Origin of the sequence: Streptomyces paromomycinus, assembly GCF_003865155.1 — a bacterium.
GTDB classification, from domain to species: Bacteria; Actinomycetota; Actinomycetes; order Streptomycetales; family Streptomycetaceae; genus Streptomyces; species Streptomyces chrestomyceticus.
Genome location: NZ_BHZD01000001.1, coordinates 5,226,998 through 5,679,906, shown reverse-complemented (window position 1 = coordinate 5,679,906; position 452,909 = coordinate 5,226,998). Strand labels below are relative to the sequence as shown.

402 protein-coding genes, 5 tRNA genes, 3 rRNA genes and 3 pseudogenes (1 of these 413 cut by a window edge) are annotated in these 452,909 nt (G+C 71.3%); 153 read left to right on the top strand and 260 right to left on the bottom strand.

Annotation, left to right across the window (positions count from 1 at the left end; translation table 11 throughout):
- Positions 1–270: 270 nt before the first annotated feature.
- Entirely contained in the window at positions 271–939 is a 669-nt protein-coding gene (locus tag OEIGOIKO_RS24275; protein WP_125055793.1) for a TetR/AcrR family transcriptional regulator, read from the bottom strand.
- Between the two features lie 324 nt (positions 940–1,263).
- Here OEIGOIKO_RS24275 and OEIGOIKO_RS24270 point away from each other — a divergent pair, with 324 nt between their 5' ends.
- Complete coding sequence (locus tag OEIGOIKO_RS24270; RefSeq protein ID WP_125055792.1) at positions 1,264–1,920, top strand: rhomboid-like protein; 657 nt, start codon at positions 1,264–1,266, stop codon at positions 1,918–1,920.
- Here OEIGOIKO_RS24270 and OEIGOIKO_RS24265 read toward each other — a convergent pair.
- From OEIGOIKO_RS24265 to OEIGOIKO_RS24255, 3 genes are all read right to left on the bottom strand, one after another.
- Positions 1,863–2,042 (bottom strand): DUF397 domain-containing protein, encoded by a 180-nt coding sequence (locus OEIGOIKO_RS24265; protein ID WP_125055791.1) that lies wholly within the window; start codon positions 2,040–2,042, stop codon positions 1,863–1,865. The two genes, OEIGOIKO_RS24270 and OEIGOIKO_RS24265, sit on opposite strands and share 58 nt — an antisense overlap.
- On the bottom strand, positions 2,039–2,854 hold the full coding sequence (locus tag OEIGOIKO_RS24260) for a helix-turn-helix domain-containing protein (protein WP_246177512.1): 816 nt from the start codon (positions 2,852–2,854) through the stop codon (positions 2,039–2,041). The genes OEIGOIKO_RS24265 and OEIGOIKO_RS24260 overlap by 4 nt, the downstream gene beginning before the upstream one ends.
- A 115-nt stretch (positions 2,855–2,969) precedes the next feature.
- On the bottom strand, positions 2,970–3,620 hold the full coding sequence (locus OEIGOIKO_RS24255) for a TetR family transcriptional regulator (RefSeq protein ID WP_125055789.1): 651 nt from the start codon (positions 3,618–3,620) through the stop codon (positions 2,970–2,972).
- A 91-nt stretch (positions 3,621–3,711) separates the two neighbouring features.
- On the opposite strand from OEIGOIKO_RS24255, the gene OEIGOIKO_RS41750 reads away from it, so the two are divergent.
- Positions 3,712–3,885 (top strand): hypothetical protein, encoded by a 174-nt coding sequence (locus OEIGOIKO_RS41750; protein WP_170251834.1) that lies wholly within the window; start codon positions 3,712–3,714, stop codon positions 3,883–3,885.
- Positions 3,882–4,238, top strand: a complete 357-nt coding sequence (locus tag OEIGOIKO_RS24250; protein ID WP_125055788.1) for a hypothetical protein — start codon at positions 3,882–3,884, stop codon at positions 4,236–4,238. Before OEIGOIKO_RS41750 ends, OEIGOIKO_RS24250 begins: the two co-directional genes overlap by 4 nt.
- A 42-nt stretch (positions 4,239–4,280) precedes the next feature.
- Here OEIGOIKO_RS24250 and OEIGOIKO_RS24245 read toward each other — a convergent pair whose 3' ends face one another.
- The 3 genes from OEIGOIKO_RS24245 to OEIGOIKO_RS24235 form a co-directional block, all read right to left on the bottom strand.
- Positions 4,281–5,636 carry an IS701 family transposase gene (locus tag OEIGOIKO_RS24245; RefSeq protein WP_170251832.1) on the bottom strand — a complete coding sequence of 452 codons (1,356 nt, stop codon included), beginning with the start codon at positions 5,634–5,636 and terminating at the stop codon, positions 4,281–4,283.
- A 628-nt stretch (positions 5,637–6,264) separates the two neighbouring features.
- On the bottom strand, positions 6,265–7,230 hold the full coding sequence (locus OEIGOIKO_RS24240; protein WP_246177511.1) for an aminoglycoside phosphotransferase family protein: 966 nt from the start codon (positions 7,228–7,230) through the stop codon (positions 6,265–6,267).
- A gap of 106 nt (positions 7,231–7,336) precedes the next feature.
- On the bottom strand, positions 7,337–8,275 hold the full coding sequence (locus OEIGOIKO_RS24235; protein ID WP_125055786.1) for a TetR/AcrR family transcriptional regulator: 939 nt from the start codon (positions 8,273–8,275) through the stop codon (positions 7,337–7,339).
- A 468-nt stretch (positions 8,276–8,743) separates the two neighbouring features.
- Here OEIGOIKO_RS24235 and OEIGOIKO_RS24230 point away from each other — a divergent pair, with 468 nt between their 5' ends.
- A complete protein-coding gene (locus OEIGOIKO_RS24230; RefSeq protein ID WP_435851834.1) occupies positions 8,744–10,378 on the top strand; it encodes an IS701 family transposase in 1,635 nt (544 codons plus the stop codon).
- A gap of 131 nt (positions 10,379–10,509) precedes the next feature.
- On the opposite strand, the gene OEIGOIKO_RS24225 is transcribed toward OEIGOIKO_RS24230, so the two are convergent.
- Positions 10,510–11,601, bottom strand: a complete 1,092-nt coding sequence (locus tag OEIGOIKO_RS24225) for an NAD-dependent epimerase/dehydratase family protein (protein ID WP_246177510.1) — start codon at positions 11,599–11,601, stop codon at positions 10,510–10,512.
- 22 nt (positions 11,602–11,623) lie between these two features.
- Positions 11,624–12,238: a ScbR family autoregulator-binding transcription factor gene (locus tag OEIGOIKO_RS24220; protein ID WP_125058902.1), complete on the bottom strand. Its 615-nt coding sequence runs from the start codon at positions 12,236–12,238 to the stop codon at positions 11,624–11,626.
- A gap of 219 nt (positions 12,239–12,457) precedes the next feature.
- Between OEIGOIKO_RS24220 and OEIGOIKO_RS24215 the strand changes: the two genes are divergently transcribed.
- From OEIGOIKO_RS24215 to OEIGOIKO_RS24165, 11 genes are all read left to right on the top strand, one after another.
- Entirely contained in the window at positions 12,458–13,561 is a 1,104-nt protein-coding gene (locus OEIGOIKO_RS24215) for a ScbA/BarX family gamma-butyrolactone biosynthesis protein (RefSeq protein ID WP_125055784.1), read from the top strand.
- 669 nt (positions 13,562–14,230) lie between these two features.
- Positions 14,231–14,392: a hypothetical protein gene (locus OEIGOIKO_RS41745; protein ID WP_170251830.1), complete on the top strand. Its 162-nt coding sequence runs from the start codon at positions 14,231–14,233 to the stop codon at positions 14,390–14,392.
- Positions 14,393–14,676: 284 nt separating this feature from the next.
- Complete coding sequence (locus OEIGOIKO_RS24210) at positions 14,677–15,954, top strand: hypothetical protein (RefSeq protein ID WP_125055783.1); 1,278 nt, start codon at positions 14,677–14,679, stop codon at positions 15,952–15,954.
- 149 nt (positions 15,955–16,103) lie between these two features.
- Positions 16,104–16,625 (top strand): glycine-rich domain-containing protein, encoded by a 522-nt coding sequence (locus OEIGOIKO_RS24205; RefSeq protein ID WP_125055782.1) that lies wholly within the window; start codon positions 16,104–16,106, stop codon positions 16,623–16,625.
- A gap of 40 nt (positions 16,626–16,665) precedes the next feature.
- Complete coding sequence (locus OEIGOIKO_RS24200) at positions 16,666–18,081, top strand: MFS transporter (protein WP_125055781.1); 1,416 nt, start codon at positions 16,666–16,668, stop codon at positions 18,079–18,081.
- A complete protein-coding gene (locus OEIGOIKO_RS42250; protein ID WP_176602591.1) occupies positions 18,078–19,034 on the top strand; it encodes a hypothetical protein in 957 nt (318 codons plus the stop codon). Before OEIGOIKO_RS24200 ends, OEIGOIKO_RS42250 begins: the two co-directional genes overlap by 4 nt.
- A gap of 96 nt (positions 19,035–19,130) precedes the next feature.
- Positions 19,131–19,733, top strand: coding sequence for a carbonic anhydrase (locus OEIGOIKO_RS24185; RefSeq protein WP_125055778.1), 603 nt, complete (start codon positions 19,131–19,133; stop codon positions 19,731–19,733).
- A 17-nt stretch (positions 19,734–19,750) separates the two neighbouring features.
- On the top strand, positions 19,751–21,373 hold the full coding sequence (locus OEIGOIKO_RS24180) for a SulP family inorganic anion transporter (protein WP_246177509.1): 1,623 nt from the start codon (positions 19,751–19,753) through the stop codon (positions 21,371–21,373).
- Between the two features lie 192 nt (positions 21,374–21,565).
- Positions 21,566–21,638, top strand: a tRNA-Arg gene (locus OEIGOIKO_RS24175).
- A gap of 820 nt (positions 21,639–22,458) precedes the next feature.
- Positions 22,459–22,989 carry an RICIN domain-containing protein gene (locus OEIGOIKO_RS24170; RefSeq protein WP_125055777.1) on the top strand — a complete coding sequence of 177 codons (531 nt, stop codon included), beginning with the start codon at positions 22,459–22,461 and terminating at the stop codon, positions 22,987–22,989.
- Between the two features lie 322 nt (positions 22,990–23,311).
- Positions 23,312–23,647 carry a deoxyxylulose-5-phosphate synthase gene (locus OEIGOIKO_RS24165; RefSeq protein ID WP_125055776.1) on the top strand — a complete coding sequence of 112 codons (336 nt, stop codon included), beginning with the start codon at positions 23,312–23,314 and terminating at the stop codon, positions 23,645–23,647.
- A gap of 40 nt (positions 23,648–23,687) precedes the next feature.
- Here OEIGOIKO_RS24165 and OEIGOIKO_RS24160 read toward each other — a convergent pair whose 3' ends face one another.
- A complete protein-coding gene (locus OEIGOIKO_RS24160; RefSeq protein WP_125055775.1) occupies positions 23,688–23,972 on the bottom strand; it encodes a hypothetical protein in 285 nt (94 codons plus the stop codon).
- Positions 23,973–24,074: 102 nt separating this feature from the next.
- A complete protein-coding gene (locus tag OEIGOIKO_RS43010) occupies positions 24,075–24,485 on the bottom strand; it encodes a DUF4232 domain-containing protein (RefSeq protein WP_281288436.1) in 411 nt (136 codons plus the stop codon).
- On the opposite strand from OEIGOIKO_RS43010, the gene OEIGOIKO_RS43005 reads away from it, so the two are divergent.
- Both OEIGOIKO_RS43005 and recQ read left to right on the top strand, forming a co-directional pair.
- Positions 24,478–24,666, top strand: coding sequence for a hypothetical protein (locus OEIGOIKO_RS43005; RefSeq protein WP_246177507.1), 189 nt, complete (start codon positions 24,478–24,480; stop codon positions 24,664–24,666). The genes OEIGOIKO_RS43010 and OEIGOIKO_RS43005 overlap by 8 nt on opposite strands.
- 422 nt (positions 24,667–25,088) lie before the next feature.
- On the top strand, positions 25,089–27,083 hold the full coding sequence (gene recQ / locus OEIGOIKO_RS24150) for a DNA helicase RecQ (protein WP_246178090.1): 1,995 nt from the start codon (positions 25,089–25,091) through the stop codon (positions 27,081–27,083).
- A 180-nt stretch (positions 27,084–27,263) separates the two neighbouring features.
- On the opposite strand, the gene OEIGOIKO_RS24145 is transcribed toward recQ, so the two are convergent.
- Positions 27,264–27,836, bottom strand: a complete 573-nt coding sequence (locus OEIGOIKO_RS24145; RefSeq protein WP_125055772.1) for a hypothetical protein — start codon at positions 27,834–27,836, stop codon at positions 27,264–27,266.
- 169 nt (positions 27,837–28,005) lie between these two features.
- Here OEIGOIKO_RS24145 and OEIGOIKO_RS43975 point away from each other — a divergent pair, with 169 nt between their 5' ends.
- On the top strand, positions 28,006–28,488 hold the full coding sequence (locus tag OEIGOIKO_RS43975; protein WP_359872648.1) for an effector-associated constant component EACC1: 483 nt from the start codon (positions 28,006–28,008) through the stop codon (positions 28,486–28,488).
- A complete protein-coding gene (locus OEIGOIKO_RS24135; RefSeq protein WP_125055770.1) occupies positions 28,388–30,718 on the top strand; it encodes an esterase-like activity of phytase family protein in 2,331 nt (776 codons plus the stop codon). The genes OEIGOIKO_RS43975 and OEIGOIKO_RS24135 overlap by 101 nt, the downstream gene beginning before the upstream one ends.
- Here the strand turns inward: OEIGOIKO_RS24135 and OEIGOIKO_RS43000 are convergent.
- The gene (locus OEIGOIKO_RS43000; protein ID WP_246177506.1) at positions 30,639–32,315 is read right to left on the bottom strand and encodes a sensor histidine kinase; all 1,677 of its coding nucleotides are present in this window, start codon (positions 32,313–32,315) and stop codon (positions 30,639–30,641) included. The genes OEIGOIKO_RS24135 and OEIGOIKO_RS43000 overlap by 80 nt on opposite strands.
- Positions 32,312–32,941 (bottom strand): hypothetical protein, encoded by a 630-nt coding sequence (locus OEIGOIKO_RS24125; RefSeq protein ID WP_246177505.1) that lies wholly within the window; start codon positions 32,939–32,941, stop codon positions 32,312–32,314. Before OEIGOIKO_RS24125 ends, OEIGOIKO_RS43000 begins: the two co-directional genes overlap by 4 nt.
- A gap of 295 nt (positions 32,942–33,236) precedes the next feature.
- Here OEIGOIKO_RS24125 and OEIGOIKO_RS24120 point away from each other — a divergent pair, with 295 nt between their 5' ends.
- Complete coding sequence (locus OEIGOIKO_RS24120; RefSeq protein ID WP_125055768.1) at positions 33,237–33,539, top strand: hypothetical protein; 303 nt, start codon at positions 33,237–33,239, stop codon at positions 33,537–33,539.
- Between the two features lie 110 nt (positions 33,540–33,649).
- Here OEIGOIKO_RS24120 and OEIGOIKO_RS24115 read toward each other — a convergent pair whose 3' ends face one another.
- Together OEIGOIKO_RS24115 and OEIGOIKO_RS24110 are read right to left on the bottom strand one after the other, a co-directional pair.
- On the bottom strand, positions 33,650–34,498 hold the full coding sequence (locus OEIGOIKO_RS24115) for an isocitrate lyase/PEP mutase family protein (protein WP_246177504.1): 849 nt from the start codon (positions 34,496–34,498) through the stop codon (positions 33,650–33,652).
- Positions 34,495–35,580 carry a cytochrome P450 family protein gene (locus tag OEIGOIKO_RS24110; RefSeq protein ID WP_125055767.1) on the bottom strand — a complete coding sequence of 362 codons (1,086 nt, stop codon included), beginning with the start codon at positions 35,578–35,580 and terminating at the stop codon, positions 34,495–34,497. The genes OEIGOIKO_RS24115 and OEIGOIKO_RS24110 overlap by 4 nt, the downstream gene beginning before the upstream one ends.
- Before the next feature lie 63 nt (positions 35,581–35,643).
- Here OEIGOIKO_RS24110 and OEIGOIKO_RS24105 point away from each other — a divergent pair, with 63 nt between their 5' ends.
- Positions 35,644–36,387 (top strand): ArsR/SmtB family transcription factor, encoded by a 744-nt coding sequence (locus OEIGOIKO_RS24105; protein WP_125055766.1) that lies wholly within the window; start codon positions 35,644–35,646, stop codon positions 36,385–36,387.
- A gap of 68 nt (positions 36,388–36,455) precedes the next feature.
- Here the strand turns inward: OEIGOIKO_RS24105 and OEIGOIKO_RS24100 are convergent, their stop codons facing one another.
- Together OEIGOIKO_RS24100 and OEIGOIKO_RS43570 are read right to left on the bottom strand one after the other, a co-directional pair.
- Entirely contained in the window at positions 36,456–37,847 is a 1,392-nt protein-coding gene (locus tag OEIGOIKO_RS24100) for a glycosyltransferase family 39 protein (RefSeq protein WP_148112434.1), read from the bottom strand.
- 269 nt (positions 37,848–38,116) lie between these two features.
- Positions 38,117–41,158, bottom strand: a complete 3,042-nt coding sequence (locus OEIGOIKO_RS43570) for a D-alanyl-D-alanine carboxypeptidase (RefSeq protein WP_125055765.1) — start codon at positions 41,156–41,158, stop codon at positions 38,117–38,119.
- Between the two features lie 248 nt (positions 41,159–41,406).
- Between OEIGOIKO_RS43570 and OEIGOIKO_RS24090 the strand changes: the two genes are divergently transcribed.
- From OEIGOIKO_RS24090 to OEIGOIKO_RS24080, 3 genes are all read left to right on the top strand, one after another.
- On the top strand, positions 41,407–42,180 hold the full coding sequence (locus OEIGOIKO_RS24090; RefSeq protein ID WP_031012367.1) for a GOLPH3/VPS74 family protein: 774 nt from the start codon (positions 41,407–41,409) through the stop codon (positions 42,178–42,180).
- A gap of 465 nt (positions 42,181–42,645) precedes the next feature.
- Positions 42,646–43,512: a helix-turn-helix domain-containing protein gene (locus OEIGOIKO_RS24085; protein WP_125055764.1), complete on the top strand. Its 867-nt coding sequence runs from the start codon at positions 42,646–42,648 to the stop codon at positions 43,510–43,512.
- Positions 43,513–43,713: 201 nt separating this feature from the next.
- On the top strand, positions 43,714–43,923 hold the full coding sequence (locus OEIGOIKO_RS24080; RefSeq protein WP_031012371.1) for a DUF397 domain-containing protein: 210 nt from the start codon (positions 43,714–43,716) through the stop codon (positions 43,921–43,923).
- Positions 43,924–44,146: 223 nt separating this feature from the next.
- Here OEIGOIKO_RS24080 and OEIGOIKO_RS24075 read toward each other — a convergent pair whose 3' ends face one another.
- Complete coding sequence (locus tag OEIGOIKO_RS24075) at positions 44,147–45,022, bottom strand: hypothetical protein (protein ID WP_125055763.1); 876 nt, start codon at positions 45,020–45,022, stop codon at positions 44,147–44,149.
- A gap of 262 nt (positions 45,023–45,284) precedes the next feature.
- On the opposite strand from OEIGOIKO_RS24075, the gene OEIGOIKO_RS24065 reads away from it, so the two are divergent.
- The 3 genes from OEIGOIKO_RS24065 to OEIGOIKO_RS24055 all read left to right on the top strand — a co-directional run bounded on the left by OEIGOIKO_RS24065 (position 45,285) and on the right by OEIGOIKO_RS24055 (position 49,147).
- Positions 45,285–46,487 carry an aminotransferase-like domain-containing protein gene (locus OEIGOIKO_RS24065; RefSeq protein WP_125055762.1) on the top strand — a complete coding sequence of 401 codons (1,203 nt, stop codon included), beginning with the start codon at positions 45,285–45,287 and terminating at the stop codon, positions 46,485–46,487.
- 62 nt (positions 46,488–46,549) lie between these two features.
- Positions 46,550–47,335, top strand: a complete 786-nt coding sequence (locus tag OEIGOIKO_RS24060) for an SDR family oxidoreductase (RefSeq protein ID WP_125055761.1) — start codon at positions 46,550–46,552, stop codon at positions 47,333–47,335.
- 201 nt (positions 47,336–47,536) lie between these two features.
- On the top strand, positions 47,537–49,147 hold the full coding sequence (locus OEIGOIKO_RS24055) for a sodium:solute symporter family protein (RefSeq protein ID WP_125055760.1): 1,611 nt from the start codon (positions 47,537–47,539) through the stop codon (positions 49,145–49,147).
- A 36-nt stretch (positions 49,148–49,183) separates the two neighbouring features.
- Here the strand turns inward: OEIGOIKO_RS24055 and OEIGOIKO_RS24050 are convergent, their stop codons facing one another.
- The 5 genes and pseudogenes from OEIGOIKO_RS24050 to OEIGOIKO_RS24025 all read right to left on the bottom strand — a co-directional run bounded on the left by OEIGOIKO_RS24050 (position 49,184) and on the right by OEIGOIKO_RS24025 (position 56,869).
- The gene (locus OEIGOIKO_RS24050) at positions 49,184–50,887 is read right to left on the bottom strand and encodes an ABC transporter family substrate-binding protein (protein WP_125055759.1); all 1,704 of its coding nucleotides are present in this window, start codon (positions 50,885–50,887) and stop codon (positions 49,184–49,186) included.
- 69 nt (positions 50,888–50,956) lie between these two features.
- Positions 50,957–53,362, bottom strand: coding sequence for an ABC transporter ATP-binding protein (locus OEIGOIKO_RS24045; RefSeq protein ID WP_125055758.1), 2,406 nt, complete (start codon positions 53,360–53,362; stop codon positions 50,957–50,959).
- Positions 53,359–54,264, bottom strand: a pseudogene (locus OEIGOIKO_RS24040) (ABC transporter permease); the annotation flags it as partial. The pseudogene OEIGOIKO_RS24040 and the gene OEIGOIKO_RS24045, both read right to left, overlap by 4 nt.
- Before the next feature lie 131 nt (positions 54,265–54,395).
- Positions 54,396–55,376: an ABC transporter permease gene (locus OEIGOIKO_RS24035; protein ID WP_125055756.1), complete on the bottom strand. Its 981-nt coding sequence runs from the start codon at positions 55,374–55,376 to the stop codon at positions 54,396–54,398.
- A gap of 371 nt (positions 55,377–55,747) precedes the next feature.
- Positions 55,748–56,869, bottom strand: coding sequence for an ADP-ribosylglycohydrolase family protein (locus tag OEIGOIKO_RS24025; RefSeq protein ID WP_125055754.1), 1,122 nt, complete (start codon positions 56,867–56,869; stop codon positions 55,748–55,750).
- Between the two features lie 229 nt (positions 56,870–57,098).
- On the opposite strand from OEIGOIKO_RS24025, the gene OEIGOIKO_RS24020 reads away from it, so the two are divergent.
- A complete protein-coding gene (locus tag OEIGOIKO_RS24020) occupies positions 57,099–57,359 on the top strand; it encodes a hypothetical protein (protein WP_125055753.1) in 261 nt (86 codons plus the stop codon).
- Positions 57,360–57,362: 3 nt separating this feature from the next.
- Here OEIGOIKO_RS24020 and OEIGOIKO_RS24015 read toward each other — a convergent pair whose 3' ends face one another.
- The 3 genes from OEIGOIKO_RS24015 to OEIGOIKO_RS24005 form a co-directional block, all read right to left on the bottom strand.
- Positions 57,363–60,185 carry an ATP-binding protein gene (locus tag OEIGOIKO_RS24015; RefSeq protein ID WP_125055752.1) on the bottom strand — a complete coding sequence of 941 codons (2,823 nt, stop codon included), beginning with the start codon at positions 60,183–60,185 and terminating at the stop codon, positions 57,363–57,365.
- A gap of 81 nt (positions 60,186–60,266) precedes the next feature.
- A complete protein-coding gene (locus tag OEIGOIKO_RS24010) occupies positions 60,267–62,867 on the bottom strand; it encodes a bifunctional FO biosynthesis protein CofGH (protein WP_174857318.1) in 2,601 nt (866 codons plus the stop codon).
- A gap of 248 nt (positions 62,868–63,115) precedes the next feature.
- Positions 63,116–63,940, bottom strand: coding sequence for a TIGR03619 family F420-dependent LLM class oxidoreductase (locus tag OEIGOIKO_RS24005; RefSeq protein WP_125055750.1), 825 nt, complete (start codon positions 63,938–63,940; stop codon positions 63,116–63,118).
- A gap of 227 nt (positions 63,941–64,167) precedes the next feature.
- On the opposite strand from OEIGOIKO_RS24005, the gene OEIGOIKO_RS24000 reads away from it, so the two are divergent.
- A complete protein-coding gene (locus OEIGOIKO_RS24000) occupies positions 64,168–65,718 on the top strand; it encodes a CehA/McbA family metallohydrolase (RefSeq protein ID WP_125055749.1) in 1,551 nt (516 codons plus the stop codon).
- A gap of 10 nt (positions 65,719–65,728) precedes the next feature.
- Here the strand turns inward: OEIGOIKO_RS24000 and OEIGOIKO_RS23995 are convergent, their stop codons facing one another.
- On the bottom strand, positions 65,729–66,100 hold the full coding sequence (locus OEIGOIKO_RS23995) for a DUF6415 family natural product biosynthesis protein (protein ID WP_031006014.1): 372 nt from the start codon (positions 66,098–66,100) through the stop codon (positions 65,729–65,731).
- A 145-nt stretch (positions 66,101–66,245) separates the two neighbouring features.
- Between OEIGOIKO_RS23995 and OEIGOIKO_RS23990 the strand changes: the two genes are divergently transcribed.
- Positions 66,246–67,592, top strand: a complete 1,347-nt coding sequence (locus tag OEIGOIKO_RS23990; protein WP_125055748.1) for a hypothetical protein — start codon at positions 66,246–66,248, stop codon at positions 67,590–67,592.
- Between the two features lie 38 nt (positions 67,593–67,630).
- Here OEIGOIKO_RS23990 and OEIGOIKO_RS23985 read toward each other — a convergent pair whose 3' ends face one another.
- Together OEIGOIKO_RS23985 and OEIGOIKO_RS23980 are read right to left on the bottom strand one after the other, a co-directional pair.
- Positions 67,631–67,852 carry a DUF397 domain-containing protein gene (locus OEIGOIKO_RS23985; RefSeq protein ID WP_125055747.1) on the bottom strand — a complete coding sequence of 74 codons (222 nt, stop codon included), beginning with the start codon at positions 67,850–67,852 and terminating at the stop codon, positions 67,631–67,633.
- Between the two features lie 63 nt (positions 67,853–67,915).
- Complete coding sequence (locus OEIGOIKO_RS23980; RefSeq protein WP_125055746.1) at positions 67,916–68,341, bottom strand: ATP-binding protein; 426 nt, start codon at positions 68,339–68,341, stop codon at positions 67,916–67,918.
- Between the two features lie 177 nt (positions 68,342–68,518).
- On the opposite strand from OEIGOIKO_RS23980, the gene OEIGOIKO_RS23975 reads away from it, so the two are divergent.
- Both OEIGOIKO_RS23975 and OEIGOIKO_RS23970 read left to right on the top strand, forming a co-directional pair.
- On the top strand, positions 68,519–69,058 hold the full coding sequence (locus OEIGOIKO_RS23975; protein ID WP_125055745.1) for a GntR family transcriptional regulator: 540 nt from the start codon (positions 68,519–68,521) through the stop codon (positions 69,056–69,058).
- The gene (locus tag OEIGOIKO_RS23970; protein WP_125055744.1) at positions 69,055–69,834 is read left to right on the top strand and encodes a GntR family transcriptional regulator; all 780 of its coding nucleotides are present in this window, start codon (positions 69,055–69,057) and stop codon (positions 69,832–69,834) included. The genes OEIGOIKO_RS23975 and OEIGOIKO_RS23970 overlap by 4 nt, the downstream gene beginning before the upstream one ends.
- On the opposite strand, the gene OEIGOIKO_RS23965 is transcribed toward OEIGOIKO_RS23970, so the two are convergent.
- Positions 69,801–70,463, bottom strand: a complete 663-nt coding sequence (locus tag OEIGOIKO_RS23965) for a TetR/AcrR family transcriptional regulator (RefSeq protein ID WP_125055743.1) — start codon at positions 70,461–70,463, stop codon at positions 69,801–69,803. The genes OEIGOIKO_RS23970 and OEIGOIKO_RS23965 overlap by 34 nt on opposite strands.
- Before the next feature lie 154 nt (positions 70,464–70,617).
- Here OEIGOIKO_RS23965 and OEIGOIKO_RS23960 point away from each other — a divergent pair, with 154 nt between their 5' ends.
- A complete protein-coding gene (locus tag OEIGOIKO_RS23960) occupies positions 70,618–71,799 on the top strand; it encodes a serine hydrolase domain-containing protein (protein WP_125055742.1) in 1,182 nt (393 codons plus the stop codon).
- A gap of 283 nt (positions 71,800–72,082) precedes the next feature.
- A complete protein-coding gene (locus OEIGOIKO_RS23955; protein ID WP_125055741.1) occupies positions 72,083–72,517 on the top strand; it encodes a hypothetical protein in 435 nt (144 codons plus the stop codon).
- 63 nt (positions 72,518–72,580) lie between these two features.
- Here the strand turns inward: OEIGOIKO_RS23955 and OEIGOIKO_RS23950 are convergent, their stop codons facing one another.
- From OEIGOIKO_RS23950 to OEIGOIKO_RS23910, 9 genes are all read right to left on the bottom strand, one after another.
- Entirely contained in the window at positions 72,581–74,170 is a 1,590-nt protein-coding gene (locus tag OEIGOIKO_RS23950; RefSeq protein WP_125055740.1) for an APC family permease, read from the bottom strand.
- 237 nt (positions 74,171–74,407) lie between these two features.
- A complete protein-coding gene (locus OEIGOIKO_RS23945; protein ID WP_371858960.1) occupies positions 74,408–75,892 on the bottom strand; it encodes an aldehyde dehydrogenase family protein in 1,485 nt (494 codons plus the stop codon).
- On the bottom strand, positions 75,889–77,619 hold the full coding sequence (locus OEIGOIKO_RS23940) for an N-acyl-D-amino-acid deacylase family protein (RefSeq protein WP_125055739.1): 1,731 nt from the start codon (positions 77,617–77,619) through the stop codon (positions 75,889–75,891). Before OEIGOIKO_RS23940 ends, OEIGOIKO_RS23945 begins: the two co-directional genes overlap by 4 nt.
- A 19-nt stretch (positions 77,620–77,638) precedes the next feature.
- Positions 77,639–78,799, bottom strand: coding sequence for an LLM class flavin-dependent oxidoreductase (locus tag OEIGOIKO_RS23935; RefSeq protein ID WP_125055738.1), 1,161 nt, complete (start codon positions 78,797–78,799; stop codon positions 77,639–77,641).
- 139 nt (positions 78,800–78,938) lie between these two features.
- Entirely contained in the window at positions 78,939–79,784 is an 846-nt protein-coding gene (locus tag OEIGOIKO_RS23930) for an SDR family NAD(P)-dependent oxidoreductase (protein WP_125055737.1), read from the bottom strand.
- 32 nt (positions 79,785–79,816) lie between these two features.
- The gene (locus OEIGOIKO_RS23925) at positions 79,817–80,863 is read right to left on the bottom strand and encodes a TIGR03619 family F420-dependent LLM class oxidoreductase (RefSeq protein ID WP_125055736.1); all 1,047 of its coding nucleotides are present in this window, start codon (positions 80,861–80,863) and stop codon (positions 79,817–79,819) included.
- Positions 80,864–80,932: 69 nt separating this feature from the next.
- A complete protein-coding gene (locus OEIGOIKO_RS23920) occupies positions 80,933–81,316 on the bottom strand; it encodes a thiol-disulfide oxidoreductase DCC family protein (RefSeq protein ID WP_125055735.1) in 384 nt (127 codons plus the stop codon).
- Positions 81,317–81,447: 131 nt separating this feature from the next.
- The gene (locus OEIGOIKO_RS23915; RefSeq protein WP_125055734.1) at positions 81,448–82,251 is read right to left on the bottom strand and encodes an alpha/beta fold hydrolase; all 804 of its coding nucleotides are present in this window, start codon (positions 82,249–82,251) and stop codon (positions 81,448–81,450) included.
- Between the two features lie 110 nt (positions 82,252–82,361).
- The gene (locus OEIGOIKO_RS23910; protein ID WP_125055733.1) at positions 82,362–83,594 is read right to left on the bottom strand and encodes an amidohydrolase family protein; all 1,233 of its coding nucleotides are present in this window, start codon (positions 83,592–83,594) and stop codon (positions 82,362–82,364) included.
- A gap of 354 nt (positions 83,595–83,948) precedes the next feature.
- Between OEIGOIKO_RS23910 and OEIGOIKO_RS23905 the strand changes: the two genes are divergently transcribed.
- The 3 genes from OEIGOIKO_RS23905 (at position 83,949) to OEIGOIKO_RS23895 (ending at position 88,070) form a co-directional block, all read left to right on the top strand.
- Positions 83,949–86,891 (top strand): AfsR/SARP family transcriptional regulator, encoded by a 2,943-nt coding sequence (locus tag OEIGOIKO_RS23905; RefSeq protein ID WP_125055732.1) that lies wholly within the window; start codon positions 83,949–83,951, stop codon positions 86,889–86,891.
- A 209-nt stretch (positions 86,892–87,100) separates the two neighbouring features.
- Positions 87,101–87,511, top strand: a complete 411-nt coding sequence (locus OEIGOIKO_RS23900; RefSeq protein ID WP_125055731.1) for a laminin G — start codon at positions 87,101–87,103, stop codon at positions 87,509–87,511.
- A 337-nt stretch (positions 87,512–87,848) separates the two neighbouring features.
- Positions 87,849–88,070: a hypothetical protein gene (locus tag OEIGOIKO_RS23895; RefSeq protein ID WP_030021918.1), complete on the top strand. Its 222-nt coding sequence runs from the start codon at positions 87,849–87,851 to the stop codon at positions 88,068–88,070.
- A gap of 73 nt (positions 88,071–88,143) precedes the next feature.
- Here the strand turns inward: OEIGOIKO_RS23895 and OEIGOIKO_RS23890 are convergent, their stop codons facing one another.
- The gene (locus tag OEIGOIKO_RS23890; protein ID WP_125046403.1) at positions 88,144–88,575 is read right to left on the bottom strand and encodes a pyridoxamine 5'-phosphate oxidase family protein; all 432 of its coding nucleotides are present in this window, start codon (positions 88,573–88,575) and stop codon (positions 88,144–88,146) included.
- A 148-nt stretch (positions 88,576–88,723) separates the two neighbouring features.
- On the opposite strand from OEIGOIKO_RS23890, the gene OEIGOIKO_RS23885 reads away from it, so the two are divergent.
- Positions 88,724–90,325 (top strand): class I adenylate-forming enzyme family protein, encoded by a 1,602-nt coding sequence (locus OEIGOIKO_RS23885; protein WP_125055730.1) that lies wholly within the window; start codon positions 88,724–88,726, stop codon positions 90,323–90,325.
- A 413-nt stretch (positions 90,326–90,738) separates the two neighbouring features.
- Here OEIGOIKO_RS23885 and OEIGOIKO_RS23880 read toward each other — a convergent pair whose 3' ends face one another.
- Positions 90,739–92,412 carry a FadD3 family acyl-CoA ligase gene (locus OEIGOIKO_RS23880; protein ID WP_125055729.1) on the bottom strand — a complete coding sequence of 558 codons (1,674 nt, stop codon included), beginning with the start codon at positions 92,410–92,412 and terminating at the stop codon, positions 90,739–90,741.
- Positions 92,413–92,521: 109 nt separating this feature from the next.
- On the opposite strand from OEIGOIKO_RS23880, the gene OEIGOIKO_RS23875 reads away from it, so the two are divergent.
- The 3 genes from OEIGOIKO_RS23875 (at position 92,522) to OEIGOIKO_RS23865 (ending at position 94,977) form a co-directional block, all read left to right on the top strand.
- Positions 92,522–93,673 (top strand): lipid-transfer protein, encoded by a 1,152-nt coding sequence (locus OEIGOIKO_RS23875; protein ID WP_125055728.1) that lies wholly within the window; start codon positions 92,522–92,524, stop codon positions 93,671–93,673.
- Between the two features lie 6 nt (positions 93,674–93,679).
- Positions 93,680–94,156 carry a Zn-ribbon domain-containing OB-fold protein gene (locus OEIGOIKO_RS23870; protein WP_125055727.1) on the top strand — a complete coding sequence of 159 codons (477 nt, stop codon included), beginning with the start codon at positions 93,680–93,682 and terminating at the stop codon, positions 94,154–94,156.
- A 65-nt stretch (positions 94,157–94,221) separates the two neighbouring features.
- Positions 94,222–94,977, top strand: coding sequence for an enoyl-CoA hydratase/isomerase family protein (locus tag OEIGOIKO_RS23865; protein WP_246178084.1), 756 nt, complete (start codon positions 94,222–94,224; stop codon positions 94,975–94,977).
- 33 nt (positions 94,978–95,010) lie between these two features.
- Here the strand turns inward: OEIGOIKO_RS23865 and OEIGOIKO_RS23860 are convergent, their stop codons facing one another.
- Positions 95,011–95,550, bottom strand: a complete 540-nt coding sequence (locus OEIGOIKO_RS23860; RefSeq protein ID WP_125055725.1) for a hypothetical protein — start codon at positions 95,548–95,550, stop codon at positions 95,011–95,013.
- Positions 95,550–96,149: a hypothetical protein gene (locus tag OEIGOIKO_RS23855; protein WP_125055724.1), complete on the bottom strand. Its 600-nt coding sequence runs from the start codon at positions 96,147–96,149 to the stop codon at positions 95,550–95,552. The genes OEIGOIKO_RS23860 and OEIGOIKO_RS23855 overlap by 1 nt, the downstream gene beginning before the upstream one ends.
- A 232-nt stretch (positions 96,150–96,381) precedes the next feature.
- Here OEIGOIKO_RS23855 and OEIGOIKO_RS23850 point away from each other — a divergent pair, with 232 nt between their 5' ends.
- Entirely contained in the window at positions 96,382–97,230 is an 849-nt protein-coding gene (locus OEIGOIKO_RS23850) for a hypothetical protein (RefSeq protein WP_246177503.1), read from the top strand.
- 18 nt (positions 97,231–97,248) lie between these two features.
- Here OEIGOIKO_RS23850 and OEIGOIKO_RS23845 read toward each other — a convergent pair whose 3' ends face one another.
- Together OEIGOIKO_RS23845 and OEIGOIKO_RS23840 are read right to left on the bottom strand one after the other, a co-directional pair.
- Complete coding sequence (locus tag OEIGOIKO_RS23845) at positions 97,249–99,894, bottom strand: outer membrane protein assembly factor BamB family protein (RefSeq protein WP_413790150.1); 2,646 nt, start codon at positions 99,892–99,894, stop codon at positions 97,249–97,251.
- A gap of 721 nt (positions 99,895–100,615) precedes the next feature.
- Positions 100,616–101,380, bottom strand: coding sequence for a VOC family protein (locus tag OEIGOIKO_RS23840; protein ID WP_125055721.1), 765 nt, complete (start codon positions 101,378–101,380; stop codon positions 100,616–100,618).
- A gap of 388 nt (positions 101,381–101,768) precedes the next feature.
- Here OEIGOIKO_RS23840 and OEIGOIKO_RS23835 point away from each other — a divergent pair, with 388 nt between their 5' ends.
- The gene (locus OEIGOIKO_RS23835) at positions 101,769–102,416 is read left to right on the top strand and encodes a TetR family transcriptional regulator (protein WP_125046391.1); all 648 of its coding nucleotides are present in this window, start codon (positions 101,769–101,771) and stop codon (positions 102,414–102,416) included.
- A gap of 277 nt (positions 102,417–102,693) precedes the next feature.
- Here the strand turns inward: OEIGOIKO_RS23835 and OEIGOIKO_RS23830 are convergent, their stop codons facing one another.
- Positions 102,694–103,167, bottom strand: a complete 474-nt coding sequence (locus OEIGOIKO_RS23830; protein WP_125058895.1) for a nitroreductase family deazaflavin-dependent oxidoreductase — start codon at positions 103,165–103,167, stop codon at positions 102,694–102,696.
- Positions 103,168–103,186: 19 nt separating this feature from the next.
- Positions 103,187–104,449: pseudogene (locus tag OEIGOIKO_RS23825) on the bottom strand (acyl-CoA dehydrogenase family protein); the annotation flags it as partial.
- 143 nt (positions 104,450–104,592) lie between these two features.
- On the opposite strand from OEIGOIKO_RS23825, the gene OEIGOIKO_RS23820 reads away from it, so the two are divergent.
- Positions 104,593–105,786 carry a thiolase C-terminal domain-containing protein gene (locus OEIGOIKO_RS23820; RefSeq protein WP_125055720.1) on the top strand — a complete coding sequence of 398 codons (1,194 nt, stop codon included), beginning with the start codon at positions 104,593–104,595 and terminating at the stop codon, positions 105,784–105,786.
- Positions 105,787–105,842: 56 nt separating this feature from the next.
- On the opposite strand, the gene OEIGOIKO_RS23815 is transcribed toward OEIGOIKO_RS23820, so the two are convergent.
- Positions 105,843–106,550, bottom strand: coding sequence for a hypothetical protein (locus OEIGOIKO_RS23815; RefSeq protein ID WP_246177502.1), 708 nt, complete (start codon positions 106,548–106,550; stop codon positions 105,843–105,845).
- A gap of 80 nt (positions 106,551–106,630) precedes the next feature.
- Complete coding sequence (locus OEIGOIKO_RS23810) at positions 106,631–107,428, bottom strand: alpha/beta fold hydrolase (RefSeq protein ID WP_125055719.1); 798 nt, start codon at positions 107,426–107,428, stop codon at positions 106,631–106,633.
- Positions 107,429–107,501: 73 nt separating this feature from the next.
- Here OEIGOIKO_RS23810 and OEIGOIKO_RS23805 point away from each other — a divergent pair, with 73 nt between their 5' ends.
- Positions 107,502–108,506 (top strand): ALF repeat-containing protein, encoded by a 1,005-nt coding sequence (locus OEIGOIKO_RS23805; RefSeq protein WP_125055718.1) that lies wholly within the window; start codon positions 107,502–107,504, stop codon positions 108,504–108,506.
- A gap of 66 nt (positions 108,507–108,572) precedes the next feature.
- Here the strand turns inward: OEIGOIKO_RS23805 and OEIGOIKO_RS23800 are convergent, their stop codons facing one another.
- Positions 108,573–109,409 carry a VOC family protein gene (locus OEIGOIKO_RS23800; RefSeq protein ID WP_246177501.1) on the bottom strand — a complete coding sequence of 279 codons (837 nt, stop codon included), beginning with the start codon at positions 109,407–109,409 and terminating at the stop codon, positions 108,573–108,575.
- A 184-nt stretch (positions 109,410–109,593) separates the two neighbouring features.
- Between OEIGOIKO_RS23800 and OEIGOIKO_RS23795 the strand changes: the two genes are divergently transcribed.
- Positions 109,594–110,250: a hypothetical protein gene (locus OEIGOIKO_RS23795; RefSeq protein ID WP_125055717.1), complete on the top strand. Its 657-nt coding sequence runs from the start codon at positions 109,594–109,596 to the stop codon at positions 110,248–110,250.
- Here the strand turns inward: OEIGOIKO_RS23795 and OEIGOIKO_RS23790 are convergent.
- The gene (locus OEIGOIKO_RS23790) at positions 110,240–110,425 is read right to left on the bottom strand and encodes a DUF397 domain-containing protein (protein ID WP_307721241.1); all 186 of its coding nucleotides are present in this window, start codon (positions 110,423–110,425) and stop codon (positions 110,240–110,242) included. The genes OEIGOIKO_RS23795 and OEIGOIKO_RS23790 overlap by 11 nt on opposite strands.
- Positions 110,422–111,222 carry a helix-turn-helix domain-containing protein gene (locus tag OEIGOIKO_RS23785; RefSeq protein WP_281288435.1) on the bottom strand — a complete coding sequence of 267 codons (801 nt, stop codon included), beginning with the start codon at positions 111,220–111,222 and terminating at the stop codon, positions 110,422–110,424. The genes OEIGOIKO_RS23790 and OEIGOIKO_RS23785 overlap by 4 nt, the downstream gene beginning before the upstream one ends.
- A 94-nt stretch (positions 111,223–111,316) precedes the next feature.
- Between OEIGOIKO_RS23785 and OEIGOIKO_RS23780 the strand changes: the two genes are divergently transcribed.
- The 5 genes from OEIGOIKO_RS23780 to OEIGOIKO_RS23760 all read left to right on the top strand — a co-directional run bounded on the left by OEIGOIKO_RS23780 (position 111,317) and on the right by OEIGOIKO_RS23760 (position 115,965).
- Positions 111,317–111,625, top strand: coding sequence for a hypothetical protein (locus OEIGOIKO_RS23780; protein ID WP_125055715.1), 309 nt, complete (start codon positions 111,317–111,319; stop codon positions 111,623–111,625).
- 61 nt (positions 111,626–111,686) lie between these two features.
- Complete coding sequence (locus OEIGOIKO_RS23775; protein ID WP_125055714.1) at positions 111,687–112,988, top strand: FAD-dependent monooxygenase; 1,302 nt, start codon at positions 111,687–111,689, stop codon at positions 112,986–112,988.
- Positions 112,989–113,059: 71 nt separating this feature from the next.
- Positions 113,060–113,791, top strand: coding sequence for a S1 family peptidase (locus OEIGOIKO_RS23770; protein ID WP_125055713.1), 732 nt, complete (start codon positions 113,060–113,062; stop codon positions 113,789–113,791).
- 78 nt (positions 113,792–113,869) lie between these two features.
- Positions 113,870–114,703, top strand: a complete 834-nt coding sequence (locus OEIGOIKO_RS23765; RefSeq protein WP_246177500.1) for a pyridoxine/pyridoxamine 5'-phosphate oxidase — start codon at positions 113,870–113,872, stop codon at positions 114,701–114,703.
- Positions 114,704–114,933: 230 nt separating this feature from the next.
- Positions 114,934–115,965 (top strand): SMP-30/gluconolactonase/LRE family protein, encoded by a 1,032-nt coding sequence (locus OEIGOIKO_RS23760; RefSeq protein ID WP_218040006.1) that lies wholly within the window; start codon positions 114,934–114,936, stop codon positions 115,963–115,965.
- A gap of 4 nt (positions 115,966–115,969) precedes the next feature.
- Here the strand turns inward: OEIGOIKO_RS23760 and OEIGOIKO_RS23755 are convergent, their stop codons facing one another.
- Entirely contained in the window at positions 115,970–116,470 is a 501-nt protein-coding gene (locus OEIGOIKO_RS23755; RefSeq protein ID WP_125055712.1) for a GNAT family N-acetyltransferase, read from the bottom strand.
- A gap of 343 nt (positions 116,471–116,813) precedes the next feature.
- Here OEIGOIKO_RS23755 and OEIGOIKO_RS23750 point away from each other — a divergent pair, with 343 nt between their 5' ends.
- A complete protein-coding gene (locus OEIGOIKO_RS23750; protein ID WP_125055711.1) occupies positions 116,814–118,157 on the top strand; it encodes a cation:proton antiporter in 1,344 nt (447 codons plus the stop codon).
- A 14-nt stretch (positions 118,158–118,171) separates the two neighbouring features.
- Positions 118,172–118,447, top strand: coding sequence for a hypothetical protein (locus tag OEIGOIKO_RS23745; protein ID WP_125055710.1), 276 nt, complete (start codon positions 118,172–118,174; stop codon positions 118,445–118,447).
- 58 nt (positions 118,448–118,505) lie between these two features.
- Here OEIGOIKO_RS23745 and OEIGOIKO_RS23740 read toward each other — a convergent pair whose 3' ends face one another.
- Positions 118,506–118,994 carry a Zn-ribbon domain-containing OB-fold protein gene (locus tag OEIGOIKO_RS23740; RefSeq protein ID WP_125055709.1) on the bottom strand — a complete coding sequence of 163 codons (489 nt, stop codon included), beginning with the start codon at positions 118,992–118,994 and terminating at the stop codon, positions 118,506–118,508.
- A gap of 219 nt (positions 118,995–119,213) precedes the next feature.
- On the opposite strand from OEIGOIKO_RS23740, the gene OEIGOIKO_RS23735 reads away from it, so the two are divergent.
- The 4 genes from OEIGOIKO_RS23735 (at position 119,214) to OEIGOIKO_RS23720 (ending at position 125,088) form a co-directional block, all read left to right on the top strand.
- On the top strand, positions 119,214–120,569 hold the full coding sequence (locus tag OEIGOIKO_RS23735; protein WP_125055708.1) for a flavin-containing monooxygenase: 1,356 nt from the start codon (positions 119,214–119,216) through the stop codon (positions 120,567–120,569).
- A 245-nt stretch (positions 120,570–120,814) separates the two neighbouring features.
- Positions 120,815–123,085 carry an acetate--CoA ligase family protein gene (locus OEIGOIKO_RS23730; RefSeq protein ID WP_125055707.1) on the top strand — a complete coding sequence of 757 codons (2,271 nt, stop codon included), beginning with the start codon at positions 120,815–120,817 and terminating at the stop codon, positions 123,083–123,085.
- A 370-nt stretch (positions 123,086–123,455) separates the two neighbouring features.
- Entirely contained in the window at positions 123,456–124,307 is an 852-nt protein-coding gene (locus OEIGOIKO_RS23725; RefSeq protein WP_371858959.1) for an enoyl-CoA hydratase/isomerase family protein, read from the top strand.
- A 97-nt stretch (positions 124,308–124,404) separates the two neighbouring features.
- On the top strand, positions 124,405–125,088 hold the full coding sequence (locus tag OEIGOIKO_RS23720; RefSeq protein ID WP_125058888.1) for a flavin reductase family protein: 684 nt from the start codon (positions 124,405–124,407) through the stop codon (positions 125,086–125,088).
- Positions 125,089–125,266: 178 nt separating this feature from the next.
- On the opposite strand, the gene OEIGOIKO_RS23715 is transcribed toward OEIGOIKO_RS23720, so the two are convergent.
- Positions 125,267–125,578: an EthD family reductase gene (locus OEIGOIKO_RS23715; RefSeq protein ID WP_125055706.1), complete on the bottom strand. Its 312-nt coding sequence runs from the start codon at positions 125,576–125,578 to the stop codon at positions 125,267–125,269.
- A 335-nt stretch (positions 125,579–125,913) separates the two neighbouring features.
- On the opposite strand from OEIGOIKO_RS23715, the gene OEIGOIKO_RS23705 reads away from it, so the two are divergent.
- A complete protein-coding gene (locus tag OEIGOIKO_RS23705) occupies positions 125,914–126,210 on the top strand; it encodes a winged helix-turn-helix transcriptional regulator (protein ID WP_125055705.1) in 297 nt (98 codons plus the stop codon).
- 423 nt (positions 126,211–126,633) lie between these two features.
- Here OEIGOIKO_RS23705 and OEIGOIKO_RS23700 read toward each other — a convergent pair whose 3' ends face one another.
- From OEIGOIKO_RS23700 to OEIGOIKO_RS23690, 3 genes are all read right to left on the bottom strand, one after another.
- Positions 126,634–127,701: a Zn-dependent alcohol dehydrogenase gene (locus OEIGOIKO_RS23700; RefSeq protein ID WP_125055704.1), complete on the bottom strand. Its 1,068-nt coding sequence runs from the start codon at positions 127,699–127,701 to the stop codon at positions 126,634–126,636.
- Positions 127,701–128,876, bottom strand: a complete 1,176-nt coding sequence (locus OEIGOIKO_RS23695) for an acyl-CoA dehydrogenase family protein (RefSeq protein WP_125055703.1) — start codon at positions 128,874–128,876, stop codon at positions 127,701–127,703. Before OEIGOIKO_RS23695 ends, OEIGOIKO_RS23700 begins: the two co-directional genes overlap by 1 nt.
- Positions 128,877–129,174: 298 nt before the next feature.
- On the bottom strand, positions 129,175–130,086 hold the full coding sequence (locus tag OEIGOIKO_RS23690; protein ID WP_125055702.1) for an SDR family oxidoreductase: 912 nt from the start codon (positions 130,084–130,086) through the stop codon (positions 129,175–129,177).
- A 177-nt stretch (positions 130,087–130,263) separates the two neighbouring features.
- Here OEIGOIKO_RS23690 and OEIGOIKO_RS23685 point away from each other — a divergent pair, with 177 nt between their 5' ends.
- Positions 130,264–131,205 carry a cyclase family protein gene (locus tag OEIGOIKO_RS23685; RefSeq protein ID WP_125055701.1) on the top strand — a complete coding sequence of 314 codons (942 nt, stop codon included), beginning with the start codon at positions 130,264–130,266 and terminating at the stop codon, positions 131,203–131,205.
- Positions 131,206–131,439: 234 nt separating this feature from the next.
- On the opposite strand, the gene OEIGOIKO_RS23680 is transcribed toward OEIGOIKO_RS23685, so the two are convergent.
- From OEIGOIKO_RS23680 to OEIGOIKO_RS23645, 8 genes are all read right to left on the bottom strand, one after another.
- Positions 131,440–131,913, bottom strand: a complete 474-nt coding sequence (locus OEIGOIKO_RS23680) for an ATP-binding protein (RefSeq protein ID WP_125055700.1) — start codon at positions 131,911–131,913, stop codon at positions 131,440–131,442.
- Positions 131,914–132,327: 414 nt separating this feature from the next.
- Positions 132,328–133,299 (bottom strand): acyl-CoA dehydrogenase family protein, encoded by a 972-nt coding sequence (locus OEIGOIKO_RS23675; protein ID WP_125055699.1) that lies wholly within the window; start codon positions 133,297–133,299, stop codon positions 132,328–132,330.
- Positions 133,300–133,307: 8 nt separating this feature from the next.
- The gene (locus OEIGOIKO_RS23670; RefSeq protein ID WP_125055698.1) at positions 133,308–134,444 is read right to left on the bottom strand and encodes an acyl-CoA dehydrogenase family protein; all 1,137 of its coding nucleotides are present in this window, start codon (positions 134,442–134,444) and stop codon (positions 133,308–133,310) included.
- The gene (locus tag OEIGOIKO_RS23665; protein WP_125055697.1) at positions 134,444–135,631 is read right to left on the bottom strand and encodes an amidohydrolase family protein; all 1,188 of its coding nucleotides are present in this window, start codon (positions 135,629–135,631) and stop codon (positions 134,444–134,446) included. The genes OEIGOIKO_RS23670 and OEIGOIKO_RS23665 overlap by 1 nt, the downstream gene beginning before the upstream one ends.
- A gap of 311 nt (positions 135,632–135,942) precedes the next feature.
- Positions 135,943–137,064: an IS630 family transposase gene (locus tag OEIGOIKO_RS23660; protein WP_125051381.1), complete on the bottom strand. Its 1,122-nt coding sequence runs from the start codon at positions 137,062–137,064 to the stop codon at positions 135,943–135,945.
- A gap of 79 nt (positions 137,065–137,143) precedes the next feature.
- A complete protein-coding gene (locus tag OEIGOIKO_RS23655) occupies positions 137,144–140,080 on the bottom strand; it encodes a protein kinase (RefSeq protein ID WP_125055696.1) in 2,937 nt (978 codons plus the stop codon).
- A gap of 269 nt (positions 140,081–140,349) precedes the next feature.
- Positions 140,350–142,572, bottom strand: coding sequence for a serine/threonine-protein kinase (locus OEIGOIKO_RS23650; protein WP_174857205.1), 2,223 nt, complete (start codon positions 142,570–142,572; stop codon positions 140,350–140,352).
- Between the two features lie 498 nt (positions 142,573–143,070).
- Positions 143,071–144,777, bottom strand: a complete 1,707-nt coding sequence (locus OEIGOIKO_RS23645; protein ID WP_125055695.1) for a glycerol-3-phosphate dehydrogenase/oxidase — start codon at positions 144,775–144,777, stop codon at positions 143,071–143,073.
- A gap of 210 nt (positions 144,778–144,987) precedes the next feature.
- Here OEIGOIKO_RS23645 and OEIGOIKO_RS23640 point away from each other — a divergent pair, with 210 nt between their 5' ends.
- Both OEIGOIKO_RS23640 and OEIGOIKO_RS23635 read left to right on the top strand, forming a co-directional pair.
- On the top strand, positions 144,988–146,280 hold the full coding sequence (locus tag OEIGOIKO_RS23640) for a nucleotide sugar dehydrogenase (RefSeq protein ID WP_125055694.1): 1,293 nt from the start codon (positions 144,988–144,990) through the stop codon (positions 146,278–146,280).
- Between the two features lie 152 nt (positions 146,281–146,432).
- Positions 146,433–146,978, top strand: coding sequence for a hypothetical protein (locus OEIGOIKO_RS23635; RefSeq protein WP_125055693.1), 546 nt, complete (start codon positions 146,433–146,435; stop codon positions 146,976–146,978).
- Between the two features lie 76 nt (positions 146,979–147,054).
- Here OEIGOIKO_RS23635 and OEIGOIKO_RS23630 read toward each other — a convergent pair whose 3' ends face one another.
- The 5 genes from OEIGOIKO_RS23630 to OEIGOIKO_RS23610 all read right to left on the bottom strand — a co-directional run bounded on the left by OEIGOIKO_RS23630 (position 147,055) and on the right by OEIGOIKO_RS23610 (position 151,821).
- Positions 147,055–148,182: a GuaB3 family IMP dehydrogenase-related protein gene (locus OEIGOIKO_RS23630; protein ID WP_030675082.1), complete on the bottom strand. Its 1,128-nt coding sequence runs from the start codon at positions 148,180–148,182 to the stop codon at positions 147,055–147,057.
- A 73-nt stretch (positions 148,183–148,255) separates the two neighbouring features.
- Positions 148,256–148,516: a hypothetical protein gene (locus OEIGOIKO_RS23625; RefSeq protein WP_246177499.1), complete on the bottom strand. Its 261-nt coding sequence runs from the start codon at positions 148,514–148,516 to the stop codon at positions 148,256–148,258.
- A gap of 49 nt (positions 148,517–148,565) precedes the next feature.
- Complete coding sequence (gene guaB / locus OEIGOIKO_RS23620) at positions 148,566–150,068, bottom strand: IMP dehydrogenase (RefSeq protein WP_125055691.1); 1,503 nt, start codon at positions 150,066–150,068, stop codon at positions 148,566–148,568.
- Positions 150,069–150,352: 284 nt separating this feature from the next.
- On the bottom strand, positions 150,353–150,928 hold the full coding sequence (locus OEIGOIKO_RS23615) for a sigma-70 family RNA polymerase sigma factor (protein ID WP_003984493.1): 576 nt from the start codon (positions 150,926–150,928) through the stop codon (positions 150,353–150,355).
- Positions 150,929–151,209: 281 nt separating this feature from the next.
- On the bottom strand, positions 151,210–151,821 hold the full coding sequence (locus OEIGOIKO_RS23610; RefSeq protein ID WP_003948568.1) for a response regulator transcription factor: 612 nt from the start codon (positions 151,819–151,821) through the stop codon (positions 151,210–151,212).
- Between the two features lie 388 nt (positions 151,822–152,209).
- Here OEIGOIKO_RS23610 and OEIGOIKO_RS23605 point away from each other — a divergent pair, with 388 nt between their 5' ends.
- Positions 152,210–152,542: a WhiB family transcriptional regulator gene (locus OEIGOIKO_RS23605; protein ID WP_125055690.1), complete on the top strand. Its 333-nt coding sequence runs from the start codon at positions 152,210–152,212 to the stop codon at positions 152,540–152,542.
- Between the two features lie 103 nt (positions 152,543–152,645).
- Here OEIGOIKO_RS23605 and OEIGOIKO_RS23600 read toward each other — a convergent pair whose 3' ends face one another.
- Positions 152,646–153,557, bottom strand: coding sequence for a LysR family transcriptional regulator (locus tag OEIGOIKO_RS23600; RefSeq protein ID WP_125046359.1), 912 nt, complete (start codon positions 153,555–153,557; stop codon positions 152,646–152,648).
- Positions 153,558–153,636: 79 nt separating this feature from the next.
- On the opposite strand from OEIGOIKO_RS23600, the gene OEIGOIKO_RS23595 reads away from it, so the two are divergent.
- Positions 153,637–154,302: an MOSC domain-containing protein gene (locus OEIGOIKO_RS23595; RefSeq protein WP_125055689.1), complete on the top strand. Its 666-nt coding sequence runs from the start codon at positions 153,637–153,639 to the stop codon at positions 154,300–154,302.
- A gap of 85 nt (positions 154,303–154,387) precedes the next feature.
- On the top strand, positions 154,388–155,161 hold the full coding sequence (locus tag OEIGOIKO_RS23590; RefSeq protein ID WP_125055688.1) for an SDR family NAD(P)-dependent oxidoreductase: 774 nt from the start codon (positions 154,388–154,390) through the stop codon (positions 155,159–155,161).
- 137 nt (positions 155,162–155,298) lie between these two features.
- On the opposite strand, the gene OEIGOIKO_RS23585 is transcribed toward OEIGOIKO_RS23590, so the two are convergent.
- Entirely contained in the window at positions 155,299–156,867 is a 1,569-nt protein-coding gene (locus OEIGOIKO_RS23585; protein ID WP_125055687.1) for a right-handed parallel beta-helix repeat-containing protein, read from the bottom strand.
- Positions 156,868–156,883: 16 nt separating this feature from the next.
- The gene (locus OEIGOIKO_RS23580) at positions 156,884–158,854 is read right to left on the bottom strand and encodes a DUF2264 domain-containing protein (protein WP_125055686.1); all 1,971 of its coding nucleotides are present in this window, start codon (positions 158,852–158,854) and stop codon (positions 156,884–156,886) included.
- Between the two features lie 198 nt (positions 158,855–159,052).
- On the opposite strand from OEIGOIKO_RS23580, the pseudogene OEIGOIKO_RS23575 reads away from it, so the two are divergent.
- The 7 genes and pseudogenes from OEIGOIKO_RS23575 to OEIGOIKO_RS23540 all read left to right on the top strand — a co-directional run.
- A pseudogene (locus OEIGOIKO_RS23575) lies at positions 159,053–160,144 on the top strand (LacI family DNA-binding transcriptional regulator); the annotation flags it as partial.
- A gap of 618 nt (positions 160,145–160,762) precedes the next feature.
- A complete protein-coding gene (locus OEIGOIKO_RS23565; RefSeq protein WP_125055685.1) occupies positions 160,763–162,085 on the top strand; it encodes an ABC transporter substrate-binding protein in 1,323 nt (440 codons plus the stop codon).
- The gene (locus OEIGOIKO_RS23560; RefSeq protein WP_246177498.1) at positions 162,082–163,077 is read left to right on the top strand and encodes a carbohydrate ABC transporter permease; all 996 of its coding nucleotides are present in this window, start codon (positions 162,082–162,084) and stop codon (positions 163,075–163,077) included. The genes OEIGOIKO_RS23565 and OEIGOIKO_RS23560 overlap by 4 nt, the downstream gene beginning before the upstream one ends.
- Positions 163,077–164,012, top strand: a complete 936-nt coding sequence (locus tag OEIGOIKO_RS23555; RefSeq protein ID WP_125055684.1) for a carbohydrate ABC transporter permease — start codon at positions 163,077–163,079, stop codon at positions 164,010–164,012. Before OEIGOIKO_RS23560 ends, OEIGOIKO_RS23555 begins: the two co-directional genes overlap by 1 nt.
- Before the next feature lie 28 nt (positions 164,013–164,040).
- The gene (locus OEIGOIKO_RS23550) at positions 164,041–165,090 is read left to right on the top strand and encodes a hydroxyacid dehydrogenase (protein WP_125055683.1); all 1,050 of its coding nucleotides are present in this window, start codon (positions 164,041–164,043) and stop codon (positions 165,088–165,090) included.
- A gap of 109 nt (positions 165,091–165,199) precedes the next feature.
- Positions 165,200–166,033, top strand: coding sequence for a hypothetical protein (locus tag OEIGOIKO_RS23545; protein ID WP_125055682.1), 834 nt, complete (start codon positions 165,200–165,202; stop codon positions 166,031–166,033).
- A 5-nt stretch (positions 166,034–166,038) separates the two neighbouring features.
- Complete coding sequence (locus OEIGOIKO_RS23540; RefSeq protein ID WP_125058886.1) at positions 166,039–166,404, top strand: GntR family transcriptional regulator; 366 nt, start codon at positions 166,039–166,041, stop codon at positions 166,402–166,404.
- Positions 166,405–166,481: 77 nt separating this feature from the next.
- On the opposite strand, the gene groL is transcribed toward OEIGOIKO_RS23540, so the two are convergent.
- Both groL and groES read right to left on the bottom strand, forming a co-directional pair.
- Positions 166,482–168,104, bottom strand: a complete 1,623-nt coding sequence (gene groL, locus OEIGOIKO_RS23535; protein WP_030022439.1) for a chaperonin GroEL — start codon at positions 168,102–168,104, stop codon at positions 166,482–166,484.
- A 103-nt stretch (positions 168,105–168,207) separates the two neighbouring features.
- Positions 168,208–168,516: a co-chaperone GroES gene (gene groES / locus OEIGOIKO_RS23530; RefSeq protein WP_030022440.1), complete on the bottom strand. Its 309-nt coding sequence runs from the start codon at positions 168,514–168,516 to the stop codon at positions 168,208–168,210.
- Between the two features lie 1,331 nt (positions 168,517–169,847).
- Here groES and OEIGOIKO_RS23520 point away from each other — a divergent pair.
- The 5 genes from OEIGOIKO_RS23520 (at position 169,848) to OEIGOIKO_RS23500 (ending at position 176,189) form a co-directional block, all read left to right on the top strand.
- Entirely contained in the window at positions 169,848–170,528 is a 681-nt protein-coding gene (locus OEIGOIKO_RS23520) for a response regulator transcription factor (protein WP_125055680.1), read from the top strand.
- Positions 170,529–170,568: 40 nt separating this feature from the next.
- A complete protein-coding gene (locus OEIGOIKO_RS23515) occupies positions 170,569–172,008 on the top strand; it encodes a sensor histidine kinase (protein ID WP_170251822.1) in 1,440 nt (479 codons plus the stop codon).
- A gap of 133 nt (positions 172,009–172,141) precedes the next feature.
- Positions 172,142–173,350 carry an LCP family protein gene (locus tag OEIGOIKO_RS23510; RefSeq protein ID WP_125055678.1) on the top strand — a complete coding sequence of 403 codons (1,209 nt, stop codon included), beginning with the start codon at positions 172,142–172,144 and terminating at the stop codon, positions 173,348–173,350.
- A gap of 50 nt (positions 173,351–173,400) precedes the next feature.
- Positions 173,401–174,927, top strand: coding sequence for an FtsW/RodA/SpoVE family cell cycle protein (locus OEIGOIKO_RS23505; protein WP_176602596.1), 1,527 nt, complete (start codon positions 173,401–173,403; stop codon positions 174,925–174,927).
- A 56-nt stretch (positions 174,928–174,983) separates the two neighbouring features.
- Positions 174,984–176,189, top strand: a complete 1,206-nt coding sequence (locus OEIGOIKO_RS23500) for a class I SAM-dependent methyltransferase (protein ID WP_125055677.1) — start codon at positions 174,984–174,986, stop codon at positions 176,187–176,189.
- Between the two features lie 11 nt (positions 176,190–176,200).
- On the opposite strand, the gene OEIGOIKO_RS23495 is transcribed toward OEIGOIKO_RS23500, so the two are convergent.
- The 5 genes from OEIGOIKO_RS23495 to tsaB all read right to left on the bottom strand — a co-directional run bounded on the left by OEIGOIKO_RS23495 (position 176,201) and on the right by tsaB (position 179,406).
- The gene (locus OEIGOIKO_RS23495; RefSeq protein WP_125055676.1) at positions 176,201–176,566 is read right to left on the bottom strand and encodes a hypothetical protein; all 366 of its coding nucleotides are present in this window, start codon (positions 176,564–176,566) and stop codon (positions 176,201–176,203) included.
- Positions 176,567–176,681: 115 nt separating this feature from the next.
- Positions 176,682–176,999, bottom strand: a complete 318-nt coding sequence (locus tag OEIGOIKO_RS23490; protein WP_125055675.1) for a hypothetical protein — start codon at positions 176,997–176,999, stop codon at positions 176,682–176,684.
- Between the two features lie 13 nt (positions 177,000–177,012).
- Positions 177,013–178,167, bottom strand: coding sequence for a tRNA (adenosine(37)-N6)-threonylcarbamoyltransferase complex transferase subunit TsaD (gene tsaD / locus OEIGOIKO_RS23485; protein ID WP_125055674.1), 1,155 nt, complete (start codon positions 178,165–178,167; stop codon positions 177,013–177,015).
- A complete protein-coding gene (rimI, locus tag OEIGOIKO_RS23480; protein WP_125058885.1) occupies positions 178,160–178,693 on the bottom strand; it encodes a ribosomal protein S18-alanine N-acetyltransferase in 534 nt (177 codons plus the stop codon). Before rimI ends, tsaD begins: the two co-directional genes overlap by 8 nt.
- A gap of 53 nt (positions 178,694–178,746) precedes the next feature.
- Entirely contained in the window at positions 178,747–179,406 is a 660-nt protein-coding gene (gene tsaB, locus OEIGOIKO_RS23475; RefSeq protein ID WP_125055673.1) for a tRNA (adenosine(37)-N6)-threonylcarbamoyltransferase complex dimerization subunit type 1 TsaB, read from the bottom strand.
- A gap of 86 nt (positions 179,407–179,492) precedes the next feature.
- Between tsaB and OEIGOIKO_RS23470 the strand changes: the two genes are divergently transcribed.
- Positions 179,493–180,059, top strand: coding sequence for a hypothetical protein (locus OEIGOIKO_RS23470; protein ID WP_125055672.1), 567 nt, complete (start codon positions 179,493–179,495; stop codon positions 180,057–180,059).
- Between the two features lie 54 nt (positions 180,060–180,113).
- Here the strand turns inward: OEIGOIKO_RS23470 and OEIGOIKO_RS23465 are convergent, their stop codons facing one another.
- The 7 genes from OEIGOIKO_RS23465 to glmS form a co-directional block, all read right to left on the bottom strand.
- Entirely contained in the window at positions 180,114–180,380 is a 267-nt protein-coding gene (locus OEIGOIKO_RS23465; protein ID WP_125055671.1) for a hypothetical protein, read from the bottom strand.
- A 141-nt stretch (positions 180,381–180,521) separates the two neighbouring features.
- A complete protein-coding gene (tsaE, locus tag OEIGOIKO_RS23460) occupies positions 180,522–181,058 on the bottom strand; it encodes a tRNA (adenosine(37)-N6)-threonylcarbamoyltransferase complex ATPase subunit type 1 TsaE (protein WP_125055670.1) in 537 nt (178 codons plus the stop codon).
- A 91-nt stretch (positions 181,059–181,149) separates the two neighbouring features.
- Positions 181,150–182,400, bottom strand: a complete 1,251-nt coding sequence (locus tag OEIGOIKO_RS23455) for an alpha/beta fold hydrolase (protein ID WP_125055669.1) — start codon at positions 182,398–182,400, stop codon at positions 181,150–181,152.
- A complete protein-coding gene (alr, locus tag OEIGOIKO_RS23450) occupies positions 182,397–183,557 on the bottom strand; it encodes an alanine racemase (RefSeq protein ID WP_125055668.1) in 1,161 nt (386 codons plus the stop codon). Before alr ends, OEIGOIKO_RS23455 begins: the two co-directional genes overlap by 4 nt.
- Before the next feature lie 97 nt (positions 183,558–183,654).
- Positions 183,655–185,082, bottom strand: a complete 1,428-nt coding sequence (locus tag OEIGOIKO_RS23445; RefSeq protein ID WP_125055667.1) for an NAD(P)H-hydrate dehydratase — start codon at positions 185,080–185,082, stop codon at positions 183,655–183,657.
- A 143-nt stretch (positions 185,083–185,225) separates the two neighbouring features.
- Positions 185,226–185,594 carry a holo-ACP synthase gene (locus tag OEIGOIKO_RS23440; RefSeq protein ID WP_031003078.1) on the bottom strand — a complete coding sequence of 123 codons (369 nt, stop codon included), beginning with the start codon at positions 185,592–185,594 and terminating at the stop codon, positions 185,226–185,228.
- On the bottom strand, positions 185,591–187,438 hold the full coding sequence (glmS, locus tag OEIGOIKO_RS23435) for a glutamine--fructose-6-phosphate transaminase (isomerizing) (RefSeq protein WP_125055666.1): 1,848 nt from the start codon (positions 187,436–187,438) through the stop codon (positions 185,591–185,593). The genes OEIGOIKO_RS23440 and glmS overlap by 4 nt, the downstream gene beginning before the upstream one ends.
- 193 nt (positions 187,439–187,631) lie before the next feature.
- Here glmS and coaA point away from each other — a divergent pair, with 193 nt between their 5' ends.
- Together coaA and OEIGOIKO_RS23425 are read left to right on the top strand one after the other, a co-directional pair.
- Positions 187,632–188,630, top strand: coding sequence for a type I pantothenate kinase (coaA, locus tag OEIGOIKO_RS23430; protein ID WP_125055665.1), 999 nt, complete (start codon positions 187,632–187,634; stop codon positions 188,628–188,630).
- Between the two features lie 36 nt (positions 188,631–188,666).
- The gene (locus OEIGOIKO_RS23425; protein ID WP_125055664.1) at positions 188,667–189,593 is read left to right on the top strand and encodes a DUF389 domain-containing protein; all 927 of its coding nucleotides are present in this window, start codon (positions 188,667–188,669) and stop codon (positions 189,591–189,593) included.
- Between the two features lie 10 nt (positions 189,594–189,603).
- On the opposite strand, the gene glmM is transcribed toward OEIGOIKO_RS23425, so the two are convergent.
- The 5 genes from glmM to OEIGOIKO_RS23400 all read right to left on the bottom strand — a co-directional run bounded on the left by glmM (position 189,604) and on the right by OEIGOIKO_RS23400 (position 195,250).
- Positions 189,604–190,962: a phosphoglucosamine mutase gene (gene glmM / locus OEIGOIKO_RS23420; protein ID WP_125055663.1), complete on the bottom strand. Its 1,359-nt coding sequence runs from the start codon at positions 190,960–190,962 to the stop codon at positions 189,604–189,606.
- Between the two features lie 142 nt (positions 190,963–191,104).
- The gene (gene rpsI / locus OEIGOIKO_RS23415; protein ID WP_030016969.1) at positions 191,105–191,611 is read right to left on the bottom strand and encodes a 30S ribosomal protein S9; all 507 of its coding nucleotides are present in this window, start codon (positions 191,609–191,611) and stop codon (positions 191,105–191,107) included.
- 41 nt (positions 191,612–191,652) lie between these two features.
- Positions 191,653–192,096 (bottom strand): 50S ribosomal protein L13, encoded by a 444-nt coding sequence (gene rplM, locus OEIGOIKO_RS23410; protein ID WP_031003068.1) that lies wholly within the window; start codon positions 192,094–192,096, stop codon positions 191,653–191,655.
- Positions 192,097–192,301: 205 nt separating this feature from the next.
- Complete coding sequence (locus tag OEIGOIKO_RS23405; RefSeq protein ID WP_125055662.1) at positions 192,302–193,558, bottom strand: glycosyltransferase family 87 protein; 1,257 nt, start codon at positions 193,556–193,558, stop codon at positions 192,302–192,304.
- A gap of 63 nt (positions 193,559–193,621) precedes the next feature.
- Positions 193,622–195,250, bottom strand: coding sequence for an ABC-F family ATP-binding cassette domain-containing protein (locus tag OEIGOIKO_RS23400; RefSeq protein ID WP_125055661.1), 1,629 nt, complete (start codon positions 195,248–195,250; stop codon positions 193,622–193,624).
- A gap of 57 nt (positions 195,251–195,307) precedes the next feature.
- Here OEIGOIKO_RS23400 and OEIGOIKO_RS23395 point away from each other — a divergent pair, with 57 nt between their 5' ends.
- A complete protein-coding gene (locus OEIGOIKO_RS23395) occupies positions 195,308–196,129 on the top strand; it encodes a hypothetical protein (RefSeq protein ID WP_170251820.1) in 822 nt (273 codons plus the stop codon).
- 27 nt (positions 196,130–196,156) lie between these two features.
- Here the strand turns inward: OEIGOIKO_RS23395 and truA are convergent, their stop codons facing one another.
- The 33 genes from truA to OEIGOIKO_RS23225 all read right to left on the bottom strand — a co-directional run bounded on the left by truA (position 196,157) and on the right by OEIGOIKO_RS23225 (position 215,327).
- Complete coding sequence (gene truA, locus OEIGOIKO_RS23390) at positions 196,157–197,008, bottom strand: tRNA pseudouridine(38-40) synthase TruA (protein WP_125055659.1); 852 nt, start codon at positions 197,006–197,008, stop codon at positions 196,157–196,159.
- Positions 197,009–197,081: 73 nt separating this feature from the next.
- Entirely contained in the window at positions 197,082–197,576 is a 495-nt protein-coding gene (rplQ, locus tag OEIGOIKO_RS23385) for a 50S ribosomal protein L17 (protein ID WP_125055658.1), read from the bottom strand.
- A gap of 186 nt (positions 197,577–197,762) precedes the next feature.
- Positions 197,763–198,785, bottom strand: a complete 1,023-nt coding sequence (locus tag OEIGOIKO_RS23380) for a DNA-directed RNA polymerase subunit alpha (protein WP_003956430.1) — start codon at positions 198,783–198,785, stop codon at positions 197,763–197,765.
- Between the two features lie 199 nt (positions 198,786–198,984).
- Positions 198,985–199,389: a 30S ribosomal protein S11 gene (gene rpsK, locus OEIGOIKO_RS23375; protein ID WP_004571845.1), complete on the bottom strand. Its 405-nt coding sequence runs from the start codon at positions 199,387–199,389 to the stop codon at positions 198,985–198,987.
- 64 nt (positions 199,390–199,453) lie between these two features.
- Entirely contained in the window at positions 199,454–199,834 is a 381-nt protein-coding gene (gene rpsM / locus OEIGOIKO_RS23370) for a 30S ribosomal protein S13 (RefSeq protein WP_004571844.1), read from the bottom strand.
- Positions 199,835–200,049: 215 nt separating this feature from the next.
- Complete coding sequence (gene rpmJ, locus OEIGOIKO_RS23365) at positions 200,050–200,163, bottom strand: 50S ribosomal protein L36 (protein WP_003956441.1); 114 nt, start codon at positions 200,161–200,163, stop codon at positions 200,050–200,052.
- A gap of 58 nt (positions 200,164–200,221) precedes the next feature.
- On the bottom strand, positions 200,222–200,443 hold the full coding sequence (gene infA / locus OEIGOIKO_RS23360; protein ID WP_003956442.1) for a translation initiation factor IF-1: 222 nt from the start codon (positions 200,441–200,443) through the stop codon (positions 200,222–200,224).
- A gap of 193 nt (positions 200,444–200,636) precedes the next feature.
- Positions 200,637–201,473, bottom strand: coding sequence for a type I methionyl aminopeptidase (gene map / locus OEIGOIKO_RS23355; RefSeq protein ID WP_125055657.1), 837 nt, complete (start codon positions 201,471–201,473; stop codon positions 200,637–200,639).
- 127 nt (positions 201,474–201,600) lie between these two features.
- Positions 201,601–202,251, bottom strand: a complete 651-nt coding sequence (locus OEIGOIKO_RS23350; RefSeq protein ID WP_125046328.1) for an adenylate kinase — start codon at positions 202,249–202,251, stop codon at positions 201,601–201,603.
- Positions 202,251–203,564 (bottom strand): preprotein translocase subunit SecY, encoded by a 1,314-nt coding sequence (gene secY, locus OEIGOIKO_RS23345; protein WP_125046327.1) that lies wholly within the window; start codon positions 203,562–203,564, stop codon positions 202,251–202,253. Before secY ends, OEIGOIKO_RS23350 begins: the two co-directional genes overlap by 1 nt.
- A 236-nt stretch (positions 203,565–203,800) precedes the next feature.
- Positions 203,801–204,256 carry a 50S ribosomal protein L15 gene (gene rplO, locus OEIGOIKO_RS23340; protein ID WP_030016979.1) on the bottom strand — a complete coding sequence of 152 codons (456 nt, stop codon included), beginning with the start codon at positions 204,254–204,256 and terminating at the stop codon, positions 203,801–203,803.
- 1 nt (position 204,257) lies between these two features.
- Positions 204,258–204,440 (bottom strand): 50S ribosomal protein L30, encoded by a 183-nt coding sequence (rpmD, locus tag OEIGOIKO_RS23335; protein WP_030016980.1) that lies wholly within the window; start codon positions 204,438–204,440, stop codon positions 204,258–204,260.
- A complete protein-coding gene (rpsE, locus tag OEIGOIKO_RS23330) occupies positions 204,440–205,045 on the bottom strand; it encodes a 30S ribosomal protein S5 (RefSeq protein WP_031003053.1) in 606 nt (201 codons plus the stop codon). Before rpsE ends, rpmD begins: the two co-directional genes overlap by 1 nt.
- Positions 205,046–205,090: 45 nt before the next feature.
- A complete protein-coding gene (gene rplR, locus OEIGOIKO_RS23325; protein WP_030375637.1) occupies positions 205,091–205,474 on the bottom strand; it encodes a 50S ribosomal protein L18 in 384 nt (127 codons plus the stop codon).
- A 3-nt stretch (positions 205,475–205,477) separates the two neighbouring features.
- Positions 205,478–206,017, bottom strand: coding sequence for a 50S ribosomal protein L6 (gene rplF, locus OEIGOIKO_RS23320; protein ID WP_030016983.1), 540 nt, complete (start codon positions 206,015–206,017; stop codon positions 205,478–205,480).
- Positions 206,018–206,039: 22 nt separating this feature from the next.
- The gene (rpsH, locus tag OEIGOIKO_RS23315; protein ID WP_004571835.1) at positions 206,040–206,438 is read right to left on the bottom strand and encodes a 30S ribosomal protein S8; all 399 of its coding nucleotides are present in this window, start codon (positions 206,436–206,438) and stop codon (positions 206,040–206,042) included.
- Positions 206,439–206,704: 266 nt separating this feature from the next.
- Positions 206,705–206,890, bottom strand: coding sequence for a type Z 30S ribosomal protein S14 (locus tag OEIGOIKO_RS23305; RefSeq protein ID WP_004571834.1), 186 nt, complete (start codon positions 206,888–206,890; stop codon positions 206,705–206,707).
- Positions 206,891–206,892: 2 nt separating this feature from the next.
- The gene (rplE, locus tag OEIGOIKO_RS23300; RefSeq protein ID WP_030016984.1) at positions 206,893–207,453 is read right to left on the bottom strand and encodes a 50S ribosomal protein L5; all 561 of its coding nucleotides are present in this window, start codon (positions 207,451–207,453) and stop codon (positions 206,893–206,895) included.
- Positions 207,453–207,776 carry a 50S ribosomal protein L24 gene (gene rplX / locus OEIGOIKO_RS23295; protein ID WP_031003050.1) on the bottom strand — a complete coding sequence of 108 codons (324 nt, stop codon included), beginning with the start codon at positions 207,774–207,776 and terminating at the stop codon, positions 207,453–207,455. The genes rplE and rplX overlap by 1 nt, the downstream gene beginning before the upstream one ends.
- A 3-nt stretch (positions 207,777–207,779) precedes the next feature.
- Positions 207,780–208,148: a 50S ribosomal protein L14 gene (rplN, locus tag OEIGOIKO_RS23290; protein WP_003974257.1), complete on the bottom strand. Its 369-nt coding sequence runs from the start codon at positions 208,146–208,148 to the stop codon at positions 207,780–207,782.
- A 131-nt stretch (positions 208,149–208,279) separates the two neighbouring features.
- Positions 208,280–208,564 carry a 30S ribosomal protein S17 gene (gene rpsQ, locus OEIGOIKO_RS23285; RefSeq protein ID WP_004571831.1) on the bottom strand — a complete coding sequence of 95 codons (285 nt, stop codon included), beginning with the start codon at positions 208,562–208,564 and terminating at the stop codon, positions 208,280–208,282.
- A complete protein-coding gene (gene rpmC / locus OEIGOIKO_RS23280; protein ID WP_004950453.1) occupies positions 208,564–208,788 on the bottom strand; it encodes a 50S ribosomal protein L29 in 225 nt (74 codons plus the stop codon). Before rpmC ends, rpsQ begins: the two co-directional genes overlap by 1 nt.
- Complete coding sequence (gene rplP, locus OEIGOIKO_RS23275; RefSeq protein ID WP_004571829.1) at positions 208,788–209,207, bottom strand: 50S ribosomal protein L16; 420 nt, start codon at positions 209,205–209,207, stop codon at positions 208,788–208,790. Before rplP ends, rpmC begins: the two co-directional genes overlap by 1 nt.
- Positions 209,208–209,212: 5 nt before the next feature.
- Positions 209,213–210,040, bottom strand: coding sequence for a 30S ribosomal protein S3 (rpsC, locus tag OEIGOIKO_RS23270; RefSeq protein WP_004571828.1), 828 nt, complete (start codon positions 210,038–210,040; stop codon positions 209,213–209,215).
- Positions 210,040–210,387 (bottom strand): 50S ribosomal protein L22, encoded by a 348-nt coding sequence (gene rplV, locus OEIGOIKO_RS23265; protein WP_032926743.1) that lies wholly within the window; start codon positions 210,385–210,387, stop codon positions 210,040–210,042. Before rplV ends, rpsC begins: the two co-directional genes overlap by 1 nt.
- Positions 210,388–210,431: 44 nt before the next feature.
- Complete coding sequence (gene rpsS / locus OEIGOIKO_RS23260) at positions 210,432–210,713, bottom strand: 30S ribosomal protein S19 (protein WP_030016988.1); 282 nt, start codon at positions 210,711–210,713, stop codon at positions 210,432–210,434.
- 12 nt (positions 210,714–210,725) lie between these two features.
- Positions 210,726–211,562: a 50S ribosomal protein L2 gene (gene rplB / locus OEIGOIKO_RS23255; protein ID WP_030016989.1), complete on the bottom strand. Its 837-nt coding sequence runs from the start codon at positions 211,560–211,562 to the stop codon at positions 210,726–210,728.
- Between the two features lie 39 nt (positions 211,563–211,601).
- Positions 211,602–211,925: a 50S ribosomal protein L23 gene (gene rplW / locus OEIGOIKO_RS23250; RefSeq protein ID WP_030016990.1), complete on the bottom strand. Its 324-nt coding sequence runs from the start codon at positions 211,923–211,925 to the stop codon at positions 211,602–211,604.
- Entirely contained in the window at positions 211,925–212,575 is a 651-nt protein-coding gene (rplD, locus tag OEIGOIKO_RS23245) for a 50S ribosomal protein L4 (RefSeq protein ID WP_031003042.1), read from the bottom strand. The genes rplW and rplD overlap by 1 nt, the downstream gene beginning before the upstream one ends.
- Positions 212,576–212,583: 8 nt before the next feature.
- Complete coding sequence (rplC, locus tag OEIGOIKO_RS23240; protein ID WP_030016992.1) at positions 212,584–213,228, bottom strand: 50S ribosomal protein L3; 645 nt, start codon at positions 213,226–213,228, stop codon at positions 212,584–212,586.
- Positions 213,229–213,242: 14 nt separating this feature from the next.
- A complete protein-coding gene (gene rpsJ / locus OEIGOIKO_RS23235) occupies positions 213,243–213,551 on the bottom strand; it encodes a 30S ribosomal protein S10 (protein ID WP_004571821.1) in 309 nt (102 codons plus the stop codon).
- A gap of 439 nt (positions 213,552–213,990) precedes the next feature.
- The gene (locus OEIGOIKO_RS23230) at positions 213,991–214,902 is read right to left on the bottom strand and encodes a helix-turn-helix transcriptional regulator (protein WP_125055656.1); all 912 of its coding nucleotides are present in this window, start codon (positions 214,900–214,902) and stop codon (positions 213,991–213,993) included.
- A 146-nt stretch (positions 214,903–215,048) separates the two neighbouring features.
- Positions 215,049–215,327, bottom strand: a complete 279-nt coding sequence (locus OEIGOIKO_RS23225; protein WP_125055655.1) for a hypothetical protein — start codon at positions 215,325–215,327, stop codon at positions 215,049–215,051.
- Positions 215,328–216,135: 808 nt separating this feature from the next.
- On the opposite strand from OEIGOIKO_RS23225, the gene OEIGOIKO_RS23220 reads away from it, so the two are divergent.
- The 3 genes from OEIGOIKO_RS23220 (at position 216,136) to OEIGOIKO_RS23210 (ending at position 220,489) form a co-directional block, all read left to right on the top strand.
- A complete protein-coding gene (locus OEIGOIKO_RS23220; RefSeq protein WP_246177497.1) occupies positions 216,136–217,503 on the top strand; it encodes an MFS transporter in 1,368 nt (455 codons plus the stop codon).
- Positions 217,504–217,731: 228 nt separating this feature from the next.
- A complete protein-coding gene (locus OEIGOIKO_RS23215) occupies positions 217,732–219,669 on the top strand; it encodes a nucleotidyltransferase domain-containing protein (RefSeq protein WP_125055653.1) in 1,938 nt (645 codons plus the stop codon).
- Complete coding sequence (locus tag OEIGOIKO_RS23210; RefSeq protein WP_125055652.1) at positions 219,656–220,489, top strand: TauD/TfdA family dioxygenase; 834 nt, start codon at positions 219,656–219,658, stop codon at positions 220,487–220,489. The genes OEIGOIKO_RS23215 and OEIGOIKO_RS23210 overlap by 14 nt, the downstream gene beginning before the upstream one ends.
- Positions 220,490–220,521: 32 nt before the next feature.
- On the opposite strand, the gene panD is transcribed toward OEIGOIKO_RS23210, so the two are convergent.
- From panD to OEIGOIKO_RS23125, 16 genes are all read right to left on the bottom strand, one after another.
- On the bottom strand, positions 220,522–220,956 hold the full coding sequence (gene panD, locus OEIGOIKO_RS23205; protein WP_125055651.1) for an aspartate 1-decarboxylase: 435 nt from the start codon (positions 220,954–220,956) through the stop codon (positions 220,522–220,524).
- 183 nt (positions 220,957–221,139) lie between these two features.
- On the bottom strand, positions 221,140–222,333 hold the full coding sequence (gene tuf / locus OEIGOIKO_RS23200) for an elongation factor Tu (protein WP_031003027.1): 1,194 nt from the start codon (positions 222,331–222,333) through the stop codon (positions 221,140–221,142).
- 155 nt (positions 222,334–222,488) lie between these two features.
- The gene (gene fusA / locus OEIGOIKO_RS23195; RefSeq protein ID WP_125055650.1) at positions 222,489–224,609 is read right to left on the bottom strand and encodes an elongation factor G; all 2,121 of its coding nucleotides are present in this window, start codon (positions 224,607–224,609) and stop codon (positions 222,489–222,491) included.
- A gap of 39 nt (positions 224,610–224,648) precedes the next feature.
- Positions 224,649–225,119 carry a 30S ribosomal protein S7 gene (gene rpsG, locus OEIGOIKO_RS23190; RefSeq protein ID WP_030017001.1) on the bottom strand — a complete coding sequence of 157 codons (471 nt, stop codon included), beginning with the start codon at positions 225,117–225,119 and terminating at the stop codon, positions 224,649–224,651.
- Positions 225,120–225,121: 2 nt separating this feature from the next.
- Positions 225,122–225,493 (bottom strand): 30S ribosomal protein S12, encoded by a 372-nt coding sequence (gene rpsL, locus OEIGOIKO_RS23185; RefSeq protein ID WP_003948652.1) that lies wholly within the window; start codon positions 225,491–225,493, stop codon positions 225,122–225,124.
- A gap of 420 nt (positions 225,494–225,913) precedes the next feature.
- On the bottom strand, positions 225,914–226,390 hold the full coding sequence (locus OEIGOIKO_RS23180) for a DUF1707 and DUF4190 domain-containing protein (protein ID WP_125055649.1): 477 nt from the start codon (positions 226,388–226,390) through the stop codon (positions 225,914–225,916).
- Between the two features lie 325 nt (positions 226,391–226,715).
- Positions 226,716–230,615 carry a DNA-directed RNA polymerase subunit beta' gene (locus OEIGOIKO_RS23175; RefSeq protein ID WP_125058884.1) on the bottom strand — a complete coding sequence of 1,300 codons (3,900 nt, stop codon included), beginning with the start codon at positions 230,613–230,615 and terminating at the stop codon, positions 226,716–226,718.
- Between the two features lie 125 nt (positions 230,616–230,740).
- A complete protein-coding gene (rpoB, locus tag OEIGOIKO_RS23170; RefSeq protein WP_125055648.1) occupies positions 230,741–234,223 on the bottom strand; it encodes a DNA-directed RNA polymerase subunit beta in 3,483 nt (1,160 codons plus the stop codon).
- Between the two features lie 605 nt (positions 234,224–234,828).
- Positions 234,829–235,215 (bottom strand): 50S ribosomal protein L7/L12, encoded by a 387-nt coding sequence (gene rplL, locus OEIGOIKO_RS23160; protein ID WP_125055647.1) that lies wholly within the window; start codon positions 235,213–235,215, stop codon positions 234,829–234,831.
- A gap of 89 nt (positions 235,216–235,304) precedes the next feature.
- Positions 235,305–235,856 carry a 50S ribosomal protein L10 gene (rplJ, locus tag OEIGOIKO_RS23155; protein WP_125055646.1) on the bottom strand — a complete coding sequence of 184 codons (552 nt, stop codon included), beginning with the start codon at positions 235,854–235,856 and terminating at the stop codon, positions 235,305–235,307.
- A 321-nt stretch (positions 235,857–236,177) separates the two neighbouring features.
- Entirely contained in the window at positions 236,178–237,032 is an 855-nt protein-coding gene (locus OEIGOIKO_RS23150) for an SCO4651 family lipoprotein (protein ID WP_125055645.1), read from the bottom strand.
- A gap of 204 nt (positions 237,033–237,236) precedes the next feature.
- Positions 237,237–237,959, bottom strand: a complete 723-nt coding sequence (gene rplA, locus OEIGOIKO_RS23145) for a 50S ribosomal protein L1 (protein WP_125055644.1) — start codon at positions 237,957–237,959, stop codon at positions 237,237–237,239.
- A gap of 106 nt (positions 237,960–238,065) precedes the next feature.
- Positions 238,066–238,500: a 50S ribosomal protein L11 gene (gene rplK / locus OEIGOIKO_RS23140; protein WP_030017009.1), complete on the bottom strand. Its 435-nt coding sequence runs from the start codon at positions 238,498–238,500 to the stop codon at positions 238,066–238,068.
- Positions 238,501–238,668: 168 nt separating this feature from the next.
- Positions 238,669–239,592 carry a transcription termination/antitermination protein NusG gene (nusG, locus tag OEIGOIKO_RS23135; RefSeq protein ID WP_125055643.1) on the bottom strand — a complete coding sequence of 308 codons (924 nt, stop codon included), beginning with the start codon at positions 239,590–239,592 and terminating at the stop codon, positions 238,669–238,671.
- Between the two features lie 71 nt (positions 239,593–239,663).
- Positions 239,664–239,957, bottom strand: a complete 294-nt coding sequence (gene secE, locus OEIGOIKO_RS23130; RefSeq protein WP_030017011.1) for a preprotein translocase subunit SecE — start codon at positions 239,955–239,957, stop codon at positions 239,664–239,666.
- 109 nt (positions 239,958–240,066) lie between these two features.
- Positions 240,067–240,139, bottom strand: a tRNA-Trp gene (locus OEIGOIKO_RS23125).
- Positions 240,140–240,323: 184 nt separating this feature from the next.
- On the opposite strand from OEIGOIKO_RS23125, the gene OEIGOIKO_RS23120 reads away from it, so the two are divergent.
- Positions 240,324–241,556, top strand: coding sequence for a pyridoxal phosphate-dependent aminotransferase (locus tag OEIGOIKO_RS23120; protein ID WP_125055642.1), 1,233 nt, complete (start codon positions 240,324–240,326; stop codon positions 241,554–241,556).
- Between the two features lie 119 nt (positions 241,557–241,675).
- On the top strand, positions 241,676–242,698 hold the full coding sequence (locus tag OEIGOIKO_RS23115) for an adenosine deaminase (RefSeq protein WP_125055641.1): 1,023 nt from the start codon (positions 241,676–241,678) through the stop codon (positions 242,696–242,698).
- 21 nt (positions 242,699–242,719) lie between these two features.
- Here OEIGOIKO_RS23115 and OEIGOIKO_RS23110 read toward each other — a convergent pair whose 3' ends face one another.
- The 6 genes from OEIGOIKO_RS23110 to OEIGOIKO_RS23085 all read right to left on the bottom strand — a co-directional run bounded on the left by OEIGOIKO_RS23110 (position 242,720) and on the right by OEIGOIKO_RS23085 (position 245,348).
- The gene (locus OEIGOIKO_RS23110) at positions 242,720–243,775 is read right to left on the bottom strand and encodes a UDP-N-acetylmuramate dehydrogenase (protein WP_125055640.1); all 1,056 of its coding nucleotides are present in this window, start codon (positions 243,773–243,775) and stop codon (positions 242,720–242,722) included.
- 69 nt (positions 243,776–243,844) lie between these two features.
- Complete coding sequence (locus tag OEIGOIKO_RS23105; RefSeq protein WP_125055639.1) at positions 243,845–244,279, bottom strand: MaoC family dehydratase; 435 nt, start codon at positions 244,277–244,279, stop codon at positions 243,845–243,847.
- Positions 244,280–244,283: 4 nt separating this feature from the next.
- Positions 244,284–244,739, bottom strand: a complete 456-nt coding sequence (locus OEIGOIKO_RS23100; RefSeq protein ID WP_125055638.1) for a MaoC family dehydratase N-terminal domain-containing protein — start codon at positions 244,737–244,739, stop codon at positions 244,284–244,286.
- Positions 244,740–244,902: 163 nt separating this feature from the next.
- Entirely contained in the window at positions 244,903–245,067 is a 165-nt protein-coding gene (rpmG, locus tag OEIGOIKO_RS23095; RefSeq protein WP_006604855.1) for a 50S ribosomal protein L33, read from the bottom strand.
- Positions 245,068–245,155: 88 nt separating this feature from the next.
- Positions 245,156–245,228 (bottom strand) — tRNA-Met (locus OEIGOIKO_RS23090).
- Between the two features lie 47 nt (positions 245,229–245,275).
- Positions 245,276–245,348 (bottom strand) — tRNA-Thr (locus tag OEIGOIKO_RS23085).
- Positions 245,349–245,530: 182 nt separating this feature from the next.
- Here OEIGOIKO_RS23085 and OEIGOIKO_RS23080 point away from each other — a divergent pair.
- Together OEIGOIKO_RS23080 and OEIGOIKO_RS23075 are read left to right on the top strand one after the other, a co-directional pair.
- A complete protein-coding gene (locus OEIGOIKO_RS23080) occupies positions 245,531–246,823 on the top strand; it encodes an amidohydrolase family protein (RefSeq protein WP_125055637.1) in 1,293 nt (430 codons plus the stop codon).
- Positions 246,824–246,901: 78 nt separating this feature from the next.
- On the top strand, positions 246,902–247,561 hold the full coding sequence (locus OEIGOIKO_RS23075; protein WP_125055636.1) for an SDR family oxidoreductase: 660 nt from the start codon (positions 246,902–246,904) through the stop codon (positions 247,559–247,561).
- 127 nt (positions 247,562–247,688) lie between these two features.
- On the opposite strand, the gene OEIGOIKO_RS23070 is transcribed toward OEIGOIKO_RS23075, so the two are convergent.
- Positions 247,689–247,770 (bottom strand) — tRNA-Tyr (locus OEIGOIKO_RS23070).
- 193 nt (positions 247,771–247,963) lie between these two features.
- On the opposite strand from OEIGOIKO_RS23070, the gene OEIGOIKO_RS23065 reads away from it, so the two are divergent.
- The gene (locus tag OEIGOIKO_RS23065; protein ID WP_125055635.1) at positions 247,964–248,452 is read left to right on the top strand and encodes a YajQ family cyclic di-GMP-binding protein; all 489 of its coding nucleotides are present in this window, start codon (positions 247,964–247,966) and stop codon (positions 248,450–248,452) included.
- Between the two features lie 90 nt (positions 248,453–248,542).
- Here the strand turns inward: OEIGOIKO_RS23065 and OEIGOIKO_RS23060 are convergent, their stop codons facing one another.
- Complete coding sequence (locus OEIGOIKO_RS23060; RefSeq protein ID WP_125055634.1) at positions 248,543–249,460, bottom strand: hypothetical protein; 918 nt, start codon at positions 249,458–249,460, stop codon at positions 248,543–248,545.
- Positions 249,461–249,882: 422 nt separating this feature from the next.
- On the opposite strand from OEIGOIKO_RS23060, the gene OEIGOIKO_RS23055 reads away from it, so the two are divergent.
- Positions 249,883–250,620, top strand: a complete 738-nt coding sequence (locus OEIGOIKO_RS23055; protein WP_125055633.1) for an antibiotic biosynthesis monooxygenase — start codon at positions 249,883–249,885, stop codon at positions 250,618–250,620.
- Between the two features lie 80 nt (positions 250,621–250,700).
- Here the strand turns inward: OEIGOIKO_RS23055 and OEIGOIKO_RS23050 are convergent, their stop codons facing one another.
- From OEIGOIKO_RS23050 to OEIGOIKO_RS43565, 15 genes are all read right to left on the bottom strand, one after another.
- A complete protein-coding gene (locus OEIGOIKO_RS23050) occupies positions 250,701–251,096 on the bottom strand; it encodes a YccF domain-containing protein (protein ID WP_125055632.1) in 396 nt (131 codons plus the stop codon).
- Positions 251,097–251,195: 99 nt separating this feature from the next.
- Positions 251,196–252,059 carry a zinc metalloprotease HtpX gene (htpX, locus tag OEIGOIKO_RS23045; protein ID WP_125055631.1) on the bottom strand — a complete coding sequence of 288 codons (864 nt, stop codon included), beginning with the start codon at positions 252,057–252,059 and terminating at the stop codon, positions 251,196–251,198.
- Positions 252,060–252,538: 479 nt separating this feature from the next.
- Entirely contained in the window at positions 252,539–254,239 is a 1,701-nt protein-coding gene (locus OEIGOIKO_RS23040; RefSeq protein WP_125055630.1) for an NADH-quinone oxidoreductase subunit N, read from the bottom strand.
- Positions 254,239–255,888, bottom strand: a complete 1,650-nt coding sequence (locus tag OEIGOIKO_RS23035; RefSeq protein ID WP_125058883.1) for a complex I subunit 4 family protein — start codon at positions 255,886–255,888, stop codon at positions 254,239–254,241. Before OEIGOIKO_RS23035 ends, OEIGOIKO_RS23040 begins: the two co-directional genes overlap by 1 nt.
- A 17-nt stretch (positions 255,889–255,905) precedes the next feature.
- A complete protein-coding gene (locus OEIGOIKO_RS23030) occupies positions 255,906–257,939 on the bottom strand; it encodes an NADH-quinone oxidoreductase subunit 5 family protein (RefSeq protein WP_125055629.1) in 2,034 nt (677 codons plus the stop codon).
- Positions 257,936–258,352: an NADH-quinone oxidoreductase subunit NuoK gene (gene nuoK / locus OEIGOIKO_RS23025; RefSeq protein WP_125055628.1), complete on the bottom strand. Its 417-nt coding sequence runs from the start codon at positions 258,350–258,352 to the stop codon at positions 257,936–257,938. The genes OEIGOIKO_RS23030 and nuoK (OEIGOIKO_RS23025) overlap by 4 nt, the downstream gene beginning before the upstream one ends.
- Positions 258,352–258,972 carry an NADH-quinone oxidoreductase subunit J family protein gene (locus OEIGOIKO_RS23020; protein WP_125055627.1) on the bottom strand — a complete coding sequence of 207 codons (621 nt, stop codon included), beginning with the start codon at positions 258,970–258,972 and terminating at the stop codon, positions 258,352–258,354. The genes nuoK (OEIGOIKO_RS23025) and OEIGOIKO_RS23020 overlap by 1 nt, the downstream gene beginning before the upstream one ends.
- Positions 258,969–259,598: a NuoI/complex I 23 kDa subunit family protein gene (locus OEIGOIKO_RS23015; RefSeq protein WP_125055626.1), complete on the bottom strand. Its 630-nt coding sequence runs from the start codon at positions 259,596–259,598 to the stop codon at positions 258,969–258,971. Before OEIGOIKO_RS23015 ends, OEIGOIKO_RS23020 begins: the two co-directional genes overlap by 4 nt.
- Positions 259,598–260,563: a complex I subunit 1/NuoH family protein gene (locus OEIGOIKO_RS23010; protein ID WP_125055625.1), complete on the bottom strand. Its 966-nt coding sequence runs from the start codon at positions 260,561–260,563 to the stop codon at positions 259,598–259,600. Before OEIGOIKO_RS23010 ends, OEIGOIKO_RS23015 begins: the two co-directional genes overlap by 1 nt.
- Entirely contained in the window at positions 260,560–262,005 is a 1,446-nt protein-coding gene (locus OEIGOIKO_RS23005) for an NADH-quinone oxidoreductase subunit C (protein WP_246178083.1), read from the bottom strand. The genes OEIGOIKO_RS23010 and OEIGOIKO_RS23005 overlap by 4 nt, the downstream gene beginning before the upstream one ends.
- A 176-nt stretch (positions 262,006–262,181) precedes the next feature.
- The gene (locus tag OEIGOIKO_RS23000; protein ID WP_246177496.1) at positions 262,182–262,946 is read right to left on the bottom strand and encodes an NADH-quinone oxidoreductase subunit B; all 765 of its coding nucleotides are present in this window, start codon (positions 262,944–262,946) and stop codon (positions 262,182–262,184) included.
- Positions 262,937–263,338: an NADH-quinone oxidoreductase subunit A gene (locus OEIGOIKO_RS22995; RefSeq protein WP_031002969.1), complete on the bottom strand. Its 402-nt coding sequence runs from the start codon at positions 263,336–263,338 to the stop codon at positions 262,937–262,939. The genes OEIGOIKO_RS23000 and OEIGOIKO_RS22995 overlap by 10 nt, the downstream gene beginning before the upstream one ends.
- 250 nt (positions 263,339–263,588) lie before the next feature.
- Positions 263,589–264,638 (bottom strand): nucleotide-binding protein, encoded by a 1,050-nt coding sequence (locus OEIGOIKO_RS22990; RefSeq protein ID WP_246177495.1) that lies wholly within the window; start codon positions 264,636–264,638, stop codon positions 263,589–263,591.
- A gap of 559 nt (positions 264,639–265,197) precedes the next feature.
- Complete coding sequence (locus OEIGOIKO_RS22980) at positions 265,198–266,625, bottom strand: EsaB/YukD family protein (protein ID WP_125055623.1); 1,428 nt, start codon at positions 266,623–266,625, stop codon at positions 265,198–265,200.
- 200 nt (positions 266,626–266,825) lie between these two features.
- Entirely contained in the window at positions 266,826–267,563 is a 738-nt protein-coding gene (locus tag OEIGOIKO_RS43565; protein ID WP_148112433.1) for an RDD family protein, read from the bottom strand.
- 160 nt (positions 267,564–267,723) lie between these two features.
- Between OEIGOIKO_RS43565 and OEIGOIKO_RS22965 the strand changes: the two genes are divergently transcribed.
- The 7 genes from OEIGOIKO_RS22965 to OEIGOIKO_RS22935 all read left to right on the top strand — a co-directional run bounded on the left by OEIGOIKO_RS22965 (position 267,724) and on the right by OEIGOIKO_RS22935 (position 278,188).
- Positions 267,724–269,127: a sensor histidine kinase gene (locus OEIGOIKO_RS22965; RefSeq protein WP_125055620.1), complete on the top strand. Its 1,404-nt coding sequence runs from the start codon at positions 267,724–267,726 to the stop codon at positions 269,125–269,127.
- A 411-nt stretch (positions 269,128–269,538) separates the two neighbouring features.
- The gene (locus OEIGOIKO_RS22960) at positions 269,539–270,861 is read left to right on the top strand and encodes a sensor histidine kinase (protein ID WP_125055619.1); all 1,323 of its coding nucleotides are present in this window, start codon (positions 269,539–269,541) and stop codon (positions 270,859–270,861) included.
- Positions 270,862–271,296: 435 nt separating this feature from the next.
- Positions 271,297–271,956 carry a response regulator transcription factor gene (locus tag OEIGOIKO_RS22955; RefSeq protein ID WP_281288434.1) on the top strand — a complete coding sequence of 220 codons (660 nt, stop codon included), beginning with the start codon at positions 271,297–271,299 and terminating at the stop codon, positions 271,954–271,956.
- Positions 271,957–272,230: 274 nt separating this feature from the next.
- Entirely contained in the window at positions 272,231–274,264 is a 2,034-nt protein-coding gene (locus OEIGOIKO_RS22950; protein ID WP_125055617.1) for a 2-oxoacid:acceptor oxidoreductase subunit alpha, read from the top strand.
- Positions 274,257–275,351: a 2-oxoacid:ferredoxin oxidoreductase subunit beta gene (locus tag OEIGOIKO_RS22945; protein WP_125055616.1), complete on the top strand. Its 1,095-nt coding sequence runs from the start codon at positions 274,257–274,259 to the stop codon at positions 275,349–275,351. Before OEIGOIKO_RS22950 ends, OEIGOIKO_RS22945 begins: the two co-directional genes overlap by 8 nt.
- Before the next feature lie 224 nt (positions 275,352–275,575).
- A complete protein-coding gene (rarD, locus tag OEIGOIKO_RS22940; RefSeq protein ID WP_125055615.1) occupies positions 275,576–276,655 on the top strand; it encodes an EamA family transporter RarD in 1,080 nt (359 codons plus the stop codon).
- 129 nt (positions 276,656–276,784) lie between these two features.
- Positions 276,785–278,188: a M28 family metallopeptidase gene (locus OEIGOIKO_RS22935; protein ID WP_246177494.1), complete on the top strand. Its 1,404-nt coding sequence runs from the start codon at positions 276,785–276,787 to the stop codon at positions 278,186–278,188.
- Between the two features lie 50 nt (positions 278,189–278,238).
- On the opposite strand, the gene OEIGOIKO_RS22930 is transcribed toward OEIGOIKO_RS22935, so the two are convergent.
- From OEIGOIKO_RS22930 to OEIGOIKO_RS22905, 6 genes are all read right to left on the bottom strand, one after another.
- Entirely contained in the window at positions 278,239–279,159 is a 921-nt protein-coding gene (locus tag OEIGOIKO_RS22930) for an ABC transporter permease (RefSeq protein WP_125055614.1), read from the bottom strand.
- Entirely contained in the window at positions 279,146–280,111 is a 966-nt protein-coding gene (locus OEIGOIKO_RS22925) for an ABC transporter ATP-binding protein (protein ID WP_125055613.1), read from the bottom strand. The genes OEIGOIKO_RS22930 and OEIGOIKO_RS22925 overlap by 14 nt, the downstream gene beginning before the upstream one ends.
- A gap of 127 nt (positions 280,112–280,238) precedes the next feature.
- Positions 280,239–281,552 (bottom strand): LolA family protein, encoded by a 1,314-nt coding sequence (locus OEIGOIKO_RS22920; RefSeq protein WP_125055612.1) that lies wholly within the window; start codon positions 281,550–281,552, stop codon positions 280,239–280,241.
- Positions 281,553–281,787: 235 nt separating this feature from the next.
- Positions 281,788–282,801: a polyprenyl synthetase family protein gene (locus OEIGOIKO_RS22915; RefSeq protein WP_125055611.1), complete on the bottom strand. Its 1,014-nt coding sequence runs from the start codon at positions 282,799–282,801 to the stop codon at positions 281,788–281,790.
- Between the two features lie 360 nt (positions 282,802–283,161).
- Entirely contained in the window at positions 283,162–284,376 is a 1,215-nt protein-coding gene (locus OEIGOIKO_RS22910; RefSeq protein WP_125055610.1) for an FAD-dependent oxidoreductase, read from the bottom strand.
- Positions 284,373–285,683 (bottom strand): carboxylate--amine ligase, encoded by a 1,311-nt coding sequence (locus OEIGOIKO_RS22905; protein ID WP_246177493.1) that lies wholly within the window; start codon positions 285,681–285,683, stop codon positions 284,373–284,375. Before OEIGOIKO_RS22905 ends, OEIGOIKO_RS22910 begins: the two co-directional genes overlap by 4 nt.
- Positions 285,684–286,039: 356 nt before the next feature.
- On the opposite strand from OEIGOIKO_RS22905, the gene fahA reads away from it, so the two are divergent.
- The 4 genes from fahA to OEIGOIKO_RS22885 all read left to right on the top strand — a co-directional run bounded on the left by fahA (position 286,040) and on the right by OEIGOIKO_RS22885 (position 289,149).
- Positions 286,040–287,239 carry a fumarylacetoacetase gene (gene fahA, locus OEIGOIKO_RS22900; protein WP_125055609.1) on the top strand — a complete coding sequence of 400 codons (1,200 nt, stop codon included), beginning with the start codon at positions 286,040–286,042 and terminating at the stop codon, positions 287,237–287,239.
- Positions 287,236–287,952, top strand: a complete 717-nt coding sequence (locus OEIGOIKO_RS22895) for a GOLPH3/VPS74 family protein (RefSeq protein WP_125055608.1) — start codon at positions 287,236–287,238, stop codon at positions 287,950–287,952. The genes fahA and OEIGOIKO_RS22895 overlap by 4 nt, the downstream gene beginning before the upstream one ends.
- Positions 287,953–288,090: 138 nt before the next feature.
- Positions 288,091–288,621, top strand: a complete 531-nt coding sequence (locus OEIGOIKO_RS22890; RefSeq protein WP_125055607.1) for a hypothetical protein — start codon at positions 288,091–288,093, stop codon at positions 288,619–288,621.
- A gap of 186 nt (positions 288,622–288,807) precedes the next feature.
- The gene (locus tag OEIGOIKO_RS22885) at positions 288,808–289,149 is read left to right on the top strand and encodes a hypothetical protein (RefSeq protein WP_125055606.1); all 342 of its coding nucleotides are present in this window, start codon (positions 288,808–288,810) and stop codon (positions 289,147–289,149) included.
- A 175-nt stretch (positions 289,150–289,324) separates the two neighbouring features.
- Here OEIGOIKO_RS22885 and nuoN read toward each other — a convergent pair whose 3' ends face one another.
- The 14 genes from nuoN to OEIGOIKO_RS22815 all read right to left on the bottom strand — a co-directional run bounded on the left by nuoN (position 289,325) and on the right by OEIGOIKO_RS22815 (position 305,552).
- Positions 289,325–290,977: an NADH-quinone oxidoreductase subunit NuoN gene (nuoN, locus tag OEIGOIKO_RS22880; RefSeq protein ID WP_125055605.1), complete on the bottom strand. Its 1,653-nt coding sequence runs from the start codon at positions 290,975–290,977 to the stop codon at positions 289,325–289,327.
- Complete coding sequence (locus tag OEIGOIKO_RS22875; protein ID WP_125055604.1) at positions 290,974–292,590, bottom strand: NADH-quinone oxidoreductase subunit M; 1,617 nt, start codon at positions 292,588–292,590, stop codon at positions 290,974–290,976. The genes nuoN and OEIGOIKO_RS22875 overlap by 4 nt, the downstream gene beginning before the upstream one ends.
- 3 nt (positions 292,591–292,593) lie before the next feature.
- Positions 292,594–294,540: an NADH-quinone oxidoreductase subunit L gene (nuoL, locus tag OEIGOIKO_RS22870; RefSeq protein WP_125055603.1), complete on the bottom strand. Its 1,947-nt coding sequence runs from the start codon at positions 294,538–294,540 to the stop codon at positions 292,594–292,596.
- A 12-nt stretch (positions 294,541–294,552) separates the two neighbouring features.
- The gene (gene nuoK, locus OEIGOIKO_RS22865) at positions 294,553–294,852 is read right to left on the bottom strand and encodes an NADH-quinone oxidoreductase subunit NuoK (RefSeq protein ID WP_003983361.1); all 300 of its coding nucleotides are present in this window, start codon (positions 294,850–294,852) and stop codon (positions 294,553–294,555) included.
- Positions 294,849–295,661 (bottom strand): NADH-quinone oxidoreductase subunit J, encoded by an 813-nt coding sequence (locus OEIGOIKO_RS22860; RefSeq protein WP_125055602.1) that lies wholly within the window; start codon positions 295,659–295,661, stop codon positions 294,849–294,851. Before OEIGOIKO_RS22860 ends, nuoK (OEIGOIKO_RS22865) begins: the two co-directional genes overlap by 4 nt.
- A complete protein-coding gene (gene nuoI, locus OEIGOIKO_RS22855) occupies positions 295,658–296,305 on the bottom strand; it encodes an NADH-quinone oxidoreductase subunit NuoI (protein WP_125055601.1) in 648 nt (215 codons plus the stop codon). Before nuoI ends, OEIGOIKO_RS22860 begins: the two co-directional genes overlap by 4 nt.
- Positions 296,298–297,677 carry an NADH-quinone oxidoreductase subunit NuoH gene (gene nuoH / locus OEIGOIKO_RS22850; protein ID WP_125058879.1) on the bottom strand — a complete coding sequence of 460 codons (1,380 nt, stop codon included), beginning with the start codon at positions 297,675–297,677 and terminating at the stop codon, positions 296,298–296,300. Before nuoH ends, nuoI begins: the two co-directional genes overlap by 8 nt.
- Complete coding sequence (locus OEIGOIKO_RS22845) at positions 297,677–300,247, bottom strand: NADH-quinone oxidoreductase subunit G (RefSeq protein ID WP_125055600.1); 2,571 nt, start codon at positions 300,245–300,247, stop codon at positions 297,677–297,679. Before OEIGOIKO_RS22845 ends, nuoH begins: the two co-directional genes overlap by 1 nt.
- The gene (nuoF, locus tag OEIGOIKO_RS22840) at positions 300,244–301,599 is read right to left on the bottom strand and encodes an NADH-quinone oxidoreductase subunit NuoF (RefSeq protein ID WP_125055599.1); all 1,356 of its coding nucleotides are present in this window, start codon (positions 301,597–301,599) and stop codon (positions 300,244–300,246) included. Before nuoF ends, OEIGOIKO_RS22845 begins: the two co-directional genes overlap by 4 nt.
- Positions 301,599–302,456 carry an NADH-quinone oxidoreductase subunit NuoE gene (gene nuoE, locus OEIGOIKO_RS22835; RefSeq protein ID WP_125058878.1) on the bottom strand — a complete coding sequence of 286 codons (858 nt, stop codon included), beginning with the start codon at positions 302,454–302,456 and terminating at the stop codon, positions 301,599–301,601. Before nuoE ends, nuoF begins: the two co-directional genes overlap by 1 nt.
- 17 nt (positions 302,457–302,473) lie before the next feature.
- Positions 302,474–303,796 (bottom strand): NADH-quinone oxidoreductase subunit D, encoded by a 1,323-nt coding sequence (locus OEIGOIKO_RS22830; protein ID WP_125055598.1) that lies wholly within the window; start codon positions 303,794–303,796, stop codon positions 302,474–302,476.
- Positions 303,796–304,494 carry an NADH-quinone oxidoreductase subunit C gene (locus tag OEIGOIKO_RS22825; RefSeq protein ID WP_125058877.1) on the bottom strand — a complete coding sequence of 233 codons (699 nt, stop codon included), beginning with the start codon at positions 304,492–304,494 and terminating at the stop codon, positions 303,796–303,798. The genes OEIGOIKO_RS22830 and OEIGOIKO_RS22825 overlap by 1 nt, the downstream gene beginning before the upstream one ends.
- A 134-nt stretch (positions 304,495–304,628) precedes the next feature.
- Complete coding sequence (locus tag OEIGOIKO_RS22820) at positions 304,629–305,183, bottom strand: NuoB/complex I 20 kDa subunit family protein (protein WP_031002905.1); 555 nt, start codon at positions 305,181–305,183, stop codon at positions 304,629–304,631.
- 9 nt (positions 305,184–305,192) lie between these two features.
- Complete coding sequence (locus tag OEIGOIKO_RS22815; protein WP_030022241.1) at positions 305,193–305,552, bottom strand: NADH-quinone oxidoreductase subunit A; 360 nt, start codon at positions 305,550–305,552, stop codon at positions 305,193–305,195.
- A gap of 780 nt (positions 305,553–306,332) precedes the next feature.
- Between OEIGOIKO_RS22815 and OEIGOIKO_RS22810 the strand changes: the two genes are divergently transcribed.
- The 3 genes from OEIGOIKO_RS22810 to OEIGOIKO_RS22800 all read left to right on the top strand — a co-directional run bounded on the left by OEIGOIKO_RS22810 (position 306,333) and on the right by OEIGOIKO_RS22800 (position 310,506).
- Positions 306,333–307,160, top strand: a complete 828-nt coding sequence (locus tag OEIGOIKO_RS22810) for a C40 family peptidase (protein ID WP_125055597.1) — start codon at positions 306,333–306,335, stop codon at positions 307,158–307,160.
- 280 nt (positions 307,161–307,440) lie between these two features.
- Entirely contained in the window at positions 307,441–308,733 is a 1,293-nt protein-coding gene (locus tag OEIGOIKO_RS42155) for a hypothetical protein (protein WP_174857204.1), read from the top strand.
- Positions 308,734–309,276: 543 nt separating this feature from the next.
- The gene (locus tag OEIGOIKO_RS22800) at positions 309,277–310,506 is read left to right on the top strand and encodes a hypothetical protein (protein WP_125055596.1); all 1,230 of its coding nucleotides are present in this window, start codon (positions 309,277–309,279) and stop codon (positions 310,504–310,506) included.
- Here the strand turns inward: OEIGOIKO_RS22800 and OEIGOIKO_RS22795 are convergent.
- From OEIGOIKO_RS22795 to OEIGOIKO_RS22780, 4 genes are all read right to left on the bottom strand, one after another.
- Positions 310,427–311,659 carry a DUF418 domain-containing protein gene (locus OEIGOIKO_RS22795; protein ID WP_125055595.1) on the bottom strand — a complete coding sequence of 411 codons (1,233 nt, stop codon included), beginning with the start codon at positions 311,657–311,659 and terminating at the stop codon, positions 310,427–310,429. The genes OEIGOIKO_RS22800 and OEIGOIKO_RS22795 overlap by 80 nt on opposite strands.
- Positions 311,660–311,773: 114 nt before the next feature.
- Positions 311,774–311,926, bottom strand: a complete 153-nt coding sequence (locus OEIGOIKO_RS42980; protein ID WP_246177492.1) for a hypothetical protein — start codon at positions 311,924–311,926, stop codon at positions 311,774–311,776.
- A gap of 95 nt (positions 311,927–312,021) precedes the next feature.
- Positions 312,022–312,381 carry a hypothetical protein gene (locus OEIGOIKO_RS22785; RefSeq protein ID WP_125055594.1) on the bottom strand — a complete coding sequence of 120 codons (360 nt, stop codon included), beginning with the start codon at positions 312,379–312,381 and terminating at the stop codon, positions 312,022–312,024.
- Between the two features lie 124 nt (positions 312,382–312,505).
- Complete coding sequence (locus OEIGOIKO_RS22780) at positions 312,506–313,789, bottom strand: geranylgeranyl reductase family protein (protein WP_125058876.1); 1,284 nt, start codon at positions 313,787–313,789, stop codon at positions 312,506–312,508.
- 161 nt (positions 313,790–313,950) lie between these two features.
- Here OEIGOIKO_RS22780 and OEIGOIKO_RS22775 point away from each other — a divergent pair, with 161 nt between their 5' ends.
- The gene (locus tag OEIGOIKO_RS22775) at positions 313,951–314,490 is read left to right on the top strand and encodes a GNAT family N-acetyltransferase (RefSeq protein WP_125055593.1); all 540 of its coding nucleotides are present in this window, start codon (positions 313,951–313,953) and stop codon (positions 314,488–314,490) included.
- 51 nt (positions 314,491–314,541) lie between these two features.
- Here OEIGOIKO_RS22775 and OEIGOIKO_RS22770 read toward each other — a convergent pair whose 3' ends face one another.
- The 4 genes from OEIGOIKO_RS22770 to OEIGOIKO_RS22755 form a co-directional block, all read right to left on the bottom strand.
- The gene (locus OEIGOIKO_RS22770; RefSeq protein WP_125046270.1) at positions 314,542–315,240 is read right to left on the bottom strand and encodes a demethylmenaquinone methyltransferase; all 699 of its coding nucleotides are present in this window, start codon (positions 315,238–315,240) and stop codon (positions 314,542–314,544) included.
- Positions 315,241–315,708: 468 nt separating this feature from the next.
- The gene (locus tag OEIGOIKO_RS22765) at positions 315,709–316,254 is read right to left on the bottom strand and encodes an imidazolonepropionase-like domain-containing protein (protein ID WP_125055592.1); all 546 of its coding nucleotides are present in this window, start codon (positions 316,252–316,254) and stop codon (positions 315,709–315,711) included.
- A gap of 34 nt (positions 316,255–316,288) precedes the next feature.
- Positions 316,289–317,488 (bottom strand): cyclic dehypoxanthinyl futalosine synthase, encoded by a 1,200-nt coding sequence (mqnC, locus tag OEIGOIKO_RS22760; RefSeq protein WP_125055591.1) that lies wholly within the window; start codon positions 317,486–317,488, stop codon positions 316,289–316,291.
- Positions 317,489–317,642: 154 nt separating this feature from the next.
- Complete coding sequence (locus tag OEIGOIKO_RS22755) at positions 317,643–319,451, bottom strand: serine/threonine-protein kinase (protein ID WP_125055590.1); 1,809 nt, start codon at positions 319,449–319,451, stop codon at positions 317,643–317,645.
- 160 nt (positions 319,452–319,611) lie between these two features.
- On the opposite strand from OEIGOIKO_RS22755, the gene OEIGOIKO_RS22750 reads away from it, so the two are divergent.
- Positions 319,612–320,799: an alpha/beta hydrolase gene (locus OEIGOIKO_RS22750; RefSeq protein WP_125055589.1), complete on the top strand. Its 1,188-nt coding sequence runs from the start codon at positions 319,612–319,614 to the stop codon at positions 320,797–320,799.
- Between the two features lie 389 nt (positions 320,800–321,188).
- On the opposite strand, the gene OEIGOIKO_RS22745 is transcribed toward OEIGOIKO_RS22750, so the two are convergent.
- Positions 321,189–322,088, bottom strand: coding sequence for a menaquinone biosynthetic enzyme MqnA/MqnD family protein (locus OEIGOIKO_RS22745; RefSeq protein WP_125055588.1), 900 nt, complete (start codon positions 322,086–322,088; stop codon positions 321,189–321,191).
- A 249-nt stretch (positions 322,089–322,337) separates the two neighbouring features.
- Here OEIGOIKO_RS22745 and OEIGOIKO_RS22740 point away from each other — a divergent pair, with 249 nt between their 5' ends.
- From OEIGOIKO_RS22740 to OEIGOIKO_RS22730, 3 genes are all read left to right on the top strand, one after another.
- Complete coding sequence (locus OEIGOIKO_RS22740) at positions 322,338–322,541, top strand: cold-shock protein (RefSeq protein WP_031008279.1); 204 nt, start codon at positions 322,338–322,340, stop codon at positions 322,539–322,541.
- Positions 322,542–322,761: 220 nt separating this feature from the next.
- The gene (locus OEIGOIKO_RS22735; RefSeq protein WP_125055587.1) at positions 322,762–323,997 is read left to right on the top strand and encodes an AraC family transcriptional regulator; all 1,236 of its coding nucleotides are present in this window, start codon (positions 322,762–322,764) and stop codon (positions 323,995–323,997) included.
- Positions 323,998–324,090: 93 nt separating this feature from the next.
- A complete protein-coding gene (locus tag OEIGOIKO_RS22730; protein ID WP_125055586.1) occupies positions 324,091–325,311 on the top strand; it encodes a lipase family protein in 1,221 nt (406 codons plus the stop codon).
- A 130-nt stretch (positions 325,312–325,441) separates the two neighbouring features.
- Here the strand turns inward: OEIGOIKO_RS22730 and OEIGOIKO_RS22725 are convergent, their stop codons facing one another.
- Positions 325,442–327,445, bottom strand: a complete 2,004-nt coding sequence (locus OEIGOIKO_RS22725; protein ID WP_125055585.1) for an AMP-dependent synthetase/ligase — start codon at positions 327,443–327,445, stop codon at positions 325,442–325,444.
- 373 nt (positions 327,446–327,818) lie between these two features.
- Here OEIGOIKO_RS22725 and OEIGOIKO_RS22720 point away from each other — a divergent pair, with 373 nt between their 5' ends.
- On the top strand, positions 327,819–328,724 hold the full coding sequence (locus tag OEIGOIKO_RS22720; protein ID WP_125058875.1) for a MaoC family dehydratase: 906 nt from the start codon (positions 327,819–327,821) through the stop codon (positions 328,722–328,724).
- A 238-nt stretch (positions 328,725–328,962) separates the two neighbouring features.
- On the opposite strand, the gene OEIGOIKO_RS22715 is transcribed toward OEIGOIKO_RS22720, so the two are convergent.
- Positions 328,963–329,625: a TetR/AcrR family transcriptional regulator gene (locus OEIGOIKO_RS22715; protein ID WP_371858956.1), complete on the bottom strand. Its 663-nt coding sequence runs from the start codon at positions 329,623–329,625 to the stop codon at positions 328,963–328,965.
- 140 nt (positions 329,626–329,765) lie between these two features.
- Between OEIGOIKO_RS22715 and OEIGOIKO_RS22710 the strand changes: the two genes are divergently transcribed.
- The gene (locus tag OEIGOIKO_RS22710; protein WP_125055583.1) at positions 329,766–330,653 is read left to right on the top strand and encodes an alpha/beta fold hydrolase; all 888 of its coding nucleotides are present in this window, start codon (positions 329,766–329,768) and stop codon (positions 330,651–330,653) included.
- Between the two features lie 117 nt (positions 330,654–330,770).
- On the opposite strand, the gene OEIGOIKO_RS22705 is transcribed toward OEIGOIKO_RS22710, so the two are convergent.
- The 5 genes from OEIGOIKO_RS22705 to OEIGOIKO_RS22685 all read right to left on the bottom strand — a co-directional run bounded on the left by OEIGOIKO_RS22705 (position 330,771) and on the right by OEIGOIKO_RS22685 (position 335,447).
- Positions 330,771–332,135, bottom strand: coding sequence for a dicarboxylate/amino acid:cation symporter (locus tag OEIGOIKO_RS22705; RefSeq protein ID WP_125055582.1), 1,365 nt, complete (start codon positions 332,133–332,135; stop codon positions 330,771–330,773).
- A gap of 399 nt (positions 332,136–332,534) precedes the next feature.
- Positions 332,535–332,825: a DUF4229 domain-containing protein gene (locus OEIGOIKO_RS22700; protein WP_125055581.1), complete on the bottom strand. Its 291-nt coding sequence runs from the start codon at positions 332,823–332,825 to the stop codon at positions 332,535–332,537.
- Between the two features lie 108 nt (positions 332,826–332,933).
- On the bottom strand, positions 332,934–333,461 hold the full coding sequence (locus OEIGOIKO_RS22695; RefSeq protein WP_125055580.1) for a GNAT family N-acetyltransferase: 528 nt from the start codon (positions 333,459–333,461) through the stop codon (positions 332,934–332,936).
- Between the two features lie 204 nt (positions 333,462–333,665).
- Positions 333,666–334,832: an aminofutalosine synthase MqnE gene (gene mqnE, locus OEIGOIKO_RS22690; RefSeq protein ID WP_125058874.1), complete on the bottom strand. Its 1,167-nt coding sequence runs from the start codon at positions 334,830–334,832 to the stop codon at positions 333,666–333,668.
- Positions 334,833–334,991: 159 nt separating this feature from the next.
- Positions 334,992–335,447, bottom strand: a complete 456-nt coding sequence (locus tag OEIGOIKO_RS22685) for an Lrp/AsnC family transcriptional regulator (protein ID WP_030017842.1) — start codon at positions 335,445–335,447, stop codon at positions 334,992–334,994.
- 131 nt (positions 335,448–335,578) lie between these two features.
- Between OEIGOIKO_RS22685 and OEIGOIKO_RS41730 the strand changes: the two genes are divergently transcribed.
- Positions 335,579–335,716, top strand: coding sequence for a hypothetical protein (locus tag OEIGOIKO_RS41730; protein ID WP_170251817.1), 138 nt, complete (start codon positions 335,579–335,581; stop codon positions 335,714–335,716).
- Here OEIGOIKO_RS41730 and OEIGOIKO_RS22680 read toward each other — a convergent pair.
- Entirely contained in the window at positions 335,713–336,384 is a 672-nt protein-coding gene (locus tag OEIGOIKO_RS22680; RefSeq protein ID WP_125058873.1) for a UbiX family flavin prenyltransferase, read from the bottom strand. The genes OEIGOIKO_RS41730 and OEIGOIKO_RS22680 overlap by 4 nt on opposite strands.
- A gap of 166 nt (positions 336,385–336,550) precedes the next feature.
- Between OEIGOIKO_RS22680 and OEIGOIKO_RS22675 the strand changes: the two genes are divergently transcribed.
- Positions 336,551–337,156, top strand: coding sequence for a rhomboid family intramembrane serine protease (locus OEIGOIKO_RS22675; protein ID WP_125055579.1), 606 nt, complete (start codon positions 336,551–336,553; stop codon positions 337,154–337,156).
- A 180-nt stretch (positions 337,157–337,336) separates the two neighbouring features.
- On the opposite strand, the gene mqnP is transcribed toward OEIGOIKO_RS22675, so the two are convergent.
- Positions 337,337–338,260: a menaquinone biosynthesis prenyltransferase MqnP gene (mqnP, locus tag OEIGOIKO_RS22670; protein ID WP_125055578.1), complete on the bottom strand. Its 924-nt coding sequence runs from the start codon at positions 338,258–338,260 to the stop codon at positions 337,337–337,339.
- Between the two features lie 2 nt (positions 338,261–338,262).
- Positions 338,263–339,720 (bottom strand): menaquinone biosynthesis decarboxylase, encoded by a 1,458-nt coding sequence (locus OEIGOIKO_RS22665; RefSeq protein WP_125055577.1) that lies wholly within the window; start codon positions 339,718–339,720, stop codon positions 338,263–338,265.
- An 88-nt stretch (positions 339,721–339,808) separates the two neighbouring features.
- On the opposite strand from OEIGOIKO_RS22665, the gene OEIGOIKO_RS22660 reads away from it, so the two are divergent.
- The 4 genes from OEIGOIKO_RS22660 (at position 339,809) to OEIGOIKO_RS22645 (ending at position 342,720) form a co-directional block, all read left to right on the top strand.
- Positions 339,809–340,285: a PLD nuclease N-terminal domain-containing protein gene (locus OEIGOIKO_RS22660; RefSeq protein WP_125055576.1), complete on the top strand. Its 477-nt coding sequence runs from the start codon at positions 339,809–339,811 to the stop codon at positions 340,283–340,285.
- Positions 340,286–340,615: 330 nt separating this feature from the next.
- Positions 340,616–341,044, top strand: a complete 429-nt coding sequence (locus OEIGOIKO_RS22655) for a nucleoside deaminase (protein WP_125058872.1) — start codon at positions 340,616–340,618, stop codon at positions 341,042–341,044.
- Complete coding sequence (locus tag OEIGOIKO_RS22650; RefSeq protein WP_125055575.1) at positions 341,037–342,020, top strand: isopenicillin N synthase family dioxygenase; 984 nt, start codon at positions 341,037–341,039, stop codon at positions 342,018–342,020. Before OEIGOIKO_RS22655 ends, OEIGOIKO_RS22650 begins: the two co-directional genes overlap by 8 nt.
- Positions 342,021–342,084: 64 nt before the next feature.
- On the top strand, positions 342,085–342,720 hold the full coding sequence (locus OEIGOIKO_RS22645; RefSeq protein WP_125055574.1) for a DUF4291 domain-containing protein: 636 nt from the start codon (positions 342,085–342,087) through the stop codon (positions 342,718–342,720).
- Here the strand turns inward: OEIGOIKO_RS22645 and OEIGOIKO_RS22640 are convergent.
- The 8 genes from OEIGOIKO_RS22640 to hemL all read right to left on the bottom strand — a co-directional run bounded on the left by OEIGOIKO_RS22640 (position 342,684) and on the right by hemL (position 351,235).
- Positions 342,684–343,232, bottom strand: a complete 549-nt coding sequence (locus tag OEIGOIKO_RS22640; RefSeq protein WP_125055573.1) for an SRPBCC domain-containing protein — start codon at positions 343,230–343,232, stop codon at positions 342,684–342,686. The genes OEIGOIKO_RS22645 and OEIGOIKO_RS22640 overlap by 37 nt on opposite strands.
- A gap of 54 nt (positions 343,233–343,286) precedes the next feature.
- Entirely contained in the window at positions 343,287–344,378 is a 1,092-nt protein-coding gene (gene ccsB, locus OEIGOIKO_RS22635) for a c-type cytochrome biogenesis protein CcsB (protein WP_125055572.1), read from the bottom strand.
- On the bottom strand, positions 344,375–346,207 hold the full coding sequence (gene resB / locus OEIGOIKO_RS22630) for a cytochrome c biogenesis protein ResB (protein ID WP_125055571.1): 1,833 nt from the start codon (positions 346,205–346,207) through the stop codon (positions 344,375–344,377). The genes ccsB and resB overlap by 4 nt, the downstream gene beginning before the upstream one ends.
- Before the next feature lie 3 nt (positions 346,208–346,210).
- A complete protein-coding gene (locus OEIGOIKO_RS22625) occupies positions 346,211–346,975 on the bottom strand; it encodes a cytochrome c biogenesis CcdA family protein (protein ID WP_125055570.1) in 765 nt (254 codons plus the stop codon).
- Between the two features lie 4 nt (positions 346,976–346,979).
- Complete coding sequence (locus OEIGOIKO_RS22620) at positions 346,980–347,594, bottom strand: TlpA family protein disulfide reductase (RefSeq protein WP_125055569.1); 615 nt, start codon at positions 347,592–347,594, stop codon at positions 346,980–346,982.
- Between the two features lie 204 nt (positions 347,595–347,798).
- Positions 347,799–349,022 carry a polysaccharide deacetylase family protein gene (locus OEIGOIKO_RS22615; RefSeq protein ID WP_125055568.1) on the bottom strand — a complete coding sequence of 408 codons (1,224 nt, stop codon included), beginning with the start codon at positions 349,020–349,022 and terminating at the stop codon, positions 347,799–347,801.
- 186 nt (positions 349,023–349,208) lie between these two features.
- Positions 349,209–349,889: a histidine phosphatase family protein gene (locus OEIGOIKO_RS22610; protein WP_125055567.1), complete on the bottom strand. Its 681-nt coding sequence runs from the start codon at positions 349,887–349,889 to the stop codon at positions 349,209–349,211.
- A gap of 38 nt (positions 349,890–349,927) precedes the next feature.
- Complete coding sequence (gene hemL / locus OEIGOIKO_RS22605) at positions 349,928–351,235, bottom strand: glutamate-1-semialdehyde 2,1-aminomutase (RefSeq protein WP_125055566.1); 1,308 nt, start codon at positions 351,233–351,235, stop codon at positions 349,928–349,930.
- A gap of 270 nt (positions 351,236–351,505) precedes the next feature.
- On the opposite strand from hemL, the gene OEIGOIKO_RS22600 reads away from it, so the two are divergent.
- The 3 genes from OEIGOIKO_RS22600 to OEIGOIKO_RS22590 all read left to right on the top strand — a co-directional run bounded on the left by OEIGOIKO_RS22600 (position 351,506) and on the right by OEIGOIKO_RS22590 (position 353,108).
- Entirely contained in the window at positions 351,506–352,057 is a 552-nt protein-coding gene (locus OEIGOIKO_RS22600) for a hypothetical protein (protein ID WP_078624706.1), read from the top strand.
- A gap of 262 nt (positions 352,058–352,319) precedes the next feature.
- Entirely contained in the window at positions 352,320–352,829 is a 510-nt protein-coding gene (locus tag OEIGOIKO_RS22595) for an STAS domain-containing protein (RefSeq protein ID WP_125055565.1), read from the top strand.
- Positions 352,830–352,880: 51 nt separating this feature from the next.
- Positions 352,881–353,108, top strand: coding sequence for a hypothetical protein (locus OEIGOIKO_RS22590; protein ID WP_050510721.1), 228 nt, complete (start codon positions 352,881–352,883; stop codon positions 353,106–353,108).
- Between the two features lie 51 nt (positions 353,109–353,159).
- On the opposite strand, the gene OEIGOIKO_RS22585 is transcribed toward OEIGOIKO_RS22590, so the two are convergent.
- From OEIGOIKO_RS22585 to OEIGOIKO_RS22575, 3 genes are all read right to left on the bottom strand, one after another.
- Positions 353,160–353,945 carry an SDR family NAD(P)-dependent oxidoreductase gene (locus OEIGOIKO_RS22585; RefSeq protein WP_125055564.1) on the bottom strand — a complete coding sequence of 262 codons (786 nt, stop codon included), beginning with the start codon at positions 353,943–353,945 and terminating at the stop codon, positions 353,160–353,162.
- Positions 353,942–354,445, bottom strand: coding sequence for a cupin domain-containing protein (locus OEIGOIKO_RS22580; protein WP_125055563.1), 504 nt, complete (start codon positions 354,443–354,445; stop codon positions 353,942–353,944). The genes OEIGOIKO_RS22585 and OEIGOIKO_RS22580 overlap by 4 nt, the downstream gene beginning before the upstream one ends.
- Positions 354,446–354,600: 155 nt before the next feature.
- Positions 354,601–355,203: a TetR/AcrR family transcriptional regulator gene (locus OEIGOIKO_RS22575; protein WP_125055562.1), complete on the bottom strand. Its 603-nt coding sequence runs from the start codon at positions 355,201–355,203 to the stop codon at positions 354,601–354,603.
- A gap of 112 nt (positions 355,204–355,315) precedes the next feature.
- Between OEIGOIKO_RS22575 and OEIGOIKO_RS22570 the strand changes: the two genes are divergently transcribed.
- A complete protein-coding gene (locus tag OEIGOIKO_RS22570) occupies positions 355,316–356,956 on the top strand; it encodes an FAD-dependent monooxygenase (RefSeq protein WP_125055561.1) in 1,641 nt (546 codons plus the stop codon).
- A 521-nt stretch (positions 356,957–357,477) separates the two neighbouring features.
- Here OEIGOIKO_RS22570 and OEIGOIKO_RS22565 read toward each other — a convergent pair.
- Positions 357,478–358,209: an AAA family ATPase gene (locus OEIGOIKO_RS22565; protein ID WP_125055560.1), complete on the bottom strand. Its 732-nt coding sequence runs from the start codon at positions 358,207–358,209 to the stop codon at positions 357,478–357,480.
- 54 nt (positions 358,210–358,263) lie between these two features.
- On the opposite strand from OEIGOIKO_RS22565, the gene OEIGOIKO_RS22560 reads away from it, so the two are divergent.
- The 5 genes from OEIGOIKO_RS22560 (at position 358,264) to OEIGOIKO_RS22540 (ending at position 361,810) form a co-directional block, all read left to right on the top strand.
- On the top strand, positions 358,264–358,599 hold the full coding sequence (locus OEIGOIKO_RS22560; protein ID WP_125055559.1) for a YnfA family protein: 336 nt from the start codon (positions 358,264–358,266) through the stop codon (positions 358,597–358,599).
- A gap of 61 nt (positions 358,600–358,660) precedes the next feature.
- Positions 358,661–359,449: an SDR family oxidoreductase gene (locus OEIGOIKO_RS22555; protein WP_125055558.1), complete on the top strand. Its 789-nt coding sequence runs from the start codon at positions 358,661–358,663 to the stop codon at positions 359,447–359,449.
- 417 nt (positions 359,450–359,866) lie between these two features.
- Complete coding sequence (locus OEIGOIKO_RS22550) at positions 359,867–360,247, top strand: RNHCP domain-containing protein (protein ID WP_218040063.1); 381 nt, start codon at positions 359,867–359,869, stop codon at positions 360,245–360,247.
- A 16-nt stretch (positions 360,248–360,263) separates the two neighbouring features.
- Complete coding sequence (locus OEIGOIKO_RS22545) at positions 360,264–360,680, top strand: RNHCP domain-containing protein (protein ID WP_125055556.1); 417 nt, start codon at positions 360,264–360,266, stop codon at positions 360,678–360,680.
- A 425-nt stretch (positions 360,681–361,105) separates the two neighbouring features.
- Entirely contained in the window at positions 361,106–361,810 is a 705-nt protein-coding gene (locus OEIGOIKO_RS22540; RefSeq protein WP_125055555.1) for a GAF domain-containing protein, read from the top strand.
- Between the two features lie 566 nt (positions 361,811–362,376).
- Here OEIGOIKO_RS22540 and OEIGOIKO_RS22535 read toward each other — a convergent pair.
- Positions 362,377–363,570: an RtcB family protein gene (locus OEIGOIKO_RS22535; RefSeq protein WP_125055554.1), complete on the bottom strand. Its 1,194-nt coding sequence runs from the start codon at positions 363,568–363,570 to the stop codon at positions 362,377–362,379.
- A 161-nt stretch (positions 363,571–363,731) separates the two neighbouring features.
- Between OEIGOIKO_RS22535 and OEIGOIKO_RS22530 the strand changes: the two genes are divergently transcribed.
- Both OEIGOIKO_RS22530 and OEIGOIKO_RS22525 read left to right on the top strand, forming a co-directional pair.
- Positions 363,732–364,622: a hypothetical protein gene (locus OEIGOIKO_RS22530; protein WP_125055553.1), complete on the top strand. Its 891-nt coding sequence runs from the start codon at positions 363,732–363,734 to the stop codon at positions 364,620–364,622.
- Between the two features lie 200 nt (positions 364,623–364,822).
- On the top strand, positions 364,823–365,545 hold the full coding sequence (locus OEIGOIKO_RS22525; protein WP_125055552.1) for a DUF3558 domain-containing protein: 723 nt from the start codon (positions 364,823–364,825) through the stop codon (positions 365,543–365,545).
- A 109-nt stretch (positions 365,546–365,654) separates the two neighbouring features.
- Here the strand turns inward: OEIGOIKO_RS22525 and OEIGOIKO_RS22520 are convergent, their stop codons facing one another.
- From OEIGOIKO_RS22520 to lysS, 4 genes are all read right to left on the bottom strand, one after another.
- The gene (locus tag OEIGOIKO_RS22520; protein ID WP_125055551.1) at positions 365,655–368,003 is read right to left on the bottom strand and encodes a glycoside hydrolase family 65 protein; all 2,349 of its coding nucleotides are present in this window, start codon (positions 368,001–368,003) and stop codon (positions 365,655–365,657) included.
- Positions 368,000–368,851: an HAD family hydrolase gene (locus OEIGOIKO_RS22515; protein ID WP_246177491.1), complete on the bottom strand. Its 852-nt coding sequence runs from the start codon at positions 368,849–368,851 to the stop codon at positions 368,000–368,002. The genes OEIGOIKO_RS22520 and OEIGOIKO_RS22515 overlap by 4 nt, the downstream gene beginning before the upstream one ends.
- A gap of 113 nt (positions 368,852–368,964) precedes the next feature.
- Positions 368,965–369,186, bottom strand: a complete 222-nt coding sequence (locus tag OEIGOIKO_RS22510; RefSeq protein ID WP_246177490.1) for a hypothetical protein — start codon at positions 369,184–369,186, stop codon at positions 368,965–368,967.
- Between the two features lie 138 nt (positions 369,187–369,324).
- A complete protein-coding gene (lysS, locus tag OEIGOIKO_RS22505; protein WP_125055550.1) occupies positions 369,325–371,049 on the bottom strand; it encodes a lysine--tRNA ligase in 1,725 nt (574 codons plus the stop codon).
- A 156-nt stretch (positions 371,050–371,205) separates the two neighbouring features.
- Here lysS and argS point away from each other — a divergent pair, with 156 nt between their 5' ends.
- Complete coding sequence (gene argS, locus OEIGOIKO_RS22500; RefSeq protein WP_125055549.1) at positions 371,206–372,984, top strand: arginine--tRNA ligase; 1,779 nt, start codon at positions 371,206–371,208, stop codon at positions 372,982–372,984.
- A 142-nt stretch (positions 372,985–373,126) separates the two neighbouring features.
- On the opposite strand, the gene OEIGOIKO_RS22495 is transcribed toward argS, so the two are convergent.
- The gene (locus tag OEIGOIKO_RS22495) at positions 373,127–374,701 is read right to left on the bottom strand and encodes a helix-turn-helix domain-containing protein (protein ID WP_125055548.1); all 1,575 of its coding nucleotides are present in this window, start codon (positions 374,699–374,701) and stop codon (positions 373,127–373,129) included.
- Positions 374,702–374,999: 298 nt separating this feature from the next.
- On the opposite strand from OEIGOIKO_RS22495, the gene OEIGOIKO_RS22490 reads away from it, so the two are divergent.
- The 6 genes from OEIGOIKO_RS22490 (at position 375,000) to OEIGOIKO_RS22465 (ending at position 379,408) form a co-directional block, all read left to right on the top strand.
- Positions 375,000–375,749: a DUF4232 domain-containing protein gene (locus OEIGOIKO_RS22490; RefSeq protein WP_125055547.1), complete on the top strand. Its 750-nt coding sequence runs from the start codon at positions 375,000–375,002 to the stop codon at positions 375,747–375,749.
- 140 nt (positions 375,750–375,889) lie between these two features.
- A complete protein-coding gene (gene bla / locus OEIGOIKO_RS22485) occupies positions 375,890–376,831 on the top strand; it encodes a class A beta-lactamase (protein ID WP_125055546.1) in 942 nt (313 codons plus the stop codon).
- A 171-nt stretch (positions 376,832–377,002) separates the two neighbouring features.
- Positions 377,003–377,755, top strand: a complete 753-nt coding sequence (locus tag OEIGOIKO_RS22480; RefSeq protein WP_125055545.1) for a DUF4328 domain-containing protein — start codon at positions 377,003–377,005, stop codon at positions 377,753–377,755.
- A 198-nt stretch (positions 377,756–377,953) separates the two neighbouring features.
- Entirely contained in the window at positions 377,954–378,634 is a 681-nt protein-coding gene (locus OEIGOIKO_RS22475) for a DUF5753 domain-containing protein (protein ID WP_307721240.1), read from the top strand.
- Positions 378,635–378,645: 11 nt separating this feature from the next.
- Positions 378,646–378,837, top strand: a complete 192-nt coding sequence (locus OEIGOIKO_RS43970; RefSeq protein WP_170251815.1) for a DUF397 domain-containing protein — start codon at positions 378,646–378,648, stop codon at positions 378,835–378,837.
- An 88-nt stretch (positions 378,838–378,925) separates the two neighbouring features.
- Positions 378,926–379,408, top strand: coding sequence for a hypothetical protein (locus OEIGOIKO_RS22465; RefSeq protein ID WP_125055543.1), 483 nt, complete (start codon positions 378,926–378,928; stop codon positions 379,406–379,408).
- Here the strand turns inward: OEIGOIKO_RS22465 and OEIGOIKO_RS22460 are convergent.
- The 4 genes from OEIGOIKO_RS22460 to OEIGOIKO_RS22445 all read right to left on the bottom strand — a co-directional run bounded on the left by OEIGOIKO_RS22460 (position 379,372) and on the right by OEIGOIKO_RS22445 (position 382,621).
- Complete coding sequence (locus OEIGOIKO_RS22460) at positions 379,372–379,956, bottom strand: GNAT family N-acetyltransferase (protein WP_125055542.1); 585 nt, start codon at positions 379,954–379,956, stop codon at positions 379,372–379,374. The two genes, OEIGOIKO_RS22465 and OEIGOIKO_RS22460, sit on opposite strands and share 37 nt — an antisense overlap.
- A complete protein-coding gene (locus tag OEIGOIKO_RS22455) occupies positions 379,953–380,558 on the bottom strand; it encodes a helix-turn-helix domain-containing protein (protein ID WP_170251813.1) in 606 nt (201 codons plus the stop codon). The genes OEIGOIKO_RS22460 and OEIGOIKO_RS22455 overlap by 4 nt, the downstream gene beginning before the upstream one ends.
- Positions 380,559–380,659: 101 nt before the next feature.
- Positions 380,660–381,469 carry a S1 family peptidase gene (locus OEIGOIKO_RS22450; RefSeq protein ID WP_125055541.1) on the bottom strand — a complete coding sequence of 270 codons (810 nt, stop codon included), beginning with the start codon at positions 381,467–381,469 and terminating at the stop codon, positions 380,660–380,662.
- 336 nt (positions 381,470–381,805) lie between these two features.
- Positions 381,806–382,621 carry a S1 family peptidase gene (locus OEIGOIKO_RS22445; RefSeq protein ID WP_125055540.1) on the bottom strand — a complete coding sequence of 272 codons (816 nt, stop codon included), beginning with the start codon at positions 382,619–382,621 and terminating at the stop codon, positions 381,806–381,808.
- Positions 382,622–383,136: 515 nt separating this feature from the next.
- On the opposite strand from OEIGOIKO_RS22445, the gene OEIGOIKO_RS22440 reads away from it, so the two are divergent.
- Positions 383,137–383,622 carry a hypothetical protein gene (locus tag OEIGOIKO_RS22440; protein ID WP_125055539.1) on the top strand — a complete coding sequence of 162 codons (486 nt, stop codon included), beginning with the start codon at positions 383,137–383,139 and terminating at the stop codon, positions 383,620–383,622.
- Between the two features lie 160 nt (positions 383,623–383,782).
- On the opposite strand, the gene OEIGOIKO_RS22430 is transcribed toward OEIGOIKO_RS22440, so the two are convergent.
- From OEIGOIKO_RS22430 to OEIGOIKO_RS22405, 6 genes are all read right to left on the bottom strand, one after another.
- Positions 383,783–384,727 (bottom strand): hypothetical protein, encoded by a 945-nt coding sequence (locus OEIGOIKO_RS22430; protein ID WP_125055538.1) that lies wholly within the window; start codon positions 384,725–384,727, stop codon positions 383,783–383,785.
- 100 nt (positions 384,728–384,827) lie between these two features.
- Entirely contained in the window at positions 384,828–385,823 is a 996-nt protein-coding gene (gene hemB / locus OEIGOIKO_RS22425; RefSeq protein ID WP_031008396.1) for a porphobilinogen synthase, read from the bottom strand.
- Positions 385,820–387,469, bottom strand: coding sequence for a bifunctional uroporphyrinogen-III C-methyltransferase/uroporphyrinogen-III synthase (locus tag OEIGOIKO_RS22420; protein WP_125055537.1), 1,650 nt, complete (start codon positions 387,467–387,469; stop codon positions 385,820–385,822). Before OEIGOIKO_RS22420 ends, hemB begins: the two co-directional genes overlap by 4 nt.
- A complete protein-coding gene (gene hemC / locus OEIGOIKO_RS22415; RefSeq protein WP_125055536.1) occupies positions 387,466–388,443 on the bottom strand; it encodes a hydroxymethylbilane synthase in 978 nt (325 codons plus the stop codon). Before hemC ends, OEIGOIKO_RS22420 begins: the two co-directional genes overlap by 4 nt.
- Positions 388,440–389,879, bottom strand: coding sequence for a glutamyl-tRNA reductase (locus OEIGOIKO_RS22410; RefSeq protein ID WP_125055535.1), 1,440 nt, complete (start codon positions 389,877–389,879; stop codon positions 388,440–388,442). Before OEIGOIKO_RS22410 ends, hemC begins: the two co-directional genes overlap by 4 nt.
- Positions 389,880–389,952: 73 nt before the next feature.
- Positions 389,953–390,795, bottom strand: a complete 843-nt coding sequence (locus OEIGOIKO_RS22405; RefSeq protein WP_125055534.1) for a redox-sensing transcriptional repressor Rex — start codon at positions 390,793–390,795, stop codon at positions 389,953–389,955.
- Between the two features lie 378 nt (positions 390,796–391,173).
- On the opposite strand from OEIGOIKO_RS22405, the gene OEIGOIKO_RS22400 reads away from it, so the two are divergent.
- The 4 genes from OEIGOIKO_RS22400 to OEIGOIKO_RS22385 all read left to right on the top strand — a co-directional run bounded on the left by OEIGOIKO_RS22400 (position 391,174) and on the right by OEIGOIKO_RS22385 (position 396,230).
- The gene (locus OEIGOIKO_RS22400; RefSeq protein ID WP_030024824.1) at positions 391,174–391,452 is read left to right on the top strand and encodes a glutaredoxin family protein; all 279 of its coding nucleotides are present in this window, start codon (positions 391,174–391,176) and stop codon (positions 391,450–391,452) included.
- Between the two features lie 327 nt (positions 391,453–391,779).
- On the top strand, positions 391,780–392,676 hold the full coding sequence (locus OEIGOIKO_RS22395; protein ID WP_371858808.1) for an HAD family hydrolase: 897 nt from the start codon (positions 391,780–391,782) through the stop codon (positions 392,674–392,676).
- A gap of 1,061 nt (positions 392,677–393,737) precedes the next feature.
- Positions 393,738–394,520 carry an ECF subfamily RNA polymerase sigma factor, BldN family gene (locus OEIGOIKO_RS22390; RefSeq protein ID WP_030017980.1) on the top strand — a complete coding sequence of 261 codons (783 nt, stop codon included), beginning with the start codon at positions 393,738–393,740 and terminating at the stop codon, positions 394,518–394,520.
- Positions 394,521–395,003: 483 nt separating this feature from the next.
- Entirely contained in the window at positions 395,004–396,230 is a 1,227-nt protein-coding gene (locus OEIGOIKO_RS22385) for a DUF5667 domain-containing protein (RefSeq protein WP_125055533.1), read from the top strand.
- A gap of 126 nt (positions 396,231–396,356) precedes the next feature.
- Here the strand turns inward: OEIGOIKO_RS22385 and OEIGOIKO_RS22380 are convergent, their stop codons facing one another.
- The 11 genes from OEIGOIKO_RS22380 to OEIGOIKO_RS22330 form a co-directional block, all read right to left on the bottom strand.
- Positions 396,357–397,361, bottom strand: a complete 1,005-nt coding sequence (locus OEIGOIKO_RS22380) for a lysophospholipid acyltransferase family protein (RefSeq protein WP_125055532.1) — start codon at positions 397,359–397,361, stop codon at positions 396,357–396,359.
- Between the two features lie 14 nt (positions 397,362–397,375).
- Entirely contained in the window at positions 397,376–398,425 is a 1,050-nt protein-coding gene (locus tag OEIGOIKO_RS22375; protein ID WP_125055531.1) for an NAD-dependent epimerase/dehydratase family protein, read from the bottom strand.
- A gap of 363 nt (positions 398,426–398,788) precedes the next feature.
- A complete protein-coding gene (locus OEIGOIKO_RS22370) occupies positions 398,789–398,887 on the bottom strand; it encodes a 30S ribosomal protein bS22 (RefSeq protein ID WP_003948845.1) in 99 nt (32 codons plus the stop codon).
- A 119-nt stretch (positions 398,888–399,006) separates the two neighbouring features.
- Positions 399,007–399,216 (bottom strand): helix-turn-helix domain-containing protein, encoded by a 210-nt coding sequence (locus OEIGOIKO_RS22365; protein WP_051831566.1) that lies wholly within the window; start codon positions 399,214–399,216, stop codon positions 399,007–399,009.
- 128 nt (positions 399,217–399,344) lie between these two features.
- Positions 399,345–400,196, bottom strand: a complete 852-nt coding sequence (locus OEIGOIKO_RS22360) for a phosphatase (RefSeq protein ID WP_125055530.1) — start codon at positions 400,194–400,196, stop codon at positions 399,345–399,347.
- 116 nt (positions 400,197–400,312) lie between these two features.
- Entirely contained in the window at positions 400,313–401,494 is a 1,182-nt protein-coding gene (locus tag OEIGOIKO_RS22355) for an acetoin utilization protein AcuC (protein ID WP_125055529.1), read from the bottom strand.
- 96 nt (positions 401,495–401,590) lie between these two features.
- On the bottom strand, positions 401,591–402,244 hold the full coding sequence (locus OEIGOIKO_RS22350) for an HAD family hydrolase (RefSeq protein WP_125055528.1): 654 nt from the start codon (positions 402,242–402,244) through the stop codon (positions 401,591–401,593).
- A gap of 127 nt (positions 402,245–402,371) precedes the next feature.
- Positions 402,372–402,488 (bottom strand): 5S ribosomal RNA (gene rrf, locus OEIGOIKO_RS22345).
- Positions 402,489–402,564: 76 nt separating this feature from the next.
- Positions 402,565–405,685, bottom strand: a 23S ribosomal RNA gene (locus OEIGOIKO_RS22340).
- A 300-nt stretch (positions 405,686–405,985) separates the two neighbouring features.
- A 16S ribosomal RNA gene (locus tag OEIGOIKO_RS22335) occupies positions 405,986–407,514 on the bottom strand.
- The 16S, 23S and 5S rRNA genes sit together here, the layout of an rRNA operon.
- Positions 407,515–408,343: 829 nt before the next feature.
- Positions 408,344–408,904 (bottom strand): MarR family winged helix-turn-helix transcriptional regulator, encoded by a 561-nt coding sequence (locus tag OEIGOIKO_RS22330; protein WP_125055527.1) that lies wholly within the window; start codon positions 408,902–408,904, stop codon positions 408,344–408,346.
- A gap of 151 nt (positions 408,905–409,055) precedes the next feature.
- Between OEIGOIKO_RS22330 and OEIGOIKO_RS22325 the strand changes: the two genes are divergently transcribed.
- The gene (locus OEIGOIKO_RS22325; RefSeq protein ID WP_125058868.1) at positions 409,056–410,396 is read left to right on the top strand and encodes an MFS transporter; all 1,341 of its coding nucleotides are present in this window, start codon (positions 409,056–409,058) and stop codon (positions 410,394–410,396) included.
- A gap of 102 nt (positions 410,397–410,498) precedes the next feature.
- Here OEIGOIKO_RS22325 and OEIGOIKO_RS22320 read toward each other — a convergent pair whose 3' ends face one another.
- Both OEIGOIKO_RS22320 and OEIGOIKO_RS22315 read right to left on the bottom strand, forming a co-directional pair.
- Positions 410,499–412,280 carry an ATP-binding SpoIIE family protein phosphatase gene (locus OEIGOIKO_RS22320; RefSeq protein WP_125055526.1) on the bottom strand — a complete coding sequence of 594 codons (1,782 nt, stop codon included), beginning with the start codon at positions 412,278–412,280 and terminating at the stop codon, positions 410,499–410,501.
- 497 nt (positions 412,281–412,777) lie between these two features.
- Positions 412,778–414,151 (bottom strand): NAD(P)/FAD-dependent oxidoreductase, encoded by a 1,374-nt coding sequence (locus OEIGOIKO_RS22315; protein WP_125055525.1) that lies wholly within the window; start codon positions 414,149–414,151, stop codon positions 412,778–412,780.
- Between the two features lie 444 nt (positions 414,152–414,595).
- Between OEIGOIKO_RS22315 and OEIGOIKO_RS22310 the strand changes: the two genes are divergently transcribed.
- Positions 414,596–415,663, top strand: coding sequence for a TetR/AcrR family transcriptional regulator (locus OEIGOIKO_RS22310; RefSeq protein ID WP_125055524.1), 1,068 nt, complete (start codon positions 414,596–414,598; stop codon positions 415,661–415,663).
- Positions 415,664–416,617: 954 nt separating this feature from the next.
- On the top strand, positions 416,618–418,459 hold the full coding sequence (locus tag OEIGOIKO_RS22305) for a sigma-70 family RNA polymerase sigma factor (RefSeq protein ID WP_246177488.1): 1,842 nt from the start codon (positions 416,618–416,620) through the stop codon (positions 418,457–418,459).
- Positions 418,460–418,879: 420 nt separating this feature from the next.
- Here the strand turns inward: OEIGOIKO_RS22305 and OEIGOIKO_RS22300 are convergent, their stop codons facing one another.
- On the bottom strand, positions 418,880–420,964 hold the full coding sequence (locus OEIGOIKO_RS22300; RefSeq protein WP_125055522.1) for an asparagine synthase-related protein: 2,085 nt from the start codon (positions 420,962–420,964) through the stop codon (positions 418,880–418,882).
- Positions 420,965–422,173: 1,209 nt separating this feature from the next.
- Between OEIGOIKO_RS22300 and OEIGOIKO_RS22295 the strand changes: the two genes are divergently transcribed.
- The 4 genes from OEIGOIKO_RS22295 (at position 422,174) to OEIGOIKO_RS22280 (ending at position 427,614) form a co-directional block, all read left to right on the top strand.
- Positions 422,174–423,643, top strand: a complete 1,470-nt coding sequence (locus OEIGOIKO_RS22295; protein WP_125055521.1) for an MFS transporter — start codon at positions 422,174–422,176, stop codon at positions 423,641–423,643.
- Positions 423,644–423,960: 317 nt separating this feature from the next.
- Positions 423,961–425,178 (top strand): L-2-hydroxyglutarate oxidase, encoded by a 1,218-nt coding sequence (gene lhgO / locus OEIGOIKO_RS22290; protein WP_125055520.1) that lies wholly within the window; start codon positions 423,961–423,963, stop codon positions 425,176–425,178.
- A gap of 131 nt (positions 425,179–425,309) precedes the next feature.
- Complete coding sequence (gene trmB / locus OEIGOIKO_RS22285) at positions 425,310–426,275, top strand: tRNA (guanosine(46)-N7)-methyltransferase TrmB (protein ID WP_125055519.1); 966 nt, start codon at positions 425,310–425,312, stop codon at positions 426,273–426,275.
- Positions 426,276–426,303: 28 nt separating this feature from the next.
- The gene (locus tag OEIGOIKO_RS22280) at positions 426,304–427,614 is read left to right on the top strand and encodes a PrsW family intramembrane metalloprotease (RefSeq protein ID WP_125055518.1); all 1,311 of its coding nucleotides are present in this window, start codon (positions 426,304–426,306) and stop codon (positions 427,612–427,614) included.
- A 19-nt stretch (positions 427,615–427,633) separates the two neighbouring features.
- On the opposite strand, the gene OEIGOIKO_RS22275 is transcribed toward OEIGOIKO_RS22280, so the two are convergent.
- The gene (locus OEIGOIKO_RS22275) at positions 427,634–428,731 is read right to left on the bottom strand and encodes an MrcB family domain-containing protein (RefSeq protein ID WP_125055517.1); all 1,098 of its coding nucleotides are present in this window, start codon (positions 428,729–428,731) and stop codon (positions 427,634–427,636) included.
- 158 nt (positions 428,732–428,889) lie between these two features.
- On the opposite strand from OEIGOIKO_RS22275, the gene OEIGOIKO_RS22270 reads away from it, so the two are divergent.
- Positions 428,890–432,030, top strand: coding sequence for a DEAD/DEAH box helicase (locus OEIGOIKO_RS22270; protein ID WP_246177487.1), 3,141 nt, complete (start codon positions 428,890–428,892; stop codon positions 432,028–432,030).
- 479 nt (positions 432,031–432,509) lie between these two features.
- On the opposite strand, the gene OEIGOIKO_RS22265 is transcribed toward OEIGOIKO_RS22270, so the two are convergent.
- Entirely contained in the window at positions 432,510–433,172 is a 663-nt protein-coding gene (locus tag OEIGOIKO_RS22265; RefSeq protein WP_125055516.1) for an ATP-binding protein, read from the bottom strand.
- Between the two features lie 201 nt (positions 433,173–433,373).
- On the opposite strand from OEIGOIKO_RS22265, the gene OEIGOIKO_RS22260 reads away from it, so the two are divergent.
- From OEIGOIKO_RS22260 to OEIGOIKO_RS42975, 3 genes are all read left to right on the top strand, one after another.
- Positions 433,374–434,210, top strand: coding sequence for a helix-turn-helix domain-containing protein (locus OEIGOIKO_RS22260; RefSeq protein WP_125055515.1), 837 nt, complete (start codon positions 433,374–433,376; stop codon positions 434,208–434,210).
- A gap of 11 nt (positions 434,211–434,221) precedes the next feature.
- The gene (locus OEIGOIKO_RS22255; RefSeq protein ID WP_125055514.1) at positions 434,222–434,425 is read left to right on the top strand and encodes a DUF397 domain-containing protein; all 204 of its coding nucleotides are present in this window, start codon (positions 434,222–434,224) and stop codon (positions 434,423–434,425) included.
- 122 nt (positions 434,426–434,547) lie between these two features.
- Positions 434,548–434,853, top strand: a complete 306-nt coding sequence (locus tag OEIGOIKO_RS42975) for a hypothetical protein (protein ID WP_125058866.1) — start codon at positions 434,548–434,550, stop codon at positions 434,851–434,853.
- A 76-nt stretch (positions 434,854–434,929) separates the two neighbouring features.
- Here OEIGOIKO_RS42975 and OEIGOIKO_RS22245 read toward each other — a convergent pair whose 3' ends face one another.
- From OEIGOIKO_RS22245 to OEIGOIKO_RS22235, 3 genes are all read right to left on the bottom strand, one after another.
- Positions 434,930–435,871 carry an aldo/keto reductase gene (locus OEIGOIKO_RS22245; protein WP_125055513.1) on the bottom strand — a complete coding sequence of 314 codons (942 nt, stop codon included), beginning with the start codon at positions 435,869–435,871 and terminating at the stop codon, positions 434,930–434,932.
- Positions 435,872–435,893: 22 nt separating this feature from the next.
- The gene (locus tag OEIGOIKO_RS22240) at positions 435,894–437,264 is read right to left on the bottom strand and encodes an MFS transporter (protein ID WP_125058865.1); all 1,371 of its coding nucleotides are present in this window, start codon (positions 437,262–437,264) and stop codon (positions 435,894–435,896) included.
- A 436-nt stretch (positions 437,265–437,700) separates the two neighbouring features.
- A complete protein-coding gene (locus OEIGOIKO_RS22235; protein ID WP_125055512.1) occupies positions 437,701–438,984 on the bottom strand; it encodes a M23 family metallopeptidase in 1,284 nt (427 codons plus the stop codon).
- Positions 438,985–439,595: 611 nt separating this feature from the next.
- On the opposite strand from OEIGOIKO_RS22235, the gene OEIGOIKO_RS22230 reads away from it, so the two are divergent.
- Positions 439,596–440,624, top strand: a complete 1,029-nt coding sequence (locus OEIGOIKO_RS22230; protein WP_125055511.1) for a DUF2332 domain-containing protein — start codon at positions 439,596–439,598, stop codon at positions 440,622–440,624.
- Positions 440,625–440,679: 55 nt separating this feature from the next.
- Here the strand turns inward: OEIGOIKO_RS22230 and OEIGOIKO_RS22225 are convergent, their stop codons facing one another.
- The 3 genes from OEIGOIKO_RS22225 to OEIGOIKO_RS22215 form a co-directional block, all read right to left on the bottom strand.
- On the bottom strand, positions 440,680–441,765 hold the full coding sequence (locus tag OEIGOIKO_RS22225) for a PP2C family protein-serine/threonine phosphatase (protein WP_125058864.1): 1,086 nt from the start codon (positions 441,763–441,765) through the stop codon (positions 440,680–440,682).
- 389 nt (positions 441,766–442,154) lie between these two features.
- The gene (locus OEIGOIKO_RS22220; protein ID WP_125055510.1) at positions 442,155–442,877 is read right to left on the bottom strand and encodes an ANTAR domain-containing protein; all 723 of its coding nucleotides are present in this window, start codon (positions 442,875–442,877) and stop codon (positions 442,155–442,157) included.
- 120 nt (positions 442,878–442,997) lie between these two features.
- Complete coding sequence (locus tag OEIGOIKO_RS22215; RefSeq protein WP_246177486.1) at positions 442,998–443,747, bottom strand: GAF and ANTAR domain-containing protein; 750 nt, start codon at positions 443,745–443,747, stop codon at positions 442,998–443,000.
- A gap of 640 nt (positions 443,748–444,387) precedes the next feature.
- Here OEIGOIKO_RS22215 and OEIGOIKO_RS22210 point away from each other — a divergent pair.
- Together OEIGOIKO_RS22210 and OEIGOIKO_RS22205 are read left to right on the top strand one after the other, a co-directional pair.
- Complete coding sequence (locus OEIGOIKO_RS22210; RefSeq protein WP_125055509.1) at positions 444,388–445,350, top strand: AraC family transcriptional regulator; 963 nt, start codon at positions 444,388–444,390, stop codon at positions 445,348–445,350.
- Positions 445,351–445,531: 181 nt separating this feature from the next.
- Positions 445,532–446,497 carry an AraC family transcriptional regulator gene (locus OEIGOIKO_RS22205; RefSeq protein WP_125055508.1) on the top strand — a complete coding sequence of 322 codons (966 nt, stop codon included), beginning with the start codon at positions 445,532–445,534 and terminating at the stop codon, positions 446,495–446,497.
- A 456-nt stretch (positions 446,498–446,953) separates the two neighbouring features.
- Here OEIGOIKO_RS22205 and rfbB read toward each other — a convergent pair whose 3' ends face one another.
- The 5 genes in view from rfbB to mpaP are tightly spaced (at most 60 nt apart) and all read right to left on the bottom strand, a layout consistent with a single transcriptional unit that may run on beyond the window.
- Complete coding sequence (rfbB, locus tag OEIGOIKO_RS22200; protein ID WP_125055507.1) at positions 446,954–447,907, bottom strand: dTDP-glucose 4,6-dehydratase; 954 nt, start codon at positions 447,905–447,907, stop codon at positions 446,954–446,956.
- A gap of 30 nt (positions 447,908–447,937) precedes the next feature.
- On the bottom strand, positions 447,938–449,005 hold the full coding sequence (locus OEIGOIKO_RS22195) for a glucose-1-phosphate thymidylyltransferase (protein ID WP_125055506.1): 1,068 nt from the start codon (positions 449,003–449,005) through the stop codon (positions 447,938–447,940).
- The gene (locus OEIGOIKO_RS22190) at positions 449,002–450,057 is read right to left on the bottom strand and encodes a glycosyltransferase family 2 protein (protein WP_246177485.1); all 1,056 of its coding nucleotides are present in this window, start codon (positions 450,055–450,057) and stop codon (positions 449,002–449,004) included. The genes OEIGOIKO_RS22195 and OEIGOIKO_RS22190 overlap by 4 nt, the downstream gene beginning before the upstream one ends.
- A 30-nt stretch (positions 450,058–450,087) precedes the next feature.
- Positions 450,088–452,700, bottom strand: coding sequence for a class III lanthionine synthetase LanKC (gene lanKC, locus OEIGOIKO_RS22185; RefSeq protein ID WP_125055504.1), 2,613 nt, complete (start codon positions 452,698–452,700; stop codon positions 450,088–450,090).
- A 60-nt stretch (positions 452,701–452,760) separates the two neighbouring features.
- On the bottom strand, positions 452,761–452,909 hold the 3' end of the coding sequence (gene mpaP / locus OEIGOIKO_RS22180; RefSeq protein ID WP_125055503.1) for a daptide biosynthesis intramembrane metalloprotease. The gene runs 1,492 nt beyond the window's last position; the window shows 149 of its 1,641 coding nt (coding positions 1,493–1,641); its start codon lies beyond the right edge, outside the window; it ends in the stop codon at positions 452,761–452,763.

Genomic DNA, 452,909 nt, shown 5'->3' with positions numbered 1-452,909 from the left:
TGCCGTGGTGTGAGAAAACGGTGTCGGTGTGGTGTTGATCGGGTGTTCAGTACGTGTTGATCACGTGTTGATCGGTTGGGTGTATGGCGAAGGGCGCGTCGGCCGCTGCGCCGACGGCGCCGGTACGGTCGCGTGACGGTGCCCCGTACGGCGGGTCGGCACGGCGGGTCGGCAGGGACGACGAACCCAACGGCCTACCGGCCTGTAGGTCGGTCGTGGGCCGCCGAAAGTTCCCCTACGGGGAGATCGCCGTGTTCGGGCCGCCGGCCGTCAGCCGTGCCGGAGGTCCTCCAGCGTGGCCGCCGCGCCGGGCAGTTCCGAACGCGCGGGCGCCCGCAGACCGTCCAGGAACAGCACCAGGTGCCGGTACACGAATCGATCGAAGTCCGTACAGCCGCTGCCGGGCAGCGGCCGCGTCAGTTGGGTGAGCGCGACCATCAGGTCACCGACGGCGATGTCGGTACGCAGTTGGCCGCTGTCGCGTGCGGCGCCCATCAGGGCCTCGACGGCCCCCTCCAGGCGCTCACGCGCTGCGAGCAGGTCGGGGTGGTCCTTGTCGACGCCGTCCGAGAGCAGCGGGCACAGGGCACCGATCCGCTCCTCGACCGCGGCGAAGACGAAGCGCCTCAGCGCTTGGAAAGCATCGGGCTCCTCGGCGAGCGCACGCTCCGCCTTGTCCGCGGTGCGGTCCATGACGGAGAGCGTGACGTGATGGATCAGCTCCAGCCGATCCGGGAAGTGACGGTAGAGCGTCGCATTGCCGACACCGGCCCGTCGAGCGATTTCGTCGAGCGGGATCTCCGCCCCGAACTCGACCATCGCCTCACGGGCCGCGCCGATGATCCGCTCCCTGTTGCGCACGGCGTCCGCGCGCAGCCGGTGCGGCGGAGTCACCGCGCAGGCGCCGGGGACGCGGGTGCGGGACCGGGTGGCGGTCATGTCGGCACGTTCCTCTCTGGGCTGTACGAAGTGAATGGCTGTAACCAAGTGAGCGGCTGGGCGAAGTGGGGAGTGGCTCCCCGCTTCAGCCGGACACCGGCCGAAGTGGGGAGTGGCTCCCCGCTTCAGCCGGACACCGGGTTAAACGGGGATGCGCTCCCCGGATATTTCGGCCATCGCTGTGTCCTGCACCACACCTGCCGTACGGGTGATGTACGGGCGACGTACGGGTGCGTACGGGCTCCGCGCGGCACGGCGGACCTCGCGGCGTGCGCGGCCGGGCGGGTGCCGAGCGCGGCGGAGCGCGTGCCGTATACATGCGCCATGACCGTTTCGCTCCGCCCGGCCGCTCTAGCCCACGCGATCCGGTCGTACGTGTGCCGGGCCCCCGGCACGTTCCTCTGGCTCGGCATCCTCTTCGGGACGTCGGTGATCATGCACCAACTGACCCCCGACATCCTGGAGCGCGTCCTGCAACGCCGCTCCACCAACATCCACAACCTGCTGCTCTCACCCGGCCGGGTCCTGCTGACCAGCGCCCTGTGGCTCGACGGCGGCGGCTGGCCCCTCTACGTCCTCGTCTTCAACATCTTCCACGTCCCCGCCGAACGCTGGCTCGGCACCGGCCGCTGGCTCGCGGTCATGGGCGTAGCCCACATCGGCGCCACGTATCTGAGCGAGGGAGTCCTCGCCCTCGCCATCCACACGGACGCGGCACCGCACTCCGCCGTGAACACCCTGGACGTCGGCGTCAGCTACGCGCTGGCCGGCGTCGCGGCCGTCCTCACCTACCGCATCCCCTGGCGCCCCCTGCGCTACGTGTACGCGGCCGGCGTCCTCCTCTTCTACACGGCCCCCCTCTTCGACCACCTCACTTTCACCGACATCGGTCACTTCAGCGCCGCACTGCTGGGACTGGCGTGTTACCCCCTCACACCGAGGAGGAAGTCGGACCAGGCGGCCGCGGTGAAGGCGAGCTGAGGCCCCTGCGGGTCCGCAGAATCCCGGACATGGACCGCGTCCCGGGTGGTGGATATTTCAACGCATTCACCGCCCTCATTACTGCTGTAGCTGGACTTGAACCACGCCGGACCGTTGCTCATAGCTCCTCCGCGAGCCCCTTGATGAATCGGGCCGACTCCTCCGCACTGAGGGCCTGTTGAAGGAGCCTGGCGTATCGCTGGAAAACGATACTGACCTTGTCCGGTTCCGAGTACAGCACACCCATCATCTGGCCCTCCTCGTAAGCGAAGCGACCGTGCTCCTCCGTCTCCAGCGTTACGAACGGGCCCTGGATGCCGGGGTGCGGTCCGCCACCCTTCAGCAGAACCTGGAGGAGCACGTTCCGCCGCTCACCGACGGCGACCAGGTGACGCAGCTGCTCCCGGTGATCCTCCTTGTCGATGACGGCGTCCCGCAGCACATTCTCGTGAATCACGAAGCTGAAGGTCCTGGACTCCATGTCGAGCAGCGCCTGCCGCGCCATGCGGAACGCAACACGCTGCTCAACCGTCTCCTCGTCCAGCGGCGGCCAACGATCACCGATCAGCTCACGTGCGTAGCGTTCGGTCTGAAGCAGCCCGGGAATCAGCAGCGCCTGGTAGAAGCCAAGCGCAATCGCATCAGCCTCGTACTGCATGTATTCCAGTGAGTACAGGGCAAACTTCTCGGGGTCCAGAAACTCCTCCGCCGCCCGCAACAGCCCATGCGCCCGGCACATTTGGTCAGCCACCTGAAGGAGCCGGACGGTGGGCCTGCGCCTCCCCTGCTCCATCGACTTCACGTACTCGGCCGAGTACCCGACCTCTTCCGCCAACTCCTCTCGGCCTACTTGCGCATGTTCACGCCACCGCTTGATTTGGTTGCCGCAATACCGCCATGCTGTCGGTGGTTGGGCATTCTCGTTCGTCGCCACGTCCGCCTCCACTACCCGCGTAGTTGACCCACGGCAAACGCTAGACCCACCCACTGACAATCGAGCCAAATGGCTTGAGTGCAGCCTTAATTGGTCAGCAAAGGACAAACGGCGATCAGAAACCAGCATCCTGCCAGTGTTTGCGGCCCACGCTGATGAGATGCAGCTGCCTCCGCGCAGTACGCGCCACCGCCCGCCACCGCTCCGTGTCCTGGTCACCCCCGTCCCGTACGTCCAGGAACGCCGAGGCCGTCATCACCAGCCGGTCCACGTACAGCTCCGCCAGCATCCGTACGTCCTCGTCGCTCCAGCCGTCCGACACCGGCTGCGACTTGAGCGCTGCGGCGACTTCCGTCGCGAACCGGTCCAGTTCGCCGGCTATGGCCTGCCGTACGGCCCGTACGCCGCCGTGCCGTTCGCGGGCGACGAAGCGGACGTGGGCGGGCTGTTCGCGTACGTACCGTTCGACGACCGTCACCGTGTGGTCGATCCGCTCCTCCGCGCCCACCTGTTCGGCCAAGACCGCGCGGACGGTCGCGTGCAGGCTGCTCAACGACTCCTGGACCAGCGCGACTCCGAGTTCACCCAGGTCACGGAAGTGCCGGTAGAAGGCGGTGGGTGCGACGCCGACCACCCGCGTCACCTCGCGCAACCCCAGGCTGCTCAGGCTCTGTTCCTCCAGCAGCCCGAGTGCCGCGTCGAGCAGGGCTTGCCTCGTGCGCTGCTTCTGGGCCTGCCGGACGCCGCCGGTCTCGCTGTGACTCATGCCATCCAGTAAACAACTGTGCTCTGAGTTTCTCCACCCCTACAGTGGGAACCTGAGTGAACAACTGTCCTCCAGACTGGAAAGGCAGATCATGCTCTTCCTTGTCGCAGCCCTCCTCCTGCTGGGAGTTCTGGTGGGTACCGCGGCACACCTCCCGGTCCCCGTCACGATCATCGCGGCAGTGGCCATCAGCTGCTGGCTGCTCGTCTTCTTCATCCGCGAGCGCCGCCGCCACTCCGACAAGACCGAGGGAGCATCCCGATGACCACCCTCAGCACCGATCACGACACCGATACCGACACCCGGCACGACACGCGCACCGGCACCGCCACGGAGCCGGACGCCAAGTCCCCGGCCGGGCCGAAGAAGCGCCGCTCGCCGCGCGGGCAGGCCGACGGCATGGCCGTGGCCGCGTTCGTCCTCGGCCTCGTCGGCACCCTGGTCGCCAACGTCGTCCTCGGCCCCTGCGCCCTCGTACTCGGAGCGCTGGCCCTGGCCCGCAACACCACCCGACGCTTCCGCGCCGTCCTGGGCATGGCCCTCGGCGCCGTCGACCTGATCATCCTGGCGACGCTGGCCACCGCGGACGGCACCCTGAGCTGGACGATCGGCGGCTGACACCGCCCCGTTCCGTCCCGGCCCGCCGCACGCGACCGCCCGTCACCCCGCGAGGGAGAGGGGCGGTCCGCCCGTGCGCTCCCGGGAGGCGTGGTACGGGCGCGAGGGCGCGTAGGCGTACGGGTGCGGAAGCGGGCGCAGCCGCTGGTGCGGGCCGCGTTCCGCCCGTACGGCGTCGAGCCCGGTGAGCGACTGGACGGCGTACGCGACCGAGGCCAGCGTCATGTGCCGGTGCCAGCCCTCGTACGACCGGCCCTCGAAGTCCCGCAGCCCCGTACGGCCGCCGATGCGGACGCTGTCCCGCGCCACGTACGCGGCCGTCCTCGTGAACTGGTGCAGATCGACCGGTGACCTGCGGGTCGGCGTCGTCAGCCAGAAGTCCGCGCGGGCGCCCGGCCCGCCGCGGCCTTCGCGGCCTGCGGGGCCTGCGGGACCTGCGGGACCTGCGGGACCTGCGGGGTCCTCGTACCGCTGCGCGTAGAGCATCAGCTCACCCGCCTCGCCACGCTCACCGCTCTCACCACTCCGCCCGCTCTCACCACTCCGCCCGCTCACGACCGGCCGCACCGGTACGACCCGGGCCAGCACGGCCCGTACACCGGGGGCCACGTCATGGACCTGGAGGCCCAGACGTTCCGGGGCGGCCAGGACGCGCTGCGCCGGAAGCGCGCCGCGGCGCGTCGGACGCCCGCTGCGGTCCACCAGTTGGAGCGGGAGGGACCCGGGCGTGCGGGCCATGACGGGCAGGCCGAGCGGGGCCAGGGCGCTGATCACCTCCCCTGCGTGGCGCATCTGGCTGTCCCAGACGACGGGGGCGGCGGCTCCGGGGGCGGCGTTCGCGGCCCGCCGCACCAGTTCGAGGATCTGGGGCACGCCGTCGTCGTCGGGGACGGGGAGGCCGGCGGTCGGCGGCTGGAGGTGCAGGCGCCAGTCGACGGGGACGTTGAAGGACTGGCCCGCGTACCAGAGCCCGTACGCGAGCTGGCCGTTGACCAGCTGGCCGGTGGCGGGGACGAAGTGGCGGTGGACGCCGACCGAGTTCGTGCCGGACTTGGGGATCAGCATCGGGCGGACGACCCACGAGCGCGGCCGGGTGAGGGCGATGAGGTAGTCGGCGAGGGCTTCGCGGACGGTACGCCAGTTCCACGGGGCGTTGCAGATGAAGTGGTGCAGGCGCTGGGCCGCGCCGGTGTCGTCCAGCGTCCGGGCGATGTTGCGGATGGACTTGCGGCCGGGGGCGGTGAGCAGCCCGCGCAGGTACTGCTCGCCCTTGAGGTGGTGGTCCGCCCGGTTGAAGGAGACGAAGAGGTGTCTGCACAGGTCCTCGACCCACGCCTCCTGGGTGCTGGTCGGCCGCCCGGGGAGGAGCGGCGGAACGGCGGTGGGGGATGCGGGCACGGACAAGGGACTGGCCCCCGGGGAGACGGGACGGGTGTGCGGGTGACAGCAGGACAATAAAGAATGTTCGCTATGTTTCTCGCCCTGTCAGGCGGATCGCGTACGACTTCACGAAGTTGCCGAGGGGGTGGGGGCGGGCGGTGGCGTGGGGTCCGAAACGGCCGTTTTCGGGCGCGGAGCGGGCGCCGCAGGGCTACGGGCAGACCGCGGACCGGGGCGGGGGTGAGTCCCGTACGTCCCCGACCGTGGGGGTTCCCGCGCGGCCCTCACCCGGGTTTCCGTACGGAATTTCTGGTACCGCGTGGGCGAGGTCGAGCTTGAGCGGCAGGACGGCCGGACGAAGGTGCGCGTCGCCGCGACCGGTTGACCAGCACCGCACCGTCCAGCAGCCAGACGTACCAGAGCGGCCCCCACCGCCACGGCCCGCCGTACAGCAGCCCGACGACGATCGGCTGGAGGCGGGCCGCCGCGAAGCCGGCCTCGTGGTGCACTCCCGGACCAGCGATCAGACGCCGAACGCGCCCGCCACACAGGCCGGCGCCCGTTCCCCCGGTGGCGCCACTCCCGGAGAACCAGCTCGGTCACGCCGACGGAGGCGTGGCTCCCTCCAGCGCTGCCACCTCAGTCCTCAGTCCCGAAGACCACCGGCGAACGGCAGCGTCCGCCAGTGCTCGATGCCGGGCTTCAGGGCCTCCCCGAGCATGGGCAGCTGCGGTACGAGCGCGAGGCACGCCACTATCCGGATCATGCCTACCGCGTTGACGAAGCGCAGGGCGCGTTCGTCGAGTTGGCGCAGGCCGTGCCGGCGTGCGGCCTCGTCATAGGCAGCCTCACACTCGGGGCCGAGGGCTGCCAGGTCCCACTCGGCCGGTCCGAGCGTGGTCAGCTCGAAGTCGGAGTACAGCGCACCGCCCTTGGCGGCGACGATGTTGACGGCGGGCGCGTCCCCGTGGATCGGCTGGAAATCGACGCCGGGGAACTCCGCCTCGAACGCCGCACGCGAAGCGGCCAGGGGCTCCAGCACCGCCCATTCCCGCCGCGCGCGGTCGAGATCGGCCGGATCGATGAGGTCGGTGTGCCCTTCGAGGGCGGCCAGCGCCTCCGTCGCGAACCTCGGTTCGGCGGCCGACAGGAACGGCAGCTCGCCCGGGTACGCGCGCAGCTCGGCGTGCAGGTCGGCCGTCAGGCGGGAGTTGCGTACGTAGTCGGGCTCCCGGCCCTCGCCCTCCGCCTGCTCGACGAACTGCCAGAACGTCATCGAGAAGCCGTCGCGCCGCACGGGTTCCCGGGGCACCAGCGGGCTCGGCGGGATCACCGGGACACCGCGCATCGCCAGCCAGGCCACCACGTCCAGTTCCAGCCGCTGGCGCGCCGCCTGGACGCCGGCGTCGGCGTACGGGGGCAGGACGGTCGGCACCCGGACCACCACGGGTGAGGGAGCGAGGTGCACGACGACGGAGAACATGTCGTGCAGCACCGTCGGGTCGGTCACCGTCAGGCCCAGTTCGCGTCCGGCGGTGACGGCCGCGTCCAGCGCACGGGACGTGCGGGCGGCGAGCTGGTCGGGCGTCATGAACTCCGGCAGTCCTGGCATGGCAGCGATGGTGCCACGGCCGGTGGCGGGGCGCGACGGAATTGCCGATCACTCGGCGGGGGTGCCACGAGCGGGTGCCGTACGGCGTCGGGCGGCCGTGCCGCCGTCACCGGGACGCGGCGCGCACCCGGCCTTCGCCCGTCCGGCGCTCCCCTGCCCGGTGGTCGGGCAGCCGGTGCTCGGGCAGCCGGTGTTCCGTCACTCGGATGTTTCCCGTGCGGGGGTCTCCCGCCCGGAGGTCTTTCGTCCGGGGGTCTCCCGCCCGGAGGTCTCCCGTCCGGCGGTCGCCGCCGCGGTCGGTGCCCGCCGGTTCCTCGCCGGCCAGCCGGTTCTCCGGGTCCTCGCCGGTCGTCCGGGTCCCCGGGTCCTCGCCGGCCAGCCGGTTCTCCGGGTCCTCGCCGGTGGTCCGGGGCTCCGGGTATTCGTCACCGCCCACCAGGAGCGGCGGCCGCGCGCCGAGCACCAGGCCCCAGACGCGGTCCACATGTTCCGTCGGGGACAGCCCGGACGCGACGCCGCGCGGCACGCCGGTGCGGGCCGCGAACTCCGCGCCGGTGACCACGGAGACCGCCGTGGCGGTGACCGCCTCCGCCGTCGTCCAGCCGGTGAAGTCCGGGCGGGCCCGCTCGACGAGTTCGCCGAGCGACGGCAGCCACATCGCGTACCAGGTGTCGCCGTCGTCCGGGAAGTCCCAGGCCAGGCGGGCGGCGGCCCGTACGGCCGGTTCCTCTCCGAGCAGCCGCGCGAGGGTACGGGTGAAGGTGACGACCCGTCGTAACTCGCCGCGCGCGGCCGCCTTGGGGCTTCTGCTCTCCGTCATGAGGGAGGACAGCGCGCCGCAGGTCAGCGCACAGCCGGACTCCCTGACCGCTTCGGCGAGCGCCGCCTTGGACGGGAAGTGGAACGTCAGGCCGCCGATCGTGACGTCCGCCGCGGTACTGATGCGGGACATCGAGGCACCCGCGTACCCCTTTTCGGCCATCTCGTCGGCGGCGGCCCGCAGCAGGGTCCGGCGCGTCCGCTCAGCTCGGTCCTGTCGCGCCATTGTCCCGCCTCGGTGATCGCCCTCGGTTGCCAGCGCCGTACCGGTGACATCCAACCAGCCATGTTAGGGGCGGGTTTGACGGGACGCACAGTCGCGGCGGCAGTTGGCGGAGACTTGATCAGTATGGGAACCGGGGGGCGTCCCGGGCAGTTGTTCATTGCCCTGGGGTGGGGCCGGGCGGGTCCGAGGGGTCTGTGGGGGGGCGGAAAGGACTGGGCCTGCGGAAGCGGAACCCGGGGACCGGGCCGTTCCGGACCGGCCCCCGTCCCCGCATCCGGGGCCCGCCCGCGCTGATCGTTTCCCCGCCGCACGCCCGTGGTTCGGCTTCCGTCCGGCCGCGCCCGGAGGACTCCTGGTACGACGAAAACAGGCCCCGGGCCTCGTGGGCTCGCAAAAAAAACGATCGTTCTTTATTCTTTGCTGGTCGGCGCCCGATTCACGGGATGACCACGGGAGGGAACGAACACCATGACGACAGAAACTGCGCATCCGGCGACCCGCACCCCCGCACACACCCTGGCCGCTTCCCTCGCTTCCAGCTCTTCCAGCTCTTCCAGTCGCCCGATCGCAGTACGTAGTCTGTCCGACAAATCGGGTGTGCGCGACGTCTCGTCCGTCACCACCGACGCCCTCCCCGCCGGTTCCGGAAGGACCGCCCGCAACGGCCGCTCAGCCGCCCACAACGGCGGCACCGGCAGGGCCCCGGTCGCCGGTCCGACCGGCTCCGCCGGGCGAACCGGAACCACCCGCAGGGCAGGCCGGGCCAAGGCACCCGCCGCCCCCGCACCCGCGCTCCGCGCCGCCGCCTCCGGCGGCTCCGCCTCCGCCGCCCCGGCCGGGACGTCCGACCCGGGCGAGACGCCTGAGGCGTGTGAGACGTTCGGGTCGTTCGACGCCTTCGCGGACGACCTTTTCGGCCATCTTCCGCGTACCGATCAGCGGCGCTGGGCCCACGCGTACCTGCTGGCACTGCTGACCACCGAAGGCAAGAAGTCCGTACGCCGGCTGGCCGCCGCCGTCTCCGACTCACCCACCGCCTCGCAGTCGCTCCACCAGTTCCTCAACGCCAGCCCCTGGGACTGGAACCCGGTACGCCGCGAACTCGTACGCCGGGCGGAACAGCCCGCACCGCCCCGGGCATGGATTCTCGCCCCGGCCGTGCTGCCCAAGCGCGGCGGGCACTCCGTGGGCGTGCACCGCCGCTTCGACTCCGCCGCCGGGCGGACCGTCAGCTGCCAGCTGGCCATGGGGATGTTCCTGCCGGTGGGGGAGGCGGCCACGGCTGCGGCGGTGTCGGTGTCCGCTGCTTCGGGGGCGTTGAGCTCGGGGGCTTCGGGTGCTTGCGGGGCTTACGGGGCTTCGGGAGGCGCATCGGGTGCGGCGGGGGGTTCAGGCGCATCGGCCGCCGCCGGCGACTGTGACGGCAGCGCGGCCGTGTCCGTCGACTGGCGGCTGTTCCTGCCGCCCCAGTGGGCCGACGACCCCGAGCTGCTGCGCCGCAACCGCATACCCGCCTCGGAGACGAACCACCCCCGCCCGATGTGGGTGCACGCGCTCGACCTCGTGGAGGCGCAGGCCGCCCGTTCGACCTGCGCTCCGGCGCCGGTCGTTGCGGACCTGAGCGAGTACTCCGACTCCGTACGGCTCATCGAGGCGCTGGCCCGGCAGGGACGCGACTTCGTCATCGCCGTACCGTCCGCCACCGCACTGGCCACCCCGGCCACCCCCGGCATGCCCGGCGACCCGGGCGCACGCCCGCGCCTGCTGCAGTCCGCGCCCACGCCGGTCCGCCTGCCCGGCTCGCACCACACCTACCGCGCCTTCACGGAGCCCGGACCGGCCGGCGTCCGGCCGCCCCGGATCTGGCTCACCAACATGGCGCACCGGCGCATGGGCCAGCTCCTCGGCCTCGCCCGGCTGCACCAGCTGCCCACGGCCACGCTGCACGCCCTCGCGACGGACTTCGGGCTGCACGACTTCGAGGGCCGCTCCTTCCCGGGCTGGCACCACCACATGACGCTGACGTCGGCGGCGCACGCGTATCGCGCGCTGACGGAGGTGCCGGACGAGCAGACGTTGACGGCGGTGCGGTTCGTGTCCTGAGGGTGGGGGTCGGGGGGCCGAGGGCCGGGGGCCGGGGGCCGAGGGCCGGGGGCCGAGGGCCGGGGGCCGGGGGCTGATCCGGGGCCGGTCGGGGGACGGCCTGGGGGCGGGCTCCGGGGGAGCGCCCCGGTTCAGGCTCGGGCCTGAAGATGGGAGCGGTACCAGTCGGCGGCTTCCGCGAGCCGTACGAGAGGGCCCGGGCCCGGGTCGCAGCCGGCCGCCGACCACACCTCGTCACTGCGGTACCAGTGGTCACTGGCCAGGAGGGCGAACTGCCGCGCGCTCACCCGGCCGGGGACGGCGGCCAGGCGCTCCAGGCACGCGTCCCAGGAAAGGTCGGGGCCGGAGCCGGGGCCGTCGTGAGGTGCGGTGGCAGTCGGCCGCGGGAGGACTCCGTGGCCGATCAGGGTGTCCATGAGGTCCCCGTTACGTACGGGGGTGGGGTGACTCGCGTGGTGTACGCCGCCGGGTACTCCCCCGGGCGCGAGGGCCAGCCGCACGAACAGGCGGGCCAGGTCCTCGACCGCCACGACGGAGAGCAGGCCACGCCCGCCGTCCCAGCGCGCCGGCACCCGGTGGAGCAGTTCGGCCAGCGCCGGCACCACCCACCGGTCGCCCGCGCCGAGCACCAGGCCGGGCCGCAGCACCGTGCCGCCCGCTGCCAGCACCGGGCGTTCGGCGGCCAGACGGGTACGGCTGGCCGGGGAGACCGGCGCGGGTTCGACCTCGCCCACGCCCGGGCCGGCGTGCGGTCCGGCCCCGTACACCGCGGCGGTGGAGAGCTGGACGATCCGGCCGACACCCGCCCGTACCGCCTCACCCACGAGGGCGGCGGTGCCACGGACGTTGACGAGCTCGCAGCGCTCCGCGTCCCGGCCGATGTCGGAGGCGAGGTGCAGCAGGACGTCGGCGCCTTCGCAGACACCGCGCAGGGAGGCGGGGTCGGCGAGATCGGCGGCGCGCCATTCGACGGGGACGGTCGTGTCCGGCTGCGGGGACCTGGCGGCCTCCGGCGGCTTGCGCGCTACGGCGCGGAGGCGGAGCGAGCGCGCCGAAACCGAATTCAGGTTCGGAAAAGAGAGCAGTTCCCGTACCACCGCGGAGCCGATGAACCCGGTCGCCCCGGTCACCACCACCCGCCGGGGAGCCGTCGCCGCCGCACCGTCCGCCGCTTCGCCCAGCACGCCCCGCATCCCGCCCTTCGCCACGCCTTCCGCCGTCACCGTACTCGTCCGCGCCCCGCCCTCAGGCCGCCGCCCGCTTCCGCCGCACCGCGACGTCGAGGTGCTGCCTGACGGCCGGCGTGGCGACGCCCGGGAGGAGGTAGCGCCAGAGGGAGACCACGCGTTGGTGCAGGTCAGCGCGGCCGGTGGAGATCTGCGAGAAGAGCTGCGTACCGGTGTAGGTGCTGACCAGGACCCAGGCGAGTTCCTCCACGTTCACCTCGGGGAGCAGTTCGCCCTTCTCCTGCGCGGCACGCAGCTGGCCGCCGAACTGCTCGGCCCAGAGCCGGTACGCGGAATCGTCCTGCACGCCGAACTCGCCCTGCTCGGCCGCGAGCCTGACGCCGGCCCGCAGGGTGGGGTTGGACTGCAACTCCTCCGCCAGATACAGGGTGATGTCGACCAGGCGCTCAAGGCCGTCCTCTCCCGGTGGCAGCCGCAGGCCCTCGCCTTGCTCGACCATCACCGCCCTGGCCAGGGCTTCCTTGGACGGGAAGTGGAAGTACATCCCGCCCTGGGTCACCCCGGCCCGCTTCATGATCTTGCTGATGCTGGCGCCGCTGAACCCGAACTCGTCGAAGACCTCGGCAGCCGCCCGGAGGATGACCTCCCGTGTCCTGACCGCGCGCTCCTGCATGGACAGCACCAGCTCCCTCGACAAACAAAAAGAATAGTATTTATTTTATGAGCGCCGAGGCCCTCACACGGTGACAGCTGAACCGGGCACGCCACGGCTCCTGTTGGCCAGCAGGCGCCCCGCGGGACGGCGACGCCCTGCCCCGGGAGCCCCGGCCGGACCACAGAGGGCCAGGGCCGCAAAGGGCCGGACCTGCAACACTCCCCAGGGGGACACCGCATGAGCAGCACCGGCCGGCTTCCGGAGACCTCCGCACCCACTGCCGCCGCCGGCCCGTGCCCGCGCACGCTGACCACCACCGTGCCCAAGGAGTATGTACACAAGACGGCACTGTCCGAAGTGCTGCTCACCAGTTGGAAGGAGACGGCCCCGGACGTCCACGTCGTGACCGCGGAATGGCCGCGGGCCCACGCGTTCTACACCTCCAGGAACCGGCTGCACGACCCCCTTCTGCTCGTCGAGACGATCCGCCAGACCATTCCGCTGCTCTCGCACCTCGCTTATCAGGTGCCGTTCGGACACCAGCTGATCTGGGACCACTTCACTTATGCGCTCGAATCCGGCGTACTGCGTACCGAGACTGCCCCCACCGAGATCGAACTACGCATCGTCTGCTCCGGCATCAAGCGCCGCCGGGGCATCCTCAGCTCGCTGACCATGGACGTCGAGGCGACGCGGAACGGCGTCCACCTCGGCACCGCGGTCGCGCGGTTCACCAGCCACGCTCCGGCCGTCTACCGACGGCTGCGCGGAGCATACGGCGACGCCCGCGAGGCGATGGCGCGCGCGGTGCCGCTGCCGCCGCCGGTCGCGCCGCGGCGGGTGGCCCGCGCCCAGTACGAGAGTGTGGTGCTCTCCCCCACGGACACCCGCAACCGCTGGCAGCTCCGCACCGACACCACCCACCCGGTCATCTTCGACCACCCGGTCGACCACGCGCCCGGGATGCTGCTGCTGGAAGCCACGCACCAGGCCGTCCATGCCGTTCTCCACCCGCTGCCGGTGATACCCGTCGGCTTGGGCACCGTATTCGCCCGGTACGCCGAACTGGACGCCCCGTGCTGGATAGAGGCCACGATAATCGGCCGGGAGGACGGGGCGGGAGAACCGGGGGCGGAATCAGGGGCGGGGCCGGAATCGGGAACGGAATCAGAGGCGGAATCCGGTGCGGAATCGAGGGCCGCGCGCACCGATTCGTCCGGGCTCGTCCGCGTACGCGTCACCGCACGCCAGAACGGCCGCGAGGTGTTCACCGCAACGGTCAAGGCCCGGCCTCTGGTGCCGGAGCCACGCATGGCACCACCCCGCGAATGTGACAGTTAGTCAGGAGCCGTGGTGGCGGGGAAAGTCGGGCACAATGACAAGAATTCGGCACAAGAACTCGAACAAGACCCCACACAACAACTCACGCACCGACTGAAACGGCCGCGGCTGCCGATTCCCGGCCGTTTGCATACGCGCGAACAAGGCACAGAAAACCCACAGACGACACACAGGTGACGCACAGACAAAGCATCGGCGAGGCGACCGAGCGCCCCGCGCCGACGCACCCGAATCACCCCCTGCGGGGCCGCGCACATCGCGCACCAACCCGTTACGACTTCGGGAGATCCCATCGGACGTTCGGCGATTCACCGGATGTTCACCCCGTGGCCACCTTGCCGAAACCAAGACACTCCAAGCCGTTCCAGCCATCGCCTTTCTTGTCATGAACGCGACATACCAGGACCGTGGTCCAGACCAGCAGCGGACCGTACACCTATCGGCCGCAACCGATCACTACCAGCCACGAAGCCCCTGCGAACTGTGGCCACTACGGAAAGGATCAGGCCAAAGTGTCCGCCCGTGTCGACATTTGAGCCATCCCTGGATTGCGGGCCTTTGACGATCACTTGGTCTTTCTTTTACGTTCTAAGGAGCGGCACCCGCGCGACTCGCGTGGCTGATCATCGCCGTTTTCCACCATCCCCTGCCTTCGGAGGCTCGACGGACATGGAACAGCTGATCAAGAAGATGGCCCAGGACAACGTCTGGCGCGAGTGGGTCGCCGTGAACTCCCCGCGCGAAGCGGGCAAGGACGGCTGCATCAGCGCGACGAAGTCCGGCTGCATCAGCGCGACCTCGGCCGCGCCCAAAACGGGATGTATTTCCTGACCGGGCGCTGAGCCTTCCGGGCGGGGAGGCGGCCGGCGGCCCGCACACCTCCGGCCGCCTCCCCGCCACTTCATGAAGCCGGGCACGACCCGGCCGTGATCCGGTCGTCATTCGATTGCGTTACCGGTCACGGCCCGTTCGCGCCCCGTTCGCAGCAGGCCGGGTATGCGGATTCCACAGAATTCGCGCGTTCCGCTCGCTTCCTACGCTTTTGGCACAGGTTCTCGTACGCCGCGACACCGATCACTCCCCGTCCGCCAGACAAGACAGACCTGAGGGTGACCATGGATGGCCAGCCGAGCAGGCCCGGACAGCCGACCGCCGACATCGTGGACCGGATAAGGGACATACCGATCTACCGCTCGTCGATAGCGCGGGGGCACTTCCCCATACTGGAGAAGCCCGAGATCGCCCGGGGATTTCCGGACAACTGGATGACGCCGGCACTGGCCGACGCACTCGCCGCCGGCGCCGCGGAGTACGTGCTCTCCACCGGGACCAACCACGCGCGGATGCAGATCATCCGGCCGCCGTACTTCCTGCTGAACTCGTACTACCGGCTGTGGAGCGAGCACCCGGACATCGCCGACACCTGGCACGAAGGGTGCCGACGCGTCTCCCTCACCACCGTGCTGGCCACCGAACACGTGGCGCGCGTCAACGCGAAGAAGCACGGCCGCAGCGAGCCCGCGCCCGTACCCGGCCTGGCGGACCGGCGCCTCGACGAGCGCACCTTCTACGTCAACCTCAAGCTGGACCCGGCCCTTTGGGACCGCGCGGACGTCGAGCGGATGCTCGACGAGATCCGGACGGCCCAGCAGGCACACCCGCACGGCCGCTACCACCTCGACTGCAGCAGCTACCACTTGGCGCACCTCGTGCGGAAGGTGACCGAGTGGGGCCTGTGGGACCGCTTCCCGCGGCCGGCGAGCATCGTGCACGCGTACGAGTACACGCCGGTGAACGTGCGGCGCTACCTGCACGAGCACTTCGACTGCCCGGTCATCGACCTGTTCGGCAGCACCGAGCTGGGCTACCTCTACTACAGCGACCGGCACGGCAGGTACCACCCGTACCTCGACAGGATGAGCGTCGAGCTGGTCCCGGTGGAGCCGGGCAGCCACCTCTTCAGCATGATCGTGTCGAGCGTCCGGAACCCGTACATGCCACTGATCCGTTACCGCTCCGGGGACTGCGCGCGCACGCTCGACGGCACACCGGACCCGGCGAAGATCTCCCGGTTCTGCGGCCGCGAGAAGGAGCTGCTCGCGTCGGCACACGGCCGGGGGCCGGTCGCGCAGGGCGATCTCGACGACTGCGTCAGCGCGGCGTCGACCCGCGTGTTCGTCCACCAGTTGCACGTGCCCGGCGACCGCAGCGGCGCCGAACTGCGGTACACGACGTTCGACGGCGCTCCCGTGGACGCGGCGGAAGCGGCGGCGCTGAGCGCGGGAGTGGAGCGGCTGACGGGGCTTGCGTGCCGTGTCGAGCACCGCGCGCACATCCCGATCGGGAAGTCGGGGAAGTACGCGTGGCTGGAGCGGGGGCAGGCCGTCGGCTGACGGCCGCGTGCGCACGCCGTACGGCTGGGTTCCGACGCCGCACAGATGAGTTCCGATTCCGTACGGATCGAAGCCGTACGGGATCGGAGCCGTACGAAGTGGCCCCGAAGACGTTCGTACCGACTCCACCCGAAGAAACCGGGAGCACCATGACCTCGCAGACGCAGGAACCGCACGTCACGACCGACGACCTCATAGCCCTGCTCGGTGAGCGCCTGCACACCGAAGTGGTCCAGCACTTCGTGGCGCTGAGCGGCGCCGGGACCGCGTACGTGGAGCGGCAGGTCACCGAGTGCCTGCGCTACCTCTACCTCGTCTCGCGCCACCGCGAGCGGCTCAGCGGTCTCTTCCTGCCCGTCGAACAGGACATCGACGAGATCTGGCACTACCTCATCCTCCAGACGCGCGAGTACCGCGAGTGGTGCGAGCAACGGCTGCCGGGACGGTTCTTCATCGAGCACCGCAGCATCGGCTACGACGCGTACCAGCAGGAACCGGGGCGGGAGCAGGCCATCGAGGAGGCCCTGCGCTGGATACCGCTGTACGTCCGCGAGTTCGGCCCCTTCGACGAGGGCGCCCTGCCGCACTGGACGATCGTGCGCTTCCTGCACGACCAGCTGAGCATGTCGCTGCGGGACATCGCGGCGCTCCAGCCTGCCGGCGCGCCCTGAGCGCGCTTTCGGGGCAGCCCGAGAACGAGGAAACAAACCCATGAGCGCTCGGCCCGGCACACCGGCATCACCGGCCACACCCCACGCCGCACCGCACGGCCCGCAGGACGACCGGGCCGCGGAGGTGTGGGAGCCCCCGGAGCAGAAACGTGTACTCATCGTGCTCGCGCTGTCGCAGACGCTCAGCGGCGCCGGACTGGCCGCGGGCATCACGGTGGGGGCGCTGCTCGCGGAGGAGATGCTCGGCTCGACGGGGCTGGCCGGCCTGCCCGCCGCCCTGTTCACGGGCGGGGCAGCGCTCGGCGCCGTCGGCATCGGCCGGGTCTGCCAGCGCTGGGGCCGGCGGCCGGGTCTGACCGCGGGGTACGCGACCGCCGGCCTGGGCAGCCTCGGCGTCGTCGCCGCCGCGGGCCTCGGTTCCGTGTGGCTGCTGTTCCTGTCGCTGCTCGTGTACGGGGCGGGTACGGCGACGACCCTGATGGCCCGGTACGCGGGCGCCGACCTGGCCGCGCCGGCGCGCCGGGGGCGTGCGGTGAGCCTCGTACTGTTCGCCACCACACTCGGTGCGGTGATCGGGCCGAACCTGGTCGGGGTGACGGGCCAGGTCGCGCACGGGCTGGGCGTGCCGCGCCTGGCGGGACCGTTCCTGCTGGCGGTGGTCGCGTACGCGGCGGCGGCCGTGGTGCTGGGGGTGTTCCTGCGTCCGGACCCGTTGCGTCTGGCGCGGCGGCTCGCGGAGGTGAGGGAGGCCGCGGAGGCAGACGAGGCGGCGGTGACCTCGGCGAACGCGGCTGAGGCTGCGCAGCCCGATCGCGTCGCGGACGGCGTCGCCCCCGCGCCCCGGGCCGACACCCGCAAGCTCCTCACCGGCGCCGCCGTCATGACCTTCACCCAGCTGGTCATGATCGCCGTCATGACGATGACGCCCGTCCACATGCGGGCGCACGGACATGCGACCGAGACCGCCGGGCTCGTCATCGCCCTGCACGTGGCGGCGATGTACCTGCCGGCGCCGCTCACCGGGATGCTGGTGGACCGGATCGGCCCGCTGCGCGTCGCGGCGGCCTCCGGCGTCGTCCTGCTCGCCGCGGGCGGCCTCGCCGCACTGGCACCGGCCCACTCCGTACCGGCGCTCGCCACCGCTCTCGTACTCCTGGGCATCGGCTGGAACTTCGGCCTCGTCAGCGGCACCGCCATCGTCACCGACGCCGTACCGCTGGCCACCCGCGCCTCGACGCAGGGCCTGGTCGACGTGGGCATCGCCGTCGCCGGCGCCACGGGTGGCATGGCGTCGGGGCTGGTCGTGGCCACGGGCGGTTACTCCACGCTGGCGCTGGGCGGGGGGATCGTGGCGCTGGGCCTCGTACCGCTGCTGGTGCTGACCGGGCGTGGTGACCGTACGGGTAAGGGCTCGCGCGCGGTCGCGGGTCCGTCTGCGCCGGGAGAGCGGACATGAGGTACTTCAAGACCCGCACGGGCCGCAAAGGCTCCCCACAGCTGCAAACCCGTCCGGACACCGCCGGGCACCCCGCCCACTACACGGCCGCCAACCGTCCGCACAGCCCGCCGGGCGCGGGGCCGGTGCGTACGGCGGTCCGTACGGCGGCGCGCGCGGCGGCACGTACGGCCACTCGTACGGCCACTCGTACGGCCACTCGTACGGCCACTCGTACGGCCATCGTCTCAGGTCCTGCCGCCGCCGGGTCCGCCGCCGTCACCCCGACCGGCAAGCGTTCGGCAACACCGCCCCGTATGCGGGCCGCTGCCCGCGTACGGCCGCCCGTCCGACGACGGCCCCAGCACACCCGGAAAGCCCACAACACCAGCTCCACCCGTTCCGCACGTTCCACCCGTTCCACCAGTGGCCCCCGCTCCCCCGGCTCCCGCCGCTCCCCCCGCCACACCTCTCACCACTCCCCCCACCCCCGCACCATCCTCAGCGTCCTCGGCATCTTCATCCTGGCGCTGACCCTGCTCCACTCCGGAACGGCAGCGGCCAAGGGCGGCAAGACCCCGACCCTCACGGCCGCCGGCACCGCACCCGTACAGGCCTTTGAGCCCACCCCCACCCCGGCGGCTCCCAAAGGCGCGCACGGCACCCCCACCCAGGTGTCCCCCGCCCAGGCCGGCTCCACCACGGGCATCCAGTACCGGCGCGACAACGAACGCGATCCCGGGCGGGAGAAGGACAAGGACCGTAACCAGGCGCGTCGTTGCACGCGGACCGCGCCGGGCGCGCCGTCCCCGCACCGCCGTCCGCTTCCGTCGCACCCGTACGCGGCCCGGTCCCACCCGACCGCCCACCTGCTCTCCGCGCACACCGGCACCGCCGCCGCACTCACCACTTCAAGACCAGGCGTGGCCACCCGCCCCGCCTTGCACTGTCTCCACTGCGTGTTCCGCTGCTGAGAAGCACTGCTGGGGCTTCCTGCTCCGCACCAGTCGAACGGGTTCTGCCATGCCCCTCAATGGCACCACTTACCGACCAGCAGGAGACATTCCCTCGTGGAAACCTTCATCGAACATGCCCGCACCTTCAACGCCCGCATCGCGGCCGCGCACGAGGAGCGTGAGACCTACCAGCGGCTCGCCGACGGCCAGTCGCCGCTCGCCCTGTTCATCACCTGCTCCGACTCACGGATCATTCCGTCCCTGATCACCGGGGCGCTGCCGGGCGAACTCTTCGAACTGCGTACGGCGGGCAACGCCGTACCCGCGCACCGGCCGGGCAGGCCGGCCAGCGCGGAAGCCGCCACCATCGAGTACGCGATGCGGGTGCTCCGCGTCGCCGACATCGTGGTCTGCGGTCACTCGCACTGCGGGGCGGTCGGCGCCATGGCGCGCCGCGAGGACCTCGCCGGCGCTCCCGACGTACGCGCCTGGCTGACCCAGGAGCTCTCCGACGAGCTGCCCAGGGACGAGGCGCCGACGGTCGCGACCGCGGTCCAGCGGCACGTCACCGAGCAGGTGGCGCGGCTGCGCCAGTACCCGTGCGTGCGCGAGCGCGTCGACGCGGGCGAGGTGAACCTGCACGGCTGGTACTACGAGGTCCACACCGGCCTGGTCACGGCGCACCGTCCCGACACCGACACGTTCCTCCCCCTCTGACGGCGAAGGCGCCCACCATGACACCGAAATCGACCCCGGGCACGGCCACGGACGTGACCACGGGCGCGACAGCTCCCTCCCCGGCGCCCGCCACCGACGGCGCGCCCCATCCCACCCCGACCCACCCGAAGGAGTCCTCCCTCTCCCCCTCCTCCCCCTCCTCCCCCTCCCCCCGCTGGCCGCATCTGCGGGCGGACTTCACCGCCTCCATCGTCGTCTTCCTGGTGGCCCTGCCGCTGTGCGTCGGCGTGGCCGTCGCCTCCGGCGTCCCGGCCGAACTCGGCCTGATCACCGGCATCGTCGGCGGTCTGCTCACCGGCTTCCTGCCCGGCAGCAGCCTCCAGGTCAGCGGACCGGCCGCCGGACTGACCGTCCTCGTCTTCGAGGCGGTCAAGGAATTCGGGCTCGGCACGCTGGGCGCGCTCGTCCTCGTGGCGGGCCTTCTCCAGCTCGCCATGGGTGCCCTGCGCCTGGGCCGCTGGTTCCGGGCCATCTCCGTGGCCGTCGTCCAGGGCATGCTGGCGGGCATCGGACTCGTCCTGATCGCCGCACAGCTCTACACCCTCACCGACGCCAAGGCTCCCGGCAGCGGACTCGCCAACCTCGGCGGCCTGCCCGGCCTGGTCACCGGAACCGCGGGCTCCGGAGCCGCCCTGTCCGCGCTCGCGGTCGGCGCGGGCACCATCGCCGTACTGGTGCTGTGGCCCCGGTGGAAGCGCGCGGCCCGCATCCTGCCGGCCCCGCTCGCGGCCGTGGCCCTGGCCACGCTCGCGGTCTTCGCCCTCGACCTGCCCATAGCCCGCGTCGAGGTCCATGGCCTGCTCTCCTCGATCCAGCCGCCCGGCGGCTCGGACTTCGCCCAGCTCGCGGGCGTCGGCGCGATCGGCACGGTCCTCGCCTTCGCGCTCATCGCGTCCGCCGAGTCCCTGTTCAGCGCGGCGGCCGTGGACCGGCTGCACGACGGGCCGCGTACGCAGTACGACAAGGAGCTGATGGCGCAGGGCGCGGGCAACACCGTGTGCGGCATCCTGGGCGCGCTGCCCATGACCGCGGTGATCGTACGCAGCTCCGCGAACGTCAGCGCCGGCGCCCGTACCAAGGCGTCCCGGGTGATGCACGGCGCCTGGCTGCTGATCTTCGCGGCGGCCGTCCCGGCGGCCCTGGGCATCATCCCGGTCGCGGCGCTGGCGGGCGTACTCGTCCACGCGGGCTTCAAGCTCATCCCCGTACGCGACTTCGGCCCCCTGTGGCGCGAACACCGCGGCGAAGCGGTGGTCCTCGCCGCGACGGCGATCGCCATCGTCGTCACCAACATGTTCGAGGGCGTACTGATCGGCCTCCTCCTGGCGATCGCCAAGACCGCCTGGGAGACCTCGCACGTCCACCTGGAGTTCTCCGGCCTGGACGCCCCGTCCACCGAACCCGTCCAGGTACGCGCCCTCGGCAACGCCACCTTCCTGCGCCTCCCCAAGATCCTCGACCAGCTGGAGGCCCTCCCCCACGACCGCGAGGTCACCCTCGACCTCACCGGCCTGCGCCACCTCGACCACGCCTGCGCCACCGCCCTCACCACCTGGTCCACCCACCGCTCCGCCCCCACCAACTCCCCGACCCCCGACAGCCCGGCCCACGCGCCCTAACCAGACGGCCAGGCCGGCCCGACAGCCGGCCCTGACATGCCCCACGGCGCCCACCGCCCCCACCCGGGGCGGTGGGCGCCGCCCACCTCGACGCCCCCGCCCCTCCCCACCACCCACCCCCCATCCGCTACCCTGTCCAAAGCTGCCCACCAGCAGCCCGGCCGCGCGCCCACCAGGCGCCGACCACGCCCCGCCTCCGTAGCTCAGGGGATAGAGCACCGCTCTCCTAAAGCGGGTGTCGCAGGTTCGAATCCTGCCGGGGGCACACAGATCAGGCCCCCTCTGTATCCGACCAGAGGGGGCCTCTTCATGTCGAAGTCCGCTGAGCGTCCCCCTCTCCACAGGCACTCTTCGAAGAGGTACCCGTTCGAAGGGTGGACCGGACAGCGTTGACGCGTGCAGCGCTAGATCACGAAAGGGACGGGCGTGCCTCGGCAGCGGCCACAAGCCCTGCTCAGGCAGGCCGAGTTGTCCTGTCTCGGCGCGGGCAGGTTGCGGACGTCCTAGCCCGCCTCGACGTTCCCGAGGCCGCTGTCCAACAGGGGCATCTGCTCCTCGGTGGTCGGGGAGTCGAGGAGACGAACGTGCTCGATGCGTTTGCCTTCCGCGCTGTGCTCACGCCCGTTGGCACGCCACTCATCGTCGGGGGCCGCGCTGATGGGTCTGCCGCGTCGGCACACGAGCGTATCCGGATCGCCGGGCGGGGCCTGGGGTGAGTGGTCGGCCGGGCCGGTCTGCCCGACGCTTCCGGGGTGCCATCTACACCGTCCTCGCTGACCGCGCCGAGTCGAGGGGCGCCGGAAGTCAGGCCTGCGGGTCGCGACCCGGAACCCCAGGGCGAAATATTTTTTTAGGTAAACATGAATAATCCGGAAGGAAACGATTCAGCCGAGTCGGCGAAGTTTAGCAGTGGACACTCGAAGACATCAACGGCGAACGCTTTTTATGCCGAGAGGCGAGGGGGCACTGCCTTCATTTAAACACCTTCGATTGAGGGATGCCTCGCTCATTCATCTCGCTGCTAGTTTGGTCATGTCCGAGCGTGAGTGGACGATCCAACTACACCATCAGTGAAAGGGAGAATGATGCGGATTTCGAAGAAGGCTGGCGTTCTTGTTTCCGTAGCCGCGCTGTCCCTTACGGGGCTGACAGTGTCGACCAGTCAGGCGGACGACGGTCCGTGGCTCCCCGGAGAGGGGCAGATTTTCCGCGCTTACAACGCGGGGGTCCGGCAGTATCTGGACGCCAACTCACGGTACCCTGACGACAAGCGCGTTATCACGTTCCCTCGCCGTACCACGGACCTGCAGCGCTGGGCGGTCAAGGACCCGTCGGCGGACACGTTCCAGGTTGAGAGCATGGAGCGTCGCGGGTACTGCATTGAGGCCCCGGTCAACATGGATACGCCTGCCGTGCTCGCAGAGTGCGAAGACAACCCGCTTCAGAAGTGGAAGTTCGTCATCGAAGGCGACCGGACATTGCTGGCGAGGGGTGGCTCAACGGGTGAGGTGCTGGGCGCGACAGGCAAGAGCGACAATGCCACCTACAAGTCCGTGAACCTGCAGCTCAAGACCAGCAGCCTCAACCAGCGGTGGTACATCCAGGACGCCGCCTAATTAATTCCAGGGTCCTGCCGCCGTTCGGCGGCAGGACCCTCTTGCATTACCCGCTCTTTTCTCCCTCGGGGAGGACATCGGATTTACGGTGGTGGGGGGGGGCAGTCTTATGCGGCCGGGGGCGCCGGCCATCTTCTCGGCGAGCCGCTGGGTCCACTGGGTCCACTGGGAGTCATGCCAATCAAGTCATCCGCCAAGGGCGATAAGGAGAGGGTGAGGGATGCACGGAGGGAGGAGTGAAGCGAACTGGAACGGCCAGTTGCCGAGGAGCGCGCTCCCAAATTCGGTCGCCCCTGGCAAACGGTGATTCTATTCTTGGCGCATGTCTCCTTCGAAGACCTCGTATGTTTGCCTGCCTTGCCGGGCCTCGTACAAGCAGCCCTACCCCGGTTACCACGACCACGACCGGGTCTGTCCGCGCTGCGCCGAGCCGCTGATTCACGTCGGCTCCGCCTTTGCGGCCCCCAAGAGGCGGGACACCGCCGCCTGGCGCACGCTGGCCGTGCTGTTGCATGCCGGTGTGCGCTTCCACAAGAGCTGCTGCGGCGGCCCCGGCTACCGCCCTCGCACTCTCCGGGAAGTGCGTGAGCGGATGGCATACGCGCGGTTCACCGGGGAGCCGTTCGCGCGGGCGTTGGTGCGTTGCGAACTGCCTTGAGCGCGACGCCGATCCTCCGCGCGCGGGGGTGACTCATGGTTCATGAGGAGCGGGTGCGGCCTCTTCGGGGGCGTTGGGAGCGTGGGGTCGAGCAGCGCGGGCACCAGTAGCCGTCGCCCTGGTAGTACGTCCACCCCATGTCGGCGATGCGCGGAGCGGCCGCCTTGGCGCTGTGCAGGAGGTGACCGAAGAGGTCCGTCTCGATGTCCGGGGGCTGATCGGGGACGACCAGGTCGAGGACGGCGCGGGCGCCACAGCCCAGGCGGTCGCACATGAGGAAGAAACGTACGGGGCCTGGAGGTTCTCCGGCGGTCGTGAGACTCATGCGCTCACTTTGGTGGATGGCGCGGTCGAGGGCGGGCGGTTCGGCTCAACCCGCCCTCGCTGGTGCGCACTTGACTGCGTCGGGGCGCGCCGATCTGTTGGGTCAGGCGGGCGTCGGGCGCCACCAGGTCGTGGTCGGGGTCCAGACGCGGATGCCGGCGGGCGGGGCGCCGATGGCGGTGGCGTCGAAGCGGTGGCCGCGGTGCGACGGGTCGGCGGCGACGGTGATGAAGTCGACGGTACGGGCGGACGGGCTGGGCCGGCCGGTGACGGTGCGGACCGTGGCGTACGCGGTGGAACCGGGCGCGAGGTGGTACAGAGCGCTCTCGGTGGGCGGGTCGGGCTCGGCGGCGCCGTCGAGGTCGCCGAAGGTGACGGTCGGGATGCGGTCGATCACGCAGGGTTTGGCGGTGCGGTTGGTGGCGCTGATGCGCACGACGTCAGGGTGTTGGGGGGTGGGGATGGATGCCTTGATCGTCAGGGCGGATTCGGGGCAGTGAGGGGTGGTGGAGATGGGTGTGGTGGCGGACGTGGGTGTGGTGGTGGGGGTGGCTGAGGCTGTGGGGGTGAGTGTGGTGAGGGTCGCAATCGTGGCTGTGATGGTGGTGAGGAGGGCTGTGGCGGTCCTGGCTGCGTGGGGGCGTTTGGTGAGCGTGGGGCGGGTGGAGAGGGTGGGGCTAGACGGGAAGTTCTGAGGTGGGGTGCTGCGCATGTGGTTCTCCGTCCTGTGGGTGGTCTCGGTGAGAGAGGGGGGAGGGAGAGGGGGCGGGAGAGGGGGCGGGAGAGGGAGGGGCCAAGCCTTGGGTGGTGGGGCAGGCTGAGGGGTCGCGTGAATGCGGTGTTCGCGGGGCGCGATGTGTGATGTTCCTCGTCGTTCTGTGAGACGGACGATCGGCGGTTTTCGTTGTACGGCGGCGTGACGCGCGGCGCTTCGGGGCTGGGCGGGCCCTTCCCCGGCCCGCATGGAGCTTGCACCGGGCTCGTACGGGGCTCGTGTACGGCTCGTACGGGCGCGGATCGGGAGTAGCAGAGGGAGGTGGTCCGGCGCGGAGTTATCCACAGGGCTGAGCGCGGGTGGCGGGATTACTCGTACGCTGCTGGCATGAGCGAGGTGGAGATGGCTTCCGGTGCCGGGGAAACCGAGGACGACGTCAGTGGCGCGGTGGGCGTGCTGCGGCGGGTATTCGGGTACGACGCGTTCCGCGGGGAACAGCAGTCGATCATCGAGCACGTCATAACGGGTGGCGACGCGGTCGTACTGATGCCGACCGGCGGCGGAAAATCCCTGTGCTACCAGATTCCGGCCCTGGTGCGGCCGGGCGTCGGGGTGGTCGTCTCGCCGCTGATCGCGTTGATGCAGGACCAGGTCGACGCGCTGCGGGCGCTGGGTGTCCGGGCCGGGTTCCTCAACTCCACGCAGGATCTGGAGGAGCGGCGGCTGGTGGAGGCCGAGTTCCTCTCCGGGGAGCTGGACCTGCTGTATCTGGCGCCGGAGCGGCTGCGGGTGGAGCAGACGCTGAACCTGCTCGACCGGGGCAAGATCTCGCTGTTCGCCATCGACGAGGCGCACTGTGTCGCGCAGTGGGGCCACGACTTCCGGCCGGACTACCTCGCCCTGTCGATGCTCCGGGAGCGGTGGCCCGAGGTCCCGAGGATGGCCCTGACCGCGACGGCCACGGAAGCCACCCACCGCGAGATCACCGCGCGGCTCGGGATGGAGAACGCCCGGCATTTCGTGGCCAGCTTCGACCGGCCCAACATTCAGTACCGGATCGCCGGAAAGAGCGACCCGAAGAAGCAGCTGCTGGAATTGCTGCGCACCGAGCACGCCGGTGACGCGGGAATCGTGTACTGCCTTTCCCGGGCGTCGGTCGAAAAGACCGCGGAATTCCTGGTGCAGAACGGCGTCACGGCGCTTCCGTATCACGCGGGGCTGGACGCCCGGATGCGCGCCGAACACCAGGCCCGCTTTCTGCGGGAGGACGGGGTGGTGGTCGTCGCCACCATCGCGTTCGGGATGGGCATCGACAAACCCGACGTACGGTTCGTGGCCCACCTGGACCTGCCGAAATCGGTGGAGGGGTACTACCAGGAGACGGGGCGCGCGGGGCGGGACGGCCAGCCGTCCACGGCGTGGCTGGCCTACGGGCTGCAGGACGTGGTCCAGCAGCGGAAGATGATCGACGGCTCGGACGGGGACGACGCCCACCGCAGGCGGCTCTCGGCGCACCTCGACGCGATGCTCGCGCTCTGCGAGACGGTGGAGTGCCGGCGGGTGCGGCTGCTCGCCTACTTCGGGCAGGAGAGCAGCGCGTGCGGAAACTGCGACACGTGCCTGACGCCGCCGCAGACCTGGGACGGCACGGTCCCTTCGCAGAAGCTGCTCTCCACGGTGGTACGGCTGCAGCGTGAGCGGAAGCAGAAATTCGGCGCCGGGCAGATCGTCGACATCCTGATGGGGCGGAAGACCGCGAAGGTCATCCAGTTCGATCACGACCAGCTGAGCGTCTTCGGGATCGGGGAGGATCTCCGGGAGGCCGAATGGCGTGGCGTCATCCGGCAGTTGCTCGCCCAGCGGCTCCTCGCGGTGGAGGGCGACTACGGCACGCTGGTCCTCACCGAGGCGAGCGGTGAGGTGCTGCGGGGGCAGCGCGAGGTGCCGATGCGGCGCGAGCCGGAGAAGGCCGTGAAGGCCAAGGCCGCGAAGGCGGCCAAGGGCCGGCGCGCGGTGCCGGTGGACCTCCCCGAGGAGGCGGTGCCGGTGTTCGAGGAGCTGCGCGCCTGGCGGGGGCGTACGGCCAAGGAGCAGGGCGTACCGGCATACGTGATCTTCCACGACGCGACGCTGCGGGAGATCGCCACGGCCCGTCCGTCGAGCCTGGGCGAGCTCGGAACCGTGAACGGGGTGGGTGAGAACAAGCTGGCGAAGTACGGCGAGCAGATACTGGCTGTGCTGTCGGAGCAGACGGTGCCGGCGGCGGAGCAGGAGCAGGTGCAGCAGATGGCCGAGGTGGCGGCGCCGGCCGCGGGGCGGCAGCCGGGGCCGGGGCAGGAGCCGATGCCGGAGGAGGAATGGGACTGGGGCGGGGAGCCGCCCGTTGAGGAGGAGTGAGGGGCCACAGTGAGGGGCCACGGGGAAGGCCGGCCCCGGGGGCCACGGGGAAGGCCGGTCCGGGGGGCGGGGACCGGGGGACCGGGGGCCGGGGGGACCGGGAGCCGGGGAGAGCTGGGAAGAGCTGGGTTCGGTGTGGCGTGAGCAGGAAGGAGATGGTCTGGCGTAGGAGGGAGGGGGTTAGTTGAGGAAGGTGAAGGACAGGTGGGTCTGGAGGGCTTGGGCCTGTTCGGGGGTGGCTAGGACCATGATGCTGTCGTAGCCGCGGTGCGGTTGGCGTTCGAAGTCGAGGTAGCGCCAGGTGCGGGGGTCGTCGTCGTGGGCGGTCTCGGCTATGGCCTCGCAGGCGGCGCCCTGGTCGTAGTAGTCCTCCGCGAGGTGGTCGGCCAGGATGGTCACGGGCTTGCCGTCCCGTTCGAACTCCAGTTGGTCCAGGCGGCCGTCTTCGAGGTCGCCTTCGCCCGCGACGATCCGGACGTTCGTGATGGCGACCTTGCCGCCGGCGACCGCTACGGCGTCCTCCAGCAGGGTGGCGTAGTCGTAGTAGATGGAGTCGATGTCGTCGGCGTGCACCGAGACCGCGACGCCGAATTCTTCGAGGGCGCACGCGGCCTCGTAATGCTCTTCCAGCGGTTCGTCCGCGTAGTTCGCCGCCTCCGCCAGGGTGCGGTGCAGCTGTTCCTCGGACACCATGCCGATCTCGTGCAGGATCGCGCCGATACGGGTGTACGTCATCGATGAAACGTTCGACATGCGGGGAGCTTGGCAGAAGGCCGTGCTCCGTGCATCCGGTTCCCTTGCAGCCGACTGGCCGAAGCGCACGCGCTCAGGGTGATTGCGCGGAGTTCCGGGAATTGCCGCGAAGGGGGTGGGTATGGGGCGAGAGTTGATGTGAGGCCGGACCGGAGTGTGGGGGGGGCTGATGATGATTCAGGTCAGGCTGGACGAGGCGGAGAGCGACCTGGAGTTGCGGTCGTTGTGCGAGTGGCTGACGGACGATCCCACCGTGGGCCGGAGTGCGGCCGTCTCGCTGCGGGCGAGGGAGAACAGGCCCGGGAAGATGGGGCTGGGGTTCGACGCCGTCCAGCTGATCGTCGACAGCGCGTTCCAGTTGAGCAGCCTCGCCATCGCCATCGACGGCTGGCGCAGGGCGTATGCGGCGCGCCCCAAGATGACGGTCGAACGCAATGGCGTACGGGTCAGTTTCGCCACGGCGGACACGGACGGTGCCCGGAGCATCCTTCGCGCGTTGGAGGAGTTGGAGCAGTTGGAGGCGGGCGGAGAGCCTCGTACGGGAGAACCGCGTGCGGGAGAACCGCGTGCGGGAGAAGCCCGTGCGCGAGAAGCCCGTACAGGAGAACCGCGTACGGGAGAAGTGCGTGACGACAGGACGGGTGAGGGCTGACGGGATGGGCGGAGTCGGGGGAGAAGCGGGAGCGGCGTTCGATCCGGCGGCGTCGGCTTGTGTGATCATCGGGGTCGACCGGTACGCCAATCTGCCGCCGCTGCCCGGGGTCCGCAACAACCTCAAGGCGCTCAAGGCCGCGCTGACCGACCGGACCATCGGCGGAATGCCCAAGAGGAACTGCCGGATCGTGTCCAACCCCCGTACGATCACCGGGGCGTTGCAGCCCATCGAGGAAGCGGTACGGGCCGCGCGGGACACCTTGATCGTGTACTACGCGGGCCACGGCTTCCTCGACTCGCGGCAGGAGGGCCTGTACCTCACGCTGCCCGGCACGGAACCGGGGAAGGTGCACAGCGGCATCCCGTACACCTGGCTGCGCAGTGCCCTGGGCACCCGTACGCCGCCCAAGCGCCGCATCATCATCCTCGACTGCTGTTACAGCGGCAGCGTGATCAAAGGCATGTCCGCCGGGACCATGGGCGGCACCATGTCCACCGTGGCGGCCACGCAGCAGGCGTCCAGTCGGCTGGGTGAGGCCCTGTTCGAGGGCATGGACAGCCTGGAGGGCGTCTCGTACCTGCTCACCTCGACGCCCTGGAACGTCGAGGCGCTGGCGCCGGAGGGCGAGGAGCACACCGCCTTCACCGGGGAGTTCCTGCGGGTGCTGCGGGAGGGAATTCCGGGCCCGGCCCCGACCTCACCCCTGGCCCCGGCCCCGGCCCCCGAGAGCACGGCAACCGCCACGGCCGCGGCTCCCCCGCCCCACGATCACCTCAGCCTCGAAGTCATCTACCGGGAGGTCCGCCGCGCCCTGCGGGAGAAGAACCGTCCGCTGCCGCAGCAGCAGGCGCAGAACGGCATCGAGAAGCTGCCGTTCGTACGGAACCGGGCTGCGCGCCCCGCTCCCCCGACCGGCCAGACAGGCCAGGCAGGTCAGGCGGACCAGACCGGCCAGACCGGCGAGACCGGCCTACCTGGCCGGCCCGGTCCGGCTTCGAGCGGCGGCTCCACAGCGAGCGCGAGGGCCGGCGGCGCTTCTGGGGCCCCGGGTACCGCGCTCTCACCCGCGCCCCTCGCTCCGGAAGCCGTCAGGGCGCACAAGGTCCGGCGGCGGGCGCTGATCTCCGTACTGTGCGTCGCGGTGGTGGCGGTGGCGGTCCCGGCTGCCGTGTGGTGGCAGTCGCGGGACGGCGAGCCGTCCTCCGGCGCCTGCTCGGCCGACGTGGCGCTGATCGGCCACAGTGACGCGCTCAACGGCGTCGAGTACGAGGGTGCCGTACCGGTGGACGGCCTGTCCGGCCTGGCGATGTCCGGCCCCTCCCGGGCGTGGGCGCTGGCCGACAACGCGCCGGGCCGGATCTTCGACCTCGACCTCGGTACGTCGGGCGTCGCACCGCCGGCCGCCCGCGCCCTCCACCTGCGTACCCTCCGCCCCACCGGCGGCGGCCGCTTCGACGGCGAGGGGCTCGTCCTGGAGAAGGGCGGACGTACCGTCCTGGTCGCCTCGGAGGCGGGCCCGTCGATCCGCAGGTTCCGGGTGTCGGACGGCGCGGAGACGGGCCGCGTCGAGCTGCCGCGCAACCTGGTCGAGTGGGCCGGGCCGGAGAACCTGGAGGCGCTGGGCGCGTCCCCGGACGGCCGGTATCTGTACGCGGGCATGGAGGCGCCGCTCTTCCATGACGGCAAGGCGCGCGGCCGCAGCCTGCTGCGTATCCAGCGCTTCAAGGGGACGCCGGGCGGCGCGTACGTGCCGGACAAGCAGTTCGCCTACCAGTCGGCGGCGGGGCTGCGGGTCTCGGAGCTGGTGGCGACGGGCACCGACCGGCTGCTCGTGCTGGAGACCAACCACGCGGAGGGCCAGGGCAACGCGGTACGCGTCTTCGGGGCCGACCTGAACCGGGCGAAGGACGTCTCCCGGGTCGCGTCGTTGCAGTCGGAGCCGGTCGACGCGTTCGCGAAGAAGTGGGAGCCGGTCGACCTCGTCACCTGTCCCCGGGGGGGCGCGGCGACCGCACAGCCGCAGTCGAACCCGTTGCTGGAGAACGCCGAGGGGATGGCGCTCGGCACCGTGCCGCTGGCCTCCGGCCCGTACAAGGGGCGGCTGCCGCTGTTCATCGTGTCGGACAACAACAACAGCCCGCACCAGATCACCCGGGTGTACGCCCTGGCGATCCGGACCGGTCGGACGGGGGCGGGGACGGGGGCTGAGGTGGGGACAGGGGGCTGAACTCAGGCGGGTGCGGGGACGGAGGCGGGGTAAGGCGGAGGACGGCTCGGGCGCCGCCTTCCGGTGCGTTGGTGAAGCGCAGTTCGATGCCCAGGACGGACGCCTGGCCGACGGCGATGGTCAGGCCGAGGCCATGTCCCTTGCCGCGGCCCGGCGCGTCGGTACGGAAGCGCTGCGGGCCGTGGCGCAGCAACTCGTCCGAGAAGCCGGGGCCGTGGTCGCGCACTTCCACGACGGGGGCCGGGGACGGTCCTCCTCGGGGTGCTTCGCCGTGCGGTGGCCTGTCCTGAGGTGGCCTGACGTGCGGTGGCTCGGCGTGCGGTGGCTCGACGTGCGACGTTCCCTCGTACGGGGTTCCGGTGTACGGCTTTCCCTCATACGGAGTCCCGGCGTACGGTTCTCCCTCGTACGCCTCGTACGCCTCGTACGCCTCGTGCGCCGCATCCCCGTACGTCCCGCTCCCGCCCCCATCCGGTACGTCCACGGTCACCACGACCGGAGGCTCCCCGTGCCGATGCGCGTTCAGGACCAGGTTGCACAGGATGCGGTCCAGGCGGCGCCGGTCCGTCCGTACGACCGCGTCCCGCACGACGCGTACCTCGGTGTCGAGGCCCGTGCCCCGCACCGAACCGCGGACCAGTGCGCCCAGGTCGTATGCGGCCAGGTCGGGGCGTTCGGCGCCGGAGTCGAGGCGGGAGATCTCCAGCAGGTCCTCGGTGAGCCGGTGCAGCGCCCGCAGCCGGTCGTTCATCATCTCCTTGGGGCGGCCCTCGGGCAGCAGTTCGGCCGAGGCGAGGATGCCGGTCAGCGGGGTGCGCAGTTCGTGGGCCACGTCGGCGGTGAAGCGCTGTTCGGCCTGGAGGCGGCCCTGGAGGGAGCCGGCCACCGAGTCCAGCGCCGCGGCCACCGCCGCCACCTCGTCCTGCGCTCCCGGCCGGCCCCGCCGCCCCTCCCCCTCGGTGCCGACCCGCGCGTCCAGGTCACCCGCCGTGATACGGCGCGCGACGGCCGCCGTGGTGCTCAGCCGGCGGCTGATGCGGTGCGCAAGGAACAGTCCGGCGAGGGCGACGGCGGTGGCGGCTAGGACGGCGGAGCCGAAGATCGCCGTGTCGAGGTTCTCCAGGGAGCGGCGGGTGTTCTCGTACGGGGACCAGACCGCCATCACCTGGTCGCCGGCCGGTGCCGCCGTCCACATCACGCGCTGCCCGTGGTAGGTGCCGACCATGCTGCCGCGCCGGTCGTGGTGCACCAAGGCGCGAAGCTGGGCGGGGAGTTCGGCGGGGTCGAGTACCGAGTTGAGGCCCTCGCGGGAGGTGCCGTACTCGTACAGATCCAGCGCGTCGTCGAGGTCGGTGAGGGTCTCCTTCCGTACCTGGCCGACGGTCTGGCGGGCGACGGCGTTGTGGACCAGTACGCCCAGCACGGCGGCGACCGCGCAGCACACCGCCGTGACGGTGAGCGCGATCTTCCAGCGGAGGGAGAGCGCCAGGCGTGCCCGGCGCGGCGGGCGTGCCAGGTGGGTCGGGCGAGTCGGACGCGCCGGACGTTCCGAGCGTGCCGGACGCGACGGACGCGACGGACGTGCCGGGCGGGTCATGCGGGAGCCCCCGGGGACGGGGCGTTCGACGGGGCCGTGGGCAGCGGGTTCTGCGGGGTCCGGTACTCGTCCAGGGTGAGGTCCCACAGGCCCATCCGCCGGCCGTCCCACACGTAGTCGGTGACGCTGACGTAGCGCGGGTCCTTGGTGGGCTCGCGTACGGCGAGGTGGCCCGCGGCCAGTTCGACGCCCGCGAGGACGGCGCGCATCGCCAGGACGCGCGTCACGACCTGGTCGCGGACGCTGTAGACGCGCAGCAGGCTGGTACGCGCGTCCAGGTCGACGGCGCTGATCAGGTCGGGTTTTCCGTCGTCGGTGAGGTCGTGGAGGACCGGGCTGCGCACGGCGCCGGGGGCGGGCGGCCGGTCCCCGTCGGACGCGATGTCCGCGCGGACGACGGCCGCCGGGTCGGTGTCCTTCATGCTGCCGGAGGGGACGCGGGCGATGCCCGGTACGGCGCGCTGGTCGCCGGGGTCCTCGTCGCGGACACGCGGCGCGGGCGTACGGTCCGCCCACAGGGCGAGCGGTGCCTTCACGTCCCGCGCCCGGCCGTCGTCGTGCAGTCCGGCGACGGGGGCGCAGCCCGCCGCCAGGGCGAGCGGCAGCGGCACCACGGTCAGTGCCACCGCCGTGAGCGTCCGGCGCCGCACGGCCCACCGCCTTCCCGTCCGACGCGTCCCCGTGACCTTCCGGGCACGGACACAGATGTACGTAACGAGACAAAGTTACCCATAGTGGCGGCGTGCGTACGGTTACCTGCGCCCACGCCGTGACAACACTGCCCGCAGAGAGGGACCAGGCTGTTACACAACCTACGGATCGCCGTGAAAGACGCCTCGTACATTCTTCTTCGAACCAGCAGTCAACAGACAGCAGACCTACGGCAGTCCGGCCAGGGCCGCCACGACGAGGAGTAGTTCCATGCGGGCAAAGCGCCGCTCCGTGATCCGTACCGCCGCCGTCGCGACCGGTGTCGCGGCCGCACTGCTCCTCCCGGTGAGCGGCGCGTTCGCCGCCACCGACGCCGCTGCCGACACTGCCGCCACCACGCAGCAGCACGCGACGGGCCGCCTGTCCGCCCTGCTGCCCGAGAACGGTCTCGCCGGGGTCGCGGAGCGGATCGGCGAGCTTCCCGCGGGCGGGCTCGCGGGCGCGGCCGGTGTACTCGGCGCGGCGGGTGTGGGCGTCGCGGTCCACCGGCGCCGCCAGGCACAGCAGGTCTGAGCCGAGGCGGCCGAGGGGCGCCCGCGCCCCTGCACCCCTGCCCGCCCCCGCACCGCCGCACCCCCGCACCCCCGCACGACCACAGCCTCGCCCCGCCCCTTTGGGACCCGTCACTCCGCCAGCCGCTGCACCTCCCCGTAACCGGGCATCCCGGCGAGGCCCCCTGGCCCGCCCCCACCGTCCACCCCGTCCGCACGTACGGACTCCGCGAGCGTCACCGCCGCGTGCAGTGCCGAACGGAACAGCAGCGAACCGGTGCTGACGCGCCGTACGCCCAGCTCGGCCAGGCGGGCGAGGCGCCCGCGGCCCCCGTCCGGGCCCGGTGTGTACAGGACGTTCAGCGGCGCCGGGACGCCCGCGACGAGCGTGCCGATGACCCGCCCGTCGGCGACGCCCGGCACGAAGATGCCGTCCGCCCCGGCCGCCAGATACGTTTCGGCACGGGCCAGCGTCTCGTCCAGCGGCCGCGTCGCGGCGTCGTCCACAAGCCAGTGCGTGTCGATCCGGGCATTGACGTAAAGGCCCGGCGCGCACTCCTTGACCGCGCGGATCAACTCCGCCTGCCGCGCGGCCGCGACCAGCGGGCCGTCCCCCGTACGGCCCGGCAGCCCGTCCTCCAGGTTGACGCCGGACGCCCCCGCCTCCGCCAACTCCCGTGCCAGCGTGCCCACTTCCTGCGGCCCGCCGCCGAAGCCACCTTCGATGTCCACCGTGTACGGGCAGGTCAGGCGACTGCCGAGCCGTCGCGCGAGGGCGACCGTGGCGTCCCGTACGCGGGCCGAGCCCTGCCCGTCGGGTTCGCCCAGCGCGGCCGCGACGCCCAGGCTCGTGGTGCCGATCGCGGCGAAGCCGGCGGCGGCGAGAGCGGTGGCGGAGGCGGCGTCCCAGGCGTTGGGCAGCAGCAGGGGCTCGTCGGCGTGGTGCAGGGCGTGGAAGACGCGGTTCCGTTCCGTACTCACGCGCAGGTCACCTCCAGCGCCGCCGGCACCCGCAGGTTCACGGACGGCTCGTACGCGATGTCCTCCGGGCGGACGAGGCGGCAGCCGCCCGCGAGCAGCGCGTCCAGCACTCCGGCCGCGAGGGCCCGGGCCTGGGCCTGCCCGGGGCAGGCGTGCGCCCCGGCGCCGAAGGCCAGCGATCCGTCGGAGGTGACCAGGCGGACCCGTACCGGGTCGCCGCCGTCCACGGGCGCGCGGAGGGTGCCGCGTACGGGTGGGTCGGTGCGCAGGGCCTGATGCAGCCGGTCCGTGGCGAGGTCGGCGGAGGGTGCGGGCGGGGGCTCCGGGGCGTGGCCCGCTTCCGCCTCCGTCCCCGCTCCCACTCCCGTCCCCGCTCCCGTCTCCGTCCCCGCTCCCACTCCCGTCCCCGCTCCCGTCCCCGCTCCCGTCAGCGCTTTCACTCCCGTCAGCGCTCCCGCTCCCGTTCCCGTCAGCGACAGGTAGGCCGCGTTCCCGATCAGCCCTGCCGTGGCGTCGTACGCCTGCACCAGCAGGCCGATGCGGGCCGCCGTGGCCTCGTCCCACGTACCGCCGCAGTCCGCCACGAGCCGGGCGAGGGCACGGTCCGCGGCCGGGATCACCTCGCCGTGCGCGTGGTACGCGCGGGCCACGTCCCCCACCAGCCCGGCCGTGTCCGCCGTGACCGGCAGCCCGAGCGACGCGGCGAGTACTTCGGTGGGCACGACGCGGGCCACCCGCGCCATCAGCTCGATCGTGCCGGGGGCGCTCAGCAGCTCCTGCGTCCGGATGCGGGCCGCATCGCGCAGCGCCTCGGCATGCGCGTCCGGCCCGTCGAGCGCACCGAGCGCACCGAGCGCACCGACCGCCAGTGCCCGCCGCCGCGCGTGCGCCTCCCCGCTGCTGAAGCGGGCGACCCGTGCCCGCAGCCAGGCCATCGTGCCCTCGGGTACGTCCTCCGGCACCGGCGGCACCACCCACCCCGGGTCCGCGAGCAGGTCAGGGCCGGCACCCCCGCGTGTGCCGCCTTCCAAGCCGTCCACGTCGTCCACGTCGTCCACGTCGTCCACGTCCAAGGTCTGCATGCCAGGACCGTAGAGCCGCTTTGTTTCGGGCCCGGCCGAAACGTGCCCGCGCACAATGGACCCATGACCACACAGGCACCGCCGCCGGACGCCGCACCGGCGCACAGCATCGGGCTCGCGCGTCTCGCGGGCCTGCTCGCCGACCGGACCCGGGCCGCGTTCTGCCTGGCCCTGCTGGACGGGCGGGCGTGGACGGCGGGCGAGCTGGCCGCGTACGCGCGGGTCGCGCCGTCCAGCGCGAGCGAGCACCTGACGCGGCTGACCGAGGGCGGGCTGCTCGTGGAGCACCGCCAGGGCCGCCACCGGTACGTGCAGCTCGCGAGTCCCCGCGTCGCCGAGCTGATCGAGGGGCTGACCGCACACCTCGACCCGCCCGCCGAGCGGCCGCGCGGACTGCGCGCGGCGAACGCGTCGGCCGCGCTGGCCCGCGGGCGTACCTGCTACGACCACCTGGCCGGGCGGCTGGGCGTGGCCGTCACGGACGCGATGACCGGGCGTGGCCTGATCGACCAGGACGGCGGCTTCGCGCTCACCGCTGCGGGCCGCACCTGGTTCGCCGAGGCCCTCGCCACCGACACCAACACGCTCCGCGCGGGCCGCCGCCCGACGGCCCGCGGCTGCCTGGACTGGACCGAGCGGCGGCAGCACCTGGCCGGTGTGGCGGGCGCCCGGCTCTGCACGGGGCTGCTGGAACGGGCGTGGGTACGGCGCGTCGGCAGCGGCCGTGCCGTACGGCTGACGCCCACGGGGGCGGAGGCCCTGCGTGACCTGCTGGGGCTGGATGCGGAGGCGGCGGGACTGCTCTAGCGGGAGGACGGCGAAGGTGTTCCGGAGAAGTGACCGGGCCAGGCGTAACCCCGTCAGCACCCCGCCTCTCAGCAGTACCCGGGCCGCGCGTACAGGGTGATGCTCGCGCCCTTGACGTCCCTCGTCGCACAGACGTGGAACGCGGACTTTAAGGTGGTCCGCTTGGCGATCTCCTGATCGGTCCGGTCGAGCGGCTGCCCCTTCGCGTCGCCGACCGCGACGATACGGCGGGCCCGCATCATGTGCGTGTGGATCCGGTCGCCGGACAGTTCGGTGCCGTACAGCGTGTGGGAGGCCACCGGGCTCTCGTCGAGCGCGAGGTCCCGCAGGCGGTGGAACTCGTGGGGCGCGGCCGCCGCCCACACCCGGCGCCGGGCGGGCAGGAACAGCAGGCCGTCGCCGGGCGACGACAGCTCCCGTACGGCCTGGGTCACCGCGATCGCGTCGTCGGTGCGGCTCTGCGGGCTGCGCAGGAAGACGTTGACGGGGACGAGCAGCGCCAGGACCACGACGAGCGCCGCCGACCGGTACAGCACCCTGCGCCGGGTCTGGCCTCGGCGGCCGGGCGGGCGCAGTACCCAGTCGAGCGCCGCGCCCGCCAGGAGGGCGAACCCGGCCACGTAGTACAGGACGTAGCGGTCCACGTACATCGGCTTGAGCTGGGAGAGCAGCACCAGCAGCGCGGTGGGCAGGACCAGCAGGGGAAACGCGACCGGCCGCAGCCGCAGCCGCTGTCGGCCCGCGCGGGCGACCGGCGCGCGGGAGCAGAGCAGGCCGCCGAGCACCAGGGCGATGAAGGTGCCGAGCTGGACGGGGTTGGGCCACTGGAGCCAGGCGAGCTGTTCCGACTGCCCCATGCTGAAGAGGGCCAGCGGCACCAGGCCGACGACCACTGCGGCCGCCGCCACACACCAGGCCCTGCGCACCGCGCGCGGCAGCCCGGACAGGGCGACGGCGGCGCCGTGCGCTGGCAGGACCAGTACGGCGAACTCGTGCATCAGGCAGGCCGCCAGCGACAGTGCCGCGTACCCCGCCCAGAGGCGCTTGCCGGGCCGAGCGGTGACCCGCGCCAGCAGGTAGGTGGACCACACCACCAGCGCGCACACCAACGCGTAGGAACGGCCCTCCTGCGCGTACTGCTGCACCATCGGCAGCAGCACGAAGACAAGGCCCGCGAAGAGCCCTGCCCGCCGGCCCGCCAGCTGCCTGCCCAGCAGGGTGACCCCGGCAGCGGCTGCCGCCATCGCCACCACCGACGGCAGGCGCAGGGCCACCACACCCCCGTCGAAGACGAGGAACCACCCACGCATGAGCACGTAGTAGAGACCGTGCACCGCGTCCACGGTCTGGAGAGTCGGCCACAGCTCCGCCAGGGTGCGGTGCGCCATGTCGTACGTGACCGCCTCGTCCCGCCACATGCTGTCCTGGCGGCGGATGCCCCACAGCCCCAGGACGAGCATCAGCGCGGCCGGGAACAGCGCGACGGCCCCCCGCGACGCCCAGATGCTCCGGGCGCGCGCGGGGGACGCGTATGCGGTCTGCGCTATGTCGATGGGGGACTCCGCTTCAGCGAGCCGGGCCCGGACTGTCCGGACACGCTTAGACCGTACGACAGCCGCCGCCCAGCAGCAGGCGGGGGCCTGCCGGTGCGCGGCGACCGCACGCCGGGCACGGCCGAGGCCCCGGCAAGCGTCTGCTTGCCGGGGCCTCGACGGAACGGGTCAAGCGATCAGGCGATGCGCTTCAGCTTGGCGCCGAAGGAGGGTTCGGCGAGGTCCTTCTGGAGCGCGACGGGCACGGTCGCCCGGCCGGGCCCGCTGCCGATGTTCAGCTGTCCCACGACCGTGCCGGCCTTCGCCTCGTGCGGTACGGGGGTGCGGCCGCTGTCGATCGAGAACTTCGCCTTGAGGCCGGGCCACCCGACCGCCTTGGAGTCCTTGGTCGCGACCACCGGCGTCCGCCCGCCGAGACCGTCGTCGACATAACCGACCACGTCACCCTTCTTGACCACGTCGGCGGACGTCATGGCGTCCTGCAACGCCCTGATCATCTTGTAGCTCCGGTCGCGGACGAGCTGCAGGCTGTTCTCGGCGTTCGGGTCCAGGCCCTTGAAGTGCTGGTCCATGGTCACCCCGACGATGGTGTGCGGCTTGCCGTCGATGGTCCGCCGGGCGGCCCACATCAGCGCGCCACCGGCCGGGGTGCTCGACCCCGTCTTGATGCCCAGCACGCCCGTGCCCCTGATCAGGAGCTGGCTGTTGTTGTTCTCCAGCCGCTGGTCGAGACCGGGGACCTGGGCGTTGGGCATGGCGACGATCTTGCGGAAGACCTCGTTGTTCATCACGGCCTCGGCCAGCTTGAGCTGGTCGACCGCCGTGCTCTTCGTGGAGTCCTTGAACCCGCTGGAGTCGGTGTAGGTGGTGTTCGTCATGCCCAGGGCCTTGGCCTCGGCGTTCATCTTGCCGATGAACGCCTGCTCGTCCTGCGGCGAGTCCCAGCGCGCCAGCAGCCGGGCGATGTTGTTGCCGGAGGGGATGAGCAGCATCTGGAGCATCTGGAACTCCGTGAACGACTGCCCTTCCTTGACCTTGACCCGCGACTCGTCCTCGGCGCCCGACTCCTTGACGGCCGTGGCGTCCACCTTGATCTTGGGGCCCTGCTCACCCGGCTTGAGCGGGTGGTTCTTGAGGATCAGGTGCGCGGTCATCACCTTCGCGACGCTGGCCGTGGGCACCGGCTTCTGGGGCCCGTACGTGCCGACATCGCCCACGCCGACGACCCGCGCCGCCGCCTGGCCCTCACCCGGCCACGGCATCTGGAACGCGTCGCCCGCGAAGGTGTACGCGGACTTCCCGCCCAGCGCCAGCGTCGGGTCGGGCAGCGGACGTACCTGCTGGACGACGACGAAGATGATCGCCAACAGGATCACCAGCGGCGTCCAGATCTTGAACCGCCGGGCGATCGTCCGCATCGGAGTCTCGGGCGGCGGCGGGGTGTTGGTCAGCTGCGCCAGCAGGTCCAGCGGCGGCAGCGGCTGCTGCCTGGTCTGCTCGGAATCGGGCAGCGCGCCGGGCTGCGCGGTGGCACCGGACTTCGCGGCCGTACCGGCCGGGGCCGCGGTGGCGGATGCCTCGGCGGCGCCGGACTTGGCCTCCGGCTGCGTACCGGTGGCGGCGCCGGAGGTGGCGGCAGCCTTCGCGCCCCACTTGGTACCCGGGGCGACGTCCGGCTCGGCAGCCGGCTTCGCACCCGGCTTCGTGCCCGGCTGGTCGGCGGTCTTCGCGGCGTCCTTGGCCGCCTGCTTGCCGCCCTTGCCCGCCTTGCCGGACTTGTCGCCCCCGACCGGGCGCGGCGACTTGATCGGCTGCGGGTCGGTGGACTTCAGCGCCACGAACTGGCTGGTCCGCTCGCCGTCCGACTCCGCGGCGCCGGAGGGCCGGACGGCCTTGATCGCGGTGGTCGGCTGGTCGACCGGGGAGGCGGATCCGGTGTCGGACCCGCCCTCGGTCTTGGTGCCGGCCTTGGCGTCGGACGCGGCCTCCGCCGTGGCGCCGGACTTCCCGGTGACCTTCTCGGCGGCCTTGCCGGTGGCCTTCTCGGCCGTCTTCCCCGTGGCCTTCTCGGTGGCCTTCTCGGTGGCCTTTTCGGTGGCCTTTCGGTCGCCCTTTTCGGCGGGCTTCTCAGCAGACCCTTCGGCGGACTTTTCCCCCTTCGGGGCGGCGGCCTCGGCGTCGGGCTCTCCGCCCCGCGCGCCGTTCCGCGCACCGCCCTCCGTGCTGTCCTGGGCGCCGCTCCCGGTGCCGGGCTTCGCCGAACCGGCGTCGCCCGAACCCTTCTGCTTTGCGATCGAGAACACTCGCGTGGCCTCGTCGGCGGGCGCTTCACCGTCCTCCGCGAAGCTCGGCGCCTTGAAGATCGCCGTCGGCTGGTCCACGGAGGCCGCCGCACCTTCGGAGGCGGCACCCGAAGCGCTCTCCCCCTTGGCGGCGGAGCCCTTCGCGGCCGAGCCCGCGGCTGCCGAGCCCTTCGCGGCGCTCCCGGCCGCGGAGCCCTCGGGGGCGCCCTTCGGCCCGGCGTCCTTGGCGCCGCCCGCGGGAGCACCCTTCCCGGCGCTCTTGAGGGCGTCCTGGGGGGCGTCTTCGGAGGCGTCCTTGGAGGCGTCCTTGGAGGCGCCCTTGGAGGCGTCCTTGGAGGCGCCCTTGGAGGCATCCTTCGCGGCGCTCCCGGCCGGCCCCCCAGCCGTTCCCTTCCCCTTCACCGACTCCTCCGCCGGCTCCTTCGCCGACTTGTCCGCCGCCTTCTCCGCACCAACTCCGGCATCAGCCGACGCCTTCGTCACCGGAGCATCCCCCGCCTCAGCCTTCGCACGCGTTTCCTTCTCGGCGTCCGTGCCGGTCCCGGTTTCCTCGCCGGACCCGCCCTCGGCACCGTCGTCGTCCTTGGTCGCCACCCACGCGGCGACCGCTTCCCGCAGCCGTTCGTCCCGGCCCTCACCCTGGGCACCGGCCTCGCCGGCCTCGCCGGCCGCATCAGCCGTATCGGCCCGCTCGGCCTCGTCAGCCTCACCGGCCGCCTTGTCACCCTTACTGGCTTTACTGGCTTTACCGGCCTTACCGGCCGTACCGGACTTGTCAGCCTTACCCGCCTCGTCGGCTTTCGCCTTACCGGCCGGTGTTTCACGGAAGACTGCGAGTCGCGGATCGCGTTCGCTCCCCGCCGTCTCCCCCGACGACTGCTTCTGCTCCGGCTTGCCGGGGGACTCGCCCGCCACCTATGTCTCCTTCACACGTCCGCGATACGTCGCGCTCTGCCTTGCCCAGTGTTCCCAAGTGTCCTGTGTCCGCGAGGCACGTCCGCACCGCCACGCGAAACGCTGGGCGCCCCGCCCCACAGAAGGCGTCGCCAAGGAGCTAGACGAGAACGACATACCTACAGGTTCCCTGCCTAACCCCCCAGGCACTCTCGACAGATGAATGTGAGAGGGGTCACCCTGTCATTCATCCACGCGGGGAGGCATGGATGGGCAGGAGCCGCAGAACAATTCCGGAGGAGCTTCTGCTGCTCGCTTTGGACCCGGCAACGGGAACCACAGCGCAGCCGCAGTCGCTCGACCTCGGTCTGGCCGGGGCCCAGCTAGTAGAGCTGGCTCTGGCCGGACGGATAGCCCCTGACGGGGATCGTATCGCCGTGGTGCTGCCACGGCCGACCGGAGATCCGACTCTGGACTCCGCGCTCGAACTGCTGCGCCGACGCGGCAGCCCGGTGCGCGCCGTCCACTGGATCGGCGGGCCCCGGCTGGGGCTGCGCCAGACGTATCTCACGCATCTGGAGCGGTGCGGCATGGTTCATGCCGTGGCGGGCCAGATGTGCGGGGTGCTGCCGACGACTCGCTACCAGGCGACGGACACGGCCATCAGCCGGGAGATCAAGAACCGGCTGGACAACGCGATCCGCACCGGCGTACCGCCGGACCCGCGGACCGCGGCGCTCGCCGCACTGGCCCACGCGGTCGGTCTCGGCAAGCACCTGTATCCCGGGAACGAGGGGCGCTCCTCGCGCTCCCGCCTCCGGGACCTGATCCGGCACGACCCGATGGGCGGGCTGGTCGCACATGCCGTCATGGATGTGCAGAACGGCGTCGCGGCGCAGCCGAGGCGCGCACCGGTGACGGTGTCGGGAGCGGCGTCCGGGCCGGGTGCGGGCAGGCAGCCCGCGACCCGCGTGGCAGCCGAGCCGGCGGGCGTACCGGTACAGCCGCGGCACGGGTCCATGGCCCGCGTCGGCGCACGCTGACGTCCCGCGTCGGCGAGCGCCGGAGACGAGCCCGGCACCACAGCGGTGACGGCACGTCGCGCAGAGCGCGGACACACCACGCGGCACCCACGCTCGGTGCGTGTCAGGCGCACCAAGCACCAGCACCAAGCGCCAAGAACCACCCACACCCCAGCAGGAACAGCAGGACCGGCAGAACCAGCAGGACAGGACCCGTACAACGAGCAGGATCCGTACGACGAGCACGACCAGCGGAACGAGCACGAGCGCGATCAGCTAGAACCAGCACCACCGTCCCCACAGTCCCGTTCGGGAGCCGCAGCAAGCGCGGGGTGGCGGACCGGCCGTTCCGGACGACGGCCGGGCCGCCACCCCGCGCGCACGTCCGCTCGCCTTGTGTGTCCATTCCACTGCGCCGCGCGGACCTGGGATGGCAATCTGCTGAGCAGGAGAAATCAGCAGTACGGAGCCGGAGGTGCACGTCCCGTGGCGTCCAACATCAATCCCACCGTCCGGCGGCGCCGGCTGGGCCAGGAGCTGCGCAGGCTCCGCGAGCTGAAGGGCATGACGGCCGAGGAGGTCGCCGAGCGCCTGCTCGTGTCCCAGTCGAAGATCAGCCGGCTGGAGAACGGCCGCCGCAGCATCAGCCAGCGGGACGTCCGGGACCTGTGCGGGGTGTACGAGGTCGACGACCACCGGGTCGTGGATTCGCTGATGCAGATGGCCAAGGACTCCCGCCAGCAGGGCTGGTGGCACGCGTTCGGCGACATCCCGTACAGCGTCTACATCGGGCTGGAGACCGAGGCGGCCTCGCTGCGGGTCTACGAGTCGCTGCTCGTGCCGGGCCTGCTGCAGACGTCCGGCTACGCCGAGGCCGTCATTCCCGGCACGGTTCCCGAGCTGACGCAGGAGCAGCTGGACAAACGCATTCAGGTGCGGATGCGCCGCCAGGACCGGGTCAATCACCCCGACAGCCCGCTGCGGTTGTGGGTCGTCCTGGACGAGAGCGCGCTGCGGCGGGTCGTGGGCAGTCACCTGATCATGCGCGAGCAGCTCGACCACCTCGTGGAGGTCAGCAACCTGCCGCATGTGACGGTGCAGGTGCTGCCGTACGACGCGGGCGCGCACGCCGGCATGTCGGGCACCTTCTCGATCCTGGAGTTCGACGACGCGGCCGATTCGAGCGTGGTCTACATCGAGGGCGTCACCAGCGACCTGTACCTGGAGAAGACCAACGATGTGCACAAGTACACGATCATGTACGAACATCTGCGGGCCCAGGCGCTGAGTGCGGACCAGAGCAGGGAGTTCATCGCCGCGGCGGCGAAGAAGCACGCGGACAGCATGGCCTGATCGCCCTGCCAGGATGGCCGAATCCAGGATTCCGGAAGGAAGTCCGGCACCGTACACCGAGACGCTGCCGCTTGAAAAGAGATCAAGGAATATGCCATACGGATGGGTGAACTACTCCTGCCGTCGGTGATGTTGGCGCGTAGCGTCGGGACTACCGAATCCGCGGCAACGCGGTGCAACGCAGATCGAGTCGGAGTGAACATGGCCATTCAGCCCAATTCCGCATTCTCCTGGACGAAGTCCTCGTACTCCGGTGGCAATGGCGCTTGCGTCGAGGTCGCCGTACCGGCGCCCGCCGCCATCGCGGTCCGTGACTCCAAGAACCCCGACGGCCCGCGCCTGACCTTCGACACCTCCGCGTGGAGCTCCTTCGTGGGGGACGTGAGCAAAGGCGCGTACGACCTGACCTGATCCGGCCGCTCCTGGTCTGATCCGGCCCCTCCCGGTCTGATCCGGCCGGTTCCGGCCTGATGCCGCACACCGCATATCGAGCACCACCCCAGAGCCCTCTCGACTGGATCGCCGTCCCGGCCGAGGGGGCTCGGCCCTGCCCGGCCCAGCCCCGCCTCCCGGCACTGCCCACCAGCGCGCGGGGCGGACTTCCCCGGCGCCTCCCCGCCCGGTGCCCCTCACCTCAGCGCAGCTCGTCCACGTACCGGTCGGTCCCGGGCACCGTGGGGACGAACGGCGCGACCAGCTCCACCCGCCCCAGCCCCGAGGCCGCGACCTCCCCGTCCAGCCCGGTGAACCACGGCTCCCAGCACGCCCGCGGGTCCTCCTGGAGGAACCACAGCAGCGTCAGCCGGATGTCCGCGCCCTCCACCTGCCGCACGTACGCCATCCGGTCCGCAGGCAGCGGCCTGGGCCGGAAGACCGTCACCATGGCCGCGGGCGAGCCCGCCAGCCGGCGCGGCAGCCGCTCCTCCGTCAGCCACCGCAGCAGCGCGGTACGGCCCGGAGCGTCCGCCGCGTCGATGACCTCCAAGACGAGTCCGGCGTACGGGTGGTCCAGGGCGTGGAAGTCGCGCGGGCCGCGGGTGCCGTCCCGGTAGACGGTGGTCCGGTGGTCGTGGAAGGCCGTGAAGACGTGCGTACGGTCGTGGTGGATCCGGCCGTCGGCGTTCAGCCGCCGGTTGATGGCGACGGTCCACCGCAGGTGGTCGTCGTAGCGGCCCTCGGTGATCCAGTACGTGGAGAGATAGCAGCCGGCGGTGACGGGCCGGGCGACGGCCGACCGCGCGGGGTAGCGCAGCAGCTGGAGGTCGCGGGTGGCGGCCCAGCGGCGGCCCGCGAAGATCCAGGGCATCGCCATCGCACCGGCCAGGTAGTGGTCGTCCTCGTACCAGCGGTTGTAGGTGTACTCGTGGCCGGGATGCGGCTCGACCATGGTGATCAGCGCGTGCCCGGGGCGCACGCCGTAGGGGCCGACGGCGGCCAGTTCGGCGTAGGTCCCGCTGCGGGTGTCCGCGGCCGTCGCCGCAGCCGTACCCGTCGCCGCGCCCGCGTCCATTGCCGCACCCGCGCCCGTCGCCGCACCCGCGTCCGTTGCCGTGTCCTCGTTCGTGCCGGGGTCCTGAGTCATGCCCAGATGTGTAGCTGACGCAGCGTCAGTTGGGGAGATGCCCGCCCCCTCCCGCCACCCCCGGCCCACCATGCGGGCACCCCTGCACATCCCTCACACCCCCGCCTAAACTCCCTGCATCCTGCACCTTTCGAGGGGCGGGCCGCCTCGCGCGCCCGCGGCGCAGGCCGTACGACGACGGGAGAACGCCATGCCGGAAGACGTCCGACCCACCCCGCAGCTCGCCGCCCGTGCGGCGCGGACGGGCGGGTCCCCGGTACGCGAGATCCTCGCCCTGACCGCCCGGCCCGAGGTCATATCCTTCGCCGGCGGGCTGCCCGCGGGCGAGCTGTTCGACACCGGGGGCATCTCCGCCGCCTTCCGGCACGTACTGGACGAGGCGCCGCGGCAGGCCCTGCAGTACTCCACGACCGAGGGCGACCCGGCCCTGCGCGCGGCCGTGGCGGCCCGGGTGAGTGCGCGCGGCCTCGCCACCGTGCCGGACGACCTGGTGATCACCACCGGTTCGCAGCAGGGACTGTCGCTGCTGGCCACGGCCCTGCTGGAGCCCGGTGACACGGTGCTGGTCGAGGACCCGTGCTACCTGGCGGCGCTCCAGGTCTTCTCGTTCGCGGGGGCAAGGGTGGTACCGGTGCCGACCGACGACGAGGGGCTGGACCCGCAGGCGCTGGACGAGATCGCGGCGCGCGAGCGGCCGAAGCTGCTCTACCTCGTGCCGACGTTCCAGAATCCGACGGGCCGGACGCTGCCGGCCGGGCGGCGGGCCGCGGTGGCCCGGGTGGCGGCCCGCCGCGGGCTGTGGATCGTGGAGGACGACCCGTACGGCGAGCTGCGGTTCGAGGGCGAGCCGGTGCCGTACCTCGGCTCGTTCCCCGGCGCCGAGGACCGTACGGCGTTGCTCGGCTCCTTCTCGAAGACCGTGGCGCCGGGGCTGCGGCTGGGCTGGCTGCGCGCACCGGACGTACTGCGCCGGGCCTGCGTCGTCGCGAAGCAGGCGGCCGACCTGCACACCTCGACGCTCGACCAGGCGGCCGCCGCCCGCTACCTGGCGGGGCCGGACCTGGACGCCCACCTGGAACGGGTGCGCGGCGCCTACCGCGCCCGGCGCGACGCGCTGGTGGACGGCCTGGGCGCGGCCCTGCCGGAGGGCTCGCGCTGGAACCGGCCGGACGGCGGGATGTTCGTCTGGGCGTCGATGCCCGCCGGGTACGACGCGACGGCGCTGCTGCCCGAGGTGGTCCGGTACGACGTGGCGTACGTGCCGGGCGCGCCCTTCTACGCCGGGCCGGCCGACGCGGGGACCATGCGACTGTCCTTCGTGACGCATCCGCCGGAGGAGATTCGGGAGGGGCTGCTGCGGCTGGCGAAGACGCTGCGGACGCCGCGACCGTAGTCATCGGGCACCCGCGCCCCTATCCTGACGGGCCGTCACATCCCTACGGGCTGGGAGCGCGCATGCTGCTGCGGGACAAGACCGTCGTCGTCTCGGGCGTCGGCGCCGGGCTCGGCCACCAGGTGGCGACGGCGTGCGTACGGGACGGCGCTTCGGTGGTGCTCGGCGCCCGTACGGAATCCCGCCTCGCCGAGACGGCGGCGCAGGCCGACCCGTCGGGCGGGCGCGTCGCCTGGCGGGTGACGGACATCGCGGACGAGGGCCAGTGCGCGGCGCTGGCCGCGCTCGCGGCCGAACGTTTCGGCGGCGTCGACGCGCTCGTTCAGGTGGCCGCGCTGGACTCGCACTTCGGCGGGCTGGCGGACGCCGACTTCGACGCCTGGCAGCGGGTCGTGGACATCAACCTCTTCGGCGCGCTGCGCATGGCGCGCGCCTGCCTGCCGTCCATGACGGAGCGCGGCGGCGGGTCGGTCGTGCTGATCGGCACGCAGTCGTCGGTCGCCGCGCCGTCCGAGGTGCGACAGGCGGCATACGCGGCGTCCAAGGGCGCGCTGGTCTCGGCGATGTACTCGCTCGCGCGTGAGCTGGGGCCGCGCCGGATACGCGTCAACACCGTACAGCCGGGTTGGATGTGGGGGCCGCAGGTCGAGGCGTACGTCCGGTACGCGGCGCACACCGAGGACGTACCGGAGCGCGAGGTGCTGGACCGGCTCACCGCGCGGATGGCACTGCCGGAGATGGCGACGGACGCCGATGTCGCGGAGACCGCGGTGTTCCTGGCGTCCGACCGGGCGCGGGCGATCACCGGGCAGTCGCTGCTGGTGAACGCCGGGGAGATCATGCGCTAGCAGCCGGTGCGGCTCTGCCGACGCGCTCCGGGTTTGTTCGTCGCGCTGACAGCAGTTCACATCCTTGACCGCCCGTACTCTTGACCGTCCCTCCTCACGAGCGGTTCAATCCCCGAAGTCCCCGCTCCGACAGGGGAACCCGCCTCGCCGCCCGTACGCCGACGTGTCTCCCCGTTCACAAGGCGGACCCCTGGAGGGGGCATGAACAGTCTCGACTGGGCCGTGCTCATCGGCTACTTCGGCGTGATGGTCGCGATCGGTGTCTGGTCCCACCGGCGCGTGGACGACGTGAGCGACTTCTTCACCGCGGGCGGCCGGATGCCCTGGTGGCTGTCCGGCATCTCGCACCACATGTCGGGCTACAGCGCCGTGATGTTCACCGGGTACGCGGGCATCGCCTACCAGTACGGCGTCACGTCCTACGTGACCTGGTCCTTCCCCATCGCGGTGGGGATCGCCGTCGGGGCGCGCCTGTTCGCCGGGCGGCTGAACCGGCTGCGGTCGCGGCTGCACGTCGCCTCGCCGCTGGAGTACCTCAAGAGCCGCTACAACCTGCCCACCCAGCAGGCGCTCGCCTGGTCCGGCGTGCTGCTGAAAATCGTGGACGTGGGGGCCAAATGGGCGGCGATAGCCACCCTGCTGTCCGTCTTCACCGGGCTCTCCCTCAACCAGGGCATCCTGATCACAGGTGTGGTCACCGGCGTGTACTGCACCGTCGGCGGCCTGTGGGCGGACGCGCTCACCGAGCTCGGCCAGTTCGTGATCCAGTTGCTGGCGGGTGTGGCGATGCTGTTGACCGTGCTGGCGGAGCTGGGCGGTGTCAGCGCGCTGTGGACGGTGTGGGGCCGGCTGCCCGACAGCCATGCCCGCCCGACGGTCGGCCCGTACACGCTGACGTTCCTGCTCGCGTACCTCTTCATCAAGACGTTCGAGTACAGCGGCGGCATGTGGAACCAGGCGCAGCGCTACATGGCCACCCGCAGCGCGCGCGAGGCGCGGCGTTCGGCGCGGCTGTCAGCCGTCCTGTGGTTCGTGTGGCCGGCGGTGCTCTTCTTCCCCATGTGGGTCGCGCCGCTGCTGGTGAAGGCGGAGAAACCGGACGCGTCCGACTCGTACGCGCTGCTCACCGAGCATCTGCTGCCGCACGGCCTGCTGGGCCTGGTCATCGTCGGCTTCTTCTCGCACACGATGGCCATGTGCTCGTCCGACGCCAACGCCATCTCCGCCGTCTTCACCCGGGACATCGCGCCCGCGCTGCCGAAGCTGGGCGCGCGGGCCCGCACCTGGTCGCACCGGGCGGGGCTGCTGGCCGCGCGGCTGTCCACCGTCGCCTTCCTGGCCCTGTCGATGGCCGTCGCCACCCAGGTGAACTCGCCGACGTTCAAGGACATCATCACCGTCGTGATCAAGTGGGTGGCCGGTCTGGTGGGGCCGATCTCCATTCCGTTCCTGCTCGGAATGGTGCCGCGGTTCCGCAGGTCCGGGCCGACCGCGGCGCTGGTCTCCTGGGCGGCGGGCCTGTTCGCGTTCTGGCTCACCAACTACGGGCTGACCGGCGTCCAGCTCCAGGTCCAGATCGTCGCGCCGGTGGCCACCTCACTGGTCCTGTACGTCGTGATCGGCTTCCTCAAACCGGAGGACACTCCGGAGCGCGACGCGGTGCTCGCCCGTATCAACTCCGGCGACGACGACGATGAAGGCGCCGGTGCAGGAAGCGGCGGGGACGGTTTCGGCACCGGTGGTGCGGGCGCCGCCGCCCGCACGGTGTCCGGACGGGGCGACGGGCCCGGACACCGTGCCGCACCGCGGTGAGGCGGCCGTACGGCCCGCCGCGGCGCACCGCACCGGCTACTGCTTCGTGTAGCCGATCCGCTCGTACGCGATGTCGGCCATGCCCTGGGCGCCCAGGTTGGCCAGATTCTTCTTGGCCGCGGTGATCTCGGGGAGCTGGTAGGTCGGCAGGACGCCGGCCACCTGCCACGCCTCCGCGTCGGCCGCGTTGACGGTCTCCAGCGCGGTGGCCTGGTCGGCACTGCGGCCCGCCTTGTCCAGCAGGTCGTCGAGCTCGGCGCTGCCGGTCTTGGAGTCGTTGCCGCCGCCGTCGCGGGCGTAGGTGCCGCTGGAGCCGGTCGCGGCGAACGGCGTACGGGAGAAGCTGTAGGGCGCCACGTCGTAGTCGCCCGGGGTCACGTACTTGTCGAAGAACTCGTTGACGGGCACCGTCCGGATGTCCAGCCGGACCCCGGCCTGGGCCCACATCTGGGTGAGGATGGTGGCCTCGTTCTTCGCGGCGGGCTGGCCGGTGGGGATCACGAAGCGCAGCTTCAGCTCCTCGCCGCCCTTCTTGCGCACCGTGCCGCCGTCCAGTTTCCACCCCGCCTCGTCCAGCAGCCGGGCGGCGGCCTTCGGGTCGTACGTGCCGAGGTCGCCGGCGTTGTTCCGGTAGCCCTTCTGGTTGGGCATGAGGAAGTGGTTGCCCAGCGGCTTGCCCTCCCAGTTGAGGCCCTTGAGGCCGGACTTCACGAGCGTCTCGCGGTCGGTGGCCTTGAACAGCGCCTTGCGCACCTTGGGGTCGCCGAGCTTCGGGCTCTTGCCGTTGAAGGTCAGGTGCCGGTAGTTGGGGCCGCCGGCCTCGCGGATCTCGCCCGACTTCACGCCCGAGACCTGCTTGAAGGCGGCCACGCTCGCGTTCAGGTCGAAGTAGTCGATCTCCCCGTTGGCGTAGGCGGCGGGCATCGACTCGGTCGTCATCGCATGGAAGACGATTCTGTCGAGCTTCGGCTTGTCACCCCACCACGCGGGGTCCGGCACCAGGGTGACGGTCTGCGCGGTCTTGTCGATACCACCGAGCTTGTACGCGTTGGCGGTGACCGGGATCTTGTTGAGGTAACCGGTGGTGAAGCTCTTCGCGTCGGCCATGTACTTCGCCGGGTAGAGCGGGGTGTTGTTGGGCGCCCCGAACAGGGCGCGCCAGTCCGCGTACGGCTTGTCGAAGGTCAGGACGGCCTCGTGGTCGTCCTTGCCCCTGCGTACGGACGACACGTCCTCGTACCCGGCCGGCGAACCGACCTTGTACGCCGGGTCCTTGCTGCTCAGCGCCCGGACGTTGGCCTCCAGGTCGCGGTAGGTGATCGGCGTGCCGTCGGACCACTTCGCCTTGGGGTTCAGGTGGTACGTGACGATCTGCTTGCCGCCCTCCGTACGGCTGGCGGCGTCCAGCAGGAACGCCTTGTCCGGCACCTGCTCGCCGTTGGGCCGCGAGTGCCACAGCGACGGCAGCAGGGCCTCGACGACGGCGTTGGTGGCGGCCTGGTTGCCGTCCGTCTCCATCTCGTTGAACTGGACGGGGAACTGGTCTATCGCCCAGTTCAGCGTGCCGCCCTGCTTCAGTTGCGCCGGGTCGGCCTGGTTGATGCCCAGTGCGGTGGTCTTCGGCGGCTGCTTCGCCGTGCCGCCACCGCCCTCGTCGTCCGACGTGCCACAGGCGGTCAACGCCAAGGACGACACCATGACGGTGGCGACGAGGGCGAGCGGAACTCTGGAGTGCTTCATTGCGGAGACGTTCCCTTTCTCGACTGCACTGACGGAAACACAGGGAGGGCGTGGTGCGGGAGGTGTTCTTCAGCCTCCTGTGGGCGGTGTGTCCGGCCCGTGCGCCGCGTTCCCGGACCCCGCGAAGTGGCAGGCCGACTCGTGACCGGGCCCGACGGGTTCCGGGGGCGGGTCCTGCCGCTCGCAGCGCCGCCGCTCCGGCGCGCCGAGCGTCGCGTACAGCGGGCAGCGGCCGCGGAACCGGCAGCCGGACGGCACGTCCGCCGGGCTCGGCGGGTCGCCGCGCAGCAGAATCCGGGTCCTGGCCCGCTCCTTGCGCGGATCGGGCAGCGGTACGGCGGACAGCAGAGCCCGGGTGTACGGATGCGCCGGCGCCGCGAACACGTCCGCGGTGGCCCCCGACTCCACGATGCGGCCCAGGTACATGACCGCGACCCGGTCGGCGCTGTGCCGGACGACGGACAGGTCGTGGGCGACGAGCAGGTAGCTCAGACCGAGCCGCGCCTTCAGCTCGTGCAGCAGGTTCAGCACACCGGCCTGCACGGACACGTCGAGCGCGGAGACCGGCTCGTCCAGCACCAGCAGCCGGGGTTCCAGCGCCAGGGCACGCGCGACCGCGATGCGCTGGCGCTGGCCCCCGCTGAACTCGCGCGGATAGCGGCCCGCGTCCTCGGCCGCCAGGCCGACCGTCTCCAGCAGCTCGGGGACCCGGGCGGCGATCCGGTCCTTGGGCCAGCGGTGCGTGCGCAGCGGCTCGGCGAGGATGTCGCCGGCGGGCATCCGGGGGTCCAGTGCGGCCGTCGGGTCCTGGAAGACGATCTGGAGGTCACGGCGCAGGGCGCGGCGCGCGGCGCGGTCCAGGTCACGTACGTCCCGTCCGAAGAGGCGGACGGTACCCGCCTGCCCGGCCGCCAGGTCCATGATCTCCATGAGGGTGGTGGTCTTGCCGCACCCGGACTCACCGACCAGGGCGAGCGTCTCGCCCTCCCGGACGACGAGACTGATGCCGTCCACGGCCCGCACGGCGCCGATCGTGCGCTTGACGAAGGTGCCCCGGGTGAGGGGGTAGTGCTTGACGAGGTCTTCGACTTCCAGGATGGCGGGATGGGGGGTGGGGGGTGAGGCGGCGGGTCGGGTCGGGGGCGAGGGGTCGGGTCGCGGGGCGGGTGGCGCGGTTCCGGGCCGTGGCCCCTGGGTAACCCCCTGCTGGGGGGTCCGGGCCGTTCGATTTGCCCTCGTAGGCGCGCGGTCCGCAGGGGCTGGGGGTGCGGGCGTGCCGCCCCCGCCCAACGGCGCGCCTCCGCCCGATGGCGTGCCCCCGCCCGATGGCGTACCTCCGCCCAACGGCGCGCCTCCGCCCAAGTGCGTGCCCCCGGCCCTCGTGAAGATCTCCGCCCGAGGCAGCGCCCCCGAGGCGATCTCCTCGCCGCGGTGGCAGGCGGCGACATGGCCGGGGCCCCGGGTGGCCGCGAGGGCCGGGGTGGCGGCGGCCGTGGCGGCCGTCGGTAGGGCCTCGGCCGGATCGGGCTCCGTCTCGTGGCAGTGCGGTACGGCGACGGGGCAGCGCGGGGCGAACGGGCAGCCGGGCGGCAGTGCCGTCAGGGACGGCGGGGTGCCGTGGACGGGGGTCAGCGGCACGCCCGTGGGTCCGTCCAGGCGGGGCGTGGCGCCCAACAGGCCGATGGTGTACGGCATCCGGGGCCGGTAGTAGATCTCGTCGACCGTACCGGCCTCCACGGGCCGGCCCGCGTACATGACCTGCACCCGGTCCGCGAACCCCGCGACCACCCCCAGGTCGTGGGTGATCAGGACGATCGCGGCGCCGGTCACCTCCCTGGCGGTCCGCAGGACGTCCAGGATCTGCGCCTGGACGGTGACGTCGAGCGCGGTGGTCGGCTCGTCCGCGACGATCACCCGCGGGTCGTTGGCGATGGCCATGGCGATCACCGCGCGCTGCCGCATCCCGCCGGAGAACTCGTGCGGAAAGGCGTCGGCGCGGCGTCGCGGGTCGGGGATGCCGACGAGGGCGAGGAGTTCGACGGCGCGGTCACGTGCGGCCTTGCGGCTCAGGTCCTGGTGGACGCGGAGCGCCTCGACGAGCTGGCTGCCGATGCTGTAGACGGGCGTGAGGGCGGACAGCGGGTCCTGGAAGACCATGCTGATGCCGTTGCCGCGGATCCTGGACAGCGCGGCGTCACCGAGACCGAGCAGTTCCCGGCCGTCCAGTTCGACGGAGCCGCGTACGGCGGTCCCGTCCGGCAGCAGCCCGAGGACGGCCTGGGCGGCGGCGGACTTCCCCGAGCCGGACTCCCCGACGATGCCGAGCACCTCGCCGGGCCGTACGGCGTAGCTCAGGCCGCGTACGGCGTGTACGGGGCCGTGTTCGCCGGGGAAGGTGACGTGCAGGTCCGTCACCTGGAGGGCGGCGGGGCGGGCGGCAGCCGGCTCCGGGCCGGTGGCGCGCTGTCCGGTCACCGGCGCCGGCCTTTCATGACGGCGCGCTTCCCGCGCCCCTTGGCGCGCGCCTGCGCCCCCACCGCGTCGGGGTCCAGCGCGTCCCGCAGCCCGTCGCCGATGAAGGCGAGGGAGACGCCGATGAGCACCAGACATCCGGCGGGGAAGAAGAAGAGCCACGGGTAGCTGGCGGCCATGTTGGTGTTGTCGGCGATGACCGTGCCGAGCGACACGTCCGGCGGCTGCACGCCGAACCCGAAGTACGACAGTCCGCTCTCCCCGATGACCGCGGCCCCGGCCTGGATGACCGCGTCGATGATCAGCAGGGAGGCCATGTTGGGCAGGATGTGCCGGAAGACGATCACCGGCCCCGGTACGCCCATGTAGCGGGCCGCCTTGACGTACTCGCGGTCCTTGAGCGTGAGCGTCACACTGCGGACCACCCGTCCGGTGATCATCCAGCTGAAGGCGGCCAGCAGGACGACGAAGACCGGCCAGCCGGAGCCGCGGACCAGCGGCGACAGGACGGCGACGACCAGGAACGCGGGCATCACCAGCAGCAGGTCGACGGCGCCCGTCAGGACGCGGTCGGTCCAGCCGCCGAAGTACCCGGCGAAGGCGCCCACCACGGCCGACAGGAAGGTCGAGACCACTCCCACGAGGATGCCGATGACCAGGGACTTCTGGAGTCCGCGCAGGGTGAGCGCGTACAGGTCCAGGCCGCTCTGGGTGGTGCCCCACCAGTGTTCGGCGGACGGCCCGGAGAGGAAGTTGAGGAAGTCGTGGGTGCGGTGGTCCCAGGGGGTCAGCAGCGGGCCTGCGTACGCGGCGAGGAAGAGCAGGACGAGCAGGGCCAGGCCGGCCACCGCGAGCCGGTTGCGCGCGAAGCGGCGCGCGGTGAGGCGGGCGCGGGACGGTCGGCGGTCACGGGGCGGGCGGCCTGGCCGTGGTGTGCGTGTACGGCCGGACCACGGTGTACGACCTGACCACGGTGTACGACCTGACCACGGCGCGCGGCGGGACGATGGCGTACGGCCGCCGGTCGCGGTACGCATCACCGCACCCTTACGCGGGGGTCCAGGGCCGCGTACAGGAGGTCCGAGAGCAGCCCCGCCGCCAGCACCAGTACGGCGGTGAACAGGCCGACCGCGGCGACTGCGTTGATGTCCTGTCCGGCGACCGAGTCGACGAGCAGTTCGCCCATGCCGTGCCAGCCGAAGGTCTTCTCGACGAAGGTGGCACCGGCGAAGAGCAGCACGATGTTGTAGACCAGCAGCGGGACCACCGGCAGGACGGCCGTGCGCAGCCCGTGCCGTAACAAGGCGGTGCGGCGCCGCAGTCCCTTGGCGCGCGCGGTACGCAGGTAGTCGGCGCCGAGCACGTCCAGCATGGTGTTGCGCTGGTAGCGGCTGTAGAGGGCGACCTGCACGATGATCAGGGTGAGGGCGGGCAGCAGCATGTGCTGGGCCCGGTTGAACAAGGCGGCAGGGTCCCACCGGCCGGCGTACTGCGCGTCGTACTCGCCGAGGACTTTGATCGTCTGCGTACCGTCGTTGACGGCGGTGGCGCCGATCTTCAGCGCGACACCGACCACGAACACCGGCATGGCCAGCACGAAGAACGAGGCGAGGGTGGAGAACCGGTCGAAGAACCGGTACTGGCGGATCGCGCCGTACGCGCCGACGGCGACGCCGAGCGCCGAGCCGGCGAAGGTGGCCAGGAACAGTAGCCGGGTGCTGACACCGACCCGGCGGCCGAAGTCGTCGTTGAGCGAGTCGCCGGAGAGGGTCCGGCCGAGGTCACCGTGGACGACGTCCCCGGCCCAGCGCGCGAAGCGGGCCGCCACCGGGGTGTCCGGGTTCATGTTGACGTCGTCGAGGGTGCGGGTGACGGCGGCCTCGGGCAGCGGCGGGTTGCGGTTCTCGAACCGGGCCCGCGGGTTCAGGCTCAGCCCGGCGAGGAAGTACGTCAGGGACGCCGCCACGGCCACCAGGACGAGGTAACCGGCCAGCCTGCGCAGCAGGTAGCGGCCCATGATCTCTCTCCCCCTCGTACGGCTGCGGCGCGGACCGCCTGCGGCCCCCTGGGCTGTTCTCGCATGACCGGGGCGGGTTTGTCGACCAAGGCTGCCCCAAAGCGGGACATTGCGAACGGGGGTGATGGGGGCGTGAGTTCGTGGCGGTACGGGCCCGGTGGGGCGGGCGGGGCTGCGTGGGGCGAGTGGGGCCGGGTGGGGCCGGGTGGGGCGGGTGGGGCCGGGTGGGGCGGGCGGGGCCCGGTGGGGCGGGCGGCACGGTTCCGGCGCGCCGCCCCTGGGTAACCCCCTGCTGGGGGGATGTGGGCGTTCGATTCGCCCCGGTAGAGGCCCGGTTCGCGCCCGCGAAGCTGTCCCACCCCCTTCCCCCCTCAAGCCCGCGGATACCGCTCCAGCCATCCCGGCGCGGAGTTGCCCGGTCCGTGCAGGGCCGGGCCCTGGGTCATCTCCATGGCGAAGTCGTCGGCGAGTTGCAGGATCGTCGCGCGGCCCTCCACCTCGGCCAGCCACACGGGCGGCAGTGCCGTCTCGCCGTGCAGGGTGCCCAGGAGATTGCCGCAGATGGCGCCGGTGGAGTCGCTGTCGCCGCCGTGGTTGACCGCCAGCAGCAGCCCGTGCCGGACGTCCTCGGCGACCAGCGCGCAGTACACGCCGATCGCCAGGGCCTCCTCGGCCGTCCAGCCCGCGCCGAGCGACTCCACACGGGCGGCCGTGGGCATCCCCTGCCGTACGGCGCCCAGCGCCTGCTTGAGCGCCTCGGCGGTCTCCTCGTGGTCCGGCCGGGTGGCCAGGTGGGCCAGGGACTTCTGCACGGCGCTGTCCAGGTCCTCACCCCGGGCCAGCGAGTGGTTGATCACCGCCATGGCGCCGGCCGCGAGGTAGCCGGTCGGGTGGCCGTGCGTCTGGGCGGCGCATTCGACGGCGAGCTGGAAGACCAGCTGCGGTTCCCAGCCGACCAGCAGCCCGAAGGGCGCCGACCGCATCACCGCGCCGCAGCCCTTGGATTCCGGGTTCTTGGGCTGTTCCAGCGTTCCCATCACGTCGTCGCCGAGCCCGGACAGGCAGGCCCGTCCCGGCGCCCGCTGCGCGTACAGCCACTCCTCGCGCGCCAGCCAGCCGTCGTCCTTCTTGCGTTCGTCGGGGCCCCAGTCGCGCTGGGTGGCGGCCCAGCGCAGGTACGCGCGGTGCACGTCGGTGGGCGGGTGCCAGGCGCCGGTGTCGCGGCGTACCTGGGCGCGGATCAGTCCGTCGACGGTGAACAGCGTCATCTGGGTGTCGTCGGTGACCGTGCCGCGCCGCCCGAAGGCCGGTACGTAGTCCGTCACCCCGTCCTGGCCGTGGGCCGCGCGGATCGCGTCCAGCGAGCTGAACTCGATGCCGGCGCCGAGTGCGTCACCGATCGCCCCGCCCAGCAGGCAGCCGCGCACCCGGCTGCGGAAGTCCTGCTGTTCGGCGCGGCCCCAGATGGCCGTACCGCCTGCCGCTGTGCTCACGCTCGTCCCTCCCCGTGGCCCACCACTTCCCTTACGGGGTCCTTACGCCCCCCTGTCGCAGCACTGTAATCGACCAAGAACGGCCAACTCCGGGCAAGGAACGCTATGCGAACAGTCACCCCGGAGGCGGCTTTTGATCACTACGGTCCCGATCGGCGTCCCGATCGGCACAGTCGTACCCCTGCGTACCGAGGTCATACGACCGGCGTGCCGTGGGAAGGCTTCCTGCATGCCCGACTTCGAGTGGGACCGCACCGCGATGGCCGCCGTGGCCTGCGCCCTGGCCGGTGACAGCGACGGCGCAGTGGAACTCCTCCGGCCGCTCTCCCAGCGCGACGTGTGCCAGATCACCGTCCGGCTGGCCGCGATGGCCGCCGACGCCCTCATCTCCGCCGCCGAGGACACCGGCGGCGACCGCGCGGAGGCACTGGCGCAGTGGCAGCAGTGCATCTTGCAGCATGAGGCGGAGGCGGAGACGGGGGAGGGGTGAGGGTCAGCGGCCGGCGGCGGCCGCCGCGTCCATGCGGTCCAGGAGCAGTTGCCGGACCGCCTCCAGCTCGCCGCTGGTCGTCGCGTCCCGTTCCGGCCAGGCCGCCGTCAGGTCACGTATCCCGAACTCCACATCGGCCACGTGCTCCCACGCCGTCCCGTCACCCAGCAGCCCGGCGGCCGACGCCCGCGCTCCGTCCCAGTCACCGAGCGCGCACCTGCTGACGACGGCTGCCCTGGCCCCGCCGGCGGGGTCGCTGCTCCCCGGCGGCCGGCTCTCCTCGGTCGCGGTCCGCAGCGTCTCCCAGGCGGACGCCGCGCCCTGCACGCCCGCATCGGCGCTCGCGAGCATCGCGGTCTCGTACCGGACCACCGGCCGGTCCGGCGCCAGGCCCGCGGCCGCCTCGACGGCCTCCCGCGCCGCGTCCGGCCGGTGGGCGCGGCGCAGGCAGCCGGCCTTCATGGCCAGGAGGAAGGCCGGCGGCCCGTCCCTGTCGGCGGCGAGGGCCCGGTCGCAGTCGGCGAGTGCCGCGGCTTCCGCTCCCCGCAGGAGGTGGGCCGCGGCGCGACGGGCGAAAGTCCATTCGGTCGCCGCCCCGTGGCCGACGGCGGTGTCGAGGTCCGCCAGGGCGGCGTCCAGCCGGCCCGTCACGAGGTGGAGGCTGCCTCTGGCCCCGTACGCCCACCCGTACTCCGGGTTGCGGGCCAGCGCCCGGTCGAACTCCGCGAACGCCTCGGCGTACCGGCCCATCGCCCAGTAGGCCATGCCCCGCTCGGCCATCGCCCAGGCATATCCGGGCCGCAGCTCGATGGCGCGTGCCAGACCGGCCAGGGCTTCCTCGCACCGTCCCAGGCGGCGCAGACAGACGGCACGGCTGCCGTGCGCCGGCGCGTGCCGCGGGTCCAGTTCCAGCGTGCGGTCAAAGGCGGCCAGCGCGCCCCCGTGCCACCCCATCAGGCGCATGACCTCGGCGAACTGGAAGGCGGCGGACACCGAGCCGGGTTCGCGGGTGCGGGCGCGGAGGAAGTCCATGGCCGCGCTCAGGAAGTCGCGCTGGTAGCGGTACGTCAGCCCCCGCCCCACGAGCCCCCGCACATCGTCCGGCGCCAGCTCCAGGCACCGGTCGAAGTCCGCGAGGGCCTGTTGCCAGGCTTCGGCCTTACGGTGTTCGCGGCCGCGCAGGCGGTGGATGCGTACCTGTTCCGGCAGGTCGAGGCCGGGCCGGGCCAGCAGGGCCGTCAGCACCGCGACCAGCCCGTCCGCGCCGTCGAGCGCCGCCGTAAGCCGCGTACCCCAGTCGCGTACCTCCGGCGCGTCCGCGTCCTCCCCCGCCTTCCGTACGGTCTCCGCGACCAGGCGTACGGCGGACGGCTCGTGCTCGGCGGTGGCCGTCACCTCGGACAGCGCCTCGGGCAGGAACCCCCGCGGATCGGCGCACAGCCCGTGGTAGATCTCCCCCAGCCGCAGTTCCCGCCACCGCTCGTCCCTGCGGCACCCGCCCGCGCCCCTGTCCCCCGCGCATTCCTGCCCCCACCGCCGCGCCGCCTCCGCCAGCCGCCCGTGCCGCTCGGCCCACGCGCGCGGCGAGCGGCGGCGCTGAAGACGGAGCATCGCCGTACGGACCACTTCGTGGTACTGCCACCGGCCGCTGCGCCCGGTCACGAACGGCAGCCCGCACAGCCACCCGAACTGGTCGGCGGCCTGCGCGTCGACCGCCTCCCGGTACACGTCCTCGTCCAGGTGGCACGGCAGGGCGGCGGCCAGCGCGGCCTCCCGCCGTACCGGGTCGGTCTCCCACTTCAAGAAGCGTTCGACGGCCGTGTCACTGGGATCGTCCACGGCGTCCGCCGCTCCGGGCCGGCTTCCGGCGAGGGTGGAGACGAGTACGGGCAGGCCGCCGGAGAGCCGCAGGATCGCGTCGACGGTTCCGGGGTCGGTGATGTCCTTGGCCGACAGGAACTGCCGCGCCTCCGCCTCCGTGAAGGCGTCCAGCGGTACGTCCGTGACGTGTTCGAGGTGGTCGGCCCAGCAGGTACGGTCCAGCGCGTCGCGCCCGGCCAGGACGACCACGACGTTCTGCGCCAGTAGCCCGTAGCGGTCGCTGAAGAGGACATCGCGCAGCCAGGTGTCCAGGAGCGGCCCGGTCGCCTCGTACGTGTCGAAGAAGAGCACCAGCAGGGGTACGGCGTCGGCGGCGTCGCCCAGTTCCCGTACGAAGGCCGGGGTCAGCACCTCGACCGGGGACAGGACCAGTTGTACGTCGTCGTGGCTGCGCAGCCGGGCGCCGAGCCGGCCGCGCAGCCGTTCGGCGCCGCGGGCCACGTAAGTGGTGTCCAGCGCGCCGGCGAAGGGCCCGACTCCCGGGATGAGGCCCAGGCCCGCCACGCCCGCCCTGGCGACGATCATGCTGCCGGGTGAGGGCGGCGGCTCGCCGCCCGGCTCGTCCGGGCCCGCGAGCGCCGCCTCCGCCTCGTGCCGCCGCTCCCGGTAGGTGGCCAGCAGCTTGTCGAAGGCCTTGAGCGGGCTGCCCTGGCGGCCCAGCCGGGCGCTGATCGCGGCCATCGCGTCCGGGACGCTGTGCGCCGACTCGTCGACGTACACGGTCAGCGCGCCCCGTTCGTGTGCCAACTGCTCGAACCGCTGCACCAAGGAGGTCTTTCCGACGCCGCCCTGGCCGTGCAGGTGATGCAGGAAGCGGAAGTCCGGGTCGGCCGGATCGCGAGCGAGGTTCGCCCGGAACGCGGCCAGTTCGCCCTCCCGGCCGACGAACCCGTCCCCGCTCCGGGCCCGGATCAGTTCCTGGCGCGAGAGCCGCCTGCGGTCCACCGCTCACCTCCGGCGCCCGCACTCCCCCGGCGGGCTCTGGGAGGTAACCGTAGCGGTAGGCGGCCGCGCCCGGCCTGTCCCTTACTCCACCACCGGCAACAACTCCGGCAGATGCCCGTCCGAGGCCAGCGCCGCCGCCTCCCGCTCCGCCGCCACCGGGCCGTACGTCGTCGTGCGGGCCCGCGACGGGCGGCCCGCCGCGTCCGCGATGGCGACGAGGTCCTGGATGGAGCGGTAGGAACCGTAACTGGAGCCCGCCATCCGGGAAATGGTCTCCTCCATCAGCGTGCCGCCGAGGTCGTTGGCCCCGGAGCGGAGCATCTCGGCGGCGCCTTCCGTGCCCAGCTTGACCCAGCTCGTCTGGATGTTGGGGATGTGCGGGTGCAGCAGGACGCGGGCCATGGCCGTCACGGCGCGGTTGTCGCGGGTGGTGGGGCCGGGGCGGGCGATGCCGGCCAGGTAGACAGGCGCGTTGGTGTGGATGAACGGCAGCGTCACGAACTCCGTGAAGCCGCCGGTCTCCTGCTGGATCTCGGCCAGCAGCCGCAGATGGCCGAGCCAGTGGCGGGGCTGGTCGACATGGCCGTACATCATCGTGGAGGACGAGCGGATGCCCAGCTCGTGGGCGGTCTTGATGACCTCGACCCAGGTGGCGGTGGGCAGCTTGCCCTTGGTCAGCACCCAGCGGACCTCGTCGTCGAGGATCTCGGCGGCGGTGCCGGGAATGCTGTCCAGGCCGGCGGCCTTGGCCTCGGTCAGCCACTCGCGGATGGACAGGCCGGTGCGGGTCGCGCCGTTGACGACCTCCATCGGCGAGAAGGCGTGGACGTGCATCCCGGGGACGCGTTCCTTGACGGCGCGCGCGATGTCGAAGTACGCGGTGCCGGGCAGGTCGGGGTGGATGCCGCCCTGCATGCAGACCTCGACCGCGCCGACGTCCCACGCCTGCTGGGCGCGGTCGGCGACCTGGGAGAGGGAGAGGGTGTAGGCGTCGGCGTCCGTACGGCGCTGGGCGAAGGCGCAGAAACGGCAGCCGGTGTAGCAGACGTTGGTGAAGTTGATGTTGCGGGTGACGATGTACGTGACGTCGTCGCCGACCGTGGCGCGGCGCAGGTCGTCGGCGATGCCGCACAGCGCGTCCAGCGCCGGGCCGTCGGCGTGCAGCAGGGCCAGCGCCTCGGCGTCGGAGAGCTTGGTCGGGTCGTCGGCGGCCTGCGCCAGGGCGGCCCGGACGTCCGTGTCGATGCGCTCGGGCGCCATACCCGGCGCGGCGGCCTCGCGCAGGGCTTCCCAGTCGCCGTACACCTCGTCGAAGTCGTTGCGGCGGTCGCCGGTGCGGCCGTCCGTGTCGATGGTGCGGTGCAGGTCCGTACGGCCCGAGGAGGCCATCGAGAAGCCCTCGTCGGGCTCCTGCCAGGGGCGGCCCTCGACCTTCGCGTCCGGGCGGGCCAGCCCGGTCTCCGGGTCGGCCAGGGCCCGTACGTGCGGCAGCAGGCGCGGGTCGAGCCAGGGCTCGCCGCGCTCGACGTACTCCGGGTAGACGGCGAGCCGCTCGCGCAGCTCGAAGCCCGCGGCGGCGGACTTCTCGGCCAGTTCCTCGATCCGGGGCCACGGCCGCTCGGGGTTGACGTGGTCGGGCGTCACCGGGGAGACACCGCCCCAGTCGTCGATGCCCGCCTCGATGAGCAGCGCGTGCTCGGAGTCGACCAGGTTGGGCGGCGCCTGGATACAGCCCGACGGGCCGAGGATGTGCCGGGCGACGGCGACGGTGGCGGCCAGGTCCTCCAGTTCGGCGTCGGGCATGCCGCGCATCGCCGTGTCCGGCTTGGCGCGGAAGTTCTGCACGATGACTTCCTGGATGCCGTGGTAGGCGCGCTGCACCTTGCGCAGCGCGAACAGCGACTCGGCGCGCTCCTCGTACGTCTCGCCGATGCCGATGAGCAGGCCGGACGTGAACGGCACGTTGGAGCGCCCGGCGTCCTCCAGGACGCGTAGCCGCACGGCCGGTTCCTTGTCCGGGGAGCCGTAGTGCGAACCGCCGGGCTCGCTCCACAGGCGCTCGGCGGTGGTCTCCAGCATCATGCCCATGGACGGGGCGACGGGCTTGAGCGTCTGGAAGTCCGTCCAGGACAGCACGCCCGGGTTCAGGTGGGGCAGCAGCCCGGTCTCCTCCAGGATGCGGATGGCGATCGACCGTACGTACGCGATCGTGGAGTCGTACCCCTCGGCCTCCAGCCACTCGCGCGCCTCGGGCCAGCGGTCCTCCGGCTTGTCGCCGAGCGTGATCAGCGCTTCCTTGCAGCCCAGTTCGGCGCCGCGGCGGGCGATGTCCAGCACCTCGTCCGGGGACATGAACATGCCGTGACCGGCGCGGCGCAGCTTGCCGGGGACGGTGACGAACGTGCAGTAGTGGCACTTGTCGCGGCACAGGCGGGTGAGCGGGATGAACACGCTTTTGGAGTACGTGATGACACCGGGCCGCCCGGCGGCCGCCAGCCCCGCGTCGCGCACCCGGGCCGCGGACGCGCACAGGTCGCGCAGGTCGTCGCCGCGCGCCTGGAGCAGCACGGCGGCCTCCCCGACGTCGAGCGCGACGCCGTCGCGGGCGCGCTTGAGGGCGCGGCGCATGGCGTTGGCGGTGGGGGCGGTGGCGGAAGAGGGCGTGCCGGTGGGGACCGCCATCCGGTCCGTCCCCTGTCCGGGTACCTGCGCGCTGCTAGTCATCCAACGAGCATACGAGCGACCACCGACAGTGCCGCCGACCGGATGGCCAGCGACGGTGTGCCACTGATCACTTCATGCGGAGGTTCCCTCCGGGCTGTGGGCGGGCAGCCTGGGCGGGGGCGGTACGACCGTGTGCGAGGGCGCGCCGGGTGCCCAGCCCGTCCTCAGCCCTCACCCCTCACCCCTCGCCCCTCGCCCCTCGCCCCTCACAGATACTGCGCGTACTCGTCCAGCGTCCGCAGCACCTCCGCCTCCCCCTCCGACGGCAGCCATACGACGACCTCCTCCAGGCCCAGATCGCGCAGCCGCGCCAGCTTCCCGGCCGACGGCTGCACCCCGCACGGCACCACCACCGGCGCGCCGTCCCGGCCCGCGTCCGTCCACGCCTGCCGCAGGGCCGGCAGCGCCTCCGCCAGGCCGGCGCCGCCGATCGGCAGCCAGCCGTCCGCGAACTCCGCGATGCCGGCGAAGAGCCGGGGCCCCGGCGCTCCGCCGAGCAGGGTGCGCGGCGTGCCCTTGACCGGCTTCGGATACGCCAGACTGGCCCGTACGGAAGCGAACCGGCCCTCGTACGCCGTCGGCTCCTCCGCCCACAGGGCGCGCATCAGCAGCATCCGCTCCCGCACCAGCGCGCGTCGCGACGACCACTCGACGCCGTGGTCCGCCGCCTCCTCCACGTTCCAGCCGTACCCCACCCCGAGCGTGAACCGCCCGCCCGACAGGAAGTCCAGCGTGGCGACCTGCTTGGCCAGGGCGATCGGATCGTGCTGCGCGACGAGGGTGACGCCGGTGGCGACCGTCAGCCGTTCGGTGACGGCGGCGGCCTGCCCCAGGGCCACGAACGGGTCGAGGGTGCGCCCGTACTCGCGGGGCAGCGGCTCACCCATGGGGGCGGGCGTGTCGCGACTCACCGGGATGTGGGTGTGCTCGGGGAGATAGAGCCCGGCGAACCCGCGCTGCTCCAGCTCCCGGGCCAGCCGGTCGGGCCGGACGGTCTCGTCGGTCAGGATGATGGTGGTCGAGATCCGCATACTGGGCGTACCTCCGCGTCGGCAGTGCTCCCTTCCTACCGCCGGGACGGGACAGCGTCCATGAGGCGCCGGTGCCGTGGCGGCGGAACGCGCCATGCGGGGCGCCACACGAGAGCGTTTCTGCCCGGCCCCCTTCCCTTGTCCGCCCGTTCACGACTGAATACGAGAGTTTCCTTCGTGGATTTTCTTACGCCGGTTCCGCCACCCCTGCCCGGGAGTGATGCCCCATGTGCGACGACGACAGAACCAGCGGCTCGCCCGGACGCCGCGCGCTCCTGGTGACGGGAGCCGCCGCGGCGCTTACGTTGAACGGTGTGAGTTTCGCGGCAGCCGACGAGGGCGGCGGGACGGCCGCAGCCGGCGGCCGCACCGGCGAGAACCGCCGCACGGAGACCCGAACGATCGCCGGCCGGCTCCCCACCGGCGCCCCCGACTACGTCTACCTCCCCGTCGAAATCCCCGACGGCGTACGCGAGATCGCCGTCTCCTACACCTACGACCGCCCCGCCACCCCGCCCGGCACCGCGGGCAACGCCTGCGACATCGGCATCTTCGACACACGCGGCACGGACCTCGGCGGACGCGGCTTCCGCGGCTGGTCGGGCGGCGCCCGTACGGAGTTCTTCCTGCGCGCCGACGACGCGACGCCCGGCTACCTGCCCGGTCCCCTCAACCCCGGCACCTGGCACATCGCCCTCGGCCCGTACACCGTCGCCCCGCAGGGCCTCACCTATGCAGTGACCATCACCCTCCGATACGGCCCCCCTTCCGCCCCGCCCGTCCCCTCCTACCCTCCCCAACGCGCCAAGGGCCGCGGCCGTTCCTGGTACCGGGGCGACAGCCACCTCCACTCCGTCCACTCCGACGGCAAGCGCACCCCCGCCCAGATCGCCGCCCTCGCCCGCGCCGCCGGCCTGGACTTCATCACCACCACCGAGCACAACACCACTTCCTCGCACCGGGCGTGGGAGGGCCTGTGGGGCGACGACCTGCTCATCCTCACCGGCGAGGAGGTCACCACCCGCAACGGCCACATGGTGGCGATGGGCACCGACCCCGGCGTCTTCATCGACTGGCGCTACCGGGCCGCCGACGGCGCCTTTCCCCGCTTCGCCCGCCGCGTCCACCGCGCGGGCGGCCTCGTCATCCCGGCCCACCCGCACGCCACCTGCATCGGCTGCAACTGGAAGTTCGGCTACGCGGAGGCGGACGCGGTCGAAGTCTGGAACGGCCCCTTCACCCTCGACGACGAGGTCGCCATCGCCGAATGGGACAACGCGCTGGTGGCGTACGCCCAGGACCGGGGCCGCTTCCTCCCCGCCGTCGGCCACAGCGACGCCCACCGCGACCCGGACGTCATCGGCCTCCCCCAGACGGTCGTCCTCGCCGACGACCTGTCCCGCGACGCGATCCTCACCGGCATCCGCAAGGGCCACACCTACCTCGCCGAATCCGCCGCCCTGACCCTCCGCTTCACCGCCACCGGCCCCAAGGGCGAACACGCCACCATCGGCGACCGCCTCCCGGTACGCGACTCCGCCCAAGTCGCCGTCCGGCTGGACGTAACCGGCGCCCCACCCGGCAGCACCGTCCGCTTCCTCACCGACCAGGGCCAACGCTTCACCACCCCCGCCACAGAAACCACCACGTGGCACACCACCCCGGCCAACGCCGCCTACGTACGCGCCGAGGTACGGCATCCGGCGACGACGGCGGGGGCGCCGGGCCCGATGGCGGCCATGACGAACCCGATTTTCCTGGGCCGGCGGGGAGGCTGACCCCGCCGCCTCACGGCCCTGCTTCAGGCCCCCGATCCGGGAAGTAGCTCAGCAGGTGATCGGCGACGTGGGCGACGTAGCCGAGGTACGAGATGCTGTTGCCCGTATGTGTCCAGGTCAGCGCCGTACGGGCGCGCGAGACCGTGTCGCAGCCCCGGTCCCACTCCAGCGACGTGCGGGGCAGCCGCCCTACACGCTCATCGACCAAGGGGATCAACTGGGACAGGATGGCCCGCGCCTCACCCATCAGCCGCGCCGTGTCCTCCTTCGCCGAGCAGCTCCGCACCTGCGCCCTGATCACGCCGATGGTGCGGCGCGCCGCCTCGAAGTCGACTCCCACCGACGCCGCCCCCGCCTGCTCCCGTGGCTCCATGTCCCTCACCGCTGCTTCCTCGTCACCTGGGTACCGGGCCACCTCGTTCGTGGTGCCCTGTCCGTGCACAGAGATAACTCTGTGTGGCACCCGCGCGGGTACCGTGGGAGGCGGGCAGAGACATGAAAGCCATGAATGCTGCCGGGAGTTGAGCATGGCGACCAGTCGGCGCACATCGAACACCAGTCTCGCGCTCCTGCTCCGGCAGGCCGCGTGGACCGAGCAGCAATTCGCCAACGCGGTGAACCGTGCCGGGGCGGAAGCGGGGCTCACCCTCCGCTACGAGCAGTCGGCCGTCGCCCACTGGCTCTCCGGCACCATGCCGAGGCCCCAGGTCCGGCCCGTCGTCCTGGAAGCCCTGGCCAGGCGTCTCGGACGTCCCGTCACCCACGCCGAAGCCGGTTTCCCCACCCGGCCGGGCGGAGCGGCACCGGCCAGGAACGCGGCCGTCGAAGAACTCCTCGACCTGAGCCGCGACGACATGGACCCGTCCCGCAGAGGCGTCCTCCAGGCCGGTCTCTACTCGGCCGCTCTGGCAGTGCCGCTCTTCTCCGACCTCGCCGGGCGGGCCGAGGCGGTGGCGCGTCCGGGGCGGGCCGGGCGGGTCGGGGCGGCGCAGGTCGAGACGGTCCGGGCGGTGACGGACCGGGTGGCGGACATCCTCGACGAGTTCGGGGGCGGTCACGCGCGACCGATGGCGGCGGCGTTCCTGGTGAACTCCGTGAGGCCGTGGCTGACGGCCCCCGCGTCGGAGCAGGTGCACGACGACCTGCTCGCGGCGGCCTCCGACCTGACGTACCTCACCGGCTGGATGGCGATGTACGAGCGGGCGCACGGTCTCGGGCAGCGCTACTACGTCAAGGCCCTGCACCTGGCCGGTGAGGCGAAGGATCACCTCACGTACTGCCGCACGCTGCGCGGCATGTCGCTCCAGGCGTCCAGCCTCGGTTACGGCGCGAAGGCCCTGGAGCTGGCGGACTCGGCCGCGGCCGCAGCCCCCTCGGCCGGGCCGCGCCTGGTGGCCTTTCTGCGCGGGCAGCAGGCCCACGCCGCTTCGATGACCGGGGACCGGCACACGGCGATCACCCGGCTCCGGGAGGCGGAGACCGCGCTCTCCAAGGCGGACTCCCGGCGCGAGTCGATCGGCGGGTACGACGCGTCGGCGTACCTCTTCCACGTCTCGCACGTGCTCTACGAGTTCAAGGATCTGCCCGGCTCAATCAAGGCCCTGAACAGCTCCCTGAAAGCCCAGCCCCGCCAGGAACGGCAGGGCCGCGTCCACTCGCACGCCCTCCTCGCACAGCGCCAGTTCGAACTGGGCCACCTCGACGCGGCCTGCGCGACCTGGCACCGCTTCCTCGACGACTACACGGAAATCTCCTCCGCCCGCGGCGACGCCCACTTCGCGACGCTGCGCACCCGCATCCGCCCGCACCACCGCGCCAAGGCGGTACGCGCCCTGAGTGAACGAGTCCGACACGTGGCGACTGTGAAGTCCTGAGCAGACAGCAGGGCGCGCAGCCGGCCGCGCGTAACTCCTTACCCGAGACCGCCGAACCGGCCCCCGGCCACAGCGGAAACGAACGCGGACAGCTGCTCGCGGCCGAGCAGCAGCGCCGGCCCGTTCGGGTTCTTGCTGTCCCGTACGGCCACCGTCCCGGCGTCGAGGGTGGCGCACTCGACGCACTGGGCACCGCTGTCGCTGTACGTGGACTTCCACCATCTCGCGAAGAGTTCGGACGCGTCGTCAACGTGGCTCATGCGTTCTTCCTTGTCTCTGCGATGACTTCCGCCGACGCCTCGGCCGAGGGGGCGACGGGTCGCTCACGCTCCGGTCGGCTTCCGCTCCGGCACAGCTTCGGCGCACCCGCCGTTTTTGAACACCACCCACACCGTCTTACCGACAACATGCTGGGTGACTCCGAAATCGTCAGCAAGTGCGCGTAGCAGAAACAGCCCTCTTCCGGCGCTGAGCTCGGCTGACTCCGGTCGGCCCTCCGGGAGCCCGTCGCCACTGTCCCGGACGCCCAGGAAAACCAGGTCGCCCCGGACTTCGATCTGGACACAGAACTCCCGTCCGGGCGGCACCCCGTGCAGCACCGCATTGGTGGCCAGCTCTGAGGCGCACAACCGTATGTCCTCCAGCCGGTCGGCCATCCCCCATTCCGCAAGGCAGCTGCTGACGAAGTCGCGCGCCGCGCGGACAGATGTCCGTCTCCGGGAGAAGCGTCGGGTCCGTGACAGAGACACGGTTGATCACCGCCTAGCTCTTGGGCTGTACCCTCGGCCGGACCATACTGCCTTTCGCGAATAGCAGCAAGCTTCAACGCCCACTCCTCCCTCCGCGTACGGAGCTTGGTCACTTACCGTGTAAAGCGGCAAGGTCGGCTGCCCGGCCTGCCGAACGCCCGAAAGCTGGAGGATGCCGTGAACAGCAATGACTGGGTCTCCACTTCGATGCCCTACGTGGCACCCGCCGAAGGTTCGCCTCCCGACACCTGGGCAGCCGAAGCCTCCGCCAGAGGACGTCGCGGCAGTCAGCGCATCATCCACGCAGGCGAAGTCGCGGCATCTGCTGACGTCGCCGGGCTGCTGGATGTCCCTGAGGGGGCGCCGGTCGTCGTCCGGCGCCGCGTCATGTACCTGGACGACCGGCCCTGCGAGTTGACGGACACGTACTATCCGGTGGCGATCGCCCGGGGGACGGGACTCGCAGAGACGACGAAGATCCCAGGTGGAGCGGTCAGGTTGCTCGCGCGGCTGGGACACACCGGGGCCCGGGCCCGCGAGGACGTACAGGCCGGCATGCCCGACCAGGAGGAACGGGAGACCCTGCAGATCGGCTACGAGCCGGTACTGCGCCTGACCAGGCTCACCTTGAACCACTCGGACCGGCCGATTCAGGCCGACATGATGACCATGCCCGCCGCGCGCCAGCGGCTGCGCTACGAGATAAGGATCGAGTGACCGTGCCCAGGACCGAACCGAGCCCCCTCGACCCCCGCTCACTGCACGAACGCATCGCCGCCGACCTGCGCGACGAGATCATGAACGGCGACCTGGCACCGGGCGCCAAGCTGCCGTCCACAGCTCAGCTCAAGGAGCGGTTCGGCGCGTCCAACGCCACTGTGCAGAAAGCACTGCTTCTCCTCAAGGACGAGCAACTGGTCGTCGGGCGGGCCGGTGCTTCCGTGACGGTGCGCGAACACCGGCAGCGGACGATGCGGCCGGCGGCGTACATGGCACCGGCGGGCACCGGAAAGCCTTACCGCTGGCTCACCGAGGCGGCCAGGCCCGGCGAGCGGGCGCACAGCCAGCTGCTGGAGGTGGGGGAAGTGGCCCCGCCCGCGGACGTGGCCGAGGCCATGGGGCTGCCGGAGGGCGGCACGGCGGTACTGCGCCGCCAAGTGCTGTGCGTCGACGACGAGCCGGCCGAGCTCGTCGCGTCGTACTACCCGGTGGAGATCGCCAGAGGCACGGCCATGACCGAGTTTCGCAAGATCAAGGGCGGTACGCCCGCACTGCTCACCGAGCTGGGCCACCCTCCAGTGCGCAGCGTCGACCGGGTCTCCGCGCGTGTGCCCACTCAGGAGCAGTACGCGTTGCTCCAGCTGCCGGGAGACCTGCCCGTGCTGCGTACGTTGCGCGTCGTCTACGGAGAGGGCGATCGGCCCATCGAGGTCAGCGTCTTGACGAAGGCCGGGCACCTCTACGAGCTGCGGTACGAGTTCGAAGCCGAGTAGCCGGGCGGGATGCGCCCCGCGCCCGGCTCGCGTGCCGGCAGGCCCCTCAGGAGGGTGTCGAGGAACAGGTCGAAGCGTGGGGCGCCGTGGTTGAAAGGTAGGTCGGACGGGGTTTCCTGGACGGCGAGCCAGCCGACGACCGTGGTGATGAAGATGTACCAGCTCTGCTCGGCCAGTTCGGGGGCGACGCCGGCGTTCGTGAAGGCGGTGACGACTTCCTGCCGGAGGCGGCCGAGGGCGTCGGAGTTGTGGCGGTGCGGGCGGGACAGGCGGGTGGCGTAGCCGGGTACGGCGAGGAACTGGTCGTGCATGGACCAGGCGACTCGGGCGAGCCAGGGGCGCCAGTCGGCGTCGCGCGCGCCGTCGGGTGAGTCGTCGGGTGAGCCGCCCGGCGGGCCCCCGGTGGGCAGGATGCGTTCGACCATCACGTCGCTGACGAGGTCGAAGAGCTGGTCGCGATTGCTGACCCAGCGGTAGAGCGCGCCGTGGCTGACGTCCAGGCGGGCGGCGAGGGCGCGCATGGTCAGGGTGTCGAGATGTCCGGCCGCGACGGCCGCGTCCACGATCCGCTCGCGGTTGAGCCGCGCGGGGCGGCCCGGGCGCGGTCGGGGGGTCGCGGGATCGGGCATGGCCACGACTATACGGAACCGGACTGTTGGCGGAACCTTGGCGGAGCCATTAGTGACCGGTGGTTACTAATGGCTTAGGGTCGGGCTTCGTGAGGTGCGGCCGGACGGCATCGCGGCCGGTCGCAGGTCGATGCTCGATGCCGGGAGGCAAGAGATGGGGAACGGCAGCGCACCTCAGGGCTCCGTCGCCGACGGTTTCCGGGCGGTGCGGGACGAGTTCGCGGCGGTCGCGGCCGAGGAGGGCGGCGACTTCGCCGCGCAGCTCGTGGCGTACCGACACGGCGAGCGGGTCGTGGACCTGTGGACCGGACCGGAGATCATCGGAGATTCCCTCCTCGGCGCGTACTCGGCGAGCAAGGGCGCCGCACATCTGGTGGTCGCCCTGCTCGTGCAGGAGGGCGTGCTGGGCCTTGACCGGAAGGTCGGTCACTACTGGCCGGAGTTCGGTGTGGCGGGTAAGCAGGACGTCACCTTGCGGGATCTGTTGTCGCACCGCGCCGGTCTGGTCGGCGCGGACGCCGGGTTCACGCTCGACGAGCTGACCGACGACCGGGTCGTCGCCGAACGCCTCGCCGGGCAGCGCCCGTACTGGCGGCCGGGCAGCGCGTTCGGCTACCACGCGCTGGTCATCGCGGCGCTGACCGGCGAAGTGGTACGGCGTACCACCGGACGGACCGTTCAGGAGCACTTCGCCGAGCGCGTACGCGATCCGTACGGGGTGGATTTCCATCTCGGGCTGCCGGACGACCAGGAGCACCGCTACTTGAGCGCGCAGCCGATGACGCCGACCCCCGAGCGGCTGGCCGAACTGGCGGCGCGCGCGACCGGGCCGGACTCGCTGTCCGGTATCGCGTTCAACCGCCACCACCCGCGGAACCCGGAGCTGTGGCGGCTGCCGAACTTCCGGTCGGTCCGGGCCGCCGGGCCGGCTTCGTTCGGCGGCGTGGCCTCGGCCCGTGGCATGGCCCGGATGTACGCGGCGGCGATCACCCCGACGGACGGCCTGGCGCCGCTGCTCAAGCCGGACACCGCCGCCGAGTTCGCGCAGATCCACTCCGTCGGGCCTGACCTGGTCACCCGCGAGCACAAGGCGTTCGGGCTCGGCTTCCACGCCACGTCCGAGGTGTATCCGGTGCTGGGGCAGGGCGCGTTCGGGCACAGCGGTGCGGGCGGGCAACAGGCGTTCGCCGACCCGCGCAACGGACTGGCTTACGGCTACACCCGCCGCCGGTTCCCGTTCCCCGACGGTCCCGCGCCGGAGAACGGCCGTCTGATCCGGGCGCTGTACGCCGCGGCCGGAGGGAGCAGGTCAACCTCGCACGGGCACGGGCACTAGCACTGGTCCTGACCAGGCCGGACATGCGCCGGCCTGTCCCGGACACCGTCCGGCCTGTCCCGGACAGCCGACCTCGTTGACCCACCGGCCGGCGGGCCCGCAGTCTCGTTCCGCCGCGGCGATCAGGTGGTCGATCCGAGACCCGCCCGCCGCGGCCGGTGGGCCCGGAAGGTGTGCGTGGTCCTGCCGTACGTGCGTCACCGGTACCGGGCGTGTGCAAGGCCGTGCCGCGTCTTCCGGGTGACCGCACGCCGTCGAATCCGACCGAGACCTAGGAGTACACGTGGTCGAGCACATGAAACAGAGCTGGAAGAGCGTGGTGCGGGCGTCCGGCGTCGTCGCCGCGGGGGCGGCGTTGCTGGTGGGGGCCACGGGCGGTACGGCCCATGCGGCGGTCGGCTGGAACGCCCAGTACACGGCCGGGGACATCGGCGGCGCCCACGCCTGGGGTGCGGTTGATGCCCAGTCCCGGGTGTTCGTCAAGGTCAACCTCAAGGACTCCAAGCCCAACGACGCCTACGGGGCCCGCGTGTACCTCAAGGCCCGCTACAGCGACGGCGGGACGCGTGCGGAGAACCTGAGCGTCTCGGGCGGCACGAACAGCACCACGTGGACCTTCGCCGCCAACGTGGTCAAGATCGAGGTGCAGGAGTGCACCACCAAGGGCGGGTCCAAGTACAAGTGCGCCTCCGGGTGGCACACCCTGCCCAGGGGCTGAGCGGTAGCAGGCCGGGCCGTCCCGCTGACTCCGTACGGAGGCAGCGGGGCGGTCTCGCCCGTGCTACTCCTCCACCACCATCACCGGCGTCGACCGCGTCAGCACCTCGCCCCGGAAGAACGCCGGGCTGCGCCGCCGCATCACCAGCATGAGGACGAAGCCGAGCAGCAGCAGCCCGACGCCGATGACGAAGACCGAGCCGACGCCGAGGACGGAGCTGCCGGAGCCGTAGGCCGGGTTCCACATGTCGATGAGGGTCTTGGTGAAGACGGCGGTGAGGAGCACGCCGCCGAGGATCGGGAAGACCCCCTTGACGAGCAGGTCGCGGGCGGAGCGGCGCAGTTCGCGGCGGAAGTACCAGGCGCAGGCGAAGGCCGTGATCGCGTAGTAGAAGCAGATCATGAGGCCGAGGGCGTAGATGGTGTCGACCAGGACGTGCTGGGAGAGGAAGGTCATCCCGGCGTAGAAGACGCCGGTGGCGACGCCCGCCGCGACGGTGGCGCGGCCCGGGGAGCGGAAGCGCGGGTGGATGCGGGCGAAGGACGGCGGCAGGGCCTCGTACGCGCTCATCGCCAGGACCGTGCGGGCCACCGGGATGAAGGTGGTCTGGAGGCTGGCGGCGGCGGAGGCGAGGACCGCGACGAAGAGGAGGATGCCGAGGGCCGGGCCCATGACGGGGGTGGCGAGGGCCGCGAAGACGTTGTCGGCGGTGTCCGGGTTGCCCAGCCCGGGGCCTTCGGTGCCGACGCCGGAGTACATCTGGGCGGCTACGGCGGTCAGCAGGTACGAGCCGATCAGGACGACCATGGCCAGGAGCGCGGCGCGGCCGGGAGTCCTGGCGCTGCCCGCGGTCTCCTCGTTGACGGTCAGGCAGGCGTCCCAGCCCCAGAACATGAAGATCGAGAGGGACAGGCCCGCGGTGAAGGCGGAGAAGGACTGGACGGAGAAAGGGTTCAGCCAGGTGAGGGAGAAGGGGAGGGAGCCGGGGAAGCCGCCGGAGCCGGCCTTGGTGAAGGCCATGGCCACGAAGAGGGCGAGGACGGCCAGTTGGAGGCCGACGAGGGCGTACTGGACGCCTTTTGTGGCGGTCATGCCGCGGTAGCTGACGGCGGTGGCGAGGGCGATGAAGGCCAGGCACGTCAGGACGTGGACGGCCTTGTTGCCGTCCAGGGCGGCGATGGCGTCACTGCCGGTGAGTTCGCCGAGCAACAGCCAGAAGAAGGAGGTCGCGACGCCGGCCAGGTTGGAGAGGACGATGATCGTGGCGATCACCAGTCCCCAGCCGCACATCCACCCGATGCGCGGGCCGAACGCCTTCACCGACCAGGTGAAGGACGTACCGCAGTCGGGGACGGCCTTGTTCAGCTCGCGGTAGGCGAAGGCGACCAGCAGCATCGGCAGGAAGCCCGCGAGGAAGACGGCCGGCATCTGGAGGCCGACCTCGCCGACGGTGGGGCCGAGGGTCGAGGTCAGGCAGTAGACGGGGGCGACGGTGGAGACGCCGATGACGGCGCTGCCGAGCAGGCCGACGGAGTTGCCGCTCAGGCCCTTGCCGCGGGTTCCGCCGGTGCCGCCACCGGCCGTGTCACCAGCCGTGCCGGCGGCCCTCGTCACCGTGTCTCCGGCCGGGAGCCGGGGGTCTACCTGAACCATGAACAGGACGTTAAGGGCTGCTGTTTCCGCATCGTGGGGCTGGAGATCCACCCCTGAGCGGCGCCGTTTTCCTCGCTTCGTGAGGTGCGAGCTGTTCATCGGTCGCGCTTTGCAAGGTCAGTCACCCGTTACGAGCGGTAACTTGAAGGTCGTACCGTCGAGTTCCGGACTGCGGGAACCGCAGCGCTGTCCGCTTCGTCCTGATTCAAAATTTTCCCGCCCGGTCTTCCGCCCGTGTCACCCCGGCCACACCACCGCCTGCGTCTCGCTGTACGCGTGCAGCGCGTACGAGCCGACATCGCGCCCCACCCCGCTCCGCTTGAAGCCACCGAACGGCGCCTCCATGTTGCGGCCGACCGTGTTGACGCCGACCCCGCCCGCGCGCAGCCGCCCCGCCACCCGGAACGCACGCGCCACGTCGCCGGACCAGACATAGTCCAGCAGGCCGTAGTCGGTATCGTTGGCGAGTGTGACGGCCTCCTCCTCGTCGTCGAAGGGGAGGACGACGACCACCGGGCCGAAGATCTCCTCCCGTACGACCCGCATGGTGGGGGTGCAGTCGGCGAAGAGGGCGGGGGCCACGTAGAAGCCGCGTGGGAGGGGCGGGCGGTCGCCGCCCGTGATCAGGCGGGCGCCTTCCTTCCGGCCCAGCTCGATGTACGACTCGACGCGGTCGCGGTGCGCGGCGGAGATCACCGGGCCGACGACCGTGTCCGCCGAGGCCGGGTCACCGGTCTTCAGGCACGTCGCGTACGCGGCCAACCGCTCCACCAGCCGGTCGTGGATGCCGCGCTGGGCGAGCACGCGCGTCGGCGCCGTACAGATCTGTCCGCTGTAGAAGGAGTACGTGGTGCCGATGCCGGCCACCGCCGCGTCCAGGTCGGCGTCGTCGAAGACCAGCGCGGCGCCCTTGCCGCCCAGCTCCATGAGCTGGCGTTTCATGCCGCGTCCGCACACCTCGGCGATGCGCTGCCCGACGGCCGTGGAGCCGGTGAAGCTGACCATGTCCACGTCCGGCGCGTCCACCGCGGCCTCGCCGACCGCCGGGTCCCTGCCGGTCACGAGGTTCACGACACCCGGTGGCGCACCGGCCTCGTCCAGGGCCTCCTGAAGGGCCTCGGCCAGGCGGTGGACGGAGAGCGGGTCCTGCGGGGCGGGCTTGATGACGACCGTGTTGCCCATGGCCAGGGCTGGGGCGATCTTGCCGGCCGGGTTGGCCCAGGGGTTGTTGTAGGAGGTGATGCAGGTGACGACGCCGACGGGGCGGCGCACCGCGAGCGCGCCGAGGACGGCGGCCTTCCCGAACGGGCCCGCCTCGTTGATCTGCGGCGGTAAGGGGGTTTCCACCGGCTCCAGCGCTCCGCGCGCGTACCGCTTGAGGCGGGCGATGGCGACGCCGACCTGCATCGCGCGGGCGGTGCCGGTCGTCGCGCCGGTCTCCGCCTGCGCGAGCCGGGTGTACGGGCCGATGGTGCGCGCCAGAATGGCGGCGGCGCGGTCCAGCACCCGCGCGCGGGTCCCGGGCGCCGTGCGCGACCAGGGCCCGAACGCCTCGCGCGCCGCGCGGGCCGCCTCGTACGCCTGGTCGCGGCTCGCCTCCGCCGCCAGCCCGACGGTCTCCTCGGTCGCCGGGTCGGTCACCTCGTAGTGGCCGTGGGCGGGTGCGGTCCATTCGCCGCCGATCAGCAGCCGCTCGGCGGACACGCCAGAGGATGTACTCACCGCGTCCGCACCGTTTCGGTGTCCCGGCCTGATCGCAGCACCTTTCCCGGTACCGCTCCGGTCACCTTGCCGTCCCGGATCGTCTCCACGCCGTTGACCCGTACGCTCACGATCCCGGCGGCCTCCGAGTCCAGCCGCGGGCTGTCCCCCGGCAGGTCGTGCACCAGCCGCGCCGGTCCGGCGTCGATCCGCTCGGGGTCGAAGAGGACCAGGTCGGCGTGGTGTCCGACGGCGATGCGGCCGCGGTCGCGCAGTCCGAAGAGCCGGGCCGGGTCGTCGGTCAGCATCCGTACGGCCTGCTCCAGGCCCGCCAGCCGCCGGCCGCGCAGGCAGTCGCCGAGGAACCGCGTCGTGTACGGGGCGCCGCACATCCGGTCCAGGTGGGCGCCCGCGTCGGAGCCGCCCAGCATGACGTCCTCGTGCTGCCAGGTGCGCTGCCGAAGGGCCCAGCTGTCCGGGTCGTTGTCGGTCGGCATCGGCCACAGGACGGTGCGCAGCCCGTCCTCGGCGCAGATCTCGACCAGGGTGCGGAAGGGGTCCTGGCCGCGTTCGGCGGCGATGTCGCCGACCACCCGGCCGGAGAGTCCCTGGTTGGCGGCGGAGTACGTGTCGCCGACGACGTACCGGGCGAAGTCCGCCAGCCGCCGGAAGACGCCCGCCTCCTTGCTCGCCGCGCGCCGCAGCATCTCCTCGCGTACGGCCGGATCGCGCAGCCGCGCGATGCGCTCCGATACGGGCAGGGCGAGGATGTCGCCCCAGCCGGGGATGAGGTTGAGGGCGCAGAAGGTGCCCAGCGACATGTTCATGGGGGTGAGGATCGGCATGGTGAGGGCGACGATGCGGCCGCCCGCCTTACGGGCGCGCTCGCTCGCCTCCAGTTGGCGGGGCACCCGTTCCGGTACGGCGCTGTCGATGGTCAGCACGTTCCAGTTCAGGGGGCGCCCGGCGGCGGCCGACATCTCGACGAGCAGGTCGATCTCCTCGTCCGCGAACTGGTCGAGGCAGCCGGCGACGATCGCCTCCAGCTGGGTGCCCTCGTGGTCGGCGACCGCGCGGGACAGGGCGAGCAGTTCGGCGGGGCGGGCATGGCGGGAGGCGACCGGCTGCCCGTCGCCGTCGGCGTGGGTGGCGGACTGGGTGGTGGACAGGCCCCAGGCGCCCGCGTCCATGGCCTCGTGGAAGAGCCGGAGCATGGCGTCCAGCTGGGTGTCCGTGGGCTGTCCGCCGATGGCGTCCGGGCCCATGACGTGGCGGCGCAGCGCGCAGTGGCCGGCCATGAAGCCCGCGTTGACGGCGGTCCGGCCGTCCAGGGCGTCCAGGTAGTCGCCGAAGGTGGACCAGTTCCACGGCGCGCCCTGCTCCAGTGCCGCGAGCGACATGCCTTCGACGCGGCTCATCATGCGGCGGGTGTAGTCGGCGTCGCCGGGGCGGTCCGGGTTGAGCGGGGCGAGGGTGAAGCCGCAGTTGCCGCCCGCGACGGTGGTGACGCCGTGGTGCATGGAGGGGGTGGCGTACGGGTCCCAGAAGAGCTGGGCGTCGTAGTGGGTGTGCGGGTCGACGAAGCCGGGCGTGAGGACGAGACCGTGGGCGTCCTCGGTGGTTCTGGCGGGGTCGCCGATGCTGCCGATAGCGGTGATGCGGCCGTGCTGGACGGCGAGGTCGGCCTGGTACGCGGGGGCGCCGGTGCCGTCGACGATCGTGGCGCCCTTGATCAGGTGGTCGAGCATCCCCGGGGGTCCCTTTCGCTCAAGCGGCCGGTCCGGTGCCCGGTGCGGCGTCCGGCCCGGCGGCGCTCTGCCGGAAGCGGGCGGTCCGGTGCACCGGGTCCGTGTCGATCTTCGGGATGACGTGCTCGCCGATGAGGCGGATGGTGGTGCGGGTGTCCTCGGGCGAGACGCCGATGGGCAGGCCGAAGGAGAGCTGGTCGGCGCCGGCCTGTTCCCAGCGCTTGCACTGGCGGAAGACCTCGTCCGGGTCGCCGCAGATCATCAGCTCCTCGGCGATCAGCAGCTCGATGATCTCCTCGGTGTACTCCGGCAGCAGCTCCGGCCACTCCGGGATGCCCTCGGGGCGCGGGAACGTGTCGTGGTAGCGGAACAGCAGCGACTGGAGGTAGTTCAGCCCGCCGCCCACCGCGATCTCCACGGCCTTCTGGTGCGTCTCGGCGCAGATGGCGGTGGAGGTCACCATCACGTTGTCGTTGACGTACGCGCCGACCGGTTCGGCCTGCTCGACGGCCGTCTTGTACGACTCGACGACCCACTCCATGTCCGCGACCTTCTGCACGCTGAACCCCAGCACGCCGAGGCCCTTCTTCCCCGCCATCGCATACGAGGACGGCGACCCGGCCGCGTACCACATCGGCGGGTGCGCGGCTCCGTACGGCTTGGGCAGCACCTTGCGGGGCGGCAGTTGCCAGTGCTTCCCCTGGAACCCCTGGTACTCGTCCTGGAGCCACATCTTCGGGAACTCGGCGATGGTCTCTTCCCACAGCTCCTTGGTGTGGTTCATGTCCGTCACGCCCGGCATGAACCCGAGGATCTCGTGGCTGCCCGCGCCGCGCCCGGTGCCGAACTCGAAGCGGCCGCCGGAGAGGTGGTCGAGCATGGCGGCCTTCTCGGCGACCTTGACCGGGTGGTTGACCGGGGCGAGCGGGTTGAAGATGCCGGAGCCGAGGTGGATGCGCTCGGTGGCGTGGGCGAGGTAGCCCAGGTAGACGTCGTTGGCGGAGAGGTGGGAGTACTCCTCCAGGAAGTGGTGTTCGGAGGCCCACGCGTACTTGAACCCGGACCGGTCGGCCTGGATGACGTACTCGGTCTCCTCCATCAGTGCGTGGTGCTCTGCCTCGGGGTCGGCCTTCGCCCGCGCGGCGGGCACATATCCCTGTACGAACAGCCCGAATTCCAAGGGGGCTCACCGTCCCTCGTCCGCCCTGGCGTCATTACCTGACGCTCCGTCAGGTCGGGTCCGACTCTCGCACCGGGCACCGGGAGCGTCAATACCTGACGGCTCATCAGGTAACGTGCGGGCGGGCGGCGTACGCGTCTCAGTACAGGCTGATGCCGGACAGCCAACCGCCGTCGATCACGAACGGCTGCCCCGTGATGTACGAGGAGTCCGCGCACGACAGGAACAGCGCCAGCCGGGCCACCTCCTCCGGCCGGCCGATCCGCCCGAGGGGGACGGCCTTCGCGTAGAACGCGTCCAGGTCCGGCGCGGAGGCGGCGGGGGCGGCGGGGGCGGCGGAGGCAGCGGGGGCAGCGGAGGCAGCGGAGGCACCGGCGGGGTCCGCCGCGTCCGCGGGCCCCCGCTCCGGCCGGGTCATCGGGGTGTCGACGGCCCCCGGGCACATCGCGTTGACCCGGATGCCCCGGCCCGCCAGCTCCATCGCCGCCACCCGCGTCATGCCGACCACCGCCGCTTTGGACGCCGCGTACGCGGTCAGGTACGCCATGCCGGACAGCGCGGCGTACGAGGCGGTGTTCACGACGGTGCCGCCGCCGGCCGCCGTCAGCTCCGGGACCACCGCCCGCATCCCGAGGAACGTGCCGACCTGGTTGACCTGCACCACCTCCTGGAACTCGGCGAGCGGGGTGGCGGCCAGTTCGTTGAAGCGCAGGATGCCGGCGTTGTTGACCAGCCCGTCGACCGTGCCGAACGCCTCTCCGGCGGCCCGGACCGCGGCTTCCCAGTCCGCTTCCCGGCGCACGTCCAGGTGTACGTACCGGGCGCGGCCGTCCCCCAGCTCCGCCGCCAGCGCCTCCCCCGGCCCGTCCAGCACGTCGCCCAGCACCACACGGGCGCCCTCCGCGACGAAGAGCCGCGCCTCCTGCTCGCCCTGACCGCGTGCGGCGCCGGTGATGATGACGACCCGGCCGTCCAGCTTCCCCATGTGCACCGGTCCCTCCGGGATCGCCGTGCGTCTCAGCTGTCGAGGTGCGGGGCCACTTCGGTGGCGAACGCCGCCATCTGGTCGGTCAACTCGGTGCGGCTCCGGCTGCGGAACCGGACCTGGATCTGCCGCACCCCCATCGCCTTGTACTCGCGCAGCGACTCCGCCAGCCGCTCAGGCGGCCCGGTGAGGGTGCGCCGGCCGGTGTCCCACGCGGGCTCGCCGACGTACAGCGGCTCGGTGACGGCGCCGGCCTCGGCGGGTGTGGTGATCCCGGCTTCGGCCCGCAGCCGCCGCAGCTTCGCGAGCTGCGCCGGGAGCTGGTCCCTGCGGTCGCCCTGCGGCAGCCAGCCGTCACCGCGTACGGCCGCCCTGCGGAGGGCGGCGGGCGACGAGCCGCCCACCCAGACCGGCGGGCGCGGCGCCTGTACGGGGCGCGGGCGCTGCCCCAGTCCGGTGAAGGCGAATCGTTTCCCTTGATACGAGGGGAACTCTTCCGGGCCCAGCGCCGCCTTCAGGGCGTCGACGGCCTCGTCCAGCAGGGCGCCGCGCCGCGTGAAGTCCACGCCGAGGGCGTCGAACTCCTCCGGTACGTGCCCGGCGCCGACCCCGAGGATCAGCCGCCCGCCCGAGAGGTGGTCCAGGGTCGCGTACTGCTTGGCGCTGAGCAGGGGGTGCTTGAGGGCGGCCAGGGCGATGTGGCTGAGCAGCCGCACGCGGGTGGTGGCCGCCGCCAGGTAGGAGAGGGTGGCGACCGGGTCGTACCAGACCGTGCTCATGGCGGCGGCCAGCCGGCGCGGTATGCCGATGTGCTCGCAGCAGGCGATGTAGGCGAAGCCGTGGCGGTCGGCGGTGCGGGCGATCTCCACGAGGTCGGCGGGGCCCGCCCCGGCCTCCCACGGCTCCGTGTAGAGGGTGCTCTGCGACTGCACGGGGAGCTGGATGCCGTAGGCCAGCTTCCCTTCGGGCAGCACCCGCACCCCGTCGTCGCTGTGTGTGCCGCTTCCCGTAGCGCTGTCCACGTCCGCGTCCACCCCCGGGCGCTCGGCCGACGGCCCGTCGCCGGCGGCTGGGGTCATGGTGTGGGCTGACGGGCCGTCAGGCAAGGGTGCGGGCGGTGGCGGCGGCCGGGGCGGTGGCGCGGGCGGTCAGGGCCTGAGGCGCGCGGGGAGCGAGCAGGCCGCGGTGCCGCCGGGCATGCGGTGGCGGTTGTCGGCGACCAGGCGGTACACGGCGTGGGCGGCCTGGCGGAACGGCGGCAGGGTCAGCAGCGCGCCGGGGACGGACCAGGGCCCGCGCGCGCTCATCAGCAGCTTGGCGACCGCCTGCGCGCCGCCGTGCACGGTCCCCGCCGGGGTGATCCACAGCACCTCGTGCTCGGCCCGCTCCTGGGTGACGCCGAGTGCCTCCGGATCGGTGAACTGCCAGGCCGATACGGTGCAGCGGGGGCGGATCCGGCGTTCGACGAAGCGCACGCAGGTGGTGCAGAAGCCGCAGTCCCCGTCGTAGACGAGTACGGGTCGGTTGCTCATGTCCCCATCATGCCGGGGCGCACGGAACGGGCCGGCGGGGCCCCGGCGGGCGTGCCTCAGGCGGACGGGCCTCAGGCGGACGCGTCTCCGGCGGACGTGCCCCGGCCGGACGTGCCCCGGCCGGACGTGCCTCAGGCGGGCGCCCCGAGCCGTTCCCCCTCGTCCGCCGCCGCCCGCAGCAGCAGGTCGGCCAGTTCGCCGGGGCAGGACAGCATGGGCCAGTGCCCGGTGTCGAGGTCGAAGAAGCCGTACCGGGGGTCGGTGAACGCCCCGAAGCGCGGGTCGCCGGAGTCCACCAGGGCGCGGAGGGCCGCGGTGCTGGTGACGTTCTTGGTGCAGAAGATGCCCGTGGCGGGCAGGGCGGCCGTGGCGCCGGTCAGCCGGACCGGCTGGGTGAGGGTGGCCAGCGGCTGGGGCGCGGCGAAGCGGGCCAGCCGCTCCAGCCCTTCCCGGGAGATGCCGTCCAGGCTGCCCCAGATGTCGGTCTCCTCGAACGCCGGCGGGGGCAGCCGCCAGCCGTCGCCGTGTTCCTGGGCGCGGCGCCGCAGCCGGTCCGGTACGGCCGGGTCGGGCAGCGCGTCCAGGACGGAGACGCCGTCGGCGGGCAGGCCCGCGTCCACGTACACGAGGCGGGTCAGGCGGCCCGGCTCGCGGTCGGCGGCGCCGAGCGCGGGGTAGGCGCCGTAGCAGTGGGCGACGAGGACCGTCTCCCCCGCCTCGCCTGGCTCACCGGCGCCGATGTGGTCGAGGGCCTGCGCCACGTCCTCGATGTGGGTGTTCAGGTCGGTGCCGGGGCCTGACAGGTGGCGGCGGTCCCCCATCCCGGTCAAGGTCACCGGATGCGCCCGGTGTCCCGCCGCGCGCAGGTGGTCCGCCACCTCCTGCCAGATCCATCCTCCGGTGTACCCGCCCGACACCAGCACGAACGTCGTCATGTGTGTCACCTCCCAGGCCTCCCATCGTGACCGCTCGGCCGTCGTGCGGGGAGGTCTCGGGTCGTTCCGGGTGCACGAAAGGCGTCACGCCGCGCGGGCGCGCGCCGGCGCTACACCCCCGCACCCGCCCCGGCCCACAACCCCTCCGGCGTCAGCCCCAGCAGCTCGATGGCGTTGCCGCGGACGATCCGTTCGACCGTCTCCGGCGCCAGGTGCCCCATCTGGGCCTCGCCGACCTCCCTGGAGCGCGGCCAGGTGGAGTCCGAGTGCGGGTAGTCGGTCTCGTAGAGGACGTTGCCGACGCCGATCGCGTCCAGGTTGCGCAGGCCGAAGGCGTCGTCGAAGAAGCAGCCGTACACGTGCCCGGCGAAGAGTTCGGAGGGCGGCCGCAGGACCTTGTCGGCGACGCCGCCCCAGCCGCGGTTCTCCTCCCAGACCACGTCGGCGCGTTCCAGGATGTACGGGATCCACCCGATCTGTCCCTCCGCGTACATGATCTTCAGGCCGGGGAAGCGGTCGAACGCTCCGCTCATCAGCCAGTCGACCATCGAGAAGCAGCAGTTGGCGAAGGTGATCGTGGAGCCGACGGCGGGCGGCGCGTCGGCGGAGGTGGACGGCATCCTGCTGGAGGAGCCGATGTGCATGGCGATGACGGTCCCGGTCTCCTCGCAGGCGCGCAGGAAGGGGTCCCAGTCGCCGGTGTGAATACTGGGCAGGCCCAGATGTGGCGGGATTTCGCTGAAGCAGACCGCCCGTACGCCCCGCTCCGCGTTCCGGCGCACCTCCTGCGCGGCCAGCTGCGCGTCCCACAACGGGACGAGTGCGAGCGGTACGAGGCGTCCGCGCGCGGCCGGGCCGCACCACTCCTCCACCATCCAGTCGTTGTACGCGCGCACGCCCAGCAGCCCCAGTTCGCGGTCCTTGGCCTCGGTGAAGGTCTGGCCGCAAAAACGCGGGAACGTGGGGAAACACAGCGCCGACTGCACGTGATTGACGTCCATGTCGGCCAGCCGCTCCGGGACGCTGAAGGAGCCGGGCCGCATCTGCTCGTAGGTGATGCCTTCGAGCCTGATCTCGTCGCGGGAGCAGCCGACGGCGGTGTCCAGGCGGGTCAGCGGGCGGTGCAGGTCCTCGTAGACCCACCAGTCGGCGAGCGGTCCCTCGTCCCCCGGCCGGCCCATCTTCGGCGCGAATCTGCCGCCCACGAAGGTCATTTCCTTCAGGGGTGCCCGGACGATTCGGGGGCCGATGTCGTGATATTTCGAGGGGAGGCGGTCCCGCCAGACGTGCGGCGGCTCCACCGTGTGGTCGTCCACCGAGATTATCTTCGGAAAACTCTCCATGTTTTTTACCGTAGCGCCGAACTGACGGGCCGTCAGCAACGCAGTGACGGGAGGGAATGCGTGCAGATAGCACCGTTTTGGGGGCCGGCCGGGCCCCGGGCGGCCCCGCAGGCGGCTGAGCAGCGACGCTCGGGCCCGCGCCCGCACGCGGACCGCGCACGGGCAGCTGCACGCGCATCCGCACGGGCGTCGGCACCGGTGACCGTCCCGGCCCGCCGCCCGCCACGCAGCCGAACACCAGCCCGAACGCCGGGCGTGGAGAGAACGTGCTGAGACCGGACCCCTACTGACGTAAGGGGCTACGACAAGGCAGACTGGCCGATGCGAACGAAGTGCACAGGGCAGGGGGACACCATGGACGACGGTCCGGGGCAGGGCCAGGAGCGGCTCCGCTTCACCGTGCTCGGTCCCGTACGGGCCTGGCGCGGCGCGACGCCACTGGCGGCCGGCTCCCCGCAGCAGCGTGCGCTGCTGGCCGCCCTTCTCCTGCGGGGCGGACGCACCGCCACCGCGTCCGAACTCGTCGACGCCCTCTGGGGCGAGGAACCGCCGCACGCCGCCCTCGCGGCGCTGCGCACGTACGCCTCACGCATCCGCAAAGCCCTCGGGGCGGACGCGGACACGCTGGTCAGCGAGTCCGGCGGCTATGCGCTGCGGCCGGTCGGCAACCAGCCGCTCGACCTCGACATGGACCACGCCGAGCAGTACGCGGCCGACGCCGAGAAGGCCCGCGCCACCGGCGACCGCTGCCGCGCCCGGGACCTCCTGGACTCCGCGCTGGCCCTGTGGGACGGCGAGCCGCTGGCCAACCTCGCCGGGCCCTACGCGGAGAACCAGCGCACCCGCCTGGAGGAGTGGCGCCTGTCCCTCATGGAGACGCGCCTGGAACTCGACCTGGAGCTGGGCTGCCACGGCGACGCCGTCTCGGAGCTGACCGCGCTGACCGCGGCGCACCCCTTGCGCGAGCGGCTGCGAGAACTCCTCATGCTGGCGCTGTACCGCAGCGGCCGGCAGGCCGAGGCACTCGCCGTATACGCCGACACCCGGCGTCTGCTCGCCGATGAGCTGGGGGTGGACCCCTGCGCGTCGCTCTCCGAACTCCAGCAGCGCATCCTTCGCGCGGACACCGAGCTGGACGCACCCGCCGTGCCGCACGACGGCCAGGTGCCCGGCGAGCCGACCTTCGTACGGCCGCAGCAACTTCCGGCCACCGTCGCCGACTTCACCGGCCGGGCCGCCTTCGTCACGGAACTGAGCGAGCAGCTCGCCACCGCCGAGGGCCGGGTGATGGCCGTCTCGGCGCTCACCGGCATCGGCGGCGTCGGCAAGACCACCCTGGCCGTGCACGTCGCGCACGCCGCCCATGTGCACTTCCCGGACGGCCAGCTGTACGTGGACCTCCAGGGCGTCGGGCACTCCCCGTCCCACCCGGAAGCGGTGCTCGGGGCGTTCCTGCGCGCGCTGGGGACACCGGGCGCGGCCATCCCCGACGGCATCGAGGAACGGGCCGCCCTCTACCGCTCGGCCCTCGCCGGCCGCCGGCTGCTGGTCCTGCTCGACAACGCCCGCGACGCCGCCCAGGTCCGCCCGCTGCTGCCCGGTACGGACGGCTGCGCGGCCCTGATCACCAGCCGCGTCCGGATGATCGACCTGGCCGGCGCGCACCTGGTCGACCTGGACGTGATGAGCCCCGAGGAAGCGTTCACCCTCTTCGCGCTCATCGTGGGCGAGGAGCGCGTGAACGCCGAGCGCGAGGCGTCCATGGACGTGGTCGGCGCCTGCGGTTTCCTGCCGCTGGCCATCCGTATCGCCGCGTCCCGGCTGGCCGCCCGCCGCACCTGGACCGTCTCGATCCTCGCCCGCAAGCTGGCCGACGAGCGCCGCAGGCTGGACGAGCTGCGCGCCGGCGACCTCGCCGTGAACTCCACCTTCGAGCTGGGCTACAAGCAACTGGAGCCCCGCCAGGCGCGGGCCTTCCGCCTCCTGGGCCTCGCCGACGGCCCCGACATCTCGCTCGCCGCCGCGGCCGCCCTCCTCGACATGCCCACCGACGACGCCGAGGACCTCCTCGAATCGCTCGTCGACACCTCCCTCCTGGAGTCCGCCGCCCCCGGCCGCTACCGCTTCCACGACCTGGTGCACCTCTACGCCCGCTCCTGCGCGGAGCGCGACGAGCAGCCGGCCGAGGAGCGCGACGCCGCCCTGGCCCGGCTGCTGGACTTCTACCTGGCCACCGCCGCCCACATGTACGCGCTGGAGCGCCCCGGCGACCGTCTGGCCGACCACACGGAGACCCCGCACCACCCCGGCCTGGTCTTCACCGACCGTAACGAGGCGCTGAGCTGGCTCTTCAACGAGACCCGCTGCCTGATCGCCTGCGCGCTGCAGAACACCGGCGAGAAGGTGCTGCGGCGCGCCGTCGACCTGCTCCTCCTCACCCGGGACATGGCCGAGTCCGGCGCCAACAACCGCCAGTACGAGCAGGCCAGCCTCACCTTGCAGGCCGCGGCGCGCCGGGCGGGCGACCAGCACGCGGAAGCGCGGGCGCACTGGGCGCTGGCCCCCATCTACACCCACTCCGGACGGCTCAACGAGGCGGACGAACACGCGAAACTCGCCACCCTGCTTGGACTCGCCGCCGAGGACTCCTTCTCCGCCTCCAACGGCCCCAACGACCGCGGCATCATCGCCAGCATCCAGCACCGCTTCGAGGCGGCCGAGGGCTACCTGAACCAGGCCCTGCTCGCCTTCCGCGAGAACAACAACAAGCAGTCCGAGGCCAGCGCGCTGTGCAACCTGTCGCGGCTGCACCTGGACACCGGGCGCACCGAGAGCGCCATCCAGCTCGCCGAGCAGGGTGTCGCCGCCCTCCGCGAGGTCGGCGCCACCCGCCGCCTCGGCAACGGGATGTACGCGCTGGGCATGGCGCTGACGCTGGCCGGCAGACTCGACGAGGCCGCCCAGCAGCTGACCGAGGCACTCGTCATCTTCCGCGACAGCCGGCAGCGGTTCTGGGAGGGCATGACCTACCTCCGGCTCGCCGAGGTCGACCTGGCGGCCCACCGCCCGGCCAACGCGGCCAACTACGCCGAGCAGGCGCTGTCCGCCCTGCGGGGGCTCGGCGGCGGCCGCTGGCGGGCGGACGCGCTGACGACGCTGGGGCACGCCCTGAACCAGATCGGGCACACCGGCCGCGCGAAGGTCTGCTGGCAGGAAGTCGTGACCATTCACGAGCAGATGGGCCTGCCCGTGGACGGGGAGATACACCATCTCGCAGCCCCCGTCGCGCTGGTGTAAAAGCCGCCCGGACCGCGGGCTTCAGGCGTTTATCGATCGTTCATCGCGAGGGGCCACTCTCTAATTACCGATCCGCCGCCTCGGGGGGCAAGCGGCTCGGTGACCAGGCCCCACCGCAAGGTGTAAGGCCATGGTCCACCCGTCCGGCGACCCACGGGGGAGTTGCCGGCCGGGTGGGCCACAGCGCCCACACAACGGAGTTGATCACCGTGAGCTCTCAGAATCAGGCTCGAAAGGACGACGACAGGAACATCGTCAAACCGCTGGACAGTCACCGGCCCATTCAGCCGCAGGACAGTCACCGGCCCATTCAGCCGCAGGACAGCCACCGGCCCATTCAGCCGCAGACCGTCGACAGCCACCGGCCCATCAAGCCGGAGGACAGCCACCGGCCCATCGTGCCCATGGACAGCCACCGGCCGATCCAGCCGGAGACCGTCGACAGCCACCGGCCCATCAAGCCGGAGGACAGTCACCGGCCCATCCAGCCCATGGACAGCCACCGGCCGATCAAGCCGGAGGACAGTCACCGGCCGATCATCGACGGTCCGCCGGCCGCGGAGGACGGCAGTGTCGTCGTGATGGACGAGGGCACCGTGCCCGTGGCCGAGCCGAAGTAGCGCGACGCCGTACGGGCGGGTGACGGGGGAAATGACACCCCGCCCGTACGGCGGGCAATTCCACACCAGACCCACTGCGGTTTCGGCAGTCCGGGGGATCGGGGGATCCGGGGGGACGGCCGAATCCGGGGATCGGGGGATCCGGGGGGGATCCGGGGGATCGCGGGGGCCGGTTTCGATGGCACTCAGGGGGGAGCCATCGAAGCCGGTCCCCGCGGCATACCCGCACATTCGCTTTCGCCCCCGCCGTACGGCCGTTTCCGGCCGGGGGGATCGAACACACGCCTCACCAGAAGCTAGCGTCACTCATATGGGATTCCCCCACGGAGGAGCTGTCATGAGTTGTATCAAGCGCACCCTTGTCACTCTTGCTTTCGCCACTGCCGTTACGGGCGCGGCGGCGGTTCCCGCCCTGGCCGACAACCACCGGCCGACGCCGGTCACCTCATCCGTCACGGGCGACAACCACCGGCCGATATCCGCCGACCGTTCCGTCGCACCCGACAACCACCGACCGGACGCGGACATCATGGCCCCGCTGGACAACCACCGCCCGTAACCCGCCGGCCCGTCACGGGCCGCAGTACGTACGACCGACGGGGGCCGGACCGGGTGAGGCCGGCCCCTACGGTCTAGACCAGCGCTCCCATGTCCGCCGACAGCCACCGCCGCGGCCGCAGCCGGACGGTCACCGACGGGCCGAACGTGGGCAGGACCTTCTCGAAGTACGCCGCCGCGGCCTCCGGAGCGAGGTAGCGCTCGGCGATCGCGTGCAGCTCCTCGTCCGTCGACGGCTCGGCCGAGACGACCTCGCCCTCGACCGACACATAGCGGACCGTCGGCTCGACCCGGTCCACCATCAGGGAGAACCGGCCCGCCGCCGCGATCAGCCGGTACTTGCGCGAGTCCCGCTCGGTGGTGATCCACAGATCGCCGCCCGGCTCGTAGCCGTACCAGATGGGCACGGTCAGCGGGGCGCGGTCCGCCGCGCCCGACGCCACCGACAGGGCTCCGATGTGCGGCTCGGCCAGGAAGGCCTCGCGCTCTTCCGTACTCAACGGCATGGCCGTCTCCTCACGTACGCGGGTGGACCAGGTCACCAGGCCCCAACGCCGTCGTCCGTGCGGATGTTCCGCCCCTCCCCCGAACTGACGCCTCGTCATATCTGCTGACTTCTGCTACCGTCGCGCCCCCGCTCCCCTAGGAGGCGACGTGTTCGAGCCCGATCGTGTGCGGTCGCTGTGGGAACTGACGGAGTACCGGGCGGAGCTGTCCCCGCGGCAGCCGATGTTCTTCGACGAGACCACCGGCGGCTCCGGGCAGGCCGTCACCTTCGGGGAGGTACGGGACCGGGCGCTGCGGCTGGCGGCCGGTTTCCACGGGCTGGGGATCGGCGCCGGCACACGCGTCCTGTGGCAGCTTCCCACCTGGCCCCTGACCGTCGCGGTGTCCCTCGCGCTGGCCCGGCTCGGCGCCGTACAGATACCCGTCCTGCACCTGCACCGGGAACGGGAAGTCGGCTTCGCGCTGCGGCAGTCGGCCGCCGCGTACGCGATCGTGCCGGGCGAGTGGCGCGGCCACGACTACGCGGGCACGGCGCGGAAGGCGGCGCCCGCCGGTGTGCGGGTGCTCTCCGTCGCCGACGGGCTGCCGGAGGCCGCGCCCGGCTCCGGGGGCGCGCTGCCGGATTTTGTACGGCCGGGCAGCACCCCGACGTGGATCTACTACACCTCCGGCACGACCGCCGAGCCCAAGGGCGTCGAGCACACCGACGGCTCGCTCCTCGCGGGCGGCATCGGGCTGGCCACCGCGCTGGGCACGACCGACGCGGACACCGGCTCGATCGCTTTCCCGTACGCGCACATCGCCGGGCCCGACTACCTGGTCACGATGCTGCTCAGCGGCTTCCCGGCCGTCGTGCTGGACACATTCGAACCGGCGGCGGCGGTCGAGGCGTACCGGCGGCACTCAGTCACCATGGCAGGCGGCAGCACGGCCTTCTACCAGGCGTTCCTCGATGAGGCCCGCCGTCGCCGGGCGCATGCCGGGCCGGGTCCCGCGGTCGCGCTCGTCCCCACACTGCGGCTGCTGTCCGGGGGCGGGGCGCCGCTGCCGCCGGAGCTGTACCACGCGGCGGGCCGGGAACTGGAGTGCGCGGTGGTGCACGGGTACGGGATGACGGAGTGCCCCATGATCGCGATGGGCACGCCGTACGACAGCGACGAGCAGCTGGCGCACACCGTGGGAAAGCCGGTGACCGGGGCCCGGGTCCGGATCGCCCGGCCGGACGGCGGCGAGGCGCGGCCCGGCGAGCCGGGCGAGATCACGGTACGCGGGCCGATGGTCTGCCGCGGCTACACCGATCCGGCGCTGACGGCCGGGGCGTTCGACGCGGACGGCTGGTTCCGCACCGGTGACCTGGGCCTGCTGCGTACGGACGGGCACCTCGTGATCACCGGGCGGCTCAAGGACATCGTCATCAGGAAGGGCGAGAACATCTCCGCCCAGGAGGTCGAGGAGCTGATCCGTACGCACCCGGCGGTGGGTGAGGTGGCGGTGATCGGCCTGCCGGACCGGGAGCGGGGGGAGCGGGTGTGTGCGGTGGTGACTCTTGCCGGGCCCGAGGTGGGGGCGGGGGCGGGTCCGGGGCCGGAGGGCCTGACGCTCGGCGCGCTCACCGCTCATCTGCGGCGGGCGGGGCTGATGCCGCAGAAGCTGCCGGAGCAGCTGGAGATCCTGGACGCGCTGCCGCGGGGCGGCCCCTTGAACAAGGTGCTCAAGGGGGCCCTGCGGGAGCGCTTCGGGCAGCGGTGAGGGCCGGGGGCGGTCAGGCGAGGGGGCCGGGCTGCGGCGTGGGCTCGGGGGCCGCGTCCGGGTCGGACGGCTGCGGGATCGGGTCCGGGCCCATGGGGTCGCTCGGTCCGGGCGGGGGCGGGCTCGGGTCGCGTCCCGGCTGAGGGTCGCGTCCCGGTTGGGGTTCGTGTCCCGGGTGGGGTTCGTGTCCCGGGTGGGGTTCGTGTCCCGGGTGGGGGCCGGGCGGGTCGGTCACGGGGCCGCCGGGTTCGGGGCCGTCGGGATAAGGAGTGCTCATACTGCACGCCTTCCACGCGAGCGCCGCTTCACAACACCGGATCGGGACAACGGCCGAACGCCCCCACCGCGCCGGGGCCCGTGACGGATGCGCGCAGCCCCCGGTCGGAGGCCGGGGGCTGCGCCGGGGGGAGTAATCAACTGCCTATCTCTAAGGTTGCGGGAGTGAGCGTAACCGCCCCGCGCAGCTCCCCCTTGACCACCTTTCCGCTCGCGTTCCGCGGCAGCGCCGCCACGAACGCGACCTCCCGGGGCACCTTGTAGTTGGCCATCTCCCGGCGCGCCCAGGCGATCAGTTCCGCCGCGGTGAGCGTGGAGCGCGGGCGGCGGACCGTGTACGCCTTGCCGACCTCGCCGAGCCGGGGGTCGGGGATGCCGACGACGGCGACCTCGGCGACGTCCGGGTGGCGGGCGAGCAGCCGTTCGATTTCGGCGGGGTAGGCGTTGAAGCCGCCGACGATGAACATGTCCTTGAGGCGATCGGTGATGCGCAGGTTGCCGTCGGCGTCCAGGACTCCGACGTCGCCGGTGCGCAGCCACCCGTCCGGGGTCAGCGCGTCGGCGGTGGCCGGCGGGTCCTCGTAGTAGCCGGACATCACGTGGTAGCCGCGGACCTGCACCTCGCCCGGTGTCCCGGGCGCCGCCGCCGTCCGGCCGTCGGCGGCGGCGATCCGTAGCTCCGTGCCGGGTACGGCGCGCCCGGACGTGGCGGCGACGGTGGCGGGCGGGTCGTCGCGGCGGCACATCGTGGCGATGCCGGAGCTCTCGGAGAGGCCGTAGGCGGTCAGTACGGTGCCGACGCCCAGCTCGCCGCGGAGCCGTTCGACCAGTTCCAGCGGTACGACGGCGGCGCCGGTGACGACCAGGCGCAGCGAGCCGAGGTCGTACCGGGCCCGGTCGGGGTGGTCCAGGAGCTGCTGGTGGAGGCTGGGCGGGCCGGGCAGGACCGTGACGCGTTCGGCGGCGATGTGGGCCAGTGCGGTGGGGACGCCGAAGACCGGCTGGGGGATCATCGTCGCGCCGCGCAGCAGGCAGGCGATGATGCCGGCCTTGTAGCCGAAGGTGTGGAAGAACGGGTTGACGATCAGGTAGCGGTCGCCGGGCGCGAGGCCGGCGAGTTCGCTCCAGACGCCGTACGCGCGCAGGGTCTGGGCGTGGGTGATGACGGCGCCCTTGGGGAGGCCGGTGGTGCCGGAGGTGAAGATGATGTCGGAGGGGTCCTGGGGGCGGACGGCGTCGGCCCGTGCGCGCACCGCGCCGGCCGGTACCGCCTCGCCCGCCGCCAGGAAGTCCTGCCAGGTGTGGAAGGAGTCCGGGGCGTCTCCCGAGAGGACGACGGCCCGCTCCAGGTCCGGCAGGCCGGGGAGCGGGCCGCGGCCGGCGCCTTCCCGGGCCGCGCGGCGCAGCGAGGCCACGTAGGACGTGCCGAGGAACGTGCCGGTGACGAAGAGCAGGCGGGCGCGGGTGCGGCGCAGGACGTGGGCCGTCTCGGCGCCCTTGAAGCGGGTGTTGACCGGCACCAGGACGGCGCCCGCCGTCACCGCGCCGAGCGCCGCGGTGATCCATTCGGTGGTGTTGGGAGCCCACACGGCCACCCGGTCGCCGGGCTCGACACCGGCGGCGATGCAGGCGGCCGCGGCCCGTTCGACCCGCTCCCCCAGTTGCGCCCAGCTCAGGCGGTGGCGGCCCTCGGCGACCGCCTCGGCCGGGCCGTACCGCTCGGCGGCGGCCCGCACCAGCCGGGGGACCGTGCCGTGCTCCAGGTCGGCGCGGGGGTCGGTGGTGCCGGGCTCGTCCAGGTCACCGCGCATCGCACAACCTCCCGTGAGAGAACCGGTCGGACACCGGGAGCTGACTACCCGTCAGGTTAGCGGTAGCCTCCTCGGCTGTCAGCACGGACGGCCGACCACGGAGGTGGCGATGGGGGCGACCCTCAAGGACGCGGCGGTGATAGCCGGGACCGGCCAGACGGCGTTCGCCAAGCGGCTGCCGGAGTCCGAACGCGCGCTGGCGTGCCGGGCGATCGTCGCCGCGCTGGACGACGCGGGGATCGCGCCGGCCGAGGTGGACGCGTTCGCCTCGTACACCATGGAGGACACCGACGAGGTGGAGGTCGCCAAGGCGATCGGCGCCGGGGACGTCACCTTCTTCGCCAAGGCCGGTTACGGCGGCGGCGGTTCGTGCGCGACCGTCGCGCACCTGGCGGCGGCGATCGCCACCGGCCAGGCGAGCGTGGGTGTCGCCTGGCGCTCGCGCAAGCGCGGTTCGGGGCCCCGCCCGTGGCGGAACACCGCTGTCCAACTGCCCACTCCGGCCCAATGGACCCGCCCCTTCGGTCTGCTGCGGCCCGCCGACGAGATCGGCATCCTCGCCCGGCGCTACATGCACGAGTACGGCGCGACCCGGGACCACTTCTTCAACGTCGCGCTCGCCTGCCGCAACCGCGCCAACCAGAACCCGGCCGCGATCATGTACGACCGGCCGCTGACCCGCGAGATGTACATGACCTCCCGCTGGATCAGCGAGCCGCTCTGCCTCTTCGACAACTGCCTGGAGACCGACGGCGCGCTGGCGTGTGTGGTCGTCGCCGCCGAACGCGCCCGCGACCTGCGCCACCGCCCGGTGTATGTGCACTCCGTCGCGCAAGGCCTGCCCGCCCAGCACCACGGCATGGTCAACTACTGGACCGACGACCCGCTCACCGGACCGGCCTGGACCGCGGCCCGGCAGCTGTGGAAACAGGCCGACTTCGGCCCCGAGGACGTCGATGTGGCACAGATCTACGACGCGTTCACCCCGCTGATCCCGCTCTCCCTGGAGGGCTACGGCTTCTGCGGACGCGGCGAGGGCGCGGCCTTCACCGAGGGCGGCGCCCTGGAGATCGGCGGCCGGCTGCCCCTGAACACCGCGGGCGGCGGGCTGAGCGAGGCGTACGTGCACGGTTTCAACCTCATCACCGAAGGCGTCCGGCAGCTGCGCGGCACCAGCACCGCCCAGGTCCCGGACGCCGCCACCTGCCTGGTCACGGCCGGTGAGGGCGTCCCCACATCGGCTCTGCTGCTGAGGAGTTGAGTGCTCATGTCCACCAGCATGAGGCCGGCCACTGACAACGGGCAGGACGAGCGGCTGCTCCTTCCCGTCCCCGACGACGACGGCGCCCCCTTCTGGGCGTACGCCGCCCGCCACGAACTCCGCGTCCAGTCCTGCGCCGCCTGCGGCGAGCTGCGCTTCCCGCCCCGCCCGTGCTGCCCGCACTGCCAGTCCTTCGACCACCGCTGGCGGCGGATGTCCGGCCGGGGCCGCATCTGGTCGTACGTCGTGCCGCACCCGCCGCTGCTGCCCGCCTACGCCGCGCAGGCCCCGTACACCGTCGTCGTGGTGGAGCTGGCCGACGCCCCGCGCATCCGCCTGGCCGGCAACCTGGTCGCGGCCCCGGACGCCGCGCTGAACTCCGTCGATCCGGGCCGGGTCAGGATCGGCGCCGCGGTGAAGGTGGCGTTCCACGAGCAGGCGCCGGGCGTCACCGTGCCGCGCTGGCTGCTGGAGCGGCCGTGACGGCGCCGGGCGGGCAGCCGTCCGTACGCGCGAAGACGGCGCCGGACGAGCAGCCGTCCGTACGCGTGGAGACGGCGCCCGACGGCGTCGCCCTGGTCACGCTGGACCGGCCCGAGCGCCACAACGCCGTCGACCCGGCGACGGCCGGCGCGCTCGCGGCCGTCTGGCGCCGGTTCCGTTCCGACGACGCCGTACGGGCCGTCGTCCTGACCGGCGCCGGGCGGGCGGCGTTCTGCACCGGTATCGACCGCTCGGCGGACGTCCCGCAGCCGTCCTCCCCGTTCTCGGCCGACGACCCGCTGCTCGGCATCGGCCCGAAGGCGAACGACCTGTGGAAGCCGGTCGTCGCGGCCGTCGAGGGGATGGCCTGCGGCGGGGCGTTCTACCTGCTGGGCGAGTGCGAGTTCCTGGTCGCCTCCGAGGAGGCCACGTTCTTCGACCCGCACACGACGTACGGGATGGTCAGCGCGTACGAGTCGGTCTTCATGGCGCAGCGGATGCCGTACGGCGAGATCGCGCGGCTGTCCCTGATGGGCACGGCGGAGCGGCTCGGCGCCCGCCGCGCCTACGAGACGGGCCTGGTGTCGGAGCTGACGCCGCCGGGCGGCGCGGTGGCCGCGGCCCGGCGTGCCGCGGCCGTGCTCGCCGCCCAGCCGAGCGGCGCGGTGCAGGGCACCGTACGGGCCCTGTGGGCGTCGCGGGAGGCCGCGCGGGCGCAGGCCGTGGCGCACGCCCCGCAGCTCATCGCGCTGGGCAGCCTGCCGCCGAAGGAGCAGGCGGGACTGTTCGCGGCCCGCTCCCGGGACTTCCGGGTCCGCTGACGCCCGGGGCGCACCGGGCCCGTCCCGGCAGCCTCACAGCTCCGACTTGCGCGCCCTGCGGATCTCGCACTGGAACCACAGCTGCCGGGTCGAGGTGTTGGTGTAGCTGTACGTGGCCGTGTACGTCTCGGTCTGCCCCGGCCGGACGATGATGCTGCGCTGGTGCAGCCCGAACGCCGTGCCGTCGGCGGGCCGCGCCTTCATCCAGTTGACGGCCATCTCGTACTTGAAGGTCTTGGTCAGTGACGGGTTGGTCACCGAGACCGAGTATTCGAGGCGGCGGGCCGACAGGTCGTAGCGGCAGCTGCTGCCGCGCGCGTCCGAGCGGCCGTCCGGGTCGTAGGTCTCCTCCGGCGTCGGCGACGGCGAGTAGGAGTACGTCGGCTCGTACGAGGGCGAGCCGTAGCCGGGCGACGGCGAGTAGCTGTAGCCAGGAGGTGGCGGCGGCGGTGTCACCTGGCGGGCGTGGCCGCCGGGCAGCAGGGCACCGCAGCCGGCCAGCCCGAGCGCGCCGGCGGCCGCCGTCACGGCCGCGATGGCGGCCCGGACGGGCCGCCGTTCCCCGGTGGCCATCAGGACAGCGGGGTGCGCTGGACGTCGGTCACCGAGCAGCGGTACGTACCGGCGGTGGCGGCGTCGGACGGCACGTACTGGATCACGTCGGTGGAGTCGGTGCGCCCCGGCATCACGTAGGGGATGCTCGGGTGGCGGGTGCCGAGGTCCTTGCCGCCGGGCGCGGTGAACTTCACCGTCAGCAGGTACGTGTACTTGGTGGTGGATGAGCTGTTGGTGGCGCTGACCGTGGTCTTTACGCTGCCCGCGCCGTTGTACTGACATCCGTTGATCTTGATGTCGCGCATGGCGCTGCGGCTGCTGCCGGAGCCGCCGCTGGTGTAGCCGGAGGTGCTGCCGCTGGTGCTGCTGCCACCGGTCGTGCTGCCGCCCGTGGAGCTGCCGCTGCTGGTACCGCCGTCGTAGCCGCCCGTGCCGGCCTCATAGCCACCGCTGGTGCTGCTGCCACCGGTGCTGCTGCCGCCCGTGCTGCCGGAACCGCCGTCGCTGCCGCTGCTGTGACTGCTGCCGCAGCCACCGCCGTGCGAGTGACGTGCGCCGGTCAGCGCGACCAGGACCACCGCGGCCGCCGCGACCGCGCGGACATGACGGAATTTCATGTTGTTGTGCCCCCGTTGACCCCGTTGAAAGAACCGCGGCTTGCCCGCGCGGCCCCGCTCGTCCTTATGTTTTCTTGACGAGTGCACGGCAGACTAGCAACCTCTTTGCGTTACCCAAAATCTCTTCCTGACCAGGTAAAACGCACAGGCCTGGCGCGCGCGTGCAGTCGGGCGTAGCGTCGTTTACAGAGGGAAACGGGACGAATCAGCGACCTGAGAGGCGACGCCTGTGGTGCGCAACGTACTCGGATCCGTACTGGCCCTCGCCGGAGCGGCGGCCGCCGTCTGGAGCCCCTTCCGTGCCTGGTACGACGGCCGTCACGGACGCGAGATCCGTATCGAGGACCTGTTCCGGGGTATTTCCGCGGAAAAGGCGGAGCTGTTCGGCTCGGTGTTCCTGCCGATGGCCTTCGCCGCGCTGGTGACCCTGATCGGCATCGCACTCCGCTCCCGCCTGCTCGTCGCGGTGGCAGGGTGCGTCGTGCTCGGCTTCACCGTCCTGTGGATGGTGCGCCAGGGGCAGGAGGCGGGCAGCCTCACCGTGGGCGAGAACGCGGACCAGGGATTGGGCCTGGGGGTGGCGTACGCCCTCGGAGGGGGCGCGCTGCTGTGGCTGGGCGCCCTGGTGATGAGCGGGCGCCGCGGTGTGCGCTCCCAGCGCCGGGAAGCCGGTCACGAGGAGCGGGACAACCGGTACGGCGAGCCGACGCCCTACGGGGCGCCCGGGCCCGAGTGGGAGCCCGGCCCTATCCGGGGCGGTGACACCCCGCCGCAGGGCACCCCCGCGTACGGCGCGACGCCGCCTCCGATGCCGCCCCCGAAGCCCCAGCAGCAGCCGCCCGTACGGTGGCCGGGCGCCGGGCACCCGCCGCCCGGTTCGGGCCCGCCGGACCCGGACGACCAGCCCACCCGGGCGGTCCGGATGCCGCCGGCCTCGGACGACCCGGGACAACCGCCGCCCCGGCCCGACGACGAGACACGGCCGATCCGGACGACGCCGCCCCCGGAACGGCCGCAGCAGCCGGAGCGGCCCCAGCGGCCCCCCGAGGGCGAGCCCCCGCACCTGGACGAGGACCGGTAACCACCCCGGCCCCGCCCGTCACGACCGCCGCGCCAGCCCCGTCCCCTTCGCCGCGTCCAGCGCGTACACACAACGGTCCTTGCTGCACGCGTAGACGACGCCGCCGACGGCCACCGGCGTGCCGGTGATCTCGCCGCCGGTGGCCAGCTTCCAGCGCAGTTGTCCGCCCGTCGCGTCGAGGGTGTACAGGCAGTGGTCGGCGGAGCCGAAGTGCACCCGGCCGTCCGCCACGACGGGCGCACCGATCACCTCGCCGCCCGCCTGGAACCGCCAGCGGGGCGTACCCGTGACGGCGTCGAGCGTGTAGAGCGCCTGGCCGCTGCCGAGGTGCACGGCGCCGTCCGCGACCAGCACCGGTTCGGTGGACTGCCGGGCCTCGGTCGCGATGCGCCAGCGGTCCCGGCCGTCGGCCGCGTCCAGGGCGTAGACCGTGCCGAGGTAGTCGGCCAGGTACAGGCCGCCGCCGGTGACCGCGGGCCCCGGCGCGAACGCGGGGCGGCTGAGGAACGCGGCGGGCGCCTCGAAGTGCCAGCGCACCTCGCCGCGCGCGAGGTCGATCGCCAGCACCCGCGTCCCGGCCGTGACGTACACCGCGCCGTCCGGCGCGGGCAGCAGCCGCACCGGGACGCCGCCGCAGGAGGCCGCGTCGCCGACCGGGTACGACCAGCGCTCGGCGCCCGTACGGGCCTCCAGGGCCTTCAGCCGCCCGTCGGCCCAGACGAGGACCGTGCCCTCGTGCAGGACCGGCCCCAGGTCGGCGGTCTCGAAGTCGGTCTGGACTCCGCCGGTCTCCCACAGCCGTTCGCCGGTGGCGGCTTCCCAGGCCTGGACGCCGCCGCCCCGGGTGGCGGTGACGACGGTGCCCCGGTCCGCCTTGAGCGCGTAGATCCAGCCGTCGCTGCCCAGGCGCCAGCGCTCGGTGCCGTCGGCCGCGTCGAGCGCGTACAGGCTCGGCCCGTCGGAGGCGTGGATGCGGCCGTCCGCGACGGACATGCTCCAGGCCACGTCGCGGGTCTTGAACTGGCGGCGGCCGCTGGCCACATCGAGGGCGTGCACCTCGAAGGAGGTGACGTACAGCAGGTCGCCGGCGACCGTGGGCGTGCCCCACACGTCGTTGGACATGCGGAACCGCCAGGGGCGCCAGCGGGCGGGCGCGGCGCTTCCGGAGGCGCCGCCCGCGCCGGTGGCGGGCGCGCCGGAGCCGTGTCCCGGCGCGGCGCCCTGCTGCGGCAGGTGCCCGCCCGGGTCGCCTTCGTGCGGGCCGTGGCCGGGGCCGCCCGGCGCGCCCGCGGGCGGCCGGACCCAGTCCGTGGCGGGTGCCTGGGCGCGGGGCTGCGGCGGTCCGCCGTCCCCGGCGCGGGGGCCGGGGCCTATCGGCGCGGAGGTGCCGGCGAGGCGTACGGAGCCGTCCGGAACGTCGGCGTCCGGCAGCCGCGACGCCGCGGACGGCGCGGCCGAGTACGGCGGGGCGGCGACCGGCGGCGCGGCGGCCACCGGACCGGCGGGCGCGGACAGCGGCGGCTGCGCGGCGCCGCGCGGGTCGGCGGCCCGGCGTGCGCCGGGGCCCACTCCGGCGGCTCCGGCCCAGCCGGGCTCCGCCGCGGGCGCCCCCATCGCGCCCCCGGCCTGCGCGGCCGCGGCTGCCGGGGCGTTGCGCGGGCGCGGCGGCGGCTGGGCGGGCGGCGGCGAGTGCGGTACGGGCTGCCGCGCGGCGCGGGGCTGTCCGGTGCCACCGCGCCCGGCGGCCGCCGGTGCGGTCTGGCGTCCGCCGCGCCGCCCCTCGATGAGGGCGACGGCGCCGGCCGGCAGCCAGGCGGAGGCGGTGCCGCTGTCGTCGCTGCCGGAGCCGAACAGATGCGGTGCGAGCTGGGACTGGAGGTCGGCGGGGGTGGGGCGGCCGGGCGCCTCCATCTGCATGCAGGACTCGATCAGCGGCCGCAGTTCGTCCGGCAGCCCGGCCAGGTCCGGGCCCTCGCGCAGCAGCATGAAGACCGTCTCGACCGGGTTGGCGCCGTGGAAGGGGGCGTGTCCGGTGGCGGCGAAGACCAGGGTGGAGCCGAGCGAGAAGACGTCGCTGGCGCCGGTGACGCTGCGGGAGTCGCGGGCCTGCTCGGGCGACATGTACGCGGGCGTGCCGACAGCCACGTTCGTCATGGTCAGGCGGGTGTTGGAGACACCGCTGGCGATGCCGAAGTCGATGACGCGCGGGCCGTCCTCGACGACCAGCACGTTGGACGGCTTCAGGTCCCGGTGGACCAGGCCCGCGCCGTGGATGGACTGCAACGCTTCGGCGATGCCGGCCGCGAGCCAGCGCACCGCCTGGGCCGGCAGCGGCCCGCACTCATTGACTATTTCCTCCAGGGAGGGCGCGGGCACGTAGGCGGTGGCCAGCCACGGCACCGCGGCCCGGGGGTCGGCGTCCACCACCGCGGCGGTGTAGAAGCCGCTGACCGCGCGGGCCGCCTCCACCTCACGGGTGAAGCGGACCCGGAACAGCTGGTCCTCGGCGAGTTCCGTACGCACCGTCTTGATCGCCACCCGCCGCCCGGACGCCGAGCGCGCGAGGTAGACCAGCCCCATGCCGCCGGCCCCGAGACGGCCGAGCACCTCGAACGGGCCGATCCGCCGGGGATCGTGCTGCGTCAGCTGTGTCAGCTGCTCCACCACTTGCCTGCCACCTCCCCGTGGGGCGTAAAAGAGACTCTCAAAAGCCAGTGGCCGCCGAGAGCCACTGCCCCGTGCAGCGTCTCACCGCCTGGCCTGTTCGGCCGTACGCGTACTGATTCTTCCTGGCCGGGCCCACGGTTGCGAACCCGGGGCCGCTCCCGTCGTGTCCCGGCGGGCTCCTGCGGTGCGCACCGGTACCGTCACGTGCCGTGACGGGTCCGCGCGGACGGATGTCCGTACGGACGGGCCCGGTCGCCGCCGCCGGCCACCGGGGACCGCCGACGAGCTGTCGAACACCGTACGACCGGATCGCGCCGGGACGGGCCGTCGCCGCGCCGTCACTCCGTCCGAAACCGGCGCCGGGCCTGCCGTCGGTCCGGGAATGCCCGGGTACATCCGCCGGACACCGGTATGTCCATCAGCCCGCCCTGCCCCGCCTCGCGCCGGGGCACCCCCGCAACCCACCCCGCAAGCACCGGAAGCCGTCCGTCCGGTCCGCTGTCCGTACTGGTCATGCCGTCCCGTCCCCGTCCTCTCCCCGCGCGCGGCCGTACCCACTGTGCCGTACTCAAGGTCGTCGCGCCGCCCCCACAGGCTCCCCGCACGGGCCTGCGTACATACCCCCGCGCACACCCCCGCACAGACCCGCTGCCGGGCCGCGCCGTCCGCGGCCCGACAGCGGGAGCTGTCACCGGCCCCAATTGTGGTCCGCGTGGACCTACTTCGGGGCCATGACGCCGAAGCCCGCGCCCTGGTTGTCGGTGAGCACCGCGAACGGGCCGCCCGGCGTGCCGACCGGTTCGACCGTGATCCGGCCGCCGAGCCGGGTGGTGGTCCGTACGGCGTCGTCCATCTCGGGGACGAGGAAGCAGACGGTGAAGTGCGGCGGCATCGCGGCGGGCGCGTGCTCGTCCATGCGGATCCGGCCGCCGACCTCGCGGTCCTGGCCGGCCAGTCGCCAGGGCCGGAAGCGCTCGTCCGCCGCCGGGCTGTCGGCCACGCTCTCGAAGCCGAAGACCTCTTCGTAGAAGGCGTCGGCCCGCTCCGGGTCGCGGGTGCTCAGGCTCGTCCAGACGTACGCGCCGGACTCGCGCTGCACTCCGAAGCCCTGGTGGGTGCCGGCCTGCCAGATGCTGAAGACCGCGCCGGTGGGGTCGGCGGCGACCAGCATGGTGCCCAAGTCACCGACGGGCACGGCCTCCGTGACGATGCGGCCGCCCGCCCGCAGGATCCGCGCGCTGGCGCGGGCGGCGTCCGGGGTCGCGAAATAGATGTTCCACGCGGTGGGCATCCGGCCGTCCTGCTTGGGCATCAGGCCGGCGGCGGCTCTGCCGTCCTTGTACGCCTCGGTGTAGTCGCCGAACGCGGGAGCGCCGCCGGAGAAGGTCCAGCCGAACAGCTCTCCGTAGAATCTCTTGCCCGCTTCCAGATCGGGCAGCATGACGTCGGCCCAGCACGGGACGCCCGCCGCGAATGCAGTCATGGGGCCAAAGTAGCCCTGGATCTTGCGTCGCGCCCGGAGAGCAATCGAACATTCTGCCAATTCTCCGCGATCACGGCGCTTACCGGACATTCCCTGTCGGCCGGTAAGGAGCCGTTCCGCGTTCCGGTAATGATCCGTTCCGTGTCCGCAATGCCGTACGGCTCGACCGCGCACCCGCCGGAACCCTGTCCACCGGCCCGGAAAAGTTGTCCACAGCCTGTTGACAATACGATTCACTTGTTCGGGTCAAGCCGCTCTCCGGGCCCGCTCCGGACCGCCCCGGCCGCCCCGCGCACGGGACCGGCCCGGACCGATACGGCCGAACTCCCGCATCCCCATTTGCAGGCAGCCAAATCGCGCTCCGATCACCCCTCGGTAAGCTGACGGCATGACAGGACAAGTTCGGACCGTCGACGGCAGAGTCGCCGGGCGCCGTGGACAGGCGACCCGGCAGAAGCTGCTCGACTGCCTCAGCGACATGCTCAGTTCGTCCCCGTACCGAGACGTCAAGGTCATCGATGTGGCCCGCAAAGCGGGCACTTCGCCCGCGACGTTCTACCAGTACTTCCCCGATGTCGAGGGCGCGGTGCTGGAAATCGCCGAGGAGATGGCCAAAGAGGGCGCGAGCCTGACCGACCTGGTGGCCGGGCGCTCCTGGGTGGGCCGGTCCGGTCGGCAGGCGGCCGAGGAACTCGTCGAGGGATTCCTCTCCTTCTGGCGCCGGAACGACGCGATTCTGCGCGTCGTCGACCTCGGTGCCGCCGAGGGCGACAAACGGTTCTACAAGATCCGCATGAAGATCCTGAATGCGGTCACCAACTCCCTTACGGACTCCATCAAGGAGCTCCAGTCCAAGGGCAAGGTGGACAAGGACGTCAGCGCAGCCGCGATGGCCGGTTCGCTCGTCGCCATGCTGGCGGCGGTCGCCGCCCATCAGAAGGGTTTCACCAGCTGGGGTGTCAAACAGCAGGAACTGAAGCCGAACCTGGCGCTCCTGGTGCACCTGGGCGTCACCGGGAAAAAGCCCACGAAATAACCCGGGACGCATTCCACGGGGCACGGCTCACGCCACCTTTCGCCCCATGTTTCACCGCCTGCTCCCGTTCACGTTCCGCACCACGACACCGCTCGGGAATACCTCACGAAACAGCCCACGGAACGGTTCTCGTTCACCCTCGTCCTGCCATAGCTGTACGTCACAGCGGGTGTTGTCCGCCCCTCGGGGCCGGCCGGCACCCGCTGTGCGCGTCTGCGGGCAGCACCCGGCCGGACACCCGTGCGCCCGTACACCGGACGCGCGTGCGCCCGTACGCTCAGCGCGGCTCCAGCCGGAAGAGCCGGATCTCCCGGCCGGCCCGCGCCTGGTACGCGGCGTACGGCGGCCAGAACCGGACCGCCGCCGCCCACGCCCGCGCCCGCTCCGCACCGGTCAGCAGCCGGGCCCGTACGGGGATGTCCCGGCCCCGCCAACTGATCTCGGCCTCCGGGTGCTTCAGCAGGTTGGCCGTCCAGGCCGGATGCCCGGGGCGGCCGAAGTTGCTGCCGACCAGCAGCCACGTCCCGGCCTCCTCCGGCAGGCACGCCAGCGGCGTCCGCCGCGGCAGGCCGGTCCGGGCTCCCGTCGCCGTCAGGACCGCCCCGGGCAGCATCCGCGCGCTCAGCAGCAGCTTGCCCCGCGTGAGGCGGTGCACCGCGCGGTCCAGGGCCGGGACGACGTGAGGCGCCACCCGCGCGAAACCACGCGTCGCGGACACCTTCTGCACCACCCGCCTGCCGGACGCCTTCACACCGACACCTCTGCCCGCATTCCGCCGCCCCGAACACTCCCGCCGTCTCGGCGGCGTGCGCCCGCAGCCGGTGTACGGGCCCGAACAGCAGCTCGTCGCAGGCCGCGCGCTTGAAGAAGAGGTGGGCGTCGTGCTCCCAGGTGAAGCCGATGCCGCCGTGCAACTGGATGGCCTCCCCGGCCACCGCGCGCAGCGTCTCCAGGGCGTGCGCGAGCGCGAGGCCGGGGGCGCCGGGCTCGGCGCCCTCCGCCGGTCCGCCGGCCGGTCCGCCCACCGCCCAGGCCGCGTAGCACGCCGCGGACCGGGCGGCCTGCACCTGTACGTAGAGGTCGGCGAGCCGGTGCTGAACGGCCTGGAAGGAGCCGATGGGCCGGCCGAACTGTTCCCGCACCTTGACGTACTCGACGGTCCGCTCCAGCGCCGCGCCCGCCGCCCCGACCGCCTCGGCGGCCAGCGCCGCCGCGACCCCGGCCCCCGCCCGCGCGAGCGCGCGTTCCACGCCTCCCGCAGTTCCCACGCCTCCCGCACCCTCAGCACCTTCAGCGTCCTCCGCGCCCAGCAACGATGCGCGCACGTTGCGCAGTTGGACGTCCCCCAGCGCCCGGGTCTCGTCCATCGCCGTCTGCCGCACCCGCACCACACCGGGTGCGTCCCCCCGTACGACGAACAGCAGCGTCCGGCTGCGCGCATAGCCGCCCGCGTGCGCGGCCACCAGGAGCAGCCCCGCACTGTGCCCGCCCAGCACCTGCGCGGCCTCCCCGTACAGCCGCCACTCCCCTGCCGCCCCCGGCCCCCCACCCCCTCCGCACTCCCGCGCCTGGATGCCACCGGCCCGGCCGCCCCCCGCCCAGTCCCCGCCGTTACGGGCAGTGAGCGCGAGGGCCGTGCTCAGCCGCCCGCCCGGTACGGCCAGCGCACCCGTCAGCTCACCCGACGCGAGGGCGGGCAGCAGCTCCGCACGCTGCGCCTCCGTCCCCAGCGCCAGCACCAGCGGCGCGACGAGGGCGGCGGTGGGCAGCAGCGGCGAGGGCAGCAGCACCCGCCCGGTCTCCTCGCAGGCCAGCGCCAGCTCGGTGGGACCGCAGCCGACGCCCCCGTACGCAGCGGGCAGCGCCAGCCCCGGCAGCCCGAGCTGTTGCGCGAGCTGCCGCCACAGGCCGGGGTCGTGTCCCTCGGGGGTGCGTACGGCGGCCCGGAGGTCGTCGGGGCCGCAGCGCTTGTGGAGCAGTTCGCGGAGCGTACGGCGGATCTCGTCCTGCTCCTCGGTGAACGCGGCATCCATCGGCGGGCTCCTCCCGGCCGTACGGCAACCTGACGGCCCGTCATGTTAGGCACTGCGTCCCGCTTTTCCCATCCCCGAGCACACTTCCCACCCCCAGGCCGCACCCTCCCGCCTCACCCGTCACCTGATGTACCGTCAGGTTCATGCCGCTGCCGCCAGGGAGTACCGCCACGTCCCCGCGCAAGGTAGTCATCGCCGGTGTCGCCCTCTCCGACTGCGGGCGTGTGGACGGAGCCACCCCGTACGCCCTCCACGCCCAGGCCGCCCGGCGCGCGCTGGCCGACTCCGGGCTCGACCGCTCCCTGGTCGACGGCTTCGCCTCGGCCGGGCTCGGCACGCTGGCGCCCGTGGAGGTCGCCGAGTACCTGGGTCTGCGTCCCACCTGGGCCGACTCCACCTCGGTGGGCGGCGCCACCTGGGAGGTGATGGCCGCGCATGCCGTGGACGCCATCGCGGCCGGGCAGGCGCGCGCGGTGCTGCTGGTGTACGGGTCCACAGCGCGCGCCGACCTCAAGGCCGGCCGCCGTACAGCCAACCTCTCCTTCGGCACCCGCGGCCCGCTCCAGTACGAGGTGCCGTACGGCCACACCCTCGTCGCCAAGTACGCCATGGCCGCGCGCCGCCACATGCACCAGTACGGCACCACGCTCGCCCAGCTCGCCGAGGTCGCCGTCCAGGCGCGGGCCAACGCGGCCACCAACCCGGACGCGATGTACCGGGAACCCGTCACCGTCGACGACGTGCTGTCCGGCCCGCTGATCGCCGACCCCTTCACCAAGCTCCACTGCTGCATCCGCTCCGACGGCGGCTGCGCGGTCCTCCTGGCCGCCGAGGAGTACGTACGCGACCTGGCCAAGCCGCCCGTCCACGTGCTGGGCGCGGGCACCGCCCTGTCCCACTCCGCGATGTCCGAGTGGGACGACTTCACCGTCTCCCCCGCCGCCGTCTCCGGCCGCCTCGCCTTCGAACGGGCCGGGGTGCACCCGTCGGAGATCGACATCGCCGAGATCTACGACGCCTTCACCTACATGACACTGGTGACCCTGGAAGACCTCGGCTTCTGCGCCAAGGGCGAGGGCGGCGCGTTCGTGGAGAAGGGCCGCCTGCTGCGCGACGGCGCCCTCCCCGTCAACACCGACGGCGGCGGTCTGGCCGCCTGCCACCCCGGCATGCGCGGCCTGTTCCTGCTGGTCGAGGCGGTGCGCCAGCTACGCGGCGAGGCGGGCGAGGGCCGCCAGGTGCACCGCCGGGACGGCAGCCTCCCGCAACTGGCCGTGGCGTCGGGGACGGGCGGCTGGTTCTGCTCGTCGGGGACGTTGGTGCTGGGGCGGGGGTAGGGGGAGTCCGGCGGTGACGGCCTCTGCCCGGCGGCACGGCCCGCCCCGTCCCCGCCCTATGCCGGCGACAGGGTGTACTCCACGGCACGCGAGCTCGTCGCCGCGAAGCCCAATCGACGCAGGGCCGCGTGGAGTTCGTCGTCGTCGGGGGCCGCGTTGACCTCCGCGGCGCGCAGGCCGGGGTGGTCGGTGTCGAGGGCGTGGAGGGCCGCCGAGGTGAGGGCGGTGAGGGCGTCGGCGGTGCTCTCGTCCTCGCGGTTGTGGACCAGGCGGGCACGGTCGTCGTCCAGTTCGACGTCGTACCAGGCGTCGTCCGTGCCGATACGGAACGCGACGCCCTCCTCCTCGGAGGGGAGCTGCCGTACCGCCGTGTCCCGGACGGGGACGCCGGCCGGCAGGTCGCGCCGCCACCAGCGGTAGACCTCGCCGCTTTCGAGGGCGCCCAGCTCCACCGCGGCCTTGCCGGGGCTCGTGTCCTCCTCCGTGATCCACCGCAGCGTCGTACCGCCCGCCTTGCGGACCTCGTCCGCCGCTCCCTGCAACAGGGGGACCAGGATCTCGTCCTCGGCGCAGTCGAGGACGGCGACGAAGCGCAGGGCCGGGTCGTCGGCACCCAGGTCCAGCAGCGCGACCGAGCCCTCGACACGTCCGGCACCTTCGGCGGCACCCTCGGGGCGGGCGGCGAACACGGCGACCGTCCGGTCTCCGCACCACAGCGGTCCGGCGGCGTCCGGGTCGGTTATGCATTCAACGAAGTTTGCCATTTCTTTACCTTATGGAGATTATCTCCCCTCTGTCCACTATGACCCCGCCCGCAGCACCCCCGCAGCCACCTCCGCTCCGATCACCGGAGCGTGCCCAGGAACTCCCGTACGGCCCGGACCAGCCCCTCCGGGTCCTCGGTCGGGATGAAGTGCCCGGCGTCCAGCTCGACCCGGCGGGTGTGCGGGCGGCGCGCGGCCATCTCCCGGGCCAGCTCCGGCGTCAGGAGGGAACTCGTACGGCCATGTACCAGCAGGGCCGGGCAGTCACTGCCCAGCCAGACCGGCCAGTGGTCACCGCGCACGCCCAGGTCCGACGCGACGACGTCCTCCGGCACGAACGGCAGCCGCCAGCCGCCGTCGCCCCGCTGCCGCAGCCATGGGGCGATCAGTGACGCCGCCGGGCCGAGCCCGTCGAGCAGCGCCTCCCGGGTCGACGCCTGCCGCGGCCAGTCCAGACAGAAGGCGACGCCGCTGGGCCCGGTGTCGGTGATCACCACCGGGTCGTCCACATTGATCAGTGCCCGGACCCGCTCCGGGTGCCGGGCGGCGAGGTGGTACGCGTTCTTGCCGCCCATGGAATGCCCGAGCACCACGGCGGACGGCAGGCCGAGGTGATCGAGGAGGGCGATCGCGTCCGCGACGTATGCCTCCCGGGAAAAGTCCGCGGTGCGGTCCGACTCGCCGTGACCGCCCTGATCAGGGGCGATCACCCGCCATTCCGGGGCGAGTTCGGCGGCGAGCCCGGCGAACCCGTGCCCTTCGGAGAAATGCCCGTGCAGGGCGAGGAGGGGTTTTCCGTCGGCGGGCCCGAAATCGAGGTACGAGAGGCTACGGCCGTCCAAGAGCAGCCGACTGCGGTGTTCTTGCGGAGTCTCCATGCCCTCACGCTAGCTTCGGACACCCCTTACCCTGTAAAGGTTATTTTTTGATCATTGCTGTTCATTACTGGAAATGTTGGTGCACAACATGAAGAAGCAGGCCCGTCTCACGGCCTTCCTGGCGGCTGCCGCGGTCGCGCCGGCCGTACTGTTCGCCTCCCCGGCGGTCGCCGCCGAGGCACCGACCGCCGCCAACTCGGCGCCGGACCAGGGCGCGCAGGCGCAGCCGGACGAGTCCGGGAAGAAGCCGGCGGACCTGTCGAGCATGAGGGAGGACCTGCTCGCGGTCGCGCGGATGCTGGACGCAAACCCCGGCCGCGCGCTGGCCCGGGAGGGCAGGAAGGCGCTCATGGGTACGCACGAGGACCTGCGCCGGTTCCTGGAGACGGGGCAGTACGAGGCCCGCGACGAGGACAACCGGGTGGCGATCCTGCGGAGCATAGCGGGCAAGAGCACCGACTCCAGCGTCTACAAAGCAGCCGCCAAGGCTCTTGACGGGACCCCGCAGGACCGGGTGCGCTTCCTGGAGGAGGGCCTGCGGCTGGCCACCGAAGCGGACAACGCAGAGCGTGCGGTGCAGATTTCCAGCGTCGGCGGCCCCGCCGTCCGCGCTGCCGCCCGTGACGCGCTGCGGGCCGGGCCCGAGGCCGTGCAGCACTTCCTCGACGTAGGCCAGTACGAGGCCCGCGCCAAGGACGAGGCCGCCGCGAAGCAGGCGGAAGAGGAGAAGGCGGCCAAGGACAAGGCCGCGAAGGACAAGGCCGCCAAGGAGAAGGCGGCGAAGGAGAAGGGGGCCGGGCACAAGGCCGCCGAGGGCAGCGGCAAGAACGTCACGCCCGCCGTCGACGCCAAGCCCGCGAACGGCCACGGCAGCACCGGTTCCGGCACGACATCCGGCACCGCCGTCACGTCCACCGGCAGCGACACCACCAGCAACACCGGCACCGGCGTCTCCCTCGCCGCGACCGGCGTCAGCCCCGCCACCCCGTGGGCCGTCGGCGGGGCCGCCGTCGCCGTGACCGCGGGCGCGGCCCTGGTGATCGCGGGCCGCCGCCGCGGCACCGCCGAGCGCGGCTGAGTCCGGCGCGTCCACGCGTGCCCGGCGGTCGGATCACCAGCGATCCGGCCGCCGGGCAGCACGGCCTTACGCCTTCGGCCGCGCGCCGATCACGAACTCCGTACCGAACGGGTCCGTCACCCGCGCCTGCCGTACGTACACCGTGTCCTCCGGCTCGGTGGCCGTCCCTCCGGCCGCGACGGCCCGCGCCACCGCCGCGTCCGTGTCCGCCACCTCGAAACACGTCCCCCAGCTCGCGGCCCCGGCGGACGCGTCGCCCATGATCCCGCCGATCTCGTGCCCGTCCGGACGGCGCAGGAACGTGAAGTCGACGTCCGCCATGTCCGGGTTGCCGTCCAGCGTGTAGGCGAAGACCGCCGCGTAGAACTCGCGGGCCCGGGCGGCCTCCGCGACCGGCGCCACCAGGTCGTTGCGTACGAGGGAGTTGGGCTCGTTGACGACCTCGCAGCCGACGTGGGCGCGCGCCTGCCAGAGCCCGAACTGCGCCCCCACGTTGTCCTCGGCGAGCACGGCCCGCCCGAAGTCCCGGATGTCCACCGGTCCCCACAGCACCCGGCCGCCCGCGTCGGTGATCCGCTTGGCCGTGCCGTCGCAGTCGTCGGCCGCCATGTACATGGTCCACGCGCCACCCTCCGCGTCGGACCGCTCCATCAGGCCCGCGGCGCGCTGCCCGTCCACCAGCCCGATGGCGTACGGCCCCTCCGCCATCGTCTCCCTCTCGTACGTCCAGCCGAACAGCTTCCCGTAGAAGTCCATGGCGCGATCGAGGTCGGGCACCACCAGTTCGACCCAGGTGGGCGTTCCGTCGGGCTGGTTGCCGGTGACACGGCTCATGGCGTGCTCCTCACGGTACGGGGCGGCCGGGTGACCGCACTGGCCGATGAGGAAGACGTTAGGGGCCATGTCGGACAGGGTGTGTCCTATATGCGAGGGGATACGTTCCCCGGCCCGTAACACCACTGCATCTCCGTCTACGGCCTGCCGTAACGCCGTCGCCGAATTGCCGCAACAAAGGCCAGCCAACATCATGTGCGGTGTGGCCCCCGCCCGCCGTCGCCCTTCAGGCCCGACCGGAAATGACGTACCGATGCTCCGTTCCCTGCCGGCCGTGACGCTCGCCCTGACCGTCATGTGCGCGCTGGTCAGCGGGTGCGACGGGACGGGCGAGCCGAAGAGTGCGGGGCGTACGGCCGGGGCGTCGGCGCCCGCGCTGCTGTGGCCTGGCCGTACGCCCGCGCCGCAGCAGACGTACGAGCCGAACTCCGCCGAGCGCCCGGAACCGTTGCGCGGCGCTCCGCACGTGCCGTCCGGTGACATCCACCGGGTGTCGGCGCTCGCCGTCGCCCAGGCCCGGGTGGCAGCCATGAGCGGCAATCTCGACGAGGACGGCACCAGGGAGAAGATCCAGGCGTGCCGGGCCGCCGGGCGGAAGCCGTGTCCGGTACTGACGCCGCAGTACCGGGACCTGACCGGGGACGGCAAGGACGAACTGCTGCTGGGCATCGAGTCCGGGAAAACGTTTCTGTTCCTGTGGGGCTTCATGGTGAAGGACGGGGTGGTCACCCAGATCATGGACGCCGGAGTGACACCCCTGTCCGTTCAGCTCTCGGGCCACGACGTGATCATCCGCGAACCGGCCGGCCCGGGCGGCTACAGCCTACGGCGGGTCTACTCCTGGGACGACCACCTACAGGCCATGAACGAGCGCGTCATCGAGTACGACGCGTCCCGCCCTACGAGATGAGGCGGAGGAAGTCGGCCCAGGAGGCGGGGGGTACGGAGAGGGCCGGGCCGGTGATGTTCTTGGAGTCGCGTATGTGGATGGTGGTGGGGGTGGTGGCGACTTCGACACAGTTGGTGTCGGCGGACTGTTCGCTGCTGTAGCTGGACTTACGCCAGGCCAGTGCGACGTTCATCATTCACCTGCCAGTCTTTCGATCAGGGCCAGGGACTTCGCCGGTGAGAGCGCCTGGGCACGGATGGCACCGTACTGCTCAACGTACTGAACGGACTCGACCGGCCTGGTGAGCAACTTACCCTTCCCCTCCAAGTCGAAGTAGACGCTCCTCCGCCCGTCGGGGGAGGACAGCAACTGCAGTGAACCTTCGAGCCCAGAGTGCGTCTCCACCTTCGTGGGCATCACTTGTAGCGTGACGTGGTTCAGGGCGCGGAGGGTCTCCAGGACGTGCAGCAAAGCCTCTTTGAGGACTTGCTGTCCTCCGAGCGGCCGTTCCAACGCCGCCTGCTCGACCACGAAACTCACGGTAGGGGCAGGGTCTCGGAGAAGCACGGGCTGCCTGTCCAGCCTCCTACGCATCAAGCGTTCGACCTCGTCATCGCTGAAGGCCGGTACCCGTGACCGGAACAGCGCGCGCATGTAGTCGGGCGCCTGGAGCAACCCAGGCAGCACCGTGTCTACGTACCCGCTGAGGCTCAGCGCCTCAGCTTCCAGCAGCCGCCACTCCAGGTACTGCGCACGGCTGGATTCCTGCTCCATCAGCCGCACGCACGTCTCCAGCACTCCGCCGGCCGTCATATGTCGGTCCGCGTCGATCAGGAACCCTGCACTCGGAATGCGCTCTCCTCGCTCGTACGCCCCCTCCAACGACTCGGAGACGTGCGTCTCGTAGGCCAGCCGCTTCTGCGTCATGCCTGCGCGCTTACGGAAATGCTTGATGAGCCCTCCGACGTGCTCCCGCGCCGGTGACGGCTCCATCCAAACGGCCACGATGACCAACTCCTCCCTACAACCAGCCTTGTGGACCCTTCTTCTCTGGTGACGCTACGCACACGAGCCGACCATTGAAGCCATGACGACCGAAGACCACCCCCAAGAGCCACGCCTCCTCCCCTGGGCCGGCCAGGACGGCAAGCCCTGCTACGTGATCGGCGACGGGACCGGCCCCGTGTCCGACCTGGCCGACGGGCTCGAAGAGCTGCAACTGTCCACGGCAATCCAGCTCTTGGACCACTCGCGCGCGACCCTCAACCAGCCCGAGCCCCCCGCCCACACCGAACTCCTCTTCATCACCAACCGGCTCACCGAGTCGCTGAGCGACGCCGTGCGCGTGGCCGACAGCCGAGGCCGCAGGCTGGATCAGGCCCTGCACGCACCGTGATCGACGGCCGATCTATACGTTTGTCATAGACGAGCGTCTAATACAGCCGTATAGTCGCGCCATGACCTCAACGACCCGTCCCCACGCCCTCATCTCCGGCGCCGGCATCGGCGGCCCCGCCCTCGCGTACTGGCTGCACCGCTACGGCTACGCCGTCACCGTGGTCGAGCGCGCGCCCGGACTCCGTACCGGCGGCTACAAGGTCGACCTGCGCGGCGTCGCGATCGAGGTCGCGGACCTGATGGGCGTACTGCCGGACGTCCGGCGCGCCAGTACGGACATGCGGACCGGCACGTACGTGAACGACGACGGGCGGCGGGTGGCCACGCTGCCCGCCGACATCTTCGGCGCCCGTGTGGACGGCGACGACGAGATCATGCGCGGCGACCTGACCCAGATCCTCTACGACCGCACGCGCGCCGACGTGGAGTACGTCTTCGGCGACTCGATCAGCTCACTCACCGACGACGGCGCGGGGGTGGACGTCACCTTCGAACGGTCCGCGCCGCGCCGTTTCGACCTCGTCGTCGGCGCGGACGGCCTGCACTCCACCGTCCGCCGCCTCGCCTTCGGCCACGAGTCCCGCTACCTGCGGCACATCGGCGCGTACATCGCGGCCTTCAGCGTGCCCGACGACCTGGCGGCCACGGGCGAGGAGGTGTACCACCTCACGCCCGGCCGGCTCGTCTGCACGTACAGCGCGTCCGGTGACAGCGGCACCAGTGGCTCCAGTGGCGCCAAGGCGTGGCTTTCCTTCCGTTCGCCCCGGCTGGACTACGACCACCGCGACACGGACGGTCAACGCGCGTTGCTGGCGAACGCCTTCGCGAGCGTCGGCTGGCAGGTACCGCGCCTTCTCGAAGCCTCCCGCACAGCCGCCGACTTCTACTTCGACGGGCTCGACGTGATCGAAATGGACCGCTGGTCGCGCGGGCGCGTGGTGCTGCTGGGTGACGCCGCGTACTGCGCGTCGCCCGCGTCGGGGCAGGGGACGGGGATGGCGCTGGTCGGCGCCTACGTACTGGCCGGAGAGCTGGCGGCGGGCGGCGATCCGCGTACGGCCGATCCGCGTACGGCCGACCCCCGTACGGCCTTCGCGCGCTACGAGGCGGAGATGCGGCCGTACGTCGCGGCGAACCAGCGGATGGCGGAGAAGTTCGTGCCCCAGATGCTGCCCGCCACCCGGGCCGCCATCCGCTTCCGGCACGTGATGCTGCGGATGCTGCCCCACATGCCGTGGAAGAACTACGTGGCGAAGAAGCTCGCCGAGGACGTGCAGCGCGGTGCCCACGCGATCACCCTCAAGACGTACAACACCCGCCGCCCGGACCCGAACCCGGCCCCGGCTCCCACATCGGCGTAAGCCGGAACCTTTTTCCCCTGCGGGACATCTCTCCACCCGTAAAGGCCCCGTCAGGTGGAGGAGTTGTTCGGATGGTGCGTCGAGTTCGGGTGCTGCTGCTGACAGCCGCACTGCTGCTGACAGGTTCGGTGATCTGGTCCGCGCCGGCCTCCGCCGTCATCGGCGGGGCGAAGAGCACGTACGGCCCGTGGGCGGTACGCATGCTCGTCGACGGCAAACCGGCGTGTACCGGGACGGCCGTCGCCCCCCAGTGGATACTCACCGCCTCGCACTGCTTCTACGAGCAGGCGCAGCCGGTCGCCGACAAGCGCATCTCCTTCCGGGTCGGCAACCTCGACATGCGCAAGGGCACCACGGTCCGGCCGCTGCCCGGCAAGCGGGTGGGCAGCACCGCCGACATGATGCTCGTCAAGGTCCCGAAGATGAACATCCCCACGGCGCGCCTGGCCACGGCCGGCGTCCGCGTCGGCCAGACCGTGCGGCAGTACGGGTGGGGCGCCACCTGCACCGACGACGAGAACGCCTGCCAGTCCCCCGTACTCAAGCAGTCCGACCTGCGGGTCGTACGGCCGGACGACCGCCGGTGCAAGGGCTACACGGCACCGGGCGGCCCTGACTTCTGCATGGAGAAGGTGACCGGGATTCCGGCCGGCGGCGACTCCGGCGGCCCGGTGATGAGCATCGGGGCGCACGGCACCGAAACGCTCCTCGGCGTCTTCAACGGCTCGGACCGGGAGACGGTCGCCCAGGCCGGAGAGGTCTCCCAGCAACTCGCCTGGATCCGCTCGGTCATCCGCCGCTAGGTCACTACAGCCAGGCCGGGACACGGCAGGTGCTGCCTGGTCCGCCGCCCTGTAGATCAGCGGACTAGGCTGCCGGCCATGGTCGAACACCCGGCAGGAAACACGCCCCCGCACACGGATACGGGTACGGATACGGGCGCGGGCGCAGAATCCGGCGGTACCGGCGCCGGCACCGGCGCCGACTCCGGCATCGGCGCGGACACCGACTCCGGCATCGGCGCCGACACCGACTCCGGCATCGGCGCGGACTCCGACGAGCGCTTCCACGCGCTCCTGCGCTCACTGCGCGTCTGGGACTGCGAGCTGCCCGGCATCGACCCCGACCCGGCGCACGCCCCGGCCGACCCGCTGCCGCTCTTCCGGGAGTGGCTGCGGGAGGCGGCGGAGGCGGGCGTGCCCGAGCCGCACACCATGACGCTCGCGACGGCGGACGCGTCCGGCGACCCGAACGTCCGCACCCTGATGCTGCACGACGCCGACGCGCTCGGCTGGCACTTCGCCACCCACCGTGGCAGCCGCAAGGGCCGCGAACTCGCCGACCGTCCGCGCGCCGCCCTCGGCTTCTACTGGGCGGGCCTCGGCCGCCAGGTGCGCGTACGGGGCCGGGTCACCGAGGCGGGCCCGGAGGAGAGCGCGGCCGACCTCCACCGCCGTTCGACGGGCGCCCTGGCCGCCGCCCTGGTCGGCCACCAGAGTGAAGTCCTCGCCTCGTACGCGGACCTGGAACGCGCCTCGGAAGCCGCCTGGGCCCGCGCCCAGGAGGAGCCGACCGCTCCTGTACCCAGCTGGACCCTGTACGTCCTGCGCCCCGACGAGGTGGAGTTCTTCCAGGGCGACGCCCGCCGACGGCACGTACGTATCAACTACCGCCGGGAGGGCGGGGGCTGGGTCCGCGAACTCCTCTGGCCCTAGGCGGCCGGGCCCGCAGTCCCCTGCGCCGGTGCCGTCGCGGCCTTCCAGCAGCGGATGATCTCCCCTTGGCGGCCTCCATGGCCGAGTCGAACTCCTCCCACCCACATCCGACTGCCCCTACGGCATTCGGGCCAACGAGGGCGGCGCTGCCTGCGGCACGCCGTTACGGTGCCGGAGAGGGGAGCGGGCTGTTCGGAACCGGCCGGGCCCGCCTGAGGTGGAGGCGGCCGATGCGTCGTAGAACGAGCGGGAGTCCGGTGCGGAGAGGGCTGCTGCTCCTGGTCGTGCTCGCTGCCGTGACCCTGCCGACGGCTCCGGCGGCACCAATGCGGACGGCGGGGACGACAGGGGCGGCGGAGACGACGGGGGCGGCGGGGGCGGCGGGCACGGCGGGCACGGCGGGGAAAGCAGGAAAGGCGGCGGCGTCGGGCATGGTGATCGAGCTGCCGGGCGCCACCTCGGCCGAAGGCATCGCCGCCGGACGCGGCTCCACCTTCTACGCGGGCGACTACTTCGGCGGGGACATCTACCGGGGCGACACCGAGGCGGGCACCGCCGCCCGCTTCATCGACGCGCCACGCGGCCGCCACGCCCTCGGGATGGCGGCGCACCCCCGCCATGACCTGCTGTTCGTCGGCGGTGGCCGGACCGGGCAGGCGTACGTCTACGACCTCGGGACCAGGCGCACGGTGGCGAGCTACCGGTTCGGGCCCGCGGGCTCGACGTTCGTCAACGACGTGGCCCTGACCCGCCACGGCGCGTGGTTCACCGACTCCCTGCGGGCCCGGCTCCACTTCGTACCCGTCGACCGGCACGGAACACCCGGCCGCTTCACCACCCTCCGCGTCACCGGCCCGGCCGCCGAGATCAAGGGCCCGTTCAACCTCAACGGCATCCAGGCAACGCACGACGGGCGGACGCTGATCGTCGCGCACTCGACCAAGGGCGCCCTCTACACCGTCGATCCGGTGAGCGGACGCAGTGCGGCGATCGCCGGGGTGCCCGTACCGAGGGTCGACGGCATCGTGCTGCACGGGCGCACGCTGTGGGCCGTGCAGGGCTTCCGGAACGAGGTGCGGCACATTGTCCTCAACGCCTCCCTGACCGGCGGGACGGTGAAGCAGACGATCAGGTCCGGGCTGTTCCGGACGCCGTCCACGGCCGCTCGCTTCGGGGACACACTCGCCGTGGTCAACGCCAAGCTGCACACGGGCACGCCGCCCACCGCGAAGCGGTACGAAGTGGTCGTGGTGGGCGGCTGAGGGCTCAGAGCCTCCGGTACATGATGTGCAGGCCGACGTAGCCCTTGGTGGGGTGGCGGAAGCCCTCGGGGAGGGTCGCCATGACGGCGAAGCCGAGGGACTTCCAGAGGGCGACGGCACGGGTGTTGGTCTCGACCACCGCGTTGAACTGCATGGCCCGGAAGCCCGTCGCGCGGGCCCACTCGACGGCGTACTCGCCGAGCGCGCGGCCCACGCCACGGCCGCCGTGTGCCGGGTCGACCATGAAGGAGGCGGTGGCGATGTGTGCGGCGCCGCCCATGTGGTTGGCGTGCATCTTGGCCGTGCCCAGGACCGTACCGTCGTCGTCCACGGCGACGACCGTGCGGGCCGGCGGGGCCGGCATCCACATCGTACGGCTGGTCGCCTCGTCCATGTCACGGGCGTAGGTGTACGTTTCGCCCGCCGCGACGATGGCGTGGAAGAACGGCCGGATGGCGGGCCAGTCGGCCGCGTTCGCTTCTCGGATCAGCACGCGCGCCAGCATGGCGGGCGGTGGGTGCGGGCAGCCAGCGAATATCCGCCCGGCATGCGGAGGCGGGGCCCCTTCTTCCTCGTCCGGACCGTCCAGCCCTGTCCAGCCCTGTCCAGCCTTACGTGTGGCCGAATCCCGCCGCTAGCATGCGGTCGGCGGGGCCGAGTGCCGGCGGGGCCGAGTGCCGGCACGCCCACTCCACGGTTCACGACTGACCGGCCTCGCCCGCGTTTCTGCACTTCCCCCTTTCCTCCTTTCTTCCTTTCGCTTCCTTACCTTCCTCCTTCCGCTTCCTTCCCTTCCTGCTTTCCTTCCTTCCCTTCCCTTCCTTCTTCGGGCACGCGCGGAGGTGCGCATGACCGTTTCGGCTGCTCCCGTGGTTCCCTTCGGGGGCCACGACCTGTTCCTCTTCCTGCTCCAGGTAGGGCTGTTGCTCTCGCTCGCCTTCCTGCTCGGGAGGCTGGCGCTGCGCCTGGGGATGCCGGCCATCGTCGGCGAGCTGTGCGCGGGACTGCTGCTGGGGCCGTCCGTACTGGCACACGTGGCACCGGGCTTGAGCGGCTGGCTGCTCCCGCAGTCGGCCGGCCGGTTCCACCTGCTGGACGCGGTCGGGCAGCTCGGCGTCATCCTGCTCGTCGGCCTGACCGGGCTGAGCATGGACCTGAAGCTGGTGCGCCGGCGGGGCGGCACCTCCGCCCGGATCAGCGTCGCGGGGCTGGTCGTCCCGCTGGGCCTCGGCGTGTGCACGGGCCTCCTGGTGCCCGCGGCGCTGGTGCCAGGAGGTACCGAGCGCAGCACGTTCGGGCTGTTCATGGGCGTGGCCATGGGGGTCAGCGCGATCCCGGTCATCGCCAAGACCCTGATCGAACTCAAGCTCATCCACCGCGACGTCGGCCAGTTGACGCTCAGCGCGGCGATGATCGACGACATCGTCGGCTGGATCCTGCTCTCCGTGGTCTCGGCCATGGCCACCACCGGCGTACGGGCCGGGGACGTCGCGTTCTCCCTCGCCGGCCTGGTCGTCGTGATCGTCGCCGCGTTCCTGCTGCGCCCCCTGGTACGGCGTGCGCTGCGCGCGGCCGTGCACACCCGTGAGCGCGGGGCGGCGATCGCCCTCGTGACCGTGTTCGTCCTGCTGAGCGCGGCGGGTACGCAGGCGATGAAGCTGGAGGCGGTGTTCGGCGCGTTCGTCTGCGGACTCCTGATCAACAGTTGCGGAGTGCTGGACGCCACCCGGCTCGCCCCGTTGCGTACGGTCGTCATGTCGGTGCTCGCCCCGCTGTTCTTCGCGATGGCCGGGCTGCGGATGGACCTGACCTCACTGGCGGACGGAACGGTCGCCCTGACCGGCCTGGTCGTCCTGACCGTGGCGATCGCGGGCAAGTTCGCGGGCGCCTACCTGGGGGCCCGGCTGAGCCGCGTGAACCACTGGGAGTCACTGGCCATCGGTGCCGGAATGAACGCCCGGGGCGTCATCGAGGTCATCGTCGCCATGGTCGGCCTGCGGCTCGGGGTGCTCAGCCTGGAGATGTACACGATCATCGTCCTGGTCGCCATCGTCACCTCGCTGATGGCCCCGCCCCTGCTCCGGATGACGATGGCGCACGTCGCGTACACCGACGAGGAGAAGGAACGCGAACGCCGGAACGCGGTGGACGAGCCGGCCGCCCCGACGGAAACGCCGCTGCCCGGGCACTGAGTAGGATGCGCCGAATGAGCAAGAACCGGTGGCCGACGCTCGACCCGGACAGCGGTGTGGAAGAGGTGGTGCCGCTCATCCTCGAATGGCTGGGCGAACAGGGCATCGACGCCCTGATCAGGATCGACGCGGAGCGTGTGCGCGAGCACAGGCCCGCGTGGACGTTCTTCGCCTCGGGTGGCCCGTTGTCGCTGGAGCACAGCGTTCAGGTGGCCGGGCGGACCGCCGGTGAGTGCGTGGGCCGGGCCCTGCACCACCTGCGGCGCGCCGGGGTGGCCGTGCCGGTCTGATCCCGTACCGCGGGCGGCGGTCGTGACCGGCCGCGCGCCCGGATGCGAGCCGAAGCCTTCACGCGGGGCGGAAGACGGGGCGGAAGACGGGGACGGCCGGGGCCGTACCCTCCCCCGTACCCGTGCGGAAGCGCACCCGGAGCGGCATGCCGATCCGCAGGTCCGCCTCCGGGCAGTCGACGACCTCCGTCATCATCCGCGGGCCCTCGGCCAGGTCCACCACCGCGGCCACGTACGGCACGCGCTCGCCGAACGGCGGGAGGTCGTTACGGTGCACCACCGACCACGTGTAGAGCGTGGCCCGGCCGCTCGCCTCCTCCCACTCCACGTCTTCGCTCCAGCAACGCGGGCAGAACTCGCGCGGGTAGTGGTGCGCCGCCCCGCAGCCGTCGGCGCGGCAGCGGCGCAGCAGCAAGCGGCCCTGAGCGGCCGCGTCCCAGTAGACGCGGCTGAACGCGTCGGTGCCGGGCAGGTCGTACCTGGGCGCGGCGGGTGGTGCCGCGGCCGTGCCCCCGGGCTCGGACGGGGATGTCGCCTTGGGTCTCACTCCGGACCACCCGCTTCGTGTCGGTGCGCGGCGCACAGCGCCCGTCTCCTGCTGCCTGCTGCCTGCTGCCTGCTGCCTGCTGCCTGCTGCCTGCTGCCTGCTGCCTGCTGCCTGACGGTACGTCAGTTCAATTGACGTTGGCCGGGATGCGCAAGGGGGCGGGCACGGGCAGCGCCTCGTACGGCGACATGCGCGCCGTACGCGGTTACCCTCACCGGCATGCCGGACGACGCAGCGCACGCCAGCTCCTCCGCACCCCGTTCCGCCGCATCCCTTTCCTCCGCATCCCGCGCGCCCTCGGACGGCACCGCCGTGCCCGCGGCGGCGGCCGTCTCCGGTGGGGCGTCCGTCTCCGGTGGGGCGTCCGCCGTCGTCCCGCCCGTGTACGTCGTCGGAGGCGGGCCGGGCGGGCTCGCCGTGGCCGCCGCGCTCGGCGCCTACGGCATCCGCGCCGTGGTCCTCGAAAAGGCCGACGCGGTGGGCGCCTCCTGGCGGGGCCACTACGACCGTCTGCGACTGCACACCACCCGTCGCCTCTCCGGCCTGCCGGGCCTGCCCATCCCGCGCGCCTACGGGCGGTGGGTCGCGCGCGACGACGTGGTGCGCTACCTGGAGCAGTACGCCGAGCACCATCGCCTCGAAGTCGCCACGGGCGTCGAAGTGCGGCGCGTGGACCGCGCGGCGGAGGGCGGGTGGGTGCTCCACGCGAACGGCGGGCGCGCGCCGGCCGCCCGTACGGTCGTGATCGCCACCGGCTACAACCACACCCCGTACCTCCCCGACTGGCCCGGCCGCGACAGCTACCCGGGCGACCTCCTGCACGCCGGCGACTACCGCAACGCCGCCCCGTACGCGGGCAAGGACGTCCTGGTCGTCGGCACCGGGAACACCGGGGCCGAGATCGCCGTCGACCTGGCGGAAGGCGGCGCGGCCCGGGTACGGCTGGCGGTCCGCACCGCCCCGCACATCGTGCGCCGCTCGACGGCGGGCTGGCCCGCCCAGGCGACGGGCATCCTCGTACGCCGTCTGCCGCCGCGCGCGGTGGACCGGGCGGCCCGGGTGATGCGCCGCCTCTCCGTACCGGACCTGTCGGAGCACGGCCTGCCGATGCCGGACACCGGGCTGTACAGCCGGGTCCTGGAAGGGGCCATCCCCGTCCAGGACGTGGGGCTGATCGACGCCGTACAGCGCGGAGCGGTACGGCCGGTGGGGGCCGTGGCGTCCTTCGACGGCGGCGTCGTGCGGCTCGCGGACGGAGACGCGATCGAGCCGGAGGCCGTCATCGCCGCCACCGGCTACCGGCGCGGCCTGGACGGCCTCGTCGGCCATCTCGGCCTCCTCGACACCCGCGGCCGCCCACGTGTCCACGGCCCCCGCACCCTCCCGTCCTGCCCGGGCCTCCACTTCACCGGCTACACCAACCCGATCAGCGGCATGTTCCGCGAACTGTCCCACGACGCCCGCCGCATCGCCCACGCCATCGCCGAGGCCCGCGCCCACCAGGACCAAGACCAGGACCAAGACCAAGACCAGGGCCCGGCCCCCGCGCCCGCGTCCGCCCCAGACCTCCGCTGAGCCCCGACCCGAGACGCAACCCGACCCGAGGCGCAGCCCAGGCCGACACCCAGCCCGACCCGAGACGCAGCCCGACCCGAGACGCAACCCAAACCGACACCCAGCCCGACCCGAGACGCGGCAAACCGAGACGCGGCATCCCGATACGCATGCCGCACGACCCATTCCTGACTGAACGTCAGTTGCCCTAACCTGACGGGGCGTCAGTTGAATCGGCACTCGTCACACGGGAGCGGGCGTCAGCGATGCTTGGATCGACCTACGGCAGCCTCACCACTCACTCCAGCCCGGCCCGCGTAGTGGCGTGCGGGGCGACCCCACCGCACACCGTGCACGGTACGGCCGCGCCTCCCGCAGGCGGCCCGCACGCCGACGGCTCGCCCGCCGGCGCCGCAGGGCCCGACCTGGACGTCAGCGGGCGCCCGCTGTACGCCCCCGTCCCCGACCTGGACCGGTTCTTCCGGCCCGGAGCGGTGGCGGTGGTCGGCGCCTCCGACAGTGAGGGCCGTCCGAACACCGGCATCACCCGGCAGCTCATCGCGTGGGCCGAACGCGTCGGCGCCCGCCTGTACCCGGTCAACCCGGGCCGCGACCATGTCTTCGGCCTCCCCTGCCTCACCTCCGTCTCCGACCTGCCCGAGCAGGCCGACCTCGCCGTACTGCTGGTCGCCGACCCCGTACCGGTCATCGGGGAACTGGCCGACGCCAAGATCAGGTTCGCGGTCGCCTTCGCCTCCGGGTTCGCCGAGACCGGGGCGTCCGGTGCCGCCGCCCAGGACCGGCTCGCCGAGGCCGTGGCCCGTACCGGCATCCGGCTGCTCGGCCCGAACACCAACCTCAACGCCTTCGCGTCGTTCCGCGAGGACCTGGACGGCCCCGCCATCGCCCTGATCACCCAGTCAGGCCACCAGGGCCGCCCCGTCTTCTCCCTCCAGGAACTGGGCATCCGCCTCTCGCACTGGGCCCCGACCGGCAACGAGGCCGATCTGGAGACCGCCGACTTCCTCTCCTACTTCGCCTCCCGTCCCGAGGTCGGTGCCGTCGCCGCGTACATCGAAGGGTTCAAGGACGGCCGCAGCTTCCTGCTCGCCGCCGACCGGGCGGCCCGCAACAAGGTCCCGGTCGTCGCCGTCAAGGTCGGCCGCACCGAGGCCGGGGCCCGTACGGCCGCCTCCCACACCGGGAAACTGACCGGTGCCGACGCGGTGGTGGACGCGGCCATGCGGCAGTTCGGGGTGATCCGGGTGGACGGGCTGGACGAGTTGCAGGACACCGCGGCCCTGCTCGCCCGGGCCCGTACCCCGACGGCCGACGGTGTCGCCGTCTATTCGATATCCGGGGGCACCGGCGCCCACTTCGCGGACCTGGCGACGGCCGCCGGGCTCACGCTGCCCGCACTGTCCCGCGCGAAGCAGGACGAGCTGCACCAGTGGATCCCGGATTATCTGAACGTCGCCAACCCGGTGGACAGCGGCGGGCACCCGGTCGGCGACTGGCGCGGCCGCATGATCATCGACGCGCTCCTCGCCGACCCGTCGATCGGCGTACTGATCTGCCCGATCACCGGCCCGTTCCCGCCGATGAGCGACAAGCTGGCACAGGATCTCGTGGACGCGGCGGAACAGACGGACAAGCTGGTGTGCGTCGTCTGGGGCTCGCCGGTCGGCACCGAGGACGCCTACCGGCACACCCTCCTCGGCTCCCGGCGCGTGGCGACCTTCCGCACCTTCGCCAACTGCGTCACGGCCGTCCGCGCCCACCTCGCCCACCACCGCTTCACCGCCGGCTACCGCTCCCCCTTCGACGACGCCCCGCGCACCCCGTCGCCCTCCGCGCGCAAGGCGCAGGACCTGATGCGCCCAGGTCAGCAGCTCAGCGAACACGCGGCGAAACAGCTCCTGCGCGCCTACGGGATCAGGGTGCCGCGCGAACAGCTCGTCACCAGCGCGGCGGCGGCCGTGCGCGCCGCGAGCCTGGTCGGCTATCCCGTCGTCATGAAGGCGTCCGCGCCGCAGCTCGCGCACAAGACGGAACTCGGGCTCGTCAAGACCGGGCTGACCTCCGCCAGCCAGGTCCGGGACGCCTACCGGGAGCTGGCCGACATCGCCCGTCACGAAGGCATCGAGCTGGACGGGGTGCTCGTCTGCCAGATGGTCGAACGGGGCGTGGAGATGGTCGTGGGCGTCACCGCGGACCGCCTCTTCGGGCCGACCGTGACGGTCGGACTGGGCGGGGTGCTCGTCGAAGTCCTGCGGGACACCGCCGTCGGCGTGCCGCCCTTCGGCGAGGACCGGGCCCGCGCGATGCTCCGCGAACTGCGCGGACACGCTCTGCTGGACGGCGTACGGGGAGGGCCGCCGGCCGATGTGGACGCGCTCGTCGAAGTCGTCCTGCGCGTCCAGCGGATGGCGCTGGACCTGAGCGGCGAACTCTCCGAACTGGACATCAACCCGCTGATGGTGCTGCCGCGCGGACAGGGCGCCGTCGCGCTCGACGCGCTCGCCGTCTGCCACTGACCGCGCGAACGGCCGGACGACCGGCCACAGGGTCTTCCGGATGACCGGCCACGCGATGGGCCGAATGACCGGCCGTGTGATCGGCCGGACGCCCGGCCGCGCGACCGGCCGGAAAGCCCGTCCGACCGCCGACCACACCACCGTCCGCGTCACCAGCCACGTCACCGACCACGTCACCGTCCGCGCCACGGACCACACTGCTTGGAGCCGCCTCGCCATGGCCCCCACCCCCGATTCCCCCGGAACCGCACCCGGTCCTTCTCCCGAATCCGGCCCTTCTTCCGCTTCCGGCCCTACGCCTGATTCCGCCGTTGCCGCCAATGCCGCGGATGCCGCACCCGCTCCACCACCCGCCCGTCCCGCTGATTCATTGATACTCCACACCACTGACAACGCCGTGCTGTGGATCACCCTCAACCGCCCCGCCGCCCTCAACGCCCTCACCTGGGACCAGCGCGAACGCGTCATCGCGCTGCTCTCCGACGCCTCCGCCGACCCGGCCGTGCGCGCCGTCGTCGTCACCGGCACGGGCAAAGGTTTCTGCGCGGGAGCCGACCTGCGCGGCGGGCCGGTCGGCGGCAGGCCGGACAACGACGGACCGGACAACGGCAGGCCGGACAACGACGGCTCGGACAGCGGCGCGTCACCGTCCGAGCGCGTCGCGGGCGACGTGGCCCGCATGCTCAGGCGCGGCGCCCAACGCCTCGTCACCGCCGTCCTGGACTGCGAGAAACCGGTCCTCGCCGCCGTCAACGGCACCGCCGCCGGGCTCGGCGCGCACCTCGCCCTCGCCTGCGACCTGGTGGTGGCGGCCGAGTCCGCCACGTTCATCGAGGTGTTCGCGCGCCGCGGCCTCGTACCGGACGGCGGCGGCGCGTACCTGCTGCCCCGGCTAGTCGGGCCGCAGCGCGCGAAGGAGCTGCTGTTCTTCGGCGACGCCGTGACGGCCACGGACGCCGAACGGATGGGACTGGTCAACCGCGTCGTCCCGGACGCCGGTCTGGAGAAGGCCGCACGGGACTGGGCGGAACGGCTGGCCACCGGCCCGACCAGGGCGTTCGCCCTCACGAAGCAGTTGGTCAACGCCTCGCTGGACGGCGACCGAGGAGCGGCGCTCGCCGCCGAGGCGGCGGCCCAGGAGATCAACATGACGACGGCGGACGCGCGGGAGGGCGTCGCGTCGTTCGTGGAGCGCCGCCGGCCCACGTACCGGGGGCGATAGGGGGCGGGGCCAAGCGCGGGCAGGAAGGCCCGCCGTCCGGCGCCTTCCTAACTGACGACCCGTCAGGTTCAATGGAGCCATGATGGGACACGCCGGTATGGCAGCCACCGCGGTGCGCTATCTGCGGTCGGTCGGCGCACCGACCTCGGCCGGGATTCCGGCCACGACCCCAGCCACGGGCCCTGCCTTGAACCCGACCACGGACCGTGCCGCCACCACGCCACCACGCCCCGCCCTCAGGGCCGTACAGGAGGACGAGCGCGCGCCACTGGACCCGGCGGTATTCCGCGACACCCTCGGCCACTTCGCCAGCGGCGTCACGATCGTCACCACCCCGGCCTCCGACACGGGCAGCGCCCCCGCGGGCTTCGCCTGCCAGTCCTTCGCGTCGCTCTCCCTCGACCCGCCGCTGGTCACGTTCATGGTGGCCCGTACGTCCACCACCTGGCCCCGGATCGCCCGCGCGGGCGTCTTCTGCGTCAACATCCTGAGCGCGGACCAGGAGGGCCTGTGCCGCGCCTTCGCGGTCAGCGGCGCCGACAAGTTCGCGGGCGTCTCCCACGCGCCCGCCCCCGTCACCGGCTCACCGCGCCTGGCGGGCGTCCCGGCCTGGATCGACTGCACGGTCCAGGCCGTGCACACCGGCGGCGACCACCTCATCGTCGTGGGCCGGGTCGCCGCCCTCGGCACGGACCCGGGAGCCACCGGGCCCGGCCCGCTCCTCTTTTACCGGGGCACCTTCGGCCGCTTGGCAGGCTGTGCCGTGCTCCATGACGAGTGATGCCCTGTCACCAGGGCCGGACAACGAGGCGACTCTCCGTGCGAAGGCACGGCATCTGTGGTGCCCGCAGTACTCAATGAGTGACTGTAACCAACCCTTTCCCGACCGACCCTGGCCGCACCTGGCCGCACCTGGCCGCACCTGGCCGACGAACGCGCCCCGCGGCGCCCGGCCCACCTCAGCCGATGCCGTCCCGCACCGGATAGTGGATGACGACCAAACCGCCGGTGGCGTAGTTGACGACATCGGCGGCCACCCGCCGGCCCTGCGGCGACGCCCGCGCCGCGTGCATGGCGGCGGCGTCGGCGAAGTCGGCTTCGAAGACCGCGAAGTACGGCGCTTCTCCCTCGATCGCCGCCACGTCGAAGCTGTAGCGCCACGCAAGCAGGCCGGGCCACTTCATGACCAGCGGGAGGTGCTTGTTGACGTAGTAGTCGCGGAAGTGGTCAGGGTCGGCGGGCTCGGAATACAGGACCAACGACCTATGCATGACGGCCTCCGACCAGAGGCGTCGGCCGTCCGCCCGACCCGTAGCGGCCCCACCCGTGTATGGCGCCGGTCATCGGGAAGTTCCCGGCGAACATCCGGAACGGCCCGACCGGCGGGCCGCCCCCGGGCATCATGCGCGCGAGCAGTGCGCCGCCCCGGTCGGCGTACGGCGGTTCCAGCAGGGTCATCCGTGGCATCGGCTCTCCCGGCGAGTCCGTTTCGAAATCAGAAACGCTGGGTGAATGCTAGTGTTTCGAATAACGAAACGCAAGGAGGGTCATGCCGACACCGCGCCCAGGAACACCGGTTCGTGGATCGACTACCGGCCGCCCCCTCATGGCCGCGATGGACCTGTTCGGCCGTCGGTGGGCGCTGCGCATTCTCTGGGAGCTGCGTGCGGGTCCGCTCGGCGCCCGCGCGCTGCTGGCACGGTGCGAGGGGCTGTCATCCAGCGTCCTCTACCAGCGGCTCCGCGAACTCGCATCGAGCGGGATCATCGCCTCCTCTGCCGATGGCTACGAGCTGACCCGGCTGGGGACCGCACTCCGTGACGCCCTCCATCCACTCGACGAATGGGCGATCGCCTGGGCGCAGGAGCAAGAACTCAACGATCAGGAACCCACGGAGACGTGAAGGTCACGCCTGACCAGGTGGAGCGAGGATCTGCCGGACGCCGACTCGGGAAACGGGCGCACGCGGCCTGTGAAAACCCGTCGGTCGCCGGCTCTTCGCCGCACGCAGGGGTGAAGTCGACGTCCAGGCACGGGTCGTACGCGTCGGGCTCGTCACCGAGCTCATGGGTGCAGCATTCGCCGAAGTGCCGATGTGCCCGGTCAGGCACGGCGAGACCGGTGCCAGGCCCTCTGGGGCGCGCCCCTCCACTCGGCCTGCGACTGGCGCACGATCTCGGCGATGCAGAACGCGCTATGGAAGATCACCGCACGAAACGATCCTGGACCTGGTCGAAGGTCTGCCGCGAAGCCGCGACCTGTACGCCATCGACGACGACGTGCAGCGCGGCGGGGAGTGCGGGCGCCGCTCCCGGAGGGCGGTGCGTCAGAACGTCAGCACCCCTCGTGCCACCCGCCCCCGTCGCAGGTCCTCCACCGCCGCGTCGAAGTCCTTGACCGCGTACGTCCTGGTCACCAGCTCGTCCAGGAGGAGACGGCCCTCCTCGTAGAACCTCGCGTACCGCGCGATGTCACGCTGCGGGCGGGAGGAGCCGTAGCGGCAGCCCAGGATGGACTTGTCCAGATACATCGACGAGACCAGGAACGACGCCTCGGCGGTGGCCGGGGGCACGCCCAGCAGCACCGCCTGGCCGTGCCGGCCGAGGAGGTCCACGGCCTGCCGGATCAGCTCCGTACGGCCCACGCACTCGAAGGCGTGGTCGGCGCCGTACGGCAGGACGCCGCGTACGGCCTCGACGGTGTCCGGCACCGCCGACGCGTCCACGAAGTGCGTCGCGCCGAAGAGCCGCGCCACCGCCTCCTTGGCCGGGTTGACGTCCACAGCGACGATCGGTGAGGCACCGGCCAGCCGGGCGCCCTGGAGCACGTTCAGCCCGATGCCGCCCGTGCCGATCACCACCACCGTGTCGCCCTGCTCCACCCGCGCGCGGTTCAGGACGGCGCCGACCCCGGTCAGCACACCGCACCCGATCAGCGCCGCCGACGTCAGCGGTATGCCGCGGGGAATCCGCACCGCCTGCACGGCCCGCACGACCGTACGCTCGGCGAAGGCCGAGCTGGACGCGAAGCTGTACACCTCCCGGCCGCCGTGCCGGAACGGCTTCCCGGGCATCCCGATCGAGGCGCGGCACATCGTCGGCCGGCCGCGGTCGCACTCCGCGCACGTCCCGCAGTTGGCCAGCGTGGACAGCGCGACATGATCTCCTGCCGCTACCTGCGTGACCCCGTCCCCCACCTCCTCGACCACACCCGCACCCTCGTGCCCCAGCACCACCGGCACCGGATAAGGAATCGTCCCATCGACCACTGACACATCGCTGTGGCACAGCCCCGCCGCCCGGATGCCGACCAGCACCTCGCCCGGCCCCGGTGCCCGTACCTCCAGGTCGTCCACGACCCGCGGCCGGTCACCCTCGAACATGACGCCTCGCATCACCGCTCCCGCCCTCCGCCGAGGCCGAGCACCCGCCCGGCAATGATCGTGCGCTGGATCTCGTCCGAACCGCCGTAGACCGTGTCGGCCCGGCTGAAGAGGAACTGCCGCTGCGCCGTGTCGAGTTCATAGGCGGAGTCCGCCGTCCACGGCTCCGGACCGCACGCCGCGCCCGCTCCCCGTACCTGCATCGCCAGCTCCCCCATCCGCTGGTGCCAGCCGGACCACAGCAGCTTCGCCACACTGGGCGCGCCCGCGTCCCCGGCCGCCGGGCCGAGCGTGCGCAGCGCGTTCCACCGCATCACCCGCAGCTCGGCCCACTGCCGCACGAGCCGGTCCCGCAGTACGGGGTCGTCCACCGCCCCCGTACGCACCGCCTCACGGGCCACCCCGCGCAACTCGTCGGCAAACGCGACCTGTTGGGTGAGTGTCGAGACACCGCGCTCCAGCGCCAGCAGCCCCATGGCCACCCGCCATCCGGCGCCCGGCCCGCCCACCACGTGCGTGGCGCGCGCCACCGCCCCGTCGAAGAACACCTCGTTGAACTCGGACGTCCCCGTCAACTGCCGGATCGGCCGCACCTCGATGCGCCCCGGCTGGTCCATCGGCACCAGCAGGAAGGACAGCCCCCGGTGCCGCCGCTCCCCCGGATCGGTCCTGGCCAGCACGAAACACCAGTCGGCCTCCCGCGCGAGCGAGGTCCAGATCTTCTGCCCGCTGATCCGGTACGTGCCCCCGTCCCGCACGGCCGCCGTACGGACCGCCGCGAGGTCCGAGCCCGCGCCGGGCTCGCTGTACCCCTGGCACCACAGCTCCTCGCCCCGCGCGACAGGCGGCAGGAAACGTTTCCGCTGCGCGTCGTCCCCGTACGCGATCAGCGTCGGCGCCAGCAACTGCTCCCCGATGTGCCCCACCCGCTCCGGCGCACGCGCCGCGGCGTACTCCTCGGCCCACACGACCTGCTGCGTCAGCGTGGCGCCCCGGTTCCCGAAGGAGCCGTACGCACGGTCCCAGCCGATCCCGACCCACCCGCCAAGCCCCAACTCCCGCTCCCAGCGACGACGTACGCCGAAATCCTCACGCCCGTCCAGCCACTCCTCACCCAAATGCTCCGCCAGCCAACGACGCACCTCATCCCGGAACACCTCGTCTTCGACACCAGCCGAGAAATCCACCGTCCGCCTCCCACCGAGATCGGCCCCCGCCCACCTCTCCTCCCACCCCCCAACGGAAGGGGGCGGGCCGGAGCGGCCTGCCGCGCAGGCCCGCCCCCGAACCCTGACAGCCCCGCGCAGCGGCCACCGCCCGCCGCAGGCGCAACGGCGGCGCACCCGAGTGCGAACCGGCACCGTTGAGCCGGAAGGCCGCGCCCGAAGGGGGCCTCGCGGCCACCGCCCGCCGCAGGCGCGAACGGCGCCGCACCCGAAAGCGAACCGGCACCCAGGAACCGGCCCCCTGGCCACCCCCGGTGGCCTACGCGTTGGGTCGGCGCCCCCCGGCCGCGTCCGCGGCCATCCCCTCCACCCGAGCCAGCAACGGCATCGGATCGACCCCCACCGCCCCCGGCAGGAACTCCGCGATCTTCTCCGGCGTCCACCCACCCTCCGCGTACCCGGAGCGCAGCTCCCTCGGCTGGGCCCACACCGCGATCTTCGGTCCGGCGACCGTGTAGACCTGCCCGGTGATGCGTTCCTGCTGGGCGCGGTCGCTGAGCAGATAGACGACGAGGGCCGCGACGTCCTCGGGCTCGCCGATCTCCGTCAGCTCCGTCGGCACGCCGGCCGACATCCGCGTACGGGCGACGGGGGCGACCGCGTTGGCGGTCACGCCGTACCGGCTGAGGCCGAGGGCGGCGCTGCGCACCAGCGAGATGATGCCGCCCTTGGCCGCGGCGTAGTTGGCCTGCGAGACGCTGCCCTGGTGGTTGCCGCTGGTGAAGCCGATGAGGGTGCCGGAGCGCTGCCGGCGCATGACCGCCGAGGCCGCCCGGAACACGGTGAAGGTGCCCTTCAGGTGGGTGGCGACGACCGGGTCCCACTCCTCCTCGGTCATGTTGAAGAGCATCCGTTCGCGCAGGATGCCGGCCACGCACACCACGCCGTCCACCCGCCCGTAGCGGGTGAGCGCCGTGTCGACGATCCGCTGCCCGCCCGCCATCGTGGAGACGTCGTCCGCGACGGCGACCGCCTCGCCGCCCGCCTGCTCGATCTCCTTGACCACCGCCTCGGCGACCTCGCCGCTCGGCCCGGCGCCGTCGACCGCCACCCCGTAGTCGTTGACGACCACCCGGGCGCCCTGTGCGGCGCAGGCCAGGGCCACCGCGCGCCCGATGCCGCGGCCCGCGCCGGTGACGGCGACCACCTTGTCCGCCAAGAAGTTCCCCATGCCGCGCCCCTTCCCGCAGTTTCTGACGGCCCGTTAGATTTTTGAGCAGACCCGCACCGAGCACAAGACCCGGCGCAGCCCGGAGCCCAGCCCGGAGCAGCGTCCGCAGCGCGGCCGCCAGCGGCACACCCCGACGCACACACCGACGCACCCCCTCGACCACCCCCAGGAGGGCCCATGTCACTGCCCGCCGAGTTCCACACCCTCGCCAAGCGCGTGAACAACTGGGGCCGCTGGGGCGCGGACGACGAGATCGGCACGCTCAACCTGCTCACGCCCGGCGTCGTCCGGGAGGCCGCCGCCACCGTCCGCTCCGGCCGCCGTATCGCCCTCGCGCTGCCGCTGCGGCAGGACGGCGTGCAGACCGGCCTGATCCCCGGCCGGGTCAACCCCCTGCACACCATGACCGCGATCAACCAGGAGATCTTCGGCCCGGGGACGGTCGCCGTCTCCGACGACGCCGTCACCATGGGCCTCCAGGCCGCCACCCACTGGGACGGCCTGACCCATGTCTCGCACTCCGGCCGGCTCTACAACAACCGCCCCGCCGACTCCGTCACCGCGCACGGCGGCGCCACCGTCCTCGGCATCGAGAAGGCGCCCCCGATCGTCTCGCGCGGTGTCCTGCTCGACGTGGCCCGCGCCCGCCGCGAGGACTCCGGGGGCCCCGGCAGGCTGCCCGCCGGCCACGCGGTGACGCCGGAGGATCTGGACGCGGCGGAGGAGCTGGCCGGGACACGGGTGAGGCCCGGCGACATCGTGCTGGTCCGTACGGGGCAGATGCAGCACTACCTGGCGGGTGACCGGGACGCGTACGCCTTCCCGTCACCGGGGCTGTCGGTCCGTACGCCCGAGTGGTTCCACGCCCGCGACATCGCGGCCGTCGCCGTCGACACCCTCGCCTTCGAGATCTTCCCGCCGGAGATCGACGGCCTCTGGATGCCCGTGCACGCGCTGCACCTGGTGGAGATGGGCATGATCCAGGGCCAGAACTGGAACCTGGAGGAGCTGGCCGGGGCCTGCGCGGAGGAGAACCGTTACGCGTTCTTCCTCACCGCGATGGCCGAGCCGTTCGTGGGCGGCGCCGGCACGCCGGTGGCGCCGGTCGCGGTGCTCTGAGGCCGCCCTACGGGCAGCCACGGCGCCCCAGCCGGGTGGCGGTACGCCCGTGCGCACCCCGAGCGTGGCACCGCGGACCACCACCCGGCTACGGGACACGACCCGCACTCGCCGAGGCCCCGCCCCGTGTCCTCGGCGTCCCCTCGCGGCGAATCGCTCCGCCCCAGCGTGATCACGCGGCCACGCCACGTCAACACCTGGTCCGGACTTTCCTTCGGTCAGACGGTCAGGCGGTCAGGCGCGGTGCGGTACGGCGCAGTGCGGGTCGTACGCCCCCAGGTCCGACCCGGCCGCCATCAGCATCGACTGACCGCGGTCCACCTCGCACCAGATGCTCTTGCCGGTCCCCTCGGGCCGCCAGCCCCAGCGGTCCGCCAGGCCGTCGACCAGCTCCAGACCGCGGCCGTTCGTGTCGTCGCCGTCGGCCCGCCGGGGGCGTGGCGCGCGGGTGCTGCGGTCCGCGACCTCGACCCGTACGGTGCCCACCACGGCACCCGAACCCGAGAAGCACATCCGCAGCTGGGCGGGGTTCCCGGTATGCACGACGGCATTGGTGACCAACTCGGAGATCAGCAGGATCAGCGTCTCCGCCAACGGCTCGTCGGCCTCTATACCCGAGCCGGCCAGCCGCGACCTGGCCCACCTCCGGGCCCGCCCCACCTCCGCGGGGTCAGGCCGGACTTCCAACTGCACCTGAAGCACCTGCACCGCTCACACCATCCGAACCGGCGGACACATCGCCTCGCGCCTCCTCGAGGTCACACTCCGTGACCCCGGTGATGCACAGCATGGTTGACGTTCAGTCACCCCAACAAGCGCTTCGGGCATATTCCAGCGCAAGGGAGTATGCGTGGTGCATACTGTGCGACGCGCATTGCCGGGAGTCGAACAAGAGGGCTTCACACCCCTCCTTCGAGGGCGGGTGGAGCGCGTTCGGCATCCCGGGTCGGTCGCCACGACCCCACGGGAACTGTTGCGCCTCAGAACCACTCGCACCCAAGGGAGCGTACCCGAGCGGGGCGCCGACTCCCCCCTGTGACGAGTTACGCCCAGGACACAACCCGATATCGACCCTCCGTGACCGCTTGTGTGTACGGAGTCCGACATTCCGCACACAAAGCGCTACACACCGACTTGGTCGGACAGCAGCGCCTCGGCGAGTGCTTCCTCCGGTTTTCCGCCGCTTTGCCACTGTTCGACTCGGAGCCACGCCCGTTTGAGGTGCAAATGGACGTCGGCCTCCCAGGTGAAGCCCATTCCGCCGTGCACCTGGAGGCAGTCCCGGGCGTTGCGCACGGCGGCCTCGTCGGCGAGCAACTTGGCTCCGACTACAGCGAGTGATCGCTCGGTGAGCGAAGCCGCATAAACGGCACTTCGCGCTATTTCCACTCGTATCAGCATCTCGGCGCACAGATGTTTCACCGCCTGGAACGATCCGATGCGTACGCCGAACTGCTCTCGGCGCCGGGCGTGTTCCACGGCCATCTCGACCGTACGGGCAGCGCTGCCCAGCTGGAGCGCCGCCGTCAGCAGGGCGGCCTCGCGGCGCAGCCGGGGCACGTCCAGAGAGCGCGGCGCGCGGCGCGGGTAGGACGTCACGCGCGCGAGCGGCGTCAGCGGATCGACCGAGCGGACGGGTTGCAGGACGGGCCAGTCCGGGGCGTTCCAGAACGCTCTGCCGTGGGCCTCCGCCCCGCCCTCCAGCAAGATCAACTCATCGCAGTCCCCAGGGTGTTCCCACAGCACCTCCCCGCCCCTCCCCGCCTCGCACAGCCCCACCATCCGCTCCCCCTCGGCCACCCCCGGCACCACCCCCGCCAGCAGTTCCCCCGCCACCAGCGGCCCCGGCAGCAGCGCCCGCCCGGCCTCCTCGAAGACCAGCACCGCGTCCGGCAGGCCGAGCCCCACCCCGCCGTCCGCCTCCGGCAGCCGCAGTGCGAAGAGCCCGGCCGCGCCCAGCTCGCGCCAGAGCGCGCGGTCGAGCGCGGGGGCCTCCACCGCCTCCCGCAGCCGGTCCCGCCCGAAGCACCGCGTCAGCAGTTCGCGGGTTCCCGCCTGCAAGGCCCGTTGATCAGCGGTGGGTCGGAGGTCCACGGCGCCCCTCACCGTCCCTTCGGCAGGCCGAGGATGCGCTCGGCGACGATGTCGCGCTGGATCTGCGACGTACCGGCGGCGATCGTGTACGAGAGGGACGACAGCCGGTCCGCCGTCCACCGCTGGTCCGCGTCGAGCGCGCCGGACGGCCCCAGCACCTCGGCGGCCGCGTCGTACAGCTCCTGGCGGGCCTGCGAGTAGCGCAGCTTGAAGACCGAGCCGCCCGCGTCCGGCACCCCGCCGGTGTCCCGGGCCGCGCCGACGTTGCGCTGGATGAGCCGCCACAGGGCCGTGAACTCGGCGTTCAGCCGGCCCAGCCGGCGGCGCAGCACCGGGTCGTCCCAGCGCCCGTTCGCCCGTGCCGCGCGGGCCAGCTCGCCGAGCGTACGGCGGCAGGCCACGACCTCGCCGACGAAGGCGGTGCCCCGCTCGAAGGAGAGCGTGACCATGGTGACCCGCCAGCCGTCGTGCTCGGCGCCGACCCGGTTGGCCACCGGCACCCGCACCCCGTCGAGGAAGACCTCCGCGAACTCGGCCGGGCCGGCGAGCGTACGCAGCGGCCGTACGGTGATCCCGGGGGCGTCCATCGGCATCGCCAGCCAGGAGATCCCCCGGTGCCGGGGCGCCTCCGGGTCCGTACGCACCAGCAACTCGCACCAGTCCGCGATCTCCGCGTGCGAGGTCCAGAACTTCTGCCCGGTGACCACGTAGTCGTCGCCGTCCCGTACGGCGCGGGTGCGCAGGGCGGCGAGGTCGGAGCCCGCCTCCGGCTCGCTGAAGCCCTGGCACCACACCTCGTCGCCGCGCACGACGGGCGGCAGCCAGCGGGCGCGCTGCTCGTCCGTGCCCTCGGCGGCGATGGTCGGCCCGGCGTGCAGCAGCCCGACGAAGTTGGCGCCCACGTAGGGGGCACCGGCGCGTTCCGTCTCCTCCAGGAAGATCAGCCGCACGGTGGGTGAGGCGTCCCAGTGCACGGCGCCGTACCCGGCGTCGTACAGCCGCCGCTGCCAGCCGAGGTCGTAGGCGCGCCGGCCCGGCCAGTCCAACGGGTCGGGCCGGGCGGGAAGGTCCGGGAGCGTCGTGGCCAGCCATTCCCGGAGCCGGGCCCGGAACTCCTCCTCCTCGAGCGTGTACGTCAGGTCCATCAGGCGAGGTCGAGGTCGAGCATGCGGATCGCGTTGCCGCGCATCAGCTTGTACACGGTCTCCTCGTCCAGGCCCGCCACGTGGTCCAGGGCGACCTCCTTGGTGTGCGGGAAGGTCGAATCCACGTGCGGGTAGTCGGTCTCGAAGGTCGCGTTGTCCCGGCCGACCACGTCCAGTGAGGCGACACCGTGCTTGTCACGGAAGAAGCAGCAGAAGATCTGCCGGTAGTAGTACGTGGAGGGCGGCTCGGGGATCAGGTCGCGTACGCCTCCCCAGGCGCGGTGCTCCTCCCACACGTCGTCCGCGCGCTCCAGGGCGTACGGGATCCAGCCCATCTGCCCTTCGCTGTAAGCGAGTTTGAGGGTCGGGAACTTCACCAGCACCCCGCTGAAGAGGAAGTCCATCATCGACGCCATGGCGTTGTTGAAGCTCAGCGACGCCTGGACGGCGGGCGGCGCGTCCGGGGAGGCGGCCGGCATCTGCGAACTGGACCCGATGTGCATGTTGACCACCGTCCCGGTCTCCTCGCAGACCGCGAAGAACGGGTCCCAGTAGCCGGAGTGGATCGACGGCAGCCCCAGGTGGGTCGGTATCTCGCTGAACGTCACGGCCCGCACCCCGCGCGCCGCGTTCCGCCCTATCTCCGCCACGGCCAGGCCGATGTCCCACAGCGGGACGATGCACAGCGGGATCAGCCGCCCGCCGCTGTCCCCGCACCACTCCTCCACCATCCAGTCGTTGTACGCGCGCACGCACGCCAGGGCGACCTCCTTGTCCCGCGCCTCGGCGAACGTCTGGCCGCAGAACCGGGGGAAGGTCGGGAAGCACAGCGACGCCTCGACGTGGTTGAGGTCCATGTCCGCGAGGCGTGCCCTCGGGTCCCAGCAGCCGCGCCGCATCTCGGCACGGGTGATGCCCTCCAGCGTCATGTCGTCGCGGTCGAAGCCGACGGCGGCGATGTTGCGCTTGTACGGGAACTGCAGGTCCTCGTAGATCCACCAGTCGGTGGGCGGCCCGTCCGGATCCATCGTGATCGCGTACTTGCCGCCGGTGTACGTCAGCTCGCCGATGCCCGCGGTCAGCGGCTGCGGGCCCCGCGCCCGGTACTTCGCGGGCAGCCAGGTCTCGAAGAGGTGCGCGGGTTCGATGACGTGGTCGTCGACGCTGACGATGCGCGGTAGCTCCATCCGGGTCCCCTCACGCGGTTCTTCCGACCGGTGCCGACGGGCGTACGCCAGCAGTTTCCTGACGCCCCGTCAGGTACGAGGCTAGCTGGGCGCCGCGAAGCCGACAAGGAGCGCGGCGAGGCACGCATGCGCGCGGCGAGGACGTGCGGCGACGGGTACGGGTACGGCAAGGACGAATGCGTACGGGCCCCGCAAGACGCACGCGCGCGGCGGACCAGTAGGCGCGGCGGACCATTAGGACGGCCCACGCCCTGCATCCTCCGGCTGCGCCAGGCTAGTGCTGTGACCGGGAAGGTTTGCCGGGTTGGTGGTCAGGTCGCGGCAGGCGATGGTCTGCCGCCCCAGCGGACGCCTTTTTCGCTGCGGATGCGGGCGCGTTCGCGTCGTTGGGCGGCGAGGATGTCGGGGTGACGGGTGTGCTGGTTGCGCCAGCGCAGGTAGGCGTGCAGGGCTCTGGTCTGGACGGTGTGGTTTGGATGGTCGGAGTTGGCGAGGGTGAACTGCCGCAGGGGCCCGAAGTGGGCCTCGATGGGGTTGGCCCACGACGCATAGGTCGGGGTGAAGCACAGCTCGACGTTCTTGCGGGCTGCCCACCTGCGGATGCGCCAGTTCAGGTGGGCGGAGAGGTTGTCGAGGATCACGTAGACCGGGGCGCCGTCGGGGCGGGCCGCGCGGATCGACCGCAGGGCGGCCCAGGTGTGGTCGATGCCTTTGCGCTTGCGGTTGACGCCCCACAGTTTGTCGTCGCCGACCGAGTAGCAGCCGTGGAAGTAGGTGATGCCGTGGGTGCGGCGGAACGTGGCCGGCAGCCGCTCGGGCCTGCCGCGTCCGGCCCAGCAGGAGCCGGCAGTGGGGCGGATGCCCAGCGGCCCGAACTCGTCGAACGCGAACGTGCGGTCCGCGCGCTCATTGAGCGCGTACTCGATGTGTTCCAGCTTGGCGTCGAATGTCGGGTCCGGGGACTCCTTCCAGGTCTTGGTGCGCTGGAAGGAGATCCCCCGGCGGGCCAGCAGGCAGCGCAGTGTCTCCCGGCCGATCCGGACGGGCCTGGCGGCGTCGCGGCGCAGGTGATCGGCGAGTTTGCGGATCGACCAGCGGGTGAAGGGCTTGCCCAGCACAGTGGGGCGGGTGGCGGCCGTCCGGACGACGAAGTCCTCGTCGTCACCGCTCAGCAGGCGGGGACGGCCTCCCGTCCACTGAGGGTCCAGGCATGCGAGCCCGATCTCGTTGAAGCGGTGGATCACGTCACGGACGGTGTCCTCGTCCGCCTGGACCAGGTGCGCGATCACTGGGACCGTGCTGCCGCCGGCCGAGGCCAGGAGCATCATCGCCCGCCGAAATCGCACAGAGTTCGTGCTGCCCCGCCGAACGACGTGCTGGAGCTTCTGTCCTTCCTGCTCAGTCAGCCTGCGGACCTTGACCGGTAAAGCCATACCCGCCTCCCATGCCAGTCGGCGTCCTCACACCCGACTAGCACAACCGACAACCCGGCAAACCTTCCCGGTCACAGCACTAGTTGGGGCGGTAGGAACCCGTGGCCTGGTCGTAGAGGCGGTCGACCTCGCGGCGTTCGTTGTCCGGGCCGATGACCTGGAGGACGTGGTAGCGACCGTTGTGGATCATCGCGAGGTTGCGTACGTAGACCTGGCGGCCGCTGCTGTCCTGCCAGGTGAAGGTGCCCTCGGCCATCGCGGCCTTGCCGACGTCGATACGGCGCAGGCCGGAGGAGCCGGACCAGCTGGACTCCCGGTACGGGGCCAGTTCCGCCTCCTTGTCCTGCTGGTAGGCCATCGGGTCGGTGCCGTAGCGGGACGTGGTGTCGCGGCCGGGCACGATCAGCAGCTCGAAGTCGTTCCCCAGGTAACGGACCTGGCCGCGCTCGTTCTCCCCGCGGCGCTGCCAGCCCTGGTGGACGGCGACCTGGAAGCCTTCCGGGTCCTTGCGTACCGCGAAGCCTTCGGCGAGGTCGGCGGGCTCGGTCGTCTGCGGCTGCTGCTTGCGCTCGCCCTGGTCGCCGGAGCCGCCGTCAGGTGTCGAGCTCTGCGTGCCCACGGCGCCCTTGCGTTCGCGGACGCTGTCCGCGCCGCCTTCCCCCGAGCCGGCCTTCGGCATGAACAGCACCGCGACCAGGATCGTGCCCACCACCAGCAGGATCACCAACCCCACGAGAAGCAGCCCGAGGCGGCGCGGGCTGCGCCCGCCCGGGGACGAGGCGCCCTCGGTCCGCCGGAGCTGCTTGGCCGGGCGCGGCTGCTTGGGGGCGCGGGCCGGTTCGGCCGGGTGCGGGGGCGGGGCGGAGGGGTGTTGATGCCGGGGTGTCTGGTGGGGCTGAACGTTCTCGTAGGGGTGCCGGCCGTCCTGGGTGGTGGGCGCGAACGGCTGGGCGGGAGGCTGGTACTGAGGGGGTGACGCGAACGGGGACGGGTGGTGGGGGTGGGGCTGCTGCTGGGGGTGGGGCTGGGGCTGCTGCTGGGGCGTCGGCGGTATGAGGGGCTGCGGCTGCTGCTCGACGGGCGCTTCAGTGAGGCCGGGCTGGGCGTGCTGGGCGGTCTCCCGGTACGCCACGGCCGGGCGCTTGCCCTTCGGCTGCCGCGGCGGCTTGGCCGGGCGCGGCGGCCGGGACTGGCGCGCCTTCTTGTGCCGCCCCTTGCGGACGAGCTCACCCCGGCGCCGGAGGATCGGGAGCCGCCGCGAGTCGGCCGGCCCCTCCAGCGACGGTACGGTCACGACCCGGCTGCCCACCTCGGGCTCCGGCGCGGTACGGATCAGCGACCGCAGCCAGCCGCGCAGTTCCTCGAAGTCCGGACGGTCCGCCGGGTCCTGCCGCATCAGCGACTCGACGACCGGGCGCAGCGCGCCGCACTCCTCGGCGTACGACGGCGGTTCCGAGCACACCAGCTGCACCAGCTCGGCGGCGCTGTCCTCGGGGTAGGCGGAGTGCCCCTGCACGATCCGGAACAGCAGCGCGCCGACCGCCCACAGGTCGGTGGCGGGGCCGATCGGCGGCGCGAGCTGCCAGTTGGCGTGCACCGGGCCGGCCTGCTCCGGCGCCCAGCGCTCGGTGACCGGACCGACGACGTTGATCCGGGTCTGCCGTGCCCGCTCGGCGGCCAGGGCCGCACCGGGGCGCCCGTACGGAGCGGCCGGGTGCGGATGCTCAGGGCGCTCCGAAGGCTGCGGCTGCTGCGGAGACTGCGGAAGATTCGATTCCGCCGACTGCTCGGCCGAGGAAGGCCCCGCTTCCGGCGCCGGGCGCTGCACCGGCAACGGGTGCGGCACCTGGATGCCTCCGGGCCGCGCCCCCGCAACCGCCCCCGGGCCCGGAAGGCTGCCGCCGTACGTGACGCTGCCCGGCCGCGACGGGGCGGCGGGGGATGCCGGTGCGGCGGGGGATGCCGGTGAAGCGGGTGGTGCCGCAGGCGTCTGCGACACCGATGGCGCCGGTGCGGTGATGTGGTCCCGGTACGGGCTGAAGTGCGGGTCGGCGGGGTGCGCGGGGTCGGTGGCCGCCGTCGCGTTCTCGCCGGTGGCCGCGCGGGCGGCCGCCGCCCGGGTGCCCGCCTGGTAGGCGGCTATGGCACCGGCCCGGGCCCGGCGTGCGTCCGCGTCGGGCGTGCCGCCGCCCGGCCCCCTGGCCCCGGCACCGTCCCCGGCCACCGCTCCGGGAACGGCCGGCTCCGCCACCGTCCCGCCCGACGTGGAATCCTGCCCCGACGCGAAGGCCTGCCCCGGCACGGAAGCCCGACCCGACGCGGAAGCCCGCCCCGCCCCGGGGCCCTCCCCCGGAACCACCGCATGCTCCCCAGCGCCCCCTCCCGTCTCCTCCCCCGGCACCGGGTCGTACCCGCACAGCGCTTCCTCCGCCGCGCCCGCGGCCAGGCCGGTCAGGATCGCCCGCCCGTCGTCGCAGACCAGGACCGTGCGGACGGTGATGTTGCGGTGGGTCCAGCCGTGCGCGTGCAGGGCGCGCAGAGCGGTGAGGATGTCGGCGGCGACCTCCGCCGCACGGTGCGGGGTGAGGGTGCGTTCGGCGAGGAGCGCGGCGAGCGGGCGGGCGGCGACGCGTTCGCTGACGATCCACAGGCTGCCGTCCTGGGCGAAGACGTCGAAGACCTGGTCGAGCTGGGGATGGTCGGGCAGCCGGGCCGCGGCGGTCGCGGCCTCCAGGGCGCGCCGTACGGCGGGGTCCCGCGGCGTACGGTCGGCGCCGGACTCCCGGTACCCGTGGCCGTTCCCGTGGCCCTGCCCGTACCCCTGTCCGCGCCCGCCCTGGTGCCCGGTGTCCAGGAGTTCCGCGTCCACGACTTCGGGCAGCGGCACCTGGCGTACGAGGACCTCCTGCCCGCTGTACGTGTCGAAGGCGCGGGTCTCGGCGAACTCGTACTCGTCCGCCGGCGGCACCGGCAGGCGGTAGCGCTCGGCGAGCACTCTTCCCGCGTACTCGTCCACGACGCCTCCCCAGCGCGCGATTCACGCCGCCTGCCCGGCTTTGCCCGGGAGCTCCCGGTTCCACTGGTTACCCCCAGTGGTCAAAACCGGTCGCATTCCCTCCGATTGCGGCTGCGTACGGTCTTCGGGGTCTCACGATACGTGCCGGGGGCGCGGGTTGAGGAGCGCTCCGGCCAACAGTTCCCCCAGGACTTCGCTCGCGCCCTGCGGGCGTCGCCGCGCACACCTCGTCGGCCTGCGCACCTCTGCGGTACGCCGGCCGCGGTGGCTCAGTCCTTCACCTGGAAGGTCGCGAACGCGGTGTCCCGGAGCTGCCGGCACTCCGCCGCGTCCCAGGCGTCCGCCTTGCAGGTGACCATGATGGCGTAACCGTGCTGGTCGTCCGCCCGGAAACCGCGGTTGAGCACGCGGACGTCCTGGCCGCTCTGCTTGCGCGTGAACGACCAGTCGGCGACCGTCGGGTACCCCCGCCACGCGATCGGCTCGATGTCGATGCGCCGGTAGTCCTGGACGCTGCCGCGGACGGCCGGCTCCAGGCTGCGCCAGGCGGCCGCGGCGTCGCTGCCGGGCTTGGCGTTGTAGTCGATCTGGACGCGCGGGAAGCCGCCCGACGCGCTGTAGATCGCGCCGGAGTTCTGGCCGGCCGTGTCCGTCTGCTTCCAGCCGGACGGCAGCGCCACGGCGAAGTGGAAGCCGGGGTGGGACACCGTCCCGTAGCCCTGCGGCAGCGCCTTGTCCTTGCCGTCACCGCCCGGCTTGTCGCCGTTCCGGTCGCTCTGGCCGGTCCCGCCGCCCGGCTTGCCGTCCGCCGGCTCGCCGGAGGTGTCCGCGGCAGAGGCCGGGGCAGAGCCGGTCGCGCCGGTGGCCGCCTTGCCGGCGCCCGCCGCCCGGCCGCCGTCCTTCTCGTCGCCCCCGCTGAGCGCAAAGGCCAGCACCGTGCCGAGCACGGCGAGCACCACGACCACCGCGGCGATGACGAGCGTACGGCGGGGTACGACGTCGGTGACGGACGCCCGCGGCGGGCCGGCCGGGCGCGCGCCGTCGTCCGCCTTCGGCTCCGGCCTGGCGGCGGCGGCCGCGGCGGCCGCCGCCTTGCGCACCGCCTGGAGCGCGGTCCGTACCTTCTCCTTCGCGCCCTCCGACTCGAAACCCGTCCGGCCGGCCGAGCCGACCGCCGTGGGCCAGTTCTTCGGCCCGTTCGTCGAGCCGGTCTGCGTCGACTGGCCGGTGGTGCTCCGCGTGGTCGAGGTGGTCGCCGCCCTGGCTCCGGAGCCCGCGCCGGCACCTGTGCCCGCACCCGCCCCGGTACGGGAACCCGATCCGCTACGGGGCCCCGGCGCCGTACGCGCCCCGGAGTCCGTGAGCGGACCGGCGGCCGACGCCGCACGCGCACCCGCTTCCGTGCCCGCCGCCGACGCGTCCGGCCGCGACGCACCGCCGCCCGCTCCCGGCGCGCGTCTCTCGGCGTCCTTGCCGCGCTGCTTGGGCTTCCACTGCGGGCGCGGCACCGACGGCTTCGGCCGCGCCGTCTCCCGGCCCCGGTCCTTGTCCCGGCCGCGGTCCTCGGACCGCGCCGCGGGCTCCTCCGGGATGACCGGCAGGGCCATCGCCCGGGTCGCATCCGGAGCAGGCGGTTCCGGTCCGGTGTCCTCCGGCGCGCTGGCCGCGTCCAGGAGCAGCGCCCGCGCCGCCGGGGTGTCGAGCCGCGCCGCCGGGTCCTTCACCAGCAGCCCGTAGATGACCTCTTCCAGCACACCGGCGCTCTTCGGCGGCTCCAGCGGCTCGGTCATCACCGCGGTCAGCGTCGCGATCGCCGACCCCTTGTCGTACGGGGGCACGCCTTCGACACAGGCGTACAGCAGGCCGCCCAGCGACCACAGGTCCGCCGGCGGGCCGGGCTTCTGGCCGCGGGCCCGCTCGGGCGATATGTACGAGGGCGCGCCGACGAGCATGCCGGTGGAGGTCACCGAGGGGTCGCCCTCGACCTGGGCGATGCCGAAGTCGGTGAGCACGACCCGGCCGTCGTCGGACATCAGGACGTTGGAGGGCTTCACGTCGCGGTGCAGGATGCCCTCGCGGTGGGCGGCGTTCAGCACGTCGAGGACGGCGAGGCCGACCTCGGCCGCCCGGCGCGGCGTCAGCGGGCCGTCGTCGCGCACCACCTCGGCGAGCGAGCGGCCCTCGACCAGCTCCATGACGATCCACGGGCGGTCGTCCTCGTCGACCACGTCGAAGACCGTGACCGCGCCGTTGTTGCGGATCCGGGCGATCGCCTTGGCCTCCCGCAGCGTACGGGTGATCAGGCGGCGCTTCTCGTCCTCCTCGACCCCGCCAGGGAAGCGCAGTTCCTTGACCGCGACCGTACGGCCGAGCACCTCGTCCCGGGCGCGCCAGACCGTACCCATTCCGCCCCGGCCGAGGACTTCGGCGAGCCGGTACCGGCCGGCGAGCAGCCTGCCCTCCTTGCCGTCCATCTCGACCTCGTCGCCCACTGAATCCCCTCTGCAATCCAGCCGAGTTGGCATCTCGAACACTTGTCGATCACCAAACTGGCCCAACTCGGACAACCCACCCTGGCGGAGCCTTCATTCTCTCTCATCCGCGCCCGTGGGGAAGGCCAGGGTCCACGACTCGGCGCCTGTTGTGCACCCGCCATGATGGCCCGGAAGGGCGGTGTCCCCGCTGACGAGGGCATCATCGGCCTCATCTCCTCCGGCGTCCTACGCGTCTCCCGAGCCCCTTCCGTCACCCGGTCCGGCCCCGGCCTCCCTATCCTTCACGCCGGTACCGCCCCCTCCGGTTCTCCCCGCGCCGCACCCGCCCCACCCGCCGCACCTTCCTTCGCCTGCTCACCCTCGCCGGCACCGCCACCGGGTCGCCTTCGGGTCGCCTTCGGGTCGCTTGCGGTGCTCTGGACAGAGTTCTGCCGGGCGGCCCGTACACGTCGTCCGGGCCCGCCCGGCAGAACCGGCCGGCTGAGGTCCGTACCTTTACAGCGGCACGATGTCCGGCGCCCCCAGCCGCGCCGCGTCGGCGGTCAGGTCGTCCGGCTGCCGCTGCGACTCGCGCTCCGCCTCCACCCGCTTCTCGTAGTGCTGCACCTCGCGGTCGACCTGGTCCGCGTCCCAGCCCAGGACCGGCGCCATCAGCTCCGCGCACTCGCGGGCACTGCGGGTGCCCCGGTCGAAGGTCTCGATGGAGATGCGCGTACGCCGGGTGAGGACGTCGTCGAGGTGCCGGGCGCCCTCGTGGGTGCAGGCGTAGACGACCTCGGCGCGCAGGTAGTCGTCGGCGGCGGCGAGCGGCTCGCCGAGTCCCGGGTCGGCGAGGACGAGCTCGAAGACCTCGTCGGCCAGGGAGCCGTAACGGTTCAGCAGGTGCTCGACGCGCACCACGTGCAGGCCGGTGCGCGCCGCCGTGTGGGCCCGCGCGTTCCACCGCGCCTTGTAGCCCTCGGCGCCGACGAGCGGCGTGTCCTCGGTGACGCACTCGGCGACCCGCTGGTCGAGCCCGTGCACCGCCTCGTCCACCGCGTCCTTGGCCATCACCCGGTACGTCGTGTACTTGCCGCCCGCGACCACGACGACGCCCGGCACCGGGTGCGCGACCGTGTGCTCGCGCGACAGCTTGCTGGTCGCGTCCGACTCGCCGGCCAGCAGGGGGCGCAGGCCCGCGTAGACGCCCTCGACGTCGTCCCGGGTCAGCGGCGTGGCGAGCACCGAGTTCACGTGTTCCAGCAGGTAGTCGATGTCGGCGCTGGACGCCGCCGGGTGCGCCTTGTCCAGGTCCCAGTCCGTGTCGGTCGTGCCGACGATCCAGTGCCGGCCCCACGGGATGACGAAGAGCACGCTCTTCTCCGTGCGCAGGATCAGCCCGGTCGTCGAGTGGATGCGGTCCTTGGGCACGACCAGGTGGATGCCCTTGGACGCCCGTACGTGGAACTGGCCGCGTTCGCCGATCAGGGCCTGGGTGTCGTCGGTCCACACGCCGGTCGCGTTCACCACCTGGCGCGCCCGTACCTCGTACTCACCGCCCGCCTCCACGTCCTGCACCCGGGCGCCGACGACGCGTTCGCCCTCGCGGAGGAAGCCGACCACCCTGGCCCGGTTGGCGGCGTCCGCCCCGTAGGCGGCCGCGGTGCGGACGAGGTTCATCACGAAGCGGGCGTCGTCCATCTGGGCGTCGTAGTACTGCAACGCGCCGACCAGGGCGTCCTTCTTCAGGCAGGGGGCGACCCGCAGCGCGCGCTTGTGCGAGAGGTGCCGGTGGACGGGGAGGCCGCGGCCGTGCCCGGAGGAGACCGACATGCCGTCGTACAGGGCGACGCCGGAGCCCGCGTACCAGCGCTCCCACCCCTTGTGGGTGAGCGGGTAGAGGAACGGGACCGGCTTGACCAGGTGCGGCGCGAGCCGTTCCAGCAGCAGCCCGCGCTCCTTCAGGGCTTCCCGCACGAGCGCGAAGTCCAGCATCTCCAGGTACCGCAGTCCGCCGTGGATGAGCTTGCTCGACCGGCTCGACGTGCCCGAGGCCCAGTCGCGGGCCTCGACCAGTCCGGTGTCCAGGCCGCGGGTCGCCGCGTCCAGTGCCGTGCCGGCGCCGACGACTCCGCCGCCGACCACCAAAATGTCCAGCTCCCGTTCCGCCATCCGTGCGAGCGCTTCGGCACGCTGGGCCGGTCCGAGTGTCGCTGTCCTCACCGCTGCCTCCCGCTGTGGTCGGGGCCACACTCCCCGTCCGTCGATTTTGGCCGCGCCACCGGCCCGTATCCACCCTCCGGCGGGCCGGGCAACACCCCGCCGCCCCCGATCCGCCAATCCCCATTCTGGGCCAAATGTCCGCTTAGTCTATTTATGCTCTTATGCTTCACCGCCTCATCCGGAACCGCTCGGGAAGGACGGCAGCCAGCCATGCCCGCAGACCTCGCCGTCATCGGACTAGGCCATATCGGTCTCCCCCTCGCCCAGGCCGCCGCCCTCGCCGGCGTCCGCACCATCGGCTACGACCCCGGACCGCCGCCGACCGCGGCCGCGCCGGACACCGCGGCGGGCGCGCCCCCGGACGCCCGCCCGGCCACCACGGCGCACAGTCCGCTCAGCCCGGCCGAGACCCGCCGGCTGCTCGCGGCCGGCTTCCGCGTCACCGACGACCCCACCGCGCTCGGCCGGGTCCGTACGGCTGTCATCTGCGCCCCCACCCCACTCGGCACGGACGGCGCCCTCGACCTGACCGCGGTCGCCGACGCCGCCCGCGTACTGGCGGCGCAGCTGCGCCCGCACACCACGGTCGTCCTGGAGTCCACCGTCTACCCGGGCACCACCGAGGAATTCCTGCGCCCCCTCCTGGAAGAGGGCTCCGGCCTGACCGCGGGACGGGACTTCCACCTCGCCTGCTCCCCCGCCCGCCACGACCCCGGCAACCGCGCGCACCGCTACAGCACCGTCCCGAAGGTCATCGGCGGCCTGACCCCGGCCTGCACGGAGGCCGCGGCGGCGTTCTACGCCCGGCTCACCGACAAGGTCGTCCGCGCGCGCGGCCCGCGCGAGGCGGAGACGGCCAAGCTGCTGGAGACCAATTACCGGCACCTGAACATCGCGCTCATGAACGAGATGGCGGTGCTCTGCCACGACATCGGCGTCGACCTGTGGGACGTCATCCGCTGCGCCGAGACCAAACCGTTCGGGTTCCAGGCGTTCCGTCCCGGTCCCGGGGTCGGCGGACACACCGCCCCCATCGACCCCAACTACTACTCCTACAAGGGCCGTTCACTCGGCTACCCACTGCGTCTGGTCGAACTGGCACAGGAGGTCAACAGCCGGATGCCGCGCTACGTCGTACAGCGCTGCGCGACCCTGCTCAACGAGCACGGCAAGTCCGCGCGCGGCGCCCGGGTCCTGCTGCTGGGTGTCACGTACAAGCCGGACACCGGCGACGAGGAAGGCTCCCCGGCCCGCGAAGTCGCCTCCCGGCTCATGGAGTTGGGCGCGCACATCACGTACCACGACCCGTACGTCCACCAGTGGCAGGTCCGGGACCGTCCCGTCCCGCGCGCCGACGCCCTCTACGAGGCGGCCGCCGGGGCCGACCTCACCGTGCTGCTCCAGCACCACCGCACGTACGACCTCCAGGGCCTGGCGGTGAAGGCGCAGCTGCTGCTGGACACCCGGGGGGCGACGCCGGCGGGGGCCGCGTACCGGCTCTGACGCCGCGTACCGGCTCTGAGCCCGGCAGAATTCCGTAGCGGACATGTCAGACCAGTCTGTTAATTTGTGTCCGCGCATCGAACGTGTGCGCGTCCATGCCGACCGGTCCCGTGCCCAGCGCCGCGACGGTCTCCACCTCGGGGGAAATCTTCATGAGCCAGTCCGTGCCGCCCGCGCCCCAGCAGCCGCAGCAGCCCCACCAGCCGCCGCAGGGCTCGTACGGCGCTCCCGCTCCGGGCGGCTTCCCCGCTCCGGGCGGCTTCCCGGCGCCGACGGCTCCGCCGCCCGCCCGCCAGGGCAACGCCGGACTGGCCGTCGTGCTGGGTGTCGTCACCACGCTGATCGCGGCCGGTGTCTACGGCGCGGTCCTCAAGGCCGTCGACGGCGCCTCGATCGGCTACGCGGCGCTCGCCGTCGGCGCGCTGATCGGCGCCGTCGTGGGCAAGGTGGGCGGCCGCAACGCCGCGCTGCCGGTCGTCGGCGCGGTGCTCGGCCTGCTCGGGCTCTACCTCGGCCAGGTCTTCGGCATGGCCCTCATCACGTCCGAGCTCGCGCACGCCTCGCTCACCGAGACCGTCTTCGGCCACTTCGACGTGGTCCACGCGGTGTGGAAGGAGTACCTCGGCGCGATCGACGTGGTCTTCTACCTGCTGGCGGCGGCCGGCGGCTTCCAGGTCGCCAAGAAGCTGGGCGCCTGACCCTCCCGCACGACGCGAAGGGCCCGGACCGCACCTTCCGTGCGGTCCGGGCCCTTCGGCGTCCGTGGGCCGTGCCTCAGCGCTTGTCGTGCTGCGACGGCGCGACCGTCACCTCGACCCGCTGGAACTCCTTCAGCTCGGAGTAACCGGTGGTCGCCATCGCCCGGCGCAGCGCGCCGAAGAAGTTCATCGAACCGTCCGGCGTGTTCGAGGGACCGCACAGGATCTCCTCGGTGGTGCCGACCGCGCCCAGGTCCATCCGCTTGCCGCGCGGCACGTCCGGGTGCACGGCCTCCATGCCCCAGTGGTGGCCGCGGCCCGGCGCGTCGGTGGCGCGCGCCAGCGGCGAGCCCATCATCACCGCGTCCGCGCCGCAGGCGATGGCCTTGGGCAGGTCGCCGGACCAGCCCACGCCGCCGTCGGCGATGACGTGCACGTACCGGCCGCCGGACTCGTCCATGTAGTCGCGGCGGGCGGCGGCCACGTCGGCCACCGCGGTCGCCATCGGCACCTGGATGCCGAGCACGTTACGGGTGGTGTGCGCGGCGCCGCCGCCGAAGCCGACCAGCACGCCCGCCGCGCCGGTGCGCATCAGGTGCAGGGCCGCGGTGTACGTGGCGCAGCCGCCGACGATCACCGGGACGTCCAGCTCGTAGATGAACTGCTTCAGGTTCAGCGGCTCGGCGGCCGACGAGACGTGCTCGGCCGAGACGGTGGTGCCGCGGATCACGAAGATGTCCACGCCCGCGTCCACCACGGCCTTGGAGAACTCGGCCGTACGCTGCGGCGAGAGCGCGGCGGCGGTGACCACACCGGAGTCGCGCACCTCCTTGATGCGCTGCCCGATCAGCTCTTCCTTGATCGGCGCGGCGTAGATCTCCTGGAGGCGCTTGGTGGCGGCCTCGCCGTCCAGCTCCGCGATCTCCGCGAGCAGCGGCTCCGGGTCCTCGTAGCGCGTCCAGAGCCCTTCCAGGTTCAGTACGCCCAGGCCGCCCAGCTCACCGATGCGGATGGCGGTCTGCGGCGAGACGACCGAGTCCATCGGGGCCGCCAGGAACGGCAGCTCGAAACGGTAGGCATCGATCTGCCAGGCGATCGAGACCTCCTTCGGGTCGCGGGTGCGCCGACTCGGTACGACGGCGATGTCGTCGAAGGCGTACGCCCGGCGGCCGCGCTTGCCGCGCCCGATCTCGATCTCAGTCACGTGTGTGGCCCTTCCATACGATTACGTCCCCAGTATCCCCGACCGGGGACGCTGGGGACGTATCAGGGCTTGATCAGTCTTCGTTGTCGAGGAGCACCTGGGAGGTGTCCACCACGTGGACCACAACAACGATCAGCAGGCCCTCGCTGATGACGTACTCGACCGCGATGTTCTGCGTGAGCGCCAGCGACCTGGTGTTCTCGTCGCTTGAGATCGGTATTGAAATCTTCGGCCGCGGATCGTCCGCCAGCTTCCTGAGGCCCCGCTCCAGCAAAGCCCTACGGTCCTCGGGCAAACTGTCGCGGACCTGGGCCGCGCGTTCGCTGTAACTCACCGAGTACAACATCTGACCCCCTTAAACAGGCGCCTCAAGCCTACCGGCTTCAGCGCCGCGCGTAGTTCGGCGCCTCGGTCACCATCTGCACGTCGTGCGGGTGGCTCTCCTTGAGGCCCGCCGCGGTGATGCGCACGAAGCGGCCCTTGTCCTTCAGCTCCTCGATGTTCGCGGAGCCGACGTAGCCCATGGAGGCGCGCAGGCCACCGATGAGCTGGTGGGCCACCGAGCCGAGCGGGCCGCGGTAGGGGACCTGGCCCTCGATGCCCTCGGGGACCAGCTTGTCCTCGGAGAGGACGTTGTCCTGGAAGTAGCGGTCCTTGGAGAAGGAGCGCGCCTGGCCGCGGGACTGCATCGCGCCCAGCGAACCCATGCCGCGGTACGACTTGAACTGCTTGCCGTTGATGAAGACCATCTCGCCCGGCGACTCCTCGCAGCCGGCCAGCAGCGAGCCCAGCATGACCGTGTCGGCACCGGCCGCGATGGCCTTGGCGATGTCGCCGGAGAACTGCAGGCCGCCGTCGCCGATCAGCGGCACGCCCGCCGCGTTCGCGGCCTGCGCGGCCTCGTAGATCGCGGTGACCTGCGGTACGCCGACACCGGCGACCACTCGGGTGGTGCAGATCGAGCCCGGACCGACACCGACCTTGATGCCGTCCGCACCGGCGTCGATCAGCGCCTGGGCGCCGTCACGGGTGGCGACGTTGCCGCCGACCACATCGACGCGGACGTTGGACTTCACCTTGGCGATCATGTCGAGGATGCCGCGGCTGTGGCCGTGCGCGCTGTCCACGACCAGGAAGTCCGCACCGGCCTCGACCAGCGCCTGGGCGCGGTCGAACGCCTCGTCGCCGACGCCCACCGCGGCACCGACGACCAGCCGGCCCTCGGCGTCCTTGGCCGCGTTCGGGTACTTCTCGGCCTTCACGAAGTCCTTGACCGTGATCAGGCCCTTGAGGACGCCCGCGTCGTCGACCAGCGGCAGCTTCTCGATCTTGTGGCGGCGCAGCAGCTCGATGGCGTCCTCGCCGGAGATGCCGACCTTGCCGGTGACCAGCGGCATCGGGGTCATGACCTCGCGCACCTGACGGCTGCGGTCCAGCTCGAAGGCCATGTCGCGGTTGGTGACGATGCCCAGCAGCTTGCCCGCGGCGTCGGTCACCGGCACGCCGCTGATGCGGAACTTCGCACAGAGCGCGTCCGCCTCGACGAGGGTGGCGTCCGGGCGGACCGTGATCGGGTCGGTGACCATGCCGGACTCGGAGCGCTTGACCAGGTCGACCTGGTTGGCCTGGTCCTCGATGGACAGGTTGCGGTGCAGCACGCCCGCGCCGCCCTGCCGCGCCATGGCGATCGCCATCCGCGCCTCGGTGACCTTGTCCATCGCGGCGGACAGCAGCGGGATGTTGACCTTCACGTTGCGCGAGACCCGGGACGCCGTGTCGACCGCGTTCGGCAGCACCTCGGAGGCGCCGGGCAGCAGCAGCACGTCGTCATATGTCAGACCGAGCATCGCGAATTTGGCGGGCATTCCGTCGACGTTGTCAGTCATGACACCTTCCCAAATGGTCTTGCCTCAGCGCGGACACCCATGCTAACGGCCACCACAGGCGTCTCATTCCACAGCCGGTGAGGAGCGCATCACTTGTGCGTTCCTATGAATTGACCGCAGTACCGACGTACGTTCCTACGGCTGCACGTTTCTTCGACTGTACGTTCCCTTGGGGCGTTCGGCCGCCCCGGCCTCCGCCGGGGACCGGAACAGCGCTCCGGGCCGGACAGCTCTCCGCCCGGCAACGACCCCGCGCCGGAGCACGCCGCGCCCCGCCGGTCCGGCTACTGCTCGGCCAGCGCCCGCAGCCGGCTCAGCGCCCGGTGCTGCGCCACCCGCACCGCACCCGGCGACATCCCCAGCATCTGCCCGGTCTCCTCGGCCGTCAGCCCGACCGCGACCCGCAGCAGCACCAGCTCACGCTGGTTCTCCGGCAGGTTGGCCAGCAGTTTCTTGGCCCACTCGGCGTCGCTGCTGAGCAGCGCCCGCTCCTCGGGACCCAGCGAGTCGTCCGGCTGCTCGGGCATCTCGTTGGACGGCACGGCCGTGCTGCCGGGGCCGCGCATCGCGGCCCGCTGCAGGTCGGCGACCTTGTGGGCGGCGATGGCGAAGACGAACGCCTCGAAGGGCTTTCCGGTGTCCCGGTAGCGCGGCAGCGCGCAGAGCACCGCGACGCAGACCTCCTGTGCGAGGTCCTCCACGAAGTGCCGCGCGTCACCCGGCAGCCGGGACAGCCGGGTACGGCAGTAGCGCAGGGCGAGGGGATGCACATGGGCCAGCAGGTCGTGGGTGGCCCGGCGATCCCCTTCCACGGCGCGTGCGACGAGATCGCCGATCTCCTGAATCCCGTCATCGCGCATCGGTCCATGGTGCCTTGGCGCGGCGCGATCCGCGGCATCAGGTCCGTACTTGTGCACCGAAGCGTTATGCGCGGCAGGTGCGCCGGCTGTCATCTCCCGCGCCCTCCCCTCGCACCGGATCGGCCCGTCCCCGAGGAACTCCATACCTCAAGGATGCGGCACCGCGCGCCGAACCGGGACGGCGCTCCCGGAGCGGCGCCTGCGGGACCTGCTGCCACCCCGCCCGCCACGCGGCGGGCGGGGACCCTCATTCCCCCGCATCGCTGCACGTCACGGCCGTCCTAGCGGACCAGACCCCAGCGGAATCCGAGCGCGACCGCGTGGGCCCGGTCGGAGGCGCCGAGCTTCTTGAACAGCCGCCGGGCATGGGTTTTGACCGTGTCCTCGGAGAGGAACAGCTCACGTCCGATCTCCGCGTTGGAACGGCCGTGGCTCATGCCCTCCAGCACCTGGATCTCCCGCGCGGTGAGCGTCGGCGCGGCCCCCATCTCGGCCGACCGCAGCCGGCGCGGGGCGAGCCGCCAGGTGGGGTCGGCGAGCGCCTGGGTGACCGTCGCGCGCAGCTCGGCGCGGGAGGCGTCCTTGTGCAGATAGCCGCGGGCGCCGGCGGCGACCGCCAGGGCGACCCCGTCCAGATCCTCGGCGACCGTGAGCATGATGATGCGGGCCCCGGGGTCGGCGGAGAGCAGCCGGCGAACCGTCTCGACCCCGCCCAGTCCGGGCATCCGCACATCCATCAGAATCAGGTCCGAGCGATCGGCGCCCCAGCGGCGGAGGACTTCCTCGCCGTTGGCCGCCGTCGTCACACGCTCTACACCGGGCACGGTCGCGACCGCGCGGCGGAGCGCCTCTCGGGCAAGCGGGGAGTCGTCACAGACGAGGACGGATGTCATGACGGTCCTCCGCGGCTCTCACAGCTGCTGCGCGTCACCTTGAGCCTCCAGGCTGGTACGTATCGTCACCTGAGCGATCGACCGCCTCGGACATCTGCCCGAGACCTACCTCCGCCAACCGCTTCCGCCCTCTCAACGACGGTCACTCGAAAGAGTTACGGGTTGGACAGCCGCCTTCGGCACTCTACGTGAGGGCCCGGACACGCAGAAGATGCACGGCCGAGTATCGCCCTCCTTCATGGCTCTATGCCCTATTTGGTGGCTTTTCTTCCATTTTCACGGTGTCTGTGGCTAGATTCGCAATGAGTCATATTTACATCTACTTAGACAGTAGATGTACGGTCGTGAGCACCGAGCTCGAACCGGTATCGCTTCGAGGGGACTAGCAATGGCAGATTTCTCGCGCCTTCCGGGCCCGAACGCAGACCTCTGGGACTGGCAGCTGCTCGCCGCGTGCCGTGGCGTGGACAGTTCCCTCTTCTTCCATCCCGAGGGCGAACGCGGTGCCGCCCGCAGCGCGCGTGAGACATCGGCGAAAGAGGTGTGCATGCGCTGCCCGGTACGCGCCCAGTGCGCGGCGCACGCCCTCGCGGTCCGGGAGCCGTACGGGGTGTGGGGCGGGCTGACGGAGGACGAGCGCGAAGAGCTGATGGGCCGGGCGCGGCACCGGCTGGTGCCGGCGACGGCGGCGGTGGGGCGCCCCGGCGCCGGGAGCGGCTGAGAGCCCGGACTGAAGAAACGATTCTTCGGAAACTTCACCCGATCGGCGCAGTCAGGCCGGGTCCCCGCCGCGCGCCGTCCCGGTGACTGATGCCGTCCCGCCCTCAGCGGCCGACCGCTCCCGCGAGCCGCCCGAGCATCGCCTCGACCGCCGGGACCTGTGCGAGGTCCGGCAGGGTGAGCGCCACGACCTCACGCTGCACGCACGGCTCCATCGTGACCGTACGAACCCCCTTGTGCCGTACCGACTCCAGCGCCAGCTCCGGCAGCACGGCGACGCCCAGGCCCGCGCCCACCAGGCCGATCACCGCCGGGTAGTCGTCCGTCGCGAAGTCGATGCGCGGGGTGAAGCCCGCCCCCTCGCAGACCTCGACCAGGTGCCGCCGGCAGCGCGGGCAGCCCGCGATCCACGGCTCGCCGGCCAGGTCGGCGTAGCCCGCCGTCCCGGCACCGGCCAGCCGGTGCGTCTCCGGGACCAGGCCCACCAGCCGGTCGACCAGGACCGGCCGGACGACCAGGTCGTCCCACTCCGCCTCGGCGGCGGGGTCCGCGCCGCGCACCTCCGGGTACCGGAAGGCCAGCGTGATCTCGCAGTCGCCGTTGCGCAGCATCTCGACCGAGCGCGGCGGCTCGGCCTCGACCAGGGAGACGCGGGTGCCGGGGTGGTCGGCGCGCATGGCGGCCAGGGCGGTGGGCACCAGCGTCGAGCTGCCGGAAGGGAAGGAGACCAGCCGCACCCGCCCGGCCCGCAGCCCGGCGATGGCGGCGACCTCCTCCTCGGCGGCGGTCAGCCCGGCCAGGATGCCGGTGGCGTGGCGTACCAGCGCCTCGCCCGCCTGCGTCAGCCGCATCTCGCGGCCCGTACGGATCAGCAGCGGGGTGCCGGCGGACTGTTCGAGGGCCTTCATCTGCTGGCTGACGGCGGGCTGGGTGCAGCCCAGCTCACGGGCGGCGGCGGAGAAGGAACCGGTCCGGGCGACAGCGCGCAGCACTCGGAGATGACGGGCCTCGATCATGCTTCGAGCATAAGCGGACCTTGGGGCGAGCGGGAAATAATGGCTCGCGGCTTTGGCCGGATGCCAGTAGCGTGCCGCCATGAAGCTTCTGTCTGTGAACGTGGGGCGGCCGGGGCCCATGGAGTACCCCGGTGCCACGGGCAGTACGGGCATCGGGAAGCAGCCCGTCGACGGACCGGTAGCGGTCGCCGCGCCCGGTCCCAAGGGCGTCGCCGGGAGCGGTCTGGCCGGGGACGCGGTGGTCAATCTCCAGCACCACGGCGGCAACGATCAGGCGGTGTACGCCTACGCCCGCGAGGACCTGGACGTCTGGGAGAAGGAGCTGGGCCGCGCGCTGCCCGCCGGGCTGTTCGGGGAGAACCTCACCACCAGCGGCCTGGACGTGACGTACGCGCGGATCGGCGAACGCTGGCGCGTCGGCCCGCAGCTGCTGCTGGAGGTGACCTCCGCGCGCATCCCCTGCATGACCTTCCAGGGCCGGCTGGGCGAGCCGCGCTGGATCAAGCGCTTCACTCAGGCCGGGGTGCCCGGCGCGTACCTGCGGGTCCTGGAGCCGGGCGAGATCCGCGCCGGGGACCCGATCACCGTCGAGCACCGCCCGGACCACGACGTGACGATCGCCCTCGCCTTCCGCGGCATGACCACCGAACGCGAGGTGCTGCCGCGGCTCCTGGAGGCGGGCCCGGCACTCCACCCCGAGCTGCGCGAATGGGCACTCAAGTACATCCGTGCACAAGAGGCTTGAACCCGGCTGAACGGGGCGTCCGTGCCCCGGCCGACGGGCACCGGCCGGGGCGAACGGCGTGCGCGGATGCGGATAGCGTGCCCGTATGACGACTGCATTGATTACGGGAGCGACGGCGGGCATCGGCGCCGCTTTCGCCCGCCGGCTGGCGGGCGACGGCCACAACCTGGTGCTCGTGGCGCGCAACGAGAAGCGGCTGCGCGAGCAGGCCACCGAGCTGCACGACCGGCACGGCGTCGAGGTGTCCGTGCTGGTCGCGGACCTGGCGACGGAGGACGGCATCGCCGCGGTCGAGAAGCGGCTCGGCGACCGCACCCATCCGGTGGACCTGCTGGTCAACAACGCGGGCTTCGGCAACAAGGGCGAATTCCTGGACGTGCCGATGGCCGACGAGCTGAGGATGCTCAAGGTGCACTGCGAGGCGGTGCTGCGGCTGACGTCGGAGGCGCTGAAGGGGATGCGCGACCGGCGCCGGGGCGGGGTCGTCAACGTGGCCTCGGTGGCCGCGTTCGTGCCGCGCGGCACGTACGGGGCGAGCAAGGCGTGGGTCGTGCAGTTCACCCAGGGCGCCGCCCGTGACCTGGCGGGCAGCAACGTCCGGCTGATGGCGCTGTGCCCGGGGTTCGTGCGGACCGAGTTCCACGAGCGGGCCGGGATGGGGACGGACAACATCCCCGACTGGATGTGGCTGGACCCCGACAAACTGGTGGACGCCGCGATGAAGGACCTGGCGCGCGGCAAGTCGCTGTCGATCCCGGACCCGCGCTACAAGGCGCTGATGGGCGTGGCGAAGCTGGCGCCGCGCAACATGCTCGGCGGGATCACGTCGAAGACGGGACGCAAGTACGGGCCCAAGTGACGCGGTGCGGTACGGGCCGTGGGCGGTGCGCGCCATGGGCGGTACGGGCCGTGGGCGGTACGGGCCGTGGGCGATACGGGCCGTGGGCGGTGCGCGCCTTAGGTGAGACGCGCGCGGCCCGTACCGTCCCGGAGTCGTCAGTGGACGCCGGGGCCCTCGTAAGCGCCGATGGTGGGGGCTCCGGCGGGCAGCGGTGTGCCGAAGTAGTCGCGGCCGCCGTTGCTCACCACGTGCTGCCCGGCGGCGTGGGCGGGTGACCCGGCGGTGAGGCGGAAGTCGTCGCGCAGTCCGGGGTCGGCCGTGGTGCCGCCGGGGTTGGCGGGCAGGTGCGCCGGTGGCAGGCCGTGGAAGACGTTGTGGTCGAAGCGCAGGCCGGGTGTGGGGTTCTTGAGGGCGTAGCCGCCCTGCCCACGGCTGACGAAGATGTTGTTGCGGACGGTCAGCTGATGGTCGGTGGTGGTGGGCGACGGGGTGTCGTCCTGGACCAGGTAGGCCGGGATGCGGTCCGTGTTAAGGAAGCTGTTGTTGTAGATGCGGGTGTCGAGGACGGGGCCCGCGCAGTTCTGGATCAGCCGCGCGCCGTCGTTGCGGCTGACGTTGTAGCGGACGGTGGTGCCGACGGTCTTGGCGCCGCTGTACGGGCACAGCAGCAGGAAGCCGCCCTTGTTGTCGTGGCTGTTGTTGTACTGGAACACCGTGTTCCGGGAGGCGCCGTCCGCGTCGAAGGACATGCCGTCGTGTGTGTTGCCGCCGCCGGAGACCTCGTTGAACTGGACGAGGGTGTCATCGGTGTTGAACGTCCATACCCCCGCGTTGGCCGAGGGCGAGCGGAGCTGGAACCCGTCCACCCGGTTGTGCTCGACGACGGCACCCGCCGTGGTGTCCAGCTTGATGCCGTCGCCCGCCAGTGACCTGAGGGTGTTGTGGTGGACGCGGACCCGGGTGCTCGGGGTCCAGGCGCCGGGGTAGGTGTGCGGGTCCTGCTGGTTGCCGACGAGGGGGCGCCGGGACCAGGTGGACTTGAAGTACACGCCCTCCCGGTCGACGTCCTCGATACGGTTCCCGGCGATTTCCAGGCCGTCGTAGCGGCTGGGCCGCGCGGTGCCCTCAACTGCGACGTGGATGCCGCTGGACCCGGTGAGGGTCTTGGCGTCGCCGCCGCGTACGTCGTGCACGTACAGCCCGGTGACCGCGATACCGCGGGCGGTGCCGTAGTCGGTCAGCCGCAGCCGTACGCCGTTGCGTTCGCTGCCGGGGCGTGCCGCGTTGACGATTTCCAGCGCGCTGAGCCGTGTGTACCGCGTGTTGCTCAGCAGCACCGTGTCGTGGGCGCCGGCGCCGTCCAGTCGCGCACGGGCAGCGGCGCTCCCGTAGTCGGCGATGGTGAAGGGCGCGGTGGCGGAGCCCTCGCCCCTGGGGGCGAGGGTGCCGGTGCAGGTGCTGCCGCGGCGGAACAGCAGGCGGTCGCCGGGGCCGTACGGCTGGGCATTGGCCTGGGCCAGGGTGGACCAGGGGCGGGCGCGCGAGCCGTCGCCCCCGGCGGGCGCGGCGCAGTCGACGTGGAAGACGTGGCCTGCCGAAGCGGAGGGGCGGTCGGAGGCGCGCGCGCCGGGGACTGTGACGAGCGTGAGCGCGGCGGAGAGGACGAGAGTGGCGGGGAGCGCGCGTGCGGTGACGCGCGGTCCCCGGCCCGGCTCGGGTCTCATGGTCCGTGGGCCTCCGTTACGGGGCTGTGGCGGTGTCCGCGGTCAGGGTCAGAGCGCTGGTGGTGCCGTCCTTCCAGGTCACGTGGATGTCGTGGGAGCCGCTGAGCCTGACCTCGGCCAGGGTGCGGGCCGGGGCCGGGTCGGGCTCGGCGGTGAGCGAGGCGATCGAGACGAACAAGGCGCCTTCGGGGGCGTCCGGCACCGTGCCGTCGAGGCAGGCGGTGCGGGTGTGCTCCCCGAAAGGCGTGCTGCCGGTCGGCACGGTCCGCGGCTGCCCGTAGTCCCCCGTGAAGCTGTGAACGGCGTGGAGCTGGGCGGTCGGCCCGTCGTCCGGGACGGCGTAGCCGGTCTGCCGTACGGGCGTGCCGGGCGCGGCCCCGGTGACGAGGTGGACGCGTACCTCGGCGCGGCCGTGCGCCAGGGTCGCGGACACGACCCGCACTCCGGCGAGTTCGGAGCCGTCCGCACGGCGCGGGGTGTGCGCCGAGGCGGCCCAGCCGGGGCCGCCGCCCAGCGGTTCGACCGGACCGCGGCCGGTGGGCGTGCCGTCCACGAGCAGCGCGAAGTGGTTGTCCGGGGTCGCGGCGGGAGTGGTGTCGGAGCCGGGGTTAGCCGCCGTGTCCACGATCGCCGCGGTCTCCTCCGCGGCCGACGGCCCCGTACGCGTCGAGTAGGCGAACCGCGCGTAGTTCGGGTCGGCCGGGCCGAAGACCGAGGAGCTGCCGTGGTTGTGCAGCCTGACCAGCCCGTCGGCGGCCGTGGACTGCACGAGCAGACCGGGCGCGCGGAGCGTGGTGACGGCGTCCTCGGTCTCGGCGGACAGCGGCTCCTCGCGCTCGGTCCAGGCGGGGTGGCCGTCCGGCAGCAGCAGGCCGAGCAGCCCCTTGGACGCCCAGTACGGGGAGGCGGGCCCGGAGTAGCCCTGGAGCATGGGGGCGTACGGTCCGTACCAGCCGAGCGGCAGGAGGCCCTGGTCCGTCACGGCGCCGTGGTCGACGAAGTGCCGCAGGGTGCCGGAGGCCAGGCGGCGGGTGGCGCCGGGGCTGAGCGGGGTGTGGCCGGTGAGCGCGCCGAGCCAGGGCGCGGCGAGGGTGGCGAAGCGGTAGGTGAGCGAGCGGCCGAACGGCATCGGTGCGCCGTTGGCGTCGAACATCCGGCGGTAGCCGTCCAGGTGGGCGCGCAGCCGCTCGCCGTACGTGTCGAGCAGCGCGCGGTCGGCGGAAAGATGGGCGTGCAGGACGGGATAGAAGTGCAGCGCCCAGCCGTTGTAGTGGTCGAACGCCTGGTTGTCGCCGTCGCTGTACCACCCCTCGCCCCGGTACCAGCCGTCGATCCGCTCCAGCGCGCGGTCGACGGACGCCTGCGCGCGTTCCGTCTCGACGCCCGCGTCGAGGAGGAAACCGCCGACGGTCAGGCCGAACAGCCACCAGTTGTTGTCGATGGGCGGCGGGTCGAGGGCGGGCAGCAGCCAGTCCACGGCCCGGGTGCGGACCTTGTCGTCCAGGGTGTCCCACAGCCAGGGGCGGGTCAGCCGCAGGCCGAGGGCGACGGAGGCGGATTCGACGATGGCCTGCCGGGTGTCCGGGATGACCGGCCAGGCGTCGGGGTCCTTGCCGTCCAGTCCCGGTTCGGTCACCGGGTGCTCGGTGCCCGCGGCGAGCCCTTCGCCGTACCGGGCCAGGTAGCCGTGCGGATCCTGACCGCCGCTGCCCGCCACCCGGAAGGCGGCCGCGAGGAAGGTACGGGCATACCCTTCGAGGCCGTCCGAACGCGGCCCGGCCCAACTGGGACGGGCCCCGGGGAGGTTGATGAGAGCGTTGCGGGGCGACGCGAACGGGACGACCGCCTGCAAGAGGTTGTCGGCCGTGGCTTCCCAGTGCGCACGGGTCCAGCCGGTGTACGGACTGCGCTCGCGGTCCTCCGGCGGCAGGACGCCGGACTCCCGGCCGGCGGGCTGAGCGGACTGCGGGGGCTGGGGCACGGTCATGGGCGCTTCCCTTACGGTCGTCGACCCCAGAAATCCTCAACTCGCCACGATCGAACGTCAAGACCACCCGATCGGTTGACCGTTTACTGGGCCGTTCGATCACGCTGGACTAGGGTGCGTCCTCACTCTTGGAGGCGGGCCAGGACCGGCCGCGGTCCCGGCCCGTCCCGTCCGCCACACCGCGAGGGGGCTGCCGCCGTGCGCGAGCGTGCTGTGCAACGTCATGACCGTCTGCTGTCCTTGGTGCGGCAGCGCGGCTCGGCCCGCGTCACCGAACTGGCCGACCAGCTCGGCGTCTCGCCCGTCACCGTACGGCGCGACGTCGAGGCGCTGACCGGCAAAGGCCTGCTCGACCGGGTGCACGGCGCGGTCTCCTGGCCCCGGCAGCGCGACCGGGCCGCCGACGGCCGCGCGCCCGCTGCCGAGGGGCCGGTGCTGGGTCTGCTGGCGCCCTCGGCCACGTACTACTTCGCCGACGTGATCCGCGGCGCCCACGAGGCCGCGGCGCGCGCCGGGGCCCGGCTCGTCCTGCGGATATCCGACTACCGGCCCGAGGAGGACCCGGCACGCGCCGAGGGACTGCTGTCCGCCGGAGCCGAAGGGCTGCTCGTCGCGCCGGGCTGGCGCGGGCCGGGCGACCCGGCCGAGTACGGCGGCTGGGTCGCCGAACTCCCCGTACCCGTCGTGCTGTTGGAGCGCAGCGTGCCGCCGGGCAGCCCGCTGGCGGGGCTGGACCAGGTGTGCTCCGACCACGGCCACGGGGTGCTGCTCGCGCTGCGCCACCTGATCGCGCAGGGGCACACGGCGCCCCTGCTGGTGGCCCGCGCCGACAGCCCGACGGCGCTCGCCGTGCGCGAAGGGTATGACGCGGCGCTGCGGGCCCTCGGCGTGCCGCGGCCGCGGCCGGCGATCGGGTCGGTGCCCGCCGACCTGGACCCGGCGGGCTTCGAGCGGGCCGTACGGGAGCTGCGGGCCGCGGTGGCCTCGGGGGAGGCGACGGCGGCGCTGGTGCACAACGACGTGGACGCCATCCAGATGGTGCAGCGGCTCGCCGAACTGGGCGTACGGGTGCCGCGCGACCTGGCGCTCGTCGCGTACGACGACGAGGTGGCGGCGCTGGCGGACACGCCGCTGACGGCCGTGGCGCCACCCAAGCGGGAGGTGGGGCGGCAGGCGGCGGGGCTCCTGGTGCACCGGCTGCGCGAGCCGGCCGATCCCGTCGGCGCGCCGTCGCCACGACGCCACGTCACGCTGCTGCCGACACTACGGGTGCGCGCTTCGTGCGGGGCGGGGGGCGGTGTGGGGGCGGGGCCTGGCGGTTCGGGCGCTGGTGGGTGGGGCGCTGGTGGGTCGGGCGCCAGCCGGTGGGGCGCCGGTGGGTCGGTCGCCAGCCGGTGGGGCGCCGGTGGGTCGGTCGCCAGCGGTTCAGGCGATGGCGGTTCAGGCCCTGGCGGTTCGGATACCGGCGGTTCGAGCCCTGGCGGTTCAGACACCGGCGGTTCGAGTTCTGGCAGTTCGGACACCGGCGGTTCGACTCCTGACGGTTCAGGTCCTGGCAGTTCGAGTCCTGGCAGTTCAGGCCCTGGCGGTTCAGGCCCTGGAAGTTCCCCCTTCGGGCCCGCCTCTGCGGGTCCCGCCTCCGCCGACCCCATGGGCGGCCCCACAGGAGGCCCCTGGGCCTCAGCCGACCCCGAACGCGGCCCCGGCGGCGACTCCGCCTGACCGCCCCCGCCCCCTGGCCCGGCCCCCTGCCCCTGCCCCCGGACGCCGCAGCCGCCTCCCCCATCCTGTTCTTTTTTCGATCAATCAATCTTTCGCTCTTGACTTCGATCAGGGCCGGCCCAAGGATCGCGGATCGCGGCCATCACCTTCGCGCCGCGCCCCTCCCCCATGCTCAGGAGCCCCGCCATGAGCCTCAGTTGGAGCAGGACGACGCTCGCGCTAGCCGGCGGCCTCACCGCCCTGACCCTGCTGACGGCCTGCGGCGGCGGCAGTGGCGCCGCCGGGAGCGAGGGCCCCGTGACCCTCACGTACTGGGGCTGGACCAAGGGCACGAAACAGGCCGTGGACGCGTTCAACGCCACGCACCGCGACACGAAGGTACGGTTCGAGGAGATTCCCTCGGGCACCGCGGGCGGCTACGCCAAGATTTCCAACGCGGTCAAGGCGGGCGACGCGCCCGACCTGGTCAGCGTCGAATACCCGACGCTCCCCGAGTTCGTCAGCCAAGGTGCCATCCGGGACATCACTCCGTACATGACGTCCGAGCTGAAGCGGAAGCTGCTGCCGCAGGCCGTCCAGCTCACCACCCTCGGCGGCCGCAACTGGGCCGTCCCCTTCGACGCCGCGCCGCAGGTCTACTACTACCGCAAGGACTTCTTCACCCGGCACAAGATCGAGGTACCCCGGACCTGGGACGCCTTCCGCGCCGCTGCCACCGCCGTGAAGAAGGCCGATCCCAAGGCGCGCATCGGCACCTTCTTCCCCGACGATCCGACCACCTTCGAGGCGATGGCCTGGCAGGCCGGTGCCCACTGGTTCGCCACCCAGGGCGACTCCTGGAAGCTGAACACCACCGACCCGGCGACCAGGAAGGTCACCGACTACTGGCAGGGCCTCCTCAAGGACGGCCTCGTCCACACCCATGTCTCCTTCAGCCCCGGATGGACCAACTCCCTCAAGAGCGGCGGCACCGTCGGCTACCTCGGCGCCTCCTGGGGCGCGGGCGTCCTCAAGGGCATCCTGCCCGACCAGCGCGGCAAATGGGCCGCGGCACCCGTGCCGAGCTGGGACGGCAGGCCCGCCAGCGGGATGCTCGGCGGCTCCACGACCGCCGTGACCAAGAGCAGCCGCCACATCGAGGCCGCGGTACGGTTCGCGACCTGGATGTCCACCTCGGCCGACGCGGTCGAGGCCCGGGTCGCCTCCGGCGAGTCCAGCGCCTACCCGGCCGCCACGGCGCTGCGCCCGGTCGCCCGGCGGGCGTTCGACACCCGCTATTACGGCGGCCAGGACGTCTACGCCCTCTTCGACGCCGCGGCCGCCTCGGTCGACGCGAGGTGGGGCTGGGGCCCGGCCACCGGCACCACCAACACCACGCTCAAGGACGAGTTCGGCAAGGTCGCGGGCGCGGGTGGCGGCACGGGCTCGCTCGCCGCCGCCGTACGCGCCGGGAGCGACGCGACCGTACGCGAACTGAGGAAGCGCGGCCTGAAGGTCATGGGCCGGTGAACGCCAAGGCGCGGGCCGTCACCGTCCTGCTCACCCCCTTCTTCGCCCTGTTCACCGTGGTCATGGTCGTCCCGGTCGGGTACGCGATCTGGCTCAGCCTCTTCACCGAGCAGCAGTCCGGTCTCGGCTTCGGCGGTACGCACACGGTCTTCAGCGGACTCGGCAACTACGCGGCGGCCCTCGGCGACCACGCCTTCCGCGACGGCTTCCTCGTCCTCCTCGGCTACTGCGCCCTCTACCTCCCCCTCCTGCTGGCCGGCGCGCTGACACTCGCCCTGCTGCTGGACTCCGCCCTCGCCCGCGCCCGCCGCTTCTTCCAGCTCGCCCTCTTCCTGCCGCACGCCGTGCCCGGCATCATCGCCGCCCTGATCTGGGTCTACCTCTACACGCCCAAGCTCAGCCCGGTCGTGGCCGCGATGGAGTCCGGCGGTCTCGGCTTCGACTTCCTGTCCCCCTCCGGAGCGCTGCCCTCGGTCGTCAACATCGCCCTGTGGGAGTGGCTCGGCTACAACATGGTCATCTTCTACGCCGCCCTCCAGGCCGTCGACCGCTCGGTGATCGAGGCCGCGACGGTGGACGGCGCGGGCGCCTGGCGTATCGCGACCGGCGTCAAGATCCCCCTCATCCGCTCCTCCCTCGTCATGGTGGCCCTCTTCACCGTCATCGGCTCGCTCCAGCTCTTCACCGAGCCGCTGATCCTCAACCAGGGCGCCGGCTCCGCCGTCACCTCCTCCTGGACGCCGAACATGTACGCCTACACCGCCGCCTTCGCCCGCAACGACTACGGCCTCGCGGCCGCCTCGTCCGTCCTGCTCGCCCTCGCCGCCGCGCTGCTGTCCTTCGCCGTCACCCGCCTCTCCGGCCGCCCCTCCCGAACCGGCCCCCCTTCGCGAACCGACCGCTCCTCCCGAACCGGCCGCTCCTCCCGGCCCGGCCGCCGCCTGCCGGACGCGTCCCGTCCCCCGCTCGCCCACCCGAAGGGCAGGCCCTGATGGCGCCCTCGCCCCGCACCGCCGTCGCCGATCAGGCGGCCCCCGCGCCCGTACGCCCCTCCCGCACCCCGTCCGTACGCGCAACCGGCCGCCGCCCGCGCGGCCGCTGGCTCTCCCCCGCCGCCGTCAACGCGGCCCTTGCCCTCGCCGTCCTCTACACGCTCTTCCCCCTCGTCTGGCTGGTCACCGCCGCCACCAAGGACGCGGGCGGCCTGCTGGCCGGGGACGCCCTGTCGTTCGAGGGCTTCGACCTGGCCGGCAACCTCTCCCGCCTCGCCTCGGAGGGCGACGGCATCTACTTCCGGTGGTACGCCAACAGCCTGCTCTACGCGGGCGTCGGCGCCGCGCTCTGCGCCCTGATCTGCGTGGCCGCCGGTTACGCCTTCGACAAATACCGGTTCCCGGGCAAGGAGAAGCTGTTCGGCCTCGTCCTGCTCGGCGTGCTGGTCCCCACCACGGCGCTGGCCCTCCCCCTCTACCTGCTGGCCGGCCGCACCGGCGTGGTCAACACCTACTGGTCGGTGCTGGTGCCCGTACTCGTCAACCCGTTCGGCGTATATCTGGCGCGGGTCTTCAGCGCGGGCTACATCCCGGACGAGGCACTCGAAGCGGCCCGTATCGACGGCGCGGGCGAGCTGCGCGTCTTCTGGTCCATCGGTCTGCGTATGGTCGCGCCGGGCCTGGTGACCGTCTTCCTCTTCCAGTTCACCGCGATCTGGAACAACTTCTTCCTCCCCCTCGTGATGCTCTCCGACCAGCGGCTCTTCCCCGTGAGCCTCGGCCTGTACGCCTGGAGCGGCAACGCGCACGGCGAGCCGTCCTTCTACCCCCTCGTCGTCACCGGCTCCCTCCTCGCCGTCCTCCCCCTGATCATCGCCTTCGTGACCCTCCAACGGCACTGGAAGGTCGGACTCGCCGCCGGAAGCGTCAAATGACGCCCCGAACCAGGAGCACGCTTCCACCATGCACCACACCACTGACAATTCCTCTGACCAGGCGCTTTCCCGCCCCACCCTGCTGCTCGCCATGCAACCCGGCCTCGCCGGCCGCCTCCTCGCCGACCACCACCGCAGCCGCCTGACAGCGCTCGCCCGCACCGATCCCGGCCTGGTGGCACACGACTTGGCCGACCCGCCCCCGGCCGTGGCCACCGCGCTGGCCGACGCCGAAGTCCTCCTCACCTCGTGGGGAGCGACCCCACTGACCGCCGCCGTCCTCGACCGGGCCCCGCGCCTGCGTGCCGTCGTCCACGCCGGCGGGTCGGTCAAACCCCACGTCACCGCCGCCTGTTGGGATCGCGGCATCGCCGTCACCTCGGCGGCCGCCGCCAACGCGCAGCCCGTCGCCGAGTACACGCTCGCCGCGATCCTCTTCGCCAACAAGCGCATCCTGCACTCCGCGCACCGCTACCGCACGCTGCGCGCCCCCCACGACTGGCTCCGCGAACTGGACAGCGCCGGCAACCACCACCGCACCGTGGGCGTGATCGGCGCCTCCCGCATCGGACGCCGCGTCATCGAACTCCTGCGCCCGTTCGACCTGACGGTCCTCCTGCACGACCCGTACGTGGACGAGGCCGAAGCCGACCGCCTGGGCGTCACCCTCGCCTCCCTCGACGGCCTCTGCGCCGCCTCCGACGTGGTCACCGTCCACGCGCCCCGACTTCCCGCCACCCATCACCTCCTCGACGCCCGGCGGCTGGCCCTCCTGCCCGACGGCGCCACCCTGATCAACACCGCCCGCGGCGCCCTCGTCGACGAAACGGCCCTGCTCCCCGAGCTGGCCACCGGCCGCATCAGCGCCGTACTCGACGTCACGGACCCCGAACTGCCGCCCCCCGACTCCCCCCTCTACGACCTGCCCAACGTCCTGCTCACCCCGCACCTCGCCGGCTCCCTCGGCGGCGAACTCCACCGCATGGCCGACCAGGCCCTGGATGAACTGGAGCGCTACGCGAAGGGGCTGCCGTTCGCGGATCCGGTCCGGCCGGAAGGGCTGGGGCGGTCGGCGTGAGGCCGGGCACCGGCCCGTCAAGTGCGTTGCGTGGGCGCCCACTTCGCCGTTGACTTGTCGCAAGTCTTGTCGCACCGTGTTGAGGCAAGGGTTGATACAAGGAGGCGTCATGCCGAAAGGAACGACTCCGGACAACGACCGGTCGGTGCGGCCGGCCGACCTTGAACGGGCCGGCGCGTGGCTGGCCCAGCACGGCCTGGCCGACGGCCGGCCGACACCGTTACTGGCCATACGGCTGGCGGCCCGGCGAGCCACCCGCCTGGCCGCTGATGTCCTGCTGGCCGCGTTCATCATCGCGATCGCCCTGGTCCACACCGTCAACCGGCCCGACGGCACCGCGGTCGACGGACCCGGGCCTCCCCGGCTCTGGTCGCTGCTGGTCCTGACGGCGGTGGTGGCCGGACTGGTGCTGGCCCAGTCACTGCTGGACCGGCGGGTGCGGCAGGCCGACCGGCGGGCCGCGGCGATGCTGCCGCGACGGGTGGCCCATCCGGTCCGACTCGGCTGGCGCACCGTGCTCGGTGGGCCGCGCGTCGCCTTCGCGGTGGTGACGTTCGCTGGCGCGACGGCGCTGGCGATCCGTGCCCTGACCGTGCCGGACTCCACCGCGCGGTACGCGGCGGTCCTTCTGCTCATCGGGCTGGGCGGGATCGCGGTCGGCATGCTCGTCCAGCTGCGGCACGTGCTGACGCACCCGGTCGTGGCCGACGACGAGGACTCGCTGACCGCCGACGTCATCCTGCGGGTCGAGGACGCCCGTCACGTCGCCGTCCCCTCCGTGGTGTGGTGCCTGCCGACTGTCTCGGTGTTCGGAACCGCGCTCGGCTGGTGGAACATCGGCTGGCTCGTCTTCGTCGTCCTGGACGTGGTCGCACTGGCCCTGATCACCACGCGGACCGCACGGAGCTCCACGGTGGCGCGGAACGTCATGAGCGCCCGGTGAGACCGATGATCGTCATCGACCAGGCCTCCCCCGTCCCGCCGTTCGAGCAGCTCCGCGCGCAGCTCGCCCGGCAGATCCGGGGCCACACACTGGCCGTGGGCACCCGGCTGCCGGCCATCCGCCGCCTGGCCGCGGACCTCGGCCTGGCCGCCAACACCGTCGGCCGGGCCTACCGGGAGCTGGAGGAGGCGGGGCTGATCGAGACCCGCGGAGCGGCCGGCTCGTTCGTGTCGGCGGCCGGCGAGGAGGGGCGCGAACGGGCCCGCCGCGCCGCCGCCGAGTACGCCGCCGTCATCGCCCGCGCCGGCATCGGCACCGACGAGGCCGTCCGCATCGTCCGAGCGGCGCTGGCCGACGGCTCCGCGGGATGACGGCGGGGAGCCCCGTCAACGGGACGAGGCCCGGCCCCCTCGAAAGGGGACCGGGCCTCGAACGGCGATGAGCTGCCTCAGTGGGCGTGGCCGTGGCCGTGACCGGCCTCGGGCTCCTCCTCGGCCGGCTTCTCGACGACCAGGGTCTCGGTCGTGAGCAGCAGCGAGGCGATCGACGCGGCGTTCTCCAGCGCCGAGCGGGTGACCTTGACCGGGTCGATGACGCCGGCCTTCACCAGGTCGCCGTACTCGCCGGTCGCGGCGTTGAAGCCCTGGTTCTTGTCCAGCTCCGCCACCTTCGAGGTGATGACGTAGCCCTCAAGACCGGCGTTCTCGGCGATCCAGCGCAGCGGCTCGACGGCGGCGCGGCGGACGACGGCGACACCGGTGGCCTCGTCGCCCTCCTTGCCGAGGGAGCCCTCCAGCACCTTGGCGGCGTGCACCAGGGCGGAGCCACCACCGGAGACGATGCCCTCCTCGACCGCGGCGCGGGTCGCGGAGATGGCGTCCTCCAGACGGTGCTTCTTCTCCTTGAGCTCGACCTCGGTGGCCGCACCCACGCGGATCACGCAGACGCCGCCGGCCAGCTTCGCCAGACGCTCCTGGAGCTTCTCGCGGTCCCAGTCCGAGTCGGTGGACTCGATCTCGCCCTTGATCTGGTTGACGCGGCCCTCGACGTCGGCGGAGTTACCGCCGCCGTCCACGATGGTCGTGTCGTCCTTGGTGACGGTCACGCGGCGGGCGGTGCCCAGCACGTCCAGACCGGCCTGGTCGAGCTTGAGGCCGACCTCCTCGGCGATGACGGTCGCGCCGGTCAGGGCGGCCATGTCGCCGAGCATCGCCTTGCGGCGGTCGCCGAAGCCGGGCGCCTTGACGGCGACGGCGTTGAAGGTGCCGCGGATCTTGTTGACGACCAGGGTCGACAGGGCTTCCCCCTCGACGTCCTCGGCGATGATCAGCAGCGGCTTGGAGGAGCCGGCCTGGATGACCTTCTCCAGCAGCGGCAGCAGGTCCTGGATCGAGCCGATCTTGCCCTGGTGGATCAGGATGTACGGGTCCTCCAGGACCGCTTCCATCCGCTCCTGGTCGGTGACCATGTACGGCGAGAGGTAGCCCTTGTCGAAGGCCATGCCCTCGGTGAAGTCCAGCTCCAGACCGAAGGTGTTGGACTCCTCGACGGTGATGACACCGTCCTTGCCGACCTTGTCCATCGCCTCGGCGATCAGCTCGCCGACCTGCTTGTCCTGCGCGGACAGACCGGCGACGGCCGCGATGTCGGACTTCTCGTCGATCGGGCGGGCGGTCGCGAGGAGGTCCTCGGACACGGCCTTGACCGCGGCGTCGATGCCCTTCTTCAGGGCGGCCGGGGAAGCGCCCGCGGCGACGTTGCGCAGACCCTCACGGACCAGCGCCTGCGCCAGCACGGTGGCGGTGGTGGTGCCGTCACCCGCGATGTCGTTGGTCTTGGTCGCCACCTCCTTCACCAGCTGCGCGCCGAGGTTCTCGTACGGGTCGTCGACCTCGACCTCACGGGCGATGGTCACACCGTCGTTGGTGATGGTCGGGGCGCCGAACTTCTTGTCGATGACGACGTTGCGGCCCTTGGGGCCGATCGTCACCTTCACGGTGTCGGCAAGCTTGTTGACGCCGCGCTCAAGGGCGCGACGGGCGTCCTCGTCGAACTTCAGGATCTTCGCCATGAGTTACGTGTCCTTAGTCGTTCTCTGCAACGAACTGCGCCCCGGGAAACCGGTTGTTTAGACGCGGGAACCAGGGGCGCAGAACAAGGCAATCTTCGGTGAATTACTTCTCGATGATCGCGAGCACGTCGCGCGCCGAGAGGACGAGGTACTCGTCGCCGTTGTACTTCACCTCGGTGCCGCCGTACTTGCTGTAGAGAACGACGTCACCCACCTGGACGTCGAGCGGCAGGCGCTCGCCGTTCTCGAAGCGGCCCGGACCCACGGCGAGGACGGCGCCCTCCTGGGGCTTCTCCTTCGCGGTGTCGGGAATGACCAGGCCCGAAGCCGTGGTCTGCTCGGCGTCGAGCGGCTGGACCACGATGCGGTCCTCGAGCGGCTTGATGGCAACCTTGGAGCTGGCGGTCGTCACGATCCGACCTCCCCCTTCGGAGATCTCACGGGGTTAACTGTCTGAGGTGGCGACCAGGTGGATCCGTCGTCGCGGGTGCCGGACCTGCCCGTCGCTGTGTTTGGCACTCCCCGGTGGAGAGTGCCAGAGCCGAGACTATGACGCGGTTAGCACTCGGTCAAGCGGAGTGCCAATGTGATGCGCCTGTGGCGCGTCTTTCCGGGGCGGGGTGGCACGGGGGCACCTTGCCCAGGTGGGGGGCTTGGCAATCCTGGCTTTGCGCTGGCGCGCTGCGATGCGCTTCGCGCGGGGGGTGTGTGTTGTTGACGTTCGGCTCGCATGGGTGCGTTGTGGGGGCGGGGGCGCGCAGGGGGCCAACTCCTCGGCATCCTTTAGTTGAAGTGAATTGATACGTGGGCCGGCGTGCGGACTGCCTGCGGGGATGGCCCCCTACACGCCCCCTCCGGCCGGTTCGGCGAGCCGAGGTCGGTGGGGGGAGTTTTCGATGGCGCCCGGGTCCGCCTCTCCTGGTGGTGAGGCTCGCGGGGTGGTGGCGGCACGGCAGGCCACTCCCCGGCGGTGGAACGCGCGCCCCGGACCAGCCCACCCCGACGCGGCTCCGCCGCGCCACCCGGGCGCTGACGCGCCGGACCACACCCGGCCACTCGGGCACCCGGACGCTCGGGCACTGGCGCGCCGGACGCCACTCGGGCACTCGCGCACCCGGGCACCCGGGCACCCGGGCACTCGGACGCTGACGCGCCGGACGACGCGCGGCCACTCGGGCACTCGCGCACCGGGGTGCCGGGGCGCACCGGGGTGCCGGGGCGCACCGGGGTGCCGGGGCGCACCGGGACGCGCCCGGCTTGTGAAAGTCCCCAGGCCGATCGCTCGGAAAGCCGCCCGACGGCCGGGGCTCGGGGTCGCGCAGGGGTCTCCCCGCAGGCAGTCCGCACGCTGGCCCACGTATCCGAATCACTTCAACTAAAGGATGCCGAGGAGTGACCCCGGAGCGGCCCCGAGCCCCCACCCATCGGACCCTCCGCGCACAACGCGCGCACCGCACCGGGAGCGTTTGGGCTTGTGAAAAGCCCAGCCCGATTGCTCGGGAGGCCGCGATCCGGTCAGGGCTCGGGGTCGCGCAGGGGGCTCCCCGCAGGCAGTCCGCAGGCAGTCCGCACGCTGGCCCAGGAATCCGAATCACCGCAGCTAAAGGATGCCGTGGGGGTACCCCCGGCCGAAGGCTGGGGGAGAGTGACCCCGAGCCCCCCACCACCGGACCCTCCGCGCACCACGCGCACCCCCACCGGGCCCGCCCCCCGGGAATACGGCCGAACCGTGACAATGAGTCCATGCACATACTGGTCGTGGAGGACGAAGAAGGACTCGCCGACTCCTTGCGGCGGGGGCTGGCTGCCGAGGGGCACTGGGTGGATGTGGCCCGGGACGGGCATCGGGGGCTGGAGCTCGCGTTGGCGGGGGCGTATGACGCGATCGTGCTGGATGTGATGCTGCCGGGGCCCAGTGGGTACGAGATCTGTGGGCGGCTGCGGCGCCGGGACGACTGGACGCCCGTGCTGATGCTGACCGCCAAGGACGGCGAGTACGACGTGGCCGAGGGGCTGGACGCGGGCGCCGACGATTATCTGGCCAAACCGTTCTCGTTCGTCGTGCTGCTCGCCCGGTTGCGCGCGCTCACCCGGCGTGGGCGTGCCGCCGAGCGTCCGCGCACCTTGCAGAGTGGTGATCTCACGCTGGATGCCGATGCCCGGCGTTGCCGTCGTGGTGACACCGAGATCGAGCTGACCGCACGCGAACTGGGGGTGCTGCGCTGTCTCATGGCGGGCGAGGGGCAGGCGGTCGCCAAGCGGGACATCCTCGACGAGGTGTGGGACTCGCCGGCCGACGTGGACCCCAATATCGTCGAGGTGTACGTCTCGTCGCTGCGCAAGAAGGTGGACGTGCCGTTCGGGCGCCGTTCCATCCGTACCGTGCACGGGACGGGGTATCGGATGGCGCCCGATGACGGCTGAAAACCGCCGTCGGGTCCGGTTCCGGCCCAGGCCCGCGTCGATGCGCGGCCGCACCGCCGCGGCCGCGGCGCTCGCGATGGGGCTCGTGCTGGCTGTCGGGGGTGGCTGGCTGTACGTGTTGTTGCGGGCGAATCTTCTGGACAACACCACCAGTCGTACGGAAGTGGCCGCCCGTAAGGTCGCCGCGCAGGCGGACACGGGTGCTCTGCCGGAGGTGCTGCCTTCGCCCGCCGACGGCGTCGATCTGGTGCTGGTCCTGGACGCGGCGGGGCAGGTCGTCGCGACCAGTCTCCGTACCGCCGATCCGCTGGCCGCCGAGTTGCGGGGCTTGCGGCCGTCGCCGGGCCAGGATTCCGCCGACCGCGTACTGACCGGCTCTCCCGCCGCGGCGGCCGGCGGTGCGCGCGCGGACGTGGTGGTGGTCCGGGCGGCGCCGCCCGGCGGCAGCGGGCGAGAGCGGTACGTGTACGCCGTGACCGTGCTCTCGGACGTGGACGACGCGACCCACGCCATCGGCGTGGCCCTGCTGGCCAGCGCCCCGCCGCTGATCGCGCTGGCCGCCGCCATCGCGTGGGCGGTGACCGGGCTGGCGCTGCGTCCGGTGACGGCCATCAGGACCGAGCTGGCCGCCGTCAGCGAGAGCGAGCTGGACCGGCGGGTGCCGGACCCGGCGGGCGGTGACGAGATCGCGCTGATGGCCCGTACGGTCAATGCCACCCTGGACCGGCTGGAGCAGGCCGTCACCCGGCAGCGCCAGTTCGTCGCGGACGCGTCGCACGAGTTGCGCAATCCGATCGCGGCGGTGCGGGCCCGGCTGGAGGTGGCGCTCACGGGCGGGGCCGACGGCTGTGACAGGGAGCATCGGGAGTCCGTGCGGGCGGCGCTGCGGGACACCGAGCGGTTGCAGCGGATCGCTGCCGACCTGCTGCTTCTCGCCCGGCTCGACGCACACGCGCCGCGTGGCGCGGAGCCGGTGGATCTGGCGTTGCTGGCGGCGGAGGAGGGCGCGCGCCGTCCGGGCGGTGGTGGGCCGCGGCTGGTCGTCGAGGCCGGTGAGCCCGTTCCTGTGCGGGGTGATCCGGCGCAGCTGGAACGTCTGCTGACCAATCTGGTCGACAATGCGCTGCGGTATGCGGGGGCCGAGGTGCGGATTGTGGCTTGGGGGGACGGTGAGGCGGGTGAGCACGAGAGTGCTGCGGGTCGGGCTGTGCTGGAAGTGGTGGATGACGGGCCGGGGGTTCCGGAGGCGGACCGGGGGAAGGTCTTCGAGCGGTTCGCCCGGCTCGACGCGGCGCGTGACCGGGAGACCGGTGGTACGGGGCTGGGGCTGGCCATCGCCCGGGGGATCGCCCGCGCGCACGGCGGGGAGCTGACCGTGCGGGGGCGGGAGGACGGGCGGGCCGGTGCGCGGTTTGTGGTCGTACTGCCCGTGCAGCCCGCCGAGGGACGGCGCACGGCCCGTGCCGGAGGCCACTCCTGAGCGGTTCTTCAGGACCTTCAGACTTCCTTCAGCGGCGGGCCGCCAGCCTGTTCGGATGAAGCACCGTCGCAGGCCCACCGCTCCCGACGCTGTCCGCCCGCACGGGCGCCGACGCCGGTCCCGGCGCCGTGTCGTGTTGCGCAGGCTGGCCCTGTGCGTCGCCGTGCTCCTGCTGGGCACGGCGGGCGCGGGCTGGTATCTCTACCGGGATCTGGCCGGGCGGATCGGCTCGTCGCGGGCGCTCGGCGACGGGGCGCCGAAGTCGTCCGGCGGGGCGACCAACATCTTGCTGATGGGGCTGGACAGCCGTAAGGACCAGAACGGGAACGACCTGCCGAAGGACGTGCTGGAGAAGCTGCACGCGGGCGCCTCGTCCGACATCGGCGGTTACAACACCAACACGCTGATCCTGCTGCATGTGCCTGCCGGTGGGGGGCGGGCGACCGCGTTCTCCGTGCCGCGCGACGATCTCGTGGACATCCCGGGGCACGGCAAGGACAAGATCAAGAAGGCGTACGGGCTGGCCAAGGCCGAGACGGAGGAGCGGCTGGCGCGGCAGGGCGTCACCGATCACGACCGGCTGGAGCACGAGGGGCGGGAGGCCGGCCGCCGGGCGCAGATCGCGACGGTGCGAGCCTTCCTCGGGGTTCCGGTCGACCACTTCGCCGAGGTGAACCTGGTGGGGTTCCTGCACATCGCGGACGCGCTCGACGGCGTACCGGTGTGTCTGAAGCACGCCGTCAAGGACCGGTACTCGGGTGCCGACTTCCCGGCCGGGCGGCAGACGCTCGACGGGCCGCAGTCGCTGGCGTTCGTACGGCAGCGGCACGGTCTGCCCGCGGGTGACCTGGACCGTACGCGCCGCCAGCAGGCGTTCCTCGCCTCCGCCACGCACCAGCTGAACTCGGCCGGCACCTTCGCCGACCCGCTGCGCCTGCTGAAGCTGACGGACGTCGCGAAGCAGGACCTGGTGATCGACGAGGGCTGGGACCTGCTGTCGTTCCTCCGGCAGGCGAAGAACCTTTCGGGCGGGAATGTACGCTTCACCACGCTGCCCGTGGAGGGCTTCGCCAAGCATCACGGTGAGGACGTGAACCGGGTGGATCCGGACAAGATACGGCGGCTCGTCGCCCGCGAAACCAGGCCGGAAGACGGCCGTTCCGCCGCTCCGACCAGCGGCGACGCGCCCGAAGGCGGGTCTGCCGCACCCGGTTCACCTGTGGGAACCCTGCAACCGTCACCCTCGTCTTCCTCATCGACGGTGGAGTCCGGCTCCGGAACGGAACGTTCCGGGCAGACGGCTCCCATGATGGACGGCGGAGGCATCCCGTGCGTGGACTGACGAGCTCGCCCCGGCCCCCCGGGGCGCCGGAGAGCGACGCCGAGCGCACCATGACGTTCGCCGCGCTCGCCCAGGCCCCGAACCGGCGCCGTACGGAGATGTGGCTGCTCGCCTTCGCCGTACTGATCACGGTCTTCGGCTACACGTACACCGGCCTGTCGATGAACGGCCGGCTGCCCGCCGGGCTGCCCGGCTTCAGCGCCGCCGTCTTCTTCATGGCGCTCGTCCCGCACCTGGTCGTGCGCCGCTTCGCGCCGCGCGCCGACCCGCTGATCCTGCCGCTCGCCACCCTGCTGTCCGGCATCGGCCTGGTGCTGCTGAACCGCCTCGACATCACGTACGCGGCCAAGCCCAGCCTGCACATGACCCCGGCGGCAGGCGGACAGCTGGTGTGGACGGTGATCGGGGTGGCGGTCTGTACGGCCGCGCTGATGCTGCTGCGCGACCACCGCTTCCTGCAGCGGTACATCTACCTGACGATGGCCGTCGCGCTGGTGCTGCTGATGGCCCCGGCGTTCTTCCCCGGCGACACGTTCGGCGCCAAGCGGTGGATCTTCGTGGGGCCGCTGTCGCTGCAGCCCGGCGAGTTCGTGAAGATCATGATCGCGGTGTTCTTCGCGGGCTACCTGACGCTCAACCGCGACGCGCTCGCGCTCTCCGGCCGCCGCGTCATGGGCGTCCAGCTGCCGCCGGGACGCCAGCTCGGGCCGATCTTCACCATCTGGGTCATCAGTCTCCTGGTGCTGGTCTTCGAACGCGACCTCGGTACGTCGCTGATCTTCTTCGGCCTCTTCGTGATCACCCTCTACATGGCCACCGAGCGCACCAGCTGGGTGCTGTGCGGCCTGGCCATGGCGGTGATCGGCGCCGCCGTCGTCGGCTCGATCGAACCGCACGTCAAGGGCCGCGTCATGGCCTGGCTGCACCCCATGGACATCTTCCTGCCCGTGAAGGAGCGACCGCCGGGCCTCCAGTCGGAGCAGGCCGCGCAGGCGCTGTTCAGCTTCGGCAGCGGCGGCATCAGCGGTACGGGCCTGGGCCAGGGACACCCCGAACTGATCGGCTTCGCGGGCAACAGCGACTTCATCCTCACCACCGTCGGCGAGGAACTGGGCCTCGCCGGCGTGATGGTCGTCCTGCTCCTGTACGTCCTGCTCGCCCAGCGCGGCCTGCGCGTCGGCCTCCTCGCCCGCGACCCCTTCGGCAAGCTGCTGGCGGTCGGCCTGGCCAGCTCGCTGCTGCTCCAGGTCTTCGTCGTCGCGGGCGGCGTCACCGGGCTGATACCCCTCACCGGCAAAGCACTGCCCTTCCTGGCCAAGGGCGGGTCCTCACTCGTCGCGAACTGGGTCATGGTCGCGCTGCTCATACGCATCAGCGACAGCGCGCAGCGCCGCCGCGAGCCGATAGGAGAGCCGGGCGGACGGCGTGGACGGCGCGCCGCCCGAGCCGCGGTGGACCTGGACGCCACCCAGGCCACCCCCCGCGTGGTCCAGGCCGCCCTGCCCGCCCCGGCCGTGCCCCGGGACAGCGGCCGCCCGCCGGGCCACGGCCGCCGCGCCCGCCGCGCACGCGGCTGACGCCGGCCCGCCGCCAGCTGCGCCCCGCCGCTCCCCGCCGCGCGCGCTGGCCCACAATGGACCGGGTGAACCAGGCGAACGACCTCGACTCCTTCTCCGCGCTGCACACGCCCGAAGGCCAGGCCCTGCTGGCCGAACTGCGCGATCACGACCCTGCCGACGAACTGGCGACCGCGACCCGGCTGCGGCGCGACCACCCGGCGCCGCTGGTCTCCGCCGCGCTGGGCCAGGCGCGGCTGCGGCAGCGCGCCGCGGCCAAATTCGGGGCGGACGCCGCGCGCATGTACTTCACGCCCAACGGCGTCGAACAGTCCACCCGCAGCACGGTCGCCGCCCACCGCGCCACCCGCCTCGCCGCCCTCGGCGTCCGCTCGCTCGCCGACCTGTGCTCCGGCATCGGCGGCGACGCCATCGCCCTGGCCCGCGCCGGCATCCACGTCCTGGCCGTCGACCGCGACCCGCTGGCCTGCGCGGCGGCCCGCGCCAACGCGGCGGCGCTGGGGCTGGCCGACCGGATCGAGGTGCGCTGCGCGGATGTCACCGAGGTGGACACCTCGGCGTACGACGCGGTCTTCGTCGACCCGGCACGGCGCGGCGGCCGGGGCGGTCGCGGCGGGCGGATCTTCGCCCCGGAGGCGTACTCACCGCCGCTGTCCTGGGCCGTCCAGGCCGCCCGTACGGCGCCGCACGCGGCCCTCAAGATCGCGCCGGGCATCCCGCACGAGATCGTCCCCGACGAGGCGGAGGCGGAGTGGATCTCCGACGGCGGCGACGTGAAGGAAGCCGTCCTGTGGTTCGGCACCGCGCCCGGCGCGCGCCGCGCCACGCTCCTGCCCGCCGGCGACTTCCTGCTGGGCACCGGGCTGCCCGACCCCGAGCCGGGCCCGGTCGGCCGCTGGCTGTACGAACCGGACGGCGCCGTCATCCGCGCGCACCTGGTCGCGGAGGTCGCCCAGCAGGTGGACGGCCACCTGCTCGACCCGACCATCGCCTACGTCACGGCCGACGAGCACCGCCCGACCCCGTACGCCACCGCGTACGAGATCACCGACACGCTGCCGTTCAACGTCAAGAAGCTGAAGGCGCTGCTGCGCGAGCGCGGCGTCGGGGTCGCCGTGATCAAGAAGCGGGGTTCGGCCGTAGAACCCGACGAACTGCGCAAAAAGCTCAAGCTCTCCGGGCCGAACTCCTGCGTGGTGTTCCTGACACGGGTGGCCGGGGCCCCCACGATGCTGCTGGGCCGCGCGGCGCCGGCCCTCTGAGGCGAGACCGCCTACGCCCGGTCCGTCAGCTCCTCCGCGAACACCTGCGAGAGGGGCTGCGGGCCGACGTACTGCTGGCAGGTGCACTGCCCCGGCTCGTACGCGACCGGCTTCTTCTCCGCGTCCCAGGCCGTCGGCACCTGGACCGCCTCATGACACCTGCCCTGCTTGTCGTGCTTGGCGAGATGGTGCGTACACCCGCACACCGCCTCCGGCGGCCGCTGCGCCGCCTCCAGCTCCAGCCGGTCCCGCCGCGCGCCCTCCAGCCGCTCCATCTTGCGCGCGTGCCGCGTACTCATCGCCTTCCGCCCGACGTCCGCGACCTTGGCAAAACCCCCCGCCATGAAGAACGCGAACACCCACCAGATCCAGTTCACGGCCTGCCGCCCCCCTGTACGCCTGCGTTTTCTCCAGGCCAGGGTATGACGTGGTGTCACGCGTGGGCAGGGCAGGATTGCGCGGCGGCGCCTTTCGAGGTCCTGGGCGCCGGGATCAGGGCGCTTCGCCGTGCGCCACGGCAGCATGCGCGGCGTCCAGGATGCGGCCGAGTTCGGCCACCGCGCTGCGGGCCTCGTCGGGGTCGCCGGAGGCCACCGCCCGGTCCTCCAGTACCCGATAGCGGGCGGCGGTCCCCGGATCGCGCTGAATGTGTACGTGGACGGCCCACTGCGCCGCGAAGCGCCGCAACGGGAGGAAGTCCCCTCCCTGAAGAGCGCTGTCGGCGGCCCGGGACAGCTCACGGGAGAAGGCGGGCAGAGCGGCGGGCGTGACCTCCGCCACGGCGTCGTGCAACAGCGCGATCGAGGCCATCCGCCCTCTCCCCCTACGAGTACAGGTTGTCCTTGCTCAGCTCGTGGAAGTGGTCGTGATCGTGCGCATGACCATGACCATGACCATGGCCGTGCGTATGGCCGTGGCCCCCGTGGTCATGGTCCGGCGCCGGTACATGCGGCTCCGTCACCGGGAGGGACGAGTCGGCCGGGAGGTCCCAGGCGGAGGCGGGGCGGTTGCGGGCGACCATTTCGGCGCCGAGGGCGGCGACCATGGCGCCGTTGTCGGTGCAGAGCTTGGGGCGGGGGACGCGCAGGGTGATGCCCGCCTTCTCGCAGCGGTGCTGGGCCAGCGCGCGGAGGCGGGAGTTGGCGGCGACCCCGCCGCCGATCATCAGGTGGTCGACGCCGTTGTCCTTGCAGGCGCGGACCGCCTTGCGGGTCAGGACGTCGACGACCGCCTCCTGGAAGGACGCCGCGACGTCCGCGACCGGGACCTCCTCGCCCGCGGCGCGCTTCGCCTCGATCCAGCGGGCGACGGCCGTCTTGAGGCCGGAGAAGGAGAAGTCGTAGACCGGGTCGCGGGAGCCGGTCAGGCCGCGCGGGAAGCGGATCGCGTCCGGGTCGCCCTCGCGGGCGTAGCGGTCGATGACCGGGCCGCCGGGGAAGCCGAGGTGCAGGACGCGGGCGACCTTGTCGAACGCCTCGCCCGCCGCGTCGTCGATGGTCGAGCCGAGGGGGCGTACGTCGGAGGTGATGTCGGGGGCCAGCAGCAACGAGGAGTGGCCGCCGGAGACCAGCAGGGCCATCGTCGGCTCGGGCAGGGCGCCGTGTTCCAGCTGATCGACGCAGATGTGCGAGGCGAGGTGGTTGACGCCGTAGAGCGGCTTGCCGAGGGCGTAGGCGTACGCCTTGGCGGCCGAGACGCCGACGAGGAGGGCGCCGGCCAGGCCGGGCCCGGCGGTGACCGCGATGCCGTCGAGGTCGGACGCGGCGACGCCGGCCTCCTTCAGGGCGCGCTGGATGGTGGGGACCATCGCCTCCAGGTGCGCGCGCGAGGCCACCTCCGGGACGACGCCGCCGAAGCGGGCGTGCTCGTCGACGCTGGAGGCGACGGCGTCCGCGAGGAGCGTGTGGCCGCGCACGATGCCGACGCCGGTTTCGTCGCAGGAGGTCTCGATGCCGAGGACGAGCGGTTCGTCAGCCATGGGCCTGGGTTCCTTGTGCGGGGGGAGGTGGGGTGGGGGTTTCGCCGGCCGGTCCGGGGGCGGAATCGGCCGGGGATTCGGAGGGGGACTCGGTGGTACGGCGCATGACGAGGGCGTCCACGTTGCCCGGCTGGTAGTAGCCGCGCCGGAAGCCGATCGGCTCGAAGCCGAACCGTTCGTACAGGCGCTGGGCGCGTGCGTTGTCGACGCGGACTTCGAGCAGCACCTCGGCGCACTCGAAGGCGGTGGCGGCGGACAGCAGCTCGGTCAGCAGCCGGGAGCCGAGGCCGGTGCCCCACTGGTCGCGGGCGGTGGCGATGGTCTGGATGTCGCCGGTGCCGTCGACGGCGGCCAGGCCGCCGTAGCCGACCAGGCGGCCGTCCTGTTCGGCGACGAGGTAGCGGCGGTTGGCGGCCGGGCCGCGCGCGTGCGCCAGCTCCGACCAGAACATGCCCGCCGACCAGGCGTCCTCGGGGAACAGCTCGCGCTCCAGGTCCAGGACCGGCGCGATGTCCCACCAGCGCATCTCGCGGAGTACGGCGCCGTCGCGCGCGCCGTCCCCGGACGCGGTCCGCGCGGTCACTTCGGGGTGACCACCTTGTAGTTGGCGGGCACCTGCGCGTCGGGACGGCGCAGGTACAGCGGCTGCGGCGGCAGCAGTTCCTCGCCGCGCGCGAGCTTCTCGGCGGCCAGCGCGGCGAGCGCGCCCGCGGACTGGTGCTCCGGGCCGCCGTCCCGCACGCCGGTGAAGGTGCCGGCGTACAGCAGCGCGCCCGCGCCCACCGACGGCAGCGCGCCGGCTTCGTCGGCGATGTCCGCGGGGCGGTCCACGGCGGGCTCGGTGAGCCGCGTGCGGGCGTCGGCGTAGCGCGCCCAGTAGACCTCCTTGCGGCGGGCGTCGGTCGCCACCAGGAACGGCTCGTCGAGCCCGGCGGCGTACGCGATGCCGTCCAGCGTGCACAGGCCGTGCACCGGTACGTCGAGCGCGGCCCCGAACGTCGCGGCCGTGACGAGGCCGACCCGCAGGCCCGTGTACGGGCCGGGGCCGACGCCGACGACGATGTCGCTGACCGCGCCGAGTTTCACGCCGGCCTCGGCGAGCACCCGGTCGACGGCGGGCAGCAGCAGTTCGCCGTGCCGGCGGGCGTCCACCTGGCGTTCCTCGGCGAGGACGCGGGAGCCGTCGTGGACGGCGACGGTGACGGCGGGGGTTGCGGTGTCCAGAGCAAGCAGCAGCACGCATCCAAGACTACGGCGCGGCCGCGGGTGCCTCGCCGGGTGCTACCGTCACCCGTAGTCACGCGCGTACGAAAGGTGGCACGGCGGTGTCCGCAAAGAGCAGCTCGATCGTCACCGCTCTGACCACGGTTGCGCTCGCCGCCGTCGGTTTCCTGGCCTATCAGGCGTCCGCCTCGGCCCCCGACCACACCACCGCGGACAAGAAGCCGTCGTCGACCGCGAGCCCGGCCCCGGGCAAGGGCAAGGACGGCGCGAGCCGGCAGAAGACCGAGGTGCCGGTGCCGGCCGACTCGGGCGAGGGCGAGCGGGTCGTCTACGCGCTGGGCGCGCGGCGGGTGTGGCTGGTCACGGCGGACGGCAAGGTGAAGCGGACGTACGAGGTCACGCCGAGCACCGTCAGCCCGGCCCCGGGCACGTACAAGGTCGACGGCCGGACGCTGAAGCTCACCGGCTCCGACGGGGTGCCGGTCGAGCACGTGGTGCGTTTCGCCATGGCCGACGGTGTGGTGGTCGGGTTCAGCGCGGCGGTCGACGGCTCGATGCCGGACCCCAGCGCGACGAAGAAGACCGGCGGCATCCGGGAGTCGCGGGCGGACGGCACGGCGATGTGGGACTTCGCGCTGAACAAGACGAAGGTCGTCGTCGTGAAGTGAGCCGGCGTGTGCCGACGCGGGGTGTGAGCCGGCGCAGGGTGTGAGCCCCGCGCGCTATGCCGCGTCGCGGGCTGCCGCGCCCTGCGGGCCCGGGTCGACGTTCTCCCGTGCGGCCTCGCGCTCGGCGGTCGCACCGTTCTCTGCGTTCTCTGCGTTCTCTGCGTTCTCTGGGTCTTCCGCGGCCTCGGCCCGGGACGGCGGCTGCGGGGGCGTGGACACCGCGCTGGCCGCGGCGCACGCCGCCAGCAGCTGGTTCATGGTCGGCGTCGGTTCGGCCGCGCCGTTGCGGACCGCTGCGGTGACGGGCTGGTGGGCCGACATGGATGCCTCCCGTGGCTCCTGGGCAAGCGGGCATAGTTAGGCAGACCTAACCGGCTCTCTCTGCACCCATGTGACCACGTCCGGCGCCGCGCGCGCAACATCTTCCCGACGGCTTGTCGGAAACTACCGTACGGGCACCCCCTACGCCCCGGCCAGCACCGTCAGATCCACGTCCGCCCAGCGCGGTCCGACGCCGCGCACCGTGACCTCGCGCACGTCGTCCTCGTCCGGCGCCTCGCCTTCGGCGGGGGCGGCGGGCGCGTCCGCGCCGACGGCGCGCTCGATGACCACGTGCAGCCGGTCCTCGGACAGCTCCTCGACCTTGCCGTCGCCCCACTCCACGACCACCACCGACTCGGGCAGCGACACGTCGAGGTCCAGGTCCTCCATCTCGTCCAGGCCGCCGCCGAGCCGGTACGCGTCCACGTGCACCAGGGCCGGCCCTCCGGCCAGCGGCGGGTGCACCCGGGCGATCACGAAGGTCGGCGAGGTGACCGCGCCGCGCACGCCGAGGCCCTCGCCCAGCCCGCGGGTCAGCGTCGTCTTGCCCGCTCCCAGCTCCCCGGTCAGCAGCACCAGGTCCCCGGGGCGCAGCAGCCCGGCCAGTGCGCGGCCCAACTCCTGCATCCGCTGGGGTGACTTGACGGTTACGTGCTCGATCGTCTCGGTGGCGCTCATGCGCCGATGGTACGGCGCGCACAACCGGCATTTCGAACCCGTCCGCGGCGGACGGGCGCCACCGGACCCACCGGGCCCGGCGGCCGCGCGGCTACGCCCGCGCCGACCGGGCGGCCGCCGCCGTCGCCGCCGCCCGCCCGATCAGGGTCTCCAGATGGCCGGTGACCACCTCGGGGCGCTCCAGCATCACCAGATGGCCCGCCCCCGGCTCGCACACCGACTCCGCGCCCGGCAGCAGCCCGGCGATGTCGCCGCTGTGGTCGGACGGGGTGATCAGGTCCCGGTCACCGGCCAGCACCAGCGCCGGTACGGGGTCGAACGCGGCCAGCGCCTCGGTCTTGTCGTGCACGGCGAAGGCCGGGAAGAACTCGGCGACGACGTCGATCGGGGTCGCCTCGATCATCCGCTCGGCGAACCGCGCCACCCCCGGGTCCACCTCTTTCGGCGTACCGAAGGAGTACCGCTTGACCAGCCCGGCGAAGAGGTCGGCGGTCGCCCGGCGGCCCTTCTCGACCAGCTCGCTCTGCGCGCCGAGCGCCTTGAGCACACCCGGCGCGAAGCGGTGGAACGCCTTGACGCCCAGCGACGGCAGCCCGAAGGCGACCTCGCTGAGCCGGCCCGCCGACGTGCCGATCAGGGCCACGCCGACCACCCGCTCCGCGACGTACTCCGGGTACTGGTCGGCCAGCGCCATCACCGTCATGCCGCCCATGGAGTGCCCGACCAGCACGATCGGTCCCTCGGGCACGGCGGCGTCCAGCACCGCCTTCAGGTCCCGGCCCAGCAGGTCGATGGTGACCGGCTCGGTGCCGTCGCGCTGGGCCCGGCCGCGCTCCGAGCGGCCGTGGCTGCGCTGGTCCCAGTGGACGCTGCGCACCGCGCCGCGCAGGGCCGCGCGCTGGAAGTGCCAGGAGTCCTGGTTCAGGCAGTAGCCGTGGCTGAAGACGACCGTGGGCGCTTCGGAGCGGCGTCCCAGCAGCCCCAGCAGCCGCTTGCGGCGCGCGCCCCCTTTGCCGCCCTGGCCGCCCTTGCCGTCGCCCGGCTCGTCGGTCTCGTAGTGCAGCTCCGTGCCGTCCTCGGCCACCGCCGTGCCCGGTGTGCCGCGCAGCGTGCCGTACGGGCCCGCCGCGTCCAGCGCGAGCCGCGCCTTGCGCCGTACGCCCCGGCCGACCGTCAGCCGCTCGATGGCCACGCCCGCCGCGGCGCCCGCGGCGACCACGCCGAGCGCGGCGCCCGCGAGACCCGCGTGGCGTCCCGCCCGGCTCCAGTTGCCGGCCGTCGTGGCCGCTTCGGCCGCCGCGTCGATCGCGGCGTCGGCGGCCGCCCCCGTCCTGTCGCTCATGTCCCGCTCCCCGTGTCCGCGCGCTCGCCGACATAGACGCGGGGCACCCGGGTACCGATCCGCGTGACGATCTCGTACCCGATCGTGCCCGCCGCACGCGCCCAGTCCTCGACGGTCGGCTCGCCCCGGTCCCCCGGTCCGAACAGTACGGCCACGTCCCCCACCTGGGCCGGGTCCCCGCCGAGGTCGACCACGAACTGATCCATCGCGACAGTGCCGGCGGCCGTCCGCCATTTGCCCGCGACCAGCACCGGTCCGCTGTTCGACGCATGGCGGGGGATGCCGTCGGCGTAGCCGAGCGGGACCAACGCGAGGGTGGTCTCGCCGGACGTCGTGTAGCGGTGCCCGTACGAGACGCCGTGGCCGGCGGGCACGTGCTTCACCGAGGCCAGGGACGCCTCCAGCGTCATCGCGGGCCGCAGCCCGAAGTCCTCCGGCGCGCCCATCTCGGGGCTGGGCGAGACACCGTAGATGCCGATACCGGCACGTACCAGGTCGAAGTGCGCGTGCGGGAGGCTGAGCAGCGCCGGGGTGTTGGCGTGGTGGCGCACCTCCGGGTCCAGGCCCGCCCGGCGGACCACCGCGTCGGCGTCGGCGAAGACCGCGAGCTGCGTGTCGATGGAGGGGTGTCCGGGCTCGTCGGCGCAGGCGAAGTGCGACCAGACACCGGTGACCCGTATCGCGCCCTCGGCCTCGGCGGCGCGGGCCGCGGCGACCAGTCCGGGCCAGTCGGCGGGCTGGCAGCCGCTGCGTCCCAGCCCCGTGTCGACCTTCAGCTGGACACGGGCGGTACGGCCGCACGCCCGCGCCGCCGCGGTCACCTCGTGCAGCGCCCACATGCCGCTGACCGACACGTCGATGTCCTGCTCGACGGCCTGCCGCCAGGGCCCGCCGGGCGTCCACAGCCAGCACATCAGCCGCCCGGTGTCGCCCGCGGCGCGCAGCGCGAACGCCTCCTCGGGGAGCGCGGTGCCCAGCCATGCCGCCCCGGCCTCCCGGGCCGCGCGGGCGCACGGGACGGCGCCGTGGCCGTACCCGTCGGACTTCACCACGGCCATCAGCTCGGCCCGGGGCGCGCGGGCCCGCAGCGCCCGCACGTTGGAGCGCACCGCGTCGAGGTCCACGGCCGCACGGGCCCGCATGGCTGCATGGTTCATCCACCCAGTGTCGCAGAACGGGGTGTTGGGGCCGGGAGAGGCGGGTGCGCGGGAGTGCGCGCGGGCGCCCGCGGTACGGGTCCGCGACCCGGCGCCCTCAGTGGCGGCTGACGTCCCGCCACGCCGCGCCCAGCGCCCCGGCCACGTCCGTCGCCAGGATCGGCGCGCCGTCCGGGGTGGCTGCCAGCCGGGCGGCCAGGCCGTGCAGGTACGCGCCGACGGCGGCCGCCTCGCGCGCGGGCAGGCCGGTGGCCAGCAGCGATCCGGTCAGGCCGGACAGCACGTCGCCGCTGCCCGCGGTGGCGAGCCAGCCCGTGCCGGTGGGGTTGGCGCGCACCGGGCCGCCCGCCGGGTCGGCGACGAGGGTCGTGGAGCCCTTCAGGAGGGCCGTGGCGCCGTACCGCTCGGCCAGTTCCCGTACGGAGCGCAGGCGGGACGCCTCCACGTCCGCCCGGTCGGTGCCGAGCAGGGCCGCCGCCTCCCCGGCGTGCGGGGTGAGCAGGGTGGGCGCGCCGCGGCCCCGTACCCGCGCGGGGTCCAGGAAGCGCAGTCCGTCGGCGTCCACCAGGACGGGGACGTCCGAGTCGAGGACGTCCGCCATGGCGTCGCCGTCGTCGCCGATGCCGGGGCCGATGACCCAGGACTGCACGCGGCCCGCCTTCGAGGGCGGCCCGGCGTGCACCAGGGTTTCCGGGAACTGCGCCAGGACGGCGTCGGCCGCCGGGCCCACGTACCGTACGGCCCCGGCTCCGCCCCGCAGCGCCCCGGAGACGGCCAGGACGGCGGCGCCCGGATAGCGCGCCGAGCCCGCGACGACGCCCACCACGCCACGCCGGTACTTGTCGCTCTCCGCCGTGGGGCGCGGCAGCAGCTCCGCCACGTCCGCGTATTGCAACGCCTCGGCCGTCGCGTCCCCTGGCAGCTCCAGGCCGATGTCCACCAGCCGCAGCGCGCCCGCGTACTCGCGCGCCGGGTCGATGAGCAGCCCCGGCTTGTACGCGCCGAACGTCACCGTCGCGTCGGCCCGTACGGCCTCACCCGCCACCTCTCCGGTGTCCGCGTCCACACCGCTCGGCAGATCGACGGAGACGACCAGGGACTGCCGCGCCGCCTCGGCCAGCCGGGCCGCCTCCGGCCGCAGTCCGCCCGTGCCGCCGATGCCGACGATTCCGTCCACGACGAGGTCGGCCCGCTCGATGTCGGCGAGGGCGTCGCCGGACACCCGGCCGCCCGCCGCGCGCAGCGCCGCCAGGCCGCCCGCGTGGGCCCGGTCCGGGGACAGCAGGACGGCGCGTACGCCGGCGCCGCGCCGGGCCAGCCGGGCGCCCGCGTACAGGGCGTCGCCGCCGTTGTCGCCGCTGCCCACGAGCAGCACGACCCGCGATCCGTACACCCGCCCCAGCAGCTCCGCACACGCCACCGCGAGACCGGCGGCGGCCCGCTGCATCAGGGCCCCTTCGGGCAGCCGCGCCATCAGGTCCCGCTCGGCCGCCCGTACGACATCCACGCTGTACGCAGTCCTCATGCCCCCAGTCTCACCCCGGACGGCGCGGGCATTCCTCCCGGCTCGCCCGGCCGGCGGCGGCGCGTACGGACACGGCGAGGCGTTACGGGTACGGGCACGGCGACGCGTACGGGCAGACACCCGGACCGGCCGCCCGCCGCCGCTCACCCCTCCGCGATCACCACCGCCGAGGCCACGCCCGCGTCATGACTGAGCGACACGTGCCAGGACCGCACGCCGAGTTCCGCGGCCCGCTCGGCGACCGTGCCGCGGATCTTGAGTATCGGCTGCCCGGTCTCCAGCACCGCCACCTCCGCGTCCGTCCACCGCAGCCCGGCCGGCGCCCCCAGCGCCTTGGCCACCGCCTCCTTGGCCGCGAACCGCGCGGCGAGCGAGGCGATGCCCCGGCGCTCGCCGCTGGGCAGCGTCAGCTCGCGTTCGACGAACAGCCGGGTCGCCATGTCCGGGGTGCGCTCCAGCGCCGCCGCGAAGCGGTCGATCTCGGCGACGTCGATCCCCACTCCGACGATCATTCGACGGTCACCGACTTGGCGAGGTTGCGCGGCTGGTCGACCTCGTTGCCGCGGGCGGTGGCCAGTTCGCAGGCGAAGACCTGGAGGGGCACGGTGGAGACCATCGGCTGAAGCAGGGTGGGGGTACGCGGGATGCGCACCAGGTGGTCCGCGTACGGGACGACCGTCTCGTCCCCGTCCTCCGCGATGACGATGGTGAGCGCGCCGCGGGCCCGGATCTCCTGGATGTTGGAGACGATCTTGTCGTGCAGGACGGACCGGCCGCGCGGCGACGGCACGACCACGACGACCGGCACGCCCTCCTCGATCAGCGCGATCGGCCCGTGCTTCAGCTCGCCCGCCGCGAAGCCCTCCGCGTGCATGTACGCGAGTTCCTTGAGCTTCAGCGCGCCCTCCAGGGCGACGGGGTAGCCCACGTGCCGCCCGAGGAACAGCACGGTGTTCTTCTCCGCGAGGCTGCGCGCCAGCTCCCGTACCGGCTCCATCGTCCCCAGCACCTGCTCGACCTGGGTGCCGATCGCGGCCAGTTCGCGCACCACCGCGCGGATCTCGTCGCCCCACTGGGTGCCGCGCACCTGGCCCAGGTACAGCGCGAGCAGGTAGCAGGCCACCAGTTGCGTCAGGAACGCCTTGGTCGAGGCGACCGCGACCTCGGGCCCGGCGTGCGTGTAGAGCACCGCGTCCGACTCGCGGGGAATCGTCGAGCCGTTGGTGTTGCACACCGCGAGCACCTTCGCGCCCTGCTCCCGGGCGTGCCGTACCGCCATCAGGGTGTCCATCGTCTCGCCGGACTGCGAGATGGCGACGACCAGGGTGCGCGGGTCCAGGATCGGGTCGCGGTAGCGGAACTCGCTGGCCAGCTCCACCTCGCAGGGGATACGGGTCCAGTGCTCGATCGCGTACTTGGCGATCATCCCGGCGTGGAAGGCCGTGCCGCAGGCCACTATCACCACCTTGGTGGCCTCGCGCAGCACCGAGTCCTCGATGCGGACCTCGTCCAGCGAGAGCACCCCGGACTCGTCCACCCGGCCCAGCAGCGTGTCGGCGACGGCCTTCGGCTGCTCGGCGATCTCCTTGAGCATGAAGTAGTCGTAGCCGCCCTTCTCGGCCGCCGACGCGTCCCAGTCCACGTGGTAGGTGCGCACCTCGCCCGGCGCGCCGTCGAAGCCGGTGACCGTCACCCCGTCCCGGCGCAGCTCCACGACCTGGTCCTGGCCCAGTTCGACGGCCTCACGGGTGTACGAGATGAACGCCGCCACGTCCGACGCCAGGAACGCCTCGTCCTCGCCGATGCCCACCACCAGCGGGGAGTTGCGGCGCGCGCCCACCACCACGTCCGGCGCGTCGGCGTGCACCGCGACCAGCGTGAACGCGCCCTCCAGCCGGCGGCACACCTGGCGCATCGCCTCGGCCAGGTCACCGCACGAGGAGAAGTTCTCCGCCAGCAGGTGCCCGACGACCTCGGTGTCCGTCTCGGAGGCCAGCGTGTGGCCGCGCTTGGCCAGTTCGGCGCGCAGGGCCGCGAAGTTCTCGATGATGCCGTTGTGGACGACGGCGACCCGTCCGGCGTTGTCCAGATGCGGGTGGGCGTTGGTGTCGGTCGGCGCGCCGTGCGTGGCCCACCGGGTGTGCCCGATCCCGGTCGTACCGGCCGGCAGCGGACGGTCGGCCAGTTCCTTGTCCAGGTTGGCGAGTTTGCCGGCCTTCTTGGCCGCCGCCAGCCCGCCGTCCGCGAGCACGGCCACCCCGGCCGAGTCGTAGCCGCGGTACTCCAGCCGCTTCAGCCCGGTGAGCACGACGTCCAGGGCGGACCGGCCGCCCGCATACCCCACGATTCCGCACATGAGGGCAGCCTACGGGGCCGTGCCGTCCCGCCCCGCGCTCCATCCGGCCAACGGCGCCGCGCACCGGACCCGCGCCCGCCGCCTCCCCGCGCGCCGCCCGGGACCGCCGTACCCGTACGCGCGACACGCGGACCGGGCGGCCACAACCCCACCCCGGGGTGAACCGGCCCCCGCGCCTGCGGACAATGGGCGCGTGCCCCTCACCACAGAGCCGACCGAGTCGCAGCACCGCCGCCGCGCCGAGCGCACGCCGTACGTCGACCTGACGCGCGCCGAGTGGAGCGCCCTGCGGGAGAAGACACCGCTGCCGCTGACCGCCGAGGAGGTCGAGCGGCTGCGCGGCCTGGGCGACGTGATCGACCTGGACGAGGTGCGCGACGTCTACCTTCCGCTGTCCCGCCTGCTCAACCTGTACGTGGGCGCGTCCAGCAACCTGCGCGGCGCGCTGAACACCTTCCTCGGCGACGCGGGCGGCGGCCACGGCGCCCAGCCCGGCACGCCGTTCGTCATAGGGGTCGCGGGCAGCGTGGCGGTCGGCAAGTCCACCACCGCCCGGCTCCTCCAGGCCCTGCTGGCCCGCTGGCCCGAGCACCCGCGCGTCGAACTGGTCACCACCGACGGCTTCCTGTTCCCCAACGCCGAGCTGCACCGCCGCGGCCTGATGTCGCGCAAGGGCTTCCCCGAGTCGTACGACCGCCGCGCCCTGACCCGCTTCGTCGCCGATGTGAAGTCCGGGAAGGCCGAGGTCAGCGCCCCGGTCTACTCCCACCTGATCTACGACATCGTGCCCGGCGAACGGCTGACCGTGCACCGGCCCGACGTCCTCATCGTCGAGGGCCTGAACGTCCTCCAGCCCGCCCTGCCCGGCAAGGACGGCCGCACCCGCCTGGGCCTCGCGGACTTCTTCGACTTCTCGGTGTACGTGGACGCCCGCACGGAGGACATCGAGCGCTGGTACCTGGGCCGGTTCCGCAAGCTGCGCGAGACCGCCTTCCAGAACCCGTTCTCGTACTTCCGCAAGTACACCCAGGTCTCCGAGGAAGAAGCCCTCGACTACGCCCGGATGATCTGGCGCACCGTCAACAAGCCCAATCTGGAACAGAACGTCGCCCCGACCCGCGGCCGCGCCAACCTCGTGCTGCGCAAGGGGCACGACCACAAGGTGCAGCGGCTGTCCTTGCGCAAGCTCTGACGACGGCGATCCGCCGCCTTCCACGAGAGGTACACCGTGCTGCACCTGCGTCTGATCGTTCCCGCCGACCGTACGCAGGCCGTGCTGCACCTGGTGGAGAACACCGTCGGCACCACCCACCTCGCCGTCCTGACCGGCGCCGCGCGCGAACCGCGGGGGGACGTGATCCTGTGCGACGTGGCCCGTGAGGCCGCTGACGGCCTGCTGCACGAGCTGCGGGCGCTGGGCATCGACCGGGACGGCTCGATCGCCGTCGAGAACGTCGACCTGTCCCTGTCCGCCCGCGCGGACAAGGCGGAAAAAGACGCACCCGGTGAAGGCGCGGACGCCGTGCTGTGGGAGTCGCTGACCGACGCCACCCACGAGGAGTCCACGCTCTCCGTCACCTATCTGGCGTTCCTGACGCTCGCCACGATGATCGCGGCCTGCGGCGTGGTGCTGGACAACGCGATCCTGATCGTGGGCGCGATGGCCGTCGGCCCGGAGTTCGGCCCGCTGGCCGGCATCTGCACCGCCCTGGTGCGCCGCGCGCCCCGGCTGGCCTGGCGCTCCCTGCTCGCGCTGGTCGTGGGCTTCGCGGTGGCGATGGCGGCGACGGTGGGCTTCAGCCTGTTCATGGACGCGGTGGGGCTCTTCGACGCGGCGGCGCTGACGGCGGACCGCCCGAACACGAACTTCATCTACCGGCCGGACTGGTTCTCGTTCGTGGTCGCCGTCCTCGCCGGAATCGCCGGCGTCCTCTCGCTGACCTCGGCGAAGTCCGGCGCGCTGGTCGGCGTGGCGATCTCGGTCACCACCGTCCCGGCCGCCGCCAACGCCGCCGTCGCCTTCGGCTACCGCTCGTACAAGCAGGCGTGGGGCTCCACGGAACAGCTCCTGCTGAACCTCGCCGGGATCGTCGTCGCGGGCACGCTGACGCTGCTGGCCCAGAAGCTCTTCTGGGCCAGGCAGCGGCAGCGCTGACCGGCCTGCGTCAGCCCAGCGCCGACTTCACGACATCCGCCAGACGGCCGGCCACGGCCCCCGCCTGCTCGATGTCCGCGGCCTCGACCATGACCCGCACCAGCGGCTCCGTGCCCGAGGGGCGCAGCAGGACCCGGCCGGTGGCGCCCAGCTCGCGCTCCGCCTCCGCGACGGCCGAGGTGACCTCGGGCGACGTGCCGACCCGGGTCTTGTCCACGTCCGGCACGTTGACCAGCACCTGCGGCAGGCGCTTCATGACGCCCGCCAGCTCGCCCAGCGGGCGGCCGGTCGCCGCGACGCGGGCGGCCAGCATCAGGCCGGTGAGCGTGCCGTCGCCGGTCGTCGCGTGGTCCAGCGCGATGACGTGCCCGGACTGCTCGCCGCCGAGCGCGAAGCCGCCGGCCTTCATCTCCTCCAGGACGTACCGGTCGCCGACCGCCGTCTGGACGAAGGTCAGGCCCTCGCGCTCCATGGCCAGCTTGAAGCCCAGGTTGGACATCACGGTCGCCACGACGGTGTCCTTGCGCAGCGTGCCCGCCTCGCGCATCCCGAGGGCGAGGACGGCCAGGATCTGGTCGCCGTCGATCTCGTTGCCCTCGCGGTCCACCGCCAGGCAGCGGTCCGCGTCGCCGTCGTGCGCCACGCCGAGGTCGGCGCCGTGCTCGACGACCGCGGCGCACAGGCCGGACAGGTGCGTGGAGCCGCAGTCGTCGTTGATGTTCAGGCCGTCGGGATCGGCACCGATGGTGACGACCTCGGCACCGGCCCGGGCGAACGCCTCCGGGGAGACCCGGGAGGCCGCGCCGTGCGCGCCGTCGATGACGACCTTCAGGCCGTCCAGGCGGTTCGGCAGCACGCCCACCAGGTGCGCGACGTAGTTGTCAAAGCCCTGGTCGTAGTCCTTGACCCGGCCCACACCGGCGCCGGTCGGCCGGTCCCACGGCTCGCCGGAGCTGTGCGAGCGGTAGGTGCGCTCGATGCGGTCCTCCAGCTCGTCGGCGAGCTTGTGGCCGCCGCGGGCGAAGAACTTGATGCCGTTGTCGGGCATCGGGTTGTGGCTGGCGGAGAGCATCACGCCCAGGTCGGCGCCGAGCGACCCGGTCAGGTACGCCACGGCCGGGGTCGGCAGCACGCCCACCCGCAGCACGTCCACGCCCGCGCTGGCCAGGCCCGCCACGACGGCGGCCTCCAGGAACTCTCCGGACGCCCTCGGATCACGGCCGACCACGGCCACCGGCCGATGGCCTTCGAAGGTGCCGGCTTCCGCGAGCACGTGCGCCGCCGCGACCGACAGACCGAGCGCCAGCTCCGCCGTGAGATCCGCGTTGGCGACACCGCGCACACCGTCCGTGCCGAAGAGTCGTCCCACTGGTGTCCTCCGAGTTGATGTACGTGGACCAGAGCATTGCGTCCAGGTATACGCCGCTGGTCCCGGATAGCCGAACGCCCCGGCAGCACGGATCGTGCCACCGGGGCGTTCGCCAAGAGCCGCGCGAGCAGCCGAGCGGCAATTAGCGCTTGCTGTACTGCGGGGCCTTGCGGGCCTTCTTCAGACCGGCCTTCTTGCGCTCGACCGCACGGTCGTCGCGCTTGAGGAAGCCGGCCTTCTTCAGCGGGCCGCGGTTGTTGTCCTCGTCCGCCTCGTTCAGCGCACGGGCCACACCCAGGCGCAGCGCACCGGCCTGGCCGGAGATGCCGCCGCCGGAGATGCGGGCGACCACGTCGTAGCGGTTGTCCAGTTCGAGCACCTTGAAGGGCTCGTTGACTTCCTGCTGGTGCACCTTGTTCGGGAAGTAACCCTCAAGGGTGCGGCCGTTGATCTTCCACTGGCCGGAGCCGGGGATGATCCGCACGCGGGCGATGGCGTTCTTGCGACGGCCCAGGCCGGCGGCCGGCTGCGGGTCACCGAAGCGCGACGCGAGCGACTCGGAGGTGTACTCACCCTCCAGCGGAACCTCGGTCTCGGTGGTGTACTCCTCGACCTCGTCCAGCGGGGTCTCGGGGGTGGTCTCAGCCACGATTCTCCTCAGATTCTCTTCGTCTTAGGGGGTGGCCGGACTTACTGCGCGACCTGGGTGATCTCGAACGGGACCGGCTGCTGCGCAGCGTGCGGGTGCTCGGCGCCCGCGTAGACCTTCAGCTTCGAGAGCATCTGACGGCCCAGGGTGTTCTTGGGGAGCATGCCCTTGACGGCCTTCTCGACAGCCTTCTCGGGGTTCTTGTCGAGGAGCTCGTCGTAGCGCACCGAGCGCAGACCGCCCGGGAAGCCGGAGTGGCGGTAGGCCATCTTCTGGCTGCGCTTGTTGCCGGACAGGTGCACCTTGTCGGCGTTGACGATGATGACGAAGTCACCGGTGTCGACGTGCGGCGCGTACACCGGCTTGTGCTTGCCCCTCAGGAGGGACGCGGCCTGCGAGGCCAGACGGCCCAGGACAACGTCCTGCGCGTCAATGATGTGCCACTGGCGCTGGACATCGCCGGGCTTGGGGCTGAACGTACGCACGGTTAGCCTTCGCTTCTTCAGTGAATAGGGTCCTGTACTGGTCACCACAGTCGATCTCCAGCACTGGCGGCCCCGCGGGTGACGCAACCCGGGTTCCTGCCGCTGGTCATCGGCCCGGTGGACCGGCGTAAGGGCCCCTCACGTGAGATAGAGCAAGCCAATACGCATAACGAACTGGCAGAATACCGGGCCGCCCCCAGCCGGGTCAAAACACGTCCCGAACCGGCGTACGATCCGTGCCCTCGGGCCCCACGGGCATGATAGCCACCGCCCGCAGTACCCGCGGCCGCACGCAGGTCCAGGCCAGCACGGCGGCCACCGTGCACAGCATCACCGTGTCCTTGAAGGCCCGCCGGTGCAGTCCCTCCAGATGCGGCCAGGGGAGCCCGCTGATCTGCGGCACCAGGGCGATCCAGAACCAGACCGTACGGGCCGCCGAGCCCGGCAGCACCACGGAGGCCACCAGCGGCGGCAGCACCACCAGCAGGTAGTGGTCGAAGGACGGCCGGGACACCAGGAAGGCCGCCAGCATCAGCATCGCGGCCGTCTCCACCAGCCGCTGCGCGCCCGGATCGCAGCGCCGCCACCGCAGCCACGCGCAGCCCGTCCCCGCGACCGCCGCCACCGCCGCCACGCCGTACGCCGCGGTCTCGGGCACCCCCAGCCGGGTGAGGATCATGCCGGGCGAGGCGTCGAACGGGCGGGCGAAGCTGTCCTGGCCGTGCAGCAGGAACGGCAGCGTACGGGTGAAGAACATGCCCGGCCGTGGCATCACCAGCGCCGCCAGCACGGACGCCGCGACCGGCACCGCCACCGCCGCCGCGAGCGCCCGCCACCGCCGCGCGAGGACCAGGAGCAGCAGCAGCGGCGCCAGCATCGGCTTGACGGCCAGCGCGAGCCCCAGGACCGCGCCCGCGGCGATCCACCGGGAGCGCAGCGCCAGCAGCAGCATCACGGGCAGTGCCACCACGGAGGCCAGCGTCCAGTTCCCGATGTTCACGACGTTGCGGAACGGCTCGAAGAACGCCAAGGCCACCACGCCGAGCGCCGCAAGCCGGCTCCGTACGGGAACCCGGAAGATCCGCAGCGAGGCGAGCCACCCCAGCAGCACCAGCCCCACCCCCGCCACCGGCACCAGCAGCCGCAGCTTCCCGGCGGACAGCAGCGCCTCGGGCACTGCCGCCAGCACCGCGCTCGGCAGATACAGGAACCGCTTGTCGGCGTACGGAGCGTCACCGGCCAGCAGCGCCCGCGCCGCCTTCACGACGAAGTCGTTGTCCATGCCGACGGTGGGACTGTGCCGCTGGACATGGAAGATCACCGCTCCCATCAGGGCGGCGGCCACCGCCCACAGGGGCCACGGGGCCCGCCCGAGCAGCCACCCGACGACCGGCGGGTCCGCGGGCCGCACCGCGTCCCGGACCTCGCCGGCACCCGCCAGGCCCGTCTTCTCCGCGCTCATGCGTCCATCTAAGAGCCGCCCCCACGGCCCCACCACTGCACGCGTCCAAGCGATGACCCGGAGCTACCGCTTCCGCTCCACCCTGCGCTCGTCCCACACCGGCTCCGCCGTCTCCCGCACCCGCCCGTCCGCGCCGAAGACCAGGTACCGGTCGAAGGACCGCGCGAACCAGCGGTCGTGCGTCACCGCCAAGACTGTCCCCTCGTACGCCTCCAGCCCCTCCTGAAGGGCCTCCGCGCTCTCCAGGTCGAGGTTGTCGGTCGGCTCGTCCAGCAGCAGAGCGGTCGTCCCCGCCAGCTCCAGCAGCAGGATCTGGAAACGCGCCTGCTGGCCGCCCGACAGCCGGTCGAAGCGCTGCTCGGCCTGGCGCTCCAGCTCGTACCGGCGCAGCGCGCTCATCGCCTTGCCCCGGTCCTTGGCGTGTTCCGTCCACAGGATGTCCAGAAGGGTGCGCCCCTCCAGCTCCGGGTGGGCGTGGGTCTGCGCGAAGTGACCGGGGACGACGCGGGCACCCAGCTTCCAGGCGCCCGTGTGCGCCACAGGATTCTCGGGGTCCCCGGCGAGCAGCCGCAGGAAGTGCGACTTCCCGGAGCCGTTCGACCCCAGCACCGCGACCCGCTCCCCGTAGAAGACCTCCAGGTCGAACGGCTTCATCAGCCCGGTCAGCTCAAGGTTCTCGCAGGTCACCGCCCGTACACCGGTACGGCCGCCCTTGAGCCGCATGGTGATCTCCTGCTCGCGCGGCGGCTCCGGCGGCGGCCCGGCCTCCTCGAACTTGCGCAGCCGGGTCTGTGCGGCGTGGTACCGGGTGGCCAGCTCGTGGCTGATCTCCGCGGCCTGCCGCAGGTTGCGCACCAGCTTCTTCAGCTGCGCGTGCTTCTCGTCCCAGCGCCGCCGCAGCTCCTCGAAGCGGGCGAAGCGCTCCTTGCGTGCCTGGTGGTACGTGCCGAAGCCGCCGCCGTGCACCCACACGTCCGACCCGGCGGGCCCCGGCTCGACGCTGACGATCTTCTCAGCGGAGCGGGCCAGCAGCTCCCGGTCGTGGCTGACGAACAGCACCGTTTTCTTCGTCTCGCGCAGCCGCTCCTCCAGCCAGCGCTTGCCCGGCACGTCCAGGTAGTTGTCCGGCTCGTCCAGCAGCAGCACCTCGTCGGTGCCGCGCAGCAGCGACTCCAGCACCAGCCGCTTCTGCTCGCCGCCGCTGAGCGTGCGCACCTGCCGCCACTGCGCCTTCTCGTACGGGACGCCCAGCGCGGCCATGGTGCACATGTCCCACACCGTCTCGGCCTCGTACCCGCGCGCTTCGGCCCAGTCGCTGAGCGCCTGCGCGTACCGCATCTGCGCGGCCTCGTCGTCGACGGTCATGACGGCGTCCTCGGCGGCGTCCACCGCCGCGGCGGCCTCCCTGATCCGCGGCTGCGCCACCGACACCAGCAGGTCACGCACGGTCCGCTCGTCCCTCACGGAACCCACGAACTGGGGCATCACCCCCAGCCCGCCGCTCACGGTCACCGCACCGCCGTGCGGCTGCAGCTCCCCCGCGATCAGCCGCAGCAGCGTCGTCTTGCCCGTCCCGTTCGCGCCGACCAGGGCCACCGAGGCGCCCTCGCCGACCCTGAAGGACACGTCGTCCAACAGCACCCGCCCGTCCGGCAGGTAGTACTCCAGATGCCCGGCCTCCACGTGTCCCATAGCCCCGGATTGTCTCCGCCCGCCGCGCGTTCCACCAACCGGTTTAGGATGCGCGGCATGAGCTTTGGGAATGGCGGGCCGTTCGGCCCTGGGGGACCGGACTCCTCGACTCCTGACTGGGACGCGCTCGCCGACGAGAGCGAGGCGCGCGGCCGCCGCAGACGCTGGCTCCTCATCGGCGGCGGAGCGCTGGCCACCGCGGCCGTGGCCGGCATCGTCGCCACCGCCGTGATCACCAGCAACAAGGGCGGCGACCTGCCGCGCCCGGTGACCCTGCCGACCGAGTCAGCGGCCCCCGAACCGTCCTTCTCCGAGGTCTCCGTCCCGCCGCCGCCGAACCCGCGGGACTACATCACCGACCCCAAGAAGGACACCGCCGCCCTCACCCCCGCCGGCCTCTTCCCCGACCAGAACATGGTCCTCGGCAAGAACAGCTACCCCCGCCGCAGCACCGCCGCCACCGACGACTGCACGGCCGGCACCTACGGCGCCCTCGGCGCGGTGCTCAAGCACAACGGCTGCAAGAAGCTGCTGCGCGCCACCTACGCCAAGGACGGCGTGGCGGTCACCGTCGGCGTCGCGGTCTTCGACTCCAAGGCCGCCGCGTTCAAGGTCAAGGCCGCCGGCAAGCCCGGCCTCGCGCCGCTGCCGGGCGACGGCGTCGGCTCCTTCTGCCAGGGCTCGCCCTGCACCACGTACGCCAACGCCACCGGCCGCTACGCCTACTTCACCATCGCCGGCAACCTCGACGGCTCGGCCGTCACCAAGGCGTCCACCAAGGCCCTCCAGATAGGGCAGGACGGCGGCCAGTACGCCTTCCACCGCATCTGGCAGCGCGGCACGGACCAGGCGGCCAAGGCTGCCCGCGCCCAGTCCTGACACCCGCGCGCCCCGCCCCGGGGCGGCTCAGCAGCAGCCGCCCCCCGGCAGGGTCCGCTTGTTGCGCGCCTCCTTGTTACGGGCCATGAGCTGGTCGTCCGCCGGATAGCCGACCTCTTCCAGGGTCAGCCCGTGCGGCCGTACGACGTGCACCGCCGAGTCCCGCACCCCGGCCGCCAGCACCTTGCCCGGCCACTCCACCGGCCGGTGCCCGTCCCCCACGAACAGCAGCGCGCCCACCAGCGACCGCACCATGTTGTGGCAGAAGGCGTCCGCCTTCACCGTCGCGGTGACGATCCCGTCCGCGTCCCGCACCCAGCTCAGCGTCTGGAGCGTACGGATCGTCGTCGCGCCCTCGCGCCGCTTGCAGTAGGCGGCGAAATCGTGCTCCCCCAGCAGCGCCTGCGACGCCGCGTTCATCGCGTCGACATCCAGGTCCCAGTCGTGCCACAGCACATGGCCGCGCAGCAGCGGGTCCACGCCCCCCGGGTGGTCGGTCACCCGGTACGCGTACCGCCGCCAGATCGCCGAGAACCGCGCGTTGAACCCGTACGGCGCCTCGGCCGCCCGCCACACCCGTACGTCCTTGGGCAGCCGCCCGGCCAGCCGCCGCAGCAGCTTGTCCGCATGCTCCGCCCACAGCTCCTCCGGCAGGTCCACGTGCGCCACCTGCCCGCGCGCGTGCACCCCGGCGTCCGTCCGCCCCGCCACGGTCAGCTCGTACGTCTCCGCCGACCGCGTCACCGTCCGCAGCGCGGTCTCCAGCTCCTCCTGGACCGTGCGCCGCGACCGCTGCTTGGCCCAGCCCGAGAAGTCCTTCCCGTCGTAGGAAAGGTCCAGCCGCACCCGTACGAACCCGGGCTCCACTTCATCGCTCACGCGTGCATCCTCTCAAGCGGAACGGGCCCGCCCCCCTGAGGGGAGCGGGCCCGTCCGGTGGCCTGTATCAGGCTCAGGCGTCCTTCGACTCCTCGGCCGGGGCCTCGGCGGCCTCGCCCTTGGTGTCCTCGGCCTTGGCGGCCTCGTCGGACTCCTTCACCGCGCGCTTGGTCGCGGCCTCGGCCTCGGCAACGGTGGCCTTCTTGGCGATCTCGCCCTCGACCAGCTCGATGACGGCCATCGGGGCGTTGTCGCCACGACGGTTGCCGATCTTGGTGATACGGGTGTAACCACCCGGACGCTCCGAGAAGCGCGGCGCGATCTCCGTGAAGAGCGTGTGCACGACGCTCTTGTCCGAGATCAGCGTCATGACCTGGCGGCGGTTGTGAAGGTCACCCTTCTTCGCCTTCGTCACCAGACGCTCGGCGTACGGACGCAGCCGACGGGCCTTGGCCTCGGTCGTCGTGATCCGGCCGTGCTCGAAGAGGCTGGTGGCCAGGTTGCGCAGCATCGCACGCTCGTGCGACGCGCTGCCGCCCAGACGGGCACCCTTGGCGGGCTTCGGCATGGTATTTCTCCTTCATTGCTGCACCGGCCGTATCAGGTACCGGTGTCAGTTCCCGGGGGCGGGTGCCCCGCGGAAGTTTCTTCATTTCAAGCCCGTCCGGCGCTTGAGGACGAGGCCTCAGGGCCGATCAAGCCTGCCCCCCAGTACGGCGGGCCGCCGTTCCCGGCCGACCCGCCGCAGGCGGGCTCAGTACTGCTCGGTCTCCACGAAACCCGCGTCCGCGTCGTCGTCGGCGCCGAAGGCGTCAGCGGCGGCGGTCGGGTCGAACCCGGGGGGCGAGTCCTTCAGGGCCAGGCCCATGCCGGCCAGCTTCGCCTTGACCTCGTCGATCGACTTCGCACCGAAGTTGCGGATGTCGAGCAGGTCGGCCTCGGAGCGGGCCACGAGCTCACCCACGGAGTGGATGCCCTCGCGCTTGAGGCAGTTGTACGACCGAACGGTGAGCTCCAGCTCCTCGATCGGCAGCGCCAGGTCGGCGGCCAGGGCGGCGTCCGTGGGGGACGGGCCCATGTCGATGCCCTCGGCGTCGATGTTGAGCTCGCGCGCCAGACCGAACAGCTCGACCAGGGTCTTGCCGGCCGACGCCATGGCGTCACGGGGACGCATGGCCTGCTTGGTCTCGACGTCGACGATCAGCTTGTCGAAGTCGGTGCGCTGCTCGACACGGGTCGCCTCGACCTTGTAGGTGACCTTCAGCACGGGGCTGTAGATGGAGTCGACCGGGATCCGGCCGATCTCCTGGCCGACCTGCTTGTTCTGCACGGCGGAGACGTAGCCGCGACCGCGCTCGACGGTCAGCTCCATCTCCAGCTTGCCCTTGCCGTTGAGGGTGGCGAGGACCAGGTCGGGGTTGTGCACCTCGACACCGGCCGGCGGGGCGATGTCCGCGGCGGTGACCAGGCCGGGGCCCTGCTTGCGCAGGTACATCACGACCGGCTCGTCGTGCTCCGAGGAGACGACCAGCTGCTTGATGTTCAGGATGAGGTCGGTGACGTCCTCCTTGACGCCCGGCACGGTGGTGAACTCGTGCAGGACACCGTCGATGCGGATGGACGTGACCGCCGCACCCGGGATCGAGGAGAGGAGCGTACGACGCAGGGAGTTGCCGAGGGTGTAGCCGAAGCCCGGCTCCAGCGGCTCGATCACGAACCGCGAGCGGTATTCGTCGACGACCTCTTCGGTCAGCGAGGGACGCTGAGCGATCAGCATGAGGTGTTTTCGCCTTCCAGTCGTGGCACCCGCTATTTGATGCCAGCTGCGCCGGACGGTGGCCCGGCGGTTTCTACAAGGGTACGGGCGGCACGGCGCGGCTCCCAGGAGTCGCGGCGTACCGCCCGAAAAGTGCCTGGTGACGGCCCGCGCCGGAGCGCGGACCGACAGGCTGCGGCCCTGTGCGGACCGCGCGACGTCAGACGCGACGGCGCTTGGGGGGACGGCAGCCGTTGTGCGGCGTGGGGGTGACGTCCTGGATCGAGCCGACCTCCAGGCCGGTGGCCTGGAGCGAGCGGATCGCGGTCTCACGGCCGGAGCCGGGACCCTTGACGAAGACGTCGACCTTGCGCATGCCGTGCTCCTGCGCGCGGCGGGCGGCCGACTCGGCAGCCATCTGCGCGGCGAACGGCGTGGACTTGCGCGAGCCCTTGAAGCCCACGTGGCCCGCCGAGGCCCAGGAGATCACGTTGCCCGTGGGGTCGGTGATCGAGACGATGGTGTTGTTGAACGTGCTCTTGATGTGAGCGTGCCCGTGGGCGACGTTCTTCTTCTCCTTGCGGCGCACCTTCTTGGCGCCGGCCGTACGGCCCTTCGGAGGCATGTATTACTCCCGGTGGAGGTGGTCGGTCCTACAGCGAAGACCGCTGATGAGCGTCCGCTGAGGACTACTTCTTGCCCGGCTTCTTCTTGCCGGCGATCGCGCGACGCGGGCCCTTGCGGGTACGGGCGTTCGTGCTGGTGCGCTGACCGTGCACCGGCAGGCCGCGGCGGTGACGCAGACCCTGGTAGCAGCCGATCTCGACCTTGCGGCGGATGTCGGCCTGGATCTCGCGACGGAGGTCACCCTCGGTCTTGAGGTTGTTGTCCACGTACTCGCGGATCTTGACCAGGTCTTCCTCGGCCAGGTCGCGAACGCGGGTGTCCGGGTTCACGCCGGTGGCGGCGAGGGTCTGCTGCGACAGGGTGCGCCCGATGCCGAAGACGTAGGTGAGGGCGACCTCGACGCGCTTGTCGCGCGGGAGATCAACGCCTGCGAGGCGTGCCATTGATTGGCTCCTGAGGTATTCGGAGGTCTTCCGCAGCACCGTTCCCGTAAGACTCTGGAGCATTACGAGCCGGGTCCCCGGCCTCCGAGCCGGGGGTGTCGTCCCCTGCGTCCGCTACGTGAGCGGGCACGGGGGTCGGGTGTCTGCGTATGTACGTATTACTGTGCGTTTGCGTCGCGCGAAGATACTGCGAAATGCAGAGAGGTCGGCGTGCGTCAGCCCTGGCGCTGCTTGTGGCGCAGGTTGTCGCAGATCACCATGACCCGGCCGTGGCGGCGGATCACCTTGCACTTGTCGCAGATCTTCTTGACGCTCGGCTTGACCTTCATGGGTGTGAGGTTCTCCGGGTCAGTGCCGCCACCCCACGGGAGGGGGCGTCGACAAGATCTACTTGTAGCGGTAGACGATCCGGCCACGCGTCAGGTCGTAAGGAGACAGCTCCACGACGACCCGGTCATCCGGAAGGATGCGGATGTAGTGCATCCGCATCTTGCCGCTGATGTGCGCGAGGACCTTGTGACCGTTCTGAAGCTCCACCTTGAACATCGCGTTCGGGAGGGACTCGATCACGGTGCCCTCGATTTCGATGGCACCTTGCTTCTTGGCCACGCTTCGCCCTTCGAATCGGCTACCTTGATCGACTACGTACGGACGCGTACCCGGCAAACAGGCACACGGATGCACGACAGCCGACGCGTCAGTCTACGTCAGTGACCCCGAAAAGACGAATCCACGATTATTGCCCACGGACAGTGATCGTTACGCCTCGGGTCCGGCCCGTACCGCCGGCCGGGGGCGGGCCTCAGGCCAGCGGGTCGGGCGCGGCCTCGATGCCCAGCTCGGCCAGCTTCGCCTTGCCGCCGTCCGGGGCGGTCAGCACCAGCGGGCCCTGCTCGGTCAGCGCGACCGAGTGCTCCCAGTGCGAGGACCAGCTGCCGTCGTTCGACTTGACCGTCCAGTCGTCCGCCAGCACATGGGTCTTGGCCGTACCCAGGTTGACCATGGGCTCGATGGCGATGCAGAAGCCCGGGACCAGCTTCGGGCCGCGGCCGCGCTTGCGGTCGACGTAGTTCAGCAGGTGCGGGTCCATGTGCATCTCGGAGCCGATGCCGTGGCCGCCGTAGTCCTCGACGATGCCGTACTTGCCGTTGGCCGGGCGCGGCTGGCGGCGGATGTAGCCCTCGATCGCCTTGGAGATGTCGACCAGGCGGTTGCCCTTGCGGACGGCGGCGATGCCGGCCCACATGGACTCCTCGGTCACCCGGCTCAGCTCGACCAGCTCCGGAGCGTGACCGGAGCCCACGAAGGCGGTGTAGGCCGCGTCGCCGTGCCAGCCGTCGATGATCGCGCCGCAGTCGATGGAGATGATGTCGCCGTCGGCGAGCACGGTCTCGGTGTCGGGGATGCCGTGGACGACGACGTCGTTGACCGACGTGCAGATCGTCGCGGGGAAGCCGCCGTACCCGAGGAAGTTCGACTTGGCGCCGTGCTCGGCCAGCACCTTGCGCGCGGCGTCGTCCAGGTCCTTGGTGGTGGCGCCGGGCACCGCCACCTCACGGGTGGCCGCGTGGATGGCGGCGACCACCAGCCCCGCCTCGCGCATCTTCGCGATCTGCTCGGGGTTCTTGATCTCCACCATGGGGGCCGACGCCTTCCTCAAACCGACTACTACGACGCTGCTGCGGCCGCACGGGCCGCCACATACACGATACGGCCGCGGCACCCGTGCCCGGGCACCGCGGCCGTATGCGTGGTTCTCGTGCCTGTCAGGCCTTGTCCAGCGCGGCCATCGCGCGCTGGGTGACCTCGTCCACCTTGCCGAGGGCCGGGATCGTGACGACCAGGTCCTGCGCCTTGTAGTGGTCGATGATCGGCTCGGTCTCCGTGTGGTAGACCTCCAGCCGCTTGCGGACGGTGTCCTCGCGGTCGTCCTCGCGCTGGTACAGGTCGCCGCCGCAGAGGTCGCAGACGCCCTCGGTCTTCGGCTTGTGGTAGTCCACGTGGAAGACGTGGCTGCTGTCGTTGCGGCAGATCCGCCGGCCCGCGATCCGCTTGACGACCTCGTCCTCCGGGACCTCCAGGTCCAGGACGGCGTCCAGCTTCACGCCCTTGCCCTTGAGGTACGCGTCCAGCGCCTCGGCCTGGCCGATGTTGCGCGGGAAGCCGTCCAGCAGGAAGCCGCCCTCGGCGTCCGGCTGGTCCATCCGGTCCTCGGCCATCGCGATCGTCACCGAGTCGGGGACCAGGTTGCCCGCGTCCATGTAGGACTTGGCCTCTTTGCCCAGGTCGGTGCCCTGGCTGATGTTGGCGCGGAACAGGTCGCCCGTAGAGATGTGCGGGATCGAGAGGTTCTTGGCGAGGTACGCGGCCTGCGTACCCTTGCCTGCCCCAGGAGGCCCGACGAGGACGATTCGCATCAGCGGAGGAACCCTTCGTAGTTGCGCTGCTGGAGCTGGCTCTCGATCTGCTTCACGGTCTCCAGACCCACACCCACGATGATCAGGATGCTCGTCCCGCCGAACGGGAAGTTCTGGTTGGCCTTGAACAGCACCAACGCCACGGTGGGCACCAGCGCGATCAGACCCAGATACAGCGAGCCCGGCCACGTGATCCGGTTGAGCACGTAGCTGAGGTACTCGGCCGTGGGGCGACCGGCCCGGATCCCCGGGATGAAGCCACCATACTTCTTCATGTTGTCGGCAACTTCTTCGGGGTTGAAGGAGATGGCGACGTAGAAGAACGCGAAGAAGACGATCAGCAGGAAGTACGTGACGATGTAGACCGGGTGGTTGCCCTTGGTGAAGTTGGTTTCGATCCAGGTCGCCCAGCCGGCCTTCGACCCGCTGAACTGTGCCACCAGGGCCGGGATGTAGAGCAGCGACGAAGCGAAGATGACGGGGATCACACCCGCCTGGTTCACCTTGAGCGGGATGTAGGTGGACGTACCGCCGTACGAGCGACGTCCGATCATCCGCTTGGCGTACTGCACGGGGATCCGCCGCTGGGCCTGCTCGACGAAGACGACCAGGGCGACCATGGCCAGACCCACGACGATGACGGCGAAGAACTCGATCCAGCCGTCGGCCAGCTTGCCGGACATCTTGATCTGCCACAGCGAGCCGGGGAAGCCGGCCGCGATACCGACGAACATCAGGATCGACATGCCGTTGCCGATGCCGCGGTCGGTCACCAGCTCACCGAGCCACATGACCATGGCGGTGCCGGCGGTCATCGTGATGACCATGGTGATGGTCGTGAAGATCGTGTCGCTCGGGACGATCTCACTGGCGACCGGGCAGCCCTGGAACAGCGCGCCGCTCTTGGCGGTCGCGACCAGGCCGGTGCCCTGCAGGACCGCCAGCGCGACGGTCAGGTACCGGGTGTACTGAGTGATCTTTGCCTGTCCGGACTGGCCCTCTTTCTTGAGGGCCTCCAGACGGGGGATGACCACGGTCAGCAGCTGGAGGATGATGCTTGCCGTGATGTACGGCATGATCCCCAGCGCGAAGATCGTGATCTGGAGCAGCGCACCACCGCTGAACATGTTCACCAGGCCGAAGAGGCCGCCGTTGGCGCCGGCCTGCTTCATGCAGGTGTCGACATTGGAGTAGTTCACCCCGGGCACCGGAACGTGCGCTCCGAGCCGGTAGACGAGCACAATGCCCAACGTGAACAGCAGCTTCTTGCGCAGGTCGGGCGTCTTGAACGCTCGGGCGAACGCGGTGAGCACGGTGCCTCCTGCGCCTCCCGCCTCTGGAGCGAGAGGTGACGGTCTTGAGGATCGACGAATACAAAGCGGCCAAAACCGCGCAGGACATTAGCCCACGCGGTGGGGGTCCAGGGGAAGAACCCCCGGAAAATACAGCAACAGTGCACGCCACCTTACCGGCGACCATGCCCCCCTTGGAACGACCAACCGGGGATGCCCCAATACGTGGGCATCCCCGGTCAGTTGATTCACTGAGCTCAGATGAGCTCGGTGACGCTGCCACCGGCAGCGGTGATCTTCTCCTTGGCGGAGCCGGAGACGGAGTCCACCGTCACCGTCAGCGCCACGGAGATCTCGCCCTGGCCCAGGACCTTGACGAGCTCGTTCTTGCGCACCGCGCCCTTGGCGACCAGGTCGGTCACCGTGACCTCGCCACCCTGCGGGTAGAGCGCGGCCAGCTTGTCCAGGTTCACGACCTGGAACTGCTTGTGGGCGGGGTTCTTGAAGCCCTTCAGCTTCGGGAGGCGCATGTGGAGGGGCATCTGGCCACCCTCGAAGCGCTCCGGAACCTGGTAACGGGCCTTCGTGCCCTTGGTACCACGACCTGCGGTCTTACCCTTGGACGCCTCACCACGACCCACACGGGTCTTGGCGGTCTTGGCGCCCGGGGCAGGACGGAGGTTGTGGACCTTCAGCGGGTTGTTCTCCGCCATGTCAGTCGACCTCCTCGACCGTCACGAGGTGGCGGACGGTGTGCACCATGCCGCGGTACTCGGGGCGGTCTTCCTTGACAACCACGTCGTTGATCTTCTTGAGACCGAGCGAACGCAGGGTGTCGCGGTGGTTCTGCTTGCTGCCGATGATGGACTTGGTCTGCGTGATCTTGAGCGAAGCCATTACGCGTTCACCCCGGCACGCGCCCGCAGCAGAGCGGCGGGAGCAACGTCCTCCAGCGGCAGACCACGGCGGGCGGCGATCTCCTCGGGGCGCTGCAGGCCCCGCAGAGCGGCCACCGTGGCGTGCACGATGTTGATCGGGTTCGACGAACCGAGCGACTTGCTCAGCACGTCGTGGATGCCCGCGCACTCCAGCACGGCACGCACCGGGCCACCGGCGATCACACCGGTACCGGGGGAAGCCGGCTTGAGCAGGACGACGCCCGCGGCCTCTTCGCCCTGGATGGGGTGCGGGATGGTGCCACCGATACGGGGGACCTTGAAGAAGTGCTTCTTGGCCTCCTCCACACCCTTGGCGATGGCGGCCGGCACCTCCTTGGCCTTGCCGTAACCGACACCCACGGTGCCGTCACCGTCGCCCACCACGACCAGCGCGGTGAAGCTGAAGCGACGACCACCCTTCACAACCTTGGCGACGCGGTTGATTGCGACAACACGCTCGACGTAGGCGGTCTTCTCGGCAGCTGCGCCGCCGTCCCGCCGGTCCTTACGGTCCCGCCGCTCGCCGCCACCGGCACCGCTCCCGCGGCGCTGGGGTCCAGCCATTGGATTTACCTCTCTCTGTTACGTCCGCTAGCTCGGAACCGGGGCTTAGAACTTCAGCCCGGCTTCGCGGGCGGCGTCGGCCAGAGCGGCAATCCGCCCGGCGTACTGCTTGCCACCACGGTCGAACACGACGGCCTCGACACCGGCGGCCTTGGCGCGCTCGGCGACCAGGGAGCCGACCTGCTTGGCCAGGTCCGTCTTGTTGCCCTCGCCACCGCGGATCGACGCGTCCAGGGTCGACGCCGACGCCAGGGTGTGACCCTTGATGTCGTCGATGACCTGGGCGGTGATACCGCGGTTGGACCGCGTCACGACCAGACGCGGACGCTCCGGCGTACCCGAAATCCGCTTGCGGATGCGGATGTGGCGACGCTTGGCGGCGGCGCGCTTGTAGGCGTCACCCTTCGCGACCTTCACACCGTATGCCATGGCTTACTTACCAGCCTTTCCGACCTTGCGGCGGATGACCTCGCCGGCGTACTTGACGCCCTTGGCCTTGTACGGGTCGGGCTTGCGCAGCTTGCGGATGTTCGCGGCGACCTCGCCGACCTTCTGCTTGTCGATGCCCTCGACGCTCAGCTTGGTCGGGGACTCGACCTTGAACGAGATGCCCTCGGGCGCCTCGACCAGGATCGGGTGGCTGTAACCGAGCGAGAACTCCAGGTTGGAGCCCTTCGCCTGGACGCGGTAACCGACACCGCTGATCTCGAGCGCCTTGCTGAATCCCTGGGTCACGCCGGTGATCATGTTCGCCACCAGCGTGCGGGACAGGCCGTGCAGGGCCTTGTTCTGACGCTCGTCGTTCGGGCGGGTGACGGCGATGAAGCCGTCCTCACCCTTGGCGACCTCGATGGGCGCGGCGACGGTGTGCTGCAGGGAGCCCTTGGGACCCTTCACCGAGACCGTGCGACCGTCGATGGTGACGTCCACACCAGCGGGAACCTGGATGGGCAGCTTGCCAATACGCGACATTAGCTATTCCTCCGTTCCCGAATTACCAGACGTAGGCGAGAACTTCTCCGCCTACGCCCTTCTTGCTGGCCTGCTGACCGGTGAGGAGACCGTGCGACGTGGAGATGATCGCCACGCCCAGGCCGCCGAGCACCTTCGGCAGGTTGGTGGACTTTGCGTAGACCCGCAGGCCCGGCTTCGAGATGCGCTTGATGCCGGCGATCGAGCGCTCGCGGTTCGGACCGAACTTCAGCTCGAGGATGAGGTTCTTGCCGACCTCGGCGTCCTCGACCTTCCAGCCGGTGATGTAACCCTCCTGCTGGAGGATCTCCGCGATGTGCGACTTGATCTTGCTGTGCGGCATCACGACGGTGTCGTGGTACGCCGAGTTCGCGTTACGCAGACGCGTGAGCATGTCTGCGATGGGGTCAGTCATGGTCATGAATTGGCCTTCGGCCTCTCTCGCCGGGGTTTCCTGTATGCGCCATCCCTCTCCCCGAGCAGGGTCGGGACGGGTGCGGCGCGGGGACCTTCGGCGTAGTAAGTCGTTCCTGGGCGGCGGGGCGCCCAACCCTTCTACCCTACGGGATCAAAGGGCGGGGCCCCGCCGAACAGATGCTTACCGAGAGACTCCGGAACCACCCACATGATTCCTGCCGTCCGCCGGGGCGCCCGTGAGGGCGCTGGTCGGACGTGCGGGAGGGGGTGTTACCAGGAGCTCTTGGTCACGCCCGGCAGCTCGCCACGGTGAGCCATCTCACGGAGGCACACGCGGCACAGGCCGAACTTGCGGTACACGGAGTGCGGCCGGCCGCAGCGCTGGCAACGCGTGTACGCGCGCACAGCGAACTTCGGCTTGCGGGCCGCCTTAGCGATCAGAGCCTTCTTCGCCACGGTCAGTTCTCCTTGAACGGGAAGCCGAGGTGACGAAGCAGGGCGCGGCCCTCATCGTCGTTGGACGCCGTGGTGACCACGGTGATGTCCATGCCCCGCTGCCGGTCGATCTTGTCCTGGTCGATCTCGTGGAACATGACCTGCTCCGTGAGACCGAAGGTGTAGTTGCCCCGACCGTCGAACTGCTTCGGGGACAGACCACGGAAGTCGCGGATGCGCGGCAGCGCGAGCGACAGCAGGCGGTCCAGGAACTCCCACATGCGGTCACCGCGGAGGGTGACGTGGGCACCGATCGGCTGGCCCTCGCGCAGCTTGAACTGCGCGATGGACTTACGGGCCTTGGTGACGGCCGGCTTCTGGCCGGTGATCGTGGTGAGGTCCTTGATGGCACCCTCGATCAGCTTGGAGTCGCGGGCGGCGTCGCCCACACCCATGTTGACCACGATCTTGGTCAGACCGGGGATCTGCATGACGTTCTCGTAGGAGAACTCGTCCTTCAGCTTCCCGGCGATCTCTTCGCGGTAGCGCTGCTTGAGGCGCGGCGCGTTGGTGGTGGCAGTCATCAGATGTCCTCACCGGTCCGCTTGGCAACGCGGATCTTGTTGCCCTCTTCGTCGAAGCGGTACCCGACGCGGGTGACGACCTTGTTGCCGTCCTTCTCCACGACCAGCTGAACGTTGCTGACGTGGATGGGGGCCTCGGTCGTCACGATGCCGCCGGTCTTCGAGCCGCGAGCGGTCTGACCGGCCTTGGTGTGCTTCTTGACCCGGTTGACACCCTCGACCAGGACACGGTCCTCGCGGGGGAAGGCCGCGATGACCTTGCCCTGCTTGCCCTTGTCCTTGCCGGTGATGATCTGGACCAGGTCGCCCTTCTTGATCTTCATCGGTTACAGCACCTCCGGCGCGAGCGAGATGATCTTCATGAACTTCTTCTCGCGCAGCTCCCGGCCCACCGGGCCGAAGATGCGGGTGCCGCGGGGGTCGCCATCGTTCTTGAGGATGACGGCCGCGTTCTCGTCGAAGCGGATGTACGAGCCGTCCGGACGGCGGCGCTCCTTGACGGTGCGAACGATGACCGCCTTGACGACGTCACCCTTCTTCACGTTGCCACCGGGGATCGCATCCTTGACGGTGGCGACGATGACGTCACCGATGCCCGCGTAGCGGCGGCCCGAACCACCGAGAACACGGATGGTGAGAATTTCCTTCGCACCCGTGTTGTCGGCGACCCGAAGCCGCGACTCCTGCTGGATCACGTCTATCTCCTGATCGTCTGCCGGTTCCCGGCGGGGGCCTCATTGCTGAGGCCCACCGCCGAGCCTGGCGGAACTGACCTGGGGGAAACCCCCCAGGCGGTATCTAGCGGAATTCCCGAACGGGAAATTCCTTACTTGGCCTTCTCGAGGATCTCGACGATGCGCCAGCGCTTGCTCGCCGACAGCGGACGCGTCTCCATCAGGAGGACGCGGTCGCCGACACCGGCAGCGTTCTGCTCGTCGTGCGCCTTGAGCTTGTTCGTACGGCGGATGACCTTGCCGTACAGCGCGTGCTTGACACGGTCCTCGACAGCGACGACGACGGTCTTGTCCATCTTGTCGCTGACGACGAGACCCTCGCGGGTCTTGCGGAAGCCGCGCTGCTCGTTCGTCTCAGTCACATTCTTCTCGCTCATCAGGCGCTCTCCACCGTCTCGATGCCGAGCTCGCGCTCCCGCATCAGGGTGTAGATCCGGGCGATGTCCTTGCGGACGGCCTTCAGCCGGCCGTGGTTTTCGAGCTGTCCGGTCGCCGCCTGGAAGCGGAGGTTGAACAGCTCCTCCTTGGCCTCGCGGAGCTTCGCAACGAGGTCCTCGTTGTTCAGCTCGCGCAGCTCGGTCGCCTTGGTACCGGCCGCCATCACGACTCACCTGCCTCGCGCCGCACGATGCGGCACTTCATCGGAAGCTTGTGGGCGGCGCGGGTCAGCGCCTCCTTCGCAACCTTTTCGTTCGGGAAGGACAGCTCGAACATCACCCGACCGGGCTTGACGTTCGCGACCCACCACTCCGGAGAACCCTTACCGGAACCCATGCGGGTCTCGGCCGGCTTCTTCGTCAGCGGGCGGTCCGGGTAAATGTTGATCCAGACCTTGCCGCCACGCTTGATGTGACGGGTCATGGCGATACGAGCGGACTCGATCTGCCGGTTCGTCACGTAGGCGGGGGTCACGGCCTGAATGCCGTACTCACCGAAGGCAAGCTCGGTGCCACCCTTGGCCATACCGTTGCGCTTCGGGTGGTGCTGCTTGCGGTGCTTGACCCTGCGAGGGATCAGCATGTCGGTCAGCCCTCCGTTCCGGTGCTCTCAGCAGCCGGAGCAGCGGCAGCGGCCTCGGCCTTGGGGGCCTCGGCAGCGGCGTTCTGCTGCGGCTTGCGGCCGCCACGGCCGCCGCGCTCGCCACCGCGGCGCGGGCGGTCGTTGCCACCACCGCGGGCCGGGCGGTTACCCGCACGGGCGGCGGCGTTCTCGGCGCGGACCTCGGCGATGTTCTTGACGTCGCCCTTGTAGATCCAGACCTTCACACCGATACGGCCGAAGGTGGTCTTGGCCTCGAAGAAGCCGTAGTCGACGTTGGCGCGGAGCGTGTGCAGGGGCACGCGGCCCTCGCGGTAGAACTCCGAGCGCGACATCTCGGCGCCGCCGAGACGGCCACCACACTGGATCTTGATGCCCTTGGCGCCGGCCTTCATCGTCGACTGCATGCTCTTGCGCATGGCGCGACGGAAGGAGACGCGGGAGGACAGCTGCTCGGCGACGGCCTGGGCCACCAGCTGAGCATCGGTCTCGGGGTTCTTGACCTCGAGGATGTTCAGCTGGACCTGCTTGCCGGTCAGCTTCTCCAGTTCGCCGCGGATGCGGTCGGCCTCGGCGCCGCGGCGGCCGATGACGATGCCCGGACGAGCGGTGTGGATGTCGACGCGGACGCGCTCACGGGTGCGCTCGATCTCCACCTTCGAGATGCCGGCGCGCTCCATGCCCTTCGTCATCATGCGACGAATGGCGACGTCTTCCTTGACGTAGTCCTTGTACAGCTTGTCGGCGTACCAACGCGACTTGAAGTCGGTGGTGATGCCGAGCCGGAACCCGTGCGGGTTTACCTTCTGGCCCATTACCGGGTTCCTTCCTTGCTGCTGACGACCACGGTGATGTGGCTGGTCCGCTTGCGGATCCGGTAGGCACGGCCCTGGGCACGCGGCCGGAACCGCTTCAGGGTCGGACCCTCGTCGACGTACGCCTCGGAAATGAAGAGGCTGCCGGCGTCGGTGTGGTCGTAGTTGTGCGCCGCGTTGGCAATGGCGCTGTCCAGCACCTTGCCGACGGGCACGCTCGCGGCCTGCGGGGCGAAACGCAGGACCGCCTGAGCCTCCGTGGCATCCATGCCACGGATAAGGTCCACCACGCGGCGGGCCTTCATGGGCGTGACGCGGATGTACCGCGCCTGGGCCCTGGCTTCCATGGTTGTCCCTTCGGTGTCAGTCATAAGTCTTCGCACTCCGCCGATCAGCGACGACGCGACTTGCGGTCGTCCTTCTCGTGGCCGCGGAAGGTGCGGGTCGGCGCAAACTCGCCGAGCTTGTGGCCGACCATCGACTCGGTGACGAACACCGGGACGTGCTTGCGGCCGTCGTGCACCGCGATCGTGTGGCCGAGCATGGCCGGGACGATCATGGAGCGGCGGGACCAGGTCTTGATGACGTTCTTGGTGCCGGCTTCGTTCTGCGTGTCCACCTTCTTGCTCAGGTGGTCGTCGACGAAGGGCCCCTTCTTGAGACTACGCGGCATCTAAACCCGCTCCTAGCGCTTCTTGTTCGTCTTGCGGCGGCGGACGATGTACTTGTTCGAAGCCTTCTTCGGCGAACGCGTACGACCCTCCTTCTGGCCCCAGGGCGAGACCGGGTGGCGACCACCGGAGGTCTTGCCCTCACCACCACCGTGCGGGTGGTCGACCGGGTTCATCACGACACCACGCACGGTCGGGCGGACGCCCTTCCAGCGCATACGGCCGGCCTTGCCCCAGTTGATGTTCGACTGCTCGGCGTTGCCGACCTCGCCGACGGTGGCGCGGCAGCGCACGTCGACCAGGCGGATCTCACCGGACGGCATACGAAGGTGGGCCATGGAGCCCTCCTTCGCCAGCAGCTGCACGGAGGCACCCGCGGAGCGGGCGAACTTCGCGCCGCCGCCGGGCCGCAGCTCGATGGCGTGGATCGTCGTACCGACCGGGATGTGGCGCAGCGGCAGGTTGTTGCCCGGCTTGATGTCGGCGCCCTGGCCGTTCTCAATCCGAGCACCCTGCACCAGGCCACGCGGCGCGATGATGTAGCGCTTCTCGCCGTCTGCGTAGTGCAGCAGCGCGATGCGCGCGGTGCGGTTGGGGTCGTACTCGATGTGCGCGACCTTGGCCGGCACGCCGTCCTTGTCGTGACGACGGAAGTCGATCACGCGGTAGGCGCGCTTGTGGCCACCGCCCTGGTGGCGAACGGTCACACGACCGGCGTTGTTACGGCCGCCCTTGCTGTGCAGCGGGCGGACCAGCGACTTCTCCGGCGTGGACCGCGTGATCTCGACAAAGTCGGCGACGCTGGAGCCACGACGGCCCGGGGTCGTCGGCTTGTACTTGCGGATACCCATTTCTCAGTCCTCGTCCGATTCCGGACGACTCGGACTCCGTTAGGAGACCGGGCCGCCGAAGATGTCGATACGGTCGCCCTCGGCGAGGGTCACGATGGCGCGCTTGGTGTTGGCGCGCTTACCGAAACCGGTGCGGGTGCGCTTGCGCTTGCCCTGGCGGTTGATCGTGTTGACCCCGGTGACCTTGACCGAGAAGACCGCCTCGACGGCCTGCTTGATCTGGGTCTTGTTCGCACGCGGGTCGACGATGAACGTGTACTTGTTCTCGTCCAGCAGCGCGTAGCTCTTCTCGGAGACGACCGGCTTGACCAGAAGGTCGCGCGGGTCCGAGAAGGACTTGCTGGTAACGGTCGCCTCAGTCATCAGGCGGCGCTCCCTTCGAGCTCAGCGGCCTTGGGACCAGCCACGAAGGACTCGAAGGCGGCCTTGGTGAAGACCACGTCGTCGGAGACGAGCACGTCGTACGTGTTCAGCTGGCCCGGCTCCAGGATGTGGACCTGGGGCAGGTTGCGGGCGGAGAGCCACGCGGCCTGGTCGGCGCGCTCGGCGACCAGCAGCACGTGCTTGCGCTCGCTGATCTTGCCGAGGAGAGCCTTGGCGGCCTTCGTGGAGACCTCGCCCTCGACCACGCCGGAGACGACGTGGATGCGGCTGTTGCGGGCCCGGTCGGTGAGGGCACCGCGCAGGGCGGCGGCCTTCATCTTCTTCGGGGTCCGCTGCGAGTAGTCACGCGGCACGGGACCGTGCACGACGCCACCGCCGGCGAACTGCGGCGCACGGGTCGAACCCTGGCGCGCGCGGCCGGTGCCCTTCTGGCGGTACGGCTTCTTGCCACCGCCGCGGACCTCGCCACGGGTCTTGGTCTTGTGCGTGCCCTGACGGGCCGCGGCCAGCTGCGCGACAACGACCTGGTGGATCAGCGGAACGCTGACCTTCGCGTCGAAGATCTCCGTGGGGAGCTCGACGGTCCCGGCCTTGTCGCCTGCCGGCGAAAGGATGTCAATGGTGCTCATCGGTTACCTCAGGCCCCCTTGGCCGCGGTACGGACCAGGACGAGGCCGCCGTTCGGACCAGGAACTGCGCCCTTGATGAGCAGCAGACCCTTCTCCGCGTCAACGGCATGGACGGTCAGGTTCTGGGTGGTGACCCGCTCGTTGCCCATACGGCCGGCCATCCGCATGCCCTTGAACACGCGGCCCGGGGTGGCGCAGCCACCGATGGAGCCCGGCTTGCGGTGCACGCGGTGGGCACCGTGCGAAGCCTTGCCGCCGTGGAAGCCGTGACGCTTCATGACACCGGCGAAGCCCTTGCCCTTGCTCTTGCCGGTCACGTCCACCTTGACGCCCGACTCGAAGGTCTCGGCGGTCAGCTCCTGGCCGAGGGTGTACTCACTGGCGTCAGTGGTACGGACCTCGACGAGGTGACGGCGGGGGGTGACGTCGGCCTTCGCGAAGTGGCCCTTGAGGGGCTTGTTCACCTTGCGCGGGTCGATCTCGCCGAAGGCGATCTGGACGGAGTCGTAGCCGTCCTGGTCATTGGTGCGCACCTGGGTAACGACGCAGGGGCCGGCCTTGACCACAGTGACCGGGACGACACGGTTGTTCTCGTCCCAGACCTGGGTCATGCCGAGCTTCTCGCCCAGGATGCCCTTGATCTGCTTAGCCATCTCTACTGCGCCTCTCAGAGCTTGATCTCGATGTCAACGCCGGCCGGAAGGTCCAGGCGCATCAGCGAGTCAACGGTCTTGGGCGTCGGGTCGAGAATGTCGATCAGGCGCTTGTGCGTGCGCATCTCGAAGTGCTCGCGCGAGTCCTTGTACTTGTGCGGCGACTTGATGACGCAGTACACGTTCTTCTCGGTGGGGAGCGGCACCGGGCCCGCGACCGACGCACCAGTACGGGTCACCGTCTCGACGATCTTCTTCGCCGACGTGTCGATGACCTCGTGGTCGTAGGCCTTGAGCCGGATGCGGATCTTCTGTCCCGCCATGGCTACTTCGTAGTCCTGTCTCTCGTAACGCTCTGGGACCCGGTGCGTTGCCGTTCATCCACCGGCCTCCGACCCACGCGGTCGGGCGTGTCGCCTTCCTTCCCGCAGATCTCCGCAACGGCGATCCTTCGAGAAGGAAAACGTGGGGGATGAACACCCACCGGGCGCCTGGCTGAGGCACCCCGCTGCACTTCCCGGAAGATTCCCGTACTTCCGCCCCTGATAAGAGACGACGAATACCTAGGACTCGCTTCCAGTCCCCCCGGCGGGAGGCGCGCAGCATCGGCACTCAACCGAGCAACCTGGACAGTGTGCCACATCAGCGGCGGGCGCTGCCAATCGAGCGGGAGATCGTACACCGCGCCGCACCCTCCGGATGCACGGACCCGCCTCCGGCGCGCCGGGACGGGCCGCCACCAGGGCCCTCACGGGCCCGCCCTCACGCCGCGATCGCCAGCTGCCACTGGATACGGGCGGACTCCTCCGCGTGACGGTCGTCACCCTCCACGGCGAAGGTCGCGTGCGGGAAGTCGCGGATCTGGCGCAGCCACTCGCCGACCGTCGCCGTGCCGGGTACGGGGACGACGCGGCCCGAACGGTCCGGGCCGCGGCTGGCGAGCACGGTGACCGTGAACTGATCGGTCTCGGTCACCAGCACCACGTCGTGCGGGAACTGCGCCACCCGCTCCATGACCCCGCGGGCCGGTTCGCGCCCGTCGGCCACCACCAGGACGTGGTCGCCGTGCTCGTCGGTGGTCCCCTCGAAGCCCGCCAGTATGCCCAGGAACCGGTTTATGTGGCGGTTGCGCAGCTCGTCGATGACGCGCTGCCGCCCCTCCTGGAAGCCCGTGGTCGCAGCGAACCGGAACGTCAGCGACACCCGGCCGGCCAGCGCCACGTCGATCTCCGCCATCTCCTCGCGCGTGGGGTGGGCCGCCCCGTCGTCGAGACCGTACGCCGCGAGCCAGCGGTTGACCTCCGACCACAGCCAGGCCTGGGAACGTCCGACCGTCCCCTCGGCGGCCGGGAACGGGGCGCCCTGGGCCTTGCGCACCCCGGCGACCCACTGGGCGACGTTCTGCCGGGAGCGGCCCGTGCGCTCGGCGATCTCGTGTATGCCGACCAGGTCGCGGTCGAGGCGGCGCACCCGCAGGCGCGGCACCGCGGCGCGCGCCGCCGAGGCCGCTTCGAGCGCGGCCCGGACCGCGCAGTCGCCGGGCCAGGTGATGCTGAGCAGGTCGGTGCCGCCGGCCCGCGCCAGGAGGGCGTCGCAGGTGTCGCGCAGCGCGTCGACGGCGTCCGGGTCGTCGACGGTCGCGCCCGTGACGACGAAGGTGAAGTCGAAGTCCATGGCGGCGTCCCCCTAGTCCTTGGGCAGGGTTGCAGGTCTGTTGTCGTTCGTCAACAGACAAAGCATGACAAAACCTGTCGCACCCTGCACGGGCAGCCGTCGTAAAACGCACGGTCACCACCGGCCCACCTCAGTTGACGCAGTGGTCACGCTTCGCCGCGCGGCATCCCCGTCAGACTGCGGTTCGCCGCGTCGTCCGGCAGCGGACACCGCGCCGCCAGCCGGTCGATCACACGCGCGTGCGCGGTGGCGCTGCGCGGCGTGCCCGCCACCGGGATGACCGTGCAGCGCCCCGCGCACGGGCAGTAGAGCCGCCCCCAGTGCCCGTCCTTGCGCAGCGTCCAGCCACGGGCCGCCCACTTCTCCAGCACCCGCCGTACGTCCTTCTTGGGGTGATCGCAGGGCCTGATCTCGCTGCCGACCACCCGGTCACCGCCTGTCGGCGCGCACGGAGGGCACCGGCGGCCCGCGGCGCACGCGCGGCTTCGGGGCGGGCGCGGAGCCGGTGCCCTGCGGCGCGGAGCCGGTGCTCCGCGGCACTGGGCCGGAGCTCCGCGGCGCGGCACGGGTGACGGGGTGAGCAAGTACCACGAGAGGCTGACTCCTCTGGTGCCGACTGGACTTCCTGGCGACGCCCGACCCCCTCGGCGCGAGCCGCCCCTCCCCGGGCGGTGACGCTCCGACATCAGTACGTTACTCCAAATGACGGAAGGTCCCTCGCCTTTTCGTGCGCGCCGCACCCGCGACCCGAACTTCCGCACCGCGCGGCGCGGGGCGCGGCGCACTCCGCTCCCCCGCTCCGGCTCACGTCCGCGCACCGCCGTACGCTCCCCGGGCGCCGAGCGCAGAAGAATATCCGGCGCGGACCGAAACACGCCGTCGCGCATCGGCCCCAAAATCCTACAGCTCACAAGAAATGGAAGCCTTCCGGCTGAAGCTGCGCCTCCGGCGACTACGCCGCACCCCCGGGGGAATCCTGAACCATGTCGACCGGGCGAGCAGAAAGGAGGATTTCATGCAGCGTCCCCTTTCCGGACGTCCTTTCCGGCGCGGCGGCCGCACCCGCTCCAGACACCGTTCTTTCCACGGACGCCGGTCGTGCCACGGAGAGAGAAATCCCGCGCCCGCGTACGGAAGACCACCGGACCACACCCCCACGTACGGAAGACCCCCGAATCACACCCCCGCGTACGGGAGACACCCGGACCACGCCCCCGTACGAGGGCGGCGGGCGTGACCGGAGCACCGGGCCCCGCCGCCGCCTCCCTCCCGCCCCGCCCCGAGGACGGCCCGGCGCGCCGCGCCACGACGACGTTCGGCTCGCTGCGCATCCGCAACTACCGGCTGTTCGCCGCCGGACAGGCCGTCTCCCACACCGGCACCTGGATGCAGCGCATCGCCCAGGACTGGCTGGTCGTCGAGCTGACCGGCTCCCCCGCCGCCGTCGGCCTGACCATCGGGCTCCAGTACGCGCCCATGCTGCTCCTCGGGCTGCACGGCGGCCTGATCGCCGACCGGCTGCCCATGCGCCGGCTGCTGCTCCACACCCAGGCCGCGCTCGGCACGACGGGGCTGGTCCTGGCCGTACTGGTGCTGTCCGGCCAGGTGCGCCCCTGGCACGTGTACGTCATGGCGGCCGTGCTCGGCCTGGTGTCCGTCGCGGACGCCCCCGCCCGGCAGGCGTTCGTCTGCGAACTGGTCGGTCCGGAGCACCTGCGCAACGCGGTCAGCCTGAATTCCGCCGTCTTCCAGACCGCGCGGCTGGTCGGCCCGGCCGTCGCCGGCCTGGTGATCACGGTGGTGGGCATCGGCTGGGCCTTCCTCCTCAACGCCGTCTCCTACCTCGCGCCCCTCGCCGCCCTGCTGCTCATGCGCCCCGCCGAGATGCACCCGGCCGAGCGCGCGCCGCACGGCAGCGGCCAGGTCAGGGCGACGCTGCGGCAGGTCCGGCGCGATCCCGGCCTGCTGTGGCCGATCGTGCTGGTCGCCTTCGTCGGTACGTTCGGATTCAACTTCCCGGTCTGGCTGACCACGTTCACCGTGCAGGTCTTCCGTACCGGCTCCGGCGTGTACGGCCTGCTCAACTCACTGCTGGCGGCGGGTGCGGTGGCGGGGGCGCTGTGGGCGGCGCGCAGCCTCGCGCCGCCGCGGCGGGTGCTGACCACGGCGGCGCTGCTGTTCGGCGCGCTGGAGACGGCCGCCGCACTGGCGCCCGCCCTGTGGCTGTTCGCGGCCCTGCTGGTCCCGGTCGGCATGGCCGGCCTGGTCGTCACCGCCACCGCCAACGCGCACGTCCAGCTCACCGCGGACGCCGCGACGCGGGGCCGGGTGATGAGCCTTTTCAAGATCGCGTTCGTGGGCGGCACGCCGGTGGCCGCGCCGGCCGTCGGCTGGGTCACCGAGACCTGCGGGCCCCGCGCCGGCTTCCTCACCGGCGGCCTGACCTCGCTCGCGGCGGCCGGCGTCGTCGGCTGCGCGCTCTCCCGTCCGGCGGCGGAGCCGGAAACGGACACGGCGGCGGGCACGCAGCCCGGCGTCGGACCGGAGTGCGGGGCGGAAACAAGGTCGGACGGCGACGCGGATTCGGCCGCGAAGACGTGAACCCCGGCCGCGGGCCGCGGCCAATTCCGCACAGCCGGTATTAGCCCCCGTATGCGCAGCACCCCGCAGACCGCGCTATCGGCAATTACCGAGATCCGCGAGGCGGTCACCGTCATTCGTCCACCTGGCCCGTCCCACGAAAACACCCGTACGGAAAAGAAACGCACCGCACCGCCTCATGCCGAAATCCCGGATCCCGTCCGACCGTGCACCTCCGGAGGAAACACCATGCCCCTGAACCCACCGGCCGAAGACCGCCCACCGGCAGCACACCGGGTCATCGCCGTGAGCGGACCGGCGTACGTGGGCAAGGACACCCAGCTCCGCATGCTCGCCCGCCGCACCCCGCAGATCGACACCCCCGCCCCCGCGGAGACCTACGCCTCCCGATGGCCCGCCCTGAGTGGCACGGAGGCCACCGGATGGTGGCTCGACGGCGCGTCCTACCAGGAGCTGGCGGACGTTCTCGCCTCCGCCTACCTGGCCCGCGCCCGGCGGCCCCGGGGCAGTGGGGACCTGCGCTGCGTACGGCAGGGCCTGCCCATGCTGGAAGCGACGCTCGCTGCCGTCGCGGCCGTACGCGAGCGGTGCGGTACGGCGCGGGCGGCCCGCGAAGCGCGCGCGGTACTGGCGCCCTACCGCACCGCACTGCGCGCCTCCGAGGACACCGAATACGGCGTCGTCCTGCTGCACGACGAGGACCCCGCCCAGAGCGCCGCGCACGGCCTGGCCCGGTCCCCGGCCCCCGACAGCCTTCTGGAGTACTACCAGCGGCGGCTGCACGAGCAGATCAACCGCCTCCTCGACGAGGGACGGTTCGACGCGGCCGTCGTCGTCGGCGACCGGCCCGCGATCGACGTGCAGCACGAACTACGGCAGCGCCTGCACCGGCTGTACCCCACGATTTCGGAGTGCGCGCTCTCCCGGGTACGGGTGGCGGCTCTGGGCGGCGACTGCGAGCACGCGCGCGACGCCGCCGGAGAGTACCTGCGCACCCGCCGCGGCTACGCCCGGCTCAACGCCGCTCACCTCGCCGCCGCGTCGCACGACCCGGCCGTACGGGACACCGGCGATGCCACCGCCCTGGCCGAACGCATCGCCGACGGCCTCGACCGCTACTGCGCCGCGCACCCGTTCCTCGACCGCGTGAGCATCGAGCCCGTACGCGACCGGGCCACCGTCGAAGAGCTGCGCAAACTCTTCGGCGACCGGCTGCGCGCCGTACACCCCGAGCCCGGTACGGGACCCGCCGCCGCGCCGCACGCTCCCGCCCCACACACCCTCGCCCCCGCCGGCTCCACCCCGTGCGCCGCCCCCGAGGACGCCACACCCGAACCCGCCGCTCAGCGCGCCGCCGCCCCCTGGCCCCGGTTGCGCCTCCAGCGGCACCTGGACCGCCTCGCCTTCGACACCGCCTGGACGTTCCGGCCGCTCAAGCCCGTGTCCGTGCACAGCCTGAACCTCCCGAGCTGCCTCGGGACGTACCTGCGCGACCTGCGCGAACGGCTCTCCCGGCCCGGTACGGCCGTGGACCTGGTCGCCGTGACCGGCAGCGCGGCCCGGGGCACGTACCGGCACGGCTGGAGCGACCTGGACGTCCTCGTCCTGGCGCCGCAGGACGCCCTCCCCCGGCTCCGGAGCGTCCGCACGGAGCTGGCACCGGCGCTGGACGGAGTCCGGATGACCATGACGGTCCTCACCGAGGACGAGTTCCGCGCGGGCGCCCTGCCGCCGCGCCTGCTGCACGTCCTCACCCTCAGCGGCGCGGGCGCCCTCGCGCCCCTCTGGTGCGCCCCCGGCCTCGCCCTGCCCGTACCGGACGCCGTCACGTACGCCGACGTCAGTGTGCGCGACGGCGTCCAGGCCGCCGTCACCCTCCGCAAACAGCTCCTGCTCGCCGAACCGGACCTGCGGGTGCTCTACAAGGCCACCGCCCTGCTCGCCAAGATCATGCTCCGGATGGAGACCGGAGCCGAGTACCCGGCCGACGACCAGGCCGTCACGGCCTTCCACCACCGCCGCCCCGACGGCCTCGGGGCCGCGCCCGGCGACGTACGGTACGACCGCGCCGCCACCGAACGGATGGCCGCCGCCGTACTGCGCGGCTGGCTCGCCACCCTCACCCCGGCCCCGCGACCGGAGGCCACCGGCCATGGCGCCACCTGACCTGCGCCGCCCGTTCGGCTCCGGACTGTCCGTGGCCGCGCAGATCGTCCGGGTGCCCTCGATGTGCTGCATGTCGGCCGCGCAGGAACGCGAGATGCTGGCCGCGTTCAACCGGTACGGCTTCGCGATCCTGCGCTGCGCCGAGCGGGCCAGGAGCCGCCAGGACCTGCTCAGCCTGCGCCGGCGCTTCGGCGCCCCGGTGCCGCACCCGCGCGCGGACGACGACGGGATCGTGCCGATCAGCCCGGCCCGGCCGGTCGCCGGCTTCCTCGGCTCCAGCCGCATGGAGCACCTGCTGCACACCGACGGCGCGTTCCGCGACCGCCCCGAAACCCTGATGACGCTCCAGTGCGTCCGGCCCGCCGTACGCGGCGGCCTGTCCGTCCTGGCCAGCGCCCAGGCCGCCTACGAGCACCTGGCGCGGCACTTCCCCGGCCGGCGGGACGCGCTGGCCGAGCCCGACGCGCTGACGATCACCCGCACCGACCAGACCAGCACCCAGCCGCTGTTCCGTCGCCGGGACGGCGTCTGCACGCTGAGGTTCCGGATGGCGGACGGCGCCTCGCGGGTCGTCCCGCGCGCGGACGTCCGGGACCAGTACGCGGAGCTGTGCCGGTTCTTCGCCGCCCCCGCCAACCGGCTGAGCTTCAAACTCGCCGTCGGCGACGTACTGATCGCCGACAACACGGCCGTGGTCCACGGCAGGACCCCCATCCCGGCCGGCATGCCCCGCGTGATGCGCCGCCTCAACTTCGACGCCACGGGGCCGGCCTGCGACCGGATGGCCTTCGGCTTCCCCACGCGGCCGGTACCGCCGTGAGCCCCGCCGTCCCGCAGGCGCGGGGTCCGCCCCTAGACGGCTCCCCCTGCCCGTACGACCGCCTGCGGGCTGCGCTCGGCCTTCCCCCCGGGCACCGGCTCCGACGCGTCCGTGCCGACGGCGACGATGCGGTTGTCCGCGTCCACGTGCACGACGCGCGGGCGCAGCGTGCGGGCCTCGGCGTCGTCCACCTGGGCGTAGCTGATGAGGATCACGAGGTCGCCGGGGTGGACGAGATGCGCGGCGGCGCCGTTGATGCCCACGACGCCGGAGCCGCGCTCGCCCTCGATGAGGTACGTCTCCAGGCGCGCGCCGTTGGTGATGTCGACGATGTGGACCAGCTCGCCGGGCAGCAGGTCGGCGGCGTCCAGCAGGTCGGCGTCGACCGTCACGGAGCCGACGTAGTGCAGGTCCGCCTGGGTGACGGTGGCACGGTGGATCTTGGACTTGAACATGGTGCGCAGCATGGCGTCACTTCCGGGAAGAGGGTCGCGTCCCGATCGGGTACGCGCCGACCCGCACATGCTAAGCAGCCGGCGAGCTCAGCAGAAGAGCCCGCCCCCGAACAGCGAGAAGCCCCGCTCACCCGAAGGTGAGCGGGGCTCCTCAGAGCGCTCGCAAGAGCTGCCGGGTCTCCCCGACCGTCAGAATTACTTGACGATCTTGGTGACCTGGCCGGCGCCGACGGTCCGGCCACCCTCACGGATGGCGAACTTCAGGCCCTCCTCCATGGCGACCGGCTGGATCAGCTGGACCGACATCTCGGTGTTGTCGCCCGGCATGACCATCTCGGTGCCCTCGGGGAGGGTCACGACGCCGGTCACGTCGGTGGTACGGAAGTAGAACTGCGGGCGGTAGTTGTTGAAGAACGGGGTGTGGCGGCCACCCTCGTCCTTCGACAGGATGTACGCCTGCGCCTCGAACTCCGTGTGCGGGGTGACCGAGCCCGGCTTGATGATGACCTGGCCGCGCTCGACGTCCTCGCGCTTGATGCCGCGGAGCAGCAGACCGACGTTCTCACCGGCCTGGCCCTCGTCGAGCAGCTTGCGGAACATCTCGATGCCGGTGACCGTGGTGGTGGTCTTCTCGGTCTTGATGCCGATGATGTCGACGGTCTCGTTGACCTTGAGGACACCACGCTCGATACGACCGGTGACAACGGTGCCACGGCCGGTGATCGTGAAGACGTCCTCGATCGGCATCAGGAACGGCTTGTCGACGTCACGCTCGGGCTGCGGGATCGACTCGTCGACCGCGGCCATGAGCTTGAGGACCGACTCGCCCCACTCCTTGTCGCCCTCCAGCGCCTTGAGCGCGGAGACCTTGACGACCGGAACGTCGTCGCCCGGGAACTCGTACTCCGAGAGGAGCTCACGGACCTCGAGCTCGACGAGCTCCAGGATCTCCTCGTCGTCCACCATGTCGGCCTTGTTCAGGGCCACCACGATGTAGGGCACGCCGACCTGGCGGGCCAGGAGCACGTGCTCCTTGGTCTGCGGCATCGGGCCGTCGGTCGCCGCGACCACGAGGATCGCGCCGTCCATCTGGGCGGCACCGGTGATCATGTTCTTGATGTAGTCCGCGTGACCGGGGCAGTCAACGTGGGCGTAGTGACGGTTCTCCGTCTGGTACTCGACGTGCGCGATGGAGATGGTGATACCGCGCTGGCGCTCCTCGGGCGCCTTGTCGATCATGTCGAAGGCCGAGGCCTCGTTCAGGTCCGGGAACGCGTCGTGCAGCACCTTGGTAATGGCGGCCGTGAGGGTCGTCTTACCGTGGTCGATGTGACCGATGGTGCCGATGTTGACGTGCGGCTTAGTCCGCTCGAACTTCGCCTTCGCCACTGGGTCCTCCTGAAGTGGTTCTGTACGCCTTACTCATCGGCGCCAGGTGATCTTTGCTGGGATGCCGGCCGCCGGGGCCCCCTCGCGGGTGGCGGGGACGGGCCCCGGCAGACGGTGTCAAGCCTAAAGCGTCTTGCGACTCGTGCGAGCCGGTACTACTCGCCCTTGGCCTTCGCGATGATCTCCTCGGCGACGTTCCGCGGAACCTCGGCGTAGGAGTCGAACTGCATCGAGTAGCTTGCGCGACCCGAGGTCTTGCTGCGGAGGTCTCCGACGTAGCCGAACATCTCCGAGAGCGGAACCAGGCCCGTGACGAGCTTGGCGCCGTGGCGGTCCTCCATGGACTGGATCTGACCGCGACGCGAGTTGATGTCGCCGATGACGTCACCCATGTAGTCCTCGGGCGTCGTCACCTCGACCTTCATCATCGGCTCCAGCAGGGCCGGGCTGGCCTTGCGGGCGGCCTCCTTGAAGGCCATCGAACCGGCGATCTTGAAGGCCATCTCGGACGAGTCGACCTCGTGGAACGCACCGTCGAGAAGCACGACCTTGACGCCGGTCAGCGGGTAGCCGGCGAGCACGCCGAACTCCATGGCCTCCTGGCAGCCCGCGTCCACGGACGGGATGTACTCCCGCGGGATACGGCCACCGGTGACCTTGTTCTCGAACTCGTACCCGTCACCCTCGAGCGGCTCAAGGGCGATCTGCACCTTCGCGAACTGGCCGGAACCACCAGTCTGCTTCTTGTGCGTGTAGTCCAGGCGCTCGACGGCCTTGCGCAGGGTCTCGCGGTACGCGACCTGCGGCTTGCCGACGTTCGCCTCGACCCGGAACTCGCGCTTCATACGGTCGACCAGCACGTCGAGGTGCAGCTCGCCCATACCCGCGATGATGGTCTGACCGGTCTCCTCGTCCGTGTGGACCTGGAAGGACGGGTCCTCCTCGGCGAGACGCTGGATGGCGACACCCAGCTTCTCCTGGTCACCCTTGGACTTGGGCTCGATGGCGACCTGGATGACCGGGGCCGGGAACTCCATCGACTCCAGGATGACCTGGTTCGACGGGTCGCAGAGGGTCTCACCGGTGGTGGTCTGCTTCAGACCCATGACGGCGACGATGTCACCGGCACCCACCGACTCGATCTCCTCACGCTTGTTCGCGTGCATCCGGTAGATCTTGCCGATGCGCTCCTTCTTGCCCTTCACCGAGTTGGTGACCTGCGAGCCGGCCTCGAGGCGGCCCGAGTACACCCGGATGAAGGTGAGCTTGCCCAGGTGGGGGTCGCTCGCAATCTTGAACGCGAGGGCGGCCAGCGGCTCGTCCTCGGAGGGACGGCGCGTGACGACCTGCTCGGCGTCGTTGACCGCGTGGCCGTCGATGCCCTCGACGTCCAGCGGCGACGGCAGGTAGCGCACGACCGCGTCGAGCAGGGGCTGCACGCCCTTGTTCTTGAACGCGGTACCGCAGAACACGGGGGTGACGGTGACGTCGCCGCCCTTGCCCGAGTTGATGGTGATACGGCGGATCGCCGCGTGCAGCTGGTCCACGGTGGGCTCCTGGCCCTCCAGGTACAGCTCCATCATCTCTTCGTCGTTCTCGGCGACGGCCTCGAGCAGCTTGCCGCGCCACTCGTCGGCGGCCTCGGCGTGCGTGGCCGGGATGTCGACGGTGTCGTACATCTCGCCCTTGGCGGCCTCGGCGGACCAGACCAGCGCCTTCATGGAGACGAGGTCGATGACGCCCTTGAAGTCGGCCTCGGTGCCGATCGGCAGCTGCATCACGATCGGGGTCGCGCCCAGGCGGTCCACGATCATGTCGACGCAGCGGTGGAACTCCGCACCGGTGCGGTCGAGCTTGTTCACGAAGCAGATGCGCGGCACGCCGTAACGGTCGGCCTGACGCCAGACGGTCTCGGACTGCGGCTCAACACCGGCAACGCCGTCGAACACCGTCACCGCACCGTCGAGCACGCGCAGCGAACGCTCCACCTCGACGGTGAAGTCGACGTGGCCCGGGGTGTCGATGATGTTGATGGTGTGGTCGACGTTGTTCAGCGGCCAGTGGCAGGTCGTCGCGGCAGACGTGATCGTGATGCCGCGCTCCTGCTCCTGCTCCATCCAGTCCATCGTGGCAGCGCCGTCGTGGACCTCACCGATCTTGTAAGAGACACCGGTGTAGAACAGGATCCGCTCGGTGGTGGTCGTCTTGCCCGCGTCGATGTGGGCCATGATCCCGATGTTGCGGACCTTGGCCAGGTCAAGCGAAGTGGTAGCCATAGTGGCTCAATCTTCTCTCGGTCTCGATGTGGGTAGCGACTACCAGCGGTAGTGCGCGAAGGCCTTGTTGGACTCGGCCATCTTGTGCGTGTCCTCGCGCTTCTTGACCGAAGCGCCGAGGCCGTTCGAGGCGTCCAGCAGCTCGTTCATGAGGCGCTCGGTCATGGTCTTCTCACGACGGGCGCGCGAGTAGCCCACGAGCCAGCGCAGCGAGAGCGTGGCGGCGCGGCCGGGCTTGACCTCGACCGGGACCTGGTAGGTCGCGCCACCGACACGGCGGGACTTGACCTCGAGGGTCGGCTTGATGTTCTCCAGCGCGCGCTTCAGCGTGATGACCGGGTCGTTGCCGGTCTTCTCACGCAGACCCTCCATGGCGCCGTAAACGATGCGCTCGGCGGTGGAGCGCTTGCCGTTCAGCAGGACCTTGTTGATGAGGGAGGTCACCAGAGGAGAGCTGTAGACCGGGTCAATGATGACCGGGCGCTTCGGGGCGGGGCCCTTACGAGGCATTCTTACTTCTCCTTCTTGGCGCCGTAGCGGCTGCGAGCCTGCTTGCGGTTCTTGACGCCCTGCGTGTCGAGGGAGCCGCGGATGATCTTGTACCGAACACCCGGCAGGTCCTTCACACGGCCGCCACGCACGAGCACGATCGAGTGCTCCTGCAGGTTGTGGCCCTCACCCGGAATGTAAGCGGTGACCTCGATGCCGCTGGTCAGACGCACACGCGCGACCTTACGCAGGGCCGAGTTCGGCTTCTTCGGGGTGGTCGTGAAAACACGCGTGCAGACGCCGCGGCGCTGGGGCGAACCCTCCAGTGCGGGCGTCTTGTTCTTCTCGACCTTGTCCTGCCGGCCCTTGCGGACCAGCTGCTGGATCGTAGGCACCGTTTCTCCGGTTTCTGTGTGCCAGTCTCGGTAAAGCTAACCTGGAACAGTCCCCGACCCACGCGGTCGGGTGTGTCGAATACTGCAGACCCCTCGCTGGAACGAGGACGGCGGCAGATTGCGGTGTCGAGACCCGGCTTCCGTACGGACGAGAGCACGCACGGCAGCCTGAGGACACCCCAGGCACAAGGTCAGAGCGTACCTACCGCATGGGCTGCGGTCAAAACAAATGCACACGCGAAGGACACGCCGGACTCCTCCGGCGCTGCGGCCACCGTAGTGGGATCGGAGGCCGTACGGAAGAAGGCTCCACCGTCGCCGCGCGCGCCGTGACGGCCGCCCTACGGCGCCCGGAGCCGCTCCCGGCCCCGGTGTGGCCCCCGGCTCCCCGGGCGCCTCGCGCACCCCGCCGCCGTGGCCTCAGAGGTTCGCTGCCCCCACGAAGACCATCAGGATGAAGAACAGCAGCCAGCCGCTGATCCCCAGCCAGCCCAGGACCAGCCCGGCGACCGCCTGGCCGTCCCCGCGCTCCCCCGTGCGGCGGATCTCGGCCCGCGCCTTGTGCCCCAGGATCACCGCGGGTATCGACGTCAGGCCCCACGTCACCGGGGCGAGGATGCCGCACACCAGCGCGCCCGTCGCCGAACCGTTGGTCGGCGCGAGCACCGGCGGCACCGGCATGAACGCCGGCGGCACCGCGGGCGGCGGCCCGTACTGCTGCTGCGGCATCGGTCCCTGCGGCAGGTCCGCCACCAGCATCTGCAGCTCGGCCTGGGTCTGTGCCTGATAGGCCCGGCCGATGCGCTGCTCGTACTCCTGCTGCGGAAGCCGCCCCTCGGCGAAACCGGCCTTCAGTACGTCCACCGCACGCTCACGGTCGGCATGCGACGCACGCATCGCCGGGACCTGGCCCGGGCCCTGGACCGGCTGTCCGCCTTGCCACGGCGCCGGCTGTCCACCCTGCCACGGCTGGAACGCCACTCTCAGCACCTCCCCCACAGTAGGCAGTACCACCCATCATTCAGTACGCGCCAGAAGAGCGCACGGTTCCCCGCGAATGATTCCGCGCACGCCACCACACCGCTGCGGCCGCCGCAAGCGGGACCGGCGGGCCGCCGACGGGGTGAACAGCCCCACAACGCCGCAGGGCGGCCACCCCGAGGGGTGACCGCCCTGCCGCTCACAGCGCGTGTCCGGTCCGGCCATCGGCCGGGCCGGGCCCTTACTGGTTGTACGGACCGTAGTCGTAGTCCTCCAGCGGGACCGCCTGGCCGGAGCCGGTGCCGAAGGGCGAGTAGTCGATGTCGTCGTAACCGACGGCCGAGTACATCGCGGCCTTGGCCTCCTCGGTGGGCTCCACCCGGATGTTGCGGTAGCGGGACAGGCCCGTACCGGCCGGGATGAGCTTACCGATGATGACGTTCTCCTTGAGGCCGATCAGGGAGTCCGACTTGGCGTTGATCGCCGCGTCGGTGAGCACCCGGGTCGTCTCCTGGAAGGACGCCGCCGACAGCCAGGACTCGGTGGCCAGCGAAGCCTTGGTGATACCCATCAGCTGCGGACGGCCGGAGGCCGGGTGGCCGCCTTCCTGGACCACACGACGGTTCTCGCTCTCGAACTTCGTACGCTCCACCAGCTCGCCCGGCAGCAGCTCCGCGTCGCCGGACTCGATGATCGTCACCCGGCGCAGCATCTGCCGGATGATGATCTCGATGTGCTTGTCGTGGATCGCCACGCCCTGGTTGTTGTAGACCTTCTGGACCTCGCCGACCAGGTGGACCTGGACGGCACGCTGGCCCAGGATGCGCAGCACGTCGTGCGGGTTGACGGCACCCACGGTCAGCGCCTGGCCGACCTCGACGTGGTCACCCTCGCCCACCAGCAGACGGGCACGCTTGGAGACGCCGTACGCCGTCTCGTCGCTGCCGTCGTCCGGCGTGACGACGACCTTCTTGGTCTTCTCGGTCTCCTCGATCCGCACGCGGCCGGCGGCCTCGGAGATCGGGGCGACGCCCTTGGGCGTACGGGCCTCGAAGAGCTCGACGACACGCGGCAGACCCAGGGTGATGTCGTCACCCGCCACACCACCGGTGTGGAAGGTACGCATCGTCAGCTGGGTGCCGGGCTCACCGATGGACTGGGCGGCGATGATGCCGACCGCCTCACCGATGTCGACCAGCTTGCCGGTGGCCAGCGAGCGGCCGTAGCAGAAGGCGCAGGTGCCGACGGCGGACTCGCAGGTCAGGACCGAGCGGGTCTTGACCTCCTCGACGCCGTGCGCGACGAGCTGGTCGATGAGGACATCGCCCAGGTCGACGTTGGCGGGGCCGATGACCTTGCCGTCCACCACGACGTCCTCGGCCAGCATGCGTGCGTACACGCTGGACTCGACGTCGTCCGCCTTGCGCAGGACACCGTCGGCGCCCTTGCTGGCGATCCGCAGCTTCAGACCGCGCTCGGTGCCGCAGTCCTCCTCGCGGATGATGACGTCCTGCGAGACGTCCACGAGACGACGGGTCAGGTAACCCGAGTCGGCGGTACGCAGGGCGGTGTCCGCGAGACCCTTACGGGCACCGTGGGTGGAGATGAAGTACTCCAGCACGGACAGACCCTCGCGGAACGACGCCTTGATCGGACGCGGGATGGTCTCGTTCTTCGCGTTCGACACCAGACCACGCATACCGGCGATCTGCCGCATCTGCATCATGTTTCCTCGGGCACCCGAGTCAACCATCATGAAGATGGGGTTCGTCTTGGGGAAGTTGTCGTTCATCGCCTCGGCGACCTCGTTGGTCGCCTTGGTCCAGATGTTGATCAGTTCCTGAGTGCGCTCGTCCTTGGTGATCAGACCGCGCTCGTACTGCTTCTGGACCTTCTCGTCCTGGGCCTCGTAGCCCGCGACGATGGCCTTCTTGGCCTCCGGCACGACGATGTCCGAGACCGCGACGGTGACACCGGAACGGGTCGCCCAGTGGAAACCGGCCGCCTTCAGGTTGTCCAGCGTCGCCGCCACGATGACCTTGGGGTAGCGCTCGGCCAGGTCGTTGACGATCGCGGAGAGCTGCTTCTTGCCCACCGAGTAGTCGACGAACGGGTAGTCCTCGGGCAGCAGCTCGTTGAAGAGCGCGCGGCCCAGGGTCGTCCGCAGCCGGAAGCTGTCACCCTGCTGCCACTCGGGCTCGCCCTCCTCCTGCGCCGGCGGGGTCCAGCCGCGGGGCGGGACGGTGCCGATCGGGAAGCGGATGTCGACCTTCGCCTGGAGCGACAGCTCCCGGTTGTCGAAGGCCATGATCGCCTCGGCGACCGACCCGAAGGACCGGCCCTCACCGATGACCTCGCGCTCCGCCTCGTCGGTGGTGAGGAAGAACAGGCCCAGCACCATGTCCTGGGTCGGCATGGTGACCGGACGGCCGTCGGCCGGCTTGAGGATGTTGTTCGAGGACAGCATCAGGATGCGGGCCTCGGCCTGCGCCTCCGCGGACAGCGGCAGGTGCACGGCCATCTGGTCACCGTCGAAGTCCGCGTTGAACGCGGTGCACACGAGCGGGTGAATCTGAATGGCCTTGCCCTCGACCAGCTGCGGCTCGAAGGCCTGGATGCCGAGGCGGTGCAGGGTGGGCGCACGGTTCAGCAGGACCGGGTGCTCCGCGATGACCTCTTCGAGGACGTCGTAGACGACCGTGCGGCCGCGCTCGACCATCCGCTTGGCGCTCTTGATGTTCTGCGCGTGGTTCAGGTCGACCAGGCGCTTCATCACGAACGGCTTGAAGAGCTCCAGCGCCATGGCCTTCGGCAGACCGCACTGGTGCAGCTTCAGCTGCGGACCGACGACGATCACGGAACGCGCGGAGTAGTCCACACGCTTGCCGAGCAGGTTCTGACGGAACCGGCCCTGCTTGCCCTTGAGCATGTCGCTCAGGGACTTCAGCGGGCGGTTGCCCGGACCGGTGACCGGCCGGCCGCGACGGCCGTTGTCGAACAGCGCGTCCACGGCCTCCTGGAGCATGCGCTTCTCGTTGTTCACGATGATCTCGGGCGCGCCGAGGTCGAGAAGCCGCTTCAGGCGGTTGTTGCGGTTGATCACGCGGCGGTACAGGTCGTTCAGGTCGGAGGTCGCGAAGCGGCCACCGTCCAGCTGCACCATCGGACGCAGGTCCGGCGGGATGACCGGGATGCAGTCCAGCACCATGCCGTTGGGGCTGTTGCGGGTCTGCAGGAAGGCGGAGACGACCTTCAGGCGCTTGAGCGCACGGGTCTTCTTCTGGCCCTTGCCGGTACGGATGATCTCGCGGAGCTTCTCGGCCTCTTCGTCGAGGTCGAAGGACTCCAGGCGCTTCTGGAGCGCGGCAGCGCCCATGCCGCCCATGAAGTACGTGCCGAAGCGGTCACGCAGCTCGCGGTAGAGCAGCTCGTCGCCCTCCAGGTCCTGGACCTTGAGGTTCTTGAAGCGGCTCCACACCTCGTCGAGGCGGTCGATCTCGCGCTGCGCGCGGTCGCGCAGCTGCTTCATCTCCCGCTCGGCGCCTTCGCGCACCTTGCGGCGCACGTCGGCCTTGGCGCCCTCGGCCTCCAGCTCGGCGAGGTCGGTCTCCAGCTTCTTGGCGCGGGCCTCAAGGTCCGCGTCGCGGCGCTGCTCGATCTGCTGGCGCTCGACGGAGACGTGCGCCTCCAGCGAGGGCAGGTCGCGCGTACGGCGCTCCTCGTCCACCCACGTGATCATGTAGGCGGCGAAGTAGATGACCTTTTCCAGGTCCTTCGGGGCGAGGTCGAGCAGGTAGCCCAGCCGCGACGGAACGCCCTTGAAGTACCAGATGTGCGTGACGGGGGCGGCCAGCTCGATGTGGCCCATCCGCTCACGGCGCACCTTGGCGCGAGTGACCTCGACGCCACAGCGCTCGCAGATGATGCCCTTGAACCGGACACGCTTGTACTTGCCGCAGTAGCACTCCCAGTCCCGGGTCGGACCGAAGATCTTCTCGCAGAAGAGCCCGTCCTTTTCCGGCTTGAGGGTGCGGTAGTTGATGGTCTCCGGCTTCTTGACCTCACCGTGGGACCACTGTCGGATGTCGTCCGCGGTCGCCAGGCCGATCCGCAGCTCGTCGAAGAAGTTGACGTCGAGCACTGTCGTCAATCCCTCTTTCAGGGTCGTGCCCTTCGCGTAAGCGAAAAAATGGGCTCTACATCATGGTCTGTACGGGTCCGGGGCGACCGGGGCTCCTTGGGGGGAAGGAGCCCCGGCCAGGCCCGTCAGACCTCTTCGACGCTGCTCGGCTCGCGCCGGGACAGGTCGATACCGAGCTCCTCCGCGGCGCGGAAGACATCCTCGTCCGTGTCGCGCATCTCGATGGACATGCCGTCCGAGGACAGCACCTCCACGTTCAGGCAGAGCGACTGCATTTCCTTGATGAGCACCTTGAAGGACTCGGGAATGCCGGGCTCGGGGATGTTCTCGCCCTTGACGATCGCCTCGTAGACCTTCACGCGGCCGGTCACGTCGTCGGACTTGATGGTCAGCAGCTCCTGGAGGGCGTACGCGGCGCCGTAAGCCTCCAGCGCCCACACCTCCATCTCACCGAAGCGCTGGCCACCGAACTGGGCCTTACCACCCAGCGGCTGCTGGGTGATCATCGAGTACGGACCGGTCGAACGCGCGTGCAGCTTGTCGTCCACCAGGTGGTGGAGCTTCAGGATGTACATGTACCCGACCGAGATCGGGTCCGGGAACGGCTCACCGGAACGGCCGTCGAACATCCGGGCCTTGCCGGTGTCCTTGACCATCCGCTCGCCGTCGCGGTTCGGCAGCGTGGAGTCGAACAGACCAGCGAGCTCGTCCTCGCGCGCACCGTCGAAGACCGGGGTCGCGACGTTGGTGCGGGGCGCGACCTCGTCGGCGCCGATCGCCTGGAGACGCTTCTGCCAGTCGGCGTCGCCCTCGACCTTCCAGCCCTGGCTGGCGAGCCAGCCGAGGTGGATCTCCAGGACCTGGCCCGGGTTCATTCGGGACGGGACACCCAGCGGGTTGAGGATGATGTCGACCGGGGTGCCGTCCTCCAGGAACGGCATGTCCTCGACCGGCAGGATCTTGGAGATGACGCCCTTGTTGCCGTGCCGGCCGGCGAGCTTGTCACCGTCGGTGATCTTGCGCTTCTGCGCCACGTAGACGCGGACCAGCTGGTTCACGCCCGGGGGCAGCTCGTCGCCCTCTTCACGGTCGAAGACGCGGACGCCGATGACCTTGCCGATCTCGCCGTGCGGGACCTTCAGCGAGGTGTCACGGACCTCACGGGCCTTCTCACCGAAGATGGCGCGCAGCAGGCGCTCCTCCGGGGTCAGCTCGGTCTCACCCTTGGGCGTGACCTTGCCGACGAGGATGTCGCCGGCGACGACCTCGGCACCGATCCGGATGATGCCGCGCTCGTCGAGGTCCGAGAGGACCTCCTCGGAGACGTTCGGGATGTCCCGGGTGATCTCCTCCGGGCCCAGCTTGGTGTCCCGGGCGTCGACCTCGTGCTCCTCGATGTGGATCGAGGACAGGACGTCGTCCTGCACGAGGCGCTGCGACAGGATGATCGCGTCCTCGTAGTTGTGGCCCTCCCAGGGCATGAAGGCGACGAGCAGGTTCTTGCCCAGCGCCATCTCGCCCTCGTCGGTGGAGGGGCCGTCGGCGAGCACCTGGCCCACGACGACGCGCGCGCCCTCGTCCACGACGACCTTCTGGTTGAAGGAGGTGCCCTGGTTGGAGCGGGTGAACTTGGCGACGCGGTACGTGGTGTACGTGCCGTCGTCGTTGGCGACGGTGATGTAGTCCGCGGAGACCTCCTGGACCACACCGTCCTTCTCCGCCTTGATGACGTCACCGGCGTCGACCGCGCAGCGGTACTCCATGCCGGTGCCGACCAGCGGGGCCTCCGCCTTGATCAGCGGCACGGCCTGGCGCATCATGTTCGATCCCATGAGCGCGCGGTTGGCGTCGTCGTGCTCCAGGAAGGGGATCATGGCGGTCGCGGCCGACACCATCTGGCGCGGCGAGACGTCCATGTAGTCCACGTCCTCGCGGGCGGCGAGGTCGACCTCACCACCGCGGCGGCGGCACATGACGCGGCCTTCGGCGAACTCCATGTCCTCGGTGAGGGGAGCGTTCGCCTGCGCGATGAGGAAGCGGTCTTCCTCGTCGGCGGTCAGGTAGTCGACCTGCTCGGTGACCCGGCCGTCGACGACCTTGCGGTACGGCGTCTCGATGAAGCCGAAGACGTTGACGCGGCCGTAGGAGGCGAGCGAGCCGATCAGACCGATGTTCGGGCCTTCAGGGGTCTCGATCGGGCACATGCGGCCGTAGTGCGAGGGGTGCACGTCACGGACGTCCAGACCGGCCCGCTCACGGGACAGACCACCGGGGCCCAGGGCCGACAGACGGCGCTTGTGGGTCAGGCCCGACAGCGGGTTCGTCTGGTCCATGAACTGGGACAGCTGGCTGGTGCCGAAGAACTCCTTGATGGAGGCGACGACCGGCCGGATGTTGATCAGGGTCTGCGGCGTGATCGCCTCGACGTCCTGGGTGGTCATGCGCTCGCGCACGACACGCTCCATACGGGCGAGACCCGTACGGACCTGGTTCTGGATCAGCTCGCCGACGTTGCGCAGGCGGCGGTTGCCGAAGTGGTCGATGTCGTCGGTCTCGACGACGATCTCCGTGCCGTTCTCGCCGATCGTCTCGGTCTCGCCGGCGTGCAGCTTGACCAGGTACTTGATCGTGGCGATGACGTCGTCGGTGGTCAGCACACCGGCGTCCAGCGGCTCGTCGCCGCCCAGCTTCTTGTTGACCTTGTAGCGGCCGACCTTAGCGAGGTCGTAGCGCTTCGGGTTGAAGTAGAGGTTCTCCAGCAGCGTCTGCGCGGCCTCGCGCGTCGGCGGCTCGCCCGGGCGCAGCTTGCGGTAGATGTCGAGCAGCGCGTCGTCCTGGCCCTGGGTGTGGTCCTTCTCCAGGGTGGCGCGCATCGACTCGTACTCGCCGAACTCTTCGAGGATCTGCTCGGTCGTCCAGCCGAGGGCCTTGAGGAGGACGGTCACGGACTGCTTGCGCTTGCGGTCGATGCGCACGCCGACCATGTCGCGCTTGTCGATCTCCATCTCCAGCCAGGCACCCCGGGACGGGATGATCTTGGCGGTGAAGATGTCCTTGTCGGACGTCTTGTCGATCTGGCTGTCGAAGTAGACGCCCGGCGAGCGGACCAGCTGCGAGACGACGACACGCTCGGTGCCGTTGATGCAGAAGGTGCCCTTGTTGGTCATGAGCGGGAAGTCGCCCATGAAGACCGTCTGAGACTTGATCTCACCGGTCTCGTTGTTGGTGAACTCAGCCGTGACGAAGAGCGGAGCCGCGTACGTGAAGTCGCGCTCCTTGCACTCGTCGATGGAGTTCTTCGGGGGCTCGAATCGGTGGTCGCGGAACGTCAGCGACATCGACCCGGAGAAGTCCTCGATCGGGGAGATCTCTTCGAAGATCTCCTCCAGACCGGACTTGGTGGGGACGTCCTGACCACTTTCCAGCGCAGCCTCGACGCGACCCTTCCATGCGGCATTGCCGAGCAGCCAGTCGAAGCTTTCGGTCTGCAGCGCAAGGAGGTTCGGAACCCCGAGGGGCTCCTTGATCTTCGCAAAAGAGATGCGCAGCGGGGCGGTGCTGTCGCCGTTGTTCGTATTGGCAGTCGAGGCGTTGCGCGAGGCGGCCAAGAGGGGGTCCTTCCGAGGGCTCGGACTCACTACGCGCGTACCGGTCCCGGATCGAACACAGCCGGAGGAAAAGCCCAGGTCAGGGCGGATCAGTCGGCATTGCTCAAGCTCGGGTATGCCCCTGGTGACGGGCAGGGAGCAGCTAACAGGCAGCGCAAAGGGTCAGTGTAGCCACTCGGCACACTGATGTCCAGAGCGAGTTTCCGGAGACCGGTTCAGCACCGTGATACCGATCTTCTCCCTCCGGGAGGCGGCACCCTCCGTGACGGAGGTACCCCTCTTTGTTCGTCTCAACGCCCAACGTCTTATGCCTGCCACGAGCCGTGCGCCAACAGGCGCACCCCGATGCTTCCCTCTTCGCCGGCGATCCATGCCTCGAACCCGGATCGCTTCTGACGTCGCGTCCTGAGAATTGCGCGCTGCGTGCGGTTCGTCAAGGCCCCCCACCCACTGGAAGATCGTCACGGGGTGCACGGCCGGGCAACGAAGATCACCATACTCGCACGGAAGGGCGGGGCGGCGCAGCCGCGGCCCGAACGCCCGAAGGCGACCACCCGCATGGGTGATCGCCTTCAGGTTTGCGAAGAGTCAGCAGACTCGTCGGGTCACTTGACCTCGACGGAGGCGCCGGCGCCCTTGAGGGCCTCGGCGGCCTTCTCCGCGGCGTCCTTGGCGACCTTCTCGAGGACCGGCTTCGGGGTGCCGTCCACGAGGTCCTTGGCCTCCTTCAGGCCCAGCGAGGTCAGCTCGCGCACGACCTTGATGACCTGGATCTTCTTGTCGCCGGCACCGGTGAGGATGACGTCGAACTCGTCCTGCTCCTCAGCGGCCTCGGCGGCCGGGGCGCCCGGGGCACCGGCGGCGGCAACGGCGACCGGGGCGGCAGCCTCGACGTCGAACTTCTCCTCGAACTTCTTCACGAAGTCGGAGAGCTCGAGCAGGGTCATCTCCTCGAACTGGGCCAGCAGTTCGTCCTGGGTGAGCTTCGCCATGGTGGCGGTCCTTCCACTAATTCGGCTGGTGCCGGATGTACATTGCGGCGGGCGTGCTGAGCAGACGTGCCCGCTGGACTGCGGAGTGGTTACTCCGCCGCCTCGGCGGGAGCCGGCTCACCGGCACCGCCCTGCTCGACCTTGCTGCGAAGAGCTTCCGCGGTGCGGACCATCTTCGTGAGCGGGGCCTGGAAGGTCGCCGCGGCCTTGGCCATGGACGCCTTCATGCCACCCGCCAGCTTGGCGAGCAGAACCTCGCGGGACTCGAGGTCCGCAAGCTTCTTGATCTCGTCGGCGGACAGCGCCCTGCCTTCGAGGACACCGCCCTTGATGACGAGAGAGGGGTTCTCCTTGGCGAAGTCACGAAGACCCTTCGCCGCCTCGACCGGGTCACCGGTCACGAAGGCGACAGCCGTCGAGCCATTGAGGTGCTCGTCCAGCGTGATCCCGGCCTCATTGGCCGCAATCTTGGTCAGCGTGTTCTTCACCACACGGTACTGAGCGTTGTCACCGAGCGAACGGCGCAGCTGCTTGAGCTGAGCGACGGACAGTCCGGTGTACGCGGTCACAACAGCGGCGTTGGAGTTACGGAGCTTCTCCGTGATCTCCTCGACGGCTGCGACCTTGTCGGGCCTCGCCATGAGCCTCGGCCTCCTTCCGGGTGATGAGGACCGCGCAGAAGGGGCTGGGCAAAACAAACGCCCCGGCGCAAGCGCACGGGGCATGGCTCGACCGGTCGAAACGGAGTTCTTCCGGGAGTTCTTCCTCGTCCACCTGCGCAGGCCGTCCGCAGCTAGCGGATCCTTCGGTTCCGTACGCCACGAGGGCGCACAGAGACAACCAGCGGTCTTTGGCTTCTTCGCTACGGTACGCGAACGGCCGCCGCGCAGGCAAATCCGCTCCCGGACCCGGCGGCGCGCGGCGCGCCGGGCCCGGAGACGGCGGGGCGGGAGGGCGTCGGGTCAGCCCTTCAGGCCGCCGCCCACGGCGCCGGCGCCGATCTTGCTGCCGTCGGTGACCTGCGAGGCCGGCGGCTCCTGGACGCTCACCTTGGTGCCGTAGTCGGAGTAGTACGTCGTGCTCTCCACCAGGCCCATGTTGTTCTGGGTCTTCTCGGCCTTCTTCACCAGCAGGTCGCCGGGGCCGATCCACAGGTCGATGGTCTGGTTCTTCGTGCCGGTCTGCTCGAACGACTCCTCCAGCGCCTTCATGTCCTTGGCGCTGAAGTTCTCGGACGCCTGCATACGGGCCAGCTCGGCCGCGTCGAAGGTGGCGGTGTAGTGGGTCGCCTGGACGCCGCGTACGTCCTCCGTACCGGCCTTCTTGGCCTTGCCCGACGCGATGACCAGGGCAACGGACCGCGACGGGTTGTTGTTCTGCATCTGGTCCTTGAGCACCGCGTACATCGTGCTCTTCTTGGCCATGACGTTGTAGTCGTACTTGAGCCAGGACTTGCCGCCGCCGAGGTTCATGAAGACCGCCTCCGGGGTGTAGACGAACTTCATGGGCTTGCCGCCGCCCAGGCCGCCCTGCCCGGTCATCTCGACGTTCGACCGCATGCCCTCGGACCAGTCGATCTCGCTCTTCAGGGTCTGCGTCACCTGGCCCGACCTGGTCGTCGTCTCGGCCTTGGCCGACTTCTCCGCGCCGGTCTTCTCGGAGGCCGTCCGCAGCGCCGCCACGGCGGCCTGGACGGGCGAGCCGTTGCCGCCCGCGTCGCCGCCCGCCTTGCCGCCGCCGTCCTTGTCGCCGCAGGCGGTCAGGCCGGCCAGCATGACGACGCCGGCCACGGCCGCCGTGATCCGCGCAGTACGCACGTGTGTCTCCCCGTTGTAGATCAGCTTTACGACTGCGGCCGAGCGTAGTGCAGGGGGGTGACAGCGCCCGGCGCCGGGCCCCGCGGCGCCCCGAACGCCCCGCGCCGTCCCGTACGGGCCCGATGGGCAAAAAAGCGCCGGGCCCCGCACCTCGGGTGAGGTGCGGGGCCCGGCGTACGCGTACGCGCGCGCCTGCCGTCAGGCTCAGACGGCGAGCACGTCCTCCTCGACGAGGAGGTTGCGGGTGCGGTTGCTGTCGACCGGGACGCCGGGGCCCATCGTGGTGGCGATGGTGGCCTTCTTGATGTAGCGGCCCTTGGCGGCGGACGGCTTGAGACGGTTGATCTCCTCCAGCGCCGCGGCGTAGTTCTCCACCAGCTTGGCGTCGTCGAAGGACACCTTGCCGATGATGAAGTGGAGGTTCGCGTGCTTGTCCACGCGGAACTCGATCTTGCCGCCCTTGATGTCGGTGACAGCCTTGGCGACATCCGGGGTGACGGTGCCGGTCTTCGGGTTCGGCATCAGACCACGGGGACCGAGCACGCGGCCGAGGCGGCCGACCTTGCCCATGAGGTCCGGCGTGGCGACGACGGCGTCGAAGTCCAGGCGGCCCTTGGAGACCTCGTCGATCAGTTCGTCGGAGCCGACGATGTCGGCGCCGGCGGCTTCCGCGGCCGCAGCACGGTCGCCGGTCGCGAAGACCAGGACCCGGGCGGTCTTACCGGTGCCGTGCGGAAGGTTCACGGTGCCACGGACCATCTGGTCGGCCTTGCGCGGGTCGACACCCAGACGCATGGCGACCTCGACGGTCGCGTCGAACTTGGCCGCGGAGGTCTCCTTGGCCAGACGGACGGCCTCGAGCGGGGCGTACAGACGCTCCCGGTCGATCTTCGCGTCCGCGTTGCGAAGAGTCTTGCTGCGCTTCACTGCTGCTCCTGAATGGTGGCGATGGAGTCGTGGTACGGGCCAGCGCCTGGCCCTGCCACGTGCCCCGTGGTGCGGCGGGTGCCGCGGGGCGGATGCGGGGTGGCTGTCAGCCCTCGACCGTGATGCCCATGGAACGGGCGGTGCCGGCGATGATCTTCGACGCGGCGTCCAGGTCGTTGGCGTTCAGGTCGGGCATCTTGGTGGTGGCGATCTCGCGAACCTGGTCGGCCGTGATCTTGGCGACCTTGGTCTTGTGCGGCTCGCCGGAGCCCTTCTCCACGCCCGCGGCCTTCAGGATCATCTTCGAGGCCGGCGGCGTCTTGGTCACGAAGGTGAAGGAACGGTCCTCGTAGACCGTGATCTCCACCGGGATGACCCAGCCACGCTGCGACTCGGTCGCGGCGTTGTAGGCCTTGCAGAACTCCATGATGTTGACGCCGTGCTGACCCAGCGCGGGGCCGACCGGCGGAGCCGGGTTCGCGGCACCGGCCTGGATCTGGAGCTTGATGAGCCCCGTGACCTTCTTCTTCTTGGGAGGCATGCTCTCTCCGGGTCCTAGTGAGAGGTTTTTCGCCAGACCATCCGGTCATCCGGATGGAGGCATACCGCACAACGATAACGGGTACAGAGGTGCGGCCAAAAACCGAGCAGGTCAGACGGTCCCCGAGGGGCTCGCCTGACCTGTTCGGAAGCGTGGTTCCAGAAGGTGTCAGTTCTTCTGGATCTGGTCGAAGCTCAGCTCGACCGGGGTCTCCCGGCCGAAGATCTCGACCAGGCCCTTGACCTTCTTCGAGTCGGCGTTGATCTCGTTGATCGTGGCCTGCAGCGTGGCGAACGGGCCGTCGGTGACGGTGACCGAGTCGCCCACCTCGAAGTCCAGCACCTGGACCTCGACCTTGCGGGACGGCGCCGGCTTGCCCTCGGCCTCGGCGGCCTCCTTGGCGGCCTTCTCCTCGGCCTCCGGGGCGAGCATCTTGACGATCTCGTCCAGGGTCAGCGGGTACGGGTCGTAGGCGTTGCCCACGAAGCCGGTCACGCCGGGCGTGTTGCGCACGACGCCCCAGGACTCGTTCGTCAGGTCCATGCGCACGAGCACGTAGCCCGGGAGCTTGTTCTGGCGGACGTTCTTGCGCTCGCCGTTCTTGATCTGGACGATCTCTTCCTCGGGGACCTCGGCCTGGTAGATGAAGTCCTCGACGTTGAGCGAGACGGCGCGCTGCTCCAGGTTGGCCTTCACGCGCTTCTCGTAGCCCGCATAGGTGTGGATGACGTACCACTCGCCCGGAAGGGTGCGCAGCTCCTCGCGGAGCGCGGCGATCGGGTCGACCGGCTCGGCCTCGTCCTCGGCCTCGTCGGTCTCCGCCTCGCCGGCGGCCTCATCGGCCTCGGCAGCCTCGGCGGCCTCGTCTTCGGGCTCGACGTTCACCGCGGCCTCTTCGGCGGGCTCGCCCGCCTCGGCGTCCTCGGTGTCGAGCTCGTCGGCCGCGTCGGCGCCCTCGACGATCTCGCGAGCGCCCTCTTCGTCGGCAATCGCCGCAGCGTCGCCCTCGACCTCGGCCGAGGCAGCCGCGTCAACGTCGGCCGCTGCCGTCTCGACGGAGTCGGCGGCGTCGTTCAGGTTCGGGTCAGACACGGTGGCTGCTTCTTCCTGGCTTCAAGGGGTTGAACATGCAAAGGGGCGCCCGGAAGGCGCCCTTCGCGGGATCAGCCGAAGACGTACTTGACGGCCTCGTTGAATCCCAAGTCAATCACGGTTACGAGACCGATGACGATGACGACGAAGACGATCACCACGGTGGTGTACGTGGAGAGCTGTCCCCGCGTGGGCCAGACGACCTTGCGGAGTTCGGCGATGATCTGCCGGTAGAAGAGCGCGAGGCGGGCGAACGGGCCCTTCTTGCCGCGCTTGCCGCCGCGGCGGGGCTTCTTCGCGTCCGAGCCCTCGTCTTCGGAACGACCGCGCTCAGGCATGTCGATGGAGCCCAGGGCGTCCGTCACTCGTCCTCACCTGAATCCGGGTCGTTGGCCGTGCCGCGCCCGGTAGAGCCGCACGGCGGTGCATTTCAGTACGTACGCGTGCACGCGACTCGGCGACGAGTGCGTGTAGCAGGGCCGGAGGGACTTGAACCCCCAACCGCTGGTTTTGGAGACCAGTGCTCTACCAATTGAGCTACGACCCTTTGTGGTTCCCCCAACCTACCGCATCCCGACCACTGCACCAGGTGCGTGGCCGCTTGCGCCCTGTCGGGAGCCAACGGTCTGCGAGTGTACGTGGTTCGCGGCCGGGCGTCGAACAGAAAGCCCCGAGGTGGTGCCCGCAAACCCGTGTGCCCGCCCCGTCGGCGGTCTGGGAACATGCAGTACATGAGCGCTACTCCTCCCGCACAGTCCCCCACCGACCGTCGGGTGTCGGCCCGCGTCGGGTCGATCTCCGAGTCCGCGACCCTCGCCGTGGACGCCAAGGCGAAGGCCCTCAAGGCCGCCGGGCGTCCGGTGATCGGCTTCGGCGCCGGTGAGCCCGACTTCCCCACGCCGGACTACATCGTCGAGGCCGCCGTCGAGGCGTGCCGCGACCCGAAGTTCCACCGCTACACGCCGGCCGGCGGCCTGCCCGAGCTGAAGGCGGCCATCGCCGCGAAGACGCAGCGCGACTCCGGGTACGCGGTCGAGGCGGCGAACGTGCTGGTCACCAACGGTGGCAAGCAGGCGATCTACGAGGCGTTCGCGGCGATCCTGGACCCGGGCGACGAGGTCATCGTGCCGGCCCCGTACTGGACCACCTACCCGGAGTCGATCCGGCTGGCGGGCGGCGTGCCGGTGGACGTGGTGGCCGACGAGACCACCGGTTACCGGGTGTCCGTGGAGCAGCTGGAGGCGGCCCGTACGGACCGTACGAAGGTGCTGCTGTTCGTCTCGCCGTCCAACCCGACCGGCGCGGTCTACACCCGCGAGCAGGTCGAGGCGGTGGGCCGCTGGGCCGCCGAGCACGGCCTGTGGGTCCTGACGGACGAGATCTACGAGCACCTGATCTACGGCGACGCGGAGTTCTCCTCGCTGCCGGTGGTGGTCCCGGAGCTGCGCGACAAGTGCATCATCGTCAACGGCGTGGCCAAGACGTACGCGATGACCGGCTGGCGGGTGGGCTGGGCCATCGGCCCGCAGGATGTGATCAAGGCCGCGGCGAACCTCCAGTCGCACGCCACCTCCAACGTCTCCAACGTGGCGCAGGCGGCGGCCATCGCGGCGGTCTCGGGCGACCTGGACGCCGTCGAGGAGATGAAGGTCGCCTTCGACCGGCGCCGCAAGACGATGGTGCGGATGCTCAACGAGATCGAGGGCGTGCTGTGCCCCGAGCCGGAGGGCGCGTTCTACGCCTACCCGTCGGTCAAGGGCCTGCTCGGCAAGGAGATCCGCGGCAAGCGCCCGCAGACCAGCGTGGAGCTGGCCGGGCTGATCCTGGAGGAGGCCGAGGTGGCGGTCGTCCCGGGTGAGGCGTTCGGCACTCCGGGCTACCTGCGGCTGTCGTACGCGCTGGGTGACGAGGACCTGGTCGAGGGCATCTCGCGGGTCCAGAAGCTGCTGGCCGAGGCCAAGTAGCGCACAGCGGCATCGGTGCGGGCCCCGGGGCTTCCCCGGGGCCCGCATCCGCTTTCGGGCGGGCGCTCGTTCGGGCGAGGGCCTACCGGCGCGTCGGCCCCGTACGGCAAGATCCTGGGATGGAACGTGTACGCGATGTCCGAGGGCTGCCGAAGGCCCACCTGCACCTGCACTTCACGGGGTCGATGCGGCCGTCGACCCTGCTGGAGCTCGCCGACAAGTACGGCGTGCACCTGCCGGAGGCCCTGAAGGGCGGCGAGCCGCCGAAGCTGCGGGCCACGGACGAGCGCGGCTGGTTCCGCTTCCAGCGGCTGTACGACATCGCGCGCTCCTGCCTGCGCTCCCCGGAGGACATCCAGCGGCTGGTCAGGGAGGCCGCCGAGGAGGACGTACGGGACGGCTCGGGCTGGCTGGAGATCCAGGTCGACCCGACCTCGTACGCGCCCCGGCTGGGCGGGCTGATCCCGGCGCTGGAGATCATCCTGGACGCGGTGCGGGCCGCCTCCCGGGACACCGGGCTCGGGATACGGGTGCTGGTGGCCGCGAACCGGATGAAGCACCCCCTGGACGCCCGTACGCTGGCCCGTCTCGCGGTCCGCTACGCCGACCACGGCGTGATCGGTTTCGGTCTCTCCAACGACGAGCGGCGGGGTTTCGCGCGCGATTTCGACCGGGCCTTCGCCATCGCGCGCGACGGCGGGCTGCTGGCGGCCCCGCACGGCGGCGAGCTGTCCGGGCCGTCGAGCGTCCGGGACTGCCTGGACGACCTGCACGCGTCCCGTGTGGGGCACGGGGTGCGGGCGGCGGAGGACCCGGCGCTGCTGCGGCGGCTGGCCGAGCGCGGGGTGACCTGCGAGGTCTGCCCGGCGTCGAACGTGGCCTTGGGCGTCTACGAGAAGTCCGAGGACGTACCGCTGCGGACGCTGTACGACGCGGGCGTCCCGATGGCGCTGGGCGCCGACGACCCGCTGCTGTTCGGCTCCCGGCTGGCGGAGCAGTACGAGATCGCGCGCGGGGCGCACGGCTTCTCGGACGCGGAGCTGGCCGAGCTGGCCCGCCAGTCGGTGCAGGGCTCGCGGGCGCCGGAGGACGTACGGCGGAAGCTGCTGGCCGGGGTGGACGCGTGGCTGGCGGACGGCTGAGCGCGGGCCGGGCCCCGCGCCCTAAAGGGTGACGCCGACCGTCACCGGCTCGTTGACCAGCACGACGCCGAAGGCCGCGCGGACGCCCTCACGGACCTCGCGGGCCAGCGCGAGCAGGTCCTCGGTGGTGGCCGCGCCGCGGTTGGTGAGGGCGAGGGTGTGCTTGGTGGAGATGCGGGCCGGGCCGTCGCCGTAGCCCTTGGTGAAGCCGGCCCGGTCGATGAGCCAGGCGGCCGAGGTCTTCACGCGCCCCTCCCCCGCCGGGAAGGCGGGCGGGGTGACGTCCGCGCCGAGGCGCTCGTGGACGCGGGTGAGGAAGTCCGCGTACTGGGCCTCGGTGAGGACCGGGTTGGTGAAGAAGGAGCCCGCCGACCAGGTGTCGTGGTCCTCCGGGTCGAGCACCATGCCCTTGCCGGCCCGCAGCTTGAGCACGGTCTCGCGGGCATCGGCGGCCGGCACCCGGTCGCCCGCCTCGACGCCGAGGGTGCGGGCGGTCTCCGCGTACTTGATGGGCGCGGACAGCCCGCCCGCGTCCTCCAGGGCGAAGCGCACACGCAGCACGACGAACCGGCCGGGGTGTTCCTTGAAGCGGCTGTGACGGTACGAGAACGCGCACTCGGCGTTCGAGAGGGTCACGGTCTCGCCCGCTATGCGGTCGTACGCGACCACTTCGGTGATGGTGGAGGACACTTCCTGTCCGTACGCGCCCACGTTCTGGATGGGCGTGGCACCCGCCGAGCCGGGGATGCCGGCCAGGCACTCGATGCCCGCGAGCCCGGCCTCGACCGTACGGGCCACCGCGTCGGACCAGTTCTCGCCCGCGGCCAGCGTCAGGTCGGTGCCGTCCAGGGTGAAGCCGCGGGTGGCGATGCGCAGCGCGGTGCCCTCGAAGCCCTTGTCGCCGATGACCAGGTTGCTGCCGCCGCCGATGATCAGCAGCGGGGTGCCGGCCGCGTCGGCCTCGCGGACGGCCGCGATCACCTCGTCGTCCGTGGTGGCGGTGCGCAGCCGGGTGGCCGGGCCGCCGAGGCGGAAGGTGGTCAGCGGGGCGAGGGGAGCGTCGGTGAGTTCCTGCACGGGCTCAAGAGTACGGGGGCGGTCCGCCGCGCCGGCCGGGCCGCCCCCGTGCAGTGACGATCACTCGCCTCAGGCGAGCCGCACCACCGCGCGCGACATCCCGAGCACCTTCTTGCCGTCGCTGGTCGCCGTGAGGTCGACGCGGACCGTACGGGCCTGGTCGTCCAGCTTGGCCGCGACCTTCGCGCTGACCTCGATGACCGCGCCCTCGTCGTCGTTGGGCACCACGACCGGCTTGGTGAAGCGCACGCCGTACTCGACGACGGCGCCCGGGTCACCGGTCCAGTCGGTGACCACGCGGACCGCCTCGGCCATGGTGAACATGCCGTGCGCGATCACGTCGGGCAGGCCGACCTCCTTGGCGAACTTCTCGTTCCAGTGGATCGGGTTGAAGTCGCCGGAGGCGCCCGCGTAGCGCACGAGTGTGGCACGGGTCACGGGAAAGGTCTGCGCCGGGAGTTCGGTGCCGGCCTCGACGTCGTCGTAAGAGATCTTCGCCGTCATCGCGTCAGCCCTCCTGCCCGGCGGCGCGCGCCACCAGCTTGGTGAAAGCGGTCACCACGTGTTCGCCCGCCGCGTCGTGCACCTCGCCGCGGATATCGAGAATGTCGTTACCGGCGAGGGATTTGATCGCCTCGATGGTCGAGGTGACCGTCAGCCGGTCACCGGCGCGCACCGGGCGGGTGTAGACGAATTTCTGGTCGCCGTGCACCACCCGGCTGTAATCGAGACCCAGCTGCGGGTCTTCGACCACCTGTCCGGCGGCGCGGAAAGTGATGGAGAACACAAAGGTCGGCGGGGCGATCACATCGGGGTGACCGAGCGCCTTGGCGGCTTCGGCGTCGGTGTACGCCGGCGCGGGGTCCCCGATCGCCTCGGCGAATTCGCGGATCTTCTCCCGGCCGACCTCGTAAGGAGCGGTGGCCGGGTAGCTCCGCCCGACAAAGGACTGGTCGAGCGCCATGGGCTCGCAACCTCCCTGAAGTGGTCCCTGCAAAGAACCTGACCTTGCCATACCGGCACGCCGGCCCGGCGGGGCGGCACACGCCGCGCGCCGCCGCCGTCGCACCACAACGCCGCGAGGCCGCCCCCAGGGACTGGGGACGGCCTCGCGGACGAGCCTGGTGTTATCGCGTCTCGCGGTGCGCGGTGTGCGAGTTGCAGCGCGGGCAGTGCTTCTTCATCTCAAGACGGTCCGGGTCGTTACGCCGGTTCTTCTTGGTGATGTAGTTCCGCTCCTTGCACTCCACGCAGGCCAGCGTGATCTTCGGGCGGACGTCGGTGGCAGCCACGTGAGTGCTCCTTGACGGACGGATGGACGGATGAACGCATAGAAGAGTAGCCGATCGGAGGACCGACCCCACAATCGGCTACTGTCAGTAGCGGTGACCGGACTTGAACCGGTGACACAGCGATTATGAGCCGCTTGCTCTACCGACTGAGCTACACCGCTGTGATGCGAGCGGACCCCGCCCGAGGGCGGGATACCTCACACATCAGAGCCCCAATACGGAATCGAACCGTAGACCTTCTCCTTACCATGGAGACGCTCTGCCGACTGAGCTATTGGGGCGAGCGATGAAGACATTACACGGCCTGCCGCCAAAGGTGAAATCCGTATCCGGAGCCCCGCCCCGGCCGTCCCCCGCACCACACCGGTACGACTATTTCGCGCCTCCGTGAAGCTCCCCGGAGCGCCCCCTAGGCTCGGACCACGCTGCGTGATCTTGCACGCCCGGTCCTTCGAGGAGCGCGATGTCCGACAGCAGTCAGCCGCAGCCGGGGCCCGAGAAGGCCACGGGCAGCGACGGCACGGGCGCCGCGGCAGGCACCCTGGTGCTCTGTGACGCCCGGCTCGCCGACGGCCGCGTGGTGGACGTACGGCTCAGCGGCGGGCGCATCGAGGCGGTCGGCACGGCGGGCAGCCTCGCCCCGCACGGCTCCCGCGTCGACCTCTGCGGCTACCTGCTGCTCCCGGCCCCCGCCGAGCCGCACGCGCACTGCGACACCGCGCTGACCGCCGACGCCGCCGGCCCCGCCGCCGGCACGCTCGAAGACGTGCAGCGCCGCACCACCGAGGCGGCCCTCCTGCAACTCGGCCACGGCGCGACGGCCCTGCGTACCCACGTGCGGATCGGTGACGTCCAGGGGCTGCGGTCGCTGGAGGCCGTCCTCCAGGCGGGCCGGTCGCTGCGCGGGCTCGCCGAGCTGACCGCGGTCGCGGTGCCGCGGATACTCACCGGGGTGGCCGGCGCGGACGGTCTGGCCATGCTGCGGGACGCCCTCAAGATGGGCGCCACGGTCGTCGGCGGCTGCCCGGACCTCGACCCCGACCCCGCCGGCTACGCCGAGACCGTCCTGGAGCTGGCGAACGAGCACGGCTGCGCGGTGGACCTGCACACCGACGGCGACGATCCCGCACGCCTCGCCCGGTTCGCCGCGATGGCGGGCGGGCTGCGGCCCGGGGTGACCCTCGGGCCGTGCGCGGGCCTGTCGGCGCTGCCGCCGGAGGTGGCGGCGCGCACCGCCGAGCAGCTCGCGGCGGCCGGCGTGACGGTCGTCTGCCTGCCGCAGGGCGGCTGTGCGGCCCTGGAACGGCAGGGGGCCGGGCTGCCGGGGCTCGGCCGGACCGCAGGCGGCGGAGGGCCCCGTTCCGCGCCCGTACGGCTGCTGCGCGCGGCCGGCGTACGGGTGGCGGCGGGCAGCGGCGCCCTGCGCGACGCGGCGAACCCGGTGGGCCGCGGCGACCCTCTGGAGGCGGCGTACCTGCTGGCCTCCCTGGGCGAGGCCGGCCCCGAGGCCGCCTACGGGGCGGTCAGCACCGCCGCCCGCGCCACACTGGGCCTCCCGGAGGTCCGCGTCGAAGCGGGCTTCCCCGCCGAACTGCTGGCCGTACGGGGCGAGAGCCTCGCCGGGGTGCTGTCGCTCGCGTACAGCCGGATCGTCGTGCACCGGGGACGTGTGGTGGCCCGGACGAGCGCGGTGCGCGAGTACTGCGACTCGGCGGCGGTGGTGGCGCTGGAGCTGCCGCGGCAGTCGCAGCGCTGAGCGCCTCGGGCCGCCCGATGGGGCCACGGGCGCCCGGGCTGCCGCGCCGGGCCGGGTGACAGGCGTACGGTCGGGATCATGCGCATTGTCATCGCAGGTGGACATGGTCAGATCGCGCTGCGGCTGGAGCGGCTGCTCGCCGGGCGCGGGGACGAGGTCGCGGGCATCGTCCGCCGGCCCGAACAGGCCGGGGACTTGCTGTCCGCCGGGGCCGAGCCGGTCGTCTGCGACCTGGAGACGGCCACCGTCGCGGACGTCGCCCGGCACCTCGAAGGCGCGGACGCGGCGGTCTTCGCGGCGGGCGCCGGGCCGGGCAGCGGCATCGACCGCAAGGAGACGGTGGACCGTGGCGCCGCGTCCCTCTTCGCCGACGCGGCGGAGGCGGCCGGCGTACGGCGCTTCCTCGTCGTGTCGTCGATGGGCGCCGACACGGAGCCGCCGGCGGGCACCGACGAGGTGTTCGCCGCGTATCTGCGTGCCAAGGGCGCCGCGGACGCCGACGTCCGTGCCCGCCCCGGCCTGGACTGGACGATCCTGCGGCCGGGCCGCCTCACGGACGACCCGGGCACCGGCCTGGTCCGGCTGGCCGAGACCACCGGCCGCGCCGAGGTCACCCGGGACGACGTGGCGGCCGTACTGGCCGCCCTCCTGGACGAGCCGCGCACGATCGGCCGCACGCTGGAGCTGATCGGCGGCGACACTCCCGTCGAGGAGGCCGTCCGGGCGGCCGCGGGCTGACCGCGCCGTCCGGGGTTCCGCTCCGCGCGGCGCGCGCCGGGGCCCCGGACGGCCCCTCGTACGGAAAGCGTGCGGCAAGCGAAAAGGCCCTGATCCGTTCACACGGATCAGGGCCTTTTCGGACCTGTGGCGGCGCCAGGATTCGAACCTGGGAAGGCTGAGCCGGCAGATTTACAGTCTGCTCCCTTTGGCCGCTCGGGCACACCGCCATGGGTTTTGCTGCCGGGAGATCCGCCGGTGTGGCGCCGCTCCGTGGCAACGACGTAAACCATACCCGATGGCCGGGGGTGGTTCGCCACTCGGTTCTTCCCGGACCGATCATGCTCGGGGTGACTAGGCTTGCGTAGCGGTCCCAGGCGGGCCGTACCCCTGACGGATCTATGTACGAGGAGCCAACTCAAGATGGCCGACTCCAGTTTCGACATCGTCTCGAAGGTCGAGCGGCAGGAGGTCGACAACGCCCTCAACCAGGCCGCCAAGGAGATCTCGCAGCGCTACGACTTCAAGGGTGTGGACGCGTCGATCAAGTGGTCGGGCGAGAAGATCGAGATGCGGGCCAACGCCGAGGAGCGCGTGAAGGCTGTCCTCGACATCTTCCAGTCCAAGCTGATCAAGCGCGGGATCTCGCTGAAGGCCCTGGACGCGGGCGAGCCGGAGGCCTCCGGCAAGGAGTACAAGATCTTCGCCTCCCTCGAAGAGGGCATCTCGCAGGAGAACGCGAAGAAGGTCGCCAAGATCATCCGCGACGAGGGCCCGAAGGGCGTCAAGGCGCAGGTGCAGGGCGACGAGCTGCGCGTCAGCTCGAAGAGCCGCGACGACCTCCAGGCTGTGCAGCAGCTGCTGAAGGGCAAGGACCTGGACTTCGCGCTGCAGTTCGTGAACTACCGGTAGTCCATCGGCGTTCCGCCGTCGCGTCCGGCGGCGGACGCGACGGGGTGCGGCGCCGAGAAACGTCTCGGCGCCGCACCCTTGTCGCGTCCTCTACGCCTTGGCCCCCGCACGCCTTCTCCATGCAGGGCCGTCTGCCCGCTGGGCGCGCTTGCGTCGGGTGAGGAAGGCCGTCACCAGCGCGAGAGCGGCGGCCAAGGCGGCCACGGCCAGCGCGCCCTTACGGGGGCGGTGGTTGTCCGAGAGGACGGACTGCTGCTGGGGCGACTGCGCGGACGACCCGGGGCCGCCTGCACCGGGCGCGGCCGTCTCGACGGGCGGATCGGTCTCCCCGGGTGGGGCGGTGCCCGTTACCTCCAGCTTTATCGGCGCCGAGTTGTTCGTGGGGTCGGTGTCCCCCCGGATGGGTTCGCGCACGGACACCTTCCCCACCGCGCCTTCGACCTGACGGTCGATCCGCACCCGCAGCGATATGTAGTTCGGCTCGTTGCTGCAGTAGAGCTGCCCGTCCAGGTCGTCCCGTCCGCAGGTGTACTGCTCGGACGGGGTCCCCTCCCGCTCCTCCCTGGAGAGCGGGGCGAACGACGTCCCTGGTGGCAGGTCCACGCGCACCTTGCCACCCCCGCTGCCGGCATCCTCCATCGCCACGGAGACGTACTCCCCGACCCGGCCACGGAGCGTGATGCCTTTGACCGACCAGTCGGCCCGCGCCCGGGAGGGCGGGGCGAAACGCAGTTCGCCGCCCCCCTTCAGCGAGTCGGCGGCGACCGGCACGAGACCGAGTGCGGGCCCCGAACCGCGCTCGTCCATTTTCTTGTAGTCCCTGACGCCCGGGGGCGGATCGTCCAGCGGCCACACGGAGTACCTGTACGACCCCTCGACCCTGTTGAAGCCGCTGGTGACCCACGGGAGGGGCTCGGCGGTCTCGTACGCCGCCCCCACGGGCACGGCGCCTGGAAACTCGCAGAAGACCATCCTGTCGACCATGTAGTAGCAGTTGTCATGTGTCATGACGCCGGGGTTGCGGGAAAAGCTCACGCCTTCGAGGTCCACGCGCAGCACCACACCCCGGGACGCCGCGGCGGTCCCGGTGTTCCCGAAAGCGGGAGTGAGGCGAGGGACGTCCTTCAAGGCCCCCGAGGGGCCGTACGGGAGGTCGCCCTCGGGAAGGACGTGCGGCGCGTGGGAACGGAGCGTGAAGGACGGCTCCGCGGCCTCCTGTCGCGCCCCGCTCGAACCGCCGGATCCTGGCCCTAGCAGCACCAGCGCGACGACGGCCGTCAGAAATGCCGTGACCCATCTGCCGGTTCGCACCATGACTGCTGATCGCCCCCGTATGCCTGATCACCCCGAAGGACACAGCCTCACACACTGTCCGGCTGTCGCGAGCAGGCACTTGACCTCAAGTTTGGTCGAGGTCGGAGGCTGTTCGCATGACTTCGGAAACGGAAACCCGGCAGGCCTCGCATGCCCACCACACCGCACCGGGCGGCTTCCCGGCCCCGGACGGATTCCGGGCGGACACCCTGCCCGGCATCCGGCGGGCCGGCGTCGACGCCGTGCTGATCAGCGAATGGGACGCGGAGACCCCCGAGCGGCAGCAGGCCATGGCCGAGGGCGCCGCGCGGGCGCTGCGGGCGGCTCCGCTGCCGGACGGCCTGGTCTCGCAGGTCTACCTCACCGGTACGGACGGCCGGACCGTACTCGGCTTCGGGCAGTGGGCGGACGGGGAGGACGGACACGCAGGGGCCTCCCAGCCGGCCGTCGAGGCGGGCGGGGCGCGGCGCTACCGCTACTACCGCAGCCTGCTGCCGCAGGGCGAACAGCCGGAGCCGGGCTGCGTGGTGGCCGTCTCCTTCGAGACGACGGGCCACGAGGCCGCGCGGCAGCTCGTCGACGGCCTGCTGGACCTGCTGGGCGAGGTGCAGCCGGGGTCGGCCGAGACCTCGCGGACCGGGTCCGGCGGGATCTCCTCGAACTTCCACATCAGCGAGGACGGCACCCGGGTCTTCAACTACAGCGAGTGGACGGACGAGGCCGCGCACCAGCGGACGGTCGAGACGTCGCTCCAGCAAGGCGGCGCGGTGATGAACCTCATCGCGAGCATTCCGGGCGTCACCCCGCTCGGTTTCAAGCGGTACGTGACGCCTCGGGGGCTCGTACGTACGTGACGCCTCAAGGGCTCGGGCGGCGGTCGGCGGGCCGGGCCGGGGCCCCGGGCCTGCGGGGCGTGCGGTAAGGCGCCGTCGGCTCAGTAACGCCCGGCGAAGGGCTGGTCCGTCGGGACGATCTCGCGGCCGAGCGGGAGCAGGGAGATCGGGATCATCTTGAAGTTGGCGATGCCGAACGGGATGCCGATGATCGTCACGCACTGCAGGGCGCCCGTGACGATGTGTCCCAGCGCCAGCCACCAGCCCGCGAAGACGACCCAGATGACGTTGCCGACGACCGAGCCGGCGCCCGCGTCGCGCCGCTCCACCGTCGTCCGGCCGAAGGGCCACAGCGCGTAGCCCGCGATGCGGAACGAGGCGACGCCGAAGGGGATCGTGACGATCAGGACGCAGCAGATGATGCCTGCGATGACATAACCGATGGCCATCCACAAGCCGCTCAGAATCAGCCAGATGACGTTGAGGACGAGCTTCATGGTCGGCAGCCTTCCGTGCACCCGTGTGGTGCGGTGGTGGTGTCTTTCCTCCAGGGAGACGCAGCGGCGGTCGGAAACAGTTGCGGCCGGGGGCCGATGTCAGGACTGACGGCCCGCCATCTGTTCGAGGCGGGTGATGCGCTCGCGCATCGGCGGGTGGGTCGAGAAGAGCTTGGTCAGGCCGTCACCGGGCCGGAACGGGTTGGCGATCATCATGTGGCTGGCCGTCTCCAGCCGTGGTTCGGCCGGCAGCGGGAGCTGCTGGGTGCCCGCCTCCAGCTTGCGGAGCGCGGAGGCCAGGGCGAGCGGGTCGCCGGTGAGCTGGGCGCCGGAGGCGTCGGCCTGGTACTCGCGGGAGCGGCTGACGGCCAGTTGGATCAGGGAGGCCGCCACCGGTCCGAGGATCATGATCAGGAGCATCCCCAGGATGCCGGGGCCCTCGTCGTCGTCGGAGCGGCCTATGGGAATCAGCCAGGCGAAGTTGACCAGGAACATCACCACCGAGGCCAGGGCTCCGGCCACGGACGAGATGAGGATGTCGCGGTTGTAGACGTGGCTGAGTTCGTGGCCGATGACGCCGCGCAGCTCGCGTTCGTCCAGGAGGTGCAGGATGCCTTCCGTGCAGCAGACGGCGGCGTTGCGCGGGTTGCGGCCGGTGGCGAAGGCGTTGGGGGCCTGGGTCGGGGAGATGTAGAGGCGGGGCATGGGCTGGCGCGCGGCCGTGGAGAGCTCGCGGACCATGCGGTAGAGCTGCGGGGCCTGGAACTCGCTCACCGGGCGTGCGCGCATCGCCCGCAGAGCGAGTTTGTCGCTGTTCCAGTACGCGTAGGCGTTGGTTCCCAGGGCCACGAGGACCGCGATGATCAGGCCCGTACGGCCGAAAAGTCCGCCGATGACGATGATGAGTGCGGACAGTCCCCCGAGGAGTACGGCGGTCTTGAGCCCGTTGTGCCTGCGGTGCACGGTACGCCCTCCAGGTGGTGCGGCAGGGGAACCCTTTGCTGACGTTTCCTCCACTTTTCAGTGGACCCTTTCTGTCTGGTCAACGCCAGATGAGGGGCGCTAGTTCCCTTGTGCATGCGAGGACGGCGTACGGCCGTGCGAGTGAGCCCGCGCACGGGTGCGTGTCGCGCGCCCGTGCGGGGGTGATCGCGGGCGGACGCATTCCGGCCAGAAGACGGGCGGGGAGCCGTGCCGGAGTGGCCGAAGATCGCGGGCGGCGGGCGGCCGGAGGGAAGGAAAGCGGTCGGCGGGCGGGAGGCGCAGCGGTCGGCCGACAGCCGACCGCGGTCAGGACCGGGCAACGCTCAGGACCGGGCAACGCTCAGGACGGGCAACGCTCAGGACCGGGCGACGGCCAGGCTCGGTCCGTGAACAGGCTCGGTCCGTGAACAGGCCAGGACCGCGATCGGAGAGACGCCGGGTACGCCCGCGCGGCGCGCTCAGAGGAGCGCGCCGGAGGCGAACCGGAGGACGAGCTGCGGCGCGCCGGACAGGACGATGCCGAGGACGGCGGCGAGGGCGATCGCGGCGGCCAGCGGCGCCGGAACCTTCGCCTTGGGAAGCCCGGCCGGTCCGGCTGCCTCGGGAGCCCTCGTACGGGCCCCCTCGGGCCCTTCGCCGCCCGCTCCGGGCCCGCGGCCCGGCTCGGAACCGGCCTCGGCACCGGAACCAGAACCGGCACCGGCACCGGCACCGGCACCCACCTTCACCCGCGCCCCAGCCGCAGCCTCCGCCGCGACCGCCTCCTCCGCGTCAGCCGTCTCCCCCGCCGTACGGAAGAGCACCGCCGTCCACTGGAGGTAGTAGTAGAGCGCGACGACCACATTGACGGCCATGACGACGGCGAGCCATGCCAGGCCGGCGTCCACCGCCGCCGAGAAGACCGTGACCTTGGCGAACAGGCCGATGATGCCGGGCGGCAGGCCCGCGAGGCAGAGCAGGAAGAAGCCGAGGGCGAGCGCGGCCAGTGGACGGCGCGAGACGAGGCCGCGGTAGTCGCTGATGCGGTTGGCGGGGCTCGTACGGGCCACCAGGGCGGCGACCCCGAAGGCGCCGAGGTTCACGGCCGCGTACATCAGGGCGTACGCGACGGTCGCGCCGATGGCGTGCGCCGCGTCGTCGGCGTACCCGGCGGCGGCGATCGGCACCAGGAGGTAGCCCGCCTGCCCCACCGAGGACCAGGCGAGCAGGCGTACCGCGCTGTGCGCGCGCTCCGGGGCCTGGCGCAGCGCGGCCACATTGCCGACGGTCATGGTGAGGGCGGCCAGGACGGCGACGGCCGGGCCCCAGACGTCCGCGTACGAGGGGAAGCCCTCGACCGTGACCAGGATGAGGCCCGAGAAGCCGACGGCCTTGCCGATGACGGAGAGGTAGGCGGCGATCGGCAGCGGCGCGCCCACGTAGGTGTCGGGCACCCAGAAGTGGAACGGCACGGCGGCGGTCTTGAAGGCGAAGCCGACGAGGGTCAGGGCGACGCCCGCCGTGGCCAGGGTGGCCAGCTGCGGGTCGGGCAGGTCCGTGAGGGCGGTGGCGACGCGGGACAGGTGCAGGCTGCCGGTCGCCGCGTAGACGAAGCTGACGCCCAGGAGCATGACCGCGGTGGCCGCCACCGAGGACAGGAAGAACTTCAGGGCCGCCTCCGAGGAGAGGCGGTCCGCGCGCCGGAGCCCCACGAGGGCGAAGGCGGGCAGTGAGGCCACTTCGAGGGCGATGACGAGGGTCGCCAGGTCCCGGGAGGCGGGCAGCAGGGCCGCGCCCGCCGCGGAGGACAGCAGCAAGAACCAGAACTCGCCCGCGGGCAGCCGGTGGTCCTCGACGGCGGTGACCGACAGCAGGGCGGTGAGCAGCGCGCCGGCCAGCACCAGGAACTGGATGACGACGGCGAAGTGGTCGGCGGCGTAGCTGCACACGCCCGGGTCCGTAGTCAGGCAGAAGGTACGGCGGTCGCCCGCCACCAGGGGGACGAGCGAGAGCGCGGCCAGGGCGAGACCGCCGATCGCGCACCATCCGAGGAGCGGCTTGCGGTGCCGCGGGACGAAGAGGTCGGCGACCAGGACGGCCAGGGCGACGACGGCGGTGACGGTGGGCGGTGCGACGGCGACCCAGTCGACGGACTGGACCAGGGAGGACACGGAACTCATCACTTACCGCCTCCGAGGAGCTGCTGGACGGCCGGGTCGGTGAGGCCGAGGAGGGCCGCGGGCCACAGGCCGGCGAGGACGGTGAGCACGGCGAGGGGGGACCAGGCCGCGTATTCGTAGCGGGCCAGGTCCGGGATGGCGGGGGCGGTACGGGTGGCACCGGCGGCGGTACGGGTGGCGGTACGGGTGGCGCCGGACTCCTCGGAGCCCGCCGTCCCGAGGCCTTCGGCCCCGCCGTCTTCCGCCGGCTCCTTGCCCCCCATGCACACCCGCCGTACGACGATCAGCAGGTACGCGGCGGTGAGGAGCGTGCCGAGGCCGGCCAGGGCCATGAAGGTGAGGAACGCGGGGCGGCTGAGGCCGGCGGCGGGCTCGAACGCGCCGAACATGGCCAGCATCTCGCCCCAGAACCCGGCGAGCCCGGGCAGGCCGAGGGAGGCGATGGCGCCGAACGCCAGCAGGCCGCCGAAGCGCGGTGCGCGCCCGTAGAGGGCGGCGCCGGTGCGGCCCGCGAGCTGGTCCAGGTCGGTGGTGCCGTACCGGTCCTTGAGGGCGCCGACCAGGAAGAAGAGGAGGCCGGTGATCAGGCCGTGCGCGATGTTGGCGAACAGCGCGCCGTTGACGCCGGTCGGTGTCATGGTCGCGATGCCGAGCAGGACGAAGCCCATGTGGCCGACGGAGCTGTACGCGATCAGGCGCTTGAGGTCGCCCTTGGCGCCGCGCCGGGCGAGCGCCAGGCACGCGAGCGAGCCGTAGACGATGCCGACGGCGGCGAAGGCGGCGAGGTACGGGGCGAAGGTGTGCATGCCGTCCGGCGCGATGGGCAGCGCGATGCGGACGAAGCCGTACGTGCCCATCTTCAGCAGGACGCCGGCCAGGAGCACCGAGCCGACGGTGGGGGCGGCGGTGTGGGCGTCGGGCAGCCAGCTGTGCAGGGGCCACATCGGAGCCTTGACGGCCAGTCCGATGCCGATCGCGAGCACCGCGAGGAGCTGGACGGTGTGGCTGAGCTGGGAGTTCGGGCCGTTGTCAGTGGCGAGTGCCACCATGTCGAACGTGCCGGACTTCAGGCCGACGAGGAGGAGGCCCAGCAGCATCACGACCGAGCCGAGGAGGGTGTAGAGGATGAACTTCCACGCCGCGTACGTCCTTTGAGCACCGCCCCAGCGGGCGATCAGGAAGTACATCGGGATGAGGACCATCTCGAAGGCGAGGAAGAACAGCACGAGGTCCAGGACGGCGAAGGTGGCGAGGGTGCCGGCCTCCAGGACCAGGAGCAGGGCCACGAATGCCTTGGGGGACGGGCCCACGGGCAGGTGGAAGTAGCTGTAGAGCGCGCAGAGGAAGGTCAGCAGCGCGGTCAGGACGAGGAGGGGGAGCGAGATGCCGTCGATGCCGAGATGGATCCGGATGCCGAGCGCCTGGATCCAGCTGATGTCGGTGGTGGCCTGCATCCGGGCCGGGTGGTCGTGGTCGAAGCCGACGGCCAGCGCGACGGCCGCGGCCAGGACGACACCGGTGACGGTCACGCCGTGGCGCAGTACGGCCTGGCCGGGGTCGCGGCCCTTGAGGCCGGGCGGGGCCGGGAGCAGGGCGGCGACCGCGCCCAGCAGGGGGAGGACGACGACGGCCGCGAGGAGAAGCTGCATAGCGGTGTGATTCACGGTCAGGCTCCCGTGCCCGTAGCGACGAGGACGACGGCGACGGCCAGGACGAGCGAGCCCGCGAGCAGCGCGCCCAGGTAGGTCTGCACATTGCCGGTCTGGGCGCGGCGGACGGCGGCTCCCAGCCAGCGGGAGGCGGTGCCCGCGCCGTGGACGTACGTGTCGACGACCTCGCGGTCGAGGAAGCGCACGAGCCGGGCGGCGGCCCGCACCGGCCGGACGAACAGGGCGGTGTAGACGGCGTCGAAGTGGAAGCCGACGGCGGCGGGGCGGTGCAGCGGTCCCAGGAGGAGCCGGCCGGGGTCTGCGGGGTCCGGGGCGCCGGCGTTGTCGCCGTAGGCCGCGGCGTGGGTGGCGATGGCGCGCTCCTCGGAGTCCGCGGGGGCGGCGTCCGGGTCCACGGCGACCGCGCCGAGCGGGACGCGCGCCGCCAGAGCGGTGGTGTGCCGCCAGGCACCGTAGGTGATCAGGGCGCCGACGAGGGCGACGCCGGTGCCCAGGACGGAGGTGGTCAGGGTCGGGGTCAGCGAGCGGCCGTCGAACCAGTCGGGCAGGACGGGGGTGGTGAGGCCCAGCGCGAGGGTGGGGACGAACAGCACCCACAGCACGGCGTTCATGACGACCGGCTGCTTGCCGTGGTCGGGGGCGGGTTCCGGTCCCTTGCCGTGGAAGGCCAGCAGCCACAGCCGGGTCGCGTACCCGGCGGTGAGGAGGGCGGTGAGCAGGCCGGCGATCAGGACGGTCCAGCCGGCCGCCGTGGGGACGGCGGCGAGCGTGCCGGAGGCCGTCGCGTGGCCGGTGGCGGCGTGTTCGGCGGCGCCCAGGACGGCTTCCTTGGAGAAGAAGCCGGCGAACGGGGGGATGGCGGCCAGGGCGAGCAGCGCGACCGTCATCGTCCAGTAGGCGTCGGGGATGCGCCGGGCCAGGCCGCGCATCCGTGACATGGCGGCCAGCGAGTTGGTGCCGGCGGCGTGGATGACCACACCGGCGGCGAGGAAGAGCAGGGCCTTGAACGCGCCGTGCGACAGGAGGTGGAAGACGGCGGCGCCGCGGTCGCCGACGGCCAGGGCGCCGGTCATGTAGCCGAGCTGGCCGACCGTCGAATAGGCCAGGACGCGTTTGATGTCGTCCTGCGCCAGGGCGGCGAGGCCGGAGCCGACCATGGTGGCCGCGGCCATGACGGCGAGCACGACCATCGCGGTGGCGGACGCCGCGAAGACGGGGAGGAGACGGGCGACGAAGTAGACACCGGCGGCGACCATGGTGGCCGCGTGGATGAGGGCCGAGACCGGGGTCGGGCCGGCCATCGCGTCGGGCAGCCAGGTGTGCAGCGGGAACTGCGCCGACTTGCCCGCGACACCGGCCAGGAGCAGCAGCGCGATGAGCGTGGGGTGGTCCAGGCCGCCGACGGCCACGGTCTTGAGGATGCCGGTGATGCGGAACGTACCGGCGTCGGCGGCGAGCGCGAAGATGCCGAAGAGGAAGGGGACGTCGCCCAGCTTGGTGACGAGGAACGCTTTGAGGGAGGCGGAGCGGGCGGCTTCGGTCTCCCAGTAGTGGCCGACCAGGAAGTACGAGCAGATGCCCATGATCTCCCAGCCCACCAGCAGCACCATCAGGTCGCCGGAGTAGACGACCAGCAGCATCGCGGCGGTGAAGAGGGAGACCAGGGCGGCGTAGGAGGGGTAGCGCGGGTCGTCGCGCAGGTAGCCGGTCGAGTAGAGCTGCACGCAGCAGGCGACGACGGCCACGAGGACGGCGACGAGGGCGGCGAAGCCGTCGATGTGCAGGGCGAGGTCGATGGGGACGGAGCCGGTCGGGGTGAGCCGGGTCGCGGCGTCCACCGGGGTCTTCCCGGCACCGGCGCCGCCGCCCTGGGAGACGGCCACGACGACGGCCAGGGCGGCCGCGGCGACGGTCGGCAGGATGGCCAGCGGGCGCACGAAGCCGGGCGCCCGGCGGCCGAGGAGGAGGCCCGCGAGGGCGCCGAGGAAGGGAAGGAGGGGTACGAGTACGGCGGTGGTCGTGGTCGTCACGCGGCGGCCTCCGCCCGGTGGTCCGGCCGCGGCCGGCCGGCGACACCGTCCGCGCCGCCGGTGGTGTCGTCGTTCGGGTCGCTGCTGTCCGGGTCGCTGCCGTCCGGGCGCTCGGCGAGGTCCCGGAGGCGGTCCACGTCGGAGCTGCCGCGGTTGCGGTGGACGAGCAGGACGATCGCCAGGCCGATGCCGATCTCGGCGGCGGCCACGGCGATGGTGAAGAGGGTGAGCGCCTGGCCGGCGTGCAGCTTGTCGCGCAGCCAGACGTCGAACGCCACCAGGTTCAGGTTGACGGCGTTGAGCATCAGCTCGACCGACATCAGGACGAGGATCGCGTTGCGGCGGGCGAGGACGCCGTACAGGCCGACGCAGAACAGGAGGACGGCGAGGACGGCGGGGTAGGCGAGATGCATCAGCCTCGGTCCTCTCGGGTGCGTGCGGGGTCGCGGGGTCGCGCGCGGTCGGCGGTCCGCGTCCGGTCTCCGGTCTGTCCCCGGTCGTCGTTCTTGCGGGAGAGGACGATCGCGCCGACGAGGGCGGCGAGGAGGAGGACGGAGAGCGCTTCGAACGGCAGCACCCAGTACTGGAACAGGCTGCGCCCGGAGGCTTCGGTGGAGCCCTGGACCGCGCCGTCCAGGTCGATCCAGGTCGTACGGAACGCGTCCACGACGACCCAGACCAGAGCGGCGGCGGAGGCGGCGGCCACGGTGATCGCGGCCCAGCGATTGCCCGAGTCGGCGTTCTCGGAGCGGCCGATGGGCGCCTTGGTGAGCATCAGTCCGAACAGGAGGAGCACGACGACGGACCCGACATAGATCAGGACCTGCACCCAGGCGACGAACTCCGCGGTCAGCAGCAGGTACTCCACGGCGATACCGCCGAGGGCGACCACCAGCCACAGGGCGGCGTGCACCAGCTGCTTGGTGGTGACGGTGACCACGGCCGCGCCGAGGGTGACGAGACCGACCAGGAGGAAGGCGATCTCGACCCCGGTCGGGGAGAGGAAACCGTGGCTTGCGGCGGCGAGCGTCACGCTTCCCCCTCCTGTTCCTGGGCGGTGTTCCGGGCTGCTTCCTCGGCCGCCTGCTGCGCGGCCTGCCGTTCGGCCGCTTCCTGCGCGGCGAGCTTGTCGGCGGCCTTGCGGGACGCGGCGATTTCCTTGGGCTCCTCGGCAGCGGGGTCGAGGGCGGGCGGCTCCGGGACCGTCCACATCCATTCGCGGAGTTTGTCCCGCTCGTGGGTGAGGTTGTGGATGTCGGTCTCGGCGTACTCGAACTCCGGCGACCAGAACAGCGCGTCGAATGGACAGACTTCGATGCAGATACCGCAGTACATGCAGAGGGAGAAGTCGATGGCGAAGCGGTCCAGGACGTTACGGCTGCGCTCGCGGCCGCCGGGTGCGGCGGGCGGCACCGTCTCCTTGTGGGAGTCGATGTAGATGCACCAGTCCGGGCATTCGCGCGCGCACAGCATGCAGACCGTGCAGTTCTCCTCGAACAGTCCGATCACACCTCGGGTGCGCGGGGCCAGTTCGGGCTGGACCTCCGGGTACTGCTCGGTGACCGAACGCTTCGTCATCGTACGGAGGGTCACGGCCAAGCCCTTCGCGAGGCCGCTGCCGGGCCAGCCGGACTTCTTCTCCGGATTCTCCGGGGCCATTACGAGATCACCACCTTGACGACGCCGGTGAGGGCGATCTGGGCGAGGGCCAGCGGGATCAGCACCGTCCAGGCCAGCTTCTGCAGCTGGTCCTCACGCAGCCGCGGGTAGCTGACGCGCAGCCAGATCACGCCGAAGGCGAGGACCGCGGTCTTCAGCAGCGTCCACAGCCAGCCGAGCCCGTCGGCGCCGAACGGTCCGTGCCAGCCGCCGAGGAAGAGCACGGAGGTCAGGGCGCACAGGACGAGGATGCCCGCGTACTCGGCAAGCAGGAACAGCGCGAAGCGCAGCCCGGTGTACTCGGTGTACGCGCCGAAGATGATCTCGGAGTCGGCGACCGGCATGTCGAACGGCGGCCGCTGGAGCTCGGCCAGCCCCGCCGTGAAGAAGACCAGGCCGCCGACGATCTGCCAGGGCACCCACCACCAGTGGAAGGCGTCCAGGATGCCGGGCAGCGAGAGCGTTCCGGCGGCCATCGCGACGGACGCCGCGGCGAGCAGCATCGGCAGCTCGTACGCGAGCAGCTGGGCGGCCGTACGCAATCCGCCGAGCAGCGAGAACTTGTTGGCCGACGCCCAGCCCGCCATCAGCGAGCCCAGGACGCCGACACCCATCACGGCGAGGACGAAGAAGATGCCCGCGTCCAGCGACTGCCCGACCGCGTTGTCCGGGCCGAGCGGGATGGCGATCAGCACCAGCAGGTACGGCAGCAGCGCGACAGCGGGTGCGAGCTGGAAGATCCGCCGGTCGGCACCGGCCGGGACGACGTCCTCCTTCTGCGCGAACTTCACCCCGTCGGCGACCAGCTGCGCCCAGCCGTGGAAGCCACCCGCGTACATGGGCCCGAGGCGGCCCTGCATATGGGCCATGACCTTGTGCTCGGTCTGGCCGATGACCAGCGGGAAGACCAGGAAGGCGACGAAGACGGCGATCAGGCGCAGGGCGATGTCGAGGGCGTCGCTCATGGTCTGGTCCCGCCTTCTTCCGCTGCGTCGATGGGGCCGGTGCCGGTGCCGGTGCCGTCACCAGGGGTGGTGGCGGGGGGCTCGGGTTTGTCGTCGGCTGCGGGTTTTTCTTCGGGGGTGGGGGTGGGGGTGGGAGCGGCTTCGGGGGTGGGGGAGGCTTCGGGGGTGGGTGCTGTGCCCGGGGCGGGTGCAGCTTCCGGGGTGGGTGCTGTGCCCGGGGCGGGTGCAGCTTCCGGGGTGGGTGCTGTGCCCGGGGCGGGTGCAGCTTCCGGGGTGGGTGCGGCACCGGATTTGGGCGCGGCCTCAGGGGCGGGTGCAGCATCCGGGGCGGGCGCGGCTTCGGATTCGGGCGCGGCCTCAGGGGTGGATGCGGCACCGGATTCGGGCGCACGCTTTTCGCCGGTCTCCGGCTCGTCCTCGAACGCGGGGCGGGCGTGGTGCCACGGGGCGTCCGAGGAGCCGGTGGCGGCGGACGCCCGGCCGGATGCCTTGCCGGTCGCCGGGCCGGATGTCTCGTCGGACGCCTTGTCTGATGCCTTGTCGGACGGCTGCCCGGCCTGCGGGGCGGCCGGCTGCTGGCTGGCCGAGCCCTGGCTGGCGCTGCGCGTCCGGCGGGCAGGGCGTTCCGGCCGGGCGGCCGGGGCCGAACCCGAGGTCGAAGTCGGGGCCGGGGCCGAAGCCGGAGCGGCGGGCGGGGACGTGGCGGAGGCCCCCGCGTCCGTGCCCGGTGTCTGTGCGCTGTCCGCGGCGCTCTGCTGGCTCGCCGAGCCGGCGCTCGCCGTACGCGTACGGCGAGCAGGCCGCTCCCCCGCCGCTCCGGCAGCCGCACGGGCCCCACCGGCCGCACGCGCACCACGCGCGGGCCTGGCCGGAGCAGGCGGCAGCTGGCCCTTCAGCGGCCCCCACTCGTTCGGGTCGGGCACACCGGGCGGCAGCATCTGGCGGCGCTTGGGCCCGCCGTGCTCGGACTCGCCCGGCTCCTTCGCGCCCGGCCACGCCTTGGCGACCCGCGCGGCGAGCACGAAGTCCTTGCGCAGCGGGTGGCCCTCGAAGTTCTCGGGGAGCAGCAAGGGCTCCAGGTACGGGTGGCCGGTGAAGTCCACGCCGAACATCTCGTGCGTCTCCCGCTCGTGCCAGCCCGCGCCCGCGTACACCTCGGTGGCGGTCGGCAGTACGGCCGCCTCGTGCGGGACGGTGGTGCGCAGCACCAGGCGCCGTACGCGGCCGGGCCGGGCGATGTCGGCCAGGTGGGCGCAGACGCGGAAGCCGGTGCCGGGCTCGTCGACGGCGCTCAGCCAGTCGAAGTAGCTGCACCCGAGGTCGTCGCGGGCGGCGGTGAGCGCCGGGATCCAGGCGTCGGCGGGTACGTCGACGGTCAGCAGGTCGTACGCCTCGTCGGCGGTCGCGCCGGGGCCGAAGAGGTCGGCGGCGAAACCGGGCAGCCACCCGACGGGCGGCGCGGGCGGCGCCTCGGCCTGCTCAGAGGACTCGGTGGTCCCGGTGGTCCCGGTGGTCCCGATGGACCCGGTGGACCCGGTCGGCTCGGACGACGCCCCGGCGGCTCCGGCCGCGTCGGCGGGCGTCCCCTCGGCCGGCGGGACCGGAGGCTGTTCGTCGCTCACTGGTCCCCCGCTCCCTTCGGCTTCCCGCCGCCGGTGTCGGCTTCGTCTCCGGACGCCTTGCCCTCGGACCCCGCCGCGGCCTCGGACCCCGCCTCGGCCGGTGTCCCCGCCTCGGCCGGCGACCCCGGCGCAGGCGGCGTCACCAGCCCGCTGCGCAACGCGGCAGCCGACGGCCCGTTCGCCGCGGCGCCGCTGCCCGCGGCCCCGTACCGCTCGCCCAGCGACTCGCGGGCGATCTTCTCCTGGAGCTTGAGAATCCCCTGGAGCAGCGCCTCGGGACGGGGCGGGCACCCCGGTACGTACACGTCAACGGGAATGATCTGGTCGACACCCTTGGTGACCGCGTACGAGTCCCAGTAGGGCCCCCCGCAGTTCGAGCAGGCGCCGAAGGAGATGACGTACTTCGGCTCCGGCATCTGCTCGTACAGCCGCTTGACCGCGGGCGCCATCTTGTCCGTCACCGTGCCGGAGACGATCATGAGGTCCGCCTGCCGGGGCCCCGGCGCGAACGGGATCACGCCCAGCCGGATGAAGTCGTGCCGCGCCATCGACGCGGCGATGAACTCGATCGCGCAGCAGGCCAGCCCGAAGTTGAAGACCCACAGGCTGTAGCGGCGGCCCCAGTTCAGAACCACCTTCATGGGTTCGGGAGCCAGCCGGGCGAGCGGGCCCAGCCGGCGTCGTTCGACGGTGCCGCCGGCGGACACGACGGGCAGTTCGGTGCCCGTCGCGGTGGCCGGCCTCGCGTTCGTCACGTCCATTCCAGGACGCCCTTCTTCCATGCGTAGAGCAGGCCGACGGCGAGGAAGCCGAGGAAGATGAACATCTCCACCAGCGTGACGCCGCCGAAACCGGGGGCGGCGAAGACCGTCGCCCAGGGGAACAGGAAGATCGAGTCGACGGCGAAGATCACGTAGAGGAAGGCGTAGACGTAGTAGCGGACCTGGGTGTGTGCCCAGCCCTCGCCCACCGGGTCCACGCCGCATTCGTAGGTGAGCAGTTTCTCCGGGGTGGGCACCACGGGCCGCAGCAGCCGCCCGGCACCGAAGGCCACGGCCACGAAGAGCACACCGATCACGGCGATGAGCCCGACGACCGAGTACCCCTGGAAATAGTCCGCGGCAAGGCTGGTGCGTACGGTCGCGTCCGGCACGTCCGCCCTCGCTCCCTGACTGCTCTTGTTCAACGACTTCGACGATCTGTACGCACGGGAGTCTAGGCCCTGGCCCGCCCCAGGTGAGCAGTCGCGTCACCTGGCGGGCAGCTATGGCCCGACTTCGCCCCACCTGGCCCCTGCGCCGAGGGCCCCTCACAGGTCCCCGTGGCACCGCGCACGTCCTCCGTGGCACCGCGCATCTCCCCCGTGGCACCGCGCACGTCCCCGTGGCACCGCGCGCGGCGGCTCAGCCTTCGCGCGCGCCGTCGCGCTGCCTGCCGCCCGGCCCGCGCGAGACCGCCCGGTCCATCACCTCGGCGGCCAGCCGCGCCGCCGCCTCCCGCGTCCGCTCGCCCAGCAGCTCCGTACGGACGGCACCGCCGCCGGCCAGATGCCGGTCGTACGGCAGCGGTAGCACCGCCGCGCCGCCCGCCCCCAGGTGCTCGACGGCCTTGCGTACGTCGATGCCCCCGTCGGGCGACGTGTGGTTGAGCACGACGACGGCGGTCGGCAGCAGCCCGCGGTGCACCCCGCCCATCCACTCCAGTACGGACTTGGTCGCCCGTACGCCCTCCACGGTCGCCGGCGTCACCAGGACGCGCGCCTGGGTGGTGACCAGCGCGGTACGCGCCACCTCGGCCGGCAGCGTCTCGCAGTCCACGACCGTGGTCGCGAAGTGGCGGCGCAGGGAGGTCATGACGATGCGGTACGTGTCGAGGTCCAGCCGCGCACCGATCGAGCCCTGACTGCCGGGCAGCAGCCAGCCGCCGCCCGTGAACGGCAGGAGGTAACCGGTCAGGTCGGTGATCAGCATGGACGGGTCGACGATCTGCGCCAGATCGGTGCCGGACCAGCGCACCTCCCGCACGCCCAGCCGGTGCGGCAGCGTGCCCAACGCCGGGTCGGCCTCCACCGCGAGCACCGGGTCCGAGCGGTAGTGCGCGTACGTGAGGGCCAGCAGCGCGGCGACCGTGGACTTGCCCGCACCGCCGCGGATGCTGGAGACGGCCAGCTGGCGTCCGGTGGTCACGGGCTGCTGGATGGCGTGCGCGGCGCGCGTGACGGCCTCGGTCTCGGCCGCCGCCGAGGAGGCGAACACCCGCCGCAGCGCCCGCCCGGCCCTACGGGCGACGGTCTCGCCGTGCCGGGGCTTGGCCTGCACACCGTCGAGCTCGGGCGGGAGGACGGGGACGGAGACCGGGGTGGGGGTGGTGGCGAGGGCCGAGGTGGGGGCCGTGGTGAGGGCGGAGGTGGGGGCCGAGGAGGAGTGATGCGGCTGATGTATTTGCGGCTGCACACCTGAGGCAGGGGCGGCCGGACCGACCGGGCCGGCCGGTATGACGGGTGCCGGCGCGGGTACAGGCGCGGGCGCGGCCCCAGCCCCGGGCGCGGCGCCAACCCCGGGCAACGGCGCGACCACCGGTGCGGGCGCCACAGGCGTGCCCCCGGGCGCCCCGGCAGGAACCGTCGGCGCCGTCCCGCCACCGACGGCACCACCTGCCGGCACCACTCCACCACTCACCCCCGGCGCATACCCAGGCATCGGCGGCACCACCGGCCCCGGCCGACCTGGCTGCCCCGGTGACCCCGGCTGCCCCGGTGACCCCAGCTGCCCCGGCGGCCCTCCCTGTCCCGCCCGGCCTGCCTGTCCCGCCCGCCCTGACTCCCCCGCACCTGACTGCTCCGGCTGCCCCGCCTGTCCTGGCTGCCATGGCTGCCATGGCTGCCCCGCCTGTCCTGGCTGTCCCGACATGAACCCCTCCGCCGCCCCTTCTGGTCGGACTGATCGCTCCGGCCGACCGTCGCGGCCGATCATTTTCGTCGACCCGGCCGGTCCTTCGCGGCCGGCCGGCTGGTCAGAACAGGTCCGGCAGACCGCCGTACACCCCGAGCGCCCCGAGGGCGACCGGAATCAGCGCCACCACGCTCACCGACTCGACCACGTTCATCAGGTGCCGCGCCCGCAGCCGTACGTGCTCCGGCGGCCGCACCGCGAGGGCGGCGAGCGGCAGCAGCACCAACAGGCACAGCAGGGTCAGCGCCGCAGCCGGATTCCCGCCGTCGGCCCCCCACAGCAGGACGAGCCGTACGCAGACCGCCGCACCGGCCACCAGCAGCGCCACGACCTCCAGGACCAGCGGATAGGCCCGCGCCCGCGAGAACAGCACGACGCTCAGCAGCACCGCTGCCGTCACCGTCCAGCCGTCCGCCGTTCCGGACGCGCCCCCGGTACCACTGACGGCCAGCACACCGGCCGCCCCGGCCGATCCGGCCGTCGTGACGGCGGCCAGGGTGAGCCCGCGGTGCGTGGCGCCCAGGGCCGCCGCGGCCCGGTGCCTGCTGACCGGCGCGCCTCCGGAGTGGCGGTCGTCCAGGCGCGTCAGCCCGGCCGACGCCAGCGCGAGCCGCGGCAGACATCCCAGTACGAGGACCGAGACCACGCCCAGCACGACACCGGTACGGGCCGGGTCGGCGACCGCCAGCCCGATGGCCCACGCGCCGGCCGCGGCCGCGACGGCCGCCGCTCCGACGAGTCCGCCCCGCCCCAGGCCCGTACAGAGCCCGAGCAGCGCGAGTACGGCCGCCACCGTCAGCCCGACAGCGGCCAGGCGCGGGGCGCCGTCCGGCGTCGCGCCCCAGGAGGCGAACACGCCGAGCGTTCCGCCCACCAGGAGCAGCGCGGTGGCCGGCGCCTTCCGGGGGAGCAGGAGGCCGGCCGCCGCACCGGCTCCGGCCGCGGCCACCGCGGCCAGGCCGAGCCACAGGCCGGCCCGGCCCAGCCCGTACCGGTCGCCTGCGAACACGCCGACGACGACCGTGAGCAGCACGGCGGCCACGACCGCCGCCCATGTCCGACTCCGCTCGTCCCACTGCCGGACGTACCCGCCTCGGCCTTCGCGGTAGTCGCGGCCCTCGTGGCCGCCATCACTGCCGTCGCCGCCGCGTTCGTCGGGTCCGTCCCGGCCACCCTCCGGCTCACCGTTCACGCCCCGCCCGGCCGGAATATCGGGCGCACCGTGCTCCCGTACCAGTCGCACGACGGAACCGTCCGCCACGTTCGCAGAAGCAAGCGTCTCGCTCCGCGCGAGCACCGCTCCGCCCGCCGTCACCAGACGGCACGTCGGCGGCTCGTACGCCGCCCGGTCACCGGCCGCCCGCAGGATCTCGGGCAGCAGCGCGCCGATCGGCTCGTGCGCGGGCACCACCAGGTCGACCCGCCGCCGTTCGCCCGCCAGCACCAGCCGTCGCAACGTCACCCGCTGTCCGGCCTCAGCGTTCACCATGCCGACCACGCCCCCGTACTAGAACCGGAACCCACCCCACCGCACCGCGACACGATACGACTCGCCTCCCCCGCCCCGGAACCACCTGCCCCCGGCCGCCTGTCCGTCACCCGCCCCGGCCGCGCCCCGGGTGCCCGCCCTCGGGCCGACAGCCTCCGGGCCGCCCGGCTCCTACCGGTCCGGCAGCTCCTGACCAGCGCCTACTTGCGCTTGACCACCACGGTGCCGGCCACCTTGTCGTGCAAGCACTGCCGGAACGGTTCGTCCCAGCAGCACCACAGCACATTGATCAGCCCCAGGAACGGCACGAACCCCATCGGGATCACCACGGCCCAACGCCCGAGTGCCTGCCCGAAGGTCAGTGCCGCCCCGTCGCTCAGCCGGGCGATGCGCAGACCGCAGATCTGCTTGCCGAACGTGCCGCCGTACTTCCAGTTCATGAACGGCTCGTAGAGCAGCACCGCGACCACGCCGACGATCCCGGCCAAGGCCGTCGGTATGCCCACTCCGGCACCGCGCGGCAGCAGGGATTGGACGATGCCGACCACCACGAGGATGACGACGACGGCGACGGCCTGGAAGACCCCGTCCAGCGCCCGTGCCCCGAGTCGCGCCCCCTGGCCTGCGAGCATGCCTATGGGCGGCCCGCCCGCCTGCGGAGTTCCGTACGGGTACCCCTGCTGTCCCGGCGCGCCGTATCCGGGCGCTCCGTATCCAGGTGCCCCGTATCCAGGCGCTCCGTAACCAGATGCCTGGCCCTGTCCCTGGCCCTGCCCGTACGCCTCGTAGGGCGGCTGCTGCCCATAGGGCGGTTGTTGTCCGCTCGGCGCCTGTTGCCCGTTGGGGGCCTGCTGCCCGTTGGGCGGCTGCTGGCCATACGGCCCTTGCTGTCCGTAGGACGGCTGCTGCCCGTACGGTCCCTGCTGGTGCTCACTCATGTCAGAGATCCAAGCTGCCGTGTCCGCCTTCGCACAAGCCGCGCCCGCCGTGGCCGCCGCGGCCCGGGGCGGCCCGGGGCGGCAGGGTGAGGAAAACCCCACCTCTGGTCACCGACGGCCCCCATGGTCGGCCCGGGTGGTGACCGGCAAGCTAGGGCGTATGACCGCACCTTCCGCTCACGACCGACGCCACGATCACCTCTCCGGAGGGACCGCACCGGTGCCGGGCGCCATCGGTCACGGCCACCGTCCCGACGGTGGCGATCCCCTGCCGCCGCCCCGGGCCGCGCTGTCCGCCGCGACCTGGCGGGAGGTCGCCCATCTCCTGACCAACCTCCCGCTGGGCGTCCTGGCCTTCGCCGTACTGACCGTCTGGCTGGTGGCGGGCATCGGGCTGTCCGTCACCGTCGTGGGGCTGCCGCTGCTCGCGGCGGGGCTCCTGGTGTGCCGTCAGTACGGGAAGCTGGAGCGCGCCCGCGCACGGTGTCTGCTGGGCGTACGGGTGGACGAGCCCAGCCCGCTGCACACGGCGGGGAACGGTTTCTTCACCTGGCTGTGGCTGCGCCTGAAGGACCCGGTCGGGTGGCGGCACGCGCTGTACGCGTTCATCCGGCTGCCGTGGTCGATCCTGACCTTCCCGCTGACGATCGCCTCGTTCTTCCTGCTCTGGCCCGCGCTGCCCTGGATCGCGCGCGGACTGGCCAACGTGGACCGGATGATGGTGCGCGGTCTGCTGTCGCCCTCCGACGAACTGGAGCGGCGGATCGCCGAGCTGAAGTTGGACCGCGCGACGGTCTCCGACACCGCCGCCGCCGACCTGCGCCGGATCGAACGTGACCTGCACGACGGGGCGCAGGCCCGGCTCGTGGCCCTGGCCATGGGGCTCGGTCTGGCCAAGGAGAAGCTGCTGGAGGATCCGGACGCGGCGGCCCAGATGGTCGACGAGGCGCACGGCGAGGTGAAGCTCGCCCTCCAGGAGCTGCGCGACCTCGCGCGCGGCATCCACCCGGCGATCCTTACCGACCGCGGGCTGGGCCCGGCCCTCACCTCACTGGCGGGTCGCTGCACGGTCCCGGTCACGGTGGAGGTGGACGTGGCGCAGCGGCCCGCGCCGGCGATCGAGGGCATCGCCTACTTCACCGTCTCCGAACTGCTCCAGAACGTCGCCAAGCACAGTGGCGCGCGGGCGGCGCGGGTGGAGCTCTGGCGCGCCCAGGACCGGCTGCTGATCCAGGTCCAGGACGACGGACGGGGCGGTGCGCGGCTGGACGGCGGCAGCGGGATGGCCGGGCTCGCGGAACGGCTGGGTTCGGTGGACGGGGTGTTCGTCCTCGATTCACCGGCCGGCGGGCCGACACGGGTGACGGCCGAACTGCCGTGGCGGGGCCGGGCGGGGGACGAGGACGGTCGCCAGGCCGCGGGCAAGGGCGCGCGGGCCGGAGCGGGAGCGGTGGCGCGCGGCGGCGGGAAGGCGCGCGGGCGGGACAAGGGGCAGCGGGGCGAGCGGGAACGGGGCGAGGGAGAGCGGGCAGGCCGGCGGAACGGCGTGGGCGCCGGCGGCTGACCGCACGGCGGCCACGGGCCGCGTACGGACTCCCTACGGGCTCGCACGGGCTCCGTGCGGACTTCCTACGGGCTCGTACGGGCTCCGTACGGACTTCCTACGGGCTCGTACGGGCTCCGTACGGACTCCCTACGGGCTCGTACAGGCTCCGTACAGGCTCCGTGCGGCCTCCCTACGGACTCCGTGCGGACTCCCTACGGGCTCCGTACGGGCTGCGGGGTGGGGAAAACCCCAGGGTGAAGACTGCGCTTTCCCTCATGGTGCGGGCGGCGGCGAGCGCGGAGGCTTGAGGTAGTCGGAAGAGCCGGATGCAGCGGTTCTGACGGCACGGCAGCAACTGGACGCTGCCGGAGGTGCACAACGGCGCCGGCAGCAGGCCGACCCGGACCTGGCAGAACGGACGACGAGACCATGGACACCGCCTACGGACCCCCCTCCCCCGCACCGGCGACCTCGCGCGTGCCCGTCGCCCTGCGCGCCCCGTTCGCGGGCCGTACCTGGCGGGAGTTCCTCTACCTCCTCCTGAGCCTCCCGGTCGCCTGCGTGATGTTCAGTTACGCCGTCGCCATGGTCTCGATCGGTGCGGGCCTGCTGATCACCTTCCTGGGCATACCGGTGCTCGCGGGCGCGCTGATCGGCTGCCGGGGGTTCGGAAACCTGGAGCGGATCCGGGCGCGCGCGCTGCTGGAACTGGACGTGGAGCACCCGGAGCCGGTGCGCCCCGCCAAGCCGGGGATGATGAGCTGGGTCTGCGCGGTGCTCAAGAGCGGTGCCTCCTGGCGCCATCTCCTGTACTCGATACTCCACTTCCCCTGGGCGGTCTTCGCCTTCGTCTTCGCCGTGACGTTCTGGACGGTGGCCTGGTCCCTGTTCCTCTACCCGCTGTGGCAGTGGACGTTCCCCGCCTACCTCGACCAGCCGGGCATCCAGCTGTGGGGCAACGGCCGGGGAGACGGCCTCTACCTGGACTCCCCGCCCGGCATGGCGATAGCCAGCGGCCTCGGCCTGCTGCTGGTCCTGGCCGGACCGTGGCTGATACGCGGCCTGACGCACGTGGACCGTGTCCTGGTGCACGGGCTGCTCGGCCCCTCCCTGCTCGCCACGCGCGTCTCGGAGCTGGAGACGGACCGCGGGGTGGTCGTGGACACCGCCGCCGCCGACCTGCGGCGCATCGAGCGGGACCTGCACGACGGCGCACAGGCCCGGCTGGTGTCGCTGGCGATGGACCTGGGCCTGGCGAAGGAGAAGCTGGCGCGGGACCCGGAGGCCGCCGCGAAGATGGTGGACGAGGCACACGGCGAGGTGAAGATCGCCCTCCAGGAGCTGCGCGACCTCGCGCGCGGCATCCACCCGGCGATCCTCACCGACCGCGGGCTGGGCCCGGCGCTGTCGGCCCTCGCCGCCCGCTGCACGGTGCCGGTCAAGGTCTCCGTGGACCTGGACCACCGCCCGGCCGCGGCCATCGAGGGCATCGCCTACTTCACCGTCTCCGAACTGCTCCAGAACGTCTCCAAGCACGCCCGGGCGGGCAGCGCCTCCGTGGACGTGTGGCGGGTGGCGGACCGGCTCATGGTGCTCGTCTCGGACGACGGGCAGGGGGGCGCGAGCACGGAGACCGGCAGCGGGCTGGCGGGACTGGCCGAGCGGCTCAGCGCGGTCGACGGCCTCCTGGTCGTCGACTCCCCTCCGGGCGGCCCGACCAACGTCACGGCAGACCTTCCCTGGCGCGCCTGACCCGGCCGCCCGGACCAGGCCCGGGCCGGGCTGACCGTTCCACCTGCCCGCGCCCCGGCCCACCTGAGTGGTCCGGGCGGTCCGGGCGGTCCGGGCAGCCCGGGTGATCCGGGCAGCCCGGCAACCCGGCAACCCGGCGGCCGGGCAGCCCAGCAGCCCAGCAGCCCAGACCACGACTCGCCCCGGTCCTGCCCCGTTCCCCCTCCCCTTCCGCCTCACCCCACCCCACCCCCGTCCCGTCCGGAATGGCCCCCGCCACCGCCCGCCCATCCGGTGCGGCCCCCGGCCGGTCCCGCGTGACGCCTCGTCCCGTCCGGAGTCGTGTCCGCCGATTCGGGGCGGGTGGGGGCGGCCGGGATCGGATGCTGGGATGCTGGGGGCGCAGGGTGGGGAAATATCAAGACGTGGGGGGCAGGAAGAGCCGTGGAGGACAGGGTGCGGGTGGTCATCGCCGAGGACTCGGTGCTGCTTCGGGAGGGCCTGACCCGGTTGCTCACCGACCGTGGGCACGACGTCGTGGCGGGGGTGGGCGACGCCGACGCGTTGATCAAGGTCATCGGGGAGCTGGTGGCCGAGGGTGAGCTGCCGGACGTGGTGGTGGCGGACGTACGGATGCCGCCGACGCACACGGACGAGGGGGTGCGGGCCGCGGTCCGGCTGCGGCGTGATCACCCGGGGCTGGGGGTGCTGGTGCTGTCGCAGTACGTGGAGGAGCAGTACGCGACGGAATTGCTCGCGGGATCCAGTCACGGCGTCGGCTATCTCCTCAAGGACCGGGTAGCCGAAGTGCGGGAGTTCGTCGACGCGGTGGTCCGGGTCGCCGAGGGGGGCACCGCGCTGGACCCCGAAGTGGTCGCGCAGCTGCTCGGCCGCAGCCGTAAGCAGGACGTGCTGGCGAACCTCACGCCACGCGAGCGGGAGGTCCTGGGGCTGATGGCCGAGGGGCGGACGAACTCCGCGATCGCGCGGCAGCTGGTGGTGAGCGACGGTGCGGTGGAGAAGCACGTCAGCAACATCTTCCTCAAGCTGGGCCTGTCGCCGAGTGACGGGGATCACCGCCGGGTGCTGGCCGTCCTCAGGTATCTGGGCTCCTGAGAAACCGACACGCTGTCAGCCACGCAGGTTGCGGGCGGCTCCGTGGGCCGTCCGGGACCTGAGGAGTAGAACCAAAGGCCGAGACGCGAGCGTCTTGGAGAAGGGGGCCGGGGGGCGGTTGTTTCATGACAATTCCTGACAGAGTGCTGTCTCATGTCCGCGTCCATCATGTGATCGGCCCAGGGAAGGCGACCCTTACCCACGTACGATGTTCGTGGGACGACCGGTCGGCACGACGAGTCCCGAGCCACCGCCCCGAGGGAGGTCCGAAGCAGTGACCAGCCAGGTCAGCAGCCAAGCCGAGCAGGCCGACGGAGCGCTCACCCGGGAGCCGCAGGCTCCCGGGACCGGCGCCGACGGCGGGAAGAACGGCGGTACAGACGGCGGTACAGACGGCGGTAAGAACGGCGGCAAAGAGGTACGTCGCCTGGACCGGGTGATCATCCGGTTCGCAGGCGACTCCGGTGACGGTATGCAGCTCACGGGCGACCGGTTCACCTCCGAGACGGCGACCTTCGGCAACGACCTGTCGACGCTGCCGAACTTCCCCGCCGAGATCCGGGCCCCCGCCGGCACCCTGCCGGGCGTCTCCAGCTTCCAGCTGCACTTCGCGGACCACGACATCCTCACCCCCGGCGACGCGCCCAACGTCCTGGTGGCGATGAACCCGGCCGCGCTGAAGGCGAACCTGGCGGACGTGCCGCGCGGCGCGGAGATCATCGTCAACACCGACGAGTTCACCAAGCGGCCGATGGCGAAGGTGGGCTACGACGTCAGCCCGCTGGAGGACGGGTCGCTGCAGGCCTACAACGTCCACCCGGTGCCGCTGACGACGCTGACGATCGAGGCGCTCAAGGACTTCGGGCTCTCCCGCAAGGAGGCCGAGCGCTCCAAGAACATGTTCGCGCTGGGCCTGCTGTCGTGGATGTACCACCGGCCGACCGAGGGCACCGAAGCGTTCCTGCGGCAGAAGTTCGCCAAGAAGCCGGACATCGCCGAGGCGAACGTCGCCGCGTTCCGCGCGGGCTGGAACTTCGGTGAGACCACCGAGGACTTCGCGGTCTCCTACGAGGTCGCACCGGCCACCCAGGCGTTCCCGACGGGGACGTACCGCAACATCTCCGGCAACCTGGCGCTGTCGTACGGCCTGATCGCCGCCGGGCAGCAGGCCGACCTGCCGCTCTACCTCGGCTCGTACCCGATCACGCCGGCCTCGGACATCCTGCACGAGCTGAGCAAGCACAAGAACTTCGGCGTGCGGACCTTCCAGGCCGAGGACGAGATCGCCGGCATCGGCGCGGCACTGGGCGCCGCCTTCGGCGGCGCGCTCGCGGTGACCACCACCTCGGGCCCGGGCGTGGCGCTGAAGTCGGAGACCATCGGGCTCGCGGTCTCGCTCGAACTGCCGCTGGTCATCGTGGACATCCAGCGCGGCGGCCCGTCCACCGGCCTGCCCACCAAGACCGAGCAGGCCGACCTGCTCCAGGCGATGTACGGGCGCAACGGCGAGGCGCCGGTGCCGATCGTGGCGCCGAAGACGCCCGCCGACTGCTTCGACGCGGCGCTGGACGCGGCGCGCATCGCGCTGACGTACCGTACGCCGGTCTTCCTGCTGTCCGACGGCTACCTGGCCAACGGCTCCGAGCCGTGGCGCATTCCGGAGGTCGACGAACTGCCCGACCTGCGGGTGCAGTTCGCGTCCGGCGCGAACCACACGCTGGCCGACGGCACCGAGGTGTTCTGGCCGTACAAGCGTGACGAGCAGACCCTCGCCCGGCCGTGGGCGGTGCCCGGCACACCCGGTCTGGAGCACCGGATCGGCGGCATCGAGAAGCAGGACGGCACGGGCAACATCTCCTACGACCCGGCCAACCACGACTTCATGGTGCGGACGCGCCAGGCGAAGGTCGACGGCATCGAGGTGCCGGACCTGGAGGTCGACGACCCGACGGTGGAGGCGGCCGTCAAGGACGGCCAGGGTGCCGCCGCCGCGCAGGGCGCCGACACCCTCGTGCTGGGCTGGGGCTCGACGTACGGGCCGATCACCGCGGCCGTCCGGCGCGTACGGCGGGACGGCGGGCGGGTCGCGCAGGCCCATCTGCGCCATCTCAACCCCTTCCCGCGGAATCTCGGCGCGGTGCTGGCGCGTTACGACAAGGTGGTCGTACCGGAGATGAACCTCGGCCAGCTCGCGACGCTGCTGCGGGCGAAGTACCTCGTCGACGCCCGCTCGTACACCCAGGTCAGCGGAATGCCGTTCAAGGCCGAGCAGCTTGCGGAGGTCTTTAAGGAGGCCATCAATGACTGAGACGATCGCGGAGGGGACCTCGACGATCGAGGCGCTTTCGCTGGTGCCCAAGGCCGAGGCCAAGCAGTCCATGAAGGACTTCAAGTCCGATCAGGAAGTGCGCTGGTGCCCCGGCTGCGGTGATTACGCGGTTCTCGCCGCCGTGCAGGGCTTCATGCCCGAACTCGGTCTGGCGAAGGAGAACATCGTCTTCGTCTCGGGCATCGGCTGCTCGTCCCGGTTCCCGTACTACATGAACACGTACGGGATGCACTCCATCCACGGCCGCGCCCCGGCCATCGCCTCCGGCCTGGCCTCCTCGCGCCGCGACCTGTCGGTGTGGGTCGTCACCGGCGACGGCGACGCGCTGTCCATCGGCGGCAACCACCTCATCCACGCGCTGCGCCGCAACGTCAACCTCAAGATCCTGCTGTTCAACAACCGGATCTACGGTCTGACCAAGGGCCAGTACAGCCCCACCTCCGAGGTCGGCAAGATCACGAAGTCGACGCCGATGGGTTCGCTGGACGCGCCCTTCAACCCGGTGTCGCTGGCCATCGGCGCGGAGGCGTCCTTCGTGGCCCGTACGGTCGACTCCGACCGCAAGCACCTGACGAGTGTGCTGCGCGCGGCCGCCGCCCACCCGGGCACGGCGCTGGTGGAGATCTACCAGAACTGCAACATCTTCAACGACGGCGCCTTCGAGGTCCTCAAGGACAAGCAGCAGGCCGAGGAGGCCGTGATCCGTCTGGAGCACGGGCAGCCGATCCGCTTCGGCGCGCCCGCCGAGGACGGCCTCGGTGCCAAGGGCGTGGTACGGGATCCGGCCACCGGTGACCTGAAGGTCGTGGACGTGGCGACGGTGGGCGCGGACGCGGTGCTCGTCCACGACGCGCACAACGCCTCGCCGACCACCGCGTTCGCCCTGTCCCGCCTCGCCGACCCGGACACGCTGCACCACACCCCCATCGGCGTGCTGCGCAACGTGGACCGCCCGGTGTACGACACGCTCATGGGTGAGCAGTTGGACACCGCCATCGAGCAGAAGGGCAAGGGCGACCTGGCCTCCCTGCTGGCCGGCCACGACACCTGGACAGTGGTCGGCTGACCAGCCGGTCACGGGCCTTCCGGTGCCCGTACGGAGCGTCTTCGGACGTCCCGTACGGGCACCGTCGTTTTCGGCCGCGTGGTGGCCGGTCCGCACCGCCAACCCGGCCTTGTCATGACCGTATCCCGGAACGGACATGACAGTTGGGCCGTCCGGCGTTACCTTCAGAACGCGACCCGTGCCACCGCCGGCGCAGATGGAGCAGCATTCCTCCGGAGGGCCCCTTGCAACCCCAGAACGAACAGCGCACCGGACTCGTCTACGGCACTGCCGCGTACGTGGTGTGGGGCCTCCTCCCGCTGTACTGGCACCTGCTGGGCGACCTGGCCCCCACCGAGATCCTGGCCCACCGGATGGTGTGGTCGCTGCCGGTCGCCGTCCTCATCCTGGCCGCGATACGCCGCTGGTCCTGGGTACGGGAGCTGGTGCGGCAGCCCAAGCGGCTCGGCATGGTGCTGGTCTGCGCCGCGGTCATCTCCGTCAACTGGTTCCTGTACATCTGGGCGGTCAACGCCGGGCACGTGCTCGAAGCCAGCCTCGGGTACTTCATCAACCCGCTGGTCAGCATCGCCTTCGGCGTCCTGGTGCTGCGCGAACGGCTGCGGCCGTTGCAGTGGACGGCCGTGGGCATCGGCTCCGCGGCGGTGGTCGTGATGGCCGTGGCGTACGGCAAGGTGCCCTGGATCTCCCTCGCGCTGGCGTTCTCGTTCGCCACGTACGGCCTGGTCAAGAAGGGCGTGAAACTGGGCGGCATCGAGGGCTTCAGCGCCGAGACGGCGATGCAGTTCCTGCCCGCCCTCGGCATCCTGGTCTTCCTCGGCGCGCGCGGCGAGGCCGGGTTCCTGACCGGCGGGGCGGGCCGGATGCTGCTGCTCATGGGCTGCGGCGTGGCCACCGCGCTGCCGCTGATCGCCTTCGGGGCGGCGGCGGTACGGCTGCCGCTGACCGTGCTCGGGATGCTCCAGTACCTCGCGCCCACCTTCCAGTTCGCGCTCGGTCTGCTGGTCTTCCACGAGGAGATGCCGGTGGAGCGCTGGGCGGGCTTCGGTCTCGTCTGGCTGGCGCTGGTGGTGCTGACGTACGACGCGGTGCGCACCGCCCGTTCCGCGCGTACAGCGCTGGCCACGGCCCGCAAGACGGCCCGGGAAGTGGTCGGGGAGACGGCCGCGGCCCTGACCCCGGCCCCCGCGGAGCAGGCCTCCCCGGCAGCCGGGCGGCCCGCCCCGGCAGCCGCGTCCGCGTCCGCGCAGCCCGCCCCCGAAGCCTCCGCAGCCGCCCCCGAGGTGGGTGCCGCCCAGCGCTGACCCGCCCCGGAACGATATGCGGGTCGGGGTGTCCGGATTCCGCCTTGCCAGCGGCGCGTGGCGCGCCCACCATCAGCTTCGCGCCATGCACGGTCCGTTCACTCCACGTTCGGAATCCGGAGACCCCTCATGTCATGGAATGCCGCAAGACCCCGCCCGACCAGGCGTTTTCGAAGATCTGGCAGCAGCGGCGGCAGTGGTCCCGGCGGCCTCGGGCTGACCGCCGCCGGTGCCGTACTCGGCCTGATCGTTGCGATACCCGGGGCGGCCGGTGCGGCCACCGCCGCGCCCGCCGCCGCCCGCTCCACCACCCCCACCGTCAGCACCGCCGCCGCCCCCGACCTGCCGCTGGCCAACGTCAAAGCGCACCTGAGCCAGCTCCAGTCGATCGCCACCGCCAACGGCGGCAACCGGGCCCACGGCCGGCCCGGCTACCGGGCCTCGATCGACTACCTCAAGGGCAAGCTGGACGCCGCGGGCTTCACCACCAGCGTGCAGCAGTTCACCACCGGCGGCACCACCGGCTACAACCTGATCGCCGACTGGCCCGGCGGCGACCCGAACCAGGTCCTGATGGCCGGCGCGCACCTGGACTCCGTCAGCGCGGGCCCCGGCATCAACGACAACGGCTCCGGCTCGGCCGCGGTCCTCGAAACCGCGCTGGCCGTCGCCCGCACGGGCGCCAAACCCGCCAAGCACCTGCGGTTCGGCTGGTGGGGCGCCGAGGAGCTGGGGATGCGCGGCTCGCAGTACTACGTGAGCCGGCTGGCCGCGACGGAGCGGTCGAAGTTCAGCGGCTATCTGAACTTCGACATGGTGGGCTCCCCCAACCCCGGCTACTTCGTCTACGACGACGACCGCACCATCGAGGCCGTGTTCAAGGCGTACTACGCCGCGCTGAACATCCCCACGGAGATCGAGACCGAGGGCGACGGCCGCAGCGACCACGCGCCGTTCAAGAACGTCGGCATCCCCGTGGGCGGCCTGTTCTCCGGCGCGGACTACACCAAGACGGCCGCGCAGGCGCAGAAGTGGGGCGGTACGGCGGGCCAGCCCTTCGACCGCTGCTACCACCGCTCCTGCGACACGTCGTCGAACATCAACGTCACCGCCCTGGACCGCAACAGCGACGCCGTCGCCCACGCGGTGTGGACGCTGGGCGTCGGCACGACGACCCCGCCCGGCGGCACCGTCTTCGAGAACACCGACGACGTGCAGATCCCGGACGCGGGCGCCGCGGTGACCTCGTCGGTGACGGTCTCCGGCCGTACCGGCAACGCCCCGGCCACCCTCCAGGTCGGGGTGGACATCAAGCACAGCTACCGCGGTGACCTGGTCATCGACCTCGTGGGGCCGAGCGGGCAGGCGTACCGGCTGAAGAACTCCAGCGGTTCGGACTCGACGCCGAACGTGAACACCACGTACACGGTGGACGCGTCCGCCGAGCCGGCCGACGGCACCTGGCAGCTGCGGGTGCAGGACCTCGGGCCGCAGGACACCGGCTACCTCGACAGCTGGAAGCTCACCTTCTGACGGCCGGCCGCACCGGCGGCCCGTGACCGTACGGCACGGGGCGGCGCGGCTCAGGCCGTGACGTCCCGCGCCGTGAAGCGCGCCCAGGCGGCGGAGCCGAAGACCGCCGCGTACACCGCCTGGAGGGCGAAGTTCTTCTGGAGCTGGTCCCAGTAGACGGGCTCGCGCAGCACGTCGGCGAAGGACAGCCAGTGGTGCGAGAAGAGGTACGGCTGGATCGCGTGCAGCTGCGGGACGGTGTCCAGGATCTGCACCACGATCAGCAGTCCGACGGTGGTGGCCATCGCCGCGATGCCGCTGTTGGTGAGCGTCGAGACGAACAGGCCGATCGCCGCGACCCCCACCAGGGACAGCGCCACGACGACCGCGATCGCCAGCGCCCGCAGCAGCCCCTCGCCGAACGGCACGCTCGTCCCGGACAGCAGCGTCACCTCGCCGACCGGGAACAGCAGCGCGCCGGTCACCAGCGCCGACACCGCCACGACCAACGTCGCCACCAGGCAGAACGTCAGCGTCGTCGCGTACTTGACCAGCAGCAGCCGGGTCCGCCCGGCCGGTGCGACGAGCAGGTAGCGCAGCGTCCCGTTGTGCGCCTCACCGGCGACGGCGTCCCCGGCGACCACGCCGACCGCCAGGGGCAGGAAGACCGGCAGGGTGACGGCGAGCGCGGTGAAGACCAGGAAGAGACCGTTGTTGGTGATCTGGGAGACGAACGCCGCGCCGCCGGAGCCGCCCTGGCCACCGCCCTCACCGCTCGTCTCGATCTTGACGGCGACACCGATCAGGACCGGTACGGCGGCGAGGACGGCGAGCAGCGCGAGGGTGCGCCAGCGCCGGAAGGTCGTCCCGATCTCGTTGCGCAGCAGGCCGAGCGACCACAGCGGCCGCGGCGCACGGCGCACGGCCGCGCTGTCGGCCGCTTCCGCGCTGTCGGCCGCTTCCGCGCTCCCGGCCGTCTCAACCCGCGACATCGAAGCCCTCCCCGGTCAGCTGTACGAAGACGTCCTCCAGGGACGCCCGTTCCACGCCGAAGGCCCGTACGCGCACTCCGGACCGTACGAGCGCGGCGTTGACCTCCGCCAGATCGGGCGGCCCGCCGGCCGGCGCCGGCAGGTCCCCGGTCACCCGCTCCTGCGCCACCACGAGGTCGGTCACCCCGTGCTCCTTGAGCACTCGCGCCGCGTCGGCAGTGTCGGGCGTGCCGACCACCAGCCGCCCCCGCGTGCCCGCGGACAGCGCGGCGACCGTGCCCTGGGTGACGAGCCGGCCGCGGGCCATCACGGCGGCGTGCGTGCAGACCTGCTCGATCTCGTCGAGGAGGTGGGACGAGAGGAAGACGGTGGTGCCGTCGCCCGCCAGCTCCCGGACGAGCGTACGGATCTCGCGCATGCCCTGCGGGTCCAGGCCGTTGGTCGGCTCGTCCAGCACGAGGAGCTCGCGGGGCTGCAGGAGCGCCGCGGCCAGCCCCAGCCGCTGCTTCATGCCCAGCGAGTAGGCGCGTGCCTTCTTTCGGGCGGCGGCGGCCAGCCCGACCCGTTCCAGCGCGTGGTCCACCCGCCGCGCGCGGGTGCGGGGGTCGGTGGCCGGGTCGGCCGCGTCGTACCGTACGAGGTTGTCCCGCCCGCTGAGGAAGCCGTACAGCGCCGGTCCCTCGATGAGGGCGCCGACCCTGGGGAGCACCCGGCGGGCGGCCCGCGGCATCGGCTCGCCGAGCAGCCGGGCGCCGCCCGCCGACGGCTCGATCAGGCCGAGCAGCATTCTGATGGTGGTGGTCTTGCCCGAGCCGTTGGGCCCGAGGAAGCCGAAGACGCTGCCGCGCGGTACGGCGAGGTCGAGACGGTCGACGGCCAATTGCCCGCCGCGGTAGGTCTTCGTCAGCCCCCGGGTCTCGATCACCCGGTCCCCGGCGGACGGCTGCGTCATCGGCTCCCCCATGTGGTCACGCCTGTGGTCACGCCTTAGGTCGCGCCGGTGACCGCGGCCGGTCGCGCCGGCGGCCCCGTCCCGGGCGCGGGGCGCGGCCGTCCGACCGCGCCCCGTGCCGCTGCCGTCACTTGGCGGACTCGGCCGCCTTGATCAGGGACTCCTTGTCCACGGCACCGGCGTAGACCGAGCCGTCGTCCGTCACCAGGGCGTTGACCAGGCGGGTGCTGTAGAGCCGGCCGGAGCCGAACTTTCCGTCCACCTTCTCGCCCAGGCTGTCCAGCAGCTTGGCCGCGTCACCGGACGCGCCCTTGCCGTCGGCCGAGGAGAGACCGGTGCCGACGCCCTTGACGTGGGCGATCGAGGTCCAGCCGGAGCCGATGACGTCGACGCCGCCCTTGCCCTTCGCGGCCTTCTCACCGCCCAGGCCGTACTGCCCCAGGATGCCCTTGAGGTCCCCGGCCGTCCGCTCGCCCTTGGCGCGCTGCTGCGCGCGGGCCTTGTCGCCGTCCACGACCTCGGCACCCTTCGGCGGCTTGAAGTCGAAGGTGCCGGCCGCGGGCTTGGCGAAGTCGACGGAGGTGAAGCCGACGTCGATCGCGGCGGCGCCGCCGCCCTTGGGCGTGAGCGTGAACTTCAGCGGTACGCCGGTCTCGGCGTCCACCGAGATCCGGATGGAGTCGACCGTGGAACCGGCCTGCTTGGGCTTGATGGAGAGCTGGTACGCGTCCCGTCCGGCCACCTTGGCCGTGCCGTCGACGGTCACCGAGGTGCTGTCGCCGACCGCGTCGAGCGCCTTCTTGGCCAGCTCCTGCGGGGTGGCGTTCTTCAGGTCGCCGCTCTCGCCGGACTTGCCGGACCCGTGCTTCCCGTCCTTGCCCGCTCCGGCCGGGATCGTGCTGTGGTACGCGGTGTTGCTCTTGCTGTCGTAGCCCCAGATGTCACGGCCGTTGTGCACGAGGTTGTACTCGGCGGCCTTGCCGACGACCGATACCCGCTGCTTGTCCGGCCCGTCGGCGGCGACCTGCAGCGTGTGCGAGCCGGACGCCAGGTCCATCAGCTGGTTCTGCGGGCTCGCGGAGGCGCCCTTGCCGTCCTTGCCGCCCGAGCCGCTGCCGCCCTGGCCCGCGGAGCCACCGCCGAAGGCACCGGCACCGGCGCCCGACAGGGACGGCAGCCCCAGGTCGGTGTTCGTACGGACCGTGCCCGACAGCTGCTGCACGTCCGACGCGGCGACCTTGGCTATCAGGTCCTGCGCGGAGATCTTCGGCAGGTCCGGGGAGCCGGCGCCGGCGAACGCCGGGACCAGCCCGACCGTGGCCGCGGTGATGCCCACGACGGCGGCCGGAACGGCGTACCGCATCATTCTGCGGCGCTTCGCGGAGCGCCCCCCGTCCCCGTCCCATTCGTCGGTGACCTGTGCCGGTTGGTTCCGTGGCATGTGCCTTACCTCCGTCGTAAGCGGCGGCCTGCTGCGCGACGTGCTCGTCCCACTCCCGGGCTCATTGTGACCCGTTCCGCCGCGGCGTGGTGCTCTCCATCCCACCAAACCGGCCAGCCCGGCGCGTCAGCCCCGGGGGCCAACTCCGCGTACTCCGGTGGGATGAGCCCCGCGCAACCGCAGGGTGGACCCGGTATGACCAAAGACAGAGACGGACCCTAAGGGTTACCGGAGGTCACCCCGCCCGGTGCACCACCGAGTCGCAGAGCCCTTCCAGCGCGGCCTTCGCCGTGCACTCCGGCAGCGGCGCCAGGGTGGCCCGCGCCTCCTCCGCGTAGCGCACCGTGTCGCGGCGGGCCTGCTCCAGCGCCGGGTGGGCGCGCAGTCCGGCCAGCGCCTCGGCGTGCCGGGCGTCGTCGGTCAGGTCGCCGGCCAGCAGGTCGCGCAGCTCGCGGTCCTTGTCGGTGCCGTGCTCGCCGTCGGCCAGGGCGCGCAGGTGCAGGACCGGCAGGGTCGGGATGCCCTCGCGCAGGTCCGTGCCGGGGGTCTTGCCGGACTCGTGGGAGTCGCTGGCGATGTCCAGGACGTCGTCGGCGAGCTGGAAGGCGGTGCCGAGGCGTTCGCCGTACTGGGTCAGGATGTTGACGGTCGTCTCGTCGGCGCCGGACATCATCGCGCCGAAGCGGCCCGCGACGGCGATCAGCGAGCCGGTCTTGCCCGCGATGACGTCCAGGTAGTGGTCGATCGGGTCGCGGCCGTCCCGCGGGCCCGCCGTCTCCAGGATCTGACCGGTCACGAGGCGTTCGAACGCTTCGGCCTGGATACGGACGGCCTCCGGCCCGAGGTCGGCCAGTATGTGCGAGGCGCGCGCGAAGAGGAAGTCGCCGGTGAGCACCGCCACGGAGTTGCCCCAGCGGGCGTTGGCGCTGGCCACCCCGCGGCGCACGTCCGCCTCGTCCATGACGTCGTCGTGGTACAGCGTCGCCAGGTGCGTCAGCTCCACGACGACGGCCGAGGGGACGACGCCCGGCGTGTGCGGGTCGCCGAACTGCGCGGCCAGCATCACCAGCAGCGGCCGGAACCGCTTGCCACCTGCGCGGACGAGATGCTGGGCGGCCTCGGTGATGAACGGCACGTCGCTCTTGGTGGCCTCCAGCAGGCCCTCCTCGACAGCCGCCAACCCGGCCTGGACATCGGCCTCAAGAGCCTGGTCCCGCACGCTCAGCCCGAAGGGCCCGACGACGGTCACGAGGGGTACTCCTGTCTGCTGACGATCAAACGGATTGTCGATCTGTCGCTGTCTCCACCATTGGCCAGCGTATCCGGTCGCTGTTGGATCACCGTGAGCGCCCGCCCCTCCGACGCCCTCGAACGGTGTGCGGGCCCGTTCGACAGCCGCGCGCGGGCGGCACGGGGGCGGCGGAAGGGCCGGTGGACGGCGGCCACCGTGCCACCCGCGTCCGCATGGCGAACATGCTTCTCGCACCTCGGACACCGATGGATTCCGGACAGAACGGAGCACCCCGACCTTTTTGCGACGGGGTGCTCGTCAGACCTTCCGGTCAGGCAGCCGCTCGGGAGGGCTTCCCCAGCCCCCACTCAGGCGCCCCTACCGCGCCACCGCCTCCGCAACCCGCCGGGACGCGAACTCCGTACCGCAGACGAAGCGCATCACGGGCCCGAAGGACGCCGCCGCCGGAAGGCCCGTGAAGTGCAGGCCCGGGACGGAAGAGCCGAAGCCCGCGTCCAGGCGGGGCCCTCCGCCGCCGACCGTGACGCCGGTGCGCAGGCCCTGGCCGAGGAAGTCCATCGCCGCCAGGTCGACCTGGTAGCCGGTGGCGGCCAGCACGTGATCGGCGGCCAGTTCGCCGGTGCGGCCGTCGGGGGCGCGCAGCGTCAGGACGGGGCGGCCGTCCTCGACGCGGGCCCGGACGATCCGCTGCCCGGCCGTGACCTGGACGCGCCCCACGAAGCGGTCGCGCAGCCACCAGGCGCCCAGCGGGCCCAGCACCCTGCGGACCAGGTAGCGCCGGGCCGGTGCGGGCAGGTGGCGGAAACCGCCCGCGTAGTAGGTGAACGCGTACAGCGACCACGCGTTGCCGAACGGTGTCTCCGGCCGCAGCCTGGGCTGCTGGTCCGGCGGCGCGCCGAAGCCCACTGCCGTACGCCCGCGCGCGACGACCCGTACGGACCGGGCACCGGACTCGGCGAGCAACACCGCGCTCTCCAGTGCCGACTGCCCGGCGCCGACCACCACCACGTCCCGGCCCGCGAAGACCGACAGGTCGCGGTGCTGGGAGCTGTGCGAGACCGGGCCGGTGGGGGACGGGCCGTCCGGCACCGCCGCGGCCAGTTCACGCGGCAGCCGGGCGAAGCCGGTCAGCCCGGTGGCCACGACGACCGCGCGGGCCCGGAACTGTTCGCCGCTGTCCAGTTTCAGCTCGAATCCGGCGGAGCGCCGGTCGTATCCGCCGGACCGCCGGTCGACCGAGACGACCCGTACCTGTTCCAGGTCGGGCACCAGCCGTTCCTGGAACCATTCGCCGTACCGCACGAAGGTCTCGACGGGCAGGATGTCCCAGTCGGACTCGTAGCGCCGCCCACCCACGGCGTCGCAGAAGTCCTGGAGCGTGTGCCCGGCCTGCGGGGCGTCGATGGTGGACGCCGCCGGGGTCGACTTGAGCAGCATGCCCGCGGGCATGTTCTCGCGCCAGCTCACCATCGGCCGGCCGAAGACGCGTACGGGCACGCCCCGCGCGCGCAGGTGCGCCGCCGTCGACAGGCCGTACGGACCGGCTCCGACGACTGCTACCGGAGTGTTCACGTGCGTTCCCCTCCCCAGGGTGTTGCTGCTGGTCCGGCAGTGCCCCCCACTGCCCTTGCGGGGAACGGTCGTACTGATCCCCCGTTCATCGCCCGCGCGCGTCTGCTCGCCCGGCGCAGCTCGACCAGGTGCCGGGCTCCCGGACCGACGAAGCGGGCCAGCATCGTGAAGAACGGCTTGAGGTCGTCGGCTGCCAGCCACGCCAGCTCGGTGCCGGTGGCGCGGCTCGGCGCGTGCGGCGTGGTGTAGCCGCTGCGGCGGTACGCGAGCAGCGCCGGCAGATCGATGTTCTCCACGACGAACCGCTGTCCGGCCCGCTGTTCCGCCTCCGGGACCTTGCGGCCGGTCAGGTCCAGGTGCTGGGCCCGTACGACGTCGATGCCCGCCTCGTTCTCGAACAGCCGGAACTGGGCGCCCATCCGCGGGTTGAAGTCCAGCAGCTTGTACGCGCCGTCCCGGCGGTCGTAGCGCCAGTCCAGGTCCACGATGCCGCTGAAGCCGACGCGCTTGACGAACTGTGCCGTCAGCTCGGCCAGTTCGGGGTTGTCGACGACGTACGCGCAGGCCGTCATGCCCGCGTGCGGCGGCCAGGAACGCACCTTGACCCCGGTGAACAGGCTCAGCGCGGTGCTGTCCGCGTCGAAGTACGCGTGCACGATCCAGTCCTCGGCCTCCTCCCGCGGCAGGTACTCCTGGAGGATCACGTCCGGCCGCGTGCCCCAGTCGCGCGCCAGGCCGACGAGCTGGTCGGGACCCGCGATCAGGGTGGTGCCGGCGACCGAGGGGTGCCGGCGCCGCTGGAACGCCTCGCGGTTCTTGGCCACGACCGGAAAGCGCGCCCGCGCGGCGAAGTCCTCGATGTCCGAGAGCGACTCCGGGAAGACGGACGCCGGTGACGGAATACCGTGCTCGACGCAGAGTTCGTACAGCCCCTGTTTGCTCGCCAGGCGGCGCGGCAGGCCTGCTTCGGTGCGGGGGAACAGGAAATGGCTGCCGAGGACGTCGGCGTACTCACCGATCAGGACGGCGGCCTCTTCGTCGGTCGGGATCAGGACCGCGGGCCGGCCGATGCGTTTGCCGATGCGCAGCAGCACCTCGACGAGCTGCTGGGGGTCTTCGCGTCCGGTGGTCGGCCAGACGCAGCGTCCGTGCAGGTAGCGTGAGGTGGCGGCGGGTGTGAACCGGTCCTCGGTGATCGCGTACATGGGTACGCCGAGACGCCCCAGACTGCGGATCGCCCCCACCCCGCCGTGGTGCAGCGGATAGTCCCCGATCTTCACGATGAGCCCCGGAACGGTCCGGTCCACCGCGAACGCTGTGCTGCTCCGAGCCACCTGACCCCCCAACGGCGCGCGTCCCGCCCCGGCCACGCCCCGCAAGGAAGTTAGAGCCGAACTGCCCACTCGGGTACCGTATTTCCGGACATTACGAACTCTTTTATGGCGCTTTGCCAACGCCTTTCGTTCGGTTCTGAATTCTTTTCTTCCGCTGTCCCTTCGGTTCGCCGCTGTCCCGGCCACCTCGGTGGCGGCAACCGCTGTCCGTCCGGGCATCCCCTCGCGGCCCGTCGGGCCGTAATCTGATCGCAGAGCCCGCCGGCCCGCCGGCCGGGGCCGCGGCCACAGGTGACGACGCACGCGAGAGACCACGCGAGGAGCCGTACATGTCCGAGCACCACCCGCTCGACCTGCCCGAGGACCACCCCTTCGGGCCGCACACCCTCCCCTACGGCGTCTTCAGTACGGCGGACGATCCGACGCGGCGCCGCATCGGCGTGCGCTACGGCGACCACGTACTCGACCTCGACGCGCTGGCCGCCACCTCCGGATCGCCGCACGCCGACCTGCTCGCCGCACCGACCCTGAACCCGCTGCTCGCCGCGGGCCGCGAGACCTGGCAGGCCGTACGGGAGGCCGTCCGCACGGCCGTCACCGACCCCGCGCACCGCGCCGCCACCGAGTCGCTGCTGCTCCCGCTGAACGCGGTGACGCTGCACCTGCCGTTCGAGGTCGCGGACTACGTCGACTTCTACGCCAGCGAGCACCACGCCACCAACGTCGGCCGGATCTTCCGGCCGAACGCCGACGCGCTGACCCCCAACTGGAAGCACCTGCCCATCGGCTACCACGGCCGGGCCGGCACGGTCGTCGTCTCCGGCACCCCGGTCGTACGGCCCGACGGCCAGCGCAAGGCGCCCGCCGACACGGCGCCCACCTTCGGGCCCTCCCGGCGGCTGGACATCGAGGCGGAGGTCGGCTTCGTCGTCGGCACGCCGTCGGCGCTCGGCGAGCCGGTCGGCCTGGCCGGCTTCCGCGACCATGTCTTCGGCGTCTGCCTGGTCAACGACTGGTCGGCGCGCGACATCCAGGCCTGGGAGTACGTGCCGCTCGGCCCCTTCCTCGGCAAGTCCTTCGCGACCTCCGTGTCCGCGTGGATCACGCCGCTGGACGCGCTGGACCACGCCCGCACGGCACCGCCCGCCCGCGACGTCCCCGTCCTGCCCTACCTGGACGACTCGGACGCCGAGCCGGGCGGCATCGACCTGCGCATCCAGGTCGACATCAACGGCGAGACGGTCGCCCGCCCGCCCTTCTCCGCCATGTACTGGACCGCCGCCCAGCAGCTCACCCACATGACGGTCAACGGCGCCTCGTTGCGCACCGGCGACCTCTACGCCTCCGGCACGGTCTCCGGGCCGGAGCCGGACCAGCTCGGCTGCCTCCTCGAACTCACCCAGGGCAAGGGCCCGTTCCTGGAGGACGGCGACGAGGTCACGCTGACCGCCTGGGCGCCGGGGCCCGAGGGCTCCCGGATCGGCCTGGGTGAGGTCACCGGACGTATCCGGCCCGCGCGTACGTCATGACCGGGCACGGGGCGGGGAGCGAGTGGGGCGGCGCGGACCACGGCCCCACGCTGGCCGAGGAGTTGCTGCTCCTCGCCCTGGACCCGGCGCGGGGCAAGCCGCTGAACTATCCGTCCTACCTGCGGTACGGCCTGGCCGGCGCCGCCCTCGCGGAGCTGGCGCAGGCCGGGCGGGTCACCGAGGGCCGCGGCGGCCGGTTCCTCGTGGGCAGTCCGCTGCCCGTCGGTGACCTGGTGCTGGACGCGGCGCTGGCCACGCTGTCCGCCCCCGGCAAAGGCGGCGAGGTCAAGGTCAAGCGCTGGCTGCGGCACGCGGCGCGCGGTGTCGACGAGGCGTGCCGGCAGCGGCTGGAACAGCGCGGTGCGGTCCGCCGGGAGTCCCGGCGCGCGCTCGGCCTGTTCCGTTACGAGCGGCTGGCGGCCGGGCCGGTGGACCTCGCCGGACCTGCCCGCGCGCGTTTCAAGGGGGCGCTGGCCACCGGCTTCGCGGACCCGCGCGACCGGACGCTGGCCGCCCTGGTGTCGGCCACCTGCCTGGACCGCAAGCTGGAGCTGGGCCGGGACCGGCGGGCCGTACGCCGCGACCTGAAAGCGCTGGACCGCGACGACTGGATCGCCCGCGCGGTGGCGGCCGTGATCCTTCAGGACCAGGCCACCGCCGGCAGCGGTGGCGGTGGCGGTGACGGCGGCGGTGACGGTGGCGGTGGCGGATGAGACGGCCGAAGGTCACGGCGGCGCACCGACTGCGTAGCGACGCCGCCGCAATCACTCCGGTCCCACCCGTTACGGACCTGGGCCGCGCATCGCATTGCTAGCCTCTCGTCTCCCTGCCCTACGACGGAGGAGACGCACGTGCGCAAGGCAGTGCAGATCGCCGGTACGGCCGCCATAGCCGCGCTGCTGCTCAGCGGCTGCGGCAGCGGTGGCGGAGACGGCAAGCGCGACGCGGCGGGCGGGACGGGCACGGCGCCGGCCGCCTCCCCGTCGCAAACCCCCGGCGGCCCGGCCGGTGACGGCTCCGGCGGTGACGGCTCCGGCGTTGACGGCTCCGGCACCAGCCGCCTCGACGGCGCCTGGACCGCCACCACCGGCGACTCGCACCTCACCCTCGTGATCTACCGGGGCATCGCCTCACTGGGGCTCGGCGCGGACACCGGGTCGGCCTGCCAGGGCAAGGTGGAGACGGTGGGTACCACGGTGATCGCCCTGAAGTGCATGGGCGGCCACACCACCCGCACCCTGGGAACCGTCACGCCGGGCGCGGACGGCAGGACGCTGAAGGTGCGCTGGAAGGACGGGCCCACGGACGACTTCACCAAGGCCGAGGGCAAGCTCAAGCTTCTGGGAATGCCGAGCCTGCCCGCGGGTACGCCCGGCTCCTGACGGCCGATCAGGCGCTGAGCCGTCCCAGGGCCTGACCGGCGCGAACGGCCGAGGGCCGCCGCGAACGGCGGAGGCCCGCTACGCCACCAGGGGTGTTTCCGGGGCGGCGCCGGGAAAGACGCCATACGCTGAGCCATATTCACTCCGAGTAGTTGCTCGACACCGACAACCACGAGGAGTCACGAGATGCGCCTGCGCACCTCCGTCGCCGCCGCCTTCGGAGCGGCCGTACTCGCCCTGACCACCCCCGCCTCCGCCTACGCCGCCGACGGCGTCTTCTCCTACGGCTTCAACACCGGCAACCAGCTCGACCAGCGTGCGGCCCTGTTCAACCCGCCCGGCAAGCAGTGCATCACCCTCAAGCTCCCGAACGGCGCCGACTTCGCCTACGCGGCGCTCAACCGGACGAACGCCACCGTGACCCTCTTCGCCGACGACGACTGCAGCAGCGACGCCTTCTACGTCGTCCCGCCCGGCAAGGCCGCGCCGAAGAAGGTCCTGGTCCGGTCGGTGCTGTTCTCCCGCTGAGCCCGGCCTCCCCCGCACTGAGCTGCGCCTTTCGCACTCCGGCCGGCCCTCCTCGTACGTGCTTCAGGCCGCGCCGGTCCCCTTCGCCCGAGTGGCGCAACGGCCGCCGTCCGGCACCCCCGCAGGGGTACCGGACGGCGGCCGTGGAGCGTGCGCCGTACGCCGGCGTCGCCGCTCAGCGCACGAACACTCCCGCCTGGCCCGCCAGGTCGAGGAAGTACTGCGGCGCCAGCCCCAGGACCAGCGTGACCACGACACCGACCGCGATGGCCGTCATGGTCAGCGGGCTGGGCACCGCCACGGTCGGCCCGTCCGCCTTCGGCTCGTTGAAGAACATCAGCACGATGACCCGGATGTAGAAGAACGCGGCGATGGCGGACGAGACGACACCGACCACGACCAGCCAGCCCGCGCCGCTCTCCGCAGCCGCCTTGAACACCGCGAACTTCCCGGTGAAGCCCGAGGTCAGCGGGATACCGGCGAAGGCCAGCAGGAAGACCGCGAAGACCGCCGCCGTCAGGGGTGAGCGCCGGCCCAGCCCCGCCCACTTCGCCAGTTGCGTCGCCTCGCCGCCCGCGTCCCGGACGAGGGTGACCACCGCGAACGCGCCGAGCGTCACGAAGGAGTACGCCGCCAGGTAGAACAGGACGGACGAGATGCCGTCCTTGTCGGCGGCGATCACACCGGCCAGGATGAACCCGGCGTGTGCGATGGAGCTGTACGCCAGCAGCCGCTTGATGTCGGTCTGGGTGATCGCGACGATCGCGCCGCCCAGCATCGTGACGATCGCGACGCCCCACATCACCGGCCGCCAGTCCCAGCGCAGGCCCGGCAGGACCACGTACAGCAGCCGCAGCAGCGCGCCGAACGCGGCGACCTTGGTGGCCGCCGCCATGAACCCGGTCACCGGGGTCGGCGCGCCCTGGTAGACGTCCGGCGTCCACATGTGGAACGGCACCGCGCCGACCTTGAAGAGCAGTCCCATGAGCACCAGCGCCGCGCCGATCAGCAGCAGCGCGTCGTTGCCCATGGTGTCGGCCAGCGCCGGGTCGATCTGCTTGGCGCCGTCGCTGACGACCTGCGCGATGCCGGAGTACGTGACCGTGCCCGCGTACCCGTACAGCAGGGCGATGCCGAACAGCAGGAACGCCGAGGAGAACGCGCCGAGCAGGAAGTACTTGACCGCCGCCTCCTGCGACAGCAGCCGCTGGCGGCGGGCCAGCGCGCACAGGATGTACAGCGGGAGGGAGAAGACCTCCAGCGCGATGAAGAGGGTCAGCAGGTCGTTGGCGGCGGGGAAGACCAGCATCCCGCCGACCGCGAACAGCGCGATCGGGAACACCTCGGTGGTGGTGAACCCGGCCTTGACCGCGGCCTGTTCGGCTTCGCCTCCGGGCACCGCGGCGGCCTGCGCCACGAAGGAGTCCACCTTCCTGCCGTGCGCGGCCGGGTCGAGCCGGCGCTCGGCGAAGGTGAACGTGGCGACCAGCGCCACCAGCAGGATCGTGCCCTGGAGGAAGAGCGCCGGACCGTCCACGGCGATGGCGCCCATGGCCGCGATCTTCGCCTTGCTGGTGCCGAAGCCGCCCGCCGCCAGCCCCACGACGGCCGCGAACCCGGCGGCCAGCGCGAGCACGGACAGCAGGAGCTGGGCGTGGTACCGGCTGCGGCGCGGCAGGAACGCTTCCAGGACGACGCCGACGACCGCGGCACCCAGCACGATGAGCGCCGGGGCCAGCTGGGCATACTCGATCTTCGGCGCCGGGATCTTGGCCGGAGCCTCGGCCGCAATGGTCCACAGGCTGTGGACGCTCGCCACGGAACTCACTTCGCGGCCTCCGCATCTGCCTTCACGGTTACGTCGGGGCGGGGATCGTGCCGGTCGACGACGGACAGGGTGTGGTCCACCGCCGGGTTGACGAGGTCCGTCAGCGGCTTGGGGTAGACGCCGAGAAACAGCAGCAGCGCGATCAGCGGGGCGACGACCGCCAGCTCCCGCGCCTTGAGGTCGGGCATCGTCCGCACCTCCGCCTTCACCGGGCCGGTCATCGTCCGCTGGTAGAGGACGAGGACGTACAGCGCGGCGAGCACGATGCCGACGGTGGCCACGATGCCCACCGCCGGGTAGCGGCTGAACGTGCCGACCAGCACCAGGAATTCGCTGACGAACGGCGCCAGGCCCGGCAGCGACAGCGTCGCCAGACCGCCCACCAGGAAGGTGCCGGCCAGCACCGGCGCGACCTTCTGCACCCCGCCGTAGTCGGCGATCAGCCGGGAGCCGCGCCGCGAGATCAGGAATCCGGCGACCAGCATCAGCGCCGCCGTCGAGATGCCGTGGTTGACCATGTACAGCGTCGCGCCGCCCTGCCCCTGGCTCGTCATCGCGAAGATGCCCATGACGATGAAGCCGAAGTGGGAGATGGACGCGTACGCCACCAGGCGCTTGATGTCCCGCTGGCCGACCGCGAGCAGCGCGCCGTACAGGATGCTGATCAGTGCGAGGACGAGGACGACCGGGGTGGCCCAGCTGCTGGCCTCCGGGAAGAGCTGGAGGCAGAAGCGCAGCATCGCGAAGGTGCCGACCTTGTCGACCACCGCGGTGATCAGGACGGCCACCGGCGCCGTGGACTCGCCCATCGCGCCCGGCAGCCAGGTGTGCAGCGGCCACAGCGGCGCCTTCACCGCGAAGGCGAAGAAGAAGCCGAGGAACAGCAGCCGTTCCGTGCCGGTGCCCAGCTCCAGCTTGCCGTCCGCCCGCGCCTGGACGATCTCCGTCAGGGAGAAGGTGCCGCTGCCGAGCTGGTCGGCGGTGGCCGCGTACAGTCCGATCACCGCGGCCAGCATGATCAGACCGCCGGCCAGGTTGTAGAGCAGGAACTTCACGGCGGCCTGCGAGCGCAGCGTGGCGCTGCGCTCCTCGCCGTCCGCCCCGGCCCGGTCCCCGAAGCCGCCGATGAGGAAGTACATCGGGATGAGCATGGCTTCGAAGAAGATGTAGAAGAGGAAGACGTCGGTGGCCTCGAAGGAGATGACCACCATCGCCTCGACGGCGAGGACCAGCGCGAAGAAGCCCTGGGTGGGCCGCCAGCGCCGGTTGGGCGTCGCCTCCTCAAGAGGATCGGCGTCGTGCCAGCCCGCCAGGATCACGAACGGGACCAGCAGCGCGGTCAGCGCGATCAGCGCCACCGCGATGCCGTCCACGCCCAGTTCGTAGCGGACGCCGAAGTCCCTGATCCAGGCGTGCGACTCGGTCAGCTGGAACGGGCCCTGCGCGCCCGGCTCGAAGCGGACCGCGACCACCGCGGCCAGCACCAGGGTGGCCAGCGAGAAGAGCAGGGCCAGCCATTTGGCGGCGGTGCGCTTGGCGGCGGGCAGCGCGGCGGTGGCGATCGCGCCGATCGCCGGGACCGCCGCGGTGGCCGTCAGAAGGGGAAACGACATGGCTCAGACACCCCTCATCAGCAGGGTCGCGGCGATCAGCACGGCCGCACCGCCCAACATCTGTACCGCGTACGAGCGGGCGAAGCCGTTCTGCGCCCGGCGCAGCCGGCCGGAGAGGCCGCCCATCGACGCCGCCGTGCCGTTGACCGCGCCGTCCACGACGGAGTGGTCCAGCTGGACCAGGGCGCGGGTCAGCTCGCCGCCGCCGCGCACCAGCACGACATGGTTGAAGTCGTCCTGGAGCAGGTCGCGGCGGGCCGCCCGGGTCAGCAGCGAGCCGCGCGGGGCGACGGCGGGGACCGGCTTGCGCCCGTACTGGAGGTAGGCGAGCCCGACGCCGAGGACCATCACCACGATGGTGGCCGTGGTGATCGCCGAGGCGCTCAGCGGCGGGTGCCCGTGGTCGAAGGAGGTGACCGGCTCCAGCCAGGTCACGAACGCCTCGTTGATGCTGAACAGCCCGCCCGCGAAGACCGATCCGACGGCAAGCAGGATCATCGGGACCGTCATGGACTTGGGCGACTCGTGCGGGTGCGGCGGGGTGTACTCGCCCCGGGTCTCGGCCGCGGGCTCCACCGACGGCTCAGCAGGGGACGGCGTCGGCGCCTTGCGCCAGCGCTCCTCGCCGAAGAACGTCATGAGCATCACCCGCGTCATGTAGAACGCGGTGATCGCGGCGCCCAGCAGGGCCGCTCCGCCCAGGATCCACCCTTCCGTGCCGCCCTTGGCGAACGCCGCCTCGATGATCTTGTCCTTGGAGAAGAAGCCGGACAGCCCGGGGAAGCCGATGATCGCCAGGTAGCCGAGGCCGAAGGTGATGAAGGTGACGGGCATGTACTTGCGCAGGCCGCCGTAGCGGCGCATGTCCACCTCGTCGTTCATCCCGTGCATCACCGACCCGGCACCCAGGAAGAGGCCCGCCTTGAAGAAGCCGTGGGTGACCAGGTGCATGATCGCGAAGGCGTACCCGACCGGCCCCAGCCCGGCGGCCAGGATCATGTAGCCGATCTGCGACATCGTCGAGCCCGCCAGGGCCTTCTTGATGTCGTCCTTCGCGCAACCGACGATGGCGCCGAACAGCAGCGTCACCGCGCCCACCACCACGACGGCGGTCTGCGCGTCCGGCGCCCCGTTGAAGATCGCGCCGGAGCGGGTGATCAGGTAGACGCCGGCGGTCACCATGGTCGCCGCGTGGATCAGGGCGGAGACCGGGGTCGGGCCCTCCATCGCGTCGCCCAGCCAGGACTGGAGCGGGACCTGCGCCGACTTGCCGCAGGCGGCGAGCAGCAGCATCACGCCGATGGCGGTCAGCTTGCCCTCGGACGTCTCGCCCGCCGCGCCCAGCACCGGCCCGAACGCGAACGTCCCGAACGTGGTGAACATCAGCATGATGGCGATGGACAGGCCGACGTCACCGACGCGGTTGACGAGGAACGCCTTCTTCGCCGCCGTCGCCGCGCTGGGCTTGTGCTGCCAGAAGCCGATGAGCAGGTACGAGGCGAGGCCGACGCCCTCCCAGCCGACGTACAGCAGCAGGTAGTTGTCGGCGAGGACGAGCAGCAGCATGGCCGCGAGGAAGAGGTTGAGGTAGCCGAAGAAGCGGCGGCGCCGCTCGTCGTGCTCCATGTAGCCGATCGAGTAGATGTGGATCAGCGATCCGACACCGGTGATCAGCAGGACGAACGTCATGGACAGCTGGTCGAGCTGGAAGGCCACGTCCGCCTGGAAGCCGCCCACCGGGATCCAGCTGAACAGGTGCTGGTGCAGGGTGCGGTGCTCGGCGTCGCGGCCCAGCAGCTCGGTGAACAGGGGGACGGCCAGGGCGAAGGACGCCAGCGCGAGCAGCGTGCCGAGCCAGTGGCCGGCCCGGTCCAGTCTCCTGCCGCCGCACAGCAGCAGGGCCGCGCCGGCCAGGGGGGCCGCGACGAGCAGGGCGATCAAGTTCTCCACGTTTACGACCCCTTACAGCTTCATCAGGCTGGCGTCGTCGACCGAGGCCGTGTGGCGGGTACGGAAGATGGACACGATGATCGCCAGGCCCACCACGACCTCGGCCGCGGCGACGACCATCGTGAAGAACGCGATGATCTGCCCGTCCAGGTTTCCGTGCATCCGCGAGAAGGCCACGAAGGCGAGGTTGCAGGCGTTGAGCATCAGCTCGATGCACATGAACACCACGATGGCGTTCCGCCTGATCAGCACCCCGGCCGCGCCGATGGTGAACAACAGGGCGGCGAGGTAGAGATAGTTGACCGGGTTCACCGCTTCGCCTCCTCGCTGCGGCCCAGCCGCTCTTCGGAGCGCTGCTCCAGCGCCTTCAGCTCGTCCAGCGCCGCGCCGGAGACGTCGCGGATCTGGCCCCGCTCGCGCAGCGTCGGGTTGACGGTCAGCTCGGACGGCGTGCCGTCGGGGAGCAGGCCGGGGACGTCGACCGCGTTGTGCCGGGCGTAGACGCCGGGGGCGGGCAGCGGCGGGATCTGCTTGCCCTCGCGGATCCGGGCCTCGGACTGCTCGCGCTGGGTCTTGGCACGCTCCGTACGCTCGCGGTGCGTCAGCACCATCGCGCCGACCGCCGCCGTGATCAGCAGGGCGCCGGTGACCTCGAAGGCGAAGACGTACTTGGTGAAGATCAGCGCCGCCAGGCCCTGGACGTTGCCCCCGGCGTTGGCCTCGCCGAGGCCGTTGAAGTGCCGGAGCGAGGCGTTGCCGATCCCGGCGATCAGCAGGATGCCGAAGCCGAGGCCGCAGGCGGCGGCCAGCCAGCGCTGGCCCTTGAGCGTCTCCTTGAGGGAGTCGGCCGCCGTGACGCCGACGAGCATGACGACGAAGAGGAACAGCATCATGATCGCGCCGGTGTAGACGACGATCTGCACGATGCCGAGGAAGTACGCGCCGTTGGCGAGGTAGAACACCGCCAGGATGATCATGGTGCCGGCCAGCGACAGGGCGCTGTGCACGGCGCGCCGCATCAGGATCGTGCACAGCGCGCCGATCACCGCGACCGTGCCGAGGATCCAGAACTGCACCGCCTCGCCGGTGGAGGCCGCGGCGGCCAGGGAGGTCGTGGTCACCGGGTCACCTCCCGGGCGGCGGGCTCGTCGGGCCCGAAGGTGGCCGCGGCCTCCTGGGGCGCCGCGGTGTCCGCGCCGCCCTCCCCTTCGGCCGTCTCGCCCTTGGAGACGGCGACCTGCCGCACCGTCCCCGGCGCGGCCTCGGTCACCAGGCCGCGGTAGTAGTCCTTCTCCGTCATGCCGGGGAAGATGGCGTGCGGGCTGTCGACCATGGTCTCCTCCAGCCCCGCGAGCAGCTCCTCCTTGGTGTAGATGAGCGATTCGCGGGACCGGTCGGCGAGTTCGTACTCGTTGGTCATGGTCAGCGCGCGGGTGGGGCACGCCTCGACGCACAGCCCGCACAGGATGCAGCGCAGGTAGTTGATCTGGTAGACGCGGCCGTAGCGCTCGCCGGGGCTGTAGCGCTCCTCGTCGGTGTTGTCGGCGCCTTCGACGTAGATCGCGTCGGCCGGGCAGGCCCAGGCGCACAGCTCGCAGCCGATGCACTTCTCCAGCCCGTCGGGATGCCGGTTGAGCTGGTGGCGGCCGTGGAAGCGCGGCGCCGTCGGTTTCTTCTCCTCCGGATACTGCTCGGTCAGCCGCTTCTTGAACATGGCCTTGAAGGTCACGCCGAAGCCGGCCACGGGGTTCTGGAAGTCAGGCACCGTCGCCCCCCTTTCCGTCCTTGTCGATTCCGTCACTGACAGTGTCCACCCCACCACTGACAATCAACTCGCGCTCCCGGCGCGGCCGTCGCCGAGGCACCGGTGGCAGGGTCTGTCCGGGCAGCGGCGGCACGGGGAAGCCGCCCGCCATGGGGTCGAAGGCCGGCTCCTCGGCCGGCTCCTCCTTCTCGCCGCGCCGGAAGAAGTCGGCGACGAGCGAGATCAGCAGGACGGCGATGGCCGCGCCGCCCACGAACATCACGATCCGCTGGAAGTCGTACCCCTCGTTCTTCAGGGCCCGTACGGTCGCGACGAGCATCAGCCAGACCATCGAGACCGGGATGAGGACCTTCCACCCCAGCTTCATGAACTGGTCGTAGCGCACGCGGGGCAGCGTGCCACGCAGCCAGATGAAGAAGAACAGCAGCAGCTGCACCTTGACGACGAACCAGAGCAGCGGCCACCAGCCGTGGTTGGCGCCTTCCCAGAAGCTGCTGATCGGGTACGGGGCCTTCCAGCCGCCCAGGAAGAGGGTCACCGCGACCGCCGAGACGGTCACCATGTTGATGTACTCGGCGAGCATGAACATCGCGAACTTGATGGACGAGTACTCGGTGTTGAAGCCGCCGACCAGGTCGCCCTCGGACTCCGGCATGTCGAACGGCGCCCGGTTGGTCTCGCCCACCATGGCGACGATGTAGATGATGAAGGAGACCGGCAGCAGCAGCACGTACCACCGGTCCTGCTGCGACTCCACGATCGTCGAGGTCGACATCGACCCCGAGTAGAGGAAGACCGCCGCGAAGGACATGCCCATCGCGATCTCGTACGAGATCATCTGCGCGCACGAGCGCAGACCGCCGAGCAGCGGGTACGTCGAGCCGGAGGACCAGCCCGCCAGCACGATGCCGTAGATGCCGACGGAGGCGGTGGCCAGGATGTAGAGCACGCCGATCGGCAGGTCGGTGAGCTGCATCGTGGTGCGCTGGCCGAAGATCGAGATCTCGTTGCCGACCGGGCCGAAGGGGATCACCGCGACGGCCATGAAGGCCGGTACGGCCGCCACGATCGGCGCGAGCACGTACACCGCCTTGTCGGCCCGCTTGACGACCAGGTCCTCCTTGAGCATCAGCTTGATGCCGTCCGCGAGGGACTGGAGCATGCCCCAGGGACCGTGCCGGTTGGGCCCGATGCGCAGCTGCATCCACGCGACGACCTTGCGCTCCCAGACGATCGAGAAGAGCACGGTCAGCATGAGGAACGCGAAGCAGAAGACCGCCTTGACCGCGATCAGCCACCACGGGTCCCGGCCGAACATCGACAGGTCTTCCTGGGCCAGCGCGCTGCTGCCGGACAACGCCAGGTGCTGCATCACGCGTCCACCTCCTCGACCGGACCGGACGCCGGACCGGAAGTACCGGAAGCACCGGAGACACCCGGCGCGGTGCCGGGTTCACCGGCCCCGGACACCGGCGCCACCTTCACCAACTCCCCGGGCCGTGCCCCGGTGTCGGCCGCCACCCCGCCGCCCACCGAGTTCAGCGGCAGCCACACCACCCGGTCGGGCATCGGGGTGACCGCCAGCGGCAGCCGTACGGACCCGGCGGGCCCGGTGACCGCCAGCAGGTCGCCGTCCTTGACGCCGGTCTCCTCGGCGGTGGCCGGCGACATCCGGGCGACGGCCGCGTGCCGCGTACAGGCCAGCGCCTCGTCGCCCTCCTGCATCCGCCCCTGGTCGAGCAGCAGCCGGTGGCCCGCCAGTACGGCCTCGCCGGGCTCCGGCCGCGGCAGCGCGCGCCCGGTCTCCAGCGGGTCGGCGGCGTACGTGCCGTCCCACGTCCCCAGCGCGGTCAGCTCCCGCCGCACCGCCCGTACATCGGGCAGCGCCAGGTGGACGTCCATCGCGTCGGCGAGCATGTGCAGCACCCGGGCGTCCGGCAGCAGGTGCCGCCGGGTCATCTGGTCCGGTTTGAGCGCGGCCTCGAACAGCCGGGCCCGGCCCTCCCAGTTGAGGAAGGTGCCGGACTTCTCGGCGGCCGCCGCGACCGGCAGGACGACGTCCGCCCGCTCCGTCACGGCCGACGGGCGCTGCTCCAGGCTCACCAGGAAGCCCACCGCGTCCAGTGCCTCCAGGGCCCGCGCCGGGTCCGGCAGGTCCGCCGGGTCGACGCCCGCCACCAGCAGGGCGCTCAGCTCCCCGGCGGCCGCGGCGGCGACGATCTGGCCGGTGTCCCGGCCGTGCCGCTGCGGCAGCCCGGCGACGCCCCAGGCGGCGGCGACCTCCTCACGGGCGCGCGGGTCGGTCGCCGGGCGCCCGCCCGGCAGCAGTCCGGGCAGCGCGCCCGCCTCGACGGCGCCGCGCTCCCCGGCCCGCCGGGGAATCCACACCAGCCGGGCGCCGGTCGCGGTGGCCGCCCGTACGGCCGCCGTCAGCCCGCCCGGGACCGCGGCCAGCCGCTCGCCGACGACGATCACCGAACCCGCGCCGCGCAGCGCCTCGGCGGCGCTGCTGCCCGCCCCCTCCAGTCCCACGCCGCCGCCCAGCGCGTCCAGCCACTCCGTCTCCGTACCCGGCGCGGCGGGCAGCAGCGTGCCGCCCGCCTTGACCAGGCCGCGCGTCGCGTACGGCGCGAGCCCGAAGGTGCGCTGGCCGCGCTTGCGGTGGGCCTTGCGCAGCCGCAGGAAGACGCCGGGCGCCTCCTCCTCCGCCTCGATACCGGCGAGGAGGACGGCGGGCGCCTTCTCCAGGACCTCGTACGTGACCCCGGTCCCGTCGTCGTCCAGGTCACGGCCCCGCCCGGCGACCCGCGCCGCCAGGAAGTCGGCCTCCTCGGCGCTGTGCGCGCGGGCCCGGAAGTCGATGTCGTTGGTGTCCAGCGCGATCCGCGCGAACTTGGCGTAGGCGTACGCGTCCTCGACGGTCAGCCGGCCGCCGGTCAGCACTCCGGTCCGGCCCCTGGCGGCGCCCAGCCCGCGCGCCGCCGCCTCCAGGGCCTCCGGCCAGCTCGCCGTCACCAGTTCGCCGGTCTGCGCGTCCCGCACCATCGGGTGCGCCAGCCGGTCGCGCTGCTGCGCGTACCGGAAGGCGAAGCGCCCCTTGTCGCAGATCCACTCCTCGTTGACCTCGGGGTCCTCGGCGGCCAGGCGCCGCATGACCTTGCCGCGCCGGTGATCCGTACGGGTCGCGCAGCCGCCCGCGCAGTGTTCGCAGACGCTCGGCGAGGAGACCAGGTCGAAGGGGCGCGACCGGAAGCGGTACGCGGCCGAGGTCAGCGCGCCGACCGGGCAGATCTGGATGGTGTTGCCGGAGAAGTACGACTGGAACGGGTCCCCTTCGCCCGTACCGACCTGCTGGAGCGCGCCCCGCTCGATCAGTTCGATCATCGGGTCGCCCGCGACCTGGTTGGAGAAGCGGGTGCAGCGTGCGCACAGCACGCACCGTTCGCGGTCCAGCAGCACCTGCTTGGAGATCGGCACCGGCTTCTCGAAGGTGCGCTTCTTGCCCTCGAAGCGGGTGTCGGCCTGTCCGGCGGACATCGCCTGGTTCTGCAGCGGGCACTCGCCGCCCTTGTCGCAGACGGGGCAGTCCAGCGGGTGATTGATCAGCAGCAGTTCCATCACGCCGCGCTGCGCCTTCTCGGCGACGGGCGAGGTGAGCTGCGACTTGACCACCATGCCGTCGGTGCAGGTGATGGTGCAGGAGGCCATCGGCTTGCGCTGGCCCTCCACCTCCACGATGCACTGGCGGCAGGCGCCGGCCGGGTCCAGCAGCGGGTGGTCGCAAAAACGCGGGATCTCGATGCCGAGGAGTTCGGCGGCCCGGATGACCAGCGTCCCCTTGGGGACGGAGATCTCGATGCCGTCGATCGTCAGCGTGACGAGGTCTTCGGGCGGTACGGCCGCCCCGCCCGCCCCGGTGGGGGCGTCGCTGGTGACGGTCATGCGTTCACCCCCAGGTGAGCGTCGGTGTCGGCCCAGGCGGTCGACCTGGCGGGGTCGAAGGGGCAGCCCTTGCCGGTGATGTGCTGCTCGTACTCCGGGCGGAAGTACTTCAGCGAGGAGAAGATCGGTGAAGCGGCACCGTCGCCCAGCGCGCAGAAGGACTTGCCGTTGATGTTGTCGGCGATGTCGTGGAGCTTGTCGAGGTCGCTCGTGCGGCCCTTGCCCGCCTCGATGTCGCGCAGCAACTGGACGAGCCAGTAGGTGCCTTCGCGGCAGGGCGTGCACTTGCCGCAGGACTCGTGCGCGTAGAACTCCGTCCAGCGGGTGACGGCCCGTACGACGCAGGTGGTCTCGTCGAAGCACTGGAGGGCCTTGGTGCCGAGCATCGAGCCGGCGGCGCCGACGCCTTCGTAGTCGAGCGGCACGTCGAGGTGCTCATCGGTGAACATCGGGGTGGAGGAGCCGCCGGGCGTCCAGAACTTGAGGCGGTGGCCCGGCCGGATGCCGCCGCTCATGTCGAGGAGCTGGCGCAGGGTGATGCCCAGCGGGGCCTCGTACTGGCCGGGGTTGGCGACGTGGCCGCTGAGCGAGTACAGCGTGAAGCCCGGGGACTTCTCGCTGCCCATGGTCCTGAACCAGTCCTTGCCCTTGTTCATGATGGCGGGAACCGACGCGATGGACTCGACGTTGTTGACGACAGTGGGGCAGGCGTACAGGCCCGCCACCGCCGGGAAGGGAGGACGCAGCCGGGGCTGTCCGCGACGGCCCTCCAGGGAGTCCAGCAGCGCGGTCTCCTCGCCGCAGATGTACGCGCCCGCGCCCGCGTGCACGACGACGTCCAGGTCCAGGCCCGAGCCGAGGATGTCGCGGCCGAGGTAGCCCGCGTCGTACGCCTCCCGGACGGCCTCGTGCAACCGCCGCAGTACGGGCACGACTTCACCGCGCAGGTAGATGAAGGCGTGGTTCGACCGGATCGCGTGACACGCGATGACGATGCCCTCGATCAAGGAGTGCGGATTGGCGAAGAGCAGCGGGATGTCCTTGCAGGTGCCCGGCTCGGACTCGTCGGCGTTGACGACGAGGTAGTGCGGTTTGCCGTCGCCCTGCGGGATGAACTGCCACTTCATCCCGGTGGGGAAACCGGCGCCGCCACGGCCGCGCAGTCCGGCGTCCTTGACGTACGCGATCACGTCGTCCGGCGGCATCGCGAGGGCCTTGCGCATGCCCGCGTAGCCCTCGTGCCGGAGGTAGGTCTCCAGCGTCCAGGAGTCCGGCTGGTCCCAGAAGGCGGACAGTACGGGTGCGAGCAGCTTCTCCGGGTTGGCCTTGCTGACCTCGGCGGCCACGGTCATCACTCCCCCTCCTCGGCGGTCGGTCCGGCGGGGTGCGAAGGGTCGGAGGCCGAGGTGTCGCGCGGTGCGTCGTGCGAGCTGGGGTGGGTGGCCGGAGCCTCGCCCGGAGCCCGGCCGGCGTGCTCGCCGTCGCCCTCGGCCGGGCCCGCGCCCCGCTGCGGTACGACATGGTCGGCGGCCTGGCCCGCGCCCGGTACGGCCTCGCCTTTGGCCAGCCGCAGCCCCACCAGCGAGGCGGGCCCGGCGCCGCCGGTGGCCTCGACCGCGCCGGGGCGCTGATCCGGGAACCCGGCGAGGATGCGGGCCGTCTCCTTGTACGTGCACAGCGGCGCGCCCCGGGTCGGCGCGACGGTCCGGCCCTCCCGCAGGTCGTCCACGAGCCGCTTGGCGCTGTCCGGCGTCTGGTTGTCGAAGAACTCCCAGTTGACCATCACGACGGGCGCGAAGTCGCAGGCCGCGTTGCACTCGATGTGCTCCAGCGTGACCTTGCCGTCCTCGGTCGTCCCGCCGTTGCCCACGCCCAGATGTTTCTGCAGCGCCTCGAAGATCGCGTCGCCGCCCATCACCGCGCACAGGGTGTTGGTGCACACCCCCACCTGGTAGTCGCCGCTGGGCCCGCGCCGGTACATGGAGTAGAAGGTGGAGACCGCCGTGACCTCCGCCGTCGTCAGGTCCAGCATCTCGGCGCAGAAGCGGACGCCGGTACGGGTGACGTGCCCCTCCTCCGCCTGGACGAGGTGCAGCAGCGGCAGCAGCGCGGAGCGCGAGCCCGGGTAGCGGGCGATCACCTCCTTGGCGTCCGCTTCGAGCCGGGCCCTGACCTCGGCGGGATAGTCGGGGGCGGGGAGCTGCGGCATCCCCAAACTGACGTCTGTCACCGGTCGACGCCTCCCATCACGGGGTCGATGGACGCGACGGCGACGATGACGTCGGCCACCTGGCCGCCCTCGCACATCGCCGCCATGGCCTGGAGGTTGGTGAAGGACGGGTCGCGGAAGTGCACCCGGTAGGGGCGGGTACCGCCGTCGCTGACGGCGTGCACGCCCAGCTCGCCCTTGGGCGACTCCACGGCCGCGTACGCCTGGCCGGGCGGCACCCGGAAACCCTCCGTCACCAGCTTGAAGTGGTGGATCAGGGCCTCCATCGAGGTCCCCATGATCTTCTTGATGTGGTCGAGCGAGTTGCCGAGCCCGTCCGGGCCCATGGCCAGCTGGGCGGGCCAGGCGATCTTCTTGTCGGCGACCATCACCGGGCCTGGCGCCAGCCGGTCCAGGCACTGTTCGACGATGCGCAGCGACTGGCGCATCTCCTCCAGGCGGATCAGGAAGCGCCCGTAGGAGTCGCAGGTGTCGGTGGTCGGCACCTCGAAGTCGTAGTGCTCGTACCCGCAGTACGGCTGGCTCTTGCGCAGGTCGTGCGGGAGTCCGGCGGAGCGCAGCACCGGTCCGGTGGCGCCGGTGGCCAGGCAGCCGGCCAGGTCGAGGTAGCCGATGTCCTGCATCCGGCCCTTGAAGACCGGGTTGCCGGTGGCGAGCTTGTCGTACTCGCCCAGGTTCTTGCGCATCTTCTTCACGAACTCGCGCACCTGGTCGACCGCGCCCGGCGGCAGGTCCTGGGCGAGCCCGCCGGGCCGGACGTACGCGTGGTTCATCCGCAGGCCGGTGATCAGCTCGTAGATGTCCAGGATCAGTTCCCGGTCCCGGAAGCCGTAGATCATGATGGTGGTGGCGCCCAGCTCCATGCCGCCGGTGGCGATGGCCACCAGGTGGGAGGAGAGCCGGTTGAGCTCCATCAGCATCACGCGGATGACGGAGGCCCGGTCCGGGATGTCGCCGGTGATGCCGAGCAGCTTCTCCACGGCCAGGCAGTACGCCGTCTCGTTGAAGAACGGCGTCAGGTAGTCCATCCGGGTCACGAAGGTGGTGCCCTGCGTCCACGTACGGAATTCGAGGTTCTTCTCGATGCCGGTGTGCAGATAGCCGATGCCGCAGCGGGCCTCGGTGACGGTCTCGCCGTCGATCTCCAGGATCAGCCGCAGCACGCCGTGCGTGGAGGGGTGCTGGGGGCCCATGTTGACGACGATCCGCTCGTCGTCGGCGCGGGCCGCGGCGGCCACGATCTCGTCCCAGTCGCCGCCGGTGACCGTGTAGACGGTGCCCTCGGTCGTCTCCCGAGGGGTCGCATGGCTGGTGGACATCAGGTGTACGACCTCCGCTGGTCGGGAGCCGGGATCTGGGCGCCCTTGTACTCGACGGGGATGCCGCCGAGCGGGTAGTCCTTGCGCTGCGGGAAGCCCTGCCAGTCGTCCGGCATCATGATCCGGGTGAGTGCCGGGTGGCCGTCGAAGACCATTCCGAAGAAGTCGTACGCCTCGCGCTCGTGCCAGTCGTTGGTCGGGTAGACGCCCACGAGGGACGGCACGTGCGGGTCGGCGTCCGGCGCGGACACCTCCAGCCGGATCAGCCGGTTGTGGGTGATCGAGCGCAGGTGGTAGACGGCGTGCAGCTCGCGGCCCTGGTCGCCGGGGAAGTGCACCCCGCTGACGCCGGTGCACAGCTCGAAGCGGAGCGCCGGGTCGTCGCGGAGGGTCTGCGCGACGGCCGGCAGATACTCCCGCTCGATGTGGAAGGTCAGCTCGTCGCGGTCGACGACGGTCTTCTCGATGACGTTCTCGGGGACCAGCCCCTGTTCGTCCAGCGCGCCTTCCAGCTCGTCGGCCACCTCGTCGAACCAGCCGCCGTACGGGCGGGACGTGGCGCCCGGCAGCCGTACGGACCGGACGAGGCCGCCGTACCCGGAGGTGTCACCGCCGCCGCTCGCGCCGAACATGCCGCGGCGGGTGGCGATGACCTCGCCGTGGTCGCCGCGCTGGCCGGGGAGGTTCTGCGCGTTCAGGTCCTGGTCGGGGTTGACCCCGTCGGTCCCCTTGGCCGCTCCGGTCCCGCCGTTCCCGTTGACACCGCCAGTGCCGTTGGTGCCACCGTTCCCGTTGGTCCCCTTGGTGCCGCCGGTCCCCTTGGTGCTGTCGCTCACCGCAGCAGCCCCTTCATCTCGATCGTCGGGAGCGCCTTGAGCGCCGCTTCCTCCGCCTCGCGGGCCGCCTGCTGCTGATTCACCCCGAGCTTGGTGCCCTGGATCTTCTGGTGCAGCTTGAGAATGGCATCCATCAGCATTTCCGGACGCGGCGGGCAGCCGGGCAGATAGATGTCCACCGGGACGATGTGGTCGACGCCCTGGACGATCGCGTAGTTGTTGAACATCCCGCCCGACGAGGCGCACACGCCCATCGAGATGACCCATTTCGGGTTCGGCATCTGGTCGTACACCTGCCGCAGCACGGGCGCCATCTTCTGGCTCACCCGGCCCGCCACGATCATCAGATCGGCCTGGCGCGGCGACCCGCGGAAGACCTCCATGCCGAAGCGGGCGAGGTCGTAGCGCCCGGCGCCGGTCGTCATCATCTCGATGGCGCAGCAGGCGAGGCCGAAGGTGGCGGGGAAGACCGATGACTTGCGCACCCAGCCCGCGGCCTGTTCGACGGTGGAAAGCAGAAAGCCGCTCGGCAGCTTCTCTTCAAGTCCCATTGGTGGCCCCTAGTCCCATTCCAGGCCGCCCCGACGCCATACGTAGGCGTAGGCGACGAAGACGGTGAGCGCGAAGAGGAGCATCTCCACGAGCCCGAAAAGCCCGAGCGCGTCGAAGGTGACGGCCCAGGGGTAGAGGAAGACGATCTCGATATCGAAAATGATGAAGAGCATCGCCGTGAGGTAGTACTTGATCGGAAATCGACCGCCGCCGGCCGGCTGTGGGGTCGGCTCGATTCCGCATTCGTACGCCTCTAGCTTCGCCCGGTTGTAGCGCTTGGGTCCGACGAGCGTGGCCATCACGACAGAGAAGATCGCAAAGCCTGCCCCGAGGGCTCCCAGTACGAGGATGGGCGCGTAAGCGTTCACCGTCCCCGCTCCCTTCAGTCGACGATGACTGGATGGCGGTCCGCCCGGTCCCGCTCACCGGCCCCACGAAGATCGCGCCTATGTGAGGCAGTTCACAAGCCCGAGCCGCCTGCATCTTATGCCCGGTGGTCTGTGATCTGCGACACGGGGTGCGACAACGCCTTTGTGATCTCCACCACCTGATGCCCGGTCATCTCGTCCGATGAGTGTCGATCTTCGTACGGCAAGCGCGCAGATGATCACCGGTGGTGACATTTCTCGGCGTTGCCGCTGGTCAGCGTGGGGCTGCCACTATCAAGAGGTAGGGGATTCAAGCAAATTGGCGCAGCTCGCCGTCAACTGCTAGGGCCACAAGACCCGCTGACGGAGGCCGGTCGGCAGCCGGCCGGCGCGACCGGCCCGAGATCGCCGTGACCGTTCCGAGACCGTCGTGACCGTCCCGTGATCATCGGTACGTGCTCGCGTTCACGAGCACTCCCGTCACGGCGGCATCACGGGAACATAACGGGCACTCACGAGTGACCTATCCCACGCGGCTTGCGGTCTTGAGCGCTTGACCTTCGGGAAGCCTTGGCGTGGCGGATCAGTAGGTGATAAGCGGCCCCGGGGTGCACATCGGCCCGTAAACGCCATGCACAGGAACATGATCACGAAATCCGGACCGGCCGCCGCCCGCTCGCCGACCGGCGAAAAGTCCCTTTTATTCATCGCGTACGCGTCAAGTGTGGCGCACACCACCTTTGTTGGCAGCAACCTGTGGCTCCTGATAGCCGTGGTGCCATGTCCCCGAACGCAGTCATACCCAGCCACCGGAAGCCCCGCCGTTCCGCGTCCTCGCGGGCACTGCGCGCAGGGGTCACCGGTGGCATCATCACCCTGGCGGTGACCGGCGCGAGCATGCCGGCCGGCGCCGCGGAGAAGCCCGTCTCCGAGACCCAGGAAATGCCGACCATCACGTCGGCACTGGCCACCAGCCTGGCCAAGAGCGCGGACACCGCCCAGCAGATGGCGCTGGACTACGAGCGCCAGGCCGCGCAGGACACCGCCACCGCCGAGGCCACCGAGGCCGCCACCAAGGCGAAGGACGAGGCCGACAAGAAGGCCGCGGCCGAGAAGAAGGCCGAAGAGGCCCGCAAGGCCGAGGAGAAGAAGAAGGAGGAGGCCGCCCAGCAGCGCGCCTCCCGCTCCTCCGAGCGCACCTCGCTGCGCTCCCTGGCCGCCACGTCCGACGACTCCCCCGTCACCGGCGCGACCGGCAGCACCAGCTCCCTGGTCGGCTTCCTCCGCGCCCAGCTGGGCAAGTCCTATGTGCTCGGCGCCTCCGGCCCGTCCGCGTACGACTGCTCCAGCCTGGTGCAGGCCGCCTACCGCACCATCGGCATCGACCTGCCGCGCACCTCGCAGCCGCAGTCCACCGCCGGCACCCAGGTGGGCCTGGACAACCTCCAGGTCGGCGACATCCTGTACTGGGGCAGCGCGGGCAGCGCGTACCACGTCGGCGTCTACGTCGGTAACGGCAACTTCATCGGTGCCCAGAACTCCAGCACCGGCATCGTGGAGCGGCCGCTGAGCTACAGCCAGCCGACCGGCGCGGTCCGCGTCCTGTAGGACGCCCCCACACACGGCCGAGGGCCGCCGTTCCCACCGCTCGGGAACGGCGGCCCTCGCGCGTTGCGCGGGCAAAGCACTGGCTTGCCCCATTTGATGGCTCATCATCAGATGAGACGCCATCGTCCATTCGATGAAGAGACGCCCGTTCGGCACAACTACCGTAACGACTCTGTCCCAGTTGTACCTCTCGCCGTACTCATCCCTTCCGCCCCGTAATGCCCGCACCCTCATTTCCGTGGCATCGGACAGCGGCTGACGAGAGGAAGCACTTACTTACATGAAAATCCACCGTGCCCATACTTTTCGGGCCGTCGCCTGGACGGTGACGGCCACCGCACTTGCCTCCACTCTCAGCCTGGGCCCGGTCGCCGCCGCCGAGCCCGCCTGCCCGCCGGCCGAACCTCGCAAGCCCGCCCCCGTCTGTCCCGCGCCGTCCGCGAAGAAGCAGGCCCCGAAGAAGCACGCGGCGAAGAAGCAAGCGGCGAAGAAACAGACCGCCAAGAAGCAGCCCCCCAGAAAGACCGCTGCCAAGAAGCAGGCCGCACGGAAGCAGGCGGCCAGAAAGCAAGCCGCACGGAAGCAGGCCCCCCAGGCACCGACGGCGGCCTGCCGCCCGCCGAGGCCCAAGCCGAAGCCCGCCGCCACCTGCCAGGCCGCACCCCGCAAGCCCGCGGCGAAGAAACCGGCCGCGAAACAGCCCGCCGCCGGAAAGCCGTCTGCGCAGAAGCCCGCTGCCCAGCAGCCTTCCCCTCAGAAGCCGACCACCCAGCGGCCCCCGAGGAAGCGCCCGCCGGCCAAGCGGCCGCCCGCCAAGAAGCCCCCGGCCCAGCGGAAGCAGCTGAAGAAGGATCACGGCTGGAGGTACGAAGGGCTCTACATCGACGCCGCCGACCTGCGTAAGGTCAATGTCTTCCTGGCCCGCGCCAGAAAGGCCGAACGCACCATCAGCCCTCAGGTCCGCAGCATCGCCCGCCGGACCAAGGCCACCGTCGTCGGCTACGAGGACCGGCTGAGAAAACCGGAATCGGTCAAGCGTGCGGTCGCCCGCACCATGCAGGGCAACCCCACCATGACCGCGGACGAAGCCCTCGGCAGAATCAACGACTCCGTCCGCTACATCCTCCAGTGGCCGGACAAGTCCTACGTCAAGGGCGTCCAGGACACCACCAAACTGCTGGCCGGCTGGAAGAACGCGAATCTCCGCTGGTCCAACACCTGGGCCCGCCCCCGCGGCTACAAGGGCATCAACACCGCCTGGCGCGCCAACAATTCGGGCCACCCGTACGAGCTCCAGTTCCACACCCCGAAAAGCCGCGCCGCCCAGCGCAAGAGCCGGGCCCTGTACGAAGAAGCCCACCGCTCCCGAACGACTTCCCAGCGCCGGGCCCAGATCCAGGGCGAGATGAACCGCATCTACGCCACAGTCCCCTGCCCCGCAGGCTCCCAACTCCTCAACGGCCCCCGCCGCCGCTCCGCGGAACGCAAGGTCGTGAACGGACGCCCCTACGTACGCTCCGTGCCGGTAATGGCCGACAACCTGTTCACGGCGTACGAACCCCCCAAACAATAGGCACCGGCCAACTCCCCTTCTCGCCCTCTCGCCCTCCCCCCGCTCACGGTCCAGGCGCCCGCACCACGGGCCCGGGAGCGCGGGCGGGGCCGCATTTGCACCTGCTCCGCTTTCCGCGATCCGCATCCCTGACCTTTGCTCTGCGCGTTTCCCTCAACGCGGTGCGCACTCCCCCGGTGAGGCCAGGCTGCAAGGCCTGGGTCGGTTTCATCGGTGCCGTGCGGGCTGGGAGTTGGCCGCGCTGACGGCGGGCTCGCCGGATCGCGGGTTTCCACGACCCGGTGAGCGAGGTCGCGGTGCGCCCCGAGGTCCTGAAAAGAACCGGGAAAGAACTGAACCAACCTCCCCTCCCTGTCCCCTTTTTCCGTTTGTCACCTGATCAGGTGACGCGCTCGCTTACGGGGGCCCGGAGGCTGTACGTTCGCGCCACAACCCAAAAAGAACGGCCCCCGGCGGGACTCGCGATCCCATGTGCCGAGGGCCCGATCAAGAGGAAGCGAGACCCTTCCCCATGATCGTCAAGAGGAAGCGAAACCCTTCCCCATGACTCGACTTGAGTCTAACGCGCTCGTCCGCTCCGTCGCTGCGATTCGGCCGTTCTCCGGCGTGATCCACGTACGGCACCACCACACGGCCGCCTTCACCGTCCTCGGCAACCACCTGGCCCTCAACCTGAGGATCTCCGCCATCGCCCTCGGCTACGCCGTACGCATCCAGGCCTTGCCCGACGGCGCCACCATCAGCATCCGGGAGCTCGCCAAGCGGTACCCGGAGTCGGAGTACATGATCGGTAAGGCGCTCAAGGAGCTGGAGGCCGAGGGCTACCTGGTACGGGAGCGGGTGCGCATCGACGGCCAGCGCATCGTCACCCGAACCACGTACTACGAGAACCCGGCAGACCGTTTACGGTCGACCGCGCCGACGCCGCCGCAGCAGCGGCAGGCCCCGCCACCACCGCCACCGCCCGCGCCCCCGCCACCACCTCCCCCACAATCTGTGGACGCCCACGAGTCCCCACAGACGGATACGGCCGCCACGTCGGGGGTGCCACCGACGGACACGGCCGCTGCGCCGGGGGCACCCGACGCCCCTGAGACGCCCGAGGCACCCGAGACGCCCGAGGCACCCGAGATGCCCGAGGCACCTGCCGCGATCGAGGTACCCCCGTCACCCCAGGTGCCCCCGCCGCCCCAGCCGGCCCCACCACCCCGAGCGCCTGCCGCACCCCCCGCCCTCGTCCCCTCCCCGGCCGCCGACCTCCTCTGCGGCCTGCGGCTCGCCGACGAGCGCCTGACGCTCTCCGTACGGGATGTGAACCGCCTGGCACCGGCCGTCTCGACGTGGTTGGACCGTGGCGTACCGGCGGCGCACGTCGTCCGTACGCTCACCTCGCCTCTCCCCGGCGGCGTCATCTTCTGCCCGGTCGCGTTACTGGAGCACCGGCTGACCGAGTGGCTGCCGCCGCCCCTGCCCCTCCGGCCCGCCGAGGAGCCGAGGAGCGTGCGCGACACCGTCCAGGAGTGCCGGCTCTGCGGCCTCCCCTTCGCGTCCCCACCCGGTTCCTCGGCTACGGCCTCGGCCCCGCCCCCAACCACGTCCCTGGTCCGCTGCCCCCGTTGCCGTACGGCCGAGACCTGGACGGCGGCGGCGCCCCGGCCGTCCGCACTGCGCAACGTCCAGGCGCCCACCCGTCTCAGGACCGGAGCAGCCGCTTCTGGACGGACTCCAGCGGCCCGTGCTCGAAGCGCCGCAGCCAGAGCCTTGCCCCGCTGACGAGTACCGCGCACACCGCCGCCCACAGGCCCAGCACCCACCAGGGCCCCTGGTCCGCCCAGCGTGCGGCCAGGCCGAGGCCGAGTCCGTAACAGACCAGGACGCACAGCACGTTCTGGAGGACGTAGCAGGACAGTGCCGTACGGCCGACCGCGGTGAGTCCGGCGGTCAGCGGGCCCGGCCGGCGGACGCGGTCGACGATCAGGCCGATGAGGCCCAGGTAGCCGACGGCGACGACGGGGGCGGCTCCGTACCGGGCCACCATGGCCAGGCCGGGGCCGGCCGCCACCGCGGCCACGTTGAGCGGGATGCCGATGCCCAGGCCCCAGCCGCACATGCGGCGCCTGATGCGCTGTCCGTGGGGGTCCGGACGGAAGGCGCCCGCCCGGTACAGCCGTACGCCGAGATGGAAGAGGAGGACGAGCAGGGCGAAGGAGATGACGGGTTCCATGCGCAGCGCGATCGCGTTCTGGAGGCGGAAGGCGATCTGATCCAGGTAATTCCCGTTCGCATACAGGTCGACAACCCGCTGATTGACGCCGCTACTTGGCGCGCTCCCGGCGTCCGAGCCGCCTCCGGTTCCGGCCACGGCGGCCAGCGTCAGCACCCCCAGCATCACCCCGTGCACCCCGCCCGCCACCCACATCAGCACCCGCTGCGTGCGCGCCGTGCGCGTCAGCTGCCAGGCCACCAGGAGGGCCACGACCGCGTACCCCATCAGTACGTCCCACGCGAAGACGAGCACGAAGTGCACGGTGCCCTCGACGAAGAGGAACAGGGCCCGCCCCTTGTACCGGCCGGGCCACGGGCGGCCGCGTTGCGCGGCGGAGCCGAACTGGATGGCCAGACCGACGCCGAAGAGGATCGTCAGCATCGAGAGGAACTTGCCGTCCGCGAGAAACCGGAAGACGCCTTCCACGGTCCCGGCCCACGACCCGCCGAACGACGCCGAGGTGACGTTCCCGTTCAGCACGCCCCACTCCGCGCCCGGCGCCGCGAAGATCCAGACGTTGGTCATCAACGTCCCCAGGATCGCCACCCCGCGCAGCACGTCCAGCAACGGCAGCCGCCCGGACCGCTGCGGCGCCCGCCCAGCCGGTACGGCGCCCGTCGCCCCCGCCGTACCGGGCGCGGTTTCCACCGTCTCCGTCATGCCGCCTCCCTCCCCCGGTGTTCGCTCACACACCCATGGTCGGGGCGGGAAGATCCCGTTTCTTCGTCCGCGGTCACGAGAACCCACTACATCGTTCGATGCAGCGGCGGCGTTCTACCAGGCGGTCACCTGAAGGCTGTACACCCGCTCGTGCCTCGGCAGTACCTGGTAGTCGACCATGCCGCCTTCGACGAAAGCCGTCCCGCCATGCGGCGACAGTCCCTCGTACGCGGTTCCGTGTACGTACAGAGCCTCGGCAGCGCGCACCAGCTCTCCGGCCTTCTCCTCGATCTGAACCAGCAGAGCGGGCGGTGTCCCACCGGCGACGTACTCCTCACTCGGGCTCTACTCCCAGCCCCAGCTCACGCTGTCGCCTCGCGAGCCTCTCGCAGGATGGCCACCAGTTCGTCCCGGGCGGCGCTCCAGGCGGCATCGTCGTGGTCGAGCGTCTGGAGGGAGTGTTCCGCGGCGCGGCGACGGGACAGCAGGTCCGGGCGGCGTTCGACCTCGATCTCGCCTGCCCACACAGTCAGCCAGCCCCGGATCGGGCCGAGGTTCTCCGTCTTGGCGGCGAGTTCGAAGGCTTCGTTCTTCTGCCGCTCCATCTCGGCCAGCCGGTGCGGCGCGAGGCGCGTCAGTGCCAGCCGCAACGCGTCGGGACTCCGGTCGGGCCTCGGGGCGTACGCAGCCCCGTCGGCCCCGTGGCCTACGGGCTCGGTCACACCGCACCTCCCTCACTGCGCGTTACCCGAGGCACCGCGCTCACTGGAGCATCCACGCTACGCCCGCCCGCCCGCCCCTTCAGGGGCGGATACGCGGATACGCCCGTCCCCGCACCGGACTCCCCTACGCCTTCGGCGCCACCTTGCTCAGACCATTGATGATCCGGTCCATCGCGTCGCCGCCCGTGGGGTCGGTGAGGTTGGCGAGCATCTTGAGGGTGAAGCGCATCAGCATGGGGTGGGTGAGGCCGCGCTGGGTGGCGAGCTTCATGACCTTCGGGTTGCCGATGAGCTTCACGAAGGCGCGGCCGAGGGAGTAGTAGCCGCCGTAGGTGTCCTTGAGGATCTTCGGGTAGCGCTGGAGGGCCAGCTCGCGCTGGGCGTACGTGGCGCGGGCGTGGGCCTGGACGATGACCTCGGCGGCGATGGCGCCGGACTCCATGGCGTACGCGATGCCCTCGCCGTTGAACGGGTTGACCAGGCCGCCCGCGTCACCGACGAGCAGCAGGCCCTTGGTGTAGTGCGGCTGGCGGTTGAAGGCCATGGGGAGGGCGGCGCCGCGGATCGGGCCAATCATGTTCTCCGGCGTGTAGCCCCAGTCGGCGGGCATGGAGGCGCACCACGCCTTGAGGATCTCGCGCCAGTCCAGCTCCTTGAAGGAGGAGGACGTGTTGAGCACGCCGAGGCCGACGTTGCTCGTACCGTCGCCCATGCCGAAGATCCAGCCGTAGCCGGGCAGCAGACGGTCCTCGGCGCCGCGGCGGTCCCACAGCTCCAGCCAGGATTCGAGGTAGTCGTCGTCGTGGCGGGGCGAGGTGAAGTACGTACGGACCGCGACGCCCATCGGGCGGTCCTCGCGGCGGTGCAGGCCCATCGCCAGGGAGAGGCGGGTGGAGTTGCCGTCCGCGGCGACCACGAGGGGGGCGTGGAAGGTGACCGGCGTCTTCTCCTCGCCGAGCTTGGCCTCGACGCCCTCGATGCGGCCGGTCAGGTCGTTGATGACCGGCGCACCGACGTTGCAGCGCTCGTACAGGCGAGCGCCGGCCTTCTGTGCCTGGCGCGCCAGCTGCTCGTCGAAGTCGTCGCGCTTGCGGACCAGGCCGTAGTCCGGGTACGAGGCCAGGTCCGGCCAGTCGAGCTGGAGGCGGTTGCCGCCGCCGATGATGCGCAGGCCCTTGTTGCGCAGCCAGCCCGCCTCTTCGGAGATGTCGATCCCCATGGAGATCAGCTGCTTGGTGGCGCGGGGCGTGAGGCCGTCGCCGCAGACCTTCTCGCGCGGGAAGGCGGTCTTCTCCAGGAGGAGGACGTTCAGGCCGGACTTGGCGAGGTGGTACGCCGTCGCCGAGCCGGCGGGACCGGCCCCGACGACGATGACGTCCGCGCGGTGCTCGGAGCGGGGGGTGGTCACGGACGCGCTCACGGCTTCGCTCACGGACTCGCTCACGGACTCAGTCGCGGACTCGGTCACGGCGGGATCTCCCGGAAGTCGATATCTGGGTGCCGACCGGCACTGGGCCCCTGCAGTCTATGGGGGGCCAGGTGAACAGGATCTGAAGGGTTGGCCGGACCATGCACGAGCCACTGGAGGCACCGCGGACACCGTCCGGAACGGGTTTCACGCTGCGCGTGCCGGACGAGGAGGACGCGTGGCACTGGCACCGGGTGTTCGACCACCCGGAGGTGATGGAGTTCCACGGCGGCGCCACCGCCGAACTCTCCGTCTACCAGGAGCTGACCGCACGGCAGCGCAGGCACCACGCCGAGCACGGATTCTGTCTGTACTCGATGGTCGCCGCGGACGGGCCGGCGGCCGGCGCCGTCCTGGGCTTCACGGGCGCACAGCCGTGGCCGCACGCCTGGGGACCGGCGGGCGAGATCGAGATCGGGTGGCGGCTGGGACGGGCGTACTGGGGCCTGGGGTACGCGACGCGGGCGGCGCACGCCGCGCTGGACGCCGTACGGGCGGCGGGGGTACGGAACGTGGTCGCGATGGTGGCGGCCGGGAACGAACGGTCCGTCGCGGTGACACGGCGGCTCGGGATGCGGCACGCGGAGACGTTCCGTACGCCGTCCGGGCGGGAGGGGTACTGCTTCCGGCTGGAGCTGTAGGGGAGACGTACGGGTGAGGGGGCAGCGGCCGGGCCGGCGCCCCCTCCGCCGTCACGCGTCCGGCTTCGTCCCCCGGTGCAGGGCGACGATGCCGCCCGTCAGGTTGCGCCAGGCCACCTTCGACCAGCCCGCCCCCTGGAGCCGCGCCGCGAGGGCCGGCTGGTTGGGCCAGGAGCGGATGGACTCGGCGAGGTACACGTACGCGTCCGGGTTGCTGCTCACCGCACGCGCGACGGGCGGCAGGGCCCGCATCAGGTACTCGGTGTAGACCGTACGGAACGGCCCCCACGTCGGCTCGCTGAACTCGCAGATCACGACCCGGCCGCCGGGCTTGGTGACCCGGTACAGCTCGCGCAGGGCGGCGTCCGTGTCCTGCACGTTGCGCAGCCCGAAGGAGATGGTCACGGCGTCGAACACGTCGTCGGCGAAGGGCAGTCGCATCCCGTCACCGGCCACGAACGGCATCCACGGGCGGCGCTTCTTGCCCTCGCCCAGCATGCCGACGGAGAAGTCGCACGGGACGACGTACGCGCCGGTGCGGGTGAAGGGCAGCGAGGAGGTGCCCGTACCGGCGGCGAGGTCGAGCACGCGCTCGGCGGGGCGCGCCGCGACGGCCCGCTCCACCTCCTTGCGCCACAGCCGCGCCTGCCCGAGGGACAGCACGTCGTTGGTGAGGTCGTAGCGCGCCGCCACGTCGTCGAACATCGCGGCGACGTCCTGCGGCTGCTTGTCCAGAGAGGCTCGGGTCACCCGGCCATTGTTCCTTACGGCTGCGGGCGGCGTTGGTCGGGGACGGCCCGATGCCCCCCTCAGAACATCCGGGCGGTCCAGCGGTGCTGCGTCTGCTGCGAAGCATCGTGAGCGGCCGAATGGGCCGTCCCCGCGGGGAAGATCCTGCCGGGTGGAGGGGCGGGTTCCGGTTCCGTTGACGGGGTCCTGACGCCGTACGGGGCGGCCTTCACGGAGCCTTGACGGCGGTCCTCACCGTTCCAGCAGGCTGGTCAGATCGATGATGACGCGTAAGGGCCGGTCGGCTGTCACCCCGTAGGTCCCCGTATGGCGGTCAGGACGGACAAGCCGCTCGTGTCGAACACGGCGATGTCCGGGCGGACGAAGGTACGCGCGCCGAGGAAGAGGGCGGGCCTCGTCAGGGCCACCCGCGGAGCGCGCAGCGCGTGGGCGAAGCAGTGGCGGAGGGCGACATTGACGGTACGGACGTCAGCGGCCTCGGTACACCAGTCGACCGCCCAGGACCGTCACCACGCACCGGCCGTCTTCCGCGAAGACGGCGAAGTCGGCCGGGGCGCCGGGGGCGAGGGGCTGCGGGCCGGGGTGGTCGCGGAGGCCGGAGCGGGCTACCGCCGTGCGGACGGCGGGGCGGGTGAACGGGCCCGAGACCGAGGTCGTGCCGGTGGACAGCAGACGCTGGACGCCCCTGCGGGCGCTCGCGCCCCAGCGGGTGTCGGTCATGCCGAGCGCGGTGAGCGCGTCGCCCGTGAGCGGGGCGGTGCCCAGTTCGTCGGCCTCGCGCGGGTCGGGGTGGTAGGCGGTTTCGAGCAGTGCGGCGCCGTCGGGTTCGTGGCGTCCCGGGGCCAGGACGCCGTTCCAGTCGCGTACGCGGGCGCGGTCGCCGTAGCGCGCGTACAGCTCCTCGTACGGGCCGACGGCCTCGATGCGGTCGCCGGAGACGACGACCGCGTGCCCGGGGTCCGGGGCGCCGTCCTGGGTGCGGCGGACGCCGTGCACGCGGTGGATCGTCAGCACGTATGCCTCAGTCGCCTCTGCTGTCTCAGGCGTTTCAGTTGGCCTCGACGAGCTTCAGCTCGGGGTGCGCCGTGCCGCCCTCGATGGCCGTGGAGGAGATGTGCGAGGTGACGCGGTCGTCGACCGGGTCGTTGGCCGGGTCGTCGTGCACGACCAGGTGCTCGTAGGTGGTCGCGCGCTGCGCCGGGACGCGGCCCGCCTTGCGGATCAGGTCGATGATCTCCTGGCGGTTGGAGCGGTGCTTGGCGCCGGCGGAGGAGACCACGTTCTCCTCCAGCATGATCGAGCCGAGGTCGTCGGCGCCGTAGTGCAGGGAGAGCTGGCCGATCTCCTTGCCGGTGGTCAGCCAGGAGCCCTGGATGTGGGCGACGTTGTCGAGGAAGATCCGGGCAATGGCGATCATGCGCAGGTACTCGAAGATCGTCGCCTGGGTGCGGCCCTTGAGGTGGTTGTTCTCGGGCTGGTAGGTGTACGGGATGAAGGCGCGGAAGCCGCCCGTACGGTCCTGCACGTCGCGGATCATGCGCAGGTGCTCGATGCGCTCGGCGTTGGTCTCGCCGGTGCCCATGAGCATGGTGGAGGTCGATTCGACGCCCAGGTTGTGGGCGGTCTCCATGATCTCCAGCCAGCGCTCGCCGGACTCCTTCAGCGGGGCGATGGCCTTGCGCGGGCGCTCGGGCAGGAGTTCCGCGCCGGCGCCGGCGAAGGAGTCCAGGCCGGCCGCGTGGATACGGCGGATGGCGTCCTCGACGGAGGTCTTGGAGATCCGGGCCATGTGCTCGACCTCGGAGGCGCCGAGGGAGTGGATGACCAGCTGCGGGAACGCCTTCTTGATGGCGGAGAAGTGCTCTTCGTAGTACTCGACGCCGTAGTCGGGGTGGTGGCCGCCCTGGAACATGATCTGGGTGCCGCCCAGCTCGACGGTCTCGGCGCAGCGGCGCAGGATGTCGTCGAGGTCGCGGGACCAGCCCTTGGCGGTGTCCTTGGGCGCGGCGTAGAAGGCGCAGAACTTGCAGGCCGTCACGCACACGTTGGTGTAGTTGATGTTGCGCTCGATGATGTACGTCGCGATGTGCTCCGTACCGGCGTAACGGCGGCGGCGCACGGCGTCGGCCGCGGCGCCCAGCGCGTGCAGCGGCGCGGAACGGTACAGGTCCAGCGCTTCCTCGGGCGTGATCCGCCCGCCCCCCGCGGCGCGGTCGAGTACGGACTGAAGGTCGGCGTTCTCGGTCACCGGGCGTCCCTTCGGAGGCGGGCATAACGACCGAACCAGCGTACGCCAGCGGTACGACAGGCCTGGCGGCGGCCGGTGCGGGCGGGGGTGAGCGGCTGCGGCGGGAGGGGAAGAGCGGCCGGTGCGGGCGGGCGGAAGCGGTCGGCCAGGCGGGTCAGCCGCCGGTCTTCTTCATGGTGGCGCGGGGCCTGCCGCCCGCCTCGTCGTCGGAGGCGAAGGAGAGGGTGCCGTCCTTGCCGAGCGTGTACGTGACGGCCGCCTCGGCCCCCGTGCAGCCGGGCCCGGCCTTCCCGTCCGTGCGCTCCCGGAGGGTCAGCGTGGTGGCGGTGGCGGACACCAGTTTCGCCTTGGCCGCGCACCGGGCGATCAGGAAGTCGTACGAGGTGTGGACGACGTAGTCGCCCTTGGTGCCGGGGGCGATGGTGCTGGTGATGGTGCCGTTGGGGATGTTGTGGCGGGTGACGACCGTGCCGGTCCAGGTGCCGAGGAAGGACTTCGGGACGGCCGGCTCCCCGGGCCGGGAGCCGCCGGGCGACGGGCTCTGCCCGCTGCCGGGCGGTTTCGCGGCCGCGCCGCTGCCGTTGTCCTCACCCTGACCGGGCAGCAGCTGGAAGACGAACGCGGCGGTCGTCGCGGCGGCGAGCGCACCGGCCACGGACAGGACCAGGGTGCAGCTCATCCGGCGGCGTCCGGCGGTACCGCCGCCGAGGGCGCCCTTGAGGGTGAGGCGGCGTTCTTCGGGCGGGGCGGTCGGTTCAGGCGGGCTCGGCGGCTGCGTGGGGACGGAACCGGCGGCCGGCCAGGAGGGAGGGGAGGGGTACGCGGGGCGGGGGTGAGGCTGGTGGGGCTGGTGAGGCTGGGGTGGGATGTAGGTCGGTTGCTGTTCTGAGGCAGTGGGGGCGGATGCGCCAGGACCGGCCGGAGCGTCGAACGGGACGAGGCCGGACGGCGCCCCGTACGGAGCGGCGGCGGCCCTTCCGTACGCAGGATCAGCAGAAGCAGCTCCTCCGAAGCCCCCGCCCCCGCCCCCGCCCCCGCTCCCGGCCTCCTCCCCCGCCCGCGCATCCAGATTCAGCAGTTCCACCGCCTGCCTGCTGACGCGTTCGACCAGCGGCGCCGGCAGCCAGCCCGCGCGCGCCGGGCCCCCGTCCGCACCCGGCGCGCCGTCCAGCCGCCGCACGATCTCCTCCGGAGCGGGCCGGCCCTCGGGGCGCTTCGCCAGGCAGGCCGTGGTGATCTCGCGGAGTTCGCCGGTGAGGGCGGTGCCGAGGTCGGGGTCGCCGTGCACGACCTTGTAGAGGAGGGCGGCCGAGCTGTCCCCGGTGAACGGGCCGGCGCCGGTGGCCGCGTAGACCAGTACCGCGCCGAGGGAGAAGACGTCGCAGGCGCCGGTGACGTCCTGGCCGAGGATCTGCTCGGGCGCCATGTAGCCGGGCGAGCCGACGGAGACGCCGGTGGCGGTGAGCGCGGCGCCGCCGTCCGTGGCGCGGGCGATGCCGAAGTCGATCAGCAGCGGGCCGTCGAGGGTGAGCAGGACGTTGGACGGTTTGACGTCCCGGTGGACCAGGCCGTGGGTGTGCACGGCGGCCAGCGCCCGGGCGAGCCCGGCGCCCAGCGTCCGTACGGCGGGGCCGTCCAGCGGGCCGAAGTCCTCGACGGCGCGGGTGAGCGAGGGACCCGCCACGTAGCCGGTGGCCACCCAGGGGACGGGGGCGTCGGGGTCGGCGTCCAGTACGGGCGCGGTCCAGGCGCCGCCGACCCGGCGCGCGGACTCCACCTCGCGCCGGAAGCGGGCCCGGAACCGGTCGTCGGCCGCGAACTGCGCGTGGACGGATTTCACCGCGACGGTACGGCCGCCGGCGCTGCGCCCGAGGTAGACGCGGCCCATGCCGCCCGCGCCGAGCCGGCCCAGCAGCCGGTACGTACCGATGACGCGCGGATCGTCCGCCCCCAGCGGCTCCATGGCTTCGCCTCCCCCTGCCGGCCCGGATCACGGCACAGCCTATGACCCAGGTCATGCCCGGTCCGGTGAACCCGCACAGCGGCTTTCGCCATCAAAGAGATGGAACGCCAGCTACCGTCCGACTTGTCCTGCGGGGCAGTGCACCCACCCGGAGACCTTCGTGCAGCACCAGTACGGGGAGCACCCCCCGAACGGCCCCGAGGGCCGGCCCGCGTACGGGTACGAGGCCGACGGCGGGCCCGCGTACGGCCCCGCCCGGGAGCACCGCGCGCCGCGCCGCCGGACGGGCCGGGGGACGGGCCGGCGCAAGCGGCTCTGGCTGGCGGGGGCGGTCGTGGCCGTACTGGGCCTGGCCGCCGTGCCCGTGCTGAACGCCTTCGACGTCTTCTCCGACAACGGCGATCCGATGTCCTTCGACCGGCCCCGCACGGACGGCGGCGGAACGGGCGGTTCCGGCGGCGCGGGCGGGTCGTCCGACGGGTCCGCGCCGGGAGTGCGGATGCCCACGGGGCCGCAGGCGCAGTTCACGACGGCGAACACGCTGGACGACGGCACCAAGATCGGCGTGACCACGCTGCACGGCAAGAAGTCCGGCTTCACGGGCCGGGTCTGGGTGTGGGCGCCCAAGGAGTACTACGAGGACAAGTACGCCAAGAGCGCGTTCCCGGTGCTCATTGCGCTGCCCGGCGGCCCCGGCTATCCGGTCAACTACTGGATGGGAACCGACCTGAAGTTGCAGAGCAGCATCAGCGAGTGGTCGACGTCGGGCAAGAGCAAGCCGTTCATCGTCGTCATGCCGGTCCTGAACGCGGACGACAAGAACTACTACGACGGCAGCGACATCCCGGGGCAGCCGAAGATGGGCACCTGGATGTCCGACGACGTCCCCGACCTGGTCAAGGCCAACTTCCGCACCTTCACGTCGCGGGACGGCTGGGCCTTCATGGGCTCCTCCTCGGGCGCCTACGTGGGCCTCAAGCAGGTGCTCCAGCACCCCGACCGGTTCAAGGCCGTGATCGCCTCCGGCCCGGACACCCGGCCGGACTCGCCGCTGTGGCGCGGCCACGAGAAGGAGCGGCGGGCCAACGACCCGGAGCAGCTGGCCAAGCACCTGATCGCCCGGCCCGGGGCCCCGGACGTGCACATCGCCTTCCAGATCGGCACCAAGGAGGGTGGCCGGGCCAAGCTGGAAGCCTTCATGAAGAAAATCGGCAAGGGACCGATCAAGACCCGCCTACAGGTGATCGAAGGCGGCGGTCACAACGCCAGGGGGTACGTCCGCGGCATGAATGACGGAAGCATGGAATGGATCAGCAAGGTCATGCCGGGCCCGACGCCCGCGCCCTGACGCGCCGGCCGAGCATTTCGTACGCCTTTCTCACTTTTCCCGGACGGCTTCCCGGACGGCTTCGCTGACGTCTTCCGGGCTGCCTTCCGGGCTGTCTTCCGGGCGGGGTTTCAAGCGGGTTCCCGGGCGGGCTTCCTCGGGAACTTCCGTGCGGGTTCCGTACGCCCCCCGTACGACTTCCGCACTTCTCCGTACGCACTGCCCGTGCCTTTCGTGCACTTTTCGCATACCTTTCGCACACCTCTCGCACTACTTCCCGCAGAGCTCGCGTACCACTCGCACGTGTCTTCCGCGCGCGTTGCCTACGCGTTCTGTTCAGGTTCCGTACGCGATCCGTACGCGATCCGTATGTGTTCCGTACGTGCGGAATTCGCCGCCGGAATCGGGGGTCAGGCCCGCGGGTTCTCCAGCAGGTCGACCCGCACGTCCGCCGGATAGCCGGTCGATTCTCCCGTCCTGCGGGCGAATTCCGTCACGCCGCGCAACTGGTCCGGGCCGAACCGGAAGTCCAGTGTCGTGAAGTAGCGTTCCAGCACCTTCTCGTCGAAGGTCTCCCAGCGCGCGGCCTGCTCGGCCACCTTGCCGACCTCTTCGAGCGACAGGTCACGGGAGGCCAGGAACGCCTCGTGCACCTTGCGCACGACGAGGGGCTCGCGCTCCAGGTAGTCCCGGCGGGTCGCCCAGACGGCGAAGACGAACGGCAGCCCCGTCCAGTCCTTCCACATCTGGCCCAGGTCGTGCACCTGGAGGCCGAGCCGCGGCGCGTCGTGCAGGTTCGCGCGCAGCGCCGCGTCCCCGATGAGCACGGCGGCCTCCGCCTCCTGCATCATCACGCCGAGGTCGGGCGGGCAGGTGTAGTAGTCAGGAGTGACGCCGATCTTCTCGGCCAGCAGCAGTTGGGCCAGTCGTACAGATGTACGGGAGGTCGAGCCGAGTGCGACCCGTGCCCCGTCCAGTTCCTCCAGGGGCTTCTGCGACACGATCACGCACGACATGACCGGGCCGTCGCAGCCGACCGCCAGGTCGGGAAAGGCGACCAGGTCGTCGGCGGCCCGCAGGAACTCCACGAGGGTCACCGGGGCGATGTCGAGATCGCCGCGCACCAGCTGTTCGCTGAGCTTTTCCGGGGTGTCCTTCGTGAGCTCCAGGTCGAGCAGCGTGCCCGTACGCGCGAGGCCCCAGTACAGGGGCATACAGTTCAGGAACTGGATGTGGCCCACCCGCGGCCGGCTCCGACGGTGGTCGGCTGCGGCTCCTGCGGATGCGTCTCCAACGGTTGAATTGTCCACATGCGGAGGCTAGACCCGGGGGCTGCCGGACGGTGCGGCGGGGCCGCCCGTGGCCACTGCACCGCTCGGGTAAACGTGATCTTTGGCTCTTCCGCCCTCCAAGCGCCCCGTGCTAGGCTCAGCGCAAGTTGCAGTTTGGTTTCCCTTGCAGTACAGAGCCTGCGGAGCATGTGACGCCGCAGGCTTTTGTAGTTTTCAGACTTCTTGCAGGTTCTGGAGCAGGGCAACCCTTTGGCCCAAGGAGGGCTTATGGCTACCGGAACCGTGAAGTGGTTCAACGCTGAAAAGGGCTTCGGCTTCATCGCCCAGGACGGCGGCGGCCCGGATGTCTTCGTCCACTACTCTGCGATCAACGCCACTGGCTTCCGTTCCCTGGAAGAGAACCAGCAGGTGAACTTCGACGTCACGCAGGGCCCGAAGGGTCCGCAGGCGGAGAACGTCACGCCGGTCTGAGTTGCCCGGTCCGACCGATCGCGGTCGACTTAGCAGTACCCAAGGAGCCCCGCTCCTTCCTTTCGGGGAAGGGGACGGGGCTCCTGCCTTTTCCCGCACCGCCGGTCGCTGTCCTTTCCCGCACCGCCGGCCCCCGCCCATTCCCGCACCGCCGGCTGCCGGAATGTGTCGCTGCCGCCCCTCCTGACCTCTTCGGCCCCCGCGGCTACCGTGCAGGGTCATGACCGGGCCGACCATCGCGGTGCACCATGTGCGGGCCGTGCTCAGCGGTGCGCGGCGGGCGGGTGTGGACACCGTGCCGCTGTTGCAGGCGGCGCGGATCTCTCCGCTGCTGCTCGGGGACGAGCGGGCCCGGGTCGGCGCCGACCGGTTCGCGCTCCTGGTCAAGGAGGTGCAGCGGGCGACGGGCGACGAGTTCCTGGGGCTCGGGCCGCTGCCCAGCCGCCGGGGCACGTTCGCCATGATGGGCCTCGCCTGTCTGGGCTGTCCCGATCTCGGTACGGCGCTGGAGCGGGCCGTCCGGTTCTACGGGCTGTTCCCGGGCGGGCCGGAGATGGCGGTGACGGTGGAGACGGAGGGCGCGGTGAGGGCCCGTTCCGACGGGCCCGGGGCCGCCTCCGGGGCCGGTAGCGGCCCCGGGTACGGATACAGGTACGGGGTCGCCTCCGGGGCCGGGACCGGCTCCGGGTACGGATACACGTACGGGGCCGCCTCCGGCCTCGGCGCCACGTCCGGCCTCGGTGCCACCTCCGCCACCGCCGAGTTCTCGATCCGCACCGATCTGCGCCCGTACCCCGAGGCCACCTTCCTCGCCGAGTCCGTGATGATCATCTGGCACCGGCTGTCCAGCTGGCTGATCGGCCGCCGCATCCCGCTGCGCCACGCCCGCTTCGCCCACCCCGTTCCCGCACACGCGCACGAGTACGCGCTGCTCTTCGGCTGTGCGGTGCGCTTCGGGGCCCCGCGCACCGCGGCGGTCTTCGACGCCCGCTGGCTGGCGGCGCCGGTCGTCCGGGACGAGGCGGCGCTGACGGCGATGCTGCGGCGGGCGCCCGCCGACCTGCTGAGCCGCCGGGAGTACGGCACGACCGTCAGCGAGCGGGTACGGCGCACGCTCGTCCTCGCCCTGCGGGCCGCGGGCCCGGCCCGGCTGCCGGAGGCCGCCGAGGTCGCGGCGCGACTGGCGGTGAGCCCGGCGACGCTGCGCCGCCGGCTCCAGGAGGAGGGCACCTCGTACCGGCGCCTGAAGGACGCGGTGCGCCGGGACGCGGCGATCAGCTCGCTGGCGGCGGGCCGGGAGCCGATCGCCGAGCTGGCGGCACGGCTCGGTTTCTCCGAGGACACCGCCTTCCACCGGGCGTTCCGGCGGTGGACGGGGACCACGCCGGGCGCGTACCGGCTGCGTCCGCACGCCGCGGGCGGGCCGGCGGGCGCTCCGCCGGGTCAGCAAAGCTGAGCGTCCCGGTCAGCACCGTTCGTACCGCCGAGTCCCTACGGTCACCCCAGCTGAACCGTCCTGAACCTCCCCCCGGACCGTTGGGAGAGCCGCATGGTGCACCCCCGCGCCACCCGCGCCACCCGCGCCACCCGCGCCACCCGCGCGCTGCGCACTACCGCCCTCACCGCCGCCACGGCACTCGCCCTCTCGCTCGGCCTCCCGAGCGCCACGGCCACCACGTCCGCCCATCCGGCCGGTGCTGCCCGACCGGGCGACATCGTGACGTCCTCCCCCACCTCCTTCCACCCGCTGCCGGGCCAGCCGACCCGCACCCGCGCCTGGCACATGGAGTACCGCTCGGCCACCGCCAAGGGCACCCCGAACGTCGTCTCCGGCACCGTCATCGTCCCGGACGACGGCCGTACCGGGCCGCGCCCGCTGGTCACGTACGCCGTCGGCACGGTCGGCCTCGCCGACAGCTGCGCGCCGTCGGCCGGCTTCCCCAAGGGCACCACCGTCGAGGCCAACCTCATTCAGCAGCTCACGGCCCGCGGCTGGGCGGTCGCCGTGACCGACTACGAGGGCCTGGGCACGCCCGGCGACCACACCTACACCGTCGGCCGCGCCGAGGGGCAGGCCGTCCTGGACGCCGCGCGCGCCGCGCAGCGGCTGCCCGGTGCCGTGCGCGCGGGCGTCACCGAGGACTCCCCGGTCGGGATCATGGGCTATTCGCAGGGCGGGCAGGCTTCCAGCTGGGCGGCCGAGCTGCACAGTACGTATGCACCCGAACTCAAGGTCAAGGGCACCGCGACCGGCGGCGTCCCGGCCGATCTGCTCAAGGTCGCCGACTTCAACAACGGCAACGTCGGCGCGGGCCTGATCCTGATGGCGGCCGTCGGCCAGGACGCGGCGTTCCCGGAGCTGGACCTGGCGAAGTACCTGAACGACAAGGGCCGGCACTACGTCGGCTTCATGAAGAAGAACTGCGTGGCGATCGACGCCATCGCCGGGGCCTTCAAGAAGATCTCCGACGTCACGGTCAAGAACCCGCTGTACGAGGCCGACTGGCAGCAGCGGCTGCGGGAGTCGGACCTCGGTACGCGCAAGCCGGACGCGCCGGTGTTCCTCTACCACGGCACGCTCGACGAGCTGATTCCGTACGGCGTCGGCAAGCAGCTGCGTGCGGACTGGTGCGCCAAGGGCGCCGAGGTGCGGTGGGCCCCGATCCCGCTGGGTGAGCACGTCGTCGGCGCGGTCGCGGGTGCCGTACCGGCCGCCGACTGGCTCGCGGGCCGCTTCGCCGGGAAGCCGGCGCACGGCAACTGCGGCTGAGCGGACGACGAAAGACAACGCGAGGAACCCCGTGCCACTTCCCCCACAGAGGTGACACGGGGTTCCGGTCTGCCGGGCCGCGCCGGGCGGCGCCGCCTACGAGGTTACCCGTCGGTCAGTTAACGGAGCATCAGTACCCCGGCCCGTTTCCGCGACCGTTCCCGTACAACTCCTTTATCTCCGCGCCGAAGTCACGCGCGATGGCGGCCCGCCGCAGCTTCATGGAGGGGGTGAGATGGCCGGCCTCCTCCGTGAAGTCGACCGGCAGCACGGTGAACCGGCGTATCGATTCGGCGCGCGAGACCAGCTGGTTGGCGTCGTCCACGGCGTCCTGGAGGTCGGCCAGCAGCGCCTCGTCGCGAACCAGTTCCGCCAGCGGCACCTGCTGCTTCTTCCGCATCTGCCGCCAGTGCGCCAGCCCGTCCGGCTCCAGCGTGACCAGCGCGGTGACGTACGGGCGGCCGTCGCCGACGACCATGCACTGGCCGACCAGCGGATGGGCCCGCAGCCGGTCCTCCAGCGGGGCCGGGGCGACGTTCTTGCCGCCGGAGGTGACGATCAGCTCCTTCTTGCGGCCGGTGATGGTCAGATAGCCGTCCGCGTCCAGGGCGCCGATGTCGCCGGTCGCCAGCCAGCCACCGTCCGCCGCTTCCCTTCCCGTACCCGCTCCCGCTCGCCCTCCCGCCCCGCTCTCGTCCACGTCCCCGGCCGGCAGCGGCCCGCCGGTCGCCGCGTCCCAGTAGCCGCTGAAGACCTGCCCACCGCGCAGCAGCACCTCCCCGTCGTCCGCTATCCGTACGGCGGTGCCGGGCAGCGGCCGGCCGACCGTGCCGATCCGGGGCTTGAGCGGCGGGGTGAGGGTGGCGGCCGCGGTGGTCTCGGTGAGCCCGTACCCCTCGAAGATCTCGATGCCCGCGCCCGCGTAGAAGGCTGCGAGCCGCCGCCCGAGCGGGGAGCCGCCACAGATCACGTAGCGGACCTTGCCGCCGAGCGCGGCACGGATACGGCGGTAGACCAGCGGGTCGTACATCCGCCGGGCCGCCTTCAGCGCCACGCCGGGCCCGCCGCCCGTGCCGTGCTCCTTCGCCTCGACGGCTTCCCCGTAGCGCCGCGCGACCGTGGCGGCACGGTCGAAGGACGCGGCCCGGCCCATCTTCTCGGCCGTGGCGCGGCCGGTGTTGTAGACCTTCTCCAGGACGTAGGGGATCGCGAGCAGGAACGTCGGCCGGAAGGCGGCCAGGTCGGCCAGGAGGTCCTCGGTACGGATGCTGGGCGCGTGGCCGAGCCGTACCCGGGCACGCAGGCAGCCGACCGCGACCATCCGGCCGAAGACGTGCGACAAGGGCAGGAAGAGCAGCGTCGAGGCGGGTTCGCTGCTGACCGACCGGAAGACCGGGTGCAGCAGTTCGATCGCGTTGTCCACCTCGGCGAAGAAGTTGCCGTGGGTCAGGACGCAGCCCTTGGGACGGCCGGTGGTGCCGGAGGTGTACACGAGGGTGGCGATGCCCGACGGGCCGGTGGTAGCCCGCCGCTCGGTCACCAGCGCGTCCGGCACCGGCCGCCCGGCCGCCACGATCTGCGGCACGGCGCCGGTGTCCAGCTGCCAGAGGTGGCGCAGTCCGGGCAGCCCGGTCCGGACGCCGCTCACCAGCCGGGCCTCCGCGACGCTCTCCACGACACAGGCCGCCGCACCCGAGTCCTGGAGGATCCAGTGCGCCTGATGGGCCGAGGAGGTCGGGTAGACGGGCACGGTGACCAGCCCGGCGGCCCACGCGGCGAAGTCGATCAGCGTCCACTCGTACGTCGTACGGGCCATGATGGCCAGCCGGTCGCCCGCCCGCAGCCCGTGCGCGATCAGGCCCTTGGCCACGGCGAGCACCTCGGCGGCGAACTCGGCGGCGCTCACGTCCCGCCACGCGCCCCCGGCGTCACCGCCCGCCTTCTTGCGCGCCAGTACGGCCTCGCCGGGCGCTTGCGCCGCGTTGTCGAAGGGGATGTCTCCCAGTGAACCGGTGCGCACCGGCGCCACCAGCGGCGGTACGGACACCTCCCGCACGGCCCCGTCCCGCACCCAAGTGCGCGGCTCCGCCGGAGCGGGCGCCGGTGGCCCGCCTTGCCGTTGCTGACTGGACACGAGCGGCTCCTCGTCTCACGGTGGTCGCAGGGTGTGCGCGGCGCGGCGGCCGGCGCGGCACAGCGACCGGCGGCTGTCAACGGGCCGAAGGAGCAGGCCCGTTGGGCGGCCGGGGGCGGCGCGCGGCCCGCAGGTTCGCGCTCTCGACCAACACCTGACCCGACAGTAACCTTACTTCGAAGTAAATTTACGCGAGGACCAGGAGTTGGCCAATGCCCGAACACCGTCTTCCTCCCGCCACTGCCGCTCCGGGCCCCCTCCGCACCCCTCGCACGGACCGCCGCCCGAGCACACCGCTCCGCCGGCCGGGCGCCTGATGGCGGCCGACGTACCGGGCGGCGCGACCACCGGCCTGACCCGCGCGCCGCGGCTGATGTCCGTACTGGCCAAAGGCGTGCTGACCGGCTTCGGCAAGCACCCGCGGCCGGACGCCGCGCTGCCGCGCACCCGCCTCGTCCTGCCCGCCGTCCGCATCGGGCTGGGCCGGGCCGCCACGTACGCCCGGGTCTGCGGGTACGACGCCACGGAGCCGCTGCCCGTGACCTATCCGCACATCCTCGGCTTTCCGCTGGCCGCCCGGCTGATGAGCGCGCGGGACTTCCCGCTGCCGATGCTCGGCCTGGTGCACACCGGCATCGAGATCACCCAGTACGCGCCGCTGCATCCGACCGACACGCTCGAACTGACGGTGTTCGCGGGCGCGTTGCGGCCGCACCACCGGGGCACCGAGGTGGTGATGACCACCGAGGCGCGCCGTGGTGGCGCGCTGATGTGGCACGACCGGAGCACGTACCTGGCACGGCACCGGCCGCCCGGGGGCAGCGGGCCGCGCGGGGACGGCGCCTCCGCCTCCCCCGGCTCCTCCGCCTCCCCTGCTTCTCCCAACCCCTCCGCCCCGCCCGGCCCTTCAGGCGGCGCCCGGGAACTGCCCGTACGCGCCCGATGGCGCCTGCCAGCCGACCTCGGCCGCCGCCACGCCGCCGTCTCCGGCGACTACAACCCGATCCATCTGCACGCCCTGACGGCCCGCCCGCTCGGCTTCCCGCGCGCCATCGCGCACGGCATGTGGACCTTCGCGCGCTGCGCCGCCGAGGCGGTGCTGCCGGGTACGGCGACGCTGCGCATCTCGGCGGAATTCCGCTCCCCGGTCCTGCTGCCCGCCACCGTCGCGTACGCCTACGAGACCACGCGCAACGGCGGCACGTTCCAGTTGCGCGGCGTGCCCGAGGGGCGGCGGCCCCGCGTCCACCTGGAGGGGCGGGTGGAGACGGACGTGTGACGCCTACCGGCCCGACTCGGCCCAACCCGACTCGGTCCGACCCGGCTCGGCCCAACCCGGCTCGACTCCGCCTGGCCCGCCCCTGCTCCGCCCCACCCAGCCCGGGAGCACCCGACTCACCCCGGGTCGGCGACCCGGCGCGCGCCCAGGAAGAGGCGGATCACCCCGGCCCTGCGGCCCGGCGCACCCCTGGGAAGAGACGGCCCACCCCGGCCCCGCACCCCGGCGCGGCCATCCGTCACCCGCCCGGCGACCAACGCTCCCCGTCCATCAGCCGGCCCAGCCCGGCCCAGGCGAAGTTCATCAGCGTCGCCGCCGTCTCCTTGGCCGACGGGCGCTCCCCCGGCACCGCCCCGCCGTCCCGTCCGTTGGCCCAGTCGGCCAGTGATTCGGCGGCTCCCACCAGCGCGTGCGCCAGGCCGGAGACTTCGCGCGCGGCCGGTTCCCGTCCGCAGCCCGCCTCCTGGGCCGCCGCACCGATCATCGCCGTGACGAACTCGACGATCTCCGCCCGCATCGCGGCGACTTCGACCGCGAACGGCTCTCCCTGCGTACGGGCCTGCTGGTGCAGCACCGCCCAGCCGTCCGGATGCTCGGCCGTATGCGCGAAGAATCCTTTCAGCCCGCTCCAGAGCTGCCGGTCGGCGGGCGCGTCCGGCTCCACCGCGGCCCGTACGGCCTCCGCGAGCGCCGCCGACTCCCGCCGGATCACGGCGCTGAACAGCTCCTCCTTGGAGTTCAGGTACAGATAGACCAGCGGCTTCGACACCCCCGCCACCTCGGCGATCTCGTCCATCGAGGCCGCCCGGTAACCGCGCCGCGCGAAGGTCAGCACGGCCGCGTCGAGCATCTGCTGCTCCCGTACGGCCCGCGGCATCCGCTTGCTCTTCACAGCTCCCACGCCCATTGCCCTTCCGTCCCACCCCTTTACCGCCAAGTAAGTTTACGTTTTCCCGCCTTGTCCGCCGCCTCTTGACGCGATCGCTCCGTTAGCGAGACGATACGACTCGTCTCGCTGATTCGGCCGGAAGGAACTCCCCCATGCACCAGGCACACCAGCAGTTCGTCGAGGCGGCTCCCGGCGTACGCCTGTGGACCGACCGGCGCGGACCGGCCGACGCGCCCCCGCTGCTGCTGGTCATGGGTGCGCAGGCGTCCGGCCTGGGCTGGCCGGAGCCGTTCGTGGACGCGCTCGCCGTCCAGCACCGGGTCATCCGTTACGACCACCGCGACACGGGCCGCTCCACCTGGTCCTTCGACGAGCGGCCGTACCGCATCACGGACCTGGCGCAGGACATCGTCCGCGTCCTCGACGGCCTCGGCGTCGAGCGGGCGCATCTGGTGGGACTGTCGCTCGGCGGGATGCTGACGCAGATCGCCCTCGCCGACCACCCCGACCGGGTCCTGAGCGCCACCCTGATGGGCACCAACGCGATGAGCACCACCCCGTACACCCGCCCGGACGGTGTCCAGGTCCCCGTCGACGACCTGCCCGGCATCGCCCCGGAAGTACTGGAGATGTGGGCCCGCCCCGTGGAGGACCACGGCCTGGAGGCCGAACTCGACCGGCGCGTGGAGCACTGGCGGGTCCTCAGCGGCGGACAGCTTCCCTTCGACCCCGCCCACTACCGCGCCCTGGAACGCCGGATCATCGAGCACACCGGCCGCTACGACGTCTCCGACGCCCCCGCTCGCGCCGACCACTCGGGGATGCTGCGCACCGAAGCCCTGGCCGCCAACCAGGTGCCCACCCTGGTCATCAGCGCCCCGGCCGAACCGGTCTTCCCGCCCCCGCACCCGCACCACCTCACCCAGGCCGTCGGGCACGCGCACCTGGTGGAGATCCCCGGCATGGGCCACGCCCTGCCGCCGGAGGTCCAGGGCCCGCTGGCGGAGGCGATTCTGGCGCATACGGCGAAGGCCGGCTGAGCCGGGCAGGACCGGGCCGCCGCACGCTGAACGCCGGACGGGCCGGGGTCGCCCCCGGTCCGTCCGGCGTTCAGGTCACTGTTCAGGTCGATACGGCCCCGCGGCCGGTGTCCGCGTTCAGGCTCCGGCAGGCGCCGGTACCGATACCTTCTGCTCCGCGTCCGCCTCCGTGACCGCGCTGTCCTCCAGCTCCACGCCGGCCGCACGGGCGTACGCGTCGCGGTCCAGGATCTTCTCCTTGGCCGAGACCAAGATCGGTACGACGACCTGGCCGGCCACGTTCGTAGCCGTCCTCATCATGTCCAGGATCGGGTCGATGGCCATCAGCAGGCCGACGCCCTCCAGGGGGAGGCCGAGGGTGGACAGGGTCAGGGTCAGCATGACGGTGGCGCCCGTCAGGCCGGCGGTGGCCGCCGAGCCGATGACCGAGACGAAGGCGATCAGGATGTAGTCGCCGACGCCCAGGTCGACGTCGAAGATCTGCGCGATGAAGATCGCGGCGAGCGCCGGGTAGATCGAGGCGCAGCCGTCCATCTTGGTCGTCGAGCCGAACGGCACCGCGAAGGACGCGTACTCCTTCGGGACGCCCAGGCGCTCGGTGACCTTCTGGGTCAGCGGCATGGTGCCGACCGAGGAGCGGGAGACGAACGCCAGCTGGATGGCGGGCCAGGCGCCCTTGAAGAACTGCAGCGGGCTCACCTTGGCGAAGGCCGACAGCAGCAGCGGGTAGACGCCGAACAGGACGATCGCGCAGCCGACGTAGATGTCGACGGTGAAGGTCGCGTACTTGCTGATCAGGTCCCAGCCGTAGTCCGCGATGGCGTAGCCGATCAGGCCGAGCGAGCCGATCGGGGCGAGGCGGATGACCCACCACAGGGCCTTCTGCAGCAGCTCCAGCACGGAACGGCTCACGCGCAGCACCGGCTCGGCGCGGTCGCCCAGCTTCAGGGCCGCGATGCCGGCCACCGTTGCCATGAAGACGATCTGCATGACCTTCAGGTCGGTGAAGGGCGTGACGACGTCCTTGGGGATGATCCCGGTCAGGAAGTCGATCCAGGAGCCGGCGTGCTCGGGGAGCTTGCCGTCCTTGGGGGTCAGGCCGGTGCCCGCGCCGGGGTTGCTGATCAGGCCGATCGCCATGCCGATGGCGACCGCGATCAGCGAGGTGACCATGAACCACAGCAGGGTGCGGGTGGCCAGCCGGGCCGCGTTGTTGACCTGCCGCAGGTTGGTGATCGAGACCAGGATGGCGAAGAAGACCAGCGGCGCCACGGCCAGCTTGAGCAGCTGGACGAAGAGGCTGCCGATGGTGTCGAGGGTGGTCTTCAGCCAGGAGACGTCACCGCTCTTGGCGATCCAGCCGAGCAGCACGCCGAGGACGAGGCCGAGCAGGATCTGGGCCCAGAAGGGGACCTTGGGTATGCGGCGGGAGGTTCTGGCGGTCTCGGGCGACCGCTCGGTCTCGGAAGACGTGGTGGACAACGGACACACTCCGGGGACAGACAGGCGTCGAAAGGTGAGGAAACGGCGGACAGCGCCAGGAGAAAGGAGGTCCGTATCGATCCGTACGGGATCTCCGGCCGCTGCGGTGAAGGGAGTCAGCGGCGGCAACAGGCCGCGGACATGCAGCGGCAAAGATCGACGTGCAGGCGCGCCACGAGCGGGACGCCCGTGGTGTGGTGGTGCGCTGCTGCTGTCTTCATGTCGAACACGTTAACACTTGAACTTTGGGGAACCCAAAGAAATTCTTTGGGAGGGGGAGGTCGACGGCGTCCGGAGTGTCCGGTGATACGCGTGATGCCCCGCCGTGGAGGGGTTGCTCCACGACGGGGCATCCGTCGCTGTGAGGCGCCTTACAGCGCCGCCGGGGGTGTCGCCGGACTACAGGAGGCCGTCCTCCTGGCGCGCGTTGGCCGCGATGCGGGCCTTCTGCCGGTCCACCTTCGCCACGATCTGCTCGGACATCGCGTCCCGCTGCTTGCGCAGCAGCACGAAGCTCAGCGGCGCGGAGATCACGATCGCGAGCAGCAGCAGCCACACGGCGTTGGAGCTGCCCACGCCGAGCGGGATGACGTGGAAGTACGCCAGCGCCCAGACCAGCGCGAAGCACACGACGAAGATCCCCAGACGCAGGGCGGTGTAGCGGAGCGTGGCGAACTTCTGGCTACTCACGGGCGGACCTTCTTCACGACGACTACCGAAAGGGTCTGACTCCAGTCAAGCACAGCCCGATTCGTGATCTTTTCGGACCCCTGCCGCGGGCCGGGACGCGGCGCGCCGTCAGGCCAGTTCGCGCCACATCGTGATGTCGTCCCGGTAGTCGTCGTCGGCCAGTTTGATGGCCGACGGCACCCGGCCGACCTCCTTGTAGCCGCAGGAGGTGTAGAAGCCGTCGACGCCGGTGCCGCCGCGGCAGGTGAGGCGGACGCCCTTGATGCCGTCGGTCGCGCGGGCGGCCTCGTCGACGGCCGCCATCAGGGCGCGGCCGGCGCCCTGCCCCTGGAGGGAAGGGTGCACCATCACGGTGTAGACCCACAGCCAGTGCTTCATCAGGCGGTGCTGGTTGAGGTGGAGGAACGCGGTGGCGAGCACCCGGCCGTCGTGCGCGTCGCGGCCCGCGATCAGGCGGGCGCGCCCCTCGGACATGGCCACCAGGTGGGAGAGCAGGTCGGGGCGGACGTCCTCGGCCGTCACCGGCGGGACGAACCCGACGGCACCGCCCGCGTTGGACACCTCGGCCCACAGCGTGCGGATGCCGTCGGTCAGTTCGGGGGTGACGGCGGGGTCGAGGTCGAAGCGGAGATCCATGGTGCGGACCCTAATCGCTTCGGGTGACACCCGTCCCTGCCGTTTCGCCTGCCCCTGCCGTCTCGTACGGATCTGCTGTCGCGTACGGCCTGACCGTCCCGCCCGGCCCTGCCGTCGCGTACGGCCTGACCGTCCCGCCCGGCCCTGCCGTCCCGTACGGCCTGACCGTCCCGCCCGGCCCTGGCGTCCCGTCTGCCCCTGGTGTCACACCCGCATCGGCTGCGGTGCCTCGCGACGCTCCGCGTCCGGGCCCGGGTACTCCCGGATGATCTCGTAGCGGGTGTTGCGCTCGACCGGCCGGAAGCCCGCGTCGCGGATCAGTTCCAGCAGGTCGTCGCGGGTGAGCTTGTTCGGCGTGCCGTAGTTGTCCGCGTCGTGCGTGATCTTGTACTCGACGACCGAGCCGTCCATGTCGTCGGCGCCGTGCTGCAGCGCGAGCTGCGCGGTCTGCACGCCGTGCATGACCCAGAAGACCTTCACGTGCGGGACGTTGTCGAACAGCAGCCGGGAGACCGCGAAGGTCTTCAGCGCCTCGGCGCCGGTCGCCATCGTCGTACGCGCCTGGAGCTTGTTGCGGACCTTGCCGTCCTTCATGTCCACGAAGTCGTGCTGGTAGCGCAGCGGGATGAAGACCTGGAAGCCGCCCGTCTCGTCCTGCAGCTCGCGCAGCCGCAGCACGTGGTCGACGCGGTGCCGGGGCTCCTCGATGTGCCCGTACAGCATCGTCGCCGGCGTCTTCAGGCCCTTCTCGTGCGCCAGGCGGTGGATGCGCGACCAGTCCTCCCAGTGGGTGTCGTGGTCGACGATGTGCTGGCGCACCTCCCAGTCGAAGATCTCCGCGCCGCCGCCGGTCAGCGACTCCAGACCGGAGGCGATCAGCTCGTCGAGGATCTCGGAGGCGGGCAGCCCGGAGATCTTCTCGAAGTGGTGGATCTCGGTGGCGGTGAACGCCTTGAGGGAGACCGTGTCGGGCAGCGCCTCCTTGAGGGCGCTGAGCGAGCGCGGGTAGTAGCGCCACGGCAGGGTCGGGTGCAGGCCGTTGACGATGTGCAGCTCGGTGAGCTTGTCGCCCTCCATCGCCTTGGCGAGGCGGACGGCCTCCTCGATGCGCATCGTGTACGCGTCCTTCTCGCCCGGCTTGCGCTGGAAGGAGCAGTACGCGCACGAGGCGGTGCACACGTTGGTCATGTTGAGGTGACGGTTGACGTTGAAGTGCACCACGTCGCCGTTCTTGCGGGTGCGCACCTCGTGGGCGAGTCCGCCCAGCCACGCCAGGTCGTCGCATGCGTAGAGGGCGATGCCGTCCTCACGGGTCAGCCGCTCCCCGGACCGGACCTTGTCCTCCAGCTCGCGCTTGAGACCCACATCCATGGATGCAGTCATCCGGCCGCCTCCCATATCTCTGCCAAAATCGGGCTTCACCGAGCGTACTCCCCCGTTTTCCGGCCCGGCCGGGCCCCCATGCCTGTACGGCCGGGAGCCCGCCGTACAGGCCCGGGAGCGGGGTCGCGCGTGTCGCGCGGCGGCCGCCTACGCGTCCTCGGGCAGCTCGCCCACGCGGTTCTCCCACTTGGTGGAGAGCACGATGGTGGTGCGCGTCCGGGAGACGCCCTTGGTGCCCGAGAGCCTGCGGATGGTGCGCTCCAGCCCGTCCACGTCGCCGACCCGGACCTTGAGCATGTACGAGTCGTCGCCCGCGATGAACCAGGCGTCCTCGATCTCCGCGAGGTCGCGCAGCCGCATCGCCACGTCCTCGTGGTCGGCCGCGTCCGACAGCGAGATGCCGACCAGGGCGGTGACGCCCAGGCCGAGCGAGGCCGCGTCGACGGTCGCGCGGTAACCGGTGATCACGCCGGCCGCCTCCAGGCGGTTGATCCGGTCGGTGACGCTGGGCCCGGACAGGCCCACGAGCCGGCCCAGCTCCGCGTACGAGGCCCTGCCGTTCTCCCGCAGTGCCTGGATGAGCTGCCTATCTACGGCATCCATACGCCCCTGACCTTCCATTCACTCTGCAATCCCGGCTTTTACATGTAGAATCTAAGGCATACAGGGGCTGCGACCCTGTAGAACCGTCAATCCCAGTTGATCAAAGACGATCTTTCCCAGGAGATGTCACCGTGTACTCGATCGAGATGGCCTACGCCCGCATGCGCGAGCTGCAGGAGCTGGCCAATCGTTCTCGTGCTCACCGTCCCGCCGCCACCCAGGGCAAGCGCCGCTTCGGCCGCAACGGCTCCACCGCCGAGAAGCGCTAGTTCCCCTCCTTGGAGCCCGAACCGAGCTCCCCTTCCCACCGCCGGTAGAGCCGGTGCGGCACATCCGCCGCGTCCAGCACCCGGCCCGCGACGAAGTCCACCAGATCCTGGATGTGCGTCGCTCCCGCGTAGAACGCCGGCGAGGCGGGCACCACGACGGCGCCCGCCTCGTCCAGCGTCACCAGATGCCTGAGGGTCTGCCCGTTCAGCGGGGTCTCCCGCACCGCGACCACCAGCCTCCTGCGTTCCTTGAGCGTCACGCTCGCCACCCGCTGGAGCAGGTCCTTCGACAGCCCCAGCGCCACGCCCGCCACACACGCCGTGCTGGCCGGCACGATCAGCATCCCCTTGACCGGGTACGAGCCCGAGGACGGCCCCGCGGCCAGATCACCGGCCGGCCAGTACCGCACCAGGTCCAGGTCGGCGTCCGTGATGCCGAACGTCCCCGGCTTGCCGTCCGCGCCCCGCGCCAGCCACTCCCGCAGGTCCGCGCGCCAGTGCGCGTCCCGGAAGGAGATGCCCGTCTCGTCCAGCAGCGTCAGCCGCGAGGCCCGGCTGACGATCAGGTCCACCGCCTCGCCGGCCGCCAGCAGGCCGCGCACCACGGACGCCGCGTACGGCGTGCCGGACGCGCCGGAGACACCCACCACCCAAGGGCGGCGGGGCACGTCGGCGGACCCGGCGGCGGGGCGGGCGGGGGGCCCGCCGGGCCTTGCGACGCCGGGCTGGCTGGGGTTGTCGTCCTGCGGTTCCACGGTTCGAGCCTATCCGGCGGAACCATCGGACCCCGCACGGCCGTTTGTTCCAGTGAACGGGGAAGGGGAGGTGCCGCGGATGATGACGCGAGCGCTGGAGCGGGCCAGGCCCGCCGCCGTACTGATGCTCGGCTGGGTCGCCCTGCTGTGGGTCCTGGAGATCGCCGACGCCGCGTCCGGCAACGCGCTGGACACCTTCGGCGTACGGCCGCGTGAGATGAGCGAGCTGGCCGACGTGCTGCCCGCCGCCTTCATCCACTTCGGCTTCGACCACCTGACGGCCAACACCCTGCCGCTGCTGCTCCTCGGCTTCCTCGCCGCGTTCCGCGTCGGCCTGCGCCGCTTCGTCGGGGTGGCCCTGCTGATAGCCCTGACCAGCGGCCTGGGCGTCTGGCTGACCGCCCCCGCCGGGAGCAACACGGCCGGCGCCTCCGGCGTCGTCTTCGGCCTCTTCGGCTATCTCCTGATACGCGGCTTCATCGACCGCAAGCCGCTGGACATCGGCCTCGGAGCGCTGGTCGCCGTGGTGTACGGCTCGATCCTGTGGGGCGCGCTGCCCACCGACAGCGGCATCAGCTGGCAGGGCCACCTCTTCGGGCTGGTGGGCGGCGTCCTGGCGGCGTTCGCCTTCCGGCAGCGCCCGGCCGAGCGGATACCCGGGGTGGACACCCGGGCGGTCCCGTAACCCGGGCGGGCCCGTGGGCGGCCCGTAGGCGGCTCGGCGCCCGGACTGTGCGGTGGTGGTGGCGACGGCCGCCAGAACGTACGACGCTCCGGAGGCAGCCGCCCCCGGAGCGCCACGGCCCGGACCGCCAGACCGGTCAGCCCGGCCGGTTCCGTCAGACCGTCCAACCGGCCGGTTCCGTCAGACCGTCAGACCGCGAACGAACAGGTCGAGCAGTGCGCAGACGAACAGCGCTATCCCGATGAATCCGTTGACCTGGAAGAAGGCCCGGTTGAGCCGGGAGAGGTCGTGCGGCCGCACGATCGTGTGCTCGTAGAGGAAGGCAGCCACGACGATCACCAGACCGATCCAGAAGAACACTCCGGCGTGGGTGGCGAGCGCGTACCAGACCAGCAGGGCCGTGGTGACGGCGTGACAGGCGCGGGCGCCGTGCAGCGCTGCCGGGATGCCGAAGCGGGCCGGGACGGACTTCACGCCGTGCGCCCGGTCGGCCTGCACGTCCTGGCAGGCGAAGATCAGGTCGAAGCCGCCGATCCAGACGCCGACGGCGCCCCCGAGGATCACCGCGTCCCAGGACCAGGACCCCGTGACGGCTATCCACGCGCCGATCGGGCCGATCGCCTGGGCGAGGCCCAGGATCGCGTGCGGGAAGTTCGTGAACCGCTTCCCGTACGGGTAGACCACCATCGGGATCACGGCGACCGGCGCCAGCGCCAGGCACAGCGGGTTCAGCAGCGCCGCGGCGCCCAGGAAGAACACCACGGCGATCAGGGCGCCGGTCCACGCGGAGCGCACGCTCACCGCGCCGGTGACCAGCTCGCGGCCCGCGGTGCGCGGGTTACGGGCGTCGATCTCCCGGTCGATGATGCGGTTGGCGGCCATCGCGAACGTCCGCAGGCCCACCATCGCGACGGTGACCAGCAGCAGCTCGACCCAGTGGACGCTCTTGTCGGAGCCGTGCATCGCGGTCAGCGAGGCGATGTAGGCGAAGGGCAGCGCGAAGACCGAGTGCTCGATCATCACCAGGCGCAGGAAGGCCTTGATCTTGCCGGGCGGTGCGGGTTCGGGGGCGAAGAGATCCGGTGTCGCTGAATCGGCGCTCATGTCTAGAACCCGTACTCCTTCCAGCGGCGGTCGACCTTCGCCGCCGTCTCGCGGTCCGACTCGACCATCTCCGGCCAGCCGCCGTCCCTCGTGTAGCCCTCCTCGGGCAGCTTGCGCGTCGCGTCGATACCCGCCTTGCCGCCCCAGAACTGCTGGTACGAGGCGTGGTCCAGGTGGTCGACCGGGCCCTCGACGACGGTCAGGTCGCGCGCGTAGTCCGTGTTGCCGAGGGCCCGCCAGGACACCTCGTGCAGGTTGTGCACGTCGCAGTCGGCGTCGACCACGATGATCAGCTTGGTCAGCGACATCATGTGCGCGCCCCAGATGGCGTGCATCACCTTCTGGGCGTGCTTGGGGTACTTCTTGTCGATCGAGACGATCGCGCAGTTGTGGAAACCGCCCGACTCGGGCAGGTGGTAGTCCACGATGTCCGGCACGATGATCTTCAGCAGCGGCAGGAAGAACCGTTCCGTTGCCCGGCCCAGCGGCCCGTCCTCCGTCGGCGGCCGGCCGACGACGATCGACTGGAGCAGCGGCCGCTTCCGCATCGTGACGCAGTCGATGGTCAGCGCGGGGAACGGCTCCTGCGGTGTGTAGAAGCCGGTGTGGTCGCCGAAGGGGCCCTCCGGCAGCATCTCGCCCGGCTCCAGCCAGCCCTCCAGCACGACCTCGGCGTTGGCCGGGACCTGCAGCGGCACGGTCTTGCAGTCCACCATCTCGATCCGCTTGCCCTGCACGAACCCGGCGAACAGGTACTCGTCGATGTCGCCGGGCAGCGGCGCGGTGGAGGCGTACGTCACGGCCGGCGGACAGCCGAAGGCGATGGCGACCGGCAGCTTCTCACCGCGCTTGGCGGCCACCTGGTAGTGGTTGCGGCTGTCCTTGTGGATCTGCCAGTGCATGCCGATGGTGCGCTTGTCGTGGCGCTGGAGGCGGTAGAGGCCCAGGTTGCGTACGCCGCTCTCCGGGTCCTTGGTGTGGGTCAGGCCCAGGTTGAAGAACGACCCGCCGTCCTGCGGCCAGGTGAACAGCGCGGGGAGCTTGTCCAGGTCGACGTCGTCGCCCTGGAGCACGACCTCCTGGACCGGAGCGCTGTCGCCCTTGACCTTCTTCGGCGGTACGTGCGTCATGTTCGCGAGCTTGCCGAACGCCTCTCGCACCCCGACGAAACCCTGCGGCAGCTCGGGCCGGAGCAGTCCGCCGATCTTGTCGCTGATGTCGTCGTACGACGTCAGGCCGAGCGCCTTGAGCAGCCGGCGGTCGGTGCCGTACACGTTCATCGCCAGCGGCATCGACGAGCCCTTGACGTTCTCGAAGAGCAGCGCGGGACCGCCGGACTTCTGCACCCGGTCGACGATCTCGCCGACTTCCAGGTACGGGTCGACCTCGGCCTTGATCCGCTTGAGGTCGCCCTCCCGGTCGAGCGCGCGCAGGAACGAGCGAAGGTCGTCATAAGCCATGCGTTCCAGTATCCGGTACGCACTACCCTGGACGGGTCACCGGGCCCCGCCGAGGCCCGCCCGTCAGCTCTGGGGGGCTGCTTCCGCAATGCTCAGGTATCTGCCGTTCCTCGTGATCCTGGCGCTGTGGATCTATGCGTTCATCGACTGCCTGAACACGCCGGAGAACCAGGTCCGCGGCCTGCCGAAGATCGCCTGGGTCTTCATCATCCTGCTCTTCGGCGAGGTGCTGATCGGGCCGGTCGCGTGGCTGGTGGCCGGCCGGCCCCGCCGTGAGCACGCCGGGGGCGGCGCCGCGTCGCCGTGGCCCCGCGGCGGGCGCGGCGCGGCCCGGAAGTGGGTCGCGCCGGACGACAACCCCGACTTCCTGCGCTCGCTCAAGGACGAGGGCAAGAAGGAGGAGGGCGAGAAGAAGGGCGGCCCGAAGGACGAGGGCGAGGGCCGGCGGGACGAGGCGCTCCTGAAGGACTGGGAGGCCGACCTGCGGCGCCGCGAGGAGGAACTGCGGCGCAAGGAAAACGGTTCGGCGGACGGCGAGGGCGGCAACCCGCCGCCGAAGGGCTGACGCTGCGCGCCGCGTAACGGGGGCGCCCTGCCCCGCCGTGCCGACATGCCCCGCCCGCCGTACCGACGCGCCCCGCTGCCGTACCCGGACACCACCACCCACCGCACCGGCACGCCCGCCGCCGTACCGGCACACCACCACCCACCGCACCGGCACGCCCGCCGCCGTACCGGCGCCCCGGCCCCGTCCACGACCCCGGCGCGGGCTTCCGTACCCGCGCGCCCTCCCCGCGCCCCCGCCACCGCACACTCCGGCCTGATCACGTCCCACGCGTTGCCCGGCCGTCCCGAGGCGAGGAGAGTGGCCGTCGTGAGGGACCGGGAGCGGGAGATGCTGGCGACGGCGGTCGCCGAGGCACGGGCCGGACTGGCGGAGGGCGGCATCCCCATCGGCGCCGCGCTGTACGACTTGGACGGCACCGTCCTCGGACGCGGCCGCAACCGGCGCGTCCAGGACGGCGACCCGTCCGCGCACGCGGAGACCACCGCCTTCCGCGCCGCGGGCCGCCGCCGCGGCTACCGCGGTACGACGATGGTCACCACCCTCGCCCCGTGCTGGTTCTGCTGCGGCCTGATCCGCCAGTTCGGCATCTCGCACGTCCTGATCGGCGAGGCGCGCACCTTCCACGGCGGCCACGCCTGGCTGGCGCAGAGCGGTATACGGATCGTGCTGCTGGACGACGCGGAATGCAGAACTCTGCTCCGCGAGTTCATCGCCGCCCGGCCCGCGCTGTGGAACGAGGACATCGGCCATGAGTGACCGCCCGGCCCCCGACCCCGCCTCCCCCACCTCCCCCGTCCCCACCGTCGACCTCACCCACTGGCGGGACGGCGACACGGACACCCGCCGCCGTATCGCCGAGGCCGTCGACACCGGACTGCGCGCCGCCGGCTTCCTCCTCGTCACCGGCCACGGCATCGACCAGGAGCTGCGCGACCGTATCCGCCGCACCGCCCGTACGTTCTTCACCCTGCCCGCCGCGGAGAAGCAGCCGTACGCCACCGAGGTCGGCGGCCGCGGCTGGCTCGGCCCCGGCGCCGAGGCCAACGGCGCCGCCGAAGGCACCACCACCCCACCGGACCTGAAGGAGTCCCTCTCCTTCGCCTCCGAGGAGCCGACCGGCGTCCCGTCCGTCGACGCCGAGTGGTTCCTGCCCAACATCTGGCCCCACCAGGTCCCCGCCCTCCGCACCGACGTCCAGGACCTCCTGACCGCCCTGCGCACCCTCTCCGACCAGCTCCTGGAACTCCTCGCCACCGCGCTCGGCGCCGCCCCCGACCGCTTCACCCGGCACACCGCCCACCCCACCTGGGGCTTCAACATCAACTGGTATCCGGGCACGGAGACGGTGGGCGAGGCCCTGCCCGGCCAGTTCCGCATCGGCCCGCACACCGACTTCGGCACGGTCACGGTCCTGGACCGGCAGTACGGCAAAGGCGGCCTCCAAATCTGGGCCGACCCCGCGCACGGCGGCACCGGCTGGCAGGACGCCCCGTACGTACCCGGCTCCCTCACCGTCAACATCGGCGACCTGATGGCCCACTGGACCGACGGCCGCTGGCGCTCCGGCCGCCACCGCGTCCTGCCGCCCCCGCCGGACGTCCCCAGCGAAGAGCTGATGTCCCTGGTCTACTTCTACGAGTGCGACCCCGGCACCCGCGTCGGCGACCTGCCGGATTCCCACACGTACCTGCGCGGCCAGCTGGACGCCATCAACGCGCAGGGCACCTCCTGACGCCCCGGGCCGCCGCCCTAATTCAGTGGCCGTCCGAGCCACCGCGCACGCAGACTGACCGCCCATGAACAGCGAGAGCGACCACCTGAACCACACCCCCGAGCCCGCGGCCCACCCCGAACCGCTCCGCCGCATCCGCGCTCTCCACACGCCCACGACCATCACCGTCTACCAGGCATACAGCCCGGCCCTCGGCCTCCCCGCCGCCCGCGACGGCCGCTTCCCGCCCGCGTGGAAGCGGGAGCGGATGACGTGGATCAAGCCGTCGTTCCTGTGGATGATGTACCGCTGCGGCTGGGCCACCAAGCCCGACCAGGAACGTGTCCTCGCCATCGAGCTCGACCGCACGGGCTTCGACTGGGCGCTGCGCCACGCCTGCCTGTCCCACTACGACCCCGCCGTCCACCCCGACCGGGACACCTGGAAGCAGCAGCTGCGCGACTCCCCCGTCCGCATCCAGTGGGACCCCGAACGCGACCTCCATCTCTCTCCCCTGCCCCACCGCTCGCTCCAGCTCGGCCTGTCCGGCGAGGCGTCCCGCCGCTACGCCGACGAGTGGACCGTCGCCATCCGGGACGTCACCCCGCTCGCCCACGAGATCCACGCCCTGGTCCAGCGCGGCGACCTGGCCACCGCCGCCGCCCTGCTCCCCGAAGAGCGCCCCTACGCGGCCCCCGCGGAAACCCCGGCAGCCTCGTAGTCCGCGCGCAGCTCCCGCCACCGTTCCAGGTTCCACGTGGACCAGTCCTTGGGGCGGCCGTCGAGGGCATCGACGAGAAACTCGAAGTGCTGGTGCCAGCCGGCGAGGCAGTCCAGGCGGAAGGCGGGCGGCCCGGTGCACTCGTTGGTGAAGCGCAGACGGGTTCCGTCCGCGCCGGAACCGCCACGCGACTGAAGATCGAAGCGGATCCGGCCGTGGACGTCGACGGTGTACTCGGCCAGCCGGGTCGGCCCCCAGCCCGTGACCTGCCCGGGCGCCACCGTCGCGACCCCCTGCTCGTCGGTGTTCTGCCACCGCAGCGTGATCGAGCCCCCCTCACGCCGTACGAACGGCTCAGCGGCCGCGAGCCACCCCGGCAGCCCCTCCTGGGTGGCCACCGCCTCCCAGACCCGCTCCACAGGCTGGGGAAAGCTCAGCTCGTACCGGAGGGTGTGGGTGTCGTCGGCGGAAACGGCGGTGCCGTACGGAACGGGGCTCTCAAGACGATCCATGAGGCCACCGTCGCGTACGGCACGGGTTTCCGCCGGGGGACTGCTCCGACCGGGTCAGACCCCCGAGTAGGAGTGCAGTCCCGAGAAGAAGTAGTTCACCACGTAGTAGTTGAAGATGTACGTCAGGAAGGCGAACAGGCCCAGATAGGCGGCCTTGCGGCCCTTCCAGCCGGCGGTGGCGCGGGCGTGGAGGTAGGCGGCGTAGGCGACCCAGGTGACGAAGGACCAGATCTCCTTGGAGTCCCAGCCCCAGTAGCGGCCCCAGGCCTCGCCGGCCCAGACCGCGCCCGCGATGATCGTGAAGGTCCACAGGGGGAAGATCGTGGCGTTCACGCGGTAGGAGAACTTGTCCAGGCTGGCGGCCGCGGGGAGGCGCTCCATCACGGAGGTGGCGAAGGCGCCGGGCTGCTTGCCGGACGGGTCGGCCAGCTTGCTCTCGTAGCGGTCGCGGAAGAGGTAGAGCAGCGTGGAGACGGCGCCGAGGTAGAGGAAGGCGCCGGAGATGATCGCGCAGCTGACGTGGATCCACAGCCAGTACGAGTGCAGGGCCGGGACCAGCTGGGAGCTGTCGGTGTAGAGCCAGGTGACGGCCACGCCCAGGTTCAGCAGGACGGTGGCGGTCAGCAGGAGGCCGATCCAGCGGACGTTCTTCTTCAGGGCGAGCAGGACGAGGTACGCGGCGACCGCGACCATGCCGAAGGTCGTGGAGAACTCGTACATGTTGCCCCAGGGGGCACGCTGCACGGACAGGCCGCGGGTGAGGACGCCACCGAAGTGGATCAGGAAGGCGAGGGTGGTCAGCGAGATGGCGATCCGGCCGTACAGGTCGCCCTTCTCGGTGCCGCCCGCGGCGCCCGGGCCGTCCGGGACGTCCCGGCTGCCGTTCGTCGCACGGGTGACGACCTTGGGGCGCTCCAGTACGGCGGTGCCGCCGCCCTGCTCCGCCGTGCGGGCCGACGCCTTGGCGGGGGCGGGCACCGTGGCGGTCAGGGCCGCGGCCGTACGGCCGACCTTGCTGCGGCTGCCGAAGGCCCACTCGGCGAGGTGCGCGAGGAAGGCGAGGGTGTACACGGCCATGGCCGAGTAGATCAGCACGTTGCTGATACTGGCCAGGTTCTCGTTGGTGGCTGCGGCAGCGAGGTTCACGCGCGCGCTCCTTCGGAGGGATCGGCAGGATCATCGGCGGAGCCGGTGGGCTTCGCCGCGTTCTCGGGGCCGGTGGGGGTGGGTTTCTTCGGGGCGGCCGGGGCCGGGGCGGGGTCCGCCGCTGCCCCGGCGGCCTGCGGCGCGTCCGGATCGGGGTCCGCCGCTGTCCCGGCGGCCTGCGGCGCGTCCGGCCCGAGGGCCTCCGCCAGGTCCGCCAGTTCCTCCGGCAGGCGGGCGGACTCGCTGCGGCCGAGGCCCGCCATCTCGACGACGGTCACGCCGTCGGCACCCGGGACGGCCCGTACCCACACCCGGCGGCGCTGGATGAACAGCGAGCCGGCCAGGCCGAGCAGCACGGCGATGGCGCCGATCAGCGCGAGGCCGTTGCCGGGCTGGTGGGAGACCTGGAAGGTGGCCCACTGCTTGACGCCGACGAACTTGATGCTGCCGTCGCCGCCGGGCAGCTTCATCGTCTCGCCGGGCTGCATCATCTGGGCGACGGCGCGGCCGTCCTGCTTGTACTGCTTGAGGTTCTTCTTCTCCAGCTGGTACACGCTCTGCGGCAGTCCGGAGTCCACGCCGAGGTCGCCGTGGTACGCGGTCAGCGTGAGCCGCGGGTTGTCCAGCGCGGGGAACGTGGAGAACATCGAGCCCGAGCCCTTGCCGCCGTACGTCGGCACGAAGAAGCCCGAGAAGCCGAGCTGGTTGCGCTTGCCGTCCGGGGTGAGCGCGTTGGGCACCTTGACCACACCGGTGGAGGTGTAGTTCTGCATGTCCTGCGGCAGGAACGGCACCGCGCCGCTGTAGACCTTCTTGCCGCGGCCGTCGGTGACCTCGACGACCGGCGCGTAGCCGTGCGAGAGCAGGAAGATCTTGGAGTCGGCGATCTCCAGCGGGTGGTTGACCTCGATCTTGCCCTGGTGCTCCTGGCCGTCGGCGCCCTGGAAGTACGAGATGTTGGCGCGGAACTCGCGCGGGGTGCCCTTCTGGGGGCCGGTGCGCTCGTAGGACGCGTCGAAGCTCTTCAGGGAGAAGCCGAAAGGCTCCAGGTCGTCGGTGTCGTAGAAGGCGCCCGACTTGAAGTTGTCGTACTGGGTGAGGCTGTTGGCGAAGCCGTCGCCCTCGGTGATCAGCTTGCCGCCCTCGGACTTCCACAGGCTGCCGACGGCGACCGCCACCAGGATCACGATCAGCGAGATGTGGAAGACGAGGTTGCCGGCCTCGCGGAGGTACCCCTTCTCGGCGGCGACGGCGTCACCGACGGTGTGGGCGCGGAAGCGGCGCTTCTTCAGCATCCGCTGCGCGGCGCCGAGCACATCCTCGGGTGCCCGGTCCGTACGCCAGGTGGTGTACGCGGGCAGCCGGGTCAGCCGGCGCGGGGCGCCCGGCGGGCGGCTGCGCAGCTGACCGACGAACTGCCACGTACGCGGCACGATGCAGCCGATCAGCGAGATGAACAGCAGCAGGTAGATCGCGGAGAACCACACCGAGCTGTAGACGTGGAACAGTCCCAGCTTGTCGTAGATCGGCGCCAGCGTGGTGTGGTCGGTACGGAACTGCTCGACCTTGGTCGGGTCGATGCTGGTCTGCGGGACCAGCGAGCCGGGAATGGCCCCCAGGGAGAGCAGGAACAGCAGGATCAGCGCGACCCGCATCGAGGTGAGCTGCCGCCAGAACCACCGGGCCCAGCCGATCGGCCCGAGGGACGGGAGGGAGATCCCTTCGGAGGCCTCCTCCTCGGGCTCCTCGGGCGCGGTGGACAGCTGCGAGCCCGCGGCGCCGACATCGGCGTCGTCGGCGTCGCGGGCGGCGTCGGTCTTGGTGGTCATCGATCAGATCCCTGGGGTGAAGCTGCTGGACCAGCTCCGCATGGTGGACATCAGGTCGGCCCACGCACCGGTGAGGAGCAGGACGCCGAGCACGACCATCATGCCGCCGCCCAGCCGCATCACCCACACGTAGTGGCGCTTGACCCAGCCGAAGGCGCCGAGCACCTTGCGGAAGGCCAGCGCGACGGCGATGAAGGGCAGGCCCAGTCCCAGACAGTAGGCCACGGTCAACAGGGCGCCGCGGCCGGCACTGGCCTGGTCGATGGCGAGCGAGCTGACCGCGGTGAGGGTCGGGCCCAGGCACGGCGTCCAGCCGACGCCGAAGAGCACGCCGAGCACCGGCGCGCCGGCCAGGCCCATGGCGGGCTTCTTGTGGAAGCGCAGTTCGCGCTGGCCGAAGTTCTTCAGGATGCCGGCGAAGGCCAGGCCGAGCAGGATCAGCAGGACGCCGAGGATCTTGTTGAGGATGTCCTGGTGTTCCTGGAGGACGCTGCCGAAGAAGCCGAAGAGCGCGCCGGTGGAGACGAAGACGGCGGTGAAGCCGAGGATGAAGAGGGAGGCGCCGGCGAGCATCCGGCCGCGCTTGGCGTCGGCGAGGTCCGTACCGGTCACGCCGGTGACGTAGGACATGTAGCCGGGGACGAGCGGCAGCACGCAGGGCGAGAAGAAGGAGACCAGTCCGCCGAGGAGGGCGACGGGCACGGCGAGGAGCAGCGCACCCGAGGTGATGGTGTCGGCGGCACCGGAGGCGGCGGCGAGCGTGATCATGTGATCACTTCTCGTCGATCAGCGGCTGCAGCATCTTGCGCAGCTCGTCCTCGCCGAGCGGGCCGATGGACCGCGCGGCGATCTTCCCCTGCCGGTCGACGGCGATGGTGGAGGGGATCGCCTGCGGGTTGAGGCTGCCCTTGGGGAAGCGCAGCATCAGCTTGCCGGTCGGGTCGAACAGGCTCGGGTACGGCACCTTGTGCTGTTCCTCGAAGCTGACCGCCTGGGACTTCTGCGAGTCGCGGGTGTTGATGCCGACGAACTGGACGCCCTTGGCCTTGGTCTCGTTGGCGACCTTGGCGAAGTTGGGGGCCTCGGCGATGCAGGGGGCGCACCACGATCCCCAGACGTTGAGGACGACGACCTTGCCCTTGTAGTCCTTGATGTCCAGCTTCGCACTCTGGGTGGTTTCGCCGGAGATGTCGGGTACGGGCTTACGGTCCGCCTTGGCGACCCGCTCGACGCCGTCCTTGCCCTCGACGAACTGGGTCTGTTCGGAACCGCCCGAGGTGCCCTCGCCGCAGGCGCTCAGCGTCAGCGCGGCGAGCGCGGCTCCCGCGGCGAACAGCGCGGTGCGGCGATGACTGGCGAGTCGTCGGGGGACGCGGCAGGCACTCATGTGAAAAGTTTCGCATGGGGCCGTGGCGGATCTTCCGCACCCCCCTCGCCGGGGCGGTACCGGTCATGTCGGGGCACGTCAGGCGGGTTGCGGGGACCGTCGCGAGCCGCGTCGGCCCGCTCGTGCCTGTCGGCAGGTACGGACCCAGGAGGCGCGTGGGCGGGTACGGGCCGGGCGCACGGCCCCGGCCCGTACCTCCGCCTCTCAGGCGCCCGAGAGGAACGTCTTCCAGCCGCCCGTGGGCTTCCGGCCGACCGGCAGGCCCTGGAGCTTGGCCACGACCTTCGGGTCCTGCGCGTCGAGCCAGTCGGTGAACTGCCGGAAGGAGACCAGGCGCACGTCCTTGCGCTTCTCGTCGGCGATGTGCTTGAGCGCTTCCTCGACGGCGTCCATGTAGAGGCCGCCGTTCCACTGCTCGAAGTGGTTGCCGACGAACAGGGGCGCGCGGTTGGTCTCGTAGGCCCGCTCGAAGCCCTTGATGTAGGCGCCGGTGGCTTCCTTGCGCCAGTGCGGGTAGTTGGCGGGCGGGCCCTTGGTGGAGTTCTTGGACTGGTTCGCGAGGATGTTGTAGTCCATGGAAAGGACCTCGAACCGGTGTCCGGGGAAAGGTATCTGCTGGAGCGGGAAGTCCCAGATGCCCATCTTCTTCTTGGGCCACATCTGCAGGCCGCCCGGCGAGCTGGCGTCGTAGCGCCAGCCCAGCTTCTTGGCGGTGGGCAGCAGGTTCTCCTGGCCGAGCAGGCAGGGCGTACGGCCGCCGATCAGTTCCTTCCGGTAGTCGAAGGGCAGCGGTTCGAGATCGGTGAAACCGGTGTTCGTCCGCCATTTGGTGACGAAGTCCATGGCCTGGTCGATCTCGGACTGCCACTGGGCGGGGGTCCAGTGCTTGACCGAGGTACGGGCCTCGCCGCAGAAGTGCCCGTTGAAGTGGGTGCCGATCTCGTGGCCCTCCAGCCACGCCTCCCGCACGTTCTTCAGGGTCGCCTTGATGTGCTCGTCGGAGAGGTAGCCGATGTCCGAGGCGCCGACCTTGTTGTTCGGCGGGCGGTAGAGGTGCTTCTTCGACTCCGGGAGACAGTAGAGCCCGGAGAGGAAGAAGGTCATGGCCGCGTTGTGGTCCTTGGCCAGCTTGCGGAAGCGCGGGAAGAGGCCGTTGCCGACCTCGCCCGCGCCGTCCCACGAGAAGATCACGAACTGCGGCGGGGTCTCGCCGGGCTCCAGCCGGCGCGGCTTCTCCGGCTGGTGCGGCTGCGGGCCCGAGTCGGCCGTCGAGCCGTCGCCGATCGGCTTGGCCTTGGCCTGCACGGCGTTCTTGTCCTCGCCGGAGGCGGACCCGGAACCGGAGCCGGTCGAGCAGCCCGCGACGCCGAGCGCCGCGGCCGCCCCCACTCCCATGCCCAGCACGTTCCGCCGACTGATCGCGCGCATACCGTCGTCCCCATCCGTACTCGTCACACTCAATATCCGTATAAACGGACATTGAGTAAGAGGGTTTGGCGAACACGGAGGTTCCGGACTAATGGCGCAATTTTAATTTTTTACTTGTTATTGGCCTTGCGTCACACCGGCCTCTCGCGTCCCTCACACCACAAGATGCGAAAAGCCGGTCCGGCGTCACGCTCCGAAGGCCTTGGATTTACCGGCCTGCGGCTTGGCACCCGCCCGCAGGTGCGCCGGCACCAGATCGATGGCCGGCTCGCTGTAACCCACCGAAATGATCTTGTCGCCGCGGAAGGTGAACGAGGTCAGCGAGGCGAGGGTGCACTGCCGCTTGCGCGGGTCGTGCCACAGCCGCCGCCGCTCGGCGAAGCTGCGCACGATCCAGATCGGCAGCTGGTGGCTGACCGCCACCGCCTCGTGCCCGCGGGCCGCGTCGCGCGCCGCGCCGAGCGCCCCCATCATCCGTACGACCTGCTCCAGGTACGGCTCGCCCCACGAGGGGCGGAACGGGTTGGTCAGGTACTTCCAGTTGCCGGGCTTCTTCAGCGCGCCGTCACCGACCCCGAAGGTCTTGCCCTCGAAGACGTTGGCCGCCTCTATCAGCCGCTCGTCGGTGGCCAGGTCCAGGCCGTGCGCCTTGGCGACCGGCGCCGCGGTCTCCTGCGCCCGCTCCAGCGGGGACGCCACGACATGCGTGACGTCCCGTCCCGCCAGGTGCTCGGCCACCCGGTCGGCCATGGTCCGGCCCAGCTCGGAGAGGTGGTAGCCGGGCCGCCGCCCGTACAGCACGCCCTCCGGGTTGTGCACCTCGCCGTGCCGCATCAGATGTACGACGGTGATGTCTTCGCTGTTCATGTCACCCATCTTCCGGTCCGCTCCGCCGTCCGCCGCGCTCACGCGCTCGCTTCGGCGGCGGCCCGCGCGGCCGCCGGCAGGGCGGCGGCGATCCGCTCGACCGCCCGCTCGTCGTGGGCGGTCGAGACGAACCAGGACTCGAACGCGGACGGCGGCAGGTACACGCCCTGGGACAGCATCGAGTGGAAGAAGGCGGTGAAGCGGAACGCCTCCTGCGCCTTGGCCGAGGCGTAGTCGGTCACGTCCTGGTCGGTGAAGGCGAACGAGAACATGTTGCCCGCGACCTGGAGGCGGTGCGCGACGCCCGCCTTCGTGAGGGCGTCGGCGACCAGCGAGCGCACCTGCTCGGAGACCGCGTCGACCGTCGCGTACGCCGCCTCGTCCAGCAGCTTGAGCTGGGCGATGCCCGCGGCCGTGGCGACCGGGTTACCGGACAGGGTGCCCGCCTGGTAGACCGGGCCGACCGGGGCGAGGTGCGCCATCACGTCGGCGCGCCCGCCGAACGCCGCGGCCGGGAAGCCGCCGCCCATGACCTTGCCGAAGGTCATCAGGTCGGGCCGGACGCCGTCGATGCCGTACCAGCCGGTGCGGCTGACCCGGAAGCCGGTCATGACCTCGTCGGAGATGTAGAGCGCGCCACTCTCGGCGCAGAGGTCCTTCAGGCCCTGGTTGAAGCCGGGCAGCGGCGGGACGACGCCCATGTTGCCGGCCGCCGCCTCGGTGATCACGCAGGCGATCTCGCCGGGGTGCGCGGCGAAGGCGGCCCGTACGGCCTCGATGTCGTTGTACGGCAGCACGATCGTGTCACCGGCCTGGGCGCCCGTGACGCCGGGCGTGTCCGGCAGCCCGAAGGTGGCGACGCCGGAGCCGGCCGCGGCCAGCAGCGCGTCCACGTGCCCGTGGTAGCAGCCGGCGAACTTCACGACCTTGGTGCGACCGGTGAAGCCGCGCGCCAGCCGGATGGCGGACATCGTCGCCTCGGTGCCGGAGGAGACCAGCCGGACCTGCTCGACCGGGTCGATCCGGTCCACGATCCGCTCGGCCAGCTCCACCTCGCCCTCGCCGGGCGTGCCGAAGGAGGTGCCGCGGGCGACGGCCTCCTGGACGGCGGCGAGCACCTCGGGGTGGGAGTGCCCGAGGATCATCGGGCCCCACGAGCACACGAGGTCGACGTACTCGCGTCCGTCCGCGTCGGTGAGGTACGGACCGGTACCGGACACCATGAACCGGGGCGAACCGCCCACGGCGCCGAACGCGCGCACGGGAGAGTTCACCCCGCCCGGCGTCACAACGGCCGCACGGTCGAAGAGCGTCTGCGAAACTGGGGCTTCATAGGGAAAAGGCACTGTGATCCTGACCTGCGCAAATGTAGGAAGGGGCGGCGGCCGGCGGCGGCACCCGGGCGGAGCGCGGAGCGGAAATCCCCTCGCTACCGACCAGGTGTCAGACCCCGCGGGTCTGCAAAACTGGGGCAACGTACGAGTAAGTCACGCAAGCAATGGTCTCAGAGGCGCACGGGGGCGCGCGGCCGGGCGTTTCGCGCGCCGGTGACGGGGGAGGTCTCTGAGACGATGATCGGGTTGCGCGGCTGGGGCTGCGAGTGGTCGGGTGGAGATATGCATCGCGGTGGCGGACTGGGCGAGGGCACCGATGACCGGGGTCCTGAGCGCGACCAGCGGGGCCGCCACCGGCGCGAGGAGATCAAAGGCGGGGGAAACAGAGGCGGCCGCATGGGGGTGACGTACAAATACTTCGGCGCGCCGAACGGTGCCACGGCGGCGCGCGTGCCGATCTCGATGCGGCCCGAAGAGCTCGGCGGCGACGAACTCGGCATGGGCGGCATGTTCACGAAGATCAAGCCGGAGACGATGGCCGCGATGGTCCTCACCGGTATAGAAGGCATACCGCTGCACAAGGTCCCGCCGCTCGAACTGGTCGTCCTCCATCCCGACTACGCCGTCGTCAAGCTCCCCATGACGGTCGTCGACCCGCTGCGCGGCGTCGGCGAGGAGTCGGTGGGCGCCGCGGCCTTCATCTGGTCCACGGTCCCCGACCGCGGCGGCCCCCGGGACGCCTTCACCGTCTACCAGCTGCTCCACGAGTGGCAGGACTTCTCCCACCGGCTGCATGACGCCGGGCACCAGGCGTACTGCCTGGTGTGGCCGTGACCTGCTGAAAGCTGTCAGGCGACGGGCCGTTGCCGGGCCCCGGCGGGGCTCGGCGGCGGGTGACCGGGGCCTCGGCCGCAGGGTCACGGACGGCGGCTCCGGGCGGCGCGCGCCGTACGGGTGACGCGCCGTCAGGGCGCCCCCGCCTCCGACCGGTCGGTCACGCACGCTGTTCGCGCCACCCGCCCCGCACTATCCTGGACGGTGCAGCCCGAGTCCCCGGCAGCGCGGAAGCCCGTCCGCCCCGAGGAGGCGCGTGCTGATGGCAGATCCCGGAACGTCCCTCGACTTCCCGCGCGCCGGCGCGGTGGGCACGCGGGTGCCGACCCGCCACCACACCCGGCACGCACCGGCGCGGACCTCCGCGCCGGCCGTGCCGCCGGAGCCCGCGACGGGCGAGGCGCCGTCGGTCCCCGTGACCGACACCGACTTCGCGGTCCTCATCGTCCGCGGCCGGGTGGACCTGGCGACGCTGCCCACCCTGCGCGAACGCCTGCGGCGCCTGCCCCGCGCTCCCGGGAGCCTGCTGATCGTCGACCTGTCCGAGGTCACCGACTGCTGCGCGCTCGCCCTCGGCCCGCTCGTCGCGGCGGCCAGGCGGGCCCGTGCGCAGGGCGGTGACCTGCGTCTCGTCCAGCCGAGCCCGGTCGTCCTCGCGGCGTTGCAGGCCAGTGGCCTGAACCGGCTGCTGCCGGTCTTCTCCGGCCTGGACACCGCGACCGGCACCCCGGCCGCCGAACCGCCCGGCCCACCGGCCGGGGCCGTGGCCTAGAAGCGCCCCGGCGGGGCGCTTCCGATCACCGCACACTGTGGGAGGTACGCAGTGTTCCCACTTCTGCTCGTCTCGTTCCTGCTGACGGTCGCCGCCGGGTTCGCCAATCCGGTGTGGTGGCTGGCCTCCGCCGTCCTGCTCTATCTGGCCGTGCGCTTCCGCCAGGGCTACCTGAGCTACGACGCGGAGTACCGCGCCTACCGGGAGCGCCGCATCCGCCAGGACCGCTACGACAAGCGGTACCGCGCGGAGCGTGGCGGCGCGGCCAAGGGCAAGTAGCCCGCCGGGGCCGGGCGGGCGGTGCGGGACGGGCGGACATCAAGTGCGCGGTCACCAGGTGGGCCTGGCCGACACCCCGCCGTCCACCACCAGGTCGTGCCCGGTCACCCATGCGGCCATCGGCGAGGCGAGGAAGACACACGCGTCGCCGATGTCCTCGGGGCGGCCGAGCCGGCCGGCCGGTACCGCCTGCCGGTAGCGGTTCACACCGTCCGGCCAGGACTCCGCCAGGCCGTCGCGGTCGATCAGGCCCGGCGAGACGCTGTTGACGCGGATGCCGTCGGGCCCGTACTCCAGCGCGGCCGTGCGCGCGTGCATCACGACGGCCGCCTTGGACGCGCAGTAGTGGGCGTGGGCGGCGGTGGGCTGGTGCGCCTCGATGGAGGCGATGTGGGTGACCGAGCCGCCTCCGCCGTCCCGCATCACCGCGGCGGCGGCCTGGGTGCAGGCGAAGACGCTCAGGACGTTGGTGTCGTTGACCGCGCGCCAGTCGTCGACGGTCATGGAGGCAAGGTCCTGGACGGGCTGCACGCCCGCGTTGTTCACCAGGGCGGTGAGCCGGCCGCGCCACTCCGCCGCCGTACGCACCAGTTGGTGGCACTCCTCCTCGGCGGACAGGTCGGCTCGTACGGCAAGCGCGCTGCCGCCCTGCTCCTCGATGCGCGAGACGAGTGCTTCGGCGGCGGTGGCGTTCGTCCGGTAGTGGGCGACGACCGCGGCGCCCGCCGCGGCGAAGCGCAGCGCGATGCCGCTGCCGAGGCCGCCGCCCGCGCCGGTGACCAGGGCCACCTGGCCCGCGAGGGAGGGCAGCCGCGGGCTGCCGACGGGCGCGCTCACGGGCGGGACAGCGCGGTGATGCGCGCCGCCTCCTGGGGGTAGCGCGCGGCCAGTTCGGCGGCGTCCCCGTGCTCGTACATGTCGAAGGTGAAGCCCGGCGCCATGGTGCAGCCGAACAGCGACCAGGCGCCGCCGTCGGCGACCTCGGCCGCCATCCAGGTGCCGGCCGGCACCGTGAACTGGACGTGCTGGCCGCCCAGCACGTCCGGCCCGAGGATGACCATCCGGGTGCCGCCGGACGGGTCCAGCAGCAGCATCGTGAGCGGGTCGCCGAGGTAGAAGTGCCAGACCTCGTCGGTGGGCAGGCGGTGGAGAGCGCTGTGCCCGTCGGGTTCCGCGGTGAGCAGGACGACGATCGCGGTGCCTTCCGGCCGTCCGTCGGGGCGTTCGGGCCCCGCCCAGGTCTGCCGGTAGCGGCCGCCCTCTCTGGGCAGCGGCTCCAGTCCGTAGAGTTCGACGATTTCCTGGGGCGACGGTGACACGGACGGTTGCCGGGCCATGCGTCTCCTTCCCGGTCCTCTGCGGGTACGGCGGCACGTACGGCTGGTGCGGCCACCACCGTAGAACGGCGGTGCCGCCGCGTCCGCAGATCACCGAAGCCTGGCGCGTCATGGGCAGGTCGGGGCAGGTTCCCGGCCGGATCACGCCACCGGCTCTACGGGTGCTCGGCCGTCAGATAGTGCTGGATGGTGGGCCCCAGCCAGCTGACGACCTCCTCGCGGCCGAGGGCGGCGGCGGGCGGCAGCACCAGGACGTACCGCAGCATGCCCATGCCCACGAGCTGGGAGCCGACCAGCGCCGCGCGGGACTCGGCCTTCTCCGGGACGGCGCACACCGCCGCGAGCGCCGGTCTGATCTGTTCGGCGAAGACGCCGCGCAGCCGTTCGGCACCCGCTTCGTTGGTGACGGCGACGCGCACCATCGCGGTCAGCGTCTCGTCGCGCTCCCAGCGGTCGAGGAAGTGCCGTACGAGCATGGCGCCGAGCTGATCGCGCGGGACGGACGTCAGGTCGGGCAGCTTCAGGTCGATCTCGGAGGCCGCCGCGAACAGGCCCGCCTTGTTGCCGTAGTAGCGCATGACCATCGACGGGTCGATGCCCGCGTCCCGGGCGACGGCCCGGATGGTGGCGCGTTCGTAGCCGTCGGCGGCGAAGCGCTCGCGGGCGGCTTCGAGGATCGCGGCACGGGTGGCGTCGGAGCGGCGGGGGCGGTCCGGCGCGGCGTCCGGTGCGGACGGGGAGGATTGGGTCTCAGCCATGCCAACGACTGTAGGCCAACAGCTGTTGACCGGCCAGCGGCCCGGCTCTATCGTTGCCAACAAGCGTTGACCAACAACCGTTGGCAAACAAGTGTTGGCATTGGAGGCGGCCATGTCCCGCGATCCCGGCACCACCGACGACCCGAATTCCACGCACCCCGCGACCACCGCGCACACCGGCGAGCCCGCCGACGTCCTCGTGGTCGGCGCCGGCCCCACCGGCCTGCTGCTCGCCGGGGACCTCGCCGTCGCCGGCCTGCGCGTCACCCTGCTGGAGCGCCGCGCCCCCGGCCTCAGCAACCTGACCCGCGCGATGGCCGTGCACGCCCGCAGCCTCGAACAGCTCGACGCGCGCGGCCTCGCCGACGAACTGGTGGCGAGCGGCCACGCGCTGCGGAGCATGCGGCTCTTCGGCGGCGTCGTCCTGAAGCCGACCCGGCTGCCCTCCCGTTTCCCGTTCGTGCTGATCACTCCGCAGTACGAGGTCGAGCGGCTGCTGGAGCGGCGCGCGCAGAAGGCCGGCGTCACCTTCCGGTACGGGGCCCGGGTGACCGGCCTGGACCAGGACGCCCACGGCGTCCAGGCCCGCGTACAGGAGGACGACGGGACGACCACGACGTACCGCGCGTCCTACCTGGTCGGCACGGACGGCGTGCGCAGCACCGTCCGCAAGGCGCTCGGCCTGCCCTTCCCCGGCCGCGCCGTGGTCAGCTCCGTCGTCCTCGCGGACGTACGGCTCGACGAGCAGCCCGACCTCCCGATGGTCGGCAACGCCGACGGCGACGCCATCGCGGTCGTGGCCAACTTCGGCGACGGCTGGTACCGCGTCGTCGGCTGGGACCGCCGCCGGCAGATCCCCGAGGACTCCCCCGTCGACCCCGAAGAGGTCCGCAGCTACCTGCGCCTCGCCCTCGGCACCGACTACGGGATGAGCGAGGTGCGCTGGACCTCCCGCTTCCACAGCGACGAGCGCCAGGTGCCGCGCTACCGCGTCGGCCGCGCCTTCCTCGCGGGCGACGCCGCGCACGTCCACTCCCCGGCCGGCGGCCAGGGCATGAACACCGGACTCCAGGACGCCGCCAACCTCAGCTGGAAACTGGCCGCCGTACTGCGCGGCGACGCGGCCGACAGCCTGCTGGACAGCTACGAAGCCGAGCGCCACCCGGTGGGGAAGATGGTGCTGCGCAGCAGCGGCACGCTCATCCGGGCAGCCCAGCTGCGCAGCGCGCCGGCGCGGGCGCTGCGCGCGTCGGTCGCCGGGCTGCTGAACGTGGCGCCGCCCTTGGCGGACCGGGCGCTGGGGAACATCAGCGGGGTGGGCATCTCCTACCGGGCCGAGCGCGGCGCCCACCCGCTCACCGGCAAGCGCGCCCCCGACCTGCGACTGGCGGGCGGCACCCGGCTGTACGAGGCGCTGCGCGGCGGCGCGTTCGTCCTCGTCGTACCGCGGGACGAGGAGCTGCCGGGGACCGAAGGGCTGCCGAGGGCCGAAGCGCTGCCGGACGCCGGGGCGCCGCACGACGGACCGTCGCACCACGGGACCGCTGCGGAGGGCGGTTCCGCCGCCCCCCGCCTCGTCCGGGCCGCCTGGGCCGGCGACCGGCGTACCGCGCTCCTCGTACGTCCCGACGGCTACATCGCCTGGGCCACCGACGCCGCCGATCCGGACGTACGCGCCGCGTCCCTGCGCGGCGCCCTCGGCCGCTGGACCGGCTCGGACCGGGCCGCGGCCCGCGCCCTGGCCCGGTCCTGACCGGCACGCCGTGCCGCATCCGGTGCGGCCCCGCGCGGACCCGTCCCCCGGCCATGAACGGGGAACGGGCCCGCGCCGCCCGGTACGCCCGGCCGTCCCCGGGCCGGGCGGACGGACGCTCGCCGGGCCTGACGGCCGGACCGGATCCCGCAGCTGCCCGGTACCCGCCGCCCGCCACCGAAGTCCGTGCGGTCGCGCGCGATGGAAGATGAGACCGGTCCCCGAAGACGCGGGGCGGGCCGGGCGCGTCGGCGCGCACCCGGACACACCGCACGGAATGCGAGGCGGTCATCCGTTGTCGTCAGCGTCGTACCCCCCGGTAGAAGGGGAATCTAGGGACGCCTCTGCCGCCTGACAAGGGGCCCGGCCAGGGCATGTGACGCCCCGTACGGTTTTTGGCCAGTGGTTCGCCCTTCACGCAGCGGCGACCGCCGGCCCGGCCCTCTCTCCCGTCAATCCCCGCTTCCGGACAACACTCGCGACACCACTCCAGGGCATCGCTCCCCGGCATCGTTTCCGACTCAGTCGATGATGTGCCGCAGATACGCCCGAGGGTCGGTGAGATAGCGCCGCCAGTGGTCGACGAGGGCCAGCTCGTCGTCCCACTCCACCGACCGCATGCCGTGCTCACCGACCTCGACTATCTCCGCGCCGGGCAGGGCCGTGAGCAGCGGAGAGTGGGTGGCGCAGACGACCTGGGCGCCGCCGCGGCGCAACTCGTGCAGCACCCCGAGCAGTTCCAGGCAGGAGGAGAACGACAGCGCGGCCTCCGGCTCGTCCAGCACATACAGTCCCGGCTGCCGGAACTTCTCCCGGAACGCCATCAGGAACCCTTCGCCGTGACTCATCTCCTCCGGCGCCCCCGACAACCGCGCCCGGCCGAGCACGTCGAAGGCCGTCTCGGCCCGCAGGAAGAAGCCGCGCCGGCGCGTACGCGGCCCGCGGACCATCCGGCGGCCCACCGCCGTCGCGTCGAAGCGGATGGCCTGGCCCAGCACGGACGGCTCGCGCGAACTGGCGTACTTGTAACCGGCCGAGCCGCCGTACGAGTCGAGCCCGAAGCCTTCCGCCAGGGCCTCGGCCAGCGTCGACTTGCCCGAGCCGTTCTCTCCCACCAGAAAGGTGACCGGCGCGCGGAACTTCAGCCCGTCCGTGGCCAACCGGCGCACGCACGGCACCGTCCAGGGCCAGCTGTCCCCGGACTCCGCCCTCGCTTCCTCGGAGAGATCCACGTACGCGCGTTCGATGAGCATGTCCCGAAACTCTCACACACCACTGACAACCGCCCCCGTCCTTACGCTGGCCCCATGCTCATCGCCCGCTCCGCCGCCCTCTTCGTCCTCGCCGCCCTCTTCGAGATCGGCGGCGCCTGGCTCGTCTGGCAGGGTGTGCGCGAACACCGCGGCTGGGTCTGGATCGGCGCGGGCGTGCTAGCCCTCGGCGTGTACGGCTTCGTCGCCACGCTCCAGCCGGACGCCGACTTCGGCCGCATCCTCGCCGCGTACGGCGGTGTCTTCGTCGCGGGCTCGCTGGCCTGGGGCATGGTCGCCGACGGCTACCGCCCGGACCGCTGGGACGTGGCCGGCGCACTGATCTGCCTGGCCGGCATGGCCGTGATCATGTACGCGCCCAGGGGCCGCTGACCCGCGCCTATCCTGCGTAGGCACCACGACCGACGCCCGCAGCGCCCGAGGAGCCCGCCGCATGACCGCCGTACCCGACGCGCCCGCCGACCGCCCCCGTACCCGTACCGCCGTCGTCACCGGAGCCAGCAGCGGCATCGGCGCCGCGACCGCCCGCCGGCTGGCCGCCGAGGGCTACCGCGTCGTCCTCGCCGCCCGCCGCACCGAGCGCATCGAGGCGCTGGCCGCCGAGCTGCCGGACGCCGAGGCGCACCGGCTCGACGTCACCGACCGCGCCGCGGTGGACGCCTTCGCCGCGCACCTCCGGGAGCACCACGACTCGGTGGACGTGCTGGTCAACAACGCCGGCGGGGCGCTGGGCGCCGACCCCGTCGCCACCGGCGACCCGGCCGACTGGCGCACCATGTACGAGGTCAACGTCCTCGGCGTCCTCCACGTCACCCAGGCCCTGCTGCCCGCCCTGACCGCCTCCGGGGACGGCACGGTCGTGGTCGTCTCCTCCACCGCCGGACACGGCACCTACGAGGGCGGCGGCGGTTATGTCGCCGCCAAGCACGGCGCGCACGTCATCGCCGAGACGCTCCGGCTGGAGCTGTGCGGCGAGCCCGTGCGCGTCATCGAGATCGCCCCCGGCATGGTCAAGACCGACGAGTTCGCCACCACCCGCTTCCGCGGCGACACCGCCAAGGCCGCCAAGGTCTACGCGGGCGTGGCCGACCCCCTGACCGCCGACGACGTCGCCGACACCATCGGCTGGGCCGTCACCCGCCCGCCCCACGTCAACATCGACCTCCTGGTCGTCCGCCCCCGCGCCCAGGCGTCCAACACCAAGGTGCACCGCACGGCGTGAGGACCGACGCGCGCCCTGGGCCCCGCCCGGGAGGCCGGGGACCAGGGCGCCGCCAGGCAAGCCGGGCCCCAGGGCGCCGCCCCCGGAAAAACCGCTGGCGCCGCCCCCGCCCCCGCCCGTACCGTTTTTTGAGCCGGCGCACCTGCGCGTCGGCGCGCGTGCGCCTGCCCGCACGCGTCCCCTCTCTCGGGCCTCGCCCTGGAAAGCAGTGTCTATGCCCCGGCCGGCGCTGAGCGCGCCTCACCACCGCGCGGACGAACCCCGCCGCTGACCTTCACCGTCTGACGGCCGCCGTCCGCCATGCCGGGCCGGCCGCACCCGCCTTCGCGCGGTGCCGTCCACTGCCCGTACGACCGAGGCCGCTCGGCCTGCTCCCGCTGCCATGACCCACGTTTTCCGGCAAGGAGTCCCCGAGTGCTGTCCAACAGCTCCAAGAACACCCACAGTCCGAAGCCGCTGCCGCGCACCGACACCTTCACCTGCGTCCGCTGCGGGCTGACCGTCACCACCCTCGCCCCGGACGGCAACCGCCGCAACCACTGCCCCAGTTGTCTGCACTCCCGGCACGTACGGGACGCGGCCGAGGGCGGCCCGTCCGCCTGCCGGGGCCGGATGTCGCCCATCGCCATCGCGGTGCTGCGCACCGACGACTGGATGGTGATCCACCGGTGCACCCGCTGCGACGAGCTGACGTCCAACCCGGTCTCCCCGGACGACAACCAGCTGATCCTGATGCGGATGGCGGTCCGGCCACTGGCCCATCCGTCGTTCCCGCTGGAAGCGTTCGGCGACCTGTAGGGCGGGGGACGACGACATGCCACGACGCAGCAACTCCGGTCAGCGGCGCCGCGCCCAGCGGCCCAAGGGCGTCCTCCACGGGCCGGGCGGCGCGTCCGGCGACACCTTCCGCTGTGCCGGATGCCGCCTGGAGGTTCCGCTGGCCGCACCGGGCACCGCCCACCGCAACCACTGCCCGCACTGCCTGGCCAGCCGCCACGTGGACCGCAAGATACCGGGCGACCGGGCCGCGGACTGCGGCGGCCGGATGCGGGCCCTGTGCCTGACCACCCGGCCGGACGGCGAATGGCTGCTGGTCCACCAGTGTCTGGCCTGCGGTGAGCTGAGCACCAACCGCACCGCGGGCGACGACAACGCCAGGGCACTGGTGCGGCTGGCGGTCCGCCCGCTGGCCGACACCCGGATGCCCGTACGGGCGCTGATCGGCCTGTGACACCCCGAGGATACGAATCGGCCGCCTCATGACACGCCGGTGCCGGGCCCTGACGCCGCGGGGCCCGGCACCGGCCGGTCCCGGCGGTTTTCCTTCCTGGCGCCTCTGTTGTCCTCGGTGTCACCAAGTTAGCAATGGTGTTCAGTAATCACCGCTTATCTCTGCGGGAAGGAAAGAGAAGCCACAAAGACGGGCAGAGTCGCTGCCCAATGCCAGGCCGATTTTCCGTGTCCGTATGACACCGCACGGTGCGGGCGTAGCCTGGGAAGGTGGCCGAAGGACGAGCTCGCAGAGACGCGGAAGCCGCGTGGCGACGAGCCGCAGCAGCACGTCAACGTGCCGCTGTCGCGGCTGATGCGGCCGAACTTCACGAGCGCCTGAGCCGGACAAGCGCTGAGCCCGGCAGACACCGGCATCTCGCGGAAATGAACCGCAGGGCCGTTGCCTACCACCTCGCCGCCGTGGAGATGCAGGAGGCGTACGCCCGGCGGCTGGGCAACTGGTCGAGCAAGGACCGGCATACCCGCCCGCTCTTCATGGACACCGTCGTCACGCTGTGCGGGGCCGACGGCGCGTCGATCGTCCTGCTCGACGCGGACCTGAGACAACTGGCGGTCGCCTTCTCCGACCGACGCGCCCGGAAGGCGCAGGACCTGGAGTACGTGCTGGGGGAAGGGCCCGCGCACGACGCGGTCCGAAGCCGCTTCCCGGTGATCGCCGCCGGCACCGGCCTGTTGACCCGCTGGCCCGGTTACGGCCGCGAGATCTCGGGGCTCGGACTGCGAGTCGCCGCCGCCGTACCGCTCACCGTCGCGGGGACGTGCTTCGGGGCGTTGGCCGTCTACGACCGCCGGCGCCCCCCCCAACAAGCCGACCTCGACCGGGCCGCGTCGGCCCTCATCGAGGAGGTCATGCTCGGCCCGGACGGAGACCCCTTGCTGTACGGGGACATCGATCAACAGATCGTGGTCCACCAGGCCACCGGCATGGTGTCAGCGCGGGAAGGCTGCAGCCTCTCGGACGCCTTGGCCCTCATCAAGGCCCGGGCCTTCGTGAAAGAGAGAACCGCGGACGAGATCGCGCACCAGGTGGTCCACTCCCGCCTGCGGCTGTCGAGCGACCCGGACTGACCGGCACCGACAGCCATCCGGCACCGGCACGTGCCCGGGGGCGGGCGGCGGCCTGTCCATCTCACCGCCTCCTGTCCACCGTTCGCTCAGCGGACGGCGCCGCGACTCGCCCGAGGCGCTTCCATGCCACGTCGAGCGCTTTCCAGGATGTCCTGGTTCCGGACGCACATCTGCTGGGCTCGCGTGCGCATCTCCTTCGCCCGCTTCCTCATCAGCCAGGACCGCGCGACAGTAGCCCGACTGTCCTGGAGGATCCATTTCGGCTTCATGAAGTACGGCCGTTCGAACGAATCGAATGAAGAACTCATCAAGGCACTCCAGAGCCCCCGACGGAAGTACTTGTTGTGTGCAGATTATATGAACCATTATGAAGTGTGCCGGAAGGCCGAGTTCGAGCCACGTCAGCAGGCGCGTGCTGGATGGTCGCAAACACCCGCAGTGGTTGCAACACCCCTCCGGCCCTGTCTCTCCGTGCACAGGTCCGGGTACCCCGCCACGCCATCGGCAGTCCCACCACCAGACAGGAGCCGGGCCGCACCAGCCCGGAGTACGTGCGGCGCCGGACCTCACCCCTTCACACACACCACCTGCTTGAGCTTGGCCACGACCTCCACCAGGTCCCGCTGCTGGTCGATGACCTTCTCGATCGGCTTGTACGCGCCAGGGATCTCGTCCACGACGCCGGAGTCCTTGCGGCACTCCACGCCCCGCGTCTGCTCCTCCAGGTCCTGCGTAGAGAAACGCTTCTTCGCGGCGTTGCGGCTCATCTTCCGGCCCGCGCCGTGCGAGGCGGAGTTGAAGGACGCCGGGTTGCCGAGGCCCTTGACGATGTACGAACCGGTGCCCATCGAACCGGGGATGATGCCGTAGTCACCGCTCCCCGCGCGGATCGCCCCCTTGCGCGTCACCAGCAGGTCCATACCGTCGTACCGCTCCTCCGCCACGTAGTTGTGATGGCAGGAGATCACCGGCTCGAACACCGGCTTGGCCTTCTTGAACTCCTTGCGGACGACGTCCTGGAAGAGCGCCATCATGATCGCGCGGTTGTGCCGGGCGTACTCCTGCGCCCAGAAGAGGTCGTTACGGTACGCCGCCATCTGCGGGGTGTCCGCGACGAAGACGGCGAGGTCGCGGTCGACCAGCCCCTGGTTGTGCGGCAGCTTCTGCGCCTGGCCGATGTGGAAGTCGGCCAGCTCCTTGCCGATGTTGCGGGAGCCGGAGTGCAGCATCAGCCACACCGCGCCGGTCTCGTCGAGGCAGAACTCGATGAAGTGGTTGCCGCCGCCGAGCGACCCCATCTGCTTGACGGCCCGCTCCGCACGGAACCTGACGGCTTCCGCCACCCCGCCGAAGCGGCTCCAGAAGTCGTCCCAGCCACTGGTCGCCAAGCCGTGCAGGCGGCCCGGGTCCACCGGCTCGTCGTGCATGGCGCGCCCGACCGGGATGGCCTCCTCGATCTTGGAGCGGAGGCGGGAGAGGTCGCCGGGGAGGTCGTCGGCGGTGAGCGAGGTCTTGACGGCGCTCATGCCGCAGCCGATGTCGACACCGACGGCCGCCGGGCAGACCGCCCCGTGCATGGCGATCACCGAACCGACCGTCGCACCCTTGCCGTAATGCACGTCCGGCATCACGGCCAGGCCCTTGATCCATGGCAGGGTGGCCACGTTGCGCAGTTGCTGCATGGCCGCGCCCTCGACCGTGGACGGGTCCGTCCACATCCGGATCGGAACCTTCGCCCCGGGCACCTCGGTGTACGACATAACTTCCTCATTCCCCCGAAAAGTAATAAATAGCAAAAGCCGGACAAGAAGCCTGATCAAGGACAGGGAACCGGCGTGTGCGGCAGAACGTGCGGTAGACATTGTGTCCATCCGCCGTCTGGCCGCGGCAACCAGATTTCCTACGGAAGGAGCCGGGAACGGTGCAGCGAAGGTCGTTCGTACCGGGGACCGCGCTGGCGACCGTGGCGGCGCTGGCCGCCACGCTCACCGCCTGCACCGGCGGCTCCGGATCCGGCAGCGGCTCCGCCGACACCAAGGGCGGCGGCGCGGCCGCCACGTCGGCGTCCGCCGAGCCCGGCAAGTACAAGACCCTCCCCGAACCCTGCGGCCTGCCCTCCAAGGGCATCCTGCGCCGGCTGCTGCCGCCCGGCGGCACGGAGAGCCCGCAGGACGCCGACAAGGTCTACGCGGGCACCGCCGACATCACGTACGACACGGACCGCCGGGTCGGCTGCCGCTGGAAGCGTGAGGCGCCCGACGGCACCCGCCACCTCACCCTGGACTTCGAGCGGGTCGTCTCCTACGACCCCGCCGTCAGCGACGACGACAAGGCGCAGAACGTCTACGGGAAGAAGGAGCTGGCCGCCCAGCTCCCGTCCGGCGGCACCAGCACATCACCCACGCCCTCCTCCGACAAGGGCGACCAGAGCGGCAAGCCCGACGGCGACCGGACCGACAATCCCGGCGGCGACCAGGAATCCGGCAAGACCGCCGCAGGCGGCAAGGCCTCCCCCGCCCCCTCCTCGCCACCCCCCTCCCCCAGCGGCAGCCCGAGCGACACACCCGGCTCCGACATCGCCCCGCGCATCCTGGACGGTCTCGCCGACGCCGCCTTCCTCAACGACAAGCTGGTCACCGCGGACAGCGGTGTGCACCGGGACGTCACGATCGTCTTCCGCTCCTCGAACGTCATCGTGACCCTCTCCTACGACCAGTGGTCGGCCGACAAGACGAGGCTGCCCGACAGCAGGGATCTCCAGGAGAAGGCCCAGGCGCTGGCCCAGGAGCTGGCCGACCGCTTCAACGAATAGTCCGGTTTGTCCGGCGAGTAACGTCACGAATCGCCCTCCGGCCGCCTTCCTCCGCGTACCGTGTGCCCCCGAGCCCCGCGCGCGGCAGCGTCGCCGCGCGCTCCGAAGGACGTATCGCGTACGGACCGCACCCGGCCCGCCCGCGGCACCCGACGGCGTCCAGTGCGACGCGCCGAACGACGACGAACAGCGAAGGAACCATGCACCGTTCAGCCAAGCGACTCGCCAGCCTCCTCGCCTGCGCAGCCGTACCGGTGATGCTCGTCGCCGGCTGCTCCTCCGACGACGACTCCGGCAAGAAGGAGTCGGGCGGCGGCGCATCGAAGTCCGCCACCCCCAGCAAGAGCGGCAGCTCCTCCCCCAGCGTCGCGCCCGCGAAGCTGAAGAAGCTGCCCAACCCCTGCCAGGCCGTGTCCCAGGACACCGTCAAGAAGCTGGTCCCCAAGACCAAGAACGCCGACGGCGAGCAGGGCAAGTCCTCCGACGCCATGGCCCGCGGCTACTGCGCCTGGAACAGCTCCGACTCCCAGGGCGTGGACGGCACCCAGTACCGCTGGCTGGACGTCGGCTTCCAGCGCTACGACTCCGACCCGACCCTGGGCACCGGCGAGAAGCGCGCCACCGACTTCTACAAGAAGCAGGTGGACGCCGCCAAGGCCACCCAGGACGCCAAGAACACCAAGACCGGCGCGGTCGAGGGCAACGGCGACGAGTCGGCCTGGATCACCTACGACCTGAAGAAGGACGGCTCCGACTTCAAGAACCAGACGGTGGTCGCCCGCACCGCGAACGTCGTGGTCACCGTCAACTACAACGGCGCGGGCATGGCCGGCGCCGACGCACCCGACCCGAGCGACCTCCTCAAGGCCGCCGAAACCGCCGCCAAGGAAGCGGTCGCGGCGGTCGGCAAGGCCAACCAGTAACTCGTTTCGTGGTCCCTCCCCGGCCCCGGGACCGGTCCGGCAGCGGACCGAGGGGACGGGGAGGGCCTCAGCGGCCCGGCTCATGTCCGAGCCGAGCCGCCCCGCGTGCTCAGTGCCTCCGCAACGGCCGCCTCCCCGGCGGCTGAGTCGGCTCCGGGCGGGCGGGGAACTCCGGGATCTCCCGTTCCTGGGGGCTCTTGTCGGAGACGGTGAGCGGTTCGCCGTAGTGCTGTATCTCCAGCGGCGCCCCCTCGACCATGCTGTACGTCACCGCCTTGGCGGTGATCTCGACGCGGAGCCGCCGTCCCAGCACCTGGACCGAGAACGCCAGGCGGCTGAGCTTTTCGGGGAGACGCGGTGCGAACGTCAGGCCCTGCCCCGAGTGGCGCATCCCGCCGAAGCCGGCGACCAGGGCGATCCAGGTGCCGGCCAGTGAGGCGGTGTGCAGGCCGTCGCGGGTGTTGTTCTCCAGGTCCTGGAGGTCCATCAGGGCCGCTTCGCCCAAGTAGTCGTAGGCCAGGCGCAGATGGCCGACCTCGGCGGCCACGACGGCCTGGACGCAGGCGGAGAGGGAGGAGTCGCGTACGGTCAGCGGCTCGTAATAGGCGAAGTTGCGCGCCTTGTGCTCGTCGTCGAAGCAGTCGCCGCGCTTGTACAGGGCGAGGACCAGGTCGGCCTGTTTGACGACCTGTTTGCGGTAGAGGTCGAAGTACGGGAAGTGCAGCATCAGCGGGTACTGGTCGGTGCGCGTGCCGGAGAAGTCCCAGGTCTGGTGGGTGGTGAAGCCCGCCGACTGTTCGTGCACCCGCAGGCTGCGGTTGTACGGCACGGCCACCGCCTCGGCGGCGTCCCGCCAGGACGCGCTCTCCTCGTCGTCGACGCCGAGCGCCTCGGCCTCGCGCGGGTGGCGTTCGCACACGTCGGCGGCGGCCCGCAGGTTCGCCTGGGCCATGAGGTTGGTGTAGACGTTGTCGTCGGCGACGGCGCTGTACTCGTCGGGGCCGGTGACGCCGTCGATGTGGAACGTGCCGTGGTGGTCGTGCTGGCCCAGTGAGTGCCACAGCCGGGCGGTCTCCACCAGGATCGGTACGGCCGTCTCCCGCTCGAACTCCTCGTCGCCGGTGGCGCAGACATAGCGGACGACCGCGTCGGCGATGTCGGCGTTGACGTGGAAGGCCGCGGTGCCGGCCGGCCAGTACGCCGAGCACTCCGAGCCCTCGATGGTCCGCCACGGGAACGCGGCGCCGCGGAAGCCGAGTTGTTTCGCGCGGGCGCAGGCGGCGCCCATCGTGTTCTGCCGCCAGCGCAGCGCTTCGGCGACGGCGCCGGGCGAGGTGTACGTCAGCATCGGCAGGACGAACGTCTCACTGTCCCAGAACGTGTGGCCGTCGTACCCGGAGCCGGTCAGGCCCTTGGCGGGAATGGCGCGCTGTTCGGCCCGCGCGCCCGCCTGGAGGACGTGGAAGAGGGCGAAGCGGACGGCCTGCTGGATCTCCGCGTCACCGTCGACCTCGACGTCCGCGCGGTCCCAGAAGTCGTCCAGGTAGGCGCGCTGCTGGTCGGCCAGGCCCTGCCAGCCGGTGCTGCGGGCCCCGGCGAGCGCCGCGTCCACCTGGTCGCGCAGGGCGGGCAGCGAACGCGCACTGGACCAGCCGTACGCCACCGTCTTCTCCAGACGCAGCCGCTGGCCCTGCTTGAGGAGCGCGGTGACGGTGAAGCGGGCGACGTCGTCGCCGCTCTCGCCGTCGGTACGGGTGGCGCCCTCGGGGGCGTCGACGATGTGGTCGGCGGCGGCCGCCACCCGCAGCCCGCTGCGGCGCGTGCGGTGGATCAGCCGCAGCCGCGCGTCGGAGGCGAAGTGCTCCTCCGCCTCCAGCGGGTTGTGCAGCGCCGAGGAGACCCGGGGGTCGCCGCCGGACTCGGGCAGCTGCTCATTGGTGACGAGTTCGGACTGCAGGACGACCCGCACCTCGGAGTCCAGCGGCTCGACCTCGTAGGCGACGGCGGCGACGGCCCGCTGGGTGAAGGAGACCAGCCGGGTGGAGGTCACCCGCACGGTGCAGCCGGCCGGCGAGGTCCATTCGCAGGTACGGCGCAGCACGCCGGCGCGCAGGTCCAGTACGCGTTCGTGGCTGCGCAGCCGCCCGTAGCGCAGATCGAACGGTTCGTCGTTGACCAGCAGCCGGATCAGCTTGCCGTTGGTGACGTTGATGACGGTCTGCCCGGACTCGGGGTAGCCGTAGCCGGCCTCGGCGTACGGGAGCGGGCGCAGTTCGTGGACGCCGTTGAGGTAGCTGCCGGGCAGCCCGTGCGGTTCGCCCTCGTCCAGGTTGCCGCGCCAGCCGATGTGCCCGTTGGAGAGCGCGAAGACCGACTCGCTCTGCGGCAGCACGTCCAGGTTGAGGTCGGTCTCGCGCAGGAGCCAGGGGTCGCAGGCGTAGGAGGAGTGGGTGATCATGCCTGGCGGCCCTCCTTCGGGGACGAGGACTCCGACTGGCCGGACGCGGGCTGCTCGGGCTTCAGCAGCTCGGGCTTCAGCAACTCGGGCTTCAGCAGCTCGGGCTTCAGCAGCTCGGCGAGATCCTTGACGACGACATCGGCGCCGTGCCGCCGCAGCGCGTCGGCCTGGCCGACCCGGTCGACGCCGACGACGTACCCGAAGTGGCCGGCCCGTCCGGCGTCCATCCCGGCCAGGGCGTCCTCGTAGACCACCGCCTGTGAGGCGGGTACGCCCAGCTCCTTGGCGGCCTCCAGGAAGGTGTCGGGGTGCGGTTTGCCCGGCAGCTTCCGCTCGGCGGCCACGTTCCCGTCGATCCGTACGTCGAAGAGGCCCGCCATGTCCACGGACTCCAGCACCTCGCGGCAGTTAGCGCTGGAGGAGACGACGGCGGTGGCCAGCCCCTGCTCCCGTACGGCGTGCACATAGCGGCGGGAGCCTTCGTACGCCTCGGCGCCCTGCTCGCGGAGTTTGTTCAGCAGCAGATTGTTCTTGCGGTTGCCCAGCCCGTGCACGGTCTCGCGGTCGGGCGGGTCGTCGGGACCGCCCTCCGGCAGCTCGATGCCGCGCGAGGCGAGGAAGGTACGGACGCCGTCGGCGCGCGGGCGGCCGTCCACGTACTCGTCATAGTCGGAAACCGGGTCGAAAGGGGTGTATCCGGGGCCGTCCCGGTGGCGCAGGAAGTCGTCGAACGTCTCCTTCCAGGCGGCCGTGTGCACGACGGCCGTCTTGGTCAGAACGCCGTCGAGATCGAACAGGCAGGCCCGGACACGGTCCGGCAGTCCGAGCGGTGTCAGCGAATCCGTCATGGGACACGAGTCCCCGCCCGGTGTTCGACGTATGTCTGTTCCGGGCATTTCCCGCCCGGAACGCCGGTGGGCAGGCTGACACGGCGGACCGCTGCGGCGGGTGCGGCGCCCGGCTACGCGCCCGAGCCCGCCCGCTTCCTGCGCTTCTTGCCCGCCTCCCCCCACACGAAGAGGGCCAGGCCGGCCGCGGCCATACCGACGTACGCGAGCGTCGGCAGGTCGTACCAGTGCGGCAGGATGCCCCAGCCCGTGGTGTCCGTGAAGGTCCGGCCGAGGGCGCCCAGGGCTCCCTGGATCGCGACGATGACGCCGAGGACTCCGATGATTTCTCGCATGGCTCCAGCCTCACGCGAGCGGCCCCGGGGATCGTCGTCCCCGGGGCCGAATCGGCACTCCGTCGAAAGGCGCAGTGGCGCGCTCAGGGCCTCATACCCGTACGCGCCGTCCGTACGGACGGCCCGCCGCGCCCGGCCTCACGCCCCCAGCAGCTTGCGCACCCGGTCCGCGCCGACCGCGAGCAGCAGGGTGGGCAGCCGCGGGCCGGTGTCGCGGCCGACGAGCAGGTTGTAGAGCAGCGCGAAGAACGAGCGCTGCGCGACCTTCAGCTCGGGCGTCGGCTTGGCCTCCGGCGTCAGTCCGGCCTGGATCTTCGGTACGCCGTAGACGAGCGTGGTCAGCCCGTCCAGCGACCAGTGCTCGTCCAGCCCGTCCAGCAGCAGCCGCAGCGACTCGCGGGCCTGGTCGTCGAGCGAGCCGAGCAGCTCGGTGTCCGGCTCGTCACGCACGATGGTGCGCTGCTCGGCCGGGACCTGGGTGTTGATCCAGTACTCGGCCTTGTCCAGCCGGGGCCGGGTCTCGTCCAGGGAGGTGACCGGGTCGGCCGGATCCAGCTCGCCGAGGATGCGCAGCGTCTGCTCGTCGTGCCCGCCGGTGATGTCCGCGACCGAGGCCAGCGTGCGGTACGGCAGCGGGCGCGGGGTACGGGGCAGCTCACCGGCGGCGGTGCGGACCGCGCGGGAGTGCGCGGCGGCGTCGGCGGGCAGCACCGAGCCGTCGGCGACCTTGGCCTCCAGCTTGTCCCACTCGTCGTAGAGCCGCTGGATCTCCTGGTCGAAGGCGATCTTGAAGGACTGGTTGGGCTTGCGGCGCGCGTACAGCCAGCGCAGCAGCGGCGCCTCCATGATCTTCAGTGCGTCGCCCGGGGTCGGCACGCCGCCCTTGGAGGACGACATCTTGGCCATGCCGCTGATGCCGACGAAGGCGTACATCGGGCCGATGGGCTGCGCGCCGTCGAAGATCTCGCGCACGATCTGCCCGCCGACGACGAACGACGAGCCCGGCGAGGAGTGGTCCACACCCGACGGCTCGAAGATCACGCCCTCGTAGGCCCAGCGCATCGGCCAGTCGACCTTCCAGACCAGCTTGCCGCGGTCGAACTCGCTGAGCCGGACCGTCTCGCCGAACCCGCAGGCCGTGCAGGTGTACGTCAGCTCGGTCGTCTCCTCCACGTAGGAGGTGACCGTGGTCAGGTCCTTGTCGCACTGGCCGCAGTACGGCTTGTACGGGAAATAGCCCGCCGAGCCGCTGCTGCCGTCGTCCTCGGCGGCCGCGCCGGAACCCTCGGCGGCCTCCAGCTCGGCCTCGTCGACCGGCTTCTGCGACTTCTTCGCCGGGGCCTTCTTGGTGCGGTACTGGGCGAGGATCGCGTCGATGTCCGCGCGGTGCTTCATCGCGTGCAGGATCTGCTCGCGGTAGGCACCGGAGGTGTACTGCTCGGTCTGGCTGATGCCGTCGTACTCCACGCCCAGCTCGGCGAGCGCCTCGACCATGGCGGCCTTGAAGTGCTCGGCCCAGTTGGCGTACGCGGAACCGGCCGGGGCCGGCACCGAGGTCAGCGGCTTGCCGATGTGCTCGGCCCAGGACTCGTCGACGCCCGCGACGCCGGCCGGGACCTTGCGGTAGCGGTCGTAGTCGTCCCAGGAGATCAGGTGGCGGACCTCGAAGCCCCGGCGGCGGATCTCGTCCGCGACCAGGTGCGGCGTCATGACCTCACGCAGATTGCCCAGGTGGATCGGGCCGGAAGGGCTCAGGCCCGAGGCGCAGACGATCGGTTTGCCGGGGGCGCGGCGCTCCGCCTCGGCAACGACCTCGTCCGCGAACCTGGAGACCCAGTCGGTCTCGGTGCTCTGCTGAGCCACGATCGGCCCTTCCTCTTCTCACCACTCGACAAGCCTGACGGCGACCATTCTCCCAGACGGCGCCGCCGCCGGTTTTTCCCTGTGGAAAACCGATGGAACCGCCGTGGGATACTCGGTGGCAAACCCTTTCCACACCAACGGAACGGCCTTCATTCCATGACATCGGTCCCTTCCCTCGCAGCCACGGTCAACCAGCGCGTCGCGGACGCCCTCTCGGCAGCCCTGCCGGAGGCCGGCGCCGCGGACCCGCTGCTGCGACGAAGCGACCGGGCCGACTTCCAGGCCAACGGCATGCTGGCGCTGGCCAAGAAGCTCAAGGGCAACCCCCGGGAGCTGGCCTCCCAGGTCGTCGGGCAGCTCGCCGCCGGTGACGTGATCAAGGAGATCGAGGTCTCCGGGCCCGGCTTCCTGAACATCACCGTCTCCGACGAGGCGATCGTCCGGACGCTGGCCGCGCGCGCCGCCGACGACCGCCTCGGCGTCCCGTACGCCGACAACCCGGGCACCACGGTCATCGACTACGCGCAGCCGAATGTCGCCAAGGAGATGCACGTCGGCCACCTGCGCTCCGCCGTGATCGGTGCCGCGATGGTCGAGATCCTGGAGTTCACCGGCGAGAAGGTGGTCCGCCGCCACCACATCGGCGACTGGGGCACCCAGTTCGGCATGCTCATCCAGTACCTGATCGAGCACCCGCACGAGCTCGACCACAAGAGCGACGCCTCCTCCGCCGAGACCTCCGGCGAAGAGGCCATGTCGAACCTCAACCGCCTCTACAAGGCGTCCCGCGCGCTCTTCGACTCCGACGAGGAGTTCAAGGACCGCGCCCGCCGCCGCGTCGTCGACCTCCAGGCCGGCGACGAGGAGACGCTCGCCCTGTGGCAGCGCTTCGTCGACGAGTCGAAGGTCTACTTCTACTCGGTCTTCAACAAGCTCGACATGGAGATCCGGGACGCGGACGTGGTCGGCGAATCCGGCTACAACGCGATGCTGGAGGAGACCTGCCGCCTCCTGGAGGAGTCCGGCGTGGCGGTCCGCTCCGACGGCGCGCTCTGTGTCTTCTTCGACGACGTCAAGGGCCCGGACGGCAACCCGACCCCGCTGATCGTCAAGAAGTCCAACGGCGGCTACGGCTACGCGGCCACCGACCTGTCGGCCATCCGCGACCGCGTGCAGGGCCTCGGCGCCACGACCCTGCTGTACGTGGTCGACGCCCGCCAGTCGCTGCACTTCAAGATGGTCTTCGAGACCGCCCGCCGGGCCGGCTGGCTGGGCGACGACGTCGAGCCCGTACAGCTCGCCTTCGGCACCGTCCTCGGCAAGGACGGCAAGCCGTTCAAGACCCGTGAGGGCGAGACGGTGCGGCTGGTGGACCTGCTCGACGAGGCGGTGGAGCGGGCGACCGCCGTCGTACGGGAGAAGGGCGAGAACATCGGCCTGACCGAGCAGGAGATCACCGAGAACGGCTTCCAGGTCGGCATCGGCGCCGTGAAGTACGCGGACCTGTCCACCTCGGCCTCCCGCGACTACAAGTTCGACCTGGACCAGATGGTCTCGCTCAACGGCGACACCAGCGTGTACATCCAGTACGCGTACGCCCGTGTGCAGTCCATCTTCCGCCGCGCCGGGGACGCCGCGCCCAAGGCCCACCCGGAACTGGAGCTGGCCCCCGCGGAGCGCGCGCTGGGCCTGCACCTGGACCAGTTCGGTGAGGTCGTGGCGGAGGCGGCGGCCGGTTACGAGCCCCACAAGCTGGCCGCGTACCTCTACCAGCTCGCCTCTCTCTACACGACCTTCTACGACCAGTGCCCGGTCCTGAAGGCCGAGGGCGGCAACGAGCAGGTGGAGAACCGTCTGTTCCTGTGCGAGCTGACGGCCCGCACACTGCACCGCGGCATGGCGCTGCTGGGCATCCGGACGCCCGAGCGGCTCTGACGCCCCCGGGCATGTACGAGGGAGGCCCCGCCGGAACGGATGTTCCGGCGGGGCCTTCCGCAGTGCGCGAGCCCGATTCCCGTAGGGGCCGGTTCCCGTAGGGGCCGGTTCCCGTAGGGACCGGTTCTTCGGTCGGCCTCGGTCAGCTCCCGTAGGGGGCCCAGGCGTTCTGGTCCCACCGGTAGATGTACTGCGGATGTCCCTGTATCGCGCTCGTACGGAACGGCTTGCCGTGGTCGTCCAGGCGCAGCGTGCCGCGCCGCCCACCACTGCTCCACTCCAGCTCCAGGTACCAGCTGACGTCGTTCGCCTCCGCGTGCGCGTCCACGTACAGCATCTGCGGGTCGGACGCCGAGACCTTGAACGGGAAGTCGGTCGCCGGGATTTTCCGGTCCCCCTGCTCGCCGCCCACCGGCCGTGTCACCGGCTGCGCCGCGTCCAGGCCGACGTCGAACGAGGCCGGGGTGAGCCCGCCGCCGCAGCCGTCGCCCATGGAGTACGCCGACCCCGCTGCCGACGCCGTACGCGTGGTGGTCCGTACGGTGAGCGAGTGCAGGACGACGGCCTGGTCGCTGGTGCCCTGCACGGCCAGCGCCACCCTGAGGTGGCCACCGGGCACCCCGCCGAGCGCGTTCGCCCAGCCGCGCGCGCTCACCCCGGTGGGCGGCGGCGGGACCTCGGTGGGCGGCTTGTCGAGCAGGTACCAGCGGTCGCAGGGGTCGTCCCAGTTGTTCGTACGGACATCGACGGTGAGCGGTGTCCCGCTGCTTTCGCCACTGCTGCCGCCCGCCTCGCCCTTGCCCTCCCCCTCCTCGGACGGGCCGCCGGACGCGCCTTCGGACGGGCTCGCGGTGTCCGCCGCCCTGCCCCGCACCGGCGCGTCGGCCGCCCCGGAAGCGGACGCCGACGCGGACGGGGACGGCGTGCCGGAGGCCCCGCCGTCCGGCACCGGCCCGCGCCCGCCGTGGGCCGACCGGTCGGCCACCTCCGTCCCGGCCGGGGCCGACCGGTCCGGTCCCGAGGAGGAGGCGCTGACGACGATGACGGGCACGGCCAGCGCGACGACGGCGGCGGCTGCCAGGGCCAGGCGGAGTTTGGGGCGGGTGGGGCGGGTGGGGCGAGTGGAGCGGGTGGAGCGGGTGGTGGGAGTTGTGGAAGTGGGGGCTGGTGTGGGTGTGGGGGTGGGGGTGGGGGTGGGGGGTGCCGTGGGGGCAAGGGTTTGCGCGGAGGCGGGAGTGGAAGTCGGCTCGGGGGCTGGCCCGGTAGCCGGTACGGGGTCGGGGCCCGGCTCGGGGGCTGGCCCGGTAGCCGGTACGGGGTCGGGGCCCGGCTCGGACTCGGGCTCCGGTACCGACTCGGGTACAGCAGCCTCCGGCCCCGCCTCCGCCGCCTTCTCGTCCTCCGCCGCCGTCCGCCGCCCCCGCGCAGCGTCCGCCAGGATCCACCGGCGGTGCAGCTCGACCAGTTCCTCCGGCCGCGCGCCGCACACCCGGGCCAGCCGCTCCACGGGCGCGTAATCCGTCGGCACCGCGTCGCCGTTGCAGTAGCGGTGCAGCGTGGACGTACTCATGTGCAGGCGTTTGGCCAGGGCGCCGTAACTCAGCCCTGACCTCGTCTTCAACGTGCGCAGCAGTGCCGCGAAACCGTCCGTGCCGGAAGCCGTGCTCACCGTTTCCCCTCCTGCCCGTCCCGGAACCCCGTTCCAGGGAGCCCCCATTCCCCCAGGTCAGAGTACGCGCAATCGTTCCAGCGTCCCGGATCCGCGGACAGCCGTTGCGGCCGGGACGGACCGTCGCCCAGGCTGTGATCACCGACGACGCCCTGACCAGGGCCTTACCGGGGAGCAGCCGTGCGGATCCGTTTCCGCTGTCCTCTCGAACCGGCCGACTTCGCGGCACTGGGCGTACTGACCGCCTGTGTCGTCGTCATCGCGGCCGTCCTCCACAGCTTCTGACCGCGCCCGATCAAACGTTCCGTCCCATTCCAGTCCCATGACCTCACGGGGAGCACCACCCATGCGTTCGCGTCTCTTCTCCACCCGTACCGCCCGGGTCGCCGCCTCCGCCGCGGCCGTCGCCGCCGCCCTCTCCCTGACCGCCTGCGGCGGCGCCGAGGACGGCAAGAAGGCCGCCGGGGCCGCACAGCCCGTGGCCTCGGCCGGCCCGGTCCCCGCCGGCCAGGACTCCTCGGCCGGTTCCGGCGCCGGTGCCGGTTCCGCGGACGCCTCGGGCGGTACGGGCCCGGCGGCCAAGGCCCCCTCCGGCGCGGGTTCGCAGGGCGGTCACGGCTCGCAGGCGACTCCCGCCAGGACCGGTTCCGGCGGCAAGCACGGCACCTCCACGGGCGGGAAGCCGTCCGCCTGCACCGCGGCCAACACCAAGGTGACCGTCTCCAAGCTCAGCCGCCCCATCAATCACCTCCTCCTCACCCTCACCAACACCGGCTCGACCCGCTGCGACGCGTACCACTACCCGGCCCTCCGCTTCGACGACGCCCAGGCACCTACCGACGTCCTCCAGAGCAGCAAGCCGCAGTCCGTGGTGTCCGTCGAGCCGGGCCGGTCCGCGTACGCGGCGGTGCGCACGTCGGACGCCACCGGGGAGGCCGAGGGCGGCAGGACGGTGCACAGCCTGGACATGTTCTTCGCGAACCGGGACGGCAGCTACGCCGAGCGCCCGGCCCACCCCAAGCTGCCGAAGGGCACGTACATCGACGACTCCGCCCAGGTCACGTACTGGCAGAGCGAGCTGGACAACGCCCTCTGACAGGCCTGCCGACGACCTACCGGCCTACCGGGCCACCGAACCAGCGGACCACCGGACCACCGGGCTTACGCAACCAACCCCTCCACCCCCAACGTCCCCACCAGCAACAACCAACCGGGGGACTGGGGAAAGGACACACCATGCGCAAACCCACGCCGTCTCTCACCCGGCGTTCCGTACTCGGCACCGGCCTCGGCCTCGGCCTGGGCGGCGCGCTCGCCCTGGGCACCACCACGGCGAGCGCCACCCCGTCCGGCCCCGCCGGCCCCACCGCCACGCCCGCCACCCGCCGCCTGCGCGAACTGGAACGGGAACACCAGGCCCGGATCGGCGTCTTCGCCCTGAACCTCGCCACCGGCGCCACCCTGCTCCACCGCGCCCACGAACGTTTCCCCATGTGCTCCGTCTTCAAGGGGCTCGCCGTCGCGGCCGTGCTGCGCGACCTCGACCACGACGGCACCCAGCTGTCCCGCGTCATCCACTACACCGAGGCCGACGTACGCAAGGCCGGCCATGTGCCCATCACGTCCCAGCACGTCGCCGACGGCATGTCCGTACGGGACCTGTGCGACGCGGCGGTCCGGTACAGCGACAACTGCGCCGCCAACCTCCTCCTGCGCGAGCTGGGCGGCCCGACCGCCGTCACCCGCTTCTGCCGGTCCCTCGGCGACCCGGTGACCCGCCTCGACCGCTGGGAGCCCGAGCTGAACTCCGGCGAACCGGACCGCCGTACGGACACCACCTCCCCGTACGCCGTCGCCCGCACCTACCGCCGGCTCGTCCTCGGCAACGCCCTGAACAGCCCGGACCGCGCCCTCCTGACCGACTGGCTGCTGCGCAGCACCACCAGCGTGGAACGTTTCCGCGCGGGGCTGCCGAAGGACTGGAAGGTGGCGGACAAGTCCGGCGGCGGCAGCACGTACGGGACGAGCAACGACGCGGGTGTGGCCTGGATGCCCGACGGCACCCCGATCGTCCTCGCCGTCTTCACCCACAAGCCGACGCAACCCACCGCCTCAGGCGATACCCCGCTCGTCATCAAGACGGCCACCGTGATGGCCGAGGCGGTCGCCCCGGCCTGACCCCGCCCCGCTGCCCAACCGCTCTTCGTGACCTCTCGCTGCCCCGGCCATGGCTTCCGGCCGGGGCAGCCGCAATCCCGAACCCATTTGCCGAGCCACCCCCCATCCCGTAAATTCCTCTCCCTCCCGCCCCAAGGCGGGCATTTTCATGTTCAGGGGAGTTACTCAGCCATGTCTCACATACCCGTCGGTCCTCCGCCCCCCGGTTTCCCGCCGCCCGACGGTTTCCCGCCCACCGGCGGCCCGGCCCTCCGGCCGACCTGGGGCCTCGCCAAGGCCCTCACCGTACTGTTCTGCCTGGTCATCGCCACAGGCCTGTTCGCGCTCTTCAAGGACGTCCACGCCTTCGCGCTGTTGGACGACCTGACCGTCCTCACCGAACAGGATGCCGAACACGCCGACGCGTTGGAGGCGTTGAGCAGTGGCTTGCAATCCACCGCACTGCTCGCCACCGGCATCGTCTTCCTCATCTGGTTCTACCGCTCCCGCGTGAACGCCGAGCACTGCACCCGGGATGTGTGCACCCTCGGCCGCGGCTGGGCCATCGGGGCCTGGTTCATACCTGTCGCCAACCTGTGGCTGCCGTTCCGCGTCGCCAGGGAAACCTGGCAGGCGAGCACCCAGCCGGCGCCCGACGGCGCCTGGCGTACGGTCTCCACGGCACCGGTACGGACCTGGTGGGCGCTGTGGGTCCTGACAGAGGTCATCGACTACATCGGTATCGCCCTCTTCGGCATCGACGTAACGGCGTTCCCGGACACCAGCCGCCAGGTCGTGGTGTTCACGGCCCTGACCGACCTCCTGAACGTCGTCTCCGCCGTTCCCGCTGCCCTCTTCGTCCGCAAGCTGACCCGTATGCAGCAGGTTCCCGCGGCGCCGTACGCGGTCGCGGCCACCGGCCCCGTTCCGTACGGTTCCGCCTGACCGGCCCCGCACGGCCGGCGCCGAGCCCGTAGCCCGCAGGCCGAGGCGCCACAACCCTGGCGCCTTGACCTTCACACCGGTGTCAACACCTACGGTCCCGCGCATGCCTCCCAGCCGACGCCCGACCACCTGCTCGGAGGCAACCAGGCCCGCATAAGCAACATCGAGACCGGCCGCGCGCCCATCAGCGCGGAACGCGTGCGCACGCTCGCGTGCAACTACGACTGCGCGGACGAAGCCCTCATCGACGCCTTGGCCGCGATGACCGGTGGCCGCACCCGCCACTGGTGGGAGGAGTACCGCGGCATCCTGCCGCCCGGGATGCTCGACCTGGCCGGACTGGAGCACCATGCGGTCGTGTTGCGCACGGCGCAGACCTCAAGCCTGCCGGGCCTGCTCCAGACCGTGGACCACGCCCGCGTCGTCTTCCAGCAGGTCGTCCCCGCGCTGCCGCCTCCGGAGATCGAGCACCGCCTCTCGCTACGCATCAAACGCCAAGCGGTCCTGTATCGGGACACTCCGGTGCCGTACACCGCCATCATTCACGAAGCGGCACTCCGCATGCAGTTCGGCGGACCTGCTGTCACCAAGGCGCAGCTCAATCACCTGCTCGACGCAGGTGGGCGGGACAGTATCACGATCGCCGTCATCCCCTTCACCGCAGGCGCCCACCCGGGCTCGGGCCAAACTGTGCTGTACGCCCACGGCCCCGTACCGCGACTCGACACCGTGCAACTCGACCAGTCGCACGGCCCCGCCCTTCTAGACACCGAAGCGCAACTCGCCAAGTACCGCACGGTCCTCGGCCGTCTCCACGCACTGGCGCTCGGCCCGGCCGCATCGCGGAACTTCATCCACGCCATCGCCCGAGAACTCTGAAAGGCCTGCCCGTGCCGTCCACCCACTGGCAAAAGTCCTCCTACTGCGCAGACTCCAGCAACTGTCTGAGCGTCGCCGCGTTTCCCGATGCCGCCATACGCATCCGAGAAATCGAAACCCCGAACCCGGTGGTCACAACCGCCCGGCCCCAGTTCGGCCTCCTCATGGACGCCATCAAGTCAGGTTCATTGAACAGCCCTTGAACATTCACTGGGTCCGTCAACCGACAGCGCGCTGGACCACTCTCGTGGGTGATGGCAGCCTCGTGACTTTCAAAGTACTTTCGAAGTCATGAGCACCGATGACGCGGCGGCCGTGAACTTCTCCGAGCTGGTGAACAAGAACAAGCAGACACTCGACCGACTACGAGACTCTCCGCACCTGTTACTGCACCGCAGAGACGGTGAGGACCTGGTCCTCACCACCGCGGCGCGGGCCGAGCAGGACCGGACGGTCGTGTCGGCGGCCACGCGCATGCTGGCCGCCATCGCACGGCACGAACCGGGCCGCACGGGCTTGCTGCTCGACATACTGCCGGATGCCTTTCCCTGGGTCCGTTTTCTGCCCGACCCGGATGCTCACGCCTTCGCCGTCAACCTGGTCGACACCATGCGTGCCGCCGATTCCGTGGGCAATACCGCTTCCGTTGCCCAAGCGCTGACCGCCTGGCGGCACACAGCCGAAGCCCATTCCGATCCTCACCTTCTGGCCGCATCATCCCGGAATCACGAGGCTGATTACGGTGCAGCGCCTGACCCCGAGCACGTCGCATGACGCCGAGCCGGCGCGGCCCCCTCCCCCACCTCCTTGTAAAAGAACGTGCAGTCCCGCAGCTCGCCCTCCGGGTCCGACGCATAGGACGGGACCGTGCCGTACGGGGTCCAGCCGGCGCGGCGGTACAGGTGGTCGGCCGGGCTGGCGGTTTCCGTGTCGAGGAGCAGGAGGCGGAAGCCGGAGCGGGCGGCGGACTGTTCGGCGGTGGTGAGGAGGGTGCGGCCGAGGCCCTGGCCGCGGGCGGTCCGGTGGACCAGGAGTTTGACGATCTCGGCGCGGTGGCGGCCGTTCGGTTTGAGCGGGTGGGCGAGGCTGACTGTGCCGGTGATTCCGGCAGGGCTCTCGGCCACCCAGATGTCGAGGGTGCCGTCGGACACGGCGGGGCGTTGGGTCCGCCACCAGGCCGTTGCTTCCGCTCGGTTGAAGGGGGCGACGAAGCCCAGGGAGGAGCCGTCGGCGACGGTGTCGGTGAGGAGGTCGGCGAGGCCGGGGAGGCTGCTGTCGAAGGTCTCCGGGGAGAGGTGGGTGATGGTGGTGGAGTGGGTCATGGGAGGACCACCACCAGTGCGTAGCGCGTGGTGTCGGGGCCCGTGTTGCGGAAGCGGGTGGGGCCCCAGAGGCGGAAGCGGAGGCAGTCGCCCGGGGTGAGGGTGTGTGCCGTACCGGATGTGGTGATCTCCAACTGGCCGTCGAGCAGCCAGATGTGTTGTTCCAGGCCGGGGACGGGCGGTGGGCTGTCGTAGGTGATGTCGGCGCCGGGGCTCAGCGTGGCTTCGACGATCTCGCCGCGGAGGTTGGGGTGGGGCGGCGAGACAGAGCGCCGCGTGAAGCCGGAGGGAGCGTCGTGCCAGACGGACTGCGCGTCGGCCCGTACGAGTTGGGGCGGCTCCGACTCGACCTCGGCCAGCAGCCGGGACATCGGCCGTTCGTACGCCGCGCACAACCGGGACAGCAGGGCCGCCGTGGGGCTGATCTCGGCCCGTTCCAGGCGGGAGAGAGTGGACCGGCTCACGTCCGTACGCCGAGCCAGGTCGTCGAGCGACCAGCCGCGCTCCGTACGCAACTCGGCCAGGCGGGCGGCGAGTCGGGACTCCATGGGGGCGGGTTGAGTGCCGTCGGAGGCACCACTGGCCGGTTCTCCGGTTCTCATATGCGGGACGGTATCCCGGATATGAGACACACGGGAAGGGGTTGCAGAGATCTGGGTGGCGGAGGCGTCCCGGGCCGGCGAGCGGCCCGGGACGCGTCCGGTCAGCCCGCCAGCTTGGTGGCGGCCTTCTCGATCTGTGCGGAGAAGGCGCTCACCTTCGTGTAGACGCCGGGCTTGCCGGGCCGCGCGCAGCCCTCACCCCAGCTGGTGATGCCGACCTGGACCCAGTCGCCGTCCCCGTCGCGGCGGAACAGCGGGCCGCCGGAGTCGCCCTGGCAGGTGTCGACGCCGCCCTCCGCCAGGAAGCCGGCGCAGAGCTCCTCACCGGGGGTGAGCAGGTCGCCGTACGCCTGCTTGCAGGCGGTCATGTTCACGAACGGGACCTTCGCCTTGCGCAGGTAGCGCTGCTGGGGGCCGCTCTCCCGGCTGGCGCCCCAGCCGGCGATGGTGAACGTGCCGCGGTCGAAGTTGTCGTCCTCCGCGATGTGCAGCGTCTCCTGGTTCTTGATCGGCGTCGCGAGCTTGATCAGCGCCCAGTCCTTGCCCTTGCCGTCATAGCCAGGTGCCTGCGCGACCTCGGTGGACTTCACCTTGATCGCCTTGGGGTTCTGGAGGTCCACGACGCCCGCGGTGACGGTGATGCCGGTGTTGGGGCCGCTGCCGTCCACGCAGTGCGCGGCGGTCAGGACGACGTCCTCCCGTATGAGGGAGCCGCCGCAGCCCATCGAGAGCCGCACCATGAACGGGAACTCGCCCTGCTTGGCGGGCGGTCCGCCGATGATCTGCTGGCCGGGGGCCGGCGCCGGGGCCGGTGCGGCGGTGGCGCCGCCTGCCGACTGGAGGGCGACCGCCGCCGCCACGGCGGCACCAACGGCTATGGATCTCTTGATACATCTCGCGGAGCGCTTCAAGGACTTTCCTCTCGCGTCGGGGAGGCACACCAATGTCCAGCTCGTGCTGCGCAGCACGGGGCAGCACCACCGGGGCGAACTGCTGCGGCGGAAGTGCCACGACGTGACTGGAGCGTTGTGATTATGTGGACGCACCCCAAAGACGCACAAGGTTCTGAAACCGGCCACTTGTCGGGCCACGTGTCGGGATCGGCGACGTATGCGGATCTGGATGGTTCGGTACCGGTTCCGGCAGGGGGCAGACGGAAGTTCCGGCAGGGGCAGACAGAAGGGCGGGGCGGCGATGTCGCCGCCCCGCCCGTACGGGTCCGAAGGGCCCGGAGCGCCCCGAAGGACTCAGCGCCGCAGCTGGTCCGCCGCGGTCGCGATGGCCTTCGCGAAGGTGCTCACCCGCGTGTAGACGCCGGGCTTGCCGGGCCGGGCGCAGCCGTCGCCCCAGCTGGTGATGCCGACCTGGATCCAGGCGCCGTTGTTGTCCTTGCGGAACATCGGGCCGCCGGAGTCGCCCTGGCAGGTGTCGACGCCGCCGGTCGACATGATCCCGGCGCAGATCTCCTCACCGGGGATGTACGCGCTCCCGTACGCCCGCTGGCAGGTGGGGGTGTCGACGAACGGCACCGTCGCCTTGCGCAGGTAGCGCTGCTGGCCGCCGCCCTCGCGGGTGGCACCCCAGCCCGCGACGGTGAAGTCGCCCGAGTCGTAGCGGCCGTCCGTGGTGACGGGGAGGGTGGGCAGGTTGGTGACCGGGCGGGCGAGTTTGATCAGCGCCCAGTCCTTGCCGGAGCCGTTGTAGCCGGGGGCCTGGAGGACTTTGGTGGACTTGACCTTGATCGCGCTGGAGCTCTGGAGGTCCACGACACCGGCCGTGGCGGTGATGGAGGTGTTGTTGCCGCTGCCGTCCACGCAGTGCGCGGCGGTGAGCACGATGTCCGGACGGTAGAGCGCGCCGCCGCAGCCCATGGACAGCCGCACCATGAACGGGAATTCGCCTTGCGCGGCGGGCACCCCGCCGACGACCTTCGTGCCGGGTGTGCTGCTCGACGGCGTCGGCTCACCGGCGGCGCCGGCGGTGCCGGTCTGGAGCGACAGGGCCGCCAAGGCGACCGCGCCGAGGGCGACGGATCTCTTCAGGAACTTCGCGTGACGGGTCAACGGACGTCCTCTCCGAGGGGGTGGTGCCGCTTCGGTCAGCGCCGGCCAGCGGTGACCGGGTCATGCCAAGTGCACATCGAGGGCGCCCACCGGAACAGGACGTGCGTGGGGGAGGGGGCACCACGACGCGGCAGAGCGTTGTGATTATGGGGACGCCACGAACGGGTCACAAGTCACAGAACCGGCCAATCGTCATGGGTGGGGCGGATGCGGGGGATGCGACGAGCCGTCTCCCGCTTGCCGAGACCGGACGGCGACGACCACCGTGACCGTGCCCGGTAACCGGACGCCGTCGACAGTGACCGGTTCTCGGCCTGCCGCACCTGCCGCCCGGCCTGCTTCGCTATGTCCCGCATGTACGACAGGTCGGACACAAGCGTGAGGACTGCTGGTTCGCACTCGTACATCGCCACCCCGGCCGGGCGCCGCCACCACCACATCCGCGCCCGAGCCCACACCCACCCACTCCCACGCCGCGCCCGTGCCCAGCACGGCACGGCACACCAAGGAGCCCCATGAAGCCCGTCATCAGACCCGCGCTGGCCATCGCCGCCCTCGCGCTCACCGCGTCCGCCACGGCCGCCGCTCCCGCCTCCGCGGCCCCGCAGACCTCCCCCGCCGCCCAGGGCAAGTACTGCACCTACATCGTCGACACCGGCCAGGGCGGCTGCTTCGCCACCCGCGCGCAGGCCGACCGGTTCGGCAACGCCAGGGCCGACTACAAGATCCTCGGCAAGATGTGGACCGACGCCAACTCCGGCGGCTCCGAGCTGGCGCTGCGCGGCAGCGTCGGCTGCAACTGGCGCTACCCGGAGTTCAACAGCCTCGCCAAGTGGGGCTACAACGACAACATCAGCTCCGTGGAGGGCGTGGCCTGTCCGATCACGCTCTGGGAGCACGGCGACTTCCGCGGCGCCAAGCAGACGTACTACGGGTACGTCCCTTACGTCGGTGACGGCATGAACGACAAGGCCAGTTCGGTCAGCTTCGACCTGCGCTGACGGCCGCTCCGCACGGCGGGCCGCGCCCCTCGGGAGGACGCGGCCCGCACCACACGCGTACGGCGGCCGGTCAGGCCGCGTAGGCCGGTCAGGCCGGTCAGGCCCGTCAGGCCCGTCAGGCCCGTCAGGCCCGTCAGGCCCGTCAGGCCCGTCAGGCCCGTCAGGCCGCGTAATGCACGGTGCCCGACATCCCGGCCGTCCCGCCACCGCACACCTGCCGATAGCGGACGGAGAGACCGGTCACCTTGCCTTCCTCGGTGAAGTACAGGCGGTCCACGCTGAATTCACCGGTGGCATTCCCGCAGGCACGCCCGTTCCCGTAGACCTCCAGGGTGGCGCCGCCTTCCGCGCCGGTGACCTGGTACGTACGCCCGGCGGTCAGCCGCTCGCCCGTCGGCGGCCGGAACTCCGCCGTCCAATACTCCCGCTTGCCCTCGACGCCGAACGAGACGCCGCCGCCGTAGCTGTCCGACAGCCGGAAGGTGCTGGTGGCGCCGGTGTGCGTCACCGACTTGCCCTGCCCGACCCAGTCGCCCGCGTCGCTCTTGTACGTGTACGACAGCGGCAGCGCACGGTACTTGACCGTCCCCTTCAGCGGCTGGGCCGTCGCCGACTCGCACTTCTGCGTGTACGAGGCGTCGAGGAGCGTGACCGCGCCCGACGCGTCCGTGGCGATCTGGGCGATGCTGAACTGCCCGTACACCTCGTTGCAGCCGCGACCGTTGCCGCCGACGTCGAGGCCGGGCGAGCGACCGGTGCGGAACGCGGCCCGCTCGGCGTTCCGGTAGACGCCGGGCCGCAGTTGCTCGCCCTTGGGGGCGGCGATGTCGATGTCCCACAGGTCTTCAGCACCCTGGACCCGGACGCGGACCGCCCCGGCGTCCCCGGTCAGGGTGATCTTCGCGGTCGGCTCCCGGTACGTACCGGCCTTCCCCTGCCCGATGTAGTCCCCCGCCACGCTCGTGTACGTGTACGAGGTGACCGGCGACGGCCCGGCCGCCGCCGCGGCCGGAGTGGCCAGCGCCCCGCCGAGGCCGGCCGCCGCACACAGCGAGACGGCGGCGCTCCCGACGGAGCGCCGCCATCTCTTCAGTCGTGTCCTCATGTCCGTACCCCTCCCTGTCGTCACGTCGCTTCTTCCCTCCCCCGAACGGGAGTTGGGTACACGGGTGCGACGCCGCAACAGCAGAGGTACGGATGGGGAACTAGAGCTTGCGCGCGACCTCCGTGGCCCAGTAGGTCAGGATCATGTCCGCGCCCGCGCGCTTGAAGCCGGTCAGGGCCTCCAGGATCGCCGCGTCGCGGTCGATCCAGCCCTTCTCGGCGGCGGCCTCGACCATCGCGTACTCACCGGAGATCTGGTACGCGGCGACCGGCACGTCCACCGCTTCCGCGATCTTCGCCAGCACGTCCAGGTACGGCATGCCCGGCTTGACCATCACCATGTCGGCGCCCTCCTGGAGGTCGAGCGCCAGCTCGCGCAGCGACTCGCGGGAGTTGCCGTAGTCCTGCTGGTAGGTCTTGCGGTCGCCCTTGAGCGACGAGCCGACCGCCTCGCGGAACGGGCCGAAGAACGCCGAGGCGTACTTCGCGGTGTAGGCCAGGATCGAGACGTCCTCGTGGCCGGTCTGGTCCAGCGCGTCACGGATGACGCCGACCTGGCCGTCCATCATGCCGCTCGGACCCACCACGTGGACGCCCGCGTCCGCCTGGACCTGCGCCATCTCGGCGTAGCGCTCCAGCGTCGCGTCGTTGTCCACCCGGCCCTCGGCGTCCAGGACGCCGCAGTGGCCGTGGTCGGTGTACTCGTCCAGGCACAGGTCCGACATGATCACCAGGTCGTCGCCGACCTCGGCACGCACATCGCGGATGCCCTGCTGGAGGATGCCGTCCGGGTCCGTGCCGGCCGTACCGGCCGCGTCCTTCTTCGCTTCCTCCGGCACGCCGAACAGCATGATCCCGGCGACGCCCGCCTCGACCGCCTCGACGGCGGCCTTCCGCAGCGTGTCCCGGGTGTGCTGCAGCACGCCCGGCATCGCGCCGATCGGCACCGGCTCCGAGATCCCCTCCCGCACGAACGCGGGCAGGATCAGGTCCGCCGGGTGCAGGCGGTGTTCGGCGACCATCCGGCGCATGGCCGGCGTGGTGCGCAGCCGGCGCGGCCGGGCGCCGGGGAAGTTGCCGTACGTACTGCTGCTCAACTGCGAGCCCTCCTACGCGATCCGGGCCGGCGCTCGCTGGGACGCGTGACCGGGTCACCGGCCTCCAGCGCGGCATCGCGCCGCGCCGCGCCGAACTCCGCGAGCGCTTCGGCCAACTTGTGCACCGACGGCTCGGGCGACATGACGTCCACGCGCAGCCCGTGCTCCTCGGCGGTCTTTGCGGTGGCCGGGCCGATACAGGCGATCACGGTCACGTTGTGCGGCTTGCCGGCGATGCCGACCAGGTTGCGCACCGTGGAGGACGAGGTGAACAGCACGGCGTCGAACCCGCCGCCCTTGATCGCCTCGCGGGTCTCCTGCGGCGGCGGCGAGGCCCGTACGGTCCGGTAGGCCGTGACGTCGTCGACCTCCCAGCCCAGCTCGATCAGGCCCGCCACCAGCGTCTCGGTGGCGATGTCGGCACGCGGCAGGAAGACGCGGTCGATCGGGTCGAAGACCGGGTCGTACGGCGGCCAGTCCTCCAGCAGCCCGGCCGCGGACTGCTCGCCGGACGGTACGAGGTCGGGCTTCACACCGAAGGCGACCAGCGCCTTGGCGGTCTGCTCGCCCACCGCCGCGACCTTGATCCCGGCGAACGCGCGGGCGTCAAGACCGTACTCCTCGAACTTCTCCCGGACCGCCTTGACGGCGTTGACCGAGGTGAAGGCGATCCACTCGTAACGGCCGGTGACCAGGCCCTTGACCGCGCGCTCCATCTGCTGCGGGGTGCGCGGCGGCTCCACGGCGATGGTCGGCACCTCGTGCGGCACCGCGCCGTACTCGACGAGCTGGTCGGAGAGCGACGCGGCCTGCTCCTTGGTCCGCGGCACGAGAACCCGCCAGCCGAACAGCGGCTTGTTCTCGAACCACGAGAGCTGGTCGCGCCGGGCCGCGGCCCCGCGCTCACCGACCACGGCTATGACCGGCTGCCCGCCGTCCGCCGACGGCAGCACCTTCGCGGCCTTCAGCACCTGGGCGACCGACCCGAGGGTGGCGTTCCAGGTCCGCTGGCGTGTCGTCGTACCGGCGACGGTGACCGTCATCGGCGTGTCGGGCTTACGGCCCGCCGAGACCAGCTCGCCGGCCGCCGCGGCCACCGAGTCCAGCGAGGTGGACACGACGGCGGTCGCGTCGCTGGCGCCCACCTCCGTCCAGCAGCGCTCGCCGGCCGTCCGCGCGTCGATGAACCGCACGTCCGTGCCGTCCGCGTCGCGCAGCGGCACACCGGCGTACGCGGGCACGCCGACCGCGGCGGCGATGCCCGGCACGACCTCGAAGACGACGCCCTCGGCGGCGCACGCCAGCATCTCCTCGGCGACGTGCGCGTCCAGTCCGGGGTCGCCGGACACCGCACGCACCACCCGCTTGCCGGTGCGCACAGCCGACATGACAAGATTGGTGGTGTCCCTAAGCGCGGGTACTCCAGCGGTGGTTGACGCTTCGTCAGCCGTGGGCTGCTGCGGCGTGTCCACATGCGGACGCGCATGCGCGCGGACGACGTCGAGCACCTGCGGGTCGGCGACCAGCACGTCGGCGCGGGCCAGTGCCTCGACGGCACGCAACGTCAGCAGGCCCGGGTCTCCGGGTCCGGCGCCGATGAAGGTGACCTGGCCGGCGGCAGGGTGGTTCGGGGCGGTGGGGCTCAAAGTGCTCGCTCCCCCATAAGACCGGCCGCACCCTTCGCGAGCATCTCGGCGGCGAGTTCGCGCCCCATGTTCACGGGGGTCGCCGCGTCGCCGAGAGAGGCGGGTACGTGTCCGGTGGTGGACAGCTGCACCAGCGTCGAGCCGTCGGTCGTGCCGACGACGCCACGCAGGCGCATTTCGGTGACAGCCTGCCCGTCGGCCTGCAGGTCGGCCAGCGCACCCACAGGTGCGGAGCAGCCGGCCTCCAGGGCGGCGAGCAGGGAACGCTCGGCGGTCACGGCGGCCCGGGTGAACGGGTCGTCGAGCTCCGCGAGCTGGGCGGCGAGCTGCGCGTTGTGCGCGGCGCACTCCACCGCCAGGGCCCCCTGGCCGGGGGCGGGCAAAATCATGTCGGACGACAGGTGCTCCGTCGCCTCCTCGATCCGGCCGAGCCGGGACAGCCCGGCCGCGGCCAGCACGACCGCGTCCAGCTCGCCCTTCTCGACGTAACCGATACGGGTGTCGATGTTCCCGCGGATCGGCACGGTCTCCACCTGCCGGCCCAGCGAACGCGCCCAGGCGTTCAGCTGCGCCATGCGACGCGGCGACCCCGTACCCACCCGGGCACCGTCCGGCAGCTCCTCGAAGGTCAGACCGTCGCGCGCCACCAGCACGTCACGCGGGTCCTCGCGCAGCGGTACGGCGGCCAGCGCCAGCTCGGCGGGCTGCGCGGTCGGCAGGTCCTTCAGCGAGTGCACGGCGAAGTCGATCGTCCCGTCGAGCAGCGCGTCGCGCAGCGCGGAGACGAACACGCCGGTGCCGCCTATCTGCGCCAGGTGCTCCCGCGAGGTGTCGCCGTAGGTGGTGATCTCCACCAGCTCTACCGGGCGGCCGGTGACCTCGCGCACCGCGTCCGCCACCATCCCGGACTGGGCCATGGCGAGCTTGCTGCGCCGCGTCCCCAGCCTCAGGGCCCGTGGATTGCTGTCAGTCATGCCCGCTCCCGTGCTGTGTGCGGGCCGTCGGCCCGCGTGTCGGCCCGGCTGACGGCGGCTACCGTCTGCGGGTCGAGGTCGAAGAGTTCGCGCAGTGCGTCCGCGTAACCGGCGCCGCCGGGTTCGCTGGCCAGCTGCTTGACCCGCACGGTGGGCGCGTGCAGGAGTTTGTCGACGACCCGGCGCACGGTCTGGGTGATCTCCGCGCGCTCCTTGTCGTCGAGGTCGGGGAGGCGGCCGTCCAGCCGGGCGATCTCGCTCGCCACGACGTCCGCCGCCATGGTGCGCAGCGCGACCACCGTCGGGGTGATGTGCGCCGCCCGCTGCGCCGCGCCGAACGCGGCCACCTCGTCGGAGACGATGCCGCGCACCCGGTCCACGTCGGCCGCCATCGGAGCGTCCGCCGACGCGTCCGCGAGGGACTCGATGTCGACGAGGCGCACGCCCTCGGTCCGGTGGGCGGCGGCGTCGATGTCGCGCGGCATGGCCAGATCGAGCAGCGCCAGCTCGGGCGCCGGCGCGACCGCGCTGCCGGAGCCGCCCGCGGTCCCGGCGTAGCCGTCACCGGCCGCGATCCGGGCGGCGCGGGTCTCCGCGGCCGTCTCGATCGCCTCGCCGGTCAGGACCAGGCCGGTGGCGCCCGTACAGGACACCACGACGTCCGCCAGGGCCAGCTCGGACTGTACGGCGGTCATCGCCACCGCGCGGGCGGTCAGCCCGTTCAGCGCGCCCGCCGAGCCCGGCTCGGTAAGGATCCGCGTCAGCCGCTCGGCGCGCTCCACCGTCCGGTTGGCCACCGCCAGTTCGCTCACCCCGGCCCGTACGAGCGTGGTGGCGGCCAGCGACGACATCGACCCGGCACCGATGACCAGGGCACGCTTGCCCCGGGCCCACTCGGCGACATCGGTGTCGCCCGCCAGCTGCTCCAGACCGAAGGTGACCAGCGACTGGCCCGCCTTGTCGATCCCGGTCTCGCTGTGGGCGCGCTTGCCGACCCGCAGCGCCTGCTGGAACAGGTCGTTCAGCAGCCGGCCCGCGGTGTGCTGCTCCTGCGCGACCGCGAGCGCGTCCTTGATCTGGCCGAGGATCTGGCCCTCGCCCACGACCATCGAGTCCAGGCCGCAGGCCACCGAGAAGAGGTGGTGGACGGCCCGGTCCTCGTAGTGCACGTACAGGTACGGGGTCAGCTCGTCCAGGCCCGCGCCGCTGTGCCGCGCCAGCAGGGTGGACAGCTCGGCGACACCGGCGTGGAACTTGTCCACGTCGGCGTACAGCTCGATGCGGTTGCAGGTGGAGAGCACCGCGGCCTCGGCGGCCGGCTCGGCCGACACCGTGTCCTGGAGCAGCTTGCCGCGCGCCTCGGGGGCGATGGCCGCGTGCTCCAGCACGCTCACGGGGGCACTGCGGTGACTGAGCCCAACTACTAGGAGGCTCATGCTTTCACCTCGCTACGCGAGGCACAGCCTTCGCCTGTGGCGCACCTTTTGTCGATTCCCTCGCTGCGCTCGCTCATGCCGGCATCACGGCGGGTACGTCCCCGTCGGGTCCCTTGCGGTCGGACGCACCGGTGGACGTGTCCGTGTCCTGGCCGGTCTTGCCCGCGGCCTCGCGCACCTCGCGCACGGCCCGTCGGGCCTCGCGCGCGGCGACGGCGCGGGCGTCGTCGGACCCGTCGTCCTGGCCCGCGTCCTCGCCCGCCTTGCGCTGCTCGTGGAAGGCCAGGATCTGCAGTTCTATCGACAGGTCGACCTTGCGCACGTCCACACCGTCCGGGACGGTCAGCACGGTCGGCGCGAAGTTCAGGATGGAGGTGACACCGGCCGCGACGAGCCGGTCGCAGACCTGCTGCGCGGCGCCCGCCGGGGTCGCGATCACACCGATCGAGACGCCGTTGTCCTTGATGATCTTTTCCAGCTCGTCGGTGTGCTGGACGGCGATGCCCGCCACCGGCTTGCCCGCCATCGCCGGGTCGGCGTCTATGAGCGCGGCGACGCGGAACCCGCGGGAGGCGAAGCCGCCGTAGTTGGCCAGGGCGGCACCGAGGTTACCGATACCGACGATCACGACCGGCCAGTCCTGCGTCAGGCCCAGCTCGCGGGAGATCTGGTAGACGAGGTACTCCACGTCGTAGCCGACCCCGCGGGTGCCGTACGAACCGAGGTAGGAGAAGTCCTTGCGCAGCTTGGCGGAGTTGACCCCCGCGGCAGCGGCGAGTTCCTCGGAGGAGACCGTGGGGACCGAGCGCTCGGAGAGCGCGGTCAACGCGCGCAGATACAGCGGAAGCCGGGCGACGGTGGCCTCGGGAATCCCTCGGCTTCGGGTCGCCGGTCGGTGAGTTCGGCCAGTTGCCACGGTGCTCCTGCGGGTAGAGCGGGGCTGTGGACGGCCGTAGATTTCCCGACCGCCCCGTCGACAGCAGGCTATGTCTTTGTGAACGCGTGCACAAAGATGGTGTCCGCTTTGTCCGGCCAAAGTGACCGGGGTCACGCGGCTTTTACACCGCTTCGCGGAACCAACTCCCCCGGCGCACCGTTCACACGTTTCGCACCGGTAACACGGGAGCGCCGACGGCCGCACGCGCCCTCACTCCTCACCGCTATCACCCCGGAAACCTACAAATCGCCCACCGATGGTAGTCGACTCAGGCGACTATCTGCCCCGTCCGGCGGAGCGGTGACGGGGACACGTCACCGACGCGGCGGCGCCCCGGACGGAGGCACAATGACGGTCATGGCCTCCCTCTTCAGCCGCAGCGCCCGCAAGAACCCCGCCGACAGCACGGTCACGCTCATCGGCAAGCCCGGCTGCCACCTGTGTGATGTCGCACAGGAAGTCATCGAGCGCGTCTGCGCCGAGACCGGCGCCTCCTGGGAGAAGAAGGACATCACCCAGGACCAGGAGCTGTACCGCAAGTACTGGGAACAGATTCCGGTCGTCCTCGTGGACGGCGCGCAGCACGATTTCTGGCGGGTCGACCCCCAGCGGCTGCGCAAGGCACTCGGCGCCTGACGGTACGAGCCACCGCCACCGCAGCGGTACGAGCCCGTCTACACCCGGCAGGCCAGGCCGCGTACGGCACCGCAACCGCCCGGCGTACGCCCCCACGGCAGCGCACGCCCCGGCGGCCGGCGCCGTCCCCGGGATGGCCGTAACGCAACGGTCGGCCGCACCGCGGCCGCCCGACATCCGGCCGTAACCGGCCGCACCGAACAACCTGGCTACGCTAGCTACATGGCCCACCCGTCGTCCGCCCGCCGTCCCCGTAGGAACGCCTACGGTGCGCTCCTCCCCACGGGGTGGTTCAGCCGCCGTAGGCGCCCCGCCACCGCGCGCAGCGTGCTCGCAGGCGAGGCCGCCGCCGAGGCCGCGCGCAAGTCCTCCCTGGAGGCCGAGGCCGCCGAGGCCCAGGAAGCGGCCGCCCAGGGCGAGGACCCCGAAGAGCCGGAGTTCCCGGTCGTCGGCGACACCCACGCCGCGGCCTTCTTCGACCTCGACAACACCGTCATGCAGGGCGCGTCCCTCTTCCACTTCGGACGCGGCCTGTACAAGCGGCGCTTCTTCCACAAGCGCGACCTGGCCCGCTTCGTCTGGCAGCAGATCTACTTCCGTTTCATCGGCTCGGAGAACCCCGAGCACATGGCGGACGCCCGCAACAGCGCGCTCTCCATCGTCCAGGGCCACCGCGTCTCCGAGCTGATGACCATCGGCGAGGAGATCTACGACGAGTACATGGCCGAACGGATCTGGCCCGGCACCCGCGCCCTCGCCCAGGCCCACTTGGACGCGGGCCAGAAGGTCTGGCTGGTCACCGCCGCTCCCGTCGAGACCGCGACGATCATCGCCCGGCGGCTCGGCCTGACTGGTGCGCTCGGCACCGTCGCCGAGTCCGTCGGCGGCGTCTACACCGGCAAGCTGGTCGGCGAACCGCTGCACGGCCCCGCCAAGGCCGAGGCCGTACGGGCCCTGGCCGCCGCCGAAGGCCTGGACCTGGGACGCTGCGCCGCCTACAGCGACTCCGCCAACGACATCCCGATGTTGTCGCTGGTCGGCCACCCGTACGCGGTCAACCCCGACGGCCGCCTGCGCAAGCACGCCCGCGAACAGGGCTGGCGCCTGCGCGACTACCGGACCGGCCGCAAGGCGGTGAAGATCGGCATCCCGGCGGCGGCCGGCGTGGGGGCGCTCGCGGGTGGGGCGGCTGCGGCGGTGGCACTCCAGCGGCGCCGCCGCTGAACCGGTTCTTCGGGCTTCGGCCCGGGGGTGCGCGTGGTGCGCGGTGGGGCCGGTGGGTGGGGGCTCGGGGCCACTCCGGGGTCACTCCTCGGCATCCTTTAGCTGCAGTGAATCGGATACCTGGGCCAGCGTGCGGACTGCCTGCGGGGAGACCCCTGCGCGACCCCGAGCCCTGGCCGGATGGCGGCTTTCCGAGCGATCGGGCTGGGGACTTTCACAAGCCGGGCGCGTCCCGGTGCGCCCCGGCACCCCGGTGCGCACCGGCACCCCGGTGGCCTCGGCGCCCGAGTGCCCGGGCGCGCGAGTGCCCGAGTGGCCGCGCGTCGTCCGGCGCGTCAGCGTCCGAGTGCGCGAGCGTCCGGGTGCCCGAGTGGCCGGGTGTGGTCCGGCGCGTCAGCGCCCGGTGGCGCGGCGGAGCCGCGTCGGCGTGTGCCGATCCGGGGCGCGCATCCCATCACCGGGGAGCAGGGCGCGCCCTTCCGCCTCCCCCTGTGAGCCTCACCACCAGGAGAGGCGGACCCGGGCGTCATCGAAAACTCCCCCCCACCGACCTCGGCTCGCCGAACCGGCCGGAGGGGGCGTGTAGGGGGCCATCCCCGCAGGCAGTCCGCACGCCGGCCCACGTATCAATTCACTTCAACTAAAGGATGCCGAGGAGTTGGCCCCCTGCGCGCCCCCGCCCCCACAACGAAAGCAACGCGAACCGAACGTCAGCGCAACCCACGCGCGAAGCGCACCCCCGCGCGGACGCGCACCCCGACCAATCCCCGCTACCTACCCCCACCCCACCCCCCACAGTCCCGCCACCGACGCTCCGCCACAAGGCGCCCCGCAACCAGGCAGATCACGTTCCTTTCTGATCAATATCTGCTCAGGAATCGATACTTGATCGGGCATGAATTCGTAACGGACCAGAAGTAATCGATGATTTGAGCAACTGGGTGTAGCGCTGCCTGTACGAAGCGTTATTCTCCTCAGACGCAAACCGGTACCCACGCGTCCCTACGACGGGTGAACGGTCCCGCACTGCACGTGATGGAAGCTCTGCCTCTGGGAGTCCCGTGTACCCACACGTCGGGGTTGACGCCTCGGGCCTGGCTACGCTGCGTACGACACTCGTCGACCACCTGCGCAGTTTTGTCCCCACCGCGATCGCCGTCCCCGCATTCGCCACAGCCACCCCCGCCGGTCCCTGCTACGCCCTGGCCGACGGAAGCACCACCACCGTCACCAAGACCGGCGGCAGAACCCGCCGCGGCGCGGGCACGCCCGCCGCCCGGCGCCCCGCCGACAGCGACAGCCGCCGCATGATGGACCTCGTCGAGCGCGCGCAGGCCGGCGAGGCAGAGGCGTTCGGCCGGCTCTACGACCAGTACGCCGACACGGTCTACCGCTACATCTACTACCGGGTGGGCGGCCGGGCCACGGCCGAGGACCTGACCAGCGAGACGTTCCTGCGCGCCCTGCGCCGCATCGGCACGTTCACCTGGCAGGGCCGCGACTTCGGGGCCTGGCTGGTCACGATCGCCCGCAACCTGGTCGCCGACCACTTCAAGTCGTCGCGCTTCCGCCTGGAGGTCACCACCGGTGAGATGCTCGACGCCAACGAGGTCGAACGCAGTCCCGAGGACTCGGTGCTGGAGTCGCTGTCCAACGCCGCGCTGCTGGAGGCGGTCCGCAAGCTCAATCCGCAGCAGCAGGAGTGCGTGACGCTGCGCTTCCTCCAGGGCCTGTCGGTCGCGGAGACCGCGCGCGTCATGGGGAAGAACGAGGGCGCCATCAAGACGCTGCAGTACCGCGCCGTACGGACCCTGGCGCGGCTGCTCCCGGACGACGCCCGCTGACCGCCGCCGTGACGCACGGACCACCGTCCGTGCCGTCTGCCGTCCCCCCGCCCCCACCCGCGTCCCCGTGCCCACTGCGCTTCCGCCTGCCTCACCGCCCCGGGCCGTCCACTCCGGCCCGCCGCCAGGACTAACGCTTGGACCACCGCCCCGATCGCCTGAATCTCCCGGACCGATGTTGACGGCCACGCCTTTCGTACGCCTCCGCGTGCACCACCCGCGCCCGCTGACACGCCCGGCGGCGGTCACCGCGGCGACCGACCGCGAGTGTCCGTTCGCGACCGTTCGGTCAGATCATCGTGAGTGCGTAACCCAAGTGCCGCGGCGCTCGTTGTGCAGAACGCAGGCTCCCCGCGGTCACGCCATGCCCGCACCCTCTCACTCGATCGAGTGGATGCGAACAGGGCGTGCAACCTTCCGGCCCGTCTGGATAGTCAAGCCAGTCCGGGGAGTCGAGCGGGATGACGAGAGGAGGTGCCGCCCGTGATCGCGAACGTATCGGTGCACCGGCGGGCTAACGCCTTCGCCCAGGCCCTGGAGGATCAGGTCCTTCCGGGCGCGGCGGCCGAGGACGAGGTCGGCACACCGGCGGAAGCGTGCGGAGAAACAAGGCTGTTGGCGGTCGCCGGCACCCTCGGAGAACTCCCCAAGCCGGAGTTGGACCCCGAGGTCAAGACCGTCCACCGGGCCCAGCTCATCGCGGCGATGGAGGCGGCCTTCGCCGAGGGCGCCGCGTCCGACGCCTCACGGGTGCCGCAGCAGCGCGGGGCGCGCGGCACGCACCGCGCGGCGAAGTCCCTGGGACGGCTGCGCCCCCGGTCGCGGCTGTCGAAGGGGCTCGCGGCGGGCGGCCTGACGGTGGGCGTCGCGGCCGGCGCCTTCAGCGGCGTCGCCGCCGCCAGCTCCGACGCGCTCCCCGGCGACTCGCTGTACCCGCTCAAGCGGGGCATGGAGGACCTGAAGCTGAACCTGACGGGCGACGTGGCCGACCGCGGCCGCCTCTTCCTCGACCAGGCGTCCACCCGCATGTCCGAGGCCCACCGCCTCATGGAGCGCCTCCGCTCCGGCCCCCTCGACCACGAGTCGCTCGGCGAGATCCGCAAGGCGCTGTCCGGCGTCAAGCAGGACGCCGGCGAGGGCCACCGCCTCCTCCACGAGGAGTACGAGCGCGACGGCTCCCTCGGCCCGATCCAGACGCTCAACTCCTTCACCAAGTCGCACCGCGACAGCTGGTCCCGGCTGCGCGACCGCCTGCCGGCCCAGCTGACGGACGTGCGCGACGAGGTCAGCTCGGTCTTCGACGCCATAGACGAAGAGGTCGGCCCGCTGCGTTCCCTGCTGCCCAAGCACCCGGGCGGCGAGAGCCACCGCGAGAAGGCCCCCGCGGCACCCGCGCCGGGCAGCACCCAGGGCCGTACGGATCACCCGTCACCGTCCGGGAAGAGCGCCTCCTCGTCCGGCGAGGCGGACGGCTCGCACAGGCCGCAGCGCCCGTCGGCCTCGTCCCCGTCCCATGAGGACGAGGGCCTGCTCGGCGGCAGCACGGGCGGCCTGCTCGACCCGCCCGCCGACTCCGGCACCCCGGAGCCGGACGGCAAGGGCACCGGCAAGAGCAAGGAGACGCCGGACGAGCCCGACGTCACGATCCCGCCGCTGCTCCCCGGGCTGCTGCCGGACATCGGCCTCGACGGCAAGAACCCGCTGGGCTGACCCACCCGCGTCGGGCCGCCACCCGACGCCGCGACGCCCCGGTGCCACCACACGGCGCCGGGGCGTCGCGGGCGTTCACGGAGCAGGCCCGTACCGCGCGGCCCCGCGGCCCGCCGTACGGCAGCGTCAGAAGAACACCGACCGCCGCTGCACCAGCAGCTTGTACAGGGTGTGCTGGATCGTCTCCCGTACCTGGTCCGTCAGATTGAACATCAGCATCGGGTCGTCCGCCGCCTCCGCCGGATAGCCGTCCGTCGGGATCGGCTCCCCGAACTGGATCGTCCACTTCGTCGGCAGCGGCAGCAGCCCCAGCGGCCCGAACCACGGGAAGGTCGGCGTCAGCGGGAAGTACGGGAAGCCCAGCACCCGCGCCAGTGTCTTGGCGTCCCCGATCTTCGGGTAGATCTCCTCGGCGCCCACGATCGAGCAGGGCACGATCGGCACCCCGGCCCGCAGCGCGGTGGAGACGAACCCCCCGCGCCCGAACCGCTGGAGCTTGTAGCGGTCGGCGAAGGGCTTGCCGATGCCCTTGAAGCCCTCCGGCATCACCCCGACGACCTCGCCGCGCTCCAGCAGCCGCTGGGCGTCCTCGGCGCAGGCGAGCGTGTGGCCGGCCTTGCGCGCCAGCTCGTTGATCACCGGCAGGACGAAGACCAGGTCGGCCGCGAGCAGCCGCAGGTGCCGGCCGGCGGGGTGGTGGTCGTGCACCGCGACCTGGAGCATCAGCCCGTCCAGGGGCAGCGTCCCGGAGTGGTTGGCGACGATCAGCGCGCCGCCGTCCGCCGGAATGTTCTCGATGCCTTTGACCTCGACCCGGAAGTACTTCTCGTACAGGGGCCGCAGCACCGACATCAGGACCTGGTCGGTCAGCTCCTCGTCGTACCCGAAGTCGTCGACCTCGTACTCGCCGGTGAGCCGCCGGCGCAGGAAGCGCAGACCGCCGGCGATCCGCTGCTCCAGGGACTCCCCCGGCGCCCCCTGCGGCCCTCCCGCCGCCTGTCCCCGCCCGTCCTGCCGCCGCGGCTCCGGTACGGGCGCCAGCGCCGTACGGCGGCCTCCGCGGCCCGGCCGCTTGGTCTTTCTGCGCGACCGGGGCTCCTCGCCGAAGGGAATGACCTTGGCGTCCGCCATCGTGGGTGAACTCCTCACTGGGTCGGGCCGCTGCGTGCGGACAGCACGGCGGCGAGCCGGTCGACGGTACGGGCGAGGACCTCGGGCGGCAGCAGCCCGGGCCCACGGCTGCGGGCGAACTCCGCGAAGGACTCCGCCGTCGTGTATTTCGGGTGAAACCCCAGTGTCTCGCGCATCTGGGTCGTCCGGACGACCCTGCCGTGCGTGAGCATTCGGATCTGCTCCGGCGAGAAGTCGGTGATGCCGACCGAGCGCAGCGCGGTGCCGGCCCAGGTGACGGTCGGCAGGAACAGCGGCAGCGTGGGCCGGCCGAGCCGCCGGGAGCACTGGGAGAGCAGCAGCGCGCCGTCCCCCGCGATGTTGAACGTGCCGCTGTTGAGCGTGCCGCGGCGCGGCTTGCCGGAGGCCAGGCACAGCGCCTCGATCGCGTCGTCCTCGTGGACGAACTGCAGCCGCGGGTCGTAGCCCAGGACCGTGGGCAGGACGGGCAGCGAGAAGTACTCGGCGAGCGGTGAGTCGGCGCAGGGCCCGAGGATGTTGGCGAAGCGCAGGACGCACACCGCCACGTCGGGCCGGCGCCGGGCGAAGCCGCGTACGTACCCCTCGACCTCGACCGCGTCCTTCGCGAAGCCGCCGCTGGGCAGCGACTTCGGGGGCGTGGTCTCGGTGAAGACCGCGGGGTCGCGGGGCGCGGAGCCGTACACGCTGGTGCTGGACTTCACCACCAGCCGTTTGACGTTGGGCGCTTTCTGGCAGGCACCGAGCAGCTGCATGGTGCCGATGACATTGGTCTCCTTGACCGTCGCCCGGCTGCCGCGGCCGCCCAGCGGCGTGCCGTTGATGTCCATGTGGACCACGGTGTCCACATTGGTCTCGGCCAGCACTCTGGCTATGGCCGGATGCCGGATGTCGGCCTTGAGGAAATCGGCACCGCCCAAGGGGTGCTCGGGCTCCACCGCATCGACTCCGATCACCCGGCCGACGTCGGGGTCGCGCTGAATGCGTCGTACGAACCGGCCCCCCAGTTGCCGTGCGACTCCAGTGACGAGCACGACCTTTCCCAAGATCAGCCCTTCCTTCCCGCCCTTTGTCCCTCGCGTGAGCCGAGCTGTGCGGCCACGCTATCGGGTCGTTGTTGCGCTGTGATGACCGCGGGATGCGCTGAGCTACATTTCAAGCCTTGGCCCGAGCTTTGCCCGACCCGTCGGCCGACTTTTCCGCGGGGGCCGGAGCCGCGCTCTCCCGCGGGTCGCGCTTTCGGGAAACTCCGCCGGGTACGGAACACCTCGCCCGGCCGGTGACGCCGTCCAGGTATCGGCCGCCCGGTCCGCACCTCACCGGGTGCACCGCAAAACGGCCCCCAAAACGCACCGCAGCCCCCCACCGCGTACTGCGGTGAGAGGCTGTGGAATCGCGATCAGCGTTGCTTACTTCTTGTTGCGACGCTGAACACGGGTGCGCTTGAGCAGCTTGCGGTGCTTCTTCTTGGCCATCCGCTTGCGCCGCTTCTTGATAACAGAGCCCACGACTACCCTCGCTCACTTCGTATCACTCGGTGCGGGGCGTCCGAGCCCACACTACCTACATCGGGCCAGCCTACCCGCCGTCGAGCCTACGGCGTAATCCGAGGGTCACCTTGAGCCCCTCAGGCCGATTCCACCCCCACATAGGACTCACGGAGGTAGTCGTGAACTGCTTGCTCCGGGACCCGGAACGACCTCCCCACTCGGATCGCGGGCAGATGACCGCTGTGCACCAAGCGGTACACGGTCATCTTCGACACTCGCATCACCGTGGCGACTTCCGCCACGGTCAGGAACACGACCTCGTTGAGAGGCCTTTGCTCTGCAGCCATGACACACCTGAACCTTCCGCACATGACGGGCACCGGCTTCCCCTCCGGTGACTCCCCGTCGCTGTGCGCTCACTCCCCAGGTTAGGGGCGGGTGATGCGAGTGGGGAAGAGGAGCAGCGATCGGCCGCCTACTGTGACAGACACGCTCGATTGAGTACATAGCGAGTAAGCGGTCGGTAGTAATCAGACCGCACAGCGTCATCAAGCGGAACTACGGCGGACACCCGCCCCTCGGCCTGTCCGACGAACAGCGCGGGATCGTCCGTATCCGCCAGTCCGATGGCCTCAAAGCCCAGCTGACCTGCTCCGCAGACCCATCCGTGGTCACCGATCACCAGCTCGGGAAGGGGTCCGCCGGCGTCTGCCGCGGCGTCGAGGGCGGTACGAACCGGGAGGGGGGAGTGCGTGTGCACACCCGGCTCACCGGCGGTGCGCCGCACGCCCGGTTCGCGCATCAGCGCGACTCCCCGTACGTAGTCAAGGTTGTACGTGCGTACCCCGAATCGGGTCGCTATGTCGACACAGCGGCCATACGCCGGGGTGAGAAGGGGGCATCCCGCCGCCGACAGGGCGTCTGCCAGGCCGCCGTAGAAGCCCAGCAGCCGGTGCGGATGGCCGGTCCCGATCAGTACCGGAGCGTGCCGGGCGGCCGCCGCGCCGAGCCGGTCGGCGAAGGCGTCGAGCCCCACCAGCGTACGGTGCGGATCGATCACATCTGGGCCGGAAGTATGTCCAGGGTCGGCCGAAACTCCACACTGCTCAGCCATCACCTGAAGAACTTCTGCCACAGACCAGTCGTTCTCGGGCTCCAGACCGATCAGTACGCGCGGATCGCCGGCCGCGAAGAGACGGTAGCGGGTCAGGCTCTTCTCCCTGGAGGTCGCGATCGTCCCCGCGAGCCGCGCCCTGACCACATGCGACTTCAGCGCTTCGGCCGCCGCCCCGTCCGTGCCCGCACCGGTGCCCCACACGGGACCCATGCTGACGCCCCGAACCCCGGTCCATGCCCGAACCGCCCAGTAGTCACACATCCGGGCGTATTGGCCACGAAGTGCGACTTGGCTCCGAAGTACGTCCCCTTCGGACGAACCCGGTCTTACGGCAGCAGCCCGTGCGCGGGGAACACCGCCCGGCGCGTCGCCAGGATCGCCTGGTCCAGACGGTCGGCCGGGTCGTAACCGTCGCCCACGAAGTCGCGCCAGCCCGTCCCGCGTCCGTCCGTCATCCGGTGCGGCCCGCCCTGGCGCGTGCGCCGGTAGACCTCGTGCCGCCAATCCTCCGGCACCGCCGACGTGGGCTCGATCGGGCGCCCCGCCGCGATCGCCACCAGATGGGTCCAGGTACGGGGGACGACATCCACCACCGCGTAGCCGCCGCCTCCCAGCGCGATCCACCGGCCGTCGGCCGTCTCGTGCGCCAGGTCGTGACAGGCCGCCGCCACCGCCCGCTGCGCGTCCAGGCTCACCGCCAGGTGCGCGAGCGGGTCCTCGAAGTGGGTGTCGGCCCCGTGCTGGGTGACGAGGACATCGGGCCGGAACGCGTCCAGCAGCTCGGGCACCACCGCGTGGAAGGCCCGCAGCCATCCCTCGTCGCCGGTGCCGGCCGGCAGCGCCACGTTCACCGCGCTGCCCACGGCTCCGGGCCCGCCGGTCTCCTCCGGCCAGCCGGTCTGTGGAAAGAGCGTCCGGGGGTGTTCGTGCAGGGAGACCGTCATGACCCGCGGGTCGTCCCAGAAGGCGGCCTGCACGCCGTCCCCGTGGTGCACGTCCACATCCACGTACGCGACGCGCTCGGCGCCCAGCTCCAGCAGTCGCGCGACGGCCAGCGCCGCGTCGTTGTAGATGCAGAACCCCGCCGCGCCGCCCGGCATCGCGTGGTGGAGACCACCCGCGAAGTTCACCGCGTGCAGGGCCTCGCCGCGCCACACCGCCTCCGCGGCCCCCACTGACTGCCCCGCGATCAGTGCCGACGCCTCGTGCATCCCGGCGAACGCCGGGTTGTCCTCGGTGCCGAGCCCGTACAGGGGGTCGGCCGCCTTCGGGTCGGCCGATGCCGTCCTTACGGCGTCGATGTAGTCCTCGCGGTGCACCAGCCGTAGCGTGGAGATCCCGGCGGCCTTCGCGGCCACGACCTCCACCGCGTCCGGCCCCCGGTCGAGCCCGTACGCCTCCACCAACCGCATGGTCAGCGCGAGCCGGACCGGGTCCATCGGATGGCCGGGCCCGAAGTCGTAGCCCGTTACTGCCTCGTCCCACATCAGCTGTGCACGGCCGCTCATGCCCGTCACCGTATCGGTCCGGCCGCACGGCGGAAGCGGGGCGGGGGACGGTGGGTGGGCGGGCGGTGGACAGGGCGGTACGGCCGGGGCCTGGGGCTATGCGAGCAGCGCCGACAGCTCTTCCATGCGTGCGAAGAGGCCGGTGACCGGACCGGCCGCGGTCAGCTTCTCCGCGGGGGTCATGGCGGTGAAGCCGTACACGTCCATACCGGCGGCGACGGCGGCCTGGACGCCGAGCGGGCTGTCCTCGATCACCGCGCAGCGCTCGGGTGCCACACCCATCTCACGGGCCGCGTGGAGGAAGAGGTCGGGGGCCGGCTTGCCCTTGCCGACGTCCTGCGAGCTGAAGATCCACTCCTCTTCGAACCATTCGTCGAGGCCGGTCTTGCGGTGTGCGACGCGGATCCGCTCGTGGCTGCCGGAGGAGGCCACGCAGTACGGCGTCCCGTCGGCCGTCAGCTTGCCCAGCACCTCGTGCACGCCGGCGACCGGCTCCAGCTCCCGCTCGAAAGCTTCGAAGACGCGCGCGTGCAGCGTGGTCTCGAAGTCCTCGGGGAGGAGCTGCCCGGTCCGCTCCTTGACGAGGTCGTGGACTCGGTGCACCGCGGCGCCCATGTAGTCGCGGATCGATTCCTCGTACGAGGTGGGGTGGCCGAGTTCGGTGAGGTAAGCGGAAAGGACGGTGTTGGAAAGCGGCTCGCTGTCGACGAGCACACCGTCGTTGTCGAAGATGATGAGGTCATAACGCATCCTTCGAGCCTAAACGCCAGGCCCGGACGGGCCGAAAAATGCGCGGAGCCGGTGCCTCGAACTCTGCGGGAACGCAAAAAAGCTCCGGTCCCTGAACCAGAGGTTCAGGGACCGGAGCTGAAAAATTGTTCGGCGGCGTCCTACTCTCCCACAGGGTCCCCCCTGCAGTACCATCGGCGCTGAAAGGCTTAGCTTCCGGGTTCGAAATGTAACCGGGCGTTTCCCTAACGCTATGACCACCGAAACACTATGAAGATAACAACTCCAGCCAGCAAGGCGAGTTCGTTACTTCAGAACTAACACAGTGGACGCGAGCAACTGAGGACAAGCCCTCGGCCTATTAGTACCAGTCAACTCCACCCGTTACCGGGCTTCCATATCTGGCCTATCAACCCAGTCGTCTACTGGGAGCCTTACCCTCTCAAGGAGGAGGGAGCCCTCATCTCGAAGCAGGCTTCCCGCTTAGATGCTTTCAGCGGTTATCCTTTCCGAACGTAGCCAACCAGCCATGCCCTTGGCAGGACAACTGGCACACCAGAGGTTCGTCCGTCCCGGTCCTCTCGTACTAGGGACAGCCCTTCTCAAGACTCCTACGCGCACAGCGGATAGGGACCGAACTGTCTCACGACGTTCTAAACCCAGCTCGCGTACCGCTTTAATGGGCGAACAGCCCAACCCTTGGGACCGACTCCAGCCCCAGGATGCGACGAGCCGACATCGAGGTGCCAAACCATCCCGTCGATATGGACTCTTGGGGAAGATCAGCCTGTTATCCCCGGGGTACCTTTTATCCGTTGAGCGACGGCGCTTCCACAAGCCACCGCCGGATCACTAGTCCCTACTTTCGTACCTGCTCGACCCGTCAGTCTCACAGTCAAGCTCCCTTGTGCACTTACACTCAACACCTGATTGCCAACCAGGCTGAGGGAACCTTTGGGCGCCTCCGTTACTCTTTAGGAGGCAACCGCCCCAGTTAAACTACCCACCAGACACTGTCCCTGATCCGGATCACGGACCCAGGTTAGACATCCAGCACGACCAGAGTGGTATTTCAACAACGACTCCCCCGCCACTGGCGTGACGAGTTCACAGTCTCCCACCTATCCTACACAAGCCGAACCGAACACCAATATCAAGCTATAGTAAAGGTCCCGGGGTCTTTCCGTCCTGCTGCGCGAAACGAGCATCTTTACTCGTAGTGCAATTTCACCGGGCCTATGGTTGAGACAGTCGAGAAGTCGTTACGCCATTCGTGCAGGTCGGAACTTACCCGACAAGGAATTTCGCTACCTTAGGATGGTTATAGTTACCACCGCCGTTTACTGGCGCTTAAGTTCTCAGCTTCGCCCTGTCGAAACAGAGCTAACCGGTCCCCTTAACGTTCCAGCACCGGGCAGGCGTCAGTCCGTATACATCGCCTTACGGCTTCGCACGGACCTGTGTTTTTAGTAAACAGTCGCTTCTCGCTGGTCTCTGCGGCCACCACCAGCTCAGAGTGCAAGACTCATCACCAGCAATGGCCCCCCTTCTCCCGAAGTTACGGGGGCATTTTGCCGAGTTCCTTAACCATAGTTCACCCGAACGCCTCGGTATTCTCTACCTGACCACCTGAGTCGGTTTAGGGTACGGGCCGCCATGAAACTCGCTAGAGGCTTTTCTCGACAGCATAGGATCATCCACTTCACCACAATCGGCTCGGCATCAGGTCTCAGACTTCATGCACGACGGATTTGCCTACCGTGCGTCCTACACCCTTACCCCGGGACAACCACCGCCCGGGCTGGACTACCTTCCTGCGTCACCCCATCACTCACCTACTACCACCTTGGGTCAGCGGCTCCACCACTCCCCTTTGTCCGAAGACTCCAGGGCGGCTTCACGGCCTTAGCATTAATGGATTCGATGTTTGGCGCTTCAAAGCGGGTACCGGAATATCAACCGGTTGTCCATCGACTACGCCTGTCGGCCTCGCCTTAGGTCCCGACTTACCCTGGGCAGATCAGCTTGACCCAGGAACCCTTAGTCAATCGGCGCACACGTTTCCCACGTGTGTATCGCTACTCATGCCTGCATTCTCACTCGTGAACCGTCCACAACTACCTTCCGGTGCTGCTTCACCCGGCACACGACGCTCCCCTACCCATCACAGTCCCCGTTAGGAGTACATACTGCAATGACACGACTTCGGCGGTGTGCTTGAGCCCCGCTACATTGTCGGCGCGGAATCACTTGACCAGTGAGCTATTACGCACTCTTTCAAGGATGGCTGCTTCTAAGCCAACCTCCTGGTTGTCTCTGCGACTCCACATCCTTTCCCACTTAGCACACGCTTAGGGGCCTTAGTCGATGCTCTGGGCTGTTTCCCTCTCGACCATGGAGCTTATCCCCCACAGTCTCACTGCCGCGCTCTCACTTACCGGCATTCGGAGTTTGGCTAAGGTCAGTAACCCGGTAGGGCCCATCGCCTATCCAGTGCTCTACCTCCGGCAAGAAACACACGACGCTGCACCTAAATGCATTTCGGGGAGAACCAGCTATCACGGAGTTTGATTGGCCTTTCACCCCTAACCACAGGTCATCCCCCAGGTTTTCAACCCTGGTGGGTTCGGTCCTCCACGAAGTCTTACCTCCGCTTCAACCTGCCCATGGCTAGATCACTCCGCTTCGGGTCTTGGGCACGCTACTCAACGCCCTCTTCGGACTCGCTTTCGCTACGGCTTCCCCACACGGGTTAACCTCGCAACATACCGCAAACTCGCAGGCTCATTCTTCAAAAGGCACGCAGTCACGACGCAAGAACAAGTTCTTGCGCGACGCTCCCACGGCTTGTAGGCACACGGTTTCAGGTACTATTTCACTCCGCTCCCGCGGTACTTTTCACCATTCCCTCACGGTACTATCCGCTATCGGTCACCAGGGAATATTTAGGCTTAGCGGGTGGTCCCGCCAGATTCACACGGGATTTCACGGGCCCCGTGCTACTTGGGTGTCTCTTAAACGAGCCGCTGACGTTTCAGCTACGGGGGTCTTACCCTCTACGCCGGACCTTTCGCATGTCCTTCGCCTACATCAACGGTTTCTGACTCGTCCCACAGCCGGCAGACTGCAGAAAAGAGATCCCACAACCCCGCACTGGCAACCCCTGCCGGGTATCACACCAATACGGTTTGGCCTCATCCAGTTTCGCTCGCCACTACTCCCGGAATCACGGTTGTTTTCTCTTCCTGCGGGTACTGAGATGTTTCACTTCCCCGCGTTCCCTCCACATACCCTATGTGTTCAGGTATGGGTGACAGCCCATGACGACTGCCGGGTTTCCCCATTCGGACACCCCCGGATCAAAGCTCGGTTGACAGCTCCCCGGGGCCTATCGTGGCCTCCCACGTCCTTCATCGGTTCCTGGTGCCAAGGCATCCACCGTGCGCCCTTAAAAACTTGGCCACAGATGCTCGCGTCCACTGTGCAGTTCTCAAGCAACGACCAGCCACCCATCACCCAGACCGTTACAGCCTGGTGCACTGGGGCCGGCGTTTGAAGGGCGAGCAACGCTCGCACCCTCAGACACCCAACAGCGTGCCCGACACCCTCACCCCACCGACACGTTCCACGCCGAAGCAGTACTAGTGACAGTTGAGTCAAGTGTGCCGAGTAGTCAACGTTCCACCCATGAGCAACCAGCACCGGACATTCGCCGATGTTCTGGCCTCTGACCAACCGAAGTCGGTGAGAAGTGCTCCTTAGAAAGGAGGTGATCCAGCCGCACCTTCCGGTACGGCTACCTTGTTACGACTTCGTCCCAATCGCCAGTCCCACCTTCGACGATTCCCTCCCACAAGGGGTTGGGCCACCGGCTTCGGGTGTTACCGACTTTCGTGACGTGACGGGCGGTGTGTACAAGGCCCGGGAACGTATTCACCGCAGCAATGCTGATCTGCGATTACTAGCGACTCCGACTTCATGGGGTCGAGTTGCAGACCCCAATCCGAACTGAGACCGGCTTTTTGAGATTCGCTCCACCTCGCGGTATCGCAGCTCATTGTACCGGCCATTGTAGCACGTGTGCAGCCCAAGACATAAGGGGCATGATGACTTGACGTCGTCCCCACCTTCCTCCGAGTTGACCCCGGCAGTCTCCTGTGAGTCCCCATCACCCCGAAGGGCATGCTGGCAACACAGAACAAGGGTTGCGCTCGTTGCGGGACTTAACCCAACATCTCACGACACGAGCTGACGACAGCCATGCACCACCTGTACACCGACCACAAGGGGGACCCTGTCTCCAGGGTTTTCCGGTGTATGTCAAGCCTTGGTAAGGTTCTTCGCGTTGCGTCGAATTAAGCCACATGCTCCGCCGCTTGTGCGGGCCCCCGTCAATTCCTTTGAGTTTTAGCCTTGCGGCCGTACTCCCCAGGCGGGGAACTTAATGCGTTAGCTGCGGCACGGACGACGTGGAATGTCGCCCACACCTAGTTCCCAACGTTTACGGCGTGGACTACCAGGGTATCTAATCCTGTTCGCTCCCCACGCTTTCGCTCCTCAGCGTCAGTATCGGCCCAGAGATCCGCCTTCGCCACCGGTGTTCCTCCTGATATCTGCGCATTTCACCGCTACACCAGGAATTCCGATCTCCCCTACCGAACTCTAGCCTGCCCGTATCGAATGCAGACCCGGGGTTAAGCCCCGGGCTTTCACATCCGACGTGACAAGCCGCCTACGAGCTCTTTACGCCCAATAATTCCGGACAACGCTTGCGCCCTACGTATTACCGCGGCTGCTGGCACGTAGTTAGCCGGCGCTTCTTCTGCAGGTACCGTCACTTGCGCTTCTTCCCTGCTGAAAGAGGTTTACAACCCGAAGGCCGTCATCCCTCACGCGGCGTCGCTGCATCAGGCTTTCGCCCATTGTGCAATATTCCCCACTGCTGCCTCCCGTAGGAGTCTGGGCCGTGTCTCAGTCCCAGTGTGGCCGGTCGCCCTCTCAGGCCGGCTACCCGTCGTCGCCTTGGTAGGCCATTACCCCACCAACAAGCTGATAGGCCGCGGGCTCATCCTGCACCGCCGGAGCTTTCCACACGGAGATCATGCGATCCCGTGTCGTATCCGGTATTAGACCCCGTTTCCAGGGCTTGTCCCAGAGTGCAGGGCAGATTGCCCACGTGTTACTCACCCGTTCGCCACTAATCCCCTCCCGAAGGAGGTTCATCGTTCGACTTGCATGTGTTAAGCACGCCGCCAGCGTTCGTCCTGAGCCAGGATCAAACTCTCCGTGAATGTTTCCGGGATCTCCCGGTAACACACACGAGAGCGGAACAGGAAGCGGAATAGGCTTCCTGTTCACAGCGTCCTCGCTGTGTGTGCCACCCGCACCGCGTGGATGCTGGTGGGCTTTTCAAAGGAACCTCATCCTCCGGCGTGTGCCGGTGGACGGGGTATCAACATATCTGGCGTTGACTTTTGGCACGCTGTTGAGTTCTCAAGGAACGGACGCTTCCTTTGTGCCTGTTTCACCAGGCTCTCCGGGCGCTTCCCTTCAGTCTTGCGTTTCCGACTCTATCAGATCCTCGCGGTCCTGATTTCCGCCGGTGCGTTTCGGCCTTTCGGCTTCTTCGCGGTTCCAACCTTACCAGATCCGTTCGGCGTTTCCGCTTTCCGTTTCCGGCTCCCTGCTGGAGCGGGGCGGCCGTCCGGCTTTCGCTTTTCGGCCTTTCCGACTCTATCAGATCCGCTTTTCGTTCCGGGCTTCCGGTGAAGGAAGCTGGTCGGTTCGAAAGTGAATCCGATTCCCCGTCGGAGGGGGTTGTTCGCGCCTTCCGGCGTGATCACTACTTTAGTGCCTTTTCCCGGTGACGCATAATCGAGTCAGTGGTCGGAATTTCGGCATACGAAATTCTTCCCGTTCGGGAGTCGTGCAGTAGTGGTGGTGCCGCCGGTGCGGCGCGAGGGGCTACCGCAGAACCGTTACAGCTCCATGGCAACTCGAAGAACTTTACGTACGGCGGCGGGCCATGTCAACCACCTCCGGTCAACCGGTTTTGCGCCCGAGGCCGGCCGTGGTCAGTCAGTCGCGCTCGGCCGGTCGAGGCCGGTCAGCCGCAGCCGGTCAGTCGAGATCGTTCAGCCGGCCGTCGGCGTCCGGCTGGGCATCCTCGACGCGGCACAGCAGGCGCGTCAGCATCTCGCCGAGCTGGCCGCGCTCCTCGGTGGAGAGGTCCTGGAGCAGGTCCTCCTCGAAGACCGAGGCCATCCGCATCGCCTCGACCCACTTCTCGCGGCCTTCCTGAGTGAGCTCGACGATCACCCGTACGCGGTTGGCTTCGTCGCGCTCCCGCGTCACCAGGCCCTCGCTCGCCATCCGGTCGATGCGATGGGTCATGGCGGCCGGCGTGAGGCCGAGGCGCTTGGCCAGCTCGCCGGGGCCCATTTGATAGGGCGACCCCGCGACGACGAGGGCCTTCAGCACCTCCCACTCCGCGTTGCTCATGTTGAGGGTCGCGGTCTGCCGGCCGTAGGCGACGTTCATCCGGCGATTGAGGCGCTGCAGTGCGGAGACGACCTGCTCCACCTGGGGATCGAGGCCTTGGAACTCGCGCTGGTAAGCGGCGATCTGTTCCTCGAGGCTCGGCTCCGCAGGACTGTGGGCCGCATCTGAGGGCTCTGACATGCCGGGAAGTATGGCACGTACCTCATTGGCGTTGAAGTCCTTCGGCATGTACTCTTTATCTTCGAACTTTAGTGTTGAAGTCTTCAGGGTGTGACTGTCCAGCCTGCTGCGGCCCGACCGGTCCCCCTCGATCTGACCTAGGTAGGTGAGTGTGACCACCGCGATGGGCGCCGCGCTGCGCCGGATCCAGCTGGGCAACGCGCTGAGCGCGTTCGGCAACGGCTTCACGGTTCCGTATCTCTACGTCTATGTGGCGAAGGTGCGGGACCTGGGCGCAGGCACGGCCGGTCTCGTACTGATGACACTGGCCTTCGCCGCGCTCCTCGTGCTGCCGTTCACCGGCTGGGCGATCGACCGGCGGGGTCCGCTGCCGGTCGCCGTCGTGGGTGCCGTCACCTCCGCCGTCGGATCGCTCGGGCTCGGCCTGTCCACCACCGAGCCGCTGGTCATCCTGTCCGCCGTGGCGCTCGGCGCCGGTATCGCGGTGATCCAGCCGGCCCTGGCCACGATGATCGTGTGGTGCTCGACGGCGGTCACCCGCTCGCGGGCGTTCGCCACCCAGTTCTTCCTGAACAACCTCGGTCTGGGCATCGGCGGCCTCATCGGCGGCCTGCTGGTCGACGAGACGGCGGCCGGCAGCTTCGTGCGGCTCTTCGCGATCGAGGCCGTGATGTTCCTGGTGCTGGGCGCGGCCATCGCGACCGTACGGCTGCCGCGTACGGCGCGGGTCGAGGACCCGGTGCCGGGCGAGGCCCGCGGCAAGGGTGCCTTGCTCTCGCTGTTCACCGACCGCCGCATGATGTGGCTGTGCCTGCTGGGCTTCGTGCTGTTCTTTGCCTGCTACGGCCAGTTCGAGTCGGGGCTCGCGGCGTACGCCACCGAGGTCACCCACATCGCGCCGTCCACACTCGGTATCGCGCTGGCCGCCAACACAGCCGCGATCGTGGCGGCCCAGTTCGTGGTCCTGAAGCTGGTCGAGCGGCGGCGGCGCAGCCGGGTGATGGCCGTGGTCGGGCTGATCTGGACCGTGGCGTGGCTGGCCGCCGGTCTGTCGGGCCTGGTGCACGGTGCGCACGCGGTGGCCACCACTCTGCTGATCTCGACGTACGCCCTCTTCGGTATAGGGGAGTCGCTGCTCTCTCCGACGGTGGCCCCGCTGGTGGCCGACCTGGCGCCGACGTCCCTGGTCGGCCTGTACAACTCGGTCTTCGCCCTGGTGAAGCAGCTGGCCCTGGCGATCGGCCCGGGGATGGGCGCCCTCATGGTGGGCCACGGGCTGGCAGCCCCGTACATCGTGACGCTGGTGCTCTGCACCGTAGGCATCAGCCTGCTGGCGCTGCGGCTGGGGCGGATGCTGAGCCCCGCGCAGGACAACCCGCACATCCGGGCCTTCACTCCGGACGCGCCGGCCGGCACGGTCACCGACACGGGCGTCGAGACGGCGGCCGGCGCCGGTGCGCCGCGACGGGAGTCCGTCACGGCGGTGGCGTGAGCCGCACGGCACACCGGCTGCCTACGGGCCGGACCCTGCACCGAGCAGGGTCCGGCCCGTAGTGCCACCGGTACGCGCATCCGCGTGCGTGCCGCTCCGCCGCTACTCCCGCGGCAGGGCGAACTCGCACCACACGGCCTTGCCGCCGCCCGGTGTCCGGCGCGAGCCCCACGCCGAGGCGATCGTCGCGACGATCGAGATCCCGCGGCCCGCCTCGTCGGCCGGCTCGGCCCGGCGCCGCCGCGGCAGGTGGTCGTCGCCGTCGGTGACCTCGATGATCAGGCGGCGGTCCGTACGGCGCAGCCGCAGCCGCATCGGCGGGGTGCCGTGCTGGAGCGAGTTGGCGACCAGTTCGCTGGCGGCCAGAACGCCGAGGTCGTGCAGTTCCGGGGAGAAGCGCCAGGAGGCGAGCACCCCGGAGGCGAAGGCGCGGGCGCGGGGTGCCGCTTCCGTACCGCCGTGGAGTTCGAGGGCGGCGTTGTGGAACAGCTCGGCGTCGTGCCCCGTGCGGGCGGGGTGCTGCAGGACCAGGACCGCCACGTCGTCGTCGTGGTCGGTGGAGATCCCGAGGGCGCGCAGCAGCCGGTCGCAGACGATGTCCGGCGCTCCGGTCGCCCCCGCGAAGGCGCGTTCCAGGGCCTCGACCCCGTGGTCGATGTCCTTGTCACGGCGCTCGACCAGACCGTCCGTATAGAGGACAGCGCTCGAACCCGGGCCCAGCGGGACGCTGCCGGAGGTGTGCAGCCAGCCGCCGGTGCCCAGCGGCGGGCCGGTCGGCTCGGCGGCGCGCAGGACCGTGCCGTCGGCGTCGCGCACCAGGATGGGCAGGTGGCCGGCGGAGGCGTAGACCAGGCGGCCCTCGTTCGGGTCGTGGACCGCGTAGACGCAGGTCGCGATCTGGCTGGCGTCGATCTCGGCGGCCAGTCCGTCCAGCAGCTGGAGGACTTCGTGGGGCGGCAGGTCGAGCCGGGCGTAGGCGCGGACCGCCGTACGCAGCTGCCCCATGACGGCCGCGGCGCGCACGCCCCGGCCCATGACGTCCCCGATGACCAGGGCCGTACGGCCGGCGCCGAGGGTGATGACGTCGTACCAGTCGCCGCCGACCGCGGCGTCCGTGCCGCCCGGCTGGTACGTCGCGGCGACCCGCAGGTCGTCGGGCTGCTCCAGCTCCTGCGGCAGCAGGGAACGCTGGAGGGTCACGGCCGCGGCGCGCTGGCGTGCCTCACTGACGCGCAGCCGTTCGGTGGACTCCACCTGGTCGGTGACGTCGGCGCCGAAGACGAGCACGCCCTTGTGCGGCGCCACGCAGGCGACCTCGGGGTCGGGCGCCGGGCCACTGGCGGCGACCTCGATGGGGGTGCAGGTGAACGTGTAGTAGCCGTCCCTGGACTGGTCGGCGCCGGCGCCGCCGGGCACCCGGCGGGCCTTGACCGTACGGGGGCGGCCGCTGCGCAGCACCTGGTCCATCAGCGGCAGCAGGCCGAGCGCGTCCAGCTCGGGCAGTGCCTCGCGCGCGGTGGCGCCGGGCGGGCGGGGGCCGAAGACGGTGGCGTACGCGCCGTTGACGTACGCGATGCGGTGCTCGGGTCCGTACACGACCGCCACCAGGGCTGGGACCTTGCCCAGGATGTCGTGCACGGACAGCGCGTCGACGCTGGGCGCGCGGCAGGGGCCGGCGGGCGGGCCGTCACCGGACGGGTCGGAGTCGGGGTGTTCGGCGCGGGCCGCGGGGACCGCGCCGGGGACCGTGGCCGGCGGGCCGCTCGGGGCCGGGGCGGCGGGCCCGGTCGGCACGACGGCGGACGCCGGCGCGGCGCGGTCGGGCCGGGCGGCGCTCCGCCGCTGAGTGCCGGGGAGACGGGCGCTCCAGCGCGTGAAGTTCACGGAGGGGTACCTCTTACTTCGCGTCGTCGCGCGGGATCGGGCCGTCGGCTCGGTGGGACTCCCCGCGCGCACGCCGGAGGGACGCCCGCCCGGCGGAAGCGGGGAGCGGTGTCGGCTGGGGGCACCCTCGGTGCCCTCTGGCGGATTGCAGCAATCGTCCAGAATCCTCGTGATTGTCACTCTTCGCAGATACGAGCCCACCCATGGTCACACGTCCAGTGTGGCCGACCGGACTGACATCCGTCAGACGCCGGGGGCACGAGGTGGAGTTCCTGGCTCCGGCTACGGGGGTCACGGGGGCCGGGTGTGCGGGTGGTACGGCGGGGCGGGAGGGTGATGCGCGGGGTGGGGTGGGGCGGGCGGTACGACGGTCCGGGTGTGCGGGCGGGGGTCGTGCCGTCAGGGCGGAGCGGTACGACTGGGGATTCGGCACGGGGGGGCGGTCCCGGGGGTTTCGGCCCCGGCGGCCCGTACGGCTGACGATGGGCGACGGGTCGTCAGCTCGGCTCGTCGTGGCGCCCGGTGCCCGCCGCCAGTTCGAACTCGGCGCGCGGGTGTTCCAGCGAGCCGAGAGAAACGATTTCCCGCTTGAACAGCCCGGCGAGCGTCCACTCGGCCAGCACCCGCGCCTTCCGGTTGAACGTGGGCACCCGGCTCAAGTGGTACACGCGGTGCATGAACCACGCCGGATAGCCCTTCAGGCGGCGCCCGTAGACATGTGCGACTCCCTTGTGCAGACCGAGCGAGGCGACCGACCCGGCGTACTTGTGCGCGTAGTCCGCGACGGGCCCGCCGCGCACCACCGCGGCGATGTTCTCCGCCAGCACCCGCGCCTGCCGGACGGCGTGCTGGGCGTTGGGCGCGCACTCCCGGCGCGGCTCGTCCGGCTTGGCCGGGCGCTCCGCCGTCAGGTCCGGTACGGCCGCGGCGTCCCCCGCCGACCAGGCGTGTTCGGCACCCTCCACCCGGAGGGCGGCGGTGCATTTGAGACGGCCGCGCCCGGTGCGCGGCAGGCCGGAAGCGGCGATGAGCGGGTGGGGTCTGACGCCCGCGGTCCACACGAGAGTGCGAGCCGGGAAGCGTGCGCCGTCACTCAGGACGGCGACCCGCCCCTCGTACGACTCCAGGCGCGTGTCCAGCCGTACGTCGATGTTGCGCGCCCGCAGCTCCCGTACCGCGTACTGCCCCATCGCGGTACCCACCTCCGGCAGGATGCGGCCGGTCGCCTCGACCAGGATCCACTTCATGTCACCGGGCTCGACGTTGTGGTAGTAGCGCGCCGCGTAGCGTGCCATGTCCTCCAGCTCCGCGAGCGCCTCCACCCCCGCGTACCCGCCGCCGACGAAGACGAAGGTCAGCGCGGCGTCGCGGATCGCCGGGTCGCGGGTCGAGGAGGCGATGTCCAACTGCTCCAGGACGTGGTTGCGCAGGCCGATGGCCTCCTCGACGGTCTTGAAACCGATGCCGCCCTCGGCGAGGCCCGGAACCGGCAGGGCGCGGGAGACCGACCCGGGCGCCAGCACCAGCTCGTCGTAGGCCAGTTGCAGGCCGCCGGTGCCGTCCTCCTCGGAGGCCGGCGTCGTGACCGTGGCGGTCCGCGCGGCGTGGTCGAGCGCGGTGACCTCCCCGACGACGACCTTGCAGAGCGGCAGCACCCGGCGCAGCGGTACGACGACGTGCCGCGGCGAGATGGAGCCGGCCGCGGCCTCGGGGAGAAATGGCTGATACGTCATGTACGGATCGGGGTCCACCACGACCACCTCGACGGCGCCCCGCCGCAGTTCCTGTTTCAGTTTCCGCTGCAGGCGCAGCGCGGTGTACATCCCCACGTAGCCGCCGCCGACAACGAGAATGCGCGCCGGTTCCTTCACAGAGGTTCTCCTCGCGACATCGAAAGGCCGGCCCGAGCGGGTTGCCACCGTCGTCCGGCCGGCCTGCCACCACCAGGCACTGCGTCCCCGGAAGGACACAGCACTGTTCCATGACGCACCGGCGACACGCCTTTGTCCACAGGCCTGACGAAATGTATGACCGGTCCGGCACTTCGGCCCGGAGGGCCGGATTCCGCGCTGCCGGGCACAGGAGCGCAGGTCAGGTGGTGGGTCTACGGCGAGCGGAGGGTACGGAATAGGGGCGGAAGGGAACCGTACTCCGATCGGTGCACGGACTGTGCGGAACTGCCCCCTTCATTCTTGACCTGGGCTCAACTATGTTCGTACCTCGTTGGGGTGCAGCCTCTCGTCGTCACGTCGTTACACCCCAGCAGTCAGGGCGGGGAGTCTCCGGGGGGAGACGTCATTACCGGGGGATCATCTATGCACATTCAGGGCTCTCAATGGCCGACTGCCGTAACTGCCACCGCGCACGCTTCGGAGGGCAGGGGAAACGGCACCACGCACACGCACCCGCACACCGCGCACTCCGGTGCCGGCGGCCGGAGCACACCGCTGCGTGTGGACGCGCAGCGCAATCTTGAGCACGTCCTGCGGGCGGCTCGCGAGGTCTTCGGCGAGCTGGGGTACGGCGCGCCCATGGAAGACGTGGCGCGGCGTGCCCGCGTCGGGGTGGGGACGGTCTACCGCCGCTTCCCGAGCAAGGACGTGCTGGTCAGGCGAATAGCCGAGGAGGAGACCTCTCGGCTCACCGACCAGGCGCGTACGGCGCTCGGCCAGGAGGACGACCCGTGGTCGGCGCTCTCGCGCTTCCTGCGGACGTCGGTCGCCTCCGGCGCCGGGCGGCTGCTGCCGCCGAGCATATTGCGGGTGAGCGCCAGCGCTCCGGTACCGGAGGGCGCGCCTGGTGCCGGTTCCGGTGCCGGTGTCGGTGCTGCTTCCGGTCCCGGTGCCGGTGCGGCTTCCGGTGCTGCTGAGGCCCGGGTTCCGCAGCAGCGTCAGGCGTACGGGCCGGACGGCGTGCCGACCGGCCCGGCGGACGTGTCGGGAGGGTCGGCGCACCGTTCCGCGGACGGGTCCGGCGCGCTGACGTCCGACGTGCCCGCGGAGTTCCGCGTGGTCGCACAGCGCGGCGTACCCGGGGCCGAGGTCTCGGACGTACCGGCCACGGTCCCGAACGGGGTTTCCACCGGCGTTCCGAACGGCGTGTCCGCACGCGGCACGGCCGTCACCGGCACGCTGGAGGCACCGTCCGGGCCGGGTGAAGCCACGGCGGACGGCGGTGCCCAGGCGCTGCTGGAGGTCGTCGGGCAGCTCGTCGAGCGGGCACGCGAGGCGGGCGAACTGCGCGCGGACGTGACGGTGGCCGACGTGCTGCTGGTCATCGCCACGGGCGCACCGTCCCTGCCGGACCCGGCCCAGCAGCAGGCCGCCTCGGCCCGGCTGCTGGAGATCCTGCTGGAGGGGCTGCGGTCACGGCCTGCCGAGTAAGGCTGCGTGGCATCGGCCTGAGAGATCGGGCGGGGCGGGGCGTGGGGTCGGCTGTGGGCCGGCGCCGCGTCCCGTTCTGCGTGTTCTGTGTGCCGGGCGTGGGGCTGGCCGGGGGTCGTCTGTGTGTCCTGGGCGCGGGGCCGACCGGGGGATGGTGGCGTGTCCTGGGCGCGGGGCCGACCGGGGGGCGGTGGCGTGTCCTGGGCGCGGGGGCGACCGGGGGGGGCGGTGGCGTGTCCTGGGCGCGGGGGCCGAAGGCCCCGGTCGCGTGTCCTGGGCGCGGGCGGACGAGTATTCCCCGTACGAGTGACCTCTAGTGCTGCCGTCCGTGAACTCGCCCCGGACGAGTGGTTGGTGTGCTTGCCGGACCGGCCGAGGGGGCCGCCTGTGACACGCTTGCGCGGTGTTACCGCAGCGACGGCGTGTTCGGGGGCCTCGGCGATGGGTGTGGACGGGCGGAACGAGCGGCGGGACGAGCGGCTTGGCGGGGAGCGTGGTCCTCAAGTCCCCGGGCAGAAGCGTCCGTACGGGGTAGGTGGCCTGGAGGCATCGGGCGCGGCGTCCGCGGGGCGTGCCGCGGAACGGCACGACCGGGCCGAGGACGATTACCGGCCCGGACCGGCCGAACGAAACGTTCCTCAGCAGCGGGAACGGCGGAAGAGCCCGGAGTCGGCGGACGCGCGGGAGCGGAGTGACGCCCGGGAGCTGAGGGACGCGCGGGGGCTGAGGGGAGCGCGGGGCCCGAAGGGCCGGGGCGCCCACCGGAAGCCGAGCCGCCCGGAGGCAGCCGAAACCGGCGGTTCCGCGAGGCGGGACGGTCCTGCGAGGCGGGACGGTTCTGCGAGGCGGGACGGTTCTGCGGAAGCGGAGGGCTCGGGGGCGTCGGGGGCTCCAGGAACGTCGGGGGCTCCGGGGACGCACCCGCAGCCCGGCCCCCCGCCCGGGGACCGCGAGTTGATCGACCGTACGCGGAGCGGTGACGACAGCGCGTACGAGGAGCTGTACCGTCGCCACGCCGACGCCGTACGGCGCTACGCGCGCGGTTGCTGCCGGGACGCGCACACCGCCGACGACCTCACCGGCGAAGTGTTCGCCCGTACCCTCCAGGCCGTACGCGGAGGCTCCGGCCCCGACTCCTCCGTACGCGCCTATCTGCTCACCACCGTCCGCCGGGTGGCCGCGGCCTGGGGAAAGACCGCGAAGCGCGAGCAACTGGTCGAGGACTTCGCCGTGTTCGCGATCACGGCGGCCGGAACCACGCTGGACGACGACACGCTCGACCTCGGCGCGGACGTCCGCGCCATGCACGAAGCCGAGCAGTCCATGGCCGTACGGGCGTTCCGCAGTCTGCCGGAGCGCTACCAGACCGTGCTGTGGCACACCACGATCGAGGAGGAGTCGCCGAGCGAGGTCGCGCCGCTACTCGGGCTGTCGGCCAACGCCACCGCCGTACTGGCCCACCGTGCACGCGAGGGCCTCAAGCAGGCGTACCTGCAGGCGCACGTGAACCGTTCGCTCACCGCCGAGGGCGACTGCGCCCGGTACGCGGACCGGCTGGGCGCGTATGCCCGGGGCGGCCTGCGGATGCGGGCGGAGCGCGGGCTGCGCAAGCACCTGGAGGACTGCGCCCGGTGCCGTACGGCGGCCTCGGAGGTCGCGGACGTCAACGAGCACATCCGCGTCATCCTTCCGGTGGCGGTCATCGGCTGGTTCGCGGCCGGATACGCGGTCAAGGGAGCCGCGGCCGTGGTGGGGCTCGGCAGCGCGGGCGCCGCGGCGGGAGCGGGTGCGGCTGCGGCGGCCGGGGGGACAGGGGCGGGGGCCGGGGCCGGGGCCGGGGCGTCCGCGGGAGCGGGGGCTGCTGCGGGGGCTGGTGGGACCGTGGGGGCAGGTGGGGCCGCAGGAGCGGGTGCTGCTGGTGGATCCGGTGGTGCGGGCGGCGCGGGCGCCGTGGTGGGCGAGGGGCTCGGCGCGCCCGCGAAGGTGGCGATCGGCGCGGGCCTGGTGATCGTGGTGGGTGCCGCGCTCGCCCTGGCGCTGATCGGCGACCCGCAGCCGGCGCCCCGTGCGCAGGCCAAGCAGCCCGGCGCTGCCTCGGTCGCACCGCCGCCGCCCGAGTCGGAACCGCCGGAACGCGCTCCGGAGCAGCCGCCCCCGACGCCCGCCCCCGTGTCCCCGAAGCCGACGCCCGGCCCCACCACCTCCTCCCGGCCGCAACCGACGCCGACGCCGTCCCCGACTCCCACGCCGACGAAAACCTCGCCCACCCCCGCACCCGAGCCACCACGCTCGCCCGCACCGGCCGACCCGCCCGCACACTCCCCGAGGCCGACGCCGAGGCCGACCCCGCCGGCGCCCGCTCCGTCCCCCTACCAGATCAACAAGTTGACGTGGGACTTCATGGGAGACGGCACGAAGCCCGAGGTGCGCATGGCGGACAGCAGCTGGCTGTGGCAGCGGCAGGGGCTGCGCATCGGCGGCAGGACGTTCCGGCACGGGGTGACCGTGCACGCGCCGTCCTTCGTGACCATCGACCTGAACCGGCAGTGCACGGCGTACGACGCGTTCGCCGGCGTGGACGACATGGGGCTCGGCCTCGGGGCGCTGCGCTTCTCCGTGTACGCGGACGGGCAACGGCTCTGGCGCTCGGGAGTCGTACGCGGCGGACAGCCCGCCGTCCCGGTCCATGTGCCGCTGCGGGGGCACAGGACGCTGCGGCTGGTGGTCGAGCCCGGTTCGTCCAACACCGTCATGTTCCTGGGCGACTGGGCGCAGTCACAGATCACTTGCCGCTGAGGGCGCTGGGGGTGCTGGGGGTGCTGGGAGTGCTGGGGGACGGTCGCGGTGCGACGGGGATGCGGTGACGGGCGGCCACTGGGGCGGCGATGGGTCGAGGCGTCGCTGCCGTACCGACGCATCGCAGCCGTACGACGCAACGTACCCGTATCGGCGAACCGTCACCGTAACGACGCGACGTACCCGTATCGACGGGCCGCCGACGAACCGACGCACCGCCCACGTCTCGACGAGCCGCGACCGTAGCGTCGCGACGAACCCGTATCAGCGATCCGCTGCCGTGACGACGCACCGCACCCGTATCGACGAGTCGGCACCGAACCGACGCACCGCCCCCGTCTCGACGAGTCGCCACCGAACCGACGCACCGCCCCGACCCATCGTCCCGACGTACCGACGTACCGACCGGCCCGTCCCCCCTCAGAGGCTCGGCCGCGGCGACACTCCGCCCGCCACGGCCCGCTGGCGGGGCGCGGCCGTGCCGGTCCAGCAGGTGCCGCGGCGGGCGAGCAGGCGGCGCAGCCAGAGTTCGGTGGAGACGAGTTCGGCGAGCCCGTCCAGGGGGAGCGGGGCGCCCTCGGCCGCCGCCCGCAGGGCCTTCCGTACGACCCGTGCCTCGACCAGCCCCGCGTCGGCGAGCAACGGTGTGTCGAAGAGGCCGACCACGTCCCCGATGGAGGTGCGCAGCCCGGCCCGTACGGCCGCCGCGTGCGTGAGGTGGGACGTCGCGCCCCAGCCGGACGGCAGGTCGCGGACGCCGGCGCCGGACAGGACTGCACGCAGCACGGCCGCCCGCGCCCCCGGCTGGACACGCAGCGTGTCCGGCAGGGCCCGGCAGGCCAGCACCACCTGGTTGTCGAGGAAGGGGGCGTGCAGGCGTTGGTTGCGTACCTCCACGGCCTGTTCGAAGATCCGGTGGTCGGCCGCGTGCCGGGCCAGCGCGGCGCGGGCCCGGCGTTCTCCCGGCCGTCCCACGGTGGGGGTCCGGACGGCCGCGGCAGTCAGCCGAACCGATACTTCAGCCAGCGCCTCCCCTGTGAGCCACCGCGCCGCGGGCCCGGGCCGGCACCAGGAGAGCGCCGCCAAGGACGCGTCCACCGCGCCACCGCCCGCCACCGGCTCGTCGGTGAACCGCCGCTCCTTCAGGCGGGTCGCCGTGTCGGCGATGCCCGACCCGTACGTCGTACGGGCCAGCTTGCGCGCGGCCCGGTAGACGGTGAACGGCACCAGCGCCGACTGCGACAGCGGCCCGTCGGCCTTGGCGAGTGCCGTGACGGGCCGCAGCAGATGACGTCTGCGGCGGTCCAGGAGCAGGTCGGCCAGGCGGGCCGGGTGCGCGTCCAGGACCTGGCGCGCACCGGCGCCCACGAGGTGGTCCGCGCTGCCCGCCAGCAGCCGCCGGCGGTGGCGTCCGGCCGTGATGAGCGACGGCCCCGGTTCGTCCGTGAGCGGCCCGCCCTCCAGGTCCGCATACGGGAGGGCTTCCTCGCCCGCCGCGACGACGACGTGGTGCAGGCGCGGGTTGGCGGCGATGCTGCGGGCCCGCTCCAGTTCGGCCTCGCGGTACGGGCGGCCCCCATGGGTGGCACGGTCGTTGAAGGTGACGGCCAGGAGGCGCTCGCCCCGCCCGTTGACCGTGCCGGGCACTCCGGGCAGTCCGGCCGCGAGCAGGGCCAGGGTGGCGGAGGCGCTGCCTCCCGAGAGGTCGGCGCCGACGCCGGGGACCGGCGCGCCCCGCGCGGCCCGCCGTTCGGCCGGGCCCATGCCCGGGACGGGCCCCGGGTCCAGGCCGTTCAGACCGTCCGGGTCCGGTGCGTGCCGGGGCCCGGACAGCCGCGCCCGTACGGCTTCGACCAGCGCGTCGCGCACGCCGTCGACGGCCTGCTCCGGCGGCAGTTGGGGCGCGGAGACGGCGAGCGACGCCGTCGGCTCGTAGGAAGTGATGTCGCAGCTGCCGCCGCGGAGGACGAGCGCATGGCCGGGCGGTACCCGCCGCACTCCCTCGTACGGGGTACCGGCGCCGAGCGCCTCGGGCGCGTCCGGGCAGGCCAGCAGCGCGGCCAGATGCCCGACGTCCAGGTTCGCCTCGATCAGGTCGGCGAGCGGGAGGGCGGCGGTCGCGTACGCCGTACCGCCCGCCCACGGGGTGTGGAAGACCGGCCGCGCGCCCGCCAGGTCACCGGTGACCGTCACGCGCCTGCCGACCTGGACGACGGCCGTGTAACTGCCGGGCCAGGCGGTGAGGTGGCGCAGCGCGCCCCCGCGGGCCGCGAAGAGGCCGACCCGCAGCTGGTCGTCGGTGGCGCCGCAGACGCCGAAGACGGCGAGCCGGGTCTCGGCGTCGGCCTGGACGACGCGCACCTCGTCGGCACGCCAGTCGCCGACCGCCCACAGCGGGTCGGGGTCGCCCCACAGGAGCTGGGCGCCTACGGGGAGGACCGTACGGGCCTCCTCGGTGGGGTCCGGTCCCGTACCGGTACTGCTCCACCCCACCAACCAGCGCATCGCCGCCTCCACCCTGTTCGCCGCCGCCGGGCGGCCCCCGTCCGTCCGCCCGGGCGGACACCCGCCCACCTCAGGATCGCCCTGATGGTCGGCAGGGTGGACCGGACCGCCGCCCCGTACAGCGGATTGCCAAGCCGTTGCCAAGCTGTTGTGCGGACCATGCTGCCACGACAGCGGCCTTCTGGAGGCGCCGAGGAGGGCCCGGGTACGGGGGTGTTCGGAAGACGTTATCGAGCGCGGGCGGGCCGGGCGGGCCGGAGGCGGCGAGATCGAGAGGGAGTTCGGGGCCGGGGCGAGTTCGAGGCCGGGACCGGGGGCGAGTTCGAGGGCCGGGGCCGGGGCCGGGGACGAGTTCGGGCCTGGAGGCGCGCGGCAGGGGCGACGGCGGTGTATGAAGGGCCGTCCCCCGCCCGGAAGGCCGCGGCGAGACGGCGCGGCGCCACGACGACGAGAGAGGGAAGGTCACCAAGGCCGGTCCACGAAGCCGGTCAGCGGTACCGGTCCGTGAAGCCGACCCGCAGCGCCGACCCGCAAGGCCGGTCCGCGAAGCCGGTCCAGGACGTCCCGCCAAGGCCGGCAGATCCGTACGCCCCCTCCTCCCCGCTCCCCGCTCCCCGCTCCCCGCTCCCCGCTCCCGAAAGCAAACCCGCCTACGTCGATTTCCAGCCAAAATCTGTGCGGCCGCGCCCGGTTGGGCCGATACCGGCCAGGGCGCCCGGAGCGCGGCCGATCACCCGCCGGGCGACCGCCGGACCGCCCTGCCGGGCACCCGGACGCGCCCTCGGGACGCCCGCACCGAACGGCCGGGCACCCTCCCGGACGCCACCGCGGCCGAGCCGGCACCTCCCGGGCCGTCCCGGTGGGCCCTTTCCGCGAAATGCGACAGTCCGGGAGGCGGGACTCGCCCCCCGGACCGGACCGCCACCCGCGGGGAATGAGGCGGCGGTGTCCCCCAGCCCACTGGATCCAGTGCAGCGGGCCGACCCACGCAGGTCCCATGGAAGCGCTCCCGTACCAACCCGGCCAGCGCGCACACACGGGCGCACGGCAACACGTACCCGGAGCACATGCCAAACCCCCTGCGGCGGCTTGGACTTGAAACCCGCCATCCGGGACATCGGGCCTTAACGGTAGGGATTCGGCGAACTACTCTGGGTGGACGCGTGCCCCGGGGTACCGGGGCTGCCGTCGCTGTGTCGAGGGGTGCGCATGTCAAGGGATATACGCGGGCCGAACGAGAAGCTCGGCACCGTTCTCGCCCTCGCGGGGATCAGCAATGCCGGACTCGCCCGCCGGGTCAACGACCTGGGGGCGCAGCGCGGGTTGACGCTTCGCTACGACAAGACGTCGGTGGCCCGGTGGGTCTCCAAGGGCATGGTTCCGCAGGGCGCCGCGCCCCACCTGATCGCGGCCGCGATAGCGGGCAAGCTCGGCCGCCCGGTGCCGCTCCACGAGATCGGCCTGGCGGACGCCGACCCGGCCCCCGAGGTGGGCCTGGCCTTCCCGCGCGACGTGGGCGCCGCGGTCCGGTCCGCGACCGAGCTGTACCGCCTCGACCTGGCCGGACGCCGCGGTGGCGGGGGCATCTGGCAGAGCCTGGCCGGATCCTTCTCGGTGAGCGCGTACGCGACCCCCGCCTCGCGGTGGCTGATATCCCCGGCCGACAGTTCCGTCGCGCGCGAAGCGCCTGACCTGCGGGAAGTACGGGACGGCAACGGCGCGACGGGCAAGGACGGCGCCCCCAACGCCGACACCGCGCCCCAGCACGTCGGCCACAGCGACGTCACCAAGCTGCGGGAGGCCGCCGAGGACGCCCGCCGCTGGGACTCCAAGTACGGGGGCGGCGACTGGCGCTCCTCGATGGTGCCCGAGTGCCTCCGGGTGGACGCGGCGCCGCTGCTCCTCGCCTCGTACAGCGACGAGGTGGGCCGCGCGCTGTTCGGGGCGACCTCCGAACTCACCAGACTCGCGGGCTGGATGGCCTTCGACACCGGGCAGCAGGAGGCGGCCCAGCGCTACTACATCCAGGCGCTGCGTCTGGCGCGGGCCGCCGCCGACGTCCCGCTGGGGGGATATGTCCTGGCCTCGATGTCACTCCAGGCGACCTACCGCGGCTTCGCCGACGAGGGCGTCGACCTGGCGCAGGCCGCCCTCGAACGCAACCGCGGCCTGGCCACCGCCCGCACGATGAGCTTCTTCCGCCTGGTGGAGGCACGCGCGCAGGCCAAGGCCAACGAGGCGCGCGCCTGCGAGGTGGCCCTGAAGGCCGCCGAGGGCTGGCTGGAGCGCTCCCGGGAGGGCGACCCCGACCCGTCCTGGCTGGACTTCTACTCGTACGAACGATTCGCCGCCGACGCCGCCGAGTGCTACCGGGACCTGCGGCTGCCCCGCCAGGTGCGCCGCTTCACGGAGCAGGCGCTGTCCCGCCCCACGGAGGAGTACGTCCGCTCGCACGGGCTGCGGCTCGTCGTCTCCGCGGTGGCCGAGCTGGAGTCCGGCAACCTGGACGCGGCCTGCGCGGCCGGCACCCGGGCGGTCGAGGTGGCCGGCCGTATCTCGTCGGCCCGTACGACCGAGTACGTACGCGATCTCCTGCACCGCCTCGAACCGTACGGCGACGAGCCCCGCGTCGTGGAGCTGCGCGAACGGGCCCGGCCGCTGCTCGTGGCCCCGGCGTAGCGCGGGCACGGGGGCGGTACGGAGGCGGCAGGGAGACCGTACGGAGTCGGGTACGGACTCGGGTACGGAGTCGGGTACGGACTCAAGTACGGACTCGGGTACGGAGGCAGGCTCCGGGGCAGTTACGAAAACGTACGAGTGTGAGTACGGATACGGGCGTGATCCTGGGTATGCATGCGGGCCAGAGCCAAGGGGCGGGGGGCAGGCAGGGAACCGGACCTGGCGGCGGACGCGTCCCCGCCGCTCTCCCGGCCCGTTGTCAGACCCCCGCGTCATGATGGGATACGTCTGATTCCAAGGGTTTCAGGGGAGGTGCTGTGACGGCGTACGACTGCGACGTGCTGGTGATCGGTGCCGGCATCGTCGGACTCTCGACGGCCTACGCGATCACGCGCGCCGCTCCCGGCACCCGTGTGGTGGTCCTGGAGAAGGAGCCGGGCCCCGCCCGCCACCAGACCGGCCGGAACAGCGGCGTGGTCCACAGCGGCATCTACTACCCGCCCGGCTCCCTGAAGGCCCGCTTCGCGCTCCAGGGCTCGGCGGAGATGATCAAGTTCTGTCTGGACCACGGCATCCCGCACGAGGTCACCGGCAAGCTGATCGTCGCCACCGACCGCAGCGAGCTGCCCCGCCTGCACAGCCTCATCCAGCGCGGCCGGGAACACGGCATTCCGGTCCGCGAGCTGGGCCCGGCGCAGCTCGCGACGTACGAGCCGGAGGTCAGCGGCCTGGCCGCCATCCATGTCGGCACGACCGGCATCGCCGACTTCGGCGCGGTCGCCCGGCGCTTCGCCGCCCTGGCCACGGACGCGGGCGCCCGCATCGCGTACGGCAGCGAGGTCACCACCATCGGCCGCCGCCCCGGCCGCGTCGCGGTGCGCACCTCCGCCGGCACCGTCTTCCGCGCCCGCACCCTGGTCAACTGCGCCGGCCTGCACTGCGACCGCATCGCGCGCCTGGCGGGCGACGCGCCGGCCATGCGCATCGTCCCCTTCCGCGGCGAGTACTACACCCTCGCCCCGGCCCGTGCCTCCCTGGTGCGCGGCCTGGTCTACCCGGTCCCCGACCCCGCCTTCCCGTTCCTCGGCGTCCACCTCACCCGAGGGGTCGACGGCTCCGTCCACATCGGCCCCAACGCCGTCCCCGCACTCGCCCGCGAGGGGTACGACTGGCGCACCGTCCGCCCCGCGGAACTGGCCGGCACCCTGACGTACCGCGGCTCCTGGCACATAGCCCGCCGCCACTGGCGCTACGGCACCGGCGAACTGCACCGCTCCCTCTCCCGCCGCGCCTTCACCGAAGCGGTCCGCCGCCTGCTCCCGGCGGTCCGCGAAGAGGATCTGCGCCCCGCCCCCGCCGGCGTCCGCGCCCAGGCCGTCCTGCCCGACGGCACCCTCGCCGACGACTTCCTCATCACCGAGTCCCCGTCCGCCGTCCACGTCCTCAACGCCCCGTCCCCCGCGGCCACGGCTTCCCTGCCGATCGGGAGGGAGATAGCCGGGCGGGCGCTGGCGATGCTGGAGACGACGGGCTGAGGCCGACAGCGTGCGGCCGAACCCGTCGCGGCCGCCCCACCCCTGCCTGCCTGCCGCCTACCTACCTGCCATGGCAGCCCGGCCCCCGCCGCCCCGCTCCCGCACTCCCCCGCCCGTAGAATCGACCCACTGTGTCCGAGAACTCCGCCACCCCCGAATCCGGCCCTGCCGCCCAGCCCGGCCCAGCCGCTGAGCCCGGCCCAGCCGCTGAGCCCCCTCCTGTCTCCGCACCTGCCTCCGCCCCCGGCCTCGGTACCGACGCCGACACCGCGCACCCGGGCGAGCGTCCCGGACAGGACGCCACGGCAGCGGTGTCGGCCCCGGTCTCGGCTTCGGCCCCGGCGCACCAGCAGGTTTCCCGCCCCACTCCCAAAGCGATGTTCCCCGACGGCACCGGCCCGGCGGCCGACCCGGCCGGTTCGCACCACGAGCGGCGCATCCGTTCCTTCCAGCCGCGCCGCAGCCGGGTCTCCCCCGGCCAGGCGGACGCCCTGCGACGCCTGTGGCCCCAGTGGGGCCTGGACATCGACGGTCTCTCCCGGATCGACCTGGACCAGCTCTTCGAAGGCCGCCCGGTCGTCCTCGAAATCGGCTTCGGCATGGGCGAGGCCACGGCACAGATGGCCGCCGCCGACCCGGACACCGGCATCCTCGCCTGCGACGTCCACACCCCGGGCCAGGGCAACCTGCTCGGCCTCGCGGAACGCAACGGCCTGTCCAACATCCGGGTGGCCAACGGCGACGCGATCATCCTGCTCCGCGAGATGCTCGCCCCCGCCTCCCTCGCCGGTCTGCGCGTCTACTTCCCCGACCCGTGGCCCAAGAAGCGGCACCACAAGCGCCGCCTGATCCAGCCCGAGTTCCTCTCCCTGGTCACGACGCGTCTCGCGCCGGGCGCGCTGGTCCACTGCGCGACCGACTGGGAGCCGTACGCCGAGCAGATGCTGGAAGTCCTCTCCGCCGAGCCCACCCTCGCGAACGAGTATTCCGGCTACGCCCCGCGCCCGGACTTCCGTCCCTTCACCAAGTTCGAGGGCCAGGGCCTGGACAAGGGGCACGTCGTCCACGACCTCCTCTTCCGGCGGCTCCCGGCATAGTCCGTCCCGCGGTGGTTAGGGTCGATGGGTGAATCCGCCGCAGCCGCCTCCGCTTCCGCCGAAACCGGCGTACGCGCCCGACCCGCGCCACGCCGGCCCCGCCGCGTCGCCCGCGGCGGCGCAGTGGCACTACACACCGCGCCGCCGCCCGGCGCCCTGGCACAGCAAGACGGCCCGCGCCGTCGCTCTCTTCTCGCTCCTGGCCCTCTCCGGCGTGATCATCCTGGCGATGGTCCGCCAGCAGACCGGCACGCAGGGATTCCTCGTCGGCCTCGGCCTGGCCGTCTTCCCCGTACCCGTCCTCATCGCCGGCTTCTGCTGGCTGGACCGCATAGACCCCGAACCACGCCGCAACCTGCTCTTCGCCTTCGCCTGGGGCGCCTGCGCGGCGACTCTCGTAGCCCTCCTGGCCAACGGCTTCGCCACGAACTGGCTGGAGAACAACCTCTCCACCCTCTCCCCCGACGACGCCAAGACCTGGGGCGCGACCGTCTTCGCCCCCGTCATCGAGGAGACCGTCAAGGCCGCTGCCGTCCTCCTCCTCTTCCTCTTCCGCCGCCAGAACTTCGACGGCATCACGGACGGCCTCGTCCTGGCCGGCATCACGGCCACCGGTTTCGCCTTCACCGAGAACGTTCTCTACCTGGGCAACGCCTTCGGCCAGGACCAGTCCCTCGGCCACACCGGCCTCGACTCCCTGACCGCCGCGACCTTCTTCGTACGGATCATCCTCTCGCCGTTCGCCCACCCCCTCTTCACCATGCTCACCGGCCTGGCCTTCGGCATAGCCGCGACCAGCTACCCCCACCGCCGGCCGCTGCGCCTGGCGCTGCCCTTCGTCGGCCTGGCCACCGCCGTCCTGCTGCACTCCATCTGGAACGCCGCCACCACCCTCGGCGACCTCGGCTTCATCACCGTCTACGGCCTCTTCATGCTGCCGGTCTTCGCCGCCCTGACCTGGCTCGCCGTCTGGGCCCGCCACCGCGAGCTCCTCGCCCTGCGCACCTACCTCCCCCCGTACGTCACCACCGGCTGGCTCTCCCCCACCGACCCCGTCTCCCTCTCCTCCCTCAAAACCCGCTCGGTGGCCCGCGACATAGCCCGCCGCACCCACGGCCCCGCCGCCGCCCGCGCCGTAACGGAATACGCCGCCACAGCCACCACCCTCGCCTTCCTCCGCCGCCGAGCCCACCGCACCGGCCCCACCCCGGACTTCCCCACCCAGGAACGGGCCCTCCTCCACCACCTGTGGCACCACAAGCCGGTGGCCCATCCGGCGTTGCTCCAGGCACTGCATACGACGCACCGGCCGACCCCCTCTCCTCCCCACCCCCGCTAGCTCCGTTGCAATCCGGCCGCTAACCGATCAGTCCAACTGCTAGGGCAGAGGGCGATCCGGCCCACCCGGTTGGGGTCCGCCACACGGAAGCGATGCCGCGCTGTTCCAGGTATTCGACGTACGCCCCAATCTCTTCCGTAAAGAGCGCAAGCAGGCTCGGCTGCGTACCGTCTACCTGTTCATGGAGGAAATAGCTGTACTCATAGAGTTGCCCGACTGCCTCACGTACTGCTTTCGTGGGGTTTCCTAGCGCGACCGTCTTCGCCTCAACCAGCCACACTCTTCCGTCCTTTCGAAGCACCAGGTCCCTGGGATGCACTCCTTCGTTGGCTGGGACAAACCCATGCCTCTGAACTTCGCCTCCGAAGGCTTCAATCAGCTGCTCATGGCGCCGAGTCTTCCGTAGGGTCCGCGCCGGGAGGTGCGCTACGTAATCGCTGGCGTCTCTCGGGCGAAATCGCTCCAGCCCCTGTGGCTGCATCCTCTTCTTCGGGACGAACTCGACATGGCGACCATCGGGGCTCCGCTGCTCGCTGAGCCCCCGCTCCACCAACGCTGCGTCCTGGAGAACGTTCGCCAGATGCCAGAGGTCCTCGCGCAATGCGTCCTCGGGTGGCATGGCCTCGATGTCGTAGACACGCGCGGCGACGCTGCCAGCCTCGTATGCCAATGCTCTGTCCACGGAGCTCTTGAGCGATGGCCGCACATCCCACCCCGCGATGGCGTTCTGCGGGAGCAGACTCTGGAGTTTCCGCGCTCGATCAGCGAGATACTCTCGACGCCTCTTGCCTCGCCCCAGTTGATAAGCCAGGGCTGTCACGCCCTGCTGGAGGGTGAGGGTCACCGTCTTCAGGTCTGCCGCAAAGATGTATGCAAGGTAGAGGCCAACCTTGGGATCACGAGTGATCGATGGATCGAAGAATCCAATCCACGGCGTACTACTAGGCCCGCCACTGCCGCCGTACCCCTCCGCCTCAAGTTCGCCTGGCAAGAGGGGGCCTAGGCGATCGCGAACCGCACGCAGCAGGTCTTGAGCAGGTACCCCGATCGATGTCTTGCCCGGGTGGTTGGCGTCGTAGGTGCTGGCTACCTCAACCAGCAAGCTTCGTATCTCCATGCGCAGACACTAGACACGTTCGATCACAAACGGCCAGAACTCGACTACTTCAAGCCACCCACATGTCAGAGGCGGCACCACCCTTGATCGTCCCGTCCTCTCGTGTCAGTCGGCGCTGATACAACCAAGGTGTCGGCAGGCGAGAAGGGGATGTCACTGTGAGCAGTCAGCCCGTGCACGAGGCAGTACCGGTACCCGGCTTGTATGAGCGGCTGATCACCACACGACTTGAGCAGCGCATTCAGGAACTGCAAGAGATCGGGTGGCACGCGGCTGAGCAGCAGGTGGGTGACCAGTCCTCCCCCCACGTGCTCGCTCGCCATATCGCTGAAACCGTGCGGGCCGTCTTGGCATCCCTACCGCCCGAGCAGCGCGTCGAGGAGGCCAACCTCATCTTGGCGTCGCTCCGCTCGCGCGACAGCGCAAAGGACTGGATCGAACTCATCGCCGAGGGACCCCGCCAGCTCACTGCCATCGCTGAACTGGACGAGGCGGGGGCCTATGCGGTGCGCCCCGCTACCCCACTTTCCGAGAGCGCGTTGATCACCAACTCTCCAGAGGACCCGAATCTGGGGTACGAACTGCGCGCTGAACTGGCTACAGCGGACCGCATCGATCTTCTTTGTGCGTTCGTCAAGTGGCACGGCTTGCGTGTCCTAGAAGAGTCACTCAAAGCAGCGAGTAGGCGCGGAGTTCCCATACGCGTCATCACCACGACCTATATCGGCGCCACCGAACGGCGAGCGCTCGACCGACTGGTTAACGATTTCCATGCCGAAGTCAAGGTCAACTACGAGATCCGGTCAACGCGCTTGCATGCCAAGGCATGGCTCTTTCGCCGCAATAGCAGCTACGACACCGCGTACGTCGGAAGCTCAAACCTGTCCCGGGCCGCCTTGCTGGATGGGCTGGAGTGGAACGTCAGGTTGTCGTCCGTAGCAACGCCTGCGGTCTTGAAAAAGTTCGAAGCTACGTTTGATTCATACTGGGCCGAGCCGGCATTCGAGTCATACGACCCAGAAACTGACGGTGAACGCCTCCAGGAGGCTTTGGCGCTAGCTAGCGGTAAGCAGCGTGCGGGTAACCTACCCATCAGCCTTTCCGGTTTGGAACTTCGCCCCTACCCACATCAGCAGGATATGCTAGAACGTCTCCGCATTGAGCGAGAGATTCACGGCCGGCATCGCAACTTGCTGGTAGCAGCGACCGGCACCGGAAAGACCGTTATGGCGGCAATCGACTACCGCAACCTCAAGCGTCAACACGGAAACCGCGACCTCAAGCTCCTCTTCGTTGCCCACCGCCAGGAGATTCTTAAGCAATCGCTTCGCACTTACCAAGAGGCGCTCGACGACGCCAACTTCGGGGAGCTACACGTAGGCGGTGCGGTGCCTCAGGAATGGACACACGTCTTTGCTAGCGTGCAGTCGCTTAATGGCGCAGCACTTGATCGCCTCAGCCAGAACCATTTTGACATCATCGTGATCGATGAATTCCATCATGCGGTATCCAAAACTTATCGACGCATCATAGAACATTTCCAGCCCAGTGAACTTCTTGGCCTCACCGCAACACCTGAACGACTGGACGGCCGGAACGTCCAAGACGAGTTTTTCGACGGTCGCATCGCAGCCGAGATGCGACTGTGGGAGGCGCTGGAGAATGACCTGCTCAGCCCGTTCCACTACTTCGGCGTCGCAGACAATACCGATTTGGAAGCGATCACGTGGAAACGTGGCACCTACGACAGTACCGAATTGAACAACCTGTTCACTGGAAACGACGCGCGCGCACGCCTCATCATTAAAGCCGTTCGAGACAAAGTGGCTGATCCCAGATCCATGAAGGCGCTAGGGTTCTGTGTATCAGTGGACCACGCCCACTTCATGGCCAACTTCTTCCGCCAGGCAGGTTTCGCTGCCGTAGCACTCGATGGCCAGACTCCGCCCACCGAGAGAGCGAACGCACTCACTTCTCTACGCAACGGGACCCTCCAGGTAATTTTCTCTGTAGACCTTTTTAACGAGGGGTTGGACGTCCCGGACGTCGACACACTCCTCCTTCTGCGACCGACAGCCAGCGCCACCATTTTCTTGCAGCAGCTAGGCCGCGGGCTACGTCGTGCACCCGATAAGGCCGTACTCACGGTGCTCGACTTCATCGGGCAACACCGGAAAGAGTTCCGCTTCGAGGAACAGTTTCGCGCACTCACCAACCTCACTCGAAACCGACTGGTACAGCACATTGAGCGCGACTTCCCCCAACTCCCGTCCGGCTGTCAGATTATTCTGGACCGCAAGTCCAAGGAGAGAATTCTCAACAACGTAAAAAGTCAGATTGGCGTCAACGCGTCCCAACTGACGAAGGAAGTTGCGGCATACAGCGAGCGAGATCTGGTCGCCTACCTGCACGAAAGTCAGCGCGAGCTCAAAGAAATCTATAAGGCCGGCAATTCTTGGACTCGGCTTCTCCGGCGAGCTCGCCTACTGGTCGATGACGCGCCGGAAGGTGAGGAAACTCTCCTCAAGCGGATGTCCGCGTTTCTGCATGTCGATGACCCGCAGCGCGTAACCGCCTACACGCGCATGCTAGGAGATGACGCCCCACATTATGATGCGCTCGATTCTACAGGTCAGGCTTACGCTCGCATGTTGTTCTTTTGCTTGTGGCCGCTAGGCGGAGGTTTTTCTAGCTACACTCAGGGATTCGAGGCGCTCCGCCACCAGACCGCCTTCCGGGCTGAGCTCCGGCAGGTACTGGCATATAACCTGGAGCGGACCGAGCACTACCCCATTCCTCTGATCGACGCCCACAGCGCCATTCCTCTATCCGTACACGCTTACTACAGTCGAGAAGAAATCTTGCCTGCGCTAGGACAAGCAGCGGTGGACGGATTCAAACCTGGGCACTTCCGTGAAGGCGTGAAATGGTGTGCCGGTATCAGCACTGACGCTCTCTTGATCACGCTAGAAAAAGATGACAAAGACTTCTCGCCACAGATTCGCTACAAGGACTATGCGATGAGTCCCGAGCAGTTCCACTGGGAGTCCCAAAATCAGACTTCAGAGTCTTCCCCAACAGGCCAGCGCTACCAGAATCACAAGGGTCTGGGCTCTCACGTCCTGTTGTTCGTCCGCCGGTATAAATCAACCGATATCGGCGGTCCGCAGCCTTGGATGCTGCTTGGCCCAGCCGAGTATGTCTCTCACGAGGGCAGTAACCCTATGGGCATCGTCTGGAAGCTACAGCACCCATTGCCCGCGGACGTTTGGACCTACTCGGCCATCACGGGTGGCTAAGGTCCCTAGGTAGCTACCACCCCTTCGACGCCTGATGGCAAAACACCCGCAATTACATCTGCGAGCGATGTCAGGCATCAGGCGGAAAGGGGCTGGGACCCCTCAGACCGAGGGAAGTTTCAGCTCACCTCTTTGGGTACGACCACTCCACCGAGCATGTTCCACCACTACCTGATCTGCGATCCGCCCGACCCTTCCGAGGGTGTACCGAATAGCACTTGGGACGCCTGTGCGGTGGGGCGGGCTCACCTCCCTCACGTGCGCTGGAAATGACACGGCCGCCACACTCGGGCTCACACATACCGCGACCACAAAGCTGTCATCCCGAGCGTCGGCCGGCACCAGCCGGTGCACCACGACGCCTGCCAACAGCCCAGCTGATCGCCCCGCCATGACGAGGAGTTCAACGTCTAGAGCGTCACAAGTCCCCTCGGTGTCCAACCCGTACTCCGCGGCGACCTTCGCGACCACCGCATCCGTCAGTTCCACTGAGCAACGCCTCCCAACTGAGCTTCGAAGTGCATCTGCGCCCGGTCGAGGACGTTCTCTGGGTCACTGCCTTGGGCACGGAGCCACCAGAGGAGATCTGCGATCAGTGCGGTCGCTGCTTCTTCACGTGTCGTGACGCGAAGACGATCACTCAACTCGGTACCACTTGTCGGCACGCAGTCGTAGAGAGTCAGTAGCGCCTCGGCCTTGTGGAGATGCGGTCGGCACGCGCATCGCCGTGGGGTAGCAGCGAGTACGGACAGCTCACACCACGTGCTCTTGCCCGTGGATGTGGGTACGACCCCCCATCGATCAGCCATGGCATCGACGAGGCTGAGCCCACGCCCCGTTTCAGAGTGGGCCGTGAAGGGGCGGAGAGCGGGGAGTTCGGCGCTCAGGGTGTCTCGGACCTCGATGCGCAGCTGCGCAGCGCTCAGCGAGACGGTAAGGGTGATCGGGGTTCCTGAACCGACGTGATCGATCACGTTAGTGATCAGCTCACTGACACAGAGCTCAGCTCGATCTTCGAGGTCAGTGAGCCCCCACGCTTCCAGACGGGCACGGGTGAGTCGTCTCAAGCGAGGAACCACTTCCGGCTCGGCGATGAAGTCGCTCGACCAGTCAGGCTGCGGCAGGCGGTGGTTGGAGTTCATGGGATGTAGCTCCCTCGCATTAGCGCACGTCCAGACGATCACCACTGGTGATGGTCGAGCGTGGTTGGTAGCTCTGCGTGAGAGCGTGGCAGGCGCACATCTCGCCATGCAACGTGCACGGCGGGATTCGCTCCAACGAGTGATTGGCCAGCCTCGGTGCGGCGGGAAGACTGAACCTCCGGTGTCACAAGGAGGTTTGCTATGGCTGGTTCACCCACCGCGCGCCGGCGCCGACTCGCGATCGAGCTCAAACGACTGCGTGAAGACAACAAGCTGACCTGCAACGACGTAGGGAAGGCCCTGGATTGGAGTGGCTCCAAAGTCAATCGCTTGGAGACCGGTCAGGGCAGAGTGCAACCGTCGGACATCGACGCGCTGTGCCGCTTCTACGAGACCAGCGACGACCTTCGGGAACTGCTGAAGGAGCTTGCGAAACAGTCCAAGACCCGAGGCTGGTGGCACGCGTACGGGTCAGCCGTTCCCTCGTGGTTCTCGGTGTACGTCGGGCTCGAAGCAGCCGCTTCCAGCCTGCGCACTTACGAATGCGAGTTCGTTCCCGGATTGCTGCAGACCGAGGGCTACGCGCGCGAGTTGCACCTGGCGACGTCGCAGTCCCACCCGGATGACGTCGAGCGCATGATCGCCGTGCGGATGAAACGCCAAGCCCTGCTGACCTGTCCGCACGCCCCTACCCTGTGGGCGATCATGCATGAGAGCACACTGCGGCACACGGTGGGTGACAAGGACGTGATGTGCGCCCAGTACGAACGCCTCCTGGACGTGGCTCAACTGAAGAACGTCACCGTGCAGGTTCTGCCGTTCGACGCGGGAAGCTACCCCGCCACCGGCGCATACACGATCTTGGGCTTCCCCGAGCAGGAAGACCCTGACATTGTGTATCGCGACGGCTTGACGGACGCGGTCTACCTAGAACAGGTGGAAGATATCGCGTGTTACGCGCGGTCATTCGACGACCTGCGCGCACTGGCGTTGAGCCCACGGAGATCGAGCAATGTGATCAGACAGCTCATGACATAAGGACTGGCCTGATGAATATGGCTTCACCCCCTACCTGGCTCAAGAGCAGTTACAGCAATGGTTCAGGTGGCAACTGCATCGAGACGTTCTCCATACCGGAAGATGACATAACGCTGGTACGTGACTCGAAGCGTTTGGAGGGGCCGATACTCACCTTCCGGACGGAAGCGTGGTGCCTGTTCTTGGACGAGGTTCGAGGATCAGGCTGGGCCTGATTCACACCGGCACAGCATCTCCACGACCGGAGCAAGCCGCGATACCTGCCAAAAGCGTGATCGCAGCTCAAGCGTAAGGTCGAAGGGTCAGTCAAATTGTCCCTGATGTGGAGGTAGTGCTCATGGCTCGGGTGCCGAGTGCGTTGGTTGCTGCTACTGGGCTCGTAGGCGGTTACGGCGTAGCCCGTTGGACCAAGAAGCGGCCGCTTGGTGGGGTGGCGCTGGCTGCTGCGGGGGCTGTGGCGGCTCGGGAGTGGGAGCGGAAGGCTGGGGGGAAGGTTGCTGTGGTGTTGAGTGGGGCTTATGTGGCGGCGTTTGCGGGGTCGCATCCGTTGGCGAAGAAGGTGGGGGCCTGGCCGTCGGTGTTTGCGGTGGCGGGGGTTGTGGGGGCGGTTTCTTGGGTGGTGGCTGATCGGCGCGGTAAGTAGGTTTGTGCCGGTAGACGGTGTGGAGGGCGGTTGCGTACCAGGGGTACGCAACCGCCCTTCGCGTTGCGGGGTGGGGTCAGGCCGAGGCCTCGCCGAGAAGGGTCAGGTCGTCCTGGGTGAGGTGGAGGTCGGCGGCGGACATGAGGGCGGGGAGTTGGCCGACCGTGCGGGCGCTGGCGATGGGGGCCGCGACCGTGGGCTGGGCGGCGAGCCAGGCCAGGGCCACCGTCGCGTGTTCGGCCTGGTGGGTGGCGGCGACCGTGTCCAGGGCGGCGAGGACCTTGCGGCCGCGGTCGGTGGACAGGTATTCGGCGGCCTTCTGGGAGCGGGCGCTGTTCACGTCGCTGTCCGGGCGGTACTTGCCGGTGAGGAAGCCCGAGGCGAGGGCGTAGTACGGGACGGCGGCGACACCGTGGCGGGCGGCGGTGTCGGCGAGGTCGCCTTCGTAGGTGTCTCGGGAGACCAGGTTGTAGTGGGGCTGGACGGCGACGTAGCGGGCCAGGTTCTCGTCGGCTGAGAAGGTCAGGGCGGCTTCGAGGCGCTGGGCCGAGATGTTGGAGGCGGCGATCTCGCGGACCTTGCCGGCCTTGACCAGTTCGTCGAGGGCCGGGAGGAAGTCGGAGACGGCGAGGGACTCGTCGTCGTAGTGGGTGTAGTAGAGGTCGATGTAGTCGGTGCGCAGGCGGGTGAGGGACGCGTCGACGGCGGCCTTGACGGTGGTGGGGGCGAGGCCCTTGAGGTCGGGGTGGGCGCCGACCTTGGTGGCGATGACGACCTGGTCGCGGTTGCCGCGGGAGGCGAGCCAGTTGCCGAGGACGGTTTCGGATTCGCCGCCCTTGTTGCCCGGCGCCCAGGCCGAGTAGACGTCGGCGGTGTCGATGAAGTTGCCGCCGCCGGCGACGTACGCGTCCAGGACGGCGAAGGACTGGGGCTCGTCCGCGGTCCAGCCGAAGACGTTGCCGCCGAGGGAGAGGGGGGAGACGGACAGGGAGCCGAGGGTCTGCTGATGAGTAGGCATGTACTTCCAAACTAGGAGACAACTAGGTGGTGGGGGTCGTCGAGAGCGGGCTGGCGATGCTTTCCAGGGAGCGGCGTTCGGCGCGTACGGCCAGGAAGGCGGCGGTCAGGCCGGCCAGGCACATGAGAGTGGCGCCGATGCAGAAGGCCAGTGCGGTGTCGGCGGCCACGCCGGATTCCGTCAGTTCGGCGAAGACCAGCGGGCCGCTGATGCCGCCCGCGGCCGTGCCGACCGCGTAGAAGAAGGCGATGGCCATCGCCCGGGTCTCCATCGGGAAGATCTCCGAGACGGTCAGGTACGCGCTGCTGGCCCCGGCCGAGGCGAAGAAGAGGACCACGCACCAGCAGGCGGTGAGCGTGGTGGCCGTCAGGTGGCCGGCGGCGAAGAGCCAGGCGGTGGCGAAGAGGAGGACGCCGGAGAGCAGGTACGTGCCGGAGATCATGATGCGGCGGCCGACGGTGTCGAAGAGCTTGCCGAGAAGGAGGGGGCCGAGGAAGTTGCCGGCCGCCATCACGGCGAAGAAGTAGCCGGTGTGCGAGGTCGACACGTCGAAGAACGAGGTGAGGATGGCCCCGAAGCCGAAGGTGATCGCGTTGTAGAGGAACGCCTGGCCGATGAAGAGGGCGAGGCCGAGGACGGCGCGCCGGCGGTAGCGCGAGAAGACGGTGCGGCCGATTTCGAGGAAACCGATGCTTTTGCGGGGGTGGATGGTGATCTCGCCGTCGGGCTCCGGGAGGTGCTCTCCCTTCTCTTCGGTGATCTGTTGCTCGATGGAGGTGACGAGCCGGTCCGCCTCGTCACCCCGTCCGTGGATGAACAGCCAGCGTGGGCTCTCGGGCACATTGCGGCGTACGAGGAGGATGACCAGGCCGAGGACGACGCCGAGCGCGAAGGTCAGCCGCCAGCCCACGTTCATGGGGAAGATGCTGGTGTCCAGCATCACGATGGACAGCAGGGAGCCGCCGATCGCGCCGAGCCAGAAGCTGCCGTTGATGACGAGGTCGACACGGCCCCGGTAGGCGGAGGGGATCAGTTCGTCGATGGCGGAGTTGATCGCCGCGTACTCACCGCCGATTCCGAAACCGGTCAGGAAGCGGAAGAGGAAGAACCACCAGGAGGAGAAGGAGACCGCGGTCAGGGCGGTGGCGGCCAGGTAGACGGCCAGGGTGATCAGGAAGAGCTTCTTACGGCCGAAGAGGTCGGTGAGCCGGCCGAAGAACAGCGCGCCGAGGCAGGCACCGGCCACGTACAGCGCCGCGGCCACTCCGGTGACCTGGGCGGACGAGATGGGCAGCCCGCTGCCCTCTTCGGAGAGGCGGCCGGCGATGTTGCCGACGACGGTGACTTCCAGGCCGTCGAGAATCCATACCGTACCGAGGCCGATGACGACCATCCAGTGCCAGCGCGACCAAGGGAGACGGTCGAGGCGGGCGGGGACGTCGGTGGTGACGGCGGGGGTGGAGGTGCGAGCGCGGGTGGGGGTGTGAGTGGGGGTGTGAGTGGGGGTGCGAGGGCTGCTGTCGCCGGACGTTGCGGCTTCACCGCCGTACTCCGTTTCCGACGTGTCCCCTGCCTTGTCGTTCGGACTCATCGCACCCTCCTGAACCGGGCCGGGGCCGGTCACCCCGGCGGCGCATCCATCCGAGTGCCCGGCGGACAGCACGCGAAGCAGGGGTAATGCCCAGGTTGGGAGGGATTCTTCATGAGGTGGGGGGGTATTGGGGGCAGGTCGGGTCCGCGGCGCGGCGTGGCGCGGTACGCGTGTCGTGAGGGTGGGGAGGAGGGTGAGGAGGGGGAGGGTGAGGGTGAGGAGGAGTGCGTCCTGAGGGTCAGACGGCGAGGCCGTGATCGCGTAGCCAGGGCTTCGGGTCCACCGGAGTGCCGCCCGGGCGTACTTCGAGGTGGAGGTGGGGGCCGGTGACGTTGCCGGTGGCGCCGACCCGGCCGATGATGTCGCCGGCCGTGACCCGGCCGGAGATCCGTACCAGGGAGGACAGGTGACAGAACCACAGTTCCGTACCGTCGTCCAGGGTCAGGACGGCCCGGTAGCCGTACGCGCCGGCCCAGCCCGCCTGTGTGATCGTGCCGCCGTGGATCGCCTTGACCGGGGTGCCGGCGGGGGCGGCGAAGTCCAGGCCCGTGTGGTTGGCGGCCCAGCGGTCGCCGGCCTGGCCGAATCCGGCGGAGAGGGTGTAGGTGGAGAGCGGGGTGACGTAGCTGCGGGCGAGTTCGGCGCGGCGCTCGGCCTCCGCCTTCTCGCGCGCTGCCTCCGCCGCTCGACGGGTCTCGCGCGCTGCCTCCGCCGCCGCTCGACGGATCTCGCGCTCCGCCGCCTCCTGGGCGGCCGCGGCCTTCACGGCCTGCTGCTGTTGCGCGGTCGCGTGCCGTGCGGCGTGCTGGGCGGCGGTGCGCTCCGCGGCGAGACGTTCCTCTTCCTCGGCGGCGCTGTGCTGCCGGTCGGCCTGCAGGCGGACTCGGTCGCCCAGCGACTGGCTCACGCCTGCGCTGGCGTCCACGCCCGCGCCGCCCGTCTCCTGCCCAGCCCCTGCTGAACCTACGTGCGAAGAGGCGGCCTCCGAGTCGGGCACGAGGTCGCCGATCCCCGGCAGGGACTCGGCGGCCGGCAGCACCGCCGCGAGGTCGTCCGCCAGCTCGTCCGCCAGCCCGCCGACGTCCGGCAGGGATATCGCGAGCTGCGGCTTCTCCTCGGCGGTGGCCATGCCACCGGCGCCGACCGCCGCGATCACGCCGACGCCGAGGACCGTACCGCCGCGGGCGAGGCCGCCGCGCTGTTTGCCGGCCACCCGGTGCTTGCCGCGTACGGGCCGTACGGAGTCCTCGGTGGGGTTCCACTCCTCCCAGGTGCCGGTGTCGAACGCGGCGGGCTCGGCGGCGAACGGCCCGGAGCCGGCGGCCGGCACGGTGGCGGCGGGAGTGGAAGCAGCGGTGGGAGCGGTGGTGGGAGCACCGGCCGCGACGGCAGCATCGGCCGCAGCCGCGGAGACGGCAGCACCGCCCGTACCCGCGCCGAACGCCTGGAACGGGCCGGAGGCGCCGGAGGGGGCGCCGAAAGGAACCTCGGAGCCGGAGCCGGCAGGGCTGTTGGACGCCACGGGGGCGTACTCCTTTCCTTCCTCTCGCCTACCGGGTCAGCGGTGGAGCCGCCTCCCAGGCCGGTCCGGCGCCGGAGGGGGACGGGCCTCCGGAGCCGTGCAGGCGCTGGGACGTGCCTTCCGAGGACGTGCAGGGCTGGGACGTGCGGAGCAGGAAGGTCTGCCACGGACGGCGGACGGCGGGCGGCTTCCGACGGATCGGTGGCCGTCCGGCCCGGCGCACCCCGACGTGGTGGTTCCCCGGTTGCCAGGACACGCGCCGGTACGGCACCGGCCCGCAGGCCGGTCCGGTCCAGTGGTGCCCCAACGGTGATTCAGTTGTGAACCTGCTGACGGGATTAGGCGTCGGCGCACGGTGCCGCCTCTTGCGACGGCTGGGACGACCGCGCTGCGTTATCGGACTGTAATAGAAAGCGTGGGCCGATACCAAGCGTTCCGCCGAATCCATGGGCGCTTTGGGATAGCTTTGGCCTTAGCTTAAACGCCCATCAAGGAGCAAAACTGGGCGAGTTGCCGGGAGCTCTTCAAACCTGTGATGCGCGATCGTGCGGGAGTCGTTATGCGCAGGGGTGCCCGGCGCTCACCCCCGGTGAGCGCAGTAACGTCTGATCATGGTCGTCAACAGCGCGCAGGCACTGGCGGATCGGTACGTGGACTTCGCCTGGTACCAGGCACGGGGGCAGTCCGACGCCCATGAGGAACTGGCCGCGCGGATCGGCCACGACCCCGAGTTCTGCGACCACCTCGCGCGCTCCCTGCCCGCCGGGAACAAGCAGCAGCCCAAGCTCCTGTTCGCCGCGGTCCGCTACCTCGACGGCCCGTACGCCGAGCACGGGCCGCGCGGCGACGCGGCGTACCGCGGCTGGCGGGAATGGACCCTGCGCCACTGGGAGCAGGTCAGGGCCGTCGTCATGCGGCGCCTGACGCAGACCAACGAGCCGGCCCGCTGCGCGGCCCTGCTGCCCCTGCTCGCCCGGCTCCCGCAGCCGCTGGCCCTCCTGGAGGTCGGCGCGTCGGCGGGGCTGTGCCTGTACCCGGACCGCTACCGCTACCGCTACGACGACCGGCCGGAGTTCGGGGCCCCGGACAGCGCGGCCGTCCTCCCCTGCCGTACGGGACCGGGCACTCCCGTACCCGATCGCGTCCCGGACATCGCCTGGCGTGCGGGCATCGACCTCAACCCCCTCGACCCGGCCGACCCCGACGACGTGCGCTGGCTGGAGGCCCTCGTCTGGCCGGGCGCCACCGACGAGCGCGTACGGCGGCAGCGGGCCGCCATCGAGGCCGTACGGTCCGCGCCGCGCCCCCGGATCGTCCGCGGCGACCTGATCGACGCGCTGCCCGCGCTGGCCGCCGAGGCCCCTCCCGGGGCGACGCTCGTCGTCTTCCACACCTCCGTGCTGACGTACCTTCCCCCGGCGCGCCGCGCGGAGTTCGCCCGGCTCGTACGGACCGTCCTCCGGGAGCGCGACCGCCCCGGGCACTGGGTCTCCAACGAGCACCGCTCCGTACTCCCGTGGATCACCACCCCCCGCCCGGCGCGGCCCCTGGAGGTGACGGAGCTGCTGCTGACCCTGGCCCTCGACGAACGGGCGGTCGCCCTGACCGGCCAGCACGGGCAGAGCGTGCAGTGGCTGTGAGGGCCACGAGGTCGCGCGCCGGCTGATGCGCTGCCCGGGCCGGGCCCACAGCCCCTCACCCCTTCAGCGGCCGCTGCACCGCCAGCAACGCCATGTCGTCCGCCGTCTCCCCGCCCGTGTGCGCCGCCACGTCCGCCACCAGCGCGTCCAGCAGCGCCTCCGGCCCCTCGCAGGCCCAGACCCGCCCGCGCAGCCGCCTCGCCGGCTCGTAGAAGACGTTGGCGGCGTCCCGGGCCTCGGTCACGCCGTCGGTGAAGAGCAGCAGAATCGACCCCGCGGGGCAGGCCGTCTCGTCCGCCCGGTCCGGCCAGCCGGCCACCTCGCTCATGCCGAGCGGCAGCGCGGGCGACCTGGGTGTCAGCTCGCGCAGTTCGCCGTCGGGGGCGAGGAGCAGCGGGGCCGGATGGCCGCGGTTGAGGACGCGGAGCGCGGCGTGTTCGTCCGAGGGCAGCTCCGCCAGTACGGCCGTCGTGAACCCTTCGAACTGGTCGAGGCCCTCCCGCCGGCTGCCCTCCCGTTGCAGCGCGCGCTCCAGCCGCCCCGCCACCGCCTCCAGGCTGGCCTCCTGCTCGGCCGCCTCCCGGAAGGCCCCGATGACGATCACCGCGGCCTCCACCGCCTCCAGGCCTTTGCCCCGTACGTCGCCGACGATCAGCCGTACGCCGTACGGAGTGTCCTGGACGGCGTACAGGTCGCCGCCGATCCGGGCGTCCGCCTGCGCCGCCACGTAGCGCGCCGCGACCGCCAGTCCGCCGATGCGTTCGGCGGGTGTCGGCAGCACGGCCCGCTGGGCGGCCTCCGCGACGTCCCGTACGGAGGCGAGCCGGGCGTCGCTCATCCGTACGACCCGGTTGATGCCCAGCGCCAGGACGGCGACGACCAGGACGGTCAGGCCCTCGGTGAAGGACTGGTTGGCGTCGCGGCCCCCGTGGTACGTCACGACCCAGGTCTCGGCGATGACGGCGGCCGCCGCGACGACGGCCGTACTGCTCAGCGAGTACAGCGGTGCCGCCACCAGCGGAGCGGCGGAGAAGAAGGGCGCGGCCGTGTACCGGTCGGGGGTGCCGCTGTCGAAGATCAGCCCCGCCACCAGCAGGATCAGCGGCAGCCAGCAGACCAGCCGCCGGCCGAACGGCGACATGCCGGAGCGGCGCCGCCGCCGCTCCCGCTCGCCCGTACGGCCCCTGCCGCCTCGACGCACCCGCACCGGCCTGCCTCCCACTCCCGTCGCAGCCGGGCCGCGGCCCGCGCCCGTCCGTACGACCACCGCCGCCGTCCCAAGGTTTTCCGCTGCCGGGCCGGGGGGCGAATCAGATGGGGCCGTACGGGTCATACGGAGCCGGCGGGGCGGCGGACCGGACGGCGGGCAGGGCTGCGGGAGGACGGGCGGGCAGGGCTGCGGAGGGACGGGGAATCGCGGCACGCGCCGCGCCCGGAGGTGCCGGTCACGACGGTGCTGGTCACGACGGTGCCGTCACGACAGTGCCGGTCACGACAGTGCCGGTCGGCGCCGTTACGGCTGATGCGGCCTCAAGCGTCGGGATGGAGGTCGAGGCGTTCGTCGATGACGTCGCGGGCGACGTCGACCAGGCGGCGGTTGTCGCTGAAGGCGTGGGCACGCAGCCGGAGCAAGGCGTCCTCCAGGGGAATGCCGAGCCGACTGCTGAGAAACCCTGTGGCCTGGTGGACCTTGGCGTGATGCAGGGACAGGTACGGTCGCGGTCCCGTACCGGTGCCGGCGGCCACGGCCTGGGGCGGGGTGTTGAGCAGCAGGTGCAGGGCGATGCGGGCGAAGAGGTCGAGGTCGCATCGCTGGTCGAAGGGAAACAGGCCCGTGGTGATGCGATAGCCGGTCAGGACACCGGCGGTGGCCACGCCCAGAAGCAGGGGGGTGGCGATGACGGCGCGGGCCGATGTGCCGTGGGTGGCGGCGGTGAAGACAGGCCAGCGCTCGGCGGCGGCCCGGGTGGTCAGGTCGGTCTCGGTGACGGTCTCTCCGGTGCGGGCGGCGTCCAGGGTAGGACCTTCCCCCAGTGTGTACTGCAGCTCTTCCAGGGCGGAGCCGAGACTGTCACCGGCCAGGGTGCCCCACAGGAGTTCCAACGCGCCCGAGTGACCCCGCAGGTTCAAGGTCAGGGCATGTAAGTGCAGCAGGCGGGCGGCGGAAACGGCGGAGACGGCGGACAGGTCGCGTCCATCGGCGGCGGCCTGCCGCAGGCGTGTGAGGAAACGGGTGAACTCATCGCGGGACATCACGCCCCCCGGCGGACAGCCGTAAGCGCTTCCTTGCCCGCGGCAGGAACCGGACGCGCGTTCGCCTCCGGCGGGTGGCGGGCGAAGGAAGGCCCGAGGGAGCCCGGCGAAGGATGGGCCTCACCGGGCCGGGCGGAACGCGTCGGGCACGTCACCGCGGGCGACCTGGGCCGCCACGTCGGACAGTTTCCGCTGCTGGTAGCGGGCGTGGTTGCGCAGTCGGGCGAACGCCTCGTCCATGTCGATGCCGAAGCGGCCGGCGAGCATGCCCTTGGCTTGTTCGATGGTCAGGCGGCTGTCCAGCGCGGTCTGCAGCTGAGCCAGGACGGTGTTCTTGTCGGCCAGTTCATGCCGGTGGGCCAGAGTGAGGCCGGTGGTGTCAGCCAGGGTCTGGGCCAGTTGCAGGTCCGGGCCGCCCATGCAGGGCAGGTGGGTCATGAACAGGTTGAGCGCGCCCAGCAGCGTCTGCGGCAGGCGCAGGCTCACCGCGGCCATCGCCGAGATGCCGGCCTCATGGGCGTACGGAGCGAAGCGCGGCCACCGCTCGTCGAGCGCGGCCGGCTCCAGCGGCTTCCGGGTGCGCGCACTGTCTATACAGGGCCCTTCGTACAGATCGACCTGGTTCTCGGTCAGCTCACGGCACACCTCGTCGGACGCGGTGATGTAGCTGACCCGGCCGTCGTCCAGGACGGTGATGCTGGCGCCGCGTACCGGCAGCAGCTCGACCGCCCGCGCGGTCAGGTCGTGCAGCAGTTCCAGCGGATCGAAGTCCGCCGGCCGGTGGACGAGGTCGATGACGACCTGTGCGATACGAGCCTCACGCTCGGTGGTGAACATTACGGGCCGCCCGTCATTGGCGTCCGTCTCCATGACGGCGACGTGTTCTGTGCACGTGCGTCAGGAACGGACCAGATAATTGTCGTCCGGCCCGCACCGTGGCCGGGGGGCTGCTCCGAGCCCTGGCGCAGTCACCGGTCACCTGCGCCCCGGGGAAACTCCGGCCGGGGCCTGGGCCGGCCCACCCACGAGGCCGGCCGCTCTCGTACTTCCCGTGACTCTCCTCCGGTGGATCCCGAATCGGCAGCACACCGAGCGAAGCCGTGAACGCGCAGCTCCGGGCGGGAACCATCCACAGGACGAAGCCTTCCTGGGACGACAGGCCGCTCGGCCGGGCCCGCCGGCCGGGCCGTCGCCCGTGCCCGGCCGAGGATTTGCCGCCTGTTCGAGCACCTCGTTCAGCCCGCGCAGTACGGTGAGAACGAGAAGCGGTCGGCGGCAGTGGGACCGGCCACCGCGAGGGGGCGGTCATGAAAGCCTTCGCCGGGCGGACCGGGCACCGGAGCCGCCGATTCCGTGAACACCGGCCCCGGACGTGGGGCGCCCGGGTCGTCGTCCGGAACGGGACGCGCCCCCCGCTGCGGCACCGGTACCCGCCTGCGCACCAGAACACCGCCCCGGCCCCCGCCCCGAAGAAGCTGCTGGCCACCGCCGTCGTAGGAGCGAGGACAGCATGGGCACACTGAAGTTCGACAGCGAAGACATGGGTCTCACCGAGGAGTTCCTCAGCAGGGCCTACACCAGGATGAAGATCGGCGGCGCCGCGGAACACACCAGGGCGCAGGTCTCGCGGAACAGCGTGGGGTCCACCAGCGTGGACCGGCTCGCGTTCGACTACGACATGAGCCACGACGCGCAGCCGATCGGCAAGGTCTGTCTGTGCACGGTGCAGTCCGGCACCATCGTGCGTCAGTACGGGGGAGGAACGGAGAGCCTGTTCGGCCCCGGGGACGCGTTCCTGTACACCCCCCACGACCGGCCGTACGCCGGCGTCATCCAGCGTGCCCGCTACCACCTCATCATGTTCGATCCCGTACTCCTGGACCAGGTGGCCACCGCGCTGCCCGGCCGGCGGCCCGACACCGTCCGGCTGACCGGCGACCGCCCCGTCTCCCCGGCCGCCGCCCAGAACCTGCAACGCACCATCGAACACCTGCGCGACGACGTGCTGGCGCAACCGGCGGTCCGCGACGCGCCGCTGATCACCTCCGCCGCCTCCCAGCTCCTGGCGGCGAGCGTGCTGAACACCTTCCCGAACAACGTGGTCACCGACCCCGGAATCCAGGACCGCCGCGACGCCCACCCGGCCACCTTGCGGCGCGCCGTCACGTTCATCGAGGACCACGCCGACGCGGACATCAGCGCCGCCGACATCGCCGCCGCCGCCCGCGTGAGCATCCGTGCCCTCCAGCTCACCTTCCGCCGCCACCTGGGCACCACGCCCGTCAGCTACCTGCGCCGGGTCCGCCTCGCCCACGCCCACCGGGATCTGCTGGCCGCCGGTCCCGGGACCGATGCCACCGTGACCGTCATCGCGGCCCGTTGGGGCTTCCTTCATCCCGGTCGCTTCGCCGCCGACTACCGCCGCGCCTACGGCCGTTCCCCGCGGGAGACGCTCAGTCAGCTCCCGCCCTGATCAGCGGAGGGGCGCAACGCCCGCGCCGCTCGCCCCGCAGCCACCCGAACCGGCCTGCGGGAGCTGTCGCAGGCTTTCCACCGCTGTTTGACGGCGGCGAGGCGGACGTCCCCGCGCCTGGTCAGCCCGCGGACAGCGGCTCCCCCACCTTCGCGCCCACGCCTGACCGAGGAGAAGGGCCATGGAATCGTTCCATTTCGACAGCACCGACCTGGAGCTCACCGAGGAGTTCCTCAGCAGGGCCTACACCAGGATGCAGCTCGGCAGTGACGCCGAGAGCTCCCGAGCACGCGTCACGCGCGATGTGGTGGGGCCGGTCGCCGTGGACCAGCTGGAGATCACCTGCGACCTCAGTCACCAGGCAGACGTCATCGGCCGGGTCCTCGTATGCAGCGTGCGGTCCGGCAGCATGGTCCGCCAGTACTTTCCCGACGGGGACGAAGGCACCTTCGGCCCCGGGGACCTGTTCCTGTACACCCCGCACGACCGGTCCTACGCGGGCGTCATCCAGCGTGCCCGCTACGACCTCCTCGCACTCGAACCGGGCCTGCTGGCCAAGGTGGCCGCCACCGCTCCCGGCCGCCGGGCCCGGACGGTGCGGTTGACCGGTGACCGGCCGTGCTCGCCCGCCGCCGGGCGGCACCTACGGCACGCCATGGCCCACCTGCTCGACACCGTCCGCCGTGACCCGGCCATGCCCGGACAGGAGCTGCTCGTCTCCGTCACCTCCCAGTACATGGCGGCCGGCGTGCTCAGCACGTTCCCCAACACCGCGCTGACCGATCCCACCATCGAGGACCGCCACGACGCCCACCCGGTCACGGTGCGCCGCGCCGTCGCCTTCATCGACGAGCACGCCCACACCGACCTCAGCGTGGCCGACATCGCGGCGGCCGTCCACGTCAGCATCCGGGCCCTGCAACTCGCCTTCCGCCGTCACCTGGGCACCACACCGATGCATTACCTGCGCCGGGTCCGCCTCGCCCACGCCCACGCCGACCTGCTGGCCGCCGACCCCACCACCGGGTCCACCGTCACCGCCGTCGCCACCCGCTGGGGCTTCGCCCGGCCCGGCCGGTTCGCCGCCGCCTACCATGCCGCCTACGGCTGTCCGCCGCGCCAGACCCTCCTCGAACGCGGCCCGTGAACTTCGTCCGGTGGGCTTCGGCCTCTTGCCCCGCCCGTACCGGAAAACGCCGTAGCGCCCCGGTCGGAGGAGTCCGACCGGGGCGCTACGTGGCAGGTCGACGGGGTTTTCCCGGACCTTCCGCGGTGGGCCATCAGGGGCTCGAACCCTGAACCAATGGATTAAAAGTCCTGGTGGGGCCGTGCTAAGCGGTCCCACCGGCTCCTTTACGGTCCATTTACGCCCGATTAGCCCCCTTCGTATCGATGGACGATCCAGCACAGAACGACCTGTGCCGGATCGTCCGCTCACGCATCGCTCACGCATGGCGTGCATCGATTCAGCCTGCACCGCGCACCGGAAGAAAGCCGTGCCGTCTCGGAGCACCAGGCGCCCAAGGCAGAACCTCCGAGAAGGCAATGTGAGGGAGGTCGGTGCGGGCCGTGAGTATGATCACACGCCGAATCGGTGTGGTTGTCAGCGTCTCCACCAGTCGCGGTTTTGCCGGTACCAGGACACGGTGCTCGCCAGTCCCTCGTCGAAAGTGTGGCGCGGCTCGTAGCCGAGCTCGTCGCGGATCTTGGACCAGTCCACCGAATACCGCTGGTCGTGCCCCTTGCGGTCCGCTACGTGCTCGACGCTGTCCCAGTCCGCGCCGCAGGCGTCCAGGAGGCGATCGGTGAGGTGCTTGTTGGTCAGCTCGGTGCCGCCGCCCACGTTGTAGATCTCGCCGGCCCGGCCGCCTTCCAGCACGAGCCGGATGGCGCGGCAGTGGTCCACCACGTGCAGCCAGTCACGTATCTGGCTGCCGTCGCCGTACAGCGGCACCTTGCGCCCTTGCAGGAGGCGGGTGATGAACAACGGGATGATCTTCTCGGGGAACTGGTAGGGACCGTAGTTGTTGGAGCAGCGGGTGATCCGTACATCGAGGCCATGGGTGCGGTGGTAGGCGAGGGCCAGAAGGTCGGAGCCCGCCTTGGCCGCCGCGTAGGGGGAGTTGGGCGCGAGCGGCTCCTCCTCGGTCCATGAGCCTATGGGTATGGACCCGTACACCTCGTCGGTGGAGACATGGACGACGGTGACTCCACCGGCTTGGACGGCAGCTTCCAACAGCGTCTGAGTACCGAGCACATTGGTGGAGGAGAACTTGGCGCCGTTGGCGATGGAGCGGTCCACGTGCGATTCAGCGGCGAGGTTTACCACGGCGTCGTGTCCGGCCACCAACTCGGCGACACGCGCGCTGTCGAGGATGTCACCCTGTACGAAGCGCAGCCGCGGATCGCCCTGCACGGACCGGAGATTGGCGAGGTTGCCCGCGTAGGTCAGGGCGTCCAGGACGGTGACCGCCTCCTGCCCCGTGCCGTCGGCCAGCAGGGAACGGACGAAGTGGGAGCCGATGAAGCCGGCTCCTCCGGTGACGAGGGTCTTCATGATGGGGAAGGCGGTCTTTCTCTCGGAAACTCAGGATGCGAGCTGGATGCGGCTGTGGTCACCCAGGACGAGCCGGTGTGCTTGCGGTGTCCTGGCTGCGCCGGTGACCTGCACGGCGCGGCCGATGAGGGAGCCCTCGATGCGGCCGGCGCCGGTGATCCGCGCATCTCGTAGGACGATGGAGAACTCCACGTCGCTTTCGATGACGGCGCAGCCCTCGGCGACCGATGTGGCGGGACCGATGCGGGAGTCGCGCACGGTGGTGTGCGCTCCGATGACGGCCGGGCCCACGATGCGCGAGCGCACGATCTCGGCCCCTGGTTCGATCCGCACCGGTCCGAGCAGCACGCTGGCGCTGTCCACGGCTCCCCGGACGGCGGGTTCGAGGTCTGCCAGCACACGCTGGTTGACCTCCAGCATGTCGGCGACATCGCCGGTGTCCTTCCAGTAGCCGTCGATGGTCTCGGCGACCACGTCGTGTCCCGAGTCGATCAGCCACTGGATGGCGTCGGTGATCTCCAGCTCGCCACGCGCCGAGGGCTCGATGGCGGCGACGGCACGGTGCACCGCGCTGGTGAAGAGGTAGACCCCGACGACCGCCAGGTCGCTGCGGGGCCGCGCCGGCTTCTCTTCCAGCCGGACCACCCGCCCCTCGGGCGTGACCTCGGCGACGCCGAACGCCGAGGGGTCCGGCACCTTGGTGACCAACAGCCGGGTGCCGCACCGGGTGGTGCGGAACCTCTGGACGACGCCGGCGATACCGCCGACGACGAAGTTGTCCCCGAGGTACATCACGAAGTCCTCGTCGCCCAGCCAGTCCCGGGCCACGCGGACGGCGTGTGCCAGCCCCAGAGGCCGGTCCTGCCGCAGATAGGTGACCCGGGCGCCGAACCGGGCACCGTCGCCGAGGGCCGCCTGGATCTCCTGCGCCGTGTCCCCGACCACCACCCCGATCTCGGTGATACCGGCCATGACCAGCGCTTCGATGCCGTAGAAGAGCACCGGTTTGTTGGCGACCGGAATGAGTTGCTTGGCAGCGGTGTGGGTGATCGGCCACAGTCGGCTGCCGGTGCCGCCGGCCAGGACGAGTGCCTTCATACCGGCCCGCTCCCCGCGGGGGCGTACGCATAGGCCCCCGGCGCCCCGCACGCGGCGATGATCTCGTCGATCAGCGCCCACTGTGCCGGCTGGAGGCGCCGGACCATGGCCGTGATGCGCTCGGCGTGCTCGACGGTGGCGCAGGCCAGCGGCAGCGCCAGCTCGAATCGGCCCGCGCGCTGCACGAGGACCAGTTCCGACCATGATCCGTCGGCTTCACCCCAGCCCTCCGCCAGCTCCGCCTCCACATCGCCGTTCCAGCCCAGGGGCCTGACGAAGTCCCGCGACGCGGCCATGCGCCGCAGCCAGGCCCGGGTGTCCTGGGCGCAAGCTGCCCGGAGCGTGCTCGTGTGGCGCCCGGAGCGCAGCTCACTCAGGGCGGCGTGTGCGTGTCGTACGTTGTCGAAGGCGGCGACGCGCAGGTGGTGCCGGCCGGCGATGTGGTGCCGACGTGTGCCGGCGGAGTCCAGCAGGCTGGCCGTACGGTCCAGGACCGTGACGAAGCGCGCCCCCGCGTCGGCCAGGCGTAGCCACAGGTCCCAGTCCTCCATACCGTCCCCGGTGCGCCACCCGCCGACGCGCTCCGCACAGCCGCGCCGGTGCGCCACCCGCGAAGGTTCGAAGACTGCGCCAAGCGCCTGGATCTCCGGGTGCCAGCACATCTCCAGCGGGCGGGACGAGGAGGTGACCCGGCCCTCCTCGTCCCGTAGCTCGAATCCGGTCGCCACCACGTCGCCGCCGCTCTCGAAGGCCGTGAGGAGCGCGCTCAAGTGGGCCTCATGCCACACGTCGTCGTGGTCCAGATAGGCGATGAATTCACCCCGGGCCTCCGCCAGTCCGCGATTGCGCGGCCCGCTGGGGTGACCGTGCCGCTCAGTACGGATCAGCCGGATGCGCGGGTCCCGGCCGACCGCCGCACGGACCCAGTCCTCCGTGTCGTCAGTGCTGCCGTCCGAAACGACCAGGAGTTCCCAGTCGGTGACGGACTGGGAACGGACCGAGTCCAAGGTCTGCGCGATCAGCCGGGACCGGTTGTAGGTCGGGCAGACCACCGAGAAACGTGTGCTGGCCGGTCGCAACGCTCAGCCCTCCGTCCGGTACCCGAAGAAGGGAAGCCGGGCCCCGCCTGTCCCCAGCACGGCTTCCAGAGCCAGCAGCACGCCCGCCGTGCCCGTGGCCAGGTCCGTGGAGAGGCGCAGGTTGTGGTCCCCGAGAAACAGCAGCCGGCCCTCGTGCGGGACGGCGTGCAGACCCATATGGGTCAGGTGCTCACGCACTACGTGCTCGCCCGCCGCGTCGTCGCGCAGGTGGTGCAGCGCCAGAAGCACGCCCGCCCGGCCGTGGAACAGGCCGGCTTGCATCAGGAAGTGCTGTCCGGCAGCCTGCCGGAACGCGTCGCGCGCGGAGGCCAGCTCGGGATCCTCGCAATACTGGAGCACGTCATGGAGGACCATGCCAAGACCACCGCTGCCAAAGGCAATCGACGGTGTCCGCAAGGGCTTGCCTTCGGTCGCGTCGGCCTTCGGGAGCCAGCCGATGCTGCTCAGATCAGTACGGAGCGCCTCCACCGTGTGGTGCAGGAACTTGGGCTCCCCAGTCTCCTCGTACAGCCGCAGCAGGAACAGTGCGCCGCCCGCCGCTCCGCGCAGCAGGCCGGGAGCCCGTCGGCTCGCTATACCCGCGGGCCCCTGGGAGACCCGGCTCGTCAGCTCCTCGGCCAGGCGGACGGCCTGTTCCATGAGCGCCGTCTCGCCCGTCCGCCGAGCGAAGTGCAGGAGGGTGAGCCCGGTACCCGCGAGGCCCCCGAGCAGATCCTGCTGCCGGTCCGGCCAGGGCGCCGCCGCAGCCCGGTCGAGCAGCTCACGCGCCTCATCGGCGTGGCCGAGACGGTCCAGCGCGAAGGCGACCCCGGCGAGTCCGTCGTAGAAGCCCGGACGGGCATCGACCAGTCGGCTGCCGGCACCGGCCAGCCAGTCGACATGCTCCTCGGGAACGGTCGCGCCCACCTCGGCGAGCGTCCACAGCACGCCGGCGGCACCGTACGCGAAGCTCAAACCGCCCGCGGGCGTACAGAACTGCTCGATGTCGCCCGGGTAGAGGCGGTCGCCGCGGTCCGGGGTGGCGGTGGACAGGATGCTGTCGGCGAGCTTCGTGCGCAGGCCGGGCCAGTCCGCCGGTTCCGGCTGTGACCAAAGGGGCTCGGGCTGAGGAGTACTCCCGGTGGCCGACCGGGAGACGGTGCGGCCGACGCCGGAGGACGTGGGGACCGATGCCCCGGTGTCCCGGGCGGGCAGCGGGCCCAGATCGCGCCAGACCTGCCCGGCGAAGTCCGCCGGCACTGGGAAGCGCTCTTCGACCAGGTCGATCAACTGGCGGACCTTCTCCGGGGCCCAGGACATCACGACCGTCATGGGGACGAAGACCGCGAGCCGCAGGCAGCCCAGCGCGTACCGGTCGATCGAGACGCCTGTGTAGCCGTCCGGCGCCAGGAACCCCGGGGCGGCGAACGCTTGCTTGGCGGTATCACCGGGTTCGCTGCTCGCCTCGAAGTCGATGAAGGAAACCGTGCCGTCCGAACGGATGAGGACATTGTTCGGGTGCAGGTCGCCGAAAACCACGCCCCGCTCGTGCATGGCGTCGAGCCCGCTCTCGACCTGGTCCAGGACCGCCAGTGCCCATGCGGCATACGCGCTGGGCCGGTCCGCGGACAGGTCGGAGTTCATCAGCGGGTTCCGCCGGTACAGCTCCTTGCTGAGGGAGGTTCCGTCGATGAACTCCCTGGCGAGAAAATAGTGCTCGTGGCCACCGCGGAACTCGATCAGCCCGGGTATGCAGGCCAGGCCGGAGAGTTGGCGCAGGGCCCACGCCTCCCGCCGCAGCCGGGCGACTGCATCGGCGCCGGTGTCGTCGATGCCGGCCAGCGGACGGGCCTCCTTGAGAAGGACATCGGTGCCGCTGCGGATGTCCGTCGCCTGGTAGACACCCCCGCCGTTGGAGAAGTGCAGCGCCTTGGTGGCACGGAAGGGGAAGTCTTTCAGCGTGCCTGCGTTGCGTGCCGCCAGCGCCGGGACCAGGCACTCCGGCAGTTCGACCCACTGCGGCGGCCGGAATCCGGGGCCGCGTACATCGGGCACCAGTCGGCCGTCCGGGTCCTCGATGCAGTAGACCTCTTCGCCCGCCTCATTACGGCCCATGCGGGCGGTGAACCCGCCGTAACGCACATACAGCGGACCCTGCCGCCAGCGCAGGTCACTGAGGATGTACGGGCCGGGCTCGCCGTCCAGCTCATCGCCCAGTTCCTGCAGGACCGTCGACAACAGCGCCTCGTCACGAGGGTAAACGGTGACGAACTTGCCGCTGGAGCCACGGTCCCCGTACTTGCCATTACGCCGACGCAGCACATCGAGACCACGAAGGAACTTGTAGGGGATGGCGTGCTGTGTGCAGTACCCCTGGACGGCATCGAGGACTTTCCCGGCGTTGTCCGGCGTGGCCGAGACATGGATCTTCCAGCCCTGGTCCGGGAGGTCGGCGGCCCGGGGGCAGAGGGACACCCATTCGGGCCCGGCGGTACGGGTCCACCCCGCAGGAAGGGGCGCGTCCACGGCCGCGAAGTCCGCAGCCTTCGGACGGTCCGTGGGGAGGTCGTAAAAAGGGCTGCCGGTGGGGCAGAAATCCAGGTACCGCAGATCCATGAGTTGTCCCTCGTTGTTCATTGAGTCGTCGGCCGGGGCCGCGCTCGCCCGTGCGCGGCTCTACCAGCGGAAGGCGGGAGCGACGTGCTTGCCGTATAGCCACTCGCCCAGCGACCGGTCGCCGGCGTCCAGCCGCGCCACTCCCCGGGCGTCCTCGGGCGTCGCCCGCAGGGCCAACGGATAGCTGATGACGGGCATCGGGAACGAGT

Excerpts from the sequence above, each read along its gene's own strand:
- OEIGOIKO_RS24275 (WP_125055793.1), bottom strand. The coding sequence starts at position 939 with ATGACCGCCACCCGGTCCCGCACCCGCGTCCCCGGCGCCTGCGCGGTG.
- OEIGOIKO_RS24270 (WP_125055792.1), top strand. The coding sequence starts at position 1,264 with ATGACCGTTTCGCTCCGCCCGGCCGCTCTAGCCCACGCGATCCGGTCG.
- OEIGOIKO_RS24265 (WP_125055791.1), bottom strand. The coding sequence starts at position 2,042 with ATGAGCAACGGTCCGGCGTGGTTCAAGTCCAGCTACAGCAGTAATGAG.
- OEIGOIKO_RS24255 (WP_125055789.1), bottom strand. The coding sequence starts at position 3,620 with ATGAGTCACAGCGAGACCGGCGGCGTCCGGCAGGCCCAGAAGCAGCGC.
- OEIGOIKO_RS41750 (WP_170251834.1), top strand. The coding sequence starts at position 3,712 with ATGCTCTTCCTTGTCGCAGCCCTCCTCCTGCTGGGAGTTCTGGTGGGT.
- OEIGOIKO_RS24250 (WP_125055788.1), top strand. The coding sequence starts at position 3,882 with ATGACCACCCTCAGCACCGATCACGACACCGATACCGACACCCGGCAC.
- OEIGOIKO_RS24240 (WP_246177511.1), bottom strand. The coding sequence starts at position 7,230 with ATGCCAGGACTGCCGGAGTTCATGACGCCCGACCAGCTCGCCGCCCGC.
- OEIGOIKO_RS24235 (WP_125055786.1), bottom strand. The coding sequence starts at position 8,275 with ATGGCGCGACAGGACCGAGCTGAGCGGACGCGCCGGACCCTGCTGCGG.
- OEIGOIKO_RS24230 (WP_435851834.1), top strand. The coding sequence starts at position 8,744 with ATGACGACAGAAACTGCGCATCCGGCGACCCGCACCCCCGCACACACC.
- OEIGOIKO_RS24220 (WP_125058902.1), bottom strand. The coding sequence starts at position 12,238 with ATGCAGGAGCGCGCGGTCAGGACACGGGAGGTCATCCTCCGGGCGGCT.
- OEIGOIKO_RS24215 (WP_125055784.1), top strand. The coding sequence starts at position 12,458 with ATGAGCAGCACCGGCCGGCTTCCGGAGACCTCCGCACCCACTGCCGCC.
- OEIGOIKO_RS41745 (WP_170251830.1), top strand. The coding sequence starts at position 14,231 with ATGGAACAGCTGATCAAGAAGATGGCCCAGGACAACGTCTGGCGCGAG.
- OEIGOIKO_RS24210 (WP_125055783.1), top strand. The coding sequence starts at position 14,677 with ATGGATGGCCAGCCGAGCAGGCCCGGACAGCCGACCGCCGACATCGTG.
- OEIGOIKO_RS24205 (WP_125055782.1), top strand. The coding sequence starts at position 16,104 with ATGACCTCGCAGACGCAGGAACCGCACGTCACGACCGACGACCTCATA.
- OEIGOIKO_RS24200 (WP_125055781.1), top strand. The coding sequence starts at position 16,666 with ATGAGCGCTCGGCCCGGCACACCGGCATCACCGGCCACACCCCACGCC.
- OEIGOIKO_RS42250 (WP_176602591.1), top strand. The coding sequence starts at position 18,078 with ATGAGGTACTTCAAGACCCGCACGGGCCGCAAAGGCTCCCCACAGCTG.
- OEIGOIKO_RS24180 (WP_246177509.1), top strand. The coding sequence starts at position 19,751 with ATGACACCGAAATCGACCCCGGGCACGGCCACGGACGTGACCACGGGC.
- OEIGOIKO_RS24170 (WP_125055777.1), top strand. The coding sequence starts at position 22,459 with ATGCGGATTTCGAAGAAGGCTGGCGTTCTTGTTTCCGTAGCCGCGCTG.
- OEIGOIKO_RS24165 (WP_125055776.1), top strand. The coding sequence starts at position 23,312 with ATGTCTCCTTCGAAGACCTCGTATGTTTGCCTGCCTTGCCGGGCCTCG.
- OEIGOIKO_RS24160 (WP_125055775.1), bottom strand. The coding sequence starts at position 23,972 with ATGAGTCTCACGACCGCCGGAGAACCTCCAGGCCCCGTACGTTTCTTC.
- recQ (WP_246178090.1), top strand. The coding sequence starts at position 25,089 with ATGGCTTCCGGTGCCGGGGAAACCGAGGACGACGTCAGTGGCGCGGTG.
- OEIGOIKO_RS24145 (WP_125055772.1), bottom strand. The coding sequence starts at position 27,836 with ATGTCGAACGTTTCATCGATGACGTACACCCGTATCGGCGCGATCCTG.
- OEIGOIKO_RS43975 (WP_359872648.1), top strand. The coding sequence starts at position 28,006 with ATGATGATTCAGGTCAGGCTGGACGAGGCGGAGAGCGACCTGGAGTTG.
- OEIGOIKO_RS43000 (WP_246177506.1), bottom strand. The coding sequence starts at position 32,315 with ATGACCCGCCCGGCACGTCCGTCGCGTCCGTCGCGTCCGGCACGCTCG.
- OEIGOIKO_RS24120 (WP_125055768.1), top strand. The coding sequence starts at position 33,237 with ATGCGGGCAAAGCGCCGCTCCGTGATCCGTACCGCCGCCGTCGCGACC.
- OEIGOIKO_RS24110 (WP_125055767.1), bottom strand. The coding sequence starts at position 35,580 with ATGCAGACCTTGGACGTGGACGACGTGGACGACGTGGACGACGTGGAC.
- OEIGOIKO_RS24105 (WP_125055766.1), top strand. The coding sequence starts at position 35,644 with ATGACCACACAGGCACCGCCGCCGGACGCCGCACCGGCGCACAGCATC.
- OEIGOIKO_RS24100 (WP_148112434.1), bottom strand. The coding sequence starts at position 37,847 with ATGCTCGTCCTGGGGCTGTGGGGCATCCGCCGCCAGGACAGCATGTGG.
- OEIGOIKO_RS24090 (WP_031012367.1), top strand. The coding sequence starts at position 41,407 with ATGGGCAGGAGCCGCAGAACAATTCCGGAGGAGCTTCTGCTGCTCGCT.
- OEIGOIKO_RS24080 (WP_031012371.1), top strand. The coding sequence starts at position 43,714 with ATGGCCATTCAGCCCAATTCCGCATTCTCCTGGACGAAGTCCTCGTAC.
- OEIGOIKO_RS24075 (WP_125055763.1), bottom strand. The coding sequence starts at position 45,022 with ATGGACGCGGGCGCGGCGACGGGTACGGCTGCGGCGACGGCCGCGGAC.
- OEIGOIKO_RS24065 (WP_125055762.1), top strand. The coding sequence starts at position 45,285 with ATGCCGGAAGACGTCCGACCCACCCCGCAGCTCGCCGCCCGTGCGGCG.
- OEIGOIKO_RS24060 (WP_125055761.1), top strand. The coding sequence starts at position 46,550 with ATGCTGCTGCGGGACAAGACCGTCGTCGTCTCGGGCGTCGGCGCCGGG.
- OEIGOIKO_RS24055 (WP_125055760.1), top strand. The coding sequence starts at position 47,537 with ATGAACAGTCTCGACTGGGCCGTGCTCATCGGCTACTTCGGCGTGATG.
- OEIGOIKO_RS24050 (WP_125055759.1), bottom strand. The coding sequence starts at position 50,887 with ATGAAGCACTCCAGAGTTCCGCTCGCCCTCGTCGCCACCGTCATGGTG.
- OEIGOIKO_RS24035 (WP_125055756.1), bottom strand. The coding sequence starts at position 55,376 with ATGGGCCGCTACCTGCTGCGCAGGCTGGCCGGTTACCTCGTCCTGGTG.
- OEIGOIKO_RS24020 (WP_125055753.1), top strand. The coding sequence starts at position 57,099 with ATGCCCGACTTCGAGTGGGACCGCACCGCGATGGCCGCCGTGGCCTGC.
- OEIGOIKO_RS24010 (WP_174857318.1), bottom strand. The coding sequence starts at position 62,867 with ATGGCGGTCCCCACCGGCACGCCCTCTTCCGCCACCGCCCCCACCGCC.
- OEIGOIKO_RS24005 (WP_125055750.1), bottom strand. The coding sequence starts at position 63,940 with ATGCGGATCTCGACCACCATCATCCTGACCGACGAGACCGTCCGGCCC.
- OEIGOIKO_RS24000 (WP_125055749.1), top strand. The coding sequence starts at position 64,168 with ATGTGCGACGACGACAGAACCAGCGGCTCGCCCGGACGCCGCGCGCTC.
- OEIGOIKO_RS23990 (WP_125055748.1), top strand. The coding sequence starts at position 66,246 with ATGGCGACCAGTCGGCGCACATCGAACACCAGTCTCGCGCTCCTGCTC.
- OEIGOIKO_RS23985 (WP_125055747.1), bottom strand. The coding sequence starts at position 67,852 with ATGAGCCACGTTGACGACGCGTCCGAACTCTTCGCGAGATGGTGGAAG.
- OEIGOIKO_RS23965 (WP_125055743.1), bottom strand. The coding sequence starts at position 70,463 with ATGCCCGATCCCGCGACCCCCCGACCGCGCCCGGGCCGCCCCGCGCGG.
- OEIGOIKO_RS23960 (WP_125055742.1), top strand. The coding sequence starts at position 70,618 with ATGGGGAACGGCAGCGCACCTCAGGGCTCCGTCGCCGACGGTTTCCGG.
- OEIGOIKO_RS23950 (WP_125055740.1), bottom strand. The coding sequence starts at position 74,170 with ATGGTTCAGGTAGACCCCCGGCTCCCGGCCGGAGACACGGTGACGAGG.
- OEIGOIKO_RS23940 (WP_125055739.1), bottom strand. The coding sequence starts at position 77,619 with ATGCTCGACCACCTGATCAAGGGCGCCACGATCGTCGACGGCACCGGC.
- OEIGOIKO_RS23930 (WP_125055737.1), bottom strand. The coding sequence starts at position 79,784 with ATGGGGAAGCTGGACGGCCGGGTCGTCATCATCACCGGCGCCGCACGC.
- OEIGOIKO_RS23925 (WP_125055736.1), bottom strand. The coding sequence starts at position 80,863 with ATGACCCCAGCCGCCGGCGACGGGCCGTCGGCCGAGCGCCCGGGGGTG.
- OEIGOIKO_RS23920 (WP_125055735.1), bottom strand. The coding sequence starts at position 81,316 with ATGAGCAACCGACCCGTACTCGTCTACGACGGGGACTGCGGCTTCTGC.
- OEIGOIKO_RS23915 (WP_125055734.1), bottom strand. The coding sequence starts at position 82,251 with ATGACGACGTTCGTGCTGGTGTCGGGCGGGTACACCGGAGGATGGATC.
- OEIGOIKO_RS23910 (WP_125055733.1), bottom strand. The coding sequence starts at position 83,594 with ATGGAGAGTTTTCCGAAGATAATCTCGGTGGACGACCACACGGTGGAG.
- OEIGOIKO_RS23905 (WP_125055732.1), top strand. The coding sequence starts at position 83,949 with ATGGACGACGGTCCGGGGCAGGGCCAGGAGCGGCTCCGCTTCACCGTG.
- OEIGOIKO_RS23895 (WP_030021918.1), top strand. The coding sequence starts at position 87,849 with ATGAGTTGTATCAAGCGCACCCTTGTCACTCTTGCTTTCGCCACTGCC.
- OEIGOIKO_RS23890 (WP_125046403.1), bottom strand. The coding sequence starts at position 88,575 with ATGCCGTTGAGTACGGAAGAGCGCGAGGCCTTCCTGGCCGAGCCGCAC.
- OEIGOIKO_RS23880 (WP_125055729.1), bottom strand. The coding sequence starts at position 92,412 with ATGCGCGGTGACCTGGACGAGCCCGGCACCACCGACCCCCGCGCCGAC.
- OEIGOIKO_RS23875 (WP_125055728.1), top strand. The coding sequence starts at position 92,522 with ATGGGGGCGACCCTCAAGGACGCGGCGGTGATAGCCGGGACCGGCCAG.
- OEIGOIKO_RS23870 (WP_125055727.1), top strand. The coding sequence starts at position 93,680 with ATGTCCACCAGCATGAGGCCGGCCACTGACAACGGGCAGGACGAGCGG.
- OEIGOIKO_RS23860 (WP_125055725.1), bottom strand. The coding sequence starts at position 95,550 with ATGGCCACCGGGGAACGGCGGCCCGTCCGGGCCGCCATCGCGGCCGTG.
- OEIGOIKO_RS23855 (WP_125055724.1), bottom strand. The coding sequence starts at position 96,149 with ATGAAATTCCGTCATGTCCGCGCGGTCGCGGCGGCCGCGGTGGTCCTG.
- OEIGOIKO_RS23840 (WP_125055721.1), bottom strand. The coding sequence starts at position 101,380 with ATGACTGCATTCGCGGCGGGCGTCCCGTGCTGGGCCGACGTCATGCTG.
- OEIGOIKO_RS23835 (WP_125046391.1), top strand. The coding sequence starts at position 101,769 with ATGACAGGACAAGTTCGGACCGTCGACGGCAGAGTCGCCGGGCGCCGT.
- OEIGOIKO_RS23820 (WP_125055720.1), top strand. The coding sequence starts at position 104,593 with ATGCCGCTGCCGCCAGGGAGTACCGCCACGTCCCCGCGCAAGGTAGTC.
- OEIGOIKO_RS23815 (WP_246177502.1), bottom strand. The coding sequence starts at position 106,550 with ATGGCAAACTTCGTTGAATGCATAACCGACCCGGACGCCGCCGGACCG.
- OEIGOIKO_RS23810 (WP_125055719.1), bottom strand. The coding sequence starts at position 107,428 with ATGGAGACTCCGCAAGAACACCGCAGTCGGCTGCTCTTGGACGGCCGT.
- OEIGOIKO_RS23805 (WP_125055718.1), top strand. The coding sequence starts at position 107,502 with ATGTTGGTGCACAACATGAAGAAGCAGGCCCGTCTCACGGCCTTCCTG.
- OEIGOIKO_RS23800 (WP_246177501.1), bottom strand. The coding sequence starts at position 109,409 with ATGGCCCCTAACGTCTTCCTCATCGGCCAGTGCGGTCACCCGGCCGCC.
- OEIGOIKO_RS23795 (WP_125055717.1), top strand. The coding sequence starts at position 109,594 with ATGCTCCGTTCCCTGCCGGCCGTGACGCTCGCCCTGACCGTCATGTGC.
- OEIGOIKO_RS23790 (WP_307721241.1), bottom strand. The coding sequence starts at position 110,425 with ATGATGAACGTCGCACTGGCCTGGCGTAAGTCCAGCTACAGCAGCGAA.
- OEIGOIKO_RS23785 (WP_281288435.1), bottom strand. The coding sequence starts at position 111,222 with ATGGAGCCGTCACCGGCGCGGGAGCACGTCGGAGGGCTCATCAAGCAT.
- OEIGOIKO_RS23780 (WP_125055715.1), top strand. The coding sequence starts at position 111,317 with ATGACGACCGAAGACCACCCCCAAGAGCCACGCCTCCTCCCCTGGGCC.
- OEIGOIKO_RS23775 (WP_125055714.1), top strand. The coding sequence starts at position 111,687 with ATGACCTCAACGACCCGTCCCCACGCCCTCATCTCCGGCGCCGGCATC.
- OEIGOIKO_RS23770 (WP_125055713.1), top strand. The coding sequence starts at position 113,060 with ATGGTGCGTCGAGTTCGGGTGCTGCTGCTGACAGCCGCACTGCTGCTG.
- OEIGOIKO_RS23765 (WP_246177500.1), top strand. The coding sequence starts at position 113,870 with ATGGTCGAACACCCGGCAGGAAACACGCCCCCGCACACGGATACGGGT.
- OEIGOIKO_RS23760 (WP_218040006.1), top strand. The coding sequence starts at position 114,934 with ATGCGTCGTAGAACGAGCGGGAGTCCGGTGCGGAGAGGGCTGCTGCTC.
- OEIGOIKO_RS23755 (WP_125055712.1), bottom strand. The coding sequence starts at position 116,470 with ATGCTGGCGCGCGTGCTGATCCGAGAAGCGAACGCGGCCGACTGGCCC.
- OEIGOIKO_RS23750 (WP_125055711.1), top strand. The coding sequence starts at position 116,814 with ATGACCGTTTCGGCTGCTCCCGTGGTTCCCTTCGGGGGCCACGACCTG.
- OEIGOIKO_RS23745 (WP_125055710.1), top strand. The coding sequence starts at position 118,172 with ATGAGCAAGAACCGGTGGCCGACGCTCGACCCGGACAGCGGTGTGGAA.
- OEIGOIKO_RS23735 (WP_125055708.1), top strand. The coding sequence starts at position 119,214 with ATGCCGGACGACGCAGCGCACGCCAGCTCCTCCGCACCCCGTTCCGCC.
- OEIGOIKO_RS23730 (WP_125055707.1), top strand. The coding sequence starts at position 120,815 with ATGCTTGGATCGACCTACGGCAGCCTCACCACTCACTCCAGCCCGGCC.
- OEIGOIKO_RS23720 (WP_125058888.1), top strand. The coding sequence starts at position 124,405 with ATGGCAGCCACCGCGGTGCGCTATCTGCGGTCGGTCGGCGCACCGACC.
- OEIGOIKO_RS23715 (WP_125055706.1), bottom strand. The coding sequence starts at position 125,578 with ATGCATAGGTCGTTGGTCCTGTATTCCGAGCCCGCCGACCCTGACCAC.
- OEIGOIKO_RS23705 (WP_125055705.1), top strand. The coding sequence starts at position 125,914 with ATGGCCGCGATGGACCTGTTCGGCCGTCGGTGGGCGCTGCGCATTCTC.
- OEIGOIKO_RS23700 (WP_125055704.1), bottom strand. The coding sequence starts at position 127,701 with ATGCGAGGCGTCATGTTCGAGGGTGACCGGCCGCGGGTCGTGGACGAC.
- OEIGOIKO_RS23690 (WP_125055702.1), bottom strand. The coding sequence starts at position 130,086 with ATGGGGAACTTCTTGGCGGACAAGGTGGTCGCCGTCACCGGCGCGGGC.
- OEIGOIKO_RS23685 (WP_125055701.1), top strand. The coding sequence starts at position 130,264 with ATGTCACTGCCCGCCGAGTTCCACACCCTCGCCAAGCGCGTGAACAAC.
- OEIGOIKO_RS23670 (WP_125055698.1), bottom strand. The coding sequence starts at position 134,444 with ATGGACCTGACGTACACGCTCGAGGAGGAGGAGTTCCGGGCCCGGCTC.
- OEIGOIKO_RS23665 (WP_125055697.1), bottom strand. The coding sequence starts at position 135,631 with ATGGAGCTACCGCGCATCGTCAGCGTCGACGACCACGTCATCGAACCC.
- OEIGOIKO_RS23660 (WP_125051381.1), bottom strand. The coding sequence starts at position 137,064 with ATGGCTTTACCGGTCAAGGTCCGCAGGCTGACTGAGCAGGAAGGACAG.
- OEIGOIKO_RS23640 (WP_125055694.1), top strand. The coding sequence starts at position 144,988 with ATGCCCGCAGACCTCGCCGTCATCGGACTAGGCCATATCGGTCTCCCC.
- OEIGOIKO_RS23635 (WP_125055693.1), top strand. The coding sequence starts at position 146,433 with ATGAGCCAGTCCGTGCCGCCCGCGCCCCAGCAGCCGCAGCAGCCCCAC.
- guaB (WP_125055691.1), bottom strand. The coding sequence starts at position 150,068 with ATGACTGACAACGTCGACGGAATGCCCGCCAAATTCGCGATGCTCGGT.
- OEIGOIKO_RS23615 (WP_003984493.1), bottom strand. The coding sequence starts at position 150,928 with ATGCGCGATGACGGGATTCAGGAGATCGGCGATCTCGTCGCACGCGCC.
- OEIGOIKO_RS23610 (WP_003948568.1), bottom strand. The coding sequence starts at position 151,821 with ATGACATCCGTCCTCGTCTGTGACGACTCCCCGCTTGCCCGAGAGGCG.
- OEIGOIKO_RS23605 (WP_125055690.1), top strand. The coding sequence starts at position 152,210 with ATGGCAGATTTCTCGCGCCTTCCGGGCCCGAACGCAGACCTCTGGGAC.
- OEIGOIKO_RS23600 (WP_125046359.1), bottom strand. The coding sequence starts at position 153,557 with ATGATCGAGGCCCGTCATCTCCGAGTGCTGCGCGCTGTCGCCCGGACC.
- OEIGOIKO_RS23595 (WP_125055689.1), top strand. The coding sequence starts at position 153,637 with ATGAAGCTTCTGTCTGTGAACGTGGGGCGGCCGGGGCCCATGGAGTAC.
- OEIGOIKO_RS23590 (WP_125055688.1), top strand. The coding sequence starts at position 154,388 with ATGACGACTGCATTGATTACGGGAGCGACGGCGGGCATCGGCGCCGCT.
- OEIGOIKO_RS23585 (WP_125055687.1), bottom strand. The coding sequence starts at position 156,867 with ATGAGACCCGAGCCGGGCCGGGGACCGCGCGTCACCGCACGCGCGCTC.
- OEIGOIKO_RS23580 (WP_125055686.1), bottom strand. The coding sequence starts at position 158,854 with ATGACCGTGCCCCAGCCCCCGCAGTCCGCTCAGCCCGCCGGCCGGGAG.
- OEIGOIKO_RS23565 (WP_125055685.1), top strand. The coding sequence starts at position 160,763 with ATGAGCCTCAGTTGGAGCAGGACGACGCTCGCGCTAGCCGGCGGCCTC.
- OEIGOIKO_RS23555 (WP_125055684.1), top strand. The coding sequence starts at position 163,077 with ATGGCGCCCTCGCCCCGCACCGCCGTCGCCGATCAGGCGGCCCCCGCG.
- OEIGOIKO_RS23550 (WP_125055683.1), top strand. The coding sequence starts at position 164,041 with ATGCACCACACCACTGACAATTCCTCTGACCAGGCGCTTTCCCGCCCC.
- OEIGOIKO_RS23545 (WP_125055682.1), top strand. The coding sequence starts at position 165,200 with ATGCCGAAAGGAACGACTCCGGACAACGACCGGTCGGTGCGGCCGGCC.
- OEIGOIKO_RS23540 (WP_125058886.1), top strand. The coding sequence starts at position 166,039 with ATGATCGTCATCGACCAGGCCTCCCCCGTCCCGCCGTTCGAGCAGCTC.
- groL (WP_030022439.1), bottom strand. The coding sequence starts at position 168,104 with ATGGCGAAGATCCTGAAGTTCGACGAGGACGCCCGTCGCGCCCTTGAG.
- OEIGOIKO_RS23520 (WP_125055680.1), top strand. The coding sequence starts at position 169,848 with ATGCACATACTGGTCGTGGAGGACGAAGAAGGACTCGCCGACTCCTTG.
- OEIGOIKO_RS23515 (WP_170251822.1), top strand. The coding sequence starts at position 170,569 with ATGCGCGGCCGCACCGCCGCGGCCGCGGCGCTCGCGATGGGGCTCGTG.
- OEIGOIKO_RS23505 (WP_176602596.1), top strand. The coding sequence starts at position 173,401 with ATGACGTTCGCCGCGCTCGCCCAGGCCCCGAACCGGCGCCGTACGGAG.
- OEIGOIKO_RS23500 (WP_125055677.1), top strand. The coding sequence starts at position 174,984 with ATGGACCGGGTGAACCAGGCGAACGACCTCGACTCCTTCTCCGCGCTG.
- OEIGOIKO_RS23490 (WP_125055675.1), bottom strand. The coding sequence starts at position 176,999 with ATGGCCTCGATCGCGCTGTTGCACGACGCCGTGGCGGAGGTCACGCCC.
- tsaD (WP_125055674.1), bottom strand. The coding sequence starts at position 178,167 with ATGGCTGACGAACCGCTCGTCCTCGGCATCGAGACCTCCTGCGACGAA.
- rimI (WP_125058885.1), bottom strand. The coding sequence starts at position 178,693 with ATGCGCTGGTGGGACATCGCGCCGGTCCTGGACCTGGAGCGCGAGCTG.
- OEIGOIKO_RS23465 (WP_125055671.1), bottom strand. The coding sequence starts at position 180,380 with ATGTCGGCCCACCAGCCCGTCACCGCAGCGGTCCGCAACGGCGCGGCC.
- tsaE (WP_125055670.1), bottom strand. The coding sequence starts at position 181,058 with ATGAGCGCCACCGAGACGATCGAGCACGTAACCGTCAAGTCACCCCAG.
- OEIGOIKO_RS23455 (WP_125055669.1), bottom strand. The coding sequence starts at position 182,400 with ATGAGCGACAGGACGGGGGCGGCCGCCGACGCCGCGATCGACGCGGCG.
- alr (WP_125055668.1), bottom strand. The coding sequence starts at position 183,557 with ATGAACCATGCAGCCATGCGGGCCCGTGCGGCCGTGGACCTCGACGCG.
- OEIGOIKO_RS23445 (WP_125055667.1), bottom strand. The coding sequence starts at position 185,082 with ATGAGGACTGCGTACAGCGTGGATGTCGTACGGGCGGCCGAGCGGGAC.
- OEIGOIKO_RS23440 (WP_031003078.1), bottom strand. The coding sequence starts at position 185,594 with ATGATCGTCGGAGTGGGGATCGACGTCGCCGAGATCGACCGCTTCGCG.
- glmS (WP_125055666.1), bottom strand. The coding sequence starts at position 187,438 with ATGTGCGGAATCGTGGGGTATGCGGGCGGCCGGTCCGCCCTGGACGTC.
- OEIGOIKO_RS23405 (WP_125055662.1), bottom strand. The coding sequence starts at position 193,558 with ATGAGCGCGGAGAAGACGGGCCTGGCGGGTGCCGGCGAGGTCCGGGAC.
- OEIGOIKO_RS23400 (WP_125055661.1), bottom strand. The coding sequence starts at position 195,250 with ATGGGACACGTGGAGGCCGGGCATCTGGAGTACTACCTGCCGGACGGG.
- OEIGOIKO_RS23395 (WP_170251820.1), top strand. The coding sequence starts at position 195,308 with ATGAGCTTTGGGAATGGCGGGCCGTTCGGCCCTGGGGGACCGGACTCC.
- rplQ (WP_125055658.1), bottom strand. The coding sequence starts at position 197,576 with ATGCCGAAGCCCGCCAAGGGTGCCCGTCTGGGCGGCAGCGCGTCGCAC.
- OEIGOIKO_RS23380 (WP_003956430.1), bottom strand. The coding sequence starts at position 198,785 with ATGCTGATCGCTCAGCGTCCCTCGCTGACCGAAGAGGTCGTCGACGAA.
- rpsK (WP_004571845.1), bottom strand. The coding sequence starts at position 199,389 with ATGCCTCCGAAGGGCCGTACGGCCGGCGCCAAGAAGGTGCGCCGCAAG.
- rpsM (WP_004571844.1), bottom strand. The coding sequence starts at position 199,834 with ATGGCACGCCTCGCAGGCGTTGATCTCCCGCGCGACAAGCGCGTCGAG.
- rpmJ (WP_003956441.1), bottom strand. The coding sequence starts at position 200,163 with ATGAAGGTCAAGCCGAGCGTCAAGAAGATCTGCGACAAGTGCAAGGTG.
- map (WP_125055657.1), bottom strand. The coding sequence starts at position 201,473 with ATGGTGGAGATCAAGAACCCCGAGCAGATCGCGAAGATGCGCGAGGCG.
- OEIGOIKO_RS23350 (WP_125046328.1), bottom strand. The coding sequence starts at position 202,251 with ATGCGAATCGTCCTCGTCGGGCCTCCTGGGGCAGGCAAGGGTACGCAG.
- rplO (WP_030016979.1), bottom strand. The coding sequence starts at position 204,256 with ATGGCGGAGAACAACCCGCTGAAGGTCCACAACCTCCGTCCTGCCCCG.
- rpmD (WP_030016980.1), bottom strand. The coding sequence starts at position 204,440 with ATGGCTTCGCTCAAGATCACGCAGACCAAGTCCATCATCGGCAGCAAG.
- rpsE (WP_031003053.1), bottom strand. The coding sequence starts at position 205,045 with ATGGCTGGACCCCAGCGCCGCGGGAGCGGTGCCGGTGGCGGCGAGCGG.
- rplR (WP_030375637.1), bottom strand. The coding sequence starts at position 205,474 with ATGGCATACGGTGTGAAGGTCGCGAAGGGTGACGCCTACAAGCGCGCC.
- rplF (WP_030016983.1), bottom strand. The coding sequence starts at position 206,017 with ATGTCGCGTATTGGCAAGCTGCCCATCCAGGTTCCCGCTGGTGTGGAC.
- rpsH (WP_004571835.1), bottom strand. The coding sequence starts at position 206,438 with ATGACCATGACTGACCCCATCGCAGACATGCTCACGCGTCTGCGTAAC.
- rplE (WP_030016984.1), bottom strand. The coding sequence starts at position 207,453 with ATGACTGCCACCACCAACGCGCCGCGCCTCAAGCAGCGCTACCGCGAA.
- rplX (WP_031003050.1), bottom strand. The coding sequence starts at position 207,776 with ATGAAGATCAAGAAGGGCGACCTGGTCCAGATCATCACCGGCAAGGAC.
- rpsQ (WP_004571831.1), bottom strand. The coding sequence starts at position 208,564 with ATGAGCGAGAAGAATGTGACTGAGACGAACGAGCAGCGCGGCTTCCGC.
- rpmC (WP_004950453.1), bottom strand. The coding sequence starts at position 208,788 with ATGGCGGCCGGTACCAAGGCGACCGAGCTGCGCGAGCTGAACAACGAG.
- rplP (WP_004571829.1), bottom strand. The coding sequence starts at position 209,207 with ATGCTGATCCCTCGCAGGGTCAAGCACCGCAAGCAGCACCACCCGAAG.
- rpsC (WP_004571828.1), bottom strand. The coding sequence starts at position 210,040 with ATGGGCCAGAAGGTAAACCCGCACGGGTTCCGGCTCGGCATCACCACC.
- rplV (WP_032926743.1), bottom strand. The coding sequence starts at position 210,387 with ATGGAAGCCAGGGCCCAGGCGCGGTACATCCGCGTCACGCCCATGAAG.
- rpsS (WP_030016988.1), bottom strand. The coding sequence starts at position 210,713 with ATGCCGCGTAGTCTCAAGAAGGGGCCCTTCGTCGACGACCACCTGAGC.
- rplB (WP_030016989.1), bottom strand. The coding sequence starts at position 211,562 with ATGGGTATCCGCAAGTACAAGCCGACGACCCCGGGCCGTCGTGGCTCC.
- rplW (WP_030016990.1), bottom strand. The coding sequence starts at position 211,925 with ATGACTGAGGCGACCGTTACCAGCAAGTCCTTCTCGGACCCGCGCGAC.
- rplD (WP_031003042.1), bottom strand. The coding sequence starts at position 212,575 with ATGAGCACCATTGACATCCTTTCGCCGGCAGGCGACAAGGCCGGGACC.
- rplC (WP_030016992.1), bottom strand. The coding sequence starts at position 213,228 with ATGGCTAAGCAGATCAAGGGCATCCTGGGCGAGAAGCTCGGCATGACC.
- rpsJ (WP_004571821.1), bottom strand. The coding sequence starts at position 213,551 with ATGGCGGGACAGAAGATCCGCATCCGGCTCAAGGCCTACGACCACGAG.
- OEIGOIKO_RS23230 (WP_125055656.1), bottom strand. The coding sequence starts at position 214,902 with ATGGACTTCGACTTCACCTTCGTCGTCACGGGCGCGACCGTCGACGAC.
- OEIGOIKO_RS23215 (WP_125055653.1), top strand. The coding sequence starts at position 217,732 with ATGCCCCTGAACCCACCGGCCGAAGACCGCCCACCGGCAGCACACCGG.
- OEIGOIKO_RS23210 (WP_125055652.1), top strand. The coding sequence starts at position 219,656 with ATGGCGCCACCTGACCTGCGCCGCCCGTTCGGCTCCGGACTGTCCGTG.
- panD (WP_125055651.1), bottom strand. The coding sequence starts at position 220,956 with ATGCTGCGCACCATGTTCAAGTCCAAGATCCACCGTGCCACCGTCACC.
- fusA (WP_125055650.1), bottom strand. The coding sequence starts at position 224,609 with ATGGCTACCACTTCGCTTGACCTGGCCAAGGTCCGCAACATCGGGATC.
- rpsG (WP_030017001.1), bottom strand. The coding sequence starts at position 225,119 with ATGCCTCGTAAGGGCCCCGCCCCGAAGCGCCCGGTCATCATTGACCCG.
- OEIGOIKO_RS23180 (WP_125055649.1), bottom strand. The coding sequence starts at position 226,390 with ATGCGTGCGTCGCATGCCGACCGTGAGCGTGCGGTGGACGTACTGAAG.
- rplL (WP_125055647.1), bottom strand. The coding sequence starts at position 235,215 with ATGGCGAAGCTCACCCAGGACGAACTGCTGGCCCAGTTCGAGGAGATG.
- rplJ (WP_125055646.1), bottom strand. The coding sequence starts at position 235,856 with ATGGCGAGGCCCGACAAGGTCGCAGCCGTCGAGGAGATCACGGAGAAG.
- rplK (WP_030017009.1), bottom strand. The coding sequence starts at position 238,500 with ATGCCTCCCAAGAAGAAGAAGGTCACGGGGCTCATCAAGCTCCAGATC.
- OEIGOIKO_RS23120 (WP_125055642.1), top strand. The coding sequence starts at position 240,324 with ATGAGCGCTACTCCTCCCGCACAGTCCCCCACCGACCGTCGGGTGTCG.
- OEIGOIKO_RS23115 (WP_125055641.1), top strand. The coding sequence starts at position 241,676 with ATGGAACGTGTACGCGATGTCCGAGGGCTGCCGAAGGCCCACCTGCAC.
- OEIGOIKO_RS23105 (WP_125055639.1), bottom strand. The coding sequence starts at position 244,279 with ATGACGGCGAAGATCTCTTACGACGACGTCGAGGCCGGCACCGAACTC.
- OEIGOIKO_RS23100 (WP_125055638.1), bottom strand. The coding sequence starts at position 244,739 with ATGGCGCTCGACCAGTCCTTTGTCGGGCGGAGCTACCCGGCCACCGCT.
- OEIGOIKO_RS23080 (WP_125055637.1), top strand. The coding sequence starts at position 245,531 with ATGTCCGACAGCAGTCAGCCGCAGCCGGGGCCCGAGAAGGCCACGGGC.
- OEIGOIKO_RS23075 (WP_125055636.1), top strand. The coding sequence starts at position 246,902 with ATGCGCATTGTCATCGCAGGTGGACATGGTCAGATCGCGCTGCGGCTG.
- OEIGOIKO_RS23065 (WP_125055635.1), top strand. The coding sequence starts at position 247,964 with ATGGCCGACTCCAGTTTCGACATCGTCTCGAAGGTCGAGCGGCAGGAG.
- OEIGOIKO_RS23060 (WP_125055634.1), bottom strand. The coding sequence starts at position 249,460 with ATGACACATGACAACTGCTACTACATGGTCGACAGGATGGTCTTCTGC.
- OEIGOIKO_RS23055 (WP_125055633.1), top strand. The coding sequence starts at position 249,883 with ATGACTTCGGAAACGGAAACCCGGCAGGCCTCGCATGCCCACCACACC.
- OEIGOIKO_RS23050 (WP_125055632.1), bottom strand. The coding sequence starts at position 251,096 with ATGAAGCTCGTCCTCAACGTCATCTGGCTGATTCTGAGCGGCTTGTGG.
- OEIGOIKO_RS23040 (WP_125055630.1), bottom strand. The coding sequence starts at position 254,239 with ATGAGTTCCGTGTCCTCCCTGGTCCAGTCCGTCGACTGGGTCGCCGTC.
- OEIGOIKO_RS23035 (WP_125058883.1), bottom strand. The coding sequence starts at position 255,888 with ATGCAGCTTCTCCTCGCGGCCGTCGTCGTCCTCCCCCTGCTGGGCGCG.
- nuoK (WP_125055628.1), bottom strand. The coding sequence starts at position 258,352 with ATGCATCTCGCCTACCCCGCCGTCCTCGCCGTCCTCCTGTTCTGCGTC.
- OEIGOIKO_RS23015 (WP_125055626.1), bottom strand. The coding sequence starts at position 259,598 with ATGGCCCCGGAGAATCCGGAGAAGAAGTCCGGCTGGCCCGGCAGCGGC.
- OEIGOIKO_RS23010 (WP_125055625.1), bottom strand. The coding sequence starts at position 260,563 with ATGAGCGACGCCCTCGACATCGCCCTGCGCCTGATCGCCGTCTTCGTC.
- OEIGOIKO_RS23000 (WP_246177496.1), bottom strand. The coding sequence starts at position 262,946 with ATGGACGTGACGAACGCGAGGCCGGCCACCGCGACGGGCACCGAACTG.
- OEIGOIKO_RS22980 (WP_125055623.1), bottom strand. The coding sequence starts at position 266,625 with ATGGTGAACGCTGAGGCCGGACAGCGGGTGACGTTGCGACGGCTGGTG.
- OEIGOIKO_RS43565 (WP_148112433.1), bottom strand. The coding sequence starts at position 267,563 with ATGAGTGAGCACCAGCAGGGACCGTACGGGCAGCAGCCGTCCTACGGA.
- OEIGOIKO_RS22965 (WP_125055620.1), top strand. The coding sequence starts at position 267,724 with ATGACCGCACCTTCCGCTCACGACCGACGCCACGATCACCTCTCCGGA.
- OEIGOIKO_RS22960 (WP_125055619.1), top strand. The coding sequence starts at position 269,539 with ATGGACACCGCCTACGGACCCCCCTCCCCCGCACCGGCGACCTCGCGC.
- OEIGOIKO_RS22945 (WP_125055616.1), top strand. The coding sequence starts at position 274,257 with ATGACTGAGACGATCGCGGAGGGGACCTCGACGATCGAGGCGCTTTCG.
- OEIGOIKO_RS22935 (WP_246177494.1), top strand. The coding sequence starts at position 276,785 with ATGTCATGGAATGCCGCAAGACCCCGCCCGACCAGGCGTTTTCGAAGA.
- OEIGOIKO_RS22930 (WP_125055614.1), bottom strand. The coding sequence starts at position 279,159 with ATGTCGCGGGTTGAGACGGCCGGGAGCGCGGAAGCGGCCGACAGCGCG.
- OEIGOIKO_RS22925 (WP_125055613.1), bottom strand. The coding sequence starts at position 280,111 with ATGACGCAGCCGTCCGCCGGGGACCGGGTGATCGAGACCCGGGGGCTG.
- OEIGOIKO_RS22920 (WP_125055612.1), bottom strand. The coding sequence starts at position 281,552 with ATGCCACGGAACCAACCGGCACAGGTCACCGACGAATGGGACGGGGAC.
- fahA (WP_125055609.1), top strand. The coding sequence starts at position 286,040 with ATGTCCGAGCACCACCCGCTCGACCTGCCCGAGGACCACCCCTTCGGG.
- OEIGOIKO_RS22895 (WP_125055608.1), top strand. The coding sequence starts at position 287,236 with ATGACCGGGCACGGGGCGGGGAGCGAGTGGGGCGGCGCGGACCACGGC.
- OEIGOIKO_RS22885 (WP_125055606.1), top strand. The coding sequence starts at position 288,808 with ATGCGCCTGCGCACCTCCGTCGCCGCCGCCTTCGGAGCGGCCGTACTC.
- OEIGOIKO_RS22875 (WP_125055604.1), bottom strand. The coding sequence starts at position 292,590 with ATGTCGTTTCCCCTTCTGACGGCCACCGCGGCGGTCCCGGCGATCGGC.
- nuoH (WP_125058879.1), bottom strand. The coding sequence starts at position 297,677 with ATGCAGCACCTGGCGTTGTCCGGCAGCAGCGCGCTGGCCCAGGAAGAC.
- OEIGOIKO_RS22845 (WP_125055600.1), bottom strand. The coding sequence starts at position 300,247 with ATGACCGTCACCAGCGACGCCCCCACCGGGGCGGGCGGGGCGGCCGTA.
- nuoF (WP_125055599.1), bottom strand. The coding sequence starts at position 301,599 with ATGACCGTGGCCGCCGAGGTCAGCAAGGCCAACCCGGAGAAGCTGCTC.
- nuoE (WP_125058878.1), bottom strand. The coding sequence starts at position 302,456 with ATGCCGCAGCTCCCCGCCCCCGACTATCCCGCCGAGGTCAGGGCCCGG.
- OEIGOIKO_RS22830 (WP_125055598.1), bottom strand. The coding sequence starts at position 303,796 with ATGTCCACCAGCCATGCGACCCCTCGGGAGACGACCGAGGGCACCGTC.
- OEIGOIKO_RS22820 (WP_031002905.1), bottom strand. The coding sequence starts at position 305,183 with ATGGGACTTGAAGAGAAGCTGCCGAGCGGCTTTCTGCTTTCCACCGTC.
- OEIGOIKO_RS22810 (WP_125055597.1), top strand. The coding sequence starts at position 306,333 with ATGTCCCCGAACGCAGTCATACCCAGCCACCGGAAGCCCCGCCGTTCC.
- OEIGOIKO_RS42155 (WP_174857204.1), top strand. The coding sequence starts at position 307,441 with ATGAAAATCCACCGTGCCCATACTTTTCGGGCCGTCGCCTGGACGGTG.
- OEIGOIKO_RS22800 (WP_125055596.1), top strand. The coding sequence starts at position 309,277 with ATGACTCGACTTGAGTCTAACGCGCTCGTCCGCTCCGTCGCTGCGATT.
- OEIGOIKO_RS22795 (WP_125055595.1), bottom strand. The coding sequence starts at position 311,659 with ATGACGGAGACGGTGGAAACCGCGCCCGGTACGGCGGGGGCGACGGGC.
- OEIGOIKO_RS22775 (WP_125055593.1), top strand. The coding sequence starts at position 313,951 with ATGCACGAGCCACTGGAGGCACCGCGGACACCGTCCGGAACGGGTTTC.
- OEIGOIKO_RS22755 (WP_125055590.1), bottom strand. The coding sequence starts at position 319,451 with ATGGAGCCGCTGGGGGCGGACGATCCGCGCGTCATCGGTACGTACCGG.
- OEIGOIKO_RS22740 (WP_031008279.1), top strand. The coding sequence starts at position 322,338 with ATGGCTACCGGAACCGTGAAGTGGTTCAACGCTGAAAAGGGCTTCGGC.
- OEIGOIKO_RS22735 (WP_125055587.1), top strand. The coding sequence starts at position 322,762 with ATGACCGGGCCGACCATCGCGGTGCACCATGTGCGGGCCGTGCTCAGC.
- OEIGOIKO_RS22730 (WP_125055586.1), top strand. The coding sequence starts at position 324,091 with ATGGTGCACCCCCGCGCCACCCGCGCCACCCGCGCCACCCGCGCCACC.
- OEIGOIKO_RS22720 (WP_125058875.1), top strand. The coding sequence starts at position 327,819 with ATGTCCGTACTGGCCAAAGGCGTGCTGACCGGCTTCGGCAAGCACCCG.
- OEIGOIKO_RS22710 (WP_125055583.1), top strand. The coding sequence starts at position 329,766 with ATGCACCAGGCACACCAGCAGTTCGTCGAGGCGGCTCCCGGCGTACGC.
- OEIGOIKO_RS22695 (WP_125055580.1), bottom strand. The coding sequence starts at position 333,461 with ATGGATCTCCGCTTCGACCTCGACCCCGCCGTCACCCCCGAACTGACC.
- mqnE (WP_125058874.1), bottom strand. The coding sequence starts at position 334,832 with ATGGATGTGGGTCTCAAGCGCGAGCTGGAGGACAAGGTCCGGTCCGGG.
- OEIGOIKO_RS22685 (WP_030017842.1), bottom strand. The coding sequence starts at position 335,447 with ATGGATGCCGTAGATAGGCAGCTCATCCAGGCACTGCGGGAGAACGGC.
- OEIGOIKO_RS22675 (WP_125055579.1), top strand. The coding sequence starts at position 336,551 with ATGATGACGCGAGCGCTGGAGCGGGCCAGGCCCGCCGCCGTACTGATG.
- mqnP (WP_125055578.1), bottom strand. The coding sequence starts at position 338,260 with ATGAGCGCCGATTCAGCGACACCGGATCTCTTCGCCCCCGAACCCGCA.
- OEIGOIKO_RS22665 (WP_125055577.1), bottom strand. The coding sequence starts at position 339,720 with ATGGCTTATGACGACCTTCGCTCGTTCCTGCGCGCGCTCGACCGGGAG.
- OEIGOIKO_RS22660 (WP_125055576.1), top strand. The coding sequence starts at position 339,809 with ATGCTCAGGTATCTGCCGTTCCTCGTGATCCTGGCGCTGTGGATCTAT.
- OEIGOIKO_RS22655 (WP_125058872.1), top strand. The coding sequence starts at position 340,616 with ATGCTGGCGACGGCGGTCGCCGAGGCACGGGCCGGACTGGCGGAGGGC.
- OEIGOIKO_RS22650 (WP_125055575.1), top strand. The coding sequence starts at position 341,037 with ATGAGTGACCGCCCGGCCCCCGACCCCGCCTCCCCCACCTCCCCCGTC.
- OEIGOIKO_RS22645 (WP_125055574.1), top strand. The coding sequence starts at position 342,085 with ATGAACAGCGAGAGCGACCACCTGAACCACACCCCCGAGCCCGCGGCC.
- OEIGOIKO_RS22640 (WP_125055573.1), bottom strand. The coding sequence starts at position 343,232 with ATGGATCGTCTTGAGAGCCCCGTTCCGTACGGCACCGCCGTTTCCGCC.
- resB (WP_125055571.1), bottom strand. The coding sequence starts at position 346,207 with ATGACCACCAAGACCGACGCCGCCCGCGACGCCGACGACGCCGATGTC.
- OEIGOIKO_RS22625 (WP_125055570.1), bottom strand. The coding sequence starts at position 346,975 with ATGATCACGCTCGCCGCCGCCTCCGGTGCCGCCGACACCATCACCTCG.
- OEIGOIKO_RS22620 (WP_125055569.1), bottom strand. The coding sequence starts at position 347,594 with ATGAGTGCCTGCCGCGTCCCCCGACGACTCGCCAGTCATCGCCGCACC.
- OEIGOIKO_RS22615 (WP_125055568.1), bottom strand. The coding sequence starts at position 349,022 with ATGCGCGCGATCAGTCGGCGGAACGTGCTGGGCATGGGAGTGGGGGCG.
- OEIGOIKO_RS22610 (WP_125055567.1), bottom strand. The coding sequence starts at position 349,889 with ATGAACAGCGAAGACATCACCGTCGTACATCTGATGCGGCACGGCGAG.
- OEIGOIKO_RS22600 (WP_078624706.1), top strand. The coding sequence starts at position 351,506 with ATGCATCGCGGTGGCGGACTGGGCGAGGGCACCGATGACCGGGGTCCT.
- OEIGOIKO_RS22595 (WP_125055565.1), top strand. The coding sequence starts at position 352,320 with ATGGCAGATCCCGGAACGTCCCTCGACTTCCCGCGCGCCGGCGCGGTG.
- OEIGOIKO_RS22580 (WP_125055563.1), bottom strand. The coding sequence starts at position 354,445 with ATGGCCCGGCAACCGTCCGTGTCACCGTCGCCCCAGGAAATCGTCGAA.
- OEIGOIKO_RS22575 (WP_125055562.1), bottom strand. The coding sequence starts at position 355,203 with ATGGCTGAGACCCAATCCTCCCCGTCCGCACCGGACGCCGCGCCGGAC.
- OEIGOIKO_RS22570 (WP_125055561.1), top strand. The coding sequence starts at position 355,316 with ATGTCCCGCGATCCCGGCACCACCGACGACCCGAATTCCACGCACCCC.
- OEIGOIKO_RS22565 (WP_125055560.1), bottom strand. The coding sequence starts at position 358,209 with ATGCTCATCGAACGCGCGTACGTGGATCTCTCCGAGGAAGCGAGGGCG.
- OEIGOIKO_RS22560 (WP_125055559.1), top strand. The coding sequence starts at position 358,264 with ATGCTCATCGCCCGCTCCGCCGCCCTCTTCGTCCTCGCCGCCCTCTTC.
- OEIGOIKO_RS22555 (WP_125055558.1), top strand. The coding sequence starts at position 358,661 with ATGACCGCCGTACCCGACGCGCCCGCCGACCGCCCCCGTACCCGTACC.
- OEIGOIKO_RS22545 (WP_125055556.1), top strand. The coding sequence starts at position 360,264 with ATGCCACGACGCAGCAACTCCGGTCAGCGGCGCCGCGCCCAGCGGCCC.
- OEIGOIKO_RS22540 (WP_125055555.1), top strand. The coding sequence starts at position 361,106 with ATGAACCGCAGGGCCGTTGCCTACCACCTCGCCGCCGTGGAGATGCAG.
- OEIGOIKO_RS22535 (WP_125055554.1), bottom strand. The coding sequence starts at position 363,570 with ATGTCGTACACCGAGGTGCCCGGGGCGAAGGTTCCGATCCGGATGTGG.
- OEIGOIKO_RS22525 (WP_125055552.1), top strand. The coding sequence starts at position 364,823 with ATGCACCGTTCAGCCAAGCGACTCGCCAGCCTCCTCGCCTGCGCAGCC.
- OEIGOIKO_RS22520 (WP_125055551.1), bottom strand. The coding sequence starts at position 368,003 with ATGATCACCCACTCCTCCTACGCCTGCGACCCCTGGCTCCTGCGCGAG.
- OEIGOIKO_RS22515 (WP_246177491.1), bottom strand. The coding sequence starts at position 368,851 with ATGACGGATTCGCTGACACCGCTCGGACTGCCGGACCGTGTCCGGGCC.
- OEIGOIKO_RS22510 (WP_246177490.1), bottom strand. The coding sequence starts at position 369,186 with ATGCGAGAAATCATCGGAGTCCTCGGCGTCATCGTCGCGATCCAGGGA.
- argS (WP_125055549.1), top strand. The coding sequence starts at position 371,206 with ATGACATCGGTCCCTTCCCTCGCAGCCACGGTCAACCAGCGCGTCGCG.
- OEIGOIKO_RS22495 (WP_125055548.1), bottom strand. The coding sequence starts at position 374,701 with ATGGGGGCTCCCTGGAACGGGGTTCCGGGACGGGCAGGAGGGGAAACG.
- OEIGOIKO_RS22490 (WP_125055547.1), top strand. The coding sequence starts at position 375,000 with ATGCGTTCGCGTCTCTTCTCCACCCGTACCGCCCGGGTCGCCGCCTCC.
- bla (WP_125055546.1), top strand. The coding sequence starts at position 375,890 with ATGCGCAAACCCACGCCGTCTCTCACCCGGCGTTCCGTACTCGGCACC.
- OEIGOIKO_RS22480 (WP_125055545.1), top strand. The coding sequence starts at position 377,003 with ATGTCTCACATACCCGTCGGTCCTCCGCCCCCCGGTTTCCCGCCGCCC.
- OEIGOIKO_RS22465 (WP_125055543.1), top strand. The coding sequence starts at position 378,926 with ATGAGCACCGATGACGCGGCGGCCGTGAACTTCTCCGAGCTGGTGAAC.
- OEIGOIKO_RS22460 (WP_125055542.1), bottom strand. The coding sequence starts at position 379,956 with ATGACCCACTCCACCACCATCACCCACCTCTCCCCGGAGACCTTCGAC.
- OEIGOIKO_RS22455 (WP_170251813.1), bottom strand. The coding sequence starts at position 380,558 with ATGAGAACCGGAGAACCGGCCAGTGGTGCCTCCGACGGCACTCAACCC.
- OEIGOIKO_RS22440 (WP_125055539.1), top strand. The coding sequence starts at position 383,137 with ATGAAGCCCGTCATCAGACCCGCGCTGGCCATCGCCGCCCTCGCGCTC.
- OEIGOIKO_RS22430 (WP_125055538.1), bottom strand. The coding sequence starts at position 384,727 with ATGAGGACACGACTGAAGAGATGGCGGCGCTCCGTCGGGAGCGCCGCC.
- hemC (WP_125055536.1), bottom strand. The coding sequence starts at position 388,443 with ATGACTGACAGCAATCCACGGGCCCTGAGGCTGGGGACGCGGCGCAGC.
- OEIGOIKO_RS22410 (WP_125055535.1), bottom strand. The coding sequence starts at position 389,879 with ATGAGCCTCCTAGTAGTTGGGCTCAGTCACCGCAGTGCCCCCGTGAGC.
- OEIGOIKO_RS22400 (WP_030024824.1), top strand. The coding sequence starts at position 391,174 with ATGGCCTCCCTCTTCAGCCGCAGCGCCCGCAAGAACCCCGCCGACAGC.
- OEIGOIKO_RS22380 (WP_125055532.1), bottom strand. The coding sequence starts at position 397,361 with ATGGCGGACGCCAAGGTCATTCCCTTCGGCGAGGAGCCCCGGTCGCGC.
- OEIGOIKO_RS22365 (WP_051831566.1), bottom strand. The coding sequence starts at position 399,216 with ATGGCTGCAGAGCAAAGGCCTCTCAACGAGGTCGTGTTCCTGACCGTG.
- OEIGOIKO_RS22360 (WP_125055530.1), bottom strand. The coding sequence starts at position 400,196 with ATGGGTCCCGTGTGGGGCACCGGTGCGGGCACGGACGGGGCGGCGGCC.
- OEIGOIKO_RS22355 (WP_125055529.1), bottom strand. The coding sequence starts at position 401,494 with ATGAGCGGCCGTGCACAGCTGATGTGGGACGAGGCAGTAACGGGCTAC.
- OEIGOIKO_RS22350 (WP_125055528.1), bottom strand. The coding sequence starts at position 402,244 with ATGCGTTATGACCTCATCATCTTCGACAACGACGGTGTGCTCGTCGAC.
- OEIGOIKO_RS22330 (WP_125055527.1), bottom strand. The coding sequence starts at position 408,904 with ATGTCAGAGCCCTCAGATGCGGCCCACAGTCCTGCGGAGCCGAGCCTC.
- OEIGOIKO_RS22310 (WP_125055524.1), top strand. The coding sequence starts at position 414,596 with ATGCACATTCAGGGCTCTCAATGGCCGACTGCCGTAACTGCCACCGCG.
- OEIGOIKO_RS22300 (WP_125055522.1), bottom strand. The coding sequence starts at position 420,964 with ATGCGCTGGTTGGTGGGGTGGAGCAGTACCGGTACGGGACCGGACCCC.
- OEIGOIKO_RS22295 (WP_125055521.1), top strand. The coding sequence starts at position 422,174 with ATGTCAAGGGATATACGCGGGCCGAACGAGAAGCTCGGCACCGTTCTC.
- OEIGOIKO_RS22275 (WP_125055517.1), bottom strand. The coding sequence starts at position 428,731 with ATGGAGATACGAAGCTTGCTGGTTGAGGTAGCCAGCACCTACGACGCC.
- OEIGOIKO_RS22265 (WP_125055516.1), bottom strand. The coding sequence starts at position 433,172 with ATGAACTCCAACCACCGCCTGCCGCAGCCTGACTGGTCGAGCGACTTC.
- OEIGOIKO_RS22260 (WP_125055515.1), top strand. The coding sequence starts at position 433,374 with ATGGCTGGTTCACCCACCGCGCGCCGGCGCCGACTCGCGATCGAGCTC.
- OEIGOIKO_RS22255 (WP_125055514.1), top strand. The coding sequence starts at position 434,222 with ATGAATATGGCTTCACCCCCTACCTGGCTCAAGAGCAGTTACAGCAAT.
- OEIGOIKO_RS42975 (WP_125058866.1), top strand. The coding sequence starts at position 434,548 with ATGGCTCGGGTGCCGAGTGCGTTGGTTGCTGCTACTGGGCTCGTAGGC.
- OEIGOIKO_RS22245 (WP_125055513.1), bottom strand. The coding sequence starts at position 435,871 with ATGCCTACTCATCAGCAGACCCTCGGCTCCCTGTCCGTCTCCCCCCTC.
- OEIGOIKO_RS22240 (WP_125058865.1), bottom strand. The coding sequence starts at position 437,264 with ATGGTCGTCATCGGCCTCGGTACGGTATGGATTCTCGACGGCCTGGAA.
- OEIGOIKO_RS22230 (WP_125055511.1), top strand. The coding sequence starts at position 439,596 with ATGGTCGTCAACAGCGCGCAGGCACTGGCGGATCGGTACGTGGACTTC.
- OEIGOIKO_RS22225 (WP_125058864.1), bottom strand. The coding sequence starts at position 441,765 with ATGTCGCCGTTCGGCCGGCGGCTGGTCTGCTGGCTGCCGCTGATCCTG.
- OEIGOIKO_RS22220 (WP_125055510.1), bottom strand. The coding sequence starts at position 442,877 with ATGTCCCGCGATGAGTTCACCCGTTTCCTCACACGCCTGCGGCAGGCC.
- OEIGOIKO_RS22215 (WP_246177486.1), bottom strand. The coding sequence starts at position 443,747 with ATGGAGACGGACGCCAATGACGGGCGGCCCGTAATGTTCACCACCGAG.
- OEIGOIKO_RS22210 (WP_125055509.1), top strand. The coding sequence starts at position 444,388 with ATGGGCACACTGAAGTTCGACAGCGAAGACATGGGTCTCACCGAGGAG.
- OEIGOIKO_RS22205 (WP_125055508.1), top strand. The coding sequence starts at position 445,532 with ATGGAATCGTTCCATTTCGACAGCACCGACCTGGAGCTCACCGAGGAG.
- rfbB (WP_125055507.1), bottom strand. The coding sequence starts at position 447,907 with ATGAAGACCCTCGTCACCGGAGGAGCCGGCTTCATCGGCTCCCACTTC.
- OEIGOIKO_RS22195 (WP_125055506.1), bottom strand. The coding sequence starts at position 449,005 with ATGAAGGCACTCGTCCTGGCCGGCGGCACCGGCAGCCGACTGTGGCCG.
- lanKC (WP_125055504.1), bottom strand. The coding sequence starts at position 452,700 with ATGGATCTGCGGTACCTGGATTTCTGCCCCACCGGCAGCCCTTTTTAC.